Origin of the sequence: Streptomyces vietnamensis (genome assembly GCF_000830005.1) — a bacterium.
GTDB lineage: Bacteria > Actinomycetota > Actinomycetes > Streptomycetales > Streptomycetaceae > Streptomyces > Streptomyces vietnamensis.
Genome location: NZ_CP010407.1, coordinates 4,530,001 through 4,979,285, shown reverse-complemented (window position 1 = coordinate 4,979,285; position 449,285 = coordinate 4,530,001). Strand labels below are relative to the sequence as shown.

At 71.9% G+C, this 449,285-nt stretch carries 415 protein-coding genes, 1 tRNA gene, 5 rRNA genes, 4 pseudogenes and 1 riboswitch (2 of these 426 only partly in view); of the genes and pseudogenes, 177 read left to right on the top strand and 248 right to left on the bottom strand.

The features are described from left to right. A protein-coding gene (locus SVTN_RS22365) for a polyprenyl synthetase family protein (protein WP_041130702.1) crosses the window boundary here: on the bottom strand, nt 1-121 show its start. The gene continues 890 nt to the left of window position 1, outside the view; 121 of the gene's 1,011 nt are visible here — the first part of the coding sequence; the start codon lies at nt 119-121; the stop codon falls past the left edge of the window. Between the two features lie 212 nt (nt 122-333). Here SVTN_RS22365 and SVTN_RS22360 point away from each other — a divergent pair, with 212 nt between their 5' ends. Next, nucleotides 334-2,331 carry a CocE/NonD family hydrolase gene (locus SVTN_RS22360; RefSeq protein ID WP_041130701.1) on the top strand — a complete coding sequence of 666 codons (1,998 nt, stop codon included), beginning with the start codon at nt 334-336 and terminating at the stop codon, nt 2,329-2,331. A gap of 30 nt (nt 2,332-2,361) precedes the next feature. Here SVTN_RS22360 and SVTN_RS22355 read toward each other — a convergent pair whose 3' ends face one another. Beyond that, on the bottom strand, nt 2,362-3,696 hold the full coding sequence (locus SVTN_RS22355) for an LPXTG cell wall anchor domain-containing protein (RefSeq protein ID WP_041130700.1): 1,335 nt from the start codon (nt 3,694-3,696) through the stop codon (nt 2,362-2,364). A gap of 293 nt (nt 3,697-3,989) precedes the next feature. On the opposite strand from SVTN_RS22355, the gene fahA reads away from it, so the two are divergent. Both fahA and SVTN_RS22345 read left to right on the top strand, forming a co-directional pair. Beyond that, a complete protein-coding gene (fahA, locus tag SVTN_RS22350; RefSeq protein WP_041130699.1) occupies nt 3,990-5,216 on the top strand; it encodes a fumarylacetoacetase in 1,227 nt (408 codons plus the stop codon). Nucleotides 5,217-5,353: 137 nt separating this feature from the next. Beyond that, nucleotides 5,354-6,070, top strand: a complete 717-nt coding sequence (locus tag SVTN_RS22345) for a DUF6445 family protein (protein WP_041130698.1) — start codon at nt 5,354-5,356, stop codon at nt 6,068-6,070. A 97-nt stretch (nt 6,071-6,167) separates the two neighbouring features. On the opposite strand, the gene nuoN is transcribed toward SVTN_RS22345, so the two are convergent. The 14 genes from nuoN to SVTN_RS22275 form a co-directional block, all read right to left on the bottom strand. Then, nucleotides 6,168-7,817 carry an NADH-quinone oxidoreductase subunit NuoN gene (gene nuoN, locus SVTN_RS22340; RefSeq protein WP_041130697.1) on the bottom strand — a complete coding sequence of 550 codons (1,650 nt, stop codon included), beginning with the start codon at nt 7,815-7,817 and terminating at the stop codon, nt 6,168-6,170. After that, a complete protein-coding gene (locus SVTN_RS22335) occupies nt 7,814-9,394 on the bottom strand; it encodes an NADH-quinone oxidoreductase subunit M (protein WP_041130696.1) in 1,581 nt (526 codons plus the stop codon). Before SVTN_RS22335 ends, nuoN begins: the two co-directional genes overlap by 4 nt. A 5-nt stretch (nt 9,395-9,399) precedes the next feature. Beyond that, nucleotides 9,400-11,337 carry an NADH-quinone oxidoreductase subunit L gene (gene nuoL, locus SVTN_RS22330; protein ID WP_041130695.1) on the bottom strand — a complete coding sequence of 646 codons (1,938 nt, stop codon included), beginning with the start codon at nt 11,335-11,337 and terminating at the stop codon, nt 9,400-9,402. A gap of 10 nt (nt 11,338-11,347) precedes the next feature. After that, the gene (gene nuoK, locus SVTN_RS22325) at nt 11,348-11,647 is read right to left on the bottom strand and encodes an NADH-quinone oxidoreductase subunit NuoK (RefSeq protein ID WP_014178692.1); all 300 of its coding nucleotides are present in this window, start codon (nt 11,645-11,647) and stop codon (nt 11,348-11,350) included. After that, nucleotides 11,644-12,462 (bottom strand): NADH-quinone oxidoreductase subunit J, encoded by an 819-nt coding sequence (locus tag SVTN_RS22320; protein WP_041130694.1) that lies wholly within the window; start codon nt 12,460-12,462, stop codon nt 11,644-11,646. Before SVTN_RS22320 ends, nuoK begins: the two co-directional genes overlap by 4 nt. Continuing rightward, nucleotides 12,459-13,055: an NADH-quinone oxidoreductase subunit NuoI gene (nuoI, locus tag SVTN_RS22315; RefSeq protein WP_041130693.1), complete on the bottom strand. Its 597-nt coding sequence runs from the start codon at nt 13,053-13,055 to the stop codon at nt 12,459-12,461. The genes SVTN_RS22320 and nuoI overlap by 4 nt, the downstream gene beginning before the upstream one ends. Next, the gene (gene nuoH, locus SVTN_RS22310) at nt 13,030-14,394 is read right to left on the bottom strand and encodes an NADH-quinone oxidoreductase subunit NuoH (RefSeq protein WP_041130692.1); all 1,365 of its coding nucleotides are present in this window, start codon (nt 14,392-14,394) and stop codon (nt 13,030-13,032) included. The genes nuoI and nuoH overlap by 26 nt, the downstream gene beginning before the upstream one ends. Continuing rightward, complete coding sequence (locus SVTN_RS22305) at nt 14,391-16,874, bottom strand: NADH-quinone oxidoreductase subunit G (protein WP_041130691.1); 2,484 nt, start codon at nt 16,872-16,874, stop codon at nt 14,391-14,393. The genes nuoH and SVTN_RS22305 overlap by 4 nt, the downstream gene beginning before the upstream one ends. After that, nucleotides 16,871-18,220 (bottom strand): NADH-quinone oxidoreductase subunit NuoF, encoded by a 1,350-nt coding sequence (nuoF, locus tag SVTN_RS22300; protein WP_041130690.1) that lies wholly within the window; start codon nt 18,218-18,220, stop codon nt 16,871-16,873. The genes SVTN_RS22305 and nuoF overlap by 4 nt, the downstream gene beginning before the upstream one ends. After that, the gene (gene nuoE, locus SVTN_RS22295) at nt 18,217-18,960 is read right to left on the bottom strand and encodes an NADH-quinone oxidoreductase subunit NuoE (RefSeq protein ID WP_041130689.1); all 744 of its coding nucleotides are present in this window, start codon (nt 18,958-18,960) and stop codon (nt 18,217-18,219) included. The genes nuoF and nuoE overlap by 4 nt, the downstream gene beginning before the upstream one ends. Continuing rightward, the gene (locus tag SVTN_RS22290; protein ID WP_041130688.1) at nt 18,957-20,279 is read right to left on the bottom strand and encodes an NADH-quinone oxidoreductase subunit D; all 1,323 of its coding nucleotides are present in this window, start codon (nt 20,277-20,279) and stop codon (nt 18,957-18,959) included. The genes nuoE and SVTN_RS22290 overlap by 4 nt, the downstream gene beginning before the upstream one ends. Beyond that, nucleotides 20,279-21,010: an NADH-quinone oxidoreductase subunit C gene (locus tag SVTN_RS22285; RefSeq protein WP_041130687.1), complete on the bottom strand. Its 732-nt coding sequence runs from the start codon at nt 21,008-21,010 to the stop codon at nt 20,279-20,281. Before SVTN_RS22285 ends, SVTN_RS22290 begins: the two co-directional genes overlap by 1 nt. A gap of 88 nt (nt 21,011-21,098) precedes the next feature. Next, complete coding sequence (locus SVTN_RS22280; RefSeq protein ID WP_024756031.1) at nt 21,099-21,653, bottom strand: NuoB/complex I 20 kDa subunit family protein; 555 nt, start codon at nt 21,651-21,653, stop codon at nt 21,099-21,101. A 17-nt stretch (nt 21,654-21,670) separates the two neighbouring features. Next, nucleotides 21,671-22,030 (bottom strand): NADH-quinone oxidoreductase subunit A, encoded by a 360-nt coding sequence (locus SVTN_RS22275; protein WP_019888619.1) that lies wholly within the window; start codon nt 22,028-22,030, stop codon nt 21,671-21,673. 669 nt (nt 22,031-22,699) lie between these two features. On the opposite strand from SVTN_RS22275, the gene SVTN_RS22270 reads away from it, so the two are divergent. Beyond that, complete coding sequence (locus SVTN_RS22270; protein ID WP_041130686.1) at nt 22,700-23,581, top strand: C40 family peptidase; 882 nt, start codon at nt 22,700-22,702, stop codon at nt 23,579-23,581. Nucleotides 23,582-23,656: 75 nt separating this feature from the next. Here the strand turns inward: SVTN_RS22270 and SVTN_RS22265 are convergent, their stop codons facing one another. Next, nucleotides 23,657-24,943: a geranylgeranyl reductase family protein gene (locus tag SVTN_RS22265; RefSeq protein ID WP_041130685.1), complete on the bottom strand. Its 1,287-nt coding sequence runs from the start codon at nt 24,941-24,943 to the stop codon at nt 23,657-23,659. An 88-nt stretch (nt 24,944-25,031) separates the two neighbouring features. Then, a complete protein-coding gene (locus SVTN_RS22260) occupies nt 25,032-25,724 on the bottom strand; it encodes a demethylmenaquinone methyltransferase (RefSeq protein WP_041130684.1) in 693 nt (230 codons plus the stop codon). Between the two features lie 208 nt (nt 25,725-25,932). Here SVTN_RS22260 and SVTN_RS22255 point away from each other — a divergent pair, with 208 nt between their 5' ends. Both SVTN_RS22255 and SVTN_RS22250 read left to right on the top strand, forming a co-directional pair. Then, a complete protein-coding gene (locus SVTN_RS22255) occupies nt 25,933-26,472 on the top strand; it encodes a SigE family RNA polymerase sigma factor (protein WP_425429051.1) in 540 nt (179 codons plus the stop codon). Nucleotides 26,473-26,480: 8 nt separating this feature from the next. Continuing rightward, nucleotides 26,481-27,281, top strand: a complete 801-nt coding sequence (locus SVTN_RS22250) for a hypothetical protein (protein ID WP_041130683.1) — start codon at nt 26,481-26,483, stop codon at nt 27,279-27,281. Here the strand turns inward: SVTN_RS22250 and SVTN_RS22245 are convergent. The 3 genes from SVTN_RS22245 to SVTN_RS22235 all read right to left on the bottom strand — a co-directional run bounded on the left by SVTN_RS22245 (nt 27,228) and on the right by SVTN_RS22235 (nt 30,259). Beyond that, nucleotides 27,228-27,827, bottom strand: coding sequence for an imidazolonepropionase-like domain-containing protein (locus SVTN_RS22245; RefSeq protein WP_041130682.1), 600 nt, complete (start codon nt 27,825-27,827; stop codon nt 27,228-27,230). The two genes, SVTN_RS22250 and SVTN_RS22245, sit on opposite strands and share 54 nt — an antisense overlap. After that, nucleotides 27,827-29,026 carry a cyclic dehypoxanthinyl futalosine synthase gene (gene mqnC / locus SVTN_RS22240; RefSeq protein WP_041130681.1) on the bottom strand — a complete coding sequence of 400 codons (1,200 nt, stop codon included), beginning with the start codon at nt 29,024-29,026 and terminating at the stop codon, nt 27,827-27,829. Before mqnC ends, SVTN_RS22245 begins: the two co-directional genes overlap by 1 nt. Nucleotides 29,027-29,386: 360 nt before the next feature. Beyond that, nucleotides 29,387-30,259: a menaquinone biosynthetic enzyme MqnA/MqnD family protein gene (locus SVTN_RS22235; RefSeq protein WP_041130680.1), complete on the bottom strand. Its 873-nt coding sequence runs from the start codon at nt 30,257-30,259 to the stop codon at nt 29,387-29,389. A gap of 261 nt (nt 30,260-30,520) precedes the next feature. Between SVTN_RS22235 and SVTN_RS22230 the strand changes: the two genes are divergently transcribed. After that, nucleotides 30,521-30,724 (top strand): cold-shock protein, encoded by a 204-nt coding sequence (locus tag SVTN_RS22230; RefSeq protein ID WP_041130679.1) that lies wholly within the window; start codon nt 30,521-30,523, stop codon nt 30,722-30,724. Nucleotides 30,725-30,889: 165 nt separating this feature from the next. On the opposite strand, the gene SVTN_RS22225 is transcribed toward SVTN_RS22230, so the two are convergent. Next, nucleotides 30,890-31,726 (bottom strand): M23 family metallopeptidase, encoded by an 837-nt coding sequence (locus tag SVTN_RS22225; RefSeq protein ID WP_041130678.1) that lies wholly within the window; start codon nt 31,724-31,726, stop codon nt 30,890-30,892. Between the two features lie 132 nt (nt 31,727-31,858). Here SVTN_RS22225 and SVTN_RS22220 point away from each other — a divergent pair, with 132 nt between their 5' ends. From SVTN_RS22220 to SVTN_RS22180, 9 genes are all read left to right on the top strand, one after another. Continuing rightward, nucleotides 31,859-32,257, top strand: coding sequence for a DnaJ family domain-containing protein (locus SVTN_RS22220; protein ID WP_041130677.1), 399 nt, complete (start codon nt 31,859-31,861; stop codon nt 32,255-32,257). Between the two features lie 36 nt (nt 32,258-32,293). After that, a complete protein-coding gene (locus SVTN_RS22215) occupies nt 32,294-32,809 on the top strand; it encodes a mycothiol transferase (RefSeq protein WP_041130676.1) in 516 nt (171 codons plus the stop codon). 173 nt (nt 32,810-32,982) lie between these two features. Further along, nucleotides 32,983-35,229, top strand: coding sequence for an FG-GAP-like repeat-containing protein (locus tag SVTN_RS22210; RefSeq protein ID WP_052499256.1), 2,247 nt, complete (start codon nt 32,983-32,985; stop codon nt 35,227-35,229). A gap of 23 nt (nt 35,230-35,252) precedes the next feature. Then, entirely contained in the window at nt 35,253-37,469 is a 2,217-nt protein-coding gene (locus SVTN_RS22205) for an FG-GAP repeat domain-containing protein (RefSeq protein WP_041130675.1), read from the top strand. A 130-nt stretch (nt 37,470-37,599) separates the two neighbouring features. Next, the gene (locus SVTN_RS45645) at nt 37,600-39,834 is read left to right on the top strand and encodes an FG-GAP repeat domain-containing protein (RefSeq protein ID WP_052499255.1); all 2,235 of its coding nucleotides are present in this window, start codon (nt 37,600-37,602) and stop codon (nt 39,832-39,834) included. Nucleotides 39,835-39,923: 89 nt separating this feature from the next. Beyond that, on the top strand, nt 39,924-42,197 hold the full coding sequence (locus SVTN_RS22195) for an FG-GAP repeat domain-containing protein (RefSeq protein ID WP_041130674.1): 2,274 nt from the start codon (nt 39,924-39,926) through the stop codon (nt 42,195-42,197). An 89-nt stretch (nt 42,198-42,286) separates the two neighbouring features. Next, nucleotides 42,287-44,527, top strand: coding sequence for an FG-GAP-like repeat-containing protein (locus tag SVTN_RS22190; RefSeq protein WP_052499254.1), 2,241 nt, complete (start codon nt 42,287-42,289; stop codon nt 44,525-44,527). Between the two features lie 143 nt (nt 44,528-44,670). Next, nucleotides 44,671-46,911: an FG-GAP repeat domain-containing protein gene (locus SVTN_RS22185; RefSeq protein WP_041130673.1), complete on the top strand. Its 2,241-nt coding sequence runs from the start codon at nt 44,671-44,673 to the stop codon at nt 46,909-46,911. A gap of 100 nt (nt 46,912-47,011) precedes the next feature. Continuing rightward, a complete protein-coding gene (locus SVTN_RS22180) occupies nt 47,012-49,273 on the top strand; it encodes an FG-GAP repeat domain-containing protein (RefSeq protein ID WP_052499253.1) in 2,262 nt (753 codons plus the stop codon). Nucleotides 49,274-49,280: 7 nt separating this feature from the next. On the opposite strand, the gene SVTN_RS22175 is transcribed toward SVTN_RS22180, so the two are convergent. Beyond that, nucleotides 49,281-49,691: an ATP-binding protein gene (locus SVTN_RS22175; RefSeq protein ID WP_041130672.1), complete on the bottom strand. Its 411-nt coding sequence runs from the start codon at nt 49,689-49,691 to the stop codon at nt 49,281-49,283. A gap of 91 nt (nt 49,692-49,782) precedes the next feature. Here SVTN_RS22175 and SVTN_RS22170 point away from each other — a divergent pair, with 91 nt between their 5' ends. The 3 genes from SVTN_RS22170 to SVTN_RS22160 are packed head-to-tail and all read left to right on the top strand — an operon-like array spanning nt 49,783 to nt 51,511. Continuing rightward, a complete protein-coding gene (locus SVTN_RS22170) occupies nt 49,783-50,649 on the top strand; it encodes a helix-turn-helix domain-containing protein (protein ID WP_041130671.1) in 867 nt (288 codons plus the stop codon). Continuing rightward, nucleotides 50,646-50,891 carry a DUF397 domain-containing protein gene (locus SVTN_RS22165; RefSeq protein ID WP_041130670.1) on the top strand — a complete coding sequence of 82 codons (246 nt, stop codon included), beginning with the start codon at nt 50,646-50,648 and terminating at the stop codon, nt 50,889-50,891. Before SVTN_RS22170 ends, SVTN_RS22165 begins: the two co-directional genes overlap by 4 nt. Beyond that, on the top strand, nt 50,888-51,511 hold the full coding sequence (locus tag SVTN_RS22160) for an HAD family hydrolase (RefSeq protein ID WP_041130669.1): 624 nt from the start codon (nt 50,888-50,890) through the stop codon (nt 51,509-51,511). The genes SVTN_RS22165 and SVTN_RS22160 overlap by 4 nt, the downstream gene beginning before the upstream one ends. Here SVTN_RS22160 and sigJ read toward each other — a convergent pair. Further along, on the bottom strand, nt 51,504-52,403 hold the full coding sequence (sigJ, locus tag SVTN_RS22155; protein WP_041130668.1) for an RNA polymerase sigma factor SigJ: 900 nt from the start codon (nt 52,401-52,403) through the stop codon (nt 51,504-51,506). The genes SVTN_RS22160 and sigJ overlap by 8 nt on opposite strands. A 157-nt stretch (nt 52,404-52,560) precedes the next feature. Between sigJ and SVTN_RS42255 the strand changes: the two genes are divergently transcribed. Both SVTN_RS42255 and SVTN_RS22145 read left to right on the top strand, forming a co-directional pair. Further along, nucleotides 52,561-53,652: a nuclear transport factor 2 family protein gene (locus SVTN_RS42255; protein ID WP_041130667.1), complete on the top strand. Its 1,092-nt coding sequence runs from the start codon at nt 52,561-52,563 to the stop codon at nt 53,650-53,652. Between the two features lie 58 nt (nt 53,653-53,710). Then, nucleotides 53,711-54,271 (top strand): nitroreductase family protein, encoded by a 561-nt coding sequence (locus SVTN_RS22145; RefSeq protein ID WP_041130666.1) that lies wholly within the window; start codon nt 53,711-53,713, stop codon nt 54,269-54,271. A 33-nt stretch (nt 54,272-54,304) separates the two neighbouring features. Here SVTN_RS22145 and SVTN_RS22140 read toward each other — a convergent pair whose 3' ends face one another. Continuing rightward, on the bottom strand, nt 54,305-55,138 hold the full coding sequence (locus tag SVTN_RS22140; RefSeq protein WP_041130665.1) for a hypothetical protein: 834 nt from the start codon (nt 55,136-55,138) through the stop codon (nt 54,305-54,307). A gap of 383 nt (nt 55,139-55,521) precedes the next feature. Here SVTN_RS22140 and SVTN_RS22135 point away from each other — a divergent pair, with 383 nt between their 5' ends. After that, nucleotides 55,522-57,507: a serine/threonine-protein kinase gene (locus tag SVTN_RS22135; protein ID WP_041130664.1), complete on the top strand. Its 1,986-nt coding sequence runs from the start codon at nt 55,522-55,524 to the stop codon at nt 57,505-57,507. Here SVTN_RS22135 and SVTN_RS22130 read toward each other — a convergent pair. Next, the gene (locus SVTN_RS22130; protein WP_041130663.1) at nt 57,496-57,909 is read right to left on the bottom strand and encodes a Zn-ribbon domain-containing OB-fold protein; all 414 of its coding nucleotides are present in this window, start codon (nt 57,907-57,909) and stop codon (nt 57,496-57,498) included. The two genes, SVTN_RS22135 and SVTN_RS22130, sit on opposite strands and share 12 nt — an antisense overlap. After that, nucleotides 57,909-58,358: a DoxX family membrane protein gene (locus tag SVTN_RS22125; protein WP_041130662.1), complete on the bottom strand. Its 450-nt coding sequence runs from the start codon at nt 58,356-58,358 to the stop codon at nt 57,909-57,911. The genes SVTN_RS22130 and SVTN_RS22125 overlap by 1 nt, the downstream gene beginning before the upstream one ends. 427 nt (nt 58,359-58,785) lie before the next feature. Here SVTN_RS22125 and SVTN_RS22120 point away from each other — a divergent pair, with 427 nt between their 5' ends. Beyond that, entirely contained in the window at nt 58,786-59,811 is a 1,026-nt protein-coding gene (locus SVTN_RS22120; protein WP_052499252.1) for a helix-turn-helix transcriptional regulator, read from the top strand. Here the strand turns inward: SVTN_RS22120 and SVTN_RS22115 are convergent. The 17 genes from SVTN_RS22115 to SVTN_RS22035 form a co-directional block, all read right to left on the bottom strand. Then, nucleotides 59,795-61,144 (bottom strand): hypothetical protein, encoded by a 1,350-nt coding sequence (locus SVTN_RS22115; protein ID WP_041130661.1) that lies wholly within the window; start codon nt 61,142-61,144, stop codon nt 59,795-59,797. The genes SVTN_RS22120 and SVTN_RS22115 overlap by 17 nt on opposite strands. Then, complete coding sequence (locus SVTN_RS22110) at nt 61,141-61,911, bottom strand: SDR family oxidoreductase (protein ID WP_041130660.1); 771 nt, start codon at nt 61,909-61,911, stop codon at nt 61,141-61,143. The genes SVTN_RS22115 and SVTN_RS22110 overlap by 4 nt, the downstream gene beginning before the upstream one ends. A gap of 4 nt (nt 61,912-61,915) precedes the next feature. Continuing rightward, the gene (locus tag SVTN_RS22105; RefSeq protein ID WP_052499251.1) at nt 61,916-63,190 is read right to left on the bottom strand and encodes an MFS transporter; all 1,275 of its coding nucleotides are present in this window, start codon (nt 63,188-63,190) and stop codon (nt 61,916-61,918) included. Nucleotides 63,191-63,222: 32 nt separating this feature from the next. Further along, nucleotides 63,223-64,470 carry an ATP-grasp domain-containing protein gene (locus tag SVTN_RS22100; protein WP_041130659.1) on the bottom strand — a complete coding sequence of 416 codons (1,248 nt, stop codon included), beginning with the start codon at nt 64,468-64,470 and terminating at the stop codon, nt 63,223-63,225. Between the two features lie 142 nt (nt 64,471-64,612). Then, a complete protein-coding gene (locus tag SVTN_RS22095; protein WP_041134147.1) occupies nt 64,613-65,572 on the bottom strand; it encodes a TauD/TfdA family dioxygenase in 960 nt (319 codons plus the stop codon). A 33-nt stretch (nt 65,573-65,605) separates the two neighbouring features. Next, nucleotides 65,606-66,865 carry an ATP-grasp domain-containing protein gene (locus SVTN_RS22090; RefSeq protein WP_041130658.1) on the bottom strand — a complete coding sequence of 420 codons (1,260 nt, stop codon included), beginning with the start codon at nt 66,863-66,865 and terminating at the stop codon, nt 65,606-65,608. Further along, complete coding sequence (locus SVTN_RS22085) at nt 66,862-67,716, bottom strand: aldo/keto reductase (protein WP_041130657.1); 855 nt, start codon at nt 67,714-67,716, stop codon at nt 66,862-66,864. Before SVTN_RS22085 ends, SVTN_RS22090 begins: the two co-directional genes overlap by 4 nt. 79 nt (nt 67,717-67,795) lie before the next feature. Further along, entirely contained in the window at nt 67,796-68,758 is a 963-nt protein-coding gene (locus tag SVTN_RS22080) for a quinone oxidoreductase family protein (RefSeq protein ID WP_041130656.1), read from the bottom strand. A gap of 52 nt (nt 68,759-68,810) precedes the next feature. Then, on the bottom strand, nt 68,811-69,803 hold the full coding sequence (locus tag SVTN_RS22075) for a branched-chain amino acid transaminase (protein WP_078908447.1): 993 nt from the start codon (nt 69,801-69,803) through the stop codon (nt 68,811-68,813). Beyond that, a complete protein-coding gene (locus SVTN_RS22070) occupies nt 69,800-70,462 on the bottom strand; it encodes an HAD family hydrolase (protein WP_041130655.1) in 663 nt (220 codons plus the stop codon). The genes SVTN_RS22075 and SVTN_RS22070 overlap by 4 nt, the downstream gene beginning before the upstream one ends. Nucleotide 70,463: 1 nt before the next feature. After that, nucleotides 70,464-71,804 (bottom strand): D-arabinono-1,4-lactone oxidase, encoded by a 1,341-nt coding sequence (locus SVTN_RS22065; RefSeq protein ID WP_041130654.1) that lies wholly within the window; start codon nt 71,802-71,804, stop codon nt 70,464-70,466. Further along, complete coding sequence (gene rfbD, locus SVTN_RS22060) at nt 71,801-72,703, bottom strand: dTDP-4-dehydrorhamnose reductase (RefSeq protein WP_041130653.1); 903 nt, start codon at nt 72,701-72,703, stop codon at nt 71,801-71,803. Before rfbD ends, SVTN_RS22065 begins: the two co-directional genes overlap by 4 nt. Beyond that, on the bottom strand, nt 72,703-73,377 hold the full coding sequence (locus SVTN_RS22055) for an RraA family protein (protein ID WP_041130652.1): 675 nt from the start codon (nt 73,375-73,377) through the stop codon (nt 72,703-72,705). The genes rfbD and SVTN_RS22055 overlap by 1 nt, the downstream gene beginning before the upstream one ends. A gap of 63 nt (nt 73,378-73,440) precedes the next feature. Continuing rightward, on the bottom strand, nt 73,441-75,399 hold the full coding sequence (locus tag SVTN_RS22050) for a transketolase C-terminal domain-containing protein (protein WP_052499250.1): 1,959 nt from the start codon (nt 75,397-75,399) through the stop codon (nt 73,441-73,443). 46 nt (nt 75,400-75,445) lie between these two features. Then, nucleotides 75,446-76,249, bottom strand: coding sequence for an SDR family oxidoreductase (locus tag SVTN_RS22045; RefSeq protein ID WP_041130651.1), 804 nt, complete (start codon nt 76,247-76,249; stop codon nt 75,446-75,448). Further along, nucleotides 76,239-77,402 carry an N-acetylneuraminate synthase family protein gene (locus SVTN_RS22040; RefSeq protein WP_063782270.1) on the bottom strand — a complete coding sequence of 388 codons (1,164 nt, stop codon included), beginning with the start codon at nt 77,400-77,402 and terminating at the stop codon, nt 76,239-76,241. Before SVTN_RS22040 ends, SVTN_RS22045 begins: the two co-directional genes overlap by 11 nt. Nucleotides 77,403-77,662: 260 nt before the next feature. Continuing rightward, nucleotides 77,663-77,848 carry a hypothetical protein gene (locus SVTN_RS22035; RefSeq protein WP_041130650.1) on the bottom strand — a complete coding sequence of 62 codons (186 nt, stop codon included), beginning with the start codon at nt 77,846-77,848 and terminating at the stop codon, nt 77,663-77,665. Between the two features lie 443 nt (nt 77,849-78,291). Here SVTN_RS22035 and SVTN_RS22030 point away from each other — a divergent pair, with 443 nt between their 5' ends. The 5 genes from SVTN_RS22030 (at nt 78,292) to SVTN_RS22010 (ending at nt 86,936) form a co-directional block, all read left to right on the top strand. Beyond that, nucleotides 78,292-79,464, top strand: a complete 1,173-nt coding sequence (locus SVTN_RS22030; protein ID WP_052499249.1) for a flavin-containing monooxygenase — start codon at nt 78,292-78,294, stop codon at nt 79,462-79,464. 143 nt (nt 79,465-79,607) lie between these two features. Beyond that, entirely contained in the window at nt 79,608-81,830 is a 2,223-nt protein-coding gene (locus SVTN_RS22025) for an acetate--CoA ligase family protein (protein WP_041130648.1), read from the top strand. Between the two features lie 9 nt (nt 81,831-81,839). Continuing rightward, nucleotides 81,840-82,625, top strand: coding sequence for an enoyl-CoA hydratase/isomerase family protein (locus SVTN_RS22020; RefSeq protein ID WP_041130647.1), 786 nt, complete (start codon nt 81,840-81,842; stop codon nt 82,623-82,625). A 237-nt stretch (nt 82,626-82,862) separates the two neighbouring features. After that, entirely contained in the window at nt 82,863-86,267 is a 3,405-nt protein-coding gene (locus tag SVTN_RS44360) for a hypothetical protein (protein WP_052499248.1), read from the top strand. Between the two features lie 84 nt (nt 86,268-86,351). Then, nucleotides 86,352-86,936, top strand: coding sequence for a flavin reductase family protein (locus SVTN_RS22010; RefSeq protein ID WP_041134142.1), 585 nt, complete (start codon nt 86,352-86,354; stop codon nt 86,934-86,936). Between the two features lie 57 nt (nt 86,937-86,993). On the opposite strand, the gene SVTN_RS22005 is transcribed toward SVTN_RS22010, so the two are convergent. The 3 genes from SVTN_RS22005 to SVTN_RS21995 form a co-directional block, all read right to left on the bottom strand. After that, on the bottom strand, nt 86,994-87,500 hold the full coding sequence (locus SVTN_RS22005; RefSeq protein WP_159026493.1) for a hypothetical protein: 507 nt from the start codon (nt 87,498-87,500) through the stop codon (nt 86,994-86,996). A gap of 23 nt (nt 87,501-87,523) precedes the next feature. After that, complete coding sequence (locus SVTN_RS22000) at nt 87,524-88,822, bottom strand: MFS transporter (protein ID WP_052499708.1); 1,299 nt, start codon at nt 88,820-88,822, stop codon at nt 87,524-87,526. An 80-nt stretch (nt 88,823-88,902) separates the two neighbouring features. Then, nucleotides 88,903-90,204 carry an MFS transporter gene (locus tag SVTN_RS21995; RefSeq protein ID WP_041130645.1) on the bottom strand — a complete coding sequence of 434 codons (1,302 nt, stop codon included), beginning with the start codon at nt 90,202-90,204 and terminating at the stop codon, nt 88,903-88,905. A 58-nt stretch (nt 90,205-90,262) separates the two neighbouring features. On the opposite strand from SVTN_RS21995, the gene SVTN_RS21990 reads away from it, so the two are divergent. Next, nucleotides 90,263-91,252 carry a GlxA family transcriptional regulator gene (locus tag SVTN_RS21990; RefSeq protein WP_041130644.1) on the top strand — a complete coding sequence of 330 codons (990 nt, stop codon included), beginning with the start codon at nt 90,263-90,265 and terminating at the stop codon, nt 91,250-91,252. A 19-nt stretch (nt 91,253-91,271) separates the two neighbouring features. On the opposite strand, the gene SVTN_RS21985 is transcribed toward SVTN_RS21990, so the two are convergent. The 3 genes from SVTN_RS21985 to SVTN_RS21975 all read right to left on the bottom strand — a co-directional run bounded on the left by SVTN_RS21985 (nt 91,272) and on the right by SVTN_RS21975 (nt 94,558). Then, entirely contained in the window at nt 91,272-92,495 is a 1,224-nt protein-coding gene (locus SVTN_RS21985) for an MFS transporter (RefSeq protein WP_052499246.1), read from the bottom strand. A 78-nt stretch (nt 92,496-92,573) separates the two neighbouring features. Next, nucleotides 92,574-93,629, bottom strand: a complete 1,056-nt coding sequence (locus SVTN_RS21980; protein ID WP_041130643.1) for a Zn-dependent alcohol dehydrogenase — start codon at nt 93,627-93,629, stop codon at nt 92,574-92,576. Next, a complete protein-coding gene (locus SVTN_RS21975) occupies nt 93,626-94,558 on the bottom strand; it encodes an SDR family oxidoreductase (protein ID WP_041130642.1) in 933 nt (310 codons plus the stop codon). The genes SVTN_RS21980 and SVTN_RS21975 overlap by 4 nt, the downstream gene beginning before the upstream one ends. Nucleotides 94,559-94,659: 101 nt before the next feature. Here SVTN_RS21975 and SVTN_RS21970 point away from each other — a divergent pair, with 101 nt between their 5' ends. After that, nucleotides 94,660-95,586 (top strand): cyclase family protein, encoded by a 927-nt coding sequence (locus SVTN_RS21970; protein ID WP_041130641.1) that lies wholly within the window; start codon nt 94,660-94,662, stop codon nt 95,584-95,586. A 157-nt stretch (nt 95,587-95,743) separates the two neighbouring features. Here the strand turns inward: SVTN_RS21970 and SVTN_RS21965 are convergent, their stop codons facing one another. The 4 genes from SVTN_RS21965 to SVTN_RS21950 form a co-directional block, all read right to left on the bottom strand. After that, entirely contained in the window at nt 95,744-96,187 is a 444-nt protein-coding gene (locus tag SVTN_RS21965) for an ATP-binding protein (protein WP_041130640.1), read from the bottom strand. 352 nt (nt 96,188-96,539) lie between these two features. Continuing rightward, complete coding sequence (locus SVTN_RS21960; RefSeq protein WP_041130639.1) at nt 96,540-97,469, bottom strand: acyl-CoA dehydrogenase family protein; 930 nt, start codon at nt 97,467-97,469, stop codon at nt 96,540-96,542. 7 nt (nt 97,470-97,476) lie between these two features. Next, a complete protein-coding gene (locus SVTN_RS21955; protein ID WP_041130638.1) occupies nt 97,477-98,613 on the bottom strand; it encodes an acyl-CoA dehydrogenase in 1,137 nt (378 codons plus the stop codon). Then, nucleotides 98,613-99,803 (bottom strand): amidohydrolase family protein, encoded by a 1,191-nt coding sequence (locus tag SVTN_RS21950; protein WP_041130637.1) that lies wholly within the window; start codon nt 99,801-99,803, stop codon nt 98,613-98,615. The genes SVTN_RS21955 and SVTN_RS21950 overlap by 1 nt, the downstream gene beginning before the upstream one ends. A gap of 198 nt (nt 99,804-100,001) precedes the next feature. On the opposite strand from SVTN_RS21950, the gene SVTN_RS21945 reads away from it, so the two are divergent. After that, nucleotides 100,002-101,519 (top strand): class I adenylate-forming enzyme family protein, encoded by a 1,518-nt coding sequence (locus tag SVTN_RS21945; RefSeq protein ID WP_041130636.1) that lies wholly within the window; start codon nt 100,002-100,004, stop codon nt 101,517-101,519. On the opposite strand, the gene SVTN_RS21940 is transcribed toward SVTN_RS21945, so the two are convergent. Next, nucleotides 101,488-101,868 (bottom strand): STAS domain-containing protein, encoded by a 381-nt coding sequence (locus tag SVTN_RS21940; RefSeq protein WP_041130635.1) that lies wholly within the window; start codon nt 101,866-101,868, stop codon nt 101,488-101,490. The genes SVTN_RS21945 and SVTN_RS21940 overlap by 32 nt on opposite strands. Nucleotides 101,869-102,029: 161 nt before the next feature. Here SVTN_RS21940 and SVTN_RS21935 point away from each other — a divergent pair, with 161 nt between their 5' ends. Then, nucleotides 102,030-102,581: a sigma-70 family RNA polymerase sigma factor gene (locus tag SVTN_RS21935; protein WP_041134139.1), complete on the top strand. Its 552-nt coding sequence runs from the start codon at nt 102,030-102,032 to the stop codon at nt 102,579-102,581. After that, nucleotides 102,578-103,831, top strand: coding sequence for a zf-HC2 domain-containing protein (locus tag SVTN_RS21930; protein WP_041130634.1), 1,254 nt, complete (start codon nt 102,578-102,580; stop codon nt 103,829-103,831). Before SVTN_RS21935 ends, SVTN_RS21930 begins: the two co-directional genes overlap by 4 nt. A 464-nt stretch (nt 103,832-104,295) precedes the next feature. Here the strand turns inward: SVTN_RS21930 and purU are convergent, their stop codons facing one another. Both purU and SVTN_RS21920 read right to left on the bottom strand, forming a co-directional pair. After that, entirely contained in the window at nt 104,296-105,147 is an 852-nt protein-coding gene (gene purU, locus SVTN_RS21925) for a formyltetrahydrofolate deformylase (RefSeq protein WP_041130633.1), read from the bottom strand. 60 nt (nt 105,148-105,207) lie between these two features. Further along, nucleotides 105,208-105,651, bottom strand: coding sequence for an SCO4402 family protein (locus SVTN_RS21920; RefSeq protein WP_041130632.1), 444 nt, complete (start codon nt 105,649-105,651; stop codon nt 105,208-105,210). A 215-nt stretch (nt 105,652-105,866) separates the two neighbouring features. Here SVTN_RS21920 and SVTN_RS21915 point away from each other — a divergent pair, with 215 nt between their 5' ends. Further along, on the top strand, nt 105,867-107,126 hold the full coding sequence (locus SVTN_RS21915; RefSeq protein ID WP_041130631.1) for an ABC transporter substrate-binding protein: 1,260 nt from the start codon (nt 105,867-105,869) through the stop codon (nt 107,124-107,126). A 6-nt stretch (nt 107,127-107,132) separates the two neighbouring features. Here SVTN_RS21915 and SVTN_RS21910 read toward each other — a convergent pair whose 3' ends face one another. After that, nucleotides 107,133-108,566 (bottom strand): hypothetical protein, encoded by a 1,434-nt coding sequence (locus SVTN_RS21910; protein ID WP_041130630.1) that lies wholly within the window; start codon nt 108,564-108,566, stop codon nt 107,133-107,135. Nucleotides 108,567-108,723: 157 nt separating this feature from the next. Further along, complete coding sequence (locus tag SVTN_RS21905) at nt 108,724-110,106, bottom strand: NsdA family TPR-like regulatory protein (protein WP_041130629.1); 1,383 nt, start codon at nt 110,104-110,106, stop codon at nt 108,724-108,726. A gap of 281 nt (nt 110,107-110,387) precedes the next feature. Between SVTN_RS21905 and SVTN_RS21900 the strand changes: the two genes are divergently transcribed. The 3 genes from SVTN_RS21900 (at nt 110,388) to SVTN_RS21890 (ending at nt 113,666) form a co-directional block, all read left to right on the top strand. Further along, nucleotides 110,388-111,074 carry a bifunctional DNA primase/polymerase gene (locus tag SVTN_RS21900; protein ID WP_041130628.1) on the top strand — a complete coding sequence of 229 codons (687 nt, stop codon included), beginning with the start codon at nt 110,388-110,390 and terminating at the stop codon, nt 111,072-111,074. Nucleotides 111,075-111,150: 76 nt separating this feature from the next. Further along, complete coding sequence (locus SVTN_RS21895) at nt 111,151-112,035, top strand: ABC transporter ATP-binding protein (protein WP_041130627.1); 885 nt, start codon at nt 111,151-111,153, stop codon at nt 112,033-112,035. Next, nucleotides 112,032-113,666, top strand: coding sequence for a hypothetical protein (locus SVTN_RS21890; protein ID WP_041130626.1), 1,635 nt, complete (start codon nt 112,032-112,034; stop codon nt 113,664-113,666). The genes SVTN_RS21895 and SVTN_RS21890 overlap by 4 nt, the downstream gene beginning before the upstream one ends. Here the strand turns inward: SVTN_RS21890 and SVTN_RS21885 are convergent. Beyond that, entirely contained in the window at nt 113,653-114,549 is an 897-nt protein-coding gene (locus SVTN_RS21885) for an aminoglycoside phosphotransferase family protein (RefSeq protein ID WP_041130625.1), read from the bottom strand. The two genes, SVTN_RS21890 and SVTN_RS21885, sit on opposite strands and share 14 nt — an antisense overlap. A 110-nt stretch (nt 114,550-114,659) precedes the next feature. On the opposite strand from SVTN_RS21885, the gene SVTN_RS21880 reads away from it, so the two are divergent. Beyond that, nucleotides 114,660-115,205 (top strand): GNAT family N-acetyltransferase, encoded by a 546-nt coding sequence (locus SVTN_RS21880; RefSeq protein ID WP_041130624.1) that lies wholly within the window; start codon nt 114,660-114,662, stop codon nt 115,203-115,205. 749 nt (nt 115,206-115,954) lie between these two features. Here SVTN_RS21880 and SVTN_RS21875 read toward each other — a convergent pair. The 3 genes from SVTN_RS21875 to SVTN_RS21865 form a co-directional block, all read right to left on the bottom strand. Further along, on the bottom strand, nt 115,955-117,181 hold the full coding sequence (locus SVTN_RS21875) for an FG-GAP-like repeat-containing protein (RefSeq protein WP_041130623.1): 1,227 nt from the start codon (nt 117,179-117,181) through the stop codon (nt 115,955-115,957). Nucleotides 117,182-117,354: 173 nt separating this feature from the next. Then, a complete protein-coding gene (locus tag SVTN_RS21870) occupies nt 117,355-118,350 on the bottom strand; it encodes an alpha/beta fold hydrolase (RefSeq protein ID WP_078908446.1) in 996 nt (331 codons plus the stop codon). A 550-nt stretch (nt 118,351-118,900) separates the two neighbouring features. Continuing rightward, on the bottom strand, nt 118,901-119,590 hold the full coding sequence (locus SVTN_RS21865) for an iron-dependent transcriptional repressor DtxR (protein WP_041130622.1): 690 nt from the start codon (nt 119,588-119,590) through the stop codon (nt 118,901-118,903). Between the two features lie 153 nt (nt 119,591-119,743). Here SVTN_RS21865 and SVTN_RS21860 point away from each other — a divergent pair, with 153 nt between their 5' ends. Further along, complete coding sequence (locus tag SVTN_RS21860) at nt 119,744-120,499, top strand: SIS domain-containing protein (protein ID WP_041130621.1); 756 nt, start codon at nt 119,744-119,746, stop codon at nt 120,497-120,499. A gap of 21 nt (nt 120,500-120,520) precedes the next feature. Here SVTN_RS21860 and SVTN_RS21855 read toward each other — a convergent pair whose 3' ends face one another. From SVTN_RS21855 to SVTN_RS21845, 3 genes are all read right to left on the bottom strand, one after another. Continuing rightward, nucleotides 120,521-120,853, bottom strand: a complete 333-nt coding sequence (locus SVTN_RS21855; protein ID WP_159026492.1) for a hypothetical protein — start codon at nt 120,851-120,853, stop codon at nt 120,521-120,523. Nucleotides 120,854-120,905: 52 nt separating this feature from the next. Further along, the gene (locus SVTN_RS21850; RefSeq protein ID WP_041130619.1) at nt 120,906-121,223 is read right to left on the bottom strand and encodes a hypothetical protein; all 318 of its coding nucleotides are present in this window, start codon (nt 121,221-121,223) and stop codon (nt 120,906-120,908) included. Between the two features lie 115 nt (nt 121,224-121,338). After that, nucleotides 121,339-122,214 carry an NAD(P)-dependent oxidoreductase gene (locus tag SVTN_RS21845; protein WP_041130618.1) on the bottom strand — a complete coding sequence of 292 codons (876 nt, stop codon included), beginning with the start codon at nt 122,212-122,214 and terminating at the stop codon, nt 121,339-121,341. 63 nt (nt 122,215-122,277) lie between these two features. Between SVTN_RS21845 and SVTN_RS21840 the strand changes: the two genes are divergently transcribed. After that, nucleotides 122,278-122,628, top strand: coding sequence for a winged helix-turn-helix transcriptional regulator (locus tag SVTN_RS21840; RefSeq protein WP_041130617.1), 351 nt, complete (start codon nt 122,278-122,280; stop codon nt 122,626-122,628). Nucleotides 122,629-122,735: 107 nt separating this feature from the next. Here the strand turns inward: SVTN_RS21840 and SVTN_RS21835 are convergent, their stop codons facing one another. Further along, nucleotides 122,736-124,064, bottom strand: coding sequence for a PAS domain-containing protein (locus SVTN_RS21835; protein WP_078908779.1), 1,329 nt, complete (start codon nt 124,062-124,064; stop codon nt 122,736-122,738). A 366-nt stretch (nt 124,065-124,430) separates the two neighbouring features. Beyond that, nucleotides 124,431-125,060, bottom strand: coding sequence for a pyridoxamine 5'-phosphate oxidase (pdxH, locus tag SVTN_RS21830; RefSeq protein ID WP_174518333.1), 630 nt, complete (start codon nt 125,058-125,060; stop codon nt 124,431-124,433). Between the two features lie 223 nt (nt 125,061-125,283). On the opposite strand from pdxH, the gene SVTN_RS21825 reads away from it, so the two are divergent. Continuing rightward, entirely contained in the window at nt 125,284-126,384 is a 1,101-nt protein-coding gene (locus SVTN_RS21825) for a citrate synthase 2 (protein ID WP_041130614.1), read from the top strand. 250 nt (nt 126,385-126,634) lie between these two features. On the opposite strand, the gene SVTN_RS21820 is transcribed toward SVTN_RS21825, so the two are convergent. Continuing rightward, entirely contained in the window at nt 126,635-127,678 is a 1,044-nt protein-coding gene (locus SVTN_RS21820) for an isopenicillin N synthase family dioxygenase (protein WP_041130613.1), read from the bottom strand. A 369-nt stretch (nt 127,679-128,047) separates the two neighbouring features. On the opposite strand from SVTN_RS21820, the gene SVTN_RS21815 reads away from it, so the two are divergent. Beyond that, nucleotides 128,048-129,088 carry a M4 family metallopeptidase gene (locus SVTN_RS21815; protein ID WP_041130612.1) on the top strand — a complete coding sequence of 347 codons (1,041 nt, stop codon included), beginning with the start codon at nt 128,048-128,050 and terminating at the stop codon, nt 129,086-129,088. 38 nt (nt 129,089-129,126) lie between these two features. Here the strand turns inward: SVTN_RS21815 and SVTN_RS21810 are convergent, their stop codons facing one another. The 3 genes from SVTN_RS21810 to SVTN_RS21800 are packed head-to-tail and all read right to left on the bottom strand — an operon-like array spanning nt 129,127 to nt 132,043. Then, nucleotides 129,127-129,753, bottom strand: coding sequence for a TetR/AcrR family transcriptional regulator (locus tag SVTN_RS21810; protein ID WP_052499245.1), 627 nt, complete (start codon nt 129,751-129,753; stop codon nt 129,127-129,129). Further along, nucleotides 129,741-130,469 (bottom strand): enoyl-CoA hydratase family protein, encoded by a 729-nt coding sequence (locus SVTN_RS21805; RefSeq protein WP_041130611.1) that lies wholly within the window; start codon nt 130,467-130,469, stop codon nt 129,741-129,743. The genes SVTN_RS21810 and SVTN_RS21805 overlap by 13 nt, the downstream gene beginning before the upstream one ends. Beyond that, nucleotides 130,466-132,043: a 4-coumarate--CoA ligase family protein gene (locus tag SVTN_RS21800; protein WP_052499244.1), complete on the bottom strand. Its 1,578-nt coding sequence runs from the start codon at nt 132,041-132,043 to the stop codon at nt 130,466-130,468. The genes SVTN_RS21805 and SVTN_RS21800 overlap by 4 nt, the downstream gene beginning before the upstream one ends. Before the next feature lie 203 nt (nt 132,044-132,246). Here SVTN_RS21800 and SVTN_RS21795 point away from each other — a divergent pair, with 203 nt between their 5' ends. Next, nucleotides 132,247-132,813, top strand: a complete 567-nt coding sequence (locus SVTN_RS21795; protein ID WP_063782269.1) for a hypothetical protein — start codon at nt 132,247-132,249, stop codon at nt 132,811-132,813. Nucleotides 132,814-132,902: 89 nt separating this feature from the next. On the opposite strand, the gene SVTN_RS21790 is transcribed toward SVTN_RS21795, so the two are convergent. The 5 genes from SVTN_RS21790 to SVTN_RS21770 are packed head-to-tail and all read right to left on the bottom strand — an operon-like array spanning nt 132,903 to nt 140,029. Continuing rightward, the gene (locus SVTN_RS21790; RefSeq protein ID WP_041130610.1) at nt 132,903-134,036 is read right to left on the bottom strand and encodes an acyl-CoA dehydrogenase family protein; all 1,134 of its coding nucleotides are present in this window, start codon (nt 134,034-134,036) and stop codon (nt 132,903-132,905) included. Beyond that, nucleotides 134,033-135,961: an ATP-binding protein gene (locus SVTN_RS21785; protein WP_041130609.1), complete on the bottom strand. Its 1,929-nt coding sequence runs from the start codon at nt 135,959-135,961 to the stop codon at nt 134,033-134,035. The genes SVTN_RS21790 and SVTN_RS21785 overlap by 4 nt, the downstream gene beginning before the upstream one ends. Before the next feature lie 8 nt (nt 135,962-135,969). After that, the gene (locus SVTN_RS21780; protein WP_041130608.1) at nt 135,970-137,568 is read right to left on the bottom strand and encodes an acyl-CoA carboxylase subunit beta; all 1,599 of its coding nucleotides are present in this window, start codon (nt 137,566-137,568) and stop codon (nt 135,970-135,972) included. Beyond that, a complete protein-coding gene (locus tag SVTN_RS21775; RefSeq protein ID WP_041130607.1) occupies nt 137,565-139,241 on the bottom strand; it encodes an acyclic terpene utilization AtuA family protein in 1,677 nt (558 codons plus the stop codon). Before SVTN_RS21775 ends, SVTN_RS21780 begins: the two co-directional genes overlap by 4 nt. Then, on the bottom strand, nt 139,238-140,029 hold the full coding sequence (locus tag SVTN_RS21770; protein WP_041130606.1) for a TIGR03084 family metal-binding protein: 792 nt from the start codon (nt 140,027-140,029) through the stop codon (nt 139,238-139,240). The genes SVTN_RS21775 and SVTN_RS21770 overlap by 4 nt, the downstream gene beginning before the upstream one ends. A gap of 239 nt (nt 140,030-140,268) precedes the next feature. On the opposite strand from SVTN_RS21770, the gene SVTN_RS21765 reads away from it, so the two are divergent. Continuing rightward, nucleotides 140,269-142,767 carry an FtsX-like permease family protein gene (locus tag SVTN_RS21765; protein WP_041130605.1) on the top strand — a complete coding sequence of 833 codons (2,499 nt, stop codon included), beginning with the start codon at nt 140,269-140,271 and terminating at the stop codon, nt 142,765-142,767. Between the two features lie 67 nt (nt 142,768-142,834). Further along, nucleotides 142,835-143,664 (top strand): IS5 family transposase gene (locus SVTN_RS42235; protein ID WP_099055216.1). Its coding sequence is split into 2 segments (ribosomal slippage): nt 142,835-143,174 and nt 143,174-143,664, totalling 831 coding nucleotides; the frame shifts between segments, so codons are not numbered across the junction. A 74-nt stretch (nt 143,665-143,738) separates the two neighbouring features. Here SVTN_RS42235 and SVTN_RS21750 read toward each other — a convergent pair. Together SVTN_RS21750 and SVTN_RS41100 are read right to left on the bottom strand one after the other, a co-directional pair. Beyond that, nucleotides 143,739-144,113, bottom strand: coding sequence for a hypothetical protein (locus SVTN_RS21750; RefSeq protein WP_041130603.1), 375 nt, complete (start codon nt 144,111-144,113; stop codon nt 143,739-143,741). A gap of 46 nt (nt 144,114-144,159) precedes the next feature. Beyond that, nucleotides 144,160-144,636, bottom strand: a complete 477-nt coding sequence (locus SVTN_RS41100; protein ID WP_052499242.1) for a copper chaperone PCu(A)C — start codon at nt 144,634-144,636, stop codon at nt 144,160-144,162. 256 nt (nt 144,637-144,892) lie between these two features. Between SVTN_RS41100 and SVTN_RS42225 the strand changes: the two are divergent. From SVTN_RS42225 to SVTN_RS21735, 3 genes and pseudogenes are all read left to right on the top strand, one after another. Beyond that, nucleotides 144,893-145,311: pseudogene (locus SVTN_RS42225) on the top strand (transposase); the annotation flags it as partial. Between the two features lie 369 nt (nt 145,312-145,680). Next, nucleotides 145,681-146,973 (top strand): beta-ketoacyl-[acyl-carrier-protein] synthase family protein, encoded by a 1,293-nt coding sequence (locus SVTN_RS21740; protein ID WP_041130602.1) that lies wholly within the window; start codon nt 145,681-145,683, stop codon nt 146,971-146,973. A gap of 105 nt (nt 146,974-147,078) precedes the next feature. Next, nucleotides 147,079-148,458 (top strand): cytochrome P450, encoded by a 1,380-nt coding sequence (locus tag SVTN_RS21735; RefSeq protein WP_041130601.1) that lies wholly within the window; start codon nt 147,079-147,081, stop codon nt 148,456-148,458. Nucleotides 148,459-148,649: 191 nt separating this feature from the next. On the opposite strand, the pseudogene SVTN_RS42220 reads toward SVTN_RS21735, so the two are convergent. The 3 genes and pseudogenes from SVTN_RS42220 to SVTN_RS21725 form a co-directional block, all read right to left on the bottom strand. Then, nucleotides 148,650-149,173 (bottom strand): annotated as a pseudogene (locus SVTN_RS42220) (P-loop nucleotide/nucleoside kinase family protein). Between the two features lie 13 nt (nt 149,174-149,186). Further along, complete coding sequence (locus SVTN_RS21730) at nt 149,187-149,699, bottom strand: hypothetical protein (RefSeq protein ID WP_041130600.1); 513 nt, start codon at nt 149,697-149,699, stop codon at nt 149,187-149,189. A 75-nt stretch (nt 149,700-149,774) separates the two neighbouring features. Continuing rightward, entirely contained in the window at nt 149,775-150,941 is a 1,167-nt protein-coding gene (locus SVTN_RS21725; protein ID WP_052499241.1) for an acyl-CoA dehydrogenase family protein, read from the bottom strand. A gap of 160 nt (nt 150,942-151,101) precedes the next feature. Between SVTN_RS21725 and SVTN_RS41095 the strand changes: the two genes are divergently transcribed. Then, nucleotides 151,102-151,683: a TetR/AcrR family transcriptional regulator gene (locus SVTN_RS41095; protein ID WP_052499240.1), complete on the top strand. Its 582-nt coding sequence runs from the start codon at nt 151,102-151,104 to the stop codon at nt 151,681-151,683. Between the two features lie 301 nt (nt 151,684-151,984). On the opposite strand, the gene SVTN_RS21715 is transcribed toward SVTN_RS41095, so the two are convergent. Genes SVTN_RS21715 through SVTN_RS21705 form a run of 3 tightly spaced genes read right to left on the bottom strand, consistent with a single transcriptional unit; the run spans nt 151,985 to nt 154,310 of the window. Continuing rightward, nucleotides 151,985-152,749, bottom strand: a complete 765-nt coding sequence (locus SVTN_RS21715; RefSeq protein ID WP_041130599.1) for an HAD family hydrolase — start codon at nt 152,747-152,749, stop codon at nt 151,985-151,987. Continuing rightward, nucleotides 152,746-153,159, bottom strand: coding sequence for a LysR family transcriptional regulator (locus tag SVTN_RS45640; RefSeq protein WP_245727606.1), 414 nt, complete (start codon nt 153,157-153,159; stop codon nt 152,746-152,748). Before SVTN_RS45640 ends, SVTN_RS21715 begins: the two co-directional genes overlap by 4 nt. Before the next feature lie 53 nt (nt 153,160-153,212). Continuing rightward, nucleotides 153,213-154,310, bottom strand: a complete 1,098-nt coding sequence (locus SVTN_RS21705) for a ScbA/BarX family gamma-butyrolactone biosynthesis protein (RefSeq protein ID WP_052499239.1) — start codon at nt 154,308-154,310, stop codon at nt 153,213-153,215. 123 nt (nt 154,311-154,433) lie between these two features. Between SVTN_RS21705 and SVTN_RS21700 the strand changes: the two genes are divergently transcribed. Continuing rightward, nucleotides 154,434-155,036 (top strand): ScbR family autoregulator-binding transcription factor, encoded by a 603-nt coding sequence (locus SVTN_RS21700; RefSeq protein WP_041130598.1) that lies wholly within the window; start codon nt 154,434-154,436, stop codon nt 155,034-155,036. A gap of 94 nt (nt 155,037-155,130) precedes the next feature. Here the strand turns inward: SVTN_RS21700 and SVTN_RS21695 are convergent, their stop codons facing one another. The 6 genes from SVTN_RS21695 to SVTN_RS21670 form a co-directional block, all read right to left on the bottom strand. After that, nucleotides 155,131-156,198, bottom strand: a complete 1,068-nt coding sequence (locus SVTN_RS21695) for a DMT family transporter (protein WP_041130597.1) — start codon at nt 156,196-156,198, stop codon at nt 155,131-155,133. A gap of 208 nt (nt 156,199-156,406) precedes the next feature. Next, complete coding sequence (locus tag SVTN_RS21690) at nt 156,407-158,005, bottom strand: class I adenylate-forming enzyme family protein (protein ID WP_041130596.1); 1,599 nt, start codon at nt 158,003-158,005, stop codon at nt 156,407-156,409. A gap of 32 nt (nt 158,006-158,037) precedes the next feature. Then, the gene (locus SVTN_RS21685) at nt 158,038-159,747 is read right to left on the bottom strand and encodes an aminotransferase class I/II-fold pyridoxal phosphate-dependent enzyme (protein WP_041130595.1); all 1,710 of its coding nucleotides are present in this window, start codon (nt 159,745-159,747) and stop codon (nt 158,038-158,040) included. Nucleotides 159,748-159,860: 113 nt separating this feature from the next. Beyond that, nucleotides 159,861-160,043, bottom strand: a complete 183-nt coding sequence (locus SVTN_RS21680; RefSeq protein WP_041130594.1) for a DUF1272 domain-containing protein — start codon at nt 160,041-160,043, stop codon at nt 159,861-159,863. Nucleotides 160,044-160,143: 100 nt separating this feature from the next. Next, complete coding sequence (locus SVTN_RS21675; RefSeq protein WP_041130593.1) at nt 160,144-160,521, bottom strand: VOC family protein; 378 nt, start codon at nt 160,519-160,521, stop codon at nt 160,144-160,146. 9 nt (nt 160,522-160,530) lie between these two features. Beyond that, nucleotides 160,531-161,412: an EamA family transporter gene (locus SVTN_RS21670; protein WP_041134128.1), complete on the bottom strand. Its 882-nt coding sequence runs from the start codon at nt 161,410-161,412 to the stop codon at nt 160,531-160,533. A gap of 202 nt (nt 161,413-161,614) precedes the next feature. Between SVTN_RS21670 and SVTN_RS21665 the strand changes: the two genes are divergently transcribed. Further along, entirely contained in the window at nt 161,615-162,472 is an 858-nt protein-coding gene (locus SVTN_RS21665; protein ID WP_041130592.1) for a LysR family transcriptional regulator, read from the top strand. 185 nt (nt 162,473-162,657) lie between these two features. On the opposite strand, the gene SVTN_RS21660 is transcribed toward SVTN_RS21665, so the two are convergent. From SVTN_RS21660 to SVTN_RS21650, 3 genes and pseudogenes are all read right to left on the bottom strand, one after another. After that, nucleotides 162,658-162,915, bottom strand: coding sequence for a DUF397 domain-containing protein (locus SVTN_RS21660; protein ID WP_041130591.1), 258 nt, complete (start codon nt 162,913-162,915; stop codon nt 162,658-162,660). After that, on the bottom strand, nt 162,893-163,723 hold the full coding sequence (locus tag SVTN_RS21655; protein ID WP_041130590.1) for a helix-turn-helix domain-containing protein: 831 nt from the start codon (nt 163,721-163,723) through the stop codon (nt 162,893-162,895). The genes SVTN_RS21660 and SVTN_RS21655 overlap by 23 nt, the downstream gene beginning before the upstream one ends. A 779-nt stretch (nt 163,724-164,502) precedes the next feature. After that, nucleotides 164,503-165,497: pseudogene (locus SVTN_RS21650) on the bottom strand (GNAT family N-acetyltransferase). Between the two features lie 91 nt (nt 165,498-165,588). Here SVTN_RS21650 and SVTN_RS45635 point away from each other — a divergent pair. After that, a pseudogene (locus SVTN_RS45635) lies at nt 165,589-165,783 on the top strand (transposase); the annotation flags it as partial. A gap of 777 nt (nt 165,784-166,560) precedes the next feature. Here SVTN_RS45635 and SVTN_RS21635 read toward each other — a convergent pair. After that, nucleotides 166,561-169,398, bottom strand: a complete 2,838-nt coding sequence (locus tag SVTN_RS21635) for an FAD-binding and (Fe-S)-binding domain-containing protein (protein ID WP_052499238.1) — start codon at nt 169,396-169,398, stop codon at nt 166,561-166,563. A gap of 51 nt (nt 169,399-169,449) precedes the next feature. Between SVTN_RS21635 and serC the strand changes: the two genes are divergently transcribed. Beyond that, nucleotides 169,450-170,568 carry a phosphoserine transaminase gene (serC, locus tag SVTN_RS21630; RefSeq protein WP_041130589.1) on the top strand — a complete coding sequence of 373 codons (1,119 nt, stop codon included), beginning with the start codon at nt 169,450-169,452 and terminating at the stop codon, nt 170,566-170,568. An 85-nt stretch (nt 170,569-170,653) separates the two neighbouring features. Here serC and SVTN_RS21625 read toward each other — a convergent pair whose 3' ends face one another. After that, nucleotides 170,654-171,646, bottom strand: a complete 993-nt coding sequence (locus tag SVTN_RS21625; RefSeq protein WP_041130588.1) for a membrane protein — start codon at nt 171,644-171,646, stop codon at nt 170,654-170,656. 90 nt (nt 171,647-171,736) lie between these two features. On the opposite strand from SVTN_RS21625, the gene SVTN_RS21620 reads away from it, so the two are divergent. Beyond that, the gene (locus SVTN_RS21620) at nt 171,737-172,582 is read left to right on the top strand and encodes an alpha/beta fold hydrolase (protein ID WP_041134124.1); all 846 of its coding nucleotides are present in this window, start codon (nt 171,737-171,739) and stop codon (nt 172,580-172,582) included. Nucleotides 172,583-172,666: 84 nt separating this feature from the next. Then, nucleotides 172,667-173,347 carry a GDSL-type esterase/lipase family protein gene (locus SVTN_RS21615; RefSeq protein ID WP_041130587.1) on the top strand — a complete coding sequence of 227 codons (681 nt, stop codon included), beginning with the start codon at nt 172,667-172,669 and terminating at the stop codon, nt 173,345-173,347. A gap of 4 nt (nt 173,348-173,351) precedes the next feature. Here SVTN_RS21615 and SVTN_RS21610 read toward each other — a convergent pair whose 3' ends face one another. Beyond that, a complete protein-coding gene (locus SVTN_RS21610) occupies nt 173,352-173,756 on the bottom strand; it encodes a carboxymuconolactone decarboxylase family protein (protein WP_162494307.1) in 405 nt (134 codons plus the stop codon). Between the two features lie 48 nt (nt 173,757-173,804). On the opposite strand from SVTN_RS21610, the gene SVTN_RS21605 reads away from it, so the two are divergent. Then, nucleotides 173,805-174,335: a MarR family winged helix-turn-helix transcriptional regulator gene (locus SVTN_RS21605; RefSeq protein ID WP_218922683.1), complete on the top strand. Its 531-nt coding sequence runs from the start codon at nt 173,805-173,807 to the stop codon at nt 174,333-174,335. A gap of 72 nt (nt 174,336-174,407) precedes the next feature. Here SVTN_RS21605 and SVTN_RS21600 read toward each other — a convergent pair whose 3' ends face one another. Together SVTN_RS21600 and thpR are read right to left on the bottom strand one after the other, a co-directional pair. Beyond that, entirely contained in the window at nt 174,408-175,397 is a 990-nt protein-coding gene (locus SVTN_RS21600; protein ID WP_041130585.1) for an aldo/keto reductase, read from the bottom strand. Between the two features lie 166 nt (nt 175,398-175,563). Then, on the bottom strand, nt 175,564-176,148 hold the full coding sequence (gene thpR, locus SVTN_RS21595) for an RNA 2',3'-cyclic phosphodiesterase (protein ID WP_041130584.1): 585 nt from the start codon (nt 176,146-176,148) through the stop codon (nt 175,564-175,566). A gap of 33 nt (nt 176,149-176,181) precedes the next feature. Here thpR and SVTN_RS21590 point away from each other — a divergent pair, with 33 nt between their 5' ends. Further along, nucleotides 176,182-176,682 carry a GNAT family N-acetyltransferase gene (locus tag SVTN_RS21590; RefSeq protein WP_041130583.1) on the top strand — a complete coding sequence of 167 codons (501 nt, stop codon included), beginning with the start codon at nt 176,182-176,184 and terminating at the stop codon, nt 176,680-176,682. 55 nt (nt 176,683-176,737) lie between these two features. On the opposite strand, the gene SVTN_RS21585 is transcribed toward SVTN_RS21590, so the two are convergent. The 3 genes from SVTN_RS21585 to SVTN_RS21575 all read right to left on the bottom strand — a co-directional run bounded on the left by SVTN_RS21585 (nt 176,738) and on the right by SVTN_RS21575 (nt 180,102). Further along, entirely contained in the window at nt 176,738-178,141 is a 1,404-nt protein-coding gene (locus SVTN_RS21585; RefSeq protein WP_041130582.1) for a phage baseplate protein, read from the bottom strand. Between the two features lie 138 nt (nt 178,142-178,279). Beyond that, nucleotides 178,280-179,632, bottom strand: coding sequence for an MFS transporter (locus SVTN_RS21580; protein ID WP_041130581.1), 1,353 nt, complete (start codon nt 179,630-179,632; stop codon nt 178,280-178,282). Between the two features lie 26 nt (nt 179,633-179,658). After that, nucleotides 179,659-180,102 (bottom strand): MarR family winged helix-turn-helix transcriptional regulator, encoded by a 444-nt coding sequence (locus SVTN_RS21575; protein WP_041130580.1) that lies wholly within the window; start codon nt 180,100-180,102, stop codon nt 179,659-179,661. Nucleotides 180,103-180,324: 222 nt separating this feature from the next. On the opposite strand from SVTN_RS21575, the gene SVTN_RS21570 reads away from it, so the two are divergent. Beyond that, a complete protein-coding gene (locus SVTN_RS21570) occupies nt 180,325-180,549 on the top strand; it encodes a hypothetical protein (RefSeq protein ID WP_078908440.1) in 225 nt (74 codons plus the stop codon). Here SVTN_RS21570 and SVTN_RS21565 read toward each other — a convergent pair. Then, entirely contained in the window at nt 180,519-181,976 is a 1,458-nt protein-coding gene (locus SVTN_RS21565; protein ID WP_041130578.1) for an NCS2 family permease, read from the bottom strand. The genes SVTN_RS21570 and SVTN_RS21565 overlap by 31 nt on opposite strands. A gap of 154 nt (nt 181,977-182,130) precedes the next feature. On the opposite strand from SVTN_RS21565, the gene SVTN_RS21560 reads away from it, so the two are divergent. The 3 genes from SVTN_RS21560 (at nt 182,131) to SVTN_RS21550 (ending at nt 186,051) form a co-directional block, all read left to right on the top strand. After that, nucleotides 182,131-182,406, top strand: a complete 276-nt coding sequence (locus SVTN_RS21560) for a DUF2530 domain-containing protein (protein ID WP_041130577.1) — start codon at nt 182,131-182,133, stop codon at nt 182,404-182,406. A 185-nt stretch (nt 182,407-182,591) separates the two neighbouring features. Further along, the gene (locus tag SVTN_RS21555) at nt 182,592-185,000 is read left to right on the top strand and encodes a cation-translocating P-type ATPase (protein ID WP_041130576.1); all 2,409 of its coding nucleotides are present in this window, start codon (nt 182,592-182,594) and stop codon (nt 184,998-185,000) included. A gap of 235 nt (nt 185,001-185,235) precedes the next feature. Then, on the top strand, nt 185,236-186,051 hold the full coding sequence (locus SVTN_RS21550) for a hypothetical protein (RefSeq protein WP_107072762.1): 816 nt from the start codon (nt 185,236-185,238) through the stop codon (nt 186,049-186,051). A 125-nt stretch (nt 186,052-186,176) separates the two neighbouring features. Here the strand turns inward: SVTN_RS21550 and SVTN_RS44355 are convergent, their stop codons facing one another. After that, the gene (locus SVTN_RS44355) at nt 186,177-186,347 is read right to left on the bottom strand and encodes a hypothetical protein (RefSeq protein WP_159026490.1); all 171 of its coding nucleotides are present in this window, start codon (nt 186,345-186,347) and stop codon (nt 186,177-186,179) included. An 88-nt stretch (nt 186,348-186,435) separates the two neighbouring features. Here SVTN_RS44355 and SVTN_RS21545 point away from each other — a divergent pair, with 88 nt between their 5' ends. Then, nucleotides 186,436-186,684 carry a hypothetical protein gene (locus SVTN_RS21545; protein WP_041130575.1) on the top strand — a complete coding sequence of 83 codons (249 nt, stop codon included), beginning with the start codon at nt 186,436-186,438 and terminating at the stop codon, nt 186,682-186,684. A 113-nt stretch (nt 186,685-186,797) separates the two neighbouring features. Here the strand turns inward: SVTN_RS21545 and SVTN_RS21540 are convergent, their stop codons facing one another. Together SVTN_RS21540 and SVTN_RS21535 are read right to left on the bottom strand one after the other, a co-directional pair. Continuing rightward, entirely contained in the window at nt 186,798-187,199 is a 402-nt protein-coding gene (locus SVTN_RS21540) for an SRPBCC family protein (RefSeq protein WP_041130574.1), read from the bottom strand. Then, a complete protein-coding gene (locus SVTN_RS21535; protein ID WP_041130573.1) occupies nt 187,199-187,513 on the bottom strand; it encodes an ArsR/SmtB family transcription factor in 315 nt (104 codons plus the stop codon). The genes SVTN_RS21540 and SVTN_RS21535 overlap by 1 nt, the downstream gene beginning before the upstream one ends. 230 nt (nt 187,514-187,743) lie before the next feature. Here SVTN_RS21535 and SVTN_RS21530 point away from each other — a divergent pair, with 230 nt between their 5' ends. After that, on the top strand, nt 187,744-188,970 hold the full coding sequence (locus SVTN_RS21530; RefSeq protein WP_041130572.1) for a calcium-binding protein: 1,227 nt from the start codon (nt 187,744-187,746) through the stop codon (nt 188,968-188,970). Nucleotides 188,971-189,106: 136 nt separating this feature from the next. Here the strand turns inward: SVTN_RS21530 and SVTN_RS21525 are convergent, their stop codons facing one another. The 3 genes from SVTN_RS21525 to SVTN_RS21515 all read right to left on the bottom strand — a co-directional run bounded on the left by SVTN_RS21525 (nt 189,107) and on the right by SVTN_RS21515 (nt 195,250). Beyond that, nucleotides 189,107-189,934: an alpha/beta fold hydrolase gene (locus SVTN_RS21525; protein WP_041130571.1), complete on the bottom strand. Its 828-nt coding sequence runs from the start codon at nt 189,932-189,934 to the stop codon at nt 189,107-189,109. A 185-nt stretch (nt 189,935-190,119) separates the two neighbouring features. Next, on the bottom strand, nt 190,120-193,302 hold the full coding sequence (locus tag SVTN_RS21520) for a sacsin N-terminal ATP-binding-like domain-containing protein (protein ID WP_052499705.1): 3,183 nt from the start codon (nt 193,300-193,302) through the stop codon (nt 190,120-190,122). Between the two features lie 1,018 nt (nt 193,303-194,320). Then, complete coding sequence (locus SVTN_RS21515; protein WP_078908439.1) at nt 194,321-195,250, bottom strand: DUF3027 domain-containing protein; 930 nt, start codon at nt 195,248-195,250, stop codon at nt 194,321-194,323. A 449-nt stretch (nt 195,251-195,699) separates the two neighbouring features. Between SVTN_RS21515 and SVTN_RS21510 the strand changes: the two genes are divergently transcribed. The 4 genes from SVTN_RS21510 (at nt 195,700) to SVTN_RS21495 (ending at nt 199,518) form a co-directional block, all read left to right on the top strand. After that, a complete protein-coding gene (locus SVTN_RS21510; RefSeq protein ID WP_041130569.1) occupies nt 195,700-197,079 on the top strand; it encodes an MFS transporter in 1,380 nt (459 codons plus the stop codon). A 378-nt stretch (nt 197,080-197,457) separates the two neighbouring features. Beyond that, a complete protein-coding gene (locus SVTN_RS21505; RefSeq protein ID WP_041130568.1) occupies nt 197,458-197,940 on the top strand; it encodes a hypothetical protein in 483 nt (160 codons plus the stop codon). A gap of 7 nt (nt 197,941-197,947) precedes the next feature. Further along, entirely contained in the window at nt 197,948-198,676 is a 729-nt protein-coding gene (locus SVTN_RS21500; protein ID WP_041130567.1) for a futalosine hydrolase, read from the top strand. Next, nucleotides 198,673-199,518 carry a 1,4-dihydroxy-6-naphtoate synthase gene (locus tag SVTN_RS21495; RefSeq protein WP_174518276.1) on the top strand — a complete coding sequence of 282 codons (846 nt, stop codon included), beginning with the start codon at nt 198,673-198,675 and terminating at the stop codon, nt 199,516-199,518. Before SVTN_RS21500 ends, SVTN_RS21495 begins: the two co-directional genes overlap by 4 nt. 113 nt (nt 199,519-199,631) lie before the next feature. Here SVTN_RS21495 and SVTN_RS46195 read toward each other — a convergent pair whose 3' ends face one another. After that, nucleotides 199,632-200,015: a cold-shock protein gene (locus tag SVTN_RS46195; protein ID WP_041130566.1), complete on the bottom strand. Its 384-nt coding sequence runs from the start codon at nt 200,013-200,015 to the stop codon at nt 199,632-199,634. Nucleotides 200,016-200,158: 143 nt separating this feature from the next. Here SVTN_RS46195 and SVTN_RS21485 point away from each other — a divergent pair, with 143 nt between their 5' ends. Next, the gene (locus SVTN_RS21485; RefSeq protein ID WP_041130565.1) at nt 200,159-200,422 is read left to right on the top strand and encodes a hypothetical protein; all 264 of its coding nucleotides are present in this window, start codon (nt 200,159-200,161) and stop codon (nt 200,420-200,422) included. A 3-nt stretch (nt 200,423-200,425) separates the two neighbouring features. On the opposite strand, the gene SVTN_RS21480 is transcribed toward SVTN_RS21485, so the two are convergent. Beyond that, the gene (locus SVTN_RS21480; RefSeq protein WP_078908437.1) at nt 200,426-201,130 is read right to left on the bottom strand and encodes an HAD family hydrolase; all 705 of its coding nucleotides are present in this window, start codon (nt 201,128-201,130) and stop codon (nt 200,426-200,428) included. Nucleotides 201,131-201,231: 101 nt separating this feature from the next. Here SVTN_RS21480 and SVTN_RS21475 point away from each other — a divergent pair, with 101 nt between their 5' ends. The 3 genes from SVTN_RS21475 (at nt 201,232) to SVTN_RS21465 (ending at nt 204,286) form a co-directional block, all read left to right on the top strand. Beyond that, the gene (locus SVTN_RS21475) at nt 201,232-202,236 is read left to right on the top strand and encodes a FecCD family ABC transporter permease (RefSeq protein ID WP_041130564.1); all 1,005 of its coding nucleotides are present in this window, start codon (nt 201,232-201,234) and stop codon (nt 202,234-202,236) included. A 191-nt stretch (nt 202,237-202,427) separates the two neighbouring features. Next, on the top strand, nt 202,428-203,483 hold the full coding sequence (locus tag SVTN_RS21470) for a FecCD family ABC transporter permease (RefSeq protein WP_041130563.1): 1,056 nt from the start codon (nt 202,428-202,430) through the stop codon (nt 203,481-203,483). After that, a complete protein-coding gene (locus tag SVTN_RS21465; protein WP_041130562.1) occupies nt 203,480-204,286 on the top strand; it encodes an ABC transporter ATP-binding protein in 807 nt (268 codons plus the stop codon). Before SVTN_RS21470 ends, SVTN_RS21465 begins: the two co-directional genes overlap by 4 nt. 473 nt (nt 204,287-204,759) lie before the next feature. Here the strand turns inward: SVTN_RS21465 and SVTN_RS21460 are convergent, their stop codons facing one another. Beyond that, nucleotides 204,760-205,923: a hypothetical protein gene (locus SVTN_RS21460; RefSeq protein ID WP_041130561.1), complete on the bottom strand. Its 1,164-nt coding sequence runs from the start codon at nt 205,921-205,923 to the stop codon at nt 204,760-204,762. 72 nt (nt 205,924-205,995) lie between these two features. Here SVTN_RS21460 and SVTN_RS21455 point away from each other — a divergent pair, with 72 nt between their 5' ends. Further along, nucleotides 205,996-208,578 (top strand): helicase C-terminal domain-containing protein, encoded by a 2,583-nt coding sequence (locus SVTN_RS21455; RefSeq protein ID WP_174518275.1) that lies wholly within the window; start codon nt 205,996-205,998, stop codon nt 208,576-208,578. Nucleotides 208,579-208,610: 32 nt separating this feature from the next. Here the strand turns inward: SVTN_RS21455 and SVTN_RS21450 are convergent, their stop codons facing one another. Continuing rightward, a complete protein-coding gene (locus tag SVTN_RS21450; protein WP_041130560.1) occupies nt 208,611-208,925 on the bottom strand; it encodes a hypothetical protein in 315 nt (104 codons plus the stop codon). Between the two features lie 202 nt (nt 208,926-209,127). On the opposite strand from SVTN_RS21450, the gene SVTN_RS21445 reads away from it, so the two are divergent. Then, nucleotides 209,128-210,768 carry a DNA repair helicase XPB gene (locus SVTN_RS21445; RefSeq protein WP_041130559.1) on the top strand — a complete coding sequence of 547 codons (1,641 nt, stop codon included), beginning with the start codon at nt 209,128-209,130 and terminating at the stop codon, nt 210,766-210,768. A gap of 5 nt (nt 210,769-210,773) precedes the next feature. Here SVTN_RS21445 and SVTN_RS21440 read toward each other — a convergent pair whose 3' ends face one another. Both SVTN_RS21440 and SVTN_RS21435 read right to left on the bottom strand, forming a co-directional pair. Beyond that, nucleotides 210,774-211,100, bottom strand: coding sequence for a hypothetical protein (locus SVTN_RS21440; protein ID WP_041130558.1), 327 nt, complete (start codon nt 211,098-211,100; stop codon nt 210,774-210,776). Nucleotides 211,101-211,148: 48 nt separating this feature from the next. Further along, a complete protein-coding gene (locus tag SVTN_RS21435) occupies nt 211,149-211,334 on the bottom strand; it encodes a hypothetical protein (protein ID WP_041130557.1) in 186 nt (61 codons plus the stop codon). 230 nt (nt 211,335-211,564) lie between these two features. Here SVTN_RS21435 and SVTN_RS21430 point away from each other — a divergent pair, with 230 nt between their 5' ends. After that, on the top strand, nt 211,565-213,610 hold the full coding sequence (locus tag SVTN_RS21430) for a HelD family protein (RefSeq protein WP_174518274.1): 2,046 nt from the start codon (nt 211,565-211,567) through the stop codon (nt 213,608-213,610). Continuing rightward, nucleotides 213,607-214,020 carry a VOC family protein gene (locus SVTN_RS21425; RefSeq protein WP_041130556.1) on the top strand — a complete coding sequence of 138 codons (414 nt, stop codon included), beginning with the start codon at nt 213,607-213,609 and terminating at the stop codon, nt 214,018-214,020. Before SVTN_RS21430 ends, SVTN_RS21425 begins: the two co-directional genes overlap by 4 nt. 64 nt (nt 214,021-214,084) lie before the next feature. Here the strand turns inward: SVTN_RS21425 and SVTN_RS21420 are convergent, their stop codons facing one another. After that, nucleotides 214,085-214,972 carry an aminoglycoside phosphotransferase family protein gene (locus SVTN_RS21420; protein ID WP_041130555.1) on the bottom strand — a complete coding sequence of 296 codons (888 nt, stop codon included), beginning with the start codon at nt 214,970-214,972 and terminating at the stop codon, nt 214,085-214,087. A 17-nt stretch (nt 214,973-214,989) separates the two neighbouring features. After that, the gene (locus SVTN_RS21415; RefSeq protein ID WP_041130554.1) at nt 214,990-215,580 is read right to left on the bottom strand and encodes a TetR/AcrR family transcriptional regulator; all 591 of its coding nucleotides are present in this window, start codon (nt 215,578-215,580) and stop codon (nt 214,990-214,992) included. 116 nt (nt 215,581-215,696) lie between these two features. Here SVTN_RS21415 and SVTN_RS21410 point away from each other — a divergent pair, with 116 nt between their 5' ends. Continuing rightward, entirely contained in the window at nt 215,697-216,287 is a 591-nt protein-coding gene (locus SVTN_RS21410; RefSeq protein ID WP_041130553.1) for a DUF2867 domain-containing protein, read from the top strand. A 3-nt stretch (nt 216,288-216,290) separates the two neighbouring features. Here the strand turns inward: SVTN_RS21410 and SVTN_RS21405 are convergent, their stop codons facing one another. Both SVTN_RS21405 and SVTN_RS21400 read right to left on the bottom strand, forming a co-directional pair. After that, nucleotides 216,291-216,983 (bottom strand): copper homeostasis protein CutC, encoded by a 693-nt coding sequence (locus SVTN_RS21405; RefSeq protein WP_041134116.1) that lies wholly within the window; start codon nt 216,981-216,983, stop codon nt 216,291-216,293. A gap of 51 nt (nt 216,984-217,034) precedes the next feature. After that, nucleotides 217,035-218,015 carry a hypothetical protein gene (locus SVTN_RS21400; protein ID WP_041130552.1) on the bottom strand — a complete coding sequence of 327 codons (981 nt, stop codon included), beginning with the start codon at nt 218,013-218,015 and terminating at the stop codon, nt 217,035-217,037. Between the two features lie 206 nt (nt 218,016-218,221). Between SVTN_RS21400 and SVTN_RS21395 the strand changes: the two genes are divergently transcribed. The 3 genes from SVTN_RS21395 to SVTN_RS21385 all read left to right on the top strand — a co-directional run bounded on the left by SVTN_RS21395 (nt 218,222) and on the right by SVTN_RS21385 (nt 221,244). After that, nucleotides 218,222-218,503, top strand: coding sequence for a heavy-metal-associated domain-containing protein (locus SVTN_RS21395; RefSeq protein WP_041130551.1), 282 nt, complete (start codon nt 218,222-218,224; stop codon nt 218,501-218,503). Between the two features lie 161 nt (nt 218,504-218,664). Then, the gene (locus SVTN_RS21390) at nt 218,665-220,932 is read left to right on the top strand and encodes a heavy metal translocating P-type ATPase (RefSeq protein WP_041130550.1); all 2,268 of its coding nucleotides are present in this window, start codon (nt 218,665-218,667) and stop codon (nt 220,930-220,932) included. 30 nt (nt 220,933-220,962) lie between these two features. After that, nucleotides 220,963-221,244, top strand: a complete 282-nt coding sequence (locus tag SVTN_RS21385; protein ID WP_041130549.1) for a metal-sensitive transcriptional regulator — start codon at nt 220,963-220,965, stop codon at nt 221,242-221,244. A 28-nt stretch (nt 221,245-221,272) separates the two neighbouring features. Here the strand turns inward: SVTN_RS21385 and SVTN_RS44350 are convergent, their stop codons facing one another. Further along, complete coding sequence (locus SVTN_RS44350; RefSeq protein ID WP_158718993.1) at nt 221,273-221,428, bottom strand: hypothetical protein; 156 nt, start codon at nt 221,426-221,428, stop codon at nt 221,273-221,275. Between the two features lie 89 nt (nt 221,429-221,517). On the opposite strand from SVTN_RS44350, the gene SVTN_RS21380 reads away from it, so the two are divergent. The 7 genes from SVTN_RS21380 to SVTN_RS21350 all read left to right on the top strand — a co-directional run bounded on the left by SVTN_RS21380 (nt 221,518) and on the right by SVTN_RS21350 (nt 227,675). Further along, the gene (locus tag SVTN_RS21380) at nt 221,518-221,916 is read left to right on the top strand and encodes a BlaI/MecI/CopY family transcriptional regulator (RefSeq protein WP_052499704.1); all 399 of its coding nucleotides are present in this window, start codon (nt 221,518-221,520) and stop codon (nt 221,914-221,916) included. A gap of 72 nt (nt 221,917-221,988) precedes the next feature. Beyond that, nucleotides 221,989-222,900, top strand: coding sequence for a M56 family metallopeptidase (locus SVTN_RS21375; protein WP_041130548.1), 912 nt, complete (start codon nt 221,989-221,991; stop codon nt 222,898-222,900). A gap of 122 nt (nt 222,901-223,022) precedes the next feature. Then, a complete protein-coding gene (locus SVTN_RS21370; protein ID WP_041130547.1) occupies nt 223,023-223,505 on the top strand; it encodes a GNAT family N-acetyltransferase in 483 nt (160 codons plus the stop codon). Nucleotides 223,506-223,662: 157 nt separating this feature from the next. Next, nucleotides 223,663-224,556 carry an SAM-dependent methyltransferase gene (locus tag SVTN_RS41090; protein WP_052499236.1) on the top strand — a complete coding sequence of 298 codons (894 nt, stop codon included), beginning with the start codon at nt 223,663-223,665 and terminating at the stop codon, nt 224,554-224,556. Nucleotides 224,557-224,638: 82 nt separating this feature from the next. After that, nucleotides 224,639-225,079, top strand: coding sequence for a Fur family transcriptional regulator (locus tag SVTN_RS21360; RefSeq protein WP_041130546.1), 441 nt, complete (start codon nt 224,639-224,641; stop codon nt 225,077-225,079). Nucleotides 225,080-225,423: 344 nt separating this feature from the next. Next, on the top strand, nt 225,424-226,473 hold the full coding sequence (locus SVTN_RS21355; protein WP_041130545.1) for a helix-turn-helix domain-containing protein: 1,050 nt from the start codon (nt 225,424-225,426) through the stop codon (nt 226,471-226,473). 140 nt (nt 226,474-226,613) lie between these two features. Next, nucleotides 226,614-227,675 (top strand): helix-turn-helix transcriptional regulator, encoded by a 1,062-nt coding sequence (locus tag SVTN_RS21350; RefSeq protein WP_041130544.1) that lies wholly within the window; start codon nt 226,614-226,616, stop codon nt 227,673-227,675. A gap of 186 nt (nt 227,676-227,861) precedes the next feature. Here SVTN_RS21350 and SVTN_RS21345 read toward each other — a convergent pair whose 3' ends face one another. The 6 genes from SVTN_RS21345 to asnB all read right to left on the bottom strand — a co-directional run bounded on the left by SVTN_RS21345 (nt 227,862) and on the right by asnB (nt 235,373). Then, nucleotides 227,862-228,065, bottom strand: a complete 204-nt coding sequence (locus SVTN_RS21345) for a hypothetical protein (protein WP_041130543.1) — start codon at nt 228,063-228,065, stop codon at nt 227,862-227,864. A gap of 216 nt (nt 228,066-228,281) precedes the next feature. Continuing rightward, a complete protein-coding gene (gene mshA / locus SVTN_RS21340) occupies nt 228,282-229,562 on the bottom strand; it encodes a D-inositol-3-phosphate glycosyltransferase (protein WP_078908778.1) in 1,281 nt (426 codons plus the stop codon). A 146-nt stretch (nt 229,563-229,708) separates the two neighbouring features. Further along, nucleotides 229,709-231,274 carry a class I tRNA ligase family protein gene (locus tag SVTN_RS21335; protein ID WP_041130542.1) on the bottom strand — a complete coding sequence of 522 codons (1,566 nt, stop codon included), beginning with the start codon at nt 231,272-231,274 and terminating at the stop codon, nt 229,709-229,711. A 37-nt stretch (nt 231,275-231,311) separates the two neighbouring features. After that, on the bottom strand, nt 231,312-232,058 hold the full coding sequence (locus SVTN_RS21330; RefSeq protein ID WP_041130541.1) for an SDR family oxidoreductase: 747 nt from the start codon (nt 232,056-232,058) through the stop codon (nt 231,312-231,314). Between the two features lie 101 nt (nt 232,059-232,159). Continuing rightward, a complete protein-coding gene (locus tag SVTN_RS44345) occupies nt 232,160-232,966 on the bottom strand; it encodes a PrpF domain-containing protein (protein ID WP_159026489.1) in 807 nt (268 codons plus the stop codon). Between the two features lie 607 nt (nt 232,967-233,573). Continuing rightward, nucleotides 233,574-235,373, bottom strand: coding sequence for an asparagine synthase (glutamine-hydrolyzing) (gene asnB, locus SVTN_RS21320; protein WP_041130540.1), 1,800 nt, complete (start codon nt 235,371-235,373; stop codon nt 233,574-233,576). 141 nt (nt 235,374-235,514) lie between these two features. Between asnB and SVTN_RS21315 the strand changes: the two genes are divergently transcribed. Next, on the top strand, nt 235,515-236,240 hold the full coding sequence (locus SVTN_RS21315) for a PIG-L deacetylase family protein (RefSeq protein ID WP_041130539.1): 726 nt from the start codon (nt 235,515-235,517) through the stop codon (nt 236,238-236,240). A 71-nt stretch (nt 236,241-236,311) separates the two neighbouring features. Next, nucleotides 236,312-237,256: a WXG100-like domain-containing protein gene (locus SVTN_RS21310; RefSeq protein WP_159026488.1), complete on the top strand. Its 945-nt coding sequence runs from the start codon at nt 236,312-236,314 to the stop codon at nt 237,254-237,256. 43 nt (nt 237,257-237,299) lie between these two features. On the opposite strand, the gene SVTN_RS21305 is transcribed toward SVTN_RS21310, so the two are convergent. Both SVTN_RS21305 and SVTN_RS21300 read right to left on the bottom strand, forming a co-directional pair. Continuing rightward, entirely contained in the window at nt 237,300-238,826 is a 1,527-nt protein-coding gene (locus SVTN_RS21305) for a chitinase (protein WP_041130537.1), read from the bottom strand. Nucleotides 238,827-239,097: 271 nt separating this feature from the next. After that, nucleotides 239,098-240,438: a TerD family protein gene (locus SVTN_RS21300; protein ID WP_052499233.1), complete on the bottom strand. Its 1,341-nt coding sequence runs from the start codon at nt 240,436-240,438 to the stop codon at nt 239,098-239,100. A 194-nt stretch (nt 240,439-240,632) separates the two neighbouring features. On the opposite strand from SVTN_RS21300, the gene SVTN_RS21295 reads away from it, so the two are divergent. Both SVTN_RS21295 and SVTN_RS42210 read left to right on the top strand, forming a co-directional pair. Next, nucleotides 240,633-241,016, top strand: coding sequence for a DoxX family protein (locus SVTN_RS21295; protein ID WP_041130536.1), 384 nt, complete (start codon nt 240,633-240,635; stop codon nt 241,014-241,016). Nucleotides 241,017-241,077: 61 nt separating this feature from the next. Then, nucleotides 241,078-241,383, top strand: coding sequence for a hypothetical protein (locus tag SVTN_RS42210; protein ID WP_078908777.1), 306 nt, complete (start codon nt 241,078-241,080; stop codon nt 241,381-241,383). Nucleotides 241,384-241,407: 24 nt separating this feature from the next. Here SVTN_RS42210 and SVTN_RS21285 read toward each other — a convergent pair whose 3' ends face one another. Beyond that, complete coding sequence (locus tag SVTN_RS21285) at nt 241,408-242,226, bottom strand: MBL fold metallo-hydrolase (protein ID WP_041130534.1); 819 nt, start codon at nt 242,224-242,226, stop codon at nt 241,408-241,410. Continuing rightward, the gene (locus tag SVTN_RS21280; RefSeq protein WP_041130533.1) at nt 242,223-242,801 is read right to left on the bottom strand and encodes an NADPH-dependent FMN reductase; all 579 of its coding nucleotides are present in this window, start codon (nt 242,799-242,801) and stop codon (nt 242,223-242,225) included. The genes SVTN_RS21285 and SVTN_RS21280 overlap by 4 nt, the downstream gene beginning before the upstream one ends. Nucleotides 242,802-242,935: 134 nt before the next feature. On the opposite strand from SVTN_RS21280, the gene SVTN_RS21275 reads away from it, so the two are divergent. From SVTN_RS21275 to SVTN_RS21265, 3 genes are read left to right on the top strand one after another with little or no spacing between them, the layout of a single operon-like run. Next, entirely contained in the window at nt 242,936-243,814 is an 879-nt protein-coding gene (locus SVTN_RS21275) for a pirin family protein (protein WP_041130532.1), read from the top strand. Beyond that, the gene (locus tag SVTN_RS21270; RefSeq protein WP_078908435.1) at nt 243,811-245,013 is read left to right on the top strand and encodes an MFS transporter; all 1,203 of its coding nucleotides are present in this window, start codon (nt 243,811-243,813) and stop codon (nt 245,011-245,013) included. The genes SVTN_RS21275 and SVTN_RS21270 overlap by 4 nt, the downstream gene beginning before the upstream one ends. A 30-nt stretch (nt 245,014-245,043) precedes the next feature. Beyond that, a complete protein-coding gene (locus SVTN_RS21265) occupies nt 245,044-245,724 on the top strand; it encodes a TetR/AcrR family transcriptional regulator (RefSeq protein WP_041130530.1) in 681 nt (226 codons plus the stop codon). Here the strand turns inward: SVTN_RS21265 and SVTN_RS21260 are convergent. From SVTN_RS21260 to SVTN_RS21250, 3 genes are all read right to left on the bottom strand, one after another. Further along, a complete protein-coding gene (locus tag SVTN_RS21260) occupies nt 245,678-246,967 on the bottom strand; it encodes an amino acid permease (RefSeq protein WP_052499232.1) in 1,290 nt (429 codons plus the stop codon). The two genes, SVTN_RS21265 and SVTN_RS21260, sit on opposite strands and share 47 nt — an antisense overlap. 265 nt (nt 246,968-247,232) lie before the next feature. Then, nucleotides 247,233-247,862 carry a LysE/ArgO family amino acid transporter gene (locus SVTN_RS21255; protein ID WP_041130529.1) on the bottom strand — a complete coding sequence of 210 codons (630 nt, stop codon included), beginning with the start codon at nt 247,860-247,862 and terminating at the stop codon, nt 247,233-247,235. Then, nucleotides 247,859-248,179 carry a DUF2087 domain-containing protein gene (locus SVTN_RS21250; RefSeq protein ID WP_245727605.1) on the bottom strand — a complete coding sequence of 107 codons (321 nt, stop codon included), beginning with the start codon at nt 248,177-248,179 and terminating at the stop codon, nt 247,859-247,861. Before SVTN_RS21250 ends, SVTN_RS21255 begins: the two co-directional genes overlap by 4 nt. Here SVTN_RS21250 and SVTN_RS44340 point away from each other — a divergent pair. Next, nucleotides 248,169-248,333 carry a hypothetical protein gene (locus SVTN_RS44340; protein ID WP_159026487.1) on the top strand — a complete coding sequence of 55 codons (165 nt, stop codon included), beginning with the start codon at nt 248,169-248,171 and terminating at the stop codon, nt 248,331-248,333. The two genes, SVTN_RS21250 and SVTN_RS44340, sit on opposite strands and share 11 nt — an antisense overlap. Here the strand turns inward: SVTN_RS44340 and SVTN_RS21245 are convergent. From SVTN_RS21245 to SVTN_RS21230, 4 genes are all read right to left on the bottom strand, one after another. Next, complete coding sequence (locus SVTN_RS21245; protein ID WP_041130528.1) at nt 248,323-248,607, bottom strand: hypothetical protein; 285 nt, start codon at nt 248,605-248,607, stop codon at nt 248,323-248,325. The two genes, SVTN_RS44340 and SVTN_RS21245, sit on opposite strands and share 11 nt — an antisense overlap. Before the next feature lie 186 nt (nt 248,608-248,793). Then, nucleotides 248,794-249,756 (bottom strand): sigma-70 family RNA polymerase sigma factor, encoded by a 963-nt coding sequence (locus tag SVTN_RS21240; RefSeq protein WP_174518273.1) that lies wholly within the window; start codon nt 249,754-249,756, stop codon nt 248,794-248,796. 18 nt (nt 249,757-249,774) lie between these two features. After that, nucleotides 249,775-250,992, bottom strand: a complete 1,218-nt coding sequence (locus SVTN_RS21235; RefSeq protein WP_041130526.1) for an NAD(P)/FAD-dependent oxidoreductase — start codon at nt 250,990-250,992, stop codon at nt 249,775-249,777. A gap of 299 nt (nt 250,993-251,291) precedes the next feature. Further along, complete coding sequence (locus SVTN_RS21230; RefSeq protein ID WP_041130525.1) at nt 251,292-251,870, bottom strand: TetR/AcrR family transcriptional regulator; 579 nt, start codon at nt 251,868-251,870, stop codon at nt 251,292-251,294. Between the two features lie 90 nt (nt 251,871-251,960). On the opposite strand from SVTN_RS21230, the gene SVTN_RS21225 reads away from it, so the two are divergent. Both SVTN_RS21225 and SVTN_RS21220 read left to right on the top strand, forming a co-directional pair. Next, nucleotides 251,961-252,407, top strand: a complete 447-nt coding sequence (locus tag SVTN_RS21225) for an anthrone oxygenase family protein (RefSeq protein ID WP_041130524.1) — start codon at nt 251,961-251,963, stop codon at nt 252,405-252,407. A gap of 75 nt (nt 252,408-252,482) precedes the next feature. Then, nucleotides 252,483-252,908, top strand: coding sequence for a DUF4267 domain-containing protein (locus tag SVTN_RS21220; protein ID WP_041130523.1), 426 nt, complete (start codon nt 252,483-252,485; stop codon nt 252,906-252,908). A gap of 62 nt (nt 252,909-252,970) precedes the next feature. On the opposite strand, the gene SVTN_RS21215 is transcribed toward SVTN_RS21220, so the two are convergent. Next, nucleotides 252,971-253,174: a hypothetical protein gene (locus SVTN_RS21215; RefSeq protein WP_041130522.1), complete on the bottom strand. Its 204-nt coding sequence runs from the start codon at nt 253,172-253,174 to the stop codon at nt 252,971-252,973. Between the two features lie 172 nt (nt 253,175-253,346). Here SVTN_RS21215 and SVTN_RS21210 point away from each other — a divergent pair, with 172 nt between their 5' ends. From SVTN_RS21210 to SVTN_RS21190, 5 genes are all read left to right on the top strand, one after another. Continuing rightward, nucleotides 253,347-254,093: a DUF6879 family protein gene (locus SVTN_RS21210; protein WP_041130521.1), complete on the top strand. Its 747-nt coding sequence runs from the start codon at nt 253,347-253,349 to the stop codon at nt 254,091-254,093. Next, nucleotides 254,093-254,944, top strand: coding sequence for a helix-turn-helix domain-containing protein (locus SVTN_RS21205; RefSeq protein ID WP_041130520.1), 852 nt, complete (start codon nt 254,093-254,095; stop codon nt 254,942-254,944). The genes SVTN_RS21210 and SVTN_RS21205 overlap by 1 nt, the downstream gene beginning before the upstream one ends. 159 nt (nt 254,945-255,103) lie before the next feature. Continuing rightward, nucleotides 255,104-255,997, top strand: a complete 894-nt coding sequence (locus tag SVTN_RS21200) for a hypothetical protein (RefSeq protein WP_052499231.1) — start codon at nt 255,104-255,106, stop codon at nt 255,995-255,997. A 38-nt stretch (nt 255,998-256,035) separates the two neighbouring features. Continuing rightward, complete coding sequence (locus tag SVTN_RS21195) at nt 256,036-256,383, top strand: hypothetical protein (protein WP_041130519.1); 348 nt, start codon at nt 256,036-256,038, stop codon at nt 256,381-256,383. A 43-nt stretch (nt 256,384-256,426) separates the two neighbouring features. Further along, complete coding sequence (locus tag SVTN_RS21190) at nt 256,427-257,293, top strand: alpha/beta hydrolase family protein (protein ID WP_078908776.1); 867 nt, start codon at nt 256,427-256,429, stop codon at nt 257,291-257,293. 128 nt (nt 257,294-257,421) lie between these two features. Here SVTN_RS21190 and SVTN_RS21185 read toward each other — a convergent pair whose 3' ends face one another. From SVTN_RS21185 to SVTN_RS21165, 5 genes are all read right to left on the bottom strand, one after another. Next, complete coding sequence (locus SVTN_RS21185) at nt 257,422-258,600, bottom strand: MFS transporter (RefSeq protein ID WP_041130517.1); 1,179 nt, start codon at nt 258,598-258,600, stop codon at nt 257,422-257,424. A gap of 100 nt (nt 258,601-258,700) precedes the next feature. Next, nucleotides 258,701-259,297 (bottom strand): TetR/AcrR family transcriptional regulator, encoded by a 597-nt coding sequence (locus SVTN_RS21180; RefSeq protein WP_041130516.1) that lies wholly within the window; start codon nt 259,295-259,297, stop codon nt 258,701-258,703. A gap of 126 nt (nt 259,298-259,423) precedes the next feature. Continuing rightward, nucleotides 259,424-260,209, bottom strand: a complete 786-nt coding sequence (locus tag SVTN_RS21175; RefSeq protein ID WP_041130515.1) for an ABC transporter permease — start codon at nt 260,207-260,209, stop codon at nt 259,424-259,426. Further along, entirely contained in the window at nt 260,206-261,174 is a 969-nt protein-coding gene (locus SVTN_RS21170) for a daunorubicin resistance protein DrrA family ABC transporter ATP-binding protein (RefSeq protein ID WP_041130514.1), read from the bottom strand. The genes SVTN_RS21175 and SVTN_RS21170 overlap by 4 nt, the downstream gene beginning before the upstream one ends. Nucleotides 261,175-261,218: 44 nt before the next feature. Continuing rightward, entirely contained in the window at nt 261,219-261,884 is a 666-nt protein-coding gene (locus SVTN_RS21165; protein WP_041130513.1) for a DUF4097 family beta strand repeat-containing protein, read from the bottom strand. Between the two features lie 252 nt (nt 261,885-262,136). On the opposite strand from SVTN_RS21165, the gene SVTN_RS21160 reads away from it, so the two are divergent. Continuing rightward, complete coding sequence (locus SVTN_RS21160) at nt 262,137-262,898, top strand: GbsR/MarR family transcriptional regulator (protein ID WP_041130512.1); 762 nt, start codon at nt 262,137-262,139, stop codon at nt 262,896-262,898. Here the strand turns inward: SVTN_RS21160 and SVTN_RS21155 are convergent. The 16 genes from SVTN_RS21155 to SVTN_RS21080 all read right to left on the bottom strand — a co-directional run bounded on the left by SVTN_RS21155 (nt 262,867) and on the right by SVTN_RS21080 (nt 283,213). After that, nucleotides 262,867-266,586, bottom strand: a complete 3,720-nt coding sequence (locus SVTN_RS21155) for an amino acid adenylation domain-containing protein (RefSeq protein ID WP_041130511.1) — start codon at nt 266,584-266,586, stop codon at nt 262,867-262,869. The genes SVTN_RS21160 and SVTN_RS21155 overlap by 32 nt on opposite strands. 218 nt (nt 266,587-266,804) lie before the next feature. Further along, nucleotides 266,805-267,470, bottom strand: a complete 666-nt coding sequence (locus tag SVTN_RS21150) for a maleylpyruvate isomerase family mycothiol-dependent enzyme (RefSeq protein ID WP_041130510.1) — start codon at nt 267,468-267,470, stop codon at nt 266,805-266,807. A gap of 6 nt (nt 267,471-267,476) precedes the next feature. After that, the gene (ahcY, locus tag SVTN_RS21145) at nt 267,477-268,871 is read right to left on the bottom strand and encodes an adenosylhomocysteinase (RefSeq protein WP_041130509.1); all 1,395 of its coding nucleotides are present in this window, start codon (nt 268,869-268,871) and stop codon (nt 267,477-267,479) included. Next, complete coding sequence (gene metF, locus SVTN_RS21140) at nt 268,864-269,727, bottom strand: methylenetetrahydrofolate reductase [NAD(P)H] (protein ID WP_041130508.1); 864 nt, start codon at nt 269,725-269,727, stop codon at nt 268,864-268,866. The genes ahcY and metF overlap by 8 nt, the downstream gene beginning before the upstream one ends. After that, nucleotides 269,724-273,191 carry a methionine synthase gene (gene metH / locus SVTN_RS21135; RefSeq protein ID WP_041130507.1) on the bottom strand — a complete coding sequence of 1,156 codons (3,468 nt, stop codon included), beginning with the start codon at nt 273,189-273,191 and terminating at the stop codon, nt 269,724-269,726. Before metH ends, metF begins: the two co-directional genes overlap by 4 nt. Continuing rightward, complete coding sequence (locus SVTN_RS21130) at nt 273,188-274,171, bottom strand: carbohydrate kinase family protein (RefSeq protein WP_041130506.1); 984 nt, start codon at nt 274,169-274,171, stop codon at nt 273,188-273,190. Before SVTN_RS21130 ends, metH begins: the two co-directional genes overlap by 4 nt. Before the next feature lie 5 nt (nt 274,172-274,176). Further along, nucleotides 274,177-275,385 (bottom strand): methionine adenosyltransferase, encoded by a 1,209-nt coding sequence (gene metK, locus SVTN_RS21125; RefSeq protein WP_041130505.1) that lies wholly within the window; start codon nt 275,383-275,385, stop codon nt 274,177-274,179. After that, nucleotides 275,382-275,636: an acyl carrier protein gene (locus SVTN_RS21120; protein WP_041130504.1), complete on the bottom strand. Its 255-nt coding sequence runs from the start codon at nt 275,634-275,636 to the stop codon at nt 275,382-275,384. The genes metK and SVTN_RS21120 overlap by 4 nt, the downstream gene beginning before the upstream one ends. Nucleotides 275,637-275,650: 14 nt before the next feature. Beyond that, nucleotides 275,651-276,094 (bottom strand): holo-ACP synthase, encoded by a 444-nt coding sequence (acpS, locus tag SVTN_RS21115; protein ID WP_052499230.1) that lies wholly within the window; start codon nt 276,092-276,094, stop codon nt 275,651-275,653. A gap of 1 nt (nt 276,095) precedes the next feature. Continuing rightward, nucleotides 276,096-276,968, bottom strand: a complete 873-nt coding sequence (locus tag SVTN_RS21110) for a class-II aminoacyl-tRNA synthetase family protein (protein WP_041130503.1) — start codon at nt 276,966-276,968, stop codon at nt 276,096-276,098. A gap of 31 nt (nt 276,969-276,999) precedes the next feature. Further along, nucleotides 277,000-277,893 (bottom strand): diiron oxygenase, encoded by an 894-nt coding sequence (locus SVTN_RS21105; RefSeq protein WP_041130502.1) that lies wholly within the window; start codon nt 277,891-277,893, stop codon nt 277,000-277,002. A gap of 24 nt (nt 277,894-277,917) precedes the next feature. Beyond that, nucleotides 277,918-278,961 (bottom strand): class I SAM-dependent methyltransferase, encoded by a 1,044-nt coding sequence (locus tag SVTN_RS21100; protein ID WP_041130501.1) that lies wholly within the window; start codon nt 278,959-278,961, stop codon nt 277,918-277,920. Further along, a complete protein-coding gene (locus SVTN_RS21095) occupies nt 278,958-279,797 on the bottom strand; it encodes a class I SAM-dependent methyltransferase (RefSeq protein ID WP_041130500.1) in 840 nt (279 codons plus the stop codon). The genes SVTN_RS21100 and SVTN_RS21095 overlap by 4 nt, the downstream gene beginning before the upstream one ends. A 73-nt stretch (nt 279,798-279,870) precedes the next feature. Continuing rightward, nucleotides 279,871-280,410, bottom strand: coding sequence for a MaoC family dehydratase (locus SVTN_RS21090; protein ID WP_041130499.1), 540 nt, complete (start codon nt 280,408-280,410; stop codon nt 279,871-279,873). A gap of 102 nt (nt 280,411-280,512) precedes the next feature. Beyond that, nucleotides 280,513-281,682, bottom strand: a complete 1,170-nt coding sequence (locus SVTN_RS21085) for a trans-sulfuration enzyme family protein (protein WP_041130498.1) — start codon at nt 281,680-281,682, stop codon at nt 280,513-280,515. A 94-nt stretch (nt 281,683-281,776) separates the two neighbouring features. Continuing rightward, entirely contained in the window at nt 281,777-283,213 is a 1,437-nt protein-coding gene (locus SVTN_RS21080; RefSeq protein ID WP_041130497.1) for an MFS transporter, read from the bottom strand. Between the two features lie 179 nt (nt 283,214-283,392). Here SVTN_RS21080 and SVTN_RS21075 point away from each other — a divergent pair, with 179 nt between their 5' ends. The 4 genes from SVTN_RS21075 to cpt all read left to right on the top strand — a co-directional run bounded on the left by SVTN_RS21075 (nt 283,393) and on the right by cpt (nt 288,824). Beyond that, on the top strand, nt 283,393-284,070 hold the full coding sequence (locus SVTN_RS21075; RefSeq protein WP_041130496.1) for an HD domain-containing protein: 678 nt from the start codon (nt 283,393-283,395) through the stop codon (nt 284,068-284,070). 96 nt (nt 284,071-284,166) lie between these two features. Beyond that, nucleotides 284,167-286,788 (top strand): valine--tRNA ligase, encoded by a 2,622-nt coding sequence (locus tag SVTN_RS21070; RefSeq protein WP_041134106.1) that lies wholly within the window; start codon nt 284,167-284,169, stop codon nt 286,786-286,788. Nucleotides 286,789-286,992: 204 nt separating this feature from the next. Then, complete coding sequence (locus SVTN_RS21065) at nt 286,993-288,201, top strand: Cmx/CmrA family chloramphenicol efflux MFS transporter (RefSeq protein WP_052499703.1); 1,209 nt, start codon at nt 286,993-286,995, stop codon at nt 288,199-288,201. Nucleotides 288,202-288,302: 101 nt separating this feature from the next. After that, a complete protein-coding gene (gene cpt / locus SVTN_RS21060) occupies nt 288,303-288,824 on the top strand; it encodes a chloramphenicol phosphotransferase CPT (RefSeq protein WP_041130494.1) in 522 nt (173 codons plus the stop codon). Between the two features lie 70 nt (nt 288,825-288,894). Here the strand turns inward: cpt and SVTN_RS21055 are convergent, their stop codons facing one another. Together SVTN_RS21055 and SVTN_RS21050 are read right to left on the bottom strand one after the other, a co-directional pair. Beyond that, nucleotides 288,895-289,164, bottom strand: coding sequence for a DUF4031 domain-containing protein (locus tag SVTN_RS21055; protein WP_041130493.1), 270 nt, complete (start codon nt 289,162-289,164; stop codon nt 288,895-288,897). After that, on the bottom strand, nt 289,161-289,517 hold the full coding sequence (locus SVTN_RS21050; protein ID WP_041130492.1) for a hypothetical protein: 357 nt from the start codon (nt 289,515-289,517) through the stop codon (nt 289,161-289,163). Before SVTN_RS21050 ends, SVTN_RS21055 begins: the two co-directional genes overlap by 4 nt. A 112-nt stretch (nt 289,518-289,629) precedes the next feature. On the opposite strand from SVTN_RS21050, the gene SVTN_RS21045 reads away from it, so the two are divergent. After that, on the top strand, nt 289,630-290,547 hold the full coding sequence (locus SVTN_RS21045) for a MurR/RpiR family transcriptional regulator (protein ID WP_041130491.1): 918 nt from the start codon (nt 289,630-289,632) through the stop codon (nt 290,545-290,547). A gap of 87 nt (nt 290,548-290,634) precedes the next feature. Beyond that, on the top strand, nt 290,635-291,555 hold the full coding sequence (murQ, locus tag SVTN_RS21040; protein WP_041130490.1) for an N-acetylmuramic acid 6-phosphate etherase: 921 nt from the start codon (nt 290,635-290,637) through the stop codon (nt 291,553-291,555). A gap of 4 nt (nt 291,556-291,559) precedes the next feature. On the opposite strand, the gene SVTN_RS21035 is transcribed toward murQ, so the two are convergent. Further along, nucleotides 291,560-293,059: an alpha/beta hydrolase gene (locus SVTN_RS21035; RefSeq protein WP_078908433.1), complete on the bottom strand. Its 1,500-nt coding sequence runs from the start codon at nt 293,057-293,059 to the stop codon at nt 291,560-291,562. Between the two features lie 165 nt (nt 293,060-293,224). Here SVTN_RS21035 and SVTN_RS21030 point away from each other — a divergent pair, with 165 nt between their 5' ends. Both SVTN_RS21030 and SVTN_RS21025 read left to right on the top strand, forming a co-directional pair. Beyond that, a complete protein-coding gene (locus SVTN_RS21030) occupies nt 293,225-294,151 on the top strand; it encodes an aldo/keto reductase (protein WP_041130488.1) in 927 nt (308 codons plus the stop codon). A gap of 10 nt (nt 294,152-294,161) precedes the next feature. Next, nucleotides 294,162-294,884, top strand: a complete 723-nt coding sequence (locus tag SVTN_RS21025; RefSeq protein WP_041130487.1) for a transporter substrate-binding domain-containing protein — start codon at nt 294,162-294,164, stop codon at nt 294,882-294,884. A gap of 93 nt (nt 294,885-294,977) precedes the next feature. Here the strand turns inward: SVTN_RS21025 and SVTN_RS21020 are convergent, their stop codons facing one another. Further along, nucleotides 294,978-298,094 (bottom strand): FG-GAP repeat domain-containing protein, encoded by a 3,117-nt coding sequence (locus SVTN_RS21020; RefSeq protein ID WP_052499229.1) that lies wholly within the window; start codon nt 298,092-298,094, stop codon nt 294,978-294,980. A 365-nt stretch (nt 298,095-298,459) separates the two neighbouring features. Between SVTN_RS21020 and SVTN_RS21015 the strand changes: the two genes are divergently transcribed. Further along, nucleotides 298,460-299,194, top strand: coding sequence for a class I SAM-dependent methyltransferase (locus SVTN_RS21015; RefSeq protein ID WP_041130486.1), 735 nt, complete (start codon nt 298,460-298,462; stop codon nt 299,192-299,194). Between the two features lie 71 nt (nt 299,195-299,265). Here the strand turns inward: SVTN_RS21015 and SVTN_RS21010 are convergent, their stop codons facing one another. Then, on the bottom strand, nt 299,266-299,757 hold the full coding sequence (locus SVTN_RS21010; protein ID WP_245727604.1) for an SRPBCC domain-containing protein: 492 nt from the start codon (nt 299,755-299,757) through the stop codon (nt 299,266-299,268). Between the two features lie 148 nt (nt 299,758-299,905). On the opposite strand from SVTN_RS21010, the gene SVTN_RS21005 reads away from it, so the two are divergent. Together SVTN_RS21005 and SVTN_RS41085 are read left to right on the top strand one after the other, a co-directional pair. Then, nucleotides 299,906-301,570, top strand: a complete 1,665-nt coding sequence (locus SVTN_RS21005) for a hypothetical protein (RefSeq protein ID WP_041130484.1) — start codon at nt 299,906-299,908, stop codon at nt 301,568-301,570. Continuing rightward, nucleotides 301,560-303,245: a hypothetical protein gene (locus tag SVTN_RS41085; RefSeq protein WP_052499228.1), complete on the top strand. Its 1,686-nt coding sequence runs from the start codon at nt 301,560-301,562 to the stop codon at nt 303,243-303,245. Before SVTN_RS21005 ends, SVTN_RS41085 begins: the two co-directional genes overlap by 11 nt. Nucleotides 303,246-303,391: 146 nt before the next feature. Here the strand turns inward: SVTN_RS41085 and groL are convergent, their stop codons facing one another. The 4 genes from groL to thrC all read right to left on the bottom strand — a co-directional run bounded on the left by groL (nt 303,392) and on the right by thrC (nt 307,703). Then, nucleotides 303,392-305,020 carry a chaperonin GroEL gene (gene groL, locus SVTN_RS20995; protein ID WP_041130483.1) on the bottom strand — a complete coding sequence of 543 codons (1,629 nt, stop codon included), beginning with the start codon at nt 305,018-305,020 and terminating at the stop codon, nt 303,392-303,394. Between the two features lie 466 nt (nt 305,021-305,486). After that, nucleotides 305,487-305,690: a cold-shock protein gene (locus SVTN_RS20990; RefSeq protein WP_015035246.1), complete on the bottom strand. Its 204-nt coding sequence runs from the start codon at nt 305,688-305,690 to the stop codon at nt 305,487-305,489. Nucleotides 305,691-306,099: 409 nt separating this feature from the next. Then, entirely contained in the window at nt 306,100-306,378 is a 279-nt protein-coding gene (locus SVTN_RS20985; protein ID WP_017238235.1) for a MoaD/ThiS family protein, read from the bottom strand. Between the two features lie 14 nt (nt 306,379-306,392). After that, complete coding sequence (thrC, locus tag SVTN_RS20980; RefSeq protein ID WP_041134103.1) at nt 306,393-307,703, bottom strand: threonine synthase; 1,311 nt, start codon at nt 307,701-307,703, stop codon at nt 306,393-306,395. Next, nucleotides 307,697-307,841, bottom strand: a riboswitch (SAM riboswitch). Its footprint overlaps the gene before it by 7 nt. Before the next feature lie 121 nt (nt 307,842-307,962). On the opposite strand from thrC, the gene SVTN_RS20975 reads away from it, so the two are divergent. Then, entirely contained in the window at nt 307,963-308,904 is a 942-nt protein-coding gene (locus SVTN_RS20975) for a glucosyl-3-phosphoglycerate synthase (protein ID WP_041134102.1), read from the top strand. A 191-nt stretch (nt 308,905-309,095) separates the two neighbouring features. Next, complete coding sequence (locus SVTN_RS20970) at nt 309,096-310,448, top strand: alpha,alpha-trehalose-phosphate synthase (UDP-forming) (RefSeq protein WP_041130482.1); 1,353 nt, start codon at nt 309,096-309,098, stop codon at nt 310,446-310,448. A gap of 131 nt (nt 310,449-310,579) precedes the next feature. Here the strand turns inward: SVTN_RS20970 and SVTN_RS20965 are convergent, their stop codons facing one another. From SVTN_RS20965 to SVTN_RS20950, 4 genes are all read right to left on the bottom strand, one after another. Next, entirely contained in the window at nt 310,580-310,954 is a 375-nt protein-coding gene (locus SVTN_RS20965) for a hypothetical protein (protein WP_041130481.1), read from the bottom strand. A 372-nt stretch (nt 310,955-311,326) separates the two neighbouring features. Then, nucleotides 311,327-312,157: a pyrroline-5-carboxylate reductase family protein gene (locus SVTN_RS44335; protein WP_159026486.1), complete on the bottom strand. Its 831-nt coding sequence runs from the start codon at nt 312,155-312,157 to the stop codon at nt 311,327-311,329. Nucleotides 312,158-312,664: 507 nt separating this feature from the next. Beyond that, on the bottom strand, nt 312,665-313,048 hold the full coding sequence (locus SVTN_RS20955; RefSeq protein WP_159026485.1) for a MarR family transcriptional regulator: 384 nt from the start codon (nt 313,046-313,048) through the stop codon (nt 312,665-312,667). A gap of 669 nt (nt 313,049-313,717) precedes the next feature. Then, nucleotides 313,718-314,305 (bottom strand): SMI1/KNR4 family protein, encoded by a 588-nt coding sequence (locus tag SVTN_RS20950; RefSeq protein ID WP_041130478.1) that lies wholly within the window; start codon nt 314,303-314,305, stop codon nt 313,718-313,720. Nucleotides 314,306-314,364: 59 nt separating this feature from the next. On the opposite strand from SVTN_RS20950, the gene SVTN_RS20945 reads away from it, so the two are divergent. Continuing rightward, nucleotides 314,365-315,111, top strand: a complete 747-nt coding sequence (locus SVTN_RS20945; RefSeq protein ID WP_107072760.1) for a nucleotidyltransferase domain-containing protein — start codon at nt 314,365-314,367, stop codon at nt 315,109-315,111. On the opposite strand, the gene SVTN_RS20940 is transcribed toward SVTN_RS20945, so the two are convergent. Beyond that, nucleotides 315,054-315,452: a winged helix-turn-helix transcriptional regulator gene (locus SVTN_RS20940; protein WP_052499227.1), complete on the bottom strand. Its 399-nt coding sequence runs from the start codon at nt 315,450-315,452 to the stop codon at nt 315,054-315,056. The two genes, SVTN_RS20945 and SVTN_RS20940, sit on opposite strands and share 58 nt — an antisense overlap. A gap of 98 nt (nt 315,453-315,550) precedes the next feature. Here SVTN_RS20940 and SVTN_RS20935 point away from each other — a divergent pair, with 98 nt between their 5' ends. Then, nucleotides 315,551-316,441, top strand: coding sequence for an NAD(P)-dependent oxidoreductase (locus SVTN_RS20935; protein WP_041130477.1), 891 nt, complete (start codon nt 315,551-315,553; stop codon nt 316,439-316,441). Between the two features lie 191 nt (nt 316,442-316,632). Then, nucleotides 316,633-318,942, top strand: a complete 2,310-nt coding sequence (locus SVTN_RS20930) for an immune inhibitor A domain-containing protein (protein ID WP_078908431.1) — start codon at nt 316,633-316,635, stop codon at nt 318,940-318,942. Between the two features lie 66 nt (nt 318,943-319,008). Here the strand turns inward: SVTN_RS20930 and otsB are convergent, their stop codons facing one another. The 3 genes from otsB to SVTN_RS20915 all read right to left on the bottom strand — a co-directional run bounded on the left by otsB (nt 319,009) and on the right by SVTN_RS20915 (nt 321,469). Further along, nucleotides 319,009-319,851: a trehalose-phosphatase gene (gene otsB / locus SVTN_RS20925; RefSeq protein WP_041130476.1), complete on the bottom strand. Its 843-nt coding sequence runs from the start codon at nt 319,849-319,851 to the stop codon at nt 319,009-319,011. Between the two features lie 61 nt (nt 319,852-319,912). After that, on the bottom strand, nt 319,913-320,173 hold the full coding sequence (locus tag SVTN_RS20920) for a DUF3263 domain-containing protein (protein WP_041130475.1): 261 nt from the start codon (nt 320,171-320,173) through the stop codon (nt 319,913-319,915). A gap of 12 nt (nt 320,174-320,185) precedes the next feature. Further along, nucleotides 320,186-321,469: an extracellular solute-binding protein gene (locus SVTN_RS20915; RefSeq protein ID WP_041130474.1), complete on the bottom strand. Its 1,284-nt coding sequence runs from the start codon at nt 321,467-321,469 to the stop codon at nt 320,186-320,188. 230 nt (nt 321,470-321,699) lie between these two features. Here SVTN_RS20915 and SVTN_RS20910 point away from each other — a divergent pair, with 230 nt between their 5' ends. The 3 genes from SVTN_RS20910 (at nt 321,700) to SVTN_RS20900 (ending at nt 324,857) form a co-directional block, all read left to right on the top strand. Beyond that, nucleotides 321,700-322,650: an ROK family protein gene (locus SVTN_RS20910; RefSeq protein WP_041134098.1), complete on the top strand. Its 951-nt coding sequence runs from the start codon at nt 321,700-321,702 to the stop codon at nt 322,648-322,650. Next, nucleotides 322,650-323,795 (top strand): N-acetylglucosamine-6-phosphate deacetylase, encoded by a 1,146-nt coding sequence (gene nagA / locus SVTN_RS20905; RefSeq protein WP_041130473.1) that lies wholly within the window; start codon nt 322,650-322,652, stop codon nt 323,793-323,795. Before SVTN_RS20910 ends, nagA begins: the two co-directional genes overlap by 1 nt. Nucleotides 323,796-323,930: 135 nt before the next feature. Next, entirely contained in the window at nt 323,931-324,857 is a 927-nt protein-coding gene (locus SVTN_RS20900; protein ID WP_041130472.1) for a 1-phosphofructokinase family hexose kinase, read from the top strand. Between the two features lie 505 nt (nt 324,858-325,362). Here the strand turns inward: SVTN_RS20900 and SVTN_RS20895 are convergent. Both SVTN_RS20895 and cdgB read right to left on the bottom strand, forming a co-directional pair. Next, nucleotides 325,363-326,325 (bottom strand): CBM35 domain-containing protein, encoded by a 963-nt coding sequence (locus tag SVTN_RS20895; RefSeq protein WP_041130471.1) that lies wholly within the window; start codon nt 326,323-326,325, stop codon nt 325,363-325,365. Between the two features lie 73 nt (nt 326,326-326,398). Beyond that, nucleotides 326,399-328,096 (bottom strand): diguanylate cyclase CdgB, encoded by a 1,698-nt coding sequence (gene cdgB / locus SVTN_RS20890; protein WP_041130470.1) that lies wholly within the window; start codon nt 328,094-328,096, stop codon nt 326,399-326,401. A 262-nt stretch (nt 328,097-328,358) separates the two neighbouring features. Between cdgB and SVTN_RS20885 the strand changes: the two genes are divergently transcribed. Both SVTN_RS20885 and SVTN_RS20880 read left to right on the top strand, forming a co-directional pair. Beyond that, nucleotides 328,359-328,922, top strand: coding sequence for a flavin reductase family protein (locus SVTN_RS20885; protein WP_078908430.1), 564 nt, complete (start codon nt 328,359-328,361; stop codon nt 328,920-328,922). 41 nt (nt 328,923-328,963) lie between these two features. Further along, nucleotides 328,964-329,392, top strand: a complete 429-nt coding sequence (locus tag SVTN_RS20880; protein ID WP_041130468.1) for a RidA family protein — start codon at nt 328,964-328,966, stop codon at nt 329,390-329,392. Between the two features lie 174 nt (nt 329,393-329,566). Here the strand turns inward: SVTN_RS20880 and arfB are convergent, their stop codons facing one another. Continuing rightward, complete coding sequence (gene arfB, locus SVTN_RS20875) at nt 329,567-330,004, bottom strand: alternative ribosome rescue aminoacyl-tRNA hydrolase ArfB (RefSeq protein ID WP_078908429.1); 438 nt, start codon at nt 330,002-330,004, stop codon at nt 329,567-329,569. 136 nt (nt 330,005-330,140) lie between these two features. On the opposite strand from arfB, the gene SVTN_RS20870 reads away from it, so the two are divergent. Next, entirely contained in the window at nt 330,141-330,716 is a 576-nt protein-coding gene (locus tag SVTN_RS20870; protein ID WP_041130466.1) for a TerD family protein, read from the top strand. 59 nt (nt 330,717-330,775) lie between these two features. Beyond that, nucleotides 330,776-331,291, top strand: coding sequence for a GNAT family N-acetyltransferase (locus tag SVTN_RS20865; protein WP_041130465.1), 516 nt, complete (start codon nt 330,776-330,778; stop codon nt 331,289-331,291). Nucleotide 331,292: 1 nt separating this feature from the next. Here the strand turns inward: SVTN_RS20865 and SVTN_RS20860 are convergent, their stop codons facing one another. After that, a complete protein-coding gene (locus SVTN_RS20860; RefSeq protein WP_041130464.1) occupies nt 331,293-332,684 on the bottom strand; it encodes a M1 family metallopeptidase in 1,392 nt (463 codons plus the stop codon). Nucleotides 332,685-332,773: 89 nt separating this feature from the next. Further along, entirely contained in the window at nt 332,774-333,310 is a 537-nt protein-coding gene (locus SVTN_RS20855; RefSeq protein ID WP_041130463.1) for a GlcG/HbpS family heme-binding protein, read from the bottom strand. 267 nt (nt 333,311-333,577) lie between these two features. Between SVTN_RS20855 and SVTN_RS20850 the strand changes: the two genes are divergently transcribed. The 3 genes from SVTN_RS20850 to SVTN_RS20840 all read left to right on the top strand — a co-directional run bounded on the left by SVTN_RS20850 (nt 333,578) and on the right by SVTN_RS20840 (nt 336,790). Next, nucleotides 333,578-334,783 (top strand): sensor histidine kinase, encoded by a 1,206-nt coding sequence (locus SVTN_RS20850; RefSeq protein WP_052499226.1) that lies wholly within the window; start codon nt 333,578-333,580, stop codon nt 334,781-334,783. Next, a complete protein-coding gene (locus tag SVTN_RS20845) occupies nt 334,783-335,403 on the top strand; it encodes a response regulator (protein ID WP_015035223.1) in 621 nt (206 codons plus the stop codon). Before SVTN_RS20850 ends, SVTN_RS20845 begins: the two co-directional genes overlap by 1 nt. Nucleotides 335,404-335,584: 181 nt before the next feature. Next, entirely contained in the window at nt 335,585-336,790 is a 1,206-nt protein-coding gene (locus tag SVTN_RS20840; RefSeq protein ID WP_041130462.1) for an FAD-dependent monooxygenase, read from the top strand. 50 nt (nt 336,791-336,840) lie between these two features. Here SVTN_RS20840 and SVTN_RS20835 read toward each other — a convergent pair whose 3' ends face one another. Next, a complete protein-coding gene (locus tag SVTN_RS20835) occupies nt 336,841-337,653 on the bottom strand; it encodes an ABC transporter permease subunit (protein ID WP_041130461.1) in 813 nt (270 codons plus the stop codon). Beyond that, a complete protein-coding gene (locus SVTN_RS20830) occupies nt 337,653-338,615 on the bottom strand; it encodes an ABC transporter ATP-binding protein (protein ID WP_078908428.1) in 963 nt (320 codons plus the stop codon). Before SVTN_RS20830 ends, SVTN_RS20835 begins: the two co-directional genes overlap by 1 nt. Nucleotides 338,616-338,747: 132 nt before the next feature. Here SVTN_RS20830 and SVTN_RS20825 point away from each other — a divergent pair, with 132 nt between their 5' ends. The 3 genes from SVTN_RS20825 to SVTN_RS20815 all read left to right on the top strand — a co-directional run bounded on the left by SVTN_RS20825 (nt 338,748) and on the right by SVTN_RS20815 (nt 341,256). After that, nucleotides 338,748-339,983: a sensor histidine kinase gene (locus SVTN_RS20825; RefSeq protein WP_063782268.1), complete on the top strand. Its 1,236-nt coding sequence runs from the start codon at nt 338,748-338,750 to the stop codon at nt 339,981-339,983. Further along, nucleotides 339,980-340,627 carry a response regulator gene (locus SVTN_RS20820; protein WP_041130460.1) on the top strand — a complete coding sequence of 216 codons (648 nt, stop codon included), beginning with the start codon at nt 339,980-339,982 and terminating at the stop codon, nt 340,625-340,627. Before SVTN_RS20825 ends, SVTN_RS20820 begins: the two co-directional genes overlap by 4 nt. A 128-nt stretch (nt 340,628-340,755) precedes the next feature. Then, the gene (locus tag SVTN_RS20815) at nt 340,756-341,256 is read left to right on the top strand and encodes a hypothetical protein (protein ID WP_041130459.1); all 501 of its coding nucleotides are present in this window, start codon (nt 340,756-340,758) and stop codon (nt 341,254-341,256) included. A 412-nt stretch (nt 341,257-341,668) separates the two neighbouring features. Here the strand turns inward: SVTN_RS20815 and SVTN_RS20810 are convergent, their stop codons facing one another. Further along, the gene (locus tag SVTN_RS20810; RefSeq protein WP_041134094.1) at nt 341,669-342,337 is read right to left on the bottom strand and encodes a pentapeptide repeat-containing protein; all 669 of its coding nucleotides are present in this window, start codon (nt 342,335-342,337) and stop codon (nt 341,669-341,671) included. 121 nt (nt 342,338-342,458) lie between these two features. Between SVTN_RS20810 and SVTN_RS20805 the strand changes: the two genes are divergently transcribed. Together SVTN_RS20805 and SVTN_RS20800 are read left to right on the top strand one after the other, a co-directional pair. Continuing rightward, a complete protein-coding gene (locus SVTN_RS20805; protein WP_041130458.1) occupies nt 342,459-343,646 on the top strand; it encodes an NAD(P)-binding protein in 1,188 nt (395 codons plus the stop codon). 50 nt (nt 343,647-343,696) lie between these two features. Continuing rightward, nucleotides 343,697-344,695 (top strand): zinc-binding dehydrogenase, encoded by a 999-nt coding sequence (locus SVTN_RS20800; protein ID WP_041130457.1) that lies wholly within the window; start codon nt 343,697-343,699, stop codon nt 344,693-344,695. A 22-nt stretch (nt 344,696-344,717) separates the two neighbouring features. Here the strand turns inward: SVTN_RS20800 and SVTN_RS20795 are convergent, their stop codons facing one another. Genes SVTN_RS20795 through SVTN_RS20785 form a run of 3 tightly spaced genes read right to left on the bottom strand, consistent with a single transcriptional unit; the run spans nt 344,718 to nt 346,443 of the window. Then, complete coding sequence (locus SVTN_RS20795) at nt 344,718-345,047, bottom strand: hypothetical protein (RefSeq protein WP_041130456.1); 330 nt, start codon at nt 345,045-345,047, stop codon at nt 344,718-344,720. A 9-nt stretch (nt 345,048-345,056) separates the two neighbouring features. After that, on the bottom strand, nt 345,057-345,536 hold the full coding sequence (locus SVTN_RS20790) for a GNAT family N-acetyltransferase (RefSeq protein WP_041130455.1): 480 nt from the start codon (nt 345,534-345,536) through the stop codon (nt 345,057-345,059). 19 nt (nt 345,537-345,555) lie between these two features. Then, on the bottom strand, nt 345,556-346,443 hold the full coding sequence (locus SVTN_RS20785) for an aminoglycoside phosphotransferase family protein (RefSeq protein WP_041130454.1): 888 nt from the start codon (nt 346,441-346,443) through the stop codon (nt 345,556-345,558). A 542-nt stretch (nt 346,444-346,985) separates the two neighbouring features. On the opposite strand from SVTN_RS20785, the gene SVTN_RS20780 reads away from it, so the two are divergent. Continuing rightward, nucleotides 346,986-348,374 carry an NAD(P)/FAD-dependent oxidoreductase gene (locus SVTN_RS20780; RefSeq protein ID WP_041130453.1) on the top strand — a complete coding sequence of 463 codons (1,389 nt, stop codon included), beginning with the start codon at nt 346,986-346,988 and terminating at the stop codon, nt 348,372-348,374. Between the two features lie 86 nt (nt 348,375-348,460). Here SVTN_RS20780 and SVTN_RS20775 read toward each other — a convergent pair whose 3' ends face one another. The 3 genes from SVTN_RS20775 to SVTN_RS20765 all read right to left on the bottom strand — a co-directional run bounded on the left by SVTN_RS20775 (nt 348,461) and on the right by SVTN_RS20765 (nt 352,750). Beyond that, entirely contained in the window at nt 348,461-350,554 is a 2,094-nt protein-coding gene (locus tag SVTN_RS20775; protein ID WP_174518272.1) for a restriction endonuclease, read from the bottom strand. Nucleotides 350,555-350,718: 164 nt separating this feature from the next. Continuing rightward, nucleotides 350,719-352,446, bottom strand: a complete 1,728-nt coding sequence (locus SVTN_RS20770; RefSeq protein ID WP_159026484.1) for an FG-GAP repeat domain-containing protein — start codon at nt 352,444-352,446, stop codon at nt 350,719-350,721. Between the two features lie 230 nt (nt 352,447-352,676). Further along, nucleotides 352,677-352,750 (bottom strand) — tRNA-Thr (locus SVTN_RS20765). Between the two features lie 182 nt (nt 352,751-352,932). On the opposite strand from SVTN_RS20765, the gene SVTN_RS20760 reads away from it, so the two are divergent. The 3 genes from SVTN_RS20760 (at nt 352,933) to SVTN_RS20750 (ending at nt 355,454) form a co-directional block, all read left to right on the top strand. Beyond that, nucleotides 352,933-354,030, top strand: a complete 1,098-nt coding sequence (locus tag SVTN_RS20760) for an ABC transporter ATP-binding protein (protein WP_041130451.1) — start codon at nt 352,933-352,935, stop codon at nt 354,028-354,030. A gap of 250 nt (nt 354,031-354,280) precedes the next feature. Further along, complete coding sequence (locus tag SVTN_RS20755) at nt 354,281-354,691, top strand: hypothetical protein (protein WP_041130450.1); 411 nt, start codon at nt 354,281-354,283, stop codon at nt 354,689-354,691. Nucleotides 354,692-354,737: 46 nt separating this feature from the next. Continuing rightward, nucleotides 354,738-355,454, top strand: coding sequence for a nucleotidyltransferase family protein (locus SVTN_RS20750; protein WP_041130449.1), 717 nt, complete (start codon nt 354,738-354,740; stop codon nt 355,452-355,454). A gap of 71 nt (nt 355,455-355,525) precedes the next feature. Here SVTN_RS20750 and SVTN_RS20745 read toward each other — a convergent pair whose 3' ends face one another. The 7 genes from SVTN_RS20745 to SVTN_RS20715 form a co-directional block, all read right to left on the bottom strand. After that, entirely contained in the window at nt 355,526-357,085 is a 1,560-nt protein-coding gene (locus SVTN_RS20745) for a DoxX family membrane protein (protein ID WP_041130448.1), read from the bottom strand. Between the two features lie 186 nt (nt 357,086-357,271). Next, nucleotides 357,272-357,517 carry an NAD-dependent epimerase/dehydratase family protein gene (locus tag SVTN_RS20740; protein ID WP_041130447.1) on the bottom strand — a complete coding sequence of 82 codons (246 nt, stop codon included), beginning with the start codon at nt 357,515-357,517 and terminating at the stop codon, nt 357,272-357,274. 82 nt (nt 357,518-357,599) lie between these two features. Next, nucleotides 357,600-358,559 carry a 23S rRNA (guanosine(2251)-2'-O)-methyltransferase RlmB gene (gene rlmB, locus SVTN_RS20735; protein WP_041130446.1) on the bottom strand — a complete coding sequence of 320 codons (960 nt, stop codon included), beginning with the start codon at nt 358,557-358,559 and terminating at the stop codon, nt 357,600-357,602. Nucleotides 358,560-358,636: 77 nt separating this feature from the next. Then, nucleotides 358,637-360,034, bottom strand: a complete 1,398-nt coding sequence (gene cysS, locus SVTN_RS20730; RefSeq protein ID WP_041130445.1) for a cysteine--tRNA ligase — start codon at nt 360,032-360,034, stop codon at nt 358,637-358,639. A 64-nt stretch (nt 360,035-360,098) separates the two neighbouring features. Continuing rightward, nucleotides 360,099-360,605, bottom strand: coding sequence for a 2-C-methyl-D-erythritol 2,4-cyclodiphosphate synthase (gene ispF, locus SVTN_RS20725; RefSeq protein ID WP_041130444.1), 507 nt, complete (start codon nt 360,603-360,605; stop codon nt 360,099-360,101). Then, a complete protein-coding gene (gene ispD / locus SVTN_RS20720; RefSeq protein ID WP_041130443.1) occupies nt 360,595-361,344 on the bottom strand; it encodes a 2-C-methyl-D-erythritol 4-phosphate cytidylyltransferase in 750 nt (249 codons plus the stop codon). The genes ispF and ispD overlap by 11 nt, the downstream gene beginning before the upstream one ends. 340 nt (nt 361,345-361,684) lie before the next feature. Next, on the bottom strand, nt 361,685-362,167 hold the full coding sequence (locus tag SVTN_RS20715) for a CarD family transcriptional regulator (protein ID WP_003953493.1): 483 nt from the start codon (nt 362,165-362,167) through the stop codon (nt 361,685-361,687). 709 nt (nt 362,168-362,876) lie between these two features. Here SVTN_RS20715 and SVTN_RS20710 point away from each other — a divergent pair. Beyond that, nucleotides 362,877-363,536 (top strand): hypothetical protein, encoded by a 660-nt coding sequence (locus SVTN_RS20710; protein ID WP_041130442.1) that lies wholly within the window; start codon nt 362,877-362,879, stop codon nt 363,534-363,536. A gap of 79 nt (nt 363,537-363,615) precedes the next feature. Here SVTN_RS20710 and phoP read toward each other — a convergent pair whose 3' ends face one another. Both phoP and phoR read right to left on the bottom strand, forming a co-directional pair. Next, on the bottom strand, nt 363,616-364,287 hold the full coding sequence (phoP, locus tag SVTN_RS20705; protein WP_465270246.1) for a two-component system response regulator PhoP: 672 nt from the start codon (nt 364,285-364,287) through the stop codon (nt 363,616-363,618). A 5-nt stretch (nt 364,288-364,292) separates the two neighbouring features. Then, complete coding sequence (gene phoR, locus SVTN_RS20700; protein ID WP_041130441.1) at nt 364,293-365,522, bottom strand: two-component system sensor histidine kinase PhoR; 1,230 nt, start codon at nt 365,520-365,522, stop codon at nt 364,293-364,295. Between the two features lie 263 nt (nt 365,523-365,785). On the opposite strand from phoR, the gene phoU reads away from it, so the two are divergent. Further along, entirely contained in the window at nt 365,786-366,466 is a 681-nt protein-coding gene (gene phoU, locus SVTN_RS20695) for a phosphate signaling complex protein PhoU (protein WP_041130440.1), read from the top strand. Nucleotides 366,467-366,587: 121 nt separating this feature from the next. Further along, the gene (locus SVTN_RS44835) at nt 366,588-366,740 is read left to right on the top strand and encodes a hypothetical protein (protein WP_167352207.1); all 153 of its coding nucleotides are present in this window, start codon (nt 366,588-366,590) and stop codon (nt 366,738-366,740) included. Between the two features lie 56 nt (nt 366,741-366,796). Here SVTN_RS44835 and SVTN_RS20690 read toward each other — a convergent pair whose 3' ends face one another. The 4 genes from SVTN_RS20690 to SVTN_RS20675 all read right to left on the bottom strand — a co-directional run bounded on the left by SVTN_RS20690 (nt 366,797) and on the right by SVTN_RS20675 (nt 369,490). Beyond that, a complete protein-coding gene (locus SVTN_RS20690) occupies nt 366,797-367,264 on the bottom strand; it encodes a GNAT family N-acetyltransferase (protein WP_041130439.1) in 468 nt (155 codons plus the stop codon). A gap of 104 nt (nt 367,265-367,368) precedes the next feature. Beyond that, nucleotides 367,369-367,722 carry a hypothetical protein gene (locus tag SVTN_RS20685; RefSeq protein ID WP_041130438.1) on the bottom strand — a complete coding sequence of 118 codons (354 nt, stop codon included), beginning with the start codon at nt 367,720-367,722 and terminating at the stop codon, nt 367,369-367,371. A 131-nt stretch (nt 367,723-367,853) separates the two neighbouring features. After that, nucleotides 367,854-368,534 carry a hypothetical protein gene (locus SVTN_RS20680; RefSeq protein ID WP_041130437.1) on the bottom strand — a complete coding sequence of 227 codons (681 nt, stop codon included), beginning with the start codon at nt 368,532-368,534 and terminating at the stop codon, nt 367,854-367,856. 197 nt (nt 368,535-368,731) lie between these two features. Beyond that, nucleotides 368,732-369,490 carry a phosphoglyceromutase gene (locus tag SVTN_RS20675; RefSeq protein ID WP_041130436.1) on the bottom strand — a complete coding sequence of 253 codons (759 nt, stop codon included), beginning with the start codon at nt 369,488-369,490 and terminating at the stop codon, nt 368,732-368,734. 125 nt (nt 369,491-369,615) lie between these two features. Here SVTN_RS20675 and SVTN_RS20670 point away from each other — a divergent pair, with 125 nt between their 5' ends. Next, nucleotides 369,616-370,935: an MDR family MFS transporter gene (locus tag SVTN_RS20670; RefSeq protein WP_245727602.1), complete on the top strand. Its 1,320-nt coding sequence runs from the start codon at nt 369,616-369,618 to the stop codon at nt 370,933-370,935. Between the two features lie 91 nt (nt 370,936-371,026). On the opposite strand, the gene SVTN_RS20665 is transcribed toward SVTN_RS20670, so the two are convergent. The 7 genes from SVTN_RS20665 to mshA (SVTN_RS20640) all read right to left on the bottom strand — a co-directional run bounded on the left by SVTN_RS20665 (nt 371,027) and on the right by mshA (SVTN_RS20640) (nt 376,700). Further along, nucleotides 371,027-371,290, bottom strand: a complete 264-nt coding sequence (locus SVTN_RS20665; RefSeq protein ID WP_041130435.1) for an ABC transporter permease family protein — start codon at nt 371,288-371,290, stop codon at nt 371,027-371,029. Then, nucleotides 371,287-371,595, bottom strand: a complete 309-nt coding sequence (locus SVTN_RS20660; RefSeq protein ID WP_159026483.1) for a hypothetical protein — start codon at nt 371,593-371,595, stop codon at nt 371,287-371,289. The genes SVTN_RS20665 and SVTN_RS20660 overlap by 4 nt, the downstream gene beginning before the upstream one ends. Nucleotides 371,596-371,632: 37 nt before the next feature. Next, nucleotides 371,633-371,890 (bottom strand): hypothetical protein, encoded by a 258-nt coding sequence (locus tag SVTN_RS20655; protein ID WP_041130433.1) that lies wholly within the window; start codon nt 371,888-371,890, stop codon nt 371,633-371,635. A 13-nt stretch (nt 371,891-371,903) separates the two neighbouring features. Further along, a complete protein-coding gene (locus SVTN_RS20650) occupies nt 371,904-374,429 on the bottom strand; it encodes a WD40/YVTN/BNR-like repeat-containing protein (protein WP_041130432.1) in 2,526 nt (841 codons plus the stop codon). A gap of 80 nt (nt 374,430-374,509) precedes the next feature. Further along, a complete protein-coding gene (locus tag SVTN_RS44330) occupies nt 374,510-374,785 on the bottom strand; it encodes a hypothetical protein (protein WP_159026482.1) in 276 nt (91 codons plus the stop codon). 66 nt (nt 374,786-374,851) lie between these two features. Continuing rightward, nucleotides 374,852-375,340 carry a type III secretion system chaperone family protein gene (locus SVTN_RS20645; protein ID WP_041130431.1) on the bottom strand — a complete coding sequence of 163 codons (489 nt, stop codon included), beginning with the start codon at nt 375,338-375,340 and terminating at the stop codon, nt 374,852-374,854. Next, entirely contained in the window at nt 375,333-376,700 is a 1,368-nt protein-coding gene (mshA, locus tag SVTN_RS20640; protein ID WP_041130430.1) for a D-inositol-3-phosphate glycosyltransferase, read from the bottom strand. The genes SVTN_RS20645 and mshA (SVTN_RS20640) overlap by 8 nt, the downstream gene beginning before the upstream one ends. Nucleotides 376,701-377,042: 342 nt before the next feature. On the opposite strand from mshA (SVTN_RS20640), the gene SVTN_RS20635 reads away from it, so the two are divergent. The 3 genes from SVTN_RS20635 (at nt 377,043) to SVTN_RS20625 (ending at nt 380,862) form a co-directional block, all read left to right on the top strand. After that, entirely contained in the window at nt 377,043-377,843 is an 801-nt protein-coding gene (locus tag SVTN_RS20635; RefSeq protein ID WP_041130429.1) for a class I SAM-dependent methyltransferase, read from the top strand. Between the two features lie 313 nt (nt 377,844-378,156). After that, nucleotides 378,157-379,206 (top strand): C40 family peptidase, encoded by a 1,050-nt coding sequence (locus tag SVTN_RS20630; RefSeq protein WP_041130428.1) that lies wholly within the window; start codon nt 378,157-378,159, stop codon nt 379,204-379,206. A gap of 351 nt (nt 379,207-379,557) precedes the next feature. After that, nucleotides 379,558-380,862: a PP2C family protein-serine/threonine phosphatase gene (locus SVTN_RS20625; RefSeq protein WP_425428992.1), complete on the top strand. Its 1,305-nt coding sequence runs from the start codon at nt 379,558-379,560 to the stop codon at nt 380,860-380,862. Between the two features lie 53 nt (nt 380,863-380,915). On the opposite strand, the gene SVTN_RS20620 is transcribed toward SVTN_RS20625, so the two are convergent. The 3 genes from SVTN_RS20620 to SVTN_RS20610 all read right to left on the bottom strand — a co-directional run bounded on the left by SVTN_RS20620 (nt 380,916) and on the right by SVTN_RS20610 (nt 382,331). Next, nucleotides 380,916-381,269, bottom strand: coding sequence for a DUF2516 family protein (locus SVTN_RS20620; protein ID WP_041134091.1), 354 nt, complete (start codon nt 381,267-381,269; stop codon nt 380,916-380,918). Nucleotides 381,270-381,360: 91 nt separating this feature from the next. Continuing rightward, complete coding sequence (locus SVTN_RS20615) at nt 381,361-381,915, bottom strand: hypothetical protein (RefSeq protein ID WP_041130426.1); 555 nt, start codon at nt 381,913-381,915, stop codon at nt 381,361-381,363. Nucleotides 381,916-381,938: 23 nt separating this feature from the next. Then, nucleotides 381,939-382,331: a helix-turn-helix domain-containing protein gene (locus tag SVTN_RS20610; protein WP_041130425.1), complete on the bottom strand. Its 393-nt coding sequence runs from the start codon at nt 382,329-382,331 to the stop codon at nt 381,939-381,941. A 91-nt stretch (nt 382,332-382,422) separates the two neighbouring features. Between SVTN_RS20610 and SVTN_RS20605 the strand changes: the two genes are divergently transcribed. The 4 genes from SVTN_RS20605 (at nt 382,423) to SVTN_RS20590 (ending at nt 384,813) form a co-directional block, all read left to right on the top strand. Then, entirely contained in the window at nt 382,423-382,899 is a 477-nt protein-coding gene (locus tag SVTN_RS20605) for a helix-turn-helix domain-containing protein (protein WP_041130424.1), read from the top strand. Nucleotides 382,900-382,909: 10 nt separating this feature from the next. Next, nucleotides 382,910-383,326, top strand: coding sequence for a VOC family protein (locus SVTN_RS20600; protein ID WP_041130423.1), 417 nt, complete (start codon nt 382,910-382,912; stop codon nt 383,324-383,326). 299 nt (nt 383,327-383,625) lie between these two features. Then, nucleotides 383,626-384,087, top strand: coding sequence for a pyridoxamine 5'-phosphate oxidase family protein (locus SVTN_RS20595; RefSeq protein WP_041130422.1), 462 nt, complete (start codon nt 383,626-383,628; stop codon nt 384,085-384,087). 141 nt (nt 384,088-384,228) lie between these two features. Beyond that, nucleotides 384,229-384,813 (top strand): DinB family protein, encoded by a 585-nt coding sequence (locus SVTN_RS20590; RefSeq protein WP_041130421.1) that lies wholly within the window; start codon nt 384,229-384,231, stop codon nt 384,811-384,813. A 16-nt stretch (nt 384,814-384,829) separates the two neighbouring features. Here the strand turns inward: SVTN_RS20590 and SVTN_RS20585 are convergent, their stop codons facing one another. Further along, nucleotides 384,830-385,324, bottom strand: coding sequence for a hypothetical protein (locus SVTN_RS20585; RefSeq protein ID WP_041130420.1), 495 nt, complete (start codon nt 385,322-385,324; stop codon nt 384,830-384,832). 497 nt (nt 385,325-385,821) lie between these two features. Here SVTN_RS20585 and SVTN_RS20580 point away from each other — a divergent pair, with 497 nt between their 5' ends. Together SVTN_RS20580 and SVTN_RS20575 are read left to right on the top strand one after the other, a co-directional pair. Beyond that, nucleotides 385,822-386,307, top strand: coding sequence for a MarR family winged helix-turn-helix transcriptional regulator (locus SVTN_RS20580; RefSeq protein WP_041130419.1), 486 nt, complete (start codon nt 385,822-385,824; stop codon nt 386,305-386,307). A gap of 129 nt (nt 386,308-386,436) precedes the next feature. Beyond that, the gene (locus tag SVTN_RS20575; protein WP_041130418.1) at nt 386,437-387,873 is read left to right on the top strand and encodes an MFS transporter; all 1,437 of its coding nucleotides are present in this window, start codon (nt 386,437-386,439) and stop codon (nt 387,871-387,873) included. 106 nt (nt 387,874-387,979) lie between these two features. Here SVTN_RS20575 and SVTN_RS20570 read toward each other — a convergent pair whose 3' ends face one another. The 4 genes from SVTN_RS20570 to SVTN_RS20555 all read right to left on the bottom strand — a co-directional run bounded on the left by SVTN_RS20570 (nt 387,980) and on the right by SVTN_RS20555 (nt 392,723). After that, a complete protein-coding gene (locus tag SVTN_RS20570; protein ID WP_041130417.1) occupies nt 387,980-389,962 on the bottom strand; it encodes a HelD family protein in 1,983 nt (660 codons plus the stop codon). 64 nt (nt 389,963-390,026) lie between these two features. Continuing rightward, on the bottom strand, nt 390,027-390,692 hold the full coding sequence (locus SVTN_RS20565) for a TetR/AcrR family transcriptional regulator (protein WP_099055213.1): 666 nt from the start codon (nt 390,690-390,692) through the stop codon (nt 390,027-390,029). Nucleotides 390,693-390,750: 58 nt separating this feature from the next. Continuing rightward, on the bottom strand, nt 390,751-391,995 hold the full coding sequence (locus SVTN_RS20560) for a GNAT family N-acetyltransferase (protein WP_041130416.1): 1,245 nt from the start codon (nt 391,993-391,995) through the stop codon (nt 390,751-390,753). 122 nt (nt 391,996-392,117) lie between these two features. Next, entirely contained in the window at nt 392,118-392,723 is a 606-nt protein-coding gene (locus tag SVTN_RS20555) for an RsiG family protein (RefSeq protein WP_063782340.1), read from the bottom strand. A 141-nt stretch (nt 392,724-392,864) separates the two neighbouring features. Here SVTN_RS20555 and dtd point away from each other — a divergent pair, with 141 nt between their 5' ends. Continuing rightward, nucleotides 392,865-393,290 carry a D-aminoacyl-tRNA deacylase gene (gene dtd, locus SVTN_RS20550; protein ID WP_041130415.1) on the top strand — a complete coding sequence of 142 codons (426 nt, stop codon included), beginning with the start codon at nt 392,865-392,867 and terminating at the stop codon, nt 393,288-393,290. Nucleotides 393,291-393,293: 3 nt separating this feature from the next. Here dtd and ygfZ read toward each other — a convergent pair whose 3' ends face one another. The 6 genes from ygfZ to SVTN_RS20515 form a co-directional block, all read right to left on the bottom strand. Then, nucleotides 393,294-394,259, bottom strand: a complete 966-nt coding sequence (gene ygfZ, locus SVTN_RS20545) for a CAF17-like 4Fe-4S cluster assembly/insertion protein YgfZ (protein WP_041130414.1) — start codon at nt 394,257-394,259, stop codon at nt 393,294-393,296. A gap of 10 nt (nt 394,260-394,269) precedes the next feature. Then, nucleotides 394,270-394,707 carry a Fur family transcriptional regulator gene (locus SVTN_RS20540; RefSeq protein WP_041134088.1) on the bottom strand — a complete coding sequence of 146 codons (438 nt, stop codon included), beginning with the start codon at nt 394,705-394,707 and terminating at the stop codon, nt 394,270-394,272. A gap of 40 nt (nt 394,708-394,747) precedes the next feature. Then, a complete protein-coding gene (locus SVTN_RS20535; protein ID WP_041130413.1) occupies nt 394,748-395,320 on the bottom strand; it encodes a heme-binding beta-barrel domain-containing protein in 573 nt (190 codons plus the stop codon). A gap of 226 nt (nt 395,321-395,546) precedes the next feature. Then, nucleotides 395,547-396,404 (bottom strand): hypothetical protein, encoded by an 858-nt coding sequence (locus SVTN_RS20525; protein WP_245727601.1) that lies wholly within the window; start codon nt 396,402-396,404, stop codon nt 395,547-395,549. An 8-nt stretch (nt 396,405-396,412) separates the two neighbouring features. Further along, nucleotides 396,413-397,198: a hypothetical protein gene (locus SVTN_RS20520; RefSeq protein ID WP_041130410.1), complete on the bottom strand. Its 786-nt coding sequence runs from the start codon at nt 397,196-397,198 to the stop codon at nt 396,413-396,415. Next, entirely contained in the window at nt 397,195-397,941 is a 747-nt protein-coding gene (locus SVTN_RS20515) for a hypothetical protein (protein ID WP_245727600.1), read from the bottom strand. The genes SVTN_RS20520 and SVTN_RS20515 overlap by 4 nt, the downstream gene beginning before the upstream one ends. 163 nt (nt 397,942-398,104) lie before the next feature. Between SVTN_RS20515 and SVTN_RS20510 the strand changes: the two genes are divergently transcribed. Next, nucleotides 398,105-398,467: a DsrE family protein gene (locus SVTN_RS20510; protein WP_041130408.1), complete on the top strand. Its 363-nt coding sequence runs from the start codon at nt 398,105-398,107 to the stop codon at nt 398,465-398,467. A 5-nt stretch (nt 398,468-398,472) separates the two neighbouring features. On the opposite strand, the gene SVTN_RS20505 is transcribed toward SVTN_RS20510, so the two are convergent. The 8 genes from SVTN_RS20505 to SVTN_RS20475 all read right to left on the bottom strand — a co-directional run bounded on the left by SVTN_RS20505 (nt 398,473) and on the right by SVTN_RS20475 (nt 403,593). Further along, entirely contained in the window at nt 398,473-398,808 is a 336-nt protein-coding gene (locus SVTN_RS20505) for a DUF3099 domain-containing protein (protein ID WP_078908774.1), read from the bottom strand. A gap of 52 nt (nt 398,809-398,860) precedes the next feature. Further along, nucleotides 398,861-399,151 carry a DUF1416 domain-containing protein gene (locus SVTN_RS20500; RefSeq protein ID WP_030693674.1) on the bottom strand — a complete coding sequence of 97 codons (291 nt, stop codon included), beginning with the start codon at nt 399,149-399,151 and terminating at the stop codon, nt 398,861-398,863. Nucleotides 399,152-399,184: 33 nt separating this feature from the next. After that, complete coding sequence (locus SVTN_RS20495) at nt 399,185-400,024, bottom strand: sulfurtransferase (RefSeq protein WP_041130406.1); 840 nt, start codon at nt 400,022-400,024, stop codon at nt 399,185-399,187. 185 nt (nt 400,025-400,209) lie between these two features. Next, a complete protein-coding gene (locus tag SVTN_RS46605) occupies nt 400,210-400,290 on the bottom strand; it encodes a putative leader peptide (RefSeq protein WP_350497993.1) in 81 nt (26 codons plus the stop codon). A 184-nt stretch (nt 400,291-400,474) separates the two neighbouring features. After that, complete coding sequence (locus SVTN_RS20490; RefSeq protein WP_041130405.1) at nt 400,475-401,161, bottom strand: LmeA family phospholipid-binding protein; 687 nt, start codon at nt 401,159-401,161, stop codon at nt 400,475-400,477. Nucleotides 401,162-401,303: 142 nt separating this feature from the next. Beyond that, nucleotides 401,304-402,476, bottom strand: a complete 1,173-nt coding sequence (locus SVTN_RS20485; RefSeq protein WP_041130404.1) for a hypothetical protein — start codon at nt 402,474-402,476, stop codon at nt 401,304-401,306. 10 nt (nt 402,477-402,486) lie between these two features. Continuing rightward, on the bottom strand, nt 402,487-402,741 hold the full coding sequence (locus SVTN_RS20480; protein WP_041130403.1) for a MoaD/ThiS family protein: 255 nt from the start codon (nt 402,739-402,741) through the stop codon (nt 402,487-402,489). A gap of 45 nt (nt 402,742-402,786) precedes the next feature. Beyond that, nucleotides 402,787-403,593 carry an alpha/beta hydrolase gene (locus tag SVTN_RS20475; protein WP_063782267.1) on the bottom strand — a complete coding sequence of 269 codons (807 nt, stop codon included), beginning with the start codon at nt 403,591-403,593 and terminating at the stop codon, nt 402,787-402,789. Between the two features lie 230 nt (nt 403,594-403,823). Between SVTN_RS20475 and SVTN_RS20470 the strand changes: the two genes are divergently transcribed. From SVTN_RS20470 to SVTN_RS20445, 6 genes are all read left to right on the top strand, one after another. Then, nucleotides 403,824-404,609, top strand: a complete 786-nt coding sequence (locus tag SVTN_RS20470) for a response regulator transcription factor (RefSeq protein ID WP_041130401.1) — start codon at nt 403,824-403,826, stop codon at nt 404,607-404,609. Nucleotides 404,610-404,678: 69 nt separating this feature from the next. Then, nucleotides 404,679-405,707, top strand: coding sequence for a LacI family DNA-binding transcriptional regulator (locus SVTN_RS20465; protein ID WP_041130400.1), 1,029 nt, complete (start codon nt 404,679-404,681; stop codon nt 405,705-405,707). A 173-nt stretch (nt 405,708-405,880) separates the two neighbouring features. Next, nucleotides 405,881-406,996, top strand: a complete 1,116-nt coding sequence (locus tag SVTN_RS20460; RefSeq protein WP_041130399.1) for a S1C family serine protease — start codon at nt 405,881-405,883, stop codon at nt 406,994-406,996. A 35-nt stretch (nt 406,997-407,031) separates the two neighbouring features. Further along, nucleotides 407,032-407,760, top strand: coding sequence for a response regulator transcription factor (locus SVTN_RS20455; RefSeq protein WP_041130398.1), 729 nt, complete (start codon nt 407,032-407,034; stop codon nt 407,758-407,760). Then, nucleotides 407,757-409,154: a sensor histidine kinase gene (locus tag SVTN_RS20450; RefSeq protein ID WP_041130397.1), complete on the top strand. Its 1,398-nt coding sequence runs from the start codon at nt 407,757-407,759 to the stop codon at nt 409,152-409,154. Before SVTN_RS20455 ends, SVTN_RS20450 begins: the two co-directional genes overlap by 4 nt. 43 nt (nt 409,155-409,197) lie before the next feature. Beyond that, complete coding sequence (locus SVTN_RS20445) at nt 409,198-409,983, top strand: hypothetical protein (protein ID WP_041130396.1); 786 nt, start codon at nt 409,198-409,200, stop codon at nt 409,981-409,983. On the opposite strand, the gene SVTN_RS20440 is transcribed toward SVTN_RS20445, so the two are convergent. From SVTN_RS20440 to SVTN_RS20425, 4 genes are all read right to left on the bottom strand, one after another. Further along, entirely contained in the window at nt 409,980-410,834 is an 855-nt protein-coding gene (locus tag SVTN_RS20440) for a phosphatidylinositol-specific phospholipase C (RefSeq protein ID WP_041130395.1), read from the bottom strand. The genes SVTN_RS20445 and SVTN_RS20440 overlap by 4 nt on opposite strands. Nucleotides 410,835-410,939: 105 nt before the next feature. Then, on the bottom strand, nt 410,940-411,419 hold the full coding sequence (locus SVTN_RS20435) for a hypothetical protein (RefSeq protein WP_159026481.1): 480 nt from the start codon (nt 411,417-411,419) through the stop codon (nt 410,940-410,942). Nucleotides 411,420-411,441: 22 nt separating this feature from the next. Then, entirely contained in the window at nt 411,442-413,067 is a 1,626-nt protein-coding gene (locus tag SVTN_RS41470) for a vanadium-dependent haloperoxidase (protein WP_218922682.1), read from the bottom strand. Between the two features lie 103 nt (nt 413,068-413,170). Beyond that, nucleotides 413,171-415,015, bottom strand: coding sequence for a bifunctional metallophosphatase/5'-nucleotidase (locus SVTN_RS20425; RefSeq protein ID WP_041130393.1), 1,845 nt, complete (start codon nt 415,013-415,015; stop codon nt 413,171-413,173). Between the two features lie 152 nt (nt 415,016-415,167). Between SVTN_RS20425 and mshD the strand changes: the two genes are divergently transcribed. The 11 genes from mshD to pstB all read left to right on the top strand — a co-directional run bounded on the left by mshD (nt 415,168) and on the right by pstB (nt 427,096). Next, nucleotides 415,168-416,094 (top strand): mycothiol synthase, encoded by a 927-nt coding sequence (mshD, locus tag SVTN_RS20420; RefSeq protein ID WP_041130392.1) that lies wholly within the window; start codon nt 415,168-415,170, stop codon nt 416,092-416,094. A gap of 89 nt (nt 416,095-416,183) precedes the next feature. Then, nucleotides 416,184-416,573 (top strand): GntR family transcriptional regulator, encoded by a 390-nt coding sequence (locus SVTN_RS20415; RefSeq protein ID WP_041130391.1) that lies wholly within the window; start codon nt 416,184-416,186, stop codon nt 416,571-416,573. After that, nucleotides 416,570-417,448, top strand: coding sequence for an ABC transporter ATP-binding protein (locus tag SVTN_RS20410; RefSeq protein WP_052499223.1), 879 nt, complete (start codon nt 416,570-416,572; stop codon nt 417,446-417,448). The genes SVTN_RS20415 and SVTN_RS20410 overlap by 4 nt, the downstream gene beginning before the upstream one ends. Then, entirely contained in the window at nt 417,445-418,428 is a 984-nt protein-coding gene (locus SVTN_RS20405) for an ABC transporter permease (RefSeq protein ID WP_041130390.1), read from the top strand. The genes SVTN_RS20410 and SVTN_RS20405 overlap by 4 nt, the downstream gene beginning before the upstream one ends. Before the next feature lie 208 nt (nt 418,429-418,636). Then, nucleotides 418,637-420,928, top strand: a complete 2,292-nt coding sequence (locus SVTN_RS20400; RefSeq protein WP_041130389.1) for an RNA degradosome polyphosphate kinase — start codon at nt 418,637-418,639, stop codon at nt 420,926-420,928. Next, nucleotides 420,915-421,904 (top strand): CHAD domain-containing protein, encoded by a 990-nt coding sequence (locus SVTN_RS20395; protein ID WP_041130388.1) that lies wholly within the window; start codon nt 420,915-420,917, stop codon nt 421,902-421,904. Before SVTN_RS20400 ends, SVTN_RS20395 begins: the two co-directional genes overlap by 14 nt. Continuing rightward, nucleotides 421,901-422,308 carry an NUDIX hydrolase gene (locus SVTN_RS20390; RefSeq protein WP_041130387.1) on the top strand — a complete coding sequence of 136 codons (408 nt, stop codon included), beginning with the start codon at nt 421,901-421,903 and terminating at the stop codon, nt 422,306-422,308. Before SVTN_RS20395 ends, SVTN_RS20390 begins: the two co-directional genes overlap by 4 nt. A gap of 672 nt (nt 422,309-422,980) precedes the next feature. Further along, nucleotides 422,981-424,123, top strand: a complete 1,143-nt coding sequence (gene pstS, locus SVTN_RS20385) for a phosphate ABC transporter substrate-binding protein PstS (RefSeq protein ID WP_041130386.1) — start codon at nt 422,981-422,983, stop codon at nt 424,121-424,123. A gap of 123 nt (nt 424,124-424,246) precedes the next feature. Then, complete coding sequence (gene pstC / locus SVTN_RS20380) at nt 424,247-425,221, top strand: phosphate ABC transporter permease subunit PstC (RefSeq protein WP_041130385.1); 975 nt, start codon at nt 424,247-424,249, stop codon at nt 425,219-425,221. Beyond that, complete coding sequence (gene pstA, locus SVTN_RS20375) at nt 425,218-426,294, top strand: phosphate ABC transporter permease PstA (protein WP_041130384.1); 1,077 nt, start codon at nt 425,218-425,220, stop codon at nt 426,292-426,294. The genes pstC and pstA overlap by 4 nt, the downstream gene beginning before the upstream one ends. Nucleotides 426,295-426,319: 25 nt before the next feature. Continuing rightward, nucleotides 426,320-427,096 (top strand): phosphate ABC transporter ATP-binding protein PstB, encoded by a 777-nt coding sequence (pstB, locus tag SVTN_RS20370; protein WP_041130383.1) that lies wholly within the window; start codon nt 426,320-426,322, stop codon nt 427,094-427,096. A gap of 93 nt (nt 427,097-427,189) precedes the next feature. Here the strand turns inward: pstB and SVTN_RS20365 are convergent, their stop codons facing one another. Both SVTN_RS20365 and SVTN_RS20360 read right to left on the bottom strand, forming a co-directional pair. After that, nucleotides 427,190-428,188, bottom strand: a complete 999-nt coding sequence (locus SVTN_RS20365; protein ID WP_041130382.1) for an inorganic phosphate transporter — start codon at nt 428,186-428,188, stop codon at nt 427,190-427,192. Between the two features lie 5 nt (nt 428,189-428,193). Then, nucleotides 428,194-428,814: a DUF47 domain-containing protein gene (locus SVTN_RS20360; protein ID WP_041130381.1), complete on the bottom strand. Its 621-nt coding sequence runs from the start codon at nt 428,812-428,814 to the stop codon at nt 428,194-428,196. Between the two features lie 193 nt (nt 428,815-429,007). Between SVTN_RS20360 and SVTN_RS20355 the strand changes: the two genes are divergently transcribed. Then, nucleotides 429,008-429,361 carry a metal-sensitive transcriptional regulator gene (locus tag SVTN_RS20355; RefSeq protein WP_041130380.1) on the top strand — a complete coding sequence of 118 codons (354 nt, stop codon included), beginning with the start codon at nt 429,008-429,010 and terminating at the stop codon, nt 429,359-429,361. 232 nt (nt 429,362-429,593) lie between these two features. Here SVTN_RS20355 and SVTN_RS41080 read toward each other — a convergent pair whose 3' ends face one another. Both SVTN_RS41080 and SVTN_RS20350 read right to left on the bottom strand, forming a co-directional pair. Continuing rightward, a complete protein-coding gene (locus tag SVTN_RS41080; protein ID WP_052499222.1) occupies nt 429,594-429,779 on the bottom strand; it encodes a hypothetical protein in 186 nt (61 codons plus the stop codon). A gap of 118 nt (nt 429,780-429,897) precedes the next feature. Continuing rightward, nucleotides 429,898-430,740 (bottom strand): SCO4651 family lipoprotein, encoded by an 843-nt coding sequence (locus tag SVTN_RS20350; protein WP_041130379.1) that lies wholly within the window; start codon nt 430,738-430,740, stop codon nt 429,898-429,900. 131 nt (nt 430,741-430,871) lie between these two features. On the opposite strand from SVTN_RS20350, the gene SVTN_RS44325 reads away from it, so the two are divergent. After that, nucleotides 430,872-431,048, top strand: a complete 177-nt coding sequence (locus SVTN_RS44325; RefSeq protein ID WP_159026480.1) for a hypothetical protein — start codon at nt 430,872-430,874, stop codon at nt 431,046-431,048. A gap of 15 nt (nt 431,049-431,063) precedes the next feature. Here the strand turns inward: SVTN_RS44325 and SVTN_RS20345 are convergent, their stop codons facing one another. Both SVTN_RS20345 and SVTN_RS20340 read right to left on the bottom strand, forming a co-directional pair. Next, nucleotides 431,064-431,786 (bottom strand): phosphatase PAP2 family protein, encoded by a 723-nt coding sequence (locus SVTN_RS20345; protein WP_041130378.1) that lies wholly within the window; start codon nt 431,784-431,786, stop codon nt 431,064-431,066. Nucleotides 431,787-432,050: 264 nt separating this feature from the next. After that, nucleotides 432,051-433,082 carry a C40 family peptidase gene (locus SVTN_RS20340; protein WP_041130377.1) on the bottom strand — a complete coding sequence of 344 codons (1,032 nt, stop codon included), beginning with the start codon at nt 433,080-433,082 and terminating at the stop codon, nt 432,051-432,053. 312 nt (nt 433,083-433,394) lie between these two features. Here SVTN_RS20340 and SVTN_RS20335 point away from each other — a divergent pair, with 312 nt between their 5' ends. The 6 genes from SVTN_RS20335 to SVTN_RS20310 all read left to right on the top strand — a co-directional run bounded on the left by SVTN_RS20335 (nt 433,395) and on the right by SVTN_RS20310 (nt 440,495). Beyond that, nucleotides 433,395-433,703 (top strand): hypothetical protein, encoded by a 309-nt coding sequence (locus SVTN_RS20335; RefSeq protein WP_024757447.1) that lies wholly within the window; start codon nt 433,395-433,397, stop codon nt 433,701-433,703. A gap of 99 nt (nt 433,704-433,802) precedes the next feature. Further along, complete coding sequence (locus SVTN_RS20330; RefSeq protein ID WP_041130376.1) at nt 433,803-434,639, top strand: DUF8175 domain-containg protein; 837 nt, start codon at nt 433,803-433,805, stop codon at nt 434,637-434,639. After that, nucleotides 434,629-435,972: a membrane protein gene (locus tag SVTN_RS20325; RefSeq protein ID WP_041130375.1), complete on the top strand. Its 1,344-nt coding sequence runs from the start codon at nt 434,629-434,631 to the stop codon at nt 435,970-435,972. Before SVTN_RS20330 ends, SVTN_RS20325 begins: the two co-directional genes overlap by 11 nt. Continuing rightward, nucleotides 435,969-437,522, top strand: a complete 1,554-nt coding sequence (locus tag SVTN_RS20320; protein WP_041130374.1) for an SCO6880 family protein — start codon at nt 435,969-435,971, stop codon at nt 437,520-437,522. The genes SVTN_RS20325 and SVTN_RS20320 overlap by 4 nt, the downstream gene beginning before the upstream one ends. Before the next feature lie 20 nt (nt 437,523-437,542). Further along, nucleotides 437,543-438,937 carry an ATP-binding protein gene (locus tag SVTN_RS20315; RefSeq protein ID WP_041130373.1) on the top strand — a complete coding sequence of 465 codons (1,395 nt, stop codon included), beginning with the start codon at nt 437,543-437,545 and terminating at the stop codon, nt 438,935-438,937. A 1-nt stretch (nt 438,938) separates the two neighbouring features. Next, complete coding sequence (locus SVTN_RS20310; protein ID WP_245727599.1) at nt 438,939-440,495, top strand: type IV secretory system conjugative DNA transfer family protein; 1,557 nt, start codon at nt 438,939-438,941, stop codon at nt 440,493-440,495. On the opposite strand, the gene SVTN_RS20305 is transcribed toward SVTN_RS20310, so the two are convergent. The 6 genes from SVTN_RS20305 to SVTN_RS20280 all read right to left on the bottom strand — a co-directional run. Beyond that, a complete protein-coding gene (locus tag SVTN_RS20305; RefSeq protein WP_041130372.1) occupies nt 440,478-441,065 on the bottom strand; it encodes a GNAT family N-acetyltransferase in 588 nt (195 codons plus the stop codon). The two genes, SVTN_RS20310 and SVTN_RS20305, sit on opposite strands and share 18 nt — an antisense overlap. 114 nt (nt 441,066-441,179) lie before the next feature. Next, nucleotides 441,180-441,296: ribosomal RNA gene (rrf, locus tag SVTN_RS20300) — 5S ribosomal RNA — on the bottom strand. Between the two features lie 72 nt (nt 441,297-441,368). Continuing rightward, nucleotides 441,369-444,487: ribosomal RNA gene (locus SVTN_RS20295) — 23S ribosomal RNA — on the bottom strand. A gap of 285 nt (nt 444,488-444,772) precedes the next feature. After that, a 16S ribosomal RNA gene (locus tag SVTN_RS20290) occupies nt 444,773-446,298 on the bottom strand. A gap of 581 nt (nt 446,299-446,879) precedes the next feature. Then, nucleotides 446,880-446,996, bottom strand: a 5S ribosomal RNA gene (gene rrf / locus SVTN_RS20285). Between the two features lie 84 nt (nt 446,997-447,080). Further along, nucleotides 447,081-449,285: ribosomal RNA gene (locus SVTN_RS20280) — 23S ribosomal RNA — on the bottom strand (it continues 914 nt past the right edge of the window). Together the 16S, 23S and 5S rRNA genes form the textbook arrangement of a ribosomal RNA operon.

Here is a 449,285-nt window from a genome sequence, read left to right as displayed (position 1 = left end):
AGGGGACATCGCTCTTGGTGGCGTCCAGGAGGCCCGCCTCCACAGCCGCCAAACCGGTCTGGACATCGGCTTCAAGAGCCTGGTCCCGCACGCTAAGACCGAACGGCCCGACGACGGTCACGAGGGGGTCTCCTGTCTGCTGACGCCTGCTGACGATCACATGGATTGTCGATGTGTCGCTCGGTTCACTCAAGCCAGCGTATCCGGTCACCTTTCGATCACCGTGGGCGCCTTCCCGTCACCCCCGGTATGTTCGTGATCAGCCGATACGACCAGGAATGGCCACTTTCGCCCCGAACGGCGATCGTGCACCCCGTCCACCGAGGTTCTGACATGCGCATCCGTACCGACTTCCCGTACGAGACCCGCCACGAGGACCTCCGCATCCCGCTGCCGGACGGCACCGGGCTGTACGCGCGCGTGTGGCGTCCGCTCGCCGACGAACCCGTACCGGCCCTCCTGGAGTACCTGCCGGACCGCCTGACCGACTGGACCGCCCCCCGCGACCGGCAGCGCCACCCCTGGTACGCGGGCCACGGCTACGCCTCCGTACGGGTCGACGTCCGCGGCCACGGCAACAGCGAGGGCCTGCCCGGCGACGCGTACGACGCCGTCGAGCTCGCCGACGGCGTCGCCGTCGTGAACTGGCTCGCCGAGCAGGAGTGGTGCACCGGGAGGGTCGGCATGTTCGGCATCGGCCGGGGCGGCTCCACCGCGCTCCGGATCGCCGCCCTCGCCCCCGGACCGCTCGGGGCGGTCGTCGCCGTCTGCGCCACCGACGACCGCTACGACAACGACGTGCACTACCTGGGCGGCTCGGTCCTCGGCGTCGGCATGCACGCCCGGGCGGCCACCGCGCTCGCCTTCACCGCCCGGCCCCCGGACCCCCGGTACGTGGGCGAGGAGTGGCGCGAGCTGTGGCTCGGGCGCCTGGAGGCCGTCGAGCCGCCCGTCCACACCTGGCTCGCCCACCAGACCCGGGACGCGTACTGGAGGCACGGCAGCGTCCGCGAGGAGTACGGGGCCGTCCGGGCCGCCGTCCTCGCCGTCGGCGGCTGGCACGACCCGTACCGCGACACCGTCCTCCGGCTCGCCCGCCACCTCCCCCAGGACCGGGTCCGCGCGATCATCGGCCCCTGGTCCCACCAGTACCCGGACCGCGGCCTGCCGCCGGGCCCGGCGATCGGCTTCCTCCAGGAGACCCTGCGCTGGTGGGACCACCACCTCAAGGACGTCGAGAACGACGTGATGGCCGAGCCGCTGCTCCGCTCCTGGATCAGCGACGCGCACCCGCCGGCCACCGTGTACGAGGAGCTGCCCGGCCGCTGGGTCGCCGACCCCGCCTGGCCCTCCCCGCACGTCACCCCCGTCACGTACGGCTTCCAGGGCGCCCCGGTTTTTGTCGACTCGCCCCAGCGGACCGGGCTCGACGCGGGCCGCTTCCTCCCCCTCGGCAACGACGCCGACCTGCCGCCGGACCAGCGCGAGGAGGACGCCCGCTCGGCCTGCTTCGACTTCCCCGTACCGGAGTCCGCCGAGCCGATCGAGATCCTGGGCCGCCCCTCGGTGAGCCTGCGCCTGACCACCACGGCCCCCACCGGGCAGGTCGTCGCCCGGCTCTGCGACGTCGCCCCCGACGGCTCCTCCACCCTCGTCACCCGGGGCGCCCTGAACCTCTCCGCCCGCTACGGCCCCGACCGGGCCGTGGAGGCCCAGATCGGCGAGCCGGAGACCCTCGTCTTCGAGCTGAACGGCATCGGGCACGCCTTCCCGCCCGGCCACCGGGTGCGGCTCGCCGTCTCCTCCACGTACTGGCCGTGGATCTGGCCCCAGCCCGACGCCGCCGGCTTCACCCTCGACCCGGTCGGCTCCTCCCTCACCCTCCCCGTCCGGACGCGCGCCGAGGACGCCGTCGAGTGGGAGGAGCCGGAGCAGTCCGCGCCGCTCGGCGTCGCCCACCCGGCCACCCTGGAGGAGCCGCGCCCGGAGCGGCTGGTGGTCCGGGACGTCGCCAGGGACGAGTGGACGCTCGAGGTCGACCCGAAGTACGGCGGCACGCGCGTGTACCCGGACGGCCTGGAGTACACCGAGGACGCCGTGGAGACGTACACCGTCGACGAGGGCGGCCCGCTGTCCGCCCGGACCCGCTCGGAGTGGACGATCCGGCTGCACCGGCCCGAACTGGCCTGGGACGTCACGATCGACACCCGCTCGGAGATCTCCTGCGACGCGGACGTCTTCCACACCGAGGACGAGGTGGTGTGCAGGGAGGGCGGCGAGGTCGTCTTCCACCGCACCTGGGAAAAGCGGATCCCCCGCACGGCGGGCTGAACTCACGCCGTGCGGGGGACCGATCAGGGGTTACGCCTGCGTGGCGGCCTTGCGGCGGCGGGCGAAGACCAGCGCGCCGGCGCCCAGGGCGACGGCCCCGGCGGCGGCGAGACCGAGCGGCAGGGTGTCGTTCGCACCGGTCGCGGCGAGGGTGCCGGTCACGGGGGTGTTCGACGTGCCGCCCTGCTGGGTGGTGTTCGTGTTGCCGCCGGTGGTGACGGTCGGCGCCGGGGTCGGCGTCGCGGTCTCCGTCGGCTTCGGCTTCGGCTTGTCGCCCTTGTCGGCGGCGAGGATGTCGAAGTTGACGTCCTTGAAGTCGCTGGCGAAGCCGCAGGAGCCGTCGTTGTTCTCGTACTCCCCGTAGCCGAAGAGGGCGCCCTTGCCGGCGGTGGCCTTGGCGTCGACCGTGAGCCGCAGCTTCAGGTCGTACGAGGCGCCCTTGTCGAGCTTGCCGACCTCGATGGAGTCGGACTTCTCGGTGATCGACGTCCACTCCAGGACGTCGGCGGAGGACCACTCGACGGGGATGACGAGCTTGGAGAAGTCCGTGTCCTCGTCGATCACGTCGCCGGGCGCGGGCAGCCGAATGGCGTTCGCGAAGGCGTTGACGAGGTCCAGTTCGTGGTCGGAGGTGTTGGTGAGGCGCATCGAGAAGACCGCGGGCTCACCGGCGGTGACCTTCTTCGGACCGCTCACCGCGACCTTGAGGGAGGGGTCCTCCTCGCACTCGCCCCCCATGTCCTGGTAGAAGGCGAGCTCTTCCTTGGCCTCGTCGAGCTTCTCGGAGGCGGACTGCTTCACCTTCTCGGCGAGGTCGACCACGTGCGCGGCGGCGTCCTTGGCGGCCTTGAGCGCGCCCTCGGCCTGCGCCAGCTTCGTGTCGGCGGCGGTCTTCGCGGTGGCTGCCTCGTCGGCGGCCGTCTGCGCGGCGGTGACGGCAGCGGCGGCGGCCGCCTTCTCCTCCTCGGTCGCGGTCTCCGGCAGCTTCGTCACGGCCTCCTGGGCCTTGGCGAGCGCCTCGTCGGCGGCCGTCTTCTTGGCGGCGGCCTCGGCGACGGCCTTCTGCGCGTCGGCGACCGCGACCACGAGCGGGTTGTCGGCCGCGTCCAGGGCCTTCAGGGCCTCGGTGGCCTTGTCGAGGTCGACGACGGCCTTGTCGCACGCCTTCTGGGCCTCGGCGACGGCGGCCTTCAGCTCCTCGAGCGAGGGCATGTCGTCCTCGGGGTCGTCCTCGCCGGACGCGGGCTTCTGCGTCGCCGGGGCCGACGGCTTGGCGTCGGCGAACGCCGGGGCGGCCGAGAGGAACACGACCGGGGTGGTCACGGCGGCGGCCACGGCGGTCGCCAGAATGCGGCGGATCTTCACGTTGCGGACCTTTTCCTGGTCAGAGAGAAAGACTGCGAAGAACAGTGGTGGGCGCGCGCCCGCGGCTACCTCACGCGGCACGACACCGACATGATCGTAGGGCCGGGAAGGCCCCGGCGGGAGCCCGTTTCCGCAGCTCGCAGGGGCGTTCCGGGGCGGCTCGGGACACAAACCGCGCGAATGCGGGCAGTTGCCCACGGAGGCCGCGGTTTCTGTGTGATCCATGTCATCAGCGCCCGGCGGCCCGCCCCGTAACGTGTCCCCCACACACGTGGAAAGCGAGGCACGCACCGATGTCCGAGCACAGCCCGCTCGATCTGGCCGAGGGCGACCCCTTCGGCCCGCACAACCTCCCGTACGGCGTCTTCTCCACCGCCGACGAGCCCGGGCGGCGCCGGCTCGGCGTCCGCATCGGCGGGCACGTCCTGGACGCGGGTGCCGCGGCGCACGCGCTCGGCTCCCCGTACGCGGCGCTGCTCGCGCAGCCCAGCCTCAACCCGCTGCTCGCGGCCGGGCGGACCGCCTGGCGCGACGTCCGCCGGGCGCTGACGGCCTGGGTGACGGTGCCCGCGCACCGGGCGGACATCGAGCCGCTGCTCCACCCGCTCGACGCGGTGACGCTGCACCTGCCGTACGAGGTCGCGGACTACGTCGACTTCTACGCGAGCGAGCACCACGCGACGAACGTGGGGAAGATCTTCCGCCCCGACGGCGACGCGCTCACCCCCAACTGGAAGCACCTGCCGATCGGTTACCACGGTCGCGCGGGCACGGTCGTGGTCTCCGGCACCGATGTCGTACGCCCCTCCGGGCAGCGCAAGGCCCCGTCGGACCCGGCGCCGGTCTTCGGCCCCTCGGTCAAGCTGGACATCGAGGCGGAGGTCGGCTTCCTCGTCGGCACCCCGTCCGAGCTCGGGAAGCCGGTCCCGCTGGCCGACTTCCGGGAGCACGTCTTCGGCCTGACGCTGCTCAACGACTGGTCGGCGCGGGACGTGCAGGCCTGGGAGTACGTGCCGCTCGGCCCGTTCCTCGGCAAGTCGTTCCAGACCTCGGTCTCGGCGTGGGTGACGCCCCTGGAGGCCCTGGACGCGGCCCGTACGGCCCCGCCCGCCCGCGACTTCCCGCTCCTCCCCTACCTGGACGACGCGGCGGAGGAGGAGCCGGGCGGCTTCGACCTGCGGATCTCGGTGGAGATCAACGGCGAGGTGGTGGCCGAGCCGCCGTTCTCCTCGATGTACTGGACGGCGGCCCAGCAGCTCGCCCACATGACGGTGAACGGCGCCTCGCTCCGTACGGGCGACCTGTACGGCTCCGGCACGGTCTCCGGGCCCGAGGTGAACCAGCGGGGCTCGCTCCTGGAGCTCACCTGGAACGGCCGCGACGCCCTCGAACTGCCGGGCGGCAAGCGGACGTTCCTGGAGGACGGCGACGAGGTCGTCCTCACGGCCTGGGCCCCGGGCCCGGACGGCACCCGGGTGGCCCTCGGCGAGGTCCGCGGCCGGATCGTCCCCTCCGCCTGACCCGTACGGCCGAGAGGAAGGGCGCCCCCGCACGGAGGCGCCCTTCCCTTTCCATGGGTCTGCGCACACCATCTCTTGTCGGAGCCTTGGCCCGAGCTTTGGAGTGTGGATTCCGGGAGCGAACTAGCGTTCCCGGCATGTCCTTCAACCCCCCACAAACCCCCTTCCGTCCCCCCGCACGACCCGCCGCCCGCCCCGCCGGACTCCCGGTCCTCCCCTACCGGAAGCCGACGAAGGGCCGCGACTACTGGGTCATCGACGACGTCCTGCCGAACATCGACGAGGTGCGCGCCCGGTGCCTCGCCAAGGACGACTGGGTCCAGGGCGCCCCGGTCAACCCCGAGCCCTGGCCGGGCCAGCGGGCCATGCCCGCCCTGGAGCCGGGCGAACTCGCCCGCGTGGAAAGGCTGGTGCGCAAGGCCACCGGCGCCCCGCGGATCTGGGCCGAGAACCCGGACGGCGCCGGCACCTTCAACCACAACTGCGTCCAGGCCGTCGGCAAGGACGAGTGCGAGCCCCGCCCGCACACCGACTCCCGCAGCCTGTGCCGCTACGCCGCCGTGCTCTACCTCAGCCCGGACACCCCCAAGGACTGCGGCACCAGCTTCTACCGCCAGAACCTCCCGGGCGGCCGGCTCGGCGGCAACCAGGTCCTGGCCCCGCACAACAACCTGGTCGACGCCCTGGGCACCCGCTTCGTCCCCCCGGACTCCTTCACCGAGGACATCCGCGTCCCCCACCGCTACAACCGCCTGCTGCTGTACTCCGCGAACCTGATGCACAGCGCGACGGGCTACTGGGGCACCACCCTGGAGGACAAGCGGATGACCGCCGTCTTCTTCTGGATGGCCTGACCGCCGACGGCCTGACCGCTGATGGCCTGACCGCGTCCGCGTACGACGAAGGGCCCGGCTCGCCCCCGAGCCGGGCCCTTCGCGCGTGCCGCCGGTCCTACCGGACGAACACGCTCGCCTGGTTCGCCAGGTCCAGGAAGTACTGCGGGGCGAGGCCGAGGACCAGGGTGACCACGACGCCCGCGGCGATCGTGAGGCTCGTCAGGGCCGAGGGCACGGCGACCGTCGGGCCGTCCGCCTTCGGCTCGCTGAAGAACATGAGCACGATGACCCGGATGTAGAAGAACGCGGCGATCGCCGAGGAGATCACACCGACCACGACGAGCGCGCCCGCGCCGCCGTCCGCCGCCGCCTTGAAGACCGCGAACTTCCCGGAGAAGCCGGAGGTCAGCGGAATGCCGGCGAAGGCGAGCAGGAAGACCGCGAAGACCGCCGCGACGAGCGGCGAACGGCGGCCGAGCCCGGCCCACTTGGACAGGTGGGTGGCCTCGCCGCCCGCGTCCCGGACCAGGGTGACGACGGCGAAGGCGCCGATCGTCACGAAGGAGTAGGCGCCCAGGTAGAACAGGACGGACGAGATGCCGGACGGCGTCGCCGCGATGACGCCCGCGAGCAGGAAGCCCGCGTGCGCGATCGACGAGTACGCCAGGAGCCGCTTGATGTCGGTCTGGGTGATGGCGACGATCGCACCGCCCAGCATGGTGACGATGGCGACGCCCCACATGACCGGCCGCCAGTCCCAGGTGAGACCGGGCAGCACCACGTAGAGCAGGCGGAGCAGCGCGCCGAAGGCGGCGACCTTGGTGGCGGCGGCCATGAAGCCGGTGACCGGGGTCGGGGCGCCCTGGTAGACGTCCGGGGTCCACATGTGGAAGGGCACGGCGCCGACCTTGAAGAGGAGCCCCACGAGGACCATGGCGAAGCCGATGAGCAGCAGCGCGTCGTTGCCCATGGTGTCGGCGAGCGCCGGGTCGACGGCGCCGATCGAGCCGTCGACGACCCGGGCGATCGTCGCGTACGAGACGGAGCCCGCGTAGCCGTAGAGCAGGGCGATCCCGAAGAGCAGGAAGGCCGAGGAGAAGGCGCCGAGCAGGAAGTACTTGACGGCCGCCTCCTGCGACATCAGCCGCTTGCGGCGGGCGACGGCGCAGAGCAGGTACAGCGGGAGGGAGAAGACCTCCAGGGCGACGAAGAGCGTCAGGAGGTCGTTGGCGGCCGGGAAGACCAGCATGCCGGAGATCGCGAAGAGCGCGAGCGGGAAGACCTCGGTGGTGGTGAAGCCCGCCTTGACGGCGGCCTTCTCGTGCTCGCTGCCGGGGACGGCGGCGGCCTCGGCGGCGAAGGAGTCGACCTTGTGGCCGTGGTCGGCCGGGTCGAGCCTGCGCTCGGCGAAGGTGAAGAGCGCCACGATGGAGGCGAGGAGAATGGTGCCCTGGAGGAACAGGGCGGGTCCGTCGACGGCGACGGCGCCCATGGCCGCGATGTGGGCCTTGGTGGAGCCGTAACCGCCCGCCGCCAGGCCGACGATGGCGGCGAAGGCGGCGGCGAGCGCCGCGACGGAGAGGAAGACCTGGCTGTGGTAGCGGGCCTTGCGGGGCACGAAGGCCTCGACGAGGACGCTGACGACCGCGGCACCGAGCACGATGAGCACGGGCGAGAGTTGCGTGTACTCGATGTGGGGCGCCGGGATCTTGTCGAGCGGCCCGGCAGCCGTCGTCCACAAGCTGTGGACAGCCATGGAACTCACTTGGCCGCCTCCACGTTCTGAATCTGGGGCTCGGGGTCCTTCTGCTGGACGTCGGACATGGTGTGCCGCACGGCCGGGTTGACGACGTCCGTCAGCGGCTTCGGGAAGACCCCGAGGAAGATCAGGACGGCGATCAGCGGGACGACCACGGCCAGTTCGCGCGCGCGCAGGTCGGGCAGTGCCCGCACCTCCTCCTTCACCGGCCCGGTCATCGTCCGCTGGTACAGGACGAGGGTGTAGAGCGCGGCGAGGACGATGCCGGTGGTGGCGATGATGCCGGCCACCGGGTAGCGCTCGAAGGCGCCGACCAGGACGAGGAACTCGCTGACGAACGGGGCGAGTCCGGGCAGCGACAGGGTCGCGAGGCCGCCGATCAGGAAGGTGCCGGCGAGCACCGGGGCGACCTTCTGCACACCGCCGTAGTCGGCGATGAGCCGCGAGCCGCGCCGGGAGATCAGGAAGCCGGCGACGAGCATGAGCGCGGCGGTCGAGATGCCGTGGTTGACCATGTAGAGCGTGGCGCCGGACTGGCCCTGGCTGGTCATCGCGAAGATGCCCAGGATGATGAAGCCGAAGTGCGAGATCGACGCGTAGGCGACCAGGCGCTTGATGTCCCGCTGGCCGACGGCGAGCAGCGCGCCGTAGACGATGCTGATGAGGGCGAGGACGACGATCGCGGGGGTGGCCCACTTGCTGGCCTCGGGGAAGAGGCCGAGGCAGAAGCGGAGCATCGCGAAGGTGCCGACCTTGTCGACGACGGCGGTGATGAGGACGGCGACCGGGGCGGTGGCCTCCCCCATCGCGTTCGGCAGCCAGGTGTGCAGCGGCCACAGCGGCGCCTTCACCGCGAAGGCGAAGAAGAAGCCGAGGAACAGCAGCCGCTCGGTGTTGGTCGCCATGTCGAGCGAGCCGTTGGCCCGGGCCTCGGCGATCTCGGTGAGCGAGAAGTTCCCCGCGACCACGTAGAGCCCGATGACCGCGGCCAGCATGATCAGGCCGCCGACGAGGTTGTAGAGCAGGAACTTGACGGCCGCGTACGAGCGCTGGGCCGCCGCGTTCTCGTCGGAGCCCGTGTGGGCGCGGTCGCCGAAGCCGCCGATGAGGAAGTACATCGGGATGAGCATGGCTTCGAACAGGATGTAGAAGAGGAAGACGTCGGTGGCCTCGAAGGAGAGGATCACCATCGCCTCGACCATGAGGATCAGGGCGAAGAAGCCCTGCGTGGGCCGCCACCGCCTGGAGGAGGTCTCCAGGGGGTCGGCGTCGTGCCAGCCGGCCAGGACGATGAACGGGATCAGCAGGGCGGTGAGCGCGATGAGCGCGACCCCGATGCCGTCGACGCCGAGCTCGTACCGGACGCCGAAGTCCTTGATCCAGGTGTGCGACTCGGTCAGCTGGTACCGGTCGCCGCCGGGCTCGAACTGTGCCCAGACGACGGCGGCGAGCACCAGCGTGACGAGCGAGACGAGCAGCGCCAGCCACTTGGCGGCGGTGCGCCGGGCGGCGGGCACGGCCGCGGTGAGCACGGCGCCCACCGCTGGCACCGCTGCCGTCGCCGTAAGGAGCGGGAAGGACATGGGAGTTACACCGCCCTCATCAGCAGGGTCGCGGCGATCAGCACCGCCGTACCTCCGAACATGGAGACCGCGTACGAGCGGGCGTAGCCGTTCTGGAGCTTGCGCAGCCGGCCGGAGAGTCCGCCGACGGAGGCCGCGGTGCCGTTGACGACGCCGTCGACCAGGCTGTGGTCGACGTAGACCAGCGAGCGGGTCAGGTGCGTGCCGCCGGTGACGAAGACGGCGTGGTTGAAGTCGTCCTGGAGCAGGTCGCGGCGGGCGGCCCGGGTGAGGAGCGAGCCGCGCGGGGCGACCACCGGGACGGGCCTGCGGCCGTACTGGAGGTACGCGAGGCCGACGCCGATCACCATGACGGCGACGGTGGCGGCGGTGACGGCGGCGGCGCTGATCGGCGCGTGGCCGTGCTCGAAGCCGGTGACCGGCTCCAGCCACTCGACGAACCCGGAGAACTCGAAGATCGCACCACCGGCGACCGAGCCGACGGCCAGCAGGATCATCGGGATGACCATCGACTTGGGCGACTCGTGCGGGTGGGGCATCTCGCCCGCCGCGTGCTCGGCGGCCGGCTCGGCGCTGGGCACCTGGTCGGCGTCCGGGGCCGGCTGCCAGCGCTTCTCGCCGAAGAAGGTCATCAGCATCACGCGGGTCATGTAGTACGCGGTGATGGCCGCGCCGAGCAGGGTGACCGCGCCGAGGATCCAGCCCTCGGTGCCGCCCTTGGCGAAGGCCGCCTCGATGATCTTGTCCTTGGAGAAGAAGCCGGACAGACCGGGGAAGCCGATGATCGCGAGGTAGCCGAGGCCGAAGGTGACGAAGGTGACCGGCATGTACTTCCGCAGGCCGCCGTACTTCCGCATGTCGACCTCGTCGTTCATGCCGTGCATGACGGATCCGGCACCGAGGAAGAGCCCGGCCTTGAAGAAGCCGTGCGTGACCAGGTGCATGATCGCGAAGACGTAGCCGATGGGGCCGAGGCCGGCCGCCAGGATCATGTAGCCGATCTGCGACATCGTCGAACCGGCGAGGGCCTTCTTGATGTCGTCCTTCGCGCAACCGACGATCGCACCGAAGAGGAGCGTGACCGCTCCGACGACGGTGACGACGAGCTGGGCGTCCGGCGCGGCGTTGAAGATGTCGGCGGAGCGGACGATCAGGTACACGCCAGCGGTCACCATCGTGGCCGCGTGGATGAGGGCCGAGACCGGGGTCGGGCCCTCCATCGCGTCCCCGAGCCAGGACTGCAGCGGCACCTGGGCCGACTTGCCGCAGGCGGCGAGGAGCAGCATCAGGCCGATCGCGGTCAGCTTGCCCTCGGAGGCCTGTCCGCTCGCCTCCAGGACCGGCCCGAAGGCGAAGGTCCCGAAGGTGGTGAACATGATCATGATGGCGATGGAGAGGCCCATGTCGCCGACCCGGTTGACCAGGAAGGCCTTCTTCGCGGCGGTGGCCGCGGTGGGCTTGTGCTGCCAGAAGCCGATCAGGAGGTACGAGGCGAGGCCGACGCCCTCCCAGCCGAAGTACAGGAGCAGGTAGTTGTCGGCGAGGACGAGCAGGAGCATCGCCGCGACGAACAGGTTGAGGTAGCCGAAGAAGCGGCGGCGGCGCTCGTCGTGCTCCATGTAGCCGATGGAGTAGACGTGGATGAGCGTGCCGACCCCGGTGATCAGCAGGACGAAGGTCATCGACAGCTGGTCGAGCTGGAAGGCCATGTCCGCCCGGAAGCCCTCGACGGGGATCCAGGTGTAGAGCGTCTGGTGCAGGGCCCGGTCGTCGGCGCTCTTGCCGAGCATGTCGGCGAAGAGCGCGAGGCCGATCACGAAGGACACGGCCGCGAGCAGCGTGCCGAGCCAGTGCCCGGCCTTGTCGAGTCGCCGGCCGCCGCAGAGCAGCACCGCCGCCCCGAGCAGGGGCGCCCCGATGAGCAGCGCAATGAGATTTTCCACGGTCAGCCCCTCACAGCTTCATCAGGCTGGCGTCGTCGACCGAGGCCGAGTGGCGGGCACGGAAGACGGACACGATGATCGCGAGCCCGACGACGACCTCCGCGGCGGCGACGACCATCGTGAAGAAGGCGATGATCTGGCCGTCGAGGTTGCCGTGCATGCGGGAGAAGGTGACGAACGCGAGGTTGCAGGCGTTGAGCATGAGCTCCACGCACATGAACAGGACGATCGCGTTGCGCCGGATCAGGACCCCGGCCGCACCGATGGTGAACAACAGGGCGGCCAGGTACAGGTAGTTGACGGGATTCACCGAGAAGCCTCCTCTTCGCGGCCCAGGCGCTCGGCCGCACGCTGCTCAAGCGCCTTGAGGTCCGCGAGGGCCTCGGGGGACACGTCCCGGATCTGGCCCCGCTTGCGCAGGGTCCCCATGACGGTGAGCTCCGCCGCGGTGCCGTCGGGCAGCAGACCGGCGATGTCGACGGCGTTGTGCCGGGCGTACACACCGGGCGCGGGCAGCGGCGGCACGTGCTTGCCCTCGCGGACGCGCTGCTCGGAGAGCTCGCGCTGGGTGCGGGCCCGCTCGGTGCGCTCCCGGTGGGTGAGCACCATCGCGCCGACGGCGGCGGTGATCAGCAGCGCGCCGGTGATCTCGAAGGCGAAGACGTACTTGGTGAAGATGAGGGCGGCGAGGCCCTCGACGTTCCCGCCGTGCGCGCTGTTGGCCGTGCCGAGTCCGGCGAACTCCGTCAGCGAGGCGTTGCCGATGCCGGCGGAGAGCAGGATGCCGAAGCCGAGGCCGCAGGCGACGGCCCACCAGCGCTGGCCCTTGATGGTCTCCTTCAGCGAGTCCGCGGCCGTGACGCCGACCAGCATGACGACGAAGAGGAAGAGCATCATGATCGCGCCGGTGTAGACGACGATCTGGACGATGCCGAGGAAGTACGCGCCGTTGGCGAGGTAGAAGACCGCCAGGACGATCATGGTCCCGGCGAGGGAGAGCGCCGAGTGCACGGCCTTCTTCATCAGGATCGTGGACAGCGCGCCGACGACGGCGACGGTGCCGAGGACCCAGAACTGGAAGGCCTCACCGGAGGACGTCGTGTACGCCGCGAGGTTCGCGCTCATGCGTCCGCCCCCTCCGGCTCGCCCTTCTCCCCCTTGGACACCGCGACCTGACGGACGGTGCCGGGCGCGGCCCCGGTGACCAGGCCCTTGTAGTAGTCCTGCTCGGTCATCCCCGGGAAGATCGCGTGCGGGGTGTCGACCATCTCCTCCTCCAGGCCCGCGAGGAGCTGCTCCTTGGTGTAGATCAGGGCCTCGCGGGAGGAGTCGGCCAGCTCGAACTCGTTGGTCATCGTCAGCGCGCGTGTGGGGCACGCCTCGATGCACAGCCCGCACAGGATGCAGCGGGCGTAGTTGATCTGGTAGACGCGGCCGTACCGCTCGCCCGGCGAGTAGCGCTCCTCGTCGGTGTTGTCCGCGCCCTCCACGTAGATCGCGTCGGCGGGACAGGCCCAGGCGCACAGCTCGCAGCCGACGCACTTCTCCAGGCCGTCGGGGTGACGGTTGAGCTGGTGCCGTCCGTGGAAGCGGGGCGCCGTCGTCTTCTGCTGCTCCGGGTACTGCTCGGTCAGCCGCTTCTTGAACATGGCCTTGAAGGTCACGCCGAAGCCGGCCACCGGATTCTGGAAATCAGACACCGTCCGTCCCCCTTTCATCACTCTCGGTAGCAGTATCGGGGCCACCACTGACAACGAGGTCCCGTTCGCGCCGGGGCCTGCGCCGCGGCACGGGCGGCAGGGACTGTCCGGGCTTGGGCGGTACGGGGAAGCCGCCCGCCATCGGGTCGAAGGCCCGCTCCTCGGCGGGTCCGGCCGCGGCCTCCTTCGCCTTCCGGTCACGGAACGCGTCGTACAGGAAGGAGAGGAGGAGCAGCGCGAGGACGGCACCGGCCACGTACAGCACGATGTTGGAGAAGGCGATGTTCTCGTTCCGCAGCGCGCGGACGGTGGCGACCAGCATCAGCCAGACCACGGCGACCGGGATGAGGACCTTCCAGCCGAGCTTCATCAGCTGGTCGTAGCGGACGCGGGGCAGGGTGCCGCGGAGCCAGATGAAGAAGAACAGCAGCAGCTGCACCTTGATGACGAACCAGAGCATCGGCCACCAGCCGTGGTTCGCGCCCTCCCAGAAGGTGGAGACCGGGTACGGGGCCCGCCAGCCGCCCAGGAAGAGGGTCACCGACACGGCCGAGACCGTCACCATGTTCACGTACTCGGCGAGCATGAACATCGCGAACTTGATGGACGAGTACTCGGTGTTGAAGCCGCCGACGAGGTCGCCCTCGGACTCCGGCATGTCGAACGGGGCGCGGTTCGTCTCGCCGACCATCGTGACGATGTAGATGATGAACGAGACCGGCAGCAGGATCACGAACCAGCGGTCCGCCTGCGCCTCGACGATCTTCGAGGTCGACATCGACCCGGAGTAGAGGAAGACGGAGGCGAAGGCCGCGCCCATGGCGATCTCGTACGAGATCATCTGCGCGCAGGAGCGGAGGCCGCCGAGCAGCGGGTACGTGGAGCCGGAGGACCAGCCGGCGAGGACGATGCCGTAGATGCCGACGGAGGCGACCGCGAGGACGTACAGCATCGCGATCGGCAGGTCGGTGAGCTGCATCGCCGTGCGGTGGCCGAAGATCGAGACCTCGTTGCCGGCCGGGCCGAAGGGGATCACGGCGATCGCCATGAAGGCGGGGATCGCGGCGACGATCGGGGCGAGGACGTAGACGACCTTGTCGGCCTTCCTGACGATCACGTCCTCCTTGAGCATCAGCTTGACGCCGTCCGCGAGGGACTGGAGGAGACCCCAGGGGCCGTGCCGGTTGGGGCCGATGCGCAGCTGCATCCAGGCGACGACCTTGCGCTCCCACACGATGGAGAAGAGCACGGTGACCATCAGGAAGGCGAAGCAGAAGACCGCCTTGATCAGCACGAGCCACCAGGGGTCCGTGCCGAACATGGACAGGTCTTCGGCCGCGAGGACGTTCGGGGTCATGCCTGCACCTCCTGCGAGGTCGCCGGGCCGATGCGGACCAGGTCGCCGGGGTGGGCGCCGGTGTCGGAGAGGACGCCCCGGCCCTTCGAGTTCAGCGGGAGCCAGACGACGCGGTCGGGCATCTCGGTGACCTGGAGCGGGAAGGCGACGGAGCCCGCGGGGCCGGTCACCTCCAGGACGTCGCCGTCCTTGACGCCGGTGTCGGCGGCGGTGGCGGCGGAGAGCCGGGCGACCGCGGCGTGCCGGGTGCCGGCCAGGGCGGTGTCGCCCTCCTGGAGCCTGCCCAGGTCGAGGAGGAGGCGGTGTCCGGCGAGGACGGCCTCGCCCTCGCCGGGCCGGGGCGCCGGCTGACCGGGCGAGCTGGGCTCGGTCGCCCGCTCCTCGGTCCAGCCGCCGAGCCGGTCCAGCTCCCGGCGGGCCGACCGCAGGTCGGGCAGGCCGAGGTGGACGTCGAGGGCGTCGGCCAGCATGTGGAGGACGCGGGCGTCGGTCGGCGCGAGCGGCCTCGTCATCTGCTCGGGCTTGAGCGCGGCCTCGAAGAGCCGGGCCCTGCCCTCCCAGTTGAGGAAGGTGCCGGGCTTCTCGGCGACGGCCGCGACCGGCAGGACCACGTCGGCGCGCTCGGTGACCTCGCTCGGCCGCAGCTCCAGGGAGACCACGAAGGCCGTGTCGAGGGCCTCACGCGCGCGTGCCGGGTCCGGCAGGTCGACGACCTCGACGCCGGCGACGAGCAGCGCGGCGAGTTCGCCGCCGGCGGCGGCCTCCAGGATCTGGCCGGTGTCGCGGCCGTAGCGGTGCGGGAGTTCGCGGACGCCCCAGGCGGCGGCGACCTCCTCACGCGCGCGGGGATCGGTCGCGGGCCGGCCGCCGGGCAGCAGCGCCGGCAGCGCACCGGCCTCGACGGCGCCGCGCTCGCCGGCGCGGCGCGGGATCCACACGAGGCGGGCGCCGGTGGCGACGGAGGCGCGGAGGGCGGCGGTGAGCGCGCCGGGCACGCCCGCGAGGCGCTCGCCGACGGCGATGACGGCACCCTCCTGGCGGAGGGCCTCGGCCGCGGCGGCGCCGTCCTCGGAGAGCCCGACCCGGGAGGTGAGGGCGTCGAGCCACTCGGTCTCGGTGCCGGGGGCGGCGGGCAGCAGGGTGCCGCCCGTCTTCTCCAGGCCCCGGGTCGCGAACGGGGCGACGGCGTACGTCTTCTGGCCGTGCTTGCGCCAGGCCTTGCGGAGCCGCAGGAAGACGCCGGGGGCCTCCTCCTCGGACTCCAGGCCGACGAGGAGCACCGCCGGGGCCGCTTCGAGCGAGGTGTACGTGACGCCCGACCCGTCCAGGTCCCGTCCCCGGCCCGCGACGGCGGAGGCCAGGAAGTCGGCCTCCTCGCCGGAGTGGATCCGGGCCCGGAAGTCGATGTCGTTGGTGTCGAGGGCGACCCGGGCGAACTTGGCGTACGCGTAGGAGTCCTCGACGGTCAGCCTGCCGCCGGTCAGGACGCCGGTCCGGCCGCGGACCAGCCCGCGGGCGGCGGCCTCCAGGGCCTCGGGCCAGGACGCGGGCTCCAGCTCACCGGTGTCGGCGTTCCGCACGAGCGGGGTGGTGAGCCGGTCGCGCTGCTGGGCGTACCGGAAGCCGAAGCGGCCCTTGTCGCAGATCCACTCCTCGTTGACCTCGGGGTCCTCGGCGGCGAGCCGCCGCATGACCTTGCCGCGCCGGTGGTCGGTGCGGGTGGCGCAGCCACCGGCGCAGTGCTCGCAGACGGACGGCGAGGAGACCAGGTCGAAGGGGCGGGAGCGGAAGCGGTAGGCGGCCGAGGTGAGGGCGCCGACCGGGCAGATCTGGATGGTGTTGCCGGAGAAGTACGACTCGAAGGGGTCGCCCTCGCCGGTGCCGACCTGCTGGAGCGCGCCGCGCTCGATGAGCTCGATCATCGGGTCGCCCGCGACCTGGTTGGAGAAGCGGGTGCAGCGGGCGCACAGGACGCACCGCTCGCGGTCGAGCAGCACCTGCGTGGAGATCGGGATCGGCTTCTCGTACGTCCGCTTGACGCCCTCGAAGCGGGACTCGGCCTGTCCGTGGGACATGGCCTGGTTCTGCAGGGGGCACTCGCCGCCCTTGTCGCAGACCGGGCAGTCGAGCGGGTGGTTGACGAGCAGCAGCTCCATCACGCCGTGCTGGGCCTTCTCGGCGACGGGCGAGGTCAGCTGGGACTTCACCACCATGCCGTCGGTGCAGGTGATGGTGCAGGAGGCCATGGGCTTGCGCTGGCCCTCGACCTCGACGATGCACTGGCGGCAGGCGCCGGCGGGGTCGAGGAGCGGGTGGTCGCAGAAGCGCGGGATCTCGATGCCGAGCTGTTCGGCGGCGCGGATGACCAGCGTCCCCTTGGGGACGGAGATCTCGATGCCGTCGATGGTCAGCGTCACGAGGTCCTCCGGCGGTACGGCAGGGCTGCCGCCGCCCGCCGAGCCGGCCGTGGTGACGGTCATGCGGTCACCTCCTTGTGGTTGTCCGCCCAGGCGGTCGACTTGGCCGGGTCGAAGGGGCAGCCCTTGCCCGTGATGTGCTGCTCGTACTCCTCGCGGAAGTACTTCAGGGAGGAGAAGATCGGCGAGGCGGCGCCGTCGCCGAGGGCGCAGAACGACTTGCCGTTGATGTTGTCGGCGATGTCGCCCAGCTTGTCGAGGTCGGACGTCTTCCCCTTGCCGGCCTCGATGTCGCGGAGCAGCTGGACGAGCCAGTACGTGCCCTCGCGGCAGGGCGTGCACTTGCCGCAGGACTCGTGGGCGTAGAACTCGGTCCAGCGGGTGACGGCCCGGACGACACAGGTGGTCTCGTCGAAGCACTGGAGCGCCTTGGTGCCGAGCATGGAGCCGGCGGCGCCGACGCCCTCGTAGTCGAGGGGCACGTCGAGGTGCTCGTCGGTGAACATCGGGGTGGAGGAACCGCCCGGGGTCCAGAACTTGAGCCGGTGGCCGGGGCGCATGCCGCCGCTCATGTCGAGGAGCTGGCGCAGGGTGATGCCGAGGGGGGCCTCGTACTGGCCGGGCGAGGCGACGTGCCCGCTGAGCGAGTAGAGGGTGAAGCCCGGGGACTTCTCCGTCCCCATGGACGTGAACCAGTCCTTGCCCTTGTTCAGGATCGCGGGAACCGAGGCGATGGATTCGACGTTGTTCACCACAGTGGGGCAGGCGTACAGACCGGCGACCGCGGGGAAGGGGGGTCGCAGCCGGGGCTGGCCGCGGCGCCCTTCGAGCGAGTCGAGCAGTGCGGTCTCCTCACCGCAGATGTACGCGCCGGCGCCGGCGTGCACGGTGAGTTCGAGGTCGAGTCCGCTGCCGAGGATGTTCGTGCCGAGGTAGCCGGCGGCGTAGGCCTCGCGGACGGCCTCGTGCAGGCGGCGCAGGACGGGGACGACCTCGCCGCGCAGATAGATGAAGGCGTGGTTCGAGCGGATCGCGTAGCAGGCGATCACGATGCCCTCGATGAGGGAGTGCGGGTTGGCGAAGAGGAGGGGGATGTCCTTGCAGGTGCCGGGCTCGGACTCGTCGGCGTTGACGACGAGGTAGTGGGGCTTGCCGTCGCCCTGCGGGATGAACTGCCACTTCATGCCGGTGGGGAAGCCGGCGCCGCCGCGTCCGCGGAGGCCGGATTCCTTGACGTACGCGATGAGGTCGTCGGGGCTCATCGCGAGGGCCTTGCGCAGGCCTTCGTAGCCCTCGTGCCGCCGGTAGGTCTCCAGGGTCCAGGAGTCGGGCTGGTCCCAGAAGGCCGACAGGACGGGTGCGAGCAGCTTCTCGGGACTGCTGTTGTTGATCTCGGCGGCCAAGGTCATTCCTCCCCCTCCTGTCCGGAGGTCTCACCACGCGGGTGGACGATTCGGTGGTGCGGCTTCTCGCCCTTGGCCAGGCGCAGCCCGACGAGGGAGGCGGGTCCGGCTCCGCCGGTGGCCTCGACGGCGCCGGGGCGCTCGTCGGGGAAGCCGGCGAGGATGCGGGCGGTCTCCTTGAAGGTGCAGAGCGGGGCGCCGCGGGTGGGTTCGACGGTGCGTCCGGCCCGGAGGTCGTCGACCATCTTCTTGGCGGACTCGGGCGTCTGGTTGTCGAAGAACTCCCAGTTGACCATCACGACGGGCGCGAAGTCGCAGGCCGCGTTGCACTCGATGTGCTCGAGGGTGATCTTGCCGTCCTCGGTGGTCTGGTCGTTGCCGACGCCGAGGTGCTGCTTGAGTTCCTCGAAGATGGCGTCGCCGCCCATGACCGCGCAGAGCGTGTTCGTACAGACGCCGACCTGGTAGTCGCCGGAGGGCTTGCGCCGGTACATCGTGTAGAAGGTGGCGACGGCGGTGACCTCGGCGGTGGTCAGGCCGAGGGTGTCGGCGCAGAAGGCCATGCCGGTACGGGTCACGTGGCCCTCCTCCGACTGCACGAGGTGCAGCATCGGCAGGAGCGCGGAGCGGGAGTCCGGGTAGCGGGCGATGATCGCCTTCGCGTCCTCGGTGAGCCGGGCGTGGACGTCCGCCGGGTACGGGGGCGCGGGAAGCCGGGGCATCCCGAGGCTGACGTTCTCCGTCATCGGTCGACGCCTCCCATCACGGGGTCGATGGAGGCGACGGCGACGATGACGTCGGCGACCTGGCCGCCCTCGCACATCGCGGCCATGGCCTGGAGGTTGGTGAAGGACGGGTCGCGGAAGTGGACCCGGTACGGGCGGGTGCCGCCGTCGGAGACGACGTGGACGCCGAGCTCGCCCTTGGGCGACTCGACGGCCGCGTAGGCCTGCCCGGCGGGGACCCGGAAGCCCTCGGTGACCAGCTTGAAGTGGTGGATCAGGGCCTCCATGGAGGTGCCCATGATCTTCGCGATGTGGTCGGTGGAGTTGCCGAGGCCGTCCGGGCCGAGGGCGAGCTGCGCCGGCCAGGCGATCTTCTTGTCGCCGACCATGACCGGTCCTGGCGCCAGGCGGTCGAGGCACTGCTCGACGATCCGCAGGGACTGCCGCATCTCCTCCAGGCGGACGAGGAAGCGTCCGTAGGAGTCGCAGGTGTCGGCGGTCGGGATCTCGAAGTCGTAGTTCTCGTAGCCGCAGTACGGGTCGGTCTTCCGCAGGTCGTGCGGGAGGCCCGCCGAGCGGAGGATCGGTCCGGTGGCGCCGAGGGCCATGCAGCCGGTGAGGTCGAGGTAGCCGACGTCCTGCATGCGGGCCTTGAAGATGGGGTTGCCGGTGGCGAGCTTGTCGTACTCCGGCAGGTTCTTCTTCATGGTCTTCACGAACTCGCGCACGGCGTCGACGGCGCCGGGCGGGAGGTCCTGGGCGAGGCCGCCGGGGCGGATGAACGCGTGGTTCATGCGCAGGCCGGTGATCAGCTCGTACAGGTCCAGGATCATCTCGCGGTCCCGGAAGCCGTAGATCATGATCGTGGTGGCGCCGAGCTCCATGCCGCCGGTGGCGATGCACACCAGGTGCGAGGAGAGCCGGTTCAGCTCCATGAGCAGGACCCGGATGACGCTGGCGCGGTCCGGGATCTGCTCGGTGATGCCGAGGAGCTTCTCCACGCCCAGGCAGTACGCCGTCTCGTTGTAGAACGAGGTGAGGTAGTCCATGCGCGTGACGAAGGTGGTGCCCTGCGTCCAGGTCCGGTACTCGAGGTTCTTCTCGATGCCGGTGTGGAGGTAGCCGATGCCGCAGCGTGCCTCGGTGACGGTCTCGCCGTCGATCTCCAGGATCAGGCGGAGCACGCCATGGGTGGACGGGTGCTGGGGCCCCATGTTGACGATGATGCGCTCGTCGTCGGCCTTCGCGGCGGACTGGACGACCTCTTCCCAGTCGCCGCCGGTCACCGTGTAGACGGCGCCTTCGGTGGTCTCGCGGGGAGACGCGTGTTCGGTGGACATCAGCTGTACGACCTCCGCTGGTCCGGAGCCGGGATCTGGGCGCCCTTGTACTCGACGGCGATGCCGCCGAGGGGGTAGTCCTTGCGCTGCGGGTGGCCCTGCCAGTCGTCCGGCATCATGATCCGGGTGAGGGCGGGGTGGCCGTCGAAGACGATGCCGAAGAAGTCGTACGTCTCGCGCTCGTGCCAGTCGTTCGTCGGGTAGACGGCGACGAGGGACGGGATGTGCGGCTCGGCGTCCGGGGCCGAGACCTCCAGGCGGATCAGCCGGCCGTGGGTGATCGAGCGCAGGTGGTAGACGGCGTGCAGCTCGCGACCCTTGTCACCGGGGTAGTGGACGCCGGAGACGCCCGTACACAGCTCGAAGCGCAGGGCCGGGTCGTCGCGCAGGGTGCGGGCCACGCGGACGAGGTGCTCGCGCTCGATGTGGAAGGTGAGCTCGCCGCGGTCGACGACCGTCTTCTCGATGGCGTTCTCAGGGAGGAGTCCCTGCTCCTCCAGGGCGCCCTCCAGCTCGTCGGCGACCTCGTCGAACCAGCCGCCGTACGGGCGGACGGCCGGGCCGGGGAGCCGGACGGAGCGGACGAGGCCGCCGTAGCCGGAGGTGTCGCCGCCGTTGTTGGCGCCGAACATGCCGCGCTGGACGCGGACCTCCTCGCCGTGGTCCCCGCGCTGGCCCGGCAGGTTCTGCGCGCTGAGGTCCTTCTCGGGGTTCGGGGTTTCGTCGCTCACTGTGCAGCCCTGTTCCCTTCTCCGCCCACGCGGCGCAGAGGTGCGGCCTTCGTTGTCGTCTGCGGCCCGGCGGCCGCGCGTGCGTCGGTCACCTCAGCAGACCCTTCAGTTCGATCGTCGGCAGCGCCTTGAGCGCCGCCTCCTCCGCCTCGCGGGCCGCCTCCTCGGCGTTCACGCCGAGCTTGGAGGTCTGGATCTTCTGGTGGAGCTTGAGGATCGCGTCCAGGAGCATCTCCGGACGCGGCGGGCAGCCGGGCAGGTAGATGTCGACCGGCACGATGTGGTCGACGCCCTGGACGATCGCGTAGTTGTTGAACATGCCGCCCGAGGAGGCGCAGACGCCCATGGAGATGACCCACTTGGGGTTGGGCATCTGGTCGTAGACCTGCCGCAGGACGGGCGCCATCTTCTGGCTGACCCGGCCGGCGACGATCATCAGGTCGGCCTGGCGCGGCGAGCCGCGGAAGACCTCCATGCCGAAGCGGGCCAGGTCGTACCGGCCGGCTCCGGTGGTCATCATCTCGATGGCGCAGCAGGCGAGGCCGAAGGTCGCGGGGAACACGGACGCCTTGCGCACCCAGCCCGCGGCCTGTTCGACCGTCGTCAGCAGAAAGCCGCTCGGGAGTTTCTCTTCGAGTCCCATAGGTGCCCCTCAGCCCCTCAGTCCCATTCCAGGCCGCCGCGCCGCCACACGTACGCGTAGGCGACGAAGACGGTGAGCACGAAGAGCAACATCTCCACGAGCCCGAAAAGCCCCAGGGCGTCGAAGGTGACGGCCCAGGGGTAGAGGAAGACGATCTCGATGTCGAAGACGATGAAGAGCATCGCCGTCAGGTAGTACTTGATCGGGAAGCGGCCGCCTCCGGCGGGAGTGGGCGTCGGCTCGATGCCGCACTCGTACGCTTCAAGCTTGGCCCTGTTGTACCGCTTTGGCCCGATAAGCGTGGCCATGACCACGGAGAAGATCGCAAACCCCGCACCCAGGGCACCGAGCACGAGGACGGGCGCGTACGCATTCACGCTCCTCGCTCCTTCCAGTCGTCCTTGACCGTTGGACCGCACTGCCGGCCGTGAAAGATCGCCCCCATGTGAGGCAGTTCACAAGCCCGACTGCCCCGCATCTTATGCCCGCCCCTATGTGATCTGCGACACGGGGTACAGCAAGGAGTTTGTGATCTCCACCACCTGGCGAAGGATCATGAAGTCGGATGAGCGGTGACCTTGTTGCGCGAAGCACCCAGGTGGTCACCAGATGTGACATCCGTACCGGAAAACGCTGCTCGGAAGGGGTGTCGCACTATCAAGTGTTGGCCACTGCAGGCAAATTGGCGATGGACTCGTCCGGGTGATAAAGGAACCGGCCATCGCCCGGTCGGGGGGTCGGGCGTACGGAGGTGGACGCGTGCACGCGTTCACGAGCATCCGTCAGGCGATGATGTGACCTGCGTCACCTCACAGGAACCTCAAAAGAAGAGGGCTTGGCCATCGGCGTCAAGAGGTGGTAAGCGTCGGGCAATTCGGGCGTTTCATTGAAAACCCGTGATCAAGGGCCGGATGGGCCGTGCCCGATTTGCCCGTTACGGCGTCAATAAGGCCGCCACAGAAGTGGATTCAGGCGTTCCAAACGCAACTGTGGCGCAACGCACGTTTCTTGAAGGGAACCGTGAAGCCCTGATAGCGGTTGTACCCATGTCCCACACCGCTCACATACCCAGCCACCGGAAGCCCCGCCGCAGCGCCTCGAAGCTCGCGCTCCGTGCCGGAGTTGCCGGTGGCGTCCTCGGCACCATCGCGGTGGCCGGTGCTGCCGGGCCGGCGAATGCCGAGCCGGTGACCGAGACCATCGAAATGCCCACCCTGGGCTCGCTCGACGCCGCCGGCGGCCTCGCCAGCGCCGTCGCCGCCTCCGCGGAGGCCTCCCAGCAGGAGGCCCTCGACCAGAACCTCCAGACGCTGGAGGACGCGGCGCTGCACAAGGCCGCCAAGGAGGCCAAGAAGGCGAAGGCCGAGGCCGAGCGCAAGGCCGCGGCCGAGCGCGCCGAGAAGGCCCGCCTCAAGGCCGAGCAGGAGCGCAAGGAGGCCGCGGAGCGCGCCTCCCGCGACGCCGCGCGCACCCAGCTCTCCACCACGAGCTCGTCGAACGACAGCGGCTCGTCGTCGTCCGACAGCGGCTCCACCGCCTCGGAGAGCAGCAGCAGCCAGACGCAGGCCCCCACCGGCTCCGCCGCCGCGATCGTGGCCTTCGCCCGCGCCCAGATCGGCGACGCGTACGTCTCCGGCGGCACCGGCCCCAACTCCTGGGACTGCTCCGGCCTCGTCCAGGCCGCCTACCGCGCGGCCGGCATCGACCTGCCCCGCATCTCGTACGAGCAGTCGAGCATGGGCACCGAGGTCTCCCTGAGCAACCTGCAGCCGGGCGACATCCTGTACTGGGGCAGCCGCAGCGGCTCGTACCACGTCGCCATCTACGTCGGCGGCGGCAAGTACGTCGGCGCGCAGAACCCGTCCAGCGGCGTCGTCGAGCACACCATGGACTGGGACACCCCCTCGGGCGCGGTCCGCATCCTCTGATCCACCCGCTCGTACGACGAAGGGCCGCCACTCCTCGGGGGAGCGACGGCCCTTCGGCGTACCGGGCGCGGCGGGTCAGGCCTTCGGCGCGACCTTCGACAGGCCGTTGATGATGCGGTCCATCGCGTCGCCGCCCGTCGGGTCGGTGAGATTCGCCAGCATCTTCAGCGTGAACTTCATCAGCAGCGGGTGGGTCAGACCGCGCTGGGTCGCGATCTTCATGACCTTCGGGTTGCCGATGAGCTTCACGAAGGCGCGGCCCAGCGTGTAGTAGCCGCCGTAGGTGTCCTTGAGGATCTGCGGGTAGTTCCGCAGGGCCAGCTCGCGCTGGGCCGGGGTGGCGCGGGCGTGCGCCTGGACGATGACGTCGGCCGCGATCTGGCCGGACTCCATGGCGTACGCGATGCCCTCGCCGTTGAACGGGTTGACGAGGCCGCCCGCGTCGCCGACGAGCAGCAGGCCCTTGGTGTAGTGCGGCTGGCGGTTGAAGGCCATCGGGAGGGCGGCGCCGCGGATCGGCGTCGTCATGTTCTCCGGGGTGTAGCCCCAGTCCTCCGGCATCGACGCGCACCAGGCCTTGAGCACCTCGCGCCAGTCCAGCTCCCGGAAGGCGGAGGAGGAGTTGAGGATGCCGAGGCCGACGTTGGACGTGCCGTCGCCCATGCCGAAGATCCAGCCGTAGCCGGGGAGCAGCCGGTCCTGCGGGCCGCGCCGGTCCCACAGCTCCAGCCAGGACTCCAGGTAGTCGTCGTCGTGGCGGGGCGAGGTGAAGTACGTGCGGACGGCGACGCCCATCGGCCGGTCCTCGCGCCGGTGCAGGCCCATGGCGAGGGAGAGCCGGGTGGAGTTGCCGTCGGCGGCGACGACGAGCGGGGCGTGGAAGGTGACCTCGCGCTTCTCCTCGCCGAGCTTGGCGTGCACGCCGGTGATGCGGCCCGTACGGTCGTCGATGATCGGCGCGCCGACGTTGCAGCGCTCGTAGAGGCGCGCGCCGGCCTTCTGCGCCTGCCGGGCGAGCTGCTCGTCGAAGTCGTCGCGCTTGCGGACGAGTCCGTAGTCCGGGTACGAGGCGAGCTCCGGCCAGTCGAGTTCGAGCCGGACGCCGCCGCCGATGATCCGCAGGCCCTTGTTCCGCAGCCAGCCGGCCTCTTCGGAGATGTCGATGCCCATGGAGACGAGCTGCTTGGTGGCGCGCGGGGTGAGGCCGTCGCCGCAGACCTTCTCGCGGGGGAACGCGGTCTTCTCCAGGAGCAGGACGTCGAGTCCGGCCTTGGCCAGGTAGTACGCGGTGGTCGAGCCGGCCGGGCCCGCTCCGACGACGATCACATCTGCGGTGTGCTCGGAGAGGGGCTGCTCGGTCACGGCGGGTCTCCCGGAGGGGTCGAGGGAAGGATGGGGAAAGTTTATGGGCGGAGGTGGCCGCGGGGGCCGCCCGGTGCGGCAGGGCCGGTTACGCCTTGAAACCGCGGTGCAGGGCGACGATGCCGCCCGTCAGGTTCCGGTGGGCCACCCTCGACCAGCCGGCCTTCTGGAGCATGCCCGCCAGGGTCTCCTGGTCCGGCCAGGACTGGATGGACTCGGCGAGGTACACGTACGCGTCGGGGTTGGAGGACACGGCGCGGGCCACCGGCGGCAGCGCGCGCATCAGGTACTCCTCGTACACCGTGCGGAACGGCGCCCAGGTGGGGTGCGAGAACTCGCAGATGACGACCCGGCCGCCGGGCTTCGTCACCCGGTACAGCTCGCGCAGCGCCTGGTCGGTGTCCTGGATGTTCCGCAGCCCGAAGGAGATCGTGACGGCGTCGAACACGTCGTCGCGGAAGGGCAGCTTCGTGCCGTCGCCCGCCGTGAACGGCATCCACGGGTGGTTCTTCTTGCCGACCCGCAGCATCCCGAGCGAGAAGTCGCACGGCACGACGTACGCCCCCGCGCGCGCGAAGGGCTGCGAGGAGGTGGCCGTGCCGGCGGCGAGGTCGAGGATCTTCTGCGCGGGGCGGGCGTCGACCGCCTTCGCGACCTCCTTGCGCCAGCGCCGGTCCTGGCCGAGCGAGAGCACGTCGTTGGTGAGGTCGTAGTTCTCCGCCACGTCGTCGAACATCGTGGCGACTTCGTGCGGCTGCTTGTCCAGGGATGCGCGGGTCACTGGCGTTCGGCCTCGCAGTGTCGGGAACGGGCGGACCCGCCCATTCTGGCAGGCGGGGCCCGGCCGCCCCGCGCGGGCCCGCCGGACGGCACGTGCGGCACGTGCGGCACGATCTCCCGATTTCCCGGAACTCCTTTCAACCTTTCCGGGCCGGGCGTGCTCAAGGACGGTCGAGCACGACCGCGAGGGGAGAAGGGGTGCGATGGCGATGGCGATGGAGTTGCAGATGGAGACGGAGCCGGACGTCGGGGCGGGCCTCGGGTTCGAGGAGTTCGCCCGGGCCGCCCAGACGCGGCTGTACCGCACGGCGTACCTCCTCTGCGGCGACCCCGAGACCGCCCGCGACCTGACCCAGACCACGCTGGCCAAGCTCTACCAGTACTGGCGGCGGGCGGGGGCCGCCGATCATCCGTACGCGTACGCCAAGACGGTGCTGACCCGCACCTTCCTGTCCGAACGGCGGCGCCGGCTGCGCGATCTGCTCCTCCTGACCCGGACCGGGGGTACGGCCCCGGCGCCGGTCGCCGACCACGCCGACCTGCGGGTGACCCTGCTCGGCGCGCTCGCCGAACTCCCGCCCCGGGCTCGGGCGATGGTCGTGCTGCGCTACTGGGAGGACCAGAGCGTGGCCTCCGTGGCCTCGCTGCTGCGGTGCAGCGAGGCCACCGTCAAGAGCCAGTGCTCCCGCTCGCTCGCCCGACTCCGCGTACGCCTGGCGGACGCCGGGCTCTCACACACGGAAAGCTGAGGTCCACCGTGGAACACCTGGAAGACGTGGAAGCCGTGGAAGACGACGAGAGCGGCGTCCTGCTGCGCGACGCCATGGACCGGACCACGGTCGGGCTGCCGCCGCTGCCCGACCTCGCCCCGCTCGCGGTGCGCGAGGGCCGCAGGCGGCGGGCCCGGGCCCGGTTCGCGGTCGGCGCGGCGGCGGTCGGTGTGCTCGCGGTGGGGGTCCTCGGCCTCACGCTGCTGCCGCGCCCGGGGGCGGACGTCACCGGGGTGGCGACGCACACCGGCACCGAGACCGATGCCGAGCGGGAGCGCGTCGCGGAGCACCAGCGGAAGGCGGCGGCTCTGCTCGACGAGCTGCTGCCCGCGAAGGTCACCGCCGTCCGCCCGGTGCGGGACGAGGTGGCCGGGTACTGGATCACGGTGGACGGCGAGACCTACCCCCTGGTGTTCTCGGTGCGGCGGTCCCCCGTCCTCCGGGACTGCGAGGACTGTGCGAAGGACACGCGGCTGAGGACCGGTTCGATCAGCGAGTGGCCGGACAAGACGTCCGTGCAGTACCGGTACCGCACGAGCCGGGTCGAGCTCTCCGTGTACGCGGGGACGTCGGGGAAGGCCGGGACGGCGGCGGCGCCGCTGAAGGCACGCGACTTCTCCGCCGTGGCCGCGGACCCGCGCTTCCTCGCGCTGGTGAAGGACGCGGACGCGCGCCCGGTGGAGGAGCGGGAGGAGCCCTGGGGCGGGCCGGACCTGCACTGGTTCCAGGACGGCTCAGCGGGCGCGGTGGACCAGGCGGCCGGCGATCACGGTGGCGACACAGGTTGACGCGCCCAGGCGGACCAGGGACGCCCGGTCCGGGACGTCGAAGACGGCGAAGCGGGCCGGGGCGCCCGGCTGGAGGGCCGGGAGGAGGATGAGGGGGGTCGGCGAGAAGGAGGGGGTGCCCGGGAGCTTCTCCGGGCGGCGGCCCACCGCCAGGCCGGCCCTCCGTACGGCGTCCGCCGCCGCCTGGACGTGGAGTTCGCCCGCGACCGCGACCGTGCCGTGGGCGAGGAGGCGCTGCACGCCTCGGCGCGCCGAGGCGCCCCGGCGTGAGGCGTCCATACGGAAGATCCGCTGCGCCCGCTCGCCGGTGATCGGCTCGGTGCCGAAGGCCTCGGCCTCGCGGGGGTCCGGGTGGTACATGCCTTCGAGGATCTCGGGCGCGTACGGGTTGAGGAGGCCGGGCGTGAGGATGCCCGGCCACTGACGGACCCGCGCCTCGGGGCGTACGGCGGCCAGGTCCTCGTACGGGCCGACGGCCGCGACGAGGCCGCCGTCGACGAGGACGGCGGTCTCGGGCGTCGCCTCGGCGACGTGGAGCGTGAGCATCAGTTGGCGTCGAGGAGCTTCAGCTCCGGGTGCGCCGTGCCGCCCTCGATCGCGATCGAGGAGATGTGCGAGGCGACGCGCTCGTCGACCGGGTCGTTCGCCGGGTCGTCGTGGACGACGAGGTGCTCGTACGTGGTGGCGCGCTGCGCCGGGACGCGGCCCGCCTTGCGGATGAGGTCGATGATCTCCAGGCGGTTGGAGCGGTGCTTGGCACCGGCGGAGGAGACGACGTTCTCCTCCAGCATGATCGAGCCCAGGTCGTCGGCGCCGTAGTGCAGGGAGAGCTGGCCGACCTCCTTGCCGGTGGTCAGCCACGAGCCCTGGATGTGGGCGACGTTGTCGAGGAAGAGGCGGGCGATCGCGATCATGCGCAGGTACTCGAAGAGCGTGGCCTGCGTGCGGCCCTTGAGGTGGTTGTTCTCGGGCTGGTACGTGTACGGGATGAAGGCCCGGAAGCCGCCCGTCCGGTCCTGCACGTCACGGATCATGCGCAGGTGCTCGATCCGCTCGGCGTTGGTCTCGCCGGTGCCCATCAGCATGGTGGAGGTGGACTCGACGCCCAGCTTGTGGGCGATCTCCATGATCTCCAGCCAGCGCTCGCCGGACTCCTTCAGGGGCGCGATGACCTTGCGGGGGCGCTCGGGGAGCAGCTCGGCGCCGGCACCGGCGAAGGAGTCGAGTCCTGCGGCGTGGATGCGGGTGATGGCCTCCTCGACGGAGACCTTGGAGATGCGGGCCATGTGCTCGACCTCGGAGGCACCGAGGGAGTGGATGACCAGCTGCGGGAACTCGGCCTTGATGGCGGCGAAGTGCTTCTCGTAGTACTCGACGCCGTAGTCCGGGTGGTGGCCGCCCTGGAACATGATCTGGGTGCCGCCGAGCTCCACGGTCTCCGCGCAGCGGCGCAGGATGTCGTCGAGGTCGCGGGTCCAGCCCTTCTCGGTGTCCTTCGGGGCGGCGTAGAAGGCGCAGAACTTGCACGCCGTCACGCAGACGTTCGTGTAGTTGATGTTCCGCTCGATGATGTACGTCGCGATGTGCTCGGCCCCCGCGTACCGGCGGCGGCGCACCGCGTCGGCGGCGGCGCCCAGCGCGTGCAGGGGCGCCGAGCGGTAGAGGTCGAGCGCCTCCTCGGGGGTGATCCGGCCACCCGCGGCGGCGCGGTCGAGAACAGACTGGAGTTCGGCCTTCTCGGTCACCGGGTGCGTCCCTTTCGGAGGGGTTCTGATCGACCGAACCAGCCTACGCCAGGGCTCCCGGCGGCTTCCGCAGGGTGCGGGTCGGCGGCCGCCGGAGTCCTGGGAGGGTGAGCGGCGGGTGGGAGAACGGCGCGAGACACGCGGGGGTCCGGCGAATATCCGGTGAATTCCGGGTGTGTCGCGGGCGGCCGATTACCGGCGCCCGGGAGAGCGCGCGCATTCCCCGGTGGCGCCTTCCCGTGACGCCTTCCCTCGGTGCCTCCCGTAGCGCCTTCCCGGTGGCGTCCGGAAAGGCCCGCCCGACGCGCGGGAGGGCCCACCGGTATTCCTTTCCCGCACCATTCCGCGCGGCTCCGCCGCTTATCGCACCGGGGGCGGCAGGAGTTCCACCGCGACGTCCGCCGGGAAGCCGGTCGTGGGGCCGGTGCGGCGGGCGAACTCCCGTACGCCGGCGAGCTGCTCGGGGCCGAATCGGAAGTCGAGCGTGCGGAAGTACCGCTCCAGGAGTTCGGCGTCGAAGGTCTCCCAGCGGGCGGCCTGCTCGGCGACCTTGGCGACCTCTTCGAGGGAGAGGTCGCGGGAGGCCAGGAACGCCTGGTGCACCTCGTGGACGGTCTCCGGCTCGCGCGCCAGGAAGTCCTTGCGGGCCGCCCACACGGCGAAGACGAACGGCAGGCCCGTCCACTCCTTCCACATCAGCCCCAGGTCGTGGACCTGGAGGCCGAGCCGGGGCGCGTCGTGCAAGGAGGCCCGGAGCGCGGCGTCGCCGATCAGGACGGCGGCCTCCGCCTCCTGCATCATCAGGCCGAGGTCCGGCGGGCAGGCGTAGTAGTCGGGCCTGACCCCGTACTGCTCGGCCAGGAGCAGCTGGGCGAGGCGCACCGAGGTGCGGGAGGTGGAGCCGAGGGCCACGCGCGCGCGGTCGAGCTCCGCCAGGGGCCGCTGGGAGACGATCACGCAGGACATGACGGGCCCGTCGCAGCCGACGGCGATGTCGGGGAGCGCGACCAGGTCGTCCGCGTTGCGGAGGTACTCGACGAGGGTGATGGGCCCGATGTCGAGATCGCCCCGGACGAGCCGCTCGCTGAGCTTTTCCGGGGTGTCCTTGGTGAGCTCGAGATCGAGGAGCGTTCCGGTCCTGGCCAGGCCCCAGTAGAGGGGGAGGCAGTTGAGGAACTGGATGTGTCCGACGCGGGGCCGGCTGCGCTGCTGGTCGTCGGTTGCTTTGTCCACATCGCGAGGCTAGACCCGTCTCGCAGTGTGGGCATCGGCGGGGCACGCGCGTCAGCACACGGAACGGAATCAAACATGCGGGTGACGTGATCTTTCCCTCTACCGTCCCGAGCGTCCTGCGTGCTAGGCTCAACGCAAGTTGCAGTTTGGTTTCCCTTGCAGTACAGAGCCTGCGGAGCATGTGACCCGCAGGCTTTTGTAGTTTTCAGACTTGTTTGCAGGTTCTGGAGCAGGGCGACCCTTTGGCCCATAGGAGGGCTCATGGCTACCGGAACCGTGAAGTGGTTCAACGCTGAAAAGGGCTTCGGCTTCATCGCCCAGGACGGCGGCGGCCCGGATGTCTTCGTCCACTACTCCGCGATCAACGCGAACGGCTTCCGCTCGCTCGAGGAGAACCAGGTCGTGACCTTCGACGTCACGCAGGGCCCGAAGGGCCCGCAGGCGGAGAACGTCTCCCCGGCCTAAGTTGCCCGGGTCGGCGATCACGTACGACTAGAGCAGTACCCAAGGAGCCCCGCTCCGTGCCTCACGGCACGAGCGGGGCTCCTGCCCTTTTCCGGGACGGGCCCTTTTCCGACGGGCCCTTTCCGGGACGGGCTCTTTTCCGGGACGGTCAGCGGTTCGGGACGGTCAGCAGTTCGGGATCACGGTCCCGTTGTTGTCGCGGGCCTCGTCGTTGCCCCAGCGGGACAGGTAGTACGCGGACACGTACGCCCCGTAGCCGTTCTTGCCGGCGTAGACGGTGTCGAGGTCGGTCCGCAGCCACCAGTGGTTGTAGTTCCCGGAGCCGTCGCGGACCTCCGCGCCCCAGACCTTGCAGTACACGTAGTTCGTGCCCGCGTTCAGCACGCCCTGCGGGTCGTTCGTGTTCGCCTGGGCGTAGCCGGTGGCGTTGGCGAAGGTGTCGACCCAGTACTTTCCGCCTCCCCCGCCCGAGCAGCCGTTGTCGCTGGTCAGGGACTTGGAGCCGTAGGAGGAGGGGTAGGGGGCGAGGGAGACGCCGTTGATCACGATGGTCTGGCCGACGCCGTTGTAGAGCTGCTCGTAGTGGATGTGGGCGCCGGAGCTGTTGCCCGTCGAGCCGGTGACGCCGATCTGCCGGCCCTGGGAGACCTGGGCGCCGTCGGCGACGGAGTAGGCGCTGAGGTGGAAGTAGTACGTCTTCCAGCCGCCGCCGTGGTCGATCACGATGTACTGGCCCGCGCCGGTGGGCTGGTCGTAGCGGTAGGCGGTGCCGGACGCCGAGGCGAGGACCGGGGTGCCGGCCGTGGTGCCGCCGTCCGAACGGACGAAGTCGAGCGCCTGGCGGACCTCGGCCGAGTGGTGGCTGTAGGTCCAGGTCTGCCCGCAGGGGAACGGCGCCTTGAAGAGCGGCGCGGCCTGGGCGGGGCCGGCGGTGACGAGCGCGGTGAGCAGGCCCGCGACGAGCGCGAGGAGGGTGCCGAGGGGGGTGATCCGTGCACGCATGCGTCCTCCGGTGAAGGGGGATGGGACATGGGTCGACGCGCGTTGAACGGACCACAGAGTGCCGGAAGATCGCGGGTCGCAGTAGCCCGCGAGAACCACACCCGTACCGCGGCGGTTACGTAGTCTGGACACATGACCGAACGCAAGCCGCCCGGAGTCAGCTTCGAGTCGTTCGTCGACAAACAGATCCGCGAGGCCGCGGAGCGCGGCGAGTTCCGGGGCCTGTCCGGCTTCGGCAAGCCCCTCCCCGACGACTCGGCGCCGTACGACGAGCTGTGGTGGATCAAGGGGAAGATGCACCGCGAGGGCGCGTCCGTCCTGCCGCCCTCCCTCGCCCTGCGCAAGGCGGCCGAGGACGCGGAGGCGGCGGTCGCCGCGGCCGTCTCGGAGCACCAGGTGCGCCGCATCCTCGGGGAGATCAACACCAGGATCGCCGAAGCCCTCGCCCGCCCGCCGGCCGGTCCCCCGCTGAACCTGAGGCCCTTCGACGTGGAGGCCGCGGTGGAGCGGTGGAGGGCACGGCGTCCTTAGCTCGATGCGCAGGTCCCCCGACCCCGAGGAGCCCCCATGAACAGCGCCGGTCTGTTGCTCGACTCGTTCGGCCGGATCCGTGAGGTCGTCCACGAGGCCGTGGAGGGCCTCACGGACGAGGAGCTCACCGTACGGATCGATCCCGACGCCAATTCGGTCGCCTGGCTCGTCTGGCACCTCACCCGCGTCCAGGACGACCACCTCGCGGACGCCTTCGACACGGATCAGCTGTGGACCTCGGACGGCTGGGCGGACCGCTTCGGGCTGCCCTTCCCGAAGGGCGCCACCGGCTACGGGATGACGAGGGCGCAGGTCGACGCCGTCCGCGCCCCGGCGGAGCTGCTGCTCGGTTACCACGACGCCGTGCACGCCCGTACCGAGGAGCTGATCCGTGGGGTCACGAACGCGGACCTGGACCGGATCGTCGACACCCGCTGGGACCCGCCGGTCACCCTCGGCGTCCGACTGGTGTCGGTGATCGCGGACGACCTCCAGCACGCGGGGCAGGCGGCGTACGCGCGGGGTGTGGTGGAGCGGCGGGAAAGCTCCTGAACGACCCGTGAACGCCCCGTTCGCATGACGGGATCATCTGTTCGGCATACGCGTACAACCCCCACGGACGATCATGAGTCCAACCGGGCGTGGCGATCGCCACGCCCGGTTGTCCTGGGGGGAATCACACCGTGCAGCACCGTTGTTCGTCAGCCCGTCGTCTCGCCGCGGCCGTGACCGCCGTCCTCGCCGTCACCGCCGGCACCCTCGCGGCCGGTCCGGCCGCCCTCGCGTCCGCCTCCGCCTCCACCTCCGTCCAGGGCCCGGCGGACGCCCTCGACGGCGCTATCTCCATCCCGCAGACGAGCCGGATCGTCGGCTCCGGCCCCTCCGGCTTCCTGACCGTCGAGAACCAGCACGGCCGGGAGGTCTACCGCTGGACGAGCACCGTCGACCGCACCACCACGACCCTGGACCAGCAGTCCGAGTACCTCGCGGGCCACTCCGACACGGTCGTCACCCGGGTGCCCACGCGCCCCCAGTACCTGCTCCGGGACATGTCGGACCCGAGCGGCGCCACCACCGTCATCGAGCAGCCCGACACCCGCCAACGGCTGCGGACGGTCATCGGCCGGACGCTGCTCTTCTCTTCGTACGACTTCACGTCCAAGACCGGCGAGGTCCGGCTCCGGAGCGAGGGCGTGTACGCGGACTCCGACCGCAAGGTGGCCGGGTTCCCCGCCGACGCCCAGGTCTGGCGGGCCGAGACGGTCTCGCCGACGACCGCCCTCGTCCGGTACACGGTCGACAACGGCGGCTCCGCCACCGGCTTCCTCGCCGTCGTGGACGTCACCACCGCCCAGGTCGTCGAGAAGCGCGAGGCCGGCGCCAGGGACTTCGCGGCCAGCGCCACCTCCTTCGCCTGGGTCGGGGGCGAGGGCGGGGTCGGGGGCGAGACGACGGACCCGTACGCCGCCCGGATCCTTTACGCCGAGCGCGGCGGAGAGGCCCCCGGCCCGGTCACCGACCTCGCCGAACTCACCTCGGGCAGCTGGAACTTCAACAGCATGCACATCGGCCTCGTCGGCTCCTGGGTGACGTACGGGCTGACGCAGGGCGGCACCACCCAGTACCCCACCCCGTACGACGCGCTCACCGCCGTCGACTCCCACAACCCCGACAACAAGATCAAGCTGCTCGACCACGCCACGTCCTCGGTCTCCGCGCCCGACGGCAGCCTCCTCGTCCGCGGCGGCTCGGTCGCCCACGGCGAGGGCATCTACCGGATCGCCCCGGACCCGGCCACCGGCAGGCCGGCCGCCACGCTCGTCGCCAGCACCGGGCAGCCCACCGCACTCACCCTCCTCGGGACGGACGTCCCCGCGACCGTCGACTTCGACGCCCTCACCGAGCCCGCGAAGCTCAGCTGGACCCTGTCCCGCAACACCGTCGAGGGCTCGGTGACGCTGCGGCACAAGGCGACGGGACGGAAGGCCGTGTTCCCGTTCAACGCCTACGTGAACGCTCCGGTCAACGGCGTGCTCGCCATCGGCTGGGACGGCATGACCGCCGAGAACCTCGGCGACCTCGGCGACTACGCCCCGGCCGGCGAGTACACGTGGGAGCTCAGCGCCAGGCCGCTCAACAACATCGGCCCCAACCTCAAGCAGACCGGCACCTTCAAGGTCGCCCGCAAGACCGGCCCGCACGACTACACGTCCAACACGAGCCCGGACCTCCTCGCCCGGGACGCCTCCGGCAAGCTGTGGCGGGACGACACCGTCGTCACCCCGGCGGGAGAGGTCTCCTCGACCGGGCGGTACGCGATCGGCACCGGCTGGGGGATCTACAACCAGCTGGAGGCCGTCGGCAACGTCGCGGGCGGCGCGGCCCCCGACCTCCTCGCCCGGGACGCCTCGGGCGTCCTGTGGCTGTACCAGGGCAACGGGAACGGCGGCTTCGCCACGCGCGTGAAGGTCGGTTCCGGCTGGAACACGTACAAGCAGCTCACCGGCGGCTCCGACCTCAACGGCGACGGCCGCTCGGACCTCCTCGCCACCGACACGACCGGCGCGCTGTGGTTCTACAAGGGCACCGGCAGTACGACCGCGCCCTTCGCGGCACGCGTGAAGGTCGGCGGCGGCTGGGGCATCTACAACCAGATCACCGCCACCGGCAACCTCGCCGGTACGGCCGCCGGCGACCTCGTCGCCCGCGACACCTCCGGCGTCCTCTGGCTCTACCAGGGCAACGGCAGCGGCGGCTTCACCACGCGTGTGAAGGTCGGTTCCGGCTGGGGCGGCTTCACCCACCTCGTGGGCGTCGGCGACGCCGACCGCGACGGCCGGGCCGACCTCTACGCCGCCGGTCCCTCCGGCTTCCGCCTCTACTCGGGCACCGGGGTCGCGACGGCCCCCTTCAAGCCGGGCGTGTTCACGGACGTGCACTCCGGCGCCGCCCAGTTCAACTCGATCTTCTGACCGGTCTTTCCAGGAAGGCGCACATGAAGCACGCCCGTATATCCGGCCGCCGTCTGGCCGCGGCGCTCCTCACCCTCTCCACGGTCACCGCCGTGACGGGGACCCTCGTCACCGCGTCGGCCTTCGCCGCCACCACCGCCGAGGGCCGGTGCGCGCCGACCGCCGCCGGCCTGCTGCCCGTCGGCGCCGAGGTCGTCTCCACCGGCGCCTACGGCTACGTCACGACCTGCACGGACGAGAACGGCACCACCGCGCTGGAGTGGCACCACACCGACGGCACGGTGACGACGCTGTCCGGGCCGAAGGCCTACGACTCCACCTCCGACTACATGCTGACGGGCGACGGCAGCATGTTCACCGCGTACAACCCGGCGACCACGACGTACGCCAACCTCAACATCGGCGTGCTCGGTCCCGGCGCCCAGCTGGTCGGCATCGTCCGCGACAGCCTCTTCGTGAGCGTCCCGAGCGGCACCGAGAACTACCGCGACCTGTGGAAGCTGACCCAGGTCAACGGTGTCGTCCAGAAGACGAAGCTGTCGTCCCGCGCCCGCAACGTGGACTTCAAGGTCGTCGCCACCGACGGAACGAACATGGTCGTCCTGGGCACCGAGATGGTGCAGGACACATCGGGCCTCAAGCCCGCGTGGTGGAGGGCGACCACGGGCGCCTTCAACAACTCCGTCGTCGACTGGGGCGGCAGCACCGGCACCGCCCAGTGGTCCCAGTCCTCGACCGGCGCCCTCACCGCCGACTGGCAGGCGTGGGTCCACTCGGCCCCGGAGGGCGGCCTGGAGATCAGAGCGGAGAAGCTCGGCACCACCACGGTCACGCGCATCCCTCTGACCGGCGCCATGACCGGCGCCGTCGTCGCGGGCATCGTCGGCGACACGATCCTGTACGGCGTCCCGGGCACCGCCACCGCCGAGAACCCCAGCCCGCTGTACGCGCGGAGCCTCACCGACGCGGGCGCCCAGCCGTACAAGCTCCTGGACAACTTCTCCAGCGTGGCCCACGCCCCCGACGGCACCCTGCTCGTGCGCGGCTTCGGCGCCGACGGCGACGGAGTCTTCCGGATCTCCGGCTCGGGCGGCACGCGCCCGACGGTCGCCCTGGAGACCTCCACCGGCCGGGTCCTGGCCATCCAGGTGACCGACTCGAAGGTCCTGTCGACGGTGAACCTGGAGAAGCCGGGCACCACGGTCCCGATGGAGTGGACGCTGTCGCGCGGCAACGCCACCGTCGACCTCACGCTCACGCACCAGACCACCGGCAAGAAGCTCGTCCAGCGCCTGACGTCCGTCTCCGGCAACCGGTACACCTACGCGTGGGGCGGCATCCTGGACAACACCAGCGCGCCGAACGGCGACTACACCTGGAAGATCACCGCCACCCCGACCGACGGCGTCGGCGGCCCGGCGACCGCCCAGGGCGCCTTCCGGGTCACGCGGACGACCAACCCGCACGACTTCGACGACAACGGCTCCACCGACGTCTTCGCCCGGGACGCCTCCGGTGTGCTGTGGCGCGACGACCTGTTCGACTGGCCCGTGGGCAGCCAGATCAACACCGCCCGCCGTACGAAGGTCGGCCCGGGCTGGAACACGTACAAGCAGATCGAGGCCGTCGGCGACATCGCCGGCCTTCCTTACGGCGACCTCATCGCCCTCGACGGTTCCGGTGTCCTCTGGCAGTACATCGGCAAGAGGGACGGCACCTTCACCCCGCGCATCAAGGTCGGCGGCGGCTGGGGCGGCTACACCAAGCTCGCGGGCGGCTCGGACCTCAACGGCGACGGCCGCGCCGACCTCCTCGCCACCGACGCCTCGGGCGTGCTGTGGTTCTACAAGGGCACCGGCGACGACCTCGCCCCCTTCGCGACCCGCGTCAAGGTCGGCTCCGGCTGGGGCGTCTACAACCAGATCACGGCCGTCGGCAACATCGCCGGCTCGTCCGCCGGTGACCTGGTCGCCCGTGACACCTCCGGCGTCCTGTGGCTCTACCAGGGCAACGGCACCGGCGGCTTCTCCACCCGGGTGAAGGTCGGCTCCGGCTGGGGCGCCTTCTCCCAGCTCGTCGGCGCGGGCGACGTGAACGCCGACGGCCGCCCGGACCTGATCGCGTACGGCGCCGGCGGCACGTACGTCTACCGGTCGACGGGCTCGGCGACGGCGCCGTTCGCGCGCCTGACGACGAACCTGTACGCGGGCGAGGGAACGAAGTTCAACTCGGTCTCCTAGCCGAGGGGGTTCGGCTCCGGCAATGTTCCGGGCCCCAAGGTGCCGACCTCCGGCCTTTCGGCTCCCTCGATGATCGGTGAGGGTGTGACGGAACATCCGTCACACCCGCTCCGCTGGGGGAGAAGTGTCCTTGCTGCATGTACACACCGGCCGGACACGGCTGGTGGCGGCCGTCACGGCCGTCCTCGCCGTCACCGCCGTCACCGGGCTCGCGGCCCCTGCCTTCGCCACCGGGCCGACAGCCCCGGCCCCGGCGCTCACGGCGGTCTCGGACAGCCAGGACACGCTGACGATCCCGGCCGGCTCGCAGCTGTTGAGCTCCGGCCGTACCGGCGTGCTGAGCGTCACCGAGGGGGCGAGCACCGTCCACCGCTGGACGCGCTTCTCGGACGGCGTCACGACCACGCTTCCCGCAGGCGAGCGCTGGGGAGTCCCGGGCACGGACACCGTCGCCACGCAGAACGGGAGCGTGTACACGCTCACCGACATGAGCGGGGCTTCGGAACCCGTCGTGATCGACACCTCGGCCTTCAACACCGCGGCCACCCCGTACAGCTTCGTCAGGGTCGTCGGCTCCACGCTCGTCATGAGGAAGAGCACGCCCGACGGCATGGAGTTCCACCTCGTCTCCGAGGAGGACGGCCACGCCGTCGACCACGAGATCGTCCTGCCCGAGGGCGCCCGCCCCCTGCTGAGCTACAGCAACGGGCCCGGCACCCTCGCACTTCAGTACGTCCGCAGCATGAGCAATGTCCGCACCCTGGGCGTGGTGGACCTCGCCACCGGCGCGATCACCGACACGCACGACGTCCCGGTGGCCACCGTCATCGCCTCCGTCGTCGTCTCCCCGACCCACGTGGCCTGGACCGAGAGGCCCGTCGAGGCCAAGTCGTTCCTCGCCGTGGCCCGCCGGGACGGGACGACGGTCGAGCGGACGCTGCTGGACGACCGCACCGACACGGAGCTGATCCGCCTCGGGGCGGTCGGCGACTGGGTGACGTACGACCGGGACGGCGGCGGCACGGCCACCCTCCCCCTCGCCCTGCACGCCCTCACCGCCCGTTCCCTGAACACCGGCGAGACGGTCAAGCTCCTCGACCACGTCCAGTCCGGCACCGTCGGCGCCGACGGCGGCCTGCTCGCCCTCGGCGGTACGGTCGAGCACGGCGAGGGCCTCTACCGCGTCGCCCCCGGCGCCGACGGCACGCCCGTCGCGACCCTGGTGGCGGGCACCGGGCGGCCCACCGCGCTCACGGTGGAGAAGGAGACCCTGCCGCCGAGCGGCGTCGTCGACTTCGACCACAACGGCGGTGCGCTGAACGCCTCGTGGACGCTCAGCCGGTCCAACACGACCGTGAGCCTGGTCTTCACCCACACCGCCTCCGGCCTGACGGGGGGCGAGGCCTACACCGACCCGCACGCGGGGCTGACCGACTTCCCGTTCACCTGGGACGGCACGTTCTCCAACGGCCTCCCGGCGTACAACGGCGACTACACCTGGACGATGACGGCGAAGCCCGCCAACGGCATCGGCCCGGACGTCGTCCGCACCGGCACCTTCACCCTCACCCGCGCGCCGAGGCCGCACGACTTCGACGACAACGGCTCGCCGGACGTGCTCTCCCGGGACGGGGCGGGCCGGCTGCGCTCGTACGACCTGCGGCAGATCGAGGGCTCCTCCCCGACCCAAAAGCCGGACCCGGTGGACCTCGGGACGGGCTGGTACGCGTACGACCGGATCACGGCCACCGGCGACATCGCCGGCACGACCGCCGGGGACGTCGTCACCCGCGACACGACGGGTGTGCTCTGGCTGCACCAGGGCAACGGCAAGGGCCTCGGTCCCCGGACGAAGATCGGCAGCGGCTGGCAGATCTACACCAAGCTCACCGCCGGCTCCGACCTCACGGGCGACGGCCGCCCGGACCTCCTCGCCACCGACACCAGCGGCGTGCTGTGGCTCTACAAGGCCACGGGCGACGCCGTGAAGCCCTTCGAGGCGCGTGTGCAGATCGGCGCCGGCTGGGGCATCTACAACCAGCTCACGGCCGTCGGCGACCTCGCCGGAGCGGCCGCCGGGGACCTCGTCGCCCGCGACACCTCCGGGGTCCTCTGGCTCTACCTCGGCAAGGGCGACGGCACCTTCGCGTCCCGCACGAAGATCGGCAGCGGCTGGAGCCAGTACTCCAGCCTCGTCGGTGTCGGCGACACCGACCGCGACGGCAGGAACGACCTCGTCGCGTACGACGACTCCCACAGCGACCTCTACGTGTACAAGGGCACGGGCGACTGGCAGGCCCCGTTCGCGTCCCGCCGGGCGCTGTACAACCCCGGTCTGGGCGACGGCGTGACCGAACTCTTCTGATCGCGACGCACAACCCTTCGAACGGTCCGTGAGTCATGTGGGCGTGGCGATCTCGCCGCGCCCACACCTCCAAGGGAGGAAACACCGCTTTGTCCAGAGCACATGCGTCCCGGCACCGCATCGCCGCCGCTGCGACCCTCGTAGCCGCCGTCACCGTGGGCACGCTCACGGCCGTACCGGCGGCCGTGGCGACGACGGGGGCCGTGACGGCGGCCGGGGACACACAGCAGGTCACGGCGGAGCTGCCGCCGGGCTCCCGGATCCGGGGCAACGGCACGTCGGGCTTCCTGACGCGGCTGCCCTCGGACGGGACCTTCCGCTGGACGCGGTACGAGGACGGCGCCACGACCGTGCTGCCCACCGGTGACTACCAGGGCGGCCAGCAGACCGACATGATCGCGAAGCGGGAGGGGGCCACGTACAAGCTGTACGACATGGCCACCGGCGCCGACCCCGTGGTGATCGACACCGCCTTCCTGGGCACGTCCGCCGAGTTCGTCGGACTGGCCGGCGCCACGGTCGTCATGAAGGTCACCGACGCCGGCGAGGGAACCTCTCTCCACCTCGTCGGCAAGCCCGCGGGCACCGTCGTGGACCGCCGGGTGAACGGGCTGCCCAGGGACACCGTGATCCACCACGCGTTCGCGGACTCGCCCGGCACCCTGAACCTGTTCTACACCGGCACGGTCGGCGGGGTGTCCGCGAAGCACGTGGCCCGCGTGGACGTCGCGACCGCCGCGATCACCGAGGACCGAGCCGTCCCGAAGGCGTACGACGAGGTGCTGGCCGGCCCGGGCTACACCTGGCGCGCGCTGTCCAGCGTCAGCACGACCGCCACCCACGTGGCCTGGACGGAGAAGTCGTCCACCGGCACCGTGGACCTGGTGGTGGCCCGGTGGGGCGAGGCCGCGGTCCAGCGCATCCCCCTCGGGACCAAGACCCCGCTCACCGTCCGCCTGCTCGGCGACTGGGTGATGTACGCCGTGACCGGCGGGGCCGCGGCCCTCACGCCCGACCCGTACTACGCGCTGACGGCCCAGTCCCTCACGAGCGGCAGGACCGTCAAGCTCCTCGACCACGTGATCAGCTCCCGGAGCGAGCCCGGCGGCGCGGCCCTGGTCCAGGGCGGGTCGATCGCCCAGGGTGACGGCCTCTTCCGGATCGCCCCCGGCGAGGACGGCACCCCGGCCGCCACGCAGGTGGCGAGCACGGGCGAGACCGTCGTGCTCGGCGCCAAGGAGCACGCGACCGCTCCCCTCCCCACCGCGGCCGACCTCGCGCGCGGCGACGAGCCGGGCTTCTTCTGGGAGTTCAGCAAGCCCAACCGGTTCCGCGTCGTCCTCACCCACACCGCGTCCGGGAAGCGCTGGACCTCCGACCTCGGCTTCACGGAACGCGACGGCTCCCTTTCCGGGGTGCGCTGGACCGGCATGTTCGACGACCACTCCGCCGCCTCCAACGGCGACTACACCTGGAAGATGACCGCCCGCCCGTCCAACGGCATCGGGCCCGACCTGGTCAGGACCGGCACCCTCAAGGTCACCGGCAAGCCCGCCCCGCACGACTTCTCCGACAGCGGTCTCGCGGACCTCCTCGTCCTGGACGGCTCGGGCTCGGGCCGACTGCTCAACTACGACGCCCGCCAGAGCCTCTACGAGACCCGCTGGGGCTACAAGCGGACGCCCACGGTCATCGGCCAGGGCTGGAACATCTACGACCGGCTCGCGGCCCCCGGCAACCTGGACGCCTCCCCGTACGCCGACGTCATCGGCCGCGACCGGGTCGGCGACCTCTGGCTGTACTCCGGAACCGGCCACGCCTTCGCCCCCCGTACGAAGATCGGCGGCGGCTGGCAGACCTACGACAAGCTCGTCGGCGGCAGCAGCGACCTCACCAACGACGGCCGCTCCGACCTCCTCGCCGCCGACAAGGCCGGCGACCTGTGGCTGTACAAGGGCACCGGCAAGGGAACCGCACCCTTCGCCGCCCGCAAGAAGATCGGCGGCGGCTGGGGGATCTACAACCAGATCTCCGCCGTCGGCAACCTCGCCGGAGGCCCCGCCGGCGACCTCGTCGCCCGCGACCGCGCCGGTGTCCTCTGGCTGTACCTCGGCAAGGGCGACGGCACCTTCGCCCCGCGCACCAGGATCGGCACGGGCTGGGACCGCTACACCGACCTCGTCGGCGTCGGCGACGTCAACAGGGACGGCCGCCCGGACCTCGTCGCCCAGGGAGTCATGGGCGGCAACTTCGAGACCCTCTCCTACTACGTGGGCACGGGCGACTGGCGCGCGCCGTTCAGCTCCCGGCGCGAGGTGTACAGCCCGGAGCCCCTCGGGACGTACCCCACGACCCTGTTCTGACCCGGACGTACAACCTTCCGATTCCCTCGGAGGTCCTGTGGGCATGGCGTCGAACGCCATGCCCACACCTCTGGGGGAGGACCAGTCTCTTGACCCGCACCCGCACCGCCCGGATCCGGCTGGGCGCGGCGGTCACCGCCGTCCTGGCCGTGACGACTGTGACCGCCGTGACCGTCACGCCTTCCTTCGCGGCCGCGCCGACGGCCGTGACCCCGGCCGCCGCCGCGCAGTCGGCGGAGCAGGACGTCGTCCCGTTCCCGGTCGACGCCTCGGTCCTCAGCGCCGGCCCGACCGGCTTCCTGAGCGGCCAGGGCGGCACGCCGATCACCTACCGGTGGATGCGGTACTCGGACGGCGCCACGACCGTGCTCCCCGGGGGCTCGTACGGGGGCTCGCGGCGCACGGACGTCGTGCGGGGGACCGACGGCAGCGGTGTCTTCAAGCTGTACGACATGGCGACGGGCGCCGATCCGCTGGAGATCGACATCCGCCCCCTCGGCGAGGGCTACACCGTCGTGGGATCGGCCGGCACCCGGCTCGTCGCGAAGAAGGCCAACGCGACCGGCGGCAGCGACCTCCACGTCATCGGCAAGCAGCAAGGGGACTTGGTCGACGACACGGTCACCGGCCTGCCGGCTGACGCCGCGATCACCGTCATCAACCTGGAATCCCCCGACAGCGCCGTGGTCCTGTACGCGGGCACCGTGGACGGGACGAAGCAGAGCCGCGCGGCCGTCGTGGACATCGCGACCCACGCGGTCGTCGAGAAGTACGAGACGCCCGACGTCCCCCTGGGAGGCACCGCCCTCTCGGCCACCCACATCGCCTGGGTCGAGAAGCCCACGAACTCCACGGTGAAGGTGGCCGTGGCGCGGCGGGACACCGGCGAGACCGTACGCCACGACCTGGGCATCACGAACGCCGTCGGCATCCAACTGGTCGGCGGCTGGCTGACGTACCGACAGTTCGCGTCGGACCCGGCCTCGCTCCCGAACTCCAGGTACGCACTGCGGGCCTTCTCCCTGACGACGGGTGAGACGGTCGACCTCCTGGACCACACGCTGACCTCCACCCCCGGCCCCGACGGGACCCAGATGGCGCGGGGCGGGACGATCGAGCACGGCGAGGGCCTCTACCGGATCGCCCCGGGCGCCGACGGCGCCCGGCCGACGGTCACCCTCGTGGCGAGCACCGGCCAGTCCACCACGCTGGAGTTCGTGAAGCACGACGTCCCCGAGACGATCGACTTCGACCGCGTCACCACCCCGGTCCCACTGACCTGGACCCTCAACAGGCCGGCGATGGAGGTACACGTCCGGCTGGAGCACCCCGCGACCGGCAAATCGTGGAGTCCCGAGGTCTCCTCCTCCGGAGACGGTCGATACGGCTTCAAGTGGGACGGCGCGTTCGTCACGAGCAACCCCGGCATTCCTGCCGAGTACAGGGCCCCCGCCCCCAACGGCGACTACACCTGGCGCTTCACGGCGCAGCCCATCGGCGGCATCGGCCCGGCCGTGGAGAAGACCGGCACCTTCAAGGTCGTCCGCAAGGTCGTCCCGCACGACTTCGACGACAACGGCACCCCCGACCTGCTCGTGCGGGACTCCACCGGTCTGAAGCTGTACAACACGAGCAGCCCCCTCGGCGCGTGGACCCACGACTTTCCCACCTGGCTCGGCACCGGCGGCTGGAACGCCTACGACCGGCTCGTCTCCCCCGGGAACGTCGCCGGCTCCCCGCAGTCCGACATCGTCGCCCGCGACAAGACCGGCGTCCTCTGGCTCCACCAGGGCACCGGCCTGGCCCTCGCCCCCCGCGTGAAGATCGGCGGCGGCTGGGGGATCTACAAGCAGATCACCGGCGGCAGCGACCTCAACGGCGACGGCCGCCCGGACCTCCTCGCCACCGACACCTCCGGCGTCCTGTGGCTCTACAAGGGCACCGGCGACGCCGTGAAGCCCTTCGCGCCGCGTGTGAAGGTCGGCGGCGGCTGGGGGATCTACAACCAGATCACCGCCACCGCCGACATCGGCGGCGGCCCGGCCGGTGACCTCGTCGCCCGCGACGCCTCAGGTGTCCTCTGGCTGTACCTCGGCAAGGGGGACGGCACCTTCGCCGCCCGTACCCGCATCGGCGCGGGCTGGAACACGTACTACGGGCTCGCCGGCTTCGGCGACGTCGACCGCGACGGCCACCCGGACCTGCTGGCGAACAACCACTACGGCAACACGTACGTCTACAAGGGCACGGGCGACTGGCGAGCGCCCTTCGGGACCCGCCAGGCGATCTACTCCTACGACTACTTCGGCTCGGATCTGACGATCTTCTGACGATCTCGTGCCGGCCTTCTGATGGATCGACGGGGTACGGCCGGAAGGGGGCGCCCGGACCGTACAACCTTCCGGTCATCTCAAGAGTCCTGCGGGCGCGGCGTATCTCGCCGCGCCCGCGCCTCTTGAGAAAGAGCACCGCCTTGGCACACGCACGCAAGTCCCGCCACCGGCTCGCCGCCGCCGTGGCCGTCGCCCTCGCCGTCACGGCGGGCGTCCTGACCTCGCCCGCCGTGGCGGCGACCGGCGCGCGCCCGGGGACGGCGGCCGTCGCGGCGGATCAGCAGGCCGCCACCGTGCCCACCCTGCCGCAGGACTCCCAGCTGGTCGGCAACGGCCCGTCGGGGTTCCTCACCCGTCACCACGACGGCGGCTTCTCCTGGACCCGGTACGCGGACGGCGTCACGACCGCGCTGCCCGCGGGCTCCAAGGGGACCGTCCGCGCGGACACCGTCGTGGCCTCGTCCGGAACCGTCCACACCGTGTACGACATGTCCGGGGCCTCCTCCCCCGTGACCATAGACATCGGCTTCCTCGGCCCGGACGCCACCCTCATGGACCTCGTCGGCAGCACCCTCGTCGTGAGCGTCCCCAAGGCCGACGGCAGCGAGGGCCGGGACGTCCACCTCGTCGGCAAGCCGGACGGCACGATCGTCGACCGTACGATCTTCGGGCTGCCCACGGGCATGGCCGCGCGCGACCTCTCCAGCCAGGTGGACTCGCCGGACACCTTGTCCCTCCTGTACTACGTGGAGGAGGACAACGCGGCCGACTGGCGTACGGCCGTGGTGGACGTCGCCACCGCCACGGTGGTGGAGGAGCGCAGCGCGACACGAGGCGGCTATCAGACCGATGTCACCCTGTCCGCCACACACCTGGCCTGGGGCGAAGAGCCGAATGCCAGAGGAGCGGTGGCCCTGGAGGTGGCCCGGCGGGGCGAGTCCGGTTCCACACGCATCCCCATCGGCTACGCGCAGTTCCTCCAGGCCGAGTTGATGGACGACGACTGGTTGGCATACTCCGAAACGACAAGGCCTGATTTCCTGGAGCGCCGCCCCAACCCCCTCTACGGGCTGACGCTCCGCTCGCTGACGACCGGGCAGACGGTCAAGGTCCTCGACGTCGTCGACACCATCCGCAGCCAGTCGGACTCCGAGCTCCTCGTGCAGGGCGGCACGATCGAACAGGGCGAGGGCATCTACCGGATCGCCGCAGGCCCGGACGGCCTCCCCGCCGCCACCCTCGTGGCGAGCCTGGGCAGGCCCGTCGCGCTCACCGTGGTGGGCGAAGAGACCCCCGCATCCGTCGACTTCGACACGGCCGGTTCCAAGGCACGGTTCTCCTGGCAGTTCGGGAGGTGGGGCGCAGACGTGCGGCTCCTGGTCACGCACGAGGCGTCCGGGAAGCGTTGGACGTCCTTCGCCGGCGGCTGGGGCGACAGGGGCACCATCGACTGGCCCGGCCAGTTCGACAACGCCGTCGCCGCCTACCACGGCACGTACACCTGGAAGATGACGGCGACCCCCATGAACGGCATCGGCCCGGCGGTGGAACGATCCGGCACCTTCAAGGTCGCCGGCAAGGCGCACCCCCACGACTACTCCGACAGCGGCTCCCCCGACCTGCTCCTCACGAACAGCGCGGGACGCCTCTCCTCCCTCGACGTCCGGCAGATGTTCGACAACCGCTATCAGGGCCCGTGGGAGCGGACCGACCGTGGCGGCGGCTGGAACACGTACGACCGGATCATCGCCCCGGGCAACCTGGCCGGTTCCTCCTACGCCGACCTGCTCGGCCGCGACCGGACCGGCGCCCTCTGGTACTACCGGGGCACCGGACACTCCTTCGCCCCCCGGACCAAGGTGGGCAGCGGCTGGCAGATCTACGACAAGCTCACCGCCGGCAGCGACCTCACCGGCGACGGCCGCCCCGACCTCCTCGCCACCGACAGGTCCGGCGTCCTCTGGCTCTACCGGGCCACCGGCAACGAACAGGCACCGTTCGCCCCGCGCAGGAAGATCGGCGGCGGCTGGGGCGGCTACACCCTGCTCACCGCCACCGGCAACATCGGCGGCGGCCCGGCCGGTGACCTCGTCGCCCGCGACAAGGACGGCTACCTCTGGCTCTACCTCGGCAAGGGAGACGGGACCTTCGCACCCCGCACCCGCGTCGACAGGGACTTGGTGTTGAGCCGGTACACCGACCTCGTCGGCATCGGCGACGTCGACAGGGACGGCCGCGCCGACCTGCTCGCGGTGAGCCACAAGGGCACCACCGACGATCTCGTGGAGATCTACAGGGGCACGGGTGACTACCGGAACCCCTTCACTTACTACCTGGGCAGCCACTTGAGCTACGCCAAGGACTTCGACAGGGCCTTCTGACGGATCAGCCGACCGGGCGTACAACCTTTCGATCCACCCGGATGTCCTGTGGTCGGGGCATGGAGCACCATGTCCCGACCACAGGGGGAGGAACAGCACCGTGTCCCCAGCACGTACATCCCGGCACCGTCTCGCCGCCGCCGTCACCGTCGCCCTCGCCGTCACCGTGGGCGGTCTGACGGCCGCCGTCCCCGCCACGGCCGCCACCGCCTCCGCCACGGCCGCGGCCACCACCGCGGCGGCGGTCGTGCCCTACCCGCAGGGCAGGACGGACATCGTGAGCGCCGGAACGACCGGGTTCCTGACCTGGGAGCGGGACGACCGGGCCATCCACGGCGTCTGGACCCGGTACGCCGACGGCAGCAGGAAGGAGCCGTGGCCGGGCGACAGCTGGGCCTCTGTCTCTCACGCCTCCGACGTGGTCGCGGGGGTCGGGTCCGACGGCTACATCACGCTCCGGGACATGATCACGGACCAGGACGTCCTGTCCGTGTCGCCCAGGATCGCGGGTTCCGACGCGACGTACATCGGCGCCGTCGGCCGGACCGCGTTCGTCAAGGCGTCCAACGCCCAGGGCGGACACGCCGTGCACCTGCTCTCCCGGAGCGACGACGGCGGGACCGCCAACGTGCTCGTGACCGGGCTGCCGGCCGACGCGAAGGACCCGATCGTCAGGGCCGGCACGCCCGACACCGCCCTCCTCACGTACGTCACCGCCGCGGGCCGGCGCTGGGCCACCGTGGACCTCGCCACCGCCAAGGTCACGGAGACCGGTGCCCTCGCGGGCAACGACCAGCAGACCCCCATCGCGCTCTCGGGCACGCACGTCGCCTGGCTGGAGCCCGCGAGCGGCGGCTCCCGGACCGCGGTCGTCACCCAGCGGGGCCCCTCCACCACCACCCAGCGGATCGCCCTGCCGGGCGCGATCGACTCCCTCGGCCTGGTCGGCAACTGGCTGACGTACGCGCAGTCCGGCGGATACGACGAGCGGAACCCGTCCCCGACGTACGCCGTGACCGCGCGCTCCCTCACGAGCACCACGACCCGGAAGCTCATGGACGACATGGCCTCCTCGGCCGTGGCTCCGGACGGGGCGCTTCTCGTCCAGGGCGGCACCGCCGCGAAGGGCGAGGGCCTGTACCGGATCGCTCCGGGCGCGGACGGCGCCCCGGTCGCCACACAGGTCGCCTCCTCCGGCCTCTCCACCAAGGTCACGCTGCTCTCGCACAACATCCCGCCGGTCCTCGACCTCGACAAGACCGGCGGCAAGTTCACCATGGTCTGGCAGCTCAGCCGGTCCGAGGTGGAGATGACCGTCAAGATCCGCAACACCCGGACGGGCGAGACCCTGACCGACGGGGTCTACCCGCTCAACGCCGACTACGACCCCCACAAGGCCTCGTACGCCTGGAAGGGCCAGCTCGCCTGGAACGGCGCCCCCGAGCTGTGGACCGGGGCGCAGAGCGGGCCGTACACCTGGGAGATCAGCGCCAAGCCGATGAACGGCATCGGACCGGAGCTGAAGACCTCCGGCTCGTTCACCGTCACCCGGAAGCCCGGCGCGCACGACTACGACGCCGACGGCTCGCCCGACGTGCTCGTGCGGGACACCTCGGGCCGCCTGTGGATCGACGACACGTTCCTCCGCCCCGAAGCCGGCTATCTCGACCAGAACCCGGGGCTGCTCGTCGGCTCGGGCTGGCAGACGTACGACCGGATCGAGGCCGCCGGGAACGTCACCGGCTCGGCCGTGAGCGACGTCGTGGCCCGGGACAAGTCCGGGGTCCTCTGGCTCTACCAGGGCACGGGGCAGGCCAAGGCCCCGCTGGCCGGCCGCGTCCGGATCGGCTCCGGCTGGAACACGTACAACCAGCTCACCGGCGGCAGCGACCTCACCGGCGACGGCCGGGCGGACCTGGTCGCCACCGACAAGACCGGCGACCTGTGGCTCTACAAGGGCACGGGCTCGGCCACCGCCCCGTACGCGACCCGCAGGAAGATCGGCGGCGGCTGGGGCGTCTACAACCAGCTCACCGCCACCGGCAACCTCGCCGGCGGCCCGGCCGGAGACCTCGTCGCCCGCGACAAGGACGGCGTCCTCTGGCTCTACCTCGGCAAGGGCGACGGCACCTTCGCGCCCCGCGTGAAGGTGGGCGGCGGCTGGGGCGGGTACGGCGACCTGCTCGGCATCGGCGACGCGAACGGCGACGGCCGTCCCGACCTGTACGCCTCCATTCGGGGCAGCGGCGGCCTGGCCTACCTGTACCAGGGCACAGGCTCCTGGCAGCAGCCGTTCCGCACGCGCAGCCAGGTCTCCTGGTGGACCACCTCCCCGGACACCAGTTACAACCTCTCCTCCTGACGACCCCTCACCGGGACGCCAGCGGGACGGTCGCCCAGACCGTCTTGCCGACGGACCGGTCCTTCACGCCCCACGCCGTGGCGAGGGCGGCGACGAGCAGCAGCCCGTAGCCGCCCTCGTCCGGTTCCCGGGCCGGGACCGGCAGCCGTTCGCCGCGCGCGTCGGACAGTTCGATCCGTACGTGGTCGTCGCCCCGCTCCATCCGTACCTCGAAGTCCCGCCCCGGCACCCGCCCGTGCCGGACCGCGTTGTTGGCGAGCTCGGCGACGACCAGCTCGGCCGCCTCGGCCGAGGGGCCCGTGACGCCCCAGTCGTGGAGCTGCTGCACAGCCAGTAACCGTGCCAGGCGTGCGCCCCGGCGCGTTGCCGAGAGCCGGAGCGTGAACTCACCGGTTGGAGTGGCGGTTTCGGATTTCATGCCCCCGAGCTTGGGCCCCCGACCGTACGCTGACCAGCAGCGACGCGACGACGCTGCGTAACAGTACGGGTACGCCAAGAAGGCGGTACGGATGTCGGGGAACAAGAAGGAGGAGCGGCCGGAGCGGCCCTCCGAGGTGGACGGCACGGCGCACCTGTTCCGTGCGATCGGGAAGATCATCAAGGTGCTGCGGAACAACGCGGGCCTGAGCCAGGTGGAGCTGGCGGAGCTCACGCACTGCGGCGAGGACCTGATCTCGTCGATCGAGAGGGGGGTACGGACGCCACAGCCGGACTTCCTGCTGCTGGCGGACCCGGCGCTGGGGGCGGGGGGTGTGCTGACGGCGGCGGTGGATGACGTACGGCAGGCGCTGGCGCGGGCGCGGGTGCGGCACCCGGACTGGTTCCGGAGCTTCGCGAAGGCGGAGGCCGAGGCCGTTGCCCTGCACTATTACGCCGTGCAGGCGGTACCGGGCATTCTGCAGACCCCGGCCTACGCGGAGGCCGTCTTCCGCTACCGCCGCCCGCTCTATGACGAGGAGACGATCCAGACGCGGTTGGCCGACCGGATCTCCCGACAAGCACTGTTCGACAAGTGGCCGGGCCCGACGATGAGCTTCGTCATCGAGGAGGCGGTGCTGCGGCGCCTTCTGGGCGGCCGAGACGTCCTCCGGGAGCAGCTGCGACGCATCATCGAGGTCGCCCGGCTGAGGACCGTCCACTTCCAGATCATGCCGAACGACCCGGACGAACACCCGGGCCTGGGCGGCTCGTTCACCCTGCTCACACCCAAAGGACGGCGGGAGGTCGCGTACACCGAGATCTACGGACACGCCCGACTGATCATCGACCCAGAGGAGGTGCGCATGTATACCGAGCGCTATGGGATCATCCGGGCGCAGGCACTCACGCGCCGCGAGTCCCTGGAGCGGATCGAGAAAATGCTGGGAGAGCTATGAGCACCGCAGATCTGGCCTGGTTCAAGAGCAGCTACAGCGACGGCGAGGGCGGCGAGTGCATCGAAGTCGCCTACGACTGGCGCAAGTCCAGCTACAGCAGCGGCGAAGGCGGCAACTGCGTCGAGGTCGCCGCCCACCCCACCCTCATCCACATCCGCGACTCCAAGAACCCCCACGGCCCCCAGCTCGCCGTCTCCCCCGCCTCCTGGGCCGCGTTCGTGGACGTAGCATCCCGGGCGTGACCTCCATAAAGTTCGTTCTCTTCGACGTCGACGGCACCCTCATGGACGCCGTCGAGAACCAGCGCCGCGTCTGGCACGAGTGGGCCGCGCGGTACGGGCTCGACGGCGCCGAGGTGTACGCCACGGCGTTGCGGACGCGGCCCGTGGAGACCTTCGCCGCCGTCGTGCCCGGCGCCGACCCGGACGAGTGCCTCGCCCTCCTGCACGCGCTGGAGGACGAGGACGTCCGTACGGGCGACTACGCGGCCTTCGACGGGGCCGCCGGGCTGCTCCACGCGCTCCCCGCCGACCGGTGGGCGCTCGTCACGTCGAACTACGAGCACCGGGTGCGGGGGCGGTTCGAGCGGACCGGGCTGCCGTTCCCCGGGCTGATCGTCGACGCGGGCTCCGTCGCCGAGGGGAAGCCGTCGCCCGTCCCGTACCTCACCGCCGCCGAGAAGCTGGGCGCGGACCCGGCGGAGTGTCTCGTGATCGAGGACGCGCCCTCCGGGGTCCGCTCCGGGCTCGACGCCGGGATGACCGTCTGGACCGTCAACACCCCCGCCCCGCACCCCGACGCCCACCGTCACTTCCCCACCCTCACGGAGGCGGCCCCGCACGTTCTGGGTGCGCTCAGCTGATCCGCCAGGGGCGGAGCTTCTCGGGGTTCCGCACCGCCCAGATGCGCCTGATCCGGTCGCCCGTGGTCTCGAAGGCGTACACGGTCACGAGGACGCCGTCCTGCCACGCCACCAGGCCGGGTAGGCCGTTGACCGTGCGCTCCACGAACGTGGTGCGGTCGCCCGCCAGGCGGCCGATCTCGGCGTAGCCCCGCGCGATCCGCTCGGCGCCCACGAGCGGACGCGGGTGGGTGACGGCAAGCCCGCCGCCGTCGGCGGTCGCGACGGCGTCGGGGTCGAGCAGGCCGACCAGGGCGTCGATGTCCTTGGCCTCCCACGCCGCCTTGAACCGTCTGACGATGTCCGCCTGCCCTGCGGCACTCGGGGCCGCCGGACTCTGCGCCGTACGGACGCGTCGGCGGGCGGACGAGGCCAGCTGGCGGCAGGCCGCCGGACTGCGGCCGACGATCTCTGCGACCTCGCCGAAGGGGTAGCGGAAGACGTCGTGCAGGACGAACGCGACGCGTTCGGCCGGGGTCATCGCGTCGAGGACGACCAGGAAGGCCATCGTCACCGACTCGTCGAGGGTGACCCGGTCCGCCGGGTCGGTTCCGTCGGCGCGCCCGGTGGCGTACTCCGTGGGCTCGGGCAGGGGTTCCGGGATCCAGTCGCCCACGTACGTCTCCCGCCTGACCCGCGCCGAGCCGAGGAGGTTCAGGCAGATGCGGCTGGCGACCGTCATCAGCCAGGCGCCGGGCGATTCGATGGCCTGCTGCTCGCGTGCGGACAGGGCGTACCAGCGGGCGTAGGTCTCCTGCACGACGTCCTCGGCGTCCGCGAGGGAACCCAGGAGCCGATAACCGAGGTTGATCAGCCTGCGGCGCTCGTTCATGATCTCGGCTCCCGTGGTCATGGTCCGGTCTTCTCCCTCGCTCGCTCGCCCGTTTCTGCGTCTCTCCCCCATACGACAGGACAGCGCCTCGGAATGTGAGGCCGATGCCCGCCTCACATTCCGGTGCGCTGTCTTGTCGTCACGGTGAAGGCGATGACGAGACCGAGAGGGAACTTCGATGAACGACTTCCAGGCCATCGCGGACCGCGTCGAGATCGAGGCGCTGCGCGGCGAGTTCACCGACGCGGCGATGATGCGCGACCGGCCCCGCATGGCGGCGCTGTTCACCCCGGACGGTGTCCTGAGCATGCCCAACGTCCCCGTCGAGCTGGTCGGCCGCGAGGAGATCCTCGCCGGGGGCGAGCGGCTGCAGGCCCAGTGGGACTTCTTCGTGCAGAACACGCACCCCGGCGCGATCCGGATCGACGGCGACACCGCGACCGGCCGGGCGTACATGCACGAGCTCGCGCGCACCCTCGACGGACGCCAGGGGCAGAACTTCGCCGTCTACCACGACCGCTACCGGCGGACCGAGGAAGGCTGGAGGTTCGCCGAGCGGGTGTACGAGGTCAGGTATCTCGACACCTCCCCGCTGGCGGGCGGGGCGCCCCGCGCGGAGCAGGGCGCGGAGGGAAGCTCGGAGGCGGGCCCGGAGGAGGCCTCCGCCTGGGGCGCCCCGGCGGCGGACGAACGGCTGGAGCGGGTGGCCGCCGCGCTGCGCGCCAACGGCTTCGCCGCCGAGATCCTCGACGACGCCGCCGAAGCGCGTACCCGTATCAAGGAGCTGATCCCCGAGGGCTCCAGCGTGCTCACCGGAGCCAGCGAGACGCTCCGGCTGTCCGGCATCGACGAGGACATCAACGCCGGCGGCCCGTACGACGCCGTCAGGCCGCGCATCCTGGGCATCGACCGCGCCACCGGCGCCGACGAGATCCGACGGCTCGCCGCCTGCCCGGACTTCGTCGTGAACAGCGTCGCCGCCGTCACCGAGACCGGTGCGCTCGTGCTCGCCTCGGGCAGCGGTAGCCAGCTCCCCGCCAACGCGGGCGGCGCGGCCCGCGCGGTGTGGATCGTCGGCGCGCAGAAGGTGGTGCCCGACCTGGGCACGGCCCTGCGCCGCATCGAGGAGCACGTCCTCCCGCTGGAGAACGCCCGCTGCCAGGCGGCGTACGGGATGGACAGCGCCGTCAACCGCCTGCTCGTCCTCAACGCGGAACCCCACCCGGGGCGCGGCACGGTGCTGCTGCTCCGAGAGGCCGTCGGGTACTAGGTCGGGTACTGCTACTGCAGCTGGAATAGGGCTGTACGGGGACCGGTTGCAGCGGGGCATGCGACGTGATCCGGAACCGTCCGACGGCGGCATACACCCCCTGCTGGCCGGACGGTTCAGCCCGTACCGGTTCGACCCGTCGGCCGCCGTCGACGACGAGACCCTGGGCCTGCTGCTCGAAGCCGCGCGGTGGGCCCCGTCCGCCGGGAACTCCCAGCCGTGGGGCTTCTTCGCGGCCCGGCCCGGTGAGCCGGACCACGAGCGGGTGGTCCGGCACCTCGCTCCCAGCTCGGCCCGGTGGGCGACGGACGCGGGGCTGCTCGTCGTCACGTCGACGCGGCGCCACGTGGACGACACGGAGCTGCGGTACTCCGAGTTCGCGGACTACGACCTCGGGCAGGCCATCGCCCACATGACCCTCCAGGCGGAGGCGCTGGGACTGGCCTCCCACCAGTTCCGGGCCTTCGACATGGAGGGGCTCACGAAGGAGCTGAGCCCGAACCCGGGGTGGGCGATCGTGTCCATGATCGCGTTGGGGAAGGCGGTCGGGGAGCCGCCGGAGGGGCGGGACCGGCGCAGCGTCGCCGAGCTGCTGTCGGCGCCCTGGGCGTCGCCGTAGCGCACGGTCACGGCCCTCGGGGTGGGCCCGGACCTACTTCAGGTGCCGGGCGAAGAACCGGGCCCCGGCGTCGAGCTCGTACTGCGGGACGCCGGCGTGCCCGCCCATGTTGGCGTGCAGGGTCTTCTCCTTGGAGCCGAAGGCGTCGTACAGGTTCAGGGACGCCTGCCGGTCGTTGCCCTCGTCGTCCCACTGCAGCAGGACCTGCAGCGGGATGCCGACCTGGCGGGCCTCCTCGAAGATGACGCGGGGGATGAGGCTTCCGGCGTAGAGACAGGCGGCCGCGATGCGCGGCTCGACCGTCGCGAGCCGGACGCCGATGGAGATCACTCCCCCCTCGTACCCGACCGGGCCGCCGAGCCCGGGCAGCGCGAGGAGGGCGTCCAGGGCGGTCCGCCATTCCGGGACCGCCCTTTCGACGAGCGGGAGGACCAGGGCGTCGACGATCTCGTCGCCGACCGGCTCGCCGGCCTCCATCACCCGGCGCAGGTCGGCGCGGGCCTGGTCGAGCTCGGCCAGACGGGGCCGCTCGCCGCTCCCGGGGAGCTCGATGGTGGCCGCGGCGAAGCCGTACTGCGTCGCGTAGTACCGGGCCCGCCCCGCCAGGCGGGGGTACATCTTGCGCAGGCCGAGCGGCGGGGGGCTGATCAGGATCAGCGGCGCCGGTTCGGACGCGGATGCGGACGCGGACGCGGATGCCGGTACGGACGCGGATGCCGGTACGGATGCGGATGCGGATGCGGATGCCGGTACGGATTCGGGCGCGGGCGCGGGCGCGGGCGTCCACAGGATGCCGGGGATGTCGCCGAGGGTGAATTCGCGCTCGACGACGCCGTCGTCGAGGCTCTGCTCAGAAGTGAAGTGCACGGTCGTGCCTTTCGGGAGTGCTCGCGAAACGGCGCTCCCGGACGACCTGCCTATCGCCCGACCGTGGCCTCGGAGAGGAGCACCCATGTCGTTGATGTGTTCACGGGTACCACCTCCTGGATCTCTTGCACGGCCACCGGAAACGTAGCAGGGGGCGTCACGGTCCACCAACAGGTTTCCGCGCGGGCTCCGTGGCCGGGCGGGAGGAGGCGGCCGCGCTCCCGACGGAGCCGGACCAGTAGCCGCCCCGCACCCTCAACCACAGTTACACAACCAGAACTTGAGCCCCATTCAGGTTGCAAACCCGCTCGGCTACTGTGTGGCCCATGCAGGGGGAACCGGAAGACCACTCCACTTCGGACAGTTTGAGCGGCAGCGGGGCAATGCCCCTCGAGTCGGGCGATCCCCGGCAGATCGGGGCGTTCAGGCTGCTCGGTGTGCTCGGGTCCGGCGGGATGGGCCGGGTCTATCTCGGCGCCGTTCCCGGGACGTTCGCGGCGGTGAAGCGGGTGCTTCCCGTGCTCGCCGAGGACGCCGACTTCCTCAGCCACTTCGGGCACGAGCTCGACAACCTGGCCCGGCTGCCCGCCGGGGCCAACACCAAGCTCCTCGCGAGCGACCGCACGGCGAAGCCGCCGTGGTTCGCGACCGAGTTCATTCCCGGCATCACCCTCAACGAGGCCATCCGGCTCAACGGCGGCCCGCTGGCCGGCGGCGCCCTGTGGCGGCTGCTCCGGGAGGCGGCGGCCGGGCTGCGGGTGGTGCACGGCGCCGACATGGTGCACCGCGACCTCAAGCCGTCCAACGTGATGCTGACCGGCGGCGGCCTCTCGCTCATCGACTTCGGCGTGGCCCGCGCGGCCGACCAGAGCCGGCTGACCAAGACCGGCATGGTCATCGGCACCCCCGCCTACATGGCGCCCGAGCAGGCCGTCGCCGACCGGCAGCTGACCGGTGCGGCCGATGTGTTCGCCCTGGGCAGTCTGCTGCTGTACGCGGCGAACGGGCGGCCTCCGTTCGGCGACGGCTCCGGGCCCGACCTGCTCTACCGGGTCGTCCACGGCGAGCCCGACTTCGGGCGGCTCACGGAGGGCGACCCCGAGCTGGCGGAGCTCGTACGGAAGTGTCTCGCGAAGGATCCGGCGGACCGGCCGACGGCCGACGAGCTCGTCGGGCTCACCGAGGAGCACGCGGCGGGCGCCGTCTGGCCGGCGGCCGTCGCCGAGCGGATCGCCGAGCGGGCGGCCTTCGCCGCCGGGGCGCCGACCGCCGAGCAGCTCGAAGAGCTGGAGCGGACCGACCCGACGCGGGACGTGGCGACGGCCTCGCTGACCCCTCAGGCCCCTCAGGCCTCGAAGGAGCCCGCGACCGGCTCTCCCGACCCGCTGGCCGTCACCGGCCAGGCCGTCCCGAGCACGCCGCGGTGGCGCCGCAACAAGTACGTCATGCTCGCCGTGCCCGTCGTCGTCGCGACCGGCACCACCCTGACCGTCGCCCTCAGCCCGTACGTGGGCAAGCTGGGCGCGTCCCCGGAGGCGTCCCCGTCCTCGGTGGCCTCGCAGCCCGCCTCCGTACCGCCGTCGAGCGGGACGGCGAAGCCGTCGGCCAAGCCCTCCGCCAAGCCGTCGGCGAAGCCCTCGGGGAAGGCGTCGGGGAAGCCGTCGCCCGGCGCCCCGGTCCCGCCCGCCACCGGTGGCGGCGACGCGGGCGGATCCGTCATCGGCGGCGGGTCCGTCACCGGCGGGGGCGGATCGAGCACCACCACCTCCGGCGGCTCCGGCTCGGGCTCGGGATCGGGCTCCGCCTCCGGAGGCTCCGGGTCCGGGTCCGCCTCCGGGTCCGGCTCCGGTTCCGCCTCCGGTTCCGGCTCCTCCGGCGGAAGCGGGTCGACGACCCAGCAGCCCGCCCCGCCGCCGCCCACCACCCAGCCCACGACGCGTCCGCCGTCCTCCGGCGGCTCGGCGCCCTCGGGGACGTACTCCCTGGAGAACGCGAACACCGGCAACTGCCTGGCGGAGTACAACGCGGGCTTCGGCGACCTCGTCACCACGGCCGAGTGCGGCTCCCGGGGCAGCAACGGCACCACCTACTGGTTCTCCTGGACCTACGCGTCCGGCGCGAACGGCACCTTCCGGCTGATCAACAAGAAGTCCGGCCGCTGCCTCCAGCCCGCGGGCAACACCACGGTCACGACCGCCGCCTGCAACGGAGCGAGCCTTCAGTCCTGGAAGGTCGTCTCCTCCTCGTCCTCCGGCCGGACCTTCAAGAACATGAGTGACGGGCAGTGCCTGACGGCCGGCTCGTTCGCGATGGACTACGCCTGCGGTTCCGGCACCAACCAGCTCTGGCGGAACATCTCAGCGCTCTGATGCCGATCCGAAGACGGGGACGGCGACGTCCCCGTCTTCGCGGAACGCGACCCGCAGCTCCATCCCGATCCGCAGGTCCCCCTCCGCCACGCCCACGACCTCCGTCATCATGCGCGGTCCCTCGGCGAGGTCGACGACGGCCGCGACGTACGGGACGCGCTCGCCGAAGGGCGGGAGGTCGTTCCGGTGGACGACCGACCAGGTGTAGAGGGTCGCGCGGCCGCTCGCCCGCTCCCAGCGGACGTCCTCGCTCCAGCAGTACGGGCAGAACTCGCGCGGGTAGTGGTGGGCACGGTCGCAGGCGGCGCAGTGCCGGAGCAGCAGGTGTCCTTCGGCGGCGGCGTCCCAGTAGGGGCGGGTGAAGGCGTCGACGTCGGGCAGGTTCGCCGGTGTGGCCGTCATCAGAAGAGTCCGATCGCGGAGTCGAGGGACCAGGTCTGCCAGGAGACGGCGAGGAGCGCGACGAGGGAGATGAGCGCCATCATCGCGTTCTGCCCCTGCTCGGCCCAGTCGTGGATCATCAGGACGAGGTAGAGGAGGTTGAGGAGGAGGCCGCCGACGAGGGCGACGGGGGTGAGGAGGCCGGTGACCAGGCCGAGGCCGAGGGCGAGTTCGGCGTAGACGACGACGTACGCCATGAGCTTGGGGCGCGGGGCGACGACGGTGTCGAAGCCGTTCTTCACGGCCGCCCACCTGTGCTTGCCGGCGACGTCGGCCGCCCAGGCGATGCCGGTGCCGCGCTCGAACCAGCCCTTCTTGTCCTTGTGGCGCCAGCTCTCCAGCCACCACAGGCCGAGGCCGATGCGGAGGACGGCGAGCCATTCGGCGCCGGTGAGCCAGACGGTCTGCATGCGGACCCTCCCCAGGAACTGGATCTGACGGTACGTCAGTTCAGCGCAGAGCGGTCGGGCAGCGCAAGAGGCGGGAACCCCGGACGAGCCGCGAACCCGGCGGGCCGACGGACGGCGGAAGAAGCCGAGTCCTTCTCCTTCCCGCACGGCGAGATGGCCGGAACCATAAGGTGCCGACACACACAGAAGCCCCCGACCCCTCCTCTTTCCCGAGGGGCGCCGCGGGGTGCGGGCCTCGCGACCATCGGGGGCCATTCCGGCCGTCGGTGCAGATGTCGCCATACCTACCAGGTCAGGCGACATTCACTCGTTTCAAGATCCCCCAACCGAGACCTCCGTCACCCGTTAACACCCTCCGAATAACGAACACCTAGCCTAGGCTCTCGACAAGTAAGCTTTAGGCCAACATCATGACGTGGGAGCTCTGTTGACCACTCGCTCCGAACTCGCGATCCTCTCTCTGCGCGCGTACTCCGCCGCACTCAAAAACGGGGAATTCCACACCACCGAGATAGCCCGGGACATCGGCTGCGACGAGGCCGCGGCCCACCAGATAAAGATCTACCTCAGCAAGCTGAGACTGCTCGCCGAAGGGCATCCCGACGAGGGCTTGCGTCCCGTCGACCCGGAAGTTGCCGAAGTGGAACTAAGACTTCCACTGGAGCAGCGGATCCATGTCGGCCAGCAGGAACTCTCCCGTATCCACCACGTCCTGGACCAGTTCACCGGCCCCTACCGGGAGCACACCCGTGCCCAGCGCACCCAGGAGACGATACGGGTGCTGACCGATCCCGCCGACGTGCAGCAGGAGGTCGGGCTCATGATGCGCCGCTGCACCAAGGAGATGGTGACCATGCAGCCCGGCGGCGGGCGCAGTGCGGAGACCATCCGCGCGGTGCTGCCCCCCACGCTGGACCTGCTGCACCGCGGCGTGCAGATGCGCACCCTCTACCAGCACACCGCCCGCGCCAGCCTCACCACCCGCAACTACGTGCGCCAGGTCGCCGAAGAGGGCGCGCAGATACGCACCACCGGTGAACCCTTCGAGCGCCTGATCATCTTCGACGCCGAAACCGTGTTCGTACCGGCGGCGCGCTCCGGCCGCCAGGTCCCCGGTGCGGCACTCGTCACCGATCCGACGGTCGTGAACTTCATGTACCGCACCTTCGAGAGCATGTGGCAGTCGGCTCAGGACTTCGAGGCGCACCGCCACGACTACCAGCAGGCGGCGGAGGAGCTGCGCGGCCGGATCCTGCGGCTGATGGCCGCCGGGCTGAAGGACGACGTCATCGCCCGCCGGCTCGGCATGGCCACCCGGACCTGCCGGCGGTACATCACGGGGATCACGGAGGAGATCGGCGCGGTCAGCCGCTTCCAGGCGGGCGTGAAGGCCGCCCGCCTGGGGCTCCTGCCGGACGAGGAGGAGCTGGCGTCCCTCACTCCGGGAAGCTGAACACCCCCGTCGTCCGGCAGGCCGGGTTCGCGCCCATGCCGACGACGCCGACCTGCTCGCGGGGCAGCGCCCTGATGTGCGAGCCGGCGTATCCGTGCGGAGTGATGAAGGCGTCCCAGGTCGCCGCCCAGTCCGTGAGGGTGCCGGTCGCCGGGTCGTACATCGGCTCCGCGCGCGGCAGGACCCGCCGCTGCACGACGTAACTCGCGTCCAGGCACTCGTGCAGCCGCTCCTTCCAGTCCTGCTCGGAGAGCTCCCAGCCCGGCACGATGCCCGCCCCGCCGAAGTCGCCGCGCGGCTTGAGGATCAGCTGGTCCTTGCGGGTGCGGCAGTAGTCGAGCAGGTCCACGCTCGCCCCCTCGGCCTCGACGAGGCCGGGGGTGAGCGTGCGGGTCCACGGCAGGACACGGTCGATCAGCGCCGCCTCGTCCGCGGAGAACGCCTCGCGCCAGCGCGGGTCGGAGAGCATCGCCATGGTGCCCTTGTTGCCGTAGAGGAAGCTCTCCAGCGGCGTGTAGAGGATCGTGCCGCCGGCCTCGTGCGCCCGGAACACCGCCTCGGCGGCCTCCTCGCCGCCATTGCCCTCACAGAGCTGGTCGACCGAGAAGTACCGCAGCACGACGTCGATCGGAGCGCCGTCCAGGTACAGCTTCCCGCCGCGCTCGCGGGTCTGGCCGACCTCACCGAGCCGCAGGTCGATGCCCAGGCCCCTCATCATCTCTGCGAAGGAGTCGACGAGATGGCGGTACGGGGCGAGCCCGCCGTCCGCCTCCAGGAAGGCGACGACCGGTTCCTCGCCGCGGGCGACCGGCTCCGCGACCTCGCGCAGCAGCCCGGCGAGCACCCGGCCGGTGTGCACGTAGTCCAGCCGGTGCTCCTCCGCGAAGGCCCGGAAGGCGGGAACCTCCAGGAGCGCCCTGCTGATCTCGGCGCGGTCGGTGCCGCCGAGCTGGGTGCCCAGGTTGAACTCCAGGACCTTGAAGGACTCGCCGTCGTGATAGAGGTCGGCGCGCCCGTGCATCGGCGGGGTGTGCCCGCCCAGGCGCGTCATCAGCGCGGTCTTGCGCTCGTCGATGCCCAGGGCCGCGCAGTACCGGCGCAGGTCGCCGTCGAAGAGCCGGCCGGGCAGGGAGACCAGCAGGTCGAACAGCCGGGCGAGTTCGTCGGCGAAGCCCCGTATCTCGCGCTCCGGGACGAAACAGGGCCGCGGGAGCAGACGGTGGGCGCAGGAGGCGGCGAACGCGGGCGGGAACGCCGTCTGCTCCATGGCGTGCGCCAGTTCCCCGGAGGAGGCGACTGCCGCCAGGTACGCCTCGGTGACGTGGTCGGTCACGGCTGCTTCTCCTCGGTGGTGGTGGCGAAGATCGGCCCCCGGTGCACCTTGTGCTGCGCCGCCTGGGCGAGCGGGCGTACGACGAGCCGGTCGATGTTGACGTGCGCGGGCAGCGTCACCGCCCACCGCACGCATTCGGCGACGTCCTCGGCGCGCAGCGGACCGTCGACGCCGGCGTAGACCGCGTCGGCCTTGGCGCGGTCGCCGTGGAAGCGGTTGAGGGCGAACTCCTCGGTGTGCACCATGCCGGGTGCGATCTCGACGATGCGCACCGGCTGCCCCGCCAGCTCCAGCCGGAGGGTCTCGGACAGGGCGTGCGCCGCGTGTTTGGCGGCGCTGTAGCTGCCGCCGCTCTCGTAGTTGACGGACGCCGCCGTGGAGGTGAGGTTCACGATCGTGCCGCCCGCGCCGGCCCCCAGCAGGGGCAACAGGGCCTGCGTCATGTGCAGCGTGCCCAGGACGTTGACCTCGTACGTCGAGAGCCAGGACGCCGGGTCTCCCGTCGCCACGGGTGACGCGTCGAAGGCGCCGCCGGCGATGTTCACCAGCACGTCGCAGCTGTCGAGGGTGGCGGCGAACTCGGCGACGGCCGTGGCGTCGGTGACGTCGAGCCGGTGGGCCCGGCCGCCCGTGCGGGCGGCGAGGTCCGCCAGCCGGTCGGCGCGGCGGGCGACGACGACCACGTCGTAGCCCGCCTTGACCAGCGACTCTGCGGTGGCGGCACCGATGCCGCCGCTCGCTCCGGTGATGACCGCGGTAGGGGACATCGGTTCAGTTCTCCAGCTCGTCGGGCCAGGTGCGCAGGGTGCGCAGCGGGGAAAGGAAGATCGGGATCCATACCAGGGCCATGCCGATGGCACCGGCCCACAGCGCGGCGCGCGGTCCCGCGGCGGCGCCGAGGCCGCCGGCCAGCGCCGCTCCGACGGCCAGGGCGCCGGTCAGCAGGAAGCGCATCGTGGCGTTCATCCGGCCGAGCAGCTCCTCGGGGGTGCAGCGCTGGCGGAAGCTGACCTGGATGACGTTGTTCACGCCGACCCGGAAGGTCGTCAGCAGCCAGGACAGGCCGGCCAGCCACAGCCCCGCACCGCGGTCGACCAGCGGCACCAGGAGGGCGAAGGGGGCCACGGCGAGCCCCAGGATCCACAGGGTGCGGCCTTGGCCGAGCCGCTCGCCGATCCAGCGGGAGGACCGCGCGCCCAGGAACACTCCGATGCCGCCGACGGCGAGGTAGAGGCCGACGACGCCCTCGGAGAGTCCGAGTTCGCTGACGAAGACCACCGGCAGCATGGTGACGCTGACCTGGATGGAGAGGTTGTTCATCGCACCGGCCGTGGCGACGGCGCGCAGCACCGGCTGCTTGAGGACGAACCGCAGGCCCTCGTTGACCTCCTTGACGAGGTTGCGCTGCGCGCGGCGCTCGGGGCGTACGTCCGGATGACGGATCGTGGCGATCCACGCCGCCGACCACAGGTCGGTGAGCGCGTTCACCGCGATCGCAGCGGGCGCGGCCACCAGCTGCACGAGGAAGCCGCCGACGCTGCGCCCCGCCAGCTGGTTCAGGGCGTCCACGCTGACCAGCGCGGAGTTGGCGGCGGGCAGCTGGTCGCGGTCGACGAGCTGCGGCAGGTAGCTCTGCTGGCCGACCTCGGCGAAGACGGTCGCCACTCCGGAGAGCAGGACGACGGCGTACAGCTGGGTCATGGTGAGGGAGTCCATGAGCCAGGCCACCGGGATGGAGCCGAGCAGCAGGCCCCGCGACAGATCGGCGGCGACCATGACGCGGCGGCGGCGCATCCGGTCCACCCAGGCCCCGGCGGGCAAGCCGATCAGCAGGAACGACAGGGTGCTGAGGGTGGCCAGCAGCCCGACCTGTCCGGCGCCGGCGTGCAGGGTCGTGACGGCCAGGAGCGGGATCGCCACGTAGCCGATCTGGGTGCCGAGTTTCCCCGCGGCGGCGGCGGTGAACAACCGGCGGAAGCCGGGGTGGCGCATCACCGAGGGTGGTGCGGGGGGCGCCGCCTGCGCGGCGGGCTGGAGGGTGGTCATCTCCTGGTTCTCCTCTGCTGGGGCCCGTCGGCCTATTCGACGTGGAAGCAGATCTGGTCGACGACGCGCTCGCAGATGGCCGTGGCCTCGTCGGCGTCCTTTCCGGTGGCGATCACGTAGCCGGAGCTGCAGTCCTTCACCGACCGCAGCTCGGGCAGGGTGTCGCCGGGGTGGCGGGTGATGACGACGACGACCTCGGCCTCCCGGGTCCGGGAGAGCAGCGGCACGATGTTGCCCTTGGCCTCGCCCGGGGGGACGGTGAGGACGAGGGCGTCCACGGTGTCGAGGCCGGTGATCTCCTTGAGGGTGCCGGGCTGGGGGGTGAAGAAGCGGATCGCGGCCCCGTGGTCGTTGACGGGCGAGGTCTGCGGCAGCTCCTCGAAGCCCAGCTGCACGGCGAGGAACATCCGGTACAGGTCGACGCCGCAGGCGCGGCGGACGAGTTCGGGGGCCCCGCTGCCGGCGAAGCGGTCGTGGGACTCCAGCACCTTCGGGCCGGTGGGGGTGAGGACGAACTCGCTGTGCGCGGGGCCGTCGGTGAGACCGACGACGTCGAGGAGCCGGCCGACGAGTTCGGTCAGCTCGGCCCGGTGGGGGGCGGCGACCCGGCTGGGCGTGCTGACCTCCCACTCCACGAAGCGGTCGTTCATCTGGTACTCGGACATGCCGAAGACGACGTGCCTGCCCCGGTGGGAGAAGGTGTCGACGCTCACCACCGGTCCTTCGAGGTACTCCTCGGCGATGGCGCGCGTGTACCCGGCCTCCCTCAGCTGCTTGAAGGCGGTCGCCGCGTCCTCGCGGGACTCCACGACATGGACGTGCAGGCTGGCGACGCCGTCCGCGGGCTTGACGACGATCCGGCCACCGACGGACTCGGCGAAGTCCGCCGTCTCCTGCTCGCTGGCGACCATGGCGTGGCGGATCGGGGACAGGTCGTGCTCGTCGAGCAGCCGCCGGGTCTCCGCCTTGTCCTTGAGGGCGCGCGCGGTACGGGCGGTGGTGCCGGGCACGCCGAGGGCGTCGGCGACCTCGCCGGCCGCGATGGCCGCGTACTCGGTGGCCGACAGGACGGCGTCGAAGGGCTGCTCGGCGTGCAGGGGGCGGAGCACCTCGAGGATGGCGGCGCTGTCGCCGATCGGGGCGTGGAGGATCCGCGAGCAGTAGTCGGCGAAGTCCGGCTCGTACCGTCCCTCCTCGTGCACGAGCACGACGTCCACCCCCAGCTCGTGGGCGGTGGTGATCGGCCGGGCGTTACCGCCTATCAGGGCGATTCTGGGCATGGCTGTGCTGCCTTTCGGGGTTTCGGGGTCGGTGAAGTGGGGGGAGCCGCTGAAACGGTGGCACGGCGGACGGGTCCGCGCCGCCGACCGGACGGTGGCCGCTAGCGGACTGGCGACTTGCGGACACCGGAGTGTGGGCGGCTCAGCTCGCGTAGCAGCGGCGCAGCCACCGCGCGTTGTCGTCGTGCCGGGCGGTGAACGCCTTGCGGCGGTGCAGGACGCGGTAGTTGTCGAAGGCCAGGAACTGTCCCGCCCGCAGCACCGGATCCCAGGCGGGGCCCTCGGCGAGGGTGTCGGCCCAGGAGGCGAGGGCGGTCGTCGCCTCGTGGCGGCGGGAGCTGGTGGTGCCGAGGTCGAAGCGCACGCGCAGGCCCGTCTCCGACTGTTCCAGGACGGGAGCGCCGCGCAGCGCGAGACGGTCGCCGCCCTCGGACACGTCGTTGGAGTCCGGGGCGCTGATCTCGTACGAGGCGGAGGCCAGCAGCCGCCCGAGTTCCCGGTCAAGACCGTGGGTCGCCGACTCGACGGACATCAGCTCGGTCGGGACCTCCTCCAGGTTGCGCAGCGTGCAGAACGTCAGATAGCGCGGCACGTACGGCCTGGGGTCGTACCCCTCCTCCCCGAAGGGCAGATGGGGGTTGTCCGTGTGCCAGAAGAACTCCGCGTCGGAGCCCCAGGAGCTGGTCTGCCCGGCGGCGGCGGGGTTGGGCACGACGTTGCGGATCAGCCGGCCCTCGTTCTCGTACGGGACGGCGAACGGGGTCAGGCCGAGCAGCTGGATCATGCCGAACTGGATGGCGTTCACCACCGCCAGCGGCGCCTCGTCGCAGAAGCCGTTCACCGGGGTCGGCGGGACCTTCGGCACCACCAGGTTGTCGACCAGCAGGGCGTGGCAGCCGGATCCGGTGAAGGAGGTGACGGCGTCCAGGACGTCCACCGGCAGCCTGCCGCGCAGGACGTGCGCGCCGATCCTGGCGAGGATCGCCGTCTCCCGGTCCGGGTCGAACTCGGCGTCCGCGAGGCGGTCGCCGATCTCCTTCGCCAGCACGTCCCGCGTGTGGTCGTCCACGGAGTGCTCGGACAGCTGCAGGGGTATGGTCACGTACTCCTCCATGATTGCGGGGACGGAGACACTTCAGGGACGCGTCCGCAGCCGCACGGTGCGGACCAGTTCCTCGAAGGTGCCGTCCAGGTCTTCGGCCTCGTCGACCTTGAAGATCAGGTGTCCGTGGCTCTGGAAGGTCCGCGGCGGGACGTCGAGGAACTCGCCGGGCTCGCGGTAGATCTGGATCTCGTCCACCCGGGGGTCCTCGACGGCCCGGTCCCGGCCGTCGACCTCGGTGAGGAAGCCCGGCTCGGCGGGGAAGATGTTCCAGAAGCCCACATGTGTCCTGCGCTCGGCCGGCTCGATCCGCGGCGTCCGGCCGCAGGCCAGGTCGAGGACCGCGCCGACCATGTCGACTCCCGTGCTGAGCTGCACGGAGCGGCAGATCGGGCCGCCGCCGAGCCGGGCCGCGGCCTCCAGGAGCACGGGCTCCTCGCCGCGGAGCCGGAACTCCACGTGGCTGCCACCGGTGCGGATGCCCAGTGCCTCGTGCACCCGGGCGGTGGCCTCCTCCAGCCGCTCCACCACGTGCGCGGGCAGGCGGGTGGGGGTGCAGGCGTAGACCTCCTCGAAGGTGGGGCCGGTGGGCAGCGGCTTGTCGTGGACCGCGATCACCCGGGTGGCACCGTCGACGATCAGCGACTCGACGCTGACCTCGGCGCCCGGCACGAACTCCTCGAGGAGCAGCGCCCCTTCGTAGAGCCGGAGCGCCTCGGCGTACAGGGGATCCCAGTCGAAGCCCTCCCAGGCTCCGGTCCGCAGCTCCTCGAAGTGCTCCTCGAGGTCCCGCTCGTCGTCGATCCTGCGGACGTACATGCTTCCGTAGCCGATGAAGGGCTTGAGGATCAGCGGGTAGCCGATCCGGGCGGCCTTCTCCTTCGCCTCGTCCACGGTCCGCGCGAGGTCGAAGGCCGGCTGGGCGACACCGCCCTCGGCCGCCGCCTGCCGCATGGCGAACTTGTCGCGGGCCAGATAGGCGGTGCGTTCGCTCACCGCGGGCAGGCCGAGCACGGCCGCCACCCGGGCCGCCATGGGCACCCCGCTGTCGGTGAAGGTCACCACGGCGCGGATCGGCTCGTTCTCGTCGTGCACCAGCTGCTTGACGGCGGTCTCGGTCTCCGTCAGGTCGGAGGTGTCCGCGACGACCACCCGGTCGACGTAGTCGGCCTCCCAGGTGGGATCCTTCATCATCAGCAGCAGCCGCTCGCCGTGCTGCGTGGCGTAGCTCCTCGCCCGCTCCAGGTGGCGGCGGCGGCTGAGGTTCTTCCTCTGCAGGATCAGGATGCTCATGCCGCCTCACTCCCCGTGCCCGCGAGGCGCGCGAACTGCTCGGCGGTGAGCTCCAGTCGGGCGGCGGCCGCGTTCTCCTCCAGGTGGGCGGGGGAGGACGTGCCCGGGATCGGCAGCACGGCCGGCGAGCGGTGCAGCAGCCAGGCCAGGGAGACCTGGGCGGGGGTGGCGCCCAGCTCGGCGGCGACCTCGGCCAGCGGGCCCTCGGCGGCGGCGTGTGCGCCGCGGTCGATGGGCAGCCAGGGGATGAACGCCAGGCCCTCCCGCTCGCAGTAGTCCAGCACGTCGTCGTCCTCCCGGCGGGAGAGGTTGTAGAGGTTCTGCACGCTGACGACCTCGACGTGGCGCCGTGCCTCCTCCAGCTGGGCGACCGACACCTGGGAGAGGCCGATGTGGCGGATCTTGCCCTCGTCCTGCAGCCGCTTGAGCGCGCCCAGCTGGTCGGCCAGCGGGACCTGCGGGTCGATGCGGTGCAGCTGGAACAGGTCGATGCGTTCGAGACGCAGCCTGCGCAGGCTCAACTCCGCCTGCTGGCGCAGGTATTCGGGGCGGCCCAGGGGCTGCCACTCGGCCGCCGAGGGGCGGCTCTGACCTGCCTTGGTCGCGATGACCAGACCCTCGGGGTACGGGTGGAGCGCCTCGGCCAGCAGCTCCTCGCTGACCCCGGGGCCGTAGGAGTCGGCGGTGTCGATGAAGGTGATGCCCAGCTCGACGGCCCGCCGGACCAGCTTGAGGGCGCCCGGCACGTCGGCGGGCGGGCCCCAGACCTGCGGACCGGTGATCCGCATGGCGCCGAATCCGAGGCGGCCGACCGTGAGGTCGCCTCCGATGGTGAGGGTGGGGTGGGTCAACGTCTTCCCTTTCGTATGCGCGCGCACGCCTGTGCCCGCGTTCGTCGATGCGTCCGTGCCGCGTTCGTGTGGTCCGCGCTCACGTCGTGAGCAGGAGCTTGCCCGTGGAGCGGCGGCTCTCCAGCCGGGCGTGCGCGTCCGCCGCCCGCTCCAGGGGGTGGACGGCGCCGCAGGAGACGGTCAGTTCGCCGGTGGCCACCCGGTCCAGTACCTCCGCGGCCCTGGTCCGCAGTTCGGCGGTGCCGGCGATGAAGTGGTCGAGGTTGGGGCGGGTCACGCTCAGCGAGCCGCCCGCGTTGAGCCGCTCCAGGTCCAGCGGCGGCACCGCCCCGCCCGCCCTGCCGTGCATCACCAGCGTTCCCCGGGGCCGCAGTGCGCCCAGGGAGCCTTCGAAGGTGGGCCCGCCCACCCCGTCGTACACCGCCGCCACGCCCTCGCCGCCGGTCAGCCGGCGGACCTGGGCGGGCACGTCCTCATAGCCGATGACCTCGTCCGCGCCCGCGTGCCGCGCCACCTCCGCCTTCTCGGCCGAGGAGACGGTGCCGATCACGCGCCCGCCGAGCAGTTTCACCCACCGCACGAGCAGCTGCCCGAGTCCGCCGGCCGCCGCCTGCACCAGCACCGTCTCTCCGGGGCGCACCCCGTGGCTGTCGTGCACCAGGTAGTGCGCCGTCATGCCCTGCAGCAGCACCGTCGCCGCCGTCGTGGCGTCCACCTCGTCGGGCAGCGGTACCGCCCGCGCGGCGGGGATCACGGCCAGTTCGGCGTACGCGCCGGGCAGGTTGACCCAACCGACGCGGTCACCGGGGCGCAGGCCGTCCACGCCGGGCCCGGTCTCCACCACCCGGCCCGCGGCCTCCTGGCCGGGGATCAGCGGGTAGCGGGCCGGGTAGCGGCCGGAGCGCAGCTGCACGTCGATGAAGTTGACGCCGGCCGCCTCCACCGCGACGAGTACCTCGCCCGGCCCCGGGCGGGGGTCGGCGACCGTCACGTACCGCAGCACCTCCGGGCCTCCCGGCTCGGTCACCACGATGGCTCTCATCACGCGTCCTTCCTGGAATCGATCCTCGACCGCGGCACCGCGAGGCCGCGTCTCAGATGTGCAGTTCGGTGAACCAGTCGCGGTGCTCGCCGCTCTCCCCGCGCACCAGCCGGGTGTACGCGGCCTCCAACCGCCCGGTGACCGGCCCCGGCACGCCCGTGCCGACCGGCAGACCGTCGATCGAGGTGACCGGGAGGATCTCCCAGGCGGTGCCCATGAAGAACAGCTCGTCGGCCAGGTACAGCTCGGTGCGGTCCACCTCGCGCTCCTCGACGGGCACGCCCAGCTCACGCAGCAGGGTGAGGGCCGTGGAGCGGGTGATGCTGTCCAGCACGCCGCTGGTCAGCGAGGGGGTGATCACCACACCGTCGCGGACCAGCGCGAGGCAGGCGGCGGCGCCTTCGGTGACCTTGTGGCGCTCGTTGAGCAGGATCGGCCAGTCGTGGCCGTTCTCCCGCGCCTCCATCAGCGCCAGGCGGCCGTTGTGGTAGTTCGAGAACGCCTTCACGCGAGGCGGGGTGGAGGCGTCGCTGATGCGCAGCCAGGAGCTGACCGCCGCGCGACAGCCCTGCGTCCGCTTGAGTCCGCTGTCGAACGGCCAGGTGTCGACGACCAGTTCGCAGCGGGCGCCGGCGGGCACCATCTGCTCCCGGATGATGCCTTCGGGGAAGGCCCAGGGGCGGATGTAGGCGTCGTCGCGGTAGCCGTTGGCCCGTATGGTGCGCACCACCGCGTCGACCATCTCGTCGGTGCTGTACGGGAGGTCGAGACGACAGATCCGGGCGGAGGTCCGCAGGCGCTCCAGGTGCTCGCGCAGCCGGAACAGCAGCAGGCGCTCGCCGTCCGCGGCCCGGTACGCCTTGATGCCTTCGAAGACTGCGGCGGCCGAGGCGTGGCCGACGGCGTTGACGTGGATCCGGGCCTCCTCCCAGGGCAGCAGTTCGCCGCTGCGCCAGATCCAGTCCGGGTGCCCGGCACCGGGGCTGGCAAGGGCGCCCGCCCCGCCGCCGGGCGCCGCGGGGTGCTGGGCGAGGGTGTCGCTCATCGGGAGTGGCTTCCTTCCGTGTGCTGGTCGAAGTGGAACTCGTCGAGCGAGTCGAGTACGGCGGACGCCCCGTCCAGGGCGGCGCCCTCGGCGGCGGCCGACGGCACCACGACGCAGCGCAGACCGGCGGCGCGCGCGGCGCGCAGACCGACCGGGGAGTCCTCGAAGGCGTACGCCTCCCGTGGGGACAGGCCGGCGCGCCGCAGGGCGAGCAGGTAGAGGTCCGGTGCGGGTTTGCGCCGCTCCACGAGGTCGCCGGTCACCAGCGAGGCGAAACGGTCGCGGACGCCGAGCCGCAGCAGGTGCGGCTCCACCCAGTCGGCCGACGAGCTGGACACGACGTGCGCGGGGACACCGCGCCGTTCGGCCTCGTCCAACAGGGCGGTGACGCCCGGCCGCAGTCCCTGCGCGCGGCAGAGCTCGGCCTTCAGTCCGAGCCGCCGCTCCCGCTCCTCCGGGGGCACGGGGGCGCCCAGTTCGTCCGCCAGCCGGGCCAGCGCCAGGTCCTCCCCGTCGTGCCGGCCGGCCATCCGCCGCCACAGGCCGTCCGGGAAGTCGAGCCCGTGGGAGGCGAACAGCGCGGTCCAGGAGTCGCGGGCGGCCTGCTCGGTGTCGCAGATCAGCCCGTCGAAGTCGAGGAGGATCGCTCGCACGACCATGTCACCGGACCCCTTCCCCTGCGGCTTCCGGCACGGCGGCCGGGGCCCGTACCGGACCCAGTACGCGGCGGATGTAGTCGCTGGTGAAGCGGCCCTTCGGGTCCAGCTGCGCCCGTACCCGCTGGAAGTCGTCCCAGCGCGGGTAGCGTCCGGCGAGGACCGCCGCGTCCGCGGTGTGCGCCTTGCCCCAGTGCGGCCGGCCGCCGTGCTCGCGCATGACCGCCTCGACCGTGCGCAGCAGCACCCGGTAGCGGGCGCTCCTGGGAACGGTGAGGTTCACATAGCCGGTGGGTCCGCCGTACGCGGGGCTGAGCGGGGCGTCGTCGCCGGCGCCGACGCGTACCAGCACCGAGTAGGGGGAGTGGATGCCGCGGCCACGCAGAGCCGGCCGCAGGGCGCGCAGTGCCTCGGGCACCCGCTCCAGCGGCAGCGCGTGCTCCAGGGCGTGGAACCGCACCGGCTGCGGGAAGGTGTGGACCCGGTGTCCGGTCCCGGTGTACGGGCCGGTGTCGCCGCCGGGGAACAGGCCCGTCAGCCTCGGTACCGCCGCGGGGACGCCCGCTCCGGCGAGTCCCAGCGCCCCGGCCCACAGCTCGCCGGCCGTGGTCCGGTAGCGCCGCCGGTCGCCACCGGGGGTGACCGGCTCGGTGGTGCGGTGGCAGGCCAGGGTGCCGGCCGTGTCGCCCCAGGGCTGCCAGGACAGGGTCACGTGGTCGGCGCTGCCCGCCCACTGCCCGAACCGCTCCAGGACGGCGTCCAGCGGTTCGCTTCCGGAGACCGTGCGCAGGTTGTACGCCGGTACGCAGCGCAGGGTGATCGTGGACAGCACTCCCAGGGCGCCGAGGGAGACGCGGGCGCAGGCCAGGAGTTCGGGATCCTCCCGGGTCAGCTGCCGGACCTCGCCCTCGGCGTCCACCAGGCGTACGGCCAGGACCTCCGCCGCCAGCGGCGGGTGGGCGAGCCCGGTGCCGTGGTTGCCGGTGGAGATCGCGCCGGCCACCGTCTGCTCGGCGAGGGTGCCGATGTTGGGCAGGGCCAGTCCCTCCCGGTGCAGGGCGGCGGCCAGCTCGCCGAGCCGGGTGCCGGCCCTGACGGTGACCGACGGGGCGTCGTGGTCGACGGCCACGACGCCCCGGTAGCGGGTGAGGTCCACCAGCGCGTCGTCCGTGGCCGCCAGGGCGTTGAAGGAGTGGCCGGTGCCGGCCGCCCGGAGGACCAGGTCCTCGCGGGCGGCCCGCGCCACGGCCTCGGCTATGCCGTCCTCCGTCTCCGGCCGGGTGAGCTGCAGCGGGGTGCACTCGGCCGCGTTGGACCAGGTGCGCCAGCGGTGTCGGGTGTTCATCTCACGGCGTCCTCGGGGGCGTCGGCGGGGAGGTCGGCAAGGAAGCGGTGCAGGGCGTCGCGCCAGTGCGGCAGGACCAGGCCGAGCCCGGCCAGCCGCGCGGTGCCGAGGGTGGAGTCGACGGGCCGGCCGCCGATGAACCCGCACTCCGCCATGGGCAGCGGCAGCGGCTGCGGTCCGGTGCCGAGCACGGCGCGGATCTCCCGGCCCACCTCGTACCAGCTCGCGGTGCCGCTGTTGGCGATGTGCAGCGTGCCGGTGACCGGGGTCTCGCGGGTCAGCAGGAAGACCAGCGCGTCGGCCAGGTCGGCGGTGTACGTCGGCAGGCTGAACTGGTCGTGGATCAGCCGGGGTGCCTCGCCGCGGCGCAGTTGTCGCACCGCCGCGAGGACCACGTCCACCCCTTCGTCCGTACCGCCGAAGAGCCAGGAGGTCCGGATGTTGAGGTGGCCGGGCACGAGGGAGCAGATCCGCTCGCCCGCGACCTTGGTCAGTCCGTAGACGCTGAGCGGGTTGGGCAGGTCCTCCTCCCGGTAACCGCCGGCCGGGGCGCCGAGGCCGTCGAAGACGTAGTCGCTGGAGAGCGACAGCAGTCGGGCCCCGTGCCGCCGGCAGGCGGCGGCGATGTTGCGCAGGCCCTCGATGTTGACCCGCATCGCCGTCTTCGGGGAGGTCTCGCAGGTGTCCACGACGGCCAGCGCGGCCGTGTGGATGACCACGTCCGGGCCGAACGCGTCGACGCAGGCGTCCAGCGCCTCCCGGTCCGCGATGTCGAAGTCGGCGAGGGACACCCCGAGGAGCGGCCAGTCCCGGGTGGCCGGGCTCGCGGCGAGAGCGGCCGTCAGAGCCCGGCCGAGCATCCCGTCGGCACCGGTCAGGAGGATCCGCGTCGGTCGCATCACAGGTGTCCGAACTCGGCGAGCAGCTCCGCCAGCGTGGCACCCGAGTTGATCTTCTCGCGGATCGTCTTCTCCTTCCCGATCTGGAAGCGGGTGCCCTCCAGCACCTCCTCGGCGCTGTTCTTCGGCACGACGGCGATGCCGTTCTCGTCCGCGACGACGATGTCGCCCGGCTCGATCACCTGGCCGTCGATCACCACGGGGACGTTGAACTGCACGGGTTCGGTGCGGTCGTGCACCGCGCTGGGCGAGGGGCGCGGGACGGTGCTGCGGTACCAGACCGGGAAGTCCAGGTCGCGGATCTCGTCCACGTCCCGGATCGCGCCGTCGACGATGCCGCCGGCGATGCCCGCCTTCATCGACAGGGTCGACATCAGCCCGCCCCACATGGCGGTGCGCTTGGTCTCGTGACAGGCGACGACGATGACGTCACCGGGCTTGGCGCGGCTGAGCAGCGGCATGCAGTCGACCAGGTCGTCGATGGACAGCGAGACGGTGAGCGCCGGGCCGGCGATCTTGTGGTGCGGCTTGACGGGCAGCAGGCCGCCGATGCCCCCCACCCGGGCGCGGGCGTCGGTGACGAGGCAGCTGGGGCTGTACTCCTCGGTCACCTCGCGGAAGGACTGGATGAGCTCCTCCGGGGGGCGGGTGACGTCGTTGTAGACGGTCTTCACGGGATGTACTCCTCGGGATTCGGATGTCGGAGAGGGTGTTGCCGGGGGGGGGTGGGGCCGCGCTCAGACCCGGCGGGAGGCCCCACGGGAGGCGAGGTCCAGCGGGCCCGGGGTTCCGGTGCCCGCGGCCTCCGCGCGGATGGTCCGCGCGAGCTGCTCCGCGTGCAGGCCGTGGGCCTTGAGGGCCTCCTCGTCGGTGCCGCAGCGCGGGACCTCGGTGAGGCCGACGCCCCGGAAGGACGGCGACGCGGCGGGGGCGATCTCCAGCAGGGTCCGGGCGATCCGGTCCGCCTGGCCGCCCTTGACGTAGTGGTCCTCCACCACGATCAGCTGGTCCGCACCGGCCGCGAGGGCGGTCAGCCAGTCGGCGTCGACCCGGTTCAGCCACGGCAGTTCCACGACCGTGAGGTCGATGCCGTCGGCTTCGAGCAGCTGGGCGGCCCGCAGCAGCTGGCCGAGCACCACCGGCCCCGCGCCGACGGCGACCGTGCGCCCGCCGGCCCGGACGATCCGGCCGACGCCGGTGCGCAGTTCCTCCGCGCCGAGCGCGTCGACCTCCGCCGGCACGGCCACGCTGGCGATCCGCAGGTAGACGCTGTGCGGTGTGTCCAGGCAGTACCGCACCGCGGCCCGCGCCCCGGCGGCGTTCGCCGGCTGCAGTACGACCGTCCCCGGCATGGCGCCGATCGCGCTGACGTCGCGTACCGCCTGGTGCGAGTGGCCCGGCTGGGCCGGGAGCAGTCCGGCCAGCGCGCCGGCGTACACGACCTTCCGGCCCTCGGTCGCGTTGTTGTAGATCTGCTCGTTGGGCCGCGAGTGCAGGAAGCAGGAGAAGGAGTGCACGAACGGCAGCAGTCCGCCCGCGGCCATCCCGCCGGCCGCCGAGACCATGTCCTGCTCGGCGATCCCGAACTCGAAGAAGCGGTCGGGGTGGCGCTCCGAGAACGGGATCAGACCGGTGTCGAGCACCAGGTCCGCGTCCAGGGCCACGATGTCCGTCCGCTGCTCGGCCTGCGCCGCCAGCTCCTCGCCGTACGCCTGGAACAGCCGCAGTGACGGCGGCGCGGGCGGGACGCGCGGCGCCTCCTGCACGAGGCGCAGCGGGTCCAGGCCCGCGCGGCGCAGGATCTCGTCGGCGGCGGTGACCAGTTCGGCGTGGGCCGACCGGTGGTCCTCGTCGCTCGGGGCGCCGCTGTGGTACTGGTACATCCACTCGTCCGCCGGCATGGAGGTCGCGGCGAAGGTCGCACAGCCGCCCCCCTTGACCGTGTCGGCGACGATCACGACCGGACGGTCCGGGAACGCCTCGGCCCGCTTGCGGAAGGCCGCCTCCAGAGCCTGCTGGTCGTGCCCGTCGACGCGCAGCGCGCCCCAGCCGAACGCCTCGAACTTCGCGATCAGGTCGCCCAGGTCGTTGACGTCGGCGACCCAGGTGTCCGACTGGATCTTGTTGTGGTCGACGATGACGGTCAGCTCGCCCATCGCGTGATGGGCGGTGCTGCCCAGGGCCTCCCAGTTCTGGCCCTCCTGCAGCTCCCCGTCGCCGGTCATGACGTACATCCGGCGCCGACGGCCGAGCTGCCGGTCGGCCAGGATGAGACCCTTGGCCTTGGAGATGCCCATCCCGAGCGAGCCGGTGTTGAACGGCATGAACGGGGTGTGCACGTCCGGGTGTCCGGGCAGTCCGTCGATCCGGCGCAGCCGGTGCACCAGGTCCTCGGGCAGAGCGCCGAAGCCGATCAGGGCCGAGTACAGGCCGGGGGCGTCGTGCCCCTTGGAGGAGAAGTAGACGTCGCCGTCGTCCGTACAGGGGTCGGTCATCTCGTTCAGCAGCAGGTGGCTGACCACGTCGGCGGCGCTGAAGCTCGAACCGAGATGGCCCGAGCCGGCGCGCATCACCATGTAGAGGGTGTTGATCCGGCACAGCGCGGAGAAGGCGCGCGTGCGTTCGTAGGGGTCTTCGATGCCGGTGCGCACGCGGTCGAACTCCGCGAGCGGAACCCGGCTCAGGGGCAGGTTCATGTATGACTCCGTAGGAGGAGGGCCACCGGGACTTCGCGGCCGGGGATCACCAGCAGGTGTAGCCGCCGTCGACGAGCAGTTCCTGGCCAGTGACGTAGCTGCTCTGGGCCGAGGCGAGGAAGAGCAGCGGACCGGAGAGGTCCTCGGGGTGCGCCATCCGGCCCATCGGTACGCGGTCGGTGAACTTCTCCCGGAACTGCGGGTCCTGGTCACCCAGCACACCGCCGGGGGAAAGGGTGTTCACCCGTACGCCGCGCGGACCCCACAGAGCCGCGAGGTACCGGCTCAGCGCGCCGACCCCGGCCTTGGACATGCCGTACGCGGGCGGCTTGAGGAAGGGCGGGTCGCTCGCCAGGTGCTCGTAGAGCGGCGGATACGGGGCCACGCTTCCGTACAGCGAACCGATGTTGACGATGACGCCCCGGCCCTGGGCCGCCATCACCGAGCCGAAGACCTGACAGACGCGCAGCGCCCCGATGGCGTTGACGTCGAGGGTCATGGCCGACAGCTCTTCGGGGACGTCCTCGAAGTAGAAGTTGCCCACCCGGGACGAGGGCGGCTGGTCGATACCGGCGTTGTTGATCAGGATGGTGGGCGCGCCGAACCGGTCCTGGCACCACCGCAGGGACTGCTCCAGCGACGGCCGGTGGGTCACGTCCGCCCAGACGGCGGCGTAGTCCCCGCTGCCCTCCCGGTCCGCGACCTCCTGTACGTCCTTCGGCGGCGTCTCGTCGAGGTCCAGGCCGACCACGTTCGCCCCGGCGGCCAGCAGGGTCTGGCTCCACAGCCGGCCCAGCCTGCCCGCGGCACCGGTGACGACGGCCACCTCACCGCGCAGGTCAGTGGACAACGACTCCCTCCGTCGCCATGACCGGCTCGCCCTGTCCGGCCGTACCGGCCGCCGCGGGAAGCCCGTCCGCGGTGGGGATCTCGTCCAGCGGGAGGAAGTCGGCCGCGTCCGCCAGGTCCTGGATGCGAACGGTGTCGTCGGCGCGCAACGGCATCAGCAGCGCGCGGCCCACCACGAGACCGGAGAGGTACGGCTTCATGCCGTCGCCCGGCGAGCGGTACGCGAGGTCCTCCTCCGTCAGCACGTGGCCGACGGGCAGGTCACGGGCCGCGACGATCTTCTTGCCCATCTTGCGGACGGCCGGCGCCTCCGTGTCGCTGCACTGCTTGACCGGGGAGCCCAGCGCCTGGCGGGTGCGCTCCAGGCCGGTGACGAGCTCGGCGAGCTGGCCCGGGTCCAGGGAGAACTGGTGGTCGGTGCCGGGGAGGGTGCGGTCCATCGTGAAGTGCTTCTCGACGACCCGCGCGCCGACCGCGTGTGCCAGGAAGGCGGCCTCCGGGCCGAGGTCGTGGCCGGAGAAACCGATCACGACGTCCGGGAACTCGCGGCGGAAGGTCTCGATGACGGCGAGGTTCAGGTCGCTCGGCGCGGCCGGGTAGACGGCCGTGCACTGCAGCAGGGCGAGCTGCGGGTTCAGCGGCAGGATGGTCTCCACCGCGCGGCGCACCTCGTCCATGGTGGCGCCGCCGGTGCTGACGATCAGCGGCTTGCCGGTCTTGGCGGCGTACTCGAGGAGCGGGGTGTTCGTCACGTCCGCGGACGCGATCTTGATGGCGGGGAGGTCCAGCTCGACGAGGAAGTCGACGCTCGGGCGGTCGAAGGCCGTGGAGAAGAAGTCGATGCCGACCTCGGCGGCCACCTTGGCGAGGTGGGCGTACTCGGCGCGGCCGAACTCCAGGGCCTCGCGGTGCGTGCCGTAGGTGGGGCCGTAGCTGTTGCGGCCGGTGTACGGCTGGTCGTACATGGCCTTGGTGAACAGGGACTTGTTGTCCCGCTTCTGCAGCTTGGCCGCGTGGGCGCCGGCCGCGGCGGCCGCGCGGAACAGTTCTTCGGCCTTCTCCAGGCTGCCACCGTGGTTGTGGCCGATCTCGGCGATGACGTAGGAACCGGTGTCGTCACCGACGCGGCGGCCGGCTATCTGGAATTCACGCATGGTTGAGCACCATCCCTTGACGGTCTATTGGGGCGGACATTCCATTACAAAAAGGGCACAGATGGGCGACCCCGACCCTCCGCCGCCGCATGGCGTCACGGAGAGCCGGAGCCGAGGCCGGGGCCGGGGCGCGGGGCGCCGCGACCGGAGCGCGGGGTGCCGGGCCCCGGTGCGCGGGGCACCGGGGACGGGGCACGGGGCGCCGAGGCGTCACGCCCGGACGGCAGGGCGCGGTGCCAGGGCGCGGGGCGCCGGGAGCGTCAGACCGTGCGGGCCGCGGTGTCCCAGCCCGGGTCGGTGGGCATGCTGTCCCAGCCCGGATCCCGGGGGGTGGCGGAAGCGTCCAGGGACACCACCGCGGCGGACGAGCCGTTCGCCTCGACGGCGAGCGCCGAACCGGCCGCCAGGATTGCGCCGGCGAGCACAGAACCCGCCAGGGTGGTCATTACTCTGGAACGAAGCGCCTTCACGTCTCCCCCTTCGATGCCCCGGACTCTCGCCGGGGCGTTGACTCGACCTTGGCAGCTGAGGGCGCGTCTGCGGGGCGCATGGCGGTGTCCTCATTTGGCCTGGCAACAAGGAGATAGCCGCAAAATTGGGCATACCGGGACTTCCGAGCGGTGCGAACGAGCCACACAGCAGGAGGACGCGGCCCGCGACCGGCCCGATCCGCCCAGGTCGGCGAGGGGCCGCGACGGCGAGGTGGGACATTCGGCCATTACGGCGTGCGGCCATGGACTCGCCCGACACCAGGCGCCGACCACCGGCGGGCCGGCGCCCGCGCCGGGTTCGGCAGCCGTGACCACCGGTGCGCGCGTGACCGATTCGCAACCGAAATCCCTTCCCGGTCGAGACCCATTGCGTGTACACGTCATTACGCTCGGTACTCATGGTCACCACCCCCCAACCACCGTCTCCACAGTCCGTCCACCCCGTGTACGTCATCGGCGGCGGACCCGGCGGGCTCGCCGTCGCCGCCGCCCTGCGCGCGCGGGGCGTCCGGGCCGTCGTCCTGGAGAAGTCCGACGCCGTCGGCGCCTCCTGGCGCGCGCACTACGACCGGCTGCGGCTGCACACCACCCGGCGGCTCTCCGCCCTCCCCGGGCTCAAGATGCCCCGCTCGTTCGGCCGCTGGGTCGCCCGCGCCGACGTCGTCCGCTACCTGGAGACGTACGCGGAGAAGCACGAGCTGGAGGTCGTGACCGGGGTCGAGGTCCACCGGATCGAGCGGGCGGGCGAGGACTGGGTCCTGCACGCCACCGGAGGGCGCCGGCTCACCGGGCGCGCGGTGGTCGTGGCCACCGGGTACAACCACACCCCGCACCTGCCCGCGTGGCCCGGCCTCCACGAGTACGGGGAGAAGCTGGTCCACGCGTGCGCGTACCGGAACCCCGGGCCGTACGAGGGGAAGGACGTCCTCGTCGTCGGCGTCGGCAACACCGGCGCCGAGATAGCCGCCGACCTCGCCGGGGGCGGCGCGGCCCGGGTGCGGCTCGCGGTGCGGACCGTCCCGCACATCGTGCGCCGCACGACCCTCGGCTGGCCCGCCCAGCGCTCCGGCATCCTGGTGCGGCGGCTGCCGGTGGCGCTGGTCGACCGGCTGGGCGCGCTGTCCGCCCGGTTCGCGGTGCCGGACCTCACGGCGCACGGGCTGCCCCGGCCGGACAAGGGCCTCGCCACCCGGCAGCGGGAGGGCGCGATCCCGGTGCAGGACGTCGGCCTGATCGACGCCGTGCGGGCCGGGAAGGTCGAGGTCGTCGCGGCCCTGGAGTCCTTCGAGGACGGCGAGGTGGTCCTCGCGGACGGCAGCCGGATCGCCCCGGACGCGGTGATCGCGGCCACCGGCTACCGGCGCGCCCTGGAGCCGCTCCTCGGGCACCTGGACGTGCTCGACGGTCGCGGGCTGCCGGTGACGCACGGGGCACGGAGCCCGCGCGAGACGCCGGGGCTCTACTTCACGGGGTTCACGAACCCGATCAGCGGGATGCTGCGCGAGCTGGCGAGGGACGCGGAGCGGATCGCGCGGCGGATCGCGCGGAGCGGCAAGACCCCCTCTCGCTGAGACCGCCGGGAAACCGACGGGAAGCCGACGGGGAGCCGGCCCGTACGACTCCTCCCCGCACGCCTATTCCTGACTACTCGTCAGTTCTGTAATCTGACTGAGCGTCAGTTCATCAGTCATGGGCGGAAGGGTGGAGCGGAACGATGCTCGGATCGACTCACGGCACCTTCACCACCGATCTCCGCGCCCGCGTGGTCGCCTGCGGAGAGGCGCCCAGGGACGCCGTGCACGGCGTCACCGCCGTCGCCGGCGACCTGGACGTCAGCGGGCGGCCGCTGCACCTGCCCGTCCCCGACCTCGACCGGTTCTTCCGGCCCGAGTCCGTCGCGGTCGTCGGCGCCTCCGACGCCGAGGGCCGGCCCAACACCGGCATCACCCGGCAGCTGCTCGCCTGGGCCGAGCGGGTCGGCGCCCGGCTCGTGCCCGTGCACCCGACCCGTACGAGCGTGTTCGGGATCGACTGCGTGCCGTCCGTCCGCGCGCTCGCCGAACCCGTCGACCTCGCCGTCCTCCTCGTCGCCGATCCGCTGCCCGTGATCGAGGAACTCGCCGAGACCAAGGTGAAGTTCGCCGTCGCCTTCGCCTCCGGCTTCGCCGAGACCGGGGAGGCCGGCGCCGCAGCGCAGGAGCGGCTCGCCGCCGCCGTGCGCCGCTCCGGGCTCCGCCTCCTCGGCCCCAACACCAACCTCAACGCCTTCGAGCGCTTCCGCGACGACCTCGAAGGCCCCGCCGTCGCCCTCATCACCCAGTCCGGCCACCAGGGGCGGCCCGTCTTCACCCTCCAGGAGCTCGGCGTCCGCCTCTCCCACTGGGCGCCCACGGGCAACGAGGCCGACCTGGAGACCGCCGACTTCCTCTCGTACTTCGCCGGACGGCCCGAGGTCGGGGCCATCGCCTGCTACGTCGAGGGGCTCAAGGACGGCCGTTCCTTCCTCCTCGCCGCCGACCGGGCCGCGCGCGAGGGCGTGCCCGTCGTCGCCGTGAAGGTCGGCCGCACCGAGACCGGGGCCAGGACCGCCGCCTCCCACACCGGCAAGCTCACCGGCGCCGACCGGGTCGTCGACGCGGCCATGCGGCAGTTCGGGGTGATCCGGGTCGACGGGCTCGACCAGCTCCAGGACACCTCGGCCCTCCTCGCCCGCGCGCGCCGGCCGCTCGCCGACGGCGTCGTCGTCTACTCCATCTCCGGCGGTACGGGAGCCCACTTCGCCGACCTGGCCACGGCGGCGGGCCTCTCCCTGCCGGTGCTCCACCAGGCCAAGCAGGACGAACTCCACCAGTGGATACCGGAGTACCTGAACGTCGCCAACCCCGTCGACAACGGCGGGCACCCGGTGGGCGACTGGCGCGGCCGGAAGATCATCGACGCGATCCTCGCCGACCCGTCCGTCGGCGTCCTGATCTGTCCGATCACCGGCCCCTTCCCGCCGATGAGCGACAAGCTCGCCCAGGACCTCGTCGAGGCGGCCGAGGCGACCGACAAGCTGGTGTGCGTGGTCTGGGGCTCGCCGGTCGGCACCGAGGAGGCGTACCGCACGACCCTCCTCGGCTCCTCCCGCGTCGCCACCTTCCGTACGTTCTCCAACTGCATCGGGGCCGTGAAGGCCTACCTCGACCACCACCGCTTCACCGCCGCCTACCGCTCCCCCTTCGACGAGGCCCCCCGCACCCCCTCCCCGTCCCTCCGCAAGGCCCAGGCGCTCCTGCGGCCGGGCAGGCGGCTCAGCGAGCACGCGGCGAAGCAGCTGCTCCGGGCGTACGGGATACGGGTGCCGCGCGAGCAGCTCGTGACGAGCGCGGCGGCGGCCGTCCGGGCGGCGGGCCTCGTGGGCTACCCGGTGGTGATGAAGGCGTCGGGGGCCCAGCTCGCCCACAAGACGGAACTGGGCCTGGTGAAGGTCGGGCTGACCTCGGCCAGCCAGGTCAGGGACGCCTACCGCGAGCTCACGGACATCGCCCGCTTCGAGGAGATCGACCTCGACGGCATCCTCGTCTGCCAGATGGTCGGGCGCGGGGTCGAGATGGTGGTGGGCGTGACCCAGGACGAACTCTTCGGCCCGACGGTCACGGTGGGCCTGGGAGGGGTGCTGGTGGAGGTCCTGAACGACACCGCCGTCCGCGTCCCGCCCTTCGGCGAACGCGAGGCCCGCTCGATGCTCGACGAACTGCGCGGCCGGGCCCTGCTCGACGGCGTACGGGGCGCCCCGCCGGCCGACGTCGACGCGCTCGTCGAGGTCGTGCTCCGGGTGCAGCGGATGGCCCTCGAACTCGACGGCGACCTCGCCGAACTGGACATCAACCCGCTGATGGTGCTGCCGCGCGGGCAGGGGGCGGTGGCCCTGGACGCGCTGGCGGTCTGCCGATAGGAGTCACTCGTGTCCGACGTCCTCCACTCCGTCGAGAACGGCGTCTCGTGGATCACCCTCAACCGGCCCGAGGCGATGAACGCGGTCACCTGGGACCAGCGGGAGCGGATCATCGCCCTGCTCGCGGAGGCGTCCGCCGACCCGGACGTGCGCTGCGTGGTGGTGACGGCCACCGGGCGCGGCTTCTGCGCGGGCGCGGACCTGCGGGGCGCGCCGTCGTCGGGCGATCGTGTCGCGGGGGACGTGGCGCGAATGATCCGGCTCGGCGCGCAGCGCTTCGTCTCCGCCGTACTGGACTGCGAGAAGCCGGTGATCGCGGCGGTGAACGGGACGGCGGCCGGGATCGGGGCGCACCTCGCGTTCGCCTGTGACCTGGTGCTCGCGGCGGACTCGGCGCGCTTCATCGAGGTGTTCGTACGGCGGGGGCTCGTGCCCGACGGCGGCGGGGCGTACCTCCTGCCCCGGCTGATCGGGCCGCAGCGGGCGAAGGAGTTGATGTTCTTCGGCGACGCGGTGCCGGCGGCGGAGGCGCTCGGGATGGGCCTGGTGAACCGGGTGGTCCCATCCGACGCCCTGGAGAAGACGGCCCGGGAGTGGGCCGAACGCCTCGCCCAGGGCCCGACGCGGGCCCTGACCCTCACGAAGCAGCTGGTCAACGCGTCCCTGGACGTGGACCGTTCCGTCGCCTTCGCGGCGGAGGCGACGGCGCAGGAGATCAACATGACGACGAGGGACGCGCAGGAGGGGGTGGCGAGCTTCGTGGAGCGGCGGGAGGCGCGGTACGAGGGGCGGTAGCGGAGGCTGTCGTACCGGGCCCCTAGGGTGTGACGCGCATATGCCAAACACCGCTCCGGGGGGAACGGAATGCCCAACCCCGCGCGCTCGCGCGAAAGATCTGGAAGACCCAGGAGATCCGGAAGATCCGGAAGATCGCTCCTGCTGGTCCCCGCCCTGCTGACGGCCCTCCTGGGCCCTCTGCTCCCGACGGGCACGGCCCTGGCGGCCACGGCGTCGTCCTCGACGGCGCCCTCGGTGGCGTCCGAGCCCACGACGGCCCCGGCGCCGGAACCCACGACGGACCCGACGCCCGCGCCGACCCCGACGGCCGATCCCTGCCCAGCCCTGCCTCTCGCCCAGCTGAACGGCCCCGGCGACGCGTCCCGCCCGTTCGTGGTGGGCCCGGACGGCCACGCCTGCTTCACGGTCACCGTGGAAAGGCCGGGCCTGCACCAGGTGCTCGTGGAAGGCGGGATCGGGTCCATCACGTTCTTCTCCGGCGGGACACGGGTCGCCTGCCCCGAACTGACCAGCAGCCCCTGCGAGCTCGCCGCCGGCACGTACACCCTCGACCTCACCCGTGGTGGCGCGACAAGCGCTCAGGTCGCGGTCGTCCCGCTGATGGCAGGCCCCGGCTGCTCCGCCCCCGCCGACACCGCTTTCGGTACGGCCCCGGTGACCGGCACCTCCTCCGGTGACCTCGGCATGGTCTGCCACCCCTTCACCGCCACTCAGGGCGAGCTGATCAAGACGGCCCTCGGGCCGCGCGCGTCCGCCAACGTCAGCGCGTGGATCACCGACGACACGGGCAAGGTGCTCTGCGGCGTCGGCCACGACTGCGTCCTGCCCGCCGGGGTCGGCGGCTACCGCGTCCTCGCACACCTCGACCCCAACGCCGGCGTCTACCCCGTCCCGTACACCCTGACGGTCCGGCAGCTCTCCCACCCGGTGGGCTGCGCGGTCATCGGCGTGACGCCCTACGGTTCCGTGCCTGTCGAGGTCTCGCCCCCGACCGAGTGCAAGACGTTCACGCCCACCACGACCGGCACCTACGCGGTGGAGGCCTTCACGGCAGACGGCGTTTCCAGCAGCCTCGAGGTGTATGCGCCGACCGGACAGATCTGCGAGTACACGGTCGGCTGCAAGCTCACCGCAGGCGTCACGTACACCCTCGTCACCGGCGGCACCGTGCGGATCCTCGACCGGACCTCCGCCGCTGCGGGCTGCGAGAACGTGTCGCTCGGGCAGCTCTACCAGGGCGCTCTGACCGCACCCACCGAGGCCGACTGTGTGAACCTGCCCGTCCCGCAGGGCGCCCACGTGGCGATCCTCTCGACTCCCTCCGCCGGCGGCGTGGCGACGGACATCGAGGTTCTGGACGCGACCGGCGCCCCGCGCTGCTGGGCCGAGGAGGCACTGTCCGCGGGCACCTGCGCCCTCGGCGGCACGGCGCCCTACCGCGCCATCGTGAAGAAGAAGTACTCGGGCCCGGACACCGGCGCATACGGACTCGTCGTCCGCCGCACGGACACCCCGAGCGACTGCCGGACCCTCCCCGCAGGTGACTTCGGCCTGAACTCGCCCCGGGCGGACGTCACCACCGGCGGCGAGGTCTTCTCCGACTGCCTGACGATCCCGGCGGCCGACCACTCCACGCGCGAGCTGATCTCGCTCTCCGACGCGTCGGGCGGCCGCAGCCTCGACATCAGCGTGCTCGACGAGAAGGGCCGGCAGGCCTGTCTGCCGAAGGACCAGGAGGTCAGGTTCCCGCTGGACTGCGCCCTGAAGCCCGGGCTCTCGTACACGGTCCTGCTCCACGGCGACGCCACACCCGCCGAGCACACCCTCGTCCGCAGGGACGTCACCACCACCGCGCGCGGCTGCGTCGACACCCCGGCCACCAAGGCCGGCGCCCCGTCGGCCGCCGGTGTCCCGGCCGAGCCCGGCACGCTCCTGTGCCACCGGGTGACCACGGCCGATGCGCGGGACACCCTGCACCTGAACGCCCGGTACACGGCGGCGGGGCTCGCGACAGGGTTCGGGGTGTACGACGCGAACGGCGAGGCCGCGTGCGAGGACTTCGGTTCGGGCTGCGCCGTCACCGGGTCCACCGGCTACCAGGCGATCGTCCAGGTCGCCGACGGCGACACCACCGCCCCCGCGTACCGCTTCGACGCCCTCCGCATCGGCACGGCCACCGGGCCCCCGCCCGAGTGCGTCAGGGTGCCGGACGTCACGTACGGCTTCGGGCCGCTCACCGGCACGCTGAACGAGCAGAGGCCGGCCCTCTGCGCGGTGCTCCCGACGGCGTCGAACGACTGGCTCAAGCTGTCGTTCGCGCCCGCGCTCGAACTCTCGAAGTCGCCGACGCCGTGGCTGTACGACGGGACGGCCGGCCAGAGCGTCTGCGACCGGTCCGGCAACGCGTACTACAGCTGCAGCGTGCCGTCCGAGGACAGCTACGGCGGCGTGGCCCGGCCGACCACCCTCGTGATCGGGCTGCCGTCGATTCCCGCGCAGACCCCGACCGACGTACGGGCCACGGCGTACTGCCCGTACGGCTGCGGCACCGTGACCCGCACGGTCACCGCCGTCACCCCCGGCACCGTCGGCGCCGGGAAGATCACGATGAAGGTGACCGGGGCCGCGCTGCACGAGAAGGACGTGGTCGAGGTCTCCGGCGGCACCTACCGCGCCCGGTCGACGACGGTCTCCGTCGCGCCCGACCGGCGGAGCATGGACGTCTCCCTGGACCTGACGAGCGCCCCGCGCACCGCGCTGAGCCTGAGCGTGCTCACGCACGACGGCGTGCGGTACTCCCGCGGCACCGTCACGGTCATCGCGCCCCTCCACGCCACCGTCGCCCCCACCGTCACCGGCACCGCCGTCGTCGGCGGAAAGGTGACGGCGAAGGTCGGGACGTGGGCGCCGGTGCCCGACGGGTACGCGTATCAGTGGCGGGCCGACGGCGTCGCCATCGCCGGGGCCACGGCCTCCACGTACACGATTCCCTCCACCCTCCAGGGCAAGCAGCTGTCGGTGGCCGTGACCGCACGGAAGGCCGGGCATCCGACGCTCACCGTGGCCAGTGCCGCCGTGGTCGTGAAGGGCGTCGCGCCCAAGCCGACCACGGTGCCGCGCATCTCCGGGACCGTGCGGGTCGGGTCGAAGGTGACGGCGGTCGTCGGCACCTGGACGCCGGCGCCGACCTCGTACGCGTACCAGTGGCGGGCCGACGGCGTGGCGATCGCGGGCGCGACGGGCGCCTCGTACGTGCCCGTCGCCTCCGCGCTCGGCAAGAAGCTGACCGTGACGGTCACGGCACTGCGGACCGGGCACCTGAACGGGTCGTACACGACGGCGGGCGTCACCGTCGCCGTCGGCCTCGCGCCGAAGGCCACGACCGCGCCGTACGTCACGGGCACGGTCCGGGTGGGGCGGACGCTCACCCTGAACGGGGGCGTGTGGACGCCGGCGCCGACCTCGTACGCGTACCAGTGGTACGCGAACGGGCGGGCGATCAGCGGGGCGACGCGGACGACGTTCACGCCGACGTCGGCCCAGCGCGGGCTGAAGATCACCGTCCGGGTGACGGCCTACCGGACCGGGCACACGGCGGGTGTGGCCTGGACCCGGTCGACGGGAGCCGTCGCGGGCTGACCCGAGCCGGTGGCCGTCGTCCCCGAGGGCTTCCCATCTGACGAACCGTCAGTTTCAATGGACGGTGTGATGGGACACGCGGGGATGGCGGCCACCGCCGTCCGACACCTGAGAGCGGCCGGTTCGCCGACGGCCGTGGAACCACTGCCCCGGCCGGCCCTGCGCGCGGTACGGGAGGACGAGCGCCCGCCCGTCGACCCGGCCGAATTCCGCCGCGTCCTCGGCCACTTCGCGAGCGGGGTCACGATCGTGACGGCCCTCGACGCCGACGGACCGACGGGCTTCGCCTGCCAGTCCTTCGCCTCCCTCTCCCTCGACCCGCCCCTGGTGGCCTTCATGGTCGCCCGCACGTCGACGACGTGGCCGCGGATCGCGGCGGCCGGGACCTTCTGCGTCAACGTCCTCGGCGCGGGGCAGGGCGAACTGTGCCGGTCCTTCGCGGTGAGCGGCGCGGACAAGTTCGCGGGCGTGGAGTGGGAGCCGACCCCGGCGACGGGCTCACCGCGCCTGGCGGGCGCGCCCGCCTGGATCGACTGCACGATCACCACCGTCCACACGGGGGGCGACCACCTGATCGTGGTGGGGCGGGTGGAGTCCCTGGACGCGGAGGAGGGGGCCGGGGACCCGCTGCTGTTCCACCGGGGGCGGTTCGGCCGCTTCAGCGCGTAGACCCGCCACCCGCCGCGTGGGCCCGCGCCGTGCTGGGCGGCCGGCTGCAACGGGTAGTCAGCTCTCGAGGACGCCCGTGTACAGGCCCGCGCCGCCCAGCATGAGCACCGTCAGAACCGCAGCCGTCCCCCACAGCAGCAGGGAGACGAAGTAGCCCTTGCGCGCGGGCCGCGCGAGCAGCGCCGCCACCGCCACGCAGACCGCTCCCAGGGCCCACCCCCACCCGCCCGCGAGCGGCAGCAGGAGGGCTCCGGCGGCGGCCGACAGGAGCAGGTGCCACCAGAGCGGACGGCCACCGGCCCGGCGCGCCAGGTCCTCGCCGAGCAGCACCGTCGGCAGCACGATCACCGCGGAGACCGCGGCGGCGGGCAGCAGCGCCAGCACTGGCAGGAACGGAAGCACCAGCAGCGACAGAGCGCTGACGCGTTCCTCTCCCGGTTCCGGCTGCCGGGTGTCGCCGAAGATCACGCCCAGGACCACGGCCAGCGCCGCTTCGAGGAACAGCGCGAGGATCGAGGCCCACAGCATCCGGACGTGCGTGCGCCCCGTGTCAGGACCGCTCATCGACGATCACCCCCTGGCGGTCATCATGCTCCCGCCAGGGACGGCATCTCCGTCCGGGGTCGGGCGATGACCAGGGCCATCAGGGCCGCCGCCGCGCACAGGGCGCCCGAGGCGTACCAGACGACGTCGTACGTGCCGAAGACGTCGCGCGCCACGCCGCCCGCGAAGGCGACGGCCGCCGCGCCGACCTGGTGGGAGGCGAGGACCCAGCCGAAGACGATCGCCGAGTCCTCGCCGTAGTGCTCGCGGCACAGGGCGATCGTCGGCGGGACCGTGGCGACCCAGTCCAGGCCGTAGAAGACGATGAAGAACAGCATCGGGGGGTGCACCGACGGCGCCAGGAGCATGGGGAGGAACAGCAGCGAGATGCCGCGCAGGGCGTAGTAGACCGCCAGCAGGCGCCGCGGCGAGAAGCGGTCCGTGAACCAGCCCGAGGCGATCGTGCCGACCACGTCGAAGACGCCGATCACGGCCAGGAGGCCCGCCGCCGCCGTGACCGGCATCCCGTGGTCGTGCGCCGCCGGTACGAAGTGGGTCTTCACCAGGCCGTTCGTCGAGGCGCCGCAGATCGCGAACGAGCCTGCCAGGAGCCAGAACGGGCCCGTGCGGGCCGCCTTGAAGAGGACCGTGACCGCGCGGCGCGCCGCGCCCGTGACGGGGGCGGGCTTCTCGGCGTACTCCCCGCCGTACGGGGCCAGTCGGACGTCCGCCGGGTGGTCCCGGAGCAGCAGCCAGACGAAGGGGACGACCGTGAGGGCCGCGAGGGCCACCGTCACGGCGGCCGGGCGCCAGCCGTGGTGTTCCACCAGCCAGGAGAGGAGGGGGAGGAAGATCAGTTGGCCCGAGGCTCCCGCCGCCGTCAGGATGCCCGTCACCAGGCCCCTCCGCGCCACGAACCAGCGGTTCGTCACCGTCGCCGCGAAGGCCAGCGCCATGGACCCGCTGCCCAGGCCGACGAGGATGCCCCAGTAGAGGACGAGCTGCCAGGCCGCCGTCATCCAGACGGTGAGGAGCGAGCCGAGCGCGATGACGCTCAGCGCCACCGCCACCACCCTCCTGATGCCGAAGCGGTCCATCAGCGCCGCCGCGAACGGCGCCGTCAGGCCGTAAAGGGCCAGGTTCACCGAGACCGCGAAGCCGATCGTCCCCCGCGACCAGTGGAACTCCTCGTGCAGCGGCTCGATCAGCAGGCCCGGCAGGGAGGCGAAGGCCGCGGCGCCGATGATCGTGACGAAGGTGACCGCCGCGACGAACCAGGCGCGGTGGATACGAGGAGTACGAGGCGCGGGCGGACGAGTGCGCGTTTCCGTTGTCTGGGCCATGCCATCGAGCATCCGGGTCCGCCCCCTCCCCTCACCATTGGCCCGAATGACAAGTTTCCAAAGGATCGGGACACACACTCCTACAAGCGCGGCAGCGTTCTGATCGGCCTCGCCAGCAGCAGCGCCGCCACCACGAGCACCGCGATCCCCGCCCCCGTGAGCAGCACCTCCTCCGTGCCGACCACCGCCGCCACCGGCCCCGACAGGGTGCGGCCGACGCCCATCATCAGGAGCGAGCCGGCCACGTCGTACGCGTGCATCCGGTTCAGGGCCTCCTGCGGCACGTGCGTCTGGACCGAGGTGGACCACATCACCAGCCAGAAGGCGAAGGCCGCCCCGCCGATGAACTGGCCCGCGCCGAGCACCGCCACCGGGGCGCCCAGGCCGAGCAGGGTCAGGTTCACGGGCAGGCCGGTCAGCGCCACCGCGCCCGCCGCGAGCGGGCGGCGCGGGCGCAGTCGGATCGCGAGGAGCCCGCCGACCGCGCTGCCGGCGCCGTTGACGGCCATGAGCACGCCGTACGCGGCCGAGCCGTGCTCCTCGGTCACCAGGCTCGCGGTGAGCGGCACCATGGGTCCGGCGACGGTCAGTCCGTACACCGTCCAGATGGAGATGACGCCCCACAGCCAGCTCCGGGAGCGGAACTCCCGCCAGCCGCCGACGAGTTCGGCACCGAGGGAGTCGCGCCGCGCGGTGTCGGAGGGGATCGGGGTGAGGCGTATCAGGAGGAAGCAGACGGCGCTGATCGCGAACGTGGTGCCGTTGACGGCGAAGGCCGCGCCCGCGCTCCAGACCGCCACCAGCAGGCCCGCCGCGGCCGGGCCCGCCATCGTCATGAGGGCCTCGACGACCCGCAGGACGGCGTTGGCGCGCTGCACGTCGGGGGCGATGCGGGGGATGGTGGAGGCGACGCCCGGCTGGAAGAGGGCGGCGCCGATCCCGCTGAGCACGGAGAGGGCGTACACCGCCCAGAGCGGCGGGCTGCCGAGCGTGAAGGAGACGGCGAGGACGGCGGCGCCGGGCAGCCGCAGCAGGTCGGCGAGGATCATCATGCGGCGGGCGGTGAACCGGTCGGCGAGGACGCCGCCGAAGAGCACGAAGACCGCGAAGGCGGCGGTCCATCCGCCGAGCGCGTAGCCGACGGTGGAGCCGGGGTGGCCGGCGCCGAGGAGTCCGGCGGCGAAGGCGACCGGGACCATGCCCTCGCCGAAGACGGCGACGCCCCGGGCGACGAAGAAGAGCCGGAAGTTACGGTTCCACAGCGCGGGCGGCACCGGCGACTGCTGTACGGGCGGCTCGGGCGACTGCTGTACGGGCGGCTCGACCGGGGCGGGAATCCGTCCGGCGGCCTCAGACTTGTACGTGTTGTCCGTCACGGACACGTACTCGTACCAGCCTTATGGTCTGGACCACCACCGAATTACGGAGGGAGCACCGCCCGTGCCACCGTCGCCGCACCGCGTCGCCGTTCTCGCCCTGCCCGGCCTCCTCCCCTTCGAGCTGGGCATCCCGCACCGCATCTTCGGCCGCGCGAAGGACCCCGGAGGGCGGCCGCTGTACGAGATCGTGACCTGTGCCCCGGCCGCCGGGCCGGTGCAGACGGACGCCGACTTCGCGATCCACGTCGAGCACGGCCCGGAGGCGCTCGCCACCGCCGACACGGTCGTCGTGCCCGCCTCGTACGAGCTCGGACCCATCTACGACGAGGGCAGGCTCCCCGAGGAGCTGGCCGCCGCGCTCGCGCACATCCGGCCCGGCACGCGCCTCGTCTCCATCTGCACCGGCGGGTACGTCCTCGCCGCCGCCGGCTTCCTCGACGGGCGTCCGGCCACCACCCACTGGGCGTCCGCCGAGCACTTCCAGCGCCTCTTCCCGCGCGTGCGGGTCGACGCGGACGTCCTCTTCATCGACGACGGCGACGTCCTCACCTCGGCCGGGGTGGCCGCCGGGATCGACCTGTGCCTGCACATCGTGCGCCGCGACCACGGCACAGCCGTCGCCAACGACGTGGCCCGCAGGACCGTCGTACCGCCCCACCGGGACGGCGGGCAGGCCCAGTACATCGAGCGGCCCCTGCCGGAGACCGGCACGCACACCACGACCGCCGCGCGGGCCTGGGCCCTCGCGCACCTCCACGAGCCGATCCAGCTGCGGGACCTGGCGGAACAGGAGGCGATGAGCGTACGGACGTTCACGCGCCGCTTCCGCGACGAGGTCGGCATCAGCCCCGGCCAGTGGCTCACCCAGCAGCGCGTCGAACGCGCCCGGCACCTCCTGGAGTCCACCGACCTGCCCGTCGACCGGGTCGCCCAGGACGCGGGCTTCGGCACGGCCCAGTCGCTGCGGGTGCACCTGATGACGGCGATCGGGGTGACCCCGACGTCCTACCGGCGGACCTTCCGGGCGTCGACGGGGACGCCCTCCGCCTGAGGAGCCGGCGCACACCGGTTCAGCCGCCGCTCCCCGCCGGGGCGACCTCCGTCCGGTCCTCCGTGGTCGCCGCCTCGGGGGTACGCCCGCCGAGCCGCCGCTCCCCCACCGCGCCGGCCACCGCGAGCAGCACCGTCAGGACCACCCCGCAGAGGATCGCCGTCGACGGGGCCACCGCCTTGAGGAGTCCGCCCGCGAGGGTGCCGCTCGCCGCGTAACCCGCGCCCACCGCCGCGTACATGACCGAGTACCCGGCGGCGAGCGCGCCCGGCGGGAGCGCCTCCCGAAGGGCCAGGTTCCGGGTGAGGCTCGCGGGCGCCTGCAGGAGCCCGGCGGCGACCAGCGCGACCGCGATCGCCGCCGTCCAGGGCAGTACGGCGACCAGGGCCACGCCCGCGGCGACCGCGAGGACCAGGACCAGGGACTGGACGGCCAGCGGGCCGGGCCAGCGGCCCCGGAGGCCGTACACGAACGCGCCGACCGCCGAGCCGATCGAGAACCCGGCGAGCAGCGGCCCCGCCCAGCCGATGCCGATCCCGCGCTGTTCGAGGAGCGCGGGCAGGATGAGCTCGGCGAGGGCGAGCAGGGTGAGGCCGGCGGCGCCCAGGACGTACACCGGCCAGGCCCGCAGCAGCGCCCGCCGCATCGAGGCGCCCTTCTCCTGCGCCCCGGCGGCCCAGCCGGCCGGCAGCAGCCACAGACCGGCCACCGCGATCCCCATCAGGGAGCCCTGGAGCAGCAGCGGTACGGCGGGGGCGACGCCGAGCGCCAGACCGGTGGTGAGCGCGGGCGCGGCCGCCCAGATCCCGAAGGTCAGCATCGACTCCATGCTCATCGCCTGGGTGACGGCCCGTTCCGGGACGAGGCTGGTGAGCAGGGCCCGCTGCCCGCCGGGCACGGCGGCGGGCCCTGCGCCCGCGAGCAGCGCGAGGACGGCGAGCACGACGGGGTGTGCGCCGGGCGCGAGCCCGAGCCCGGCGAACCCGGCGGCGCCGACCGCGAGCCCGGCGACGAGCTGCGGCCGGGCCCGTTCGGCGTTCAGCCGCATGCCGAGGACGGGTGCGGCGAGGATCTCCCCGAGGACGTACGCGGCGGCGAGGACGGCCCCGAGCGTGTAGCCCCCGGGCCGCTCGCGCACGAGGAACACGAGCGCGAGCGGCGCCATGGCGACGGGCAGCCGGCTGGTGACGGTGACGGCGCACCAGGCGAGGACGGGGCGGGTGGCGAGCTCGCGGTAGGACATGCCCGGGACGGTAACGGCCGTACGGCCCCGCGGCCCAGCACGTTTCGCCCGCACCCGCCGGGCGCGGGCCCGTGCCGCTCAGAACGTGAGTACCCCCCGCGCCACCTTCCCCCGCTCCGCGTCCTCCGCCGCCCGCCCGAACTCCTCCACCGGATACGTCGCCGTCACCAGCTCGTCGAGGAGCAGGGTTCCCGAGCGGTACAGCTCCGCGTACAGGGCGATGTCCTTCTGCGGCCGTGAGGAGCCGTACCGGCAGCCCAGGATCGACTTGTCCAGGAACATCGCGGCCGGCAGGAAGCTCGCCTCCGCCTTCGGCGCGGTCATGCCGAGCAGGATCGCCTGGCCGTGCCGGTCGAGGAGGTCGATCGCGGTCCGCACGAGGCCCGTGTGGCCGACGCATTCGAAGACGTGGTCGGCGCCGGTGGGCAGGATGTCCCGTACCCCGTCCGTGGAGGTCAGGAAGTGGCTCGCCCCGAACTGCCGGGCCACCGCCTCCTTCTCCGGGTTGGTGTCGACGGCGACGATCGTCAGCGCGCCCGCGATCCGGGCGCCCTGGAGGACGTTGAGGCCGATGCCGCCGGTGCCGATGACGACGACGGTCTCGCCGCGCCCGACCTTCGCCCTGTTGAGTACGGCTCCGACACCGGTGAGGACGCCGCAGCCCATGAGGGCGGCGGAGGTCAGCGGGATGTCCTGCGGGATCTTCACGGCCTGGACGGCCTTGACGACGGTCCGCTCGGCGAAGGACGAGTTCGACGCGAACTGGAACAACGGCTGCCCGGTCGACGCCCGCGAGAACGGCTGCCCCGGCATCCCGATGGCCTTGCGGCACATGGTCGGCCGGCCCCGGTCGCAGTCGGCGCAGGCGCCGCAGTTCGCGAGCGTGGACAGGGCGACGTGGTCGCCGGGGACGACGTGCGTGACGCCGGGGCCCACGGCCTCGACGACACCCGCGCCCTCGTGGCCGAGGACGACGGGCGGCGGGAACGGGATGGTCCCGTCGATGACGGACAGATCGCTGTGGCAGAGCCCGGCGGCGGCGATCCCGACGAGCACCTCCCCGGGGCCCGGGTCCCGTACCTCCAGGTCGTCGACGACCTGGACCTGCTTCCCGTCGAAGACGACGCCCCTCATGATCCGTTCTCCTCACGGGAGTTCGGCCGGTCTCCGGCGGCCGCCGCGCGGGCCATCTCCTCCAGCATCGCCAGCATCGGCATCGGGTCCGTCCCGACCGTCCCGGGCAGGAAGTCCGCGATGCGTTCGGGGGTCCAGCCGCCGCCCTCGGCGTACCCGGCGCGCAGCTCCCTCGGCTGCGCCCAGACCGCGATCTTGGGCCCGGCGATGGTGTACACCTGTCCGGTGATCCGTTCCTCCTTGGCCCGGTCGGAGAGCAGGTAGACGACGAGGGCGGCCACGTCCTCCGGCTCCCCGATCTCCTTGAGTTCCATGGGGACGTTCGCGGACATCCGGGTGCGGGCGACCGGCGCGACGGCGTTCGCGGTGACTCCGTACTTGTGCAGGCCGAGGGCCGCGCTCCGTACGAGCGAGATGATCCCGCCCTTCGCCGCCGAGTAGTTGGCCTGGGCGACGGAGCCCTGGTGGTTGCCGCTGGTGAAGCCGATGAGCGTCCCGGTGCCCTGCTTGCGCATGACGGCCGACGCGGCCCGGAAGACGGTGAAGGTGCCCTTCAGGTGGGTGGCGACGACGGGGTCCCACTCCTCCTCGGACATGTTGAAGAGCATCCGCTCGCGCAGGATGCCGGCGACGCAGACGACCCCGTCGATCCGCCCGTACTCGGCGAGGGCGACGTCGACGATCCGCTGTCCGCCCGCCATGGTGGAGATGTCGTCGGCGACGGCCACCGCCGATCCGCCCGCCGCCTCGATCTCCTTCACCACCGAGACCGCGACCTCGGAGGTCGGCTCGCCGCCCTCGATCGACACCCCGTAGTCGTTGACGACGACCTTCGCGCCCTCCGCCGCGCACGCGAGGGCGACGGCGCGGCCGATGCCGCGCCCCGCTCCCGTCACGGCGACGACCTTGCCAGCCAAGAAGTTCCCCACGCCCGGCCCCTTCCCGCGCTTTCTGACGGTCCGTTAGATTCGTTCGTCGTCAGGATTCTACGGTCCGTCAGATACCGGAAAACAAGACCCCGGAGGCCCCGATGTCTCTTCCCGCCGCCTTCCACGAGATCGCCAAGCGCGTCAACAACTGGGGCCGTTGGGGCCAGGACGACGAGATCGGCACGCTCAACCTCGTCACCGACGAGGTCGTACGGGAGGCCGCCGCCACCGTCCGCACCGGCCGCCGCATCCCGCTCGCCGTCGACCTCAAGCAGGACGGCGTACAGACCGGCATGATCCCCGGCCGGGTCAACCCGCTCCACGTCATGGTCCAGGTCAACCAGGAGCTCTTCGGCCCCGGCACGGTCGCCACCAGCGACGACGCCGCGACCCTGGGCCTCCAGGCCGGCACCCACTGGGACGCCCTGACGCACGTCTCCCACTCGGGCCGCATCTACAACGGCCGCCCCGCCGCCACCATCACCCCGCACGGCCGCTCCGAGTTCAGCGGCATCCACACGGCCCGTCACATCGTGAGCCGCGGGGTCCTCCTGGACGTCGCCGCGGCGAAGGGGGTGGACCGGCTGCCCGGCGACCACGCCGTCACCCCCGAAGACCTCGACGAGGCGGCGGAATTCGGCGGGGTGACCGTACGGTCCGGGGACGTCGTCCTCGTACGGACCGGGCAGATGCAGGTGTACCTGGCCGGGGACAAGCACGGGTACGCGTTCCCGTCACCGGGCCTCTCGGTCCGTACGCCGGAGTGGTTCCACGCGCACGACGTCGCGGCCGTCGCCAACGACACGCTCACCTTCGAGATCTTCCCGCCCGAGATCGAGGACCTCTGGCTGCCCGTGCACGCCCTCGACCTGGTCGAGATGGGCATGCTCCAGGGGCAGAACTGGAATCTGGAGGCTCTGTCCACAGCCTGTGCAGAAGAAGGGCGCTACGCCTTCCTGCTCTCCGCGATGCCGGAGCCCTTCGTCGGCGGCACGGGCACGCCGGTGGCCCCGGTGGCCGTCCTGTAGGACCTTGCGGGCGGCGGCGCGCTCGCACGCGCCCCGAGCACGGCACGGACTCGCCGCCACCCGACCACGACCCGCACACGCCGAGGACACACGGCCCTCGGCTCCCCTCGCTCGCCACGAATCGCTCACCCCAGGGTGGGCAAAACGGAACGAATCGTCAACAGTGCACCCGACCGGGCGACAACGTCGGCACCGTCGCCGACACGGGTACGACCCGGTCCACCTCGCACCAGATGCTCTTGCCGACGCCCTCCGGCTGCCAGCCCCACCGGTCCGCGAGCCCGTCCACCAGCTCCAGGCCGCGCCCGTTGGTGTCGTCGCCCTCCGCGTGCCGGGGCTGCGGCGGGCGGTCGCTCGTGTCGGCCACCTCGACCCGCACCCCGCCACCCCCCGCGGCGAACAGCATCCGCAGCACGGCCGGGCAGCCCGTGTGCACCACGGCGTTGGTCACGAGCTCGGAGATGAGCAGCACCAGCGTCTCGGCGAGCGGCTCGTCATCCCCTATGCCCGAACCGGCGAGCCGCGACCGGGCCCACCTCCGGGCTCGTCCCACCTCTGCCGGGTCCGGCCCGACCTCCAACTGAACCTGAAGCACCTGCACCGCTCACACCATCCGAACCGGCGGACACACCTTTACGGAACGTGATTCCCTTGTGGGACAGCATGGTTGACGTACAGTCACCGCAACAAGCGCTTCGGGCATATTCCAGCGCGAAGGAGTACGCATGGTCCATACTGTGCGACGCACGCTGCGGGTAGTCGAACGCCGGGCGCGAGCGGCGGGCATTCCCGGCCGCGGAGCCGCCGCAGGGGCGACACCGGGACGAACCGGGCCAACGAGCACTCGCATCCCACGGAGCGTACCGGAGGCGGAGGCCGACTCCGGGCCGTGACGGCCCCGCCGAAGGACACAACCCGATATCAACATTCCGCACCGTCTCGAACACGAAGCGCTACAGCCCCGCGGCCACGGTCTCCTCGGCCCGGGCGGCGGTCATCCCCAGCTCGGCCCGCACCCAGGCCCGCTTCAGATGCAGGTGGACATCGGCCTCCCAGGTGAACCCCATGCCGCCGTGCACCTGAAGGCAGTCCCGCGCGTTGCCGACGGCCGCGTCATCGGCGAGCAGCTTGGCCCCGGCGACCTCGACGGGATCACCGGTGACGGCAGCGGCCCACACGGCGGCCCGAGCGAGCTCGACCCGCACGAGCATCCCGGCACACAGATGCTTCACGGCCTGAAACCCCCCGATGACCTGCCCGAACTGAGACCGCGCGTGAGCGTAGGAGACGGCCATGTCGGTAGTGGCCTGCGCACTGCCCACCTGCTCGGCGGCGGTGAGGAGAGTGGCCTCCGCCAACCCCGTTGTGGGCAGGCGTTCCGCTCGGGGGTCCCCCCAGGACGAAGTCCTAGGGGGAGGATAAGGGTGGGCACCGTCCCCAGTGCCGGGCAACCGGTGCAAGGGCGTGAGCGGATCGACCGACCGCACCGGCACGGCGCCCGTGACATCGCCCAGCACCACATCGGCCTCGTCCAGCCAAGGGACCAGCCCCTCGTCCACAGAGGTCACGACAACGGACCCGTCCGCAGCGCCCGGCACGGCCCCCGCCGCCAGGTGCGTGGAAACCAACGGCCCCGGCAGCAGCACCCTCCCCGCCTCCTCGAACACCAACACCGCCTCGGGCAGCCCGAGCCCGACACCCCCCTCCGCCTCGGGAAGCCGCAGCGAGAAGAACCCGGCGTCACCGAGCTCCCGCCACAGCCCCCTGTCCAGGGAAGGCGCATCCACAAAGCCCCGCAACACCTCCCGGTCGAACCGCCCCGCCAGCAACTCCCGCACCCCCCGCCGCAACGCCCTCTGGTCCTCCGTGAGCCGGAAGTCCATGACCGAATCACCGCCCCTTCGGCAGGCCGAGGATCCGCTCGGCGACGATGTTGCGCTGGATCTGCGAGGTGCCGGCCGCGATCGTGTACGAGAGCGAGGACAGCCGGTCGAGGGTCCAGTCGCGCCCGAGGTCGAGCGCGTCGGGCCCGAGGACGGCGGCGGCCGCGTCGTACAGCTCCTGGCGGGCGTGCGAGTAGTGCAGCTTGAAGACGGAGCCGCCGGCACCGGGAACCCCGCCCGTCGCCTGGGCCTCGCTGACGTTGGCCTGGACGATCCGCCACAGCGCCTGGAACTCGGCGGAGAGCCTGCCGAGCCGCCTGCGGAGTACGGGATCGTCCCAGGTGCCGTTCTTCCGGGCCGTACGGGCAAGTTCGCCGAGCAGCCGACGACACGCGACGACCTCGCCGACGAACGCGGTGCCGCGTTCGAAGGACAGCGTCACCATGGTGACCCGCCAGCCGTCGTTCTCCTCCCCGACCCGGTTCTCGACGGGCACCCGCACCTCGTCGAGGAAGACCTCGGCGAACTCGGTGGACCCGGCGAGGGTGCGCAGCGGTCGTACGGTGATGCCGGGGGCGTCCATGGGCATGGCGAGCCAGGTGATGCCCTTGTGCTTGGACGGCGCGTCCGGGTCCGTCCGTACCAGCAGCTCGCACCAGTCGGCGACCTCGGCGTGCGAGGTCCAGATCTTCTGGCCGGTGACGACGTACGCGTCCCCGTCCCGTACGGCCTTCGTCCGCAGGGAGGCGAGGTCCGATCCGGCGTCCGGCTCGCTGAAGCCCTGGCACCAGACCTCGTCGCCGCGCAGGATCGGCGGCAGCCACCGTTCCCGCTGGGCGGCCGTGCCCTCGGCGGCGATGGTGGGTCCGGCGTGGAGGAGGCCGACGAAGTTGGCGCCGACGTAGGGGGCTCCGGCGAGTTCGGTCTCCTCCAGGAAGATGAGGCGCTGGGTCGGGGAGGCGTCCCAGTGGGTGTCGGCGTATCCGGCGTCGTACAGACGGCGTTGCCAGCCGCAGTCGTAGGCGCGGCGCGCCGGCCAGTCGAGCGGGTCGGGCCGTTCGGGGAGGCCGGGCAGGGTGGCGGCGAGCCACTCGCGCAGCCGCGCGCGGAACTCCTCCTCCTCGTCGGTGCAGGAGAGGTCCATCAGACGATCCCGAGATCGAGCATCCGGATGGCGTTCCCCCGCATCAGCTTGTAGATCGTCTCGTCGTCGAGGCCCTGGACGTGGTCGAGGGCGACCTCCTTGGTGTGCGGGAAGGTCGAGTCGACGTGCGGGTAGTCGGTCTCGAAGGTGGCGTTGTCCCGTCCCACCACGTCCAGCGAGGCGATGCCGTGCTTGTCGCGGAAGAAGCAGCAGAAGATCTGCCGGTAGTAGTACGTGGACGGCGGCTCGGGGATCAGGTCGCGCACCCCGCCCCACGCCCGGTGCTCCTCCCAGACGTCGTCGGCGCGTTCGAGGGCGTACGGGATCCACCCCATCTGGCCCTCGCTGTAGGCGAGCTTGAGCCGGGGGAACTTCACGAGGACCCCACTGAACAGGAAGTCCATCATCGAGGCCATCGCGTTGTTGAAGCTCAGTGAGGCCTGGACGGCGGGCGGGGCGTCGGGGGACGCGGCCGGCATCTGGCTGCTGGAGCCGATGTGCATGTTCACCACCGTCCCGGTCTCCTGGCAGACGGCGAAGAACGGATCCCAGTAGCCGGAGTGGATCGACGGGAGCCCGAGGTGGGTGGGGATCTCGGAGAAGGTGACGGCCTTGACCCCACGGGCGGCGTTGCGCCGGATCTCGGCGACGGCCAGGTCGATGTCCCAGAGCGGGATGATGCACAGCGGGATCAGCCGGCCGCCGCTGTCGCCGCACCACTCCTCGACCATCCAGTCGTTGTAGGCGCGGACGCAGGCGAGGGCGACCTCCTTGTCGTGGGCCTCGGCGAAGGTCTGGCCGCAGAAGCGGGGGAAGGTCGGGAAGCAGAGCGAGGCCTCGACGTGGTTGAGGTCCATGTCCTTCAGACGTGCGGCCGGGTCCCAGCAGCCGCGCCGCATCTCCTCCCGCGTGATCCCCTCCAGGGTCATGTCGTCGCGGTCGAAGCCCACGGCGGCGATGTTGCGCTTGTACGGGAACTTGAGGTCCTCGTAGATCCACCAGTCGGTGGGCGGGCCTTCGGGGTCCATCGTGATCTGGTACTTGCCGGCGACGTAGGCGAGCTCGCCGATGCCGGCCGTGAGGGGCCGGGGGCCGCGGTCGCGGTACTTCTTCGGGAGCCAGGTCTCGAAGAGGTGGGCGGGCTCGATCACGTGGTCGTCGACGCTGATGATGCGGGGCAGTTCCGTCATGGAGCCTCTCCCGGATTCGGCGGACCGTTCCCGGCCCGTTACGGCGGACCGTTCCCGGCCCGTTTCTGATGACCCGTCAGATCTGACGGAATCAGGCTAGCCGCGCACCCCTGGACCGACAAGCGCCGGACCTCTACGCTCACCGCACGATCTGACGGAACGTCAGCCAAGAGGAGTACGGACGAGAGGAGTACGGTCATGAACGAGACCGCACACGCACTCGGCGGGTCCCGCACGCTCTGGGAGCTCGTCGAGCGCCGCGCCGCCCTCACCCCCGACCGGCCCGTCCTCCTCCAGGGCGACCGCGTCCTCACCTTCGGCGGCCTCCGCGAGCGCGCCGAGCGCTGCGCCGCCGGGCTGTACGGGATGGGGGTGCGCCCCGGGACGGTCGTCGCCTGGCAGCTGCCCACCCGCATCGAGACCGCCGTGCTCTCCTTCGCGCTCGCCCGCATCGGCGCCGTGCAGTCCCCGGTGATCCCCTTCTACCGGGACAAGGAGGTCGGCTTCGCGCTGCGCGAGTCCAAGGCCGAGTTCTTCGCGGTCCCCGGAATCTGGCGTGGATTCGACTACGCGGAGATGGCCCGGAGGCTCGGCGCGCGCGGGATCTTCGAGGCGTACTCCCCGGAGGGCCTGCCCGACGGCGACCCGGCCGTCCTCCCCCCGCCCCCCGCCTCCGGCACCGACGTCCGCTGGATCTACTGGACCTCCGGGACCACCTCCGACCCCAAGGGCGTCCTGCACACCGACCGTTCGCTCCTCGCCGGCGGCTCCTGCCTCGCCCACGCCCTCCAACTGACGGACGGGGACGTCGGCTCGATGGCCTTCCCGTACGCGCACATCGCCGGGCCCGACTACACGGTGATGCTCCTGCTGTACGGATTCCCCGCCGTGATGTTCGAACAGTTCGCGCTGCCGGAGGCCCTCGACGAGTACAACCGGCACGGCGTGACCGTCGCCGGCGGCTCCACCGCCTTCTACTCGATGTTCCTCGCCGAGCAGCGCAAGCAGCCCGGGAAGCCCGTCATCCCCACCCTCCGCCTGCTCGCGGGCGGAGGGGCGCCCAAACCGCCCGAGATCTATCACGCGGTACGGAAGGAGCTGGGCTGCCAGCTCACCCACGGGTACGGCATGACCGAGGTCCCCATGATCACGATGGGCGCCCCCGACGACACCGTCGAGAACCTCGCCTCCACCGAGGGCCGCCCGCCCGCCGGCATGGAGATCCGGATCACCGGCGACGGCGAGGTCCGGCTCCGCGGCGAGGCCGTCTGCCGGGGCTACCTCGACCCCGCGCAGACGGCCGCCGCCTTCGACGAGGACGGCTTCCTCATCACCGGCGACGTCGGACACCTCACGCCCAGCGGGCACCTCGTCCTCACGGGCCGCATCAAGGACATCATCATCCGTAAGGGAGAGAACATCTCGGCCAAGGAGATCGAGGACCTCCTCCACACGCACCCGGACGTCGGCGACGCCGCCGTCATAGGCCTCCCCGACGCCGAGCGCGGCGAACGCGTCTGTGCCGTCGTCGAACAGCCGCCGGGCGCGGCCCCGCTGGACCTTCCGCAGGTCACGGCCTTCCTGCGGGGGGCCGGGCTCTCCGTCCACAAGCTGCCCGAACAGCTGGAGGTGGTGGACGCGCTCCCCCGCAACGAGACCCTGCGGAAAGTGCTGAAGTACAAGCTCAGGGAGCGCTTCGGCCCGGCACCCCGGTGACCCCGGCGATCGCCTCCGGCACGTCCTCGTACACGTCGAAGAGGCGGCGCACCCCGAGCGCGGAGAGCACCCGCCCGACGTGGCCGTCCCGCTCCTCCTCGGGAAGGATCAGGCGGAGCCGGCCGCCGCAGGAGCGGAGCAGGCGGCGGGAGGCGATCAGCACGCCGACGCCGCTGGAATCGCAGAACCGCACGGCGGACAGGTCGATCACCAGGTCGTGGCGGCCGCCCGCGACGGCGTCGTGGACGCGGCGGCGTATCAGGGGGGAGGTGACCAGGTCCAGTTCCCCCTGGACGCGGAACACCGTCCAGGAGCCGTGCTCGTCCTCGTCGACTTCGATCGTCGTCACGGACGCCGCCTGCCCCGCCAGGAAACGCCGAAACCCCCGGGCCGGGGGATGACGCTTTCCTTACCATCCGCATCTGCGTCAAGGGCGCACTTGCGGCAAACAGGAGTGTGTTGTCGGAGCGGCGCATTACTTTGGAGGAGAACCGGAACGGGGAGGGCCTCATGGCGATGGACACACCACCGCGCTGGGACCGCAGGATGCAGCAGCGGCTGGCGCGCGGGGAGGCCGCTGCCCTCGGCGAGTTCTACGACCGGTTCGCCTCCCTCGTGCACAGCCTCGCCCACCGGGTCCTCGACGACGACGCGGCGGCCGACCAGGTCACCCGCGAGGTCTTCGGCTACATCTGGGAGAACCCCGACTCGTACGACCCGAAGCAGGGCAACATGCGCGCGTGGGTCGCCAAGCTGACCCAGCGGCAGGCCGTGCACCGGCTGCGGCAGGCCGAGGCCCTGGCGTACGCGGAGACGGGGATCGGCTCCGCCGAGGAGCTGGAGCAGAAGGTCCGCCGGGCCTCGGCCGCCGCCCGCGCCGACTACATCGTGACCTCCATGCCCGCCCCGCTGCGGGCCGCGCTCGAACTGGCGTACTTCCAGCGGCGCGACTACCGGCAGACCGCCGCCGACCTCGGCGTCACCGAGGACGAGGCCCGCCGGCGCCTCCGGCTCGGCCTCCAGCTGCTCTCCTCCGCGAACGGCTACGGACGGACACCGTGACCGGGCCGGACGACGACGACGACGCGGACGCCACCGCACGCGCCCCGTGGATACCGGGACCGCGCAGGGCTGCCGACGACCACGCGGACCTGACGGCACCACCGGCGGCGGAGGAGACGACACCGGAGGCGGAGGAGCCGGACGTGCCGGTCCTCACCCACAGCGTGCTCAAGTCCCTCCTCGGGGCCTGGGCGCTCTCGGCGTGCTCCGCCGGCGAGACCAGGGCCGTCGAGGACCACCTCACCGGCTGCGCGCCCTGCGCCGACGAAGCCCTCCGGCTCCGCGACGCCGTCTCGCTCCTCCACGAGGACCGCGACCTGGACCTCGACCCGCTGCTCCGCTCCCGGGTCCTGGAGAACTGCCTGGGCCGCCGGCCCGCCCGCATCCCCGTGCCCGACTGGGTCACGCCGTACGACGCGGAGACCGCCCGGCTCGACGCGCTCCTGAGGGACATCGGCGAGTCCGAGTGGCACGCGCCGGTACGGCTCAAGTGGTACGAGGAGAACCGCGTGGTGCGCCGCAAGGCCACCGTCGCGGGGGTCATCGGCCACCTCCTGGCGGTGGACGGCCTGGTGTCGGCGGCGCTCGGCCTCGACGACCCGCTGGGAGCCGGGGTCCCGGAACTGTCCCCGACGGAACGCACGGAGGCGTTCTGGTCGTCCCTCGACCGGCCGCCGAACCGCTCCGTCCGGGGGCCGTGGCGGGACCAGTCGCACACGCTGATCCGGACGGTCGCGTTCGCGGGGAGAGGGGTGGCGGACCTGACGGTGGGCTACAAGGACTTCGCCCTCCCGCTCCGTGACTCCCTCCTGGAGCGGGCCTTCGAGTGCTGGCTGCACGCGGACGACATCGCGACCGCGGTGGCGTACCCGTACGCGCCGCCGAGCGGGCCGCACCTCCACGGCATGATCGACCTCGCGGCCCGGCTGCTCCCCGGGGCCCTCGCGAACCGCCGCCGCACGGGCCTGGCCGGGCCCGCGCGAGAGCTCGTCGCGGCGGGCGCGCCGGGCCGCTCGCTCCACCTGGAGGTGGAGGGCGCGGGCGGCGGCCACTGGTACATCGCCCTGGACTCCCCGGCGGCGATCGGCTCGGCGGAGCGCGCGGTGGCGCAGGTGGCGATGGACGGGGTGGAGTTCTGCCAGCTGGTGGCGGGGCACATCACGCCGGAGGAGGCGGCGGCGGGGCAGGACGGCGACCGCGAGGCGATCAGAGACGTCCTGTCGGCAGCAGCCTCCTTGAGCCGCCTGTAGCCGCGCCCGGCACCCCCGTTGCGGGCGTCGCTCCGCCGGGGCGGTGCCCACCCGCCCGGACGGCGCCGCCCCCGTGGTGGGCGCCTCGTGCCGCCCCGTTGTGGGCAGTCGTTCCGCTGGGGCGGAACGGGTGGGCACAACGGACCCGCGCCCTGCCGGCGCCCGAGGCTTCCGCGCCCTGACCCGCACCACGGGTGCGCCGCGCTGGTGGTGCGGGTTCAGGCGCGGAACGCGGAGGCGCCGCTGGGGGCGCCGTCCCGTGTGCCCACCCGTCCCGCCCCAGCGGGACGATTGCCCACACGGCGGGTGGGCGACGCCCAGCCGGGCGCGGGCACCACGCGGGCGCGGGGCGAAGGCCCAGCCGGGCACGGGCCCACACGGGGGGCGCGAAGGGCACCGCCCAGCACGGGTGCGGGCCCACACGGCGGTGGGGCACCGCCCAGCCCGGGTGCGGGGCCCTAGGGTCAGGCGAAGACGACCGTGCGGCGGCCGTTCAGGAGGATTCGGCGTTCCGCGTGCCACTTGACGGCGCGGGCGAGGGCCTGGCATTCGACGTCGCGGCCGATCGCCACCAGCTGGTCCGGGGTCACCTCGTGCCCCACCCGCTCGACCTCCTGCTCGATGATCGGGCCCTCGTCGAGGTCGGCCGTCACGTAGTGCGCGGTCGCGCCGATGAGCTTCACGCCGCGCGCGTGCGCCTGGTGGTAGGGCTTGGCGCCCTTGAAGCTGGGGAGGAAGGAGTGGTGGATGTTGATGATCCGGCCGGACAGGGCCTTGCACAGGTCGTCCGACAGGACCTGCATGTAGCGGGCCAGGACGACCAGCTCCACGTTCTCCGAGCGGACGAGGTCGAGCAGCTCCGCTTCCGCCTCCGGCTTGTTCTCCTTCGTGACCGGGATGTGCCGGAACGGGATCCCGTACGAGCCCACCAGCTCCTCGAAGTCCGTGTGGTTGGAGACGACCGCGACGATCTCCACCGGCAGCGCCCCGATCCGCGAGCGGAACAGCAGGTCGTTCAGGCAGTGGCCGAACTTGGAGACCATGAGCACGACCCGCATGGGCTGGTCGGCCCGGTTGATCTGCCAGTCCATGGCGTAGGAGTCGCCGACGGCGGCGAAGCTGGCCCGGAGCTTGTCGACCGTCACCGGCGCCTCGGCCGAGAAGTGGACCCGCATGAAGAAGAGACCCGTGTCACGGTCTCCGAACTGCTGGCTGTCCTCGATGTTGCAACCGGTGATGAAGAGGTAGCTCGACACGGCGTGCACGATGCCCTGCTTGTCGGGGCACGAGAGGGTGAGGACATACTGGTCGGTCATTCCGTCAGCCTGCCACACCCCGCCCCCGCCGGGAGGCCGCTGTCCGTCAGGCGGAACGCCTCAGGACCGCGTCATGATACGGAGCACGTCGAGGGAGCGCGGGGGCGTGTCGGGGTCCTCGCCGTCGGCCTGCGCCATCCGTACGTGTGCCTCGCGGGCGGCCCGTACGGCCTCGGGCCAGCCCGGGTGGGCCAGGTACGCGGAGACCGGGGCGTCCGGGCCCACCTGGTGCATGATCCGCAGCACCCGGAGGACGGCGACGTCGACGAGGGCGGCCTCGCCGGTGTCCCGGAAGATCGCGCCGACGTACTTCTCGGCGGACCAGTTGTCGAGCCAGGTGTCCTCGACGAGGCGGTAGACGGCGTCGGTGACGTCGCCGTACCCCTCCTGGCCGGTCAGCCAGGTCGTCTCGTGGAACACGGGGTCGGAGAGCATGTGCAGCGCCGAGCGCACGTTGCTGCGCCAGCGCCACCACGGCATGTCGTTGAGCGGCATGCCGCCCATGGTGGAGGAGCGACGGCCGCGACGGGAAGAGTTAACCGAACCGGGGACTGGACTGGCGACGGGACTGGACACGTTCCGATCGTACGTTCCTTGTCCGACAAGCGGAGTCGCCCCCTCCCCATACGGACACCGGCCCCCGCAATTCACCTTTGCGTCACCCCCCGTTGAACCGTGCTCACTCCCGCGTTACCCATGAGGCGGAAATGTGCATGCCCATGACCGGTAGGCGACTGACCTCACTCCTCGCGTACGTCACGACCGCGGCGACCGGAGCGTCGCTGCTCACCGGATGTGGCGTGCTCCCTGGGGCCACGGGGGGCTCCAGGGAGCCCGTCACGGTGATGACGTGGGCTCCCGACCAGACCCGAGCGACCAATATGCCCGGAATGCCCGCGATGGCGCAGACGTTCGCCCGGTGGGTCAACTCCCAGGGCGGCATCGACGGGCACGAACTGCGCGTCCTCACCTGCAACGAGCAGAACAGCACCGCCGGCGCCGCCGCCTGCGCCCGCCGTGCCGTGCGCGAGAAGGCGGTGGCGGTCGTCGGCTCGTACAGCCAGAACGGCCGCGCCTTCATGGCCCCGCTGGAAGCCGCGGGCATCCCGTACATCGGCGGCTACGGCATCGCGGAGGACGAGTTCACCAGCCCGCTCTCCTACCCCGTCAACGGCGGGGTGGCCTCGCTCGTCGCCGGGCACGGCATGCAGCTGGCCGACTCCTGCGAGCGGGTCTCCCTCGTCCGCCCCGACACCGCCTCGGGCGACCGGCTTCCCGAGCTCCTCGACTCCGGCCTGCGCAAGGCGAGTCACCAGAGGGCCGTCGACATCCCGGCCCTGGAGGACTCCGCCGAGTACACGGAGCAGGCGGACCGGGCCCGCACCCGGGCGGGCGGCGAGAAGGGCTGTGTGACCGCCGTCCTCGGCGAGCGCACCCAGACCTTCTTCGACTCCTTCCGCCGGCTCCCCGAGCAGGAGAAGAAGCCCGGCACCGTCCGGATCTCCTCCGTCCTCGGCAGCGTCGACCAGCCCGTCATCGACCGCACCGGCGGCCCCCACAGCCCCTTCGAGGGCGCGTTCGTCACCGGCTGGTACCCGGCGGAGGGCGACAAGAGCTGGGAGCCGATGCGCAAGGTCATCCAGGAGTTCGCCTTCGTCGACAACCGGGTCGACCCGGCCGACGCCGGCGTCCAGACCACCTGGATCGCGTACACGGTCCTCAAGAAGGTCATCGAGTCCATCGACGAGGACGAGATCACGGCCTGGCAGATCAGCCACGCCCTCGACCGGGGCGAGCGGATCGACACCGGCGGCCTCACCCCCAGCCTGCGCTGGAAGTACGAGGACCTGCTCGGCGCCCCCGGCTTCACCCGGATCGTCAACCACGAGGTGACGTTCCAGGTGGTGCGCCAGGGGCGGCTCGTGGCGCAGAAGCCCGGTTTCGTCGACGTCGGCGAGACCGTCCTCAGCGCCCCGTAAGCCCGCTCAGAGCTGCGTCGGGCTCCGCTTCTCCAAGCCGTACTTCGAGGCGATCGGGTTCCACAGCCCGGACGCCTCGCGCTTGGCGTTGGTGGCCTCGCCGCTCTTCGCGTCCCCCGCGGCCTTCTGGCTGGTCGACCGGGCGTGACCGCCCTTGCAGGCCTTCTTGCCCTTCATCTGGTCGGCCCAGGCCGCGTAGTGGTCGTCGGCGGCGGCCGAGGCCTGCCAGGCCTTGGTGAGCGCCGCCGTCAGCGCCGCGTTGTCCGGGATCTTGTCGACCGACAGCGCCTGGAGCTTGGTGATCAGCCCGCGGCGCTGCTCGGCGGCGCCCCGCAGATCGCTCGCGGCCTGGTCGAGGTTCTTGCACTGGCCGATGGACCCGACCGAACTGATCACCGTCTCACGGCTGCTGCTGCTGGTCGCGAGGAGCTTGCTGAGCTCCTGCGCCTGCGGCTCCGCCGGGTCGGCCGGCTTCTCCGTGGGCTGCCCCGCCGAGGCGGAGGGCGCGGCGGAGCTCGCCGCGACGTTCTGCCCGCCGGTCTTGGAGGGCTCCTCGTCGCCGCCGCTGAGCAGCATCCCGGCCCCGAGGCCGACGACCGCGCAGCCGACGACGACGGCGGCGATCAGCGCGACCGGCGACTTGCGGCGCGGCTCGGGCTCGTCGTCGTAGTAGGCGTCCTGGAAGCCGTACTGCTGCTGCGGGGGCTGCGGCGGCTGGTGCTGCTGCTGGTACGGGGCCGGGCCCGGCTGCTGGTAGCCCTGCGGCGCGTGCGGCTGCTGAGGCGGCCGCGGGGCCTCCGTACGGAAGAGGCTGTCGAACTCGGCGGGCGGCTGCCGCTCACCGGGCGTCTGCGCCGGTACGGGGGCGATGTACTGGGTCGCGTCCGAGGCGCCGGCCGGGCCGGGCCCCTGCTGGGCGAGCGGGCCCGTGCCGAGGAACTGGGTGTCGGAGCCCCCGCCCTGCTGCGGCGGCACCGGGGCCATGTGCTGCGTGGCCTGCATGTCGGCGGCGGCCGGGCCGCCGGGGCCCGGGTAGCCGTAGCCGGGCTGCGGGGCGGCCGGGGCGCCCGGACCCGGGTAGCCGTACCCCGGCTGCGGGGCGCCCTGGGCAGGCGGCATCCCGGCCTGCGGAGGCATCCCGCCCTGCACCGGGGGCATCCCGCCGGGGACCGGCGCGATGTGCTGGGTCGCCTGCATGTCGGCGGCCGCCGGGCCGCCGGGGCCCGGGTAGCCGTAGCCGGGCTGCGGCGGGGCCTGCTGCGGCGGTATCGGCGGCAGGTACTGGGTGGACTGCATGTCGGCGGCGCCCTGCGGCGCCTCCGGGGGCAGCGGCTGCGCGGGCGGCAGCGGCTGCCCGCCCGGCTGACCCGCGGCGGGACCCCAGGCGCCGCCCCACGGCTGACCGCCGCCATGCTCCGGACCCTGTCCGTTCTGCGTCACCGGGACTCCCACTGATGGACCAACCTACGGAATCGTCGGCTCACGCTACCGGGTGCCGACAGGGCTCCGCACACACGTGTGAGACCGGTTACACAACCTGTTTACGAAACGGACATGGGCGTCCAGGCCTGTCCGGCGGATCAGGGCCGGACAGGCCCTAGGCGGCATAGAGCTCCATCCGCGCCCCGAACTCCCGCACCACCGCCTCCCCCGCGTACGGCTCCAGGCGCTCCCTCAGGTCGTCCAGGTACTCCGCGCCCCGCGACGACCGCAGCGTGCCGAGCAGTTCGAGCGCCCGCGTGCCCGTCCGGCAGGCCTGCTCCACCTCCCGCTGCTGGACCTGCGCCGCGGCGAGCAGCGCGAGGCCGATCGCGCGCCGCCGCGCCCGCGACTCCGGGTGCCCGGCGATCGACTCCTCCGCCGCCCGCGCCGCCGCCTCCGCCTGCCCCAGGTCCCGGTGGCAGTGCGCCAGTTCGTCCGCGAGGTAGGCCGCGTCGAAGTGGGCGATCCACGCCGGGTCGTCGCCCGCCTCCGGATCGGCCCGGTCGAGCGCCCGTACGGCACGGCCCGCCGCCGTCTCGAAGGCGCCCACGTCGCCCATCAGCGCGTGCCCGCGCGCCTCCGCCGCGAGGAACATGGCCTCCGCGCGCGGCGGCACCTTCCCGCGCGCCCCCTCCTGCGCCGCCCGCGCCAACTGGGCGATCTCCCGCGGGTTGCCGAGCTGGGCGGCGAGGTGGCTCATCGAGGCGGCCAGGACATAGCCGCCGTACCCCCGGTCCCCCGCCGCCTGCGCGAGCCGCAGCGCCTGGATGTAGTACCGCTGCGCGAGGCCCGGTTCGCCGGTGTCCACCGCCATGTACCCGGCGAGCTCGGTCAGTCGGGCGACCGCCGCGAACAGCTGCCGGCCGACCGCCTCCCGGTACGAGCCGGACAGCATCCCCGACACCACGCTGTTGAGGTAGTGCACCACCACCGGCCGCACGTGGCCGCTGCCGAAGCGCCGGTCGAGGTCGACGAGCGCCGCCGTCATCTCCCGTACCGCCGCCACGTCCGCGACCCCGACGCGGGCCCCCGCCATCCGCGCCACGTGCGCGTCGGGCCCCGTGATCAGCCAGTCCCTGCTGGGCTCGACGAGCGCGGAGGCCGCGACGGTCGAGCCGTTCAGGAAGTCCCGGCGGCCCACGTCGCTGCGCCACAGCTCGCAGACCTGCTCGATCGCCCCGGGCACGGTCGGCGCGAACTGGAGCCCCACCCCGGCGGCGAGGTTCCGGCCGTTGGCCATGCCGACCTCGTCGATCGTGACCGTGCGCCCCAGCTTGCGGCCGAGGGCCTCCGCGATGATCCCGGGCGCCCGGCCGCGCGGCTGCTGCCCGCGCAGCCAGCGCGCCACCGACGTCTTGTCGTACCGCAGGTCGAGACCGCGCTCCGCGCCGACCATGTTGACCCTGCGGGCGAGGCCGGCGTTGGAGCAGCCTGCCTCCTGGATGAGCGCCTGGAGCCGTTCGTTGAGCTGACGCGGAACGAGTGGCCTGGCTGCCATGAGTACCCCCTGAGGCCGTGCGGTGATCACCGGAGAAGGGATCACTGCCCGGTGGATATCCGGTCAATGCCGATGTGAACACGCGAAACCGGACACGTCGACCACGAGGATGAGCCATCCTGTCGAGCCACCCCCTCGCCGGCGCCCCCACCTGTCCGTACCCACCCCCGCTCCCCGGCCCTCCGCGCGCCCCCGCCAGTGCACCCATGCGCCCCGCGTGCAGGATCGATGCGTCAACACACCCTCCGCCGAGCCCGTAACCCCAGGTGGCGGGGGAAGTTGTGCTCACCGTGGAAGAGACCATGGGAGTCACGGAAGCCGCACAGATCCCCAAGCAGCGGGGCGAGCAGCTGCTCGACAGCGCCGTGCGGTATGCGGAAGAGCGGCACTGGGACGTGTTTCCCGGGACCTGGCTGGAAGCCGTCGAGGGCAGGGAGCGCTGCTCCTGCGGCGCGGACGCGTGCGCCGTGCCCGGCGCCCACGCGGTCAGGCCCGACTGGTCGACCCAGGCGACCGGGAGCGGGGTCGGGGCGCGGCGGATGTGGTCGAAGACGCCGAAGGCGTCGATCCTGCTGCCGACCGGCCGCACCTTCGACGCGATCGAGGTGTCCGAGTCGGCCGGTTTCCTGGCGCTCGCCCGCATGGAGCGCATGGAGCTGACGCTCGGCCCCGTGACCTGCACCCCGGACCGCCGCATGTACTTCTTCGTGCTGCCCGGCGCCGCCACCAAGGTGCCCGACCTCGTCCGCAAGCTCGGCTGGGCCCCGGCCTCCATCGACCTCGTCACGCGCGGCGAGGGCCACTACGTGGCGGCCCCGCCCACCCGGATCGGCGGCTTCGGCGCGGTGCAGTGGGCACGGCGCCCCACCCCGGCGAACCGCTGGCTGCCGGACGCGGAGGAACTGATCAGCGCCCTCGCGTACGCGTGCGGCCGAGAAGCGGCGGAGGCGAGGAGCCGGGCGCAGTGACCCGGAGGTCCGGCAGGGCCCGGTCGTAGGGTGGTCCCCGTAAGTATGACGGGGACCATTGAAGGGTTGACCGACCATGCCTGACCAGGCATTTGACGGAGCGTTCGACAAGGACGGCGCCGCACCGGGGGGCGGTGCGGTGCCCGCCGTGCGCGTCGAGGGGCTGTGGAAGCGTTTCGGCCAGCAGATCGCGGTGAACGGGATCGATCTCGTCCTGCCCGCGGGGAAGTTCATCGGGCTCGTGGGGCCCAACGGGGCCGGCAAGACCACCACCCTCTCCATGATCACCGGCCTGCTGCGGCCCGACCAGGGGCGGATCCTCGTCGCCGGGCACGACGTGTGGGCCGACCCGGAGTCCGTCGCCCAGGTCAAGGCCCGCATCGGCATCCTGCCGGAGGGCCTGCGGCTCTTCGAGCGCCTCTCGGGCCGCGAACTCCTCGCCTACAGCGGCCGGCTCCGCGGACTGCCCGGCGCCGAGGTCGACAAGCGGGCCGCGCAGCTCCTCGACGTGCTCGACCTGACCGGCTCGCAGAACAAGCTGGTCGTCGACTACTCGACCGGCATGCGGAAGAAGATCGGGCTCGCCGCCGCGCTCCTCCACAACCCCGAGGTCCTCTTCCTCGACGAGCCCTTCGAGGGCGTCGACCCGGTCTCCGCGCAGACCATCCGCGGCGTCCTGGAGCGGTACACCTCCTCCGGTGCGACCGTCGTCTTCTCCAGCCACGTCATGGAGCTCGTCGAGTCGCTCTGCGACTGGGTCGCCGTCATGGCGGCCGGCCGGATCCGGGCGCAGGGCCCGCTGGCCGAGGTGCGGGGCTCGGCTCCCTCGCTCCAGGAGGCGTTCCTGGAGCTCGTCGGCGCGAACGGCCGCGCGGCGGCCGGGGACTCGCTGGACTGGCTGGGCGGCGGCGCGGGCGGTACGGGTGCGGGCGGCTCCGGTACGAACGGGGCTCAGCGATGAGCGCCGTCACCACTCCCGTACAGGCTTCCGCTCCCGGACCGTCCCTCACGTCCGTCTTCGTACGGCTCAAGCTGTCGCTGCTGCGGAACGGGCTGCGGCAGTCCGGCGGGCGGACCGTCGCGTACGTCCTGTCGGCCGTCACCGGCGCCGTCGTCGTCGCCGGCATAGTGCTGGCCTTCGCCCTCCTGCGCGGCCACGCCGACGCCGGCACGGTCGCGGTCCTCCTCACGGGGGCGCTCTCGCTGGGCTGGGCGGTGATGCCGCTGTTCCTCCCGAGCGGCGACGAGACCCTCGACCCCTCGCGGCTCGTGATGCTGCCGCTGCGGCCCCGGCCACTGGTCCGGGCACTGCTCGTGGCCTCCCTCGTGGGCATCGGCCCCGTCCTCACCCTCGTCCTGACCTCGGGCGCGTCCGTGGCCGTCGCGCACGGCGCGGCCGGCACCGTCGCCGCCGTCCTCGCCGTCCCGCTCACCACCGTGACCTGCGTGGCGCTGTCCCGGGCCGTGGCCGCCGCCAACGTCCGGCTCCTCACCTCCCGCAAGGGCCGGGACCTGGCACTGCTGAGCGGCCTGGTCATCGCGGTCGGCATGCAGTTCGTGAACTTCGCCGCCCAGCGCCTCGGCCGGGCCGGCGGCCTGGAGTCCCTCGAACCGGCCTCGACCGTCGTCGGCTGGCTGCCGCCGGCCGCCGCGATCGGCGCGGTCGACTCCGCGAGCCGGGGCGACCACGCGGTGGCGGCGGCCCGGCTGCTGCTCACGGCGGCCGCCCTCGCGGCGCTCGTGTACTGGTGGCAGCGGAGCCTGGTGCGGCTGATGGTCGAGCCGGACGGCTCCACGATCGGCGCGGCCTCGGACGCGGGCGCCCGCGACAAGGCCGACTCGGGGCTGCTCGCCCGGTTCCTGCCGGGCGGACGCACGGGCACGGTGATGGAACGCAGCCTGCGGTACATCTGGCGCGACCCGAAGACGAAGGCCGCGTGGGTGACCTCGCTGGCCATCGGCCTGATCGTCCCCCTGTTCAACGCCTTCCAGGGCGCGGGCTCGGTCTACTTCGCGTGCTTCTCCTCCGGCATGCTCGGCATGCTGATGTACAACCAGTTCGGGCAGGACACCTCGGCGTTCTGGATGGTCGCGCAGACCATCTCGACGGCGGCCGACGCGTACGCCGAACTCCGGTCGCGGGCCCTGGCGCTGCTGACGATCACGCTGCCGTTCACGGTGCTCGTGACGGGCGTGACGGCCGGTGTCCTCGGCGACTGGGCGAAGTTCCCCGAGGCCCTCGGCCTGGCGCTCGGCCTGCTCGGCGCGATGGTCGGCACGGGCGCCGTGACCTCGGCGAACTTCCCGTACTCGATCCCCCAGGACAGCGGCTACAAGAACGTCGCGCCGGGGCAGGCCGGCCTGGCCTGGATCTCGATCTTCGGCGGCATGGTCACGTCCGGCGTCCTGTGCTCCCCGCTGATCGCCGCGACGGTCTACCTGCACGTATCCGACCAGCAGTCGCTGCTGTGGCTCCTGCTCCCGGCCGGTCTGCTCTACGGCGCGCTGCTGATCCTCGCGGGCCTCAAGCTGGCGGCGCCGCGCGCGGCGAAGCGCCTGCCGGAGATCCTGGCGGCGGTCAGCAAGGGGTGACCCTCTGGTTCGCCAGCACGCGCGCGAGGGCGGCGCGGCCGGCCGGGCCCCAGGTCGGCTTGCCGCCCGGGAGGCCGCGATCGCCCGCGCGGCCGATGCCGATGAGACCGGCCGCGCGGAGCAGGGCCCAGCCCCGGGCGCGGCGGACGGTGGCGTCGTCCACGCGCGCGTACGTCCGGAAGAACCGGTCGGCCGCACCCTCCGGCAGCAGCAGCCACGCGGCCGAGAGGTCGGTGGCCGGGTCGCCCGCGCAGACCTCGCCGAAGTCCACCACTCCGGCGAGGGTGCCGTCCGCGACGACGACGTTCGCCGGGTGCAGGTCCCCGTGCAGCCACAGCGGCGGGCCCTGCCGGACGGGGGCCGCGAGGGCGTCCTCCCACATGCTTCGTACGGCCCCGGGGTCGGCGTGTTCGGCGAGCAGTGGGAACCCCGCCTCGAACCCGGCCGCGAAGTCCGCGAGGGGCACGCCCCGGTCGGGGTTGGTAGGGGCGTCCCCGGGCGCCTCGCGGTGGAGGGCCCGCAGGAAGCCGGCCAGGGCCTCGGCCGCGTGGTCGCCGCGCGTGACGGGGACGGCGTCGCTCGGCTCGCCCGGGACCCAGCGGGCGACCGTCCAGGTCCGGGGGAAGCGGTCGGACGGCTCCCCGGTGCGTACGGGAACGGGCACGGGCAGCGGGAGCAGCGGCGCCAGGGCGGGCAGCCAGCGGTACTCCTTGCGGAGCAGGTCCGGGGCCCGCTCGGTACGGGGCATCCGTACGGCCAACTCGTCGCCGAGCCGCCACAGTTGGTTGTCCCAGCCGCCCGGGACCGGCCGGATCGGCAGCTCGGCCAGGTCCGGGTGCTGGTCGCGGAGCAGCGCGCGTACGAGGTCCTCGTCGATTCCCATGGCGTCCCCCGTTGATGACTGCCCGTCCGGTCACCGACCGGCTTCGAGCCTACGTCCGCGCCCGCCGAAATCCCTTGCCCGCGGCGACCGGTGCGGAAGATCCTCCCTCCATGGACCTTTCACCTGAGACCCGCATCGAGCTCGACGGCGGACTGACGCTGCGCGCCTTCGAGGGCGAGGCGGACCTTCCCGAGTTCTTCCGGGTCGTCGACGAGTCGGTGGAACACCTCCGCCCGTGGATGCCGTGGGTCGCCGAGCACAGCCGCGAGAGCACCGCCCAGTTCCTGGCCGGCCGGGCGGAACTGTGGGCGAGCGGCGAGGCGTACTCGTACGCGATCGTCCTCGACGGGGCCGTCGTCGGTTCCTGCGGGCTGCACCGGCACGGCGACACCCCGGCCGACGCGCTCGAGCTCGGCTACTGGCTGCACCCGGCCACCACCGGCCGGGGCCTCGCGACGCGCGCGGCCCGTGCCCTGGTCGAGCAGGCGTTCCGCCTCCCCGGGGTCACGGCCGTCGAGGTCGTCCACGACGTCGCCAACCACGCCAGCGGCGCCGTCCCCGCCCGCCTCGGCTTCACCGCCCACCTCCGCCGCCCCCACGAGCCCACCGCCCCGGCGGAGACGGGCGAGGACCAGGTCTGGCGCCTGAGCCGCTGATCGCCGTTCCCTTCTGCCCGCACTGCGCGACGGTCGCCCCCGACGCGAACTCCGTCTTCTCCCCGCCACGGACGCCTGGTGGGAGACGGGCATCGCCGACGTCCGCGAGTTCCTCGACGAGGCGTTGCCCGGCCTCCTCGCCCAGGACTGGAAGCCGGGCGCCCCGTCGAGCTGACGCCTCACATCCCGAAGAGCCGGATCACCCGCGTCACGGCCTGTGCGACCGGCGCGCCGACCTCGCCGACCAGTGCGGTCGCCCTCCGGGACCCGCTCGCGCAGTGCGAGGACCAGGTCGACCAGCTCCTGGAGTGCGGCCTGCGGGGCCTGCGGGGCGTTGTACTGCTTGCTGAGCTCGACGACGGTGACCTTGCGTCTGGCCATACGGATCCCCCCTGCACCAGACCCACCTCGACCCAGCACGGAGGATCCTCACGAGCGCCCTGGTCGGCAACCCAAATCGGCCATCAGGTAGGAGAGTTCATACGGGGGGATGTCCACGGGGGCCGACCGGGTCGGCGGGTCGGCGGCTCGGCGGCTCGGCGGCTCGGCGGCTCGGCGGCATCGAAGCCGACAGGCCCCGGGCATGAAGTCCGTTACTCATGCTTGCCCGTGTGGTTCCTGACGCCCTGCCGGATCGGCCTTGAGCCCTTCCATCGTCTCGCTGCTCACCACCCCTGTCGATTCGGGAGCGGACGACGCGAGGGCCCCCACCCGTCGGGGTGGAGGCCCTCGTTTCACTGCTCGGTGGATCAGAACGCGCCGTTCAGGCCCCACCAGTTGGCGTCCTCCGGGGAGCCCGCGTTGAACGCGCCCGTACCCTTGCCCGAGTACAGGACCAGGCAGCCCACGCCGCTGCAACCCTCGCCGGAGTAGCTGCTGTTGGTGATGGTGGCCAGGTCGTTGCGGCCGTCGGCGTTGAAGTCGCCGACCGCGAGGAACTGCGCCATGACGTTCCAGCCGCCCGAGCCGATCAGGACGCGCGAGCCGAGGGTGCCCGTGGCGGTGCCCGGGTAGAACCAGAGCTTGCCCGTGGAGCCCTCGCGGGCGACCAGGTCGGCCCGGTTGTCGCCGTTCAGGTCGCCCGTGCCGACCAGCTTGTTCATGGCGTTCCAGCCGCCCGCACCGAGCAGCTTGCGGGCGCCGAGGGTGCCCGTCGAGGTGCCCGGGTACAGCCACAGCTTGCCGGTGGACTTCTCGATGGCGAGGAGGTCCGAGCGGCCGTCGGCGGACAGGTCGCCGAAGGCGGTGAGCTTGTCCATGGCGTTCCAGCCGCCCGAGCCGATGAGCTTGCGGGCGCCGACCGCGCCCGTGCCCGTGCCCGGGTAGAGCCACAGCTTGCCGGTGGAGCCCTCGCGGGCGATGACGTCCTCGCGGCCGTCGGCGGTGAAGTCGCCGTGGCGGGTGAGGGCGTTCATGACGTTCCAGCCGCCGGCGCCGACGAGCTTGCCGGAGCCGTCGCCGGGCAGGAACCACAGGCGCCCGGCCTGGTCGCGGACGAGGACGTCCGACTTCTTGTCGGCGTTCAGGTCACCGAAGCCCGCCGCCTTGGGGGCGGTGGACGCGTTCCACTCCGGGTACGCGGGCAGGACGCACTCGCGCTCGGTCGGAACGAACTTCAGCGAGCTGACCGAGTTGCTGCCGGGACCGCCCCACTCGCTGCCCGAGGGGCTGGGGTCGATCACGCCCGCGCCGTTGGTGTCGTCGTAGTTGGCGCCGTCGTACAGGCAGGCGATCTTGCTGGTGCGGTTCATGACCGAGCGGAACGTGTTGTCCCACGTCCCGAGCGTCGCCGTGTTCACGTTCGTCTTGTACATGGAGCCGGTGCCGTTGTCCGTCTTCCAGGCACAGAAGTAGCCGGACGGGCAGTCGCTGAGAGCGGCCTGCGCCGGCGTCACGCCCGCGCCCAGGAGGCCGAGCGAGGTGAGCCCCAGCGTCGTGGCCACCGTGGCCACGCGCCGCAGCATGGAAATGCGCATCGAGTTCCCTCCAACCGGCGCGGAGACGTGCTGCTCGACGCGCCGTGAGAGGGACCGTACCGCGCCGGGTCCCCCGCCTCGCCGGAGGGGCCCCGTTTCCGGAAGGCCCCTCTCCGCGGGGTGTTCGAGGGGTGCCGTCAGGAGTGCCGTCAGGAGTGCCGTCAGGAGTGCCCTCAGGGGGTGAGCACGCCGTTCAGGAAGGGCTCGACCGCCTCGCTCCAGGCCTCCGGGTGGGTGTAGTGGAGGAGGTGGCCCGCGTCCGGGATCTCCGCGTACGCCCCGTGGGGCAGTACCCGGACCATCTCCTGGGCCTCCGCGCGGCCCAGCTCGCCGTCGAGGCCGCGGACGACGAGGGTGGGGCAGCGGACCTGGGCGAGGGAGTCCCAGTGGGCGTCGTGCACCCAGGTCTCGCGGGAGGTCAGCATCTGCTCCGGGTCGAAGACCGGACGCCAGCCGTCGGGGTGCTCGGCCATCACCTCGGCCATGAAGGCGCCCCGCGCCGGGTTCGGGGTCTCCACCCAGGGGTCCTCGTCGCCGAACCAGCGGTGGACGGCCTCCAGGGACGGGAAGGGCGCCGGCCAGCCGCGGAACCAGTCCTGCCAGGCGCGCTGCGAGGCCGCGCCGAGGGCCGAGGCGCGCATGTCGCAGATGACGAGGGCGCGGACGAGGTCGGGGCGCTCGGCGGCCAGCTGCCAGGCGGTCAGGGCTCCCATGGAGTGGCCGACGAGGGTGACGGGGCCGAGGCCGAGCTGCTCGACGACGGCGGCGGCGTCCGCCACGTACGCCTCGCGCGTGAAGGGGCCGGCGGCGGGCTTCTCGCTCGCGCCGTGGCCGCGCTGGTCGAGGGCGACGATCCGGTGGCCGCCGGTGAGGTGGCGCACGGCGGGGGCCCAGTGGCCCGCGTGCCCCATCAGGCCGTGGAGGAGTAACACGCCGGGGGCGGGGGCCTGTGTCCCCGGCACGCCCGATGTCCCAGACGTGCCGGACGGCACCGGGGGTCGTGGGGACTGTGGGGCCCGTGCGGGGCGGGGGACGGACCGGTCGCCGTGGTGCGCGGCGGTGTCCGGACCGGGCTGCGGGATGATCCCGGGCCCTCCGGGCCCGGCCGTGTACTCCCAGGCCGCCAGCCGGACGCCATCGGCCCCGGTGACGTCGAGTCGTCGCGCCATGGATCCGGCACCCCCTCTTTTCCGTCGAACCTCGCCAGACTATCGAACTCGCATTCGAAAATGCGCTCCTGCCACATAACACCCCTCGTTCGAGTGACAGGGCTCAAGGATTGACGCGCGCTGCCGAGGGGAGATCTTGAGCGGGAGGCGGACCGCTCGGGGAAAAACGGTCCGAAGGGAATGACCTTGAGAGCTCGGGGCTCCAGGTCAGCACAGGGGAGGACAGGCCCCGGCGCCGGAAGGCGCCGGGGCCCTCTGTCGTCCGCGGTCCGCGACCTTCTGTCGTCCGTAGCCCCCATGGCCCACCCCCTCCACGCCCGGCTCCCACCAGCGTGGCACGGCAAGGGCGCGGGCGTGGCGATTCCGGCGTAAAACGGGGCGCACGACGGTTCGCCGGTCCGCCGGGGCCGAACCGACACGGGTTCGTGGCCCCGTTCCGTACGGCCGACACGACCGACGCCGGTCGGCGCCGACCGGACACGGAACGAGGGGCGCCCCGCCGGGCTTCTCAGCCGTCGGCGGGGCGCCCCTCGTCACGTACGGGAAGAGGTCAGCGCTTCGCCACGAACACGTGCGCCGCGATCTCCGCGTCCAGCTCCGCGGCCTCGCCGCTGCTGCCCACCAGGACACCGCCCGGCGACTCCGACACCGACACCACCGAGCCGGGCTGCACGCCCGCCCTCCGCAGCGTGTACATCAGCTGGGCGTCCGTCTGGATCGGCTCGCCGATCCGGCGCACGATCACCGTCTTGCCGCCGCTCGCGTCCAGGTCGGCGAGCGACACCATCGAGTCGTCGAGGAAGGCCTCGGTCTCCGCCTTCTCGCCCAGCTCCTCCAGGCCCGGGATCGGGTTCCCGTACGGAGACTCCGTCGGGTGACGCAGCAGCTCCAGGACCCGCCGTTCCACGGCCTCGCTCATCACGTGCTCCCAGCGGCACGCCTCGGCGTGGACCTGCTCCCACTCCAGGCCGATCACGTCGACGAGCAGGCACTCGGCGAGGCGGTGCTTGCGCATCACCCGGGTGGCGAGGCGGCGGCCCTCGTCCGTCAGCTCCAGGTGGCGGTCGCTCGCCACGGCCACCAGGCCGTCGCGCTCCATCCGGGCCACCGTCTGGCTCACCGTCGGACCGCTCTGGTCGAGCCGCTCGGCGATACGGGCGCGCATGGGGACCACACCCTCTTCCTCGAGCTCGAGGATGGTGCGGAGATACATCTCCGTTGTGTCGATCAGTCCGGACATACGTGCCCCTCGATGAGTCGTGCGCTGGCCCTGCCCCAATTCTGACGCATCGGACCGACAACCGGGCCGCGCCGGGGTACGGCGGTATTGACAGAGCAATGGTCCAGACCGCACCGTGATCGGCGACCACGAGGACGAGAAGGAGCCGCCGTCATGGGCGAGAGCAAGCTGGCCGGACAGTTCTTCGACGCCGCGATCGGGCTCCTCAAGGAGGTCCGCGACGGGGACTCCGCCGAGATCGCCGCCGCCGGGAAGGCCATCGCCGAGGCCGTCGCGAACGGCAACCGGCTCTTCGCCTTCGGCGCCGGACACTCCTCCCTCGCCGCGCAGGACGTCGTCTACCGGGCCGGCGGCCTCGCCCTGATGAACCTGCTCGCCGTCCCCGGCGTCGTCGGCGTCGACGTCATGCCGGCCACCCTCGGCTCCGCCCTGGAACGCGTCGACGGCCTCGCCGGAGCGGTCCTCGACTCGTCCCCCGCCAAGGCCGGCGACGTCCTGATCATCATCTCCCTCTCCGGGCGCAACGCCCTGCCCGTCGAGATGGCCATGAACGCCCGCGCGCTCGGCCTCACCGTCATCGGCGTCACCTCCGTGGCGTACGCCACGGAGACGAAGTCACGGCACGTCTCGGGCACGTACCTCAAGGACCACTGCGACATCGTCCTCGACTCGAAGATCGCCATCGGGGACGCCGAGCTCACCCACGAGGGCATCGAGGCGCCCTTCGCCCCCGCCTCCACCGTCGTCACCAGCGCCCTCATGCAGGCCACGATGGCCGCCGCCGCCGAGGAGCTCGTACGCCTCGGCATCGAGCCGCCGCTGCTGCGCTCCGGCAACGTCGACGGCGGGCACGAGTGGAACGGGCGCGTGATGACCGAGTACGGCGACCGGATCTTCTTCCGGCACTAGAGGTACTGGGGCCTCGGGTCCTCAGCCGGCGAACGGATTGCCGTGCCCCGGAAGCCGCCCGCCCGGCGGCAGATACCGCGGCCGGCCGTTCCGGTCGGGCACCGGTGTGTACCCGGCGGCCTCGAGGCGGGCGGTGTACTTGGCGGCGAGGCGCCGGCTGACGGCGAACAGGACGGGCACGAGGGCCGTGCCCGAAGCCCAGGAGACGCCGGCGACGGTGAGGGCGGCGGCCGCGTCGTCGCCGAGCTCGAAGCCGAACCCCAGGGAGGCGGTGGCCCAGCCGACGACGCCGAGCACCGCTCTCTGACACGACCCCGTTGAGGAGGTGAGCTCCAGCGGCTCCCCGCTCTCCATCCGCCGCATCATCTTCCGCACACGCCTTTTGCCCACGGGTGCTCCGGCCTTCCTAGGCCGCGGGGTGCGGGGCCCGCCCGTGCCGCGGGTGCAGGCGGCTCGCCAGGACGAAGGCGATGCCGACGAGCTCCACGGCGTTGCCGGTGAAGGCGAGCCAGGGGTGGCTCACCACGTCATCGGACCGGTCCCGGGACAGGAGGAAATAGGTGGCCACCGAGACGAGGAGGCCCGTGCCCACCAGCGTGGCGCCGACCCCGTAGACCCGGGGCCGCCGGACGCTCCGGCGCGCCGGAGGGATCATCCAGCCCGTACGGAACGCGGCCACGCCCATCGCGATCGCCGCCACGCCGAACGGCACGGTCGCTCCCATGAACCAAGCCATCATGACGGCCCCCACATCTCCTGAACGTGGGCCCATCGTCGTCCCGCCGCACCGGGTCCTGCCATGCCGGAACCCGGCAGCAACCGGACCTCTTCCTTGCCGGTCAGCCGCGCTCCATCACCTGCGTCACCCGCGTGAAGCCGTCCGCGCCGTGCCCCCGGTCCACCGCCCGCCGCGCCAGCGCCTCCGCCGCGCGCATGACGCTCGCGTCGATGCCGTGCGCCTCGGCGGCGTGCACCACGTGGGTCATCGTCGACACGGCCGAGGTGAGCGGATTGCCCTCGCCCGAGTACGAGCCGCCGTCCACGTCCTCCGCCCACTCCTGGAACAGCGGCGGCAGGATCGCCCCGATGCCCTGGGCGAACGGCGCGAGCTCCCGCGCCGAGATCCCCTCCGCGCGCGCCACCGCGAGGGCGTGCACGTACCCCGTCATCGACGTCCAGAAGACGTCGAGCAGCGCGATGTCGTACGCGGCGGCCCGGCCGATGTCCTCGCCGAGGTGGCTGTGCGTGCCGCCCAGGGCGTCGAGGACCCGCCGGTGCTCGCGGTACAGCGGCTCCGGGCCGCTGTGCAGGAACACCCCGGCGGGCGTCCCGATCGTCGGCGTCGGGGTCATGATGGCGCCGTCCAGGTAGCCGACGCCGTGCTCCGCCGCCCAGCGGCCGGTGTCCCGGGACCGCTCCGGGACGTCGGCGCTCAGATTGACCAGGGTCCGGCCCTTGAGCGCGTCCGTGACGGCCGGCTGCCGCAGGACGGAGTCCGTGGCGTCGTAGTTGACCAGGCAGATCACCGTGAGCGGGCTCGCGGCGACCGCCTCCTCGGCGCTCGCGGCCAGGACCGCGCCCCGCGCGGCGAGGTCGCCCTCCCGGCCCGGGGTGCGGTTCCACACGGTGGTCCGCACTCCGGCGTCCAGGAACGCGCCGGCCAGCGCACGCCCCATGGGCCCGAGACCGAGAACGGTGACGCGGGAAGAAGACATGACGGAACTCCCTTGCACATACGGGGGTTGAAAAGAGATGAGTGACGACGGAGAGGGACGCGCATGACACGCCTCCGGGCCCAGGACACGAACCTCTGCGGTGTGTCCGCCGCGATCGCCGTCATCGACGGCAAATGGAAGACGTGGCTGCTGTGGCTGCTGGAATCAGGACCGCACCGGCCCGGCGAACTGCGCCGCAAGATCCCCCGGATCAGCGAGAAGATGCTGACGCAGGCGCTGCGGGAGATGGAGACGGACGGTCTCGTGCACCGCGAGGTGCACGACGTGGTGCCGCCGAAGACCGTCTACTCGCTGACGGAGTTCGGGCGCGAACTCTCCGAACTGCTCGGCCCGTTGTCGGACTGGGGCCATCGCCGGCTCGACCGGCTGACGGAGGCGCGGACCGTCTCCTGAGGCCCTGTCGATCCCCTCTCCGCCCGGGCCACGACCAGGTTCTCCCGGGGCCGGGACGGCGGACAAGTACCCACAAAAAAGTGGGTGTACGAGGGTGTACGAGGAGGCTAGGGGGCCTCGCCCAGATCGAGGGACATCGCCACCCGGGACGCCACCGACTCCGCGTACACCACGTCCTCGCGCTCGAAGGGCGCCCGGCAGGCGGCGCGCAGGAACGTCAGGACGCCGAGGGTCCGGCCCCGGGAGCGCAGGACCACGCACAGGGCGTGCGCCGCGTCCCCCGGCCACTGGTGGGCCTCCGCCCACACCTCGGCGGTCCGGCCCGCGCTCGCCCGGACCGTGCCGAGCCGGTCCCAGGCCTCGAGGGCGGGGTGCCGGGGCCCGTACCGCAGCGGGATGCCGCCGCCGACGACCGGCGAAAACGGGCCGGGGGCGGTGCCCGCCGGGGTGGCGAGGGCCCGGGTGAGGCGCCGCTCCCCCGCCGGGCGGTCCACCAGGGCGTGGTCGGCGAACCCGGCCAGGGCGAAGTCGAGCAGGACCGTCGCCGCCTCCACCGGGTCCTCGCACTCCGCGGCCGCCGCGCCCGCCCGGTGCAGCTGGCTCCACCGGAACCGCAGCCGGTCCGCCCCGCGCGCCGCGAGCCGCTCCTCCGTGACGTCCTGGAACAGCCAGGCCACGCCCAGCGGCACCGGCTCCTCCGCCATCGGCGACGACAGCCGCAGGAAGCCGCTGCGCCAGCACCGGCGCCGCTCCCCCGAGGAGGTCCTGAGCGTCACCCACACCTCGGCGGGCGCGGGCGGGGTGCCCTCGGCCAGGACGTGCTGAAGGGCCCCCTCCAGCTCCTCCACGCCGTGCAGGACGACGTCCCCGAGGGGCCGCCCGAGCAGGGCCGTGCGCCCGGTTCCGAAGGCGCGGGCGGCGTGACCGTTGATGACGGCGGGCCGCAGATCGGCGTCGACGAGGACGACACCCCACGACGCGTCCTCGAACAGGGCCTCGCTCAGCGCGACCGACCGCTCCAGATCGAGCTGTACGTGCACCTCGCTGAACGCGCAGTACACCCCGGCGGGACCGCCGTCGGCACCACGCACCCCGGCGGCCTGGCTCCGCACGAGGACCCGCCCGCCGTCCTTGCGCAGCAACACGAACTCATGGACCTGCCGCCCGGGCCCCTTCATGGCCCCCATCAGCCGCCCGAGGGTCTCCTCGGCGTCCGCGCTCCGCGCCGCCCACCCCTCGAACCCGCGCCGCCCGACGGCCTCGGCGGCGGACCAGCCGAGGATCCGCTCGGCCTCCCGGTTCCAGTGCGTGACCGTCCCGTCGGCGTCGAACGCGCAGAGCGCCGCGTCCATCCCGTCGAGCAACGCGGCCAGTAGATCGGCCCCCGCCCCCGGGACGGACACGGCATCGCTCGTGGCCCCCGTGAATGCACTCATCCAGGCACCCCCCATGCTGGGACCATTCAACTGGAACGTGACGCAGAGCACACCACCTTCGCTCAAATCATTCGCTTCGAATCACCCGAATAAATCGCTTGAGCGGGAGACGGACCGTTCGTAGTGTGTGGGTACACGCGAAAGGAGGTGATCCGAAAAAATGGTTTCTTTTCGGACTCGTGAGGTGACTGCGGGCTAAGGCCTGCCAGTCGCACTCTGTGCACCTCGGCAGGCCTTCTGCCGAACACCAACGCAGTCACCCGACCCGTGAGTCGCCGGCAGTCCGGCCGGCAGGCATCCGTCCGAACCTAGGCGGACGGTGCCAAGACTCACGGGTCGCCTGCGTTCCCCCTTCTTCCGCGGAGATCAGGGCGCCAGCCGCTCCACCCGCCACGTCCCGTCCGTCTCGTGGACGTAGCGCAGGCGGTCGTGGAGGCGGTTTTCGTGGCCCTGCCAGAATTCGACCGTCTCGGGGACGACGCGGATGCCGCCCCAGGACGGGGGGACCGGGACCTGTTCGGGTTCCGGGTAGCGGGCGGCCAGTTCGTCGTAGCGGGCCAGGAGTTCCGCGCGGGAGTCGATCACCTGGGACTGGGGGCTCGCCCAGGCGCCGAGCTGGGAGCCGTGCGGGCGGGTGCGGAAGTAGGCGACCGTCTCGTCGCGGCCGACGTGGACCGCGCGGCCGGTGACGATGACCTGGCGGGCCAGCGGGTGCCAGGGGAAGAGCAGCGAGGCGTACGGGTTCGCCGCCAGCTCCTTGCCCTTGCGGGACTCGTAGTTGGTGAAGAAGACGAAGCCGGCTTCGTCGTAGTGCTTCAGGAGGACCGTACGGGACGACGGGCGGCCTTCGGGGGTCGCGGTGGACACGATCATCGCGTTCGGTTCGTGGATCGCCGGGTTCTCGGCGGTCTCCTTGAACCAGCGGGCGAACTGGCCGACCGGTTCGGGGGCGAGGTCTGCCACGGTCAGCTCCGTGGTGCGGTACTGCTCGCGCATGTCTGCGGGATCCAGGGCGTCGGTCACAGGGGCCATCCTGCCGCAGCGGCCCAGTCTGCCCGGCACCGGCGGGCGCTAATCCTCTCTCGCCGAATCGGCGCAGTGTGCCGGATGTCACGCTTCCCCGCATCATCGGAACCGTACAGACTCTTCCGCTGGATGACTGTTGATTCCCCACGATCGCCCCACACGGTTGATCGATCATCGATAGAGGAGCCGCCTGATGTCCGACTTCGTACCCGGCCTCGAGGGAGTCGTCGCGTTCGAGACGGAGATCGCCGAACCCGACAAGGAGGGCGGCGCCCTCCGCTATCGCGGGGTCGACATCGAGGATCTCGTGGGCCACGTCTCCTTCGGCAACGTCTGGGGCCTGCTCGTCGACGGTGCCTTCAACCCCGGCCTCCCGGCCGCCGAGCCCTTCCCGATCCCCGTCCACTCCGGTGACATCCGCGTCGACGTGCAGTCCGCGCTCGCGATGCTCGCGCCCGTGTGGGGCCTCAAACCGCTCCTCGACATCTCCGCCGAGCAGGCCCGCGACGACCTCGCCCGCGCCGCCGTCATGGCCCTCTCGTACGTCGCGCAGTCCGCGCGCGGCCAGGGCCTCCCGATGGTCCCGCAGAGCGAGATCGACAAGGCCGAGTCCGTCGTCGAGCGCTTCATGATCCGCTGGCGCGGCGAGCCCGACCCGAAGCACGTCAAGGCCGTCGACGCCTACTGGACCTCCGCCGCCGAGCACGGCATGAACGCGTCCACCTTCACCGCGCGCGTCATCGCCTCCACCGGGGCCGATGTCGCCGCTTCCCTCTCCGGTGCCGTCGGCGCCATGTCCGGGCCGCTGCACGGCGGTGCGCCCTCCCGCGTCCTCGGCATGATCGAGGAGATCGAGCGGACCGGCGACGCCACCGCGTACGTGAAGCAGGCCCTCGACAAGGGCGAGCGCCTGATGGGCTTCGGCCACCGCGTCTACCGCGCCGAGGACCCCCGCGCGCGCGTGCTCCGCCGTACGGCCAAGGAGCTGGCGGCCCCGCGCTTCGAGGTCGCCGAGGCCCTGGAGAAGGCCGCACTGGAGGAGCTGCACAACCGCCGCCCCGACCGCGTCCTCGCCACGAACGTCGAGTTCTGGGCGGCGATCGTCCTCGACTTCGCCGAGGTCCCGGCGCACATGTTCACGTCGATGTTCACGTGCGCGCGTACGGCCGGCTGGTCCGCCCACATCCTGGAGCAGAAGCGCACCGGCCGCCTCGTCCGTCCGTCCGCGCGGTACGTGGGCCCCGGCCAGCGGAACCCGCGTGAGATCGAGGGGTACGCGGACATCGTCGGTTAGAGCCGGCAGGCGGCTGCCGACTGCCGGAGGCGGAGCCGATGCCGAAGCCGGAGCCGGAGCCGAAGCCGGAGCCGGTGCTGAAGCCGGTGGTGCCTGGCGGGCCCGCACAGCCCCGCCAGGCCCACACGGCCCCACCGGGCCCGCAGCCCCGCCGTGGCCCACACGGCCCCACCGGGCCCGCAGCCCCGCCGTGGCCCACACGGCCCACCAGGCCCGCAGCCCCGCACGGCCCTCCGGCCCGCTGCGCCCGCTAGACCAGCTGCGCCGACTGCTCCTGCGGGTGCAGCAGCAGGTCCGCGTGGTGGCGGGCCGTCGTCAGCGGGTGGGCGCGGAGCTTGCCCTTCAGTTCGTTGCGGCCGTACTCGGCGAACAGCGGGTTCGTCGGGTCGGCCGTGACGCCGGGGGCGCGGTCCGCGAACGGGAACTCCAGCGGCGCGATCCTGGCGTCCAGGCGCGGGTTGTAGAAGAACGGCACGGAGAATCGTTCCGTCGCCCCAGGCGGCGACACCACGCGGTGGTTCGTCGCGATCAGGTAGCCGTTCGTGGCGACCTCCAGGAGCTCGCCCAGGTTGACGACGAACGCGCCCGGCAGCGGCGGCACGTCGTGGAACTTCCCGTCCTCGCGCTGCACCTGGAGGCCGCCCACGTGGTCCTGGAGCAGCAGGGTGAGGAAGCCGTAGTCCTTGTGCGCGCCGACGCCCTGGTCGTCGCCCTCGCCGCTGCTGCCCGGGTAGCGCACCAGCTTGAGGTGCGGGTGGGCGCGCGGGCCGAAGATGTCGTCGTAGAAGTCCGCGGGCGCGCCGATCGACGCGAGGAGCTCGTGCAGGAGGCGTTCGGCGACGCCGCTCAGGCGGTCGATCCAGTGCAGGGCCGCCGTGCGCAGCTCGGGCAGGGCGGCGGGCCACTGGTTGGGGCCTTCGAGCCACCAGTACGGGGCTTCCCAGGGGCCGGGGTCGCGCGCGGGGCGCTCGGCGCCGATGTCGAGCTGGTCGCGCCAGTCGCGGGCGCCGGCGGTGCGCTCGTCGCCGATGCGCGTGTAGCCGCGGAAGTGCGGCGAGTTGATGTTGTCGAGGGCGAGCCGGTCGGCCTCGGGCAGCGCGAAGAAGGCGTGCATCGCGTCGGTCAGGGCCTTGGTCTCGGCCTCGGTGATGCCGTGCCCGATGAGCTGGAAGAAGCCCACGTCGTGGGCGGCCGAGTGGAGCTGCGCGTGGAGCAGCCTCCGGGCCTGGTGGCCTCGGTCTGCCGCCGAGAGGTCCACGATGGGGAGCTGCGAGGAGTACGAGCTGTTCGTCATGTGTGTGCATCCGCGGGGTATACGGGTCCCGGGGCGGCCGCCAAGGGTGGGGCGGGGGCCACGGGTGCCGGTCGGCTGGGGCTCGGACGAGGGACCGCGGGGGTGTGGAGTGGTACCCCGGAAGGTCAGGCGGAGCGGCGACAGCCCATGCTCGTGACGCGGACGTAGTCCACGTGGCGACGGCGTACGAGCAGAGGCATGGGGTCAGCGTACTGCGGCGCGGACCGGACCACTGTGGTCCGCATCACGTCCGGCTCCTGGATGGCTCAAAGTCTGTTCAAAGCGGCGGGTCTACGCGAAGATCGCCGCCACGCATGTTGCGTACACGCCATGCTTCCCGTCGCAGCATCCCATCGCAGGAGGATGTCCATGACCCGCCGCACCTCTCGTGGCCTGGTCGCCGCGGCCGCCGTCACCGTGGCCACCGCCACCGCGGCGCTGCTCCCGTCCGCGGGAGCCTCCGCGGCCACCGCGCCGCAGGCCCGCGTCTTCATGGTGAACCCGGTCCAGTCCTCGGGCGACCAGTCCCTCGCCGACCACAAGGACGCGGCGAGCGACGTCCCCGCCTCCGCGTACGCCACGGTCGCGCTCCGCAACCTCGACGCGAGCGGCGGCCTGTCCGGCAAGTGGGCGGCCGTCCGCTCGGAGACCGGCAACCCCGCGAAGGCCTCCGCCGCCGCCACGTACGACCGTCACGACGACGAGTTCGAGCAGGTCATGGCGTACTTCTGGGTCAACGAGGCGCAGGAGTACCTCCAGGGCCTCGGCTTCGGCAGCGAGCTGCGCGGGGCGAACGACCGGGTGCAGCCGGTCCGCCTCAACCAGTGGGGCTCCGACAACTCCTTCTTCACCGACAAGAAGGACGAGATCCGCTTCGGCAAGGGCGGCGTGGACGACGCCGAGGACGCCGAGGTGATCGTCCACGAGTACGGCCACGCCGTGCACGAGGCCCAGGTGCACGGCTTCGGCAGCTCCCCGGAGGCCGGCGCGATCGGCGAGGCCTTCGGCGACTACCTGGCCGTGGAGGTCGGCGCCGCCGCGGACGCCAAGTACGGCTGGCCGATGAAGACCGACCTGGCCTGCGTCGGCGACTGGGACTCCACCGGCTACACGGCGACCGCCCCGCACTGCCTGCGCCGCCTCGACGGCACCAAGACCTACGCGGACTGGGCGGGCGAGGTCCACGCGGACGGCGAGATCTGGTCCCGCGCGCTCTTCGACATCCGGAACAAGCTCGGCGCCCGCACGGCCGACCGGATCATCGTGAACGCGCAGTTCGGCTTCGCCCCCGACACCAGCTTCAAGGACGCGGCCCTGACGACGGTCGCGACCGCGCAGAAGATGTACGGGACGCAGGCCGCGGCGGCCGTGCGCGACGCCTTCCGGGCCCGCGCGATCCCGGGCGTCTGATCCCGGGCGCCTGGAGAGGTCCCGGCCGTCCGACCGCTCTAGTCGCTCAGCGCCTCGTTCACCAGCCGCGCCCACTGGGACACCACCCGTTCCCGGCGGGCGCGGTCGTCCGTGAGGAGGGTGGCGAGGCCCAGGCCGCGGGCCATGTCCAGGAGGCCCTGGACGGTCTCGCGGACGCCGGGCCGTGACTCGTCGGCGCCCAGGACCTCGACGGCGATGCGGTGCGACTCGCGCCCGACGCGGGCCTCCAGCTCCGTGACCCGCTCGCGGAGCTGCTCCTCGTCGGTGGCGGCGACCCACAGGTGGAGCGCGGCCCGGAAGAGGGGCCCGGTGTAGAGGCCGACGAGGGCGGCGACGGCCTGCTCGCGGTCGTCCGTGGGGAGGGCACGCAGGGCCTGCGAGCGCTCCTCCGCGACGTACTCGACGGCGGCCGTGAAGAGGTCCTCGCGGGTGGGGAAGTGGTGCTGGGCGGCGCCCCGGGAGACGCCGGCGCGTTCGGCGACGACGGAGACCGTGGAGCCCGCCCAGCCGTGCTCGGCGAGGCAGGCCACGGCGGCCTCGAGCAGCCGCTGCCGGGTGGCGCGGCTGCGGTCCTGCTTGGGGTTCCGGTCGGGCTTGGTGGTCCCGTCCGGCTTCGGCTGATTCTGTGCGGTCAGAGCCGCCATGCGGGGTCCCGTCGTTCGAGGAAGGCCGTCATCCCCTCGCGCGCCTCGGCGGAGGCGAAGAGCGTGGCCGACCTCTGCACCAGGTCCTCCGCGTCGCGTTCGAAGGTCTCCAGGACTCTAGCGGTGACCAGTCGTTTCGCCTCCCGCAGGCCCTGCGGGGAGCCGGCGCGGAGGGAGTCGAGGATGCCGGGAAGCTCCCCGTCCCCGGCGGTCACGAGGCCCATGGCGATGGCCTCGGGGACCCCGAACCGCTCGCCCGTCAGGTAGTGCCGGGCGGCCGCGCGCGGTTCGAGGCGCGGCAGGAGGGTGAGGGAGATGACGGCGGGCGCGACCCCGATCCGTACCTCGGTGAGGGCGAAGTCCGCCCCCTCCCCGGCGAGGACGATGTCGGCCGCGCCGAGCAGCCCGAGGCCTCCGGCCCGGGTGTGGCTGCCGGCGGTGACGTGGGCGACGACCGGTTTGGGGAGCTCCACTATCTGCCGGAGCAGGTCCACGAAGGCGTACGGGCTGGGCGGGGCCTTCAGGTCGGCGCCCGCGCTGAACGTGGAGCCGGTGTGGGTGAGGACGACGGCCCGGACGGCCGGGTCCTTGCCGCAGGCGGTGAGCGCGTCGGCGAGCTCGGTGACGAGCGGCGCGGAGAGTGCGTTGCGGGCGGCCGGGGAGTCCAGGGCGAGGGTGGTGATGCCCCGCTCCTCGGAGACGTTCACAAGGGTCATGCGCGGTCCCTCAACTCTCTGCGGAGGATCTTCCCGGACGCTGCCCGGGGGACGGTGTCGATGAACTCCACCGCGCGGACCTTCTTGTACGGGGAGACGAGCGCGGCGACGTGCGCGACGACCTCCTCGGCGGTGAGGCCGGGCGCGGTGGGCTGGCGGACGACGAAGGCCTTGGGGATCTCGGTGCCGTCGGCGTCGGTGACGCCGATGACGGCGGCGTCGGCGATGCCCTCGTGGGTGAGGAGGAGGGCTTCGAGCTCGGCGGGAGCGACCTGGAACCCCTTGTACTTGATGAGCTCCTTGACCCGGTCGACGACGAACAGCCACCCGTCCTCGTCGACGCGCCCGATGTCGCCGGTGTGCACCCAGCCGTCGGCGTCGATCATGGCGGCGGTGGCGTCGGGCCGCCCGAGGTACCCCTTCATGACCTGCGGTCCGCGGATCGCGATCTCCCCCTCCTCGCCGGGCGCCGCGTCCTTCTCGGGGTCGTCGAGGGAGAGGATCCGCATCTCGGTGGAGGGCAGGAGCCTGCCGACGGTGCCGGGCGGGGGGTTCTCGGCGTCGTGCGGGGTGACGTGGGTGCCGGGCGACAGCTCCGTCATCCCGTACGCCTGCCGGACGGGCGGCAGCCCGAGCCGGGCCGAACAGGCCTCGGCGAGGGCGGCGTCGAGCGGGGCGGCGGCGCTGACGACGTACTCGAGGGAGGACAGGTCGTAGTCGGCGACGGCCGGGTGCTTGGCGAGGGCGAGGACGATCGGCGGGGCGACGTACAGGCCGTTGATGCGGTGCTTCTGGATGGCGCCGAGGAAGGTGTCGAGCTCGAAGCGGGGCAGGACGACGACGGTGGCGCCGGAGCGGAGGGGGGCGTTCATGAGGGCGGTGAGCCCGTAGATGTGGAAGAAGGGGAGGACGGCGAGGATGCGGTCGCCCGGGCGCGCGGGGGCGAGCGGCTCCAGCTGGGCGAGGTTGGTGGCGATCGAGGTGTGGGTGAGCATGACGCCCTTGGGGACGCCGGTGGTGCCGGAGGAGTACGGGAGGGCGGCGACGTCCCGGTCGGGGTCGATGTCGACCTCGGGGACGGGCGCGGTGGAGCCGAGGAACTCCTGGAGCGACCGCACGCCCGCCCCGTCCGGAGCCTGGTCGCAGACGAAGATCTCCTCGATGCCGCCCACGAGTTCGGCGGCGGCGCGGGCGGAGGCGAGCAGCGGGGACACGGTGACGATCCACCGCGCGGAGGAGTCCCGGAGCTGCTTGGCGAACTCCTCGGGCGTGGCGAGCGGATGCACGGTGGTGACGGCCGCGCCCGCGCGCGTGGCGGCGTAGAAGGCGACCGGGAACAGCACGGTGTTGGGGCTGTGCAGGGCGAGCACGTCCCCCTTCCGCACCCCGGCCCCGGCGAGCCCGGCGGCGACGAGCCGGTGGAAGGCGTCGACCTGGGCGTACGTGAGGGTCAGCTCCCCGGCGCCGTCGATCAGGGCGGGCGTGTCCCCGTACTCGGCGGCGCGCCCGAGGACGGCGTCGTGGATGGGCAGGGAGACGGTGGGAACGGGTTCGTACGCGCTGTGGAACACCATGCGTGGCCCCCTGGGGAGGTGGGAAGGTGAGCGCCAGGATCGCTGCTGCGGGCGGAACTTGGGGAGACCCTGTCAGTACCCAGGAAAACAATCAAGCATGCTTGCATGGTTCTGAGGTGCCACGAACCGGGCAGGCAGGAACGGGGCGACGCTGCCGGACGCAGGCACTGCGCACGGCTCGGCGGGCCTGCGAGGCTGCCGGGATGGGGACGAGGTTCAAGGTTCTTGCCGCGCTCACGGGCGGGATGAGCGCGCTGATGGTGCTGACAGCTTTGCTGACGCTGCTGCCGGGGCGGCTTCCGCTGCCCCCGGACGAAGTCCTGATGGGCATCGCCTTCGCCGTCGCGTTCCCGCTCGGGGCCTGGACCGTCGTCGAGGGGGTCCTGAGCCGTGCCGAACGCAGCATGCAGTGGCCGGCCTTCCGGTGCCTGCCGGGCCGGGTCCAGCTGGCCGTCGGCGCCCTGGTCGTCCTGGCGGTCCTGACCGCCTTCGCCGACGCGGCCACCGGCAGCAGCCGGCAGAGCTCCGACGTCAGGGAAGGCCGTTACTACGCCTTCGAGACCTCCCGGGGGAACCGGGGCACGGTCGAGATCGGCCGGCAGGAGTACGAGGAGCTGGAGGAGAGCAGCCGACGGGGGTCGTTGGCGATCCCCGGAGTCATGCTGGCCGTCCTGACGGCGCTGATCCTCGTCAACGGGGAGCTGCGGCGGGTGCCGGTGCAGGCCGCACAGGCCGCACAGGCCGCACCGGGGGTCGCCGGGCGCCCGTGACCGGCCGGTCCGCCGGCCGGCCCGCGGCCGACAGGCCCTGAACCGGCCGGTCAGGGGCGGGGCGACCGCCGCGAGGCCGACCGGCGGGCTCAGTACGACTTGGGCAGGCCCAGTGACTGGTGGGAGACGTAGTTCAGGATCATCTCCCGGCTCACCGGGGCGATCCTCGCCACCCGGGCCGCCGTGATCAGGCGGGCGAGGCCGAACTCCTTGGTGAGGCCGTTGCCGCCGAGGGTGTGGACGGCGGTGTCGACCGCCTTCACGCACGCCTCCGCCGCCGCGTACTTCGCCATGTTTGCGGCCTCGCCCGCGCCCATGTCGTCGCCCGCGTCGTACAGGGCCGCGGCCTTCGCCATCATCAGGCGGGCCAGTTCGAGTTCGATGTGGGCCTGGGCGAGCGGGTGCGCGATGGCCTGGTGGGCGCCGATCGGGGCCTTCCAGACCTGGCGCTCCTTCGCGTACTTCACCGCCTGCGCGAGGGCGTACCGGCCCATGCCGATCGCGAAGGCCGCCGTCATGATCCGCTCCGGGTTCAGGCCCGCGAAGAGTTGCAGGAGGCCCGCGTCCTCGTCCCCGACCAGGGCGTCGAAGGGGAGGTGTACGTCGTCCAGCGTCAGTTCGAACTGCTTCTCGTTCGCGTCCAGTTCCATCTCGATGTGGCGGCGCCCGAAGCCGGGGGCGTCGCGCGGGACGATGAACAGGCAGGGCTTCAGGTTGCCCGTGCGGGCGTCCGACGTGCGGCCCACGATCAGCGTCGCGTCCGCGATGTCCACTCCCGAGACGAAGACCTTCCGGCCGTTCAGGACCCAGCCCTCCTCGGTGCGGGTCGCCGTCGTCGTGATGCGGTGCGAGTTCGAGCCCGCGTCCGGCTCCGTGATCCCGAACGCCATCGTCTTCGAGCCGTCCGCGAGCCCCGGCAGCCACGCCCGCTTCTGCTCCTCCGTCCCGAAGCGGGCGATGACCGTGCCGCAGATCGCCGGCGACACGACCATCATGAGCAGCGGCGCACCGGCCGCGCCCGCCTCCTCCAGGACGACCGACAGCTCGGTCATGCCGCCGCCCCCGCCGCCGTACTCCTCGGGCAGGTTCACGCCCAGGTAGCCGAGCTTGCCCGCCTCGGCCCACAGCTCGGCCCGGTCGAAGCCGGGGCCGTGGCGGTGGCCGAGGGCGGAGGCGGCGGCCCGGAGGGCGGTCAGCTCTTCGGTCTCGATGAGGGTGCTCATGCGGGGTCTTCCTCCTGTGCTTCGGTCGAGGCGTTTTCCTGTACGACGGCGAGCAGGGCGCCTACCTCGACCTGGCGGCCGGGGGCGGCGTGGAGCGCGGTGAGCGTGCCGGAGGCGGGGGCGATGACGCGGTGCTCCATCTTCATGGCCTCCAGCCAGAGGAGCGGCTGCCCGGCGGTGACCCGGTCGCCGACGGCGAGGCCGTCCGCGACCCGGACGACGGTGCCGGGCATCGGGGCGAGCAGGGAGCCGGGTGCCTGCTGCTCGCGCGGGTCGGTGAAGCGGGGGTGGGCGGTGAGGCGGTGGCCGGCCGCGTACACGACCGTGCCGTCCTGGTACGCCGTGCCGTCCTTGTACGCCGTGCCCTCCTCGTACGCCGTGACGTCGAAGTGCCGTACGACGTCGGCGATTTCGAGGCTCACCCGGTCGGGCGCCGCCGACACGACCCGTACCCCTTCCGGCTTCGTGACCTCGTAGCCTCCCGCCCTCGTCGGCCGGTAGCGGATCTCGTGGTCTCCGTACGTCCTCGTCTCGTCCTGCGAGCGGAGGTTGCGCCAACCGCCGCCGAAACGGCCGGTGCGGGACGCGGCACGGGCGAGGGCCGCCGCGACCGCCGCGTGTTCCTCGCCCTGCGCGGGGGTCGTCAGCTCGGGCAGGTTCCGGTCGTAGAAGCCCGTGTTCAGGGCTTCCCCCGAGGCGTAGTCCGGGTGCTTGAGCGAGGCGAGCAGCAGGTTCCTGTTGGTGACCGGGCCGTGGACCGCCGCCCGCTCCAGGGTGTGGGCGAGCTTGCGGAGGGCCGCCTCCCGGGTCTCCGCGTGGACGATCACCTTCGCGAGCATCGGGTCGTAGTGGACGCCGATCGTGTCCCCGGAGGCGTACCCGGTGTCGACGCGTACGCCCCCGGGGACCTCGAAGCGGTGCAGGACTCCCGTCTGCGGGGCCCAGTCCCGCGCCGGGTCCTCGGCGTAGAGCCGGGCCTCGATCGCGTGGCCGCGCGGGGCCGGGGGCTCGGGGGGAAGCGGACGGCCCTCGGCGACGGCCAGCTGGAGGGCGACGAGGTCGACCCCGTACACCTCCTCCGTCACCGGGTGCTCGACCTGGAGGCGGGTGTTCATCTCCAGGAAGTGCGCACGGCCGTCCGCGACCAGGAACTCGACCGTGCCCGCGCCGACGTAGCCGACGGCCTTCGCGGCGGCCGCCGACCGCTCGTACAGCTCGTCGAGGAGTGCCTCCGGCAGGCCGGGCGCCGGGGCCTCCTCGATGACCTTCTGGTGCCGGCGCTGGAGGGAGCAGTCGCGGGTGCCGAGCGCCCAGACCGTGCCGTGTGCGTCGCAGAGGAGCTGTACCTCGACGTGGCGGCCGTTCTCCACGTACGGCTCGACGAACACCTCGCCGTCGCCGAACGCGCTCGCGGCCTCGGCGGACGCGGCCTCCAACTCGCCTTGCAGAGAGGCGAGTTCCCGTACGATCCGCATGCCCCGGCCGCCGCCGCCCGCCGCCGCCTTCACCAGGACGGGCAGGTCGGCCTCGGTGACCTCCGTGAGGGGCGCGATCCCGAGGAGTTCCTTCGCGCGGGTCTTCGACGCCATCGCCTCGATCGCCGTCGGCGGCGGGCCGATCCAGATCAGCCCCGCGTCGGTCACGGCCCGCGCGAAGTCGGCGTTCTCGGAGAGGAAGCCGTAGCCGGGGTGGACGGCGTCGGCGCCCGCCGCGAGCGCCGCCTTCACCACCAGGTCGCCGCGCAGGTACGTCTCCGAGGGCGCGGCCCCCGGCAGCCGTACCGCCGCGTCGGCCTCCCGGACGTGCAGCGCGCCCGCGTCGGCGTCGGAGTACACGGCGACGGTGGAGATGCCCAGCTCACGGCAGGTGCGGAAGACCCGGCAGGCGATCTCGCCCCGGTTCGCGACAAGAACGGTACTGATCACGAGTGGCCTCACATTCGGAAGACGCCGAAGCCGCCGCGCGCGCCCTCGACCGGTGCCGTGTGGATCGCGGAGAGGCACAGCCCGAGGACCGTGCGGGTGTCGCGGGGGTCGATGACCCCGTCGTCGTAGAGCCGGCCGGAGAGGAACATCGGCAGCGACTCGGACTCGATCTGCGCCTCCACCAGGGCGCGCAGGCCGGCGTCGGCCTCGTCGTCGTACGGCTGCCCCTTCGCCGCCGCGCTTGCCCGCGCGACGATCGACAGGACGCCGGCGAGCTGCTGCGGGCCCATGACGGCGGACTTCGCGCTGGGCCAGGCGAAGAGGAAGCGCGGGTCGTAGGCCCGGCCGCACATGCCGTAGTGGCCGGCGCCGTACGACGCCCCCATGAGGACGGAGAGGTGGGGCACGCGGGAGTTCGACACCGCGTTGATCATCATGGCGCCGTGCTTGATGATGCCGCCCTGCTCGTACTCCTTGCCGACCATGTAGCCGGTGGTGTTGTGGAGGAAGACGAGCGGGATGTCGCGCTGGTTGGCGAGCTGGATGAACTGGGCGGCCTTCTGCGACTCGGCGGAGAAGAGGACGCCCTGCGCGTTGGCGAGGATGCCGACCGGGTAGCCGTGCAGCCGCGCCCAGCCCGTGGTCAGCGAGGTCCCGTACAGCGGCTTGAACTCGTCGAAGTCCGAGCCGTCGACGATCCGGGCGATCACCTCGCGCGGGTCGAAGGGGGTCTTGAGGTCGCCGGGGACGATCCCGAGGAGCTCCTCCGGGTCGTACTTGGGGGGTTCGGCCGGTCCGGGGTCCTCGTGGTGCTTGCGGTGGTTGAGGCGGGCGACGATCCGGCGGGCCTGGCGGATCGCGTCGGGCTCGTCGACGGCGTAGTGGTCAGCTAGGCCGGAGGTGCGGGCGTGCATCTCGGCGCCGCCGAGGGACTCGTCGTCGCTCTCCTCCCCCGTCGCCATCTTCACCAGCGGCGGCCCGCCGAGGAACACCTTCGACCGTTCCCTGATCATCACGGCGTGGTCGGACATGCCGGGGACGTACGCGCCGCCCGCCGTCGAGTTCCCGAAGACGACCGCGACGGTCGGGATGCCGGCGGCGGAGAGGCGGGTGAGGTCGCGGAAGAGCGCCCCGCCCGGGATGAAGATCTCCTTCTGGGAGGGCAGGTCGGCGCCGCCGGACTCGACGAGCGAGATGACCGGCAGCCGGTTGGCGAACGCGATCTCGTTGGCCCGCAGGGCCTTCTTCAGGGTCCACGGGTTGGAGGCGCCGCCGCGCACGGTCGGGTCGTTGGCGGTGATCAGGCACTCGACGCCCTCGACGACCCCGATGCCGGTGACGAGCGAGGCGCCCACGGTGTAGTCGCTGCCCCAGGCGGCGAGCGGGGAGAGTTCGAGGAAGGGGCTGTCGGGGTCGACGAGCAGCTCGATGCGCTCGCGGGCGAGGAGCTTGCCGCGCTTCTTGTGGCGGGCGGTGTACTTCTCGCCGCCGCCGGCGAGGGCCTTGGCGTGCTCGGCGTCGAGGGCGGCGAGCTTGTCGAGCATGGCGGCGCGGTGGGCCTGGTGGTCGGGTCCGCCGGTGTCGAGGGCGGAGGCGAGGACGGTCACTGGAGTTCCTCCGGTACGTCTACGTGGCGGGAGCGGAGCCACTCCCCGAGGGCCTTGGCCTGGGGGTCGAAGCGGGCCTGGGAGGCGACGCCTTCGCCGAGGATTCCGGCGATCGTGAAGTTGAGTGCCCGGAGGTCGGGGAGGAGGTGGCGGGTGACGGTCAAGTCGGCCGTCTCCGGGAGCAGTTCGCGGAACTTCTCGACGGTGAGGGTGTGGGCCAGCCAGCGCCACTCCTCCTCCGTGCGGACCCAGACGCCGACGTTCGCGTCGCCGCCCTTGTCGCCGCTGCGGGCCCCGGCGACCCGGCCGAGGGGCGCCCTCCGGGTGGGCCCCCCGGGGAGCGGCGGCGGAAGGTCCGGGTCGGGTACGGGTTCCAGGTCGCGGGTCCTCGGGGGTACGGGGAGCTCCCGGCGGGTCCCGTCGGGGAGGACCGCCGTGTGCGGAACCTCCCCCTGGGGCACGTACATCGCCTCGAAGACCCCGTAGGGGGCGCCCTTGCCGGGTGGGGCGGTGACGTGGAAGCCGGGGTAGCTCGCGAGGGCCAGTTCGACGGCGGCCCCCGTGACGGTGCGGCCGACCTTCTCGGGGTCCCGGTCGCGGACGACGAGGCGGAGCAGGGCGCTCGCGGTCTCCTCGGTCTCCGCGTCCGGGCGGTCGGTGCGGACGAGTTCCCAACGGACCTCGGAAGGCGTCGACTTGGCGAACGCGTCGGTGATCTGCTCCCGAAGGAGCTCTGCCTTGGCCTCGATGTCGAGGCCGGTGAGGACGAAGACGACCTCGTTGCGGAAGCCGCCGAGCCTGCTGAGCCCGACCTTGAGGGTGGGGGGCGGGGCCTCTCCCCGTACGCCTTCGACACGGACCCGGTCGGGGCCCTCCTGGGTGAGCCGTACGGAGTCGAGGCGGGCGGTCACGTCGGGGCCCGCGTAGCGGGCGCCGGCCGTCTCGTAGAGGAGCTGGGCGGTGACCGTGCCGACGTCGACGAGGCCGCCGGTGCCGGGGTGCTTGGTGATGACGGAGGACCCGTCGGCGTGGAGTTCGGCGACCGGGAAGCCGGGGCGGCGCACGTCGTGCCCCCGGAAGAAGGCGTAGTTGCCGCCGGTGGCCTGGGTGCCGCACTCCAGGACGTGCCCGGCGACGACCGCGCCCGCCAGCTCGTCGTACGCCTCCGGGCCCCAGCCGAAGTGCCACTGCGCAGGCCCGGTGACGAGGGCGGCGTCGGTGACGCGGCCGGTGACGACGACGTCGGCGCCGGCGGCGAGGCAGGCGGCGATGCCGGCGCCGCCGAGGTAGGCGTTGGCGGTCAGCGCGCCCTCGGGCGGGGGCAGCCGGTCGCCCTCGACGTGGGCGATGCGGGTCGGCAGGCCGAGCTTCGCGGCGAGGGCGCGGAGGGCGTCGGCGAGTCCTGCGGGGTTGAGGCCGCCGGCGTTGGCGACGATCCGGACGCCGCGCTCGTGGGCGAGGCCGAGGCCCTCCTCCATCTGGCGCAGGAAGGTCTTCGCGTACCCGGCCGTGGGGTCCTTGAGCTGGTCGCGGCCGAGGATGAGCATGGTGAGTTCGGCGAGGTAGTCGCCGGTGAGGATGTCGAGTTCACCGCCGGTGAGCATCTCGCGGACGGCGTCGAAGCGGTCGCCGTAGAAGCCGGAGGCGTTGCCGATGCGGAGGATGTCCTTCACGCGTCCCCCTTGGCGGTGCGACCGCCGCCCGCCGGGCCCGCGAAGGCCTGGGCGATGGTGAGCCAGCGCTCGGCGTCCTCGCCCTCGGCGGTCAGGGCGGTGTCGTCGCGGTGGAGGCGCTGGGTGACGAGGAGACAGAAGTCGAGGGCGGGGCCGGTGACGCGCTGGGCGGCGCCCTCGGGACCGTACGTCCACAACGAACCGTCCGGCGCTCGGAGTTCGACCCGGAAGGGTTCGGCGGGCGCCGGGATGCCCCGTACGAGGAAGGCGTAGTCGCGGGCGCGGTGGCCGATCCAGGCGACGTGCCGGAGGCGGGCGGTGGGCGTGCGGACGATCTTCAGGGCGTCGGCGACGTCCTGGCCGTGGGCCCAGGTCTCCATCAGCCGGGCCGTGGCCATGGCGGGGGCGCTCATCGGCGGCCCGTACCAGGGGAACCGGACCCCGGACGGGACCGCCCGCAGGGCCGCCTGGAGCTGCTCGCGGCCGGCGCGCCAGCGGGCGAGGAGTTCGGCGGGCGGGAGTTTCGCGCCTTCCTCGGCGCCTTCGTCGACGAAGCGGTCGGGGGCGGCGAGGGCCTTCTCGGTCTCGACGGCGAAGGCCTCGGCGTCGGTGGCGGCTAGGAGGGCGGCCCGGTCGGTCCAGGCGAGGTGGGCGATCTGGTGGGCGATCGTCCAGCCGGGGGCGGGGGTGGGCACGGCCCACTGCTCCTCGTTCAACTCCGCGACGAGTCGGTCGAGTTCCTCGCTCTCGTCGCGCAGGTCGTCGAGGACGTCGACGGGGTCGGACACGGTGCGCTCCCCTCGGGGGACGGGCGGTCACGGGCCTTCGCGGAGGAGCATGCCAGCGCGACCAGAAACAATCAAGCGTGCTTGCTTTAGATTCGCGGCCGCGCTTGATGGGCCCGCGCCGGCAGGACCCCGTCATCCCCTGGAGGTACGCGGGCCCCAGCCGTACCGCCTTCGGTATGACCCCGAATCCCCCCTCGCGGGGCCGTGTTCGGCCCGTTCCCGCTCCTAGCGTGGACCGCATGTCGTCGTCACTGTTCACCTTCACCCTCAAGGACTTCCGCGCCCAGCTGCGCCGTCTCGTGCTGACCGGTTCGGCCGTCGCCGTCGGTGTGGCCTTTCTCGTGCTCTCCGTCGGCGGTGCGGGCGCGCTCGTCCAGTCGTACGAGCAGTCCGCCGCCGCCGACGTCGGTGACGCCGCCGTCCAGGTCGTCCCGCACGGCAGCAGCCCGGTACTCCCCGCCGGCGCGGCGGCGCGCGCCGCGCATGTGCCGCAGGTGACGTCGGTGGCGGAGCGGCTGGCCGGTCACGCCAACGTGATCGCCCCCTCCGGCCGCCCCCTCGACGACCGGGCCCTCGTCACCTCGATCGCCGCCGACCCGGCCCTGCGCTGGCAGCGTCTCGACGCAGGCCGCTGGCCCGAGGGTCCCGGTGAGGTCGTCCTCGACCGGGAGAGCGCGGAACGCGTCGGCGCGGAGCCCGGCGGGACCGTACGGGTGACGAAGGCCGACGGCGGCACGGCGGACGTCCGGCTCACCGGGCTCCTCGACACCTCCGCCTCTCAGGCGCTCGGCTCACAGCCCGCGATCGGCGTGCCGTACGCGCAGGTCAGGACGTACGCCACGGGGGTGAGGGCCACCCATCTCGACCTCGGCATCGCGCCCGGCGCGGACGCGCTCACCGTGGCGAAGGCCGCCAAGAAGGCCCTGGGCGGCGACGTGTCCGCGTACACCCACGAGGGCGCCGTGAACAACGCCCTCCAGGGCGCCAAGACCATGTACGCGATCGTCCTGACCGCCGCCCTGTCCTTCGTCCTGATCGCGATGGCCGTGGCCCGCATGGTCGTCACCAACACCTTCTCCGTCGTCCTCGCCCAACGCGCCCGCCAGCTCGCCCTGCTGCGCTGCGTCGGCACCGACCGCGAGCAGCTCCTCCGGATCATCCGCCGCCAGGGCCTCATGCTCGGCGCGCTCGCCTCGGCCGCCGGACTCGCGGCGGGCGCGGCGGCCTGCGCGCTCGGCACCGCGGTGATCAACGGGTTCGCCGACCTCGGACCGATCGAGGTCTCCCTCGTGCCGGGCCCCTGGACGTTCGGGCTCGCCGGGGTCTTCGGCGTCCTGCTCACCCTGTGGGCCGTACGCAAGCCGGCACGGGCCGCGGCCGCCGTGCCGCCGGTCGCCGCGCTCGCCGCGAGCGGGGCGGCGAACCTGCCGGAGCCGGGCAGCCGGACCGTCCGCGAGGCGGTGTCGGTACTGATGCTCGTCGCCGGTGCGGGGCTGCTGGTCCTCGGCGCGTTCGGCGGCTCGGCGCTCTCGCTCCTGGCGGTGACGGTCGGCGCGATCCTCACGTTCTTCGCCGTACTCCGGTACGCCCAGTACCTGTTGCCGCCGCTCGTCGGACTCCTCGGGCTCGCACTGCGCCGCCCGCTCGGGACGGTCGGCAGACTGTCCGTGCAGCAGCTGCGGGCCAACGCCCGCCGTACCGCCGCCGCTTCGTCCGCGATGCTCGTCGGCGTGACCGTCGCCGTCTCCGCCGTGACCGCGATCGGCGCGGCCGAGGGCGGCCTGGACAGCATGCTCGCCAACCGCATGCCGGCCGTCTTCGCCCTCGACCCGGACACCGGCCGGGTGCCCGCCGACGCGCTCGCCGCACTGCGCGCCGAACACGGCCTGACCGTCACCCCCGTCCGTACCGCGACCCTCGCGGTCGACGGCCGGAAGACGGTCTTCGCCGCCGCCGACCCGGCCGGGCTCAACCCGGACGCCGAGGGCGTCGGCGCGGCCCGCGCGCTCAAGGACGGCGAGGCGATCACCCTCACCCGGCGCCGGGAGCTGACCGTCGCGGGCACCCGCCTGACCACCGTGACCGGCGCGGCCGCGCTCCCCGTCTCCCTCTCCCCCGAGGCCACGGTGTACGTCACCGGCGCCACCCTCGACCGGCTCGCACCCGGCGCCGCCACCGTCTCCACCGTGCTGCTCAACCCGGCAGGCGACACCGGCCACGACGCGGCGCGCGCGGCGGTGGACCGGGCGCTCGCCGCACACCCCGAGATCCGGATCGCCGACACCGGGTCCGACGCCGATCTCATCCGCTCCCTGCTCGACCGGATGATGCTCGTGGTCACCGTCCTGCTCGGCTTCTCGATCGCGATCGCCGCGCTCGGCGTCGCCGCCACCCTGATGCTGACCGTGGAGGAGCGCACCCGCGAGTTCGGGATGCTCCGCGCGATCGGCCTCGCGGGCGAGCAGCTGCGCCGCATGCTGACCCTGGAGTCGGTCCTGCTCGCGCTCACGGGGGCGCTCGCCGGGACGCTCCTCGGCCTGCTGTACGGGACGCTGGCCGCCCGCTCCGTCCTGACGGGCCACGTCTCACCCCTGGAGGCCCTCGCCTCCTCGGGCGGCACGGCCCTGACGGTCCTCGGCATCCTCGCGGCCACCGTCCTCACGGGCGTCGCGGCCTCGGTCCTGCCGGCCCGCCGGGTGCGCCGCATGGTGGTGGTGGACGCGCTCCAGGCGGCCTAACTGATCGTTTCAGAATGAGTTGGGCGTGGGGCTTGCTGTTGGCGATCTTGATGGGCAGGGTGTCCGAGTGCGTGCTGATCTTGTTCCTGACGACTTGTGGGAGCGGGTGGCCCCGTTGCTTCCGCCCGCTCCTGAACGGCGCCGTCGCCACCCAGGGCGGTTGCGCGTTCCCGACCGGGCAGCCCTCGCCGGTGTGCTGTACGTGTTGCGGACTGGTGTCGCCTGGCGGGACGTGCCTGCGGAGATGGTGGGCTGTTCCGGGGTGACGGCCTGGCGCCGACTGCGGGACTGGACGGAGGCTGGCGTATGGCTCCGCCTGCACGCTGCCTTGCTGACCGAGCTTTGCCGGGCGGGCCTGTTGGATCTTGACGACTGCTCGGTGGACGGATCTCACGTCCGGGCTCTCAAAGGGGGGATCATGTCGGCCCTTCGCCTGTCGACCGCGCTCGTTCCGGCTCCAAGCATCACTTGATAGTGGACCGACACGGAACCCCGCTCGCCGTGACGCTGACCGGCGGCAACCGGCACGATGTCACTCAGCTCCTGCCGCTGCTGGCTGCCATTCGCCCGATCCGGGGTCTGCGGGGGCGTCCACGACGCAAGCCCCGGCGGCTTTATGCCGACCGGGGCTATGACTTCGACAAGTACCGCCGCCTGTTGTGGAAGCGCGGCATCAAACCTGTGATCGCCCGACGGGGTGTCGCCCACGGCTCCGGGCTGGGCAAGGTGCGCTGGGTGGTCGAGCGTACCTTTGCCTGGCTGCACCAGTTCAAACGGCTCCGGATCCGCTACGAACGACGCGCCGACCTTCACCAGGGCCTGCTCGAACTGGCTTGCAGTTTCTTGTGCCTTCGGCGCCTGCGAACCGTCGCATCACAGCGGGATGCCGACGGCTGAGCACCGTTGCCGATCTCTGCTCGGGGGTGCCGTCGCCCCCGGAGTCAGCGAGGTCCGCGCTCAGCGGGGTGTTGCTACTTGACGGTGATGTCCTGGAAGGCGAGGGCGATGGCCTCGGGGTCCTCGTCCTCGTCCTCGTGGAAGCTGGTGGCCGCCCACGCCTTGGTCAGGTGGAGGCGTCGCGCTTCGGGCGAGGCGGGGTCGCCGGCGATGATGATGACGTCCTGCTCGGTGCTGAGGTCCTCCACGGCCTGGACCCAGCGGTCGGCGGCGGCGTTGCGCTCGTCGTTGCGGACGATGATCAGGCTGCCGCGCCGGGGTGCGTCGGAGCCGTGGTCGGAGGCGACGAAGGTGTCGACGTCGAGTTCGGCCCCGTCGACGAGAAGCTGGATGACGTCGTCGAGTTCCTCGGTCTGCGCGTCGCCGAGGTCGAGGTGGAAAGTACCCATGGAAAAGCTCCTTCTCGGTGGTGAGGGGTCAGTCGTTCCGATCGTCCTAGTCGTCGTCATCGTCAGTCTTGTTGACCTCCTCGATGACAGCCTTGAGCCGGGCGTCTTCCGCGGCGGGGTCGACCTTGGCCTCATGGACAGCGGACGTGCGCACGGGGATCCTGACCTTCGTGACCTTGCCCGTCGAGAGGAAGAAGATCGTGCGGGCGTTGTCGCCCGGGGTGATCAGGTGGGTCGGCTTCTCGAACATGAGGTGGTAGGAGCCGGGGACAAAGTTGAACTCTCCCTTGGCAGGGATGGTGATCTTGTCGACCTTGACCACCTTGCTCGACTCGCCGTCCTTGACGGTCTGGTAGAGGGTGACCCTCTGGTAGTCGGGGCTCGTGACCTTGGTGACGTCGATGCTGTTGTCGGAGGAGTTCTTCAGCGTGAGGTAGCCGGCGGCGGGCAGGGAGTTGGGCAGCCAGCGCACCCACCGGGTCTCCGGATCGACGGTGACATAGGTCGAGATAGGCGTCTTCATAGACTGCCTTTCAGAGCAGGGCCCACAGGGGCCGGGGCAGGTCGCCACGCTTAACGATCCGAGCCTCCCGTCGGTACGGAACTTGACCGGGAGCCCTCCATCTGGCCGAAACGGCTACCTCGGTCGCGTCCTGACCGCTCTTCCTCAGGGGAGGGAACTGGCTGGGGCTTGCCCGGCCGCAAGTCACGACGCTCAACTCATTCTGAAATGATCAGTAAGGCCGTTTCCTTCAGATCATCTGATCGCTGGTTGATGTGTGTCGTTGACTGACGCCCAGTGGGCGAGGATCGAGCCGTTGCTGCCGGACCGGACACCGAAGCGGGGTGGACGGTGGCGTGATCACCGGCAGGTGATCACGACTGGATCGCCGCGGTCGACTCCACCCTCGTCCGCGCCCACCAGCACGCCGCCGGGCCCGTCAAAAGGGGCCCGGCCGGCGAGCCGGACGACCATGCCCTGGGACGGTCCCGCGACGGACCGACCATCAAGATCCACCTCGCCGCAGACAGCCGTTGCCGTCCGCCGGCGTTCGTCCTCACACCCGGCCAGGCCGGTGACGCACCCGTATTCCCCGAGGTCATGGCCCAGTTACGCGTGCCGCGACCGATCGGTCGGCCCAGGACCACGCCGGAGACGGTCCTGGCCGACAAGGCCTACTCGTCCCGCGCGATCCGCTTCACGACGGGTTCGCCTCTCGGTCACCTGCCGGGGAACGGCGGCCGTCGTCTCCCTGGGCCAGGAGCGGGCTGAGGGACTCCTGGTAGGGAGGCGGACAGCAAGGCGCCCTCGCCCCGCACGGTGCGCCCGGAAGGAACGTCCTTCTCGGCAGCGGGACTTGAACGGACCTCCAATGCCGGCGGTGGATCCGCCGCCCGTGTTCGTCGCGGCCGTGTGTGCCGGGATATTCCCTCCTCTCCGAGGTGTGCACCGTACGAGTGACTTGCGGGACTCGGAAGGAGTAAGCGGGACGATCATGGTTCAAGCCCGTCGCTAGCGTGCTCCGAGTCATCCGACGGTTGACATTTCGAGTGAGGAAGGCACGCGATGTCCAGCGACACCAGCGTCCTGCGGTCCGCCGCGTCGACGCAGATCGCCATCAAGAGTGTTTGCGCCATCATGCCGGGTTACGGCGCTGTCGGCGAGGAGTTCGGCAGGCTCGTCCCCACCGCGGAGATCGTCGAGGGGATCCGCCCGGGCCGGGACAAGGATCTCCCCGGTTCGTTCGTCGAGGACAAACTCGGTATCGCCTCGGTGGCCACCACGCATGCCACCGCGGCCGCAGCCCGGGCCGCCGTCGACAGCGGTCTCGACTGGGACGCCGCGGCCGCGGCCATCCCCAAGCCGGCGGGCAACGCCGACCTTTGGGCCATGCTCACGCGTGCGATGGACATCGCGCTGACCCGCCACGAGCGGGCGTCCGGTACAGGCGCCGCGCGGGCGACATCCATTGCCGGGCATCTGCATTTCGCCGCCAACGGCGACAATCCCACCGCGTTCGCCATTCTTGAGTGCCGCCGCAACGCGGGTTGCCACAAGCCGGGACTGCCCGGCGAGTACATGATCTCCGGCTGTGCCGGACTGTTCTTCGCCCTCCGACACGCCGAGTTCCTGCTCCGCCACACCGAGGCCCGCCACGATCCCGACGCCTACGTCCTGATCACCGCCGCCAGCGACCTCCTGCCCTTCGCCCACACGCGCGGTCGCGCCCCCGAGGGCCACCGCGCCGACCTGAACTCCTGGCTCTTCCAGACCATTTTCGGCGAAGGCGTGGGCGCGATGGTCGTCGGTCACGCGGATGTCGGTCAGGAGAGTGTCGGTCAGGCAGGTGTCGGTCGGGCAGGCGTCGGTCACGCCGGTGGTGACCAGCCCGGAGGGCACTGGAGGGTGGAGGACACGGGCTGGGAGACGGTCGCCGACGACTGGCGCGTGTCCTTCCGCAGTGACGGCGGTCCCCGCATGGTCATCCGCGCGCGTGACGTCTCGGCGACCTTCCGCTCCAGCGTCCCCGACGCCGCCCGCGAGGGACTGCGGCAGTTGGGGCTGAAGGAGGCCGACGACCTGCACCGGCTGTGCATCCACGAATCCAACCCCTTCCTGGTCGCGGCCGCCGCCAAGGACCTCGAAGCGCCCAGCGGGCTCGTCCACAGCCTGAGCGCGGAGGTCGGCACCCTCGGCGGTGTCTCGGTCTTCTCCCTTCTCGAGGAAGCCATCCACACCAACCAGCCGGCGTCGCACGCCCGCGACGGCATCGTCTGCGCTCTCATCGGAGAGACCGGCGACGCGGTCGTCGCCGGTCACCTGGCCCTGCGCCACATCCCGCACCAAGTCTCGCGTTGAGCGGCCGAATCGGTTGGTCCTGAGGTTCTCCTCGTCTCAGGGCCTCCGGTCCCGGCCGCGCACACGGGCCGCGGAACCGTTGAATCAGCAGGTCGTTAGCCCCGTGTGCATACCATCCCTTTTCGTCCCGTATCCGGTCCATCCGGGTTGCCGCTCCTCGGCAACCTCCCCGCCTTTCGCCGTGACCCCCTCGCGTTCCTCGCCCATCTGCGCGATGACTGCGGCGACGTGGTCGGCTGGTCGCTCGGCTCGAAACGGCTGACCCTCCTTTCCCATCCCGACCACATCGCGGAGCTCTTCGGCGGCAGCCAGGACCTCTTTCCGCCCGTCGACATCAGCTGGGTGTTCCGGCAGCTCGTCGGCGAGAGCGTCATCCTCAGTCAGGGTGCCGACTGGCGTCGCAAGCGCGGCCTCGTCCAGCCGTCCGTCCGCCCCCGCCAGGTACGGGGTTACGCCGCCACGATGGTCGAGTGCGCCCTGGACGCGGCGGACGGCTGGGCGGACGGGCACCGGATCGACGTGGAGGGGGAGATGAACCTCCTCACCCAACGGATCGTCGTCCGTACGCTCTTCGGCAACGACCTCGGCGACCGCGCCCGTACCCTCGCCGAGGCCATGGAGGTCACCGCGCTCGAACTCGGCGCCGAACTGCGCGGCATCGGCATGCTCCTGCCCGACTGGGTGCGTACGCCGGCACGACGGCGCGTCCTCGCCGCGATCGCCACCGTCGACGCCGAGATCGCCCGGCTCATCCGCGCACGACAGGAGGAAGCCGCCGAGGCCGGCACCGGTGACGACGTACTGAGCACGCTGCTCGCCGCCGAGGACGAGGAGGGCCGACGGCTGACGCCACGGCAGGTGCGCGACGAGGCGGTGACGCTCTGGGCCGCCGGCCACGAGACCACCTCCGTCGGACTGACGTGGTGCTGGTACCTCCTGTCCTCCGCGCCCGAGGTACGGGACAGGCTCGGTGAAGAGCTCGACACCGTCCTCGGCGGGCGTCCGCCCACCTTCGACGACTACGACCGGCTGACCTGGACCAAGCAGATCGTCAAGGAAGCCCTCCGCCTTTACCCGCCCGCCTGGATCCTCATCCCTCGGATCACGCGGGAGGGCGCCGTCCTGGGCGGCACGCCGCTCCCGCCCGGGACGATGATCTGCTGCAGCCCGTGGTCCACGCACCGCGACCCTCGCTGGTTCCCCGACCCGGACGCCTTCCGCCCCGAACGGTGGGACCCGCACCGGAAGGACGACGCGTCCGAACAGGCATGGTTCCCCTTCAGCGGCGGCGCCCGTACGTGCCTCGGCGCGCGCTTCGCCCTCGTCGAGATGGCGCTCGTCATCGCGACGCTCGCCCAGCGGTTCCACCTGGACATCGACCCGGGGGAGGTCGCCCCCGCCGCCGGGCTGCAGCTCCGCCCCGGCTCGGAGCTGTGCGCCACTCTGCGCGATCGCGAGACCAGCCTCTCACCCAGCGGCACGTGAGCACCTCGGCCAGTGAGCTGTACGTGGGAGCCTGACTCGTACGTCGGTCAGGTCCGGGCGCAGGTGCAGGTGCTGCGGCCGGACGGCTCCGGCCGTGGCGGGACCGGATGCGGCTCCCGTGACGGCCGGCATCGCGGCCCAGGGCCTGTCCGGCGGACTTCCGCCGGGTGCCGAGCCGCGCCCGGGCGGGTTCACGCGAGCGACGGCCACCGATCGGCAGCCCACTCCGCCCAGCCCGGCCACCCAGGAGGCGGACCTCCCACCTCGTGCCGCCCAGTTCGGCGGCGTCGGGCTCCTCGAAGAGCGTCCTCCAGTGCGCGAGGTCCGCATCGCTGATGGGGAAGGTCTGATCCGGGGTGGTCGACTGGCGGCGGGCGATGCGAGCACGTTGGGTCTCGTGGTCCACCGGCAGGTACACCAGGCGGCAGGATGCCCCCACGGACTCCGCCAGGCAGCGGATCGCGGACCTCTCGTCACGGGACCAGCATCCGAAATCCAGGACCACGTCGGTTCCGAGTCTCAGCGCCTCCAGTGCGGTCCAGAGCAGCCGGCCTTCCAGCACGTCGCGCTTCCCGTCCGCCTCCGGCTCGCCGAACAATGGAATCATCCACTCGTCCGGCGTCAGCCGCAGGGCGCCGTATTCCAGGGCGAGTTCCCGAGCCCTCGTGGTCTTTCCGGCCCCGGGCAGGCCGATCGTCAGGAACAACGTGGTCATGTCCAGATCGTCATCAGGAGGACCAGGCGCGTGGCCCGAGGCGGCCGGACAGGCCCTGGCAGCCCCCGCCGCCCCTGGTCTTCCGTCGTATCAGGGAGGCCAGGGCGGTCACGCCGACGACGAGGGCGAGGGAGCGGAACGGGAGGAGGGCGCCGGGGGCGTCGTCGATCAGATCGATGCCGTTCCCCACGGCCGTGATCCAGGCGGCCACCCCCACCAGCACCATCGGCCCCACCCGCCGCTCCCCCGCGACGAGCATCCCGATCCACAGGACCACCGGCATGACCAGGAACGTGTTGATGAGCGCCGTGGTGAACGCCTGGTCTGCGGAGTACCCGGGCCCGGCCCCGAGCGTCGAGGCCGCCTGACCCGCGAACGACAGGGAGAGCGTGTCGGACAGGATCAGGTGCGAGGCGGCGACTCCGAGGGCGGAGACGACCAGCGCCTTCAGGAAACGGGGGCCGAGGGGCGTGGGTGTGGATGTGGGCGTGGATGTGGGTGTGGGTGTGGGTACAGGCGATGCCATGTGCCCGACTATACGCACGGTTTATACACCGCACGTATAGCCCCCTCCCTCTCTGCCGCGCACAGCCACCCCCGATCAGGCTCCCGAGGGGAAGACCGTGGCCGCGTAGGCCGCGGCCGCCGGGGCGGGCTGGAGGGCCGCGTGGGCGGCGATCGCGTGGATGTCGCGCCAGGCGCGCTCCAGGCCGCCGCCCGCGATGAGGCCGCGGGCGCCGCCGGTGCGCATGAGACGTTCCACCGCGCCGGTGAGCAGGTCGACGGCGAGGGCCGCGTCGCGCTGGTTGAGGGCCGCGTCGGCCGGGCCCGCCCTCAGGCCGTCCGCCCGCGCCGCCGCCGCCTCCAGGAGCAGGCGGGCCGCGTCGATCTCGGCGGAGCAGCGGGCCAGGGTCTGCTGGACCGTCGGCTCGTCGGCGAGCGGCCGCCCGTCGGGGAGGGGGGGGGAGCCGACGAGGAGGGTCCAGGCCTCCAGGGCTCCGCGCGCCGCGCCGAGTGCGGGGGCGGCGAAGAGGAGGGCCGCGACCAGCTGGTACGGCACCCGGTGGCAGGGGGCCGCGTCGGCGTCGGCGACGCCGGTCACCAGGGCTTCGCGGAGGAAGGCGCGATGTTCGGGCACGAACACCCCGTCGACCGTGACGCTGTGGCTGCCGGTGGCGCGGAGCCCGACCGCGTCCCAGGTCTCACGGATCCGGACCGCCTCGCGCGGCACCGCGAGCACCCGGTACGCGGGGGCCCCGCCCCCCGAGTGGTCGAGGGAGGCGAGGAGCACCCAGTCGACGTGCTCGACCCCGCTGGCGAAGCCCCACTCCCCCGACAGGGTCCAGCCGCCGGGCGCCGGGACGAGCCGGCCGGCCGGGGGCACGATCGCCGCCGCGACGCGCACGTCCGGCGAGTCGCCCCACAGTTCGCGCTGTCCCTCGGCCGGCAGGTGCGCGGCGAGGCGGCCGTGGGCGGCGAGCAGCACCGCGCACCAGGCGGTGGAGGCGCAGGCCGAGCCGACTCCGGCGACCGTGTCGAGCAGTTCGGCGAAGCCTCCGGCCGTACCGCCCCAGCGGCGGGGCACGAAGTGCCGGGCGAGGCCGGCGACGGTCATCGCCCCGACGACCTCGGGGTGGAGCCGTCCGGTCCGCTCGGCCTCCTCGGCGTGGAGCGCGGCGACGGCCGGGAGGGCGCCGGCGTCGAGGGAGACGGGGCCATCGAGGGAGACGGGGGCGTCGAGGGTGCCGGGGGCGTCGAGGACTGTCATGACACGTACTCCTTGAGTGGAGGTTCAGTGGTGGTGCTGATGCGACTGGAAAAAGATTCGATCTGGAAGGTATTTTCTGAGAGGCCGTCATGAGAGACATGGAGGGCCACGACAGCGGAAGGGAGGCGGACACCCGGTGAGGCAACAGGACAGGGCCCGCATGACCTATGACCTGGTGCTCGGTGCGGCAGCCGCCGAGTTCGCCCTGCACGGATTCGCGGGGACGAACCTGGCCGACATCACGGCCCGCACCGGACTGACCAAGGGAGCCCTCTACGGACACTTCTCCTCGAAAGCCGACCTCGCCGGCGAACTGACCCGCTCCTTCGAGGCGGCCTGGGCCGACGCCCTCGCCACCGCCGCCGGCGAGGCGGAGGAGAGCGGCGCGGCCCTGCCCGTCCTGCGGAGACTGCTCCTGGACCTCGCCCGACGGGTGTCCGAGGACGTGCCCTTCGCCGCCGGACTGCGCCTGGTCATGGACGCCGCCCGCGCGGAGGAAACCGTGCCCGTGCACCTCGGCAGGCTCTGCGGTGTCGTCGCACTCCTGATCCGCAGGGGCCAGGAGGAGGGCTCGATCCGCACCGCCCACCCGGCCGAGCCGTTGGCCCGGCTCGTCGTGGCCCTCCTGGTCGGCGCCCCCGCCGTGGTGACGGCGGCGGACGGGACCGGTCCCGCCGAGCTGGTGAGCGAGGTGTGGGACGTTTTGGAGCCCGCGTTGTCGGGCGCCGGTGGCGGCGACTGACGGGGAGAGGCCGGGGCGGGGGTACGCGTGGGGGCCTTGCGCACGTGGGGGCTTGCCCAAGGAGGGGAGGCGTTACGGGAGTTACGAGGGTTACGAGGGTTACGGAGGCGTCCCGGGCCCTCGGAGCCAGCGTGGCGGCGGGACTCACGCAAGGTCAGAGCTTCCGTGACGGGCGGGGATTCCGTGACCGACAGGACTCCCGTGACGGGCGGGAATTCCGTGACGGTCAGAGCTCCCGTGACAGGCAGGGCTTTCGTGACGGGCCGCGGCGGCGGGAAGGTCCGCGTCCTGGTCCGGAGCCTCAAGCCGCCCGTGGCGTCAGGGTGTGCGCGGGCCGCGCGGCCGCCGGGGAGGCGGTGGGGGAGGCGGCCGGGGAAACGGGCGGGGCCACCGGCTCGGGGCCCGGCAGTCGGGACCAGGACGCCGTCTCCGACGCCGGGGCGGAGATCGGTCCTTCGCCCACCAGGACCGGATGACCGACGGAGCGCAGCAGCGGCAGGTCGCTCTCGTCGTCGGCGTACGCGAAACACTCCTCGGCGGCGAGGCCGAAGGCCGAGATGATCCGGCGGGCGGCCTCGGCCTTGGGTTCGCCGATCATGGGCGGGCCGGACAGTTCTCCGGTGAGCCGTCCCTGCGAGGTCACCTCGGGGACGGTGCACACCACCAGATCAGCGCCGATCTCCCGGGCCAGCGGGTCCAGGCAGGCGGAGAAGGCTCCGGAGACGAGGACGATCAGGTCGCCGGCGTCCCGGTGGCGGCGCAGCGCCTCGTACACGGGGGCGTGGAGCAGTCCGCCGGCGCGGGCCGTCTCGTACCACTCCCGGCCACAGGTCTCCAGGTCGTCCAGGTGACTTCCGGCGAGGAAGCGGAAGAAGGAACGGTTCACCTGCTCGCGGGGCACGCCCTCGCGGATCTGGCGCTGGAGCGAGGCGCGTGCCGAGGCGAGTCTGCGGGCGGCCACCTCCCCGCGCCCCCAGTACCGGGCGAGGACGCAGGCCATGCTCTTGCAGGTGATCAGGGTCTCGTCCACGTCGAAGAACGCGGCCCGCGCGGGAGCGATGCTCATGCTCTTCTCCCTCTGCCGGTGAGCCGGCCGTCGGCGAGGCGACTGTCGGTCAGGCGGCCATCGGTCAGGTGGCCTTCAGCCAGTCGGCCGGCACCGAAGCCGTTGCCGCCGAGCGGGGGCATCCGCCTGCTCGCCCTGGCGGGCGCGGGTGCGGGGTCGGCGATCTCGTACTGCGCCGTCTCGACCAGTTCGAGGATCTGCTCCGCGAGCGGGCGCAGGCGCGCCCCGGCCGGCGTGAGTTCCACGGAACGGTTGCCGCGCCGCTGGAACAGCGAGGCTCCCATGTCCTCTTCCAGGCCCTTGATCTGCGCGGTCACCGCGGGCTGGGAGTAGTGCAGGTTGTGGGCCGCGCGGGTGAAGCTGAGTTCCCGGGCCACTTCGCGGAAGGCCCGTAAGTGCTGGAGTTCCATCCTTCTGCCTTTCTACGCTCGTCCGTTCTTCCCCTGGACCTTTCGCCGCACGGTCACGCGCACCGGGCCACGGCCGTGGCGAGGACGCGTGCGCCCTGGGTGGCGGAGAGGCGCACCCGGCCGTCCTCCCCCGCCGTGGCCTCGACGGCCACGGCCTCGGCCAGCTCGCCGAAGACGGCGAATTCGGCGTCCAGAGAGGTCAGCGTGGTCAGCGCCGCACCTCCCGCCGTCCCCTGAGCCGTCTGCCGAGCCGTCTGTCGGGCCGCCTGTCGGAAGGCCTCCAGGAGCAGCATCCCGGGCACGTGGTCCGAGGGGTGCTCGAAGTAGCCGGGGTGCGTGGGGTCGACGTGCAGCCGCCATTCCCGGGTGCCGTCCGGCAGGGGCCGCGCCTCTTCGGCGGGTACGGGGAGCAACACCGCCCGGTCGTCGCCGGCGCCCGCCCCGTACGCCGGGGCACTCGTCTGCGGGACGGTCTCCGCGATCCGGCCGCGCTGCCGCAGTCGCCCGTACCGTACGCCGTCGATCACGACGACCCCGGCGGAGGCGCGGGCGCACTCCCGGCCGCCGACCTCGATCACCATGTCGAAGCGGGCGTCGAAGCGGCGCGGGTTCCGCGCGCCGGCGGGGGTCACGACCTTGACGTCGAGGACCGCCGCGAGCGGCCCGGAGCCGACCCGGAGGGCGGCCGGGTCGCTGATGCGCAGCGACAGCGCTTTGAAGATGAAGTGGTGGCCGAGCGGCACGTCGTGGTAGCGGTGGCTCAGGAAGATGCCGGCCTGGCGCACGGTCTCGACGAGGAGCATGAAGTCGCACTGCCCGGTCTCCTCCGGGCGGTACAGCGCGTGGTTCCGGGGCAGTTGGGCGCCGACCAGGAAGCGGTCGGCCCCGGCGGCGGCCGCGTCGGTGAGGAAGACCTCCGTCACCGAGGCGCGGTGCACGAACCGGCGGGAGATCGTGCGGTCGAAGCTCAGCCCGTCCTTGACCTGCCGGATCATGGACTGGAGCCGCTCGACGGCCGGCGCGGGCTGCTCGATGGTCGAGGCGAGCGGCTCGATGGTCGAGGCGAGCGGCTCGGCGGTCAGCGCGAGCGAGTCGGCGGTCGAGGCGAGCGGTCCGGCAGGTAACGCGGTCTGCAGCACACCGATGGACATCCTTATCCCCCTACAAGGTGAAGCATCGCGATGGACGAGGGACCTCGGTGGCCCCTCGGCAGCAAGAAATATACCTTCGAGAATGTATATTGCAAGGCGTAGGCACGAGAGAGGCGGACAGGCATGGCGACACCCCGAAGCGAACCGAAGCAGGAACGCGCCCGGCGCACGAAGAACCACATCCTCCAGTCGGCGGCCCAGCTCTTCGCCGAGCGCGGCTACGCGACCGTGACCCTCCAGGACGTGGCCGAACGCGCGGAGATGACCAAGGGAGCGGTGTACTTCCACTACACGAACAAGGAAGCCCTGGCCGTCGCGGTCGTGCAGGAGCACTACGCGCGCTGGCCCGAGATCCTCAAGGGCGCCGAGGGCAACCACGAGGAGCCGTTCGACACGCTCACCGCCGTCCTCGACACGGTCACCCGGGCGTTCGCGACGGACATCGTCGTCCAGGCCGGCGCGCGGCTCCAGATCGAGCGGGCGCTGATCGACGCCGAGCTGCCGGAGCCCTACGTCGGCTGGGAGGACTACCTCACCCGGCTGATCGCCGAGGCCCGGGACGCGGGACAACTGCGGGCCGGAGTGGAACCGCGCGCGGCGGCCCGCGTCCTGGTCTCCGCCTTCTTCGGCATGCAGCACATCTCGGACGTCCTCAGCCGGCGCAAGGACCTCGCCGAGCGGCACGAGGAGCTGCGGGCCGTCCTCCTCGAAGGGTTGCGCGGCTGATCAGCCGCGCGCCCGCCATGAGGGACGGAAAAACGGCGTGGCCCCCCACGGATGTGGGAGGCCACGCCGTACGCGTTCAGCGGGTCGGGACCGGTCAGGACCTGCTGCCGGAGCCGACGGGCGCCGGGGCGGAAGCGGAACTCGTACCGGACGCCGAACCGGACGCCGTACCGGAACCCGAACCGGAAGCCACGACCGGCGTCGGGGTCGGGGCCGGGGCGGCCGCCGCGGCCTTGGCGGCCACCCGGCGCAGGTACAGGTTGTTGAAGACCAGCGCCGCGGCGGTGAGCGAGGCACCGACGATCTGCATGCCGGCCGGGACGACACCGGTCAGGGCGGAGATCACGAAGGCGGTGATCGGCACCACGTCCATGAACAGGACGCCGTTGAGCGGGCCGAGGTAGCGGTTGCCGAAGTTCCAGCCGAGGACACCGACGAAGCCGGCGATGACGCTCATGTAGGCCAGCTGGGGCAGGATCGAGCCCACGGCGCCCGCCGTCGGGACCGGGACGCCGCCGGCGGCCAGGATGATCGCCGTGATGACGGCGGCGGAGGCGAGGCCGAGGACCGTGGTGATGGCGGTGTACTTGATCGGGGACCAGGTCGGGAAGTAGCTCGCGCCCGAGGTGTAGACGACCCAGCACAGCGCGGCGAAGAGCAGCAGGGCGTCGGCGCCGGCCGTCTTCGGGTCGGCGATCAGCGAGCCGATGTCACCGTCGGAGACGACGAGGATGGTGCCGACGAAGGACATCGCGATGAAGACGAGCGAGAACTTCGGCGGAACGACCTTCTTCAGCACCCAGTTCACCAGGAAGCCCATCATGGGCATGGTCGCCATCATGATCGAGGCGTTGAGGGCGCCGCGCGCGCCGATCAGGTCCTGGCCGAAGAAGACCAGGAACTGGAAGCCCGCGAAGCCGGCCGTGCCGAACAGCCAGGCCAGACCGATGCGCTCGCCCTTGAGACGGAGCCCCGCCCTGCCCTCCCGCATCCGCAGGAAGACCAGGAACATCGCACCGGCGATGGTGTACCGCATCACGGTGAAGGTGAAGGGGTCGATGTGCTGGAGGGTGGAGTCCATGAGGGGGAACATCGCGCCCCAGGACACCGTGGCCAGGAGGCAGAGGAGGACGCCTCGCGTGTACGTGTTCTGACTGTTCATGAGTCTTCCTGTCGGGCCTGAGCCGGCTGGGAGTGGGAGGAAAGGGAGGGGAGGGGCGGGGAGGGGGCCGGGCCCTGTGGAGGGGTACGGGACCCGGCCCGTGGCGGAGCCGTACGGATCAGCGCAGCCGTACGGGTCAGCGCAGCCGTACGGATCAGCGGAGCCGTAAGGATCAGCCGAGCCGTACGGACCGGCGGAGCCGTACGGATCAGACGCCGGCCGGCTCCGGCTCGCGGGAGTCCGCGGGCCGGATGTCGAGCAGCGGCAGGACCGACTCCAGGAGCTGGGCGGCCCTGACCTTGCCGGTCGGGCTGTACGGGATGGCGTCGACGGGGACGACGTACGCCGGGAGGCAGGGCACCCGGCGGGCGCAGGCGGCGCTGACCGCCCGGTAGCCGCTCTCCTGGCGCTCCGGCGCGACCGGCGTGAAGGGCACGACGAGCACCTCGCCCACACCGGGGAGGCTGGTCCGCAGGACGGCGGTCTCCCGGACGCAGGGCAGGTCCATCAAGTCGGCTTCGAGACCGAAGATGTTGACGTCGAGCGGCTTGCCGGCCTCGGCCTTCGCGACGCCGTCGTTGCGGCCGGTGAGTTCGAGCCGGCCCGCCTCGTCGACGAGCCCGCTGTCGCCGGTGAGCAGGAAGCGCTGCGTACGGCCGCCGTAGTCGAGGGTCATGAAGTCGGGCTCGCTCGTCGCGTAACTGTCCATCAGCTGGTAGCTGGCGATGGCGACCCGGCCCCGACTGCCCTTCGGGAGCGGCTTGTTGTCGGCGTCGAGGACGACGACGGTGTTGCCGGGCATGGGGCGGCCGGAGCGGCAGGGCGCCACGTGCAGCTCCTCGGGGCCGATCATGACGTTCACGCCGGTCTCGGTCGTCCCGTAGTAGAGGTGGAGCACCGGCCCGAGGCGGTCCCAGGCGTTGTTGATGACCCACCGGTTGAGGTGCCGGCCGCCGGAGAGCACGAAGTGCAGGCGGGAGGTCTTGTGCAGGTGCTCGGAGTTCGGGTGGGCGACGACCCGGGCCAGGACGGGCGGCACCATGAGGGTGGTGGAGACGCCCTCGTCCTGGATGATGCGGATGAGCTCCCCGGCGTCGTCGTGCGGGCCGAGGACGACGGTGCCGCCCAGGGTGAGGAAGATGCGCGCCCAGCCCGGCCCGGAGGCGTGGTAGAGCGGCACGGTGACGAGGTGGACGTCCTCTTCGTCGAAGGCGTACTGGTCGACGAGGTCGGCGAAGCGGCGGGCCTCGAAGGAGGTGCGCCGGACGACCATCTTGGGGACGCCGCTGGTGCCGGAGGTGAAGGAGAAGGCCTCGAAGGGCTGCTCCACCGGCTGCGGTTCGCCCGGCGCCGACACGAGGAGGTCGGTGAAGCTGACCGAGACGGTCTGGCCGTCGGGCAGGCCCACGGGCTCGCTGTCGATGAATATGTCGAGGATGTCTCTGCCGCCCGGCCAGCCGCACTCCTCGACGAGCGCCCGGTGGGCCTTCGAGGTGATGACGACGGTCGGCTCCAGCTGGTCGAGCGCGGCGGTGGTGGCGACGGGCCCGGCGGTGTAGTCGAGGCCGACGCAGGGGATGCCGAGGGAGCTGACGGCGGCCATGGAGACCACCAGCTCCCAGCTGTTCTCGGCGAGGAAGACCGCGCGGGCGGGCCGGGCCTCGGGCAGCAGGTCCTGGATGGCGCAGGCGACCCGGCTGACCTTGTCGGCGAAGCTCGCCCAGGTCATGCGGGTCTCGCCGTCGACGACGGCGACGCGCTGGGGCCAGCGGGCGGCGTGCTTGCGGATGTCCGCGATCTTGATCATGAGGTGCTCTCCTCGGAATCGGGGGTGGCGGATCAGCTGGTGACGACGGCGGTGGCGGCGGCCGTGACGGTGGCCGCGGTGGTGCCGGCGGCCGAGACGGCGGCGGCGGCACCGGCGAGCTGTTCGGTACGGCACTCGACCGGACGGGACTCGCTCGTACTCGTACGGGACTCGCTCGTACTCGCACGGGCCGGCAGGTGATCGACGGTCGTCGGTACGGAGCCGGTGACGGCGGCCTGGACGGCGAGCTCGCGCGCGGAGACGGTCGGGTTCCGCAGCGTGTAGATCTCGCAGCCGCTGGAGCGCAGCTCGTCGATCTGACTGAGCGTCCGCTCGCAGAGCTTCTCGCCGGGCACCGTGATGGGGATGCCGGGCGGGTAGGCGATGATGAAGTGCTCGGAGGTACCCGTGGCCAGGGCCGCGGAGGCGCTCCGGTAGGTGCGCTGGATGGTGCGCAGGGCGTCGAGCAGGCGCAGCAGGGTGGCCTCGTCCACACCGATGTGGATGTGGAAGAGGACGGCGTCGCCGCTCTCCCGGGCCACGTACAGCGCGTACTCGTCGAAGAGCATCCGGCGGAAGTCGGCCGCCGTGATGCCGAGGGCGCTGATGTCGACGAGGACCCGGGTGGGGTCGTCGCTGACGAGCTGCGCGGCGTCGGTGAGGTGGCCGTCGGGCCCGAGCGGGCGGTACGCGGAGAGCCGCGGGTCGGTGGCGAGCTCGACGCGCAGGGTGCTGGCGAGCCCGAGGGAGCGGCCGAGGAGGGCCTCGCCCTCGGTCTCGGCCTGGAGCCGGGCGAGGTCCAGGCTGGCGAGCACGGGCCAGCTGGGCGAGGTGGTGTGGTGCTGGAAGAGGGCCTGGGCGGTGCGCTCCTGGGCCTCGCCGTCGCCGATGAGGTGCAGGTAGGAGCCCTGGCGGAGTGCGGACATCGACTTGTGCGCGGAGTGGGTGACGGCCACGTTCAGGGCGAAGCGGGGGTCGGCGGCGCGCAGGGTCTCGACGGCGTGCAGCGCGGTGAGCGGGCGCAGCCGGGGGTGGAAGCGGTGGGCGGCGCCCCAGGCCTCGTCGACCAGGACCGACACCGTGGGGTGGACGGAGGCGAGTTCGGTAAGGACGGTCGGCAGGTCGTACCGGACGCCGTCGTAGGAGACGGCGGAGAGGACGACGGTGTCGAAGGGCCGGCCCTCGGCGGCGGCTGCGCGGAACATCTCCAGGAGCCGGGGCAGGTCGGCGTACGTCCGGGGGCAGCCGTCGCAGCAGCGCTGCATGGGGGCGTACGCGACCTCGACGCCGAGCGAGTTGAGGGCGAAGTGCACCGACTGGTGGCAGGAGCGGTCCGCGAGGACGCGGGAGCCGGGCTGGGTCAGCGCGGTCAGGGCGACCCGGTTGGCGGTGCTCGTGCCGGCGGAGAGGAAGAAGGTGGCGTCGGCGCCGAAGCTGCGGGCCGCGAGGCGCTGGGCCTCGCGGAGCGGGCCCCGTGGCCGGAAGAAGGAATCGAGCATCGTGCCGCTGTAGGACACGTCGGCCGCGAGCTGCGCGACGCCGAAGAGCGCCTCGTAGGTCTCCCGCATGTGGGAGTCGCGGATAGACCGGCCGTGCGAGAGCGGCAGCGCGTGGAACGTGGCGATGTCACGTCGGGCGACTGCGAGCACGGCGTCGGCGAGGGGGGTCCTGCCGTCCGGGTAGGCCCCGGGACGAGCCGGCAGTGCTGCCGGCTCCGGAGTGGAGCTGGTGGATGCGGTCATGGACCCATGAAATAAAAACCTTCGCGAAGGTATCAACTATCATCAGCGAGACTGATGAACGGTCGGCCGGACCCCCGGCCGACCTGCGAAGGCGCAACTTCGACTACCTGCGGCTACCCGACGGCCCGACGCGGACGCGGGACGAGTTCGCCGCCGCAGTTGGGGCAGACGTCGTTCATGGCGTCGGCGCAGGGCACGCAGTAGCTGCACTCGTACGAGCAGATCCGGGCGGGCCCGTCCGCCGTCAGGACCGCCGTCTCGCAGCGCTCGCACCGGTCACGCATCTCCAGAGCCATGGCCGACTCCCCCTCTTCGTACGACTGGGAACGACTCCATGATCCACAGGCGCTCCCGCCCCCGGAAACAGCCCGGCGGCCAAGCTTCGATGGAATCGGGTCAGTGCCTGACCAGGCAGAACGGATGCCCCGCCGGGTCCGCGTAGACGCGCCAGCTCCGCGTCCCGGCCCCGTCGTCGAGCAGCGTCGCACCCGCCGCGAGGACCTGCTCCTGGGCGGCGTCCAGATCGGCGACGCCGAAGTCGAGGTGGGACTGCTGGGGCCGCTCCGGGCCCGGCCACGTCGGCGGGCGGTGGCCGGCGACGCCCTGGAAGCAGAGGACGAGCCCGCCGGGCGTGTGCAGCGTGGACCAGCCCTCGCCGAGGGACCAGCGCGGATCGGGCCGGTCGACGTCCCCGCCGAGCACGGCCCGGTAGAACGCGGAGAGTTCACGGGGCGCGGGACAGTCGAGGACGACGCACTGCAGGTCGGCGATCATGCTCGGATTCTAGAGAGCGTCCCGGCGGCGCGTCTGCGTCCGGACCGCGCCCATGCTCGCCCCGATGACGAGGGCGATCGCGAGGGCGTCGGTGGCGGACAGCGCCTGGTGGAGGACGAGGAAGCCCGCCGTGGCCGCGATGGCCGGTTCCAGGCTCATCAGGATCGCGAAGGTGGGCGCGGGCAGGCGGCGCAGGGCGAGGAGTTCCAGGGTGTACGGGAGGACCGAGGACATCAGCGCGACGCCGAGGCCCAGGCCGATCGTCGACGGCACGAGGAGCTTGTCGCCGGCCTCCGCGATGCCGAGCGGCAGGCTGATGACCGCACCGAAGGCCATGGCGAGCGCGAGCCCGTCGGCCTGCGGGAAGCGGCGGCCCGTGCGGGCGCTGAAGACGATGTACGCCGCCCACATCGCGCCCGCCGCGAGCGCGAAGCCCGCACCGAGCGGGTCGAGCCGCTCGAAGCCCCCGCCCCCGAGGAGGACGACACCGCCGAGGGCGAGCCCGGCCCACAGGAGGTTGACGAGGCGACGGGAGGCCACGACCGAGAGGATCAGCGGGCCGAGGACCTCCAGGGTCACGGCGGCGCCCAGCGGGATCCGGCTGGCGGACAGGTAGAAGAGGTTGTTCATGCCGGCCATGGCCGTACCGAAGGCGACGATCGTCCCCCAGTCGGCGCGACCGTAGCCGCGGACCTTGGGCCGGCAGACGATCAGCAGGATGGCGGCCGCGAGCACGAGCCGCAGGGTGACGACCCCGAGCGCACCCGCGCGGGGCATCAGGAGCACGGCGACGGCGGAGCCGAACTGCACGGAGAGCCCACCGGCGACGACGAGCGCGATGGGGGCGAGGCGGTGACCGGCGACGGAGGACCGAGCCGCCTCCGCCCGCACCGGCGGCGCCGCGGCCGGGGCCACCTCCTTGACGGGACTGTCCACCGACGACTCCTTCACCCACACGCTAGTTCACCAAATTGGACCCCCGGTCCAGAATAATGCACCCACCTACGGGCGGCAGCCTGGATTCCCCTCTCACGCTACGAGCCCCCGCGCGGCACCGGAAATGCCGATTGTGCTGCGGTTATGCTCCGGACGCATGAGCATCGAGCTGCGCCACCTCCGCTGCTTCCTCGCCATCGCCGAGGAGACCAGCCTCACCAGGGCGGCCGCCCGGCTCCACCTCACCCAGCCCGCCGTCTCCCGCACCCTCGCCGCCCTGGAACAGCACCTCGGCGCCCGGCTCGTCGACCGCTCCACCCACCACCTCGCGCTCACCGCCGAAGGCCGCGCGTTCCAGGACCGGGCGGCCGCCGCCCTCGCCGCCTTCGACGCCGCCGTCGACCCGGCGCGCCTGCGCCACCGCCCGCTGCGCCTCGGGCACGCCTGGTCGGCCTTCGGCCCGTACACCACTCCCCTGCTCCGGCGCTGGCGGCGCACCCACCCCGAGACCCCGCTCGAACTCCTCCGCATCGACGACCGCACCGCCGGTCTCGCCCGCGGCGAGGTCGACGCGGCGCTGCTGCGCGGGGCCGTGGACGCGCCCGGCCTGGTCACGGAGGAACTCGCCACGGAGGACCGGGTTGCCGCCCTCCCCGACGACCACCCGCTCGCGGACCGCCCCCGCCTCACCCTCGGCGACCTCGCGGACGAGACGGTCGTCCTCAACACCGTCTCGGGCACGACCACCCTCTCGCTCTGGCCGGCCACCGCCCGCCCGGCGGCCACCCTGACCGTCGCCAACACCGACGACTGGCTCACGGCGATCGCCGCCGGCCGGGGCATCGGCGTCTCCTCCGCCTCGACGGCGGCCCTCCACCCCCACCCGGGCGTCACCTACCGCCCCCTCCCCGACGCACCCCCGCTCCCGGTGGTCCTGGCCTGGCGCGACGCCTTCCCGCACCCGGCGACGGGGGCGCTGGTGGCGATGGCGCGGGAGATCGTCAGCGGGGAGTGAGGCCCCGCCTCCGCAGGGAACGCCAGACGCGCAGGGCCCGGGTGTGCCGCTCCGGCCGCTCGGCGTGCTGCCGCGCGGCCGGAACCCCGCCGAGGAAACCCTCCGCGGAACGGCCGGCCCGATCGCCCCGGAAGAAGGTGAGGTCCACGCTGCGATCGGGCCCGGTGAACCGGTCGACAGACCGGTCAGATACGCCCCTGCGCGGCGGCCTCGACGAACATGGCGAAGGCGGCGGGGGTGGCGAGGAAGGCGGGGCCTTCGGGGTTCTTGGAGTCGCGGACGGCGATGTGGGGGGCGAGGTCGGCGACCTCGACGCAGTCGCCGCCGTTCGGGCCGCTGTAGGAGGACTTACGCCAGGAGGCGGTGCCGAGGGGGGCGCACTCGATGCACTCGCCGCCGTTCGGGCCGCTGTACGACGACTTACGCCACTGCACCGGGTCCATATCGTTCCTCCATGACGCGCGCGATCAGCTCGGCCGACTCCTTCGGGGAGGCGGCCATCGCCTGCAGGCGAGCGTATCCGAAGGAACGTTCCCTGATCACGTGGGAATTGACGGTCATGTGCCCCGAGTCGTAGCTCTCGCAGTAGAAAAGGTCAGGGTCTTTCTCGAACCTCAGAAGGGTGAATGAACCAAGCAGACCCGGGTGCTCCCCCACCGTGTTCGGCAGAACCTGGATCTGCACCCACGGTTCGCTGCCGAAACTCAGCAGGTGCTCCAGCTGCGCCCGCATAACCTCCTGCCCACCGATCTCCCGGCGCAGCGCGGCCTCGTCGAGCACCACGCAGAGCATCGGTGGATGCGCACCTTGCAGGATTCGCTGCCGCTCCATGCGACCGGCGAGCATCTCTTCCAGGCGATCGGTCTGCTCGACGCTCAGTACCGCCCGCGCGTACGCCTCCGTCTGGAGCAGCCCGTAGATCATCTGCGACTGGTACGTCGAGATGTACGCCGCCTTCGCCTCCAGCTCGGCGAACTCCTGGAACCACGTCGGCAACTGGCTCCGCAGCACCAGCCCCACCAGCCGCGTGAAGAACCCGCCCGTCATCAGCGCCGCGTCGATCCGCTCCGAGAACTCCCGCGTCGGGACCTTCTTCGCCGTCTCGATCTGGCCGATCAGCGAACCCGTACAGAAGACGACGGCACCGAGCTGGCTCTGGCTGAGCCCGGAGTCCTCTCTGAGGCGGCGGAGTTCGGATCCGTAGTAGTCCAGCGGCGAGGCGGACGGGTCAAGGCTACGGATGTTGACCACGAAGCGGTCACCCCCAATGTCGGCTGCTGCCGACAGTAACGGGGCACCGCCCGCGAAAGGTCCGAAATCGGGTAACTGCCCCTCGTTCGAAGGAACTTGGATCCTCGGGCGCATGAAAGCGAGCCGGGCGGCACCGGCGTATCCACCCTCGTGGGCTTCTGGCGCGGCCGCCCTCTTTCCGAGAGTCGCACCTTCCGGCGCCGCGTCAAGGGCGCCTCCGGCGTCGCTGCGCGATGGGCTGCGCCCACCCTTGACCCGGCACCTCCAGGCGCGAAAGACCTCTCGGAGGGCGGCCGGGGGCGGGGGTCCACGCGGGGACACCGGGGACGCGTCCCGCCGTAGGCGGATGGCAGGTGCGGGGGTGGTGGCGAGGCCGGGCATCGGCCGGGCGGGTGCCGGCTGCGCGGGCCGGTGGGTGGGGGCTCGGCTCGTGGCAGGGGTGGGTGGGACCGTTTCCCTGGGTGGGGTCGCGCGGCAGTTGAATGGGGCGGCCCGGGTCGGCATAGCGGGTTGCGGCCGTCGCGTGGTCGGGCTTCAGGCCCCGCTGGTCACTCCCGGTGGGTGGAGAGGGAACCGCTGGGGGTCTTGGCCGCGAGGATGTCGGTGCACTCGATCGCCGGCGGCTGCTCCGTCCGGTCACGGAGCGTCGAAGAGGCTCCTGGCGTGGATTACAGAGGGCCAACGGTCCGAGAAGGCCGAAAACGTCGACCGCTTCCTGCACGAGTCCCACTTCGGCCAGTTCAACATCACCGACGTGATCCCGTCGCTGACGCTGGAAGTCAGACAGCGACCGGCTTGCGGTAGCGGACGTGCTCGTTCTGGCGCCGGAACCCTACGCTCTCGTAGAGGTCGTAGGACCGGTGCGGATTCGCAGTCCCGGTGTACAACCGGGCGGTCTCCGCACCGTGCTCGCGAAGACATCGCAGCCCGTCCAGCAGCAGGGCCCGCCCAAGTCCCAGACGCCTCGACTCTGCCCGGACGCTCAGTTCTTCGACTTCGCCCACAGCGGGGTCGTGCCGACGATGGAGCACAAGGCGACCCCGGCCATACTCTCCCCGTCCCAAGCGGCCCGCCAGCAGGTCGGGGCGGCAGTGGCGAGGAAGCTCTCGAACGTCCACCTCTGGGTGAAGGCGGCATCCGCATACGAATCAACGACCGTCTTCCAGGCCGCACGGTAGCTGCTCGGATCGACCGCACCGACTCGGATGCCGGCCGGCAACGGCTTGCCGTCGGAGAGCTGTCGCAGATCGGACAGCTCCAGCTCCACCAGGCTGAAGACACGCCGGTATCCCGTTTCGAGCAGCAGCGCCGTTGCCTCCTGTTCGGAGGCCATGGCGTTCGCGCCGATCACGGCCGTCTGCGCGGTTCCATGCTGCTGCACGAGCTGGCGGATACGGCTTTCTGCCCAGTTGAGCATGGCCGAGCCGATGCCCTGGCCGCGGTGCTCGGGCAGCAGGTAGCCGCGGTGCAGGTACAGCCATGTCCCGTCCCGCTCGTGCCACCACCTGATCGTCGAGTAGCCGACGACGCCACCGTCGTGCTCCACCAGGACCTGGTTCTCGGATGGGTCGTCCAGTCTGGCGCAGGATTCGGCGATCTCGGCTGCCGTCGGGATTCCTTCCACAACCGAGCGGGCGTCGGCCCGATCCCGCTGGGCACAGCCCAGCCGCACAGCGGCCATCGCGCCATGGTCGTCGTGGCCGCGATACGGCCGGAAGACGTAGCCACGCAACCGTTCCCACGATGCAAGGCCACTGCCGCTGTTCACCTCCACATCGATACCCCCGTCACGTTGGAGATGCGGTGTCATCGACCATGGAAGCGTAGGCCGTGCTGATCAGACGGCAGAACTCGTTTTCCGCAGCATGACCGTTCGCGGGGACTTGACGGACGAGGCGTGGGACCGGCTGCGGCCGTTCCTGCCCGCGAGCAACGGCCGGTGCGGCCGGCGGCGGGACCACCGCCAGGTGATCGACGGCATCCTGTGTCGGGTACGGACTGGGGTGCAGTGGCGTGACCTGCCGGAACGCTTCGGACCGTGGGAAACGGTCTACGAACGGCACCGGCTACGGGTCGTAGGGTCTCGTGACATGTCGTGGAGCGAAGCCCAGTACGAGGAGTGCCTGCACGGCGAACGACGTCGCTATGCGTGGACGATGCAGCATCACGGCGGCCTGACACCGTCGGACGCCTGGGCAGCGGCGCTGGACTGGTATCCCTACGAGCCCAGCGATACGCCACATCGCGGTCTCGTCTTCCACGACGAGGCGTGGCACTGGGCCATGCTGGCGATCCACGGCGACCGATACCCGGTCGAGCGGCCCGAGTTGGTCGAGCCGCCGGCGGAGTACCTCGCCCTCGACTGAGAACACCACCCACCGGGAGTGACCAGCGGGGCCCGAAGCCCGACCACGCGACGGCCGCAACCCGCCAAGCACCGCCGGGCCGCCCCATTCAACGACTGCGCGACCCCACCCAGGGAAACAGTCCCGCCCACCCCCGCTGCGAACCGAGCCCCCACCCACCGGCCCGCGCAGCCGGCACCCGCCCGGCCGATGCCCGGCCTCGCCACCACCCCCGCACCCGCCACCCGCCCACGGCGGGAACGGCCCCGGTGCCCCCGCGTGGACCCCCGCCCCCGGCCGCCCTCCGAGAGGTCTTTCGCGCCTGGAGGTGCCGGGTCAAGGGTGGAGCGAAGCGGAATCGGCGCAGCCGACGCCGGAGGCGCCCTTGACGCGGCGCCGGAAGGTGCGACTCTCGGAAAGAGGGCGGCCGCACCAGAAGCCCACGAAGCCGGATCACCCGGTGCGGTCAGGAGACCCGACCTACAGCTCCTCCTACAGCTCCTCCTCCAACCCCTCCGCCAGCACCTCCGCCAGATGCCGGGCCCGCGCCTCCGTCAGGTCCCCGATCTGCGTCCTGCACGAGAAGCCGTCCGCCAGGACCGTCGCGTCCCCGGCCGCCCTCAGTGCCGGCAGCAGCTGGTCCTCCGCGCAGGCCACCGAGACCTCGTAGTGGCCCGGCTCGAAGCCGAAGTTGCCGGCCAGGCCACAGCAGCCGCCCGCCAACTCGCCCGTCAGGCCCGCCCGTTCCCTCAGCCGGCGGTCCGCCGCGTCGCCCAGGACCGCGTGCTGGTGGCAGTGGGTCTGGCCGGTGACCGGGCGGTCGAGGCGGGGCGGGGTCCAGTCGGGGGCCAGGGTCTCCAGGGCCTCCGCGAAGGTGAGGACCGATGCCGCGAGGCGCGCGGCCCGGGGGTCGTCCCCCAGCAGCTCGGGCAGGTCGGTGCGGAGGGTCGCCGCGCAGGAGGGCTCCAGAACGACCACCGGGCGGACGGCACCACCGACCCCGTCAGCCCCACCAGCCCCCTCCACCTCCCCCTCCCCCTCCCCCATCACGTCCAACGTCCGCCGCATCACCTTCCTGGCCGCCCCCAGCTGCCCCGTCGACACGTACGTCAGCCCGCAGCACACCCTCCCCGGCGGCAGCTCCACCCCCAACCCCGCGTCCTCCAGGACCCGGACCGCCGCCTCGCCCACCTCCGGTGCCAGGTGGTTCGTGAAGGTGTCCGGCCACAGGGTGAGCGCCGGCGGGCGGGTCGAGGCGCGTTGGGCGAACCAGTACGCGAAGGACCGTTCCGCCACCCTCGGCATCGTCCGCTCCGGCGTCACCCCCGCGAGCCGCGCCGCGAACGGCAGCCCCATCACCGCGTTGAGGCCCCGCCCGAAGTGCGCCAGCCACCCCGGGAGGCGGCCCATCGTCCAGTGCGAGCGGGGTCGGCGCCACACGCCCGCCAGGCCCGCATAGTGCCGGTCAAGGAACTCCGCCTTGTACGCCGCCATGTCGACGCCCACCGGACAGTCGCTCCGGCACCCCTTGCAGGACAGGCACAGGTCAAGCGCCTCCCGTACCTCCTCCGAACGCCAGCCGTCCGTGATCACCTCGCCCAGCGCCATCTCGTGGAGCAGACGCGCCCGACCCCGGGTGGAGTGCTTCTCCTCCCCCGTCGCCCGGTACGAGGGACACATCACCCCCGGCCCCGCGCTCGGCCCCTCCACCCGGCACTTCGCCACCCCCACGCACCGGGCGGCGGCCCTCCCCACGTCCATCCCCATCCCCACCACCGGCAGGCCCTCGAAGCGCAGCCCCTCGTCCAGCCGCCTCGGCCGCACCAGCATCCCCGGGTTCAGGCCCCCGTCCGGGTCCCACACGTCCTTGACCGCGCCGAAGAGGCCGACCAGCTCCTCCCCGTACATCCTCGGCAGCAGTTCGGCCCGCGCCTGCCCGTCGCCGTGCTCCCCGGAGAGCGAGCCGCCGTGGGCGACCACGAGGTCGGCGACGGCCTCCGAGAACCTGCGGAAGTCCCGTACGCCCTCCCGACCCCACAGGTCGAAGTCGATCCGCACGTGCACGCACCCGTCCCCGAAGTGCCCGTACGGGACTCCCCGGAGCCCGAAGTCGGCCAGCAGCGCACGGAATTCCCTCAGATACGCCCCAAGGCGCGCCGGCGGCACCGCGCAGTCCTCCCAGCCCGGCCAGGCGTCCCCGCCCCCCGGCATCCGCGTCGCCGTCCCCGCCGCGTCCTCCCGGATCCTCCACAGCGCCCGCTGCCCGGCGGCCTCCCGCACCACGACCGCGTCCAGCGCGTCCGCCGCCCGGACCAGGTCCGTGGCGGCCGGAGCACCGTCCACCTCGCAGAACAGCCACGCCGCACCCTTCGGGAGCCCTGCCGCACCCCGTACGAGATCGGCCGTACCCCGTACGAGATCCGCCGCCATCCCCTCCACCGTCAGCGGGCCGTACTGCAGCAGCCCCGCCGCCGCATCCGCCGCCGCCGTCTCGTCCGCGTACCCCAGGACCACGAGCACCGGCTCGGCGGGCAGCGGGACGAGCGCGACCGTCGCCTCCGTGACGACCCCCAGGGTCCCCTCGCTCCCGACGAAGGAGCGGGCCACGTCCACGCCCCGCTCGGGGAGCAGCGCGTCGAGGGCGTACCCCGAGATCCGGCGCGGGAGCCCTTCCGGGTAGCCGGTCCGCAGAAGAGCGAGCCGACGGTCCACGAGGTCGAGGAGGCCCGCCGGTGCTCCCCGCCCGCCCCTCCCCAACGTCAACCTCTCGCCCCGGTACGTCACCACTTCCAGCGAGCGCACGTTGTCCGCCGTGGTCCCCCAGGCGACCGAGTGCGCCCCGCACGCGTTGTTGCCGATCATGCCGCCGAGGGTGCAGCGGCTGTGCGTGGACGGGTCGGGGCCGAAGGTCAGCCCGTACGGGCGGGCCGCCGCCCGCAGCCGGTCCAGAACCACCCCCGGCTGGACGACGGCCGTGCGCTCGGAAGGGTCGATCGAGACGATCCCGTCCATGTGCCGTGTGAGGTCGAGCACCACGCCGGTGCCGGTCGCCTGCCCTCCGATCGAGGTCCCGGCGCCCCGCGCGACGACCGGGGTGGTGCCGTGCGCCCGGCACACCTCCAGGGCGGCCGCGACGTCGGCGGCGTCGCGCGGCGCGACCGTACCGGTCGGAACGCGGCGGTAGTTGGAGGCGTCCATCGTCGCCAGGGCCCTCGCGGTGACGGAGAAATCGACGTCTCCCACGACCGCGGCGCGCAGGTCGGAGGCCAGCTCGGACGCGTGTTCCTGGTGTGTTCCCACAACCCCAGGATGTCTCAGTCCTCGTCTCATCGGGCGGACATCCGACGACCGGTCCCGCTCCGACCCGATACTCTCCGCCTCGTGGCTGAGATCCAGATTCCCGCTGACATCAAGCCCGCCGACGGCCGTTTCGGCGCGGGCCCCTCCAAGGTGCGTACGGAGGCGCTGGACGCCCTGGCCGCCACCGGCACCTCCCTCCTCGGCACGTCCCACCGCCAGGCTCCGGTCAAGAACCTGGTCGGCGAGGTACGTGCCGGCATCTCCGACCTCTTCTCGCTGCCCGAGGGCTACGAGGTGATCCTGGGCAACGGCGGCTCCACCGCCTTCTGGGACGTGGCGACCCACGGTCTCATCGAGAACAAGTCGCAGCACCTCACCTTCGGCGAGTTCTCCTCCAAGTTCGCGAAGGCCGCCAAGCTGGCTCCCTGGCTTGCCGAGCCGACCGTGATCTCCTCCGACCCGGGCACCCACCCGGAGCCGGTGGCCGAGGCGGGCGTCGACGTCTACGCGTACACCCACAACGAGACCTCCACCGGTGTCGCCGCCCCGATCAAGCGGGTCGCGGGCGCCGACGAGGGTGCGCTCGTCCTGGTCGACGCGACCTCCGGTGCGGGCGGCCTGCCGGTCGACATCACCGAGTCGGACGTCTACTACTTCGCCCCGCAGAAGTCCTTCGCCGCCGAGGGCGGCCTGTGGCTCGCGGCCTTCTCCCCGGCCGCCCTGGAGCGCGCCGCCCGCGTGCACGCCTCCGGCCGCCACATCCCGGAGTTCTTCTCGCTCCCGACGGCGATCGACAACTCCCTCAAGAACCAGACGTACAACACCCCGGCGCTCTCGACCCTCTTCCTGCTCAACGAGCAGCTGAAGTGGATCAACGGCCAGGGCGGTCTGGACTGGGCCGTGGCGCGTACGAAGGAGTCCTCGGACGCCCTGTACACGTGGGCCCAGGAGTCCAAGTACGCGACGCCGTTCGTCACCGACCCGGCGAAGCGCTCGCAGGTCATCGGCACGATCGACTTCGCGGACGAGGTCGACGCGGCGGCGGTCGCGAAGGTGCTGCGCGCCAACGGCATCGTGGACACGGAGCCGTACCGCAAGCTGGGCCGCAACCAGCTGCGGATCGCGATGTTCCCGGCGATCGACCCGGCGGACGTGCGGGCCCTGACGGCCTGCATCGACTACGTCATCGAGAAGCTGTAACACCAGGTTCCGCACGAAGGGCCCGGCGCCGGACACCGTCCGCGCCGGACACCGTCCGCGCCGGGCCCTTCGGCTGTCCCTCCGGCTATCCCTTCCGGAGCAGGCGCTTGATGCCGACCACGAGGACGGTGGCGCCGGCGAGGACGAGGAAGCCGGTGGTCGCGCTCCCCTGCCCGCCCTGGCTGCTCTGATCGCCCGCCGTAGGGGACTTCGGCGTCCCGCCCGGCGTCTCCGTCGGCTTCTGCGCAGGCCCCCCGGACTCCCGCTCCACCCGCACCACCCGGCTGTTCTTGCCCTCCGAGCCGAACATGAAGGCCGAGCCGTCGGTCGTGTACGTCACCGATTCCGCCTGCCCCTGGAAGGGGGCGCCGACCGCCGTGCCCCCGTCGGCGAGGCGGCCGTCCTTCCAGGCGTACTCCTTGGCCATGAAGTAGCCGCGCAGGACGAGCCGGTCGCCGTCCGGCGAGAAGGCGCCGTCCGTCACCCAGGGGACTTCCCCGACGCGACGGAAGACGTTCGTGCCGGACGTGGAGAGGTGCTCGGGGCCGGCGTAAAGCCCGCCGCCGTCCTCCTTCTTGCTCGCGATGTACACCCGGCCGGTCTTCGGATGGACCATCAGGGCCTCGGCGTTGCGGGCCCCGTCGGCGTACTTCACGACGTACTGCTTCGCCCGGACGGTCTGGTCCTTCAGCGTCTCCGGCTCGGGGAAGCGGTAGATCCAGACGTGGTCCCAGGAGCCGTCGAGGTTGTCGCCGATGTCGCCGACGTAGATGTCGCCGTCCGGGCCGACGGAGATCCCCTCCATGTCGCGGGGGGTGCCGACCCCGGCCATGGTCAGGGTCGCGACGGTTTTCCCCGTACGGGAGTCGATGCCGTAGATCAGGGGCGCGTCCTGGTCGTTGTGCGTCCAGTAGATCCCGGGGTGGGCCCGGCTCGCCGCGAGGCCGCTGGACTCGGTGATCCGGGAGTCCTCGATCGTGAAGTCCCGGTCGGGTTCCTGCCCTTCGGCACGGGCATGGCCGGCCGGGAGCAGCACCAGGGCAGCGGCCGCGCCGAGGGCGCACAGAGCAGATCGCATGGATCAAGCCTGCCACGGTGTGCGGGAAACCCGAGGAAACCCGGGGAAACCCGCTTGACCAGCATCGGAGCCGCTGTCATGGTCGCGCCCATGCCTACCTTCCCCGCTCCCGACGGCACCCTGCTCGCGTACCACGCGTCCGGTTCCGGCGACCCGCTGATCTGTCTGCCCGGCGGCCCCATGCAGGACTCCGTGTACCTCGAAGACCTGGGCGGGCTCGACGCCCACCGGACGCTGATCCGGCTCGACCTGCGGGGCACGGGCGCCTCCGCGGTGCCGGAGGACCCGGCCTCGTACCGCTGCGACCGGCTCGTCGAGGACGTGGAGGCGCTGCGCGTGCACCTCGGGCTCGACACGGTCGACCTCCTCGGACACTCGGCGGGCGCGAACCTGGCCGCGCTGTACACGGCCCGGTACCCGGAGCGGGTGGCGCGCCTCGTCCTCCTGACCCCGGGCACGGCGGCGGTCGGGCTCGACACGACGGGCGAGGAGCGGCTCGCGGCGGCACGGCAGCCGTGGCGCGAGGAGGAGCCGTGGTTCGGTCCGGCGTACGCGGCGCTCGAGGAGCTGGCCGCGGGCCGCGGTTCGGCGGAGACCTTCAAGGCGGTCGCGCCGTTCTTCCACGGGACGTGGGACGAGGCCGCGCAGGAGCGGAACGCGGCCATGGTGCGGCAGCGGAACGGGGAGGCCGCCGGCGTCTACGCGAGCGAGGGGGCCTTCGAACCGGCGGCCACGCGCGCGGTGTTCGCGGAGTTCGACCGTCCGGTCCTGGTCGTCGCCGGGGAGGGCGACGCGAACACCCCCGTACCGACGGCCACCGCGTACGCGAACCTGTTCCCGAAGTCCGAGCTCGCGGTCCTCGCGGGCGCCGGGCACTTCCCGTGGCACGACGACGCGGAGTGGACGGCGGACCGACTGGCGTCCTTCCTGAACTAGGCAAGGACCAGGCAAGCAGCAGGCAAGCAGGCCCGTGTCCCGGATCACGTCGAGGTCCGGGCCCGGGTCCGCGAAGATGTGACCATGCGTTTTCTGTTCGTCGGCGACAGCATGACCATCGGACGCGCCGGCGACTGGACCTGGCGCTACCGCATGTGGGAGCACCTGGAGGCGACGCTCCCCGGCGGGTACGAGATCGTCGGCCCGCGCTCCGGTCTGTACGACCCCGCCGCCGACGCCCCGGCCTCGGAGGCGTACCCCGACCCGGCGTTCCCCGCCGACGCCCGGCGTCATCTGGCGGGCTGGGGCGAGGGCTGGCTGCACATGGCGCCGGTGATCGGCGAGACGGTCACGGCGACCGGGGCGGACGTGCTGCTGATCTCCCTGGGCCTGATCGACCTGGGCTTCTACACGAACAGCGACCAGACGGAGGAGAACGTCCGGGCGTTCATCGAGGGCGCCCGGGCCGCGAATCCGCAGGTCCGGGCGGTCCTCCTGCCGGTCATCCCGAACGTCCGCGCCGGGTACGACGCCGCCTTCGCCGCCGAGTGCGCCCGCTTCAACGAGCTGCTCGCGAAGGCGGTCGCCGACCTGGACACGGCGGCCTCGCCGCTGCTCCTGGCGACGGTCCCGGAGTCGTACGACCTGCGGGAGGACACGTACGACGGCACTCACCCGGGCCCCACCGGGGAGCACAAGCTGGCGGCGGCGTTCGCCGACGCGATGCACCAGGCGTGGGGCGTGGGCGGCCCGTACGCCGCCTGACGGGTCAGGCGGCGCGGACGAGCCGGTTGGCGAAGGTGGAGACGGTGTACGTACCGATGCCGAGGACGACCTCCAGGGCGTTGCGCCGGGTGTAGCCGGCCTTCTCGAAGGCGGCGAGTTCCTCGTCGCTCACCGCGCCGGAGGAGGCGAGGACGCGGAGGGTGAACGCCCGGACGGCGGCGAGGCGTTCGGCGTCGGGGGCCGGGCCGAGGGCGGCCATCTTGGCCTCGTGCATGTCGACGCAGAGGTGGCACTGGTTGCGTTCGGCGACGGTGAGGATGACGGTCTCGCGGGAGTGCGGGTCGAGGGTGGTGGACTCGAAGATCGCGCCGAGCTTGAGGAAGCCGTCGAGGGTCTCCGGGGAGGTTTTCTTGAGGAGGGCGGCGGCGGAAGAGATACGGGCGGACATGTCGATGGTTGCGGACAACGCGGATCCCCCAGAACTAGAATGGACAACATGGTTGACCATGTCGCTGGAGAAAACGTAAACCAGGTTGTCGATTCGGGCAAGGGGGTGCCCCGCGACACCCCGGGATACGAGCTGCCCCTGCTCCTCTTCGGCGGCTTCCGCACCCTCATCGAGCAGCTGCACGCCCGCCTGGCCGACGAGGGCCACCCCGACATGCGCCCGGCCCACGGCTTCGCCATGCAGGCCATCGGGGTCCACGGCGCCACCGCCAGCGACATCGGCCGGCGCCTCGGCGTCTCCAAGCAGGCGGCGGGCAAGACCGTCGACCGGCTGCTCGCCGTCGGCTACGCCGAGCGCGCCGACGACCCCGCCGACGCGCGCCGCAAACTCGTCCGGCTCACCCCGCGCGGATACGAGGCCCTCGCCCGCTCCGCCGCGATCTTCGACGACCTGCGGGCTGAGTGGGTCGCGGTCCTCGGCGCGGACCGCGTCCGGGACATGGAGGCGGCCCTGCGGAACGTCGTCCCCGAGGAGACGGCGTTCCGCCTGGACGCCACGAGCTGGCTGGGAGCGCCCTAGGAAGAGCCCTTAGGAAGGGCCCCAGGAAGAACCCCTAGGAAGAGCCCCCAGGAAGAACCCCTGAGGAAGAGGTCACCAGGCGAAGGCCTCCGGGGAAGGCCCCGGGCCCGGGAAGATCTCGTCGAGACCGCCGAGGACCTCCTCGCTCAGCTCAAGCTCCAGGGCGCGCAGCGCGCCCGCCAGCTGCTCCGGCGTACGGGGCCCGACGATCGGGCCGGTGACGCCGGGCCGGGTCAGCAGCCAGGCCAGAGCGGTCTCGCCCGGCTGGAGGCCGTGCTTGTCGAGCAGGTCCTCGTAGGCCTGGAGCTGCGCCCGCGCCGCCGGGTCGGCGAGCGTGGCCGCCGCGCGCCCCTCGGTGCGCCGCTTGCCCTCGGCTTCCTTCTTCAGGACGCCGCCGAGCAGACCGCCGTGCAGCGGCGACCAGGGGATGACGCCGAGGCCGTACTCCTGCGCGGCCGGGATGACCTCCATCTCGGCGCGGCGCTCGAAGAGGTTGTAGAGGCACTGCTCGCTGACGAGCCCGACCGAGCCGCGCCGGGCGGCGACCTCGTTGGCCTGGGCGATCTTGTATCCGGGGAAGTTCGAGGAGCCGGCGTACAGCACCTTCCCCTGCTGGATCAGCACGTCGACGGCCTGCCAGATCTCCTCGAAAGGAGTGGCCCGGTCGACGTGATGGAACTGGTAGAGATCGATGTAATCGGTCCCGAGCCGCTTGAGGCTGGCCTCCACGGCCCGCCGGATGTTGAGCGCGGAGAGCTTGTCGTGGTTGGGCCAGGCCTCGCCGTCGGGGCCCATGTTCCCGTACACCTTGGTGGCGAGGACCGTACGGTCACGGCGACCGTCGCCCTTGGCGAACCAGGAGCCGATGATCGACTCCGTGCGCCCCTTGTTCTCCGCCCACCCGTACACGTTCGCGGTGTCGAAGAAGTTGAGTCCCGCGTCGAGGGCGGTGTCCATGATGGCGTGGCTGGTGGCTTCGTCCGTCTGCGGTCCGAAGTTCATCGTGCCGAGGACGAGTCGGCTGACCTTGAGTCCGGTGCGTCCGAGCTGCGTGTACTCCATGGGCGTCAAGCCAACTGCTTGGAGCGCACTCGAAGCAAGAGCCTTCCCACGACGTGGGTACGGAGGGTTACCGACCGACCAGGGAGGTCACCGCGATAATCGCGAACATCAGTACGAGCACGCCGGCCATGATTCGGTTTCGGGTCTTCGGATCCACCCGACGAGGTTAACCCGACTGTTCCTCCCGCCCCTCAAGGGGCCAGGTGCCGACCGTCTCGTACCGGGGCTGCGCGCCCGGCACCCCGCCTCCCGGCAGGTTCGACCGTACGAGCGCCAGCTCACCGACCCGCCACCGCGCGCCCTCGAACCCGCCGAGCTCCTCCACGAACGAACCGAGCGACACCCCGTCCCCCCGCGCACGGCCGACGGTCAGGTGCGCCTGGTAGCGGCGGTGCTCGTCCATCGGGACCCCGGCCCGGCGCGCGGCGGCGTCGGACCGCTCGGCGAGGAGCCGCAGCAGGTCCAGATCCCCGGCGACCCCGACCCACAGGGCCCGCCGCCCGAAGTGCCCGCCGGCGTGCAGCCGCAGCGAGAACGGCGGCGTCCGGTGCGCGGCCCTCTCCATCCGCACCCGCAACTCGGGCAGCAGCTCCTCGTCGACCTCCCCCATGAAGGCCAGGGTGAGGTGCCAGCCGGGCCGCGAGGTCCAGCGGAGCCGGTCCGCACCGGGCATCCGATGGAGCCGGTCGACGACGCGACCGAGCTCGTCCAGCTGCCCCGGCGGGGGCACGACGGCGGCGAAAAGCCTCATGTCAGAAGTCTGGCACCGACTAACGTCTCCGGCATGAAGATCCGGAAGGGCGGGGCCGAGGACCTCCCCGCGATACTCGCGATACTCGACAGCGCCGTGGGGTGGCTCAACGGCAAGGGGATCACCGCCCAGTGGGGTACGGAGAGCTTCTCCGGACGCCCCAAGGCGGTGGAGCAGGTCGAGCGGACGATGTCCGAGGGCGATCCGTGGATCGTCGAGATCGACGGCGTACCGGCGGGCACGATGACGCTGACGCCGCACCCCGGCCAGTACATCGAGCCCGCGGCCGAGCCGGAGGTGTACGTCCGCCTCCTGGCGACGGACGCCCGCTTCCACGGCCACGGAGTAGGAGCGGCACTCCTCGCCCACGCGGCGGAGGAGACCCGGCGCCAGGGAGTCTCCCTCCTCCGGGTGGACTGCTTCGCGGGCAGCGAGGGCCGCCTGATCGCGTACTACGAAGACCAGGGCTTCACCCGCACGGAACCGTTCCAGGTCGGCGACTGGCCGGGGCAGGTGCTGGAGCGGCGGGTGTGAGGAGGCCCGGACAGGGCCGTCGACCCGCCGCTCGGTCAGCTGTGCGTGAGCTCGGTCAGCTGGTGAAGTATCCGGCGTCCAGCGCGATCCAGCCGGCGAAACCGCGCTCGTCGTAGACGCGCAGCTGGCCGTCGGGGGTGACCTCCCAGCGGACGGTGAGGGGGCCGGTGATCGTGCCGGCGCCGGTCGCCGTGCCCACCATGCCCTGGGTACGGCCGGGACGGAGGTGCGACGGGAGCGTGAGGATCGTCGTACCGCTGGCCCACGGCTTCCCGTCGACGCGGGTCACCCGGAGGCGGAGGTCGACGCGGTCGCCCGACTGGCGGTACTGCGGGCGGTAGCTGTCGGTGGCGGTGAAGGCGGGGTCGTAGGCCAGGTCGGTCCACGGGACGGTGGTGCCGGAGATGCCGTAGAGGGCCATGTGTCGTGTCTCCTGGGTGGCGAAGCCGAAGACGAGCTGCGGCCCCGTGGGCGTTCGGCGGACGGTGATCGCTTCGGTCTCGCGGTGGGACAGGTCGAGAGCGGTGCCGTTGAAGGTCCGCTCGACCACCGCGCCGGTGAGGACGTCGTAGACGGTCCACCAGGAGTTGCCGGGACTCGGGTTGGTGGCGCTGTAGGCGCTGCCCTGGTTCTGGTAGACGAGGTTCCCGTAGAGGCACCAGGACTGGGTGGTGTACTGCGCCGGGAAGCTGTGCTCCGGGGTGAAGACCCGGTTCTTGAAGGCGTCGAGCCCGTAGACGCGGTACTCCGCGGCGCCGCTCGACGACACGTGGCGCACCGCGATGCGGCCGTGGTCGACGTCCAGGGCCGGGGTGATGTGCAGGGCGCCGGGGACGGGGTCGAAGACCTCGACGAGGCTGCTCCCCGCGTCGACGACGGCACCGGGCGTGAACGCGATCCGGCCGATGTGCTTGCCGTAGGCGAAGCCCTCGGCGACGCGGTCCGCGTCGGTCTCCAGCCAGAGCCAGGGCGTGCCGTCGACGTGCTCGACGCCGAGTCCGCCGCCGTGGCCGAAGCCCCGCAGGTGCATGACGGCGAGGACCGTGCCGTCGGGCGCGAGCTGGTTGACGCACAGGTCGCCCCGCTGGTTGCGGTCCGTGGTGGACAGCGTGGGAGCGTTCGGGTCCTCGTCCGGGAGCCGGCGGCCGCCGCTCATGAGCTGCACGGCATAGGCCAGGCCGGTCACCGGGTCGAAGGCGACCTGCTGGTGCACCCTGGTGTGTTCGAGGAGGATCTCCCTGCCGAGCAGGTCGGCGGGCTCGGACTTCAGGTCGAACCTGTGCCCCGCGGGCAGGGTGACGGCGGCGGGCCAGACCACGGGCTCGGCCGCCGGGAGGACCGCCTCCGGGAGGACCGCCTGCGGGACGGCCGCCTGGGCGGCTCCGGCGGGAGCGAGGACGGGGGCGAGGACCGGAGCGGCGGCCATCGCGGTCAGGACGTTGCGGCGGGTCAGTGGCATGGGCGTGCAAGCCCCCCTTTTCCTTGATCATCACCTGCACGGCTCGGCGATCTTCGCACGCGCGAGCGAGAGGTCAAGGGGGGCCCGGCACCTTCACGTCGGCCGGACGCCTGCGCCTACGCGGCCGGACGCCTGCGCCTACGCCGCCGTCGCCAGCCGCTCGCGCGAGACGAACCGCACCTGCGGGTGCCCGCGGTGCCAGCCCATCGCGACCTTGAGCCCGCCGACCCGGGCGAGGACCAGCCCCACGAGGACCGCCGCGAGCAGCGAGATCACACCGCCCGTGGCGAAGCCGACGCGCGCGCCGTACGTGTCGGTGACCCAGCCGAGGAGCGGGGCCCCGATGGGCGTGCCGCCGGCGAAGACCATCATGTAGAGGCTCATCACGCGCCCCCGCATGGCGGGGTCGGTGGCCATCTGGACGGCGGAGTTCGCGGTGATGTTGACCGTGAGGCCGATCATGCCGATCGGCACGAGCAGCAGCGCGAACACCCAGAAGGCCGGCGAGAGGGCCGCCGCGATCTCCAGGACGCCGAAGACGGCGGCGGCGATCACCAGCATCCGCAGCCGGGTGGAGCCGCGGCGGGCGGCGGCGAGGGCGCCCACGAGGGAGCCGGCGGCCATGAGGGTGTTGAGGAGGCCGTACGAGCCGGCGCCGACGTGGAAGACGTCGCCGGAGAAGGCGGTGAGCCAGATCGGGAAGTTGAACCCGAAGGTCCCGATGAACCCGACGAGCACGATCGGCCAGATCAGGTCCGGCCTGCCCGCCACGTACCGCAGCCCCTCCCGCAGCTGGCCCTTGCCGCGCGGGACGCGCTCCACCCGGTGGAACTCGGCGGGCCGCATGCGCAGGAGGCCGACGATGGGCCCGAGGAAGAAGAGCCCGTTGAGCAGGAAGGCCCAGCCGCTGCCGACCCCGGCGATGAGGACACCGGCGACGGCGGGTCCGATGAGCCGCGCGGACTGGAAGTTCGCGGAGTTCAGGGAGACGGCGTTGCGGAGCTGCTGGGGGCCGACCATCTCGGAGACGAAGGTCTGCCGGGCGGGGTTGTCGACGACGGTGACCATGCCGAGCAGGAACGCGATGAGGTACACGTGCCAGACCTGGATGGATCCGGACAGCGTGAGCGCGGCGAGCGCGAGCCCGCACAGGCCGAGCGCGGCCTGGCTGACGAGCAGCAGGCGCCGCTTCGGGTAGCGGTCGGCGATGACACCGCCGTACAGACCGAAGAGCAGCATCGGCAGGAACTGCAGGGCCGTCGTGATGCCGACGGCGGCGGCCGAACCGGTGAGGCTGAGGACCAGCCAGTCCTGGGTGATGCGGGCCATCCACGTACCGGTGTTGGAGACGATCGCTCCGGTGAAGAACAGCCGGTAGTTGCGGATGCGGAGCGAGGAGAAGGTGTCCCCGAAGAGGGTTCCTCCCCGCCCGCGGGTGTCGAGGGTGGGTTTATGGACGGGTGCGGAGTCTGCTCCGTGTCCCGTACTCAAAGTGCGTCGCCTCCTTGGCGCCTCGGTTACAGGTGGGCGAGCTTCTCCAGGACCGGGGCGGCCGCGCGCAGCTTCGCCCATTCGTCCTCGTCCAGGCCCTCGGCGAGGGAGGCCAGCCAGGCGTTCCGCTTGCGGCGGGACTCGTCGAGCATGGCTTCGGCCTGCTCGGTCTGGCGGACCACCTTCTGCCGGCGGTCGTCGGGATGCGGCTCCAGCCGGACCAGTCCCTTGGCTTCGAGCAGCGCGACGATGCGGGTCATCGACGGCGGCTGGACGTGCTCCTTGCGGGCCAGCTCACCGGGGGTGGCGGAGCCGCAGAGCGACAGGGTGCCGAGCACCGACATCTCGGTGGGGCTCAGCGACTCGTCGACGCGCTGGTGCTTGAGGCGTCGGCCGAGTCGCATGACTGCGGAGCGGAGCGCGTTCACGGCGGCGGCGTCGTCGGCGGTGCCGTGGGACAGATCTGGCATGTTCGTTAGCCTAACTCATTACTCTGCCTAAATACCAACGGGAGTGGGTGGACGTTGCACGGATCACACCCGCCCACTCCCATCCCACCCACCACACCCCCGCGAAGGGCGGCAGCACGACGCACGGCAGATCACGCTTCGGCATCCATGTATCACCCAAATGAGTGAGTCGGATCCGGAAAGTGACGCAAAGAGGCCCCGGCTGCCCCGACCCTGAACGGCATGGGATCGACAGTGCTCAGCCTGCGCATCGACGGTGAGCTGCTCGACCGGCTCAGGAGTCACGCCGCGAAAAGAGGAATGAGCGTCCAGGACTATGTAGCCCGGACGCTCATTCGCGAGGATTTCGACGAGCGGTTCAAGACCGCGGTCGACGAGACGGAGAAGTTCTACGGGGCGGCCGACGCGCCCCGCGATCAGGTCAGGCCCAGCGCCGGCATCGCGTAGTAGAAGACGAAGACCGCCGACACGACGTACATGGCCACCGGGACCTCGCGGCCCCGGCCGGCCGCGAGCCGCAGCACGGCGAACGCGATGAAGCCGATGCCGATGCCGTTCGTGATCGAGTACGTGAACGGCATCATCAGCATGGCCAGGAACGCCGGCACCGCGATGGTGAAGTCGCTCCAGTCGATCTCCTTGATCGACCCGGCCAGGATCAGGAAGCCGACCGCGAGCAGCGCGGGCGTGGCCGCCTGCGACGGCACCATGGTCGCGAGCGGCGTGAGGAACAGCGCCACCGAGAACAGGGCGCCGGTCACCACCGAGGCGAGACCCGTACGGGCACCCTCGCCGACACCGGCCGTGGACTCCACGAAGCAGGTGGTGGCGGAGGAGGAGGTGGCACCGCCGGAGGCGACGGCGAGGCCGTCGACGAGCAGCACCCGGTTGATGCCGGGGAAGTTGCCGTCCTTGTCGATCAGCTTGGCCTCGTCGCCGACGCCGAGGATCGTGCCCATGGCGTCGAAGAAGCAGGACAGCAGCACGGTGAAGACGAAGAGCACGCCGGTGAGCATGCCGACCTTCTCGAAGCCGCCGAAGAGGCTGACCTTGCCGACGAGACCGAAGTCGGGCGAGGCGACGGGGTTGCCCGGCCACTCGGGGGTGGTGAGGCCCCACGAAGGAACCTTCGCGACGGCGTTGATCACCATGGCGACGATCGTCATGACGACGATGGAGATCAGGATCGCGCCGGAGACCTTGCGGATGATCAGCGCGAGGGTGAGGAGCGTGCCCAGGATGAAGACGAGGACCGGCCAGCCGGTGAGGTGACCGTCGCCGCCGAGCTGCAGCGGGACGGTGGTGTGCGCGGCGTCGGGGATGCGGGAGACGAAGCCCGAGTCGACGAGGCCGATGAGCATGATGAAGAGGCCGATGCCGATCGCGATGCCCTTGCGCAGGCCGACCGGGACGGCGTTCATGACGCGCTCGCGGAGCCCGCTCGCGACGAGCAGCATGACGACGATGCCGGCGAGGACGACCATGCCCATGGCGTCGGGCCAGGACATCTTCGGCGCGAGCTGGAGCGCGACGACCGTGTTGACGCCGAGGCCGGCGGCGAGGGCGATCGGGACGTTGCCGATGACGCCCATGAGGAGGGTCGTGAACGCCGCCGTGAGGACGGTGGCGGTGACGAGCTGGCCGCTGTCGAGCTGGTGCCCGTACATGTCCTTGGCGCTGCCGAGGATGATCGGGTTCAGCACGATGATGTAGGCCATCGCGAAGAAGGTGGCGAAGCCGCCACGGATCTCACGGGCTACAGTGGAGCCGCGCTCCGTGATCTTGAAGAAGCGGTCGAGACCGGAGACGGGACCGACGGGGATCTGGTCTTCGGACGCCGGGGGCGTGGCCTTGGCGGTGGCCGTCGTGCTCATGGGGGGTGGTTCCTCTTTCAGAGAATTACGTCCCTTTTGGCGGTTCATACGAGTGGAACCCGCCAGAGGCAAACCGTTTCAGTATGAACACATGAACGAGCGGGCGTCTATCTCCGCGCGTAGACACAAAACCCGGCCACCTAGACTGAGCCGCATGGCGAAGTGGACACCGAAGCACGAGGCACCCGAGCCCCTCGAAGGGCCGGTCGTCGCCACCATCACCGGCGGAACGATCCTCTGGTTCGTCCTCTTCCTCGTCCAGGTCCCCTTCTACGGCTGGTTCGACGACCGGGACCTCACCTGGTGGGTGTGGACGTGCCTGGCGGGGGCGGGGCTCGGCCTGATCGGCATCTGGTACGTACGAAAGCGGGACGCTGCGATCAAGCGCCACGAGGCGGCGCGGCAGAGCACCGGCCAGGACGAGGCGTGACGCCGGGGACGCGTCACACCGGCGACGCGTAACGCCGGCGGCGCGGCAGAGCACCCGCCAGGACGACGCGTGACGCCGGCGGCGCGTCACACCGGGGGAACGACCCCGATCCTCCCCCGGCCCGATCTTCACCGCTCTCGACTCTCGGCAGGTGAACGACCGAATCCGGTCGTACCGTCGAAAACATGACTCAGCGGGCGAAGATCGACACGGACGGCAGCGGGGCGGCGGACACCGGGCCGCCCGTCGTGCACCGCCCCGCCGGACTGACCTCCGCCGAGGTCGCCGAACGCGTCGCGCGCGGCGAGGTCAACGACGTACCCGTACGGAGCTCCCGCTCGACCACGGAGATCGTCCGCGCGAACGTCTTCACCCGCTTCAACGCGATCATCGGCGTGCTGTGGGTGATCATGCTCTTCGTCGCGCCGATCCAGGACAGCCTCTTCGGCTTCGTGATCATCGCCAACACCGGCATCGGCATCATCCAGGAGCTCCGCGCCAAGAAGACCCTGGACGGCCTGGCGGTCATCGGCGAGGCGAAACCCACGGTCAGGCGCGACGGCGTGGCCGCCGGACTCTCCACCTCGGAGATCGTCCTGGGCGACCTGATCGAGCTGGGACCGGGCGACAAGGTCGTAGTCGACGGCGAGGTGGCGGAGGCGGACAGCCTCGAAATCGACGAATCCCTCCTCACCGGCGAGGCGGACCCGGTGGTGAAGAAACCGGGCGACCGCATGATGTCCGGCTCGTTCGTGGTCGCCGGCGGCGGCGCCTTCACCGCCACCAAGGTCGGCCGCGAGGCGTACGCCGCCCAGCTCGCCGAGGAGGCGTCCCGCTTCACCCTGGTCCACTCCGAGCTGCGTACGGGCATCTCCACGATCCTCAAGTACGTGACGTGGATGATGGTCCCGACCGCGATCGGCCTCGTCATCAGCCAGCTGGTGGTCAAGGACAACAACTTCAAGGACGCGATCGCCCGCACGGTCGGCGGCATCGTCCCGATGATCCCCGAGGGCCTCGTCCTCCTCACCTCCGTGGCCTTCGCGATCGGCGTGATCCGCCTCGGCCGCAAACAGTGCCTCGTGCAGGAGCTGCCGGCGATCGAGGGCCTGGCCCGGGTGGACGTGGTCTGCCTGGACAAGACGGGCACGCTGACGGAGGGAGGCATGGACGTCACGGAGCTCCGAGCTCTCAACGGCAACGACGAGACATACGTACGAAAGGTCCTGGGCGCCCTGGGCGAGTCGGACCCGCGCCCAAACGCCTCCCTGCAGGCGATCATCGACGCCTACCCGGACGCGGTGGAGTGGCGCTGCACGGAATCGCTCCCGTTCTCCTCCGCCCGCAAGTACAGCGGGGCGTCGTTCAGCGAGGGGGACGGGGAGAACTCGACCTGGCTCCTGGGAGCCCCGGACGTCCTCCTGAACACGGACGACCCGACGCTCCCCGAGATCGACCACCTCAACGAGCAGGGCCTCAGGGTCCTCCTCCTGGCCCGCGCGACCCGGGAACTCGACTCCCCGGACCTCACCGCCGACACCCACCCCACGGCCCTCGTCGTCCTGGAACAGCGCCTGCGCCCCGACGCGGCCGACACCCTCTCCTACTTCGCCGACCAGAAGGTCGCCACGAAGGTCATCTCGGGCGACAACGCGGTCTCGGTGGGAGCGGTGGCCGGAAAGCTGAACATGCCGGGCGCGGAGAACACGGTGGACGCGCGACACCTGCCCACCGACCGGGAGGACATGGCGAAGGCCCTGGACGAGAACGCGGTCTTCGGCCGGGTCACGCCACAGCAGAAACGGGACATGGTGGCGGCGCTCCAGTCCCACGGCCACACGGTCGCGATGACGGGCGACGGCGTCAACGACGTCCTGGCCCTGAAGGACGCGGACATCGGCGTGTCGATGGGCTCGGGCTCGGAGGCGACGAGGGCGGTGGCCCAGATCGTCCTCCTGAACAACAGCTTCGCCACCCTCCCGTCGGTCGTGGCGGAAGGCCGCCGGGTCATCGGCAACATCACCAGGGTCGCCACCCTCTTCCTCACCAAGACGGTGTACTCGGTCCTCCTGGCGATCCTGGTGGTGGTCTCGCAGGTGGAGTACCCCTTCCTCCCCCGCCACCTGACCCTGCTCTCCACCCTCACGATCGGCGTCCCGGCCTTCTTCCTCGCCCTGGCCCCCAACAAGGAACGCGCGAAGCCGAACTTCGTACGCCGGGTCATGCGGTACGCGATCCCCGGCGGCGTCATCGCGGCGGCGGCCACCTTCACCACGTACCTCCTGGCCCGCCACTACTACACGGGCACGGACGCCCTGGGCGCCGAGACCAGCGCGGCCACCCTCACCCTCTTCCTGGTCTCCATGTGGGTCCTCGCGATCATCGCCCGCCCCTACACCTGGTGGCGCATCACTCTGGTCGCCGCCATGGCCGCCGCCTTCCTCCTGGTCCTGGCGGTCCCGTGGCTCCAGGACTTCTTCGCCCTGAAACTGGTGGGCGTGACGATGCCGTGGACGGCGGTGGCGATCGCGGCGGCGGGCTGCGCCCTGCTGGAGGTGGCGTGGCGATGGGTGGACCGAAGGTTCCCGGCGTGACCCGGGACCGGGCCCGAAGCTCAAGGTCCGAGGTTCGAGCGGTGTTTGAGGGAAGGGGATCGGGCCTGGGATTCAACCCACCCGCCCACCCAGCGAGTTGACGGAGGGTCGCCGACTTGCCACGCAGCGTCATATGCCTCTAGCGTGACGGCAACGCTCAGAAAACAAGCGACCCCCACAAGGTGCTGGAACACCTGGAGGGGGTCTCACCACAAAGATCGCGAGACCGATCATCATGGTTGATAACGAGTTTAGTGCTGCCCCTCACCCCCTGGCCAACCCGGGATACGGCAAGCGCTCCGCGCCGCACCAGGAGCCGCGCGGGCCCCAGGACTTCGCCCACCTCCCGGCGCGCGAGGCCGCCATCGCCGCCTACATCGACCGGCTCCCCGAGGGCAGTGACATCTCGGTGAAGACGCTGGCCAAGCAGCTGCCGTACGGGCAGTGCGCCCTGCGCACCGCGCTCAACCGCATCCAGCGGGCCGGACACCTGCGGCGCGGACGCGAGTGTGTGGGCGGACGCTGGATCACCCGAACGTGGTTCACCCGGACGCCGCGTGACAGCGCCTGGTGGGCGGCGTTCCAGCAGGGCGACGTCCCGCGCGAGTCGAAGCGGAGCACCCGCTCACGCGCCTACGTCCTCCTCGCCGCCCTCGGCCGCTCGAACTCCGCCCTGTCCCTGTCCCACGCCGAGTGCCACGCCCTCACCCCGCTCGTCGAGGAGTGGTTCGACCGCGACGCCACCGACGACTTCATCCTGCACGCACTCACCACCGGCCTGCCGCAGCCCGTCCACCACCCCGCCGGCCTCGTCCGCCGCCGCCTCACCGACAAGCTCCCGCCCCTCCCCGTCCGCCGCGACCCCGCACCCCTTCGCATCCTGGAATGCGGGACCTGCGGCACGCCGGGGTACGCGGACACCCTCCAGGGCGGCGACTGCGGCGACTGCCGGGGCGAAACCGTCCCCCGCCCCCGTACCCACCTCCCGGCCGTCCAGGTCCACACCCGGGCCGCCACGATCCGGGGAAGGCTGGAAGCCGCTCGGAGGTGATCCGTTGACGGCCGAGACCGCCGAATCAGGCCTGCACCCGGAGTACCGGGGCGGTGTGCACGTTCGCGGAGCCGTCACTGTGACGGCTCCGCGAACGGGACTCTGCGGGGTGTGTCGGGGGCTTCCTAGGCGAGGACCTGCTTGACGAAGGTGATGAGCGCTTCTGCGGACTCCCGGAGGAAGGAGAGTCCGTTGTTGACGGGACCGGCCGGCGCGGCGTGGGCGGTAGCTGCTGTGGTCAGGACGATGACGGCGGAGGATGCCAGGGTCGCTGTCAGGCGCTTAATCGGGTTCATGCCAGAGAAACGCCGATCCGCGTAAGCGGTTCGCCGCAGCTGCGATCAGCTCACCGGAACGGCGGCTCCGCTTCACCCCTCCGGCCAGGTGGACCAGCTTCTGGCCGGTTCAATCGCCCGCATCAGGGGACGGCCGCGTTCGAAGACCTCGCGGGCGTGGGCCGCGCTGCACCGCGATGGCGACGACCGTTGGGTCGTCCGCCAAGGCGGTCCGGACCGCCTGTGGGACCGGGTCGAGGAACACGTGGCCCGGTGGCGCCGAGACGGCTCCCCCGACCTCGGCCGCTTCCGGATCACGGTCACCCCGGAGACGCAGACCATCACCTGGCCGAACTGACCGAGGACACGTATGCCGCAGGGCCCGTCAGGGGTGCCGTCGTCTTGGTCCTCGGGGCGGGCCTGCTGTGCGGGCCTCGGGTGGGACCGCCCGGCGCACCCCGCCGCTCGGTCTCAGAGGAGCACGGCGGCGAGGCGGTCCAGGACGTGGGGCCAGCCGTGGCCCATGCCCTCGTATGCCTGGCGGCCCATCGGGGAATCGAGGTCGAAGCCGGTGTGGGTGAGGACGAGGCGGGTGCCCTCGCCCTCCGGGTGGAGCGTCCAGGTGACGGTGGTGTCGAGCGTGCCCTCGGCGAAGCGGTAGGCGAGCAGCCGCTCCTCGTCGACGGCTGTCACCTCGCAGGGCTGCTGCCCGAAGTCGCCCATGTCGAGGGTGAAGCGGTGCCCGACGACGGCCTTGACGTCGCCGGCGGCCCACCAGCGGGCGTGCAGGTCGGGGTCGGTCAGGGCCTTCCACACCGCCGCGGGTGCGTGGGGCAGGTACTTCTCGCAGGTGATCGTGTTGTTCTCGGTCATCACGTTCCGTTTTCCTCGTCCAGGAGATCGGACAGCGCGTCCAGGCGCTGCTTCCAGTAGTGCTCGAACGGATGCAGCCACTCGCCCACCTCGGCGAGCCGGGCCGGTTCGAGGTGGTAGAAGCGGTGCCGCCCTCGGGGCTCTTCGCGTACCAGTCCCGCGGTACGGAGCACCGCCAGGTGCTCGGAGACCGCGGGCCTCCCGAGCTCGAACATCCCGGCCAGCTCGCCCGTGGAGCGAGGCCCTTCACGCAGCGTTTCGAGCAGTTTGCGGCGTACCGGGTTGGCCAGTACGCCGAACACGTCGGTCGGCATGGCGCTCATGATACGTCGGGATTTTCCGACGCGTCAAAACTTTCCGACGCGTTCCGCGGCGCGGGCGGCCGCCGACCCATCGGGTGAAATCACTCTCCGTGCATCGAGGCGCCCCCCTGCTCGTGGCAGAGATCACGCAACGTGATCACCTCTCGGTGGTCGTGCTCTCCCTCGCTCGTTCGCCTCCGCCTCCGCCTCCGCCTCCGTCTCCTGCCACGGGAAGGACCCCCATGCCCCGCAGAACAGCCGTCCGCACGACCGCGCGCCGCCGGACCCTCGGCCTTCTGTGCGCGCCCGCGCTCGTCGCCGCGGCCCTCACCGTCACCGCCGCCGGGGCTCCCGCCGTCGCGGCGCCCACCTGCTTCGAAGCCGCCGCCACCGTCACCGGCACCATCGGCACCCCGGGCGACGACGTCATCATCGGCACGCCCGGCAACGACGTCATCGACGGCAAGGGCGGCAACGACCGGATCTGCGGCCTGGGCGGCAACGACTACATCCACGGCGGGGACGGCAACGACCGCATCTCCGGCGGGACCGGCGACGACCGGATCTTCGGCGACGCCGGCAACGACGAGGTGGGCGGTGACGAGCGCGCGTTCACCGGAAACGTCAGCAGCGCCACCGGGCGGGACTACATCGACGGCGGGACCGGGGACGACTTCCTGCTCGGGGACAACGCGGCGACGCAGGGCACTGCCGACGGCGCCTCCCCCGACGTTCTCGTCGGCGGGGACGGCGACGACGTCCTGTACGGGGACAGTGCCGGCGACCACGCCAACGGCGGGGCCTCCGACCGTGTCATCGGCGGCAACGGGGAGGACGTCATCGTCGGGGACTCGCTCGGCTACTACGGTGCGACGGGTGCCGGAGACGACGTCCTGCTCGAAGGCCCCGGAACCCTCGGCGACGTCACGGGGGACAGCTTCGCGCCGTTCGGCAACGCCAGCGGGGCCGGCGGCGACGACCTGATCGACCTGGGACCCGACGGCGCGTTCGGCGCCGTCGGCGACCACACGTCCGCCGGCACCGCGGTCGGCTCCGGCAACGACGTGATCCTCGGCGGCAGCACGGGCGAGATCATCCTCATCGGCGACAACTCCCTCGTCGATCCCGCCGGGTCCACCGCGGGCAACGACCAGATCGAGGGCCGCGGCGGCGACGACCGGATCTTCGGCGACAACTCGGACTGGAGCCAGACGCTCGGCACCGCCGGCGGCCGGGACGCCCTGCGCGGCGGCGACGGCAACGACTACCTGCGCGGCGGCCCCGCCGCCGACGCCCTCGACGGCCAGGCGGGCGTCGACGACTGCGACGGCGAGGGCGGGACGAACATCGTGGTCAACTGCGAGACCCAGGCGGCCGCACGGTCGGCCCGAAAGGCCGCCCCCGCCCGGACGGAGCGGCCCCTGTACGACCGCCTCGCCGGGCAGAAGGGCCGGAACGGGCTGTTCTGACCGGCCCCCGGGCCCGACCTCTCGGACCGGCCCGGGCCGTCCGGGCTGGGCCGGGCCACTCGGACTGACCCGGGCCGTCCGGGCTGGGCCGGTCCGAGGGGTCGGGCCCGGGCCGTCGGCTCGGCTGTGCGTCCCGTCAGTTGCCCGGTGCCGCCGTCCTGATGAAGTCCGTCACGACCCTCACGTACTCCTTCGGGTGCGTGACGTGCGGGATGTGGCCCGCGCCCTCGAAGGTCTGGTGCCGGGCGTTCGGCAGGACCGCGGCCAGGCGGTCCAGGACCGTGCCGAACCAGGCGGGGCTCTCCGTACCACGGCTCAGGAGGACCGGGACCGGGCAGGCGGAGAGGCCTTCGAGGTCCAGTTCGGCCCAGGACGGGTCGTTCTGTTCGTCCAGCCAGGTCTGGGCGTTCGTCACGAACGTCTGTCGGATGGCGGGCGGCAGTTGGTCCCACATGCCCGGGCCCATCGCCACCTCCTCCACGAACAGGCGCGCCCCCTGCTCGTCCTCCCCCTTGCGGAGGTGGTCGAGGATCGCGTCGAAGGACGTGAACGTCGGCTGCAGTTGCTCCATGGATTCATGGTCGTCCGCCACCACCCCCACCAGCGGCGGCTCGTGGACCGTGATCGTGCGGAACAGCTCCGGGCGGCGGGCCGCCAGGCCGAGGGTGATCGACGCGCCGAAGGAGCTGCCGGCGACGTGCGCGGGGCCGTCGAAGAGCTCCTCGATCAGCGCCGCCAGGTCGTCCTCGTCCTCCCTCCGGGCGCCCCGGCCCGGAACCTTCTCGCTCTCGCCGTGGCCGCGGCGGTCGTACGCGACCGCGGTGAAGGACGCGCGGATGTCCGCCTCGATCGCCGGCTGCCAGCTGTGGCGGTCGTTCCACGAACCGTGGACGAGGACGAGTGGTTCGCCTTCGCCCACGGAGTCGTACGCGAGTTTCACGCCGTTGACGCGTACCTGGGGCATGCGGTGCCTCCTGGGAGAGGGGGTGGGGGGTGAGGACGCGGCGACCCGTCTCCGTGCGTCGCCGCCCTCTGGTCTCTACCAGGACGATTCGATGTCGCGCCGCCGCCGCGCCGTCACAGGCCCCTTCCGTGTCGGCCGCCGCCGTGCCGCTACAGGGCCGTTCCCTTTCGCCCGCCGCCGCGCCGTCAGTCGAACCACCTGTCCCTCGCCAGTTCCGCCGTCCTCGACGGGTCCTCCAGGAGGGCCGCCACCTCGAAGCGGCGGGGCCACTGGCCCGCCGCCCAGGCGAGGCCGGCCGCCACGCCCTCCAGGGTGGCGGCGTGGACGACGCCGTCGGGGGTGCGGCGCCAGTCGAGTTCGATGCCGCCGGCGTGGAGTTCCTCGTGCTCGATGTACGAGGCGGGGGTCGCCGGGCCGAGGAGGGCGTGGACCGAGGGCGGAACCTCGTGCTCCTCACCGACCGTCGTGACCTCGGCCTCCACCGCCTCGCTCAGGCGGCGGACCTGGAAGAGGTCCGCCAGGTCGTCCGCGCGGGACGGGGAGACCGGCAGGAGCGGGAGGTCGCCGGCCAGCGGGAGGAGGTCGGGGGCGTCCGCCACCAGGGCCTCCGAGGCCTCGACCACGACGAGGGTGCCGTCCACGACCGCGCGCAGGTCGTCGGGGAGCGTCACCTGCTCCGGGTCCAGGTCCGCCAGGGCCGTGTACAGGGCGTGGAGTTGGGGTGCCGTGACCTCGCGGGACGGGTCCGCCAGGCGGGCCAGGAGCTCCGCCGCGCCGCCCGGTTCGTCGAGGAGGGCCGCGACCGAGGTGCGGACGCCCAGGGCCCGGAGGACCTGCTCGTCCTCGAAGCCGGTCGCGTCGGCGGAGTCGTACAGGCCGATGAGGAGCGGGTCCGAGCCCTCCGCGCGGAGGCCCGCCGGGCGGCGGCCGTCCAGGACGGGGTGGTCGCGCAGCCACCAGGCCGTGTACGAGCGGACGGTCTCCGTCGTGCCGTCCGGCAGGAGCACCCGTACGGGCTGGGTCAGGGCGTCCCTGAGCGGCGGCTGCGCGAGGAGCGCGAGGGCCTGCGGCCAGCGGTCGTCGTCGACCAGGTCCAGGTCCCGTACGGCCACGATCTCCGTCGCCACCGGCGGTACGGCGGTCATCGGGAGGCGGTCCAGGACGTCCTCGCACCACACGTCGACCGCGTCGAGCAGGCCCGCGTCGTCCGGCTCCGGGTAGTCGCCCTCGCGGGGCTCGACCTCGTCCGGGTCGAGGACCAGGTCGGTCGCGCGGACCAGGGCGAAGTTGGCGAGGACACCACAGGCGGCGAGGGGCTGTTCGCCCCAGCGGGCGGCCAGGTCGGCGTCGACGAAGGCGAGTTCCTCCTCGCGCATCACGGCCGCGAACGGCGAGCCCGGGAGGACCAGTTCGCCCGCCGGGGACAGTTCGCCGTCCTCGTCGGGGAGGGCGAGCGCGCCGAGCCACGGCTCCTCGCCGGGGTCGAGCTCCGCGTCGCGGACCAGGGCGAGGACGGTCTCGGCCAGTTCCTCCGCGTCGAGGGCGTCGGCGTCCTCGTCCCAGATCTCGCCCGCGTCGAGGGAGGCCGCGACCGCCGCCCGTACCTGCGGGGTCGTCAGGACCGCGCGGGGTGTGGCCGGCAGGGCGCCCAGCTTCTCCAGGAGCGGGTGGGCCGCCTCCGGGTGCGCCACCTTCAGGCCGAGCCGTGTCAGTTCGGCGGGCGTGCGGTCCTGCGGCAGGAGGACCTGGCGGGGGCCGATCGTCGTACGGATCCTGGCGCCCTCCTCGGCCTCCGCGAGCGGCACCGGGAGGCCCGTCAGACGGTCCGGGTCGACGCCGGCGAGCGAGTCGTACAGCCGCCACCACCACGTCGGCGGGCGGTCCACACCGGCAAGGCGGTCGATCGCCTCGGTGAGGGGGACGCGGCCGACGCCGAGGGTACGGAGCTCGGGGCGGCGTTCGAGACCGGCGGGCAGGAGCGTCGGGAACACCTCGGCGAGGACGTCGACCGTCTCCGCGCCCGCGCCCTCCACGACCTCCGCCTCGATCGGGCGGAGTGCCGGAAGCTCCTCGGAGGGGGCGGCCGGGGCCAGGAACGCGACGCGCGGCAGCCGGTCGAGGATCGCCTCGCGCAGGGCGCCGTCGACGTGCCCCTTGCCGAGCGGGCCGGGCACGAGGTCGAGGGTCGCGGTCGTCACCGGCTGCCAGTCGGCGAGGAGTTCGGCGTACGCGTCGGCCGCCCGCTGCACCAGGAAGTCCGTCAGCGGCCCGGGCGCCGGGTGCCGCCGGGCCGTGTCCAGCGGGAGGGACGCGATGAGGAGGGCGGGGATGCCGAGGGGCTCGTCGGTGGGGGTGGGGGCGTGCACGACGGGGGTCGTACGGGGGTACTTCGGGGCCCCCTCCGCATCCACCGGTACGGCCCAGGTGACCGACCAGTGCGGGCGGAGTCGCTCCTCGACCGGGCGGTCCTTCAGGAGGGCGGGGTCGAGGGGGCCGCCGTGGGTGACGGTCCGCCAGCGGTGGGTGCCGGTGGCGCTGTCGCCGGAATCGTCGATGCGGACGTATCCCTCGTCCTCGGAGCGGCGGAGGGTCCGCACGCCCTCCGCCGTCTCCACGACGATCTCGGCGATACCCGGAAGAGTGAGGAGCAGAGCGTCGTCCACGGAGGCGAGGAGACGCTCGGCCAGGTCCTCGGCGGCGGCATCCCGCAGCGGGAGGACGACGACGGTGTCGTATCCCTCGGGCGCGGTGCCCTCGGCGGGCAGCGGAAGACGCAGGAGCGGTACGTGGCCGTCACGGCGGCGCAGTTCGTCGCCGAGGCCCGGGCTGTACCGGGCGGCCTCGGCGGCCAGCTCGCGCGCCTCGGCCAGGGACCAGCGGACGCCGCCGTGCCGGCCCAGGACGGCGGGCTCGTCGGAGACGGCGAGGACGGCGGCGAAACCGACGCCGAAACGGCCGACGGCGCCGTGGCCGCCCTGTCCGTCCTGTCCGCCCTGTCCGCCCTGCTCGCGTTTGGCGGAGGCGCGGAGGGTGGACAGCGACTCCACGCCCGCGGCGTCCAGCGGGGCGCCGGTGTTCGCGGCGGCGAGGACCGCGGGGCCCTCGTGGTCCGCGGGGTGCAGGGTCAGGCGGAGGCGGCCGGTGACGCCGGCGCGGTGGGCGGCGTCGGCGGCGTTCTGCGCCAGCTCGACGACGAGGCGGTCGCGGTAGCCGCCGAGGGCCAGGTCCTCCTCGGCGTTGGCGTCCTCCCGGAACCGGGCCGGACTCGCGCCCCAGGCGTCGAGCACGCCTCGCCGCAGCCGTGCCGTGCCGAAGGGATCGGTTCCGTCGGTCGTCGTCCGGACGCTGACGCTCACGTCTGACTCCAGTCTGCGGTTCTGCGGGGCGGTCGGTCCCGACTCATTGAGCCCGGGGGCCCGAAGGTACCTTGCGCTGCGGTGCGGGGCGGACGGGGCACGTCCGTGGGCGGGGGCGCGCGGGGTCGTTCGCCCCGAACTGCGCTTGCCGGGCCACGGGCCGGGCGCTGCCGAGCCGGGCCGGGCGCTGCTGGGCCGCGGGCCGGGCCCGGTGCGGGCGGCACCCTTGCGGGCCCGGTGCGGCCGGGGCGCGAGCCTTCGCTCCTCGCGGGCGGCGCCCTTGTGGGCCCGGGTGGCGGGCCCGCGCCCGGGTCCGGGCCGCGCTCTCGCCGGGCCGGGTCGTGGGCCTGCGCCCCGCCGTTGTGGGCGGTCGTTCCGCCGGGCGGTGCCCACCCGCGCGGCCGGCGCCACCCCGTTGTGGGCGCCTCGTGCCGCCCCCGTTGTGGGCGGCGCCCCGCCCGGGGCGGTGCCCCCGCCGCCCTCGTTGTGGGCAATCGTTCCGCTGGGGCGGAACGGGTGGGCACAACGGACCCGCGCCCTGCCGGCGCCCGAGGCTCCCGCGCCCGAACCCGCACCGGCAGCGCGCCGCAGCGGTGGTGCGGGTCCAGGCGCGGAACGCGGAGGCGCCGCTGAAGGGCGCCGTCCCGTGTGCCCACCCGTCCCGCCCCAGCGGGACGATTGCCCACACGGCGGTGCGCACCGCCCGCCCCGGCGCGGGGCCACACGGCGGGCGGCGAAGGGCACCGCCCAGCCCGGACGCGGGCCCACACGGCGGCGGGGTGCCGCCCCGCAAAGCGGGGGGCCACACGGGGCGGGGCGCAGCCCCGGGCGAGGGCGCCGCCCAGCCGGGCGCGGGTCACACGAGGCGGGGCGCAGCCCGGCAAGGCGCGGGCCCGCACGAGGCGGGGGTGCCGGTCGGCGCGGGCGCAGGCCGCACGGTGTGGCCCAGCGGGGGCGCCGCGCGGTGTGGCCCGGCGGGGGCGCCGCCCGGAGTGGTCCAGCGGGGGCGCCGCCCGGAGTGAGCGGAGGGTTACGAGTGGCCCAGGTCCTCCGAGGACGCGTCCGGTTCCGTCGTCGAGCCGGAGTCCTTCGCCGGACGGAGCGGAAAGACGTCCGCGGCCATCGAGTCCAGCACCGGCGGCGCCGGCCGCGGCGGCTTCGGCATGACCGCGGCCTCCGAGTGCCCCCCGCAGCCGTACGCCAGCGACACGACCCGGCCGTCCGCCGGGGAGAACTCGTTCGCGCAGATGCCGAAGGCCTGCTTCAGGGAGCCCGCCAGCGGCACCAGGAACGCGCAGGACTCGCAGGAGGCCGGTGCCGCCTGCGCCATCGGCGTCTTCGCGCCGAACGCCTCGTCCCAGCGGTCCGCCGCCACGTGCAGGCCGTAGCGGGACAGGACCCGGGCCCGGCGCATGCCGAGTTCCTCCGCGACCGCCGCGATCGCGCCCCGCGACGGGGTGCGGGACGTCAGCTCGGCGTCCTCCTCGTCCAGGTGCTCCGACATCTCCTCCGACACCGCGGAGTTCGGCGGCGGCGCGTCCTCGCCCGAGTACCCGGGCTCCAGACGCAGGTCGTCCTGCTCCGTGGGGAGGAGGTCCCCGGGGCCCATGTCGCCGGGGCGCAGCCGCTCGCTCCACGGCACCCACTCCGGGGCCAGGAGCGCGTCGGCGCCCGGCAGCAGGACGGTTTCGTCAAGCGTGACGTTCTTGGCGCGGGAGGCGCGGGTGACGGTCACCGCCCAGCGCCAGCCCCGGTAGCCGGGCTCCTTGGACTCGAAGTAGTGGGTGACGACTCGGTCGCCCTCCGCGACGACCTCGACGTGCGCGCCCACGATCCCTGGCGCGGCCGCCTCCTCGGCGGCCTCCCGCGCGAGGTCTACGGCCTCCGCGCACAGGCGGTCGGGGGTACGCGTGGCTCGCGGGGTACGCGGGGTACCGCTTCGCGTCGTCGCAGCACTCACAGGTCTCGCTTCTCTCCTACGCCGTCTCACGGGTGCGCCGGCCGAGGGGCGGGAGCGAAGCCACGGGCGGCGGGCGGAGCGGACCAGGGGGCCGCATCGACGTCCGCACCCGACTTGTCTCGCACGTCTCGGGCACACCTAACGCCATCCATTCTGCGGGATGCCGAAGAGGCGCGCGGCCGAGAGCTTCCGCCGGTGACGCGCTACGCACGCTACCCCGTTCGCGGGCCTCCGCCCACCTGCCCGCCCCAAGTGACCGGATCCTGGAGCGCCGGAACCGCCCCGGACCCGGCCCGCGCCCGTGTGGGCGATCGTCCCGCAGGGGCGAGGGGGCCCCTGCGCGAGCGGAGCGACGGCCCCCAACGGGGGCGCGGCGCGCAATCGATCCTCCGTGGTCGTCTCCGTCGTGCCCCGGTTCGTCCGGCGCGCCCGTGGGGCACTATGACGGAGTGGCAGCCGCACGGTCCCCCGTACGATCACACGATCCCGCCGGGCCGCTCCGCCGAGCGGGCCGGAAGGTCGGGCGCGCCCTGCACCTGCCGTTCACCGGGACCGCCAAGGGCATCCGGAAGGCCACCCACGCGCACGGCGCGGGCGAGTCGGGGCTCGGGAAGCTGATCGAGCTGCACGCCGTGAACGGCGCCGGCGACGTCATGATCACCGTCGCCCTCGCCTCCACCGTCTTCTTCTCCGTGCCGACCGACGAGGCCCGCGGCCGCGTCGCGCTCTACCTCGCCGTCACCATGGCCCCCTTCACCCTCCTCGCCCCCGTGATCGGCCCGCTCCTGGACCGCATCCCGCACGGGCGGCGCGCGGCGATGGCGGGCGCGATGCTGACCCGGGCCGTCCTCGCGATCATGATGTCGGGGGCCGTGGCGACCGGCGGCCTGGAGCTGTACCCCGCCGCGCTGGGCGTGCTCGTGGCCTCCAAGGCGTACGGAGTCGTCCGCAGCGCCGTCGTACCCCGCCTCCTCCCACCGAACTTCTCCCTCGTGAAGGCGAACTCCCGGGTCACCCTGGCCGGGCTGCTCGCCACCGGCATCGCCGCGCCCATCGGTGCGGGGCTCCAGATGATCGGGCCGGGCTGGCCGCTGTACGGGGCGTGCGCGCTGTTCCTGCTCGGCACGTTCTGGGCGCTGCGGATGCCGCACAAGGTGGACTCCGCGAAGGGTGAGCGGCGGGCGCACCTGCTGACGCACGGCGAGAAGAAGCCGAGCCTGCGGACGGTCGGCCCCTCCGTGCTGCACGGCCTGGAGGCGAACGCCGCGCAGCGCATGCTGTCGGGTTTCCTGATCTTCTTCCTGGCGTTCCTGCTGCGCGAACACCCGTTGCCCGGGCAGAGCGCCGCCGTCTCCCTCGGCATCGTGGGCGTGGCGGCCGGTGCGGGGAACGCCTGCGGTACGGCCGTCGGCTCGCTGCTCCGGGACCGGGGCCACGGGCCCGAGGTGATCATCGCCACGATGATCAGCGTGGTCTGCGGTACGGCGGTCCTCGCCGCGATCTTCTTCGGCGGGCTCATGGTCGCCGTCCTCGGCGCGGTCGCGGGCCTCACCCAGGCCCTGTCGAAGCTGTCCCTGGACGCGCTGATCCAGCGGGACGTGCCGGAGCAGGTGCGGACCTCGGCGTTCGCCCGCTCCGAGACGGCGCTGCAGATGGCGTGGGTGGTGGGCGGCGGGATCGGCATCGCGCTGCCCCTGAACGGCACCCTCGGCATGTCCGTCGCCGCCGCGATCCTGGGCCTGGGCGCGTTCCTCTCGGTCCGCGGCCTCCTGTCGGCGGCCCGCCGCCCGACCCCCAAGGGCGGCCGACCGAAGACGAAAGCGGCTTAGGGGTGCCTTGCCGGCCGGGGCGGGCCGGGCAGGCCCTGGGGCCCCTAGGGGCGTCTTGCCGAGCGGGGCCGGACAGGCCCCGGGGACGTCTTGCCGGCCGGGGGGGCAAGCCCCTGGGGGCGCCTTGCCGGCCGGGGCGGACAGGACCTAGGGACGTCTTGCCGAGCGGGGCGGACAGGACCCGGGGCGTCTTGCCTAGCGGGGCCAGCAGGCCCTGGGGCGCCTTGCCGGCCGGGGCGGACAGGACCTGGGGCGTCTTGCCGAGCGGGCCGGGCAGGCCCCGGCATCGCTGGGGACACTCCGTGCGAAGCGGTACGCCGGGGCGGCACGCCGTACCCCCGCGTGGCGCGGGCGCGGCGGCCCGATAGCCTTCGGCTCATGACCGTTGCGTTCTTCTCCGGCTCGCGCCGCCGGGCCGCCGTCGCCCTCGGGGCCGTCTCCGCCGGGCTCCTCGTACTCTCCGCCTGCGACAAGCCGACTCCGCTCGCGACCCTGACGGTCGGGACCGACTCGGTGCACTCCGAGGCCGCCTGCTACAACAACGGCGACGCCATCAAGGAGTCGCAGATCCAGCAGTGCCTCAACAAGAAGGCCGAGAAGACCATCACGGTCTCCGCGGACGACAAGATCCGCTTCGGCGTGGACCCGGAGATCGCCGACCACGGCTGGACGATCTTCCTCGGCGGCCAGCAGGCCGAGCCCGAGCCGTACAAGAAGACGTACCGGACCATCCCGGCCAGCGCCTTCTTCTCCCAGTCCCCGACCGGCGAGGCCACCGACAAGACCCAGGTGACCATCGTCGAGAACACCGGCAAGAAGCTGACCGGCATCTGGCACTTCCAGCTGAAGAAGGACTCCTGATCCGCCGGTGGTCCACCGGATCCTGATCGTGACGGCCGTGGCGGCGGAGGCGGACTCCGTCTCCGCCGGCCTCGGTCTCGGCGACCCCGAGCCGCTTCCGCTGCCGGGGGGCCTCGTCCTGCGCCGTCACGAGAACCGCGTCGACGTCCTCGTCGGCGGGGTCGGCCCCGCGGCCGTCGCCGCCGCGACCGGGACGGCCCTCGCGTACGCCTCGTTGAAGGACGGCGGGTACGGGCTCGTCGTCTCCGCCGGCATCGCCGGCGGGTTCCAGCCCGCCGCGCCCGTCGGCTCCGTCGTCGTGTCGTCGGCGATCGTCGCCGCCGACCTCGGGGCCGAGACCCCGGACGGGTACCTCACGGTCGAGGAGCTGGGCTTCGGCCGGTCCGCCCACCCCGTGCCCGAGGCGCTGACCGACCGGATCGTCGCCGCGCTCGCCGCGCTCGCCACGGGATGCACCCTCGCACCCGTCCTCACCGTCTCCACCGTCACCGGCACCGCCCGTCGCGCCGCCGAACTCGCCGAGCGGCATCCGACCGCCGCCGCCGAGGCGATGGAGGGCTTCGGCGTCGCCGAGGCCGCCGCCGTGTACGGCGTGCCCGTCGTCGAGGTCCGGGCCGTGTCCAACGCCGTCGGCCCCCGCGACCGCGCCGCCTGGCGCATCGGCGAGGCCCTGGGCGCCCTCCGGCACACCTTCGAGCTGCTCGGCAGCACCGTCTTCGTGGAGGCGCACGCGTGAAACTCAAGATCGCCTACTCGCCCTGCCCCAACGACACCTTCGTCTTCGACGCCTGGGCGCACGGCCGGGTCCCGGGCGCGCCCCGGCTCGACGTGACGTTCGCGGACATCGACGTCACCAACGGCTGGGCGGAGAGCGGCACCGACGCGCACGACGTCCTGAAGGTGTCGTACGCGGTGCTGCCGTGGATCCTCGACGAGTACGCCCTGCTGCCCTGCGGCGGCGCCCTGGGCCGCGGCTGCGGGCCGCTCGTGCTGACCCGTGAGGAGGGGGCGGACCTCGCCGGGAAGACCGTCGCGGTGCCGAGCGAGCGCTCGACCGCGTACCTGCTGTTCCGGCTGTGGGCGGCCGAGAAGGTGCCCGGCGGGGTCGGGGACGTCGTCGTGATGCCGTTCCACGAGATCATGCCCGCCGTGCGGGACGGGAAGGTCGACGCGGGGCTCGTCATCCACGAGGCCCGCTTCACGTACAAGAACTACGGGCTGCACTGCCTCGCCGACATGGGCGAGCACTGGGAGTCCACGACCGGCCTCCCGATCCCGCTGGGCGCGATCGTCGCCCGTCGCTCGCTGGGCGCCGAGACGCTCGAGCTGCTCGCCGAGTCCGCCCGCGCGTCGGTGCGGATGGCCTGGGACGATCCGGGGGCCTCCCGGCCGTACGTCCTGGAGCACGCCCAGGAGATGGACCCGAAGGTGGCCGACCAGCACATCGGCCTCTACGTGAACGAGTTCACGGCCGACCTCGGCGAGCACGGCTACGCGGCGGTCCGCGGGCTGCTCACGCGCGCCGCGGCCGAGGGACTCGTACCGCCCCTCGGCCCGGACGCGCTGCGGTTCCCGTAGAACCGTAGGACCTCAGCCCCGGACGCGCGGCGATTCCGTAGAACCTCAGCCCCGGACCCGCCGCGGTTCCCGTGGAACCTCAGCCCCGGACGCGCCGCGGTTCCCGTGAAGGGCTACACGTCCAGCTGGTCGGCGACCGCCCGCAGCAGGCCGGCGATCTTCTTGCCCGCCGCCTTCTCCGGGTAGCGGCCGCGCTCCAGCATCGGCGTGATGTTCTCCAGGAGCGTCGTCAGGTCCTGCACGATGGACGCCAGTTCGTCGGGCTTACGGCGCTGCGCCGCGGCGACGGACGGGGTCGGCTCGAGGATCGTGACGGACAGCGCCTGGTCGCCACGCTGACCGGCGACGACCCCGAACTCGACCCGCTGCCCCGGCTTCAGTGCGTCGACTCCGGCAGGGAGCACCGACGAGTGGACGAAGACGTCGCCGCCGTCGTCGCGGGAGAGAAAGCCGAAGCCCTTCTCGCTGTTGAACCATTTGACCTTGCCGGTAGGCACGTCTGTCCTCGTCCTCGTCCTCGTCGATGGGGATGGCAAACAGCGGGTCGTCGACCGACCCGCCGGCACCAGGCTAATGGTCAGAAGGCCGGTGACAAGACGTCTCCGACGTGTTCCTCCGGCCTGGGAACTACCCTGGCGGGATGCGTAACGAAACCCCCGCCGTGCCGGTGGACGACAGTGCCCCGGGTGACGGACTCGTCAAGGCCGGTGTGATCGTGTTCGCGATCGGTGCGGTCGCGACGCTGGTCACGGTGGCTCCGCTGTTCCTCGGGACGGATCCGTTCCCCACCGTCGCGTACCTCGTGTCGATGCTGATGGGGGTCGGGTTCCTCGTCGCCGCCGCCGGGCTGCTGCGGTCGGTCGCGGCCCAGCGGCGGCAGGCCCGTTCCGGCCGGGCCGCCTGAGGCTCAGGCCAGATACCCCTCCCACCAGGCGCGGAAGTCCGTCAGGTCCGGCAGGACCACGTCCGCGCCGGCCGCCCGGAGCTCCTCGGCGGGGCAGGGACCGGTCGCGACGGCCACCGAGTACGCGCCCGCGGTGGCGGCGCCCCGGACGTCGCCGACGTGGTCCCCGACGTACACCCCGGCGCCGTGCGCGCGCAGGGCCTCCGCCTTGCCCTCGGCCCACAGACCGCCGGCGACCGCGTCGGGCTCGATGCCGAGGTGGGCGAGGTGCAGCTCGGCGTGCGGGCCGTTCTTCGCGGTGACGACGATCGTGCGGCCGCCCGCCTCGCGCACGGCCTCGATCGCGTCCCGGGCGCCGGGCATCGGGACGGTGGGCTCGATCGCGTACGAGGGGTAGAGGGCCCGGTAGCGGGCAGTCATCTCCGTGACGTGCTCCGCCGGGAACCAGTGCGCCATCTCCTGCTCGAGCGGCGGCCCGAGGCGGCTGACGACGAGGTCGGCGTCGATCGGGACGCCCGTCTCGGCGGAGAAGGCGACGAAGGCCGCCTTGATGCCCGGGCGGGTGTCGAGGAGCGTCAGGTCGAGGTCGAAACCGACGGTGGGCGGGGTCGCGGGCCTGGGCGGGATCGCGGGCGTGGCCGGCGTCGCGAGCGTGGGCGGGGTCGTGGGCGTGGGCGTGGGCGTGGGCGTGGGCGGCGTGGTCGTCATGGGGCCATTGTCCGGGGCCTGGGGGCACATACGTTCGCACCGGGGCGCCGCTTAAGCTAAGGCGAGCCTAACCAAACCTGAACTCCCCCCGATGGGTCCCGATGCCAGCCGCTTTCCGTACCAGACGGGTCCTCGCGACCTCGGCGGCCCTCGTCGCCCTGCTCCTCGCCGTCCTCCTCAGCCTCGCCGTCGGCGCCCGCCCCATCGCGCCCTCCACCGTCCTCGACGCCCTGCTGCACGGCGCGACCGGCGACGACGCCGAGGTCGTCCGGCAACTCCGCGTCCCCCGGACCCTCATCGGGCTGATGGTCGGCGCCGCCCTCGCGCTCGCCGGCACCGCCCTCCAGGGCATCACCCGCAACCCGATCGCCGACCCCGGCATCCTCGGCATCAGCCAGGGCTCGTCGGTCGCCGTCGTCCTCGCCATCGCCTTCCTCGGCGTGCACGAGCTCAGCGGGTACGTGTGGTTCGCCTTCGCCGGCGCCGCCCTCGCCTCCGTCGCCGTCTACGCGATCGCCGCCGGCGGGCGCGGTGGCGCCACGCCCGTGAAACTGGCGCTCGGCGGAGCCGCGATCAACGCCCTGCTGCTCTCGATCACCACCGGCGTCCTCACCACCCGGGCCTCGGCGCTCGACGAGTTCCGGTTCTGGCAGATCGGCTCCCTCGACGGGCGCGACACCGAGATCGTCGGCCAGATCTGGCCCTTCCTGCTGCTCGGCACCGTCCTCGTCCTCTCCGTGGCCCGCGGCCTCGACGCGCTCGCGCTCGGCGAGGACGTCGCCAAGGGGCTCGGGCAGCGCGTCGCGACCGTACGGATCGTGGGCGGGCTCGGCGCGACCGTCCTCACCGGCGCGGCCGTCGCCGCCGCCGGTCCCGTCGCCTTCGTCGGCCTCGCCGTCCCCCACATCGCGCGTGCGGTCGTCGGCTCCGACCACCGGTGGGTACTGCCGATGGCCGCGATCGTCGGGCCCGTGATGCTGCTCGTGGCCGATGTCGCCGGGCGGATCGTGTTCCCGCCGGGAGAGGTGCCGGCGGGCGTGATGACGGCGCTGATCGGCGTGCCGTTCCTGGTCACGCTCGTACGACGGAAGGCGGTGCCGGCGTGAGTACGCCCCTGATCGGAGGGCCGATCCCGGCCGTGCCCGTACGACCGAAGGCGGTGCCCGCGTGAGTACGCCCCTGATCGGAGGGCCGATCCCGGCCATGCCCGTACGACCGAAGGCGGTGCCCGCGTGAGTACGCCCCTGACCGGAGTACCGACCCCGGCCATGCCCGTACGGCGCAAGGCGGTGCCCGCGTGAGCGTCGTGCATCTCCGGCCCGCCGGGTACGGGCTCGTGCGCGCCGGACGCGGGTCCTTCCTCGTCCACCGGCGCTCGGCCCTCGTCGCCGCGGCCCTCCTGCTGCTCCTGGGCGCGGCCTGCCTCGCGTACCTCTGCGTCGGCGAGAAGTCCGTCGCCCCGGACGAAGTCGTACGGATCCTCCTCGGCGAGCCCTCGCCGTCCGCGTTCGTCGTCACGGAGCTGCGCGAGCCGCGGCTCGTCGTCGCCCTCGCCGTCGGCGCCGCCTTCGGCATCGCGGGCGGCCTCATCCAGACCGTGGCCCGCAACCCGCTCGCCTCCCCCGACATCATCGGCATCAGCCAGGGCGCCGGGGCCGTCACCGTCGCCGCGATGACCTTCGGCCTCACCTCGTACACCGTCCTGCCGTACGTCTCCATCGCCGGCGGCATCCTCGCCGCCGCCCTCGTGTACGCCTTCGCCTGGCGCGGCGGGCTGCACGCGACCCGGTTCGTGCTCATCGGCATCGGCATCGCGATCGCGCTGCGGTCCCTCATCACGCTGTTCATGACGAAGGGCGACTACCTCGTCGCCCAACAGGCCCAGATCTGGATGACCGGCTCCCTCAACGGGCGCGGCTGGGACGAGTCCGCGCCGATCCGCTGGACGCTGCTCCTGCTGCTGCCCGCCGTGCTGTGGGCGGCCCGCGCCCAGCGGACCGTCTCCCTCGACGACGACACGGCGACCGCGCTCGGCGCGCGGCTGGGCGGGGTCCGGCTCGGACTCGTCGCGGTCGGCGTCGTCCTCGCGTCGGTGGCGACCGGCGTCGCCGGGCCGGTGGACTTCGTGGCGCTGCTCGCGCCGCAGATCGCCCGCCGCATGACCCGCACGGCGCAGATCCCGCTGCTCTGTTCCGCGCTCACCGGCGCGGTGATCGTGGTCGTCGCCGACCTGCTCGGCCGGCGTCTCTTCTCCCCCGTCGAACTGCCGGTGGGTGTCCTCACGGCGGCGGTCGGCGCCCCGTACCTGATCTGGCTCATCGTCCGGAGCCGAGCCGCTGGAGGTGCTTCGTGACCAGACTGCAGGCCCGTGAGCTGACGCTCGCCTACGAGGACCGCACCGTCGTCGAGGAGCTCGACCTCGCGATCCCCGACGGCAAGGTGACGGTGATCGTCGGCCCGAACGCGTGCGGGAAGTCCACGACGCTGCGGGCGCTGGGGCGGTTGCTGAAGCCGGCGGGCGGCGCGGTCCTCCTCGACGGGGAGTCGCTCGCGAAACTGCCGACCAAGCGGATCGCCCGCTCGATCGGGCTGCTGCCACAGACGCCCGTCGCGCCCGAGGCCATCACCGTCGCCGACCTGGTGTCCCGGGGCCGGCAGCCGCACCAGGCCTGGTGGAAGCAGTGGTCGGAGGAGGACGAGCGGGCCGTCGCCGACGCCATGTCCCGTACGGACGTGACCGCCCTCGCCGACCGGCCCGTCGACGCGCTGTCGGGCGGGCAGCGGCAGCGGGTGTGGATCGCGATGGCCCTCGCGCAGGAGACGGACCTGCTGCTCCTCGACGAGCCCACCACCTACCTGGACATCTCCCACCAGGTGGAGGTCCTCGACCTGGTCCGCCGCCTCAACCGGCTCCGCGGCCGGACCGTCGTCCTCGTCCTCCACGACCTGAACCAGGCCGCGCGGTACGCCGACCACCTCGTCGCCATGAAGGCGGGGCGGGTGATCGCGGAGGGCGCGCCGGCGGACATCGTGACGGCGGAGCTCGTACGGGACGTCTTCGGGCTGTCGTCGGTGGTGGTCCCGGACCCGGTGACGGGGTCGCCGCTGGTGGTGCCGGGGGCGCCGTGGCATGCGGAGACCCCGACCACGAACTGACCCGCACCCGGCGGGGCGGTGCCTGGCCGCTGCGGGCCCACGCCCCGCCCGTTGTGGCCCGCGCCCGGGTGTGCCCGCGCCCCGCGCCCGTGTGACCCGCGCCCGTGCTGGGCGGCGCCCCGCCGCCGTGTGGGCAATCGTCCCGCAGGGCGGGACGGGTGGGCACACGGGACGGCGCCCTTCAGCGGCGCCTCCGCGTTCCGAGCCTGGACCCGCACCACCAGCGGCGCCGCACGACGTGGTGCGGGTTCAGGCGCGGGAGCCTCGGGCGCCGGCAGGGCGCGGGTCCGTTGTGCCCACCCGTTCCGCCCCAGCGGAACGATTGCCCACAACGGCGGGGCGCAGGCCCACAACGGGGGCGGCGGGGGCACCGCCCCGGGCGGGCGCCGCCCACAACGGGGCGGGCGGGGGCGCCGTCCGGGCGGGTGGGTGCCGCCCCGGCGGAGCGACGCCCACAACGGCGGTGGCGCGGCTCAGTGTTTGCGGGAGCGCCAGAGCAGGAACAGGGCCGAGGCGATCGCCGCACCCCGCAGGACCCACGGCCACGTCTCGGAGATCGCCGCGCCCATCGCCTCGCCGCCCGGCGCCACCGCCTCGCCCCAGCGGCCCTGGACGCGGCCCCACAGCCAGAGGATCCCGGTCGCGGCGCTGAGGCCGGGGATCACCAGGACGGCGCCCTTGACCTCGGCCGGGGTCAGCCGGCGGGAGGCGTACGCGAGGAGCCAGCCCGCCGCGAGGGCCACCAGCGAGCCGAAGACCGCGCCGCCGAGCAGGAGCAGCGCGGCGAGCAGCACGAAGGGGTTCGCGAGGCGGGCGCGGGCCGGGGCGGCCCCCTCGGTCTCTTCCCCGGGCGCCTCCTCCACGGCCGGCGCCTCCGCCTTGCGGCGTCGGAGGACACGGGCCAGTCGGCGGCGCTTCCCCGGTACGGGGGCCCCGGCCGCCTCGTCCTCGGCCGGCTCGTCCTCCTCCGGGGGCGTGAAGAGGTCGGGGCGCTCGATGCCGCCGACGAAGCCGAAGCCGAGGAAGTCGTCGTCGGTGTCCGTGGTGTCCTCGGTGTCCGTATGCCACCAGTCCGAGGCGCGTCCGGCGCCGGGAGCGGCAGGAGCGGCAGGAACAGCGGAGCCCGCGCCGTCCGGGCCTCGGTCGTCCTGAGCGGGAATCACGGGGCCCGACGCACCGGCGCCCGACGCCCCGGGGCGCGCAGTGCGGGGGCCCGCAGCGCCGGGGCGCGCAGCACCAGGGGCCGACGCCCCGGGGCCCACAGCGCCAGGGCCCGACGCGCCACCACCCGGCGCGCCGGAACCCGACGCCCCGGAGGCAGCCGCGCCGGAGGCCGACGCGCGGCGCCCCCGCAGCCGGCCCGTCCCCCCGCCCTCCCCCGTACGCGGCTTCGGCATCGGCCCCCCGGCCGTGGGGCCCGCCCGGTCGACGACCTCGTCCGGGGTGCCCAGGGCGCCGAGGATGCCTCGTACCGCCGCCGGGCTCTCCTCGCCGTGGGTGGCGCGCCTGCGGTCGATCTCGTTGCGGAGGCCGGACACCAGCTTCATCCGGTCGCTCGCCGGCAGTTGTCGCTGCTGGGCCAGATCGCCGACCCGGCTCAGATAGTCGTAGACCAGACGGTCGCTCTCGATCCCCACGATGCCCCTCCACGGCCGGTTCGCCCGGTACGGCCCGACGTTAGCGCCTGAACAGCGGCTAACGTGGTCCGGATGGGGATCGGTGAGCTCGACCGGGAGGCGCACGTGCCCGAGGTAACTGGCGCCGGCGCGGCGCCCCGCACGCTCGCGGAGGCGCTGCGCGCGCGGGGCGACGAGGGGCTCGCCGCGCTGCTGCGCGCCCGGCCGGACCTGCTGAGTCCCGTACCGAACGATCTGACGCAGCTGGCGACCCGCGCCGGCACGCGCGGGTCGGTGGTGCGGGCCCTGGAGCGGCTCGACCGGTTCGCCCTCCAGACGGCCGAAGCCCTGGCCGTGGCCCCGGACCCCGCCCCGTACCCCGTGCTCCTCGCGCTGCTCACCGGCGACGAGGGCGATCCGGAGATCGAGGCGGCGCTGCCGGGCGCGGTGGCGCTGCTGCGCGAGCAGGCCCTGGTGTGGGGCGAGGACGACCGGCTGCGGCTCGTACGGACCGCGCGGGAGCTCCTCGCGCCCTCGGCGCAGCATCCTTCGCCGACGGGGCTCGGGCCGACGGTCGCGGAGGCGACGGCGGGCATGTCGCCGGGCCGGGTGCAGGAGATCATCGTGACGGCCGGTCTGACGGCGACGCACGATCCGGTGTCGGCGGTCGCGGCGCTCACGGAGCTGTTCACGGACCGGACGCGGATGGGCGCGCTCCTCGACGAGGCGTCGCCGGAGGCCCTCGCGGTCCTGGACCGGCTCGTGTGGGGTCCGCCGTACGGCGAGGTGACGGCGAATCCGGCGCCTCCGGTGCAGTGGCTGCGCGACCGGGGGCTGCTGCTTCCGGTGTCGGCGCGGACGATGGTGCTGCCGCGCGAGGTGGCGCTGCACCTGCGGGGCGGGCGGGCGCAGCGGGCGCCGGAGCCGGTGGCGCCGGTGGTGGAGGCGGCGCGCGACTACCGTCCCCAGGTGGTGGACAGCGCGGCGGCCGGGCAGGCGTACGCGGCGCTCGCGACGGTCGAGGAACTGCTCAAGTCCTGGGACCAGGGCGGGCCGCAGGTCCTGCGGGCGGGCGGCATGTCCGTACGGGACCTCAAGCGGACGGCGGCGGCCCTGGACGTGTCGGAGCAGCTCGCCGCGTTCTGGGTCGAGCTGTGCTTCGGGGCGGGGCTGCTCGCCTCGGACGGCGAGGCGGACGAGCGGTACGCGCCGACGCCCGCGTACGACGACTGGCTCGACCTGCCGCCGGCCGAGCGCTGGGCGCGGCTCGTCGCGCCCTGGCTCATGTCGACCCGGGTGGCGGGCCTGGTGGGCGGTGCGGACGCGAAGGGCCGCACGCTGGCCGCGCTCGGCCCGGACCTGGACCGCGCGGCCGCGCCGGAGGTCCGGCACCGGGTGCTCGAACTCCTCGCGACCCTGCCGCCGGGCGCGGCGGCGGATCCGGAGACGGTGTTCGCCCGGATGCGGTGGGAGCGGCCGCTGCGGGGGGCGGGGCAGGCGGGCCCGCCGCGCCCGCCGCAGCCGACGACCGACGCGGAAGAGACCGCTGCCCCCGCCCCCGACCCCCACACCGACCTCCGCTCGCGCCTCGCCCGCTGGACGCTCGCCGAGGCCGAGCTGCTCGGGCTCACGGGCCGGGGCGCGCTCGCGGGCCCCGCCCGGGCTCTGCTCAACCTGCCGCTCGCGGAGGCCGCGGCCCCCGCCGACCACGGCGGCCGGGTCGAACTGTCGGTGGCCGCCGGGCGGGCGGCGACCCTGCTCGCGCCGCTGCTGCCCGAGGCCGTCGACCACGTCCTGCTGCAGGCCGACCTGACGGCCGTGGCGCCCGGGCCGCTGCGGCGGCCGCTCGCCGACGCGCTCGCGGTCCTGGCGGACGTGGAATCGAAGGGTGGCGCGACGGTCTACCGGTTCACGCCCGGTTCCGTACGGCGCGCGCTGGACTCGGGGCGGTCGGCGTCCGACCTGCACGACTTCCTGACCGCGCACTCCCGTACGCCGGTGCCGCAGCCGCTCGCGTACCTGATCGACGACGTGGCGAGGAAGCACGGCCACCTGCGGATCGGGGCGGCGTCCGCGTACGTGCGCTGCGACGACGACACCGTCCTCGGCGAGATCCTGGCCGACCGGCGCTCCGCCGCCCTGGGCCTGCGCCGCCTCGCGCCGACGGTGCTGGCCGCGCAGGCGGACCCGGCGTCGCTGCTCGACGGGCTGCGGGCGATGGGGTACGCCCCGGCGGCCGAGTCCGCCGAGGGCGACGTCCTGATCACCCGCGCCGACGCGTACCGCACCCCGGCCCGTACGGCCCCGGTGCCCGTCCCCGACGGCCCGCCGGCCCCCGACGCCACCCTCCTCGGCGCGGCGGTGAAGGCGATCCGGGCGGGCGACCGGGCGGCGACGGCGGTACGGAAGGAGCCTGCGGCCCCCGCGGCGACGGGCGGCCTCCCCCGCACCTCGGCCGCCGAGACCCTGGCGACGGTCCAGGCGGCGGCGATGACGGGCTCGGCGGTGTGGATCGGCTACGTCAACGCGGAGGGCGCGGCGAGCCAGCGCGTCATCGCCCCGGTCCGCGTCGAGGGCGGCTTCGTGACGGGCTACGACCACACGGCCGACGAGGTCCGCACGTACCCCCTGCACCGCATCACGGGCGTGGCGGAACTGGCGGACGACCAGGTCTAGGGCCCATCCGGCCCCGATCCGCCGGACAGGCCCTAGGGGATCAGCGCGAAGAAGCGGGCCAGGGCGGGGCAGGCGAGCCCGACGGCGCAGGCGAGTCCGGCGAAGACCCGCCGGACCGTCCGCCGGTCGGGCGTGCGCGCGAGGAACCAGGTGGGGACCGCCACCAGGACCGGCAGCAGCAGGCAGCCGCCGATCACGGCCGGGTGCGCGCGCAGCAGCCCGAGCCTGCTCCCGACGAGCAGCACGAGCAGGGGGCCGCCGAGGGCCCCGGTCAGCACGGCCGCCGACCAGTTCGGGTCGTGAGCGGCGGATGTGGACCGCTTCCCGGCCCCGGCGGTCGGTGGCATGCCCCTCATCCCACCGCCGTCTCCCGGGCCCGTCCATCCGTATGCGTACTCATTCGGCATGTGCCGGGTACTCATGCCGACGCATGCCCCGGCTCCGACGGGCGCCCCGCAGGAGCCCCGCAGGAGCCCCGCGAGGGCCCCGGATCAGGCAGACTGGAGGATTGGCCGTCGTCGGAGCGGCCCGGGAAGGATCTGATCGCAGGTGAATGGGCCACTCATCGTCCAGAGCGACAAGACGCTGCTCCTGGAGGTCGACCACGAGCTCGCCGAGGCCTGCCGGCGGGCCATCGCGCCGTTCGCGGAGCTGGAGCGGGCGCCGGAGCACATCCACACGTACCGGGTGACGCCGCTGGGGCTGTGGAACGCGCGGGCCGCCGGGCACGACGCCGAGCAGGTCGTCGACGCGCTCGTCGAGTACTCGCGGTATCCCGTGCCGCACGCGCTGCTCGTCGACATCGCCGAGACCATGGCCCGGTACGGCCGGCTCACGCTCTCCAAGCACCCCACGCACGGGCTCGTGCTCACCACGACCGACCGGCCGGTCCTCGAGGAGATCCTGCGGTCGAAGAAGGTGCAGCCGCTGGTCGGGCAGCGGATCGACCCGGACACCGTCGTCGTGCACCCCTCCGAGCGCGGGCAGATCAAGCAGACTCTCCTCAAGCTGGGCTGGCCGGCCGAGGACCTCGCCGGGTACGTGGACGGCGAGGCGCACCGGATCGACCTCGCCGAGGACGGTTGGTCGCTGCGCCCGTACCAGAAGCAGGCCGTCGACGGCTTCTGGCACGGCGGCTCCGGTGTCGTCGTGCTGCCCTGTGGCGCGGGGAAGACGCTGGTCGGGGCCGGGGCGATGGCCCAGGCCAAGGCGACGACGCTGATCCTGGTGACGAACACCGTCTCCGCCCGGCAGTGGAAGCACGAGCTGGTGAAGCGGACCTCGCTGACCGAGGACGAGATCGGCGAGTACTCCGGTACGCGCAAGGAGATCCGGCCGGTCACCATCGCCACCTACCAGGTGCTGACGACGAAGCGGAAGGGGATCTATCCCCACCTGGAGCTCTTCGACTCCCGGGACTGGGGCCTCATCGTCTACGACGAGGTCCACCTGCTGCCGGCGCCCGTCTTCAAGTTCACCGCCGACCTGCAGGCCCGGCGGCGGCTCGGGCTGACCGCGACGCTCGTCCGGGAGGACGGGCGGGAGTCCGACGTCTTCTCGCTGATCGGGCCGAAGCGGTTCGACGCGCCGTGGAAGGAGATCGAGGCGCAGGGGTACATCGCGCCCGCCGACTGCGTCGAGGTGCGGGTGAACCTGACCGACTCCGAGCGGCTCGCGTACGCCACCGCCGAGGCCGAGGAGAAGTACCGGTTCTGCGCGACGACCGCGACGAAGCGGAAGGTGACCGAGGCCCTGGTGAAGAAGTTCGAGGGTCAGCAGATCCTCGTCATCGGGCAGTACATCGACCAGCTGGACGAGCTCGGCGAGCACCTGGACGCGCCGGTCATCAAGGGCGAGACGTCGAACGCGCAGCGGGAGAAGCTCTTCGACGCCTTCCGCAACGGCGAGATCAACGTGCTCGTGGTGTCGAAGGTCGCGAACTTCTCGATCGACCTGCCGGAGGCCACGGTCGCCATCCAGGTCTCGGGCACCTTCGGCTCCCGCCAGGAGGAGGCACAGCGCCTGGGCCGGGTCCTGCGCCCGAAGGCGGACGGCCACCAGGCGCACTTCTACTCGGTGGTCGCCCGGGACACGATCGACCAGGACTTCGCGGCGCACCGGCAGCGGTTCCTGGCGGAGCAGGGGTACGCGTACCGGATCGTGGACGCGGACGAGCTGCTGGCGCCGTAGCCGGGTCAGTCCATGAGCTGGAGGACGACTCCGGCGACCCCGAGGGCGTACTGGGCGACGACCAGGGCCCGGCGAGGCGTGGTCGCCATCAGATCCCGAGGGGTGACGAGGGCGACCAGGCCGGCCACGGCGGCGGCACGGAACACCCAGATCGCGGCGTCGGTGAAGGCTCCGGCGGCGCCGTCGCCGTCGATGGCGTCGCCGAGGACCAGCACCACGGTGAAGACGAAGAGCCCGAGGAGGACGACGAAGCCTCCGAGGGCGGTGAAGCGCAGGATCCGGGTGGTGCGGGCGAAGTCGTCGGTCGCTGGGGTGGTCGGCGTCGTCGTCATGGCTCGATCACATCAGGGCGCGCCGGGCCCGCCCAGGCGTTCCCGTACTCAGTCGGGGCCGGGGGCGTACTCAGGGCGGGGGTTCTTGACCCCCGCCTCCGGCGGGCCGTAGTCGCCCAGGAGGGCGACCGACGCCGCCGCGCCGCCGAAGGCGCGTATCGCGCGGAGGGCCGTTCCCAGGTGGGTGCGGGGACGGGGGACAGTGGTCACGAGGGTGAAGGTCGTTGCGCTCATGACCCCATGATGGAATCCGGACATTCAGAACACATCGGCCCAGGGGTGGAATCCGGATACACCCCCGGGTGGACCCGTCCCCCTAGGGGAAAAGGGATTCGCCCGGCCGGCCGCCCGGAGTTACACTCGTCCGCTTCCCCGCCTCCCGCTCGTGGAGCGCGCCGCCGTCCGGTCGGAAACCGGCGGCCACTTCGTCGTGTCCGCGTATCCACCTGCCCGGAGGCTTCACCGTGTCCGTGTCCGTATCCGCCGTCGACGCACCCGACGACCCGCTCGCGCGCGAGCGGGCCCATCTGACCTCGTCCCGCGCCGCGCTGCGCGCGATGCGCGAGGACGTCGAGGCGCTCGACATCAAGGACGTCACCGCGAACTGGGTCAACTCCCTGGTCCTCGGGCGGCAGATCGAGGACCGGATCAAGGCGCTCGCCGACCTGGCCGACACCCCCCTCTTCTTCGGGCGGCTCGACTACCTGCACACCACGCAGGAGGGGCAGCGCTTCTACATCGGGCGGCGGCACGCGCACGACGCCGACGGCGATCCGATGGTGATCGACTGGCGTGCGCCGGTCTCGCAGCCGTACTACCAGGCGTCGAAGAAGGACCCGCAGGACGTCGGGCTGCGGCGCCGCTTCGGGTACACGGGCGGCGACCTCACCGCGTACGAGGACGAGCACCTCTCCGACCCGGCCGAGCTTGAGCACACCAGCCGGCTGCTCCAGGCCGAGATCGAGCGGCCCCGCGTCGGTCCCATGCGGGACATCGTCGCCACCATCCAGCCCGAGCAGGACGGAATCGTCCGCTCCGACCTGTCGGGGACGGTGTGCGTGCAGGGAGGCCCGGGGACCGGAAAGACGGCCGTCGGTCTGCACCGTGTCGCCTACCTGCTGTACGCGCACCGCGAGCGGCTCGCCCGCACCGGCACCCTGGTCATCGGGCCGAACCGTTCCTTCCTCCACTACATCGAGCAGGTGCTCCCCGCGCTCGGCGAGTTGGAGGTGCAGCAGGCGACCGTCGACGACCTCGTCGCGCACGTCGAGGTGCGGGGCACGGACGAGGCGGCGACGGCGGTCGTGAAGGGCGACGCCCGGATGGCGGAGGTGCTGCGGCGGGCGGTCCGCTCGCACGTGACGCTGCCGACGGAGTCCCTGATGGTGGTGCGCGGGTCCCGGCGCTGGCGGGTCCCGGCGTACGAACTGGAGGAGATGGTGCGGGAGTTGCTCGACCGCGACATCCGGTACGGCGCCGCCCGCGAGGCCCTCCCGCAGCGCATCGCGCACGCGGTGCTCGTCCGCATGGAGGAGGCGGGCGAGGCGCCCGACGACCGGGTGCAGAACGCCGTCGCGCGGAACACGGCCGTGAAGGCCGTCGTGAAGGAGTGCTGGCCGCTCGTCGACCCCGCGAAGCTGGTGCTGCGACTCCTTTCCGACGCCGAGTTCCTCGCCGAGCACGCCGAGGGGCTGCTCACCGAGGACGAGCAGAAGCTGCTGCTCTGGGCGAAGCCCGCGCGGAGCGTGAAGTCGGCGAAGTGGTCGGCGGCGGACGCCGTCCTCATCGACGAGGCGAAGGACCTGGTGGAGCGGACGCACTCGCTCGGGCACGTGGTCCTCGACGAGGCGCAGGACCTGTCCCCCATGCAGTACCGGGCGGTGGGCCGCCGCTGCACGACCGGTTCGGCGACGGTCCTGGGCGACCTGGCGCAGGGCACGACGCCGTGGGCGACGGAGAGCTGGGCGCAGGCGCTCGGGCACCTGGGGAAGCCGGAGGCGGTGGTGGAGGAGCTGACCGCCGGTTTCCGCGTGCCGCGCGAGGTCATCGCGTACGCCTCGCGGCTGCTTCCGCACATGTCGCCGGGGCTCGCGGCGGTGGAGTCGGTACGAGAGAACCCGGGGTCGCTTGAGGTGCGTCCCAGCGAGTCCCTCGACGAGGACGTCGTCGCCGCCTGCGTCGAGGCGCTCACGCACGAGGGCTCCATCGGTCTGATCGCCGCCGACGCGCGGATCGCGCCGCTCGCGGAGGCGCTGACGGCGGCCGGGCTCGCGTACCTCTCCCCCGGCGAGGAGACGACGGCCGAGTCGCGCCTCACCCTCGTCCCGGCCTCGCTCGCGAAGGGTCTGGAGTACGACTACGTGGTCCTGGACGAGCCGGCGGCCGTCGTCGACGGCGAACCCGACGAGCGGACGGGCCTGCGACGCCTCTACGTGGCGCTGACCCGTGCGGTGTCCGGCCTGACGGTCGTTCACTCGGCGCCGGTGCCGTCCCAGTTGGGGGCGCTGTGACCGTCGGGGCGCTGCACCACGTCGAGCTGTGGGTGGGCGACCTGGAGCGGGCCGAGCGGAGCCTCGGCTGGCTGCTCGGGGCGCTCGGCCACACGCCCTTCCAGTCCTGGGAGGGCGGCCGCAGCTGGGCGCTCGGCTCCTGCTACCTGGTGGTCGAGCAGTCCCCGGCCCGCACGGCGGACGAGCACGACCGCCTCCGGCCGGGCCTCAACCACCTGGCCTTCCACGCCGGCGACCGGTCGGCCGTCGACGCCCTCGCCGCCGAGGCGCCGGCGCACGGCTGGCGGCTGATGTTCGCGGACCGGCATCCGTACGCGGGCGGGGACGGCCACTACGCGGCGTACCTGGAGAACGAGGACGGGTTCGAGGTGGAGTTGGTGGCGACAGCGCAGGCGGCGGCAACCGCCTAGGCCATGGCCGCGTACCCGGCGAGACCCCAGGGGCTCGGACCGGCAGCGCGTACTCGGCGAGGACCTAGAGCATCGCCGCGTACTCGGCGAGGGCCTCCGTGTGGCTGCGGTGGGCGATCGTGGCGAGGACGGGGTTCTTCCCCCGGTAGTGGTTCTCGGTCACGACGCCCCAGACCAGCGCCCAGCCCCGGCCGCGCGCCCAGGTGGCGTCGTCGACGCCGGCGGCCTCGCGGAAGAGGGGGCGGGTGTCGGCGGTGAGCAGCGTCCAGGCGGGCATGGTGTCGACGGCCGGGTCGCCGACGCCGAGGCAGCCGAAGTCGATGACGGCGCTGAGGCGGCCGTCGCGGCCAAGGAGGTTGCCGGGCAGCAGGTCGCCGTGGGTCCAGACGGGCGGGCCGTCCCACTGCGGGAGCCGGAGCACGGACTCCCAGGCGGCGGTGGCGAGTTCCGTGTCGATGGTGCCGTCGGCCCCGAGGGCGCGGAGGGCGGGCGTCATCGCACCCTCCTCCCAGCCGGTGACCGGGCCGCCCCGGGAGGAGGTGGGGCCGCCGGTGGCGTCGACGGCGCGCAGGGCGCGACCGAAGCGGCCCAACTCGACGGCGGTGTGGGCGAGATCGGCGAGCGGCGCGTTGTGGACGTCGTCGCCGTCCAGCCAGGCGAAGACCGACCAGGCGCGGTCGTACCCCTCCCCCGGCGCGCCCTGCCCGAGGGGTACGGGCACGGGCAGGGTCAGGTGGGGTGCGAGGTGCGGCAGCCAGCGCTGTTCCTTCTCGGCCTGCCCCTCCGCCCAGTCGGCCTTCGGCAGCCGTACGGCGAACTCGTCGCCCAGCCGGAACATGGCGTTGTCGGTGCCGGCGGAGTCGACCTCCCGTACGGGAAGCCCCGCCCAGTCGGGGAACTGGGCGGCGATGAGCCGCTCGACGAGGGCGGTGTCGATGCGGGGAGGGGTCATGCGCGCGAGGTTAACGATCACCCGTCTTGCGGGCCACGGGATTTCGCCCCCTCCGGCCGGTCCAGGATGAGGTCGCCGGCGCGGGCGAGAACGTCGGCGCGGGTGCGGCCCTGGTGGTCGGCGGCGAGGAAGTGGTGTCCGATGGCGACGCAGAAGGCGAGGAGGGAACGGGCCTCGACCTCGTCGGGGTCGGCGCAGAAGGTGCCGATCATCTCGCGGAGCAGTGCCATGCGCCGGTTGTCGACGCGGCGCAGGCGTTCGGCGACGGCCTCGTCGCGGCGGGCCCAGTCGCGGACGGCGAGGTCGATGGGGCGCAGCCGGTCGCCGGAGAAGGTGAGCATGCCGGCGAGGGTGATGAGGGCCCTGGGGTCGCCGTCCGGGTCCTGCCGGACGCGCTCGACGACCTGGTCGGTGGCTTCGCGCTCCCAGGTGTCGAGCATGGCGGTGAGGAGGGCGTCGCGGTCGGCGAAGTACCCGTAGAAGCCGCCTTTGGTGACGCCGAGTCGTTTGGCGAGGGCTTCGACGCGCACGGCGTCGGGTCCGCCGTCGGCGAGGACGGTCAGTCCTTCCTCCACCCAGCGTTCGCGTGGTGTGCGTGCGGCGCCCACGGTGTGTCCTCCCTCACTCGCCGACCGAATATACGCCTGCGTACATCAGATCTGGCATCGTTGGTCCCGTCTTTATACGCAAGCGTATAGAACGCAGGGGAAAGGCGGCAGCGGTCATGAGACTTCCCGTCAGCGAGCACACCGGTCGGCCGTGGCGGATCCACGCGTACGTCCCCGACTTCACGACCCTGGACGTCTGGTCCTTCCGCATGCCGGGCGCCGGGCCCGACGACTTCCGGCTCGCGCTCGCCGCGATCACGGCCGGCGCCGGTCTGTCGAAGCAGACCGGGCCGACCCGCTTTCTGTTCGCGGTGCGCTGGAAGCTGGGCGCCCTGCTGGGCTGGGACAAGCCGCAGGAGGGCCTGGGCCCGCGGGTCCGGTCGCTGCGCGAGCGCATGCCGGAGGAGCTGACGGCGACAGCGGACCCGACGCCGGGCCCGGGCCCGTTCACCTCGCTGTACGAGCTGCACGACGAGTGCGCGCGGGAGCTGGCGAACAAGACCGTCCACGGGGTCATGCACCTGGGCTGGGTGGAGACCCCTGACGGCGGCCACGAACTGCGCATGGCGGTCCTGGTCAAGCCCAACGGCCCTTTCGGCCGCCTCTACATGGCCCTGATCGCGCCCTTCCGGTACGCCATCGTCTACCCGGCGATGACCCGCCAGTGGGAGGCGTCCTGGCGCGACCGGGAGCGGCTGCTCGGGTAGCGGTTACGGGGTGTCGACCGCCTCGCGCCACGTGCGGACCGCGGCCGCCGAGACCGGGGCCGTCCAGCCCTGGGGGCGGGCCGCGCCGCCGATGTGGAAGGCGGTGAGGCCGGCGGTGCGGAGGGTCGGGAGGTGGTCGAGGCGGAGGCCGCCGCCGACGAGGATCTGGGGTTCGTAGCCCGGTTCGCCCGTGCGGGCGGCTTCGGCGCGCAGGGTCGCCAGGCCGTCGTCGACGCCCGTGGCGGCGCCCGCCGTCAGGTAGGTGTCGAGGCCGGGCAGGTCGGCGAGCGCCTTGCGGAGTCCGTCGCGGTCGGCGGCGCGGTCGATCGCCCGGTGGAAGGTCCAGCGGCAGCCGTCCAGGACGGCGATCAGGCGTTCCACCGCGACCAGGTCCGGTTCGCCGTCCGCCGTGAGGAAGCCGAGGACGAATTCGGTCGCGCCCGCCGAGCGGAGCTCCTCCGCCCGGCCGACCAGGGCGTCGACGTCGCCGGCCGCGAAGCCGTCCGCCAGGCGGAGCATCACGCGGAGCGGGATGTCGACCGCGCGGCGGATGGCGGTGAAGGTGGCCGTGGCCGGGGTGAGCCCGTCCGCCGCCATGTCGGTGACGAGTTCGAGCCGGTCGGCCCCACCGGTCTGGGCAGCGACCGCGTCTTCCTCGTCGAGGGCGATCACCTCAAGGACAGCACGGTTGCTCATCGAGCCCATTCCTCCATGAATGACGGCTACAGGTCTAGTCCAATGTCCAGACTAGCCGTGCGCGTGGCCTGCCGCACCGTGCCCCGCCTCATCCGCCTCGTCCCCGGCCGGAGCGGGCGCCTTGCCCGTCGCGCCCGCCGTCACCGTGAAGGCCGCCGTCCGGACCTTCCCCTCGTGCTGGAAGTCGAGGAACAGGCGGTACGTGCCCGCGCTGGGTGCCGTCGCCGTGAAGGAGACGTCCGGGCCGGGGCCGCCCTCGTTCGGGTGCACGTGGAGGTAGGCGAGGTCGCCGTCGCGGAGGGCGACGAGGTGTCCGTACGCGCCGAGGTACGGCTCCAGGTCCGTCACCGGCTTTCCGGCCTTGGTGACGGTGAGCTTCAGCTCGCCCGCCCTGCCCGGGTCCAGGACCCCGCCCAGGCGGACCTGGTAGCCGTCGACGGTCGCGGTCGGGGCGACGGCCGGGAGCGGCTTCGGGGCGTACGCGCCCGCGACCGAGAGGTCCGCGCCCAGGGTGATGCCCTTGGCGCCGGGCGCGGCCGGCTTGAAGTCGGCGAAGGCCTTGTAGCCGCCGGCCGCCGGCAGGTCCGCGTCCACCGACCAGGTGCCGTCGGCGGCCTTCACCGGGTGCAGGTGGCGGAAGGTGTTGAGGTCGCGCGAGGCGACGATGAAGTGCAGCTGCTTGCCGTGCTCGGTGGTGAAGGCCGTGACCTTCTTGCCCGACGCGTCCTTGATGGAGAACTTCAGGGTGCTCCGGCCCACGGCGGGGGTCGGGGTCTCCAGGGCCAGGGTGTAGCCGTCCTGGGAGACCTGGAGGCCTCCCGGGAGCGATGAGGCCGCCGTCGTCGCGCCTTCCCCGTGGCCCTCGTGGCCCTCGTGGCCCGTCTTCTTCTGGGGGTCCTGCGCCGCATGCTCGCCGTGTCCCGCCTTCTGCGGCTCCTCGACCGGGCCGACCGCCTTGCCGACCCCGTACGCGGTCCCGAAGGTCGCGGCGAGCGCGGCGGCAAAGGCAGTGATCTTCACTCCGGTGTTCATGGCTGCTCTCCCGTATGTGAGGGGCGTGGGTGGGGTGGGCGGGCGGGGTGGGATTCGCTTGCCCGATGCACTTCACCATACCCCTGGGGGGTATCAAGTCAAGTCGGATCCACACTTGCGTCGGATACCACCGGGGGGTATACATGAACCCGTCAGTCGATACCCCCTGAGGGTATCGACCACCAGAACCGACCGAGGAGGAAGCCATGGGCTCCTGCTGCACCCCCGACAACAGCTGCTCGACCACGGAGACCACCGCCGTCGCGGTCGCCGACAGCACCGTCACCGTCTACGCCGTCTCCGGCATGACCTGCGGCCACTGCAAGTCGGCGATCACCAAGTCCGTCAGCGCCCTCGACGGCGTCATCTCCGTCGACGTCGACGTCGCCGGCGGCCTGGTGACCGTGACCACCGGCGGCGAGCCCGACGACGCCGCGATCACCGCGGCCGTCGACGACGCGGGCTACGAGCTGACCGGCCGGGCCTGATCCGCCGCCGGGCAGACCGACACCCACCGGCGTCCCCCGTCCCGGTACCCGACGGTCCGCCCGGCAGGCGGACACCCGCCCGCACCACCCCGGCCGCCGGGGCCCGACCACCACCACGCCCGGGCCCCGGCCCCCGAACCCGCTACACCGAGGAGCAGGAAATGACCACGACCACTCCGGGCACCGCCCAGGTCGAGCTCGCCATCGGCGGCATGACCTGCGCCTCGTGCGCGGCCCGCATCGAGAAGAAGCTCAACCGCATGGACGGGGTCGAGGCCACCGTCAACTACGCCACCGAGAAGGCGAAGGTCACCTTCGACGCCGACATCGCCGTCGCCGACCTGATCGCCACCGTCGAGGCCACCGGTTACACCGCCCAGGAGCCCCGGCCCGAACGGCCCGCGAGCGGCGGCGGCGAGGACGGCCCCTCCGACGAGGAGATCGCCGACGCCGAACTGCGGCCGCTCAAGCAGCGCCTGATCACGGCCGTCGCGCTCGCCGTGCCGACCATCGCGATGGCGATGGTCCCGGCCCTGCAGATCGAGTACTGGCAGTGGCTGAGCCTCACGCTCGCCGCCCCGGTCGTCGTCTACGCCGCCTGGCCCTTCCACAAGGCCGCCTGGACCAACGCCAGGCACGGCGCGGCCACCATGGACACCCTGATCTCGGTCGGCACGATCGCCGCGTTCCTCTGGTCGCTGTGGGCGCTGTTCTTCGGGACCGCCGGTACGCCGGGGATGACGCACCCCTTCGAGTTCACGATCGCCCGCACCGACGGCGCCGGGAACATCTACCTGGAGGCCGCGGCCGGCGTCACCGCCTTCATCCTGGCCGGCCGCTACTTCGAGGCCCGCTCGAAGCGCAAGGCGGGCGCCGCGCTCAAGGCGCTCATGCAGCTCGGGGCCAAGGAGGTGACCGTCCTCAAGGGCGGCCGCGAGATCACCGTACCGACCTCCGAACTCCAGGTCGGCGACCGCTTCCTGGTCCGGCCCGGCGAGAAGATCGCCACCGACGGCACCGTCGTCGAGGGTTCCTCCGCGGTGGACGCGTCGATGCTGACCGGTGAGTCCGTGCCGGTCGAGGTGTCCGTCGGCGACTCCGTCACCGGCGCCACCCTGAACGCCGGCGGCCGCCTCGTCGTCGAGGCCACCCGCGTCGGCTCCGACACCCAGCTCGCCCGCATGGCGAAGCTCGTCGAGGACGCGCAGAACGGCAAGGCCGCCGCCCAGCGCCTCGCCGACAAGATCTCGGCCGTCTTCGTGCCGATCGTCATCGCCCTCGCGCTCGGCACCCTCGGCTTCTGGCTCGGCACGGGGCAGGGCCTCACCGCCGCCTTCACCGCCGCCGTCGCCGTACTGATCATCGCCTGCCCCTGCGCCCTCGGCCTGGCCACCCCGACCGCCCTCATGGTCGGCACCGGCCGCGGCGCCCAGCTCGGCATCCTCATCAAGGGCCCCGAGGTCCTGGAGACCACCCGCAAGGTCGACACGATCGTCCTCGACAAGACCGGCACCGTCACCACCGGCCGCATGACCCTCATCAAGGTCCACACCGCCGAAGGCGTCGACGAGACCGACGTCCTGCGCCTCGCCGGCGCCCTGGAGCACTCCTCCGAGCACCCCATCGCCCAGGCCGTCGCCACCGGCGCCGCCGCCAAGGTCGGCACCCTGCCCGCCCCCGAGGACTTCGCCAACATCCCCGGTCTCGGCGTCCAGGGCGTCGTCGAGGGCCACGCCGTCCTCGTCGGCCGCGAGAAGCTGCTCGACGAGTGGGCCATGGCCCTGCCCGCCGGGCTCAAGTCCGCGAAGGCAGAGGCCGAGCAGGCCGGCAAGACCGCCATCGCGGTCGCCTGGGACGGGGAGGCCCGCGCGGTCCTGGAGGTCGCCGACGCCGTCAAGGAGACCAGCGCCGAGGCCATCAAGCGGCTCCGCGCGCTCGGTCTGACCCCGATCCTGCTCACCGGTGACAACAAGGCGGTCGCCGAGGCCGTCGCCGCCGAGGTCGGCATCGACGAGGTCATCGCCGAGGTCATGCCGCAGGACAAGGTCGACGTCGTCAAGCGCCTCCAGGGCGAGGGCCGTTCGGTCGCCATGGTCGGCGACGGCGTCAACGACGCCGCCGCGCTCGCCCAGGCCGACCTGGGTCTGGCGATGGGCACCGGTACGGACGCGGCCATCGAGGCCGGCGACCTGACCCTCGTACGGGGAGACCTGCGGGCCGCGGCCGACGCGATCCGGCTCTCCCGCAAGACGCTCGGCACCATCCGCTCGAACCTCTTCTGGGCCTTCGCCTACAACGTGGCCGCCCTGCCGCTCGCCGCGGCCGGACTGCTCAACCCGATGATCGCGGGCGCGGCCATGGCCTTCTCCTCGGTCTTCGTGGTCGGCAACAGCCTCCGCCTGCGGGGCTTCCAGGCCGCCGACAAGTGACCGACCCGACCTGACGACGAGGAGCCCGCCGTGGCCGGTTACGGACAGCACAAGGAAGACATCATCAGACGCCTGAGGCGCATCGAGGGCCAGGTCAGGGGCGTGCAGCGGATGGTGGACGAGGACGTGTACTGCATCGACGTCCTCACCCAGGTCTCCGCCGTCAATGCGGCCCTCCAGTCCTGCGCGGTGGCCCTCCTGGACGAGCACCTGAGCTGCTGCGTCACGGAGGCCATCGCCCAGGGCGGGGACCAGGCGAAGGCGAAGGTGGGTGAGGCGTCGAAGGCCATCGCCCGGCTGATCCGGACGTGACGGAGCAGTGAAGCAGGACCTGGCAGTATCAACCGCCCTTGCGTGAAGGGCAGTCGGCGGACAGCGTGAGACTCAGCCGGAGACACAGGCCGAGCAGTTGCCGGAGGAGCACCAGCTCCACCGATCCGGGCAGACCGGAGTCGCAGACCTTCGCGCAGGGGCGGTTCTTCATGAGGGTCGACATCCCGCCACTGTACCCCTGGGGGGTATACCTGGGCAGGGGGAGCGGCCCGTACGATGAGCCGCCCGCAAGGGGAGGGTGAGGGGATGCGCGTGCGCCGGCTGGGAGAGCTGGAGGCCGAGATCATGGACCGGTTGTGGGCCTGGCAGCGGCCCGCCACGGTCCGCGAGGTCGTCGACGACATCAATCGGGGACGCAGGGTCGCCTATACGACGGTGATGACCGTCGCGGACATCCTGCACCGCAAGGGTTGGCTCCGCCGCGAGAAGTCCGGACGGGCCTGGCTGTACGAGCCGGTGCGCAGCCGCGAGGAGTACACGGCGGGCCTGATGCGGGACGCCCTCGGCGACAGCCAGGACCGCCCGGCCGCCCTCCTCCGCTTCGTGGAGGCCATCTCGGACGAGGACATGGCCGCGCTCGACGCGGCCCTCCGCGCCACGAGGGGCGGGGGCGGCGGGGGCTCCGACGGCCCGGCCGGGAGCGGCGCGTGAATCATCACCTCACCGCCCCGCTCGGGAGCGGCGCGTGAACCACCACCCCATCGCCCCGGTCGGGAGCAGCGCGTGAACCATCACCTCATCGCCCCGCTCGGCCTCGCGCTCCTCACCGGCTTCCTCGTCCCCCTGCTCGTCGTCCGGGCCCGCTGGGCCCAGCAGGTGCCCCGGCTCGCGCTCGCCGTCTGGGCCGCGTGCGGCGCCGGCTTCGCGGCCGCGACCGCGCTGCTGTCCGCCCAGCTGGTCCTGCCGGCCGACAGCGGTCACCGCCTGGCCGACATGATGTTCGGGCTCGAACCGCCCACGCTCGATCAGCTCCTGAACCTCGACGGGCGCGAACGGTTCGCCTTCTCCCTCGCGCTCCTCGTCCTCTCGCTGCCCGCCGCCGCGTTCGTCCGCCGCCTCGCCAGGGCCCGGCGGGTGCGTATCCGCCACGCGGGGGTGCTGCGGCTCGTCGGGCGGTACGACCCCGCGCTGGGGGCCACCGTCCTCGACGACGACCGGCCCGCCGTCTACTGCCTGCCGGGGCGGAGCCGCCGGGTCGTCGTCTCCTCGGGCGCGGTGCACACCCTGACCCCCGCCCAGCTCGCGGCGGCCCTCGCGCACGAGCGGGCGCACATCGCGGGACGGCACCACCTCCTGGTCGCGGCGGCGGAGGCCTTCACGGCCGTCTTCCCGCGCCTCCCGCTCGCGCGCCACGGCGGGACCGCCGTACCGCTGCTGCTCGAAATGGCCGCGGACGACCGGGCGTTGCGCCGGTGCACGCGGGACGCGCTCGCGACCGCGCTGTACGCGCTGGCCTCGGGCCGGGCGCCGCGGTCCGCGTTCGCCGCGGGCGGGCCGTCGGCGGCGCTGCGGATGCGGCGCATCCTCACCCCGCACAGCGCCGGGCACCCCGTACTGCTCGGGCTGTCGACGATCACGGCGGCGGCCCTCGCGATGGCCCCGCTGATCATCGCCTGCTGCTCGTTCCCCCGCTAATCGCGAACACCGGTATTTACTAAGCGAATTCGTAGATTTCGCATCGGTCACGAACCGCGGAATACGCCGCTATCGTGGGTACGTTGGGGCTCGGACTCGGCACGTCGAAGGGTGCAAAACCAATGCAGCTCGCTGGCGTTCGTACGGCAGCGGCCGGCGACGCGACGACGATATCCAGACTGCTTGCCGACATCATCCGGAGCAGCTACGCCGGAATACTGGACGAAATCCCGATGCGGCGGCTGATCTCCGCCCAATGCGCACTCCCCCGCATACGCGCGGAAATTGAAATTCCGGGGGGCGCGCCGGGATGGCTCGGCTGGCTGGTCGCCACGGACCCGGAGGGCACGGTCGTCGGCGTCGCCGCGGGCGGCGTCCCGGTGCCGGGCGAGGGCGAGGTGTACGCGCTCGCGGTGGAACCCGGCTCGCGCCGCACCGGCGTCGGTACGGCCCTGCTGACCGCCGCGACCGAGCGGATGCGCGGCTACGGCGCCCGGGAGCAGCGCGTGGAGCTCCCGGCGGAGACCGACCCGGCGCTCCCCTTCTACTCCCGCCTGGGCTTCGCGGCCCTCTCCCCGAGACGGTGGAGCAGACCGCTCCCCTGAACCGGACCGTGGCAGATCCACGCCATCGCGTGTTCACGCAGCCCGATCCGGTGGATCGGGGTTCGTTCCCCAGGTCAGGATGGGTTCAGCGGCGCGGGCCCGGCGGCACGGGTTCCCCGTCCGGACGGCATGGACCGAGCGAGCCCCTGGAGGAGCGATGCACACACCGAGCGGCACTTCCCTGCCCGTCGTGCCCGCAGCGCTCGCTCCGGTCCTGCCGTCCCGATACGGCCTCGACCAGGAGCCCGCCCCCGGCGCCGGCATCCGGGTCACCGCCGACACGCTCCCCGGGCTCGAGTCGGTCTCCCCCGCCGACGAGAGCTCGGTCTGGCTTCACGACACCCTGCTCGGCCCGCACAGCGCGGACATCGTCCGCTACCTCAGCCTCGCCCGCTCCACCGGCGGACCCGTCCTCGACCTCGGCTCCGGCGCCGGGCGGCTCGCCGTCCCGTTCGCCCGGCACGGCTTCGCCGTGGAAGCCGTGGACCGGGACGCCTCGGCCCTGGAGCGCCTCGAAGGCTGGGCCCGCAGGATCGGCCCGCAGGTGGCCGGGCTCGTCGTCACCCATCGCGCGGAGCTCACCGAGCTCCGGCTCGAAGGCAGCTACCGGCTCGCGCTGCTCGCGGGCGCCATGGTCACCGCCGTCCCGCCCGCCAGCCGGCCGGAACTGCTCCGGGAGGTCGCCGCCCATCTGGAGACGGGCGGGGCGCTCGCCCTCGACTACACCGCGCACCAGCTGCCGGGCCTGATCGCGGAGCCGCGGCGGACCTGGGCCTTCCAGGTGCCGCGCTTCGACGGGATCGACGAGTGGGTGGTGGCCCGGCAGGTCTTCGACCTGCCGTCGATGAGCGAGCGGATCACGTACTACGCGGCCAGGACCGGCAAGGTGTCCTCGGAGCGGGTGGTGCTGACCACCGACAAGTGGATCGTCGACCCGGAGCGGCTCGCGGCCGAGCTGCACTCGGCGGGCCTGCACATCGAGGGCCGACGGCGCCACCGCATCGACGAGCGGACCGAGTCCGTCCTCCTGGTGTGCAGGGCGGACGACTGACCGATACGGACCTGCCCAGGTTGACGGGCAAGAGGTACGATGCCCACAAAAGTTTGAGCCGACCAGGTGGCGGGCGGAGAAGATGGCAGTCGTGGAAGAGCTGACGGGCCGCGAGGCGGTGATCCAGCGCCTGCGCGATGTCGGGCTGCGGGTCACGGGCCCGCGCCTGGAGGTGCTCACGGTGCTCGCCGCCGGCGGCCATCTCGACGTCGAGGCGATCACCACGACCGCGCGCGAGCGGCTCGGCACGCTGACCAGCCAGGCCGTGTACGAGATGCTGCGGCACTTCCAGGAGACCGGCCTGGTCAGCAAGTTCGACCGGCCCGGCCTGCCCGCGGTCTTCGAGATCTCCGGACCGGCCCACCAGCACGCCCTGTGCACCTCCTGCGGCCGGGTGGAGAACGTCTCCGCGACCGCGCCCGAGCCGCCCCGGGGCGCCCTGCCGCAGTGGCGGGTGGACGACGCGGAGGTCGTCTTCAAGGGCCTGTGCCCCGACTGCCGGGCGGGCGAAAGCGCCGCCTGAGGCGCGTCCGGCTCCGTACGTCCGACCGTCTGCATCCCACCACCTGGGCCGCCGTCGCACGCGTGCGCCCCACCACCTGGGCCGCCGTCGCCCGCGTGCGCCCCACCATCAGGGCCACCGTCGCACGCGCGTGTCCCACCACCTGGGCCGCCGTCGCACGCGTGCGTCCCACCACCTGGGCCGCCGTCGCACGCGTGCGTCCCACCACCTGGGCCGCCGTCGGCTCCGCGTCTGCCCGCCTACTGAGGCGTAGTCAACATCGTGCGTGTCGTTCGATTTTGTGGCAGGGTCTAGCGGGGCGATTCAACAGGGTCCGCGGGGATCCGAGGGGAGTCTGCTGCGCCGTGTCCAGAAACGCCGCCGTGACCCGCGCGGGGAGCGATGTCCGCCTGGGCAGCGACCAGGCCCTCGCCGTCTACCAGGAACTGCGCGCCCGCCCCGAGGCCGGCTTCGACGAGGTCGCGGACCGTTTCGAGCTCTCCGCCGACGAGCGGGAGCGATGTCGGTGCGAACTCGCCTCCTTGGGCCTCACCGCCGCCCCCGACGACCTCTCGGACCCCGGCGCCCACACGGTCGTCGACCCCGATGTCGCCCTGCTGCGGCTGCTGCGCCGCGAGCGCGACCGGCTCCAGGAGCGCCTCGCCGCGACCAGCCGCGCGCACACCGCCCTCGAAGCCCTCGCCGGACCGTTCCTGCGGGCCGGGGCCGCGCCCCGCTCCGAGGTCGAGGTGGAGATCGTCACCGACCCGCAGCGGGTGCTGCGCGAGCTGTCGGACCTGACCGAGTCCGTGCGCACCGCCGTCCACGTCATGCACACCGGTTCCGTCCGGCGCGAGGACATGGCCGCCGAGCTGGAGCGGGACCGCTCCCGGGCCGCCCGCGGGGTGCGGGTCCGCGCCATGTACAGCCGCCGGGTCGGGACCGTGCCCGAGATGACCCAGCACCTGGAGGACCGGGCGGCGCTCGGTGTGGAGCTGCGCCTCTCCCCCGTCGTCCCGATGAACATGGTCCTCGCCGACGAGAACTTCGCCCTGCTGCCGACGGACCCCCACGACCCGGACTCGCCGATCATCCTGGCCCGCGGCCCCGGCCTGGTCCGCTCGTACCTCGCGCTGTACGAGTACTGCTGGCAGGCGGCCTCCCGGTACGGCGAGGAGCCCGGGGAGCAGGGCGGCGACGGGCTCTCGGACCAGCAGCGGGCCGCGCTGCACATGCTCGCCTCCGGGATCAAGGACGAGCAGATCGCCCGCAGCCTCGGGGTGTCGCTGCGCACGGTCAGCAGACTCCTCTCCGAGGTCATGCAGGAGCTGGGGGCGGCGAGCCGCTTCGAGGCCGGCGTCAAGGCGGCCCGGCTCGGGCTGCTCGACGGCGAGGGGCCGGAACCCGTGGCCTAGTACGAGGAGTTCGTATGTCATGGAGGACGCGCACGGGCCGCAGGGGCCGTGCGGGCCGCAGGAAGCACAGGACGGACTCCCGCCGAGCCGGATGACCGGGTGAGGGCGGGGCGACTCGGAGACAAGGGGGTCACTTCGCCATGGTCACCGCGGGCGACGGCATCGGGGGCATCGGGGACGGCACGACCGACGTCCTGCTGGCCGTGTACCAGGAGCTGCGCCGCCGGGGCGTCTCGGACTTCGAGGAGGTCCGCAGGGAGTTAGGGCTCGCGCCGGAGGAGTACGAGCGATGTCGCCGCGAACTCCTCTCCCTGGGCCTCATCGTGCCCACGGGTCAGGCGCACGCCACCGTCGCGGCCGTGCAGGACGGCAGCTGGCGGTCCGAGACGGACACGGTGGCGGCGATCGACCCGGAGATCGCGCTCCTCCGGCTCCTGGAGCGGGAGCGGGAGCGGCTGCGGGAGCACCTGGCCGAGGCGGACGAGGCGTACAGCACCCTCGAGGTCCTGGCGGGCTCCTATCTGCGGGCCGCGGCGCTGACCCGGGCGGAGGCGCACGTCGAGGCGCTGACCGACTACCGCAGGATCCAGCAGGCCATCGAGGACATCACCGATGTGATGCAGGAGAGTTCTGCCTCGCTGCACCCGGGGACGCCGGGCCGGCAGAACCCGGACCGGATGCTCGACCGGGACCGGCGGCAGCTCGCCAACGGGGTGCGGGTGCGCGCCATCTACGGCCGGCAGGAGGCCACGGACCCGCAGATGGAGAAGTTCCTCGGGCAGCGGGCGGAGCTGGGGGTGGAGATCCGGCTCGCGCCGGTGGTGCCGATGAACCTGATCATCGCCGACCAGCAGTTCGCCCTGGTGCCGATCCGGCCGGATGAGCCGGGCGAGGGCGCGATCCTGGCGCGGGGCAGTGCGCTCGTACGGCCGTATCTGAGCCTGTACGAGCACTGCTGGCACACGGCGACCCCGTACGGGAACGAGGCGGTGGCGGAGGCGGGCGGCGACGGGCTCTCGGAGCAGCAGCGGGCGGCGCTGCACATGCTGGCCTCGGGGATGAAGGACGAGCGGATCGCGCGGACGCTCGGGGTGTCGCTGCGGACGGTCAGCCGGATGATCTCGGAGCTGATGCAGGAGCTGGGGGCGACGAGCCGTTTCGAGGCGGGCGCGCGGGCGGTGCGGCTCGGCTGGCTGGACTGATTCTTTTCGATCTTTTCGTCGATCTTTTCGGGACTGCGCCGTTCCGGCTGCTTCGGCTGTTCCCTCTGCTTCGGCTGCTTCGGCTGTTCCGGCCGTTTCGAAAACGCCCTGGGCCCCGCAATCGTGGCAGCGATCGCGGGGCCTGGTGGGGGGGTGATTCCGGGGGCGATTCCCGGATTCGTGAAATCAGTTGGTGGGGGTCGGGTTCGGCGGAACGATCGGCCAGCCGTTGTCGTCCGCGACGCCGGCGACGGTCTGGGGGGTGACCGGGGCGGCGCTGTCGGGGGAGACGGCGAAGGCGGCGCCGGCCGCGACCGCCGTACACGCCACCATCGCGACCATGAACTGGCGGACGGCCTTGCGGATACCGGAGTTCTGCTGAACGGACATGATTCCTCCAGGACTTGGAATGTCAATTCCGCCTTCCGGGGCCCGTGCCGCCGGGCGTTCCCTGAAGACATCTCCATTCTGTCCCGGCCCCCGAATCGAATCCAGGGATTCTCCGTGCGTGGACCCGCCATGGCGTGGATGCGTCAACACGCCATCACCACAACGGAATTGAAGCATCCAGAGCTCGTCATACCTTTGGTCGAACCAAAAGAGATGCTAGACTTGCGCTACGGCCTTCTCGTTCCTCCAGGAGAGAGGGGCCGCCGGGGCAGGGGCGTGCCGCCGCCCCTGCCCCACTCCCCGCTCCAGGGCCCCCCGGTACACCTCGATGGTCCGCCCGGCCGAAGCCCGCCAGCTCATCCCGCGCGCATGGCGCACCGCCGCCGCGCCCATCGTCTCCACCGCCTCCGGGTGCGCCGCCAGCCAGCGCAGCCGGCGCGCGTACTCCGCCGGGTCGTGGCCCCGCACGAGCAGCCCCGTCACCCCGTCCCACACCGCCGTCGGCAGCCCGCCCACCGCCGCCGCGAGCACCGGCGTCCCGCACGCCTGCGCCTCGAGGGCCACCAGACCGAAGGACTCGCTGCGCGAGGGCACCACCAGGACGTCCGCCGCCCGGTACCAGTCCGCGAGCCGCTCCTGCGGTACGGGAGGACAGGGCCGCAGCACGCCGGTGACGCCCAGCTCCTCCGCGAGCCGCCAGGCCGAGCCCCGCCCGGTCGCGCCCGAATGCCCGCCCACCACCGGCACCAGGAGCCGGCGGCGCAGCTCCGGCGCCTCCCGCAGCAGCTCCGCCACCGCCCGTACGAGCACGTCCGGGCCCTTCAGCGGCTGGATGCGGCCGGCGTACAGCGGCACGAACGCGTCGGCCGGCAGCCCGAGCCGGGCCCGCGCCGCCGCCCGCCCGTCCCCCGGGCGGAAGGTGCGCAGGTCGACCCCGGGCCGTACGACCTCGGTCCGCGCCCCCTCCGCCCCGTACAGCGAGCGCAGCGCCTCCGCCTCGTCGGCCGTGTTCGCGATCAGCCGGTCCGCGCTGCCCACCACCTGGTGCTCGCCCCGCACCCGGAGCTCCGGCTCGGGGGCGTCGCCCTCGGCGAGCGCGGCGTTCTTCACCCGGGCCAGGGTGTGGGCGGTGTGCACGAGCGGTATCCGCCAGCCCACCGAGGCGATCCGGCCCGCCTGCCCGGAGAGCCAGTAGTGCGAGTGGACCAGGTCGTAGCGCCGCTCCTCCTTGAGCAGGGCCAGCGAGAACGGCACCACCAGATCGGGCATGGCCTCCTTGGGCAGCGCCCGGCGCGGCCCGGCGTGCAGGTGCCGGACCCGCACGCCCGGGGCGAGCTCGACGAGCGGGGGCGCGCCCTCGCCCCGGCAGCGGGTGAACAGGTCGACCTCGGCGCCCTGTTCGGCGAGGGCGCGGGAGAGCTCGACCATGTAGACGTTCATGCCGCCGGCGTCCCCCGTCCCGGGCTGGTGGAGCGGGGAGGTGTGGACGCTGAGCATGGCGACGCGCAGGGACACGTGGGGCTCCTGAGGAGTGGGGGGCCACGTGCCCCTGCGCGTCGCTCGCGCGCACGGTCACGCGGCAGGGAACGAACATTCCTACGGAAGTACTTAGTTGCTTAGTAGTACGGAGGCGTGGCGAGGCGTCAGAACCCGAAGACCGGCCCCGACGGCGGTGCCAGCCTGGTCCCCGGCAGCGGGCCCGTCAGGGCGTGCCAGTCGACCGGGCGTCCCGGCTCCACCCGCAGCGCCGACGCGAGCCGGTCCGCGCCCTCCGGCATCACCGGCCGCGACCAGGCCGCGAGGGCCGACGCCACCGCCAACTGGGCGGCGAGGGCCGGGAGGTGGCGGCAGGAGGTGCTGGGCCGGCACCGCTCGTGGGCGTTGACGTGACCGAAGTCGGCGGCCGAGCGGACCATCTCGTCGAGGACGGCGACCGCCCGGCGCGGGTCGAAGGCGTCGGGGCCGTACGCCTCGCGCAGGTCGTCCACGCCCCGGTGGAGCCGCCGCTCCAGGACCTCCCAGCCGGTGCCGCCGGGCAGCGCCTGCGGGGCGAGGCCGCCGCACTCCTCCCGTACGGCCGAGAAGAGCCGGGACAGCCAGCTGTTCCAGTTCTCGTCCAGCTCGTGCCGGGCGGCCGCGAGCCGCTCCCGCTGGAAGACCGTGCGGCGGCCCAGCGGGCGGGCCTGGAGGACGTGGCGGCGCAGGGTGTCGGAGCCGTACTCGGTGAGCAGGTCGAGCGCCCAGACGTTGCCCTCCTGGACGCCCTCCTCGATGACGTACGACTCGTTGACGTTGAAGTCCTGCGGCAGTTTGACGTCCTGCGCGAGCAGCAGCACCGGCAGCAGCACGGCGTGGCAGAACGCGTGCCCGAAGCCGCAGAAGTGGATCGCGCGGCGGGGCAGCGGGCCCTTCACGTCGTAGCCGAACAGGTGCATCGCGGCGGCCTCGAAGCAGCCGTCGATGCGGTGTTCGGGGAAGCCCTCGACCGGCACGGCAAGACCCCACTCGCCGGGATGGCCGACCGCGATGTCCGGCAGCCCGTCCTCGACGAGCGACTCGCACAGCGCGGCGAGGCGGGGCGGGAGCCCGGCGGTGGCCCAGTAGTCGGCGAGCGTGTCGCGGAACGGCTCCAGGGGCACGTACAGCCGGCGGCAGCGGCGGGCGACCGCCGGGGTGTCGCAGAGCGCGCAGCGCGCCGAGATCAGGTCGCCGCCGTCGTTCGGCCGGGCGCACTCGTGGCACATCCCGCCGTCGCTGGCCGCGCCGCAGTGCGGGCAGGTGCCGGTCGCGTGCGCCCCGTGCAGCCAGCGGTCGCACGGCTCGCAGTACGGGAGCAGCCGCGTCCGGGGGGCGATGACGCCCTGCGCGTACAGCTTCGCGAAGAGGTCCTGCACCCAGCGGCCGTACCCCTTGTCGCGGCGCGGGCGCACGATGTGGTCGAACTCCACGCCCGAACGCAGCCAGTCGGCGGTGATCGCCGCCCGGTACCCCTCCGCGACCTCCTCGGGCTTGCGGTGGTGCCGCAGCGCCCGGACCTCGACGGAGCTGGCGTGATCGGCGGTGCCGGTGGTGAACCGGACCGCCTCGCCGTCCGCGCGCAGGAAGCGGGTGAGGACGTCGGCGGCGACGTACGGCCCGGCGAGGTGGCCGATGTGGAGTTCGCCGTGGGTGGCGGGAGGGGTCGCGGTGATCCAGACGGGGGTGCTCATGGGACCTCCTTGACGTTTTCGACGGTCATCGGGGCTGTCAGCGGGGCTCGAAGTGGAAGGACCGGATGAAGCAGTCACGGGGCTGCTCGACGGCGTAGACGATGCACTCGAAAAGGGCCTGAGTGGTGAGCTTCTCGTCGGGTGCTATTCCGTCGGGATTCGATCCGTCCCATTCCGCGAAGCGCGGGTCCGAGGTCGAGAAATCGGGCGGGAAGAGGGAGAAGACGCGGACCCCGGAGGGCCGCAGCCGGCGCGACAGGATGTCGGCGAAACCGGCCTGCGCGCTCTTCGCCGCCCAGAAGGCCTCGTGGGCCGCGCCGGCGGTCGCGGCCGACGCGCCCTCCGCGTCCCGCACGGCCACCATGTTGACGATGTCGGGCCGCAGCGAGCCGCGCAGCAGCGGCAGGAAGTGCTTCACCATGAGGACCGTGCCGCCGGCCGTCGACTCGATCGTCTCCACGATCTCGGCGTCGCTGGCCGCCTCCAGGTCCATGCCGTCGAGCCAGCGGGCACCGTTGTTGACCAACAGGTCGACTCGGCCGGTCCGTTCGCCGACCCGGGCCGCGAACTCCCGGATCTCGGCGGGCCTGCTCAGGTCGCAGCCGAAGGCGTGGATACGGTCACGGGCCGAACCCATCACCTCGGTACGGGTCCGCTCGGCGGCCTCGACGGTCCGCGCCGACACGTAGACCTCGGCGCCGAGATGCGCGAATCCGACGGCGAGCGCGCGACCGAAATAGCGGGACGCGCCGGTCACGACGACACGCAGATTCTCGAATTTCATGTGTGTCTGCTCTCCCCACGGATACCGACGGATACCGACGACCGGTCGATTTCAGCGTGGCAGAGGATTCGGGGCGGAGGCCTGTTCGGACGGGTGCGCATTCACGCCGTTGCGTGGATACGCCACGGCAGTTCGAGGGTTTCGAGCACCTCGGCGCGCTTGTGGTGGACGCGGACGCGGTCGTGCGCGGCGGAGACGGTGACGGTGCTGGCGGGGGTACGGACGGGCCCTCGGACCGGCGGTACGACGGTCCCGCTGATCGCCCCGGCCGCGGCGAGGGCGGCGGCACCGGTGAGCGCGAGCCGGGGGTGCCAGCCGCCGACGGTGAGGGCACGGACGGAGAGCCCGCCGTCCTGGACGGAGATGGCGGCGATCTTGGGGAGGGCGGAGGTGGGGGGATGCCCGAGGAGCCGGGCGGCCTGGGCCCGGAGGGCGGCCAGCTGTCCTTGGAGGTCGCCTTCGGGCAGGTGCCGCCGGTCGACGAAGACGTAGGGATTCCCGTACCGGACGAGGGAGACGGGGACGCCGAGGAGGAGGTCGACGGGGCGGCCGGTGGGGAGGGTGCCGGGGGCGCCGGGCGGTTTCAGGAAGCTGAGCGTGTACGAGTCGCCGTCCGGCTCGCGCTCGCGCTCGCACAGGACGCGGTCACCGGTGGTCACGGCCCGGACGGTGACGGGCCCGGGACGCCCGTCGGCGACGACACAGGCGAGGAGGGAGTGCCCACAGCCGGCCCGAAAGTCGAAGGAGCCGTCGGGGAGGGCCTGGACGAAGCGGTAGTGGAGGGTGCGGGGGTCGAAGAGGGCGATCTTGTTGAGGCGGGGGTAGGTCGTGTCGGCGAGCGCCCGCCGCAGATGCGCCAACTCGCTCCCGAGCGCGAGCGCCCCTGCGGGCAGCTGATCGACGGTCACCACAAGGGTGGGCCCGGGAGCATCAAGGGCCCGCACAACGGTGGCCCCCGCCGTGGGCCTGCGCCCCGCCGGGGCGGTGCCCACCCGCCCGGACGACGCCGCCCCCGTTGTGGGCAATCGTTCCGCCGGGGCGGTGCCCACCCGCCCGGACGACGCCGCCCCCGTTGTGGGCAATCGTTCCGCTGGGGCGGAACGGGTGGGCACAACGGACCCGCGCCCTGCCGGCGCCCGAGGCTCCTGCGCCTGGACCCGCACCACGTCGGGCGCCGCGCGGTCGGTGCGGGTCAGGGCGCAGGGGGCGGAGGCGCCGCCAACCGCGCCGTCCCGTGTGCCCACCCGTCCCGCCCCAGCGGGACGATTGCCCACACGGCAGCGGGGCACCGCCCCAGCAGGCGCGGGCCCGCACGGGCCGGGGCCCGGCGCAGGCCCGAAGCACGCGGCGGCACCACACGGGGCGGGACGAAGGTCCGGCGCAGCACCGCCCGGCGCGGCACCACACGGCGCGGCACCACACGGCGCGGCACCGCCCGGCGTGGCGCCGCCCGGGGCGGCACCACCCGGCGCAGCACCACACGGGGCGGGTTCGGGACGTCGAGGGCCCGGGAGGTCAGGCCGCACAGCCGGCCGGGATTCGCATTCCCTGGACGACCTCCGTCCACAGCTCGTGGACAGCGAGGGCCCAGAGAGCCAGGGCGTCGTGCTGCGACGGCCGCTCCAGGTGCCGGGCCAGCAGCTTCGCCGCCCGGTCGGCGCGGATCTTCCCGCCGAGGACCAGCCGCGCCGGGGAGAGCAACTCCCGGACCAGGTCGAGGAGCGGGCCCCCCGGCGCCAGCATCGCCGCGACCGGAAGGGTGAAGGGCTGCTTGGGGCGGTTCAGGACCGACGGGGGCAGGAGCTCCGCCCCCGCCTCGTACAGCGCCCGCTTCCCCGTCCGCGCCGCCGCCGGCAGGGACCGCGCGTGCGTGACCACCGACGGCTGGCAGAACGGCAGGCGCGCCTCCACCGCCCACGCCATGGACAGGTGGTCCAGGCGCCGCAGGTGGTACGCCGGCAGCCGCCATCGCGTCTCGAAGGCCGTCATCGCCGTCAGCCGGTCCGCGCCGGCCGCCTCCGCCGAGCGCAGCTCCTGCTCGATGCGGTCGGCGGCGGAGCCCGTGTCCGCGATGTACGCCCGGTAGTTGGCGGTGTACAGGTGCTCGCGGAGCAGCCGCGGCGCCGCCGAGAGCGCGTCCGCGTACGCGCCCGCCCATTCGGGTCCGGCCGTCAGCGCCGCCCGCATCCGGTCGTAGCCCCCGAAGAGTTCGTCGGCCCCGTCGCCGGCGAGGGCGACGGTGAAGCCGTTCTCGCGGACGGCGCGGAAGAGGGCGTACGTGGAGAGGGTGATGGGGTCGGCGTTGGGCTGGCCGAGGTGGCGGACGGTCCGGGTGAGGAGGGAGCCGAGTTCGTCGGGGTCGACGGCGACCTCGTGGTGGACGGTCCGGGCGCGCCGGGCGACGGCACGGGCGTAGGCGGCCTCGGAGTCGGGCCACCGGCCCCGGTAGGTGAGGTGGAACGTGTGCAGCGGCGGCGCGTCGGTCTCGCGGGCGTGCTCGGCGGCGAGGGCGGTGACGAGCCCGGAGTCGAGGCCGCCGCTGGTGACGGCGCAGACGGGCACTTCGGCCCGGGCGAGCCGGCGGACTTCGCGGCGCAGGACGTCCTGGGTGTCGCCGAGGGGGCTCGCGCGGTACGGGCCGCGGCGGCGGACGACCGGGGCGGCGCCCGGCCGTACGACGGCCGTGGCGCCGGGCGGCAGGACGTCGACGCCGTCGAGCGCGGTGTGGGTGGAGAAGGAGGTGCGGGTGGCGAGGAGGGTGTCGAGGGCGTCCTCGCGCGGGGAGATCCGTACGCCTTCGAAGGCGAGGAGGGCGGGGATCTCGGAGGCGAAGCGGGTGGAGCCGTCGTACGGGTCGTGGTGGAGGTGGAGCGGCTTCATGCCCATGTCGTCGACGGCGAGGACGAGTTGCGTGGACCCGGGCCGCAGGTCGAGGAGGGCGACGGCGAACATGCCGTCGAGGTGTTCGGCGAAGGCGGGCCCGTACTCGGCGTAGAGCGCGGGGAGCACGGTGCCGTCGCAGCGGTCGGGGAAGCGGTGGCCGCGGGCGGCGAGGGTGCGGCGGAGCTCGGCGTGGTTGTAGATCTCGCCGTTGAGCACGGCGAGGATGCCGGGCAGGTGGGGCAGCCGGTAGGGCTGCTGTCCGCCGCAGGGGTCGGTCACGGCGAGCCGGTCGCAGCCGAGCGACCAGCCGGGGCCGCTGAGCACCTGGTGCTCGTCGGGGCCGCCGTGGCGCTGGCGGGCGGAGACCGCCGCGAGCTGGGCCGGCTCGGGGCGGTCCGCCCCGGCGGCGAAGGAGCCGAGGATCCTGCACATACCGGTCACCCTCCAAGCACGTCACCCGAATTACCCAATGATTTGAATCTACCAAGTTTTTGAATGGCGCGTAAGTGCCATGTCCTGTTCACGCCACGACTTGGCCTTGCGACGCCCCCGCCGCCCCAACAGGCTGGCCCCATGGAGGACTTCAACCGGACGGCACCCGAGTCCCTGCTGGTCGTGGCCGCGCACCCGGACGACATCGAGTTCTGCGTCAGCGGCACCGTCATGCAGTGGATCGAGCGCGGCACCCGCGTCACGTACTGCATCGTCACGGACGGCGGCGCGGGCGGTTACGACGAAGCGCTCCCCCGCCAGGCCATGGCGGACCTGCGCCGCGCCGAACAGGTCCACTCGGCCAAGCTCAGCGGCGTCGCCGACGTGCGCTTCCTCGGCTACCCCGACAGCTTCGTGGAGCCGTCCGTGGAGCTGCGCCGCGATCTGTGCCGGGTCATCCGCGAAGTACGGCCGCAGCGGGCGATCATCCCCTCCCCCGAGATCAACTGGGCGCGGGTCGCCGACCTCCACCCCGACCACCGGGCGGTCGGGGACGCCTGCCTGCGCGCCGTCTACCCCGAGGCCCGCAACCCCTTCGCCCACGCGGAACTCCTCAAGGAGGAGGGCCTGGAGCCGTGGATCGTCCACGAGCTGTGGCTGATGACCGGGCCGACCCCGAACCAGTACGTCGACGTCACCTCCGTCTTCGACCGCAAGGTGGAGGCCCTGCGCATCCACACCTCCCAGACGGCCCACTTCGACGACCTGGCGGGCCTCCTGCGCACCTGGCTCGGCGAACACGCGACGGCCGGCGGCCTGCCCCCGGGCCGGATGGCGGAGGCCTTCCAGATCGTCCACATCGACTGACCCTTGTCGCCTTTCGGAGCGCGTGAGACCGTGCCCTTCCAACGCACGTGATTCTGGGGGGAGTTCACGACATGGCACTGGAGAGGTCGGACGCGGACAAAGGCCTGATGGAGCAGTACGCACTGCCCTGGGTGGAGGCGAACGAGGACGACGCCCACGCGGCCGCCGACCGCATGCGCCCCTTCGGCTCGAAGTTCGCCGACGACCGGGCGGACGCGGCCAAGGCGGTCGAACGGCTCGTGTCCAGCGGCCAGGGCGAGGCGACCAAGGCGCTCGAAGAGCACTGGGCGGACCTGTCGGGCCGGTTCGCCCAGGTGTCCACGGCGGCCGGAGTGATCGCCGACGGCATGGACTCCTGCGGCGACATCGTCCGGTCCTCCAAGGACGCCGTCCTCAACCTCGTCCACAGCCTCCGGTGGACGATCTCCCCCATCGGCGAGGCAGAGATGCCGTCGATCAGCGACGCCGGCAAGCAGGCGATGGCCGCGGAGGCGGACAAGGTCAGGCCCCGGATCCAGGCCGAGGTGGACTCCGCGACCACCCGCGGCGACGAGCGCGTCAAGGGCGTGCGGGTCGACGGCTACGTCAGATCGCTCAGGTCCATCGCGGGACTGCCCGCGGGCTCGGGCTCCGGCTCCGGGACGGGCAAGCGGGCCGCCGACAGCATGCACCTGGCCTCCGCCGGCGGCTCCTGGTGGGACGGCGACCTGCGCCACGACGAGGACGAGCACACGCGGGCGCGGAAGCGGCTCGGCGAGATCGCCGACCACATCCGCGACACCAGCTCGCTGCCCCTCGCCCAGGCCGGCCTCCACCTGACCGAGCTCGGCGCGAGCGGCACCCTCGGCGCCACCCTGGCCGCCGGTCTCCGTCCGCTCCTCGACGACCTCGTCCTCGCCTCCCGCGCCCTCGCCGACCACCTGACCGGCCCCCTCTCCGGGGCGATCAAGGCGGCCGCCGAGGAGCAGAAGCGGCAGGACGACGAACTCCAGAAGCGCTTCGGCTGGCGGAGGTAGGGCCCGCCGGGTCCGGCGGGCCCCGGTCCGGTCGGAGGCGGGCTCAGCAGGCGCCCAGGTCCTGCCACACCCCCCACTCGCCCGTCGTGCCCGGCTCCTCGCCGGTCGTCCACCACTTGGCCTTCCAGGTGTGGCCCTTGTGGGAGACCTGCTGGCCGCCGGTGTAGACGGCGGAGGAGACCCACGGGGTGGCCGTGCACTGGGTGGCGCCGCCGGTGACGGTCAGGGAGAAGACCGCCGCGTGTCCGGCCGAGGGGCTCGCCGCGTTGACGACGATCTGGTACGTGCCGGAGACCGTGGCCGCCGTGGTGTTCACGGTGAGGGTCGAGGAGCCCCCGGCCGTCACCGAGGCGGGGCTGAGGGTGGCGGTGACGCCGGCGGGCAGGCCGCCGACCGTGAGGTTCACCGTCTGCGCCGCACCCGCGGTGACGGCCGTCTTCACCGTCGTCGTGGTGGACGCGCCGGCGGTGACGGTGGCGGCGGCCGGGGTGGCGGTCACCGAGAAGTCGTCGGTCGGGGTGGTCGTCCCGCTGGTGAAGGGGGCGAAGACGTGGGAGAAGTCCCAGGTGTTCTGCTGGATGCCGGAGCAGCCGTCGGCCGCCGCGCCACCGGCACAGCTGCCGTTGTCGCGCTGGAGCGCCCAGAAGGACAGGGTGTTGATGCCCTTGGCGACCGCCCAGTCGTAGACCGTGCGGGCGTTGGCGAGGGTGAAGGTCTCGGCCGGGCCGAAGTCGTCGACGCCGATCATCTCGATGATGCCGACCATGCCCCACAGCTGCGCGGCCGTCTTCGTCGGGTAGAGCTTGGCGAGCTGGTCGTAGAGGCCCTGGGCGGCCGTCTTGGTGTCCGCGGCCATGTCGTGGGCGGCGTTGTCGTAGTAGTCGAAGGTCATGAGGTTGACGACGTCGACCTTCGCGCCGTTGGTCACGGCGTTCTTGAGCACCGCGAGACCGCTGGCGGCGAGGCCGTGGGTGGTCGTCGGCAGGGTGTACGAGATCTGGAGCGGGCGGCCGTTGGCGGCGGCCCAGTCCTGGACGAGCTTGATGGCCTTGTTGCGGCGGTCGATGCCGGCGGTGTTGTCGAGGGAGTCGACCTCGATGTCCATGTCGAGCCGGGTGACGTCGTAGGTCGTGATGACCTTCTCGTACACGGCCGCGATCTGGTTGACGTCGGTGCAGCTGTCGGCGATCTCGGTGCCGGTGGTGTCGGCCGTGTAGCCGCCGAAGGAGGGGATGACGTCGCCGCCGCGGGACCGCATGGTGGCGATGTCGGCGCCGAAGGAGGACTGGGCGATCGGCAGGCCGGTGTCGCCGTTCCAGTACGCGGTGCAGGAGCCCTTGGTCGCGGTCTGGAGGAACGCCATCGTCAGGTGCTTGGCGCCCGACTGGGCGCTGAGGGCGGCCGGGCTCTCCCCGGTCCAGGACTCGAAGTAGGGGGCGAAGACCCGGGCGGGGAGCGGGGTCGCCGCCTGGGCCGCGGGGGCGGCGGCGACGGTGGCGAGGCCGAGGGCGGCCACGGCGGTGGCGGCGGCGGTGAGGGCCGAGCGGAGCGAACGTACGCGTCGTCTCATGGCGATCCCATGTCTGTGGTGGGGGGTACGGAGGTGCGTCAACGTCCTTGTCGCGCACGACTGTTGGGATACGAAATAACCCCCGCCACCATGGGCACGTCAATGGCCTGGACCAAACTTGGACTAGACCAATTACGTGGTTCGTTGCGTGGTGCGTCCAGCGAGTGCGGGCGGACGCTGGAGCGATGCGCGCGGCGGACCGGATTGGTCCAACGAGCCACGCGCAGGCTCCTTTCCGCCCTCCCCCAGGCCCTGAACCGCCCGACAGGCCCTAGCGTCCCGACCGGGACCAGAAGCCCCCGCTTCCCCCCGGGCGGGGCTCCATGGACCAGGCCCCGTCCGCCTCGACGACGAGGAGGCGCGGGCCCCGGGGGAGGTCGCCCTTCCCCCGGCCCCGGTCGCGCCGGCTGAACCGGTACTCCCAGTGGCCGCCCTTCCGGTGGGCCGCGACCCCGAAGTACCCCTTCTTGTCCTCGTCGCCCTCGAACCGGAACCTGACGCCGGTCTCGTCGCCGGTGTACGCCAGGACGTCCGGCCCGTACCCCTCCACCGGCCCGTCGAACGAACGCAGCGTCGACACCGGGCGGAGCCGGATCATCCACCGGCCGCGCGTGTCCACCCTCAGCCGCAACGGCGACTGACCGTCGTGGTGCAGGATGCCCACCCCGCGCAGATCGTCCATGCGGCTCCGCATGACCTGCCGCCACCTGCGCTTGCGGACGGTCAGCGTGACGATGTCCAGGTAGCCGGTGCCCTTCTTCATCACGTCGACCGCCAGGAAGCCCCGCGGGAGGGTGAGACCGGTCTCGACGTCCTCCTTGCCCTCCCCCTGGTACTCGAAGTACGCGAACTCCGGGCCCATTTCGCGGGGGAGGTCATTGAGCCGTCCCGGGGCAGCGGGTTGCGGTGCGCCGGAGTACGGGACGGGGGCGTCCGCCTTCTCCACGGCGACGGGGGCGGGGGCGTAGGGCGCGGGGACGGGAGCGGGGATGTAGGGCGCGGGGGCGTCCTGCACCGTTCCGGCGGCCGGCGAAAGGCCGTCGCCCGCCGCCCCCGGCTCGTCCTCCTCCCCTTCCTCCTCCGACGGCGAGAAACCGAAGTCCGTCGCGAGGGCCGGCAGCCCCGAGTCGTACCCCTGCCCGACCGCCCGGAACTTCCACCCCCCGTTCCTGCGGTAGAACTCGCCGAGCAGGATCGCGGTCTCCGTCGTCGCGTCCTCCACCGCGTACAGCGCCAGCTGCTCGCCGGTGGTCGCGCTCACCGCCCGTACGTACAGGTCCTCGACCTCTCCGAACGTCCCGCCGTCGCAGGACGCCGCGACCACGACCCGCTCCACGGACGGCTCGACCCGGCCCGGGTCCATCTCCAGCCAGTCCGCGACGACCCCGCCCTCGCCCTGGACCTCCCCCAGGAGCCGTATGCCGCTCCCGGCGTGCTCGGGCTGGTTGTAGAAGACCAGGTCGCCCCGGTCCCTGACCCTGCCGTCCGCGTCGACCAGCAGCGCCGCCGCGTCGACCTTCGGCGCCTCCGGCCCACCGGACCGGCGGACGACGGCGACCCGCATCGGCTCGCCGCTGAGCGGAAGGTTTCCCCCCTTGATGATCTGCGTCATGCGCGCATCCTGACAGCCCCGGTTCCCGGACTACCAGCGCTCGCCGCCCAGTTCGCACCAGCTCGTCTTCCCGTACGGCCCCTGCGGCACGCCCCCCGGTGTGATCCACGTCGCAGGCGCGGGATGTCACGGGCGGAGGCGGCGTCTCGTCTCGGGGACGCGGGCACCCCTCGACTCGACCAAGGAGCTTCACCATGAACATCGCCCTGTGGATCGTCGCCGGACTGATGGCCTTCGTCTGCTTCCTCGGCAGCGCCAAGATGTTCCTGCCGAGGGAGAGGATGGCGGCCCTGGGCGCGTCGGCCCAGTGGGTGCTGGAGTTCAGCCCGGGTGCGCTGAAGGCGATCGGCGCCGTGGAGCTGCTCGCGGCGGCGGGGCTCACCCTGCCCGCCGTACTCGGCATCGCACCGGTCCTGGTGCCGGTGACGGCGACGGGCCTGGTGCTGCTGTTCGTGGGGGCGCTGACGGTGCGGCTGCGGCGGGGGGAGCGGGCGACGATCGCGGGGGACGTGGTCTACCTGGTCCTGTGCCTGTTCCTGGTGTGGGGGCGGTTCGGTCCCGAGGCCTTCGCGGCGTGAGCCCGAGACCTTGCGGCGTGAGCCCCGAGGCCTTCGCGGCGTGAGCGCCTACGATCGGGTCATGACCTCTTCGGGCTCCTCCTCGCGCCTCTCGCTCTGGTCCAGGGACTCGTTCCTGTCCATCGGTTCCGTCGGTTCGACCCTCTCGATCGGTTCGGTCGGGTCGTTCCTCTCCGTCGGCTCGGTCGGCTCCGCCGCCTCGGCGCTGTCCGTCGGATCCTGGGCGAGCGTCGGGTCCCTGCTGTCGGCGCGGTCGTGCTGGTCGGTGCTCTCGTACCGCTCCGGGCGGGGCGTCATGGCGGCGGGCGCGGTCCTCGCGGTCGCGGGAGCGGTCGCGGTGACGGCGGGGGTACGGCGGGGCCGCTGACCGGCCAGAGGGCCCCGGAGGGCCTCAGAGCTCCTCGGCGACACCCGGCCGCAGCCACCGCAGCCGTCCCGCCAGGTCTGGGGCCGCGAAGGCCTCCGTGATGCGGGCCGGGTCCTCCGCGAGGTGGTCCCAGGAGTCGTAGTGGAGCGGGATCACCGTACGGGCGCCGAGGGTACGGGCGAGGGCCGCGCCCTCCGCCGCGCTCATCGAGAACGCGCGGTCGCCGGTCGACGGGAAGTGCGCGTCGCCGAGGTGGAGGAAGGCCGTGTCGATGCGGAAGCGGTCGCCGATCTCCGTCAGGGCGACGTGGCGGACGGTGTCGCCGGAGACGTACAGCGTGCCGCCCTCGTACCCGACGCCCTCGTGCTCAACACCCTCGTACCCGACGCCCTCGTACTCGACGACGAAGCCCGTGACGGGTCCCGTGACGTGTTCGGTGCCCTCCGGGCCGTGCCGGGCGGGGGTGGCCGTGACCGTGACGGTCGTGGCCCCGGCGGTGACCTTCCGGCTCTCCCAGGGCACGAGCCCCTCCGCCCGCCCGCCGAGCCGTTCGGCGGCTTCCGGCGTGGTGAGGACCCGAGCCGCCCGGCCCAGGACCTCGCGACCGGCCAGGTCGAGGTTGTCGAAGTGCTGGTCGTGCGAGAGCAGCACCAGGTCGACGGGCGGGAGTTCGGCGGCGGTCAGCGCGGGCCCGGCATTGCGGTGGAGCGGGCGGGCGCCGGGGTAGTCGGCGGGGGCCGGGTCGAGGGCGGGGTCGGTGAGGAGGGTCAGGTCGCCGATGCGGAGGAGGACGGTCGCGGTACCGAGGTGGGTGGCGGTGACGGCCGCCGGACGGGGACTCACGCGACGGCCTTCGACGCGTCGATCTTGGCCTGGAGGGCGGCCAGGAGGCCCTGGAGGAGCTCGATGGTGACCTCGTCCGTGAGGTTCCCGTCGGCGTCGAAGCGCTCGTGCGAGCGGAAGACGTGGACCTCGGGCTTCACGACGACGTCACTGTCGGTCCAGACGAAGACCTGACGGAGGGCGAGCTGCGCCCGGACGGTGCCGAAGTTGGTGGGCGCGGCGCCGAGGATCGCGACGGGCTTGCGGTGCAGCGGGAGGCCCTCGGTCTTCGTCCAGTCGGTGGAGAGCCAGTCGAGCGCGTTCTTGAGGACGCCGGGGACGGAGTAGTTGAACTCCGGGGTGGCGATGAGCAGTCCGTCCGCCTCCGCGACCCGGCGGCGCAGCTCGTCGACGACGGCCGGCCGCAGTTCGGGGGTGTCGAGGTCCAGGTCGTACGGCGGGATCTCGCGCAGGTCCTCGTAGATCTCGATCTCCTGGCCGCCGGGGTTGAACTTCTGGGCGGCGCGCAGCAGTTGCGTGTTGTGCGAGGTGGCGCGGAGCGAGCCGGAGATGGCGAGGATCGTGGACGCGGTCATGGGAACCCCCCAGTTCGTCGGGTGAGCCGGCGGGTGCCGGACTCGACGCCACCGAAGCTAAACCGATCGGTTCATTCTGTCAACGGAACGGTTCAGTCTTGACAGTGAACTGAATGGTGTAGTTCATTCGAGACATGACCACTCCTCAGCTCACGGGCCGCCGGACCGTCGCCCGCACGGCCCGCCCCTTCCACACCCACGAGGGCGCCGGATTCCCGGTACGCCGCCCGTTCCCCACCGAGGAACTCCCCTTCGTCGACCCCTTCCTGATGATCGATCAGGTCGGGCCGATCGAGCTCGCGCCCGGCGAGGCGAAGGGCGCGCCCCCGCACCCGCACCGGGGCTTCGAGACGATCCAGTACGTCCTCGACGGCGACATCGCGAACGCCGACTCACGCGGCCACCGCGCCGTCGTCCGCGCGGGCGGCGTCCAGTGGCTCACCGCCGGTTCGGGCATCGTCCACGAGGCCCTGCCCACGCCGGAGTTCCTCGCCTCGGGCGGCCGGCAGCACATGCTCCAGATCTGGCTGAACCTCCCCGCCCACCTCAAGGGCGTCCCGCCGCAGAGCCAGAACGCCGAGGCCGCCGACCTGCCGGTGGCCGTCACCCCGGAGGGCGCCGAACTGACCGTCCTCGCCGGGACCAGCCACGGCGTGACCGGCCCCTTCGAGACCCGTACGCCGGTACTCGTCGCCCACGGACGACTCGCGCCGGGAACCCGCGCCGAGTTCACCGTCCCCGCCGGGCACAACGCGATGGTGTACGTGATGCAGGGCGAGGCCACGGTCTCGGGCACCCCCCTCCCGGACGGCCACCTCGCGGTCCTGACCCAGGAGGGGGACGGCTTCACGGTGGAGGCCCCGGAGACGGCGGCCGAGGTCCTGGTCCTGACGGGCGAACCGATCGGCGAACCGGTGGCCCGCAGCGGCCCGTTCGTGATGAACACGGCAGCGGAACTCCGCGAAGCGGAAAGGGACTTCAGGGAGGGCCGAATGGGCCGGATGCCGGTATGAGCAGCCCGTTTGTGGGCAGGCGTTCCGCGGGGCGAGGGGGGTCCCCCCTGCTCGAGCGAAGCCGAGAGCTTGGGGGAGGGTGGGCACAAACGGACCACCGGGCCGCAGACGCCAACACGTCCCAGGCCCCACCGCCCCGGCGCGGCCTCCTGCTCGCGGCTCTCGCCGCCCCCGCCGCAATGGGCGTCTCAGGCCCAAGCCTCGCCCTCCCGGACGCGGCCCACGCCCTGGCCGTCGCCCCGACGGAGGCCGCCTGGCTCATGACGGCCTTCGGCCTGGGCATGGCGCTGGGCACCCCCCTCCTCTCCGCCACCGCCGGACGGCGCCACGGCCCCGCCGGGGTCATCAAAGCCGCGGCCGCCCTCGTGACCGCCGGCGCGCTCCTCATCCTCCTGGCCCCGAACCTCCCCCTGGCGACAGCCGGCCGGGCCCTGGAAGCGGCAGGCGCGGCCGGCCTGAACGTCGCCGCCTTCCAGCTGGCGGGCCGGGACCGCTCGGGCCGGACCCCCGGCCTGGTCGCGATCGGCAGCGCGGCCGGCGGCACCGTGGGCCTGTTCGCGGGGGCGGCGGTGGCGGGGGCGTTCGGCTGGCGCGGGGCCCTGGTCCTCCCGCTCCTGAGCCTGCTCTCGCTGCGCCCGGCGCTCCGCCTCGCGGGAGGGCACCCGTCACAGGACCGGTCGACCCCTCGTACCCCCGGCGGCCTCCCCCTGGACATCCTCCGCAACCGCCGCTTCCTCGCGGCATCCGCGCTGATGCTGGCACTCTCGACCGTCAACTTCGCCCTCCTGTACGCGGCTCCGCGCCGCGTCGCCGCGCTCACCGGCTGGGGCGCGGTGGAGACGGGGGCGGTCGCGTCCGTCGCCGCGCTCGCGGGGGCGCTGCTGTCCTGGCAGCTGGTCCGGGCGGCGCCGAGGCTGGGCCCCGCCCGACTCAAGGCCGTCCTCGCGCTCGGTTCGACGGCGGCGCTCGCACTCGCCGTGACGGCCCCCTGGCCGGCAGCCGTCCTGCTCGGCTCGGGGACCAGCGCGCTCGTCACGGCCGGCGGCCAGGGGCTGCTCACGGGCGCCGCGACCGGGAGCCTGCCGGCGGCCCGCCACGGGCTCGCGATCGGCCTGTTCAACCTGGCGTTCCTGATCGGTGTGGCGGTCGGACCGGCACTCGCGGCCTTTGCAGACCAAACCGTTCAGTTCATATACTGACGGACCCGCCACCACAGCTAAGGACCACCCATGGGAGCCGACGCACAGCAGGCCGCCGACGCGATCGACGAGTACGGCATCCCGATCATCCCGGACCCGGCGGACGCCGCCTCGCGCAAGCGCCAGGCGATCATCGACGCGGCGCTCGCGGAGTTCCTCGCGGAGGGGTACTCGGCGGCGTCGATGGACGCGATCACCCGTGGTTCCGGCGTCTCGAAGGCGACGATCTACAAGCACTTCGGCAGCAAGGAGCGCCTGTTCCTCGCCGTCATCGGCGGCGTCCTGCCGAAGACGTACGCCGATCTGGAGCCCTCCAACTCGACGATCGCCGACGCCCCCGACCTGCGGGCCGCGCTCGTCCGGCTCACCACCGACTGGGCGCGGATCCTGCTGCGCCCGGACATCATGTCGCTGCGGCGCCTGGTCATCGGCGAGATCGACCGCTTCCCGCAGCTCGGCCAGCTCTGGTACCGGGTCAGCTACGACATGAACAACGGCCCGCTGATCGAGGCCTTCACCGAGCTGAACGCGCGCGGCGTCCTCGACGCGCCCGACCCGGCGCTCGCCGTGCAGCAGCTGGTGGCGGCGACGGTGGGCGTGCCGCAGCTCGTCCGTACCTTCTCCCCTGACGCCGAGATCGACGACGCGGAGCTGACGCGGGTGATCAGCTCGGGAGTGGACCTGTTCCTGGCCCGGTACGCACGCTCCTGAGGCTCCGGACCCGGGCGAGGACGAGGAGGGCGAGGGCCCACGACCCCGTCGTCAGGAGCTGGGTGCGGGACGCGGCGTCGCCCAGCATGAACACCAGCACCCCGCCGATCCCCACGAGGGCGACGGCGGCCCGTACGGAAGGGCCGTGCAGCCGCAGGTGGGAGGCGGCGATCAGCGCCCAGACGAGCAGGATCGCGGCGCCGATCGAGTCGAGCAGGAACGGGAAGACCGTACGCGGCCAGAGAAGACTGAGCACGACGGAGACGAACCCGAACGCGGCGGAGGCGAGGACGGCGGCGTACGGGACGCCCGACCGCCGCCCGAGCCGGCCGAGGACGCGGGGCGCGTCGCCGCGCCCGACGAGGGCGTACAGCATGCGGGAGGAACCGTAGATGTTGGCGTTCATGGCGGACAGGAGCGCCACGAGGACGACGGCCTTCATGAGGTCGCCGGCGCCGGGCACGCCGATCCGGTCCATCACGGCGGCGTACGGCCCGTCGGCGACGCCCGGGGCGTCCCACGGTACGAGGGTCACGATGACGGCCATCGAGCCGAGGTAGCAGACGGCGACCCGCCACATCACGGCCCGGACGCCCGCCCGCACGGCGCGGACCGGGTCCTCGCACTCGGCGGCCGCGATGGTCACGGTCTCCAGACCGCCGAAGGCGAAGACGGCGGCGACGAGGCCGACGGCGACGCCGTACCAGCCGTGCGGCAGGAAGCCGCCGTCGCGGAGGAGGTGCCCGGCGCCGGGCGAGGGCGAGCCGGGCATCGTCCCGAGCAGAACGGCCGCCCCGAGCAGCAGGAACCCGCCGATCGCGGCGATCTTCAGGCCGGCGAACCAGAACTCCAGCTCGCCGAAGTTCCGTACGCCGGCGAGGTTGCTCGCCGTGAACACGGTCATGAAGACGGCCACCCAGGCCCAGCCGGGCACGGCGGGCAGCCAGCCGCCGACGATGTGCGCCGCCGCGACGGCCTCGGCGGCGACGCTCACGACGAGCAGCGCCCAGTACATCCAGCCGGCGAGCAGCCCGGCCCACGGCCCGAACGCCCGCCGTGCGTGCTCGGCGAAGGAACCGGTGTCGGGGTGGGCGGCGGACATCTCCCCGAGCATCCGCATGACGAGCACGGTCAGGACCCCGGCGAGGGCGTACGAGACGAGGATCCCGGGCCCGGCGGCCGCGATCCCGACCCCGGACCCGACGAACAGCCCGGCCCCGATGGCCCCACCCAACGCGATCATGGCCAGATGCCGCTGCCGCAGCCCTGCCCCGAGTCCCCGTCCTGCCACGATTCCCCCCGAAATTCAGCCAGTCAGCGCAGGAGCTTGGCCGGTCACCCCCGGGGAAGGCAAGCCGGTTCCGGCCTCCGAGATGTGACGGGACGGGCGGGAGACGCACAGGAACGGCCGGGGCCGGGGCCGACGTTGATGGAAGACCGGTTACCACCTGAATCCCCAGCAGCCGACGCGGACCCCTTGATGGCCGTCCCCTCGGGGCGGCCCCGCGTCACCCCTGTACGACCAGCCGGACCGCGAGGACGACGATCAGCGTGCTCGACGCGAGCGCCGTGCCGAGGCGGCCCCGGGGGCCCGTCAGGGTCCGGCCGAGGAGCGTGCCGCCGAGGGCGAGGAACAGCTGCCAGCTGGCGGAGGCGACGAGCGCGGCGAGGACGAAGGCGGTGCGGTCGACGGGGGTGGCGGGCGCGGAGGGGCCCGTGGCGAGGATGAGGGCGGCGAAGTAGATCACCGTCATGGGGTTGAGGGTCGTGATCCCCAGGAAGGTGAGGTACGCGCGCCCCGGCGTGAGCGTGCCCCCGTCGTCGCGGGAGGCGAGCCCGCCCGTACGGTACGCGGCGAGCGCCATCCACCCGGCCCGTACCGCGAGCACCGCGAGCACGACGGCGGACGCCCACCGCAGCGGGGTCATCACCGGGGCGAGTACGGGGACGAGCGCGGAGCCGCCGGCCACGGCGAGCAGGGCGTAGACCCCGTCGGCCGTGGCGACGCCGAGGGCCGCGCCGGCGCCCGTACGCCAGCCGTTGCGGGCCGTGACGGCCACGAGGTAGGCGCCGACCCCGCCGACCGGGATCGCGATGCCGTAGCCGGCCAGCAGGCCGGCCACCAGGGCGGCCGTCACGCGACGGCGGGGATCGCGCCTCCGGGGGAGCCGGGCTGCTGCTGTCGGCGGTAGTCCGCGCCGTCCTTCGTACGGGCGAGGAACCCGCCGATCACCAGATACCGGCGCAACGCCGAGAAGTCCTCGTGGACGGTCTTCAGGGCCTCGTTGACCTCGGCCTCGCGGTAGGTCCGGCCGGCCTCGAACAGCGTCTCGGCGAGGTGCGCGAGGAGCGCCTCGCGGCGGGCGGGCCTGCGCGGGATCGCCTGGAGACGCCCGTCGGCGGAGAACAGGTCCGCGACGGGGCGGGCGGCGGGGGGACTGGTCATGCTGGTCATGCCCGAGAGCGTGGCGCCCCGCACCCCCGCCCGGCAATGGGTTTTCGGCACGCTCGACGCGTTCGGCTCGCTCGGCACGCTCGACGCGCTCGACGCGCTCGACGCGCTCGACGCGCTCGGCACGCTCGACGCGTTCAGCGCGTTCAGCGCGTGACGACGTTCACGGCCTGCTGCACGCGCGGGATGATCTGCGGGGTCCCGGTCTGCTCGAAGATCGGCCGGGCCTTCTCCACGAACGCGAGGAAGTCCTCCTCCGACTCGAAGAAGTCCGTGATCCGCCACCCACCGGTCCCGTCCGGCCCGGACGCGTGCGCGATGAACCCGGCCGGCGGGAACCACTCGGCGGCCTGGATCAGCCGCGTGGTCTCCTCGTACTGCTCCTGGGTCCCGCCGGGAATCTCGACGGTGACGACGACGCCCTTGCGCATGGCTCTGCTCCTGTACGTCCGGGAAGGGATCCCGACCAGCAGACCAGCCGCCCCCGCCCCACGCACGACGACGGCGCCCGTTCGAGCGAGCCGGGCGGGGCCGGTTCATCGGCGTGGACCTCCGCACGGGCGAGGGGCTCGTCCCGGCACTGGCGGGCGCCGGACCGGCCGCGGTGGCGCGTCGGATCACCACTGGCTGATCAGTGGCGTGTCCGGTCCGTGCTGCCGCCAGGCTCCGGTGAGGCGTACGAGGCGGGTGGGGGCGGCGATGCCCCGCACGGTTGCGATCCTGCCGCCTGCGATGTCGAACGTCACGGCGCCGATGACCTGGTCGCCGAGCACGAAGAGGATGGCCGGGGCGCCGTTGACGAGGGCGTAGTGGACGCCGGGCGTGCCGCCGACAAGTCGCCGTTTCGCGGGTGTGGGCCGGAAGCCGGCCCGTGCCATGGCGGCGACGCGTTGCGGAGTGTCGTACCGCAGCAGCCTCTCGGCCGGGCCCGCGCCGTTGGAGTCCGAGATCGCGGTCGCGTCATCGGTGAGCAGCGCCACCAACCGTTCGGTGCGGCCCGAGGAGGCGGCTGCGAGGAATTCCTCGACGATCCTGCGGGCGGTCGCCGGGTCGACTTCGCCACTGCCGCCGCGGCGGGCGGCGGCGATGCGGCGGCGGGCGCGGTGGAGGCGCTGCTGGCTTGCGGACTCGGTGATGTCGAGGATCTCGGCGATCTCGGGGTGGTTGTAGGAGAACGCCTCGCGCAGGATGTAGACGGCCCGTTCGAGGGGTGAGAGGCGCTCCATGACGGTCAGCACGGCCAGGGAGACCGATTCGCGCTGCTCGAACGTGTCGGCCGGGCCGAGCATCGGGTCGCCGTCGAGGAGCGGTTCGGGCAGCCAGGCGCCGACGGTACGTTCGCGGCGGGCCTGTGCCGAGCGGAGCCGGTCGAGGCACAGGTTGGTGAGGACCTTGGTCAGCCATGCTTCCGGCACCTTGATCCGCTGCCGGTCGGCGGCCTGCCAGTGCAGGAACGTGTCCTGTACGGCGTCTTCGGCGTCGGTGGCGGAGCCCAGCAGCCGGTACGCCAGCGAGGCCAGCCGGTTCCGGCTGGCCTCGAACCGGCCGGTGTCGAAGCGATCGGTTGCGGTGCTGTCCACGCGGATCACCCTAGGCGGCTATGCGACCGCCTTCTCGGCGGACACGTCCGGCGCGGCGGGCACGGGGGCCGCGGCGGCCAGGCGGTGCTTGCGCCTGGGCAGGCCGAACGTCGGGTGCGAGTTGGCCCACAGCGACATCCTGAGGATGCCTGCCTTGATCCGCGCGGCCTTCCGGCCTCCCACGTACTTCGGCTTGGCCAGCCCTTCGTCGTCGACCATCTGCAGGATTCCGTCGCGCCGCCCGAGGCTGATGTGGTTGCCCGGGTACTCCAGCTTGGTGTTCGGGACCTTCCGGCCGGTCAGGCGTCCGACGATCGCGGCCGTGGCCTGCATGCCGGTGTAGCCGGCCGAAGCGCAGGACATCGGCAGCGGCCGGCCGTTGTCGCGGACGGCATGGGCGCTGTCGCCGACGGCGTAGACGTTCGGGTACGAGACGGACCGCATGGTGCGGTCGACGACGATCCGGCCGTCCTCGGTGACCTCGAGACCGCCGGCGGCGGCGATGGGGTCGACCGCGAACCCGGCCGTCCACACGGTCGCGTCGGACGCCAGAGCGGTGCCGTCCGCGCACAGCACCCGCGCCGCTTCGACGGCTTCGACCTCGGTGTGCTCCAGGACGGTGACACCCAGCCGGTCGCAGGCCCGGCGCAGGTGGCCGCGGGCCCCGGCGGAGAGCCGGGCGCCCAGTTCGCCACGGGCGACCAGCGCAACCGACAGGCCGGGCCGGGATTCGGCGATCTCGGTGGCGGTCTCGATACCCGTCAGCCCGTCGCCGACGACCAGCACGCTTCCGCCTTCGTCCCGCCCGCTCAGGCTGTCCAGGCGCTCGCGCAGGCGCAGCGCCGAGGGCCGACTGGCGATGTCGAAGGCGTGCTCGGCCACGCCGGGGAGGCCGTGGTCGGCGCCGTGGCTGCCGAGCGCGTAGAGGAGCGTGTCGTAGCCGATCTCGCCGCCGCCGTCGGCGTCGGCCACTGCGACGACCTGGCGCTCGGGGTCGACGGCGGTGACACGGGCCAGGCGCAGCCGTATCCCCGTGCCGGCGAAGACGTCGGTGAGCTTCGGGGCCTCGATCTCCTGGCCGGCCGCGAGCTGGTGCAGCCGCAGCCGCTGGACGAAGTCCGGCTCGGCGTTGACCACGGTGATCTCGGTGTCCGCCGGGGACAGCCGACGGGCCAGGGTCCCGGCCGTGTAGGCCCCGGCATAGCCGGCGCCGAGGACGACGATGCGGTGCTTCATGTGATGCTCCCGTCGGTTCGCTTGCTCCCTGTCGGTGACTTGAGCGGAACAGCGACTCGATCCCTGACAAGAACCACGTGTGATGCGGGTCACAGGACGGCAGGGGCGCCACCTGGCGATGCCCACGACGGCAAGACGGCGCAGACGGCGAGGCGGCGCAGACGGCGCAGACGGCGCAGACGGCGCAGACGGCGCAGACGGCGCAGACGGCGCAGACGGCAAGACGACACGAATGCGGGCCGAGCAGAACAAGGCGCGCGGTCGGGGTCCGAGAGCCCCGACCGCGCGCCCGCCCCGTGTCACACCGCGGCGAGCCGGTCCACCAGCAGTTCCACCCGCCACTCGGTGTGCTCCGGCGGCAGCCGGCCCGCGCGGGTCAGGGTGGCCAGGCCGTGCAGGGCCGCCCAGAACGTCTCGGTGAACAGGCCCGGGTGGACGCCGTCCCCGGCGACCTCTTCGAGGGTCTCCATCAGGGCGGCGAAGGCGTCCTTCAGCGGTTCGGGGGTGTCCTCGTGCGCGAAGGCCAGGCCGCCGTCGAGCTGGAAGATGGCGTCGTAGACCGCCGGGTTGCGGGCGGCGAAGTCGAGGTAGGCGCGGGCCAGGGCGGCGACCCGGGCGCGCGGGCCGTCCGCGGCCGAGGTCGCGACCCGTACCGCCGCGGCCAGTTCGGCGGCGCCCTGGAGGGCGACGGCGCCGATGATCTCGCGCTTGCCGCGGAAGTGGCTGTAGAGGACGGGCTGGCTGTATTCGATGCGCTCGGCGAGCCGGCGGGTGGTGACCGCGTCCCAGCCCTGCTGCTCGGCGAGTTCACGGGCGGTGGCCACGATGAGGCGTTCGCGGTCCGCCCGTTCGCGCTGCTTGCGTTCCTGTACCGACATGATTCGATCCTAGCACCGCTAGACAATCGAGCGGCAGCAGTACTAGCGTTGCCTCATCAGCTAGCAACGCTAGATCCCGGGAGGGGCGTCATGCTCAGCGCACTGCAGGTCTTCACCACCGTCACCGTCGGCCTGATGGTGGGGGTGGAGTTCTCCGTCCTCTTCGTCATCAACCGGATCCTCGACGCGCTCCCCGAGGACAGCCGCCAGCTCGGCCACGCCCACGGCGGCCGGATGCTCGGCGCCCTGATGCCGTTCTGGTACATCGGCTCGCTCGTCCTCGCCGCCGTCTGGGCCGTCGCCGGATGGCACGACCAGGGCGTCGGCCTCGTCGTCACCGCCGCCGGACTGCTCGTCGTCAGCGTGCTCATGTCGGTGCTGCTGCTCGTCCCGATCAACAACCGGAACAAGACCTGGACCCCCGAGAACCGGCCCGCCGACTGGAAGGAGCAGCTGCGCCGCTGGGAGCGCTACCACTACGCCCGCGTCGCCGTCATCATCGCCGCCTTCACCCTGCTGGTCACCGCCCTCGTCTGAGGCCTCGGGCCCCATCCGTCTCCGCAAGCTCCACGAAGCCCACCAAGCCGACGAAGACTCGCAAGGAGAAGAACCGTGTCGCTGAAGAAGATCAACACCGTCCTGGCCGCCGCCTTCATCCTCTTCATCCTCTGGTTCGGGACGGAGTACATCCTGAGCCCGGAGACGGTCGCGCCGGGCTACGGCCTGCCGACCTGGCCGTCCGGCGACGGCGACGGCTTCCTGGTCGTCAAGGGAATCCGCGACGTCGTCCTGGCCCTGGTCCTGGGCGTCCTGCTGGTGACGGGCCACCGCCGGGCACTGGGCTGGGCGCTGCTGGTGGAGGCCTTCGCCGCGTACGGCGACATGGCCAACGTGCTGGCCCACCACGGCTCCGTGGCCATCGCGTTCGGCGTCCACTGCCTGACCGCGACGGCGATGGTGGTCAACGGCCTGCTGATCCTGCGCGAGACCCGCAAGGCCGCGACCGCTCAGGGGGCGCCCGCCCCGCAGCCCGCCTAGAGCGGACGTCGCCACTCGGTTGGCCGGCCTCGCCACCACCCCCAGAAGCCCGCGAAGCCGGGTCACCCCGCAGCCCCCCGCCGGAGCGCTTCGGCCAGCCGGGCAGCCACGTCGGCGCGCACCCGGCCCAGCTCCACGAGCTTCAAGGCCGGAGACCCGAGGTCGACTCCCAGCGACGGCAGGACGACCCCGACCCCGGCCAGCGCTTCCCGCAGGGACTCCATCGATACGAACGGGTCCACCTCGTGCAGTTCCTTCGTCGTCATGAACTCGACGCTAGGGATGAGGGTTTGCTCGGCGGTACGCTGTTTTCTCGTATTTGCTCGACAGGTGGACCGGGTTGCTCGTGTTTTCTCCTGGACTCCGGCTGAAACCGTAGTGCCGAGCCGGACCGCCGACCAGGCTGTTGGATCGACACCCCTGGAAGGGAGAGCGCCCATGGCACGCCAGTTGCGCTTCACCGGTACCGACAGCAAGATCGACGGCTGCCCCGCCCTGCACACGGACGAGGGCACCGGCGAGATCATCGTTCAAGGCACGCCCATCACCGACCCGGCAGATCTCGCGCAGCTCCAGCACTTCGGGCCGGACGAGGCGGCGGTGGCCGTGCCGCGCGAACTGCTCGTGAACTGGGCGCCGAAGGAGATGAAGCGCGTGCCGGAGCTGGTCGACCGGGACACCTTCCGCCGTCTCTTCGAGACCTTCGAGCACACCGCCTGGCGGCTGGAGACGCGGCGCGGCTACGCGTCGGACCGACAGGACCCCGACTATCAGGCGTTCCTGGCCACCGGCTCCTCGCCCTGCGACCCCACCGAGCCCTGGTTCGTGAACATCCGCGCCCAGGTGGACGCGGGCAAGACGGTCGGCCGGGTCCGGATCGCCGACCGCCCGCCGACCACCGAGCAGCTGTTCCTGCTCGACTACTCCCGGCACAACGCGGCCTCCGGCGAGGACATCCGCTACCTGTGGCGCGAGGACGCGGCCGGCCTGCCCGCCGAGGACTTCTGGATCTTCGACTCGCGGATCGTCGCCCTGCTCCACTTCGACGACGAGGACAACATGCTCGGCATCGAGCTGATCACCGAACCGGCGGCGGTCGTCCGGTACTGCGTCGCCCGTGACGCGGCCATGCACCACGCCGTGCCGTACGACCGGTTCGCCGCGCAGGTGGCTGCGACCGACTAGTGGCTACCGACTACCAGCAGGCACGGGAGGCGTTGGGCGCGCGGCTGCGTGAACTGCGTTTCTCGTGCCCTGGTGGTCGGCTGACGGGCCAGCAACTCGCCCGGCGGCTCGGCTGGCAGGGCTCCAAGGTCAGCAAGCTGGAGAACGGGAAACAGACGGCCTCACCCGAGGACCTGCGGGCGTGGGCCGACGCGACCGAGCAGCCGGACGCGTACCCGGAACTGGCCGCCAGGCTGGCCGGATTCGAGTCGCACATCCGGTCATGGCGCAGGGCTCTGGCGAACGGCTTCAAGCCCATGAACGAGGGGCTCACCGCCGAGATCAACCGCACCTCGAACATCTGGGTGTGGGAAGAGGCCGTGGTCCCCGGGCTGATGCAGACCCCCGAGTACGCGCGCCACGTCGTCCAGCGGTACGCGGACCTGCTGAACGTCACCAAGGGCGTCGAGGACGCCGTACGCGCTCGCGCCCAGCGCCAGGAGTGGCTGTACCAGCCCGGCCGCAAGCTGCGCGTACTGATGTGGGAGGCCGCGTTGCGCTCGCTGATCTGCCCGCCCTCCGTGCTGGCCGCCCAGCTCGACCGCCTCACCGGCATGATCGGCATGGACACGGTCGAGCTGGGCGTCGTGCCGTTCACGGCACCGATGAAGATCGTCCCCGCCAACGGCTTCTGGGTCCTGGACGACCGGCTGGTGGTCGCGGAGGACTGGCACGCCGAGCTGTGGCTGGACGACGCCGACAACATCGCCTTGTACCGGAAGGTCTGGAAGACCCTTCGCGAGTCGGCGGTGTACGGGGCCGACGCCAACAACGTCATCAACTCGGCGCGGCGCGAACTGGGTTCCCGCTGACGGCCGGAGCCGGAGGGCGCTTCACTCGTACGGGGGTTCTTCGTGCGGTGTGTCGGTCTGGACACGGTTTGCGCTGTACGTTCACGCAAAACGGCCCCCGTCGATGGTTCGCACCCATCGGCGAGGGCCTGAACCACTAGTGGAAAGCGACTCCACACCGTGATCTACCGGCACTTTAACGCGCCCTCGCGCGGCTTCACCCAGTTCTCGCACGACATCATCCGGCATCCCCGGCTCTCCTCCGACGCCGTCCGCCTCCTGACCTGGCAGCTCTCCCTCCCCCACGGCGCCCGCGAATCCCTCTCCCGCACCGCCGAACGCGCCCGGATCGGGGGATCCGCCTTCATCCGCGCCAAGCGTCAGCTCAAGGAGGAAGGCTTCGTCCACGAACGGCGGGTCCAGGGACCCGGCGGACATTGGTCCACCCAACAGCTCGTCTCCAGCACCCCGTTGACCGCCGACCAGGCCGCCAAACTCCTCGCCCGGGAACCCGTACCCGCGTCTTCCCAGGCCGCACCGACTCCCCGGAAACCGGCCGTCGGTCAGCCGACGGCCCCGCCGACCGGCGGTCATCCAAAGAAAGACCGCCAGGAGGACACCTCCAACCTTCCCCCGGAAGCCACGGAGGAGGCGTCGCCTCGTCTTGACGACGCCCGCGCCCTCGTCGGCGCACTCCCCCTCCTCTCCCCCACCCTCCGCCACATCCCGCCCGGCATGCGCGACGAACTCGCCCACCTCGCCGCCCGCTGGCTCGACGCCGGCCACACCTCCACCGACGTCCACGAACACATCCTGCGCGGCCTTCCCGGCGCCGCGACCCCCGTACACCGGCCCGGCGGCCTCGTCCGCTACCTCCTGCGCGACGTACCCCGCCGCGAGCTGCCCTCCCTGGTCTCCTCCGGGCCGCGGATCTCCGCCCGCCTCGAAGGTGCCCGTGAGTGCGCCGGTCGCCATACCCAGACGACACTGTTCCGGCCCCTCGGCGACGAGACGCACTGCGCCGCCTGCGTACCGCAGACCGTCGACGACACTGCGGGTCCGTACGTCGCCTAGGGGTGTTCGGCGGATCATCGCCTCGTACGCTCGGGTCCATGCACGCCACCCTGACGGATCACGCCCGATGCCTTTTCGGGGACGAGTACCGGCCGACGCCGCCGTGCGACCGTCAGCACGATGAGGACTTCTTCATCGAGGAGCTGACGTTCGCCGACGCCGACGCGATCCTGGCCATGCTGCGGGAACTGTGCCCGAACTTGGTCGACGGGTACCTGCCCGTGCGGATCCGTAACCTCGCGTATCGACTCGTCCTCCTTCAACGGCCGGACGAACCGGCGCTGATGAGGGAGGCAGCGGGCAGCCTTTATCTTCACGGACCCGACTGGGACGACATCGCCGCCGATCTTGAACGACGGGCCGACGTTCTGGATGCGGCAGCCTAGGTTCGGCCCTGGCCCTCGTTCGGGCCGAACCTACGATGTCGCCATGACGATCTCCGGGCCGCAGCCACTGATACGCGTCCTGTACGACGAGTCCCGCAGTGACCTGCGGGATCCGGCTCGTCCGCGACCCGTCCGTATCTACCTGTGGGAACCGGACCGCCTGCCTGCTCTCCCCGCTCCACTGGTCGTCGTCTCGCACGGCACCGGAGGCTCCGGCAGCAATATGGAGTGGCTGGTGGGCCCACTGCACGAGGCAGGTTTCCGCGTCGTGGCCCTGGACCACCACGGCAACAACTTCATCGACGGCTACGAGCCGGAAGGCTTTCTGCACGTATGGGAACGGCCTCGCGACGTTTCCTTCGTCCTCGACGTGCTTGCTGGCGAGCAGCCCATCGGACCGATCGGTGTGGCGGGTTTCTCCCTGGGCGGCTATACGGCGGTGGCACTCGCCGGTGTTCGTGTCGATCCGCAGGTTCTGTGGGCGGTGATGACGGGTGCGGTTCCCCTGCCGGAGATTCCTGAGTTCCCCGGCGCACTGGAGGCGCTCAAGAAGAAGTACCCGCTGGACGAGTCGTTGCGGCACGTGCTCAACGGCGCCGGGGCAGACTTCTCGGATCCTCGAGTCCGGGCGGTCTTCCAAGTGGCCCCCGGAGTCGGCGGTCTCGTGACCCGAGAGAGCCTGGCAACTGTACAAGTGCCGGTGGGCATCCGCTGGGGTGGAGCGGACACCGTCAACCCCTACGAGATCGACACCCGGCCGTACCTGGACCACATCCCCGGGGCAAGTGGCTGCTCAGCCGGCCCCGACGTCCGCCACGAGGACTTCTTCATGCCGGAACCCGCCAGAGCCGGCGTCCGAGCACGGGTGGGCAGGGAGGCTGCCACCTTCTTCGAGCAGCACCTTGCCTGAACCTCGGCCCGTTCGAGGATGGGGCAGGACCAGCGGATCGCGCCACAGCAATCGGGGAGGAAGCACGCGCCCATCCTGCATCGAGGCCGGGCCGTTCGGGTCACGGGCCACCGATCACCGATCACCGATCACCCGCTCACCGGGTCGTCAAGGTCCCGGCTCGGCGAGGTCCCGGCTCGGCGGGTGAGGTCGGGCAGGACCGTGGTCAGGCCCGCCAGGGCCAGGGTCGCACCGAGCCAGAGCGGGGCGCGCAGGCCCCAGGTCTCGATCGCCACGGCGCCGATGGAGGAGCCGAGGATGATGCCGAGGGTGATGAAGGAGGAGTGGACGGTGTTGACCAGCGGGCCGGCGTTGCCGGTGCGCTGGACGCGGGTCGCCATCGCCGGGTTCATGGTGACGCCGACCAGGCCGACGCCCATCATGCAGACCACGGCCGGTGCGGGCAGGTCGGCGAGGAGTGCGAAGCCGGCCAGGAACACGGTGTTGAGGACCAGGCCCACGGCCAGCACCGGGACGGTGTGACGGTCGGCGAAGCGACCGACGACGTTGTTGCCGACGACGGTGGCGGCACCGTACGCGATCAGCAGCAAGGGGACGGTGCCGGTGGAGAAACCTGCGAGTCCCGTGAGGATCGGGTTGAAGTAGCTGAAGGCCGAGAAGGTGGCCCCGATGATGAGCGTGCTGGTGGACAGCACCAGCCACAGCTTGGGCTTCCTGAAGACGCCGGCCTCCTGCCGGAATCCGCCGCCGTCCCCGGCTCGCTCGATGCGGGGCACGCCGAGCAGGGTCGTCACGGCAGCGATCACGGTGAGTCCGGTGATGGTCCAGAACGCCGCCCGCCAGCCGAACCGTTCGCCGACCAGGGTGGAGAGGGGAAGTCCGAGGAGGGTGCCGAGCATGAGGCCGTTCATGGCGACCGCCATCGCGCGACCGCGGACTTCGGGGCGGGTGATCTGTGCGCACATCGAGATGCCCACGCCGAAGAAGGCCTGGGAGGCGATGCCGGTGATGATGCGCGCGGCCATCATCGTGGAGTAGCCGGTCGCTGTGGCAGCGAGGACGTTGCCCGCCAGGAAGACGGCGAACAGCACCATCAGTGCCGTCCGTGAGGGAAGTTTCATGACCGCCACGGTGAGGAACGGCCCACCCGCCGCCATGGCCACCGCGAACGCGGTGATGAGGTATCCGATCTGCGGGATGGTGACGTTCAGGCCGTCGGCCATCTGCGGCATCAGTCCGGCGACCACGAACTCACTGGTCACCATCGCGAAGATGCCGAGTGCCAGGACGTATACGGCGCGGGGCACGGTTCGGTCTCCTTGGGGCTGGGCGACGAAGGGTTATGGATCGATCAGTTCAAAACATGGGTACGGGCAGGCCCCCGCGGGGACGGCTCGGGTCGGACGGCTAGAAGGTCAGTGCGTCCAGGGCCACTTCGGCGATCGACTCCAGCGCAGCACGATCCGCGCCGCCCTGACTGGAGATGCGCATGCCGCCGATCGCCGCGTTGATGAAGCGGGCCAGCGCTTCGGCGTCCCGCCGGGAGGTGACACTGCCGTCCCGGCGCCCCTCCTCGATCACCGCACGCAACACGGCGAGCCTGCGGGCCGTGTCGCGCTCCAGCATTCCCGCCGCCCGGCCGCCCTGAGCGGCCGGCTCGACCGTGGTGTTCACGGTCAGGCAGCCCAGGCCGCGGCCGCCGGCTCGGTGTTCGGTCTCGCCGTCGACGACCATGGCGAACAAGGCGCGGATACGGTCGGCGGCGCTCTGCCGGGAGTCCTCCAGGACGGCCAGCTGGGCGGTCGTCATGGTGTCGATGTAGTGGGCCAGAGCGCGCTCGAACAGGTCGCGCTTGCTCTTGAACGTGTTGTAGATACTGCTGCGCCCCAGGCCCGTGGCCTCACACAGGTCCTGGGTGGAAGTGGCGTCGTAGCCCTTCTCCCAGAACGTGTGCATCGCCGCGTCCAGGGCCCGTTCCTCATCGAACATCCGCGGTCGGGCCATGGTGCGAGACTAGCCGTTTTGGATCGGCCGTTGCAATACGTCTCCCGGTGCGGGACAGCGCGAAGGCCCGTCGCCGGCCACCCGGTGGGGTGGTGGGGACGGGCCTTCGGAGAGGGCTCACGGTTTCTACTTGGGGTCTCGGTTGAACACCGCCTTCGACCAGAAGTAGCCGAGGGTGGTCAGGGCGAGGCACCAGGCCAGGGCCAGCCAGCCGTTGTGGCCGATCTCGGTGCCCAGGAGCAGGCCGCGGAGGGTTTCGATGGCCGGGGTGAAGGGCTGGTACTCGGCGATCGGCTGGAACCAGCCGGGCATCTGGTCGACCGGGACGAAGGTGCTGGAGATCAGCGGCAGGAAGATCAGCGGCATCGCGTTGTTGCTGGCCGCCTCCGCGTTCGGGCTGACCATGCCCATGCCGACCGCGATCCAGGTCAGGGCCGTGGCGAAGAGGACCAGGAGGCCGAAGGCCGCCAGCCACTCCAGGGCCGTCGCATCCGTCGAGCGGAAGCCGATCGCCACTCCCACCGCGCCCACCAGGACCACGCTGATCACCGACTGGAGCACGCTGCCGATGACGTGGCCCGTGATGACCGAGCCGCGGTGGATCGCCATCGTGCGGAAGCGGGCGATGATGCCCTCCGTCATGTCGTTCGAGACGGAGACCGCCGTGCCGATCGTCGTCGAGCCGATCGTCATCAGGAGCAGGCCCGGGACCAGGTACGCGATGTAGTCCGAGCGGTCCCCGCCGCCCATGCCCGCGCTCATCGTGTCGCCGAAGATGTAGACGAACAGCAGGAGCAGCATGATCGGGGTGAGCAGGAGGTTCAGGGTCAGGGACGGGTAGCGCCTCGCGTGCAGCAGGTTGCGGCGCAGCATCGTCGACGTGTCGCGGACGGCGAGGGACAGGGTGCTCATCGGGCGGACTCCTTCTGCTGGGCGGGGACGGTGGCGGTGGTGGTGGCGGTGGCGGTGAGGGCGAAGAAGACGTCGTCCAGGTCCGGCGTGTGGACCGTGAGTTCGTCCGCCTCGATGCCGGCCGTGTCCAACCGGTCGAGGATCGCGCGCAGTTCGCGCTGGCTTCCGTCGCTCGGGAGCTGGAGGGCGAGGGCCTCGTCGTCCCGGGCCGCGTCCGCCAGAGCCGATGCGGCGGTGCGGTAGGCGTCCGGGGCGGAGAACCTCAGTCTCACGTGGCCGCCGGGGATCAGGCGCTTGAGTTCCTCCGCCGTGCCCTCCGCCGCGATCTTGCCGTTGTTGAGGACCGCGATGCGGTCGGCGAGCTGGTCGGCCTCCTCCAGGTACTGGGTGGTGAGGAAGACCGTCACGCCGTCGGAGACCAGCTCGCGGATGATCTGCCACATGTTGTGCCGGGAGCGCGGGTCCAGGCCGGTGGTCGGCTCGTCGAGGAAGATGATCCGCGGGCTGCCGACCAGGGTCATGGCGATGTCCAGGCGGCGTTTCATGCCGCCGGAGTACGTGGAGGCCGGCTTCTTGGCCGCCTCCGTCAGGTCGAAGCGCTCCAGGAGTTCGGCGGTGACCCGGCGGCCCTCCTGCTTGGAGAGGTGGTTCAGGTCCGCCATCAGGAGCATGTTCTCCTCGCCCGTGATCAGGCCGTCGACCGCGGAGAACTGGCCCGTCACGCCGATCGCGGCCCGGACGGACTGTGCTTCGGCCGTGAGGTCGTGGCCCGCCACCCGGGCCTGGCCGCCGTCGGCGGTGATGAGGGTGGACAGGATCTTCACGGCGGTCGTCTTGCCCGCGCCGTTCGGGCCGAGCAGGGCGAAGATCGAGCCCTCGGGGACGGTCAGGTCGATGCCGTCGAGGACGACCTTGTCGCCGTAGGACTTCCGCAGCCCGTTCGCTGCGATGGCCTGGGTGGTCATGGTGCGTGCTCCTTGGAGGCTGCGGGTCGGAACGAGGGGGTGGGTTACAGGCTGCGGGCCGCGATGTCGCCGTACGCCGTCGTCGCCTGGATGATCAGGCCCGGAGCGCCGTCGTTCTTCAGGGAGTTGGCGACCCGGCCGTAGGCCGTACCGGCGTCCAGGGAGGCGGAGACGCCCGCCGCGGCGCCGACCGTGATGTCGCCCATCTGGGTGTTCAGGACGACCGAGCCGCCCACCGCCTCGGCGATGCGGATGTCACCCCGTGCGGTGCTGATCTCGGCGGAGCCGGCCAGGCGGCCGACCTCGACGTCGCCGTCGACCGCGGTGAGGCGGAGGGTCGCGGCCTCGTCGACCTTGATCCGGCTGTACGCGCCCTCGAAGGCGACGTCGCCGAGCCGGCCCACGGCGCGGAGTTCGGCGGCGGCGGCCTGGGCCTCGATCCGGGAGCCGGCCGGGAGCTGGACCGTCACCTCGATGGCGCCGGCGTGTCCGAGGATCCGGTTCTTCGGCTTCGGGACCTCGATGCGCAGGACACCGTCGGCGTAGGCGACTTCGGTCTCCTCGGCCGTCTTCACGTCGCGGCTCTTGGAGGGGTCGGCCGGCAGGACCTCGACGGTGGTGTCGGTGCGGTCGGCGGCGATGAGGTGGATGCGGCCGGCGGGGACGGCGAAGGTGGCGACGATGGCGGCGGGGGTGGCGAAGTTCTGCATGGTGCTTCTCCTTCGTGTGGAGCGGGCGCTTGTTCGCCTCGCTCTTTCCGATGAAGGAAAAGCTACGTTGCGTTCGAGACTCCGGCAAGCACTTCATTGCGTGAAAACAGGATCTACGCAGGTCAGTTGATGGATTTCATTGCAATGGTTCTGAATCTAATGCAACAACACCCCTTCATGCCGTTGCAATGGATTGCCGGTGAACGCTATGCTGACGCCATCACGGACGAACGGACGAAGAAGGAGACCGCGATGCCCGGAGGCAGGCTCACCCAGCCCGAACGTCAGCAGATCGCGTTGGGGCTCGCCGACGGCCTCGCGTACGCGGAGATCGCCCGCCGCCTCGAACGCCCGACCTCGACCATCACCCGCGAGGTCATGCGCAACGGCGGCCCCACCAACTACCGCGCCGACCTCGCCCACCGCGCCACCGAGCACCGCGCCCACCGCCGCAAGCCGGCCGCACCCAAGGGGACTTCCGCCGCCCCGCAGGCCCATGGGCGCGACGCCGAGGCCGTGCGCGCGTACGAGGAGACGCTCACGACCGTCATGATGGCCTCGGGCATGCCCAAGATGATGGCCCGCGTCATGGCCAGCCTCACGCTCGCGGACACGGGCAGTCTCACCGCGTCCGAGCTCTCCGAGCGCCTCCAGGTCAGCCCGGCGTCCGTCTCCAAGGCCGTCGCGTTCCTCGACAGCCAGGACCTCATCCGCCGGGAGCGCGACGACCGCCGCCGCGAGCGCTACGTCGTCGACGACGACGTCTGGTACCAGGCGATGACGGCCTCCGCCCGGTCCATCGCGCAGATCGTCGAGACCGCGCGGCAGGGCGTCACCGTCCTCGGCTCCGACACTCCGGCCGGCCACCGCCTGGAGAACGTCGCCCGCTTCCTCGACTTCGTCTCCGAAAGCACGGCCCGGGCCGCCGAACAGGCCCGGGCCATCCTTCACACCAAGCCCCCGGTCACGGGGGACGGCGACGCTACAGCCCCAGGCGGTAGCGGATCTTCTTGACCAGCTCCGTCAGGTCCGGCCGGCGCAGCAGGCTGTAGTGGTCCGCGTCCAGTTCCACGACCGTCGGCGGGCGGGTGGACCAGCCCGTGGCCCGCTCGAGGAAGGAGTAGTCGTCGCCTTCCGCCTTGAAGAGCGTCACCGGGCACTTCACCTGCCGCTCCGTCAACTCCCGGAAGGTGTACGTGAACTCGAAGGTCTCCTCGACGATCGCGACGATCCGGGAGATCAGGTCCGGGTCCAGGGCCGGGAAGTTCTCCGCGACGTACGCCACGAAGCCCTCCCGGTCCCCCGCCGTCACGTTCGCGTCGATCGCTCCCGCGAAGACCGAGTACAGGATCGTCACGAACGCCGGGTTGTCGTACGTCGCCCCGCCCGTCCCCCGCCCCGCCTCCGACGACCGGACCTTCGGGGAGCCCGGCGCGATCAGGAAGAGGTGCTCCACCTGCTCCCCCGCCGCCTCGAGCAGGTGTGCCGACTCGAAGGCGACGCGGGCGCCGAAGGAGTAGCCCCACAGCGTGTACGGGCCGGTGGGCTGGCGGCGGCGGATCGCGGCCACGTCGGCGGCGGCCATCTCGCGGATGGTCGCGTACGGCTCCTCGCCCCGGTTGATGCCGTGCGCCTGCACCCCGTAGAAGGGCCGGTCGATGCCGACCTCCTCGGCCAGGTGCCGCAGGTTCATCGTGTACCCGCCGAGCCCCGGCCAGCAGTACACCGGCGACTGCGCGCCGGCCGCGTGGAGCCGTACGAGACGGGACGCGGGGGTGGCCGCGGCGCCGTCCAGCCGGTGGGCGAGCTTCTCGATCGTCGGGCGCTCGAAGAGGACCTGGAGCGGGAGCGAAGCCCCGAACTCGCGGTTGATCCTGGTCACCAGCGCGACCGCGATCAGCGAGTTGCCGCCGGACTCGAAGAAGTCGTCCAGGACGGAGACCGCCTCGACCTCCTCGTACTTGAGCGCCGCCGCCCAGACCTCCGCGAGCCTGCTCTCCGTACGGGTACGGGGCAGGACGTGCGGGCGGCCGTGCAGGCCCGCGTTGACCACGGCGAGGTCGGCGAGCGCCTTCGCGTCCACCTTGCCGTTCGCCGACAGGGGCAGCCGGTCCAGGACCACGACCCGGTTCGGGATCATGTAGTCCGGCAGGTGGTGCACGAGGTCGTCCCGGATCATCTCCGCCGGGCCCTTCATGTGGACCGTGTCCTCGTACATCCCCTCGCTCAGCCGCTGCTCCTCGCTCACCCGGCCGCCGACGAAGAAGTACGAGGGGCCGGTCGCCCGTCCCGCCGCCGCCAGGATCTCGTCCACGCGGCGGGCGGCGGGAAGGGGGTGGCCGGACTTGGAGCTGTAGCCGGAGGACATGAACCCGAGTCCGTGGCCGCCGAGTTGGAGCCGCTGGAGGGTCCGCCCGAGGTCGACGTACGCGCGCTCCGTAGCCGCCGTCCGGCTGACGACGGTGACGCCGAGCGAGGCCCGCTCGTACACCGCCTGGTTGATGGCGATGACGTGCTTCTTCTCGACGAGGGAGGGGGAGACGGGGGTCAGGGCGCCCCGGCCGGTATAGACGTACTGGCCTTCCGGGAGGTCCCGGACGCGGTCGCCGTGGGCCTGGACGTAGACGTCCACCTCCGGGGCCTCCAGGTCTGTGCGCGTCTCCTCGTCGTACGGGACGACCTCCCACGCGCCGTCGGCGCACGCGCGGACGTCGAGGCCGTAGCCGGGCAGGATCTCCTCGAAGAGGCCGAGCATGTGGCCGGTCTCGATCTCCAGGACTTCCTGGATGTTGTTCTTGTAGACGGGCTCGATGGCCTCCCGCTTGCCCCGGAAGCGGAGGCGGAGGGACGGTCCGCCGTCCTCCGGCAGCGGGTCGGTCAGGTACAGGCGGTGGCGGACCGGGTGGTAGTAGTACGTGCCCGGCTCCAGGCCCGCGATCCCGCGCGCCTCCACGTACAGCTGCGTCGCGTACAGCGCGCCCGGTGAGGCGTAGCCGTACTTCGGGAGGAGCCGCTCTTCGCTCGTGAACTGCCCGAACCAGCGCAGGATTTCACCGAGGTCGGCCGAGGTGAGGCTGCCGACCTGGCGGGAGCCGATGCCCTCGGGGCGGCGGGCCAGGGTCGCGAGGACGTCGGCGCGGGTGACCTCGCCGCCCTCGTAGAAGCGGTACGTCTTGCGGGCGAAGACCGTACGGCGCATCCGCTCCGTCGGCGTCCCGCCCGGCAGCTGGACCACCGGGCAGCCCGCCAGCTCGGCGTCCCCGCGGGTGCCGGCGTTCGACAGCTGGGCCTTGACCTGGAGCTTCGACTCCTTGGACTGGTGGTGGGCGCCGTGGTTGCCCTGGTCCATCAGGGCCGCCTCCTTCGGCGACAGCTCCACGCAGGCGACGAGGTTCTGGAAGCCGGTGCGGGGCTCGTCCTTGACGATGACCGCCGCGTTCTTGACCCAGTCGTGGTCCTCGATGGCGAGCGCGATCTCGTCCAGCTCGACGCGGAAGCCGCGCAGCTTGATCTGGTTGTCGGCGCGGCCGGCGAACTGGACGGTGCCGTCGTCGTTGAGGTGGGCCAGGTCTCCGGTGCGGTACAGCCGCTCGCCGGTCTCGCTCGTGATGAACCGCTCGGCGGTGAGCTCGGGACGGTCCAGGTACCCCCGCGCCACCTGGACCCCGCCGATGCACAGCTCGCCGTCGCGTATGTGGAAGGTCGTGTCGTACGCCGGTCTGCCGATCGGTATCGCGGCCGGGCCGTCGGCGACCGTCGCGCGGTCCACCGTGTGGGAGGAGGCGTTGATGGTGCACTCGGTGGGGCCGTAGAGGTTGATCAGATCGGCGGCCGGGAGCTCGGCGAGCAGTTGTACGGCGAGGTTGCGGGAGAGGATCTCGCCGCCCGAGTACACGCGGCGCAGGCTGGTGCAGGTGCCGAGTCGCTCGGTGTCGACGAGGGCCTGGAGGAGGGTCGGCACGCCCTGGAGCATGGTGGCGCCGTGCCGCCGCACGGTGTCGATCAGACCCTCGGGGTCGCGATAGACGCCGGGCGGGCCCATGGCGACGCGGGCGCCGACGGCCGGGGCGAGGATCTCCCACTGGGCGGCGTCGAAGCTCATCGGGGTCTTCTGGACGACGGTCTCGCCGGGGCCGAGCCGGTGCTCGGCGGCCATCCACTCCATCTGGGAGACGATCGAACGGTGCTCGACCATCACGCCCTTGGGCTTGCCGGTGGAGCCCGAGGTGTAGATGACGTACGCGAGCCGGTCCGGGTCCAACCCGGCATCGGCGACGGGCCGTTCGTCACCGGCGGGGCACCGGGCGTGCCGGGCGGCGTCCTCGAGGGTGACGACGGTCGTGCCGGGCGGGGCCAACTCGGTCACGCGGGCGCGGAACTGTTCCTGGGTGAACACGATCCGGGCGCCGCTGTCCTCGATCATGTAGCGCAGCCGCTCCTCCGGGTACTCCGGGGAGAGCGGGACGTAGGCGCCGCCGGAGAGCACGACACCCCATGTGCCGATCATCAGTTCGAGTGACGGTTCGACGTGGACGCCGACCCGCTGGTCGGCGGTGACACCGAGGGTGCGGAGGTACCCGGCGAGGACGGCGGCGCCCTCGTGGAGCTCCCCGAAACTCAGGGTCTCATCGGCCAGGACGACGGCGATGTCGTCGGGTCGTCGTGCGGCCTGGGCGCGGAGGTGCCGGTCGAGCGTGGGCATGAGGGTCCCTTCGATCTGCGGGCCCGCGGTGGGGGCGACGGGATGGGCGGGGGTGGGTTCACCCGTTCCTATCCCGGGGAGCCGGCGCGTGCCGACCCGTGCCCACCCCTAGAAATGCGCGAGAAATGCGGGGGCAGGAGGAGAGGAGCGGAAAGGAGAGGGGCAGAGATGCGGTGCCCCTCCCCGGCCCGACCCGGCCCGGCCCGACCCGGCCCGACCTAGCGGTAGATGAGAAGTTCCTGCTCCGTGGCGCCCGTCAGTTCGTAACGCGTCCTGACCAGCGGGCGTCCCGAATAGATGCGGATCAAGGTGGCCGCGTCGCCGTGGAAGCGGGCTGCCGGCCGGCCCTCGATCTCGTTGCCGAGGGCCACCTCCCTCTTCCGGTCCGCGAGGACGCCGACCAGGCGCGGCGTCTCCCGGCGCCGGCTCGTCACCGACAACAGCGGGAGCGCCAGGTCGAGGGCCGCGCCGCAGTACGCGCCGGGCTCGCCGAAGGCCTCCCGTACGTCTCCGGCGTGGACCCACTCCCCCAGGGCGACCGCGTCGAGCCGGCCGTCCTCGCGCGCCGCGATGACCGGCCCCGCCTCCGTCAGGCCTCGTTCCAGTTCGTCGAGGATCCGGCCCACCGGCCAGTCCTCGCGTTCCGCCACGTCACACGCGTTGGCCTCCGGCAGGAAGACTCCTTCCTCCAGGCGGTCCTCGACGATCCGGACGAGCGCCGCCCCGCAGTGGGCGAGGACCTGCCGTGCGGTCCAGCCGGGACACGCGGTGCGGAGCTCGTACGCCGCCTCCGGTGTGCGCCGGAGGAGCGGCATCAGCAGGTCCCGTTCCGTACGGAGGAGTCTGTCCGGGAGCCACGGATCACGGGTGTCGTCGGTACACATGCGGCCTCAGTAGCGGTAGTGGTCCGGCTTGTACGGTCCCTCCACCGGGACCCCGATGTACGACGCCTGCTCCGGACGCAGCGTCGTCAGCTTCACGCCCAGCGCGTCCAGGTGCAGCCGCGCCACCTTCTCGTCCAGCTGCTTGGGCAGCGTGTACACCCCCACCGGATACTCCGCCGTCTTCGTGAACAGCTCGATCTGCGCCAGCGTCTGGTCCGCGAACGAGTTCGACATCACGAACGAGGGATGCCCGGTCGCGTTGCCCAGGTTCAGCAGCCGGCCCTCGGAGAGCACGATGACGACCTTGCCGTCGGGGAACGTCCAGGTATGGACCTGCGGCTTCACCTCGTCCTTCACGATCCCCGGGATCTGCGCCAGACCCGCCATGTCGATCTCGTTGTCGAAGTGACCGATGTTGCCGACGATGGCCTGGTGCTTCATCCGGGCGATGTCGGACGCCATGATGATGTCCTTGTTGCCGGTGGTGGTGATGAAGATGTCGGCCGTCTCCACCACGTCCTCCAGGGTGGCGACCTGGTAGCCGTCCATCGCCGCCTGCAGCGCACAGATCGGGTCGATCTCCGTGACGATCACCCGGGCGCCCTGGCCGCGCAGCGACTCCGCCGAGCCCTTGCCGACGTCCCCGTAGCCGCACACGACGGCCGTCTTGCCGCCGATGAGGACGTCGGTGGCGCGGTTGATGCCGTCGATCAGGGAGTGGCGGCAGCCGTACTTGTTGTCGAACTTCGACTTCGTCACCGCGTCGTTCACGTTGATCGCCGGGAAGAGCAGGGCGCCCTCGCGGTGCATCTCGTACAGCCGGTGCACGCCCGTGGTGGTCTCCTCCGTCACGCCCCGGATGCCGGCCGCGATCGCCGCCCAGTCCAGGGTGGTGGACTCAAGCAGGGCGCGGACGACCGCGAGCTCCTCGTTGGAGGCCTCCGGCAGCACGCCGGTCTTCTGGTACTCCACCCCCTTGTGGACCAGGAGGGTCGCGTCCCCGCCGTCGTCCAGGATCATGTTGGGGCCCTCGGCGCCGGGCCAGGTCAGGGCCTGCTCGGTGCACCACCAGTACTCCTCCAGGGTCTCGCCCTTCCAGGCGAAGACCGGGATCCCGGCGGCGGCGATCGCGGCGGCCGCGTGGTCCTGGGTGGAGTAGATGTTGCACGACACCCAGCGCACCTGGGCGCCGAGGGCGACGAGGGTCTCGATGAGGACGGCCGTCTGCACGGTCATGTGCAGGGAGCCGGTGATCCGGGCCCCGGCCAGCGGCCGGGTCTGGGCGTACTCGCGGCGGATCGCCATCAGGCCGGGCATCTCGTGCTCGGCCAGCGTGATCTCCTTCCGGCCGAAGGCGGCCAGCGAGATGTCGGCGACCTTGTAATCGGTGAAGTCAGACATGCGCTGCAACTCTCCTTGCACTCATGATGGTTCGGTGGATTTCCAGGGCCGCCGTCGACTTGTTGAGCGTGATGTAGTGCAGGCCCGGCGCGCCCTCGTCGAGCAGCCGCAGGCCCATCCGCGTCGCGTGCTCGACCCCGATGCGGTACGAGGCCGCCGGGTCGTCCTTCGCCGCCTCCAGGCGGTGCGCCAGGTCCTCGGGGAAGGCCGCGTCGCTCAGCTCGGCGAAGCGCCGGATCTGGCGTACGTCGGTGGCGGGCATGATCTCCGGGATGATCGGGGTGTCGCAGCCGGCGGCGGCGACCCGGTCCCGCAGCCGCAGGTAGTCCTCGGGGTCGAAGAACATCTGCGTGATGGCGTAGTCCGCACCCGCCCGGCACTTCGCGACGAAGTGCGCCAGATCGCTCCTGGCGTCGACGGACCTCGGGTGGCCCTCCGGGAAGGCCGCCACCCCGATCCTGAACTCGCCCAGCGACCGGACCAGTTCGACGAGTTCGTACGCGTGACGGAATCCGTCCGGGTGCGGGGTCCACTCCCCCCGCGGATCGCCCGGCGGGTCGCCGCGCAGCACGAGCACGTCCCGTACGCCGGCGTCCGCGTACGCGCCGATGATGGCCCGCAGCTCGGCGGCCGAGTGCCCGACGGCCGTCAGATGGGCGACGGGCCGCATCGTCGTCTCCGTCACGATCCGCTTCGTGACCTCGATCGTCCGGTCGCGGGACGAGCCGCCCGCCCCGTACGTCACCGACACGAAGTCCGGCTTCAACGCCTCCACGCGCCGGATCGCGTCCCACAGGGTCTGCTCGCCCTTGTCGCTCTTCGGCGGGAAGAACTCGAAGGAGAAGGTGGGGGTCACAGCCGTCGGCCTCCCGCGTTGAAGTAGCTCGCCTCCGGGTGGTGGACCACGATCGCGTCCGTCGACTGCTCGGGATGGAGCTGGTACTCCTCCGACAGCTCGACCCCGATCCGCTCCGGGCGGAGCAGCTCGGCGATCTTCGCCCGGTCCTCCAGGTCCGGGCAGGCCGGATAGCCGAGGGAGTAGCGGCAGCCCTGGTACTCGGTGCGCAGCATGCCCTCCAGGCCGGCGGGGTCGGCGGCGCCGATGCCCCACTCCTCCCGCACCCGGGCGTGCCAGTACTCGGCGAGCGCCTCCGCCAACTGCACGGACAGACCGTGCAGTTCGAGGTAGTCGCGGTAGGCGTCGGCGGCGAAGAGCCGGGCCGTCTCCTCCCCGATCCGCGATCCGACGGTGACGACCTGGAGGGCGACCACGTCCACCTCGCCGGAGTCCTCGGCACGGTGGAAGTCGGCCAGGCAGAGGCGGCGGCCCCGCTGCTGGCGGGGGAAGGAGAAGCGGGTCCGCTCGCCTCCGTCCTCGTCCAGGACGATCAGGTCGTCGCCCTTGGACACACAGGGGAACCAGCCGTACACGACGGCCGCTTCGACCAGGCCCTCCCGCTCGATCCGGTCGAGCAGCGCCCGCAGGCGCGGTCGGCCTTCCGAGTCGATGGTCCCGTTGTCCTTGAGACCCCACTGGCCCTTGAAGAGGGCGGTCTCGTCGAGCCAGGGGGCGTATTCGGCGAGCGGGATGCCGGTGACGACCTTGGTTCCGAGGAAGGGGGGCTCGGGTACGGGGTTGTCGGCGGCCACGTCGGAGCGGCCGGCCGGCTCGGGCTCCCGGACCTCCGGAAGCACCACCGGCTGCTTGGGCACCCTGCGCTGCTTCAGCTCCGGGAGTACGGCCCCGGGGACGCCCCGCTTCACGCCCATCAGCGCGTCCATGAGCCGCAGGCCCTCGAAGGCGTCGCGGGCGTAGCGGACCTCGCCCTGGTACAGCTCGTGCAGGTCCTGCTCGACGTACGCCCTGGTCAGGGCCGCCCCACCCAGGATCACCGGGTACTTCGCGGCCAACCCGCGGCCGTTCAGCTCCTCCAGGTTCTCCTTCATGATCACGGTGGACTTCACCAGCAGGCCGGACATGCCGATGACGTCGGCGTTGTGTTCCTCGGCGGCCTCCAGGATCGCGGAGACCGGCTGCTTGATGCCGATGTTGACGACGTTGTAGCCGTTGTTGGACAGGATGATGTCCACGAGGTTCTTGCCGATGTCGTGGACATCGCCACGGACCGTCGCCAGGACGATCGTCCCCTTGCCCTCGGCATCCGACTTCTCCATGTGCGGCTCCAGATAGGCCACCGCCGTCTTCATCACCTCGGCGGACTGGAGCACAAACGGCAGCTGCATCTGGCCGGAGCCGAACAGCTCACCGACCGTCTTCATGCCGTCCAACAGCACGTCGTTGACGATCTCCAGCGCCGGCCGCTCCGACAGTGCCGCATCGAGGTCGGCCTCCAGGCCGTTCTTCTCGCCGTCGACGATCCGCCGCTTCAGACGCTCCTCCAGCGGCAGCGCGAGCAGCTCCTCGGCCTTCCCCGCCTTCAGGGACTTCGCCGTCGCCCCCTCGAACAGCTCAAGCAGCCGCTGCAGCGGGTCGTAGCCCTCCCGCCGCCGGTCGTGGATCAGGTCGAGCGCCACCTCCACCTGCTCCGGCTCCAGGCGCGCGATCGGCAGGATCTTCGAGGCGTGCACGATCGCCGAGTCCAGGCCCGCCTTCACGCACTCGTCCAGGAAGACGGAGTTGAGGACGATCCGCGCCGCCGGGTTGAGACCGAAGGAGATGTTCGACAGGCCCAGCGTGGTCTGCACGTCCGGGTGGCGGCGCTTCAGTTCGCGGATCGCCTCGATCGTCGCGATGCCGTCGCCCCGCGACTCCTCCTGGCCCGTGCAGATCGTGAACGTGAGGGTGTCGATCAGGATGTCGGACTCCCTGATCCCCCACTTCCCCGTGAGGTCGGCGATGAGCCGCTCGGCGATCGCGACCTTCTGCTCGGCCGTCCGCGCCTGCCCCTCCTCGTCGATCGTCAGCGCCATCAGCGCCGCGCCGTGCTCCTTCGCGAGGGCCGTGACCTGCGCGAACCGCGACTCGGGCCCGTCGCCGTCCTCGTAGTTGACCGAGTTGACGACCGCCCGGCCGCCGAGCTTCTCCAGGCCGGCCCGCAGCACCCCCACCTCGGTGGAGTCGAGCACGATCGGCAGCGTCGACGCCGTCGCGAAACGGCCCGCCAGCTCCGCCATGTCCGCGACGCCGTCGCGGCCCACGTAGTCCACGCACAGGTCGAGCATGTGCGCGCCCTCGCGGATCTGGTCGCGGGCCATCTCCACGCAGTCGTCCCAGCGGCCCTCGAGCATGGCCTCGCGGAACTTCTTCGAGCCGTTGGCGTTGGTCCGCTCGCCGATCGCCAGGTACGAGGTGTCCTGCCGGAACGGGACGTGGCTGTACAGGGACGAGGCGCCGGGCTCCGCGACCGGCTGCCGGTCGAGTACGGCCGCGCCCCGCACCCGCTCCACGATCTCCCGCAGGTGCTCCGGAGTCGTACCGCAGCAGCCGCCGACCAGCGCCGGCCCGTACTCCCGTACGAACTGCTCCTGGGCGTCGGCCAGTTCGGACGGCGACAGCGGGTAGTGGGCGCCGTCCGAGGTCAGCACCGGCAGGCCCGCGTTCGGCATGACCGAGATCGGGATGCGGGCGTGCCGCGACAGGTGGCGGAGGTGCTCGGCCATCTCCACCGGGCCCGTGGCACAGTTCAGGCCGATCATGTCGATGCCGAGCGGCTCCAGGGCCGTCAGCGCCGCCCCGATCTCGGAGCCGAGCAGCATCGTGCCGGTCGTCTCCACCGTGACCTGCACGATGACCGGCAGGTCCACGCCGACCCAGTCCAGGGCCCGGCGGGCGCCGATGACGGCCGCCTTCGTCTGGAGCAGGTCCTGCGAGGTCTCGATGAGCAGGGCGTCGGCGCCGCCGCGGATCAGGCCCTCGGCGTTCTGCTGGAAGGCCTCGCGGAGGGGCTCGTACGTGACGTGGCCCAGGGTCGGCAGTTTCGTACCGGGTCCCATGGAGCCGAGGACCCAGCGGGGGCGGCCGTCGACGGCCGTGTGGGCGTCGGCGACCCCCCGGGCGATCCGGGCGCCCGCCTCGGACAGTTCGTACACCCGGTTCTCGATGCCGTACTCGGCGAGCGCGGCCAGGTTCGCCCCGAAGGTGTTGGTCTCGACGCAGTCCACGCCGACCGAGAAGTAGGCGTCGTGGACGGAGGCGACGACGTCGGGGCGGGTGAGGTTGAGGATCTCGTTGCAGCCTTCGAGGCCGGTGAAGTCGTCCATCGTCGGGTCGGCGGCCTGGAGCATGGTGCCCATCGCCCCGTCGGCGACGACGACCCGCGTCGCGAACTCCTCCCTGAGCGACCGCCGGGCTTCGCTCATGACAGCCCCCTCAGATGGGTGACCAGGGTGGCCGTGCAGCCCACCCCGTACGTCGTCCTGATCCGGTCGAGGAGGGAGTCCCGGTGCAGCCGGTACTCCTGCGTCCCCACGTAGTCGAGGACGGTCGCCGCGACCGCGCAGCCCAGCTGTGCCGCGCACCGCTCCGGCACGCCCCACAGCGTCCCCGCGAGGAACCCGGCCCGGAAGGCGTCGCCGACGCCGGTCGGGTCGACGACCGCCGGGACCTCCACGGCCGGAACCGCCGACGGATCCCGGCCCTCGCCGCGGATGCGGACGCCGGCCTCGCCGTGGGTGGTGACCCAGGTGCCGACCCGGCTCAGCACCTCCGCCTCCGGCCAGCCGGTCTTCTCCAGGAGGAGGGCCGTCTCGTACTCGTTGGTGAACAGGAACCGGGCCCCGTCCACCAGCTCCCGCACCTGCTCCCCGTCGAGCCGCGCCAGCTGCTGCGACGGATCGGCGGCGAAGGGGATCCCCAGGTCACGGCAGGTGCGGGTGTGCCGGAGCATGGCCTCGGGGTCGTCCGGGGAGACCAGGACCAGTTCCAGGCGGCCGGTGCGGGCGACGACCTCGCGGAGGTCGATCTCGCGCGCCTCGGCCATCGCCCCGGCGTAGAAGGTGGCGATCTGGTTCTGGGCCCGGTCGGTGGTACAGACGAAGCGGGCGGTGTGGAGCGACTCGCTGACGCGCACCGAGTCGGTGTCCACGCCGTGGTCCTTCAGCCAGACCCGGTACGGCTCGAAGTCCGCGCCGACCGCGCCCACGAGGGCCGGCCGCAGGCCGAGGACGCCGAGTCCGAAGGCGATGTTCGCTGCCACTCCGCCGCGCCTGACCTCCAGGTTGTCGGCGAGGAACGACAGGGAGACCCGGTCGAGCCGGTCGGCGAGCAGCTGCTCGCTGAACCAGCCGGGGAAGGTCATCAGATGGTCGGTCGCGATGGATCCCGTGACAGCGATGCGCATCTCCCTCAGACCCCCGCTGCCTTCTTCAACCGCTCCACGCGGTCGGTGCGCTCCCAGGTGAACTCGGGGAGTTCGCGGCCGAAGTGGCCGTACGCCGCCGTCGCCGCGTAGATGGGCCGCTTGAGGTCCAGGTCGCGGATGATCGCCGCCGGGCGCAGGTCGAAGACCTCGCTCACGGCCTCCTGGATCTTCTCGTCCGGGAGCGTGCCCGTGCCGAAGGTCTCGACGAAGAGGCCGACGGGCTCCGCCTTGCCGATCGCGTACGCGACCTGCACCTCGCAGCGCTTGGCGAGACCGGCCGCGACGACGTTCTTCGCGACCCAGCGCATCGCGTACGCCGCCGAGCGGTCCACCTTCGACGGGTCCTTGCCGGAGAACGCGCCGCCGCCGTGCCGGGCCATCCCACCGTACGTGTCGATGATGATCTTCCGGCCGGTCAGGCCCGCGTCGCCCATCGGGCCGCCGACCTCGAAGCGGCCGGTCGGGTTCACGAGCAGGCGGTAGCCGTCGGACTCCAGGCTGACGCCCTCCTCGACGAGCTGCTTGAGGACGTGCTCGACGACGTACTCGCGGACGTCCGGGGTGAGCAGGCCCTCCACCGAGATGTCGGCGGCGTGCTGCGAGGAGACGACGACCGTGTCGAGGCGGACCGGGCGGTCCCCGTCGTACTCGATGGTCACCTGCGTCTTGCCGTCCGGACGCAGGTACGGCACGGTGCCGTCCTTGCGGACCTCGGTGAGGCGGCGGGAGAGCCGGTGGGCGAGCGCGATCGGCAGCGGCATCAGTTCGGCCGTGTCGTCGCAGGCGTAGCCGAACATCAGGCCCTGGTCGCCGGCGCCCTGGGCCGCCAGCTCGTCGTCCACGCCCTCGACGCGCGCCTCGTGGGCGGTGTCGACGCCCTGCGCGATGTCCGGCGACTGCGCGCCGATGGACACCGACACGCCGCAGGAGGCGCCGTCGAAGCCCTTCGCGGAGGAGTCGTAGCCGATGTCGAGGACGGCGTCGCGCACCAGCTGGGCTATCGGCGCGTACGCGGAGGTGGTGACCTCGCCGGCGATGTGGACCTGACCGGTGGTGATCAGGGTCTCCACGGCGACCCGGGAGTGGGGGTCCTCGGCGAGGAGCGCGTCGAGGATGGTGTCGCTGATCCGGTCGGCGATCTTGTCGGGATGTCCCTCGGTCACGGACTCCGAGGTGAACAGGCGACGGCTCATGCCTGGCCCACCTCCACCTTGGCCGTGAAGAAGTGCTGCTCGATGGCGCCGAGGGTGCGGATGGAGTCGACCTCCAGGGTCTCCATCTGGATGGCGGTGCCGCTCTCCTGCTCCAGGAGGAAGACGAACTCGACGAAGGACAGCGAGTCGATGAGCCGGTTCTCGATCAGGTCGAGGTCGGCGGCGATGTCGTCGCGCTCGGGGTGACGCTCGAGGATCCAGTTCTTCACCGTCTGCAGGCCGTCGGCCATGGTTGTTCTCCTTGTCAGCTGTTCGATGAGGAAGGGGTGGGGGCGATGATCGGGGCGGCGACCGCGACCGCGTAGTCCACGTCGTGGCTGATGGACACGGTGATCTCGGTGATCCCGGACTCGGCGGCCATCTCGGCCGCGGGCCCGTGCAGTTCCACGAGCGGCCAGCCGCCCTCGGAGCGCCGCACGACGATGTCCGGCCAGGGCAGGAACCTGCCGCGGACCCGTAAGGTCTTGAACGCCGCTTCCTTCGCCGCGATCCGCCCGCACAGGCTCAGGACGTCGAGCCCGGAGGAGGTGCGGCAGTCGGCGAGCTCGCCGGGGGTGAGCATCCGCTCGAAGAACCGCTCCCCGTACTGGGCGAGGAGCCTGCGGACACGGTTGACGGACACGATGTCCATGCCGAGGTTCGCCCACCCCAGGCCGCCCGCCGGCGGGGCGGCGGGACGGGCCGGCACGTCAGATCACCGGCCCGGCCGCGCCGCTCGCACCGGCTTCGAGGACGGCCCGCTCGGCGGACTCCCAGCTGCCGTGGCGGCGGGTCAGCGCCGACAGCCAGCGCTCCAGGCCGAAGGCGACACAGCTGGTGAAGGCCGGTCCGCCGGTCGAGGCCAGGGTGATGTCGCAGCGCTCGCCGAAGAAGTTCCGGTGCGTGTTGACCGAGGCGATCGCCAGGTCCTCGTACAGGAACTCGTACTTCACCGGGGTGAGCCGCTGGAGGACGGCCTTGGAGCTGCCCTTGTCGAAGAAGGGGTCGCAGGCGGCCTCCCTGCGCAGCGGCAGGTCGAGGGCCTTCGCGAAGGACTGGATGCGGGTGGTGAACTCGGCGAGGTGGTTCTCGGCGTGCTCGCGGGTGCCGATGGCGACGACCTCCCGCATGCGGAAGCCGAGCTGGCGCCGCATGCCCTCGTAGTGCGTCTCCTTGCGGAAGCACCAGGAGCAGATCGTGACGAGGGTGTCGTCGGCGACCCGGGTGCCCTGGTGGGTGAGGTAGACGGCGTAGCAGGAGGCCGAGGGCAGGCCGAGCGCGGCGGGTTCGAGTGCGTCGCTCGGGAAGCGGCCGGCGGTGGTGTCGAAGGGCGTGGTCGCGCGGCGCTCCAGGTCGAGCGGGGCGGCGACGACGGCCTGGTGGGGGAAGTTGTCGTAGTAGTCGAGCTTGGCCAGGTCGGCGGCCGGGAGGAGCGGGGGCATGGTCATGGGGCGGGCGCCCGCGGCCACCCCCCAGCCCTCGAAGGTGTCGTCGAGGAGCCGCAGCAGGCGGGTCCCCTCCGGGCCGAGCGTGGGCAGTCCCGTGGTCGCCCCGACGTTCTGCTCGGGGGTGGTCGTGGTCATGATCGGTGCACCTCTCGGGTGAGGGCGTCTCTCAGAGGACGGGCAGGGTGTCGTCCGAGAAGATCCCGGTCTTCAGGAAGAAGGCGAGCGGCTTGCGGACCGCCTTGCGCTCGTGGGCGCGCCGGGACTCGTCGGCGATCAGCGCGTTGCGCAGGCCGAGCGGGTCGGCGATGCCGGCGTCCTTGTACACGTGCGGGTTGTAGAGGGAGTTGATGCTGTAGACGACGTACCGCTTGAGGTACGCCTCGACCTCGCGGACCCGCTCGGCGCTCACGGCCTGGCACATCCGCTGGTGGAGGAGGGAGACCAGCTCGCGCCCGAAGGCGATGTGGCGGGACTCGTCCTGGTGGTGGATGCGGTTGACCTCGCGGATGGTGTGGCAGAGGGAATCGTCCTTCGCCATCCGGGAGTTGTAGTGGTCGACGAGCTCCTCGAAGAAGAGGATGCGGGTGAAGACGAGGAAGTTCTCGACCTCCGGCTCCCAGGCGGCGTCGGCGCGCATGGCGGTGGAGCCGTAGATCTTGTGGCCGTAGCGCCGGCAGAACTCGGAGAAGAACCACATGTGTTCGTTCTCCTCGCCGATGAAGTGGTGGAAGAAGTCCGAGGGGACTTCGAAGCCGGGCATGTGGATGCGGCCGACGACCTCGATGAGGAGCTCGCGGATGCCGTGCACGTTGAGGCTGTAGAAGTTGATCGACTCCCACTTCGACAGGCACTGAAGCGTTTCCTCACCGAGGGTGTCGTAGTGCTCGGTGCCGTAGACGGTGAGCAGCTCCGGCGTCATCCAGAAGCGGTTCTCCTCCAGCGTCTCGGGCCACCGGAAGGTCTGGTACGGGTTGTAGTAGTCCTCGACCGAACGCTCGCTGAGGCGGCTCAGGACCTCCATGAAGCGGTCGGTGACGGGCAGGGGGGCGGTCACGCCCATGGTCTCGCTCCTCGCGACGTGGGGTTACGGGCGGACTTCGTAGACCGCGTTGACCGGGGTCTCGGTGGCGCGCCGCCAGCGGGTGAAGCCGGCCTCCTCGGCGATGGCGCGGAAGGCCTTCTCGCCGGAGTGGTTGCCGAGGGCGTGCGGGCCGCGCTGCGCGACGGCGACCGGCAGGCACATCACGGCGGACAGGGCCATGAACATGCGGGCGGCGGGGGTCTGGGTGTCGATGTCCTGCGGGGAGACGTTGGACTCGACGAGCATCCAGGTGCCGTCCGCGTCGAGGGACTTGTGGACGTGCTGGGCGGCGGCGACGGGGTCGCCCATGTCGTGCAGGGCGTTGAAGAAGCACACCAGGTCGTAGCCGGAGCCGGGGTAGTCGTCGGCGGAGGCGACCTCGAAGACGACCCGGTCGGAGAGGCCGGCCTCCTCGGCGAGCTCGCGCGCGATGGAGATGGCCTCCTCGGAGTAGTCGAAGCCGTGGACGGTGGCGTTCGGGAAGGCCTTCGCGATGAGGAGGGTGGTGTGGCCGACGCCGCAGCCGACGTCGGCGACGGTGCCGCCGTTCGCCAGCTTGTCGGTGACCTGGTGGAGGGCGGGCAGCCAGTCGGGGACGAGCTTGTGCTCGTACGTGGGCTGGAAGAAGGAGCCCATGCCGGTGTCGAGGGCCGCGTCGTGCTCGGCCCAGCCGACGCCGTCGCCGGTGCGGTATGCGTCGACGAGCAGGTCCTCGGTGGCGTACAGCGCCTTGAGGGCGGTGAAGAACCCGGCGGCGTACGTCACGGCCTTCGGGTCGGCGAGGACCTCGACGTGGTCGGCGGGCAGGGTGTACGTGAGGGAGCTGGGGTGCCGCTCGACGTACCCGGCGGAGAGCTGGGCGTGCAGCCACTCCTCGATGTAGCGCGTGTTCGTGCCGGTCTTCTCCGCCAGCTGCTCGGCGGTGAGCGGACCGTCGGCGGCCAGGGCCTTGTAGAGCCCGAGGCGCTCGCCGAGGGCGACGGTCAGGCCGCGGACGGCCGCGCCCGCGTCGGTGATGACCTTCTGGTGGAAGTCGTGGGCGCTCATGCGGCCTTCTCCTCGTACGCCGGCGTGTCACACGTGAACAAGAACGACCTCGGCATGCGCGGTACGGAGCGGGCCGGGACCGGGTAGGGCCAGCGGTCGAAGGCGGCGCCGTCCTCACCGGGCTGCTTGACCTCGCGTACGGCCCAGCCGCAGTCGGCGAGCAGCGCCTCGGGCTCCTCGGTGCCGAAGAGCCACGGGTTGCCGTCCTCCTCCAGGGCCTTCATGAAGCTCCGGGCGAGCGGGTTCTCCAGGGCGGACTTCGAGATGACGTCGCCGAGCAGCACGGAGCCGGGCGCGGCGTGCGAGGCGAGCAGCGAGATGAGGGTCCGTACGGCCTGCTCGGGCAGGAAGAACAGCAGGCCCTCGACCACCCACAGGACGGGCTCCTCGCTCTTCCAGCCGGCCTCCTTCAGGGGGCCGGTCCAGTCCCGGGTGAGGTCGACGGGGACGGTGACGCGGGTCCGGCCGGCGGGCCGCGGCTCGTCCTTGAGCATCTCGGCCTTGGCCTCCAGGAGGGCCGGGCGGTCGAGCTCGTAGACGGTGACGCCGTCGGGCCAGGGAAGCCGGAAGAAGCGGGTGTCCATGCCGGCGGCGAGGAAGACGACCTGGCGGATGCCGCGCTCCTCCACCGCCTTGACTATGGCCCGGTCGAGGTAGGTGGTGCGGATGGCGAGGAACGGCACGATGCCGCCGCCGTCGTAGCGCGCGAGCAGTTCGAAGCCGATCTCGTCGGCGACGGTGCGCGCGTAGGGATCGGCGAACAGCCGGTCCTCGCGCTCGGTCTCCAGGGCGCGCGCGGCGGCGGTCCACTGGGCGGTGCGGGATACGGCCTCCACAGGAGGTCCCCCTTCGGTTGGGTTGCGGAGATTCGGACGGCCGTGTTCAGGGGCCCGACGAAGGAACGGTTCGTCAGGCGCTCATGGCCGGGACACAGGTCTTGGCCGGTCGCACACAGGCGACGGGGTCCTCGGCCGCGGGCATCGACGACAGATGGTCGGCCTCGGAGTCGGCGGGGCGCCGGCGGAAGATGCTGTGCAGGATCATGCTGAACACGGCCGTCCCGTCGGCGGCCACGAGCGTGCACCGCGGCTTGACGGTGCCGGTGGCGGGATTGAACGGCGACGGGGTGGAGCCGAGGATCTCGACGCGCGCGGTGAGGACGTCGCCCGGGCGGACGGGCCGCAGGTAGCGGACCTCGTCGATGCCGGGCGAGCCCGTACAGGCGCTGTAGGCGAGCAGTCCGTCGACGTAGCGGCGCATGAACATCGCCTGGGTGTGGAACCCGCTCGCGATCAGACCGCCGAACGGGGAGTCCTTCGCGAGCTCGGGGTCCGTGTGGAAGGGCTGCGGGTCGAAGCGCCTGCCGAACTCCAGCACCTCCTCCGCCGTGACGGTGACGGTGCCCAGCTCGTGGACGTCGCCGGGCCGGAAGTCCTCGAAGTAGCGCATCACGCGCCCCCCTTGACCTAGGAGTCAACGTTTCCTGGCATCACCCAATCTACGAATCGACCATTTATTTTGTCAACCCAAAAGAGGGGCCCTGGGGGCCCCTCATCCCAGTGCTTGCTGTAGGTCCTCCCACAGGTCCTCGACGTCCTCGATCCCCACCGACATCCGCACGAGCCCGGGAGCGATCCCCGCGGCCGCCAACTCGCCCTCGTCCAGCTCGCGATGGGAGGTGGACGCGGGATGCGCGACGAGCGTCTCCACGCCGCCGAGCGACAGCGCGAGCTTCGCGAGCCGTACGCGTTCGATGAAGGCGCGGCCTGCCTCCCGGCCCCCGGCGAGCTCGAAGGAGAGCAGCCCGCCGCCGCCGGCGAGGACCTTCCGGGCGGTGTCGTACGAGGGATGGCCGGCGCGCCACGGGTAGTGGACGGCCGTGACGCCGGCGCGGGTCGCGAGCAGCTCGGCGAGGGCGGCGGCGTTGGCGCAGTGCTCGCGCATCCGCAGCGGCAGGGTGGGGATCCCGCGCAGGGTGAGCCAGGCCGCGAACGGGTCGGCGCAGGCGCCGAGTTCGACCGTGCGGGGCCAGACCCGGCGGAGCAGGGCGTCGTCCGCGAAGACGGCGGCGCCGCCGAGGACGTCGGAGTGCCCGGAGAGGTACTTGGTGGTGGAGTGCACGACGACGTCGGCGCCGAGCTCCAGGGGGCGGCACAGGACGGGCGAGGCGAGCGAGTTGTCGACCAGGCTCGTCACCCCGAGGGCGCGGGCGGCGGCGAGGAGGCCGGGCAGGTCGGGGACCTGGCCGGTGGGGTTGGCGATCGTCTCCAGGACGAGGAGCCGGGTGGCGGGGTGGACGGCGGCGGCCTCGAACTCGGCCGGGTCGTCGCCGGACATCCGTACGACCTCGATGCCGTACCGCTCGGCCAGATCCGCCAGGACCGCGTGCGTCCCCCCGTACAGGCAGCGCTGGGCGACCACCCGGTCGCCGGGCTTGAGCAGGGCGAGGAGCACGCCGCTGATGGCGCCCATCCCCGAGGCGAAGGCGATGGCCCCCTCGCCCCCCTCCAGGCCCGCGAGGGTCTGCTCCAGGGCCCGTACGGTCGGGTTGCCGCGGCGGCTGTAGACGTACCGCCCGTCGGGGTCGGCCATCGCGTCGGCGAGCTCGGCGGCGGAGTCGAAGGCGAAGGCGGAGGACTGCACGATGGGCACGGAGAGCGGCCGACCACCGCTGGGGAAAGGATCGTTGACGACGTGCACGGCGCGGGTGTTCAGCTCCACGGGGATTCCTTCCTGAGTACGGAACCTGAGTACGGAAAAGGGGCCGCCCGACGTCCGGTGGTACGGACATCGGGCGGCCCCTTCTGTCTTCGGGTCAGGCTGCGACCTTCTCGCCCTGCGGCGCGGGGGCGGCGGCCTCGGCCGCGACCGCCTTGTCGCCCTTCATGACGAGGAGGGTGACGACACCGCCGACGGCGGCGATGATCGCGGCGCCGATGAAGGCGGACGAGAAGCCGTCCGTCAGCTTCGGCAGGTTGCCGAGCTCGTTGGCGCCCTGGGACATGGCGACGGCGGTGAGCGCGGCGAGGCCGAGCGCGGAGCCGACGTTGTAGGTGGTGTTGACGATGCCGGAGGCGAGGCCCGCCTGCTCCTGCGGGGCGTTGGCCATCGCGCTCATCATCGTCGGGATGTAGGCGAGGGACATGCCGAGCGCGGCGACCAGCGAGGCCGGCAGGACGTCGACCAGGAAGGTGCCGGTGGGCTCGACGGCGGAGAGCCAGACCAGACCGGCCGCGAGGACCAGCAGACCGCCGGCGATGAGCGGCTTGGCGCCGACCTTCATCATGAGCCGGGCCGTGATGGCCGTCATGAAGATCATGAGGAGCACGGTCATCGGGAGGAGCGCGGCACCGGACTCGAAGGCGCCGTAGCCGAGGACCTGCTGGAGGTACAGGTTGAGGAAGTACCACATCGGGATCCACGCGGCGCCGAGCAGCGTCATCGCCAGGTTGGCCGAGCCGAGGCGCGGGACCCGCCAGACGCTGAGCGGCATGAGGGGCTCGCGGATGCTCTTCTGGATCACGAAGAAGAGGATCAGGAGGACGACGGCGCCGGCCAGCTCCAGGATCGTGGCGGTGGCGCCCCAGCCGACCTCGGGGGCACGGACGACGGCGAAGACGGCGAGCGCGAGACCGGCGGTGACGGCGACGGCGCCGAGGATGTCGACGGAGCCGCGGCGGGACTCGACGTTCGGGAGAAGCTTGGTCGCGGCGAGGGTCGCGAGGCCGATCGGGATGTAGATGATGAAGACCCACTGCCAGCTCACCCACTCGGTGAAGACACCACCGAGGAAGACGCCCGCGGTACCGCCGGCGGGAGCGGCGGCGCCGTAGAGCGCCATCGCCTTGCCGAGCTCCTTCGGGTCGTGCATGAAGAGCATCATCAGCAGGGTCATCGCGGAGGGCGCGATCAGCGCGCCGCCGACGCCCTGGACGGCGCGGCCGACGATCTCGACCCAGGCGGTCTGCGCGGCGGCGGCCACGACCGAACCGGCGATCATGACGGCCCAGCCGGAGACGAAGATCTTGCGGGCTCCGACGAGGTCGGAGAGGCGTCCGCCGAGGAGCAGCAGACCGCCGAAGACGATCACGTAGGCGTTGAAGATCCACTGGAGCTCGCTCTGCGAGAAGCCCAGGTCCTTCTGCATCTCGGGGAGCGCGACCCCGATGATCGAGGTGTCCATGATGACCATGAACTGAGCGGCCGCGAGCACGACAAGTGCCCACCAGCGCCGGGGATTGACGGTTGACATTGCCCTGACCCTTCACTCGCTGCTGCATACCCCTAGGGGGTACCTGTGCGGAGCACCGTAGCATACCCATGGGGGGTATGTAAGGGTGAGATGAGAGCGCGTGGGAAGCGTCGCCTCCGCGCTTGCGGCGACGCGCGGGAAGCACCCCCTCCGCACCCCCGGCCGGGCAGAATGCCCCCATGACCGCCGACCAGGACCCCGCCCTGCTCCAGCGCTGGAACACCACCCTGCTCGCCGCCCGCTCCGGCCGCGAGGGCCCCGACCCCGCCCCGTACGGCCGGAACCTGCTGTCCCGCTGGGCCGAACCGCAGCGCCGCTACCACACGGTCGACCACCTCCGGGCGGTCCTGGACCGCATCGACGAGCTCGCCGACCAGGGCGGGGAGGGCGGCGAGCTGGAGCTCGTACGGCTCGCCGCCTGGTTCCACGACGCCGTCTACCGCCCGGACCGCTCGGAGAACGAGGAACGCTCGGCGGCCCTGGCCGAGAAGGCCCTCACCGAGGCGGGCCTCACCCCGCGCGAGGTGACCGAGGTGGCCCGCCTGGTCCGCCTCACCACCAGCCACGACCCGGCTGCCGGCGACCTCAACGGCGAGACCCTCTGCGACGCGGACCTCGCGATCCTGGCCACCGACCCCGATACGTACGGGGGGTATGCGGCCGCGGTCCGCGAGGAGTACGCCTTCGTCCCCGAGCCCGCCTTCCGCGAAGGCCGCGCCGCGGTCCTCCGCCACCTCCTCGGCCTCCCCCGCCTCTTCCGTACGCCGTACGGGGCGGCCGTCTGGGAGGAGAAGGCACGGGCGAACATGGAACGGGAGCTGGCGGAACTGACGACGGGACCGGCGGGCGAGGGCTGAGCCGGCGGCGGGACCGGCGGGCGAGGGCCGAGCCCGCGACGGCACCGGCGGGCGAGGGCCGAGAGCAACCGGAGGCCCGCCCTTAGAATGGCCGTCGTGACCGACAACACTCAGCAGCAGACAGCGCCGACCCCCGAACTGCCGACCCAGTACGCGCCGGCCGAGGTAGAGGGGCCGCTGTACGAGCGCTGGGTAGAGCGCGGGTACTTCGAGGCGGACGCGAAGAGCGACAAGCCGGCGTACACCATCGTCATCCCGCCGCCGAACGTCACCGGCTCCCTCCACCTCGGCCACGCCTTCGAGCACACGCTGATCGACGCCCTCACCCGCCGCAAGCGCATGCAGGGCTTCGAGACGCTGTGGCAGCCCGGCATGGACCACGCCGGCATCGCCACCCAGAACGTCGTCGAGCGCGAGCTCGCCAAGGAGGGCAAGTCCCGCCACGACCTGGGCCGCGAGGCCTTCGTCGAGCGCGTCTGGGAGTGGAAGGCCGAGTCCGGCGGGCAGATCGCCGGCCAGATGCGGCGCCTCGGCGAGGGCCTGGCCTGGAGCCGGGACCGCTTCACCATGGACGAGGGCCTGTCCCGCGCCGTCCAGACCGTCTTCAAGAAGATGTTCGACGACGGTCTGATCTACCGCGCCGAGCGCATCATCAACTGGTGCCCGCGCTGTCTGACGGCCATCTCCGACATCGAGGTCGACTACCAGGACGACGACGGCGAGCTCGTCTCCATGAAGTACGGCGAGGGCGAGGACACCATCGTCGTCGCGACGACCCGCGCGGAGACGATGCTCGGCGACACCGCCGTCGCCGTCCACCCGGACGACGAGCGGTACGCCCACCTGATCGGCAAGCGGATCAAGCTGCCGCTGACCGACCGTACGATCCCGGTCGTCGCCGACACGCACGTCGACCCGGAGTTCGGCACCGGCGCCGTCAAGGTGACCCCGGCGCACGACCCGAACGACTTCGCCATCGGCCAGCGCCACGACCTCGAGTCCATCGAGGTCCTCGACGAGCGCGGCGTCATCACCGTCCACGGCCCCTTCCAGGGCCTGGACCGCTTCGAGGCCCGCTCCGCGATCGTCGCCGCCCTGCGCGCCGAGGGCCGGATCGTCGCCGAGAAGCGCCCGTACGTCCACTCCGTCGGCCACTGCTCGCGCTGCAAGACGACGCTGGAACCGCGCCTGTCGATGCAGTGGTGGGTCAAGGTCGAGACGCTCGCCAAGGCCGCCGGCGACGCGGTCCGCGACGGCCGGGTCAACATCCACCCGGCCGACATGTCGCAGCGGTACTTCGACTGGGTCGACAACCTCAACGACTGGTGCATCTCGCGCCAGCTGTGGTGGGGCCACCGCATCCCCGTCTGGCACGGCCCCGACGGCGAGCTGGTCTGCGTCGGCCCCGACGAGGAGCCGCCGACGGGCGAGGGCTGGACCCAGGACACCGACGTCCTCGACACCTGGTTCTCGTCCGGCCTGTGGCCGTTCTCGACGCTCGGCTGGCCCGAGCAGACCCCTGACCTGGAGAAGTTCTACCCGAACTCCGTCCTGGTCACCGGCTACGACCTGATGTTCTTCTGGGTCGCCCGCATGATGATGTTCGGCCTGTACGCGATGGACGGGCAGCCGCCGTTCCACACGATCGCGTTCCACGGCATGGTCCGCGACGAGTTCGGCAAGAAGATGTCGAAGTCGTTCGGGAACACGGTCAACCCGCTGGACTGGATGGACAAGTACGGCTCCGACGCCCTGCGCTTCACCCTGGCCAAGGGCGCCAACCCGGGCGTCGACGTCCCGATCGGCGAGGACTGGGTCCAGGCGTCCCGGAACTTCGCCAACAAGATCTGGAACGCGACCCGCTTCGCCATGATGAACGGCGCCACGGTCGAGGGCCCGCTGCCGGACGCCTCCGCGATGTCGGCGACCGACCGCTGGATCCTGTCCCGCCTGAACAAGGTCGTCGCCGAGGCGGACGCCTTCTACGACGACTACCAGTTCGCCAAGCTCGCCGACGCCCTCTACCACTTCGCGTGGGACGAGGTCTTCGACTGGTACGTCGAGCTGTCGAAGACCACGTTCTTCGAGGGCGGCGAGCAGGCCAAGGTCTCGGCGCGCGTCCTGGGCGAGGTCCTCGACGTCACCCTGCGGCTGCTCCACCCGATCGTCCCGTTCGTCACGGACACCCTGTGGACGACGCTGACGGGCCGCGAGTCGGTCGTCATCGCGGAGTGGCCGAAGGACAGTGGCTTCCGCGACGAGGCCGCCGAGCGCGAGATCGAGCTCGTCCAGCAGGTCGTCACCGAGGTCCGCCGCTTCCGCTCCGACCAGGGCCTCCAGCCCGGCCAGAAGGTCCCGGCCCGCCTGGAGCTGACCGGCACCGCGCTCGCCCCGCACGAGGCGGCCATCCGCCAGCTGCTGCGCCTCCAGCCGGAGGGCGAGGGCTTCGCCGCCACCGCCACCCTGCCGGTCGCCGGTGCCACCGTCGCGCTCGACCTCTCGGGCACGATCGACGTGGCCGCCGAGCGCAAGCGGCTCACGAAGGACCTCGCGGCGGCCGAGAAGGAGAAGGCCCAGGCCGAGGGCAAGCTCGGCAACGAGGCGTTCCTGGCGAAGGCCCCCGACAACGTCGTGGACAAGATCAAGGGCCGGCTCGCCAAGGCGGACGAGGACATCGCCCGCATCCAGGCCCAGCTGGACAAGCTGCCGCAGGCGTAGCCCGTACGACGAAGGGGCCCGGAACCGTCACGCACGGTTCCGGGCCCCTTCGGGTTCACCAGGGCGGCGGCCGTCTCGGATCCCGAGAAGTCCGACGATCCCGGAATGACAGGCACAAACCGCAGGTTGACGCATGTCATGCCGTCTCCCTCAGCCGAGCACACGACCACCGCCCCCGCGACCATCCCCGAGCCCCGCACCCGCATGCCCCTGGCCGTCTACATCCTCGGCCTGTCGGTCTTCGCGCTCGGCACGAGCGAGTTCATGCTCTCCGGGCTCCTGCCGCCCATAGCGGAGGACATGAACGTCTCCATCCCCCGCGCCGGACTGCTCATCTCCGCCTTCGCGATCGGCATGGTCGTCGGCGCGCCGCTGCTCGCCGTGGCGACGCTCCGCCTCCCCCGCAAGACGACCCTCGTCACGCTCATCACCGTCTTCGGCCTCGGCCAGATCGCCGGCGCGCTGGCCCCGAACTACGCCGTCCTCTTCGCCTCGCGCGTGGTGAGCGCGCTCGCCTGCGCGGGCTTCTGGGCGGTCGGCGCGGCCGTCGCCATCGCGATGGTCCCGGTCGGCTCGCGCGCCAAGGCGATGGCGGTCATGATCGGCGGCCTGTCCATCGCCAACGTCCTCGGCGTCCCGGCGGGCGCGTTCCTCGGCGAGCACCTCGGCTGGCGGTCGGCGTTCTGGGCGGTCGGCGCGGCCTCCGCGATCGCGCTGATCGGCGTCGTCACCCGCATCCCGCACCTCCCGCTCCCCGAGACCAAGCCCCGCCTGAAGCGGGAGCTGGCCATCTACCGCGACCGCCAGGTCCTCCTCGCCGTCACGATCACCGCGCTCGCGGCGGGCGGCGTGTTCTGCGCCTTCTCCTACCTCGCCCCGCTCCTCACCGACGTCTCCGGCCTCGACGAGAGCTGGGTCTCGGCCGTCCTCGGCCTCTTCGGCATCGGTGCCCTGGTCGGTACGACGATCGGCGGCCGCGTGGCGGACGCCCACCTCTTCGGCGTACTGCTCAGCGGCATCGCCGCGTCGACCGTCTTCCTGATCGCCCTGGCCCTCCTGGCGCCCAGCCCGATCGCGACGATCCTCCTGACCTTCCTCCTCGGCGTCTCCGCCTTCTACACGGCCCCGGCCCTCAACGCCCGCATGTTCAACGTCGCCGGCGCCGCCCCCACCCTCGCGGGCGCCACCACCACCGCCGCCTTCAACCTCGGCAACACCGGCGGCCCCTGGCTCGGCGGCACCGTCATCGACGCCGACCTCGGCTACGCCTCCACGGCCTGGGCGGGCGCCGCCATGACGGCCCTGGGCCTGGCCACGGCAGCGGTCGCCCTCAAGCTCCACAAGTCCACGTCCCGCGTGGTCACTTCGGGCACGCCCCAGAAGAAGGAACAGCCCGCCGAAGCACCCTGCTGAGGACGGGGCGGCCCGCCGGAGGAGACCGTGCTCGTCAGGGTCGGCCGAAATCGGATGCGGGTCGCCACCGCGCCGCCTAGGGTGGCGCGGTGCCGACGCGGATGATCATTCTCAACGGCGGGTCCAGCTCGGGGAAGTCCGGGATCGTACGGTGCCTGCAGGCCGTCCTTCCGGAACCGTGGCTGGCCTTCGGGGTCGACTCGTTCATCGACGCGCTGCCCGCGAAGATGCAGGACTCCGACGGCGGGATCGTCTTCGACGCCGTCGGCGGGGTCAGCGTCGGCGCCGGGTTCCGGGCCCTCGAGGCCGCCTGGGCCGGAGGGCTCGTGGCGATGGCCCGGGCCGGCGCCAGGATCGTCGTCGACGACGTGTTCCTCGGCGGGGCCGCCTCCCAGCAGCGCTGGCGCGAGGCCCTCGGCGACCTGCCCGTGCTGTGGGTCGGCGTCCGGTGCGACAGCGCGGTCGCCGAGGGCAGGGAGATCGCCCGGGGCGACCGGACCGTCGGCATGGCGGCACAGCAGGCGCTGATCGTGCACGAGGGCGTGGAGTACGACATCGAGGTGGACACCACGCGCGCCGAGTCCCTGGAGTGCGCCCGCGCCATCGCCGACAAGCTCGGCTGAGACCCGCAGCCTCGGCCGGGACTCACAGCCTCGGCCGGGACTCACAGCACGGGCCCGGCTCGCCCGGCGCTCAGGCGACCGGCCTTCCCTTCGGCCGCCGCAGTCCCGCCTCCGTGAGGTGTCGGAGCAGTTCCTTCGAGCCGACCTCGATCGCGCCCGCCGCCACCGCGTCCCCGTACCGGTCGGAGGGGATGTCGTAGTGGTCCCGCTCGAAGGCGCGCGGCGGGGCGCCGATCGAGGCGGCGAAGGCGTGCAGCTCCTCGAAGGAGACGTCGCTGACCAGGTGCGACCACATGCGGCCATGGCCCGGCCAGGTCGGCGGGTCGATGTAGAGGGTCACGTCAGGCCGCCCACGGGGGCCACCACCACGCCCTGCTTGCCGCAGACCCAGTGCGGGTCCGGGCCGAGTTCCGGCTCCACGTCGAGGGCGTGCGGGTCGCCCGAGGCGCAGACCGGGCAGAGCGGCCAGCGTCCGTACCGTTCGAGCAGGGCGTCCTGCACGTCCTGGGCGACGAGCCCGGCGACGTACGACACCCCCTCGGGCCACTGCTCGACCCACCAGCGTCGGTGGGTCACCGCGTCCTCCACCATCGACACGACCTCTGCGGCGGCCACCTCCCGGGCCACCAGGTCGGCCAGCACCAGCGCGCGGGCGGCGTGCAGCGCCTGCTCCACGGGGTCGATGTCGTCCATGGAGTCATTGTCACCCGAGCAGGGGGAAGGGCGAAGGTCCCCTCCGGATCCGGGGCCGAAGAAGACCCACGGGGTCTTGCCGCCCCCGTCCGCGCGAAAGTATCTTTCACGTGTGACCAATGACGTGAAGGAAAGTTTCACCAGCGGCGCGCCGCCCGCCCCCGCCGCCCTCGCCGCCAAGGTGCGCACCCTCGCGCCGTCCATGACCCGCTCCATGCAGCGGGTCGCCGAGGCCGTCGCCGGAGACCCGGCCGGCTGCGCCGCCCTCACGGTCACCGGCCTCGCCGAGCTCACCGGCACCAGCGAGGCGACCGTCGTCCGCACCGCCCGGCTCCTCGGCTACCCCGGCTACCGCGACCTGCGCCTCGCCCTCGCCGGCCTCGCCGCCCAGCAGCAGTCCGGCCGCGCCCCGGCCGTCACCGCCGACATCGCCGTCGACGACCCGATCGCCGACGTCGTCGCCAAGCTGGCCTACGACGAGCAGCAGACCCTCGCCGACACCGCCGCCGGACTCGACACCGTCCAGCTCGGCGCCGCCGTCGCCGCCCTCGCCACCGCCCGCCGCATCGACATCTACGGCATCGGCGCCTCCGGCCTCGTCGCCCAGGACCTCGGCCAGAAACTGCTCCGGATCGGGCTGATCGCGCACGCCCACAGCGACCCGCACCTCGCCGTCACCAACGCCGTGCAGCTCCGCTCCGGCGACGTCGCCATCGCCATCACCCACTCCGGCTCCACCGGCGACGTCATAGAACCCCTCCGGGTGGCCTTCGACCACGGCGCGACGACGGTCGCGATCACCGGCCGCCCGGACGGCCCCGTCACCCAGTACGCCGACCACGTACTGACCACCTCCACCGCCCGCGAGAGCGAGCTGCGCCCCGCGGCCATGTCGTCCCGCACCAGCCAACTCCTGGTCGTGGACTGCCTGTTCACCTGCGTCACGCAGCGCACGTACGAGACGGCGGCCCCTGCCCTGGCCGCCTCGTACGAGGCCCTCGCCCACCGCCACTCGCCCCGCACCCGCTGAGCCGGTCGCCCACCGCCACTCGCCCGCACCCGCCGAGCCTCCCCTGACCACAGGCGCCGACGACGCCGCCGTACCGAAAGAGCCCCCGTGTCCACCTCGTACTCCGAACTCCGCGCCCAGCTGGCCACCCTCACCACCGAGGCCTTCCGCCCCGAGCTCGCCGAGATCGACCGGCTGCCCACCCTGGACATCGCCCGCACCATGAACGGCGAGGACCGGACCGTCCCCGAGGCCGTCGCCCGGCAGCTCCCCGCGATCGCCGCCGCCATCGACGCCACCGCCGAGCGGATGGCCCGCGGCGGGCGCCTCGTCTACATGGGCGCCGGCACCGCGGGCCGCCTCGGCGTCCTCGACGCCAGCGAGTGCCCGCCCACCTTCAACACCGACCCCTCGCAGGTCGTCGGCCTCATCGCGGGCGGCCCGTCCGCCATGGTCAAGGCCGTCGAGGGCGCCGAGGACTCCGAGGAACTCGCGGTGGCCGACCTGACCGCCCTCGGGCTCACCGCCGACGACACCGTCGTCGGCATCTCCGCCTCCGGCCGCACCCCGTACGCCGTCGGCGCCGTCGAACACGCCCGCGCCCACGGCGCCCTGACCATCGGCCTCTCCTGCAACGAGGACAGCGCGCTCGCCGCCGCCGCCGAGCACGGCATCGAGGTCGTGACGGGCCCCGAACTCCTCACCGGATCCACCCGGTTGAAGGCGGGCACGGCGCAGAAGCTGGTCCTCAACATGATCTCGACCATCACGATGATCCGCCTCGGCAAGACCTACGGAAACCTGATGGTCGACGTCCGCGCCTCCAACGACAAGCTCCAGGCCCGCTCGCGGCGGATCGTCGCCCTCGCCACCGGCGCGCCCGACGAGCAGATCGAGACGGCGCTCGCCGCCGCCGACGGCGAGGTGAAGACCGCGATCCTGATGATCCTCGCCGACGTCGACGCCAAGACCGCCGACCAGCGGCTGACCGCGTCCAAGGGACACCTGCGCACGGCGCTCCACGCGTAGGCCGTCACTTGCAGAGGACGTCCTCCGCCGGCCGCACGCCCTCCGTCAGGAAGCGGGTCACCGTGCGGTCGCCGCAGGCGTTCCCGTTGCCGAGGTAGACCGCGTGGCCGCCCTTGTCGACCGAGACGAGGCGTGCCCGGCCGCCGAAGGCCTCGCGCATCTTGAGGCCGGCGGAGTGCGGGGTCGACGGGTCGCGCAGGTTCTGGATCATGAGCACGTTGGACGGGCCCCGGTCGGTGATCCGGGTCGGCCTCTCCACCGCGCCGCCCTTCCAGAAGGCGCAGGGCGTGATGTTCGCGGGCATGCCCGCGGTCAGCGGGTACCGCGTCCGGTCGGCGGCGACGGCCCGCTCGTACGCCGGTACGGAACGGGGCCAGTCCACGTCGTTGCAGATCACGCCCACGCTGACGGTCGCCGCCTCGTCGGGCATGGGCCCGGCCAGCTCGGGCGGCAGCACGGGGACGCCCGCCGGGTCGAGGGCCTGGGACACGAGGCGGGCGAAGGCGGGGAAGGAGGCGTCGGAGTAGAGGGCCTGCTGGAGGGCCTGGCGCAGGACGGTGCCGTTCAGCGGTACGCCGGGGGTGGCCGAGGCGCGCGGCTCACGATCGAGCCGGGCGGCGAGGTCGAGGAACAACGGCCGTACGTCCTCCGGGCGTTCGGCGAGCCGCAGGCCCTCCGGGCGCGCCGGGTCGGACGCCCAGGCGGCGAAGTCGGGGAAACGGTCCTCGGCGCCGCGCGCCATGCCCGCGAGCCAGCCCTGCGCGACGTGCTTCGGGTCGGGGTCGGCGCTGCTGTCGAGGACCCAACGATCGGTGCGCTCCGGGAACTTCTGGGCGTACACGGCGGCCACGTACGTCCCGTACGAGACGGCCCACGCGGACAGCTTCCGCTCGCCGAGCGCCTGCCGCAGCCGGTCGAGGTCCCGGACCTGATTGGCCGTGGTGAGGCCGCGGACCATCGCACCACCGTTCCGCGCACAGGCCTCGGCCATCCGGCGGGAGCGGGCCACGTTCTCGCCGATGCCGCCGTCGGCGGCGGGCCAGGACCGCAGGGTCACCAGGCGCCGGTCGTCCTCGTCGAAGCCGCACCGGGCCTTGGCGGAACCGCCGACCCCGCGCGGGTCGAAGGCGACGAGGTCGTACGCGCCGTCCATCTCCTTCGCGAGGGCGGCCCCCTTCTGCCCGAGCCGCTGCACACCGGAGCTCCCCGGACCGCCGGGGATCACCATGAGCGTGCCGCGCCGCGCCTCGGGCCGGGTGCTGCGCAGCCGGGCGACGGCGAGGCCGATCTGCTCGCCGTCGGGGTCGGCGTAGTCGAGGGGGACGGGGAGCGTGGCGCACTGCTGCCCGGGCAGCGGCTTCACGGCGGGGTCGCAGTCGTGCCACTCGAGCCCGGCGGCTGCGGCGGCGGCCGGGGTGACCGCACCCCCGACGAGTCCGGCACCGGCCACGGCGGCGACGGAGAGAGCGAGCATCAGGGCCTTGCGTCCACGGTTCGTTGTCATGCGCACAGCCTCGCGGACACGCCTTCCGGCCCCCATCCGGCAGGCGGGCGGATCGGGGGTGGGGCCAACCCCCGCACACCCGGGCGGAATTGCGACCCACCCCGTCGTGGGCCCGGGAGGGCAATCCGCTGGCGCCGCCCCCTCCCCCGGGAGATCATCCCCGCCATGACCACAACCACGAATGCCCCCCACGCCTCCGCCTCCGGCACCTGGGCCCTCGGCGGTGACCTCGCCGTCAACCGCGTCGGGTTCGGTGCCATGCGGCTGCCCCAGCGCGGCGAGGCGCTCGTCGCGAACGCCGTGCCGAGGGACCGCGACCGCGCGATAGCCGTACTCCGCAAGGCGGTCGACCTCGGCGTCAACCACATCGACACGGCCGCCTTCTACTTCTCGCCGCTGCGCTCCGCGAACGAGCTGATCAACAGCGCCCTCGGCGGTCCCTACCCCGACGACCTCGTCATCACCACCAAGGTCGGCCCGGCCCGGGACGCCTCCGGTGCCTGGAGCGAGCACGCCCACACCCCCGCCGCGCTGCGCGCCCAGGTCGAGGAGAACCTGCGGCAGCTCGGCCGCGACCACCTCGACGTCGTCAACCTCCGTGTCGTCGGCACCGATTCGGTCGCCGAGCGCTTCGGCGCGCTCGCCGAGCTCCGCGAGGCGGGCCTCATCCGCCACCTCGGCCTCTCCAACATCACCCCGGCGCACCTCGCCGAGGCACGGGAGATCGCGCCGGTGGTCTGCGTGCAGAACATGTACGGGATCGGAGTCCGCCCCGAGTACGACGGGTTCGTCCGCCACTGCGGCGAACAGGGCATCGCGTTCGTGCCCTTCTACGCGATCGCCGCCGCCGGACGCGAGACGGGGGCGACCGCCCCGGAGAGCGAGGAGGTCCTCGCCGTCGCCGCGGCCCACGACGCCACCCCCGCCCAGGTCCGCATCGCCTGGACCCTCCACCAGGGCCCCCACCTCCTCGCCATCCCCGGCACCGGCGACCCCGCCCACCTGACCGCCAACGTCGCCGCCGGAGCCCTCCGTCTCACCCCCGAGGAGCTGGAGCTCCTCGACCGCGTCCACCGGAAGGCCGAGGCCTAGACTCCGCCCCATGACGACCGCTCCGAAGTCCCTCGCCTCCGACCTCGCCCCCACCGGCACCCTCCGCGCCTCGATCAACCTCGGGAACCCCGTGCTCGCCCAGGGCACTCCCGAGGCGCCGGCCGGGATCACCGTGGACCTGGCGCGGGAGATCGCGGCCCGGCTCGGCGTCGGCGTCGAGCTGCTCTGCTTCGACGCTGCGCGGAAGTCCTTCGACGCGATGGCGGACGGCCGGGCGGACCTCTGCTTCCTCGCCGTGGACCCGGCCCGGGAGACGGAGGTCGCGTTCACCGCCCCGTACGTCGTCATCGAGGGCGTGTACGCCGTGCCGCGCGACTCGGCGCTCCGTACCGTCGAGGAGGTGGACGCGCCGGGCGTGCGCATCGGGGTCAAGAAGGGCTCCGCCTACGACCTGTTCCTGTCGCGGAACCTCGCCCACGCGACCGTGGTGCGCGGCGAGGAGGGCGTCGACACGTTCCGGGCCGAGGGCCTGGAGGTGGGTGCGGGCATCCGTCAGCCGCTCACCGCGTACGCCGCCGCGCACCCGGACGTGCGGCTGATCGAGGGCCGGTTCATGGAGATCCGGCAGGCCGTCGGGACGACGGTCGGCCGCCGTCCCGAGACCGTCGCGTTCCTCCGCGACACGATCGAGGAGTTGAAGGCGAACGGCTTCGTCGCGGAGTCGCTGCGGCGCTCGGGGCAGGACGAGGAGCTGGTGGCCCCGCGGGCCTGAACGCCCGAGGCACCGGCCGCACCGAATGCCCGAGGGCCCGGCCGCGCGGTGCGGCCGGGCCCTCGGGGGTGCGTGCGGGGTGCGGGGTGCGGGTCAGTACAGCCCCTTGAAGGTGCTCCACCCACTGCCGATGGCCACCCGGGTCCCGTACGCCCCGGTCCCGGTGCCGCTGTAGCGCCACAGCTTCCCGGCGGTGTCGCGGGCCAGGAGGTCGGCGCGGCCGTCCCCGGACAGGTCGCCGACGCCGACGAGCGAGGAGTACCCGCCCCAGCCGGAGCCGACCTTCGCGCGCGTGGTGACGCCGCCGGTCGCGGTGCCGTAGTACCGCCAGAGCACGCCCGAGGCGTCCACGCCGAGGAGGTCGCCGCGGCCGTCGCCGTTGAGGTCGCCGGCGCCGACGAGCTTCTTGTACAGCTTCCAATTGGCGCCGATCTTCACCCGGGCCTTGACCCGGTGGTCGGCGGTGCCGCCGTAGAAGTACACGTCACCGGTGGACGCCTGGCGGACCACCAGGTCGGCGTATCCGTCGCCGTTCACGTCGCCGGAGGACGTGATCACGTCGTACTGTCCCCAGCCGGAGCCGACGAGCGTGTACGGCGAGGAGGCCGAGACGACCTTCCCGCAGCCGGGCCGGTAGGCGCGCAGCTGGTCGCCCACGCGCGCGTAGACGTCGGCGCACCGGTCGCCGTTCAGGTCGCCCGTCGGGACGAGGACGGACGAGGTCGCGAACTTCGTCCCCGTACCGGCGATCCGGGCCGACAGCGCGCCCGTGCCCGTGCCCCGGTACATCGACACGAGCCCGGTCGTGTCCATCACCAGCAGATCCCCGTACGCGTCGTCCCCGGCGAGGTCCCGCCAGACGGCGGCGCCGCCGGTCACGGACAGGGTCCCGGACTGGACGAGGTCGGCGCCCTGGCCGTCGGCCGGCTTCAGCGTCAGGGTCCAGGTGTGGGCGCCGTTCCCTACGAGCTTCCCGGTCGCGTCCTTCCCGTCCCAGACGGGCGCGGCGACGCCACGGCCCTCACCGGTGAGGGTGCGGACGGTCGCGCCGGTCGCCTTGCGCTTGAGTACGAGCGACCACTTCACGGGCTTGGACAGGGTCCACCGCGGCTTCCAGGTGGTGGACTTCAGGTTCACGGACGCCGGTACGGCCGAGTCGAGGACGGTCACACGGCTGGTCGGGCCGCCGAGGCCGACCACGTGGATCTTCTGCTGGGGGTCGATGAACGCGAGGCCGCCGCCGAAGCGGTCGATCGTCCAGTTCTGGCCGTTGTTGCTGATGTCGCCGCCGAGGGTTCCGACGGCACGGGTGACGGGCGCGCCGGAGCGGACGTCGACCACGCTCAGCCGGTCGTCCTCGGCGCCGTTGGACTCGGTGTAGGCGATGAAGCCGTCACCCAGCGACGGCCGGGCGTACGGGGACACCTGGAAGCGGACCGAGGTCTTCTTCTCGCTGTCGTACACGACGGTGGACGTGCTGTCCTGGCACCGGGCGTAGATCCACTTGCCGACGACCTCGAAGTCGAAGGTGCCGCAGTCCGTTCCGAGGTCCACCGTCGCGACGGTGGATCCGGTGCGCAGGTCGACGGCCGAGACGGTGTCGTTCGCCGTCGAAGCGGTCCAGAGCCAGGTGCCCCACAGGGACTGGTTCGTGTTCGCGGAGACCGAGAGGACCTTGCCGGTCTCGATGTCCGCGACGACCGACTTGGCTTCGTAGTTCTCGGTGGCCATGAAGTGCACGTAGCGGCCGGAGGCGTTGTAGAACCGGGCGGGCTTGAGCCTGCGCGTGGTGTCCAGCGTGATCTTGCGGGTGGTCGCGCCCGGCCCGGCCGGCGCCACGTACACCGTCGGGACGCACCAGCTGCAGGGCGCCTCCCCGCGGAACGGCGGAAGGTCGTCCGCGCCGAGCGTGACCAGGCGGCCGTCCCCGGTGTCGGCCCAACGGGCGCCGACGATCCCCGGACCGGCGGGCTCGGCACACGGCGAGGTGCCCGGGGTCACAGCGCAGCTCCAGACCGAGGCGGCCGTGCGCGGCTCGGTGAGGGCCACGTCGTATCCCTGGAGGCCGCGGTAGACGTCCGTCTGCTCGGTCGTGACCCGGCCGTTCGCGACGGTCAGACCCCACCGCGAGACCGGCTTCGGCGGAGTGTTCAGGACCTGCGCGGTGACGGGCGCGCCGGCCGCGTCGAGGGTGACCTTCCGGACGCCCCAGTGGGTGGAGTCGGTGCCGCCCACGAAGTAGGGGGTGCCGTCCGTGCCGACCCGGAGCTCGGAGTCCCCGGCGACGAGGACGCCCAGGTCACGGGTCGCGCCCGTGGCGAGCGCGGTGGCCTTGAGCGGACCCGATTCGTAGGTGCTGTAGGCGCCCACGAGCCAGCCGCCGGCAAAGGCGAGACGGTCCTGCCTTGCGTCGGTGCTCGGCAGCTTGACCGTGGTGGCCGGACCCGCGGGCGTGGCACGGGGCACGACAAGCGCCTCCGTCATGCCGTACGCGCCGTAGAGGGCGATGCGGTCGGCGCTGAGCGCCGCCTTCAGGCCGAAGGGGACACCGGCCGCGGGCTCGGCGAGCGGGACGAGCGTGGCGGCGGCGAAGTCGACGAGCCCGACGCCGTAACCACCGGATGCCCGGGTGTACATGACGACGGCACCGTTGGTGTCGAAGGCCAGGACCTCGGGGTCCTGGGTGATCTTCTCGGTCGTCGTGACGTCGACGTCCGCCGGGGCGCCCTCGCCGTACCCCGGAAGGTGCAGGGTCACGGCGCCGTCGGCGTCCTTGCTGTAGCTGAGCAGACGGTCCGTGCCGAAGGCCCGCAGCCAGATCTGGCCCGCGGGACGCGGGCGGGTCACGGTGACGCCGGTGGTCCAGTCGTGGATCGTGGCGTCCTGGGTGCCCTGGTGGTATTCGAGGCACGCGAACCGGTCGCCGTGGAACGCCATCCTGTCGGTGGAGTCGCAGGCCTGGTGGTACGCGACCGGGCCACCCGCGAAGCTCTGCCAGCGCATACCCTTGGCGGGGTCGGGGTCGGAGGCCTGGAGACCGGTGCCCGCGCCGAAGACGGCCTGGGGCGGCGGAGTGACGCTCGGCGGCGCGGCGATCGTCACTTCGTACGGCGCGTCGGACGCCGCCACGGCGGACGGCGCGACGGCCGTCAGGCCGGTGATGCCAAGGGCCGTGCTCAGTGCGAGCGCGACGACTCTTCGGACGGACAAGTCCCTGTGTCCCCTCGTACGGGTGTGAAGACGGGTACGACGGGGGGAGGGCAGGCGTGACGGGCAGGACGGCAGGGCGGAACGGGCCGCGCGGCCGGAGGCCGGCGGGACCCCCCCTGTCGGCAGACGGATCGTACATTCACGCGAGCCGTGAGTTCCGAAAGTTTCCCGGCCTGCGCCCGAGAAGGCCCCTCCCCGCCCCTGGGGGCGCCCGCCGTGCCCCTCGCGCGCCGATTCCGCCCCAGGGCCCCGCCCTTCACCGACGAGCCCCGCAGACACCCGCACAGGAGATCGCCACACCGCCCCTGACCTGGGCTTTTACCCCAACTCCCCGTATTCTTGGGGGACTCGGAGGGGAGATCCACATGCACGAGACCGCCCGCACCATCCGCAGCATCGACGACGTACTCACCCTGCTCGACGGCCTGTTCTCGCCCGGCGCCGACCGGTGGACCGAGGGCGGGGCCGACTGGTGGGACGGGTTCTACGCGGACCGGGACAAGCCGGTGCCGTTCTTCGTCGCGAAGCCCGACGAGAACCTCGTGTCGTACGTCGAGCAGGGCCTGCTCCCGGCCGGCGGCAAGGTCCTCGACCTCGGCTGCGGGCCCGGCCGGAACTCCCTGCACCTCGCGTCCCTCGGCTTCGAGGTGACCGGCGTCGACCTCTCGCCCACCGCCATCGCCTGGGCGGAGGAACGGGCCGCCGCGTCAGACGCGAACGTCCGGTTCGTGTGCGGGGACGCCTTCACCGCCGCGCTCGACGGGCCGTACGACCTGATCTACGACTCCGGCTGCTTCCACCACCTGCCCCCGCACCGCCGCGTCAGCTACCTCGCCCTCCTCGACCGCGCCCTCGCCCCCGGCGGCCACTTCGCGCTCACCACGTTCGCGGCCGGCGAGGGCGGCATGGGCTCCGAACTCCCGGACGCCGACTTCTACCGCGACGGCAAGCTGCACGGCGGGCTCGCGTACACCGACGCCTCGCTCCGCGCGATCTTCTCCGACCTGACAGAGATCGAGCTCCGCCGCATGCGCGCTCGATCCGCCGAATCCCCGACCTTCGGCGAGTCCTTCCTCTGGACGGCCCTCTTCCGCCGCTGACCCCGCCGCTGACCCTGTCGCTGACCCTGTCGGTGACCCGCCGGGGGCTCAGCGCACCCCCGCACTCGCACTCACCGCATCCCCGCCAGGTGCTCCGCCAGCCGGTCGTACTGCTCCCTCACCCCCGTCTCCATGCCCGCCGCCAGCGCCTGGTCCCTGATCTCGTTCGAGGGCCAGAAGGAGGTGCTGGTCAGGGCCGTACCGCCGTCGGGGGTCGCGTCGAAGGTGAGGGTCACGCGGACCGGCTCGGCGTCCGGCATCTGCTCGAAGACCTCCGTGTAGTCGAGCCGTTCCACCGGGACGACGTCCTCGTACCTGCCGGAGAAGACGATCTCCTGGCCGTCGGGCCCGGTCTGGCCCCAGCGCCAGGCGCCGCCCGCCCGCAGGTCGATGTCGACGACGGAGGTGGTCAGTCCGGCCGCCCCGTACCACTCCCGTACGTGCTCGGGCCGCGTCCAGGCCTCCCAGACGCGGTCCGGCGGGGCGTCGAAGGTGCGGGTGATGACCAGTTCGCGGTCGGCCGGCGTCGTCAGGAGGGTGACCATCGCTCCGATTCCCTTCACGAAGGGCCCATTCCAGGATCACCCCGGCGCCCCGCCCCGGCATCCCCGTAAAGGGAATGAACATGTTCAACAGGTGAGCGCTAAAGTTCTGCCACGCGGCCGCCCGGCTGAGGGCGTGACCGCGATCTCAGACCTGTGGGGGGTCCCTTTGCCGCGCTCAACGCGCAGGCTTCCGCACGCCTTCGTCCGTGCGGCCGCCGTCTTCGCCCTCTCGGCGGGTGTCATCACGCCCGCCGTCATCCACGCCCCGGCCGCGCACGCGGACTGGCCGGCCACGACCGGCAGCACGCTGGACGACGGGCGCTACCGCCTGGCGCTGCCCGCGAGCGCGCTCTGGATCAAGGTCAGCGTGCTGGCCTCCACCGCCCCGGACGCCGCCGTCCTGGCCTCCACCGAGGCGCTCACCTCGGACAACTACGCCTGGAAAACGGACGCGCCGATCGTCCTCCCCGAGGGCACCGCGCTCGGGAACTACCCGGTCCGGGTCGACTACCGGCTGCCCGGGGAGACCACCAAGCAGTGGTCCGGCACCTACTCCTACCAGCCGCACGTCGGTGTCTCCTCCGTCTCCTGGGACCGCGACACCACCAGCTACGACCGGCGACAGGCCGTGCTCTCCGGCACGACCACCCTCTGGAACCCGGCCACCGGCGCCCGCACCACCGCCCCCGAGGGCACCAAGGTGCAGGTGATGCTGAACATCGACGGCGGAACCCGCACCATGACCGCCACCGCCACCACGCTCGCGGACGGCACCTTCTCCCTGCCGCTGACCCCGAACTCCGAGGTCAACGACGGCACCGCGACCGTCCTCACCACCGGCACGGACAACGACCCGGACGACCCGGCCCGGATCCAGCACCTGGGCATCGAGCCGCTCGTCTACCGGATCGCCTCCGACCTGAACAAGTACCGCGTGCTCGCCGGTACGAACGTGCAGGTCACCGGCCACGTGGAGCGATACGTCGACGGCACCTGGAAGCCCTTCGCCGGAGCCCCCGTCGTCGCAACCGGCACCGAACCGGGGTACTACGACCGGACGGCGGTGAACGTACTGGGCGGCGCCGCCTCCTCCGCGACCGGCACCTTCAGCTTCCCCGCGAAGGCCCAGTACAGCACCGACTTCGTCTACACGACCCTGCGGCCCTCGGTGTACTTCCAGGGCAGCAACCACGTGTACGACAAGACCGACATCGCCGTCCCGCAGCAGTTCTCGTACTCCTCGTACGCGATCACCCTCGACGAGTACCGGACCGTCACCGCCAAGGGCCGGATCGGCACCGGATCCGGATACTGCGAGCCCGCCCAGCCGGTGCAGCTCCAGGCCTCCCTGGACGGCGGACACACCTGGCGCACCCTCCGCTCCGGCGGGACCGACGCCTACTGCAACTACACCCTCGCCACCACGGGCTACGAGAGCGCGCTGTACCGCGTCCACCACCCGGAGACGAACGAGTTCGTCGCCAAGACCGGCACGGCCCTGAAGCGGGCCCGCACGTTCACCCGCTTCTCCGCCTTCACCATCAGCCCCACCCAGCCCGTGGTCAACGGCAAGATGACCGTCTCCGGCACCGTCCAGCGCAAGGTCGGCGGCGTCTGGAAGCCGCTCGGCGGAGTCACGCTGACCCTGCTCTACAAGCCCAAGGGCGAGACCCAGTGGTACTGGGTGACCAAGACCCTCACCACCAACAGCTACGGCAACTTCAGCTACCGCGCCACCGCCTACGGCGACGGCTCCTGGGCGCTCTACCTCAACACCACGGGCAGCTACTTCTACAGCCAGACGAATGCGAAGTACATCGATGCGCGCTGACCTCCGCCTCTCCCTGACGGCGGCCGTCGCGGCCGTGGCACTGGCCGCGTCGACCGCCCCCGCCCTCGCCGAGGGCACCCCGACCGTCGGCATCGGCCGGGCGGTCACCGACGACGCCCAGCGCGGCATCTTCCAGGTGACCGCCTGGACCGACGCGCCGCAGGCCAAGGTCACCGCCGTCTCGGCCCGGATCCGGCAGGGCGACACCGTCCTCGCCGACATCCCGTCGCTCACCCCGGGACCCGTCTGGGACCCGAGGCTCGCCAACACCTTCCGGCTGCCCGACGAGGCCACGCTGAAGCTCGTCGAGGACGGCGGCACCATCCCGGCCCTCGGCACGTACTCCATCGACGTCACCGCCACCGACTCGCTCGGCAACAAGCTCACCCGCACCGACGCCGGACAGCTCGACTTCCGGCTGCGCCCGGCGATGCCCGCCTTCAGCCTCAGCAAGCCCACCTACACCGACCGCAACACCTACCCCTCCGGCACCCTCGTCGGGATCCAGCCCGGATCCGGGGACGCGGTGCCGCTGGAGGGCCGCTCGGTCTCCTACCGGCTGGTCCCCAGGGAGACCGCCCCCACGGCCCAGGCCGTCACCGACGCGACCGGCCGGTTCAAGGGCGAGGCGTACCCGATCACCAGCGAGGACCTCGGCAGCTACAGCAACGTCTGGGCGTCCTTCTCGGAGGACACCGCCGAGGTCCACGGCTCCGTCGAGACGCCCCACAGCGTCTACGAATGGGTGCCGCGCAAGGTGACCGTCACGGCCACCGCCGACAAGAAGCGGGCGCTCAACGGCACGACCGTCACCATCAGCGGCCGGATGACCGACCCGGCGGCCGGGAACGCGCCGGTCGCGAACGAACCCGTCCGGGTGCGCATCGGCGCCCCCCAGTACGGGATCGGCACGCCCGTGACCGTCTCCACGGGGGCGGACGGCCGCTTCAGCGCGAAGCTCGTCGCCGCCTCGGGCGGGGAGGCGGGCGGCTGGACGGTCGAATCCCCGGACCGGTACCTGAACTTCGAATCGGTCTACGGGCCGCTCGCCATCCCCAAGGAGTCCCGCACCGACCTCACGTCCATCGGCCTCTCCGCCGACGGCCGGGTCACGGTCACCGGCACCTTCCGCGCCATGTACGGAGGGGAGACGTCCATCATGGGGGCGCAGTACATCCAGCTGGAACAGTCCGTCGACGGCGGCTGGAAGAAGATCGCCACGACGAGCGTGAGCGACTCGTACTACAACGCGTTCACGCTCAAGGCCGCGAGCCGCGGCGGCTGGTTCCGGGTCCGGCACCTGACCAGCGACCAGTTCGCGGAGTCCGGCTCCGGGTCCTTCCGGCTCGCCCGCAACGACACCCGGATCGTCTCCCTGAACGCCGGCCCCGAGCCGGTCGCCAAGGGCGGGTACGTGACCGCGACCGGCGGGCTCCAGCACTACTGGGACGGGGCCTGGCGGGCGTACGGGAACGCTCCGGTCGTCCTGCAGTTCCAGGCGAAGGGCTCGACGACCTGGAAGACCGTGGCCTCCGGTCGCTCCAGCTCCGCCGGAAAGGTCTCCCTGAAGGCGAGGGCGAGCGCCGACGGCAGCTGGCGGATCTACTGCTTCGGCGACTACCGGCACTTCAACTCCCCGGCCTCGGCCGGCGGGGACTACGTCGACGTGCGCTGATCGGCGCCCCTGATCAGCGTCACTGATCGGCGCCCCTGATCAGCGTCACTGAGAAACGCCCGAGGGCGGCACCCCCTGGTGGGGGTGCCGCCCTCGTTCGCGTTCGCGGGTTGCGCGTTCAGCGATGAACTGCCGATCCGTCAGGATCAGAAGTCCATGTCACCGCCCGGCATGCCGCCGCCGGCCGGCGCGGCGGCCTTCTCCGGCTTGTCGGCGATGACGGCCTCGGTGGTGAGGAACAGCGCGGCGATCGACGCGGCGTTCTGCAGCGCGGAGCGCGTGACCTTCGCCGGGTCGATGATGCCCTCGGCGATGAGGTCGACGTACTCGTTGGTCGCGGCGTTCAGGCCGTGGCCGACGGGCAGGTTGCGGACCTTCTCCGCCACGACGCCGCCCTCGAGGCCGGCGTTGACGGCGATCTGCTTCAGCGGGGCCTCGAGGGCCAGCTTGACGATGTTGGCACCGGTGGCCTCGTCGCCCGTCAGGTCGCCCTCGAGCTTCTCGAAGACGTTGGAGGCCTGGAGCAGGGCCACGCCACCGCCGGCGACGATGCCCTCCTCGACGGCCGCCTTCGCGTTGCGAACGGCGTCCTCGATGCGGTGCTTGCGCTCCTTGAGCTCGACCTCGGTCGCGGCACCGGCCTTGATGACCGCAACACCGCCGGCGAGCTTCGCCAGGCGCTCCTGCAGCTTCTCGCGGTCGTAGTCCGAGTCGGAGTTCTCGATCTCGGCGCGGATCTGGTTCACGCGACCGGCGACCTGCTCGCTGTCACCGGCACCGTCGACGATGGTGGTCTCGTCCTTGGTGATGACGACCTTGCGGGCGCGGCCGAGCAGGTCCAGGCCCGCGTTCTCGAGCTTGAGGCCGACCTCCTCGGAGATGACCGTGCCGCCCGTGAGGATGGCGATGTCGTTCAGCATGGCCTTGCGGCGGTCGCCGAAGCCCGGGGCCTTGACGGCGACGGACTTGAAGGTGCCGCGGATCTTGTTGACGACCAGGGTCGACAGGGCCTCGCCCTCGACGTCCTCGGCGATGATCAGCAGCGGCTTGCCCGACTGCATGACCTTCTCCAGGAGCGGAAGGAGGTCCTTCACGGAGGAGATCTTGGAGTTGACGATCAGGAGGTACGGGTCGTCGAGCGACGCCTCCATGCGCTCCATGTCGGTGGCGAAGTACGCCGAGATGTAGCCCTTGTCGAAGCGCATGCCCTCGGTGAGCTCGAGCTCCAGACCGAAGGTCTGCGACTCCTCGACGGTGATGACGCCTTCCTTGCCGACCTTGTCCATCGCCTCGGCGATGAGCTCGCCGATCTGGGTGTCGGCGGCGGAGATGGAGGCCGTGGAAGCGATCTGCTCCTTGGTCTCGACATCCTTCGCCTGCTCGAGGAGGGCGCCGGAGACGGCCTCGACGGCCTTCTCGATGCCGCGCTTGAGGGCCATCGGGTTGGCACCGGCGGCGACGTTGCGGAGACCCTCGCGGACGAGCGCCTGGGCGAGGACGGTGGCGGTGGTCGTACCGTCGCCGGCGACGTCGTCCGTCTTCTTGGCGACTTCCTTGACCAGCTCGGCGCCGATCTTCTCGTACGGGTCCTCGAGCTCGATCTCCTTGGCGATGGAGACACCATCGTTGGTGATCGTGGGGGCGCCCCACTTCTTCTCGAGGACGACGTTGCGACCCTTGGGGCCGAGGGTGACCTTGACGGCGTCAGCGAGCTGGTTCATGCCGCGCTCGAGACCGCGCCGGGCCTCCTCGTCGAACGCGATGATCTTGGCCATGTGAAGTGGTCCTCCCGGACATGGGGTGGATAACGCTCCAGGACCGCGCCGACGCCCGCGACGGACGGCCTCCGCGACTCCGTGTGGTTCCTTGCCCCACCCGGCCGGCGGCCTCGTCTGCCCGATCCTCGTAGCACTCTCACCTTCCGAGTGCTAACGCCAATGATTAGCACTCGCCCTAGGAGAGTGCAAGCGACTCTCGCGTTTCGGGAGGTGACCAGGGGGTGGCCGGGGCGGAACGCACGAGGGGGCCGGGAACGCGCGAAGGGCCCGGGAGCACACCAGGGACCCGAGAACGCGCAAGGAGCCCGGGAACGCACGAGGGGTCCGGGAACGCACGAGGGGTCCGGGAACGCACGAGGGGTCCGGGAACGCACGAGGGGTCCGGGAACGCACGAGGGGTCCGCATCCCCTCAGGGATGCGGACCCCTCGACGGCGTTGCGTCGGTGGCCGATCGCGCCGCGCTCAGACGGCGAGCTTGACCATGTCCGCCTGCGGACCCTTCTGGCCCTGCGAGATCTCGAACTCGACCCGCTGGCCCTCTTCGAGGCTGCGGTAGCCATCCATCTGGATCGCGCTGTAGTGGACGAAAACATCCGCACCACCGTCTACCGCGATGAAGCCGTAGCCCTTCTCCGCGTTGAACCACTTGACGGTGCCCTGAGCCATGCCTAACTCCCCTATTACTGGCCCTTGCGCGGGACCGCACCTCGCGGACCCGGGTCAGACCCTGCGCCGGAACGCGTCGACCGCCGCTGAATGTATCTGCCCAACTGCCCTCTGCAACAGGTCATTCGACCGAGAATTCTGGGCGCGCCGGAAAGGGGAATTGGGGATAATCCCCTGGATCACGGGGCAAGTCGGGCCCGGCAAAGCACGCAGAACGTACACAACGTGCAGGCACTTTGGCTGCTTCTTGTCGTGCGGAGACGCATTCTCATATGCGTTCGGCATGCGCAGCGGAGGGGACTTCCCCAACTCTACCGCGCTCAACCATGCAGAATTGCCCCTTCCGCTTATCGCGCGGAAGGGGCAATTCGTACTGACCGGTAGGCCTCGGCGAAGGCTCAGCCGAGGATCAGCAGCCTCCGGCGACGGCCGGGATGATCGAGACGCCCGCGCCGGCCGGGGTGGCCGTCTCCAGGCCCTGCTCGAAGCGCACGTCGTCGTCGTTGACGTAGACGTTGACGAAGCGGCGCAGCTTTCCCTGGTCGTCCAGGACGCGGGCGGCGATGCCGGTGTGGTTCTTCTCCAGGTCCGCGATGACCTCGGCGAGGGTCGCGCCCTCGGCCTGGACCTCGGACTGCCCGCCCGTGTAGGTGCGGAGGATGGTGGGGATGCGGACGTTCACGGCCATGTCTTCGTTACCTTTCAGAGCGCCAGGCCGGCGTCGCGGAACGCGTCCAGGCTCGGGCGGATGGTGGCGGTCGCCTGAGAGGTTTCGGCCACCGCGTCCAGGGTCTTGAGTCCGTCGCCGGTGTTGAGGACGACGGTGGTGAGGCTCGGGTCGATGAGACCGGCCTCGACGAGCTTCTTGGTGACGCCGACGGTCACGCCGCCCGCGGTCTCGGCGAAGACGCCCTCGGTCTGCGCGAGCAGCTTGATGGCGTCGACGACCTGCTCGTCGTCGACGTCCTCCACGGCGCCGCCGGTCCGGCGGGCGATGTCGAGGACGTACGGGCCGTCGGCCGGGTTGCCGATGGCGAGGGACTTGGCGATGGTGTTCGGCTTCTGGGGCCGTACGACGTCGTGCCCGGCCTTGAAGGCCGCCGACACCGGGGAGCAGCCCTCGGCCTGGGCGCCGAAGATCTTGTACGGCTTGTCCTCGACGAGGCCGAGCTTGATGAGCTCCTGCAGACCCTTGTCGATCTTCGTCAGCTGCGAGCCCGAGGCGATCGGGATGACGAGCTGGTCGGGGATGACCCAGCCGAGCTGCTCGCAGATCTCGTACGCGAGCGTCTTGGAGCCCTCGCCGTAGTACGGGCGGAGGTTGACGTTCACGAAGCCCCAGCCCTCGCCGAGCGGGTCGCCGATGAGCTCCGAGCAGAAGCGGTTGACGTCGTCGTAGTTGCCCTCGATGGCGACGAGGTCACCGCCGTAGACACCGGCCATGACGACCTTGCCCTGCTCCAGGTCGTGCGGGATGAACACGCAGGAGCGGAAGCCGGCGCGGGCGGCGGCGGCGCCGACGGCGCCGGCCAGGTTGCCGGTGGAGGAGCAGGAGAGGGTGGTGAAGCCGAAGGCGCGGGCGGCTTCGAGCGCCTGGGCGACGACCCGGTCCTTGAAGGAGTGGGTCGGGTTGCCGGAGTCGTCCTTGACGAAGAGCTTGCCGGGCTCGACGCCGATCGCGGCGGCGAGGTTGTCGGCCTGGATGAGCTTGGTCCAGCCGGGGTTCAGGTTGGGCTTCTCGGCGACGTCGGCGGGGACGGGCAGGAGGGGGGCGTAGCGCCAGATGTTGGCGGGGCCGGCCTCGATCTGCTTGCGCAGCGCCTCGGGGTCACCGGTGGGAAGGTCGTACGCGACTTCGAGCGGTCCGAAACAGAGTTCGCAGGCGAAGATCGGGCCGAGCGGGAAGACCTCACCGCATTCGCGACAGGAAAGCCCGGAAGCGGGACCGAGGTCGACGGTGCTGGTGGGTACGGCGGTCTGTGCAGCCATGGAGGCGAGGCCCTTTCTCCTCATCTTTCCCATGACGAATTTTTCGCCATGAGACGGATTTGGCACCTTCCCTAGCCGGGGACCTCGCTGGAGGACGAGTAACCGACTGGAGGGTTGCCGGGGCTTCAACGGGCCGTTTCCCTCTGCCCCTCTGGATGAGCGGTATTCGATTGTGAGACGCGGGCGGCACCCCGACATGCATCGGGCATCCGCGTTGTTCAAGACTGTAACCGAAGGCTTCGAAGGTGGAGACCGACGTCCGATCCGCGAGATGGAGATCACGTTGCTGGAGGAAGTGGAGCGCTGGCTGGCCCGGCGGTCCTGGTCCGTGTCCGACCGCCCGCTGGACCGGGTGCTCGCCGCCAAGCGGGGGACGAAGGTCAGCGTCGTGCTGCCCGCGCTGAACGAGGAGGCGACGGTCGGGGACATCGTCTCCGTGATCCGCCGCGAGCTGATGACCGAGTCCGTCCCCCTCGTCGACGAGCTGGTGGTGATCGACTCGGGCTCCACGGACCGTACGGCGGAGGTGGCGGCGGCGGCCGGCGCGCGGGTGGTCGCGCGGGACGCGATACTCCCCCGGATACCGGCGGTCCCCGGCAAGGGCGAGGTGCTCTGGCGGTCACTGATGGTGACGAGCGGGGACGTGGTCTGCTTCGTGGACGCGGACCTGCGGGACTTCTCGGCGGATTTCGTGACGGGGATCGTGGGCCCGCTGCTCACGGACCCGGACGTGGACTTCGTGAAGGCGATGTACGACCGCCCGTTCGGAGACACCCCTGGTCAGGGCGGCCGGGTCACGGAACTGGTGGCCCGCCCGCTCCTGAACCTCCACTGGCCGCAGCTGGCCGGCTTCGTGCAGCCGCTGGGCGGCGAGTACGCGGCGAGGCGCTCGCTCCTCGAACGGCTCCCGTTCCCCGTCGGTTACGGAGTGGAGCTGGGGCTGCTCGTGGACGCCCTGCACACGGTGGGCCTGGACGCGCTCGCACAGGTGGACGTGGGGGTGCGCAAGCACCGGCACCAGGACGGGCAGGCGCTCGGCCGGATGGCGGCGGCGATCTACCGGACGGCGCAGCTGCGGCTGTCCCGGGGGCATCTCGTACGGCCGAGGCTGACGCAGTTCGAGCGGGGCGAACAGGGCTTCGAGCCGCGGACGTACGCGGTGGACACGGAGGAGCGGCCGCCGATGGCCGAGATCGCGGAGTACGCGCGCCGCCGGGTGGCGTGAGGCCGCACGGTGAGGTGACGGGCGGGTGCGCGCGGTGAGGTGACGGGCGGGTGCGCGGCGAGGTGACGGGCGAGCGCTCGCGGTGGACACGCCCGACCCGCGACAGCCCCGTCCGGCAACTCCGTGTGGCCGAATCGACCCGTCTCGTATACGTACGTTTGAGCGTTTACGGGACGGGCTAGGTTCGCCACATGGCAACTGTGCTGGTGGCATCCAACCGGGGCCCGGTCTCGTACGCGCTCGGCGAGGGCGGATCGCTGGACGCCCGCAAGGGCGGCGGCGGCCTGGCATCGGCCCTGAGCACCATCGACGCCCGGGAGAGCCTCTGGGTGTGCGCGGCCCTGGGCGAGGGCGACCGGGAGGCGGTGAGACGCGGAACGGCCGAGCCGGGCGTGCGCATGCTGGACATCGACCCGGCGACCTACACCGACGCGTACAACGGCATCGCGAACTCGGTGCTGTGGTTCCTCCACCACCACCTCTACGACATTCCGCGCGAACCGGTGTTCGACGCGGAGTTCCACCGCCGCTGGGAGTCGTACCGGAGCTACAACCGCGCCTTCGCGGAGACCCTGGCGGCGGAGGCGGCGGAGGGCGCGGCGGTCCTGGTGCAGGACTACCACCTGGCGCTGGTCCCGGGGCAGCTCAGGGACCTCCGCCCGGACCTGCGGATCGCCCACTTCACGCACACGCCCTGGGCCTCACCCGCGTACCTGCGGATGCTCCCCACCGACATCCGCGAGGAACTCCTCCGGGGGATGCTCGGCGCGGACGTCCTGGGCTTCCACACACGCGCGTGGGCGGAGGCCTTCGAGGCGGGCGCGGGCGACCTGGGACGGACGCAGGTGGCCACGTACCCCCTGGGCGTGGACGGCGAGGAGCTGCGGGCACTGGCGTACCGCCCGGAGGTGGACGACCGCCTGGCGCGCCTGCGTCAGGAGATCGGCGACAGGAAGACGATCGTCCGGGTGGACCGCACGGAACTCTCGAAGAACATCCTGAGAGGCCTGCAGGCCTACCGGGAACTCCTGACCGCGCACCCGGAATGGCGCGACCGGGTGGTCCACCTGGCCTCGGCATACCCCTCGCGCCAGGACCTGGAGGCCTACCGCGCGTACACGGCGGCGGTGAGGTCCCTGGCGGCGGAGATCAACGCGGAGTTCGGCACGGCGGACTGGCAGCCGGTCCTGGTCTCGGTGGAGGACGACTTCACCCGCTCCCTGGCCGCCTACCGCCTGGCGGACGTGGCCCTGGTGAACCCGGTGCGCGACGGCATGAACCTGGTGGCGAAGGAGATACCGGTCGTCTCGGAGACGGGCTGCGCGCTGGTCCTCTCCCGGGAGGCGGGGGCGTACGAGGAACTCCACGAGGACGCCCTCGCGGTGAACCCCTTCGACGTGACGGAGACGGCCGAGGCCCTGCGCACGGCCCTGACGATGCCCCCGTCCGAACGCGCGGACCGCACGAAACGCCTGGCGGCCACGGCCGTGTCCCTCCCACCCCAGCGCTGGTTCCTGGCCCAACTGGAAGCGCTCAGGAGCTAGGGCCTGTCCGACCCTGATCCGCCGGACAGGCCCTAGGGACCGCCTCAGCCGGTGACGCGGCCTGGCCGTCACGCACCAGGCCGCGCTTCACCGCTACGGCTACAGCTACCGCTGCCGACCTACGGCCCCGATCACGGGGTGACGAGGGTCGGGTTCTTGACGACCTTCGCGCAGATCGCGTAGGCCTTCAGCTTGCCCGGGTTGTTGGGGTCGGTGTTCGTCGCGAACGCCCACCAGCCCTCGCCCTTGACGGGGACGCTCGCGCCGACCGCGTACCGGTCGGCGTACGAGTTCCCTGCGGTCACCAGGGCGCCGCCGCCGGTCCGCGTCTCCCCGGCCGGACACTCGGCCTGCGCCACCGCGCGGCCCGGGTACCCGCCGCTCGCGACCGGGATGGTCACTTCGGCGCTCTCCACGACACGCACCACATCGTCGGCAACCGCAACGCCGGCAGCCGCGAACGCCATCGTCGCGGCCGCGGCCACGACGAGAGACTTCTTCAGCACAGGGATTCGCTTTCACTCGGTCGGAAGGAGAGACCCGCGAACCGTCGCGGGCCGCCCCAAGATCTATCCGCGCACGCCACCCCATCCGCCCCGGCCGCGCCCGTAGGTTCTTCGGGTTCACCGAAGAAACGATCATGCTTAGCGCATACGGCCCCGGAGCGGCGTTCAAACGAGTGAAGGCAGGCCCCCGCGACGCCAACGCCCGAGCCAGAAGGCCATGGCGGACCCCTCGTCGTCATCGATCTCGCGCACGCGCACGCGTTCAGCCGCCCGGCGCGGAACCCGGCAGCGTGTCACTCGCAGCAGGCCGGGCGCGACCCGATCCGGCGTCATACGCCGGTGGTGCCGCCGATGGTAGACGCGGCGGCAGGGTCAGGCCCGCTTCACCCCTTCACCCAACTGCGGTGCGGGCTTTGACCGTTCGTTGTCCGCCGTCGCCTGGAACGCGGCGCGCCATGCCGCGGCGAGGTCGTTCTCGGCGGCGTCGAGGGCGGCGGCGGTGTTGCCGCCGGGGACCGCGACGCGGTCCACGATGTCGTCCAGGCGGGCGCCTCGGTCGATCAGTCGGCTCAGGGCGTGCAGGCTCTGCGCGACGAGCTGTTCCGCCAGCTCCCGCGACAGCGGGGCGCCGCGTTCCTGCTGTGCGTCGACCATCGCCCTGACGGCGCCGGCCACCAGGGCCGGGCCGCAGGAGGCGAGGTCGGTCGCCGCCCGCCCCTGGCCCTCCTCGATCACGAACGGGGTCGAGAAGGGCCGGAGCAGCACGAGAAGGCCCTCGGTGTCCTGCGCCGTCAGGCGCGGACCGGGTACCAGGAGCGTCGCACCGGCGCCGATGTCGTTGCCGACGCTCGGGATCAGCTTGGCCACCGGCCCGGGAACGGCCTCCGCCAGCGCCCGGAGCGGCAGGCCGTTGTTGACGGTGATGACGATGTGCCGGGCCGTGAGCCGGGGCCGCAGTTCGTCGAGTACTGCCGGCAGATCCGCGTTCCGCACGCACAGGACGATCAGGCCGGCCTGACGGGGCAGCTCCGCCGGCGGCAGGACCACCGCGCCGGGCACGGCTTCCCGGAGCCGCGCGACACTGGCCGGGGACCGCCCCGCCGCGAACAGCCGGCCGGGTCCGACCGCCGTACTGAAACCGGCCGCCAGGGTCAGACCCATACGGCCGAGACCCACCACACCAACCGCCTGATGCCCACTCATGGCGATCAGCATCGCAGGCCCCCGGGCCCGCCCCTCAGGCCCCGTCGTCGGCCGTAAGTCTCCATACTTCTTCAGCCGTCCTGGTCCCTCGAAGTAGAAGCCTTTCGGTCCCTGTCGTTCGTCGGTCCTCCCGGGCAGGGGCAGGGGAGGGACGCCCTCGACCAACGCACTGCCATCGAGGACACGCTTGCCGTCGAACCGGTGGCCTGCAAAGCCGAACAGATGGGTTCCCCGCCCCAGTCGAAGCAGCCCCAAGGTGACCTGCGCCGCCGAGACGGGCAGCCCGCCGGACACGAGAGGGATGGACAGGAAGAGGTTCTTCTTCTCTCGCGCCTCGGGACCGGCCCACAGCGCAACGGTCACCCTCGCCTCGTTCGGGTCCGGGATGCATCCGCGCACGTAGTACGGCTTCACCACCGGTGTGGTCGTGTAGCGCCACAGCCCAGCTACGACGGCGCGCTGGAGATGAGCCAGGCAGTCCGGCGAGAGGCCCATGAGGACCGCCCCTCAGGCCCCGTCGTTGTCGCCGCCGTTGCCGCCGTCGATGACCGTCAGCCCCGTGCCCTTCCCGGCGTACGGATCGGGGGCATCGGCGGGGATGTTCGGGATGGCCCGGCCCTGGGCGGCGCCGTTGCCGTTGAACACGAAGTCGGCGCGGAGCCGCCAGTTCCGGCCGTCGGCGTAGATGAATCCCTGGTCGGCGAGCTGACGGAGAGCCCGGGACACCGAGGACTGGGACATGCCGACCTGCTCGGCGAACTTGGTCTGGTTCTCGACGATGACCAAGCCATGGTCCTTGCGGTTCTGGATGGCGCACATCTTGTGGAAGAGCTTGAAGGACGCCGCGCTGAGATCGGCGTCGGCGAGTGCCAGGTGTGCCGCGTATCCCATCGTGGTGAACCCTCCTCCTCTGAACCAGAGACCGGCCACGACTGAGACCGCCGAATGGACGGTGAAGTCGTTCACCTCGCCCGTCGTTCGGTTGACGGTCTCGATCCGGGTCACCTTCCGGCCCGCACGCACAGGCTACCCCCACGGGTGAAGAGAGGACGAGCAGGAATGCATCAGCTCATGCATTCCTGCATAGATCTCATCCAGAACTGGGTAGCAGCATACTTGCGCTATTCAATTCTGGGTAAGAATACCCAAGATTGGGTGATCTCTGGGCCGTACGCCCAGGTCAGTGGCCTGTTGTGGCTGCTCCGTCTTAAGGGGGTAAGGGCACCCCGCCGTACGGGGAGCCCCCGGCGCTCGGAGGCGCCGCCTCGCCCCGGGCGTCTGCGGGCCGTCGTCGGCGGAGGTCGTGGCAACGAGGAAGCGTGGCCGGGGCCGGTGGGTGGTTGCCGGAGACACACGTGGCGGACGACCGTCCGGCTTTCCCGCCGCCGTGGCGTGCTTTCGTGGGCCGAGGTCACAGCGGGGCCCCGGAGGCTCTGCCGGTCGGTCGACTGCGGGCCCGGCCCTCGGTTGCGTCGAACCCGCCGGGCCGGTGGGGCACGGGGTTCACGCCCCGCCCGGCCGTGGCCCGGGGTGGGCACTCAAGAGCCGGACCGTCGCTCCCTACGCGTCCGGGAACCAGTCACGCCCTTGGGCCCAGTGGGCGACCCAGCCCGCGAAGCCGGGGGCGCCGGGCATCGGCGCGTCGGGCGACGCGGGGCCGAAGGGCATCGCGCCCTCGCCGGCGATCTGCCAGACGTGACCGCGCTGCGGGCCGGTGACGACCAGATGCCAGTACATGCCACAGCCGTCGGTGCCGAGGAGCAGCGAGCCGTGGTCGAACACGGCATCTGTCCGGGCCTCGAACGCGGTCTCGTCCCCGCCCTCGTCCTCGTCCTCGTCCCACAGCCATGCCGCCGTGAGCGGGAAAGGCTCGGCGAGCAGGCGCTCGGGACGGCCCTCGCCCCAGTCCGAGGGCGTCTCCGCGAGCGGCAGCAGTCCGTAGTACGGCGGTCCGTCGGGCAGTCCGTCACAGACCTCCGCCACGAACGTCCGGTACGGCTCCGGAAGCACGATCCCGTGCTGCGCCTCGAACGCCCGCACCGCCTCCCAGCCGGCGGCCGGCGCCGCGTCGGGGCGGGATGCGAAGATCTCGTGCAGGGCGGCCAGCTCGGCCGGGTCACAGGCTTCCGTGTTCATGCCGATCATCATGCGACATCTGGAGGAGAAACCCGTCGCCGCTGGTCAAGGGGCATGAAACGCTGACGGACATGCATCTCGACCCGATCGACCTGGCCCGACGTCTCGTGCAGGCCCGTTTTCCCGACGCGCTCGCCGTGGTCCTGGCGGGATCCACCGCCACGGGGCGGGCGACCACCAGTAGTGACCTGGACATCGCGGTGCTCATCGCGGACGGCGGCGAGACCTGCCGGGAGACGCTCCGGTTCGAGGGGCGCCTCGTGGAACTCTTCGTCCACACCCGTGCCGGTCTGGTGGAGCTCTTCGCCGCAGACGTCGCCGCGCGTCGTGGAGTGCTGCAGAGCATGTACGCCACCGGCATCGTCCTGGTCGACACCGCCGGGGAGGCCGGACGCGCCCGGGCCCTGGCCGATTCCGACCTCCGCGCGGGTCCGCCGGCGCTGGAGCCGGAGACGGTCGAGACCAAGAGGTACGGGCTGACCGACGCTCTGGACGATCTGGCGGATGCGTCTGATCCCTTCGAACGCCTGGCGGTGGCAGGGGTCGTCCTCAACACCGCCGCCGACCTGCTCCTCGACCACCACCGCGCGTGGTCGGGCGGCGGGAAGTGGCTGCCCAGGCGGCTCCTCGATGCTGACGGGGAGCGCGGCGGAGCCCTTCTCCAGGGGCACCGGAACCTGTGTGAGACGGGTGACCCGGCACTGCTGACCGACGCGGCCCTCCGCATCCTCGACCTCGTCGGCGGACCGCTTCGCGAGGGCTACCGCAGGACGTGGCGGGGCGTCATCGATTCCGTCGCCGCAGGCGTCGGACGCTGACCGACGGCCTGCTGCCGCTCCCTCCCCCACGCCGCCAGCGGTTCGAGGGCCTCGTTGAGGCGGATGCCGTCCTTCGTGAGGGCGTACTCGACGCGGGGCGGGACTTCCTCGTACGAGACGCGGTCGACGATGCCGTCCGTCTCCATCTCGCGCAGGTGGGAGGCGAGGACCTTCTCCGTGATGCCCGGGATCAGGCGGCGCAGTTCGCCGAAGCGGCGGTGTGGCTGTTCGTGGAGGGCCCAGAGGATCAGGACCTTCCACTTGCCGCCGATGACCTCCATCGCGGTGTCGATGCCGCAGACGTGGCCGTCGGGTGCACCCGGTCGCTTCAGTGTCGCCATGCGTTCCACCCCTCTGAGCTGTTCGCTCACCTCAGGGTAACCACCCACTTGAAAGTGGGTACTTGAGCAGGTCAGAGGGCCGGAGCAGCCTTGTGGGCATGACAGCGAACACGCCTCCGAAGACCCCCGTCTCCCTGCTCGGGCTCGGTGCCATGGGCACCGCCCTCGCCCGCACCTGGCTCGCCGCCGGGTATCCGCTCACCGTCTGGAACCGCACCCCGGCCCGCGCCGAGGCGCTCGTCGCCGAGGGGGCGAAGGCCGCGGACAGTGCGGCCGGCGCCGTCGCGGCGAGCGACCTCGTCGTGGTCTGTCTGCTCGACGACGACTCCGTCGGCGCCGCCCTCGACGGCGTCGACCTCGCCGGCAAGGACCTGGTCAACCTCACCACCACGACCCCCGCCCAGGCCCGCGCCCGGGCCGCGTGGGCCGAGGAGCGGGGTGCTCGTTGTCTGGACGGCGGGATCATGGCCGTACCGCCGATGGTGGGGGTCCCCGAGGCCGGTGGGTTCGTCTTCTACAGCGGGGCGCGGGAGGTGTTCGAGGCGCGTCGCGAGGTCCTGGCCGTTCCCGTCGGGACCCGGTACGTCGGCGAGGATCCCGGGTTCGCCGCCCTGCACGACGTGGCCCTGCTCAGCGCCATGTACGGGATGTTCGCGGGTGTCGCGCACGCCTTCGCGCTGGTACGGCGGGAGGACATCGATCCCGTGGCCTTCGCCCCGCTGCTCGGGGAGTGGGTCCCCGCCATGGCCGGGCCGTTCGTCCGGCAGACCGCCGAGCGGCTCAAGAGCGGCGACCTCACCACCGGCGTCGTCTCCAACCTCGCCATGCAGGTCGCCGGGACCCCCACCTTCCTGGCCACGGCCGAAGGGCAGGGCGTCAGCACGGAGTTGCTCCGGCCGTACTTCGATCTCATGCGCCGCCGCCTCGACATCGGCAGCGGCGAGGAGGATCTGACCGGTGTCGTGGACCTGCTGCTCGGTGACCGGTGATTCGCTCACCGGTGATTCGCTGACCGGTGATTCGCTGACCGGTATTCGATGACGCCCCCTCCTCCTGAGGGGTCTTCCCGTGGCACACTCGCGGCGATCGTTCCCCCAGGCGATCCGTTTTTCCCCATGAAGCGCATGAAACGCATGAAGCGCATCAGACGCATGAGGCAAGCGGAAGGATCGCAGAACACGTGAAGAAGATTGTCGTGAGCATGACCCTCGGGTCTGCGCTCACCGCACTCCTCGCCGCGGGGCTCACCCCCGCCGCCGCGCAGGAAGCCCAGGACGTCGCCGCACCGGCGGGCTCCAACGCCCACCGGTCCGACGACCGCCCCGGACCGCTCACGAAGCAGCGCACCAAGTTGCGCGAGCAGGCGATCGACCTGGTCGCCAAGGGCAAGGCCACGGCGAACGCCAAGGGCGTCGTCGAGGTCGCGCCCGGCAAGTTCGCCGAGACCAAGACCAGCACCGCCACCCGTCAGGAGAAGATCTTCACGATCCTCTCCGAGTTCGGCGACCAGGGCTCCGGCAAGCTCGGCACCGTCCCCGGCCCGCTGCACAACCGGATACCGCAGCCGGACCGGAGCACGGACAACTCCAACGCCTGGACCGCGGACTTCTCCAAGGCCCACTACGAGAACCTCTTCAACGGCTCCGGCGAGTCCATGAAGACCTTCTACGAGAAGCTGTCCAGCGGCGCCTACTCCGTCTCCAACACCGTCGAGGACTGGGTCAAGGTCCCCGGCAACGCCTCCACCTACGGCGACAACGCCGTCGAGGACAACGGCGGCTCCTGGGCCTTCATCCAGGACACCGGCGACGCCTGGTGGAACGCCCAGCTCGCCGCCGGCAAGACGCCCGCCCAGATCGACGCGTACCTCGCCCAGTTCGACGTCTGGGACCGCAACGACTGGGACCACGACGGCAACTTCGACGAGCCCGACGGCTACATCGACCACTTCCAGGCCGTGCACGCCGGCATGGGCGAGGACGCGGGCGGCGGCGCGCAGGGTGAGGACGCCATCTGGTCCCACCGCTGGTACGTGAACGGCGACGACTTCGGCCTGACCGGCCCGAGCGTCTCCGGCACCCAGAACAAGGCCGGCGGCGCCCGCATCGGACAGTCCAAGTACTGGCTCGGCGACTACACCACCGAGGGCGAGAACGGCGGACTCGGCGTCTTCTGCCACGAGTTCGGCCACGACCTCGGCCTGCCGGACTTCTACGACACCGACGGCGGCGAAAACTCCACCGCCTTCTGGACCCTGATGAGCTCCGGCTCCTGGCTCGGCCACGGCGCCGCCGCCAACGAGGGCATCGGCACCCACCCCGGTCTCATGGGCGCCGAAGAGAAGCTCTTCCTCGGCTGGCTGAACTACGCCGACGCGCCGCTCGGCGCCAACGGCACGTACACCCTCAGCCCCGCCGCACTCCAGGTCCGCGGCAAGGCCCAGGCCGTCCGCGTCGCGCTCCCGGACAAGACGAGCAGCACCACCTACGCCACGCCCACCTCGGGCACCCACGCCTGGTGGACCGGCTCCGCCGACGGCCTCAACCAGTCCCTCACCCGCTCCGTCCCGGCCGCCCCGAAGGTCACCGTCAAGGCGAGCGCCTGGTACGAGATCGAGGCCGGCTTCGACTACCTCTTCGCCGAGTACTCCCTCGACGGCGGCGCCACCTGGGCCCGCGCGGGCGACCCCGTCTCCGGCTCCTCCGGCGGCAAGTGGACGACCCTGCGCTTCACGTACGACTCCGCCGGCAAGCCGTCCCTCTTCCGCTTCCGCCACCAGAGCGACGGCGGCGTGCACTTCGCCGGCGCGTTCCTCGACGACATCGCGCTGACCTCCGGCGGCACGACCCTCGCGACGGACGACGTCGAGCAGGGCGTCGGCGGCTGGACCGCGCAGGGCCGCTGGAAGATCTCCACCGGCACCGAGACGGCCACCGCCCCGCGGTACTACCTCGTCGAGAACCGCGAGTACGTCGGCGCCGACGCGCTCCTCGCCGAGGGCCCGTACCAGTTCAGCAAGGGCATCACCGCCCCGGACTGGGTCGAGTTCTTCAAGTTCCAGAACGGCATGCTCGTCTGGTACGTCGACCGGTCCTTCGACGACAACAACGTCAGCAACCACCCCGGTGGCGGCTCGGCGATGGCCGTCGACGCCCGCCCGGCGCCCTTCCGGTACGCCGACGGGACCGCGCCCAGCAACCGGCGCCAGCCCTTCGACGCGACCTTCGGCCTGGAGGCCACGGACGCGACCTGCCTCCACAAGGAGGTCCTGGCGGGCAAGGGCGGCAACCAGACCGTCCAGACGCTGGCGGCCTGCGCCCCCTCCGTCCCGGGCATCCCGGTCTTCGACGACACCGACCCGAACGCGTACTACGACACGACGGCCCCGCAGGCCAGCGTGAAGGTCGCCGGCCACGGCGTGCGCGTCACGGTCACCGGTGACGCCGGCGACGACCTGACGATCGGCGTCGCCAACCCGGCCGCGCACTGATCGCACACGGTGCAAGGGGCGGTACGGGGACTCCCGTACCGCCCTCGTCGCGTCTCCGGGGCCGTCTCAGGCCTCCCGTACCGCCCTCGCCAGTTCCGTCAGGAACTCCACCACGCCCGACGGGCCCGCCACGGACAGGTCCGCGCGGTCGGCCAGCTCCGTGACCTCCGTGGAGCCGCTGCACACCAGGACGCCCGGGGTGCCGTCGGAGCGGAGCTTCTCGACCGCCGCGAAGGCCGGCAGGTCGCCCAGGTCGTCGCCCGCGTACAGCACGGACCCGGCGCCCACCTCCCGTACGTACTTGGCGAGGGCCACGCCCTTGTCCATGCCCGGGGGCCGCAGCTCCAGGACCATGCGGCCGGGCTCCAGGACCAGGCCGTGGGCGACCGCCAGCTCGCCCAGCGGACCGCGCAGGGCCTCGAAGGCGCCCTCCGGGTCCTGGGCGCGGCGGGTGTGGACCGCGACCGCGCGGCCCTTCTCCTCGATCCAGACGCCCGGCCAGGCCCCGGACCGGTCCAGGAAGCCCGGGAGCTCGGCGCGGACGGAGGCGACGCCGGGGTGCGGGGCGGCGGCCTTCACGGTGCCGGTGACGGCGTCCCAGCGCTCGGCGCCGTAGTGGCCGAGGACGACGAGGTGCTCGAGGCCGGGGACACCGGCGAAGCCGCCGTAGCGGACGGCTACCCCGGCGGGGCGGCCGGTCACGACGGCGATCGAGGCGACCTGGGGGGCGAGGGCGGCGAGGGCGGCCACGGCGCCGGGGTGGGCGCGGGCCTGCTCGGGATCGGGGACGATCTCGGCGAGCGTGCCGTCGAAGTCGAGGGCGACGACGGCCTTCGTGGGCCGCGCGAGGAGCGCGGCCAAGCCGTCGCGGCCGGCGGGTGTGGTCGGGTGCGGGAGGCTGCTGACCATGTTCCGACCCTACCGACGTACGGGGGTCACGTCAGCGTGGCCGGGGTCACCCCGTAAGGGGTCACCCCTCCCGTCGTCGCTGCTTCTCCTCCCTGACCCGGCGCAGCCGGTTGACCGTCACCGGGTCGTGGGCCAGGGCGCGCGGGTCGTCGAGGAGGGCGTTGAGGAGCTGGTAGTAGCGGGTCGGGGAGAGGCCGAGCCGCTCGCGGACGGCCCGCTCCTTGGCACCGGGTCCGGGCCAGGAGCGGCGCTCGACGGCGAGGAGGGCCCGCTCGCGCTCCCCGAGCCCGCTGTTGTCGCCCACCGTCTCTTCGTCGGTCATAAGACCAACCTATTACTCGGCCTTCTCCGCCTCCGTCGCCGCCCGGCCTATCCGGCCGAGGACCTCGGAGGGGCTGCCGCCGGGGGTGACCGCCTTGCCGATGTTCTGCTTGACGTTCTCGCTGACCTGGGCCCAGGAGGTCTTGCCGACCGGCGGGAGCTGTGCGTCGGGGAGGACCTTGAGGAAGACGCGCAGGTTCTCGTGCTCGGGGTCGGTCTCCATGCGGGTGGAGGCGGTGACGGTGACCGGCAGCAGGTCGTTGTCCCCGGCGAACTTCAGGACGTTCTCGTCGCTGAAGACGAAGTCGAGGAAGTCGCCGATCTCCTTGCGGTGGCCGTTCTGCTTGAAGCCCATGATCCAGTCGGCGACGCCCATGGAGGTCTTGGGCGTGCCGTCGGCGCCGGGGAGGGGGACCTGGCCGACCCGGACGCCCTTCTTCGCGGCTTCCTTGAGGAGCGAGGGGTGGCCGTTGAGCATGCCGACCTCGCCGTTCGCGAAGGCGGCGAAGGCGGCCTTGCGGTTGAGCTTGCCGGGGGCGATCGGTCCGGTGAGGTCCTTGCCGACCAGGTGGGTGCGGAGCCATTCGAAGGTGCGGATGTTGGCGTCGGAGTCGACGGCGTAGCGGTCGGAGCCGTCGGTCCAGCCGCCGCCGCCGCTGAGCAGCCACATGAGGGCCTCGGCCTGGGCCTCCTCGGGGCCGAGCGGCAGCGCGAAGGGGGTGGGGACGCCCTTGGCCTTGAGCTTCTCGGCGGCCTCGGCGAGCTCGTCCCAGGTGGTGGGGGCCTCGGCGCCGGCCTTCTGGAAGAGGTCCTTGTTGTAGAAGAGCGGCCGGGTGGAGGCGACGAACGGCATGCCGTACTGGGTGCGCTTGTACTCGCCGGCGGCGGCGAGCGGGCCGAGGAAGTTGGCCTGCACGGGGATGGAGAGGAGGTCGTCGGCGGCGTACAGCTGGTCGGCGGCGGCGTAGTCGGCGTAGGCGCCGATCTGTGCGACGTCGGGGGCCTGGCCGGCCTTGACCATCTCGGCGACCTTGCGGTCGACGTCGTCCCAGGAGAGGACCTGGACCTCGACCTTGACCCCGGGGTGCTTCGCCTCGAAGGCGGCGACGAGGTCGGCCCAGTACTTCTTGGTGGTGTCGCCACCGGTCAGGTCGTAGTCGGCGGCGACCAGCTTGAGGGTCACGTCGCCGGAGTCACCGCCGAGGGAGCCGCAGCCGGCGACCGTCGCGGTCAGTCCGAGGGCGGCGGCGGCCGCGGTCAGTCCAAGGAATCGTCGCCGCTCCACGGCTTCATCCACCTTTTGCTCTTCGTTGAGCTGTCGTCTATCTGCACTGAGCTGCGTGTTTGCTCTTCTCAGGGCCGTAAGTCTGCCCCGCGCCCGGGCATGAGGTCTACACCACTCGGGTATCACTTCCGCAACTCCGACGGGAGCATGGGCGCATGATCGGGCCCGAATTTGTATCCGAGCGCAACAATCCTGGCCAGTGGACTAGACCTGTCAGGTCCCCGCGCGCCAGAATGACCCCCGTGAGACACGTCATCGCCCTGGATGTGGGCGGCACCGGCATGAAGGCCGCCCTCGTCGGGGCGGACGGCACCCTGCTGCACGAGGCCCGCCGCGCCACCGGGCGCGAGCGCGGCCCCGAGGCCGTGGTCGAGACGATCCTCGGCTTCGCCGAAGAGCTCCGCGCCCTCGGCCAGGAGCGGTACGGAGAGCCCGCCGCGGCCGCCGGAGTCGCCGTCCCCGGCATCGTCGACGCGGAGAACGGCATCGCCGTCTACGCCGCCAATCTCGGCTGGCGCGACGTTCCCATGCGCGAACTCCTCAGCCGCCGGCTCGACGGCGTCCCCGTCGCCCTCGGCCACGACGTCCGCACCGGCGGCCTCGCCGAAGGCCGTATCGGCGCGGGCAACGGCGCCGACCGCTTCCTCTTCGTGCCCCTCGGCACGGGCATCGCCGGAGCCATCGGCATCGGCGACCGCATCGAGGCCGGCGCCCACGGCTACGCCGGAGAGATCGGCCACATCGTCGTCCGCCCCGGCGGTACGGAGTGCGGCTGCGGCCAGCGCGGCTGCCTGGAGCGGTACGCCTCCGCCTCCGCCGTCTCCCTCGCCTGGGCCGAGGCCGGCGGCGACCCCGAGGCGGACGCCGCCGACTGCGCGAAGGCCGTCGAGTCCGGCGACCCCACGGCCGTACGGGTCTGGCAGGACGCCGTCGACGCCCTCGCCGACGGCCTCGTCACCGCGCTCACCCTCCTGGACCCGCGCACCCTCATCATCGGTGGCGGGCTCGCCGAGGCCGGGGAAACCTTGTTCACACCACTCCGGGCCGCCGTGGAGGAACGCGTCACGTTCCAGAAGCTGCCCGCCATCGTCCCGGCGGCCCTCGGGGACACCGCCGGATGCCTGGGCGCGGGCCTCCTCGCCTGGGACCTGCTCGCCGACAAGCACCCCACCCACTCGGAGGTTTCCGCCTGATGGCCGATCACCAGGTTCTCGCCGGCGCACACGTCGTGCTGCCCACCGGAACGGTCGAGAACGGACGCGTGATCGTCGACGGCGACCGCATCGCGGGCTCGGCCCCCGAGAACGCCCCCACCCTCGACCTGACCGGCCACTGGCTCGTCCCCGGCTTCGTCGACATGCACAACCACGGCGGCGGCGGCGCGTCCTTCACCTCCGGCACCGTCGACGAGGTCCTCAAGGGCGTCCACACCCACCGCCTGCACGGCACCACCACCGTCGTCGCCTCCTTCGTCACCGGCGAGATGGACTTCCTCACCCAGCGGGCCGGACTCCTCTCCGAGCTCGCCGAACAGGGCGAGATCGCCGGCCTCCACTTCGAGGGCCCGTTCATCTCCCCCTGCCGCAAGGGCGCCCACGACGAGACGCTGCTCCGCGACCCCGACCCGGCCGAGGTCCGCAAGCTGATCGACGCCGCCCGCGGCCGGGCCAAGATGGTCACCCTCGCCACCGAGCTGCCCGGCGGCCTCGACTCCGTACGCCTGCTCGCCGAGCACGGCGTGATCGCCGCCATCGGCCACACCGACGCCACGTACGAGCAGACGCGGGCGGCCATCGACGCGGGCGCCACCGTCGCCACGCACCTCTACAACGCGATGCCCGCCCTCGGCCACCGCTCCCCCGGCCCGATCGCCGCGCTCCTGGAGGACGAGCGGATCACCGTCGAGCTCATCAACGACGGCACCCACCTCCACCCCGCCGCCCTGGAGCTCGCCTTCCACCACGCGGGACCGGAGCGCGTCGCGTTCATCACCGACGCCATGGACGCCGCCGGCTTCGGCGACGGCCGCTACATGCTCGGCCCCCTGGCCGTCGACGTGAAGGACAGCGTCGCCCGCCTCGTCGAGGGCGGCTCCATCGCCGGCTCCACCCTGACCCTGGACCGCGCCTTCAAGCGCGCGGCGACCGTCGACGGCCTGCCGGTCGAATCGATCGTCCAGGCGATCTCCGCCAACCCGGCGCGGCTCTTGGGCGTTTACGACCGGGTGGGCTCCCTGGAGCCCGGCAAGGACGCCGACATCGTCGTCCTCGACGCCGAGTTCGAGCTGAAGGGCGTCATGCGCAAGGGCGAGTGGATCCTGAACCCCGTGGCGGCCTGATCAGGAGTCATACGGAAGGGCGGTCGGCCGGGGGTCTGGGCCAACCGCCTTTCCTTTGGCATGATCGGTGCCCGTCAGAACGTCGGAACGGGCGTTCCACAGAACTTCACGAGAAGTACGGGGGGTGGACGGGTCTTGATCCTCACGGTCACCCTCAACACGGCACTGGACCTGACCTACCGGGTCCCCGCCCTCACCCCGCACGCCTCCCACCGCATCACCCAGGTCATCGAACGGCCCGGCGGCAAGGGACTCAACGTCGCCCGCGTGCTCGCCGCCCTCGGACACGAGACGGTCGCCACCGGCTTCGCGGGCGGCGCGACGGGCGCGACGCTACGGGACCAGCTGGCGGCCACGCCGGTCCGCGACGAACTCGTCGAGACCGCCGGAACGACCCGCCGCACGGTCGCCGTCGTCGACACGGCGAGCGGGGACACCACCCAGCTCAACGAACCGGGCCCGACCGTCACCGCCGCGGAATGGGCCGCCTTCCGCACCCGCTTCACCGAACTCCTCGACGGGGCGCGGGCGGTCGCCCTCTGCGGCAGCCTCCCGCCGGGCATCCACGTCGGCGCGTACGCGGAACTGATCCGCCTGGCCCGGACGGCCGGGGTCCCGGTCCTCCTGGACACCAGCGGCGAACCCCTCCGCCGGGGCATCGCCGCCCGCCCCGACCTGGTCAAGCCGAACGCCGAGGAACTCGCCCAACTGACCGGCTCCCGCGAACCCCACCGCGCCACCCGCGACGCACGCCGCCGCGGCGCCCACGCGGTGATCTCCTCACTCGGCCCCGAGGGCATGCTCGCCGCCACCCCGGAGGGCCTGTGGCGCGCGACCCCGCCGGCCACGGTGAAGGGCAACCCCACGGGCGCCGGCGACTCAGCCGTCGCCGGCCTCCTCTCGGGCCTGGTGGACGAGGCCCCCTGGCCCGACCGCCTCACCCGAGCGGTCGCCCTCTCGGCGGCGACGGTCCTCTCCCCGGTGGCCGGGGAGTACGACGCGACGGCTTACGAGGAGCTGCTGGCGCGGGTGACGGTGACGGCGCAGCCGGCCCTTGCCTGACTACGCCGTCCTACCGGGTCCTCAGGCGATGCGCCCGAGCGTCACGCACCTGTCGGCGACCCAGCCCTTCCGCCCGTTGTAGTTGAGGGGGGTCCAGGTGTTGTAGGTTCCGCCCCCGCTACCGCACTTGTAGAAGCCACCCGTAACCTGACCGCCGCACGTAGAGGTGTAGCAGGGGATTTTGTCAGGGCTTCCGGTGCCCAGGGCATGAACTCGAACGAGGACAGTAGAGGTCGTCGAAGTGGACGCTCGAACATTCCAGGCGACGCCCGAGTAGGCGCCGGACACGGCGGCAGATGCCGGGGGCGTCATCGCAACAATCAAACCGGCAGCCAGCACACCGACCGACGCCATTTTTCCCAGGGCACGCATCTTCAGGACCTCCCGTGTTGTCCAACCCGCCCTCATGGTCAGTGAGGGAAGGATCATCAGATGATGATCTTACTTTTATGGGCGAACGCAAGAGATCGGACGTCAGGCCGTGCCGCAGGCAGTGCGTCGGCGCCTACGGCCCCGGGGTCACCTCGAGCCAGTCGAGCAGCACGTTGCACTGGTTGCCGGCCTCGCACGAGATCTTGATCTCGTTGTCGCCCTTCTGGAGGTCGACCGGCGCCCAGGTGGTCTGCCAGTTCTTCTCAGGGTTCGGGTCCGAGGAGTGGATGAAGTTCTTCAGCCCGATCGGCAGGGAGTTCGCCTTGCCGTTGACCGTCAGGGTGGCGTTCGCGTCGACCGCCGGGATGCTGTAGCGGACGGTCAGGCGGTACTTGCCGCCCGACGGCATGTTCGCCTTCCAGGTGACCGAGGCGCCCGGCGTGTTGAAGCCCGACACGTACACGCCGCCGACGCCCTCGGCGCCCTGGACGGTCTTCTCCGTCGTCGCCGAGCCGCCCAGCGTCAGCGTCGCCGCGTCCTGCTTCGGGAGCTCCTCCGGGGTCTTCTCGGCGCTCGGCTCCGTGGTGGGCTGCTCGGAGACCGTGGCGGGCGGCGCGCTCGACGGCGTACCGCCGGCCTGGTCTCCCTTGTCCTTCTCGCCGCCCGCGTTGGAGATCACCGCGGCCGCGATGCCGATCACGACGACCGCGACGACCGAGACCGCGCCGATCAGCAGGCCCTTGGTGTTGGGGCCGCGGCCCGAGCCGCCGCCGCCGCGCTGGGGCGGGATGGTGCGGGTCTGCGGCTGGGCGCCGTACGTCTCGGGCGCCGCGTACTGCGCCTGCGGCTGGCCGTAGGGGGCCTGCTGCTGCGGCGGCACGTACGCCTGCTGCTGGTGGCCGTACTGGCGCTCGCCGACCGCCCTGACCTGGTTGTACGAGGTGCGGGGCACGCCCGGCTGCGCGGGGGCGGGGCCGGGGTAGCCGTAGCCGCCGCCCTGCGGGGCCTGGGCACCCGCTGCCTGGCCGTCCGCGTACAGGTAGCCGAACGGATCGTCGTCCTCGGGCTTGCTCGCGCCGTCGTTACCGGCAGCCATCCGGGTCATCCTCTCCATGCTCGCCAGCCGTCGCCGACCGGCCGAGCCTACCCCGAACGGACCAGCGCGCGGCTCAGCCCGCCCGCCGGTGGACCTTGGCGCGGGAACGCTTCTCCACGTACATCCGCTGGTCGGCGGAGTTCAGGACCTCTTCCACGGTCATCCCGCATTCGGCCCAGCCGATGCCGAAACTCGCCCCGACGCGGACCGCCCGCCCGTCCACCCGGATCGGCGGGATGATCGCGTTGCGCAGGCGTACGGCCAGGTCGGCGGCGTCGGCGGCGCCGAGGCCGTCGGCGAGGACGACGAACTCGTCACCGCCGAGCCGGGCGACGGTGTCGCCGTCCCGCACGCCGGTGGTGAGCCGGCGCGCGACCTCGATGAGGACGGCGTCTCCGGTGTGGTGCCCGAAGCGGTCGTTGATCGACTTGAAGCCGTCGAGGTCGCAGAAGAGGACCGCGAGCCCCTTGGTGCCGTCGTCGACCTCGCCGCCCGTGGGCGCGACGGTGTGGACGTGGTGGTCGTACGCCCCGGCGCCGCCCGCCGGCTCGAAACCGAAGCCGTGCTCGTGCTCGTGCTCGTACGGCTGGGGCTGCGGCTCGTAGCCGGAGTCGTACGCGGGGTCGTAGCCGCCGTCCCGCCCGGAGTCGTAGCCGCCGCCGTACGCGGGCTCGTTCCCCGGCGCGCCCGGGCGCTCGCAGAGCCGGGCGGAGAGCCGGGAGCGCAGCTCGGCGCTGTTGGGGAGGCCGGTGAGGGCGTCGTGCGAGGCGCGGTGGGCGAGCTGGAGCTCGTGCCGCTTGCGCTCCTCGATGTCCTCGACGTGGGTGAGGAGGAAGCGGGGCCCGTCGGCGGTGTCGGCGACGACGGAGTTGCGCAGCGACACCCAGACGTACGTGCCGTCGCGGCGTCCGAGCCGCAGCTCGGCCCGGCCGCCCTCGGCGGAGGTGCGGAGCAGCGTCCCGATGTCCTCGGGGTGGACGAGGTCGGCGAAGGAGTAGCGCCGCATGACGGAGGCGGGGCGGCCGAGGAGCCGGCACAGGGCGTCGTTGGTGCGGAGCAGGCGGCCGTGCTGGTCGCCGCCCATCTCGGCGATGGCCATGCCGGAGGGGGCGTACTCGAAGGCCTGTCGGAAGGACTCCTCGGAGGCGCGCAGGGCCTGCTGCTCGCGTTCGAGCCGGACGAGGGCGCGCTGCATGTTGGAGCGGAGCCGGGCGTTGCTGATGGCGATCGCGGACTGCGAGGCGTACATCTGGAGCGCTTCCTGGCCCCAGGGGCCGGGGTGCCGGCCGTTGCGCGGGCGGTCGACGGATATGACGCCGAGGAGCTCACGGCCGGAGCCGGAGGCGTACATCGGGGCGTAGAGCCGGTCGTGCGGGTGCCACTCGTCCTCGAAGCGGGGCGCGGGCCCGTCGGTGTGCCACTGGGGGACGTCGTCCTCCATGAGGACCCAGCCCTCGGTGTGCGGGATGAACCGCAGGTCGCCCCAGGGGACGCCCATGGAGAGGCGCCGCTCCCAGGAGGAGCGGGAGCCGACGCGGCCGGTGATCAGGGCCTCCGCGGCGGAGCTTCCGGCGAAGGCGGCGACGACGAGGTCACCGTCGGGGCGGACGAGGTTGACGCAGGCCAGCTCGTAGTTGAGACCGGCGACCACACCGTCGGCGACGGTCTGCAGGGTGTCCGCCAGACTGCGGGCAGTGTTGAGGTCCGTCACGACCTGATGCAGCTGCCGCAGGGTCGAGAGACGGACGTACGGCTCCGACTCGGTCTCCATCGCTCGCTCTCCCCGAGACCTCGACAGCAACTCCAGGGTTCTCATCGGCTTCGTGTTGCACTGTCACCGCCACTGAATCACAGCGAGCTTCGCCGCCGGTACACAGGGTCAGCAAATACTGCCCTCTGTGACTCAAGTCACAGCAGATGATGGCGGGTCGCGGCGCTCCTCCCGAGGCCGGGGGTCCTAGGTCCGGCGGCCGTCACCGGCTGGTCCCCGGGCCCGATGCGGGGCACGCAGGGCCGGGACTAGCGTTCCTGACGTGCTCCAGAAGACGCCCCCCTCACCCCCCGTCTCCGATCTCGCCATCCCTCATGCTGAGGGGGTGAGCAACGACGAGTTCCGGGCGGCGATGTCCCGCCTCGCGGCGGGCGTGGTCCTGGTGACCGCGCACGACCCCGACGACGGCCCGCGCGGCGAGGACGTCGGCATGACGGCCACCGCCTTCATGTCGGTCTCCCTCGACCCGCCCCTCGTCCTCGTCAGCCTCCGCAACGGCTCCCGCATGGACGACCTGCTCGCCGACGTCCCGGTCTGGGCGGTGTCGATCCTCGCCGAGGACCAGCGGCACGTCGCCGGGCGCTTCGCCATGAAGAACCGGGTCAGCGACCGCCTCCTCTTCGCCGACCTGCCGTACGCCCGCGGCGAGGAGAGCGGCGCCCCGCTCATCGACGGCGCGCTCGCGGTCCTGGAGTGCCGCACGGAGAACCGGGTCGTGGCCGGCGACCACACGCTCGTGGTGGGCCGGGTCCTGACGGTCGGTCTGCGCTCGGGGGGCGGCGAGCCGCTGACGTACTTCCAGGGGAAGTACCGGCACCTGTCCTAAATGGTGGTGCGCCCGGGCACCACACCGGCCAGACTCGCGTGATGACCGAGACGACCGAGACGACCGAGAAGATCACCCGCATCAACCCCGAGCAGCTGCACGCGACCCCCGGCTACCACCACATCACGGTGGTGGAGGCAGGCCGTACGGCCCATCTGGCGGGGCAGTGCCCCCTGGACCGGAACGGCGAGCTGGTCGGTCCCCGTTCCTTCGAGGCACAGGTCGACCAGGTGGTCGCGAACGCACTCACCGCCCTGGCAGCGGTGGGCGCCCAGCCGCACCACGTGGTGCGGTCGGTGATCTACGTGCGGAGCGATGACAGGGACGCCCTGGGAGCCGTATGGAGCCGGCTCACCGACTCCGCCCTGGGCCCGGCGTTCACCACCGCCAGCACGCTCCTGGGCGTCGCCCAACTGGGCTTCACCGGACAGCTCGTCGAGGTGGACCTCACCGTGGCGCTCCCCGACTGAGCCTCCCCACCGACTGCCGAACGGCGTCCCGACCCCGGTGGCCCACCCGGGCGTTCGGGACGAGCTCGGCGCCCCACCCCGGCGTTCGGGACGAGCTCGGCGGCCCCTCCACGTACGGCGGGAAGCGCCCGGGCGATCCCTCTCGACCAGGGGCGGGCCTAGCTCCAGGCGGGTCTAGCTCCAGTCGCGGGACTGCCGGGTGCGCTTCGTCTCGGAGCGCTGCTTCTTCTCGCGCAGGCGGCGCTCGTTGATGCCGCGCGGGATCTTCGTCGGGCGGCGGGGCTTCGGGGGCGGGGCCGTCGCCTCGGCGAGGAGGGCGGCCAGGCGGACCGCCGCCGTCTCGCGGTTGCGCCACTGGGAGCGGTGCTCCGAGGCGCGGACCGTGACGACGCCGTTGACGAGGCGGGAGGCGAGGCGCTCCAGGGCGCGGGCCTTCCACACCTCGGGGAGGGCGTCGGTGGCCGCGAGGTCGAAGCGGAGCTCGACCTGGGAGTCGCTGGTGTTCACGTGCTGACCGCCCGGCCCCGACGACCGCGAGAAACGCCACTGGAGCTCGGCCTCGGGCAGCGAGACGGAGCCGCGGATGGGATACGGACCGGACATGCCTTCCATGTTCCCTGGAGGGGGCCGGACGAGTCATCCTGTTTTCGTTCAGACAGCACAGCGCGTGCGGGGCGGGCGGGAACCGCCGGCGGCCTCAGCGCGTTTCTCCAGGCGAGCGACGACAGAACGACGAAAGGGACTTTCCATGGCTGTGAGCCTGTCCAAGGGCGGCAACATCTCCCTGACCAAGGAGGCCCCGGGCCTCGCCGCCGTCACCGTGGGCCTCGGCTGGGACGTCCGTACCACCACCGGCACCGACTTCGACCTCGACGCCTCGGCGATCGGTGTGGACGCCGCCGGGCGGGTCGCCTCGGACGCCCACTTCGTCTTCTTCAACAACAAGTCGACGCCGGACCAGACCATCGTGCACACCGGTGACAACCGCACCGGCGAGGGCGGCGGCGACGACGAGCAGATCAACGTCAACCTCGCGGCCCTCCCGGCGAACGTCGACAAGATCGTCTTCCCGGTCTCCATCTACGACGCGGTGTCCCGCTCGCAGAACTTCGGCCAGGTGCGCAACGCGTACATCCGCATCGTGAACCAGGCCGGCGGCGCCGAGATCGCCCGCTACGACCTCTCCGAGGACGCCGCCGTCGAGACGGCCATGATCTTCGGCGAGCTGTACCGCAACGGCGCCGAGTGGAAGTTCCGCGCCGTGGGCCAGGGCTACGCCTCGGGCCTCGAGGGCATCGCCCGCGACTTCGGCGTCAACCTCTGACGGACCCGCACCGAGTGGGCCCCGGCGGTACGTCCCGCCGGGGCCCTACTCTTCCTCCCGTGATCGTCGAAGCCCTCCCGCGTACGGAAGCACACGCCCTCCCCGGCCCGCTGCTCACCGAGCTCACCGCCCTGTACGCGTCGAACCAGGAGTTCCAGCAGCTCAGCGGCGACTTCCCGGACCCCGACGACATCCGGCCCGAGCAGGTCGCCGCCGCCCTCGCCGACGAGCTCGCCCAGCCGACGGCCGAGGTGCTCATCGCCCGCTCCGAGGGCCGGCTCGTCGCCGTCGCGATCACGCTCGGCCGCCACCCCGACCCGGCCCAGACCGACCCGTGGCTCGGCCTGCTGATGGTCCACGCCGAGGCGCAGCGCGCCGGGTACGGCCGTCGGCTCGCCGCGTACGTCGAGACCGGCTTCCGCGCCGAGGGCCGCACCGGGCTGCGGCTCGCCGTCCTGGAGAACAACCCGAAGGCGCTGGCCTTCTGGACCTCGCTCGGTTACGAGGAGATCGACCGCCGCCCGGACCTCGCCCACGGCCGCCCGTGCGTCGTGATGCGGAAGAACCTGGGCTGAGCTACGGCTTGGACGGCTTCTCGTCGCCGTACAGCCAGACGTCCCACAGCCCGTCGAGGTCGCGGCCCGCCACGCTCTCCGCGTAGGCGGTGAAGTCGTCCGTGGTGGCGTTGGCGTGCCGGTACTTCGCGGGCCAGCCGCGCAGGATCTCGTCGAAGACGCGGTCGCCGACCGTCTCGCGCAGCTTGTACAGGACCATCGCGCCCCGCTGGTACACGGGCGGGTCGAAGAGGTTCGCGGCGGTGGGCGGTGCGGCGGGCGGGAAGGCCCAGTTGGCGTCCTGGGCGAAGGCGCGCTCGAAGTGGGTGCGCGCCGGGACGTGCTCATACTCCTCCGAGTACAGCCACTCCGCGTACGTGGCGAAGCCCTCGTTGAGCCAGATGTCCCTCCAGGTCCCGGGCGTGACCGAGTCGCCGAACCACTGGTGGGCCTGCTCGTGGAGGAGGGTCGTGCGCTCGAAGGACCCGGCCGGGAAGATGGGCCGGGTCTGGGTCTCCAGGGCGTAGTCGAGGACCCCGTCCTCGGTGACGAGGGCCCCGGCGGCAGAGAAGGGGTACGGGCCGAAACGCTTCACCTGGCGGGCGAGGAGCTCGGGGACCTCGGCCCTCAGCGCGGCGCTGCCCGCCGCGACCGGGGCCTCGGCGGCGGTCAGGACGGGTACGGAGCCGAGGGCGGTCGCCGTGCCCGTCTCGTACCGGCCGATCGCGACCGTCGCGAGGTAGCTCGCCATCGGTTCGGGCACGTGCCAGACGGTGGTGACGCGTCCGTCCTTCTCCGTCCGCCGCGCGGTCCTGACGCCGTTGGAGAGGGCGTCGAGCCCGGCCGGGACGGTGAGCGCGAGGTCGTAGGAGGCCTTGTCGGAGGGGTGGTGGTTGCCGGGGAACCAGGTCATGGAGCCGGCCGGTTCGCCGACCGCGACCGCCCCGCCGGCCGTGCGCAGCCAGCCCTCCTTGGAGCCGTCGGCGTCGGTGAGCGGCTCGGGCACGCCCGTGTAGGTGACGGTGGCCTTGAACTCCTTGCCCTCGGGGAGCTCGTCGCGCGGGCGGATGGTGAGTTCGTTCCCGGCCCTGTTGTACGCGGCGGGGGCGCCGTCGACGGTCGCGCCGCGGACGGTGAGGCCGGCGAGGTCGAGGTTGAAGGCGCTGAGGTCCTGGGTGGCGCGGGCGGTGATCTCGGCGGTGCCGTCGAGGCGTCCTGAGGCCGGGTCGTAGGCGAGGGTCAGGCCGTAGTGGCCGACGTCGTACCCGCCGTTGCCGAGCTTCGGGAAGAGGGGGTCGCGCAGCCCGGCCGCGCCGGGGGTGCCTCTGACGCCGCCGCCGGCCTCGGTGCAGCCGCCCACAAGGAGGACGAGGGCGGCGAGGGCGAGGGCTCCGGTCCGGCGGCGTTGTGACACGTACCGATCTTAAGAGGCTTAAGCGGTCAAAAACGAAAAAGGCGGTGGCGCCCGGCGGGGGATCCGGGCGCCACCACCAGCTGGGGGTGTTACTCCGCGAGGGCGGCGACGCCGGCCTGGGCGAACTTCTCGTCGAGGTCGCCCGAGGGGGCGCCGGCGACGCCGATGCCCGCGATCGGGGCGCCCTTGGCGGTGACGGGGGCGCCACCGGCGAGGAACAGGGTGCCGGGGATGTCCTTCAGGGTCGGCGCGTTGGCCAGGCGGCCGGCGAGGACGGAGGTCGGGGCGTTCCAGGAGACGGCCGTGAAGGCCTTGCGCTCGGCGGACTCGTAGGACTGCGGGCCCGCGCCGTCGCCGCGCAGGGTGACGATGGTGTTGCCGTTGCGGTCGACGACCGCGACGGACACGCGCTGGTTCTCCTTCTCGGCGGCGTCGAGGGTCGCCTGGGCGGCCTTGGTGGCGGCCTCGATCGTCAGGTGCGTCGACGTCATGGTGTTGCCGTTGTCCGCGTCGGCCATGACGGCGGCGGGAGCGGCGGCCGGGGCGGCGGCGTTCGCGGAGACCACGCCGAAGGTACCGGCGGCGACGACAGCGGCGGCGGTGGCACCGAGGAGGATCTTCTTCATGACTGACTCCGTAAGAGGTGAGGAGGAGAGGGAGGGGGAAGCCTTCGAGCGGTTCGTTCGTCCTTCGCTCTGCCTCAATCCTCCGGGCGGAACCGGCGCCCACCGGTCCACGGTCCGGCTCTCCTCGGCGCGCACACCGGACGACGGGTCTGTCAGCCGATCGGTTGATGCCCTGCTGGTCCCTCCGGGTCACCATGGACAGATACACGCAGGTCAGCTACACGCAGGTCGGCTACACGCAGGTCAGCAAGGCAGGGAGGCGGCACGGTGACCCGGCCCACGGAACACGACCCGGACGCCCGCCGGCTGATCCGGCCCGCAGGACACGACCCGGACGCCCGCTGGCTGGCGCGGGTCATGCACATCGCGTTCTTCCTGCTGCTCGGCGCCTCCCTCGCCCGCTTCCTGCTGCGGCACGAGTGGGAGGCCCGCAGCCCCTGGATCATCGCCCTCACCGGCGCGCTCGCCTCCCTCTACCTCCTCGGACCGGTCCTCGGCACCCGCGCCACCCCGCGCCGCATCGCCTGGCTGGGCACGGTCGTCGCCGTCTGGGTCGTCCTCGTCGTCCTCGCGCCCAGCTTCGCCTGGTGCGCGGTGCCCCTCTTCTACACGGGCCTGCGCACCCTCCCGCCGCGCGCCGCGCTCGGCCTGGTCGCCCTGCTCACCGCGTTCGTGGTGTTCGCGCAGGTCCAGCTGTCGCACGGCGGCTGGGACCCGAACCTGATCGTCGCCCCGCCGGCCGTCGCCGCCCTCGCCACCGGCGTCTTCGTGTACTCCGACCGGCAGGCCGCCCGGCAGCGGGCGCTCATCGACGACCTGATCCGCACCCGCCGCGAACTCGCCGCGATCGAGCGCCGCGAGGGCACCCTCGCCGAGCGCCAGCGGCTCTCCATGGAGATCCACGACACCCTCGCGCAGGGCCTGTCCAGCCAGCAGATGCTGCTCCAGGCCGCCGACCGCACCTGGGACGGCGACCCGGACACCGCCCGCCGCCACGTCCGTACCGCCGAGTCCATCGCCGAACGGAACCTCGCCGAGGCCCGCCGCTTCGTGCAGGACCTCGCGCCCGCCGACCTCGCCGGGGGCGGCGGCCTCGAGGAGGCCCTGCGCGGCCTGGCCGCCCGCGAGTCGGCGGCCTTCCGCGTCGACGGGATCGCGGTGCCGCTGCCGGACCGCGTGCAGGCGGCGCTGCTGCGGATCGGTCAGGGCGCCCTCGCGAACATCCGCGAGCACGCCGGCGCCGACTCCGCCGCCCTGACCCTCACCTACCTCGACGACCAGGTCGTCCTCGACATCGCCGACGACGGCCGCGGCTTCGACCCGGCGCTCGCCCGCGAGCAGGCCGAACGCGGCCACGGGCTGCCCGCGATGCGCGTGCGCGCGCAGCAGCTGGGTGGCACCCTGACGGTCGAGTCCACCCCGGGCGAGGGCACGGTGCTCTCCGCCGCGATCCCGCTCTCCCTGGAGTCCTGATGTCCGTACGGATCCTCCTCTGCGACGACCACGTCGTCGTCCGGGCCGGTCTGCTCGCGCTGCTCGGCAGCACCCCCGACATCGAGGTGGTCGGAGAGGCCGGCAGCGGCGAGGAGGCCGTCGCGATGGCGGCGAAGCTCAAGCCGGACGTGGTCCTGATGGACCTCCAGCTCGGCGCGGGCATCGACGGCGTGGAGGCGACCCGGCGGATCGCGCCCACCGGTGTCCACGTCCTGGTCCTCACCACGTACGACACGGACGCGGACATCACGCGGGCGATCGAGGCGGGCGCGACGGGCTACCTGTTGAAGGCCGAGCGGCCCGAGGAGCTGTTCGCCGCGATCCACTCGGCCGCGCAGGGCCGCACGGCCCTCTCCCCGCCGGTCGCCAGCCGGGTCATGGACCGCATGCGGGGCGCGGCGGGCCCTTCGCTCACCGACCGGGAGCGGGACATCCTCGGGCAGCTGGGACGCGGCCTGGGCAACCGGGAGATCGCGCGGGCGCTGTTCATCAGCGAGGCGACGGTGAAGACGCACCTGGGCCGCATCTACGCCAAGCTCGGCGTCGACACCCGCGCGGGCGCGGTGGCGGTGGCGAAGGAGCGGCGGCTGCTGCCGTAACCGTTGGCGGCGGCTGCTGCCGTAACCCGTCGGCGGGGCCTGCTGCTGTAACCGTCGGCGGGGCCTGCTGCCGTAGCCCGTAGGGCTGGTCCGTGGTGCCATTCCCCGGCACCGACCCACCCCCACTGCTACCGTGCGTCGTCGTCCAACCGCACGGTGTCATGTCTCAGTGGGAGCGCACGTGAAGCTCGCGATCGTCGGCGGTGGACCCGCCGGCCTCTACCTCTCGATCCTGCTGAAGCGACAGGATCCGTCCCACGACATCGCCGTGTACGAGCGGAACCCCGAGGGATCCACGTACGGCTGGGGCGTGACGTACTGGGCGGGGCTGCTCGACAAGCTGCGCGCGGGCGACCCCGAGTCCGCGGCCGCCGTCGCCGAGGCCTCCGTGACCTGGACCGACGGGGTCGCCATCGTCCGTGACGAGCGGACCGTCCACCGCGGCGACGCGGGCTTCGGCATCGGACGGCGGCGGATGCTGGCACTGCTCGCCGACCGGGCCGAGGAGCTGGGCGTACGGGTCGAGTTCGAGCACGACATCCCCGGCCCCGACGCGCCCGAACTGGCCGGCGCGGACCTGGTCGTCGCCGCCGACGGCGTCAACAGCGCCCTCCGCGAGGCCCACGCGGACCACTTCGGCAGCGAGGTCACCAGCGGCCGCAACCACTACATCTGGCTCGGCACCACCAAGGTCTTCGACTCGTTCAGCTTCGCCTTCAAGGAGACCGAGCACGGCTGGATCTGGTGCTACGCCTACGGGTTCAGCGGCGAACGGTCCACCTGCGTCGTCGAGTGCTCCCCGGAGACCTTCACCGGCCTCGGCCTCGACACGCTCGGCGAGGCCGACAGCCTCAACCTCCTCGAGAAGCTCTTCCACGACCTCCTCGACGGGCACGAGCTGATCGGCCGCGAGCGCGCCGACGGCGCCGCCCAGTGGCTGACCTTCCGCACCCTCACCAACCGGGTCTGGCACCGCGGGAACCTCGTCCTCCTCGGCGACGCCGCCCACACCACGCACTACTCGATCGGCGCGGGCACCACCCTGGCCCTGGAGGACGCGCTCGCCCTCGCGGACGCCCTGCGCGCCCCCGGCGACCTGGACGCCGCCCTCACCGCGTACGGGAAGCGGCGGCGCGCCGAGCTGGTCTCGGCGCAGAGCGCGGCCCGCTACAGCGCCCAGTGGTACGAGAACCTGCCGCGCTACATGAACCTGGAGCCGGCCAAGATGTTCGCGCTCCTCGGCCAGCGCCACTCGCCGCTGCTCCCGCACGTCCCGCCGCAGCTGTACTACCGGATCGACCGGGCCGCCGAGCAGCTGGAGGCGCTGCGGCGGCTGAAGCGCTGGCTCGGGCCGCGGGTGGCACGGGCGGTGCACGGCCGGCGCTGAACGACTGTCCCGGCGGTGCACGGCCTGCGCTGAGCGTCGTACTCGCCCGGTCAGACGTCCCGGCGGTGGACCGCCACGAAAGCCACCGCCACCGCGCCCGCCGCCCAGGCCGCGTACACCGTCCACGCCCCGCCCGCCGTCCACGGGTACTCCACCGGCACCGGCGACACCCCCACCTCCGTGAGCCGCTTCCACGCGCCCTGCGGAAGCGCGTGCAGAAACGTCGCACCCCAGCGGTTCCGCTCGTCCATCAGGGCCGGCAGCAGGAGCAGTACGCCCGTCAGGGAGACGATCGTCGTCGCCGTGTGCCGGAGCAGCGCCCCGAGCCCGAAGCCGGCGAGCGCGCACACCGGCGCGAGGAGCGCCGACGCGGCGACGGCCCGCGCCACGCCCTCGTCGCCGAGCCCCATGCCGACGCCCCGCCCGTCGAGCACGGCCTGCGTGGCGGCGAACGACACCCCGGCGACCAACGCGCCGTACACGAGCATCACGGCGGCGAGGACGAGCGTCTTCGCGGCGACGACGGCGCGGCGGGCCGGGACGGCCGCGAAGGTCGTACGGATCTGGCCCGTGCCGTACTCGCCGACGATCATCAGCGCGCCGATGGAACCGGTCGCGAGGATGAACACCATGGCCCCGCCGAGCGTGAACGCGTCGCGCATCGCCCAGATCGGCACGAAGAGTTCCTTGATGCCGTCCGGGTAGTTCGGATAGTTGCGGTAGTCGGCGAGGGTCGCGTTGAGGTTGACGCCGAGGGCGGCGACCGCGCCGACGGCGAAGGCCCACGGGGTGGAGCGGAGGGACCACAGCTTGATCCACTCGGCGGCGAGGAGGTCACGGAAACGGGCGGCGGCGGCAGGCATCAGCGGTACTCCACACTGTCGGCGGTGAGCTCCATGAACGCCTCTTCGAGGGAGGAGGCGTGCGCGGTCAGTCCGGCGAGCGGGACGCCGTGCCGGAAGGCGAGGAGGCCGATGCGGTCCGCGTCGATGCCGGTGACGACGAGCTCCTCCCCCTCCGTCCGTACGGTGGCGCCCTCGGCCCTCAGTACGTCGGCGAGGCCCGGGTCGGCCGGCCGTACCGTCACGCTGCGGCGGGTGCCGCGCGCGGCGAAGTCCGTCACGCTCTCGGCCGCGATGAGCCGGCCGCGCCCGATGACGACGAGGTCGTCGGCGGTGTGCTCCATCTCGCTCATCAGATGGCTGGAGACGAACACCGTGCGGCCCTCGGCGGCGAGCCGCCGGAACAGTCCCCGCGCCCACAACACGCCCTCCGGGTCGAGGCCGTTGACCGGCTCGTCGAAGAGCAGCACGGGAGGGTCGCCGAGCAGCGCGGCGGCGATCCCGAGGCGTTGTTTCATGCCGAGCGAGTAGCCGCCGATCCGGCGTTCGGAGGCTCCCGCGAGGCCGACCTCCTCCAGGACCTCGGCGACGCGGCGGCGGGGGATGCCGTTGGTGCGGGCGAGCGCCGCGAGATGGGCCTCGGCGGTCCGGCCGCCGTGCACGTCGTGCGCGTCGAGCAGCGCCCCGACGTCCCGCAGCCCGCGCGGCAACTCCCGGAACCGCCGCCCGCCGACGGTGGCGGTCCCGGACGTCGGCTCGTTGAGCCCCAGGATCAGGCGCAGGGTCGTCGACTTCCCGGCGCCGTTGGGCCCGAGGAAACCGGTGACGCGGCCGGGTTTCACGTCGAAGGTGAGGCGGTCGACGGCGGGGCGGGCGGCGGCGGGGCGAGAGGCGGCAGGGCGGCCCCTGAGGCGGGACCGGATCGCCGGACGGGATCCAGCCCGGCGGCCGTAGTGCTTGGTCAGTTCGTGGACTTCGATCATGCGGCCCACGGTCGTCGGCCCCCACCCCCCGGCACATCGGCTCGGCGGCCACAACCGGGGCGGCGGGGTGGCCCGGGGGCGTACGCCCGCGGGCCGATGTCCCGACCGGCGGACGCACCTACGATCACGCCCATGCCCGCCGCCACCGCCACCGCCACGACGACCGACCGCCCGTCCAGCGGGCGGGTGCCGACGGCCCTCGCCTGGGGCGCGGCCGTCGCCCACCCCTTCCTGCTCCTCGCCGCGGTACGGACCGGCCCGTACCGCTCCACCGAACTGCGGCTCTTCCTCGCCGCCGTCGCCGTGGGCCTCACCCTGCCCCTGGCGCGCCGCAACCCGCTCGCGGCCCTCGGGCTGCTGCTCGCGGGACTGTTCGCGGCGGCCACGACCCGCCCCGACGCCGCACTCCTCTACCTCCCGGTGCTCGCCGCCGACGCCGTCGTGGGCCGGATCGCCGCCGCGCGCCCGCTCCGGGTCCTGCTGCCCACCGCCCTCGGCGCGCTCGCCGTACAGATCGCGGCCGCGACCTACACGACCTCGGGCCAGGACGTCTTCGTCAGCACGATCACGGCCCTCGCGCTCGCCCTGCTCACCGCCGGGCTCCTCGGCCGGTCCGTACGCGAACGGCGCGGCCACGCGGCGGAGTTGCGTGCCGCGACCGCCGCCGAGGCCGTCGCCGCCGAACGGCTCAGGATCGCCCGAGAGCTGCACGACGTCGTCGCGCACAGCATCGGCGTCATCGCCATCCAGGCGGGCGTCGGCCGCCGGGTCATCGACACCCAGCCCGCCGAGGCCCGCAACGCGCTCGCCACCATCGAGACCACCAGCCGCGAGACCCTCGCCGGGCTGCGCCGCACCCTGGGCGCGCTGCGGGGCGCCGCCGCCGACGGCCACCCGGCACCGCGCGACCCGGCGCCGGGCCTCGCGGAGCTGGAACGGCTCGCCGCGTCGACGGCGGACGCGGGGGTGAGGGTCGAACTGCGGCGCCTCGGCAACCCCGACGTCTCACTCCCGCCGGAGGTCGACCTCGCCGCGTACCGGATCGTGCAGGAGTCCCTCACCAACGTCGTCCGGCACGCGGCGGCCCCCACCTGCCGGGTGACGGTGGAGCGGCGCACGGACACGCTGCTCGTCGAGATCGCCGACGAGGGCCGGGGCGCGCCGGGCGCGGACCTGGCGGGCGGGTACGGCCTGGTCGGGATGCGCGAGCGCGCCGAACTCCTCGGCGGCAGCCTCACGGCGGGGCCGCGCCCCGGAGGCGGCTTCCACGTGACGGCACTTCTGCCGCTGCCGGCCGACACCGCTAGCACCGCCGCCGCTGCTGCCGCTGCTGCCGCTGCCGTTGCCCAGGAAGGAACCCCCGCATGATCCGCGTCCTCCTCGTGGACGACCAACCCCTCGTCCGGGCCGGGCTGCGCGTCCTGATGGCCGACACCCCCGACCTGGAGGTCGCGGGCGAGGCGGGCGCCGGCACGGAGGCGGTCGCCCTGGCCCGCGACCTCCGGCCGGACGTGGTGGTGATGGACGTCCGGATGCCCGGCATGGACGGCATCGAGGCCACCCGGCTCGTCACGGCGGGCCCCGACGCGCCCCGGGTCCTCGTCCTCACCACCTTCGACGACGACGAGTACGTGTACGGGGCGCTGCGCTCCGGCGCGAGCGGCTTCCTCGTCAAGGACATGGCCCTCGACGACATCCTCGCCGCGATCCGGGTGGTGGCCTCCGGCGACGCCCTGATCGCACCGGGGGTGACGCGCCGCCTGATCGAGGAGTTCGCGGCACGCCCGGAGCCGGCACTCCGCCCGGCGCGCGGCCTCGACGGGGTCACCGAACGCGAACGGGAGGTCCTCACCCTCGTCGGCCGGGGCCTGTCGAACGGCGAGATCGCGGAACGGCTCCACATCAGCACGGCGACGGCGAAGGCGCACGTGGCACGCCTCTTCACGAAGCTGGACGCGCGGGACAGGGTGCAGCTGGTGATCTTCGCGTACGAGGCGGGGTTGGTGCCGTGAGAGGGTACGAGGCGGGGCGTGTGCGCGACGGCGCACGGGCGCCTCGGGTACGAGGCCGGCTGGTGCCGTGACACCATCGACCGCGCCTCGGGTACGAGGCCGGCCCGGTGCCGTGACACCATCGATCCGTGCTCGACATCGGCTACTCCCTCTCCCGTCGCTTCCCCGACCCGCCGCAGACCGACTACCGCCGCGCGGACGTCCACGCCCTGCGCCACGACCTGTTCTGCGGGGACGTGTACCTCGCCGACACGGAGGCGGACCGCGAAGTGTCCACAGCCTGGGGATGGGTGCCGGTGCTCGACTTCGCGTGGGCGCTGTGCGACATCGTCGAGCAGCTCGACCAGGACCCGCGCGGCAGCCGCGCCGCGCAGCCGCAGTACGCGGAGCTCGACTTCACCGAGTCCACGGACCGGATGCTCTTCGAGCGCCGCTTCGGGTGGGTGGACGTCGAGGCGGACTGGATGCCGGGGGACGAGCCGCCGGTCACGTTCAACCACGCGGAACTGCGGCGGGAGGCGCGGGACTTCTTGCACGATCTGATCGCGGACCTCACGGACATGCACGAGGGTCTGGCCGACAACCCGACGATCTGGACCCTCCAGTCCCGCTTCCCCCGCGTGCCGTAACCCCCCACCCCCGCAGGGCGATGCCCCCACCTGGGCCTTCGCCCCGTGCCCCGTGTGGGGCCCGCACCCGCTGCCGTGTGGGCAATCGTCCCGCAGGGCGGGACGGGTGGGCACACGGGACGGCGCCCTCAGCGGCGCCTCCGCGTCCCGCGCCTGGACCCGCACCGACCGCGCGGCGCACCCCGTGGTGCGGGTCAGGGCGCGGAAGCCTCGGGCGCCGGCAGGGCGCGGGTCCGTTGTGCCCACCCGTTCCGCCCCAGCGGAACGACTGCCCACAACGGGGGCGGGCGCAGGCCCACAACGGCGGGCACAGGCCCACAACGGGGCGGGCGCCGCCCACAACGGGCGGCGGGCCCGCACGGGGCGGCGGGGCGCAGGCCCGCAACGAGCTGCGGGGCCCGCGCGGCGGAGGTCACTCCTCCACCCGCACCCCCAGCCGCGCCGCCAGCACCGGCGCCAAGTCCAGGAGCTGCATCGGGGAGATCACCGCGCCCGACAGCGACTCCACCCCGCCCCCGATCTCCAGCCGCTGCACCCCCCGCAGGTCCACGTCCACGAGCCGCGCCCCCGTGAAGTCCACCCCCGTGAGCACGCAGTCCGTGAACTCGACCCGTTCCAGGACCGCGCTCCCGAAGTCCGGCTCGCTCAGGACGCAGCTCTCGAAGACGACGTCCTTCAGCTTCGCCGCCCGCAGGTTCAGGTAGTCGATCTTGCCGCCCCGCACGACGACTCTCTCCAGCACCGCCCCGTGCAGCTGCGTCCCGCCGAGCCGCGCCTCCACGACCTCCACATCCCGCAGCTGTGCCCCGGCCAGCTCCGTGCCCACGCCCCGTACCCCCGTCAGCACCGAGTCGAGGAACCGCGCCCCCGTGAGCCGCACCCCGTCGAGCCCGCACTCGCGCAGCGCGCAGTCCAGGAACCGGGCCCCTTCGCCGGACTGGCCCGCCAGGTCGAGCCCGGCCAGTTCGAGGCCGTCGTAGTCCCCGTCGGGGTCGAGCCCGCCCCCGTACGCCTCCAGCGGGGGCAACCGCACCTCCGGCCGCCGCGCCCCCGCCACCTTCTTCTTCCGACTCGTCGCCATGCACCCCATCGTGACGTACGCCACTGACAACGCCCCCGATGTCACATCCCCGGCCCCGCCCTTCGTCCCCCGTACAAGGACCCCGAAGGCCCCTGAAGGACCCCACACGAGGGAGACGGACATGCGGAAGCTCACGATCATCGGCGGCGGCTTCGCCGGACTGACCGCCGCCATCACGGCCGCCGAGGCCGGCACGGAGGTGACCCTCCACGAGGCGCACCGGACGCTCGGCGGCCGGGGCCGTACCGCCGACGGCCCGTACCGCACCAACGAGGGCCCGCACGCGCTCTACAACGGCGGTCCCCACTGGACCTGGCTGGAGCAGCGGGGTCTCATCCCCCCGCTCGCCGTGCTGCCGACCGCCGAGGCACTCCGGTTCCGCGTCCACCGCGACGGCGCCGTGCGCCGCACCCCGCCGCTGAGCCTGTTCCGTCAGGCCCGCCGCAGCCCCGAACAGGCCCCCGTCGACCTCGACTTCCGCACCTGGGTCACCGGTCTCGCGGGCGAGAGCACCGCGCGCGTGGCGGCCTCGTACAGCGGGGTCGCGCTCTTCCACCACGACCCCGGCTCCCTCTCCGCCCGCTTCGTGCAGGAGCGCCTGCACCGGGCCGCCGCCCTGCCGCCGGAGGCGCACTACATCCGGGGTGGTTGGGGCGAGCTGATCGAGCGGATGGCCACGCGCGCGCGTGAGCTCGGCGTACGGATCGAGACCTCCTCCCGGGTCGACGTCCTGCCGCTCGGCGGCGGCCCGGTGATCGTCGCGACCGCGCTGCCCGCCGCCGCCCGGCTCCTCGACGACCCGTCGCTGACCTGGGAGAGCGGCCGTACGGTCCTGTTCGACCTGGCGTTGCGGACCCGGAAGGGCGATCCGTTCGTGGTGTCCGACCTGGACGCGCCCGGCTGGGTCGAGCGGTTCACGGCCCAGGACCCCTCGCTGGCCCCGGCCGGGCAGCAGCTGGTCCAGGCGCAGCTGCCCATCGGCCCCGACGCGTCGAAGGCGGACGGCGTCGCGCACGCCGAGCGGCTGCTCGACCTCGGCTTCCCCGGCTGGCGCGAGCGGGAGGTGTGGCGGCGGGAGTCCGTCTCCCAGGGCCGTACGGGTGCGGTGGACCGGCCGGGCACGACCTGGCGCGACCGGCCGGCCGTCGACCGGGGCGACGGGGTGTACCTGGTGGGCGACCAGGTGGCGGCGCCGGGCGTGCTGTCGGAGGTGTCGTTCACGAGCGCGGTCGAGGCGGTGTCACTGGCCCTGCGCGCGGACCTCGTGGACCGCCACCACAAGCACGGCCTTGACCTCAAGCGCGCTTGAGGTCACAGGGTGGACCCACAGGCCCGCCCGTACGACGACAGGGGAACCTCATGCACGCCATCCGCCTCCACGCCTTCGGCCCCGCCGAGAACCTCACCTACGAGGAGACGCCCGACCCCGTGCCGGGCCCCGGCCAGGTCCGCGTCCGGGTCGCGGCGGCCGGTGTGCACCTCCTCGACACCGCCCTCCGCGAGGGCGCCACGGGCCCGTTCCCCGCGCCCACCGCACTCCCCACGATCCCCGGCCGCGAGGTCGCCGGCACCGTCGACGCCCTCGGCGAGGGCACCGACCCGGCCTGGCTCGGCCGGCGGGTCGTCGCCCACCTCGGCATGAACCCCGGCGGCTACGCCGAACTCGCCGTCACCGACGCCGCCCGCCTCCACGCCCTGCCCGACCACCTCGGCGAGGCGGAGGCCGTCGCCATGATCGGCACCGGCCGCACGACGCTCGGCATCCTGGGGTTCACCGAGCTCGGCCCCGACTCGGTCGCGATCGTCCCGGCCGCCGCCGGCGGCATCGGCACCCTGCTCGTCCAGTACGCCAAGAACGCCGGCGCCACCGTCATCGGCCTCGCCGGCGGCCCCGCGAAGACCGCCCTCGTCGAGGCGAACGGCGCCGACCTGGCCGTCGACTACAAGCAGCCGGACTGGCCGGAGAAGGTCCGCGCGTACCTGGGGAACCGCACCGCCACCGTCGTCTTCGACTCGGTCGGCGGCGACACCGGGCGCGCCGCCGTCGACCTGCTCGGCAAGGGCGGACAGCACCTGGTCTTCGGCTGGTCCGGCGCCGGGCTCCACGACGGCAAACCGCTCGCCTTCACCGAGGAGGAGCTCAGCGCCCGCGGGATCACCTCGGAGTCCGTCCTCGGCCCCGTCATGATCCAGAAGGCCGGCGGCGACATCCGTACGCTCGAACTCGCCGCCCTCGACGCGGCGTCCACCGGCACCCTCCGCCCGGCGGTCCACCGCTTCCCGCTCGCGGAGGCGGCGGAGGCCCACCGCGCCCTGGAGAACCGGGGCACGACGGGCAAGGTGGTGCTGATCCCGTAAGGGATCAGAAGGGATCAGGCGGTCACACCCCGAGGACGTCCCAGGAGTGCGCCTTGAACTCCTTCACGAACTCGGGGTGGTCCTCCCACATCCGGGCGATGGAGCGCAGCACGTCCCAGTTGTGCTCCAACGCCTGGTCGACGACCTGCCGCAGCTCCGGCGCCGTCTCCCGCTTCTCCACCAGACCGTTCACCTGCGACGCGGCCTGCACGGTGTAGCGCAGGGCGCGCAGCGACCGCGAGGTGTCGTCCATGCCGAAGCCGTGGTCGCTGCCGTTGGCGGGGTCGAAGAGGGGCGTGAGGCGTGCCTCGATGAAGTCGGTGATGCGCTGGAACCGCTGCTCAATGTCCATGTCCCCTTCCTACACCGTCACTCCACCCAGCTCGGCCAGGGCCCCGTCCGTCAGCCGGTACACGGACCACTCGTCCTGCGGGCGGGCGCCCAGGGACTCGTAGAAGTCGATCGAGGGCTTGTTCCAGTTCAGTACGGACCACTCCAGGCGCTCGTAGCCGCGCTCGACGCAGATCCGGGCCAGTTCGCGCAGCAGCGCCTTGCCGTGACCGCCGCCGCGGGCCTCCGGGCGGACGTACAGGTCCTCCAGGTAGATGCCGTGGACGCCGCGCCAGGTCGAGAAGTTGAGGAACCAGAGCGCGAAGCCGACCGCCTCGCCCGTCTCCGACTCGGCGATGTGCGCGAAGGCGGCGGGACGCTCGCCGAACAGGGCCTCGTGGAGCTGCTCGGGGGTCGCGCGGACCTCGTCGAGGGCCTTCTCGTACGCGGCGAGGTCGCGGATCAGGGCGTGGATGACGGGGACGTCGGCGGGCGTGGCAGTACGGATCATGGGACAAGCCTGCCTCGGCTCAGGCCCTCCTGGCCAGCAGGATCCGGGCGAAGGCGACCTGCTCGGGGTCGAGGCCGGGCTCGCCGTCGGCCACGTCCCAGAGCCCGTTCTGCAGGACCCGGCCCAACGTCCAGGCCACGGCACGGCGCCGGTCCCCGACGACCTCGGCCAGCAGATCGAACCCCCACAGCGCGTCGTCCGGATCGAAGCGGTCCATGAGGGCCGGAAGCAGCTCGAAGCCCGGGTCCCCGGCCAGCGGCTTCGGATCGATCGCCAGCCAGGGTTCCCGCTCGCCCGCCAGGACGTTCCCGAAGTGCAGGTCCCAGTGGAGCAGCCGGTCCCCCGGCTCGCCGGCCACCTCCCGTACGGCCGCCGCGCAGTCCCGCAGCACCGCCGCGTCGTCCGCGCCGAGCCGCGCCACGGCCTCGGGCACCTGGGCGAGCATCCCGGCCGCGATGTCCCCGAGCGTCCGGATGCCCTCCGGAGCGGGCACGGCGACCAGGCGGGCGAGGAGGCCCGCGACGATCCGGAGGGCCTCGCGGGTGTCGGCGACGGTGGACAGCGGCCGGGCCTCGTCGAGGCGTTCCAGGAGCATGGTCCCGGTCGGGGCGTCGTGGTCGAGGAGCCGTACGACGCCGGCCCCGTCCCAGAGGCGCAGTCCGACGGGCTCCCCCTCCGTCTCGTCGTCGAGCAACTGCATCTTCAGCGCTGCCCGCGTACCGTCGGCGACCCGCTCGACGGGCAGCACCAGCGAGGCGACGCCGTACATCGAGGGGCCGGTGACCCGCAGCCCCCACCGCCCGAGGAACTCCTCGGCCCGTGCGGGCAGTCCGGCGACGAACGCGCGCCCGGCATCACCGTTGTACTTCGCCTGCGACTGGGCCAGTTCCTCCGGTACGTGAATCACCCGCCGACCCTAGCCATGGTCGCCCCGAAGCGCCTCCAAAAACCCCCCGCGCGGCCCCGCGCCACGCTGGGCGTCGCCCCGCCACCGCGCGGACGCGCCCGGCTGGGCGGCGCCCCAGCCCGCCCGTGGGCCCGCGCCCGGCTTGGGCGTCGCCCCGCTGCCGTGTGGGCAATCGTCCCGCTGGGGCGGGACGGGTGGGCACACGGGACGGCGCGCCTGGCCGCGCCCCCGCCCCCTGGGCCTGGACCCGCACCGACCGGGCGCCGTGCACGGGGTGCGGGTTCGGGCGCGGAAGCCTCTGGCGCCGGCAGGGCGCGGGTCCGTTGTGCCCACCCTCCCCCAAGCTCTCGGCTTCGCTCGAGCAGGGGGGACCCCCTTGCCCCAGCGGAACGATTGCCCACAACGGGGGGGCCGCGCCGCCCAGTCGGGCGCGGGCCCGCAACGGAGGGGCGCCGCCCACACAACGGCGAGGCCCAGGCCCGTATCCACGCCCCCGCCCCCACCGGTAACCTCCCGCCCACGCACCCGGAAGAGGGATACACATGAGCACGGTCAACGGCGGCATATCGTTCTGGTACGCGCAGGAGGGCGCCCCCGCGCCCCGCGAACCGCTCCCCGGCGACGCCACCGCCGACGTCTGCATCGTCGGCGGCGGCTACACCGGACTGTGGACCGCCTACTACCTCAAGAAGGCCGTCCCCTTCCTCAACATCACCGTCCTCGAAGCCAAGTTCTGCGGCTACGGCGCCTCCGGGCGCAACGGCGGCTGGCTCTACAACGGCATCGCCGGCCGCGACCGCTACGCCGAGCTCCACGGCCACGAGGCCGCCGTCCGCCTCCAGCAGGCCATGAACGCCACCGTCACCGAGGTCCTCGACGTCTGCGAGACCGAGAAGATCGACGCCGACCAGCACCGCGGCGGCGTCCTGGAGGTGGCCCTCTCCCCCGCCCAGCTCGCCCGCCTCAAGGCCTTCCACGCCGCCGAGCTCGCCTTCGGCGAGACCGACCGCGAGTTCCACGGCGCCCGCGAGACCGCGGACCGCATCCGCGTCGCCGGGGCCGTCGGCTCCTCCTGGACCCCGCACGGCGCCCGCCTGCACCCGGTCAAGCTGGTCAAGGGCCTCGCCGACGCCGTCGAGGCCCTCGGCGTCACGATCCACGAGTCGACGCCCGTCACCGAGATCAAGCCGAAGCACGCGATCACCCCGTACGGCACCGTCCGCGCCCCGTACGTCCTGCGCTGCACGGAGGGCTTCACCGCCTCCCTCGCCGGCCAGCGCCGCACCTGGCTCCCCATGAACTCCTCGATGATCGCCACCGAGCCGCTCACCGACGCCCAGTGGGAGTCCATCGGCTGGGACGGCCGCGAGACCCTGGGCGACATGGCCCACGCCTACATGTACGCCCAGCGCACCGCCGACGGCCGCATCGCCCTGGGCGGCCGGGGCGTCCCGTACCGCTTCGGTTCGAAGACCGACAACGACGGCCGCACCCAGCCGCAGACGATCGACGCCCTCCGCGAGATCCTGGTCCGCTTCTTCCCGCAGCTCGCGGGCGTACGGATCGACCACGCCTGGTCCGGCGTCCTCGGCGTCCCCCGCGACTGGTGCGCCACCGTCACCCTCGACCGCTCCACCGGCCTCGGCTGGGCCGGCGGCTACGTCGGCTCCGGCGTCGCCACCGCCAACCTCGCCGCCCGCACCCTCCGCGATCTGATCCAGCAGGATTCGGGCCAGTCGGGTCCCACCGACCTCACGGCCCTCCCCTGGGTCAACCACAAGGTCCGCAAGTGGGAGCCGGAACCCCTGCGCTGGCTCGGCGTCCAGACCATGTACGCCGCCTTCCGGGGCGCCGACCGCCGCGAGGCCACGGCCCACTCGGCGGAGACGGACCGCGTGGCGGTCCTGGCGAACCGCCTGAGCGGCCGCTGAGAGGCGTCGGTGAGGGCGCACACCGCGCCCGACCGCCGAGCAGCACCGGTGAGGGCACGGCACGTGCCCTCACCGGGCCACCGGAACTACTCCACCTCGATCCCGAAGTCCCCCACCAGCTCCTCCAGACCGCCCCGGTACCCCTTCCCGCCGAGGACGAAGTCCCAGTCGCCGCCCGCCCGTCGCCGGAACGACCCGAGCACGAGCGCCGTCTCCCCCGGTCGCCCGTCGGACACCTCCAGGCGGTCGAGCTCGGTGCCCGCGTCGTCCCGCAGCCGGATCCCGGCCTCCGTGAAGCCGCCCAGGTCCGCGTCGGGGTTCACCTCCGGGTCCACGGCCGCCACCAGGACCAGCCGGTCCGCCCGCGCGGGCAGCGCGTCGAAGCCGACCCGTACGGCCGCGCGGTCACCGGGCGCGGCCGCCACCATGGCCACCGAACCGTCGGGCGTCGCGGGGTTGTTGAAGAAGACGAACCATTCGTCGCCGAGGACCCGGTTCCCGGCGCAGACCAGCGCGCAGACGTCGAGCGCGGCGGACCCCGACCACACCATCCCGAGCAGGTTGAAGTCCTCGGCGGCCTCGGCGGGAGCGGAGGCGGGAGCGGACGCCGGAACCGCCTCCCTCACGGGTCCTCCCAGCCGGCCCCGCAGGCCGTGCTGGTGGAGCAGGTCCACCAGCTCCGTCCCCGAGATCAGCGTCAGGGGCTTGCCGTTGGCGAAGGTGTACGAGCCCGGCCCGAACTTCGACGTGGTGACCAGGACCCCCTTGTTGGCCCCGACGTCCTGCACGGTTCCGTACAGATCCCGTACGGCACTCGGCGGCACGGTGTTCCGGTACCGCTTCACCTGCACCGCGATCGACCCGCCGCTGATCGGATCGGGGTCGAGCGCCTTGACGTCGACCCCGCCGTCGCCCGACCGCTGCGTCGTCACCGCCTGGAGCCCCCGCGCCCGGAACAGTTCGGCGACGAGCCCCTCGAATTCGATCGGGTCCATGGTGAGCAGGTCGGGCTCCTCGCCGTCCCCCTGCACCACCACGGCCGAGCCCACCTGGTCGGGTTCCCGCAGCGGCACGACCGCCACCCGCTCGTCGGGCTTGGCGGAGAGCCGCCCGCCGAGGGCCCCGGTGAGGCACTCCACGGCACCGACGAGCTCCAGGTTCAGCCGGTCGAACGCCGGCCGCTCCACGACGACCGAGGCCACGCACACCCGCCCGGCGAGCCCGGTGGCGGGATCGACCCCGCCGACGTAGCCGTTCAGGGCCACCCCTTCGAGCGCCCCGAACCGGTCCGCCACGAACAGCTCCCGCACCGCGAGCAGCACGCTCTGCGCCAGCACGTCCCGGTACAGGGCCCGCCGCTGCGTCACCGGCCGCGCGACCTCCTTCTCCTGGTCGGTGCTCGCCTGGTACCTGACGCCCTTGGCCTCGGGGACGACCTCGTACCCGGGCAGGTCCCAGTCGAGGACCAGCCCGCGCCCCGCCCGGTCGTAGGCGGCCGACACCTCCCGGGGGAAGCCCTCGGGCCAGGCGGTCGAGGCGAAGAGGACCGCCGAGAAGAACTCGACGACCGTGTCGGGCTCCCCGGCCCGCAGGGCCGCGACGGTCCCGTCGACCCCGCTGTTGTGGGCGCGTATCTCGGCGATGCGGGCGGCCGCCCAGGTGTCGTACTCCCGCCGGTACGCGGCCAGTTGCTCGACCCGCCGCGCCTCGGCGGCCTGCGCCGCGTACCAGCCGTGCTCGAACCTGGCCCGCGCGTCCCGCTCGGCCTGGGCCCGCCCGGACGCGGTCCAGGCCCCCTGCGGCTGGTAGAAGCGCTGGTCGGGCATGGCGACGGGCTCGCCGAGCGGCCCGGGGGCGAACGGCTCGACGGTCTCCTCCCGCCGCAGGGACTCCACGCCGAAGGCGGGCGCCCGGCAGCCCGCCACGAGCAGCGACTCGAGGACGGCGACCCGCTGGTCGAGCTCCTGCGTCCGCCGCAGGGCGTCGGCCTCCCGCTGCTGCTTGTACGCGGCCCGCTGCTCCCGCTGCATCCGGGCGACGTCCCGCTCGTACGCCCGCTGCGTCCGCTCGGCGTCCCGCTGCTGCCGCAGCACCGCCTGGTGCTGCCCCTCCCGCTGCCTCTGCGCCACCCGCTGCTGCTCGGCCCACACCCCGATCAGCCCACCGGAACGCCGACTCATCCGCGCACCCCTCCCCGACAACCCCGACCATCTGTACGCCCCCGTGACGAACAAGTGTCCCGGACGATCACGCCCCCGCGCACGGAGAGGCCGGAACAAGCCGAAGGGGCCCGGCCCGGCGACGTGCGCCGGGCCGGGCCCCGAGGGGTTCCCGAAGGGACCGGTCAGAACAGGTAGTTGTACGAGGTGCCCGGGGTGTCGCCCCAGCCCGTGCCGATCTTGACGCGGGCGGCGAACGGGGCCGTCGCGACGCCCGTGCCCTTGTACAGCCAGAACGTGCCGGTGGCGTCGCGGGCGACCAGGTCGGCCTTGCCGTCGTCGGTGAGGTCACCGGGGCCGGTCAGCTGCGGGTAGGCGCCCCAGCCCGTGCCGACCTTGACGCGGGCGGCGAACGGCGCGGTGGCGACGCCCGTGCCCTTGTACAGCCACAGCGCGCCGGTCGTGTCACGGGCGAGCAGGTCCGCCTTGCCGTCGCCGTTGAGGTCGCCGGGGCCGGTCAGCTGGTTGTACGCGCCCCAGCCCGAGCCGACGCGGACACGGGTGGCGAACGGCGCGGTCGTGGTGCCGGTGCCCTTGTACAGCCACAGCACGCCCGAGGCGTCACGGGCGAGCAGGTCGGCCTTGCGGTCGCCGGTCACGTCGCCGACGCCCGTGAGGTTGTTGTAGATGCCCCAGCCGGTACCGACCTTGGTCCGCGCGGTGAGCGGCTCCCAGTCGACCCCGGTCGTCCGGTAGTACCAGAGGACGCCGGAGGTGTCCCGGCCGACGATGCCGCCGCCCTTGGCCTGGACGGTGATCGGGGAGAGCTTGGCGAGGGAGTTGTAGACGCCCCAGCCGCGGCCGACGTTCTCGGTCCAGTCGCGGAAGGGGGCCGTCGCCTTGCCCGTGCCGTAGTGCCACAGCAGGTTGCCGCTCTTGTCCCGGGCGAGCATCGCGTAGTGCGTCGGCACGGGGCGGGAGCTGACGATCGGGAAGGTCGCGGACTTCTCGGGGTTGCCGGTCCCGAAGTCGTACACCCCGTAGATCGCGGAGGCCTCGATGTTCCACGCGGCCGCGGTGGCTCCGGTCTTCAGGTCGTACGAGACGGTGACGTCGGTCGGGCTCGACTGGCCCAGGTCGATCCGGCAGGTGATGCCGCCGTAGTCGAGGTTGACGCTCGCGTCGCAGTCGGCGATCGGCGAGCTCGCCCTGACGTTGGTGAGGGTGACCTGGGTCTCGCCCTCCTCCCAGTCCCGCATGCCCTGGGCCGGCATGAACGACACGTCGAGCGTGCCCTCGTCCACCGCGTGCAGGGTGACGGAGTGGGTGACCGTGGCGCCCGGCCGCAGGGACGGGGCGTTCAGGGCCAGCGTGTTCCGGGCGACGTGCGCGAGCGTCTTCGCCGTGACCGTACGGGCGGCGTGCGTGCCGTCCTGCGGCAGGCTGCCGACGATCTGCGCGTCCTTGACGGCCTTGGCGAGGTCCGTGCCCCGCGGGGCGTAGACGGCGCCGTAGTGGAGCGTGGTGTTGTCGGCGGTCGACGCGGCGGCCTCGATCTCGATCGACGGGAACGGGTTGTCCTCGCTGATCGAGCACAGGTACACGCCGACCACGCCCGGCTGGGCCTTGCAGGAGGTGTCCGGGTCCAGGCTCAGCCCGGTGGGCAGACCCGCCTTCGTCCAGGCCGGGTCGGTCAGCGGTGCCTTGCTCAGGGTGTAGATCAGGGTGCCGTCGGGGGTGCCCTCGAGGCCGGTCGGGGACAGCTCGGTCCAGCCCTCACCGGGCTGCAGCACCCGGTTGTCGAACTCGAAGTCGACCACGTCCTGACCGGCGGCGGACGCCGCACCGGCCCCGGAGACCAGACCGGCCACGAGCAGCGCGGCCGTCCCCCCGAGAGCGACGATTCTTCGCACGAATGAAGTTCCTCTGTGCATTCCCGTGCCGCGTGGCACGAGAGACCACGGGAGCGCACGCGGGCGGCCGTCGACCCCCCGCGGCTACGCCAGGCAAAGACCCCTCCCCCCTGGGCGTGATCGCAACGTATCCCACACCCCCGGATCCCCCGCATCCGGGTTTTCCCGGAGACGACGGAGGGCCCCGGGCGCGTCACGCGCCCGGGGCCCTCCGTCTTCACCTTCTGCAGAGCCGCCTGTCGGAATCGAACCGACGACCTCAAGATTACAAGTCAAGCGCTCTAGCCAACTGAGCTAAGGCGGCAGCGAGTGAAGTGTAACCAACCCGGCCCCGGCGACGGTCGGAAATCTCACGGGCCCGTGAGTGCTGACAGATCGGGCACCGCCCGGTAGCGTCACTTGCGGTTCACCCAGGTGGACTAGACCTCAATCCTTCCTTTACTCGGATCGTCCGGCACGTTCCTGCCGGTGAAGGGACACATCACCATGGCTTCGGTCACGTTCGACAAGGCCACCCGTATCTACCCGGGTGCCACCAAGCCCTCCGTCGACCAGCTCGACATCGAGATCGCGGACGGCGAGTTCCTCGTCCTCGTCGGCCCCTCCGGCTGCGGCAAGTCGACCTCCCTGCGCATGCTCGCGGGTCTCGAGGACGTCAACGCCGGCTCCATCCGGATCGGTGACCGCGACGTCACTCACCTGCCGCCGAAGGACCGGGACATCGCGATGGTGTTCCAGAACTACGCGCTGTACCCGCACATGACCGTCGCCGACAACATGGGCTTCGCGCTCAAGATCGCCGGCGTGAACAAGTCGGAGATCCGCGCCAAGGTCGAGGAGGCCGCGAAGATCCTCGACCTCACCGAGTACCTCGACCGCAAGCCGAAGGCGCTCTCCGGCGGTCAGCGCCAGCGCGTCGCGATGGGCCGCGCCATCGTCCGCGAGCCGCAGGTCTTCCTCATGGACGAGCCGCTGTCGAACCTCGACGCCAAGCTCCGCGTCTCGACCCGTACGCAGATCGCCGGCCTCCAGCGCCGTCTGGGCATCACCACGGTCTACGTCACGCACGACCAGACCGAGGCCCTCACCATGGGCGACCGCGTCGCCGTCCTGAAGGACGGTCTGCTCCAGCAGGTCGACTCGCCGCGCAACATGTACGACAAGCCCGCCAACCTCTTCGTCGCCGGCTTCATCGGCTCCCCGGCGATGAACCTGGTCGAGGTCCCGATCACCGACGGCGGCGTGAAGTTCGGCAACAGCGTCGTCCCGGTCACCCGTGACGCCATCGCCGCCGCCTCCGCCGCCGGCGACACCACCGTCACGGTCGGCGTCCGCCCCGAGCACTTCGACGTGCAGGGCGCGACCTCGAAGGACGGCCTGGCCGTCACCGTCAACGTCGTCGAGGAGCTCGGCTCGGACGGCTTCGTGTACGGCACCACCCGCGTCGGCGGCGAGGACAAGGACCTGGTGGTCCGCGTCGGCGGCCGTGACGTGCCCGCCAAGGGCTCCACGCTGCACGTCGTGCCGCGCGCCGACGAGCTGCACGTCTTCTCGACGTCGACGGGCGCGCGCCTCAGCGACTGAGACCGCTCCTGACCGCTGCCGTACGGCCCCGCATCTGTTGCAGATGCGGGGCCGTACGTTTAAACGGCGTACGACGGGCCCACGACGGGAGTACCGCAGGCATACAACGGGCTTACCCCGGAAAACCCAGGCATTCAGGGCCTCGCCCGAGCCCCCGCGTCAACACGGGATTCGAAAAGCCGCCTCGAACCATCCCTCGCGAGAGTGACTAAATGTCGCCATATCACTACCGGCCGCTACGCTCGCCTGCGTGACGCACACTGCCCGCCGAATCGGCCGCTCTCTCGCCCTCGTCCTGCCCGTCGTCCTGGTGCTCTCGGGAACGCTCGCGGTGTCCGCCGTTCCGTGGGCCGGCCAGGACTCCGGGACCCAGCTGACCGCGTCCTCCACGGACGTGTCCACCCGGGCCAAGTCCCGTGCCCCGCAGGATATTCTCCGCGACCAGCTCCTCGCAGAGCTTCAGGAGAAGGACCCCGGCACGGCCCTCACGCACCTCCAGCGCGAGGTGGAGAACCGTCCCTCCCTCGCCAAGCACTGCTTCTCCATCGCCCGGGCCCTCGGCCGCGCCGCCGTCGAGCACTACGGCCCCTCGCGCGCCCAGTCCTTCTCCCGCCCGGTCTGCGACACCTCGTACGCGACCGGCGTGATGCGCGCGAGCTGAGCGTCGTCACGCACATCGGACATACGGGACGCCTATCGTTCCCCGTATGCACACCACTCCGACGCAGGCCGTGGTCCTGGCGGGCGGCCAGGGCACACGGCTCCGCCCTTACACCGACGACCGCCCCAAGCCGATGGTCGAGATCCCGGGCACCGGGACCCCGATCATCGGCCATCAGCTTTCCTGGCTGGCCGCCGAGGGCGTGACCGACGCCGTCGTCTCCTGCGGACACCTCGCCGAGGTGCTCCAGGAGTGGCTGGCCTCCGCCGACCTGCCGCTCAAGGTGACGACGGTCGTCGAGACCGAACCCCTCGGGCGCGGTGGCGGCCTCAAGTACGCCGCCACGCACCTGCCGGCCCCGGACCAGCCCTGGTACGCCACGAACGGCGACATCTGGACCCGCTTCTCGCTGCGCGAGATGGCCGCCTTCCACACCGAGCGGGACGCCCTCGCGACGCTCGCCCTGGCCCGCCCCCGGATCCCGTGGGGCGCCGTCGAGACCGACAAGTTCGGGAACGTCACCGACTTCATCGAGGCGCCGCCGTCGCCGTTCCTGATCAACGCCGGCGTGTACGTCTTCGCCGCGGCCTTCACGGAGCTCCTCCCCGACCTCGGCGACCACGAGCGGACCACCTTCCCCCGCCTCGCCCGCGAACGGCGCCTGGCGGGCTTCCCGCTGCCCCACGGCGCGTACTGGAGGGCCATCGACACCGCGAAGGACCTGACGGAGGCGGCCAGGGAACTGGCCGCCCAGAAGGCCTGAGGACGGGCGCACGCAACGGAAAGGGCGGCACCGCGCATCCGCGGGTGCCGCCCTCCTCGTACCCCTGAGTGTCAGCCCAGCAGGCCGCCGATCGGGTTGTGTGCGCCGCCGCCCGTCGTCGAGCCGCTCTCCGACGGGGTGCTGGTGGAGCCGGTCGAGCCGCCGCTCGACGTGCCGCCGCCGCTGGTGCTCGGGGTGTCGCTGGTGGACGGCGGGGGCGCCGGCTTCGACTGCGCGGGCGTACGGCTGCTGGTGGCGCCGGTGCTCGTGCCCTGGGTGGCGGTCGGCCGCTGCTCCTGGGTCCGGGGGGCCTCGTGGGTCGTCTCGGTCGGCCGGGTGGCCTCCTCGGTCGCCTCGCTCCGTACGGGGGCCTCGCTGGTCGCGGCGGCGGGCTCGGGCGCGGTGGAGGCGGCCTTCGACGGGGCGCGGCGCGTCGGCTCCTGGGGGAGCGGCTGGCCGGGGAGGTGGTTGATCGGGTCGTCGTTGGGGCCGGGGACGGTGACCATCTCGGTGGAGCGGACGGCGCCGCCGAGGACCGAGCCGACGAGGAGGGTGAGGCCGACGACGACGGCGGCGAGGAGGGTGCTGCGCCGGGTGACGCGGCGGCGGAGGTCCCAGAGCTCGGCGCGGGGGCCGAGGGTGCGCCAGGCCTCGCTCGCGAGGCGGCCGTCGAGGGAGTAGACGGGGGCGCCGGCGATGATCAGCGGGGACCAGGCGGCCAGGTAGATGATGTCGGCGGAGTCGTAGACCGGGACGGTCTTCCAGCTGACGGTCAGCAGGAGGGCCGCGGAGAGCAGGCCGCCGACGACGGCGGCGACGCGCTGCCAGAGTCCGAGGACGGTGAGGACGCCGACGACGACCTGGAGGAAGGCGACGGTGAGTCCGGCGCCGACGGGGTGCTGGAGGGCGAAGTCGCGCAGCGGTTCGGCGAGGGCCCAGGGGTGCAGGGAGTTGAGCCACTTCACCATGGAGCCGCGCTCGCCGCCGTCGAAGTAGACGGGGTCGCAGAGCTTGCCCATGCCCGCGTAGATGGAGATGAAGCCGAGGAAGACGCGGAGCGGGAGGAGGACGACGCCGAGGTTCATCCGGCGGCCCGGGTAGTAGGCGTGCCGGACGTTGTCCTGCCCGTGGCGCTGCGCGGTCCGGGTTTCCGGCGCGTCGTGCTCGTACGGCTCGGCGGGCTCGGGCCGGAGGTCGTACAGCTCGTCGTAGGCGCCCTCGGCCCGGCGCATCGGCGGCAGCAGGGGCGTGACCGCCTCGGCGGGCACCGCGGGGCTGGGCATGGTGGTGTCGATGCGCGGGATGGCCTGGGTGTCGCCGACACCGTGGCCGCCGTGACCGACGGGCTCGAGCGTGGAGACGGAGGACTCGCGCACGGCCTGGAGGAGGCCGGTGGCGCCCGGCGCGGACTTCCCGGTCCACACGACGGGCCGCCGGCGCGCCCCGCCCGCCCCCACTCCGGACAGGGCGGCGGCACGCGCCGCGAACTTCGGCTGCGGAGCCGGCGCGAGCCGCACACGGAAGCTGGCGTGGTTCACGATCACCTGGGCGGGATCGGAATCCACCTTGACCATGCTCAGCGCGGGCTGATCGTCGAACCCCGGCCGGGGCGTTCTGGTGTCCACACTCATCTAACCGAGTGACGCGGGGTTAGGACACTGCTTTGACGGTTGCCAAATGTCCGAGACCCGTCAAGATCACCGGCGGGTGCGCGGCGTCAGGACGTGTGGGGAGCGCCGATGCCGACACGCTCCGGCATGCGCGTCGTGCCCGCCACCTCACGCACGCCGTAGCCGCGCACGGGCGAGACAACTCTCCTACGAGGGCAGCACATTGCCGGAGGCGAGCCGGGCCGGGCTCGGGGCTTCCCTGACGTTCCCTCGCACGAAGGTGAAGCGGGGATCGCTGCTCAGCCCGGCAAGGTTCTCCGGGTTTCCGGCGTAGGTGAGCTTGTCCAGGACGGTGATCTCGATGCCGTCGGGGCCTTCGGCGCCGAGCAGCGTCCGGGTGTGGGCCGACCCGGTGAAGCCGGCACCGCCGGTGATCAGTGTTCGTGTGCTCAAGCCGCCGCCCGGTTGTCAGCACGTACGGTACGCGCTGTGTCAGTCCGCCGCGCTGTCGCGGCGGACTGACGTCGGCCGGGTGTCAGCCCATGCGGCGGCGGGCCGCCTCGTAGAGGACGACGCCCGCGGCGACACCGGCGTTGAGGGACTCGGCGCCGCCCGGCATCGGGATGCGGACGAGGAGGTCGCAGGTCTCGCCGACGAGCCGGCCGAGGCCCTTGCCCTCGGAGCCGACCACGATGACGACCGGGCCGGCCAGCGCCTCCAGGTCCTGCACCTCGTGCGTGCCCTCGGCGGCGAGGCCGACGACGGTGATGCCGGCCTTCTTGTACTCCTGCAGGGCGCGGGTCAGGTTGGTGACGCGGGCGACCGGGGTGCGCGCGGCGGTGCCGGCGGAGGTCTTCCAGGCACCGGCGGTCATGCCGGCGGCGCGGCGCTCGGGGATGACCACGCCGTGGCCGCCGAAGGCGGAGACGGAGCGGACGATCGCGCCGAGGTTGCGCGGGTCGGTGACGCCGTCGAGGGCGACGATCAGCGGGTCCTCGTGCTCGTCGTAGGCGGCGGCGGTGAGGTCCTCGGGGTGCGCGTACTCGTACGGCGGGACCTGGAGGACGAGACCCTGGTGGTTCAGCCCGTTGGTCATGCGGTCGAGCTCGGGGCGCGGGGCTTCCATCAGGTTGATGTTGCCGCGCGCGCCGGCGAGCTGGAGGGCCTCGCGCACGCGCTCGTCGTTGTCGATGAACTGCTGCACGTACAGCGTGGTGGCGGGTACGCCGTCGCGCAGCGCCTCGAAGACCGGGTTGCGGCCGACGACCATCTCGCTGGCGCCCTTGGGGCCGCCGCGGCGGGGCGCGGGGCGGCGCTTGGCCGCGTTCCGGGCCATCGCGTTGGAGACGCGGAACGCCTTGTGGCCCTTGCGGTCCTCGGCCTTGGGGGTCGGGCCCTTGCCTTCGAGGCCCTTGCGCCGCTGGCCACCGCTGCCGATCGTCGCACCCTTCTTGTTGGACGTGCGACGGTTCCTGCGCTGGCTGTTCCCGGCCATGACTACCTAATCCTCGGTGTTGCGTACGTAGGTCTGTAACTGAAGTGTGCCGCCCGGAGGCCCGAGCGGCACGTCTTCTAACGGTTGCCCAGCGTCCAGCGGGGTCCGTCGGGGCTGTCCTCGATGGCGAGGCCGGACTGGTTGAGCTGGTCGCGGATCGCGTCCGCGGTCGCCCAGTCCTTGCGCTCGCGCGCCGATTCGCGCTGCTGGAGCACGAGGCGCACGAGGGTGTCGACGGCGCCGTGGAGCTCCTCGCCGCCACCGCTCTCCTCGGCCCAGTGCGGGTCGAGGGGGTCAAGGCCGAGGACGCCGAGCATGGCGCGGACCTCGGCGAGGCGGGCGATGGCCTCTTCCTTGTCGTCCGCGGCGAGGGCGCTGTTGCCCTGGCGGACGGTGGTGTGGATGATCGCCAGCGCGTGCGGCACGCCCAGGTCGTCGTCCATGGCCTCGGCGAAGGCCGGCGGCACCTCGGCGGCGGGGGCGACATCGCGCCCGGCCTTCTCGGTGGCGCGCTGGACGAAGCCCTCGATGCGGGCGAACGCCGACTCGGCCTCGCGCAGGGACTCCTCGCTGTACTCGATCATCGAGCGGTAGTGCGGGGTGCCCAGGTAGTAGCGCAGGACGATGGGGCGCCAGTTCTTCACCATCTCGGACACCAGCACGCTGTTGCCGAGCGACTTCGACATCTTCTCGCCGCTCATGGTGACCCAGGCGTTGTGCACCCAGTACCGGGCGAACTCGTCGCCGAAGGCCTTGGCCTGGGCGATCTCGTTCTCGTGGTGCGGGAAGATCAGGTCGAGGCCGCCGCCGTGGATGTCGAAGGCGGAGCCCAGGTACTTGTGGGCCATGGCCGAGCACTCCAGGTGCCAGCCGGGACGGCCGCGGCCCCACGGGGTCTCCCAGTCGGGCTCGCCCGGCTTGGTCGCCTTCCACATGGCGAAGTCGCGGGGGTCGCGCTTGCCGGAGACGCCCTCGTCGGGCTGGCGGAGGTCGTCGATGTCCTGGTTCGACAGCTCCAGGTAGCCCGGGAAGGAGCGCACGTCGAAGTAGACGCTGCCGTCCGCCTCGTAGGCGTGGCCGCGCTCGATCAGCCCCCGCATCATCTCGATCATCTCGGGGACGTGACCGGTGGCGCGGGGCTCGTAGGTCGGCGGGAGGCAGCCGAGGGCCTCGTAACCGGCGTTGAACGCGCGCTCGTTCTCGTAGCCGATGGACCACCAGGGGCGCCCCTGCTCGACGCCCTTCCTGATGATCTTGTCGTCGATGTCGGTGACGTTGCGGATGAACGTGACGTCGTAGCCGCGGTACGCGAACCAGCGGCGCATGATGTCGAAGTTCAGCCCCGACCGGATGTGGCCGATGTGCGGGGCCGCCTGCACGGTGGCACCACAGAGGTAGATCGAGACGCAGCCCGGCGTGAGCGGGGTGAAGTCACGGATCTGCCGGGCGCTGGTGTCGTACAGGCGAATAGTCACCACTCCAGGGTAGTGGGCGTGTGGTAGTGCCCCGATACCCGATCGGGGTCACCGATGACGTTTTTCACCGCTCCTGAGGCGATACGGGGTACACGAGCGCGGTCGCGAGGGCGGCGAGGCCCTCGGCGCGGCCGGTGAGGCCGAGTCCGTCCGTGGTGGTGCCGGAGACGGAGACGGGGGCGCCCGCCGCCTCGCTCAGCGCCTTCTGCGCCTCGTCGCGCCGCTTGCCGACCTTGGGGCGGACCCCGACGACCTGCACGGCGATGTTGCCGATCTCGTACCCCTCGGCGCGGACGATCCGGGCGGCCTCGGCGAGCAGGGTGACGCCGGAGGCGCCGGACCACTCGGGGCGCGAGGTGCCGAAGTGGGCGCCGAGGTCGCCGATCCCGGCGGCGGAGAAGAGCGCGTCGCAGGCGGCGTGGGCGGCGACGTCACCGTCGGAGTGCCCGGCGAGGCCGTACTCCTCCCCTTCCCAGAGCAGGCCGGCGCACCACAGCTCGCGGCCCTTCTCGAAGGCGTGGACGTCCGTGCCGATGCCGGTACGGGGGAGCACGGGGAGATCAGAAGCCATCGTTGGCCCTCCTGCGGGCGAGTACGGCCTCGGCGAGGACGAGGTCGAGGGGACGGGTCACCTTGAAGGCCTCTTCGTGGCCGGGCACGACGACGACGGGCGCGCCGAGCCGCTCGACCATGCCGGCGTCGTCGGTGGCGCCCTCACCGGTGAGGGCGATGGTGGCGTGGGCGTTGACCAGGGTGTCGTGATCGAAGCCCTGCGGGGTCTGGACGGCGCGGAGGCGGGCGCGGACCGGGGTGGCGACGACCTGCTCGGGGTCGCCGGGCTTCTCGGCCGGCTCGACCTCCTTGACGGTGTCGGCGACGGGCAGCGCGGGGACGACGGCGACGGCCCCGTCCCGTACGGCCTCGATGACGGCGTCCACGGTGTCGACGGGGACCAGGGGGCGGGCCGCGTCGTGGACGAGGACGGTGGTGATGCCCTCGGGGAGCGCCTTGAGGCCGAGGTGGACGGACTCCTGGCGGGTGTCGCCGCCGGGGACGACGAGGTAGTCGGTCCGCTCGGGCAGGGCGTGGGCGTCGAGGAGGTTCTTGACCTCGGCGGCCCCGTCGCCGGGCGCGACCACGACCACGAGCGAGACCGCGCGGGAGGCGGCCATCGCTCGGACGGCGTGGATCAGCATGGGGGTGCCGTTCAGCGCGCGGAGCGCCTTGGGGGCGCCCGGGCCGAGGCGTACGCCCCGCCCTGCGGCCGGGATCACCACGGCGGTACGGCTAGGACGCACTTCGTCTGACATCGGTTGCACTCCGGCAGGTTTGTTTCCGCGGCCGACATGGGTATGGCCTCACCGTGCCGGACGCACCGCCTTGACCGGGCCCTTTCCGTGACGACGGTCGAGGCGTGGCCGCGTGGGCACAGGGGTTCGGGTGGAGAGAAGTTCAGGGGGTGCGGGTTACTTCAGCGGTGCGGTCGGGCGTACGGCTCCGCAAAGGTACGCGAACAGGCCGACGCTACGCGCCCGTGCGGACTTGCCGCCTACGCGAACATGCCGCAGCGCCCGGCGACAGCGCTGTGTGGATCACAGCACGCCAACGGGCACCACGGCATTGCTTCACTGCTTCACTTGGAAACGCGGCTCAGGACGCGAGGACCTCGTCGAGGAGAGCCTCGGCCTTGTCCTCGTTCGTGTTCTCCGCGAGGGCCAGCTCACTCACCAGGATCTGCCGAGCCTTGGCGAGCATGCGCTTCTCACCTGCGGAAAGTCCGCGCTCGCGCTCACGACGCCACAGGTCGCGCACCACTTCGGCGACCTTGATGACATCGCCGGAGGCGAGCTTCTCGAGATTTGCCTTGTAGCGACGGGACCAGTTCGTCGGCTCTTCGGCGTACGGCGCGCGCAGCACCTCGAAGACCCGGTCCAGCCCGTCCTGACCGACCACGTCGCGAACACCGACGAACTCCGCATTGTCCGCCGGCACACGAACCGTCAGGTCGCCCTGCGCGACCTTGAGCACCAAGTAGGTCTTGTCCACGCCTTTGATCTGGCGAGTTTCGATGGCCTCGATCAGCGCGGCCCCGTGATGGGGATAGACCACGGTGTCGCCAACCTTGAACGTCATGTGACAGGTACCCCTTCCGTGGCTATCCAGGGTAACACGGATTCGGCTTCTTCTGAATGGCGTTTTCGCAGGTCAGGGCATATCTCGGGGCTTGACAACGGTGACACGAACGTGCTGCGGAGGGCTTCCGGAAGGCGGTATTCGCAGGTCGGAGCGGCTGCATGGACGGAGAGAAACGCGCACGTTACACATACCCGGAGGCCCTCCAGGGAGGGACGATGCCCCGGTTTGTCCGGTTCGGAGTGGCCTTCTTCACCTACTCCGTTCGAGGATCGCCCACCCGTACGGATGCATGCGGGGGTGATTCCCGAAATTGATCAGTGGACATCAAGCGACAGCGATGCGGGCTTTTCCGCGGGGGCGGCCACGGGGAATGCGGGACCGCCTCCGAATTGATCAAGGCGGTTATGTGAACAACAGGTCAATGGGTCGTGATCCGGCCACATGGGCGGGCGCGCGACGAGTGCCGGAAGGGCGTACGGGAGACCCGACGGAGGGTGTGCGGAAGGTGCGCGGAAGGGCCGCGAAGGGACTGCGGCAGGCACCCCGGGGGCGCTCCCGGGGTGCGGTCCCGGGGCGGCTCTGATCGGTTAGGGGCGGGTCGGGTGCGGGACGCGGAGTGAGGCTCGGTAACCTAAGCGCGCTGACACACCTTTAGCTGTCCCTTAGTTCCCACGCCTGTCCGTACGTCCTAGGAGATGCCGCCGCCGTGAGCCGCAGCCTTCGACGCGGCGCCCTCGCCGCCACCGCCATCGTGTTCTCCGTCGCCGCGCTGTCCGCCTGTGGTGCGGGCAACGACGCGCAGACGCTGGAAGTGCGGCCGGACAACGCCGCCGTCACCGTGGACGACGTCAAGATCCAGAACGCGCTGGTCATCACCCAGCCCGAGCCCGGCGTCAAGGGCCCGGCCGCCATCTCGGCCACCGTCTTCAACAACGGCCGCCTGCCGCAGACCCTCGACTCGATCAGCCTGCCGGGCCTGCCCGCCGCGGTGGTGCTGAAGGCCGCCGGGGGCACGGGCCCGATCGTCGTCCCGGCCCACGGCTCCGTCGTCATCGGCGGCGAGGGCAACGCCTCCGCCCTCGTCCTGAACGGCTCCGAGGCCGCCCGTGACGGCGACGCGCAGAAGGTCGTCTTCAAGCTCAGCAAGACCGGCGACGTCGGCCTGAACGCCTTCGTCGTCCCGGCGAAGAGCTACTTCGAGGCGTACGGCCCGAGCGCCGTCCCGGCCGTCCCGGCGCAGGCCCCGACCGCCACGCCGACCGCCTCGGCGACCACCTCGCCGACCGCCTCCGCGACGCCCTCGGGCGAGGCCTCGCACGGCGCCGAGACCCCTGCCTCGGGCGAGCCGACGACCGCCGGCCACTGACGGCGAACAGACACGCGTGAAGGGGCGCCCCCGGACGGGGGCGCCCCTTCACGCGTGCGTACGAGCCGCTGACGGCTCTTTACGGCTCGAACTTGTACCCGAGGCCGCGGACCGTCACCAGGTACCGCGGCGCACCCGGGTCCGGCTCGATCTTGGCGCGGAGGCGCTTCACGTGGACGTCGAGGGTCTTGGTGTCGCCGACGTAGTCCGCGCCCCAGACCCGGTCGATGAGCTGCATACGGGTCAGCACGCGGCCCGCGTTGCGCAGCAGCATCTCCAGGAGGTCGAACTCCTTCAGCGGCAGGTCGACCTTGCCGCCGGAGACCGTCACCACGTGCCGGTCGACGTCCATGCGGACCGGGCCGGCCTCCAGGGCCGCCGGGGTGACCTCCTCCGGCTCCCCGCGGCGGCGGAGCACCGCGCGGATGCGGGCGACCAGCTCCCGCGAGGAGAAGGGCTTGGTCACGTAGTCGTCGGCTCCTATCTCCAGGCCGACGACCTTGTCGATCTCGCTGTCCTTGGCGGTCACCATGATCACCGGGACGTTCGAGCGGCCGCGCAGCTGGCGGCACACCTCGGTACCGGGCAGACCCGGAAGCATCAGGTCGAGGAGGACGAGGTCGGCTCCGTTGCGCTCGAACTCGTCGAGGCCGTCGGGCCCGGTCGCCGCGACGGCGACCTCGAAGCCCTCCTTGCGGAGCATGTACGACAGGGCGTCGCTGAAGGATTCCTCATCCTCGACGACAAGCACTCGGGTCACGGAAGGACCTCCGGGGCGGGAAGCGGTTCGGTCATGAGATCTGGGGTGGAGGACGAGGCGGGCCGGCGGTCCCGTACGGCGCCCGCCTCGGGCAGCCGCAGGGTGAAGGTGGAGCCCTGACCCTCGGTGCTCCAGACGGTGACCTCCCCGCCGTGCGAGGCGGCCACGTGCTTGACGATGGCCAGGCCGAGTCCCGTACCGCCGGTGGCACGGGAGCGGGCCGGGTCGACGCGGTAGAAGCGCTCGAAGATGCGCTCCTTGTCCTTGTCCGGGATGCCGATGCCCTGGTCGGTCACGGCTATCTCGATCACGTCGCCGGCGGGCGCAGCGACGTGGCGGGCGGCGATGCCCACCCGCGTACGGGCCGGGGAGTAGTTCACGGCGTTCTCGACGAGGTTGCCGAGGGCCGCGGCGAGCTGGCCCCGGCTGCCCCACACGTACAGGTCGGCGGCGCCGCCGGAGACCATGGTGATCTGCTTCTTGGAGGCGGGCTGCCGGGAGCGGTCGATCGCCTCGGCGACGAGCTCGTCCACGGACACCGGCTCGGAGTCCTCCAGCGGGTCGTCGTTCTGCACGCGGGAGAGGTCGATGAGCTCCTGTACGAGGTTGGTGAGGCGGGTCGCCTCGATCTGCATCCGGCCCGCGAAGCGGGTGACCGCCTCGGGGTCGTCCGAGGCGTCCATGACCGCCTCGGAGAGCAGGGAGAGCGCGCCGACGGGAGTCTTGAGCTCATGGCTCACGTTGGCGACGAAGTCGCGCCGTACCGCTTCGATACGACGGGCCTCGGTCAGGTCCTCGACCAGGAGCAGCACGAGCCGCGAGCCCAGCGGGGCGACCCGGGCGGAGACGGCGAGGGCCTCGCCGCGTCCGGTGCCGCGCCGGGCCAGGTCCAGCTCCACCTGCCGTATCTCTCCGTCCCGGCGGGTGTCGCGGGCCATGTTGAGCATGGGTTCGACGGCCAGCTTGCCGCCGCGGACCAGGCCGAGCGCGTACGCAGCCGAGCTGGCCTTCACCACGGAGTCGCTCTCGTCGAGAACGACCGCGGAGGAGCGCAGCACGGACAGCACGGTGTCGACGCCGGGCGGGAGCACGGCGTCGGTGTGCAGAGAGGTACGGGTCGGTCGCGCCTGGTCGCGCTCGCTCCAGCGGAACGCCAGCATGGCGATCACGCCGGTGCACACGCCGGCGATCGCTGCCAATGCGGCGACCGCCGCGTTCACGTCCATGCCCTCCAGGTTATGCGGGTGGACGGACACTCTCCCAGCCGTCCGAGTGGCTGCTCGAACAGTCGTCGCCCAGAGTTCACCATGGAGATGCGGGTGGTTCATTTGCCCTGGCGACCGGGGTGGCGCGTGTCGCCCAGAGTTCACCTGGGGGAAAGTACTGATTCACATCAGGGGGTGGAACCGGACGCACAGGGGGCCGAACGTGGGAGCGTGGGGGTCCGAGCCCCACCCGGACCCCGGAGTTTTGCGTAGAGAGGGACACCATGCGGGACGCGTACCACGAGGAACTGGACTCGATCGGCGAGGGCCTGGTCGAGATGGCCCGGCTCGTCGGGTCGGCGATCGGGCGCGCCACGACGGCGATGCTCGACGCGGACCTCAAGCTCGCGGAGAGCGTGATCGCCGCGGACCAGAAGGTCGACGACCTCCAGCACGACCTGGAGGCGCGGGCGATAGCGCTGCTCGCCCGGCAGCAGCCGGTGGCGACGGACCTGCGGATCGTGGTGACCTCGCTGCGGATGAGCGCCGACCTGGAGCGCTCGGGCGACCTGGCGCAGCACGTGGCGAAGCTGGCGCGGCTGCGGTTCCCCGACACGGCGGTGCCCCGGGACCTGCACGCGACCATCCTGGAGATGGGGCAGCTGGCGCAGCGCCTGATGGCGAAGGCGGCGGAGGTCATCATCACGAAGGACGTCGACCTGGCGCTCCAGCTGGAGCAGGACGACGACGAGATGGACCTGCTGCACCGGACGCTCTTCCAGCACCTGATGGACGACCGCTGGAAGCACGGCATCGAGACGGCCGTGGACGTGACGCTGCTCGGCCGGTACTACGAGCGGTTCGCTGACCACGCGGTGTCGGTGGCGAAGCGCGTCGTGTACCTGGTGACGGGCGAGCACGCGGACGAGCTGCAGGCGGCGGACGCGCCGGTGGAAGGCGCGTAGGGCGTACGGGCGCCGTGGGACGGCGCATGGGCGCGCGGGCTTCGATGCGCCGTTGATGCGCCGGTCCGAGTGGGCATGCAATGGGGGGAGGCGAAGCACGCCTCGAAAGGGAGGGACCCCCATGGCCGAATCCCCCACCACGACCGAATCCGGACCGGAGGCACCGCGCGAGGCGGTGTTCCTGCCCCTGCTCGGCGCCTGCGGCTGCGGCTCGGGCTGCGGCTGCGGCTGCCAGTCGGGCTCCCCGTGCCAGTGCGGGGGCTGCAGCGGCTGACCGGAGTGCGAGGGAGGGGGTGCGCAAACCGCACCCCCTCCCTTCTCCTTATACGTCTACACGTCGAGTACGCCGACGGTCTGACCGCCGCTGACCTCGCCGGTCGTACGGAATCCCAGCTTCTCGTAGAAGGCGCCGGGACCGTCCTCGCCGGGCTCCCAGGTCACGTAGAAGTGCTGCTCGCCGCGCCGGCGCAGTTCGTCGCGGACGGCCTCGACGGCGAAGCGCCCGTACCCCTTGCCCTGGGCGTCGGCGGAGATGTTGAGCCGCCAGAGACCACTGCGCCGGTCACCGGGGTCCTTGTCCTCGTTCCAAGGAATGTCGAGGAAGGCCATCAGGAACCCGACGAGCCGGTCGCCGTCGAAGATCAGCCGCGGCCAGGCCTGCTCCCCGAAGGCGTAGGCCTCGGCGAGGGAGCGCACGACGGGGGCGACGTTGTGCTCCTGGTGGGGGTGGACGCGCAGTTCGAGTGCGGCGTCGACGGTGGCGGGGGTGATCTGTTCCAGGCGGAGTGACGTGCTCATGTGCAGGACGGTAACGATTCACCGCGATCTCCGCCGGTGATTAACGGTGGCGGACTTCCGCGCGCACGCGTGCGCGGAGTGTCTGAGGAAGCCCGCCGAACCGGCTACTTCTGGAAGAACACCACCGAACGCAGCTTCAGCCGGTCGGTGGCCGGGCGGCCGTGGGGGCGGAGGACCCAGGTGTCGCCGGAGCAGTCGGCCCCGGTGAAGAGGATCGCGTACTCGTCGGTGTCGTTGTGCGGCGCGAAGGCGGGCTCGGAGGCGCCCGGGTCGGCGGCCTCGGGGATCGTGAGGCACTCCCCGCTCGCCGGGTCGTAGAGCGTGCCCGTCTGCGCTTCGCCGTCGAACCCGATGAACTTGTAGTGGAAGTCGCCGGTGGCGGCGTGGGCGGGGGAGGCCAGGACGGCGGTGAGGGCGAGTGCGCCGCAGACGGCGGCGAGGGAGTGACGGAGACGCACGGAGGTTTCTCGTTTCGACGAAGAGGGAGACGACCAAGGTCACCCCACCTCTAACCCCCTCAGCCCCCTGGTACGCGGCGCACGGCCGCCGGAAGGTTTCGCCCTCACCCGTCCGGCCGAGAGGACGGGTGCTACGGAGTGAAGACCTCTTCCAGCTGGTGGATGGCCCCGTCGTTCCCGACCTGGTACCGGAAGACGAGCCCCGAGTCCGGGTGGGCCTTGACCCAGTCGATCAGCTCCTGCACGCCGATCCGCTGGTTCTCGGCGCTGGTGACGATCGGGTTGGTGGCGGTGACGTACGCGGCCTGGTCGAGCGCCCAGCGGCTCTCCTCGCCGGTGACGACGAACGGCCCACCGTCGGAGTCCTTCGGCGCACAGCCCCAAGCCCCGTGCTGGACGACGAGGTTCACCTTCCCGGTGCTGGGGTCGAGCTCCTCGATCCGGTAGAGCGCGAACTCGTCGGGGTCGACGTCGTCGGGCCCGGGAGGCGAGTCGACACAGTCCTTGACCTTGGGCTTGGGGGTCGCGGGGGCGGGAGCCTTCGGCGCAGGGGTCTTCGGGACGGAGGTCTTCGTGGCGGCCGGCGTCTTCGCGGCCGGAACGACGGTCGGGGTGGCGACCGGAGCGGCGGTCGTCGGGGCGGTCGTCGGGGCGTCCCCGGGAGTCGCGGTGGTGGCGGCGGCGGTCGGCGCAGGCGCGCTGGGCGCGGCGGAACCGGCGGCGGAACCGTCACCCTGACATCCGGTGAGCACGAGGGCCAGCGCGCCGGCGGCGAGCGCGAGAACAGCTGGTCTGAGACGGTCGACGTTCATGGGAAGCCCCCTTTGTCACCGGCGCCCACCCACACGGCCGCGCCCCTGCCGGGAAGGTAGCAACGCCCCGGCCGTCCGCACAGCGCCTGCCTCCGCGATGTCACGGACCTGGTACTCCCCCAGGACACCCGCGGCACAACGACGAGCCCCCCACCCGCCGGGTCCGGCGGGCAGGGGGCTCACTCGCTGCGTCAGGGTTACTTCTTGCCCTGGTTCTTCACGGCCTCGATGGCGGCCGCCGCGGCCTCCGGGTCGAGGTAGGTGCCGCCCGGGTTGAGGGGCTTGAAGTTCTCGTCCAGCTCGTAGGAGAGCGGGATGCCCGTCGGGATGTTGAGGCCCGCGATGTCGGCGTCCGAGATGCCGTCCAGGTGCTTCACCAGGGCGCGGAGGCTGTTGCCGTGGGCGGCGACCAGGACCGTGCGGCCGGCGAGGAGGTCCGGGACGATGTTGTCGTACCAGTACGGGAGCATCCGCTCGACGACGTCCTTGAGGCACTCGGTCTGCGGGCGCAGCTCCGGCGGGATCGTCTGGTAGCGGGCGTCGTGGGCCTGCGAGTACTCGCTGTCGTCCGAGAGCGCCGGCGGCGGGGTGTCGTACGAGCGGCGCCACAGCATGAACTGCTCCTCGCCGAACTCGGCGAGCGTCTGGGCCTTGTCCTTGCCCTGGAGGGCGCCGTAGTGGCGCTCGTTGAGGCGCCACGAGCGGCTGACCGGGATCCAGTGGCGGTCGGCGGCCTCGAGGGCGAGCTGCGCGGTGCGGATGGCGCGCTTCTGGAGGGAGGTGTGCAGCACGTCGGGCAGCAGGCCGGCGTCCTTGAGCAGCTCGCCGCCGCGGGTCGCCTCCTTCTCGCCCTTGGCGGTGAGGTTCACGTCCACCCATCCGGTGAACAGGTTCTTCTCGTTCCACTCGCTCTCGCCGTGGCGGAGGAGGATCAGCTTGTACGGTGCGTCGGCCATGCGTACGAGCCTAATAGACCGCTGACGATTGACGCGCGTCGTCAATTCGCTGGCGTCCGACCCCTGAGATGCGTAAGTTACGAGCGCCGGAAGCAGGGCTTACGTACAGCAGGGGGGCGCCACACATGTCCATCGACTCACTCAGACGATCGGCCCGCGAGACGGTCTCCGGCCTCCCGCCGGGCTTCTGGTGGTTGTGGCTGTCCACCCTGGTCAACCGGACCGGCGCCTTCGTCCTCACCTTCCTGTCCCTCTACCTGACCGTGGAGCTCGGGCACTCCGCCTGGTTCGCCGGACTCGTCGTCGCCCTCCACGGCCTCGGCGGTGTGGCGGGTTCCCCGCTCGGTGGCGCGCTCACCGACCGCTGGGGCCGCCGCCCCACCATGGTCACCATGCACCTCGCGGCCGCCGCCTGCGCCGCCGCCCTCGCCGTCGTCACCAGCGCCTGGGCCATCGCCGCCGTCGTCCTCCTCATGGGCGTCGCCATGCAGGGCGTCCGCCCGTCCATCAACGCGACCATCTCCGACATGGTCCCCGCCCACGACGTGCGCCGGGCGTACGCCCTCAACTACTGGGCCCTCAACCTCGGCTTCGCCATCGCCTCCATCGGCGGCGGCGCCGCGATCTTCCTCGGCTACCGCACCCTCTTCGTCCTCGACGCCGTCGCCACCACCCTGTGCGCCGTCATCGTCTTCCTCCGGCTCCCCGAGACCCGTCCCGAAGCCGCCGTGGACAAGAAGGGCGAGCCGGTCGTCGAGGAGAAGGTCAGCATGCTCACTGTGCTGCGCGACGCGCCCTTCCGCACCCTCGTGCTGCTCAACCTCCTCGTCTGCCTCGTCTTCACCGCCCCCTGGATCGGCCTGCCGCTCACCATGGCGAACCAGGGCCTCTCCCCCTCCTCGTACGGCGTCGTCATCGCCGTCAACGGCATCGTGATCGTCGGCTTCCAGCTGCTCGTCAACAAGCTGACCGACAAGCGCTCCCCGGTCCTCCTGCTGACCCTCTCCGCCCTCCTCTTCGCCTTCGGCACGGGCGCCACCGCCCTCGCCGGCTCCCCCGTCGCCTTCGCCGCGACCGTGGTCGTCTGGACCGTCGGCGAGATGATCCACGTCCCGACGAACGCCGCCGCCACCGCCCGCCTCGCCCCCGAGCACGCCCGGGGCCGCTACCAGGGCGTGATGGGCATGTCCTGGGCCGTCGCCGGTTTCGTCGCCCCGATCGGCGCCGGCGCGATCGTCGGCGGGCCCGGGCCGGATGTGCTGTGGGCCGCGTGCGCCGCGATCGGCGTCGTCGCCGCGGTCGGGTACTTCACTCGGCTGCGGAAGGCGCTCTCCGAGGAGCCCGGTGGGGAGACCTTCGAGGCTTCCGGCGAAGCGGTCGGCGGGGTGTCCGACGAGGACCCCGCCGGGGCCGGGGCCGGGCGCGCTTCCCAGCCCGTGCCGTAGACCGCCCACCGCGCCGCCGTCCGGGAACGTCGGCGCCCCTTCCCGGGCGGACTCGGCGCCCCTTCCCGGGCGGACGAGGAGCAGGGACGGGTCACTCGGGGCGCGGCACCCTGGCTCTGCGCCATTCGCTGCGCGCGAGCAACGAGAAGACGATGGTGGCGCAGAGGGCCACGGCGACGACGGCCCACTCCAGTGAGCCGCTGCCCTGGTCGGGTTCGACGCCGAAGACGCGCTCGATCCAGTCGTGCCAGACCAGGGTCAGTACGAGCACGATGCCGCTGACGGCCGCGGCGGCGGATTCCAGCCAGCCGCGCACGCGTACATGTCGTCGGAGCTGCCCGGGCGTCGTGTTCATCGCGCGATCTCCTCCTCGGTCGGCGCCCGCCCGGCCGACAGCACGGCCGGCGCTCCTCCCCGGGCGTAGGAGCCGGAGGCGGGAGCGGCGGCGGCACGGTCCGGTGGCGCCTCGGTGAAGGCGGGCGGCTCCCACACCGTGCCGTTCCTCGCGGCCAGGCCCACGGGGGCCGGTCCGGCGTCCAACGCGTAACCCGTGTACGCCGGCTTCTCCCGCGTCGCGGCCGCGGCCGCGCCCGTCGCCGTTGTCGTTGTCGTCGTCGATGCGGGTTCGTCGTGAGCGTCGATCTCGATGGTGATGCGCATCGCGGTCATCTCCCTGCGCCGCCGGGCACCGCTCGGGTCAGTTGTTGAGAACCGCGTACCGGCCCTCGAACGTGACCGTCTTCGATGTGAGGTTCTTGACGGTGATCCAGTACGTGGCCTTGTCCTCGGACGCCCGCTCGACGGCGACGTCCCAGTCGACCTGGGGCGCGCCCTGAGCCGGTGAGGTCGGCACCACGTACCAGACGACGTGCCAGCTCGCGGGCCAGTCGACGGTGGACCAGCTCTGGGTCGCGCCGGGCCCCAGCGAGCCGGTGAACTGCGTATTGGTCCACATGGCCGATTCCCCTTCAGTAACGGCTGAGGATCGCGTAGCGGCCTTCCAGGGAGACCGGCTCCGCAGTCAGGTTGACGACGGCGATCCGATAGGTGACGTACTCGTTGGACGCCCGCTCCACCTGGACGGTCCAGCGGAGCTGAGGAGCACCGGGCTTGGGGGTGACCGGCATGACGGTCCACAGGACGTGCCAGGTCGCGGGCCAGTCGACCGTGGACCAGGTCTGCTTCGCGCCTCCGGCCAGCGTGCCGGTCCACTGGGTGCCGCACACCGGTTCGGTCGGCCAGCCGTCGACGGGAATCTCCCACACGCCCCTGTTGCGCGTCCCCGCGCGCAGCACCCGGGCGTGCGGATGCAGCACGATGTCTCCGATGAACGCGTTGGGCAGTCTGTCGGAGAAGGTCTGCCAGGTGCTTCCCCCGTCGGTGCTCTGGTAGACGCCCAGGTCCGCGGCCACCCAGATGCGGTCGCGGTCGGTCGGGTCGACCTCCACCGCGTTGAGCGGCAGCGGGGGCAGTCCGGCGGAGCGGTTCGTCCAGCTGCCGCCACCGTCGGTGGAGTGCCAGATGCGACCGCCACCGGGCCGGCTGTGCGTCACCCAGATCCGCTGGGTGTCGGTGGCGTCGGCGTGGATGTCGGACACCTGGGCCCCGCTCCTGGGCGTCGCCAGTGCGCCGAGCGCGCTCCATGCGCTGCCCGACCAGGTGGTGCGGTACAGCTCGCCCGTCGTGGTGCCCACGAGGACCTGGTCGGCATGGGGGACGTACATGGCGCTGGCCGTGCCCGCGGTGGGAAACTCCAGCCGGGTCCAGTGGGCCGCGTTGTCGCGCGAGACGTAGAGGGCGCCGCCGCCGAGTGCGACGGTACTGCCGTTGGTGGCGCTGGTCTCCATCGGCGGATAGAACTGCGACTTCTCGCCGGCCGGCACCGGCGGCTTCACGGGGAACCAGCTGCCCGGCTCGCCCCGGCTGTCGGAACGCTCCGGGCTCATCTTGTAGAACGTGTGGAAGACGGTGTCCGGGTGGGCGCGGTTGACCGCGCAGTCGCCGCCGTCCCCGTCCTGCACGTGCGTCCACTCGGGGGAGCCGGTCCAGCGGACGGTGCCGTTGTCCTGCGTGCCGCCCAGCAGCCAGCGCGACGAACCGAAGTCCTGTGACAGGTACTCGAATTCACCGATGACCAAGCCGTTGTTGAGGTGCTTCCAGGTGAGGCCGCGGTCGGGACTGCGGAACAGCCCGCCGTCGTTGCCCACGTACAGCACGTCGGGACTGCCGGGCTCGAAGGCGATGGCGTGCTGGTCGGGGTGGATGGAGTCGCCGGTGGGCTTCTTGGTCGAGATGTTGCGCCAGGTCCACGTCGTCCCGGAGAGTTCGCCCCGGTGGGCGTCGATGGCACCGACGTACACCCGGTCCGCGCGGTCGGGGGCCACGGCGAGGAACCAGTCGTAGTCGGCCTGGCCGGTGTCCGCGGCGGGCGGTGTCACCGCGGTCCAGGCCCCGCCGGTCCTGCGCCAGAGCTTCGGCGCCCCGCTGGAGAGGGCGGCCCACGCGTAGGCGACGGTGGCGTCGGACGGAGCCGTCGCCACGGCGCACCGGATGAAGGGCGTGGTCGCGCCGGGGAGGGCCACGGCGTTCCAGACGGCTCCGCCGTCGGTCGAGCGGAAGAGCCCGTCCTCGCAGGCGGCCAGCGCTTCGCCCGTGCCGGAGACCGAGACCGACCAGGTCCGTACGGACCTGCGCCGGGTCCAGCCGGCTCCGCCGTCGGTGGACGTGTACAGCCCGCGGTCCGTGCCCGCGAGCACGGTGTTCTCCCGGGTGGGGTCGAAGGTCAGGTCGAAGAAGCCCTGCCCGACGAACGGCTCGGTGCACAGGGGCGCCCATTTCGTACCGCCGTCGGTCGACCGCAGCACGCCGGCGCCCAGCCACGACCACCAGTTCCCCTCTCCTGTCCCGGCGAGTACGGTCCCCGGGGCCGCGGGGTCGAAGGCGATGGCTCCCACGGTGAGCGTCGCCGCGTCGTCCGTACGGGGTGCCCAGGAGGCGCCGCGGTCGTCGCTCTCCCAGACACCGCCGTTGGCGGCCCCGACGAGCAGGTGCGCGGGGTCGGCGGGATCGGGGGCTATGGAGGAGATCCGGCCCGAGACGTTGACGCGGCTCGCCCCGTACGTCTGCCCGTTCGGGACGGTCCACGGGCCGATCGAGCGCCACCCCGGTCCCGCCACGGCGGCGGGCTCGGCCAGGTGCTCCGCCACGGCCCGGTACTCGGCGGCGACGCTCTGCGTGACCGGAGCGCCGTATTCGCCGGGGTCGCCGTCCTCCTCGCGTGCCGCCGCCGCTTCCCGTGCCGTCCGGGCCCTCTCCGGCCCCGCGGCTCTGGCCACCAGCTCGTGCGGTTCGAGTTCGGGGGCGGCCGCGCGGATCGCGGCGATTGCTTCCTCGTCCAGCCCGACACGGGTGAGCTCTTGCACCAGTCTGACCAGGGCCTTGCCGCCCTGCGGGCGCTGTGGCGCGTGCCGGCCGGAAGCAGTCGGTTTCTGCATCGCTGTACCTCCTGGGCGCCGGCGCAGGCACTTCACGCCATGCGCCGACCAGGCGAGCGCTCTCTGGGTTGCCGATGCCGTCAATCGGCCTGGGAATCCGGGGAGTTCGAGACCCCCGAAGAACCGGCTCCGTCCGAGGACGCCGACTCGTCGTCGATCCGGCGGAGGTCCTCGTCGTCCGTGCCCTCTCCGGGCGCCCGGGAGGCCGCTTCCACCGGCTTTCGAGCAGCGAGGAACTCCTTCAGCCGCTCCGCGGCCCGGCCACCTCGCTTCTTGGCCGCAGAACCGCCGGGGGACTTTCCGGACGGCCCTTCAATCACCCTTTCCACGCTACTCTCGTGGCCGTTCACCAGCATCTCAGGCGGGGGTGGGGGCGGGGACGGGCCCGACCGCGTCACCCGGTGGGCGCGCGCCGCCCAGGGCTACGACTTCCGGGTCAGGTTCTTGAACGCGTCCAGGTTGCGGGTCGACTCGCCGCGCGACACCCGCCACTCGTACTCGCGGCGGATCGCCGACGCGAAGCCCAGTTCCAGGAGCGTGTTGAAGTCGCCGTCCGCCGCCTCCAGGACCGAGCCGAGCAGCCGGTCCAGTTCCTCCGGTGTGACGGCGGCCAGCGGCAGTTTGCCGGCGAGGTAGACGTCGCCGAGGGCGTCGACCGCGTAACTCACCCCGTACAGCTTGAGGTTGCGTTCGAGCAGCCAGCGGTGGACGCCCGCCTCGTTCTCGTCCGGGTGGCGGATGACGAAGGCGTTGAGGGAGAGGGAGTGGCGGCCCACTCGCAGTGACAGGGTGGTGAACAGCTTGCGCGTGCCCGGGAGCTTCACGACGTACGAGCCGGGCTCCGGGGACTCCCAGTCGAGCTCCGACTCGTCGAACGCTTCCTCGATGATCCGCCGAACGTCCTCAGCCATGGTGCGAGCGTACGCGACGGCGGTTCTCGCGCAGCCGGTGGTCGTGCATGGCGGCCGTGTACACGTCCGCCGTGCCCGAGGCCGCCGTGTCCCAGCCGAAGGAACCCGCGTGCAGCGCCGCCGCCTCGCCCATCCGGGCCGAGAGGGACGGGTCCGCCACGAAGCGGCCCAGAGCGCGGGCGTAGTCCGCCGGGTCGTGCCCCTGGACCAGGAAACCGGTCACCTCGTCCCGTACGGCCACGGGCAGGCCGCCGACCGCCGCCGCGACGACCGGGGTGCCGGCCGCCTGCGCCTCGATCGCGACCAGGCCGAAGGACTCGCTGTACGAGGGCATGACCAGCACGCTGGCCGCGCGGAACCAGTCCGCCAGCCGGTCCTGGCCCACCGGCGGGTGGAAGCGCACGACGTCCGAGATCCCGAGCTTGGCGGCCAGCTTCTGCAGCTGCTCCGGCTTGGCCAGGCCGCTGCCGCTCGGGCCGCCCACCACCGGGACGACCATGCGGGTGCGAAGGGAGGGGTCCTCTTCCAGGAGCCGCGCGGCGGCGCTGAGCAGGATGTCCGGGGCCTTCAGCGGCTGTATTCGGCCGGCGAAGACCGGGATGAAGGCGTCCTGGGGGAGGCCGAGCCGGGCGCGGGCCGCCGCACGGCCGTCGGCGGGGCGGAAGTGGTCCAGGTTGACGCCCGGGTGCACGACCGCGATCTTGCCGGGGTCCGCCTCGTAGAAGCGGGCCAGCTCGTCGGCCTCCTCGGACGTGTTGGCGATCAGCCGGTCGGCGGCCGAGACGATCTGCGTCTCGCCGATCACCCGGGCCGCGGGCTCGGGCGTGTCGCCCTCGGCGAGCGCCGCGTTCTTGACCTTCGCCATGGTGTGCATGGCGTGCACGAGCGGGACGCCCCAGCGCTCGGCGGCCAGCCAGCCGACGTGACCGGAGAGCCAGTAGTGGGAGTGGACCAGGTCGTAGTGGCCGGGCCGGTGTCCCGCCCACGCCTGCATCACGCCGTGCGTGAAGGCGCAGAGCTGCGCCGGCAGCTCCTCCTTGGCCAGCCCCTCGTACGGGCCGGCGTCCACGTGCCGCACGAGCACGCCCGGGGTCAGCTCGACCACCGGGGGGAGGCCACCGGTGGTGGCCCGGGTGAAGATCTCCACCTCGATGTCGATGGCGGCGAGTCGTTTCGCCAGCTCGACGATGTAGACGTTCATGCCGCCCGCGTCACCCGTGCCGGGCTGGTGCAGCGGCGAGGTGTGGACGCTGAGCATGGCCACGCGCCGCGGGGCGCGGTGCCGGCCGGGGAGCCGGAGCCTGGCCGGCGCCGGGTGCCGGTGCCGGGTACCGGCGAACCGGGACACGTACTGGCTCACGTCGGCGGTCCTTCCGCTCGGGGGCTGAGCTGGGCGGGCTGAGCCCGTCTCGGGCACGACTCAAGGAGGGCGCGGGACGTCCTCCAGCTGCCACAACACCGGAATCTCCCCTTTCATTTCCGGTGACGGGCCGTTTTGCCAATTCGTTGCCGGGTTCGCCGGCGGGCTCGTGCCGGATTCGCCGCCGGGTTCACTGCCGGAATCGTTGCCGGGCTCGTGCCGGGCTCGTGCCGGGTTCGCCGCCGGGTTCGCCGCCGGGTTCGCCGCCGGGTTCGCCGCCGGAATCGTTGCCGGGTTCGCCGCCGGGGCGGACCGGTCTGTCCCACCCCTTACGCTCGTGGCATGGCCCCGCGCACCACCCGCCCCGTCGGCACCCCGACCCGCGGGACCACCAACCCGAACCGGCTGCGCCGCATGGACCGCTGGATCGCCGCCGTCCACGGCCCCGCCCTGCGCAGCTCCCCCGAGCCGCCGGTCGCCGTCGACCTCGGGTACGGGGCCGCCCCCTGGACCGCCGTGGAGCTCCTGGCCCGGCTGCGCACCGCCGAGCCCCGCACCCTCCTGTACGGAATCGAGATCGAGCCCGCCCGCGTCGAGGCCGCGAAGCCGTACGAAGCCGTCCACGAGGGCCTCTCCTTCGTGCACGGCGGCTTCGAGGTGCCGGTGCCCGGCCGGGTCGCCCTGATCCGGGCCGCGAACGTGCTGCGCCAGTACGACGAGGACCAGGTCGCCGCCGTCTGGGCACGGCTCTGCGAGCGGCTCGCCCCCGGCGGACTGCTCGTGGAGGGGACCTGCGACGAGATCGGGCGCCGGCACGTGTGGGTGGCGCTCGACGCGACCGGGCCGCGCACGGTGACCTTCGCGACCCGGCTCGGCTCGCTCGACCGGCCCTCGGACCTCGCGGAACGCCTGCCGAAGGCGCTGATCCACCGGAACGTGCCGGGCGAGCCGGTGCACGCCTTCCTGCGGGACTTCGACCGGGCGTGGGCGGCGGCCGCCCCGTACGCCTCGCTCGGTGCCCGGCAGCGGTGGATCCGCTCCGTCCGCGACCTGGCGGCGGACTGGCCGCTGACGGACGGCCCGCGCCGCTGGCGGCAGGGCGAGGTCACGGTGCGCTGGGAGGCACTGGCGCCGAGGGCCTGACGACGCGTCGGCGCCGCGGGTCCGACCGTGCGCCGGTAGGGGGCATCGGCGCCGCCGGGCCGGCGGTGCGGTCGGAGACGTCGGCGCCGAAGGGGTGACACTCCGCGTGGCCGGTCCCCCGTCTCTCCCCAACTCCCGTTGAATTTCTCGTGCACGGGGAACGCCCCACGCACCTCACTCGTCCCCCGTGGGGGGAACAGGCCCGACAGGCCCCGGTTTCCCCTGTTGCTTTCCGGTTTCGCATGGCACTATCGCCAGGTCACCATCAAGTTACTGACGGTAAATCAGATTTGGGTCACTCGAGGGGGAGCTCGTGAACCGACGCCGCCACGCCACCGCCGCGATCACCGTGATCTGCGCCCTGACCGTGCTGGCCTCTCCCGCGCTGACCCTCCAGGCCTCCGCCGCGCCGCTGCCCCCTCCCCCGCCGAAGAAGAGCCTGGAGGAGGTGCGCCAGGAGATCGACGAGCTGTACCGGAAGGCCGCCGCCGCCACCGACGCGTACAACCTCGCCGAGGAGAAGACCAAGGAGCAGTCCGCCGAGATCGTGCAGCTCGCCCGCCTGATCGTGGACGGCCGCAAGAAGATCGACGACCTCAAGGCCAGGGCCGGCGCCGCCGCCCGCGCCCAGTACCGCAACGGTGGGCTCCCGGACGGCGCGCAGCTCGTCCTCACGAACGACCCGCAGCTCTTCCTCGACGCCGCCGGACGGCTCAAGGCGGGGGCCAAGGCCACCACCGACCTCCTGGGCGAGATGACCCGCGCCCAGGCCGAGTTGGACACGTACGCCAAGGACGCCGGCGCCAACTGGACCAAGCTGGAGGCCAACCGCGTCAAGCAGGCCAAGGCGAAGAAGGAGATCAACGACAAGATCGCCGCCGCGAAGAAGCTGGAGTCCGAGCTCGCCGCCGAGGAGCGCGAGCGGCTGCGGCGCCTGGAGGAGCAGGCCCAGCTCCGGGCCCAGACGACCTGGCTCGGCACCGGCGTCCTCGACGGCCTGAAGGAAGGCGCGACGGCGGAGGGCAGGAAGGCGGTCGAGTTCGCGACGGCGCAGATCGGCAAGCCGTACGTCTGGGGCGCGGAGGGGCCGAAATCGTACGACTGCTCCGGGCTGACCCAGCGCTCCTGGGGCGCGGCCGGACTGGGGATCCCGCGCACCTCGCAGGAGCAGTGGCGGCTGCTTCCGCACGTGGACATCAAGGACATGCGGCCCGGCGACCTGATCGTCTACTTCAAGGACGCGAGCCACATCGGGATGTACGTCGGGAACGGCATGATCGTGCATGCGCCGCGCCCGGGCCGGAACGTCACGCTCGCGGGCGCGGGCACGATGGAGATCCTGGGAGTGGTCCGCCCTTCGTGATCGCGAGGGGGGTCGCCCGCCTTCGTGATCGCGAGGGGGGCCGCCCACCTTCGCAACGGGAGCGGCGTGACGGGAGCGATGTGGCGATGTGACGGGAGCGACGTGACACGAGCCACCTTCACGGCCCGGCCACGGCTCGACGGGCGTGACGTTTCTCATGGGCACGAAGCCCCCGTGCGGACCGCGCAGGGGCAAGTACCTCCCCTTCCGCGGCATATGCCAAGAACGGCGCGCGCTCTCACAGGCTGATCACCATTCCGCTGCGCACCGCCCTACCGCTATGGTCCGGGACGGGCGGGACGCCACCCGGCGCCCTGCGCACCTCGGGGGGAGGGAAGGAAACCCGGACCGATGCCCGCATCCGTACCGCGCCAGAGAAACGTCTCTGCCGCTGCGGGACCCGGCGACGCCACCCCAATGGACGCCACTCCCATGACAGCCACAGTCACAGGCACCGAGCGCACCGATCTCACCCTCCTGGTCGTCGAGGACGACCCGGCGGGTGCCCTCGCCGTACCCGAACTGCTCGACGCGGCGGACGCCGCCGGCACCCGGGTCCGCATACGCACCGCCCGGAACCTCACCGAGGCCGAGCGGCTCCTCACCGACGACGTCCACTGCGTCCTCGTCGACCTCTCCCTGCCCGGCCCGCGCGCCGGGGCCGCCGGCGACGACCCGCTCGCCCCGCTGCGGCACATCCTGCGCCTCGCCCCGCGCCACGCCGTCCTCGCACTCGCGGGCTCCGCCGACGCGGAGCTGGCGGCCGAGGCAGTACGCGTCGGGGCCCAGGACCACCTCTTCCGCGAGGAGCTCGACGGGCGGCTGCTCAGCCGGGCCATCCGGTACGCCGTCGAACGCAAGCGGGCCGACGCCGTCCAGGTGAAGCTCGCCGAGTCCCGGCTCCGTGCCCAGGAGAACGCCCGCCTGGAACGCGGACTGCTCCCCACCCCGCTCCTGGAGGGCTCCGACCTGCGGTTCGCCGCCCACTACCGGCCCGGCCGCTCCCGCGCCCTGCTCGGCGGCGACTTCTACGACGTCGTCCGCACCCCCGACGGCACCGTCCACGCCATGATCGGCGACGTCTGCGGGCACGGCCCCGACGAGGCCGCGCTCGGCGTCGAGCTCCGGATCGCCTGGCGGGCCCTGACCTTCGCGGGCCTCTGCGGGGACGAACTGCTCTCGACGATGCAGCAGGTCCTGGAGCACGAGCGGGAGAGCGACGAGATCTTCGCGACCCTCTGCACCGTCGACATCGCGCCCGACGGACGCCGGGCCGGCCTCTGCCTGGCCGGACACCCCTCGCCGCTGATCGCCCGGCAGGGCCGGACGGCACGCCTCCTCCCGTACGAGGACGGCGGCCCGGCCCTCGGACTGCTTCCGCGCGCCCGCTGGCCGCGCCGGCAGGTCGAGCTGGGCGGGGCGTGGAGCCTGCTCATGTACACGGACGGACTCATCGAGGGCCGCTCGGCGGGCCCCGGCTCGCCGCGGCTCGGCCAGGACGGGATGGTCGACATGATCAACCGCCAGCTGGCCTCGGGCCTGCGGGGCGAGGAGCTCCTGGAGGCGGCCGTGACGGAGGTCCGGTCGCTGAACGGCGGCGAGCTGACGGACGACGTCGCGGTCCTGGCCCTGGAAAGGGACAGGACCCGGGGGTAAGCACCTCCCGGGCCCTGTCTCGTGTACTCGTGTCTCGTCGTACTGCTTACCGGCTACCGGCCGCCGTTGTAGGGACCGTACGGCCCGTCGCTGCTGGAGCCGCCGCCCCGGCGGCCGCCCCGGCCCCCGCCGGAGACCTGGGCGAGCGCGGGGCGCACGTCCACCATGAAGACGATGGCGGCGATCAGCCCGGCGATCTGCAGGAAGAACATCGACGACGGCAGCAGCAGGGCCAGGGCGAGGTTGACGCCCAGGATGATCAGCCAGAACTTCTTCGTCTGCTTGTCGGCGGCGCGGTAGGCGTCCTCGCGCGCGATGGCGGCGAAGGCGAACGCGGCGACGGCGAAGCCGGTGAAGACCAGGAACATCACCAGGGAGAGAAGGGAGTCGAATCCCGCGCGCAACATGCTGAGCACCGCCTAGTGGGGATGGAGAGAGAGCGCCTCGCGGTCAAGGTACCCGGTACAACGCACCGAGTACCCGGATTGGTGCCCGGCCCTACTCCTTCTCGGCGGCGACGGCCGTCTTCTTGGCGGGGGCCTTGCGGGCGGTGGTCTTGCGAGCGGGCGCCTTCTCGGCCTCGGGCGCGGGGGTCTCCGTCTTCTCGTCGGCCGCCGGCTCGGGCTCGACGACGACGGCGATCTCGGTGATCTCCTCGGCGACCTCGCCGCGCCAGGCCCTGACGGCCTCCTCGCCGTGGGCGGCGACCTCCTCGTACTTCTCGCGCGCCTTCACGGCGTACTCGGCGGCGACGCCGACACCGCGCAGGGCGAGGTCCTGAGCGGTCTCACCGAGCTTCTTGAGGTCGGTGTCGAGACCGCCGACGACCTCGGCGAGCTTCGACTGCACAGTGGCCTGGGCCTCCTTGGCCTGCGCGGCGACCTTCTCCTGCACGGCCTTCGGGTCGGTCTTCCGTACGGCGTCGATGCGCGCGGGCGCCTCGGCGGCGAGCTGCTCGATCAGGCCGGGAACCTTCTTGGCCTGCTGTACGGCGAGGTCGGCGGTGCCGGCGGCGAAGTAGAGAGGGGTACGCAGTTCGTCGATGATGGCCATGCTGGTGTTCCTCCCGGAGGTGACTACTGGCTCGAAGGCGGAGTGGCATCGGGCGCGGCGGGCGCCTGCTCGGCGGCGTTCTCCTTGCGGAAGGAGTCGTAGATCTGGAGCAGCACCTGCTTCTGCCGCTCGTTGATCGAGGGATCGGCCAGGATGACGGCGCGCGTCTCCAGCTCCTCCCGCTCCTTCTCGTCGAGGATCCCGGCCCGTACGTAGAGCGTCTCGGCGGAGATCCGCAGCGCCTTCGCGACCTGCTGCAGGACCTCGGCACTGGGCTTGCGCAGCCCGCGCTCGATCTGGCTGAGATACGGATTCGACACCCCGGCGGCGTCGGCGAGCTGCCGCAGGGAGAGCTGCGCGGTCCGCCGCTGCTCGCGGAGGTACTCACCGAGATTGCCGACGTTGAGCGATGCCATGCCCCGACCATGCCAGCCGCTGCTAACTTTTGCAAGCACCTGCTTGCAAAAGTCGCTCCCAGGGCGTGGCGGGCCGTGCCATGCTGGGGCCGTGGACCTTGAGGACCTGAAACGACTGCGCCGCGCGCGGGACACGATGGACCGCGACTACGCGTCACCGCTCGACGTGCCGGCCCTGGCCAGGGTCGCGCTGATGTCGACGGGGCACTTCGCGCGCAGCTTCCGTACCGCGTTCGGCGAGACGCCGTACAGCTATCTGATGACCCGCCGCGTCGAGCGGGCGAAGGCGCTGCTGCGGCGGGGGGACCTGAGCGTGACGGAGGTCTGCTTCGAGGTGGGCTGTACGTCGCTCGGGTCGTTCAGCTCGCGGTTCACCGAGCTGGTCGGCGAGACGCCGAGCGCGTACCGGGCGCGCAGCCACGAGGAGGGCGCCGCGGTCCCGGCGTGCGTCGCGAAGGTGCTGACGCGGCCGGTGAAGAACGGCGGGCCCGCCGAAGCGATCAGGGACGAAGCGGTCAGGAACGAAGCGATCAGGAACGGAGAAGCGTCGACGAACGCCTCCCCGTAGCGTCGACGGCATGGACAACATCAAGCTCTCGCAGTGCTTCATCACCGTCGACGACGCCGACGAGGCGCTCGGTTTCTACCGCGACGCCCTCGGCCTGGAGGTCCGCAACGACGTCGGCTACGAGGGGATGCGCTGGGTGACCCTGGGCTCGCCCGAGCAGCCCGACGTGGCGGTCGTACTCGAGACCCCGCTCCCCGACCCCAACGCGTCGGAGGCCGACCGCCAGGCCGTCAAGGACCTCCTCGCCAAGGGCCTGCTGCGCGGCGTGATCTTCTCGACTGAGGACGTCGACGCCACCTTCGAACGCGTCCGCGCGGCCGGCGCCGAGGTCCTCCAGGAGCCGGTCGACCAGCACTACGGCGTCCGCGACTGCGCCTTCCGCGACCCGTCCGGCAACATGATCCGCTTCGCCCGGCCCAAGGCCTGAGCATCCCCGAGTACCCGGCTGTGCAGACGCCTCCTCGCCCCCCGTGGGCGGGGAGGCGTCCCGCTTCCCGCTTCCCGCTTCGGCGGAGGGGGGAGCGGACGGGCAACGTGTGGGGTGTCGAGGACCTGGCCCAGGAGGCACTCGCCCGGGCATCCTCGCCGAGGTCGCCGACCGGCTGGGGGTTCCCTGTCGCACCCACGGCCACGGCCTGCAGGCGGCGGACGCCGGGGCGGTACGCCTCCGGGCCTAGGACCTGCGCCCCATGTGCACCGTGAACCCGCTGGCTAGGGTCGACGCCCATGCAAGCTACGGAGAACATCCGCCGCGACACGGCGGGGCGCAGGCGGGACGTCCTCGAACGGCTCGGCTCGGAGCGCGACATGTGGGTGTCCACGTCCCACCCCGACCACGGCCCGCATCAGGTGCCCCTGTGGTTCCTGTGGGACGGGCAGGCCGTGTGGATGTGCACCGGCGCGGACTCCGCGACCGTGCGCAACACACGCGAGGAACCGCGCGTACGGCTGGCGCTGCCGGATGCCCTCGACGTGGTGCTGCTGCAAGGGGAGGCGACGTGCCATTCCGCGCGGGAAGTGCCGCAGGATGCCGCGGATGCGTTCGTAGGCAAGTTCGGCTGGGATCCGCGTACGGAAGAGGCCCCCTTCGTGTACCTGTGCGTGACGCCGCGGACCGTGCGCGCCTGGCGCGGAGTGGCGGAGCTGCGCGGCAGGGTCGTGATGCGCGAGGGGGCCTGGCTGGAGTAGCACGACGGGTTCGAACCGCGGCGAGACCCCGCGCCGTCCAGCGGTGATCATGATGGCCCCGGCGCCAGGTGCCGTCCCCACCTCGGGCCGGGGGCGCCCGTCGTGCCAGCATGGGCGGGAAACCCAACGGGGAGGTACGACATGGCAGTTGACGAGCGGAACAACGCGGTGGGCCCCAGGCGGCGCGCGGACGTCCTCGACGAGACGGGGGTCGCGGGGCCGGGGCGCTTCACCGGCCCCGCGACCGGGGACGAGCGGCCGATGCTCGCCGCGTTCCTGGCGGACCAGCGGGCGACGCTGGTGCTGAAGTGCGCGGGCCTGGAAGAAGAGTTGGCGCTCCGGGCGGTGGAGCCTTCGTCCCTGTCCCTGCTCGGCCTGGTACGGCACCTCGCCGACGTCGAACGCCACTGGTTCCGCGAGATCCTCGCCGGGCAGAAGGACGCGGGTCCTCTCTTCTCCTCACCCGCCTCCCCCGACGGGGACTTCGACGAGGCCGAGCCCGGCCCGGCGGCCGTCGCGGAGGCCTGGGAGGCCTGGCGCGCGGCGGTGGACTTCTCCGACCGCTTCACCGCCGAGGCCCCGGACCTCGACGTCTCGGGGGACGACGCGTGGCGCGGAAAGGTCTCGCTGCGCTGGGTCCTCGTCCACATGATCGAGGAGTACGCCCGCCACAACGGCCACGCGGACCTCCTGCGGGAGCGCATCGACGGCACGCGGGGGGTGTAGTCCCCTCTTTACCGCCTTACTGCACCCAGGCCGCCAGCGCCTCGAAGTCGGCGACGGCGAGCCCGCGCCGGGCGTCCACCCGGCGGAGGAGGGCCGGGCCGGGGTGATGGGCGGCGACCCAGGCGCGGTCCGCCGCGCCGATCTCGTCGTCCACCCAGGCGAACGGCCGCCCGGCGGCCCACGCCACGAGCGCCGGCGTCTTCCAGTGGAGGCCCGGCTCCTCGGGGCCGTCGGACCAGGGGACCAGGGGCAGGTCGGGCAGACCGAGGCGGGGCGCCACCCAGGTGTTCGCGTCCGCCTCCCAGGTGGTCGCCCACACCAGCTCGTACGGCAGCGCCGCGAGCCGCGGACCCTGCGCGGGATCGAGCCGCGCGAGCAGCGGGCTCACCGCCGGGGGCGGGACGGGCGGGTACGTCGGGTACGCCCCGCCCTCCGCGCCGAAGGGGATCAGCGGTCCGTCCACGTCCAGGAAGAGCAGGGCCCGGGGGGCCTCCCCCGCGTACGTCGTCATGCGTCCATGATGCCGAGGCGCGGGCCGCGCTCTCGCCGCACCGGGTTGTGGGCAGTCGTTCCGCCGGGGCGGAACGGGTGGGCACAACGGACCCGCGCCCTGCCGGCGCCCGAGGCTCCCGCACCCGAACCCGCACCACGTCGTGCGGCGCCGCTGGGGTGCGGGTCCAGGCGCGGAAGCCTAGGCCCGGCTGGGGGCGCCGTCCCGTGTGCCCACCCGTCCCGCCCCAGCGGGACGATTGCCCACACGGCGGGCCACGGGGGCACCGCCCAGCACGGGGCGGCGGGCGCAGGCCCACACGGCAGCGGGCACAGGCCCGCACGGCGGGCGGCGGGGGCGCCTGCCTGCCGGGCGCGGGGCCACGCAGCGCGGGGCACCGGCCTAGAGGCGCGCGCCCGCGCGGGTGCGCCGAGGCGGGAGGCCCGGGCCGGTGCCGCCCCGCACTCGTCCGTTTCGCAACAATCCGCTACGGATCGACCCTCGCTACCCTGGCAGACATGACAGCCATGGCACCCACCCGCACCGAGCCCGACCTCTCCTACCTCCTCGATCACACCAGTCACGTCCTGCGGACCCGGATGGCCGCCGCGCTCGCGGAGATCGGGCTCACCGCGCGCATGCACTGTGTCCTCGTCCACGCCCTGGAGGAGGAGCGGACGCAGGCGCAGCTCGCCGAGATCGGGGACATGGACAAGACCACCATGGTCGTGACCGTCGACGCCCTGGAGAAGGCCGGGCTCGCCGAGCGCAGGCCGTCCGCCACCGATCGGCGGGCGCGGATCATCGCCGTCACCGAGGCGGGGGCCGAGGTCGCCCACCAGAGCCAGAAGATCGTCGACGGCGTGCACGAGAGCGCCCTCTCCTCCCTCCCCGCCGACGAGCGCGAGGTCCTGCTGCGCGCCCTGAACCGGCTGGCCACCGGCCATCTGGAGACCCCCGTCGAGAGCCCGACGCCCGCCCGTCGCGCCCGCCAGCGCGCCTGAGGACCCCGAACCCCTCACCCTTCCGCCGGCGCGCCCGAGGACCTCGAACTCCTCCCGTAAAAAATAGTCTGCAACAAAACCTTCTGTTAGTGTCACTCCTGTCGGCTCCGTCGAACAGGAGATGCCCCCATGCCCGCCACCGCGCCCACCAACCCCCGCCTCGCCCTCGCCGTCCTCGCCGCCGGCATGCTGATGACCGTCCTCGACGGCAGCATCGTCACCGTCGCCATGCCCGCCATCCAGGGCGACCTCGGCTTCACCCCCGTCGGCCTCAGCTGGGTCGTCAACGCCTACCTGATCGCCTTCGGCTCGCTCCTCCTCCTCGCCGGACGGCTCGGCGACCTCATCGGCCGCAGGCGGATGTTCCTCGCGGGCACCGGGATCTTCACCGCCGCCTCCCTCCTCGCCGGCGTCGCCGCCTCCCCCGCCGTCCTCATCGCCGCCCGCTTCCTCCAGGGCGTCGGCAGCGCGATGTCCTCCGCCGTCGGCCTCGGCATCCTCGTCACCCTCTTCACCGCACCCCGCGAACGCGCCCGCGCCATCGCCGTGTTCAGCTTCACCGGCGCCGCCGGCGCCTCCCTCGGCCAGGTCCTCGGCGGTGTCCTCACCGACGCCCTCGCCTGGAACTGGATCTTCTTCATCAACCTGCCCATCGGCGTCGCCACCCTCCTCGTCGCCCTCCGCGCCCTCCCCGCCGACCAGCGCCTGGGCCTGGGGGCCGGTGCCGACGTCATCGGCGCGCTGCTCGTGACCTCCGGCCTCATGGCCGGCATCTACGCCGTCGTCAAGATCGAGGAGTACGGGGCCGGTTCGGCGCACACCCTCGGCTTCGGGGCCCTCGCGCTCGCCCTCCTCGCCGGCTTCCTGCTCCGCCAGGCGAAGGCCGCGCACCCCCTCATGCCGCTGCGGATCCTCCGCTCCCGTGCCGTCGCCGGCGCGAACGCCGTCCAGATGCTGATGGTCGCCGCGCTCTTCTCCTTCCAGGTCCTCGTCGCCCTCTACCTCCAGAAGGTCCTCGGGTACGGAGCCGCCGAGACCGGCCTCGCGATGCTGCCGGCCGCGCTGATCATCGGCGCCGTCTCCCTCGGCGTCTCGGCGCCCCTCATCGCCCGCTTCGGCGAGCGGAACGTCCTGCTCGCCGGCCTCGTCCTGCTCGTCGGAGTCCTGGGCCTGCTGACCCGCGTCCCCGTCCACGCCTCGTACGCCACCGACCTGCTCCCCGTGATGCTGCTCGCCGCCGGCTTCGGCCTCGCGCTGCCCTCCCTCACCGCGCTCGCCATGTCCGGCGCGGAGGAGGCGGACGCGGGCCTGGCCTCCGGGCTCTTCAACACCACCCAGCAGATCGGCATGGCCCTCGGCGTCGCGGTCCTCTCCACCCTGGCCGCCGCCCGCACCGAGTCCCTCACGAAGGCGGGCCACCCCAACGCCGAAGCCCTGACCGGCGGTTACCACCTCGCCTTCGGCGTCGGCGCCGGGCTTCTCCTCCTCGCCCTGGCCGTCGCCTTCACCGTCCTGCGTCGCCCCGCCGTCTCCACCGAGCCCCGGAAGATGACGATGGCGGCATGAGAGCCGACCGACTCGTCGCCGCCCGGCATCGCCGTGAAATCCGGCGTCCGCTGTCTCCTCGACCCGCCCGAGGCGCGTACGGCCCTCGCCCGGACGGGCGCCGAGCTCACCGCTCCGTACGGAGACACTCCGGCAGCTCCCCCTCGTGCACGAGCGCGAGGCGCGAAACGGCCCGGGTGAGGACCACGTACAGCCGGTTCGCGCCGCGCTCCTCGGCCGCCACGATCGCGGCCGGTTCGACGACCACGACGTGGTCGAACTCCAGGCCCTTGACGACGCTCGCGGGCAGCACCGTCACCCGCCCGTCCCCGGAGCGGTCACGAACCGCCTCCGTCACCACCTCCACCAGCCCGTCGGCCGTGATCACCCCCACCGAGCCCTCCGTCGCGAGCGCCGCCCGCACCGCCTCCCGTACCCCGGCCGTCAGGTCCGTCGTCCGGTGGACCGTCACCTCGCCGTCCCGGCGCACCGAACGCCCCGCGGGCACGTCGGCGCCGAGCTGCGGCAGGAGCCGGTTGGCGAGGTCGACGATCGCCGCCGGCACCCGGTAGCCGAGGGTCAGCGGCACGACGGGCGTCCCGGTCTTGCCCAGGTGGGCCAGCTGCTCGTCCCAGTCGCGGGCCGCCCACGGGGTGGTGCCCTGGGCGAGGTCCCCGAGGACGGTGAGCGAACCGAACTCGGTACGACGGGCGATGGCCCGGCACTGCATGGGCGAGAGGTCCTGGGCCTCGTCGACGACGACGTGCCCGTAGCTCTCGGGGCGCTCGATCAGGCCCGCGAGCTCGTCGAGGAGGACGAGGTCGGCGGCGGTCCAGCGCGCCGAGCGGTACGAGCGGGGCGGCCGCGCCCAACGGATCGCCGCGAGCTCGTCCCGGGTCAGCGCGGGATCCGTCGGCTCCGTCAGGACCTCCGCGAGCACCTCCTCCGGGCTCGTCCTCGGCCAGCACGCGTCGAGGAACGCCGTCACCGCCCGCGCCCGCTCGATCTTCCGCGCCCAGGCCGCGCCCATGGGCCCCCACCGGCGTTCGGCCCGGAGCTGGAGGGCCCGGACGACCCGGGCGCGGACCCGCTCGCGGCCCGTCGCGTAGGGCGGCGCCTCCTCCCGTACCGCCGCGACGATCGCCGCGAGGTCGGAGGCCGGGAGCCGCCAGTGGTACGAGCCGTCGGGGACGGCCAGGTCCTCGGCGGGGGCCGGGTCGACCCTGCCGTACAGCGCGCGGTGCAGCACCCCCGCCATCCGGGCGTCGTGCTTGACCCGGGCCGCCGCCTCGCCGTCCTCGGCCCGGACGGGGTGGCGGGCGATCTCCTCGTCGAGGGTGGCCTGCCGGATGCCGGTCTCGCCGAGCGAGGGCAGCACTTCGGAGATGTACGAGAGGAAGGCGCGGTGGGGGCCGAGGACGAGGAGTCCCGAACGGCGGATCCGCTGCGGATGCGTGTAGAGGAGGTACGCGGCCCGGTGCAGGCCCACCGCGGTCTTGCCGGTGCCGGGGGCGCCCTGCACGCACAGGGAGGCGGCGGGTTCGGAGCGTACGAGGTCGTCCTGTTCGGGCTGGATGGTGGCGGCGATGTCCCGCATGGGGCCGACCCGGGGGCGCTCGATCTCCCCGGTGACGAGGGCGCTGACCGTCCCCGTGGCGCCGCCGTCCGTGAGGCGTTCGTCCTCCAGGGCGGTGAGGTCCTCGGTGGCGCCCTCGCTGTGCGGGGCCCAGCCGAAGCGGCGGCGCCGCAGGACGCCCTGCGGGTCGTGGGCGCCGGCCTGGTAGTAGGCGCGGGAGACGGGCGCGCGCCAGTCGACGACGAGCGGCGGCGCGGCCGGGTGCTCGGCGATCCGGCGGCGGCCGATGTGGTGGATCTGGCCGTCCTCGCGGTCGAGGCGTCCGAAGAACAGCGGGCCGGGCGGCATCTCGCCCATCTCCTTGGCGCGGCTGCGCAGGTGGTAGCCGAGCGCCTCGGCATCGGCGCCGGAGGCGGCGACGTCCTCGCCGATGACGACCTGCTCGACGACGTCCTCGGTCATGCGGATCAGGGCGGCGCGGCAGGCGTCGTGGTGGGAGCGTTCGCGGGCGAGCTCAAGGTCCAGTGACGTCATTCCGACAAGCGTAGCGGAAAACGTTACTGGGTTACATTTTTTACTTGATCTCAATAACTGGAGCTCAGTACGGCAGCCCCTGCCGCAGCGACCGGAACGCCTCCCCCGCCGCCGTCACCGCGTCCCGCCCCACTTCCTCGATCGGATCGCCGGCCGTCAGCCGCGCCACGTTCTCGTTCGCCAGGACCCGCAGCACGGCCACGATCTGCGCGGCCGCGAGCCGCGCCACCAGCGGATCGCCGCCCAGCGCCTTCGCGAGGACCTCCTCCGAGCGCTGCTGGTAGCCGTGGATCGCGGCGAGCAGGGCCGGCGTCCCGTACAGGAGCCGGTGGTACGCGAGGACCGCGGGCACCTCGCAGAGCCCGGTGACCGGATCGCGCCGCTCAAGCCCTTCGAGCAGGTGCTCGTACAGCGCGTCGAGCGGCGCCGTGCCGTACACCCGCCCGGCCTCCACCACGCGCGCGGACTCGCCCTCGTGGTCGGCGAACCGGTGCAGGACCAGGTCCTCCTTGGCCGGGAAGTACCGGAACAGGGTCGGCTTCGAGACCTCGGCGGCGGCGGCCACCTCCGCGACGGACACCCCGTCGAAACCCTTCTCCATGAAGAGCGCGATGGCGGCGTCCGACAGGGCCTGCCGGGTGCGCGCCTTCTTCTTCTCGCGCAGCCCGGTCGGGTACTCGGCCTTCACGTACTCCGCCTCCACGGCGTCCCGATCCCCGTCGTCCGCCATGAGCTCCCGCCTCCGCACCTCGCACACCCCACGTTCATCCTAGTAACGCGCGGCGGGCTCAGAAGATGTCGGGCGAGAACGGCCGGAGCGGGGTACGGAACAGCAGGTCGGCGCGGGCCGCGGCGCCGGGCGTCAGCTCCTCGACGCGCCCGAGCCGGGACAGCCGTACCGCCGACTCGTCACCGAACGCGAGCGTGCCCGACTCGGCGACGTCGAAGGCGAGATCGGCCGACTCGGAGGTACGGACACAGGCCGCGCCCGCCGGGGAGGCGTCGAGCCGGAAGCGCCCGCCGGCCAGCCCGTCGGCGTCCCGCACCTCCAGGACGAGGCCGTCCTCCACCGGATACGTCCGCCCCTCCAGGACCCGGGCCACGTCCAGGACCCGCACCCACAGCATGTCCGCGTACGTCACCATCCTCGCCGCGCGGGGGTCGGGCAGGAGCAGCGGCAGCAGGTCGTCGGGCGCCCGGAAGCCGGAGCGGACCGTGGAGATCCAGTCCAGCGAGCAGAGGTAGTGCCACAGGGCGCGCTCGGCGGCCGGGGTGACGGCGATGAGGTCGCGCACGGTCGCCGTGTGCTGCGGCTGGTTCGCGTCGTTCCACTTGTCGTCGGCGGTGTACGCCGCGTACCCCTCGACCTCGCCGGACGCCGACCGGTAGAGCGCGTAGTACGGCTCCCGCCACGGCGCGCGCTGGTGGCCGAGCCCGGTGCCGCGGTCCCAGTCGCGCTTGTCGCGGTTCGTGAGCCCGGCGCGTACGGCCGCGAGCCGGCGGTACAGCTCGGGGCCGGTCTTCCGGATCTCGTCGCCGTCCGTCAGATCGATCCGGCCGCCGTCCTCCGGGCGGCCCGAGCGGCGCGGGTCGAGACCCGCCCGGCGCACGTCCACGCTCCACTCGGCGATCCAGCTCACCGGACCGAAGCCGTACCGCCCGTAGATCGGGTACTCGGCGGCGATCAGCGTCGCGATCGCGTCGCCCCGCTCCTTCGCGGCGGCGAGGTCGGCGGACATCATCCGGCTCAGCAGACCCTGCCTGCGGTGCGTCGGCGCGACCGTGACCTGGGTGATCGCGTCGGCGGTGAGACTGCCCCCGCCGACCGTGCTGACCTCCTGCCGGAAGGACCGGAAGGTGCCGACGATCCGGTCCCGGTCGAAGACGCCGAGCGTCCGCGCGAGGTCCGCGTGCGCCAGCCGGTCGGCGAACTCCTCGTCGGAGACGACCGGCGCTTTGAGGAACCCGGTGCGCAGCGCCCGCTGCCACTCACGGAACTCTGATTCGGTGACGGCGCGCACATCGAAGGTCATCCTCCGACCCTACGCACGGCCGGACCGGCCCCGCACGCGAGTTTCGGTACGTCGGACCGACAGGTCGCCGACCTCTTCCCGTACGCCGGACCAACAGGTCGCCGACCTCTTCCCTACGTCCGTCAGGCCAGCAGGTCGTCGACCTGCGCCTCGCCCTCCCGGTAGCGGCGGGCGATCTCCGCGCTGCAGTCGTCGGCGGTCCGCTGGAGGTCCTGCCGGCGCCGCGAGATCTGCTGCTCGTACCCCGCGAGCCGACCCATCGCCGCGTGCAGTTCGTCATCGGTCCGGGCCGTCAGGTCCGACAGCTCGACCTCCGACAGCATCTCGCTCGCGAGCCGCCGGTACTCCTCGCCGCGCGGCGTCGACAGCGTCACGTGCCGCGCCGAACTGCGGTGCCGCGAGGGCACGTCGGCGAGGATCTCGGAGAGCCGGTCGAGGACCGGGGCCTCCGGGTCGGTCCGGCGCGCCAGCTCGGCCCGCAGGATGTCGATCCGGCCCTGGAGCATCCGGCGTACGTAGCTCAGGTCGGCCTCGTCGCTCTGCGCGTCCCGGCGCAGAGCGCGCAGCTCGGGCAACCGCAGGGCGCCGAGGTCGGGCCGCGTCCGGTTCGTCGGCTCGGGCCCGGGCTCGGCGGTCCGCTGTACGGGTGGGCGCGTCATGGAAGAACCACCGACTCGGATCAGCGGTACGGGGCCGGACGGCGTCGGCCCGGTGCCAGGTGCACTCATGAGATTCGTCCCCTCGACCGGTGCGGTCGGCCGCACCGCCTCACACGCATGGTGCCACTCCTCCCCGTGCACGTGCAGGCGCTCTGCACCCGTTCGGCCCCTCGTCCTTCGGCCCGCCACCCGCTCGGTAGGTTGGTGCGCATGCGAGCAGTGGTGCAGAGGGTCGACGGCGCGAGTGTCGTCGTCGCAGGGGAGACCGTCGGTGAGATCACCGGCGAGGGGCTGTGCGTCCTGGTCGGGGTGACCCATGACGACACCCCGGAGAAGGCCGCCCAATTGGCCAGAAAGCTCTGGTCCGTCCGGGTACTGGACGACGAGAAGTCGTGCTCCGACGTGAACGCGCCGCTGCTCGTCATCTCCCAGTTCACCCTCTACGGAGACGCCCGCAAGGGCCGCCGCCCCACCTGGAACGCCGCCGCCCCGGGCCCGGTCGCCGAACCCCTCGTCGACGAGGTCGTCGCCCAGCTGCGCGCCCTCGGCGCGCACGTGGAGACGGGCCGCTTCGGAGCGAAGATGAGCGTCTCCCTCACGAACAACGGCCCGTTCACGGTACTGATCGAGGTCTGAGGGCTACGGCTCGACGACGGTCTCCTGCGCGGCGGCCGTCGTCCCGGCGATCAGCGGGGCGTCGACCGGCACGTTCCGCTTGACCAGGGCGAGGGCGATCGGCCCGAGCTCGTGGTGGCGGACGGCGGTCGTCACGAAACCGAGCTGCCGGCCCTCCTCGCCGTCCGCGGCGAGCCGGATCGGGGTGCCGTGGCCGGGCAGCAGGACCTCGCTGCCGTCCAGGTGCAGGAAGACCAGGCGGCGCGGCGGCTTCCCCAGGTTCTGCACCCGGGCGACGGTCTCCTGCCCCCGGTAGCAGCCCTTCTGGAGGTGGACGGCGCTGCCGATGAGGCCGACCTCGTGCGGGATGGTCCGGTGGTCGGTCTCGAAGCCGAGCCGCGGCCGGTGCGCCTCGACCCGCAGCGCCTCGTACGCGAGGATCCCGGCGGCCGGCCCGTGCGAGGCCGCGAAGGACTCCAGGTCGGCGCGGGGCAGGAACAGATCGCGGCCGTGCGGGGTCTCCCGTACGACGACGCCCGCGGGCACCTCGGCGATGGAACCGGCCGGAAGGTGGACGACGGCGAAGTCCTCGGTGCGGTCGGCGACCTCGACCCGGTAGAAGAACTTCATCGCCTCCAGATACGCGATGAGCTCGGCCTGCGTCCCCGGCTCGACGTGCGCCCACACCGTCTCGCCGTCGTCGACGAGGTACAGGGCGTGCTCGATGTGCCCGTTCGCGGAGAGGATCAGCGCCTCGGTGGCCTGCCCGGGCGGCAGCTCGGTCATGTGCTGGGTGACGAGCAGGTGCAGCCAGCTCAGCCGGTCGTCACCGGAGACGGCGACGACGCCCCGGTGCGAGAGGTCGACGAAACCGCTGCCCTCGGAGAGGGCACGCTGCTCGCGGAAGAGATCGCCGTAGTGCGCGGCGACGCCTTCGTCGCGGCCTTCGGCGGGGACGGCGCCGGGCAGGGACAACAGAGGGCTCTTCATACAGAAGAGCCTACGACTCGACGGCAGCGTCCTTGTTCGAACAGTCCCGGCACCGGCCGAAGATCGCGAAGTGCTTCATGTCCGTCTCGAACCCGAAGGTCTCACGGAGCTTCCCGGTGAACTCGGCCGCCACCTCCACGTCCGCCTCGATCACCTCGGAGCAGTCCCGGCAGACCAGGTGCAGGTGGTGGTGCCGGTCGGCGAGGTGATAGGTCGGCGCCCCGTGCCCCAGATGCGCGTGGGAGACGAGCCCGAGCTCCTCGAGGAGCTCCAGGGTCCGGTACACGGTGGAGATGTTCACGCCGGAGGCCGTCCTGCGGACCTCGACGAGGATGTCGTCCGGGGTCGCGTGCTCCAGCCTGTCCACGGCCTCCAGGACAAGCTGACGCTGCGGCGTCAGCCGATAGCCGCGCTGCCGCAGGTCGCTCTTCCAGTCGGTGCTCACCACGCCCCCAGTGTAGGAGGACGCGGTGAACACCCCCAGGCGTCTAACGGAAGAAGGCGATGCCGTCGTCCGGCATGTCGGGCAGGTTGCGGGCCATCTCCGCGACCTCCTCCGGCGTCACGACCTTCTTCAGGTGCGCCGACATGTACGGGCGGAGCGGGATCTCGGGGGTGGCCTTCTCGCCGACCCACATCAGGTCGCTCTTGACGTAGCCGTAGAGCCGCTTGCCACCGCTGTACGGGCCGGAGGCCACGGTGCGGGCGACGGCGTCCGTCGCCAGGTCGATCTGCGGCTTCTGGTCGGCGAGCTCGCCGTACCAGATCTCGACGACGCCCTGGTCGCGGACCATGACGACCTCGACCTTGCGGTCCCGGTCGATCCGCCAGTAGCCGCTCTCGCTCTCCAGCGGACGGACCTTGTTGCCGTCGTTGTCCAGGACCCAGGTGTGCGAGTGGTACTCGATGAAGTCCCGGCCGTCGTGGCTGAACGTCACGGCCTGGCCGAAGTTGCACTTCTCGGCGCCGGGGAAGTCGGAGACGCCCGCGCCCTCCCACGTACCGAGCAGGAACGCGAGGGGGACGAGGTCCGGGTTGAGGTCGGACGGGATCTCGATCATGAGCAGCTCTGGCGTTCTCTAGAAGTGGTTACCGCTGGCCCTGGTACAGCTTCTTCACGGTCAGACCGGCGAAGGCGATCACGCCGACGGCGACCAGGACCAGGAGGGTTTCGAAGAAAGCGATCATTGGGGTGCTCCTCGACTGAGCGGTGAAGGCGGAACGGGCCGGACCCCAGCTTAGTGGGCGGGGGTCCGGCCCACTCGGTGAGGTGGGTCTCGCGGACGATCAGCCGAGCAGCTGGTTCTGCAGGGTGACGGTCTGCTGGAACGGCACGGCGAGCGCCTCGCCCTTCCGGGTCTGGGTGATCAGCGCGAGGGTGTCACCGGCCTGCACATAGGCCCAGCGGACCTGCTCGGGGCCGTACGGCTTCTTCTCCCGGAAGGCGTACACGCTCGTGCCGGACACGCCGATGTCGTCCGCGAAGCTCTCCAGGACGAGGGCCTCCACCCCGTCCGGCCGCGCGTCCGGGCCGTCCGCGGCCTCCGCGTCCACCACCTCGTCCTTGAACGCCTCGGCGAACGCCACCGAGCTGAACCGCAGCAGATGGATGCTGGTGCGGGTGCCGTCCGGAGTCGTCCACCCGCGGGCGGCGACGTGCCGCAGGGTGGAGTCCGTCAGGGCCCGCTTCACCTCGTCGCGGGACTCCTTCCCGTACAGGGAGAGGTACGAGTCGGTGGGCACGAACCCGCCGTTCAGCTTCGGGTCGGCCGTCGCGCCGGCCGGGGCGGGCAGCAGCAGCTCGCGCACGTCGGCGTAGTGGATCTCGCCGTCGTTGCCCTCGGTGAAGGGGCGGGGCCGGTCCGCCGGCAGCGCCGGGAGACGGAGCTGCGGGTACTCCCAGCGGCCGTCGCTCTCGGTCGCCAGGCCGGGCACGTCGTTCCGGTCGAGGGCGGTGATCCCCATGGCGGTGCCGGCGCCCACGCCGCCACACACGACGAGGGCGGCGGTCCAGCGGGCGACGGCCCAGAGGACGCGACGGGACCGCGGGGGCGCGGCCGGTTCCAGGACCTCCGCTTCCGGGGCCTCTGGTTCCGGGGCCGCCGCTTCCGGGGCCTCCGCTTCCGGAAGGTCCGTCTCTGTCATCTGCTCGGTCATATGTACTCCCCCGGGGACTGGATGTGGCGGAGCTGCTTCTCGACGAGGTCCGCCACGGCCTTCTGGTCGAAGGGCTCGCCACCGAACGCGGTGACGGTGACCATGACCTCCCCGTCGTACGCGGAGCAGGTCATCTTCTGGAGGTCGGGAGTCCGCTCGTCCTCGTCCTGCTCGGGCTTCGCGGGCTTGGGCCCCAGGTAGCAGGCGGAGTTCTTCGCGTACTCCTTGATCTTCGGGCCCTTGCGCAGCTCGAAGAACTCGGACATCTCCTTGCGGACCTCGAAGAACTCGCGGACCGACTTCTTGTCCTTCATCCGCAGGACGATCACCTCGGCCTGGAGGGTGCTGTCCTGCGCGGCGTACGAGCGCATCGCCATGCCCTGGATGCCGAGCCGGTCGACCTCCTTCTCGTACGCGCGGCGCTTCTTGCCGTAGAAGGACTTGCCCGTCTGCTTGAGAAGGGCCGCGGCCTGCTTCGCCGGGATCTCGTCGTCGTTTCCGTGTCCCTCGATGTCCGCCCCGAGCACGTAGCCGTCCGGCACGGGCAGGAGGAGCCTGCTCATCGGCGTGGACGCCCTGCCCCGGTCGGCGTCGGCGGCCGGGTCCTTCGGGGTCGCGGTCGTACTGGGCTCGGCCCACGCCACCGTGGGGGCGGTCCGGTCGGCGCGGTCGACGGTGACGGCGGTGTAGGCGACACCGCCGCCGACGGCGCCGAGCACGACCACGGAGGCCAGCACGTTCTTCAGGATCCGGCGCGTGCGGCGCCCGGACTTCTCGCTCACAGGCGCCCCAGCTGCCGCTCGGCCAGAGAACGGATCTCGCTCTCGGCGATCTTTTCGGTGTCGAAGATCAGGATGGTGATCGCGATGTCACCGCGCTGGATGAAGGCACGGGCCTGGTAGAGGTCCATGTAGCCCGCCTTGCGCTCCACGGGATAGAGGAAGTAGCGGCCGTTCTCGGAGCCCTTCACGGGTTCTCCGAGGGAATCGGACTGCTCCTCGCCGATGGCGAGGCCCTGCTGGTCCTTCACGTACTCCAGGGCTCCGTTCCCGGAGGTGGAGCGGTACTGCACGAGGTCGATCTGGACGCGCTTGTACTCGCCGACACGCCACGACCGCGTGGCGATTCGCCGGACCCCCTGGTCGAGCTGGAACTCCAGCGCGTTCTCGGGCCGGGTGAAGTCGTCGACGTACGCGGACAGCGACTCCCAGCCGTCCGGACCGTCGGCCCGCGCCCCCGCCGGCTTCGGCAGCAGCAGCTTCCGCAGGTCGCCCTGCGCCTTCGCCTGGTGGTCCTCCTTCGCCGACAGCGGCTCCGGCTCCTGGCCCTTCGGCAGCGGCTTCGCCGGGTGCGCGAGGCCCGGCTGGTTGAGCGGCGGGAGCGCGGTCGGTTCGCGGTCGGCCTGGATGCCGTAGCCGACGGCGGTGCCGCCGACGAGGCCGATGACGGCGGCGACGGTGATCAGCCCGACGGTACGGAGGACCCGGCGGCGCGGTCGCTGGACCGGAGGTGCGGGTTCCGTCACCGTCTCCGGCTCGGGTGGTGATGTTGTATCCGTATTTTGGATACTTTCTTCGATGCTCAAGAGTCCCCCCACGAGACCTGAAGCGCGGATTCCGTCACCCGCGCACACAGCTGACACGTGAGGGACGCATGAGGTTGCAGTGCCGCGCATTACAGTTCGGCATATGGCGAAGAAGCTCGTGATCAAGGTGACCGCAGGGGCCGACGCCCCCGAACGCTGCTCCCAGGCCTTCACGGTGGCCGCCGTCGCCGTCGCCAGCGGCGTCGAGGTCTCGCTCTGGCTGACCGGCGAGTCCTCCTGGTTCGCCCTCCCCGGCCGCGCGGCGGAGTTCGAGCTCCCGCACGCCGCGCCGCTGCCGGACCTGATCGACTCGATCCTGGCGGCCGGCCGCATCACGCTCTGCACGCAGTGCGCGGCACGCCGCGAGATCACGGAGAAGGACGTCCTGGACGGCGTCCGCATCGCCGGCGCGCAGGTCTTCGTCCAGGAGGCGATGTCCGACGAGACCCAGGCCCTCGTGTATTGAGCGAGCTACGGCTCGCGGCGCTTCTTGCCGTCGAGCTCGTCCCACCACTCGTCCGACTTCGGGTCGCCCGAGGGGTCGTCCCACCAGCGGTCCTCCGGGCCCCGGCGGTTCGCGATCATCGCGGCGACCGGGGGGATGACCATGGCGACGACGCACATGCCGATGGCAACCGGCATCGAGAAGAGCCGCACGACGGCCCAGGCGCCCACGAACAGGGCCAGGCAGGCGCCCATCATCCAGAAGTAGACGTGCCGACGTCGCGCGTACACACCTTCAGCGTACGACCGGGCGCCACGCCCGGAAAGAAAGAAGCCGGAGGGCCGTGCCTCAGGTCCTGGAATGGCGTCCAACCCCCCAGGAGGCACGGCCCTCCGGCCGTTCATCGGTGTGGCGTCACACCGCGATGGCGACGTCCGTCAGGCTGCCGGCCTCGGTGACGACGACCTTGCGGTCGGCCTGGGCGCCCGGAACCAGGGCGCGCAGGGTCCACTCGCCGGTCGCCGCGTAGAAGCGGAACTGGCCGGTGGCCGAGGTCGGGACCTCGGCGGTGAACTCGCCGGAGCCGTCGAGGAGGCGCACGTAACCGGTGACGGGCTCGCCGTCCTTGGTCACCTGGCCCTGGATGGCCGTCTCACCGGGCTTGAGCGTGCTGACGTCGGGACCGCCGACCTGAGCTCCACACATGTTCGCTGTCCTGTCCTGAAGAAGAAGTGGGGGTTACTTGTTGGCGCCGAGCTCGATCGGCACGCCGACGAGGGAGCCGTACTCGGTCCAGGAGCCGTCGTAGTTCTTGACGTTCGGGACCTCGAGCAGCTCGTGCAGGACGAACCAGGTCAGCGCGGAGCGCTCGCCGATGCGGCAGTAGGCGATGGTGTCCTTCGCCAGGTCGACCTGCTCGGCCTCGTAGAGGGCCTTGAGCTCGTCGTCCGACTTGAAGGTGCCGTCGTCGTTGGCGTTCTTCGACCACGGGATGTTGCGGGCGCTCGGCACGTGGCCGGGGCGCTGCGACTGCTCCTGCGGGAGGTGCGCCGGGGCGAGCAGCTTGCCGGAGAACTCGTCGGGCGAGCGGACGTCGACCAGGTTCTGGGCGCCGATCGCGGCCACGACGTCGTCGCGGAAGGCGCGGATCGAGGCGTCCTGGGCCTTGGCCTTGTACTCGGTGGCCGGGCGGGCCGGCACCTCGGCGACGAGGTCGCGGGAGTCGAGCTCCCACTTCTTGCGGCCGCCGTCGAGGAGCTTGACGTCCTGGTGGCCGTAGAGCTTGAAGTACCAGTAGGCGTAGGAGGCGAACCAGTTGTTGTTGCCGCCGTAGAGGACGACCGTGGTGTCGTTCGCGATGCCCTTGGCCGAGAGGAGCTTCTCGAAGCCCTCCTGGTCGATGAAGTCGCGGCGGACCGGGTCCTGCAGGTCCTTGGTCCAGTCGATGCGGATGGCGTTGCGGATGTGGTTCTTCTCGTAGGCCGAGGTGTCCTCGTCGACCTCGACGATGGCGACCTGCGGGTTGTCGAGGTTGGCCTCGACCCAGTCCGCGTCGACCAGGACGTCGCTGCGAGCCATGCTGTTCTCCTCCGGGGCAGTGTGCGGGGGTGTGCTGCGGTGGTGCGGGGGTGTGCTGCGCTACGCGTCGTCGCGTGACGTACGGACATACGGGCATATGGACATACGGACGGGCGTACGGCTCTGCACGGGGCGGCCCCGACGTCGGTCGACGGGCCTGGGGGATACGGGAGTTGGCGTCCCGCTCAGACTGAGCGACAGAGCATGGCGGCGACGCGGCACAGGTCTACTGCCCGCCGCTTCGTGAGATCCGCCTGTCGCTTCATGCCCTCGATCGTAGGGACGGACAGGCGGCCGTGTCACCGGTGTGTCGTATTTTGAGACGCGATCGTCCGAGATGCGAGACGTGATCAGGGTGCGCGTCGGCTCCGGACGCCTCCGCACCACGGTGTCCGCTTCTCTTTCTGCGGATCGGACGGCCGCGTCTCACCATGTGATCAAAGGGCCCGATCAGCCCGCCAGGACGACGTCCTTGCCGGTCACGGTGACCGCCAGGCCGTCCGGGCGCGGCTCGACCTTCTCCACCTTCATCCCGGCGATCATGCCGAGCGGGCGCTCGAAGTCGGTGCGCGCGCGGACCAGCTCCTCCACGCCCGGGATGCCGGCGCCCGGCACCTCGTCGGCGCGGACCTTGATGGTGTCGCCGTTCACGACGGTGACCGTGGAGATGACCGAGCGGGTCAGGCTGCGGCCCAGGATCTTCACGCTGCCGGTGACCTTCACCTTGCCGTTCCCCCCGTAGGCGACGGTGGCCTCGCGGTCGGAGGCGGCGGTGAGGTCCGCGTACGAGATGAGGGCCGTGCCGCTCGCCGAGCCCGCCTTCGCGCCCGCCCAGTCGCCGGTCACGGTCACGTCCCGCAGGACCGCGGTCAGCTCGCCGACCCGGACGTCCTTGTCGCCCGCCGTCGCCCGCACGCCGGTCGCCTTCACGTCGACCTCGTCGAACCGCTTGTCCGCGACCTGGGTGAGGAACGGGAAGCCCTTGATGTCGACCTCGATCGAGTCGCTCGTCGAGGCGGAGAGCTTCACCCGGCTCGACGCCTCCGACTCCGCGTACGACACGGCCAGCCGGTCGATCCCGACGAGGGCCCCGCCCAGCACGACGGCCACGATCAACAGAATCCGCAGTGCTCGCATGGGCTGAGCGTCCCCCCGTAGTGGTTCCTGTAACGGTTTCCGTGAAAAGTTCCGGCCCCCCGACACGAAGATCGACGTGTCGGGGGGCCGGTTGGTTCCCGTGCCCGAACGGACGGCGAGGAGGACCGCAGGTCAGACCGGGTCAGACCAGGGCGCGGCCGAGCAGGTAGACGGCGGGCGCGGCGGCGGTGAGCGGCAGCGCGACGCCCGCGGTCATGTGGACGAACCGCGACGGGTAGTCGTAGCTGGCGACCCGCAGGCCGATCAGCGCGCAGACCCCGACGCCGAGGCCGAGCAGCGCCCCGGAGGTGCCCAGGTCGGTGAGGCCGCCGGCCGCGATCCCGGCGCCCGCCGCGGCGAGCAGGGCGACGACCAGGGAGACCGGTCCCGGCAGCGGCAGCGCCCGGGCGAGGACGGCCGCGGCGACCGCGATCCCGCCGACGACCACCGCGTCCGGGGCGGCGCCGAGGTGCCCGGTGGCGACGACGGTCAGGGCGGCGGAGGCGATGGTGGCCATCAGGCCGTACATGCGCTCGTCGGGGTCGGCGTGGCTGCGCAGCTGGAGGACCAGGCAGAGCAGCACCCAGACGCCGAGCGTGCCGAGGATCGCCGCGGCCGCGTGCTCCCGGCCGGTGGCGAGCAGGGCGGCGTCGGAGACGAGGCCGCCGAGGAAGGCGAGGGCGATGCCCTGCCGGGCGGGCCACATGCCGTTGAGCCGGAACCAGCCGGCGGCGGTGAGGCCCTGCAGCAGGACGAGCGGGACGAGCAGCCCGTACGAGCCGAGGGCAGCACCGCCCGCGAGCAGCAGGCCGAGGACGGCGGTGAGGGCCGCGGGCTGCATGCCGGGCTCGATGATCGGCGACCGGCCCTCGGCGCGGGCGCGCTGGGCGTCGGTGACGCGGGCGTTCCCGGAGGTGATGGGCGAGGAGTAGGCGGGCCCCTCGTCGACCACGGGAGCGGCCACGGGAGCGGCCGCGGAAGCAGGGGCCGGCGCGGGCTCGGCGAAGGCCGCCGGCGCGGGCTCGGCCGCGGGCTCCGCGTAGTACGCGGCGGGGGCCCCGTGCGACGGGTACTGCTGCTCGTACGGCTGCTCGTACGACTGCTGGTACGCCTCCTGCGGCACGGGCATCTGCGCGGCCTGGGCCGCCTGCTCGGCCCGGGCCGCCTGGATCTGGTCGTACGAGACGGCCGGCTGGTACGAGGTGTCCCAGGTCTGGCCCTCCCACGTCTGGGTGACCTCGGCGGGGTTCTGCTGCCCGTTCGCGTCGGCGTACGGGTCGTACTGCTGCCCGCCGTAGTACTGGTCGTTGCTCATGCTCTGGGGTTCACCCTCCTGCGAACGGGGGGAGCACCTCGACCGTGCCGCCCTCGGCAAGCCGTACCGTCTCATGGCTCCGGGTCCCGACGGGGTCGCCGTCGACCAGGAACGAGCACCGCTTGAGGACCTGGGCGAGCTCGCCCGGGTGCTTCGCGCGGACCGCGTCGAGGGCCTCGGCCAGGGTCCCGGCGGTGTACGGCTCCTCGGCGACTCCGGCGGCGGCCTTGGCCGCGGCCCAGTAGCGGATGGTTCCCGCTGCCATAGCGGCGCTCCTCTCGTTCGTGTGCGCGCCGCCCCCCATCATGGGCTATGCGCGCGTGAGCCAGTCCCCGAGCCGGGCGAGCAGCTCCCGGTCGGCCGCGTTCTCGGCGTGGCCCATCCCCCGCTCCACCCAGAGTTCCGCGTCGCCCGCGGCGGCCAGCATGCGCGGGTGGTCGAGCGGGAAGTACGCGTCCCGGTCGCCGTGCACGATGAGCAGCGGGGTCGGCGCGATCAGCGGGACGGCCTCCACGGGGGACAGGGGCACGGGGTCCCAGGCGCGGCTGTCGATCCGGGTGCCGAGCCCGTACCGCCCGACGAGGCGGCCCGCCGGCCGGGTGACCACCCAGTGGACGCGGCGCATCGGGGCCGTACCCCGGTAGTACCAGCGGGCGGGCGCGGACACGGCGGCCACCGCGTCGGCGCGGCCCTCCGTCCCGCGCTCCAGGGCCGCGTGGCGCAGGACCACGGAGCCGCCCATGGAGAAGCCGACCGTCGCCACGCGCGCGTGGCCGAGCTCACGGGCCCAGCGGACGGCGGCGGACAGGTCGAGGACCTCCCGGTCGCCGACGGTGGAGCGGCCGCCCGAGCGGCCGTGCCCGCGGAAGGAGAAGGTGACGACGGCCGCGCCGCGCTCCGCGAGGACGCGGGCGGCGCGCCGGACGGCGGGCCGGTCGGCCGACCCGGTGAAGCCGTGCGCGAGGACGACCGCCGTATCGGTGACACTTGCCCCTGAGGGTTCGTAAACCGCCTCGATCCGGACACCGTCCTCGGTACACAGCGTGGACCGCAAAGGGCGGGAAGTGAGCGAGGAAACATCCAGGATGTGAAATCGGCCCTCTGCCTCGGAACTCATGTGGGCTATTCTGCTTGCCAGAGGATCCGGGCAACGCAGCCCCCGGGTCCTTTTGTGTTTTCCGACCGTTGTTACGGACGGATGAACAAAAGCTCTCAGGGCGCGAGAGCCAACGTGAGCACACATAGACGTCCTCGCAGGGACCGAGGAGGAACCGACGTCATGGACGAGCGAACGACGACGCACGACGGATCGACCGGCGGACCGACGACCGAAGAAGGTGCGGCGCGATGAGTTCTCTGCTGCTCCTGACCAACGCCCTCCAGCCGTCGACCGAGGTGCTCCCCGCACTCGGCCTGCTGCTGCACAACGTCCGGGTCGCCCCGGCCGAGGGCCCCGCCCTCGTGGACACCCCCGGCGCGGATGTGATCCTCGTCGACGGCCGGCGCGACCTGCCACAGGTGCGCTCGCTCTGCCAGCTGCTGCGCTCCACCGGGCCCGGCTGTCCGCTGATCCTCGTCGTCACGGAAGGCGGCCTCGCGGCCGTCACCGCCGACTGGGGCATCGACGACGTCCTCCTCGACACGGCGGGCCCCGCCGAGGTCGAGGCGCGGCTCCGGCTCGCGATGGGCCGCCAGCAGATCGTCTCGGACGACTCCCCGATGGAGATCCGCAACGGCGACCTGTCGGTCGACGAGGCGACGTACAGCGCGAAGCTGAAGGGCCGGGTCCTGGACCTGACCTTCAAGGAGTTCGAGCTGCTCAAGTACCTGGCCCAGCACCCGGGCCGGGTCTTCACGCGCGCGCAGCTCCTCCAGGAGGTGTGGGGGTACGACTACTTCGGCGGCACCCGTACGGTCGACGTCCACGTACGGCGGCTGCGGGCCAAGCTCGGCCCCGAGCACGAGTCCCTCATCGGCACCGTCCGGAACGTCGGCTACCGCTTCGTCACCCCCGAGAAGGTCGAGCGGGCGGCGGAGGAGGCCCGTGCCAAGGCCGAGGGCGCGCGTGCCAAGGAGGAGGCCCGCGTGAGCGCCCGCGTCAAGGGAGACACGGAGGCCGTCACCCCCACGTAGGACAGGAACGTGGCGGATGCCACAGTGCGACCTGCCGGTAGGTAGGTCCCCCCGCGTAGACTTCCGCGCGTGGCCAAGGTGACGCGGGATGACGTAGCGCGACTTGCGGGTACTTCTACCGCCGTCGTGAGCTACGTCATCAACAACGGACCCCGGCCGGTCGCCCCGGCCACGCGCGAGCGTGTCCTCGCCGCCATCAAGGAGCTGGGCTACCGCCCGGACCGGGTGGCCCAGGCGATGGCCTCGCGGCGCACCGACCTCATAGGCATGATCGTCCCCGACGCGCGGCAGCCGTTCTTCGGGGAGATGGCGCACGCGGTCGAGCAGGCCGCCGCCGAGCGCGGGAAGATGGTCCTCGTCGGCAACTCCGACTACCGGACCGAGCGCGAGGTCCACTACCTGCGCGCCTTCCTCGGCATGCGGGTCTCCGGACTGATCCTGGTCAGCCAGGGCATGAGCGAGCAGGCCGCGAGCGAGATCGAGGCCTGGGACGCGCGCGTGGTGCTGCTGCACGAGCGGCCCGAGGCGATCGACGACGTGGCCGTCGTGACCGACGACATCGGCGGCGCCCAGCTCGCCACCCGGCACCTCCTGGAGCACGGCCACCCGTACGTGGCCTGCCTCGGCGGCGTCCCGAACACCCCGGCCGTCGGCGACCCGGTCGCCGACCACGTCGAGGGCTGGCGGCGCGCCATGCAGGAGGCCGGTCTCTCGACCGAGGGCCGGCTCTTCGAAGCCCCGTACAACCGGTACGACGCCTACCAGGTCGCCCTCAAGCTGCTCGCGGGCCCGGACAGGCCGCCGGCCATCTTCTGCTCCACCGACGACCAGGCCTTCGGTGTCCTGCGGGCCGCCCGCGAGCTGCGCATCGAGGTGCCGACGGAGCTGGCGGTCGCGGGCTTCGACGACGTGAAGGAGGCGGCGCTCACCGATCCGCCGCTGACCACCGTCGCCTCGGACCGCCCCGCGATGGCCCGGGCGGCCGTGGACCTGGTCCTCGACGACTCGATCCGGGTGGGGGCCCCCCGCCGCGAGCGGGTGAAGCTCTTCCCGTCGGCGCTGATCGTCCGCCGCTCCTGCGGCTGCCACGGCGGCTGAGCCGGTACGGGGCGGACGCGCCGCCCGTGCCCCGGTAGCCGAGGAGCCGGCCGGGCGAGCCGCTCGGACGGGCCCCACCCCAGGGGGTTCTTTACATCGGGCATACAGGGTTCTGTCGGGCTTCTCAGCCGGTCCTCAGACAGTTCTCATGTACGGATCCGAAAGTCATAGCCATGACGGACTTCCAGGAGCAGCAGCCGCAGCAGCCGTACTACCCGCCGCAGCCGCCGAGGCCGCCGTACGAGCCGACGCAGCCGATGCAGGGGCCGTACGAGCCGACGCAGCCGATCACCACCGAGCCGGGCACGACCATCTGGCCCTCGGGCGGTCACGTGCCGCCGCCGGTGGACCCGCCCCTCGTCGCCGCCGGGCCCGCCCCGGCCCCCTCGCCCCGCCGCCGCGCCAAGCGGGGCGTCGGGCTCATGGCGGCCGTCGCCATCGCGGCCGCGGCGGTCGGCGGCGGCACGGCGACGCTGGTCCAGAACCTCACCTCCGACAAGGCCTCCGTGAGCGCCTCCTCCCCCGTCGTCAGCGGCACCAACGTCTCCACCGGCACCAAGGGCACCGTCGCCGGGGTCGCCGAGGCGGTCTCCCCCTCCATCGTGGAGATCTCCGCGACCTCGAACTCCGGCAAGTCCACCGGCTCGGGCGTGATCATCACCTCCGACGGCGAGATCGTCACCAACAACCACGTGGTCTCCGGCGCCTCCTCGGTCACCGTGCAGCTCAGCAACGGCAAGACGTACCGGGCCGAGGTCGTCGGCACGGACCCCGACAAGGACCTCGCCCTGATCAAGCTCCAGGGCGCCTCCGGGCTCAAGGCCGCCGCGCTCGGCGACTCCTCGAACCTCAGGGTCGGCGACGAGGTCGTCGCGATCGGCTCCCCCGAGGGCCTGACCGGCACCGTCACCAGCGGCATCGTCTCCGCGCTCGACCGGGACGTGACCGTCGCCAAGGACGAGGGCGGCCAGGACCAGCAGCAGGAACAGCAGCAGTGGGACCCGCGGCAGGGCTGGCCGTTCGAGTTCGGCGGTCAGCAGTTCAACGGCGACACCGGTTCGTCGAAGACCACGTACAAGGCGATCCAGACCGATGCCTCGCTCAATCCGGGGAATTCCGGCGGCGCGTTGATCAATATGAACGGCGAGATCATCGGAATCAATTCGGCCATGTATTCGCCCAGTTCTTCGAACGGCTCCACCGCCGGAAGCGTCGGCCTCGGATTCGCGATCCCGATCGACACCGTGAAGGCCGACCTGGACAGCCTCCGCTCGGGCGGCGCCAACTGAGCACGTGCGAGGCTGATCCCATGACGGGACAGCCCATGACCGGACAGCACAGCGAAGCCGAGCGCATCCTCATCGTCGACGACGAGCCCGCCGTCCGCGAGGCCCTGCGCCGCAGCCTCGCCTTCGAGGGGTACGAGACGCGGGACGCCGTCGACGGCCTCGACGCGCTCGCCGCGATGGAGTCGTACGCCCCCGATCTCGTCGTCCTCGACGTCCAGATGCCCCGCATGGACGGGCTCACGGCGGCCCGCCGGATCCGGGCCGCCGGCTCCACCGTGCCCATCCTCATGCTCACCGCCCGCGACACCGTCGGCGACCGGGTCACCGGCCTCGACGCCGGCGCGGACGACTACCTGGTGAAGCCCTTCGAGCTCGACGAGCTGTTCGCCCGCATCCGGGCCCTGCTCCGCCGCAGCTCCTACGCCTCCGCGTCCGCCGCCGCGCCCGCCGAGGACGACGTCCTGTCCTTCGAGGACCTGCGGATGAACCTCGCCACGCGCGAGGTGACCCGGGGCGGGCGGACCGTGGAGCTGACCCGGACCGAGTTCACGCTCCTGGAGATGTTCCTCGCGCACCCGCGCCAGGTCCTGACCCGGGAGCAGATCCTGAAGGCCGTGTGGGGCTTCGACTTCGAGCCCAGTTCCAACTCGCTGGACGTGTACGTGATGTATCTGCGGCGCAAGACCGAGGCCGGCGGCGAGCCGCGCCTCGTCCACACCGTCCGGGGCGTGGGCTACGCGCTGCGCGGAGGAGGCGGGGAGTGACGGGCCGCCTGAGGAACTGGTTCCGTTCGCGGCCGCTGCGCTCACGGCTCGCGCTGCTCAGCGCGGCCGCCGTGGCCTTCGCGGTGGCGGCCGTGTCGCTGGCCTGCTGGTTCGTGACGCGGGCGCAGCTGGAGGCGGAGCTGGACTCCTCGCTGAGCAGCACGCGCCTGAACGAGAACAGCGTGCAGCAGATGCTCACGATGTGCCGCCAGGGCACGCCGCTGCCGCCGGTGGGGGGCTCGTACACGGTGCAGGTGGTCCTCGGCGACGGCAGCGTGTGCACCTCGGGAGCGGCGGCGATCCCGGTCGCCGCCGCCGACCTCGCGGTGGCGCGGAAGCAGGTGGACGACGCCCTGCACACGGTGAAGGACGACGCCGGGCGCGAGATGCGGGTCTACACGTACCAGCAGGACACTCCGCTCCAGATCGCGGTCTCCCTCGCCCGCCCCCTCTCCGAGATCGACAACTCGATGTCCACGCTCCGCTGGGTGCTGCTCCTGGTCTCCGGGATCGGCGTCGTCGGCGCGGGCGCGGCCGGCCTGTGGGTCGCGCGGACCGGTCTGGAGCCGGTGAACCGGCTGACCGACGCGGTCGAGCACGTCGCCGCGACCGAGGACCTGACCGTCCGCATCCCGGTGGAGGGCGAGGACGAGATCGCCCGCCTGTCCCGCTCCTTCAACGCGATGACGGCGGCGCTCGCCAGCTCCCGGGACCGGCAGGCGCAGCTCATCGCGGACGCGGGCCACGAACTCCGCACGCCCCTCACCTCCCTGCGGACCAACGTCGAACTGCTCGCGCGCAGCGAGGAGACCGGCCGGGCGATCCCGCCGGACGACCGGCGGGCCCTGATGGCCTCGGTGAAGGCGCAGATGACGGAGCTGGCCGCGCTGATCGGCGACCTCCAGGAGCTGTCCCGCCCGGACGCGGTGCAGCCGGGGCCCCTCCTCGAAGTGGTGCCGCTGCACACGATCCTGCGGAACGCCCTGGACCGGGCGCGGCTGCGCGGCCCGGAGCTGACGTTCGTCACGGACCTGGCGCCCTGGTACGTACGGGCGGAGACGCCGGCGCTCGAACGGGCCCTGGTGAACGTCCTGGACAACGCGGTGAAGTTCTCGCCGCCCCGGGGCACGGTCGAGGTGACCCTGATGCGGGGCGAGCTGACCGTCCGCGACCAGGGCCCCGGCATCGCCCCGGAGGAGCTCCCGCACGTCTTCGACCGCTTCTGGCGCTCCCCGTCGGCCCGCAGCCTGCCGGGCTCGGGCCTGGGCCTGTCGATCGTGGCGCGCACGGTGCAGCAGGCGGGCGGCACGGTGTCCCTCGCCCCGGCGGAGGGCGGCGGCACGGTGGCGACGCTCCGACTGCCGGGGGCACCGACGCCACCGCCGGAGCTGTGAAAACCGGTTCGACGACGGGCGGCCCAGGGTCCAGGGTGACTCCATGAACGACGACCGCGGCCTGAACCCCGACGGAACGATCGCGCGCGAGGGCGCCCTGGACCGCGTCGCCGCGGAGTTCGCGCCGGTCGTCGAGGCGGCGCGCGGACGCATCTCCCGGGCGTTCGGCCCGGACCGGCTGCACAGCGCGTACCTGTACGGCAGCGTGCCCCGGGGCACGGCGGTCGCCGGCGTCTCCGACCTGGACGTGCAGCTGGCCCTGCACGGGGAGCCCACGGAGGCGGACCGCGCCGCCGCCCGGGAGCTGGAGGCGGCGCTCGACCGGGAGCTGCCGCAGATCGACGGCGCCGGAATCCTGCTGAGCAGCACGCGCGTGCTCCTCAGCGAGCTGGAACGCCACGACCTGGGCTTCTTCGTCGCCTGCCTCTGCACCCCGCTCCTGGGCCCGGACCTGGCCGACGACCTGCCCCCGTACCGCCCGACGTCACTCCTCGCGCGCGAGACGAACGGCGACCTGGCCCTGCTGCTGCCCGGCTGGCGGACGCAGCCCGCCGGACGCGCCCTGGGCCGCAGGGTCGGCCGCCGTCTCGTCCGTACGGGCTTCACCCTGGTCATGCCCCGGTGGGGCGGCTGGACCAGCGATCTGGACCGGTCGGCGGAGGTCTTCGGCACGTACTACCCGGAGCGGGCGGAGCAGATGCGCCTGGCGGCGGAGGCGGGCAGGTCGCCGTCCCCGGATCCGGCGGTCCTGCGGCTGCTGATCGAGGACCTGGCCCCGTGGCTGGCCGCCGAGTACACGTCGGTGCACGGGACGAAGGCCCCGCGCTAGTTGTGCCGGAGGAGCGCCTCCACCAGCCCCGCCCGGGTGTTGGGGAAGTCCATGGGCACGATCCCGAGCCCGGCCTTCCCGGCGAGTTCGGCGCTGTCCAGGAAGCCGTGCACCCATGGGTTGAGCCGGTCGGAGTTCCAGCGGGGCGGGAGATACGCGGAGGTGCTGACGAAGTTCACGTAGAGCCGGCCGGGCTGGGTGACGGCGGCGCGGAAGTGAGCCTGGATCTTCGGGTACTTGGCGTCGGGGAGGGCGTTCCAGTCGTCCTGGACGGAGAAGACGGCGGGGTCGGCCCATCGGAGTCCTGGCAGCCCGCCGTTGTCGGCGAGGAGCACGACCCGTCCGCGCGCCTCGCCGAGCAGCGGCAGCGCGTCCCCGATCCGGAACAGCGAACGCCAGCCCCGCCGGTCGAGGTAGTCGTCGAAGACGGCGCGGAAGGTGGCGTCGGACTCCTCGGAGTACTCCTGCTTGACCCGCATGAGGACGGTCTCGGAGGGGTGCGCGGCGAGGAAGTCCCGGCAGGCGACGAGGACGTCCCCGAACATCATGTTCTGGTACGAGGCCCCGTGGTGGATGGCGAAGGACCCCCCGGTCACCCGGCAGCGCACGTCCAGGAACCGGACACCGCTGTCCAGCTGCTGGGCGATGGTGGTGTTCTGGCACTCCGACCAGGCCCCGCCGAACCGGGCCCCGGAGTCGTGCGTCCCGGGAATGGTGAGCCGCCGCAGGTCGGTGCCGTCCCCGTGCGCCGCCATCCACGCGCGCACGTCCACGGCCGATGCGGCGGGGGCGCCCACGAGCAGGGCTGCTCCGGCGGCCGCGGCCCCCACGAGGAATCGTCGTCGGTCCATGGATCCGGACTATGGCAGGAGCACGTCAAGTTCACCAGATGGCGTACGGAAAAGGGGCGGCGCACCGTCGAAACGGTCCGCCGCCCCCCTCTGAGCCCTACGGGGTCACTTGGTGACGGTGAATCCGCACCAGGGCGTCCAGTCCGAGGCCTGGTTGCCGCCGATCGTGCGCAGCCGGAACTGGTAGCCACCCGGCTTCAGTTCGCCCGCGCCGAGGGCGAGGTTGAAGACCATGCCGTTCGGCCAGATCTTCTCGGTCTTGGTGAGGAGCGCGGACTCGCCCGGCCTGGCGACCTCGAAGGTGGCCTTCAGGGCGTGGTAGCTCCTGTTCTTGCCCGCGTCCTTGCCGAACGCGACCGGCGAGGCGGCGAGCGCGCCGCCGTTCGCGCCGGAGATCACCGGGGTCGGGCCGCCCTCGCAGAACTGCGCCTGCTCGTACGGTCCGGCGAAGACCCGGAGGGTTCCCGGCACGGTGGGCTCGACCTGTGATCCCGTCGCGTTCGTCGCGCTGACGACCGCGACGGTGGCGAGCGCGGCGGCCACACCGGCGGTCGCACCGATGCGTCGGAGATGTTTTCTGTTCACGGGAGGACCATCCTTTCCGGGACTAGCGCGGGACGTAGTAGAGGTGCGTGCGGCCGTCGTAGCCGTTCGCGCATCCGTAGGAGTTCCAGATGAGCTGGTTGTAGACGTTGTCCGCCCCGTAGTCGTCGCAGTAGTACCAGGAGGCGTGGGCGCCGTCGTACAGGTTCCCGACGGTCGTGGCACCCATGGGCTTGATCAGCCACGCCTTGCCCACCGTGGTGACGCGGGGGCTGCTGTACACGGGCGTCTTGTCGCTGTAGCTCGTCGGGTTGTACAGGTTGTTGACGACCTGGCCGGCGACCTTCCGGCCGGTCGCGACGCCGAGGTCGCCGTCCCACTGGTAGTGCACACCGAGGTAGACCCGGCTCCGGGCGTTCTCGGTGGCCGCCGCGCTGAAGTTGGGGAAGGTGCGGGTGACCCCGACCGCGTGCGGATCCTCGGTGGTGCCGGTGAAGGAGATGTCGTCCGTGCCGAAGAACAGCTTCATCGACTCGGCCCAGGCCCCGGCGAAGGTCGCGTGCCCGGAGACGTACGCGGGGAAGGGCGGGCTGAAGTGGTTCCCGGCCGCGTCGGCCGAGAGCGGCTGCCAGGAACTGTTCTGCACGGTGTCCGGGTTGCCGTCCGTGTCGGCCAGCTTGACGGCGCTCTCGGGCCGCCACAGATCGATGGGGGTCTGGTACTTCTGGTCCCAGGCGGAGATCCCCGCGTCCGCCATCGCGCCCGCGACCAGCGCGAAGAGCTGGACGTTGGCGATCTCGTCGAGTCCGCGCTGCGTGGAGACGGTCCGGGTGTGGGTGAAGAGCTGGCCCGGCGGCTTGTAGGTGCCGTTCAGGTCGTTGGCCCAGAACCAGGCGATCTGGGTCTGCTCGGGGGTCCGCGTCGTGCTGTTGGCCGCGCCGAGCTCGGCGACCTCCTTGAACTGGGCCGTGTAGGCCGGGCTCTTCAGCAGCTCGGGCATCGTCGCGATCCCGGCGGGCGGCTGCGGACGCAGGTCGGCCGCGGTGGTCTTGATGTGCGTCCACGGGTAGTCGCCGTAGTCGACGAACTTCTTGACCTTGCCCCAGTTCGGGTCCGCCGCAGGACCGGAGCCCGTCGGCCGCCACTGGCCGGGTTCGGTGCCCGGGGTGTACGGCGTGGTGTCCTGGGATCCGTCGTTGGTACGGCGGGCGATCATCGCCGCGGCGGCCTTCTCGCCGACGCTCTTGCCCTCCGTGGTGGTGGCGTCGACCGGCTCGCCCGTGCGCGCCGCCGTCAGGTAGGGCGCGAAGTCGAGGGCGGGGAAGGTGGACTTGAGGACGTTGTAGGCGGCGTGGTCCAGGGCCGCGTCGACGTTGGGAGCGACGCCGGCCTTCACGCTGATGCCGGGGGTGTAGAGCGCCCCGATGCAGTTCTCCGGCTTGAATCCGCCGCTGCTGTAGCAGCGGCTCGCGTTCGCGGCGTCGTACATGGCCAGGTGCATCATGGCCCCGGCCCGCGCGAGGGGGCCCGGGGAGCCGCCCGTGGCGACGTAGGCGTCGAGCAGCGCGTTGTTCCAGTAAAGGGCCCGGTCGCCCACGGTCGAGCTCGCGTGTGCGGGCGTCGATACGCCCGCGGATGCCAGTAACAGCGCCAGGACGACGGTGAGGGAGCGTCTGACGGGATGTTTCACGGTCTTGCCCTCCGAAGATCAGAGAAATTGATCGTGCACAGACAAGATCACCACAGTGAAGGGGCCCGGGGACAGAGTGCCCCGGGCCCCTTCGCGCGGTCGGTTACTTGGTGATGACGGTGATGCGGTTCGCCGCCGGGACCTGCAGCGGGTTGGCCGCCGAGGAGTGGGACGACAGGTAGGCGTTGAAGACGTCGAGGTCCGAGGCGCCGACCAGCTTGTTGGTGCCGGTGGCCAGGGCCGCGAAGCCGTCGCCGCCGCCCGCGAGGAACTCGTTCATCGCGACGCGGTAGGTCTTCGCCGGGTCGATCGCCTCGCCGTTCAGCTTGATCGTGCCGTCGACGACGCGGTCCGCGCCCGTCTTGGTCATGTCGAGCGTGTAGGTCAGGCCCTTCGAGACCTGGAGGATCTTCACCGAGTTCAGGTTCGAGCCGCTGACCTGCTGCTTCAGCGCGGTGATGAGGTTCGCGCCGGTCAGGTCGACCACGTTCATCATGTTGGTGAAGGGCTGCACGTTGAAGGTCTCGCCGTACGTCACCACGCCGTCGCCCTCGGCGCCGGACGCCTTGTAGACGAGGTCGGTGCGGATGCCGCCCGGGTTCATCAGGGCCAGCTGCGCGCCGCCCTTGTCCGCCGGGGCCAGGCCCTCCTGCTGCGCGTCGGCGATGACGTCGCCGAGCGGCTTCTCGTACGCCGTGGAGCCGCGACCGTTGATGTCGGCGGCGATGTAGCCCTGCGGCCGGTTGGAGATCGGGGCGGCGAGCGGGCGCCAGGCCTCGATCAGCTTCGTCATGTCCGCGTCCTTCGGCACGTCACGGGTGACGACGTGGTTGGCGGAGGCGACGGCCGTGCGCACGATGTCCTTGGTGGCGCGGTCGTACGTCAGCGTCGTGTCCGTGTACACCTTGCCGAACGAGGACGCCGAGGTGACCAGGCGCGGCTTGCCCGTCGGGTCCGGGATGGAGCACACGTACGCCTGGTGCGTGTGGCCGGTGACCAGCGCGTCGACCTGCGGCGAGACGTTCTTCGCGATGTCGACGATCGCGCCGGAGACGCCCTCGCCGTCACCGTCGCCGTCACCGTCGCAGTTGTAGTTGACCGACGTCGAGGCCGGCATGCCGCCCTCGTGGACCAGGGCGACGATGGACTTGACGCCCTTGCGCTCCAGGATCTTCGTGTACTTGTTGATCGTCTCGACCTCGTCGCCGAACTTGAGGCCCTTGACGCCCGCGGCGGTGACGACGTTCGGAGTGCCCTCCAGGGTCACGCCGATGAAGCCGATCTTGACGCCGTCCTTCTCCCAGACGTAGTACGGGTCGAGGATCGGCCTGCCGGTCTTCTCGTCCGTCACGTTCGCCGCGAGGTACGGGAACTCGGCGCCGCCGAAGGGCTCGAAGCCCTGGTCCGCGCCGTAGCAGCCGTCGACCGGGTGACAGCCGCCGTTCTGCATCCGGGCCAGCTCGCGCGCGCCCTCGTCGAACTCGTGGTTGCCGACGGCGGTGACGTCCAGGTCCAGCTCGTTCATCGCCTCGACGGTCGGCTCGTCGTGGAAGAGCGCGGACAGCAGCGGCGAGGCGCCGATCAGGTCGCCGGCCGCGGCCGTGATGGAGTAACGGTTCCCCTCACGCGCCTGGCGCAGGTGCGTGGCCAGGTACTCGACGCCACCGGCGTCGATCTTCTCGGTGGTGCCGTCCGCCTTGTTCCGGATGACCTGCCCGGACGTACCGGCCGGCGGCTCCAGGTTGCCGTGGAGGTCGTTGAAGGAGAGCAGCTGGACGTCGACCATCCGGCCCCAGCCCTTGCCGTTCGTCCCCTGCCCGACGGCGTACTCGTCCCCGGCCGCACCGGCCGACGGCATCGCGGCGAAGAGCGCCCCCACCGTCGCAAGTCCGGCCCCGGCGGCGAGAAATCGCCGCCCCGTCTTGTTCTTCCTTGGCGTCGCTGCCATCTCTCCCCTAGTCCCCTTGCCCCGATTCGCGGCCTTGATCTACTCCCCCGTTGCGCGTGCAGCCTAGAGTCAACGCGCGTAGCGCAACAGGGGGGAGTGGGTTACAAGACAGTTGCCGATGGCTGACGGGGTGTCGCCGTAGGCTCGTAGCCATGACTTCCGACGCGGCACCGGCCCTCGAACCGGGACGGCAGATCCACACGTATGACGAGCTCACGCCCGAGCAGATCCAGGACGTACTGGACCTCCTCGAGGCCGCCGACCACGCCGACGGCATGCACGCCGTGTCCGAGCAGGGGCGGCTCTACCTGCGCCACGGCCGGCGCGAGGGCGTGCGCCACTTCCTCCTCACCGTCGGCTCCCGCCTGTACGGCTACGCCCAGCTGGAGGAGACCGACCCGATCGAGGCCCCGGCCGCCGAGCTGGTCGTCCACCCCTCCCACCGGGGCCGCGGCCACGGCCGGGCGCTCGGCACCGCCCTGCTCGCCGCCTCCGGCAAGCGGCTGCGCGTCTGGGCGCACGGCGGCAAGTCGGCGGCCCGGCACCTCGCCCAGGTCCTCGGCCTGACGCTCTTCCGCGAGCTGCGCCAGCTGCGCCGCCCCCTGGTGCCGCTGGACATCCCGGAGCCGGTGCTGCCCGAGGGCGTCACCGTCCGCACCTTCACGCCCGGGCAGGACGACGCGGCCTGGCTCGCCGTCAACGCCGCCGCCTTCGCACACCACCCGGAGCAGGGCTCGCTCACGCAGCGGGACCTGGACGACCGGATGGCCGAGCCGTGGTTCGACCCGAAGGGCTTCTTCCTCGCGGAGAAGGACGGGCGGGTGATCGGCTTCCACTGGACGAAGACGCACGCCGAGGAGCAGCTCGGCGAGGTGTACGTGGTCGGCATCCTGCCGGAGGCCCAGGGCGGCGGCCTCGGCAAGGCGCTGACCGCGATCGGCCTGCGGCACCTGGCGGCGCAGGGGCTGCCGACGGCGATGCTGTACGTGGACGCGGACAACACGGCGGCGGTGCGGGTCTACGAGGGGATGGGCTTCACGACGCACGAGGTGGACCTGATGTACCGCACGGAGTCGTAACACCCGTTGCCCAGGGGGCGGTTGACACCGCCCCCTTCTTTCCACCACCCTTTCACTACTTGATTAGTGAAAGGGTGGTGGAAGGGATCGTGGTCGAGTACCGCATCGACCGGCGCAGCGGCGTCGCCACCTACCTCCAGATCGTCCAGCAGACGAAACAGGCCCTCCGGATGGGCCTCCTGGAACCCGGCGACCGACTGCCCACCGCACGCGAGGTCGTCGAAGCGACGGCCATCAATCCCAACACGGTCCTCAAGGCCTACCGCGAGCTCGAACGCGAAGGCCTCGTCGAGGCCCGCCGCGGCCTCGGCACCTTCGTCCGCGCCACCCTCGGCACCGGCCCCGCCGACTCGCCGCTGCGCGGCGAACTCACCGACTGGGCCCGCCGGGCACGCGCCGCAGGGCTTGAGCGGGAGGACGTGGCCGCGCTCTTCGCATCCGTACTGAAGGAACACTTCGAGGGGGACGACGACCGATGACGAAGGACACCGCCCTGGAGGCAGACCTCCTGGGCAAGCGATACGGGGGAAGGGGGCGCGACTGGGCCCTGCGGGAGTGCCACTTCTCCCTCCCCACCGGCCGGATCTGCGCCCTCGTCGGCCCCAACGGCGCCGGCAAGTCCACCCTCCTGGCCCTCGCCGCCGGCCTGCTCCGCCCCACCGAGGGCACGATCACGGCCCCGGCCCGCGAGCGCCTCGCCTACGTCGCCCAGGACAAGCCGCTCCACCCCCGGCTCAGCGTCGCCGACACCCTGCGCATGGGCCGCGAGCTCAACCCGGGCCGCTGGGACGACACCGTCGCCCGGCGGATCGTCGACGGCGGCGGCTTCTCCTCCGACACCCTCGTACGCCACCTCTCCGGCGGCCAGCGCACCCGCGTCGCCCTCGCGCTCGCCCTCGGCAAGCGGCCCGAACTGCTGCTCCTGGACGAGCCGATGGCGGACCTCGACCCGCTCGCCCGCCACCAGCTGATGGGCCTGCTCATGGCCGACGCCGCCGAACACGGCACCACCGTCGTCATGTCCTCGCACATCCTCACCGAGCTGGAGGGCGCCTGCGACCACCTGCTCCTGCTCCACGGCGGCAAGGTCCGCCTCGCCGGCCCCGTCGACGAACTCCTGGCCGCCCACACCCTGCTCACCGGCCCGATCGCCGACCTCGCCCCGCACACGGTCGTCGAGTCCCGCACGACGGGCCGTCAGCTCACCGCCCTGGTACGCCACGAGGGCCGCGTCGAAGGCCCCTGGGAGACCACGGAACCCTCCCTGGAGGACCTCCTCCTCGCCCACCTCCGCACCACCGAAACCACCACCGAAGCAGCCATCGAAACCGCCACCGAAGGAGCCCCGGCATGAGCACCCTCGCCCTGAAGGGCCCCTACTGGGTGACGGTCCGCCAGTACCGGCGGACGCTGTGGCTGGCGGGCACGGCGGTGGTCGTGTCCCTGGCGGTGATCGGCGGCCTGCGGATCTGGGACGCGCAGGCCCCCGACCGGTACTACGTGGACGGCGGGCGGTACGCCGCCGACGACAACCGCGGCTACGAGATGCTGCGGCTGGCCGTCGAGTACGGCGGCGCGTACCTGCTGTTCCTGCCGCTGCTCGTCGGCGTCTTCGTCGCCGGCCCGCTCGTCGCCCGCGAATTCGAGTCGGGGACGTACAAGCTCTCCCTCACCCAGTCGGTGAGCCCGGCGGCCTGGCTCCGCACCAAGCTCCTCTCGACGACCGCCGCCGCCTTCCTCACCCTGATCGCCCTCATGGGCGTCTACCGGATCGGCTGGGGCCGCGTCGCCGGCAGCTGGAACCTCGACTGGGCCGAGCGCGGCCCGTACGAGGCGACCGGCGTCGTCCTCTTCGCGTACGTCCTCGCCGCCGTCGCCGTCGGCGCCCTCGCCGGCCTGCTGATCCGCCGCACCCTGGTGGCCATGGCGGCCACGGGCCTGGTCATGGGCGTGGTCTTCCTCGTCCTGGGCGCGTACCGCTGGTCCTTCCTGCCGGTGAAGACGCTCACCGGCCCGGCCGGCCCCACGCTCTGGACGCCGGACCACGGCCTGATGATGGACACGGGGCTGCTCACGTCCTCCGGGGCGCGCTTCGACCAGCAGGTCTGCTGGGACGAGGTGAACAGGACCCCCGGCCTGGACGGCATGGACGACGGGGGAATGAAGCTGTTCGACCGCTGCCTCACCCGGCACGGCGCCACCAGCCAGTACGTCGACTACCACCCCCAGTCCCACTTCTGGCCCACCCAGCTCATCGAGTCCGGCATCCTCCTCGCCCTCGCCGCCCTCGCGGCCCTCGCCGCCTTCCGCGTCCTGCGCGCCCGGCACCCGTAACCCTCGGTAAAAAGAGAGGGGGCGGGGCCCCGACAAGGGCCCCGCCCCCGATTCCCATACGACATGTCGTCGTTACCGGCCATTCAGAAGCGCTTGCGACGCTCACGCAATGAAGCGCTCCGTGTCCGCTCTCCCCAAAGGGAGACTTCCCTCCCCCACGGCCCGCTCCGACGCGCCTGACCACCCCTTCGCGCGGAAGAATGGGGCCATGAAGCAGCAGCCCGCCGAGGTCCCGGTCCAGTCCTCCGCCACGCCGTCCGCCCCGTCGAACGGAAAGTCGTCCGGAAAGCCCTCCGGCACGCCGTCCACCGCGTCGCCCGTCGGTCCCATAGCCGCGCACCGCGCGCACGTGGTCAACGGAGCCGTCGTGACCGACATCGACGCCGACCTGGACACGGATCCCGATACCTACGAGGACGACGGCGCGCTCGGCGACGAGCTGCCGCAGGGTCGTTTCCTCGACCGGGAGCGCAGCTGGCTCGCTTTCAACGAGCGCGTCCTCGAACTCGCCGAGGACCCGACGACCCCCCTCCTCGAACGGGCGAACTTCCTCGCGATCTTCGCCTCGAACCTCGACGAGTTCTTCATGGTCCGCGTGGCCGGCCTCAAGCGCCGCATCGCCACCGGCGTCGCCACCCGCTCCGCCTCCGGCCTCCAGCCCCGCGAGGTCCTCGACCTGATCTGGACGCGTTCGCGCGAGCTCATGGCCCGGCACGCCGCCTGCTACCAGCAGGACGTGGCCCCGGCCCTCGCCGACGAGGGCATCCACCTGATCCGCTGGCCCGAGCTCACCGAGAAGGAGCAGGCCCGGCTCTTCACCCTGTTCCGGCAGCAGATCTTCCCGGTGCTCACGCCGCTGGCCGTGGACCCGGCGCACCCCTTCCCGTACATCTCGGGTCTCTCCCTCAACCTCGCCGTGGTCGTGCGCAACCCGGTCAGCGGCCACCGCCACTTCGCGCGCGTCAAGGTGCCGCCGCTGCTCTCCCGCTTCCTGGAGGCCTCCCCGCAGCGGTACGTCCCCCTGGAGGACGTCATCGCGGCGCACCTGGAGGAGCTGTTCCCCGGCATGGAGGTGCTCGCGCACCACATGTTCCGGGTGACCAGGAACGAGGACCTGGAGGTCGAGGAGGACGACGCCGAGAACCTGCTCCAGGCCCTGGAGAAGGAGCTCATGCGCCGCCGCTTCGGGCCGCCGGTGCGCCTGGAGGTCGAGGAGTCCATCGACCCGTACGTCCTCGACCTGCTGGTCCGCGAGCTGAAGATCTCCGACGCCGAGGTGTACCCGCTGCCCGGCCCGCTCGACCTCACCGGGCTCTTCGGGATCGCCGGGCAGGACCGGCCCGAGCTGAAGTACCCGAAGTTCGTCGCCGGCACCCACCGGGACCTCGCCGAGGTCGAGTCCGCGTCGGCACCGGACATCTTCGCCGCGCTGCGCGAGCGCGACGTCCTCCTGCACCACCCGTACGACTCCTTCTCCACCTCCGTCCAGGCCTTCCTGGAGCAGGCGGCGGCCGACCCGGACGTCCTCGCGATCAAGCAGACGCTGTACCGGACCTCCGGCGACTCCCCGATAGTGGACGCCCTCATCGACGCCGCCGAGTCCGGCAAGCAGGTCCTCGTCCTCGTCGAGATCAAGGCCCGCTTCGACGAGCAGGCCAACATCAAGTGGGCGCGGAAGCTGGAGGAGGCCGGCTGCCACGTCGTGTACGGCCTGGTGGGCCTCAAGACCCACTGCAAGCTCTCCCTGGTGGTACGCCAGGAGGGCGAGGTCCTGCGCCGCTACTCGCACGTCGGCACCGGCAACTACCACCCGAAGACCGCCCGGCTCTACGAGGACCTGGGCCTGCTCACCGCCGACCCGCAGGTCGGCGCGGACCTGTCCGACCTGTTCAACCGGCTCTCCGGCTACTCCCGCCGCGAGACGTACCGCCGCCTCCTCACCGCCCCGAAGTCGCTGCGCGACGGCCTGGTCTCCCGGATCACCAAGGAGATCGCGCACCACAAGGCGGGCCGGCCCGCGTACGTCCGCATCAAGGTCAACTCGATGGTCGACGAGGCCGTCATCGACGCCTGCTACCAGGCCTCGCGGGCCGGCGTCCCGGTCGACATCTGGGTCCGCGGCATCTGCGCCGTACGCCCCGGGGTCACCGGCCTCTCGGAGAACATCCGGGTCCGCTCGATCCTCGGCCGCTTCCTGGAGCACTCCCGGGTCTTCGCCTTCGGCAACGGCGGCGAACCCGAGGTCTGGCTCGGCAGCGCCGACATGATGCACCGCAACCTGGACCGCCGGATCGAGGCCCTCGTACGGGTCTCCGACCCGGCACACCGGGCGGCACTCACCCGGCTCCTGGAGACCGGGATGTCCGACACCACCTCCTCCTGGCACCTCGGCCCCGACGGGAACTGGACGCGGCACGCGACCGACCCCGAGGGCCGGCCCCTGCGGCACGTCCAGGAGATGCTCATCGACGCGCGGAGGCGCCGGCGTGCACAACCCTGACCACTCGCAGGACGTCACGGCGGGCGAGGTCCTGGCCCCCTACCTGCACGCCCGGGCCGCGGACTTCCTCCGCGGCCTGCGCCTGCACGGCGAGAGCGGCTCCGACACGGCCGGAGCGGAGGAGGCCGCCCGTACGCTGCGGGGCGCGGCCCGCAGGATCGGCGGCACCCTCCACACCTTCCGGCCGCTGCTCGACACGGCCTGGGCGGACCAACTGCGCACGGAGCTGGCCTGGCTCTCCGGGACCCTGGCCCTGGAGCAGGCCTGCACGTCGCGACTCGTCCGCCTGGTGGACGCGCTGTCCCGCCTGTCGAACGGCGGGGGCCCGGTCCCGGCGGCCCGGAACGCGGAGGGCGGCCCCGGGATCACGGTCGGCGCCGCCCGCGCCGGCGCCCTCCTCGAACGCCAACTGACCCTGGCCCGTACGCGCGCCCACTCGGCCTCCCTCCAAGCGCTCGGCTCCGCCCGCTTCCACGCGGTCGCCGACGCCGTCGCCCTCCTGGCCTCGGAAGTCCCGCTCGGCCCTGCGGGCGCGGCCCCGGCCATCGAGGTCATCGACGCCCCCGCCGAGCTCGCCGAGCGGCGCCTCCTCGACGCGGTGGCCGCGCTCCCCCTCACCCGGGCGGCCCACCCGTACAACGCGGACGCCCTCGCGCTCGCGGCCGGCGAGGCCCAGGACGCGCCCTGGCACCAGACGCGGCTCCTGCTGCGCCTGCACCGGTACGCGACGGAGGCCCTGCACACGGGCGGCGAGCCGGATCCGGTCCTGTACGAGGCGGCACGGGCCCTCGACGCGCACCGCGACGCGGCGGAGGCCGCGGCGGCGGCGGCCGCGGCGGCCCGCACCCCCCGCATCGCCCCGGCGACGGCCTACGCCCTCGGCGTCCTCCACGCCGACCAGCGCCACGAGGTGGAGGCGGCACGCTTCGCCTTCCAGAGGGCCTGGCACAGGACAACGGCCCCGGTCGTCTCATGACCACCCCGATCCTGGCGGCAGGCTGCGTCCTGTGGCGCCCGGCGGTTTCCGGCCAAGGCATCGAGATCGCCCTGGTCCACCGGCCCAAGTGGGACGACTGGTCGCACCCCAAGGGCAAGCGGAAGCGCGGCGAGACGGCGGAGGAGTGCGCCGTGCGGGAAGTCCTGGAGGAGACGGGCCGCCGCTGCGAACTCGGCCCCCGCCTGCCCACGGCGCACTACTGGGTGGACGGGCGCCCCAAGCAGGTCGAGTACTGGTCGGCCCGGGCCCTGGACGGCGGCTTCGTCCCGACGAAGGAGATCGACGCCCTGATCTGGCTGCCCCCGTCGGCGGCCCGCCACCGCCTCACCCAACCCAGAGACCGCACCCTCCTGGACGCAGCAATAACAACACCCCACCACTGACGCCCCCCCCCGCACGGGCCCGCACCCGGCTGGGCGTCGCCCACCGCCGTGCGGGGCCCGCCCCCGGGCCTTCGCCCCGCCCCGTGCGGGCCCACGCCGTGCCGGGCGGTGCCCTCCGCCGCCCCCCGTGTGGCCCCGCGCCCGGGCGGGCGGTGCCCCGCTGCCGTGTGGGCAATCGTCCCGCAGGGCGGGACGGGTGGGCACACGGGACGGTGCCCTCAGCCGGGCCTAGGCGTTCCGCGCCTGAACCCGCACCGACCGCGCGGCGCACCCCGTGGTGCGGGTTCAGGCGCGGAAGCCTCGGGCGCCGGCAGGGCGCGGGTCCGTTGTGCCCACCCGTTCCGCCCCAGCGGAACGACTGCCCACAACGGGGGCGGCGGGGCACCGCCCACAACGGCGGGCACAGGCCCACAACGGACGGGGCGCCGCCCGCATCGGCAGAGGCCCAAGATCCCGCCGCCCGCCGCCCAAGGCGCCCGCACCCGCCCTTCCGGCACGGTTCACTTCCCGTTCACCCTCCCCCGTCGACCGCTTCACCTGTTCTGCCTAATTTCGGCCTTACACGGTGCACGGAGCACAGCGCAGCACCGACCAACCGACACACGCCGCCGTAGAACGGTCAGGACACACACGGTCCGCGACAAGGCGGCTTCTGGAAGGAAACACCCGAAAGTGAAGCTTTCGCGTAAGAACGGGCTTCGCGCCTCCGCGATCGGTGCCCTCGTCGTCTCCGGTGCGCTCGTCCTCTCGGCGTGTGGCTCGGACAACAACACGGAGACCCCGACGAAGGACGGCGGCACCAAGACCTCCGCCGCCGCGTCGAACATCGCCTGTGACGGTGCCAAGGGCCAGCTCCTCGCCGCCGGCTCCAGCGCGCAGAAGAACGCGATGGACCTCTGGGTCAAGAACTTCCAGGCCGCGTGCTCCGGCGTCGAGGTCAACTACCAGGCCATCGGCTCCGGCGGCGGCATCACCAAGTTCAACCAGGGCCAGGTCACCTTCGCCGGCTCCGACTCCGCCCTGAAGCCCGAAGAGGTCACCGAGTCGCAGAAGGTCTGCAAGGGCGGCAAGGGCATCAACCTCCCCATGGTGGGCGGCCCGATCGCCATCGGCTATAAGCTGGACGGCGTGGACAACCTGGTCCTGGACGCCCCCACCCTGGCCAAGATCTTCGACACGAAGATCACCAAGTGGAACGCTCCGGAGATCGCCAAGCTGAACCCGGGCGCCAAGCTCCCCGACACCACCATCCAGGCCTTCCACCGCTCGGACGAGTCGGGCACCACCCAGAACCTGGGCAAGTACCTCTCCGCCACGGCCCCGACCGACTGGAAGTACGACCCGAAGACGAAGTCGTGGCCCGCCCCGGGTGGCCAGGCCGCCAACGGCTCCTCCGGTGTCGCCACCGCCGTCAAGGACGCCGAGGGCTCCATCGGCTACTTCGAGCTCTCCTACGCGACGGCCAACAAGATCTCCACGGTCAGCATCAACACCGGTGCCTCCGCCCCGGTCGCCGCGACCACGGAGAACGCCTCGAAGGCCATCGCCGCCGCCAAGGTCAAGGGCACCGGCAGCGACCTGGCCCTCTCCCTCGACTACACGACCAAGGCCGAGGGTGCGTACCCGATCACCCTGGTCACGTACGAGATCGCCTGCGACAAGGGCAACAAGGCGGACACCCTGCCGACCCTGAAGGCGTTCCTCACCTACACCGCCAGCGAGGAGGGCCAGAAGGTCCTCTCCGACGCCGGCTACGCCCCGCTCCCGGCCGAGATCGCGGCCAAGGTCCGCCAGATCGTCCCCACCCTGTCCTGACCCCCGGCCGGGTCCGGCCCCCCACCTCGCGTGAAGGGGCCGGCCCCGGCATCCGGTGCACCGCCGCCAGGGACCCCGTACCCCGTGAGGGACGTACGGGACCCGCAGACCGGAGTAGAACAGATGGCTACCACCACACCTGACATACAGAGGAGCCGGCGCGCCAAGAGCGCGACCCGCCCCGGGGACCGCATCTTCAGCGGCCTGTCCCGCGGCTCCGGCATCACCCTCCTCGTGATCATGGCCGCGATCGCGGTCTTCCTGACCTACCGTGCCGCCCTCGCCATCTCGAAGGACAGCACGAACTTCTTCACCACCTTCGAGTGGAACCCGGCGAACACACCGCCGGTCTTCGGCATCGCCGTCCTCGCCTTCGGCACCCTCGTCTCCTCGGTCATCGCGATGCTCATCGCCGTGCCCGTCGCGATCGGGATCGCCCTCTTCATCTCGCACTACGCCCCGCGCAAGCTGGCCAAGCCGCTCGCGTACGTCGTCGACCTGCTCGCCGCCGTGCCCAGCATCATCTACGGCCTCTGGGGCGCGATCTTCCTCGTCCCGTACCTGGACGGCCTCAACAAGTGGCTCGACCAGTACCTGGGCTGGACGTACATCTTCGACAAGTCCAGCGACGGCGTCGCCCGCAACCTCTTCACCGTGGGCATCCTGCTGGCGATCATGATCCTTCCGATCATCACCAACGTGACCCGCGAGGTCTTCCTCCAGGTCCCGAAGATGCACGAGGAAGCCGCCCTCGCCCTCGGCGCCACGCGCTGGGAGGTCATCCGCATGTCGGTGCTGCCCTTCGGCCGCTCCGGCATCATCTCCGCCTCCATGCTGGGCCTCGGCCGCGCACTCGGCGAGACGATGGCCGTCGCCGTCGTCCTCTCCCCCAGCTTCGTCCTCTCGGGCCACCTGCTCGACCCGGGCGGCGGCACCTTCGCGCAGAACATCGCCGCCAAGTTCAACGAGGCCAACGAGTACGGCCGCGACGCCCTGATCGCCTCCGGCCTCGTCCTCTTCCTCATCACCCTGCTGGTCAACGGCGCCGCCCGCTGGATCATCGGCCGCCGCAAGGAGTACTCGGGGGCCGCGGCATGAGCCACGCCATACAGGAACGTCCGGTCGCGGCCGCCCCGCGCCGCGCACCCCTCTCGCACGCCCGTCTCCCGCGCTGGACCCCGGCCGCCATCGCCGCCGGCTCGATCGCCGGAGCCATCGGCATCGGCCTCGGCGCCGGCTGGCACAGCAAGGTCCAGTGGGGCCTGATCGCCGCACTGCTCTTCGTCCTCGTCACCTTCGCCGTGACCACCAAGGTCGAGGGCAGCCGCCAGGCCAAGGACCGCGTCGCCACCAGCCTCGTCTGGGTGTGCTTCGTCCTCGCCGTGATCCCGCTGTTCTCCCTCGCCTGGGTCACGATCAGCAAGGGCCTCGACGCCCTCAGCCCGTACTTCCTGACCCACTCGATGAACGGCGTCCTCGACGCCGAGGAGGGCGGCGGCGTCTACCACGCGCTGCTCGGCACCATCGAGCAGGTCGGCATCGCGACCCTGATCGCCGCGCCGATCGGCCTGCTGACCGCGGTCTACCTCGTCGAGTACGCCAACGGCGGCAAGCTCGCCAAGGTCGTCACCTTCTTCGTCGACGTCATGACGGGCATCCCGTCGATCGTCGCCGGCCTCTTCGTCCTCGCCACCTGGAACCTGATCCTGGGCTTCGGCCCCTCCGGTTTCGCCGGCGCGATGGCCCTCGCCATCCTGATGATGCCGGTCGTGGTCCGCTCCACCGAGGAGATGCTCAAGCTCGTCCCGAACGAGCTCCGCGAGGCCTCCCTCGCCCTCGGCATCCCCAAGTGGCGCACCATCCTGAAGGTGGTCCTGCCCACCGCGATCGGCGGCATCACCACGGGCGTCATGCTCGCGGTCGCCCGCATCACCGGTGAGACGGCCCCGGTCCTGCTCCTCGTGTTCGGTACGAAGCTCATCAACCCGAACCCCTTCGAAGGCGCCCAGTCCTCCCTGCCGCTCTACGTGTACGAGCAGTACGCGGTCGGCACCGACGCCGCCGTGGCCCGCGCCTGGGCCGCCGCGCTCGTCCTGATCGCCTTCGTCATGATCCTCAACCTGGTGGCCCGCGGCATCGCCCGCTGGAAGGCCCCGAAGACCGGCCGCTGACGCGGCACTCTGGAAGTGAATTGATATGGCCAAGCGAATCGACGTCAGCGGCCTCTCCGCCTACTACGGCGCCCACAAGGCGATCGACGACATCTCGATGACCGTCGAGCCCCGCTCCGTGACGGCCTTCATCGGCCCGTCCGGCTGCGGCAAGTCCACCTTCCTGCGCACCCTGAACCGGATGCACGAGGTCACCCCCGGCGGCCGCGTCGAGGGCAAGGTGATGCTGGACGACGAGAACCTGTACGGGACGAACGTCGACCCGGTAGCCGTGCGCCGCACCGTCGGCATGGTCTTCCAGCGGCCGAACCCCTTCCCCACCATGTCGATCTTCGACAACGTGGCGGCGGGCCTGCGCCTCAACGGCAAGTACAAGAAGTCCCAGCTCAGCGACATAGTCGAGCGGTCCCTCAAGGGCGCCAACCTCTGGAACGAGGTCAAGGACCGCCTCAACAAGCCGGGCTCCGGCCTCTCCGGCGGTCAGCAGCAGCGTCTGTGCATCGCCCGCGCGATCGCCGTCGAGCCCGACGTCCTGCTCATGGACGAGCCCTGCTCGGCCCTCGACCCGATCTCCACGCTCGCCATCGAGGACCTCATCGGCGAGCTGAAGGAGCGCTTCACGATCGTCATCGTGACGCACAACATGCAGCAGGCCGCCCGCGTCTCGGACCGTACGGCCTTCTTCAACCTGGCGGCCGTCGGCCAGCCCGGCAAGCTGATCGAGCTGGACGACACCGAGCGCATCTTCTCCAACCCGAGCGTCCAGGCGACCGAGGACTACATCTCCGGCCGCTTCGGATAAAGCCGTCTTACGGTGCTGCATGGCGGTGCCACCGTAACGACGAGGGCCCGGCTCCCCCACAGGGGAGCCGGGCCCAACCACTTTCGCGGGGTCCTAACCGAAGAGCAGCTTGATCACGTAATAGCTCAGCGCGGCAACGATTCCCGCCGCCGGCATCGTGATGAACCAGCCCAGGACGATGTTCTTGGCGACACCCCACCGGACCGCGTTGACGCGCTTCGTCGCACCGACGCCCATGATCGCGGAGGTGATGACGTGCGTCGTCGAGATCGGCGCCTTGAAGACGAACGCCGTCAGGAACATGATCGACGCGCCGGTCGTCTCCGCCGCGAAGCCCTGCGGCGGGTCCAGCTCGATGATCTTGCGGCCGAGGGTCCGCATGATGCGCCAGCCGCCCGCGTACGTACCGAGCGAGAGCATGACGGCACAGGCGAGCTTCACCCACACCGGGATCGGCGCGTCGGCGCTCTGCACGTCACCGATGACCAGGGCCATCACCACGATGCCCATGGTCTTCTGGGCGTCCTGGAGGCCGTGGCCGAGCGCCATGCCGGCCGCCGAGACGGTCTGCGCGATGCGGAAGCCGCGCTTGGCCTTGTGCGGGTTCGCCTTGCGGAACATCCACAGGATCGCGGTCATCACCAGGTAACCGGCGATGAGGCCGACGACCGGCGAGAGGAACATCGGGATGACGACCTTCTCGAGGACGCCCGACCAGATGACCTGCGTGCCGCCCGCGAGCGCCGCGCCCACCATGCCGCCGAAGAGCGCGTGCGAGGAGGACGAGGGAAGTCCGAAGTACCAGGTGACGAGGTTCCAGACGATCGCGCCGAGCAGCGCGGCGAAGAGGATGCCCATCCCCGAGTTGCCCGTCGGCGTCTCGATCAGACCCTTGCTGACGGTGTGCGCGACACCGCTGCCGAGGAAGGCACCGGCGAGGTTCATGACCGCCGCCATCGCGAGCGCCGCCCGGGGGGTCAGCGCCCGGGTCGACACCGAGGTGGCGATGGCGTTGGCGGAATCGTGGAAGCCGTTCGTATACGTGAAGCCGAGCGCGACACCGATGGTCACGATCAGAGCGAAGGTGTCCACGAAGCTCAGGACTCCTTGACCGCGATGGTCTCCACCGTGTTGGCCACGTGCTCGAAGGCGTCGGCCGCCTCTTCCAGCACATCCACGACCTGCTTGAGCTTCAGCACCTCGATGGCGTCGTACTTGCCGTTGAAGAGGTGGGCGAGCAGCTTGCGGTGGATCTGGTCCGCCTGGTTCTCGAGACGGTTGACCTCGATCCAGTACTCGGTGAGGTTCGACATCGTCCGCAGGTTCGGCATGGCCTCGGCGGTCAGTTCCGCCGCCCGGGCCAGGACCTCGATCTGCTGCTCGACACCCTTGGGGAGCTCTTCGATGTTGTAGAGGACGACCAGGTCGACGGCCTCTTCCATGAAGTCCATGATGTCGTCGAGGGACGAAGCGAGGGAGTAGATGTCCTCGCGGTCGAACGGTGTGATGAAGGAGGAGTTCAGCTGGTGGAAGATCGCGTGGGTGGCGTCGTCACCGGCGTGCTCCGCTGCCCGCATCCGCTCCGCGATCTCGGCCCGGGCGGAAGGCTCCGCTCCGAGCAGTTCCATCAGGAGCTTGGAGCCCGTGACGATGTTGTCCGCGGACGCGGCGAACATGTCGTAGAAGCTCGTCTCCCTGGGGGTCAGACGAAATCGCACGTGAGGTCCTCGGGGTGCTGGGTTTCGGTCAGGCTGATGCTAGGCGCATCATCCGGCCACGGCTAACCGGCGTCTCTCAGTGTCGCCCATCAGGCACAGTGAACTGCAGCGGGCCCCCGCCCGGATCGGCGGGGATCGGTACCATATACCCACGAGGGGTATACACCCCCTTAATGGACAACGGGAGGACGCGATGACGACCACCGAGACGGACCAGGTCACCCCCGAGGCCGTCGAGGCCGTCGAGGCGGCCGACCACGCACACGGTGTGCACGGCTACCACAAGCAGAAGGACGAGCACCTCAAGCGGCTCCGCCGGATCGAGGGCCAGATCCGCGGCCTCCAGCGGATGGTCGACGAGGACGTCTACTGCATCGACATACTCACGCAGGTCTCCGCCTCGACGAAGGCGCTCCAGTCCTTCGCCCTCCAGCTCCTGGAGGAGCACCTGCGGCACTGCGTCGCGGACGCGGCGGCCACCGGCTCGGGCATCGACGAGAAGGTCGAGGAGGCCACGAAGGCCATCGCCCGCATGATGCGCACCTGAGGGTACGGGCGGGGCGGCGCCGCCGAAGGGTCCTGCACGGCCCGGCCACCAGGCGCCGCACCCAGCCGGGCCCTGCACGGCCCGGCCACCGGCGCCCCCGGTACGACCCGGCCGCCTGCGCCCCCGGTACGGCCCGGCCGCCGGCGGCCCTGACACGGTCCACCCGCCATCGGCCCTGACACGGCCCGCCCGCGAGAGTCCCTTCCGAGAGTCCCTTCACACCGCCCGGCCGTCAGAAGTCCTTCACGGCCCGCTCCGCCTCCACCCGCAGCACCTCGTCGATCCGGTCGGCGCTGAGCCGTTCCCCGTCCGCGGCCGATGCCGCGATGATCAGCTCGCCGCAGAGCTCGATCTCGGCGAGGGCGACGCAGTCCGGGTCTGCGGGCACGGTTGCTGTACCGGGCGGGGCCACGCGCATCCACCTCTTCCTGCCGGCGTCGGTCTCCCAGCGGTCTCCCAGCGTAGGTACGGGGCGACGCGCCGCGCATGACACGTCCGGACCATTTGCCGATGGTCCGGCCCGCCACCGCACCGGGTCAGGCCTTGATCTTCCCGGCGTAGATGTCGCGGCGGTCCGGCAGCGTCACCTCGACGGGGACCCCGAAGCCGTACAGCAGGGTCGTCGAGGCGACCGCGACCGTCCGGCCCTGGTTGCTGAAGCTGAACTGGTGGCGCACCTTCCGCAGTCGCCCCTCCCCGTCGAGGTACGCGTCGAAGGGCACGGTGTCCTTGGCGAACCCTTTCGCCGCCGCGGCGAGCGCCCCGCGCAGCTGCGGCGAGGCGACCCGGGCGGCGTGCGCGATGTCGGCGACGCCGCGGTAGTGGCCGACTTTCACCCCCGCGAGCTCGACCTCGCCGAGGTACGTGACCTCGCGGGCGCCCCGCAACAGCTCGGCCGCGGCGGCCGGGTCGGTGGCGCCGCCGGTGACGAGGTTCCCGTCGTCGAGGGTGGTGGTGTCGACCCGTACCCACTTGTCGGCGGGGACGCCGGCGCCGCGGTTCTTCATGTAGAGCGCGCCGGGGGTGAGGAGCTCGGTGATCGGCCGGTGTTCGCTCGCCCCGGCCGGGTCCTTCGGCAGCAGCACCTGGAGCCGGCCGGTGCGGCGCCGGAAGTCGTAGCCGCCCTCGCCCCGGATGGTGACCCGGGTCCCGCCGGAGGCCATCTCCATGGAGGTGCTGGCCTTGGAGGTGCCGGCCTTCGCCAGGGCGTCGGCGGCGTTCCGTACGGCGAGGGCGGGGTCGACCGTCGGCTTGGGGTCGTCGGGGGCGGCGCACCCGGAGAGCGCGGTGGGCCCGACGAGGGAGCCGACCAGGACGGCGGTGACGGCGAACGCCCCGCGACCACGACCGTGCGGACGCCCGTACCCCTGGACCGCCATCGTCTGCCAACCCCCAACGCCTCACCGCTGTTTGCCCGGGACCCGGCCTTCCCCGGGGCCCTCGGGCCCGGGGACACCCGATCCGCATAACGACGGTGGGGGCGTGCCGTCACGCGCAGTACGGTGGTGGGGTGCACGCGCAGGGATCCCCCCACACCACGACGATGACGGAGCGCGGCTCGTTCGCGCTGGCACGGTGCAGTTGCGGCTGGACGGGCCCGGCCCGCAGATCCCGCGACAAGGCCCGCTCGGACGCGGCGGAACACCTCCGTACGAGCAGTTCCCAGCTGGGTCCCGTCCGGCCCTGATCCGCCGGACGGGTCCTAGGCGGCGAGGTCGTTCCGGCCGGTGCTCGGGGCGGGGCCGCCGAGCCTGGGCTCGGGGATGCCGACGGCCTCGGGGCGGGGCGCCGCGTCGGCCCGGCGGGAGCGGACGATCCGGGCGCCGCGGCCGGAGCGGGCGACGGCGGAGACGACGGGCGTGAGCAGGGCGAGCGCGACCGGGGCGAGGAGCAGCGCCACAGCCGTGCCGAGGGCGAAGCCGCCGATCACGTCGGTGGGGTAGTGGACGCCCATGTAGACGCGCGCGAAGCCCTCGGCGAGGGCGAGGGCGATGGCGGCGAGGCCGAACCGGCGGTGGGCGACGAAGAGGCCGACGCCGAGGGCCATGGTGAGGGTGGCGTGGTCGCTCACGAACGAGAAGTCGGTCTTCCCGTCGACGAGGACCTCGAGCCCCTGATGGTCCTTGAAGGGTCTGGGACGCTCGACGAAGCCGCGGATGGGGATGTTGACGAGGAGGGCGATCCCGGCGGCCAGCGGGGCCCAGACGAGCCCGGCGACGGCCGAGACGGAGTCGCCGAGGGTGCCGCGCCGGCGGACGCTCCACCAGCACCAGAGCACGACGAGGACCATCGCGAGCACGATCCCGTACTCTCCGACGAACTCCATGACGCGGTCGAACCACGGCGGAGCGGCCTTGGCCAGTCCGTTGATGTCGTAGAGCAGGCCGACATCGGGGTTCAAGGCGTCCGATGCGAGTCCAGCCATCTGCTGCGGCCCCTTGCTCTCGTGTCTGGTTTCCAACCCCCGTGGTCAGAGCGGTCGGATCAGGGAACGAACCGCCTGAGGCGCACGTTCCGCTCTCTCCGGTGGATCATGACGACGTTATCGAAGAGTGACGGTTCACCGCAGCTCAGGGCCTGTGCATGACGGAGAGTTCCAGCCACGCCCGATAAGCCCGAAAGACACCCGCACACCCACAGCCGCCCCGCGGTCGCCCCGCAGGCGGATCCGACGCCCCGTCTGCTCCCCTCAGGCCTGCGGCAGATGGGTGGGCAGAGCGGCCGCGCCCTCCTTGGTGACCCGGGTGGCGCCGAAGTAGTCCGGGGTGTCGATCCGGTCGAAACGGATCACCGCCCCGGTGCGCGGGGCGTCGATCATGTAGCCGCCGCCGACGTAGATGCCGACGTGCCGGATGGCCCGAGAGTTCGTCAGGTCGTCCGAGAAGAAGACGAGGTCGCCCGGCAGCAGCTCGTTCCTGCCGGGGTGCGGGCCGGCGTTGTACTGGTCGTTGGCGACGCGCGGCAGCTGCACGCCGACGCTGTCGTACGCGGCCTGGGTGAGCCCGGAGCAGTCGAACCGCCCGCCCTCCGCGGCCGTACCCGTACCGCCCCAGAGGTACGGGGTGCCCAGCTTCCCCTGCGCGTAGTGGATGGCGGCCGCGGCCTGCTGCGAGGGCGCGACGCGGCCCAACGGCCGGGCGAAGCTCTTCTCCAGGGACCGGATGATGCGCACGTAGTTCTGGGTCTCGCTGATGGGCGGCACCCCGCCGTGCTTGATCACCCGGTACGCGCCCGCGTTGTACGCGGCCAGCATGTTGTCCGCCGGATCCCCGGGCACGTCCTTCACGTACCCGGCGAGCTCGCAGTCGTACGAGGCGGCCGACGGAATGGCGTCCTGCGGGTCCCAGATGTCCCGGTCCCCGTCCCCGTCGCCGTCGATGCCGTGCCCGGCCCAGGTGCCGGGGATGAACTGCGCGATGCCCCGCGCGTCCGCCGGGGAGACGGCCCGCGGGTTCCAGCCGCTCTCCTGGTACAGCTGGGCGGCGAGCAGGGCCGGGTTGATGGCGGGGCACAGGCTCCCCCACCGCTGCACGAGCCCCTGGTAGAGGGTGGGGACGGCACCCTTCGCGAGGCCCACGGCCCCGTTCTTGGCGCCCGCACCGCCGGCGATCCCGGCCGCCGCGGAGTACGTGCCGACGACGAGCAGTGCGACGAAGCCGAGACAGACCCCCAGGGTCCCGCCGGCCCACAGCCACGCCTTGCCAGCCCTACGCACCGTCAACCACCCCTCGGCTCATGGCAGTACGCCAGGGCCGCCAGTCTAGGTCGCGCCCGACGCCGCCCCAAGAGTGCAACAACGACAATCATTGCCCAAAGTCACTCTCCGTGATACACAGAGTGACCATACGCTTCTTCGCATGGAAACCGGCCACACCACCGCAGGTCAAGACGGTCAGATCGGTCAAGTGTGCGGGGATCGGGTAAAGAGAGCCGCCAAGCCGTCACACGTGGGCGGTTTCATCAGCGAAGATAGGGCGATGACCCATGCCGTCCGGCAGGGGCGACCAAGTACCCAACAGGGGCGGTGAGTTATATGTACCTGGCGGCCGAAAAGGGCGACATCACCACCATCATCGGTGGAATCGCCCCGAACTGGGGACCTTTCGGGAGCCTGGGCAACGAGGCCAAGGTGATGATCGAGGTCGTGATGGCCGTGGCGATCCTGCTCTGCCTCGGCATCGCCATCTGGGGAGCGGCCAAGCAGCGCATCGGCGCGACCGCCCTCCGCGACACGTTCAGCGCGGAACAGGGCAAGGGCCTGATCGTCGCCGGTCTGACCGGCGTCTTCATCATCGGATCGCTGGGGACGCTGTTCACCATCGTGTACGGGATGGCCGTCTGATCTCCCTTCGGACCCGACCCTCCTGAGAATGCGTTCCCTGATGCCCAGTCATGTTGAAGCACGGCCGTACCCGCGAACGAGTGAGGGGGCGTACCCGGCATGAGTCCCGGCGACGAGCACGACAGCTTCGGCGGCGTGGGCGGCTCGGGCCAGACCCGGACCCGCCTGCCCGAGGGCAACAGCGGCGACGTCTACGGCGGCGCCCGCCGCCCCGTCCGCAGCTCCCGATCCCTCATCACGGTCGTGGGCGTGGTGGTCCTCCTCGTCGCCGCCATCGCCTTCGCCAACCGCGGCGGCGGCGAACCGGCGGACGCCACCGGCCCCCGCTCCGGCACCCCGGGCAGAACGACCCCCACCTCCGCGACGGGCGTCCGCCCGGTCACCGGCAAGAACGGCACGATCCCCACGGGCTACGCCCACGACAACCAGGGCGCGCAGAGCGCGGCGACGAACTACGCGGTGGCGCTGGGCTCGGTCGATATGTTCAACGCGGACCGGCGCCGTGAGATCGTGCGCGCCGTCCACGCCCCGTCGGTCGTGGACGACCTCCTCAAGAAGTTCGACGCCTCCTACACGGGCGATCTCATGGCCAGCGCCGGGCTCAACGCGGACGGCACCGCGCCCTCCGGCATGACCCACGTGTCACGCACCATCCCGATCGGCACCAAGGTCCGGGACTACACGGAGAACTCCGCGACGGTCGAGGTCTGGTGCACCAGCCTCGGCGGCCTCGCCGGCGCGGGCTCGACCAGGCCCGTGACCTCCACCTGGTTCACCATCACGGAGAAACTCACATGGGTGGGGGGCGACTGGCGCGTGGAGTCCTCCACCCAGACCGAGGGCCCGACACCGGTCAACGGCGACAACCGCGCCTCCACGACCGACGAGATCGCCGCAGCGGTCGAGGGATACGGAGGGTTCACCTATGCCCGCTGAACGAAGCCTGGCAAGGCGCGTGTCGACCACGATCGTCGCCGCCCTCCTCTTCCTGCCCCTCCTGCTCGCAACGGCCGCCCAGGCGGCTCCCACACCGACGCCGTCGACGCCCTCCCCGAGCGCAAGCGCGAGCAGGAACCCGAGCGACAGCGACTGCAGCTTCCTGGTGGGAGAGCCCAGGACACTCTGCGAGCGGAGCCAGTCCGGCGGCGGCTCGGTGCCGCTCCCCGAAACGAACAACGAGCAGGACCCGCTCGCATCCCTCGCCCGCGGCTTCGCCGACGCTGCCATCAAGGTCATCGACGAACTCTCCAAGGCCGTCAAAGAGACCGCCGACGTCGACTTCACCAACATGCAGTTCCTCGGCCGCTACGCCATCGTCTTCGCCGCCGCCACCTTCCTCACCCTCCTCCTCTGGCTCCTCGCCGTCGCCAAGCGGGCCGTCCGCGGCGTCCCCCTCACCACGGCCCTCTCCGAAGCCATCGGCTTCCTCTGGCTGACGGTCCTCGCCTCCGCCTTCACGCCCCTGATCCTCTACACCGTCGTCAACGCCACCGACGCCATCACCGAGGTCATCGCCTCCGGCACCGGCCAGCAGACCGACATCTTCTTCGGCAGCTTCAAACAGGCCCTCCAGAAGGGCGACAGCATCGGTGGCGGCCCCATCATGCTGATCATCGTGTCCCTGGTGACCGTCATCGCCGCCGGCGTCCTCTACCTGGAACTGTTCCTCCGCGCCGTCCTGCTGTACGTCGGCGCGCTCCTCGGCGTCGTCGTCTACTCCGGCCTCGTCGACAAGAACATGTGGGGCCACGTCCGCCGCTGGGCCGGCATCATGATCGCGATCATCCTGGTCAAACCGGTCATCGTGATCGTCCTCGGTCTGGCCGGCGCGCTCTCCTCCGACACCGGCCCCGACTCCGTCTCCGCCGTCGTGTCCGGCCTCTCGATCATCCTGCTCGCCATCTTCGCCTCCGCGATGATCTACCGCTTCGTCCCCGGCTTCGGCGACGAGATCGCCGCCTCCCGCAACAACCGCCTCCACCGCGCCGGCGAGAACGCGGCCGCGGCCGTCATCTCCTCCCCCGCCTCCCTCGTCTCCCAGGGCATCAAGACCCACAGCACCCGCGACAACGGCGGCGGCACCTCCCAGAGCTCCGCCCCCCGCCCCGCCAACCCCGTCTCCGGCGGCATGGCCGCCCACAGCAGCCGCGGCGCAGGCGGAGGCGGCGGCACCGGCGGCGCCACGCCCCCACCCCGTAGCAGCAGCCCCACCGCGGGCACCCCGCACAGCAACCGCAAGAACACAGGAGCAGGAGGTGCAGGGCGTTGACGACCCAGTCCCAGCCGGTCGCGCCCCGCCGCACGTATCTCGTCGGCCGCGCCCGGCCGAACGCGATCGTCGGCAAGAACCGGGAGACCGGCGAGATCGCCCTGATCATCGTCGGCGCCTTCCTCGGCATGATGAGCGGACTCCTCGTCCCCGCCCTCCCCCTGCGGATCGCGCTCCTCGCGGGCCTGCCCATGCTCGCGATCGCCGCCGTGTACCTCCCGTACAAGCACCGCACCTTCTACAAGTGGTTCGAGATCAACCGCAGCTACAAGCGGATGCTCAAGCGCGGCACCGCCTACCGCTCCGTCGCCTCCGAGGCCGGCACCCGCCTCGACGGCCGCGAGGTCGAGGTCGGCCCGCCCCCCGGCATCGGCCGCATCGGCTGGCTCGCCGCCCCCTTCGGCCCCGACGAGATCGCCGTCCTCCTCCACGCCGACCGCCGCACCGTCACCGCCGCCATCGAGATCGAGGGCCCCGGCGTCGGCCTGCGCGACAGCGAGGACCAGGAGGCCCTCGTCGACCGCTTCGGCACCCTCCTCAAGCACGTCGCCAACGGCGACGGCTTCGTGACCCGCCTCCAGATGCTGGCCCGCACCCTCCCCGCCGACCCCGACGCCCACGCCAAGGACGTCGCCCAGCGCGGAGACACCCAGGCCCCCGCCTGGCTCCAGGAGTCCTACGACCAGCTCCAGTCGATGGTCTCCACCTCCAGCGAGCAGCACCGCGCCTACCTCGTCGCCTGCATGCACTACACCCGCGACCTGGCCGCCGAGGCCAACGCCATGGCCCGCGCCGCCCGCCACGCCTCCGGCGCCCGCAAGCTCGACCGCGACGCCGGCCTCGCCGTCGTCATGGCCCGCGAGCTCACCGACATCTGCGCCCGCCTCGCCGAGGCCGACATCCGCGTCCGCCAGCCCCTCGGCCAGTCCCGTCTCGCGTCCCTCGTGCACTCCATGTACGACCCGGACCACCCCATCGACCACATCCAGGCCATGACGAAACGAAACGCTTGGCCCGCCGAACTCGACGCCATGGAACCGACGTACCTCCAGGCCAAGACCCGCGAGTCCTCCACCCGCGCCCCCTGGTGCCACGCCACCGCCTGGGTGAAGGAGTGGCCGATGACCCCGGTCGGCGTCAACTTCCTCGCCCCGCTCCTCGTCCACACCCCCGACGTCATCCGCACGGTCGCCGTCACCATGGACCTGGAGCCCACCGAGGTCGCCATCGAGCGCATGCTCACCGAGAAGACCAACGACGAGGCCGAGGCGTCCCGCCAGGCCAAGATGAACCGTACGGTCGACCCCCGCGACATCGCCGCCCACGGCCGGCTCGACCAGCGGGGTGAAGATCTCGCCAGCGGCGCGGCAGGAGTGAACCTCGTCGGGTACATCACGGTGTCGTCGCGTTCGCCCGAGGCCCTCGCCCGGGACAAGCGCACGATCAGGGCCTCCGCCGGCAAGTCGTACCTGAAGCTGGAGTGGTGCGACCGCGAGCACCACCGGGCCTTTGTGAACACCTTGCCGTTCGCGACCGGCATCCGCCGCTAGGGCCGAAGGGGCACAGACCCATGCGAGATCCGCTGTCCGTCCTCACCGAAGCCTTCACCGCCTTCCTCTTCGGGAAGGTGGAGACGACCCGCCTGCCCGTCCGCACCTCCACCGGGCAGGCCCAGGCCGTCTACCTGCCGACCGCCGCACCCGGCCTCGGCGACTCCGGCGTCATCATCGGCCGCGAGGTCTACAGCGGCAAGGGCTACATCTACGACCCCTTCCAGCTGTACGGGCAGCAGCTCCCCGCCCCCCACTGGCTGGTCCTCGGCGAATCCGGCAACGGAAAGTCGGCCCTGGAGAAGACGTACGTCCTCCGCCAGCTCCGCTTCCGCGACCGTCAGGTCGTCGTCCTCGACGCCCAGGGCGAGGACGGCGTCGGCGAATGGAACCTCATCGCCCAGGAGCTGGGGATAACCCCCATCCGCCTGGACCCGATGGTCGCCAACGACGCGGGCATCCGCCTCAACCCCCTCGACCCCTCCATCACCACCACCGGTCAGCTGGCCCTCCTCCGCACCATCATCGAAGTGGCGATGGGCCACGGCCTCGACGAGCGCTCCGGCTTCGCCCTCAAGGTCGCCCACGCCTACGTCACCGAGCACACCACCGACCGGCAGCCGATCCTCACCGACATCGTCGAGCGCCTCCGCCACCCGGAGGCCGAATCGGCGGAGGCGATGAACGTCGACATAGACGACGTACGGGCCTGGGGCCTGGACGTCGCCCTCGTCCTCGACCGCCTCGTCGACGGCGACCTCCGCGGCATGTTCGACGGCCCGACGACGGTCGGCATCGACCTCGACGCCCCCCTCATCGTCTTCGACCTGTCCCACATCGACCGCAACTCCATCGCCATGCCCATCCTCATGGCGATCGTCGGCGTCTGGCTGGAACACACCTGGATCCGCCCCGACCGGAAGAAGCGCATCTTCCTCGTGGAGGAGGCCTGGCACATCATCAACAGCCCCTTCGTGGCCCAGCTGTTCCAGCGCCTCCTGAAGTTCGGCCGCCGCCTCGGCCTGAGCTTCGTGGCGGTGGTCCACCACCTCTCCGACGTCGTGGACGGAGCAGCGGCGAAAGAAGCGGCAGCCATCCTCAAGATGGCCTCCACCCGCACCATCTACGCCCAGAAGGCCGACGAGGCACGCAACACGGGCCGGGTCCTCGGCCTGCCCCGCTGGGCGGTCGAGATCATCCCGACCCTCACCCCCGGCATCGCGGTCTGGGACGTCAACGGCAACGTGCAGGTGGTCAAACACCTCATCACCGAGAAGGAACGCCCCCTCGTCTACACCGACCGCGCCATGACGGAAGCCTCCGTCGCGGACCCGGAACTGGAGTGGGAGACCGAACAGCGCGCGATCCTCATCGAGCAGCAGATGAACGGCACTTCGCAGTCGACGGTGGCGTGACGTGACCGAGCAGAAGAGGCAGGGCGGCATCTCCGACGGCTTCATCGTCGGTCTGTTCGCCCTGATCCTCGGCCTCGCGGTCCTCGTCTGGACGGCGACCGGCCTGGCCGGCCTCCTCGCACACGGCGCCTGGCCGGCCGGCGTCACCTTCGCCCGGACCCCGATGGCCCTGCGCGCCCTCGCGACGGCCCCGACGGACCTCCCGGCGGCCTGGCCGACCACCCCGCCGGGGGCACTCTCCGGGTACGGCCTCTTCTGGGGCCTGCTGATCGGCGAGGCGATGATCCTGATGGTCCTCGCGGTCTTCGTCCTCGGCACGACGGCCCGCTGGCGCGCGGTCCGCGCCAACCGAAAGGCAGGCGCGTACGCCCCGACTCCGGCACGGAAGAACACGGAGGTACGGGAGGACCCGGAGGCGCGGAAGGACGCAGGGGTACGAAAGGAGCCCACCGCTCCCCCGCCCCCGCGCCGCCCGACGGAAGAGCACGCCTCGGCACCGACCCCAGCCCCGGCACCACTCCCCACACCGACCCCACCGGCGGAGGCACCCCCCGCCACCCCCATAACCACCCCCCGCACGGTCTACGGCCCCCCGGAGACCCGCCGCCCGGCCGCCGTGCAGGCGATCCTGGACGCGGAGGGCCCGGTCCTGGTCGTCACCTCCGACCCCGCCGTCTGGTCCTCGACCAAGGACGCGCGCGGCAAGCTCGGCCCGGTCCTGGTCCACGACCCCGGCCACCTCTGCGACACCCCCGCCCGGCTCCACTGGTCACCGTCCGAGCACTGCGAGGACCCCGCGGTGGCCCAGGAACGCGCGGTCGCCCTGCTCGCCCCCGTACGCCCGCACTCCCGCCTCGACGCGGCCACCGCCGACACTGCGGAGACGCTCCTGCGCTGCTGGCTGCACGCCGCCGCCGTCGACGGCCGCCCCTTCCGACAAGTCCACCGCTGGGCACAGGGCGCGGGCGCCCACGAGCCCGTACGGATCCTCCGCAGCCACCCGAAGGCCGCCTCGGGCCTGGCGGGCCTCCTGGAGTCGGCACTCACCGCGCACCCGGAAAGCCGCCGGCAGGCACAGGAACTGACGGCCCGTGCGCTGAGTTCGCTCTCCTCGATCCACATCAGGGAGGCGTGCGTACCGAATCGAACGGATTCGCTGACGCTGGCATCTTTCCTCGCCGAAGGGGGCACGCTCTACGTGGTGGGCGAGGCGATCGAGGATCCCCGCACCCACCCCGGCGCGATGCCGCTCCTCACGGCCCTCGCCGCAAGCGTGGTCGAGCACGGCCGCCGCATGGCCGCACGGTCATCCGACGGTCGGCTCGACCCACCACTGACCCTCGTCCTCGACGACGTCGCCGCGGTGGCCCCGCTCCCCCAGCTCCCGGACCTCCTGGCCACAGGCCACACCCAGGGCCTCCCGACCCTGGCCCTGATGCGCTCGGAGGAACAGGCCAAGGCCCGCTGGCCCAATGCCGTGTGGGCAATCGTCCCGCAGGGCGGGACGGGTGGGCACACGGGACGGCGCCCCTTGCCGGGCCTAGGCTCCCGCGCCTGAACCAGCACCCACCGAGGGCCGCACCAACTCGTACTCCAGCTCCCTGGCCCCGGCGTCCCCCGGCACCGCCACCGCGTCCCCGGTCGCCACGAACCCGAACCGCCGATAGAACGAGGCAGCCCGCGCGTTCTCCTCGTGGACGTACAGCCGGACCCGCGCCACCGCCGGCGCCGGCACCGTCCAGGACCACTCCACGCCGGCCCGGAACAGCGCGTCGATCACACCGGTCCCGCGCGCCTCGGGGCGTACGTACACGCCGACGATGTGCGTCTGGTCGACCTTCGCCGCCTCGCCGAACTTCACCTCGTCCGACGGCCGCTCCACGAGCAGCGTGATCGTGCCCGCCCAGCTCCCGTCCGGGGCCTCGGCCACGAACTGCAGCACGCTCCCGTCGCCGCTCTCGGACGCGCCCTCCGCACGGTCCTTCCAGAAGGCGTCGGGCCGTTCGACGGCCGCCTCGTACGTGTCGAGGAAGGCGAGGTGCGCGATCGGGTCCTGGAGGGCGGCCAAGCGGATCTCGCGGGCCTGCTCCCACTCGTCGGCGCGGAGGGTACGTATCGAATAGTCCATGCCGCCGATCCTGACGAGCCCCGCACCCCTCTGACAAGGCCTTTTCCTGACCGGTGCCGGAACGCAAAAATGCCTCAACCCCCGGACAAGGTCCGGGGGTTGAGGCTAAAAATTGTTCGGCGGCGTCCTACTCTCCCACAGGGTCCCCCCTGCAGTACCATCGGCGCTGAAAGGCTTAGCTTCCGGGTTCGGAATGTAACCGGGCGTTTCCCTAACGCTATGACCACCGAAACACTATGAAGTTGAACTCAACCGGCAAGGGAGTTCATTGCTTCAGAACTAACACAGTGGACGCGAGCAACTGAGGACAAGCCCTCGGCCTATTAGTACCGGTCAGCTCCACCCCTCACGGGGCTTCCACATCCGGCCTATCAACCCAGTCGTCTACTGGGAGCCTTACCCTCTCAAGGAGGTGGGAACACTCATCTCGAAGCAGGCTTCCCGCTTAGATGCTTTCAGCGGTTATCCCTCCCGAACGTAGCCAACCAGCCATGCCCTTGGCAGGACAACTGGCACACCAGAGGTTCGTCCGTCCCGGTCCTCTCGTACTAGGGACAGCCCTTCTCAATATTCCTACGCGCACAGCGGATAGGGACCGAACTGTCTCACGACGTTCTAAACCCAGCTCGCGTACCGCTTTAATGGGCGAACAGCCCAACCCTTGGGACCGACTCCAGCCCCAGGATGCGACGAGCCGACATCGAGGTGCCAAACCATCCCGTCGATATGGACTCTTGGGGAAGATCAGCCTGTTATCCCCGGGGTACCTTTTATCCGTTGAGCGACGGCGCTTCCACAAGCCACCGCCGGATCACTAGTCCCGACTTTCGTCCCTGCTCGACCCGTCGGTCTCACAGTCAAGCTCCCTTGTGCACTTACACTCAACACCTGATTGCCAACCAGGCTGAGGGAACCTTTGGGCGCCTCCGTTACCCTTTGGGAGGCAACCGCCCCAGTTAAACTACCCATCAGACACTGTCCCTGATCCGGATCACGGACCGAGGTTAGACATCCAGCACGACCAGAGTGGTATTTCAACGGCGACTCCACAACCACTGGCGTGGCTGCTTCACGGTCTCCCACCTATCCTACACAAGCCGAACCGAACACCAATATCAAACTGTAGTAAAGGTCCCGGGGTCTTTCCGTCCTGCTGCGCGAAACGAGCATCTTTACTCGTAGTGCAATTTCACCGGGCCTATGGTTGAGACAGTCGAGAAGTCGTTACGCCATTCGTGCAGGTCGGAACTTACCCGACAAGGAATTTCGCTACCTTAGGATGGTTATAGTTACCACCGCCGTTTACTGGCGCTTAAGTTCTCAGCTTCGCCTGGTCGAAACCAAGCTAACCGGTCCCCTTAACGTTCCAGCACCGGGCAGGCGTCAGTCCGTATACATCGCCTTACGGCTTCGCACGGACCTGTGTTTTTAGTAAACAGTCGCTTCTCGCTGGTCTCTGCGGCCACCCCCAGCTCAGAGTGCAAGACTCATCACCAGGCGTGGCCCCCCTTCTCCCGAAGTTACGGGGGCATTTTGCCGAGTTCCTTAACCATAGTTCACCCGAACGCCTCGGTATTCTCTACCTGACCACCTGAGTCGGTTTAGGGTACGGGCCGCCATGAAACTCGCTAGAGGCTTTTCTCGACAGCATAGGATCATCCACTTCACCACAATCGGCTCGGCATCAGGTCTCAGGCTATGTGTCACGCGGATTTGCCTACGTGACGCCCTACACCCTTACCCCGGGACAACCACCGCCCGGGCTGGACTACCTTCCTGCGTCACCCCATCGCTTACCTACTACAAGTCTGGTTCGTCGGCTCCACCACTCCCCTTTGCCCGAAGGCTCCGGGGCGGCTTCACGGACTTAGCATCGCCTGATTCGATATTGGGCGTTTCAAAGCGGGTACCGGAATATCAACCGGTTGTCCATCGACTACGCCTGTCGGCCTCGCCTTAGGTCCCGACTTACCCTGGGCAGATCAGCTTGACCCAGGAACCCTTAGTCAATCGGCGCACACGTTTCTCACGTGTGTATCGCTACTCATGCCTGCATTCTCACTCGTGAACCGTCCACAACTCGCTTCCGCGGCTGCTTCACCCGGCACACGACGCTCCCCTACCCATCACAGCACCCGTTGGGGCTTTTGCTGCAATGACACGACTTCGGCGGTACGCTTGAGCCCCGCTACATTGTCGGCGCGGAATCACTTGACCAGTGAGCTATTACGCACTCTTTCAAGGGTGGCTGCTTCTAAGCCAACCTCCTGGTTGTCTCTGCGACTCCACATCCTTTCCCACTTAGCGTACGCTTAGGGGCCTTAGTCGATGCTCTGGGCTGTTTCCCTCTCGACCATGGAGCTTATCCCCCACAGTCTCACTGCCGTGCTCTCACTTACCGGCATTCGGAGTTTGGCTAAGGTCAGTAACCCGGTAGGGCCCATCGCCTATCCAGTGCTCTACCTCCGGCAAGAAACACACGACGCTGCACCTAAATGCATTTCGGGGAGAACCAGCTATCACGGAGTTTGATTGGCCTTTCACCCCTAACCACAGGTCATCCCCCAGGTTTTCAACCCTGGTGGGTTCGGTCCTCCACGAAGTCTTACCTCCGCTTCAACCTGCCCATGGCTAGATCACTCCGCTTCGGGTCTTGAGCGTGCTACTGGATCGCCCTGTTCGGACTCGCTTTCGCTACGGCTTCCCCTCACGGGTTAACCTCGCAACACACCGCAAACTCGCAGGCTCATTCTTCAAAAGGCACGCAGTCACGAGGATGTGCAAGCACATCCCGACGCTCCCACGGCTTGTAGGCACACGGTTTCAGGTACTATTTCACTCCGCTCCCGCGGTACTTTTCACCATTCCCTCACGGTACTATCCGCTATCGGTCACCAGGGAATATTTAGGCTTAGCGGGTGGTCCCGCCGGATTCACACGGGATTTCTCGGGCCCCGTGCTACTTGGGTGTCTCTCCAACGAGCCGTACAGATTTCGGCTACGGGGGTCTTACCCTCTACGCCGGACCTTTCGCATGTCCTTCGCCTATCCATACGGTTTCTGACTCGTCCTGTCGCCGGCAGACGACAGAAGAGAGATCCCACAACCCCGCATGCGCAACCCCTGCCGGGTCTCACACGCCTGCGGTTTGGCCTCATCCGGTTTCGCTCGCCACTACTCCCGGAATCACGGTTGTTTTCTCTTCCTGAGGGTACTGAGATGTTTCACTTCCCCTCGTTCCCTCCACATGCCCTATGTGTTCAGGCATGGGTGACAGCCCATGACGACTGCCGGGTTTCCCCATTCGGAAACCCCCGGATCAAAGCCTGGTTGACGGCTCCCCGGGGACTATCGTGGCCTCCCACGTCCTTCATCGGTTCCTGGTGCCAAGGCATCCACCGTGCGCCCTTAAAAACTTGGCCACAGATGCTCGCGTCCACTGTGTAGTTCTCAAACAACGACCAGCCACCCATCACACCCTGCCGGAGCGGGGTTTTACTGGGGCCGGCATCCTCGAAGGCATGACCATACGGCCGTACCCTCAGACACCCAACAACGTGCCAGGCACGATCCCTCGCATCATCCTCACGTTCCACGCCGAAGCAGTACTGGTGAGGTGATCCTCGTGATCGTGCCAACTAATCAACGTTCCACCCATGAGCTGACCGTGCGAGACGTTCGCTCGCATCCGGTGCTGTGCTCCTTAGAAAGGAGGTGATCCAGCCGCACCTTCCGGTACGGCTACCTTGTTACGACTTCGTCCCAATCGCCAGTCCCACCTTCGACAGCTCCCTCCCACAAGGGGTTGGGCCACCGGCTTCGGGTGTTACCGACTTTCGTGACGTGACGGGCGGTGTGTACAAGGCCCGGGAACGTATTCACCGCAGCAATGCTGATCTGCGATTACTAGCAACTCCGACTTCATGGGGTCGAGTTGCAGACCCCAATCCGAACTGAGACCGGCTTTTTGAGATTCGCTCCGCCTCACGGCATCGCAGCTCTTTGTACCGGCCATTGTAGCACGTGTGCAGCCCAAGACATAAGGGGCATGATGACTTGACGTCGTCCCCACCTTCCTCCGAGTTGACCCCGGCGGTCTCCTGTGAGTCCCCATCACCCCGAAGGGCATGCTGGCAACACAGGACAAGGGTTGCGCTCGTTGCGGGACTTAACCCAACATCTCACGACACGAGCTGACGACAGCCATGCACCACCTGTATACCGACCACAAGGGGGGCACTATCTCTAATGCTTTCCGGTATATGTCAAGCCTTGGTAAGGTTCTTCGCGTTGCGTCGAATTAAGCCACATGCTCCGCTGCTTGTGCGGGCCCCCGTCAATTCCTTTGAGTTTTAGCCTTGCGGCCGTACTCCCCAGGCGGGGAACTTAATGCGTTAGCTGCGGCACCGACGACGTGGAATGTCGCCAACACCTAGTTCCCAACGTTTACGGCGTGGACTACCAGGGTATCTAATCCTGTTCGCTCCCCACGCTTTCGCTCCTCAGCGTCAGTAATGGCCCAGAGATCCGCCTTCGCCACCGGTGTTCCTCCTGATATCTGCGCATTTCACCGCTACACCAGGAATTCCGATCTCCCCTACCACACTCTAGCCTGCCCGTATCGGATGCAGACCCGGGGTTAAGCCCCGGGCTTTCACACCCGACGTGACAAGCCGCCTACGAGCTCTTTACGCCCAATAATTCCGGACAACGCTTGCGCCCTACGTATTACCGCGGCTGCTGGCACGTAGTTAGCCGGCGCTTCTTCTGCAGGTACCGTCACTTGCGCTTCTTCCCTGCTGAAAGAGGTTTACAACCCGAAGGCCGTCATCCCTCACGCGGCGTCGCTGCATCAGGCTTGCGCCCATTGTGCAATATTCCCCACTGCTGCCTCCCGTAGGAGTCTGGGCCGTGTCTCAGTCCCAGTGTGGCCGGTCGCCCTCTCAGGCCGGCTACCCGTCGTCGCCTTGGTGGGCCGTTACCCCGCCAACAAGCTGATAGGCCGCGGGCTCATCCTTCACCGCCGGAGCTTTCCACCCGGGAAGATGCCTTCCCGGGTCGTATCCGGTATTAGACCCCGTTTCCAGGGCTTGTCCCAGAGTGAAGGGCAGATTGCCCACGTGTTACTCACCCGTTCGCCACTAATCCACCCCGAGGGGCTTCATCGTTCGACTTGCATGTGTTAAGCACGCCGCCAGCGTTCGTCCTGAGCCAGGATCAAACTCTCCGTGAATGTTCACCGGTGATCCGGTGGCACACTCGCGTTGAGCGGGACGGTCATGCCGGAATGTGGCCGACCGTCCACAGCGTCCTCGCTGTGTATGTCGCCTGCCCGCCACGAGGGCCGACAGGACTTTTCAAAGGAACCTCGACCATCCGGAGATGGACGGGGTATCAACTAATCTGGCGTTGATTTTTGGCACGCTGTTGAGTTCTCAAGGTGCGGACGCTTCCTTCGGTCCCGTTTCCGGGCCCTCCGGGCGCTTCCTTCGTTTCCGACTCTATCAGATCTTTCCGATCCGATTTCCTCGGTGCTTTCCGGTCCCTTTCGCTTTCGCTCCGGGCCCTTCCGGCGTTTCCGACTCTATCAGATCCTCGCGGTTCCGATTTCCTCGGTGCTTTCAGGTTCCTTCGCTTGCGCTCCGGTCCCTTGCTGCGTCTACGACTCTACCAGATGTTTCGGGTCCCGATTCCCACCCCGGCGAGCTGCCGGCGGGCCTCGGCGCCGGCCCTGACAGACCTCGCCGGCCTGCTCGGTGCCGTAAACGCAGAAAAGCCCCGCACCATGAGGTGCGGGGCTTTCCCACAATGATTGTTCGGCGGCGTCCTACTCTCCCACAGGGTCCCCCCTGCAGTACCATCGGCGCTGAAAGGCTTAGCTTCCGGGTTCGGAATGTAACCGGGCGTTTCCCTAACGCTATGACCACCGAAACACTATGAAGTTACGAACCGCCGCACCACCCAAAGGGGGGCGTGTTCGTTGCTTCAGAACTAACACAGTGGACGCGAGCAACTGAGGACAAGCCCTCGGCCTATTAGTACCGGTCAGCTCCACCCCTTACGGGGCTTCCACATCCGGCCTATCAACCCAGTCGTCTACTGGGAGCCTTACCCTCTCAAGGAGGTGGGAACACTCATCTCGAAGCAGGCTTCCCGCTTAGATGCTTTCAGCGGTTATCCCTCCCGAACGTAGCCAACCAGCCATGCCCTTGGCAGGACAACTGGCACACCAGAGGTTCGTCCGTCCCGGTCCTCTCGTACTAGGGACAGCCCTTCTCAATATTCCTACGCGCACAGCGGATAGGGACCGAACTGTCTCACGACGTTCTAAACCCAGCTCGCGTACCGCTTTAATGGGCGAACAGCCCAACCCTTGGGACCGACTCCAGCCCCAGGATGCGACGAGCCGACATCGAGGTGCCAAACCATCCCGTCGATATGGACTCTTGGGGAAGATCAGCCTGTTATCCCCGGGGTACCTTTTATCCGTTGAGCGACGGCGCTTCCACAAGCCACCGCCGGATCACTAGTCCCGACTTTCGTCCCTGCTCGACCCGTCGGTCTCACAGTCAAGCTCCCTTGTGCACTTACACTCAACACCTGATTGCCAACCAGGCTGAGGGAACCTTTGGGCGCCTCCGTTACCCTTTGGGAGGCAACCGCCCCAGTTAAACTACCCATCAGACACTGTCCCTGATCCGGATCACGGACCGAGGTTAGACATCCAGCACGACCAGAGTGGTATTTCAACGGCGACTCCACAACCACTGGCGTGGCTGCTTCACGGTCTCCCACCTATCCTACACAAGCCGAACCGAACACCAATATCAAACTGTAGTAAAGGTCCCGGGGTCTTTCCGTCCTGCTGCGCGAAACGAGCATCTTTACTCGTAGTGCAATTTCACCGGGCCTATGGTTGAGACAGTCGAGAAGTCGTTACGCCATTCGTGCAGGTCGGAACTTACCCGACAAGGAATTTCGCTACCTTAGGATGGTTATAGTTACCACCGCCGTTTACTGGCGCTTAAGTTCTCAGCTTCGCCTGGTCGAAACCAAGCTAACCGGTCCCCTTAACGTTCCAGCACCGGGCAGGCGTCAGTCCGTATACATCGCCTTACGGCTTCGCACGGACCTGTGTTTTTAGTAAACAGTCGCTTCTCGCTGGTCTCTGCGGCCACCCCCAGCTCAGAGTGCAAGACTCATCACCAGGCGTGGCCCCCCTTCTCCCGAAGTTACGGGGGCATTTTGCCGAGTTCCTTAACCATAGTTCACCCGAACGCCTCGGTATTCTCTACCTGACCACCTGAGTCGGTTTAGGGTACGGGCCGCCATGAAACTCGCTAGAGGCTTTTCTCGACAGCATAGGATCATCCACTTCACCACAATCGGCTCGGCATCAGGTCTCAGGCTATGTGTCACGCGGATTTGCCTACGTGACGCCCTACACCCTTACCCCGGGACAACCACCGCCCGGGCTGGACTACCTTCCTGCGTCACCCCATCGCTTACCTACTACAAGTCTGGTTCGTCGGCTCCACCACTCCCCTTTGCCCGAAGGCTCCGGGGCGGCTTCACGGACTTAGCATCGCCTGATTCGATATTGGGCGTTTCAAAGCGGGTACCGGAATATCAACCGGTTGTCCATCGACTACGCCTGTCGGCCTCGCCTTAGGTCCCGACTTACCCTGGGCAGATCAGCTTGACCCAGGAACCCTTAGTCAATCGGCGCACACGTTTCTCACGTGTGTATCGCTACTCATGCCTGCATTCTCACTCGTGAACCGTCCACAACTCGCTTCCGCGGCTGCTTCACCCGGCACACGACGCTCCCCTACCCATCACAGCACCCGTTGGGGCTTTTGCTGCAATGACACGACTTCGGCGGTACGCTTGAGCCCCGCTACATTGTCGGCGCGGAATCACTTGACCAGTGAGCTATTACGCACTCTTTCAAGGGTGGCTGCTTCTAAGCCAACCTCCTGGTTGTCTCTGCGACTCCACATCCTTTCCCACTTAGCGTACGCTTAGGGGCCTTAGTCGATGCTCTGGGCTGTTTCCCTCTCGACCATGGAGCTTATCCCCCACAGTCTCACTGCCGTGCTCTCACTTACCGGCATTCGGAGTTTGGCTAAGGTCAGTAACCCGGTAGGGCCCATCGCCTATCCAGTGCTCTACCTCCGGCAAGAAACACACGACGCTGCACCTAAATGCATTTCGGGG

What these genes read in the sequence shown, in the direction of transcription:
- SVTN_RS22360 (WP_041130701.1), top strand. Translation starts at nt 334, where the DNA reads ATGCGCATCCGTACCGACTTCCCGTACGAGACCCGCCACGAGGACCTC.
- fahA (WP_041130699.1), top strand. Translation starts at nt 3,990, where the DNA reads ATGTCCGAGCACAGCCCGCTCGATCTGGCCGAGGGCGACCCCTTCGGC.
- SVTN_RS22345 (WP_041130698.1), top strand. Translation starts at nt 5,354, where the DNA reads ATGTCCTTCAACCCCCCACAAACCCCCTTCCGTCCCCCCGCACGACCC.
- SVTN_RS22335 (WP_041130696.1), bottom strand. Translation starts at nt 9,394, where the DNA reads ATGTCCTTCCCGCTCCTTACGGCGACGGCAGCGGTGCCAGCGGTGGGC.
- SVTN_RS22320 (WP_041130694.1), bottom strand. Translation starts at nt 12,462, where the DNA reads ATGAGCGCGAACCTCGCGGCGTACACGACGTCCTCCGGTGAGGCCTTC.
- nuoI (WP_041130693.1), bottom strand. Translation starts at nt 13,055, where the DNA reads ATGAAAGGGGGACGGACGGTGTCTGATTTCCAGAATCCGGTGGCCGGC.
- nuoH (WP_041130692.1), bottom strand. Translation starts at nt 14,394, where the DNA reads ATGACCCCGAACGTCCTCGCGGCCGAAGACCTGTCCATGTTCGGCACG.
- SVTN_RS22305 (WP_041130691.1), bottom strand. Translation starts at nt 16,874, where the DNA reads ATGACCGTCACCACGGCCGGCTCGGCGGGCGGCGGCAGCCCTGCCGTA.
- nuoF (WP_041130690.1), bottom strand. Translation starts at nt 18,220, where the DNA reads ATGACCTTGGCCGCCGAGATCAACAACAGCAGTCCCGAGAAGCTGCTC.
- nuoE (WP_041130689.1), bottom strand. Translation starts at nt 18,960, where the DNA reads ATGACGGAGAACGTCAGCCTCGGGATGCCCCGGCTTCCCGCGCCCCCG.
- SVTN_RS22290 (WP_041130688.1), bottom strand. Translation starts at nt 20,279, where the DNA reads ATGTCCACCGAACACGCGTCTCCCCGCGAGACCACCGAAGGCGCCGTC.
- SVTN_RS22280 (WP_024756031.1), bottom strand. Translation starts at nt 21,653, where the DNA reads ATGGGACTCGAAGAGAAACTCCCGAGCGGCTTTCTGCTGACGACGGTC.
- SVTN_RS22270 (WP_041130686.1), top strand. Translation starts at nt 22,700, where the DNA reads ATGTCCCACACCGCTCACATACCCAGCCACCGGAAGCCCCGCCGCAGC.
- SVTN_RS22255 (WP_425429051.1), top strand. Translation starts at nt 25,933, where the DNA reads ATGGCGATGGAGTTGCAGATGGAGACGGAGCCGGACGTCGGGGCGGGC.
- SVTN_RS22245 (WP_041130682.1), bottom strand. Translation starts at nt 27,827, where the DNA reads ATGCTCACGCTCCACGTCGCCGAGGCGACGCCCGAGACCGCCGTCCTC.
- SVTN_RS22230 (WP_041130679.1), top strand. Translation starts at nt 30,521, where the DNA reads ATGGCTACCGGAACCGTGAAGTGGTTCAACGCTGAAAAGGGCTTCGGC.
- SVTN_RS22225 (WP_041130678.1), bottom strand. Translation starts at nt 31,726, where the DNA reads ATGCGTGCACGGATCACCCCCCTCGGCACCCTCCTCGCGCTCGTCGCG.
- SVTN_RS22220 (WP_041130677.1), top strand. Translation starts at nt 31,859, where the DNA reads ATGACCGAACGCAAGCCGCCCGGAGTCAGCTTCGAGTCGTTCGTCGAC.
- SVTN_RS22215 (WP_041130676.1), top strand. Translation starts at nt 32,294, where the DNA reads ATGAACAGCGCCGGTCTGTTGCTCGACTCGTTCGGCCGGATCCGTGAG.
- SVTN_RS22205 (WP_041130675.1), top strand. Translation starts at nt 35,253, where the DNA reads ATGAAGCACGCCCGTATATCCGGCCGCCGTCTGGCCGCGGCGCTCCTC.
- SVTN_RS22175 (WP_041130672.1), bottom strand. Translation starts at nt 49,691, where the DNA reads ATGAAATCCGAAACCGCCACTCCAACCGGTGAGTTCACGCTCCGGCTC.
- SVTN_RS22170 (WP_041130671.1), top strand. Translation starts at nt 49,783, where the DNA reads ATGTCGGGGAACAAGAAGGAGGAGCGGCCGGAGCGGCCCTCCGAGGTG.
- SVTN_RS22165 (WP_041130670.1), top strand. Translation starts at nt 50,646, where the DNA reads ATGAGCACCGCAGATCTGGCCTGGTTCAAGAGCAGCTACAGCGACGGC.
- sigJ (WP_041130668.1), bottom strand. Translation starts at nt 52,403, where the DNA reads ATGACCACGGGAGCCGAGATCATGAACGAGCGCCGCAGGCTGATCAAC.
- SVTN_RS42255 (WP_041130667.1), top strand. Translation starts at nt 52,561, where the DNA reads ATGAACGACTTCCAGGCCATCGCGGACCGCGTCGAGATCGAGGCGCTG.
- SVTN_RS22145 (WP_041130666.1), top strand. Translation starts at nt 53,711, where the DNA reads ATGCGACGTGATCCGGAACCGTCCGACGGCGGCATACACCCCCTGCTG.
- SVTN_RS22135 (WP_041130664.1), top strand. Translation starts at nt 55,522, where the DNA reads ATGCCCCTCGAGTCGGGCGATCCCCGGCAGATCGGGGCGTTCAGGCTG.
- SVTN_RS22130 (WP_041130663.1), bottom strand. Translation starts at nt 57,909, where the DNA reads ATGACGGCCACACCGGCGAACCTGCCCGACGTCGACGCCTTCACCCGC.
- SVTN_RS22125 (WP_041130662.1), bottom strand. Translation starts at nt 58,358, where the DNA reads ATGCAGACCGTCTGGCTCACCGGCGCCGAATGGCTCGCCGTCCTCCGC.
- SVTN_RS22110 (WP_041130660.1), bottom strand. Translation starts at nt 61,911, where the DNA reads ATGTCCCCTACCGCGGTCATCACCGGAGCGAGCGGCGGCATCGGTGCC.
- SVTN_RS22105 (WP_052499251.1), bottom strand. Translation starts at nt 63,190, where the DNA reads ATGACCACCCTCCAGCCCGCCGCGCAGGCGGCGCCCCCCGCACCACCC.
- SVTN_RS22100 (WP_041130659.1), bottom strand. Translation starts at nt 64,470, where the DNA reads ATGCCCAGAATCGCCCTGATAGGCGGTAACGCCCGGCCGATCACCACC.
- SVTN_RS22090 (WP_041130658.1), bottom strand. Translation starts at nt 66,865, where the DNA reads ATGAGCATCCTGATCCTGCAGAGGAAGAACCTCAGCCGCCGCCGCCAC.
- SVTN_RS22080 (WP_041130656.1), bottom strand. Translation starts at nt 68,758, where the DNA reads ATGAGAGCCATCGTGGTGACCGAGCCGGGAGGCCCGGAGGTGCTGCGG.
- SVTN_RS22075 (WP_078908447.1), bottom strand. Translation starts at nt 69,803, where the DNA reads ATGAGCGACACCCTCGCCCAGCACCCCGCGGCGCCCGGCGGCGGGGCG.
- SVTN_RS22070 (WP_041130655.1), bottom strand. Translation starts at nt 70,462, where the DNA reads ATGGTCGTGCGAGCGATCCTCCTCGACTTCGACGGGCTGATCTGCGAC.
- SVTN_RS22065 (WP_041130654.1), bottom strand. Translation starts at nt 71,804, where the DNA reads ATGAACACCCGACACCGCTGGCGCACCTGGTCCAACGCGGCCGAGTGC.
- rfbD (WP_041130653.1), bottom strand. Translation starts at nt 72,703, where the DNA reads ATGCGACCGACGCGGATCCTCCTGACCGGTGCCGACGGGATGCTCGGC.
- SVTN_RS22050 (WP_052499250.1), bottom strand. Translation starts at nt 75,399, where the DNA reads ATGAACCTGCCCCTGAGCCGGGTTCCGCTCGCGGAGTTCGACCGCGTG.
- SVTN_RS22040 (WP_063782270.1), bottom strand. Translation starts at nt 77,402, where the DNA reads ATGCGTGAATTCCAGATAGCCGGCCGCCGCGTCGGTGACGACACCGGT.
- SVTN_RS22035 (WP_041130650.1), bottom strand. Translation starts at nt 77,848, where the DNA reads ATGACCACCCTGGCGGGTTCTGTGCTCGCCGGCGCAATCCTGGCGGCC.
- SVTN_RS22030 (WP_052499249.1), top strand. Translation starts at nt 78,292, where the DNA reads ATGGTCACCACCCCCCAACCACCGTCTCCACAGTCCGTCCACCCCGTG.
- SVTN_RS22025 (WP_041130648.1), top strand. Translation starts at nt 79,608, where the DNA reads ATGCTCGGATCGACTCACGGCACCTTCACCACCGATCTCCGCGCCCGC.
- SVTN_RS22010 (WP_041134142.1), top strand. Translation starts at nt 86,352, where the DNA reads ATGGCGGCCACCGCCGTCCGACACCTGAGAGCGGCCGGTTCGCCGACG.
- SVTN_RS22005 (WP_159026493.1), bottom strand. Translation starts at nt 87,500, where the DNA reads ATGAGCGGTCCTGACACGGGGCGCACGCACGTCCGGATGCTGTGGGCC.
- SVTN_RS22000 (WP_052499708.1), bottom strand. Translation starts at nt 88,822, where the DNA reads ATGGCCCAGACAACGGAAACGCGCACTCGTCCGCCCGCGCCTCGTACT.
- SVTN_RS21985 (WP_052499246.1), bottom strand. Translation starts at nt 92,495, where the DNA reads ATGTCCTACCGCGAGCTCGCCACCCGCCCCGTCCTCGCCTGGTGCGCC.
- SVTN_RS21980 (WP_041130643.1), bottom strand. Translation starts at nt 93,629, where the DNA reads ATGAGGGGCGTCGTCTTCGACGGGAAGCAGGTCCAGGTCGTCGACGAC.
- SVTN_RS21970 (WP_041130641.1), top strand. Translation starts at nt 94,660, where the DNA reads ATGTCTCTTCCCGCCGCCTTCCACGAGATCGCCAAGCGCGTCAACAAC.
- SVTN_RS21960 (WP_041130639.1), bottom strand. Translation starts at nt 97,469, where the DNA reads ATGGACTTCCGGCTCACGGAGGACCAGAGGGCGTTGCGGCGGGGGGTG.
- SVTN_RS21955 (WP_041130638.1), bottom strand. Translation starts at nt 98,613, where the DNA reads ATGGACCTCTCCTGCACCGACGAGGAGGAGGAGTTCCGCGCGCGGCTG.
- SVTN_RS21950 (WP_041130637.1), bottom strand. Translation starts at nt 99,803, where the DNA reads ATGACGGAACTGCCCCGCATCATCAGCGTCGACGACCACGTGATCGAG.
- SVTN_RS21945 (WP_041130636.1), top strand. Translation starts at nt 100,002, where the DNA reads ATGAACGAGACCGCACACGCACTCGGCGGGTCCCGCACGCTCTGGGAG.
- SVTN_RS21935 (WP_041134139.1), top strand. Translation starts at nt 102,030, where the DNA reads ATGGCGATGGACACACCACCGCGCTGGGACCGCAGGATGCAGCAGCGG.
- purU (WP_041130633.1), bottom strand. Translation starts at nt 105,147, where the DNA reads ATGACCGACCAGTATGTCCTCACCCTCTCGTGCCCCGACAAGCAGGGC.
- SVTN_RS21920 (WP_041130632.1), bottom strand. Translation starts at nt 105,651, where the DNA reads ATGGGCGGCATGCCGCTCAACGACATGCCGTGGTGGCGCTGGCGCAGC.
- SVTN_RS21915 (WP_041130631.1), top strand. Translation starts at nt 105,867, where the DNA reads ATGACCGGTAGGCGACTGACCTCACTCCTCGCGTACGTCACGACCGCG.
- SVTN_RS21905 (WP_041130629.1), bottom strand. Translation starts at nt 110,106, where the DNA reads ATGGCAGCCAGGCCACTCGTTCCGCGTCAGCTCAACGAACGGCTCCAG.
- SVTN_RS21895 (WP_041130627.1), top strand. Translation starts at nt 111,151, where the DNA reads ATGCCTGACCAGGCATTTGACGGAGCGTTCGACAAGGACGGCGCCGCA.
- SVTN_RS21890 (WP_041130626.1), top strand. Translation starts at nt 112,032, where the DNA reads ATGAGCGCCGTCACCACTCCCGTACAGGCTTCCGCTCCCGGACCGTCC.
- SVTN_RS21885 (WP_041130625.1), bottom strand. Translation starts at nt 114,549, where the DNA reads ATGGGAATCGACGAGGACCTCGTACGCGCGCTGCTCCGCGACCAGCAC.
- SVTN_RS21880 (WP_041130624.1), top strand. Translation starts at nt 114,660, where the DNA reads ATGGACCTTTCACCTGAGACCCGCATCGAGCTCGACGGCGGACTGACG.
- SVTN_RS21875 (WP_041130623.1), bottom strand. Translation starts at nt 117,181, where the DNA reads ATGCGCATTTCCATGCTGCGGCGCGTGGCCACGGTGGCCACGACGCTG.
- SVTN_RS21870 (WP_078908446.1), bottom strand. Translation starts at nt 118,350, where the DNA reads ATGGCGCGACGACTCGACGTCACCGGGGCCGATGGCGTCCGGCTGGCG.
- SVTN_RS21865 (WP_041130622.1), bottom strand. Translation starts at nt 119,590, where the DNA reads ATGTCCGGACTGATCGACACAACGGAGATGTATCTCCGCACCATCCTC.
- SVTN_RS21860 (WP_041130621.1), top strand. Translation starts at nt 119,744, where the DNA reads ATGGGCGAGAGCAAGCTGGCCGGACAGTTCTTCGACGCCGCGATCGGG.
- SVTN_RS21855 (WP_159026492.1), bottom strand. Translation starts at nt 120,853, where the DNA reads ATGGAGAGCGGGGAGCCGCTGGAGCTCACCTCCTCAACGGGGTCGTGT.
- SVTN_RS21850 (WP_041130619.1), bottom strand. Translation starts at nt 121,223, where the DNA reads ATGGGAGCGACCGTGCCGTTCGGCGTGGCGGCGATCGCGATGGGCGTG.
- SVTN_RS21845 (WP_041130618.1), bottom strand. Translation starts at nt 122,214, where the DNA reads ATGTCTTCTTCCCGCGTCACCGTTCTCGGTCTCGGGCCCATGGGGCGT.
- SVTN_RS21840 (WP_041130617.1), top strand. Translation starts at nt 122,278, where the DNA reads ATGACACGCCTCCGGGCCCAGGACACGAACCTCTGCGGTGTGTCCGCC.
- SVTN_RS21835 (WP_078908779.1), bottom strand. Translation starts at nt 124,064, where the DNA reads ATGAGTGCATTCACGGGGGCCACGAGCGATGCCGTGTCCGTCCCGGGG.
- pdxH (WP_174518333.1), bottom strand. Translation starts at nt 125,060, where the DNA reads ATGCGCGAGCAGTACCGCACCACGGAGCTGACCGTGGCAGACCTCGCC.
- SVTN_RS21825 (WP_041130614.1), top strand. Translation starts at nt 125,284, where the DNA reads ATGTCCGACTTCGTACCCGGCCTCGAGGGAGTCGTCGCGTTCGAGACG.
- SVTN_RS21820 (WP_041130613.1), bottom strand. Translation starts at nt 127,678, where the DNA reads ATGACGAACAGCTCGTACTCCTCGCAGCTCCCCATCGTGGACCTCTCG.
- SVTN_RS21815 (WP_041130612.1), top strand. Translation starts at nt 128,048, where the DNA reads ATGACCCGCCGCACCTCTCGTGGCCTGGTCGCCGCGGCCGCCGTCACC.
- SVTN_RS21810 (WP_052499245.1), bottom strand. Translation starts at nt 129,753, where the DNA reads ATGGCGGCTCTGACCGCACAGAATCAGCCGAAGCCGGACGGGACCACC.
- SVTN_RS21805 (WP_041130611.1), bottom strand. Translation starts at nt 130,469, where the DNA reads ATGACCCTTGTGAACGTCTCCGAGGAGCGGGGCATCACCACCCTCGCC.
- SVTN_RS21800 (WP_052499244.1), bottom strand. Translation starts at nt 132,043, where the DNA reads ATGGTGTTCCACAGCGCGTACGAACCCGTTCCCACCGTCTCCCTGCCC.
- SVTN_RS21795 (WP_063782269.1), top strand. Translation starts at nt 132,247, where the DNA reads ATGGGGACGAGGTTCAAGGTTCTTGCCGCGCTCACGGGCGGGATGAGC.
- SVTN_RS21790 (WP_041130610.1), bottom strand. Translation starts at nt 134,036, where the DNA reads ATGAGCACCCTCATCGAGACCGAAGAGCTGACCGCCCTCCGGGCCGCC.
- SVTN_RS21765 (WP_041130605.1), top strand. Translation starts at nt 140,269, where the DNA reads ATGTCGTCGTCACTGTTCACCTTCACCCTCAAGGACTTCCGCGCCCAG.
- SVTN_RS21750 (WP_041130603.1), bottom strand. Translation starts at nt 144,113, where the DNA reads ATGGGTACTTTCCACCTCGACCTCGGCGACGCGCAGACCGAGGAACTC.
- SVTN_RS41100 (WP_052499242.1), bottom strand. Translation starts at nt 144,636, where the DNA reads ATGAAGACGCCTATCTCGACCTATGTCACCGTCGATCCGGAGACCCGG.
- SVTN_RS21740 (WP_041130602.1), top strand. Translation starts at nt 145,681, where the DNA reads ATGTCCAGCGACACCAGCGTCCTGCGGTCCGCCGCGTCGACGCAGATC.
- SVTN_RS21730 (WP_041130600.1), bottom strand. Translation starts at nt 149,699, where the DNA reads ATGGCATCGCCTGTACCCACACCCACACCCACATCCACGCCCACATCC.
- SVTN_RS21725 (WP_052499241.1), bottom strand. Translation starts at nt 150,941, where the DNA reads ATGACAGTCCTCGACGCCCCCGGCACCCTCGACGCCCCCGTCTCCCTC.
- SVTN_RS41095 (WP_052499240.1), top strand. Translation starts at nt 151,102, where the DNA reads ATGACCTATGACCTGGTGCTCGGTGCGGCAGCCGCCGAGTTCGCCCTG.
- SVTN_RS21715 (WP_041130599.1), bottom strand. Translation starts at nt 152,749, where the DNA reads ATGAGCATCGCTCCCGCGCGGGCCGCGTTCTTCGACGTGGACGAGACC.
- SVTN_RS45640 (WP_245727606.1), bottom strand. Translation starts at nt 153,159, where the DNA reads ATGGAACTCCAGCACTTACGGGCCTTCCGCGAAGTGGCCCGGGAACTC.
- SVTN_RS21705 (WP_052499239.1), bottom strand. Translation starts at nt 154,310, where the DNA reads ATGTCCATCGGTGTGCTGCAGACCGCGTTACCTGCCGGACCGCTCGCC.
- SVTN_RS21700 (WP_041130598.1), top strand. Translation starts at nt 154,434, where the DNA reads ATGGCGACACCCCGAAGCGAACCGAAGCAGGAACGCGCCCGGCGCACG.
- SVTN_RS21695 (WP_041130597.1), bottom strand. Translation starts at nt 156,198, where the DNA reads ATGAACAGTCAGAACACGTACACGCGAGGCGTCCTCCTCTGCCTCCTG.
- SVTN_RS21690 (WP_041130596.1), bottom strand. Translation starts at nt 158,005, where the DNA reads ATGATCAAGATCGCGGACATCCGCAAGCACGCCGCCCGCTGGCCCCAG.
- SVTN_RS21685 (WP_041130595.1), bottom strand. Translation starts at nt 159,747, where the DNA reads ATGACCGCATCCACCAGCTCCACTCCGGAGCCGGCAGCACTGCCGGCT.
- SVTN_RS21680 (WP_041130594.1), bottom strand. Translation starts at nt 160,043, where the DNA reads ATGGCTCTGGAGATGCGTGACCGGTGCGAGCGCTGCGAGACGGCGGTC.
- SVTN_RS21675 (WP_041130593.1), bottom strand. Translation starts at nt 160,521, where the DNA reads ATGATCGCCGACCTGCAGTGCGTCGTCCTCGACTGTCCCGCGCCCCGT.
- SVTN_RS21665 (WP_041130592.1), top strand. Translation starts at nt 161,615, where the DNA reads ATGAGCATCGAGCTGCGCCACCTCCGCTGCTTCCTCGCCATCGCCGAG.
- SVTN_RS21660 (WP_041130591.1), bottom strand. Translation starts at nt 162,915, where the DNA reads ATGGACCCGGTGCAGTGGCGTAAGTCGTCGTACAGCGGCCCGAACGGC.
- SVTN_RS21635 (WP_052499238.1), bottom strand. Translation starts at nt 169,398, where the DNA reads ATGAGACGAGGACTGAGACATCCTGGGGTTGTGGGAACACACCAGGAA.
- SVTN_RS21625 (WP_041130588.1), bottom strand. Translation starts at nt 171,646, where the DNA reads ATGCGATCTGCTCTGTGCGCCCTCGGCGCGGCCGCTGCCCTGGTGCTG.
- SVTN_RS21620 (WP_041134124.1), top strand. Translation starts at nt 171,737, where the DNA reads ATGCCTACCTTCCCCGCTCCCGACGGCACCCTGCTCGCGTACCACGCG.
- SVTN_RS21615 (WP_041130587.1), top strand. Translation starts at nt 172,667, where the DNA reads ATGCGTTTTCTGTTCGTCGGCGACAGCATGACCATCGGACGCGCCGGC.
- SVTN_RS21610 (WP_162494307.1), bottom strand. Translation starts at nt 173,756, where the DNA reads ATGTCCGCCCGTATCTCTTCCGCCGCCGCCCTCCTCAAGAAAACCTCC.
- SVTN_RS21605 (WP_218922683.1), top strand. Translation starts at nt 173,805, where the DNA reads ATGGTTGACCATGTCGCTGGAGAAAACGTAAACCAGGTTGTCGATTCG.
- SVTN_RS21600 (WP_041130585.1), bottom strand. Translation starts at nt 175,397, where the DNA reads ATGGAGTACACGCAGCTCGGACGCACCGGACTCAAGGTCAGCCGACTC.
- thpR (WP_041130584.1), bottom strand. Translation starts at nt 176,148, where the DNA reads ATGAGGCTTTTCGCCGCCGTCGTGCCCCCGCCGGGGCAGCTGGACGAG.
- SVTN_RS21590 (WP_041130583.1), top strand. Translation starts at nt 176,182, where the DNA reads ATGAAGATCCGGAAGGGCGGGGCCGAGGACCTCCCCGCGATACTCGCG.
- SVTN_RS21585 (WP_041130582.1), bottom strand. Translation starts at nt 178,141, where the DNA reads ATGCCACTGACCCGCCGCAACGTCCTGACCGCGATGGCCGCCGCTCCG.
- SVTN_RS21575 (WP_041130580.1), bottom strand. Translation starts at nt 180,102, where the DNA reads ATGCCAGATCTGTCCCACGGCACCGCCGACGACGCCGCCGCCGTGAAC.
- SVTN_RS21570 (WP_078908440.1), top strand. Translation starts at nt 180,325, where the DNA reads ATGGGATCGACAGTGCTCAGCCTGCGCATCGACGGTGAGCTGCTCGAC.
- SVTN_RS21565 (WP_041130578.1), bottom strand. Translation starts at nt 181,976, where the DNA reads ATGAGCACGACGGCCACCGCCAAGGCCACGCCCCCGGCGTCCGAAGAC.
- SVTN_RS21560 (WP_041130577.1), top strand. Translation starts at nt 182,131, where the DNA reads ATGGCGAAGTGGACACCGAAGCACGAGGCACCCGAGCCCCTCGAAGGG.
- SVTN_RS21555 (WP_041130576.1), top strand. Translation starts at nt 182,592, where the DNA reads ATGACTCAGCGGGCGAAGATCGACACGGACGGCAGCGGGGCGGCGGAC.
- SVTN_RS21550 (WP_107072762.1), top strand. Translation starts at nt 185,236, where the DNA reads ATGGTTGATAACGAGTTTAGTGCTGCCCCTCACCCCCTGGCCAACCCG.
- SVTN_RS44355 (WP_159026490.1), bottom strand. Translation starts at nt 186,347, where the DNA reads ATGAACCCGATTAAGCGCCTGACAGCGACCCTGGCATCCTCCGCCGTC.
- SVTN_RS21540 (WP_041130574.1), bottom strand. Translation starts at nt 187,199, where the DNA reads ATGACCGAGAACAACACGATCACCTGCGAGAAGTACCTGCCCCACGCA.
- SVTN_RS21535 (WP_041130573.1), bottom strand. Translation starts at nt 187,513, where the DNA reads ATGCCGACCGACGTGTTCGGCGTACTGGCCAACCCGGTACGCCGCAAA.
- SVTN_RS21530 (WP_041130572.1), top strand. Translation starts at nt 187,744, where the DNA reads ATGCCCCGCAGAACAGCCGTCCGCACGACCGCGCGCCGCCGGACCCTC.
- SVTN_RS21525 (WP_041130571.1), bottom strand. Translation starts at nt 189,934, where the DNA reads ATGCCCCAGGTACGCGTCAACGGCGTGAAACTCGCGTACGACTCCGTG.
- SVTN_RS21505 (WP_041130568.1), top strand. Translation starts at nt 197,458, where the DNA reads ATGACCGTTGCGTTCTTCTCCGGCTCGCGCCGCCGGGCCGCCGTCGCC.
- SVTN_RS21485 (WP_041130565.1), top strand. Translation starts at nt 200,159, where the DNA reads ATGCGTAACGAAACCCCCGCCGTGCCGGTGGACGACAGTGCCCCGGGT.
- SVTN_RS21480 (WP_078908437.1), bottom strand. Translation starts at nt 201,130, where the DNA reads ATGACGACCACGCCGCCCACGCCCACGCCCACGCCCACGCCCACGACC.
- SVTN_RS21475 (WP_041130564.1), top strand. Translation starts at nt 201,232, where the DNA reads ATGCCAGCCGCTTTCCGTACCAGACGGGTCCTCGCGACCTCGGCGGCC.
- SVTN_RS21455 (WP_174518275.1), top strand. Translation starts at nt 205,996, where the DNA reads ATGGGGATCGGTGAGCTCGACCGGGAGGCGCACGTGCCCGAGGTAACT.
- SVTN_RS21450 (WP_041130560.1), bottom strand. Translation starts at nt 208,925, where the DNA reads ATGCCACCGACCGCCGGGGCCGGGAAGCGGTCCACATCCGCCGCTCAC.
- SVTN_RS21440 (WP_041130558.1), bottom strand. Translation starts at nt 211,100, where the DNA reads ATGACGACGACGCCGACCACCCCAGCGACCGACGACTTCGCCCGCACC.
- SVTN_RS21435 (WP_041130557.1), bottom strand. Translation starts at nt 211,334, where the DNA reads ATGAGCGCAACGACCTTCACCCTCGTGACCACTGTCCCCCGTCCCCGC.
- SVTN_RS21420 (WP_041130555.1), bottom strand. Translation starts at nt 214,972, where the DNA reads ATGACCCCTCCCCGCATCGACACCGCCCTCGTCGAGCGGCTCATCGCC.
- SVTN_RS21410 (WP_041130553.1), top strand. Translation starts at nt 215,697, where the DNA reads ATGAGACTTCCCGTCAGCGAGCACACCGGTCGGCCGTGGCGGATCCAC.
- SVTN_RS21405 (WP_041134116.1), bottom strand. Translation starts at nt 216,983, where the DNA reads ATGAGCAACCGTGCTGTCCTTGAGGTGATCGCCCTCGACGAGGAAGAC.
- SVTN_RS21400 (WP_041130552.1), bottom strand. Translation starts at nt 218,015, where the DNA reads ATGAACACCGGAGTGAAGATCACTGCCTTTGCCGCCGCGCTCGCCGCG.
- SVTN_RS21395 (WP_041130551.1), top strand. Translation starts at nt 218,222, where the DNA reads ATGGGCTCCTGCTGCACCCCCGACAACAGCTGCTCGACCACGGAGACC.
- SVTN_RS21390 (WP_041130550.1), top strand. Translation starts at nt 218,665, where the DNA reads ATGACCACGACCACTCCGGGCACCGCCCAGGTCGAGCTCGCCATCGGC.
- SVTN_RS44350 (WP_158718993.1), bottom strand. Translation starts at nt 221,428, where the DNA reads ATGTCGACCCTCATGAAGAACCGCCCCTGCGCGAAGGTCTGCGACTCC.
- SVTN_RS21370 (WP_041130547.1), top strand. Translation starts at nt 223,023, where the DNA reads ATGCAGCTCGCTGGCGTTCGTACGGCAGCGGCCGGCGACGCGACGACG.
- SVTN_RS41090 (WP_052499236.1), top strand. Translation starts at nt 223,663, where the DNA reads ATGCACACACCGAGCGGCACTTCCCTGCCCGTCGTGCCCGCAGCGCTC.
- SVTN_RS21360 (WP_041130546.1), top strand. Translation starts at nt 224,639, where the DNA reads ATGGCAGTCGTGGAAGAGCTGACGGGCCGCGAGGCGGTGATCCAGCGC.
- SVTN_RS21350 (WP_041130544.1), top strand. Translation starts at nt 226,614, where the DNA reads ATGGTCACCGCGGGCGACGGCATCGGGGGCATCGGGGACGGCACGACC.
- SVTN_RS21345 (WP_041130543.1), bottom strand. Translation starts at nt 228,065, where the DNA reads ATGTCCGTTCAGCAGAACTCCGGTATCCGCAAGGCCGTCCGCCAGTTC.
- mshA (WP_078908778.1), bottom strand. Translation starts at nt 229,562, where the DNA reads ATGCTCAGCGTCCACACCTCCCCGCTCCACCAGCCCGGGACGGGGGAC.
- SVTN_RS21335 (WP_041130542.1), bottom strand. Translation starts at nt 231,274, where the DNA reads ATGAGCACCCCCGTCTGGATCACCGCGACCCCTCCCGCCACCCACGGC.
- SVTN_RS21330 (WP_041130541.1), bottom strand. Translation starts at nt 232,058, where the DNA reads ATGAAATTCGAGAATCTGCGTGTCGTCGTGACCGGCGCGTCCCGCTAT.
- asnB (WP_041130540.1), bottom strand. Translation starts at nt 235,373, where the DNA reads ATGTGCAGGATCCTCGGCTCCTTCGCCGCCGGGGCGGACCGCCCCGAG.
- SVTN_RS21315 (WP_041130539.1), top strand. Translation starts at nt 235,515, where the DNA reads ATGGAGGACTTCAACCGGACGGCACCCGAGTCCCTGCTGGTCGTGGCC.
- SVTN_RS21310 (WP_159026488.1), top strand. Translation starts at nt 236,312, where the DNA reads ATGGCACTGGAGAGGTCGGACGCGGACAAAGGCCTGATGGAGCAGTAC.
- SVTN_RS21305 (WP_041130537.1), bottom strand. Translation starts at nt 238,826, where the DNA reads ATGAGACGACGCGTACGTTCGCTCCGCTCGGCCCTCACCGCCGCCGCC.
- SVTN_RS21300 (WP_052499233.1), bottom strand. Translation starts at nt 240,438, where the DNA reads ATGACGCAGATCATCAAGGGGGGAAACCTTCCGCTCAGCGGCGAGCCG.
- SVTN_RS21295 (WP_041130536.1), top strand. Translation starts at nt 240,633, where the DNA reads ATGAACATCGCCCTGTGGATCGTCGCCGGACTGATGGCCTTCGTCTGC.
- SVTN_RS42210 (WP_078908777.1), top strand. Translation starts at nt 241,078, where the DNA reads ATGACCTCTTCGGGCTCCTCCTCGCGCCTCTCGCTCTGGTCCAGGGAC.
- SVTN_RS21280 (WP_041130533.1), bottom strand. Translation starts at nt 242,801, where the DNA reads ATGACCGCGTCCACGATCCTCGCCATCTCCGGCTCGCTCCGCGCCACC.
- SVTN_RS21275 (WP_041130532.1), top strand. Translation starts at nt 242,936, where the DNA reads ATGACCACTCCTCAGCTCACGGGCCGCCGGACCGTCGCCCGCACGGCC.
- SVTN_RS21270 (WP_078908435.1), top strand. Translation starts at nt 243,811, where the DNA reads ATGAGCAGCCCGTTTGTGGGCAGGCGTTCCGCGGGGCGAGGGGGGTCC.
- SVTN_RS21265 (WP_041130530.1), top strand. Translation starts at nt 245,044, where the DNA reads ATGGGAGCCGACGCACAGCAGGCCGCCGACGCGATCGACGAGTACGGC.
- SVTN_RS21260 (WP_052499232.1), bottom strand. Translation starts at nt 246,967, where the DNA reads ATGATCGCGTTGGGTGGGGCCATCGGGGCCGGGCTGTTCGTCGGGTCC.
- SVTN_RS44340 (WP_159026487.1), top strand. Translation starts at nt 248,169, where the DNA reads ATGCTGGTCATGCCCGAGAGCGTGGCGCCCCGCACCCCCGCCCGGCAA.
- SVTN_RS21250 (WP_245727605.1), bottom strand. Translation starts at nt 248,179, where the DNA reads ATGACCAGCATGACCAGTCCCCCCGCCGCCCGCCCCGTCGCGGACCTG.
- SVTN_RS21245 (WP_041130528.1), bottom strand. Translation starts at nt 248,607, where the DNA reads ATGCGCAAGGGCGTCGTCGTCACCGTCGAGATTCCCGGCGGGACCCAG.
- SVTN_RS21235 (WP_041130526.1), bottom strand. Translation starts at nt 250,992, where the DNA reads ATGAAGCACCGCATCGTCGTCCTCGGCGCCGGCTATGCCGGGGCCTAC.
- SVTN_RS21230 (WP_041130525.1), bottom strand. Translation starts at nt 251,870, where the DNA reads ATGTCGGTACAGGAACGCAAGCAGCGCGAACGGGCGGACCGCGAACGC.
- SVTN_RS21225 (WP_041130524.1), top strand. Translation starts at nt 251,961, where the DNA reads ATGCTCAGCGCACTGCAGGTCTTCACCACCGTCACCGTCGGCCTGATG.
- SVTN_RS21215 (WP_041130522.1), bottom strand. Translation starts at nt 253,174, where the DNA reads ATGACGACGAAGGAACTGCACGAGGTGGACCCGTTCGTATCGATGGAG.
- SVTN_RS21210 (WP_041130521.1), top strand. Translation starts at nt 253,347, where the DNA reads ATGGCACGCCAGTTGCGCTTCACCGGTACCGACAGCAAGATCGACGGC.
- SVTN_RS21195 (WP_041130519.1), top strand. Translation starts at nt 256,036, where the DNA reads ATGCACGCCACCCTGACGGATCACGCCCGATGCCTTTTCGGGGACGAG.
- SVTN_RS21190 (WP_078908776.1), top strand. Translation starts at nt 256,427, where the DNA reads ATGACGATCTCCGGGCCGCAGCCACTGATACGCGTCCTGTACGACGAG.
- SVTN_RS21180 (WP_041130516.1), bottom strand. Translation starts at nt 259,297, where the DNA reads ATGGCCCGACCGCGGATGTTCGATGAGGAACGGGCCCTGGACGCGGCG.
- SVTN_RS21175 (WP_041130515.1), bottom strand. Translation starts at nt 260,209, where the DNA reads ATGAGCACCCTGTCCCTCGCCGTCCGCGACACGTCGACGATGCTGCGC.
- SVTN_RS21170 (WP_041130514.1), bottom strand. Translation starts at nt 261,174, where the DNA reads ATGACCACCCAGGCCATCGCAGCGAACGGGCTGCGGAAGTCCTACGGC.
- SVTN_RS21165 (WP_041130513.1), bottom strand. Translation starts at nt 261,884, where the DNA reads ATGCAGAACTTCGCCACCCCCGCCGCCATCGTCGCCACCTTCGCCGTC.
- SVTN_RS21160 (WP_041130512.1), top strand. Translation starts at nt 262,137, where the DNA reads ATGCCCGGAGGCAGGCTCACCCAGCCCGAACGTCAGCAGATCGCGTTG.
- SVTN_RS21155 (WP_041130511.1), bottom strand. Translation starts at nt 266,586, where the DNA reads ATGCCCACGCTCGACCGGCACCTCCGCGCCCAGGCCGCACGACGACCC.
- SVTN_RS21150 (WP_041130510.1), bottom strand. Translation starts at nt 267,470, where the DNA reads ATGTGTACCGACGACACCCGTGATCCGTGGCTCCCGGACAGACTCCTC.
- ahcY (WP_041130509.1), bottom strand. Translation starts at nt 268,871, where the DNA reads ATGTCTGACTTCACCGATTACAAGGTCGCCGACATCTCGCTGGCCGCC.
- metH (WP_041130507.1), bottom strand. Translation starts at nt 273,191, where the DNA reads ATGAGCGAAGCCCGGCGGTCGCTCAGGGAGGAGTTCGCGACGCGGGTC.
- SVTN_RS21130 (WP_041130506.1), bottom strand. Translation starts at nt 274,171, where the DNA reads ATGCGCATCGCTGTCACGGGATCCATCGCGACCGACCATCTGATGACC.
- metK (WP_041130505.1), bottom strand. Translation starts at nt 275,385, where the DNA reads ATGAGCCGTCGCCTGTTCACCTCGGAGTCCGTGACCGAGGGACATCCC.
- SVTN_RS21120 (WP_041130504.1), bottom strand. Translation starts at nt 275,636, where the DNA reads ATGGCCGACGGCCTGCAGACGGTGAAGAACTGGATCCTCGAGCGTCAC.
- SVTN_RS21110 (WP_041130503.1), bottom strand. Translation starts at nt 276,968, where the DNA reads ATGACCACGACCACCCCCGAGCAGAACGTCGGGGCGACCACGGGACTG.
- SVTN_RS21105 (WP_041130502.1), bottom strand. Translation starts at nt 277,893, where the DNA reads ATGGGCGTGACCGCCCCCCTGCCCGTCACCGACCGCTTCATGGAGGTC.
- SVTN_RS21100 (WP_041130501.1), bottom strand. Translation starts at nt 278,961, where the DNA reads ATGAGCGCCCACGACTTCCACCAGAAGGTCATCACCGACGCGGGCGCG.
- SVTN_RS21090 (WP_041130499.1), bottom strand. Translation starts at nt 280,410, where the DNA reads ATGCGCTACTTCGAGGACTTCCGGCCCGGCGACGTCCACGAGCTGGGC.
- SVTN_RS21080 (WP_041130497.1), bottom strand. Translation starts at nt 283,213, where the DNA reads ATGTCAACCGTCAATCCCCGGCGCTGGTGGGCACTTGTCGTGCTCGCG.
- SVTN_RS21075 (WP_041130496.1), top strand. Translation starts at nt 283,393, where the DNA reads ATGACCGCCGACCAGGACCCCGCCCTGCTCCAGCGCTGGAACACCACC.
- SVTN_RS21065 (WP_052499703.1), top strand. Translation starts at nt 286,993, where the DNA reads ATGCCCCTGGCCGTCTACATCCTCGGCCTGTCGGTCTTCGCGCTCGGC.
- cpt (WP_041130494.1), top strand. Translation starts at nt 288,303, where the DNA reads ATGATCATTCTCAACGGCGGGTCCAGCTCGGGGAAGTCCGGGATCGTA.
- SVTN_RS21050 (WP_041130492.1), bottom strand. Translation starts at nt 289,517, where the DNA reads ATGGACGACATCGACCCCGTGGAGCAGGCGCTGCACGCCGCCCGCGCG.
- SVTN_RS21035 (WP_078908433.1), bottom strand. Translation starts at nt 293,059, where the DNA reads ATGACAACGAACCGTGGACGCAAGGCCCTGATGCTCGCTCTCTCCGTC.
- SVTN_RS21030 (WP_041130488.1), top strand. Translation starts at nt 293,225, where the DNA reads ATGACCACAACCACGAATGCCCCCCACGCCTCCGCCTCCGGCACCTGG.
- SVTN_RS21025 (WP_041130487.1), top strand. Translation starts at nt 294,162, where the DNA reads ATGACGACCGCTCCGAAGTCCCTCGCCTCCGACCTCGCCCCCACCGGC.
- SVTN_RS21015 (WP_041130486.1), top strand. Translation starts at nt 298,460, where the DNA reads ATGCACGAGACCGCCCGCACCATCCGCAGCATCGACGACGTACTCACC.
- SVTN_RS41085 (WP_052499228.1), top strand. Translation starts at nt 301,560, where the DNA reads ATGCGCGCTGACCTCCGCCTCTCCCTGACGGCGGCCGTCGCGGCCGTG.
- groL (WP_041130483.1), bottom strand. Translation starts at nt 305,020, where the DNA reads ATGGCCAAGATCATCGCGTTCGACGAGGAGGCCCGGCGCGGTCTCGAG.
- SVTN_RS20990 (WP_015035246.1), bottom strand. Translation starts at nt 305,690, where the DNA reads ATGGCTCAGGGCACCGTCAAGTGGTTCAACGCGGAGAAGGGCTACGGC.
- SVTN_RS20985 (WP_017238235.1), bottom strand. Translation starts at nt 306,378, where the DNA reads ATGGCCGTGAACGTCCGCATCCCCACCATCCTCCGCACCTACACGGGC.
- thrC (WP_041134103.1), bottom strand. Translation starts at nt 307,703, where the DNA reads ATGAGGAGAAAGGGCCTCGCCTCCATGGCTGCACAGACCGCCGTACCC.
- SVTN_RS20970 (WP_041130482.1), top strand. Translation starts at nt 309,096, where the DNA reads ATGGCAACTGTGCTGGTGGCATCCAACCGGGGCCCGGTCTCGTACGCG.
- SVTN_RS44335 (WP_159026486.1), bottom strand. Translation starts at nt 312,157, where the DNA reads ATGAGTGGGCATCAGGCGGTTGGTGTGGTGGGTCTCGGCCGTATGGGT.
- SVTN_RS20955 (WP_159026485.1), bottom strand. Translation starts at nt 313,048, where the DNA reads ATGGGATACGCGGCACACCTGGCACTCGCCGACGCCGATCTCAGCGCG.
- SVTN_RS20950 (WP_041130478.1), bottom strand. Translation starts at nt 314,305, where the DNA reads ATGATGATCGGCATGAACACGGAAGCCTGTGACCCGGCCGAGCTGGCC.
- SVTN_RS20945 (WP_107072760.1), top strand. Translation starts at nt 314,365, where the DNA reads ATGCATCTCGACCCGATCGACCTGGCCCGACGTCTCGTGCAGGCCCGT.
- SVTN_RS20940 (WP_052499227.1), bottom strand. Translation starts at nt 315,452, where the DNA reads ATGGCGACACTGAAGCGACCGGGTGCACCCGACGGCCACGTCTGCGGC.
- SVTN_RS20935 (WP_041130477.1), top strand. Translation starts at nt 315,551, where the DNA reads ATGACAGCGAACACGCCTCCGAAGACCCCCGTCTCCCTGCTCGGGCTC.
- otsB (WP_041130476.1), bottom strand. Translation starts at nt 319,851, where the DNA reads ATGGTCAGCAGCCTCCCGCACCCGACCACACCCGCCGGCCGCGACGGC.
- SVTN_RS20920 (WP_041130475.1), bottom strand. Translation starts at nt 320,173, where the DNA reads ATGACCGACGAAGAGACGGTGGGCGACAACAGCGGGCTCGGGGAGCGC.
- nagA (WP_041130473.1), top strand. Translation starts at nt 322,650, where the DNA reads ATGGCCGATCACCAGGTTCTCGCCGGCGCACACGTCGTGCTGCCCACC.
- SVTN_RS20895 (WP_041130471.1), bottom strand. Translation starts at nt 326,325, where the DNA reads ATGGCTGCCGGTAACGACGGCGCGAGCAAGCCCGAGGACGACGATCCG.
- cdgB (WP_041130470.1), bottom strand. Translation starts at nt 328,096, where the DNA reads ATGGAGACCGAGTCGGAGCCGTACGTCCGTCTCTCGACCCTGCGGCAG.
- SVTN_RS20880 (WP_041130468.1), top strand. Translation starts at nt 328,964, where the DNA reads ATGACCGAGACGACCGAGACGACCGAGAAGATCACCCGCATCAACCCC.
- arfB (WP_078908429.1), bottom strand. Translation starts at nt 330,004, where the DNA reads ATGGAAGGCATGTCCGGTCCGTATCCCATCCGCGGCTCCGTCTCGCTG.
- SVTN_RS20870 (WP_041130466.1), top strand. Translation starts at nt 330,141, where the DNA reads ATGGCTGTGAGCCTGTCCAAGGGCGGCAACATCTCCCTGACCAAGGAG.
- SVTN_RS20855 (WP_041130463.1), bottom strand. Translation starts at nt 333,310, where the DNA reads ATGAAGAAGATCCTCCTCGGTGCCACCGCCGCCGCTGTCGTCGCCGCC.
- SVTN_RS20845 (WP_015035223.1), top strand. Translation starts at nt 334,783, where the DNA reads ATGTCCGTACGGATCCTCCTCTGCGACGACCACGTCGTCGTCCGGGCC.
- SVTN_RS20835 (WP_041130461.1), bottom strand. Translation starts at nt 337,653, where the DNA reads ATGCCTGCCGCCGCCGCCCGTTTCCGTGACCTCCTCGCCGCCGAGTGG.
- SVTN_RS20830 (WP_078908428.1), bottom strand. Translation starts at nt 338,615, where the DNA reads ATGATCGAAGTCCACGAACTGACCAAGCACTACGGCCGCCGGGCTGGA.
- SVTN_RS20825 (WP_063782268.1), top strand. Translation starts at nt 338,748, where the DNA reads ATGCCCGCCGCCACCGCCACCGCCACGACGACCGACCGCCCGTCCAGC.
- SVTN_RS20820 (WP_041130460.1), top strand. Translation starts at nt 339,980, where the DNA reads ATGATCCGCGTCCTCCTCGTGGACGACCAACCCCTCGTCCGGGCCGGG.
- SVTN_RS20810 (WP_041134094.1), bottom strand. Translation starts at nt 342,337, where the DNA reads ATGGCGACGAGTCGGAAGAAGAAGGTGGCGGGGGCGCGGCGGCCGGAG.
- SVTN_RS20805 (WP_041130458.1), top strand. Translation starts at nt 342,459, where the DNA reads ATGCGGAAGCTCACGATCATCGGCGGCGGCTTCGCCGGACTGACCGCC.
- SVTN_RS20800 (WP_041130457.1), top strand. Translation starts at nt 343,697, where the DNA reads ATGCACGCCATCCGCCTCCACGCCTTCGGCCCCGCCGAGAACCTCACC.
- SVTN_RS20795 (WP_041130456.1), bottom strand. Translation starts at nt 345,047, where the DNA reads ATGGACATTGAGCAGCGGTTCCAGCGCATCACCGACTTCATCGAGGCA.
- SVTN_RS20790 (WP_041130455.1), bottom strand. Translation starts at nt 345,536, where the DNA reads ATGATCCGTACTGCCACGCCCGCCGACGTCCCCGTCATCCACGCCCTG.
- SVTN_RS20780 (WP_041130453.1), top strand. Translation starts at nt 346,986, where the DNA reads ATGAGCACGGTCAACGGCGGCATATCGTTCTGGTACGCGCAGGAGGGC.
- SVTN_RS20775 (WP_174518272.1), bottom strand. Translation starts at nt 350,554, where the DNA reads ATGAGTCGGCGTTCCGGTGGGCTGATCGGGGTGTGGGCCGAGCAGCAG.
- SVTN_RS20760 (WP_041130451.1), top strand. Translation starts at nt 352,933, where the DNA reads ATGGCTTCGGTCACGTTCGACAAGGCCACCCGTATCTACCCGGGTGCC.
- SVTN_RS20750 (WP_041130449.1), top strand. Translation starts at nt 354,738, where the DNA reads ATGCACACCACTCCGACGCAGGCCGTGGTCCTGGCGGGCGGCCAGGGC.
- SVTN_RS20745 (WP_041130448.1), bottom strand. Translation starts at nt 357,085, where the DNA reads ATGAGTGTGGACACCAGAACGCCCCGGCCGGGGTTCGACGATCAGCCC.
- rlmB (WP_041130446.1), bottom strand. Translation starts at nt 358,559, where the DNA reads ATGGCCGGGAACAGCCAGCGCAGGAACCGTCGCACGTCCAACAAGAAG.
- ispF (WP_041130444.1), bottom strand. Translation starts at nt 360,605, where the DNA reads ATGGCTTCTGATCTCCCCGTGCTCCCCCGTACCGGCATCGGCACGGAC.
- ispD (WP_041130443.1), bottom strand. Translation starts at nt 361,344, where the DNA reads ATGTCAGACGAAGTGCGTCCTAGCCGTACCGCCGTGGTGATCCCGGCC.
- SVTN_RS20715 (WP_003953493.1), bottom strand. Translation starts at nt 362,167, where the DNA reads ATGACGTTCAAGGTTGGCGACACCGTGGTCTATCCCCATCACGGGGCC.
- phoR (WP_041130441.1), bottom strand. Translation starts at nt 365,522, where the DNA reads ATGGACGTGAACGCGGCGGTCGCCGCATTGGCAGCGATCGCCGGCGTG.
- phoU (WP_041130440.1), top strand. Translation starts at nt 365,786, where the DNA reads ATGCGGGACGCGTACCACGAGGAACTGGACTCGATCGGCGAGGGCCTG.
- SVTN_RS44835 (WP_167352207.1), top strand. Translation starts at nt 366,588, where the DNA reads ATGGCCGAATCCCCCACCACGACCGAATCCGGACCGGAGGCACCGCGC.
- SVTN_RS20690 (WP_041130439.1), bottom strand. Translation starts at nt 367,264, where the DNA reads ATGAGCACGTCACTCCGCCTGGAACAGATCACCCCCGCCACCGTCGAC.
- SVTN_RS20680 (WP_041130437.1), bottom strand. Translation starts at nt 368,534, where the DNA reads ATGAACGTCGACCGTCTCAGACCAGCTGTTCTCGCGCTCGCCGCCGGC.
- SVTN_RS20675 (WP_041130436.1), bottom strand. Translation starts at nt 369,490, where the DNA reads ATGGCCGACGCACCGTACAAGCTGATCCTCCTCCGCCACGGCGAGAGC.
- SVTN_RS20670 (WP_245727602.1), top strand. Translation starts at nt 369,616, where the DNA reads ATGTCCATCGACTCACTCAGACGATCGGCCCGCGAGACGGTCTCCGGC.
- SVTN_RS20665 (WP_041130435.1), bottom strand. Translation starts at nt 371,290, where the DNA reads ATGAACACGACGCCCGGGCAGCTCCGACGACATGTACGCGTGCGCGGC.
- SVTN_RS20660 (WP_159026483.1), bottom strand. Translation starts at nt 371,595, where the DNA reads ATGCGCATCACCATCGAGATCGACGCTCACGACGAACCCGCATCGACG.
- SVTN_RS20655 (WP_041130433.1), bottom strand. Translation starts at nt 371,890, where the DNA reads ATGTGGACCAATACGCAGTTCACCGGCTCGCTGGGGCCCGGCGCGACC.
- SVTN_RS20650 (WP_041130432.1), bottom strand. Translation starts at nt 374,429, where the DNA reads ATGCAGAAACCGACTGCTTCCGGCCGGCACGCGCCACAGCGCCCGCAG.
- SVTN_RS44330 (WP_159026482.1), bottom strand. Translation starts at nt 374,785, where the DNA reads ATGCTGGTGAACGGCCACGAGAGTAGCGTGGAAAGGGTGATTGAAGGG.
- SVTN_RS20645 (WP_041130431.1), bottom strand. Translation starts at nt 375,340, where the DNA reads ATGGCTGAGGACGTTCGGCGGATCATCGAGGAAGCGTTCGACGAGTCG.
- SVTN_RS20635 (WP_041130429.1), top strand. Translation starts at nt 377,043, where the DNA reads ATGGCCCCGCGCACCACCCGCCCCGTCGGCACCCCGACCCGCGGGACC.
- SVTN_RS20625 (WP_425428992.1), top strand. Translation starts at nt 379,558, where the DNA reads ATGCCCGCATCCGTACCGCGCCAGAGAAACGTCTCTGCCGCTGCGGGA.
- SVTN_RS20620 (WP_041134091.1), bottom strand. Translation starts at nt 381,269, where the DNA reads ATGTTGCGCGCGGGATTCGACTCCCTTCTCTCCCTGGTGATGTTCCTG.
- SVTN_RS20615 (WP_041130426.1), bottom strand. Translation starts at nt 381,915, where the DNA reads ATGGCCATCATCGACGAACTGCGTACCCCTCTCTACTTCGCCGCCGGC.
- SVTN_RS20610 (WP_041130425.1), bottom strand. Translation starts at nt 382,331, where the DNA reads ATGGCATCGCTCAACGTCGGCAATCTCGGTGAGTACCTCCGCGAGCAG.
- SVTN_RS20600 (WP_041130423.1), top strand. Translation starts at nt 382,910, where the DNA reads ATGGACAACATCAAGCTCTCGCAGTGCTTCATCACCGTCGACGACGCC.
- SVTN_RS20595 (WP_041130422.1), top strand. Translation starts at nt 383,626, where the DNA reads ATGCAAGCTACGGAGAACATCCGCCGCGACACGGCGGGGCGCAGGCGG.
- SVTN_RS20590 (WP_041130421.1), top strand. Translation starts at nt 384,229, where the DNA reads ATGGCAGTTGACGAGCGGAACAACGCGGTGGGCCCCAGGCGGCGCGCG.
- SVTN_RS20585 (WP_041130420.1), bottom strand. Translation starts at nt 385,324, where the DNA reads ATGACGACGTACGCGGGGGAGGCCCCCCGGGCCCTGCTCTTCCTGGAC.
- SVTN_RS20580 (WP_041130419.1), top strand. Translation starts at nt 385,822, where the DNA reads ATGACAGCCATGGCACCCACCCGCACCGAGCCCGACCTCTCCTACCTC.
- SVTN_RS20575 (WP_041130418.1), top strand. Translation starts at nt 386,437, where the DNA reads ATGCCCGCCACCGCGCCCACCAACCCCCGCCTCGCCCTCGCCGTCCTC.
- SVTN_RS20570 (WP_041130417.1), bottom strand. Translation starts at nt 389,962, where the DNA reads ATGACGTCACTGGACCTTGAGCTCGCCCGCGAACGCTCCCACCACGAC.
- SVTN_RS20565 (WP_099055213.1), bottom strand. Translation starts at nt 390,692, where the DNA reads ATGGCGGACGACGGGGATCGGGACGCCGTGGAGGCGGAGTACGTGAAG.
- SVTN_RS20560 (WP_041130416.1), bottom strand. Translation starts at nt 391,995, where the DNA reads ATGACCTTCGATGTGCGCGCCGTCACCGAATCAGAGTTCCGTGAGTGG.
- SVTN_RS20555 (WP_063782340.1), bottom strand. Translation starts at nt 392,723, where the DNA reads ATGAGTGCACCTGGCACCGGGCCGACGCCGTCCGGCCCCGTACCGCTG.
- dtd (WP_041130415.1), top strand. Translation starts at nt 392,865, where the DNA reads ATGCGAGCAGTGGTGCAGAGGGTCGACGGCGCGAGTGTCGTCGTCGCA.
- ygfZ (WP_041130414.1), bottom strand. Translation starts at nt 394,259, where the DNA reads ATGAAGAGCCCTCTGTTGTCCCTGCCCGGCGCCGTCCCCGCCGAAGGC.
- SVTN_RS20535 (WP_041130413.1), bottom strand. Translation starts at nt 395,320, where the DNA reads ATGATCGAGATCCCGTCCGACCTCAACCCGGACCTCGTCCCCCTCGCG.
- SVTN_RS20525 (WP_245727601.1), bottom strand. Translation starts at nt 396,404, where the DNA reads ATGACAGAGACGGACCTTCCGGAAGCGGAGGCCCCGGAAGCGGCGGCC.
- SVTN_RS20510 (WP_041130408.1), top strand. Translation starts at nt 398,105, where the DNA reads ATGGCGAAGAAGCTCGTGATCAAGGTGACCGCAGGGGCCGACGCCCCC.
- SVTN_RS20500 (WP_030693674.1), bottom strand. Translation starts at nt 399,151, where the DNA reads ATGTGTGGAGCTCAGGTCGGCGGTCCCGACGTCAGCACGCTCAAGCCC.
- SVTN_RS20495 (WP_041130406.1), bottom strand. Translation starts at nt 400,024, where the DNA reads ATGGCTCGCAGCGACGTCCTGGTCGACGCGGACTGGGTCGAGGCCAAC.
- SVTN_RS46605 (WP_350497993.1), bottom strand. Translation starts at nt 400,290, where the DNA reads ATGAAGCGACAGGCGGATCTCACGAAGCGGCGGGCAGTAGACCTGTGC.
- SVTN_RS20490 (WP_041130405.1), bottom strand. Translation starts at nt 401,161, where the DNA reads ATGCGAGCACTGCGGATTCTGTTGATCGTGGCCGTCGTGCTGGGCGGG.
- SVTN_RS20485 (WP_041130404.1), bottom strand. Translation starts at nt 402,476, where the DNA reads ATGAGCAACGACCAGTACTACGGCGGGCAGCAGTACGACCCGTACGCC.
- SVTN_RS20480 (WP_041130403.1), bottom strand. Translation starts at nt 402,741, where the DNA reads ATGGCAGCGGGAACCATCCGCTACTGGGCCGCGGCCAAGGCCGCCGCC.
- SVTN_RS20475 (WP_063782267.1), bottom strand. Translation starts at nt 403,593, where the DNA reads ATGAGTTCCGAGGCAGAGGGCCGATTTCACATCCTGGATGTTTCCTCG.
- SVTN_RS20470 (WP_041130401.1), top strand. Translation starts at nt 403,824, where the DNA reads ATGAGTTCTCTGCTGCTCCTGACCAACGCCCTCCAGCCGTCGACCGAG.
- SVTN_RS20460 (WP_041130399.1), top strand. Translation starts at nt 405,881, where the DNA reads ATGACGGACTTCCAGGAGCAGCAGCCGCAGCAGCCGTACTACCCGCCG.
- SVTN_RS20455 (WP_041130398.1), top strand. Translation starts at nt 407,032, where the DNA reads ATGACCGGACAGCACAGCGAAGCCGAGCGCATCCTCATCGTCGACGAC.
- SVTN_RS20445 (WP_041130396.1), top strand. Translation starts at nt 409,198, where the DNA reads ATGAACGACGACCGCGGCCTGAACCCCGACGGAACGATCGCGCGCGAG.
- SVTN_RS20440 (WP_041130395.1), bottom strand. Translation starts at nt 410,834, where the DNA reads ATGGACCGACGACGATTCCTCGTGGGGGCCGCGGCCGCCGGAGCAGCC.
- SVTN_RS20425 (WP_041130393.1), bottom strand. Translation starts at nt 415,015, where the DNA reads ATGGCAGCGACGCCAAGGAAGAACAAGACGGGGCGGCGATTTCTCGCC.
- mshD (WP_041130392.1), top strand. Translation starts at nt 415,168, where the DNA reads ATGACTTCCGACGCGGCACCGGCCCTCGAACCGGGACGGCAGATCCAC.
- SVTN_RS20410 (WP_052499223.1), top strand. Translation starts at nt 416,570, where the DNA reads ATGACGAAGGACACCGCCCTGGAGGCAGACCTCCTGGGCAAGCGATAC.
- SVTN_RS20405 (WP_041130390.1), top strand. Translation starts at nt 417,445, where the DNA reads ATGAGCACCCTCGCCCTGAAGGGCCCCTACTGGGTGACGGTCCGCCAG.
- SVTN_RS20400 (WP_041130389.1), top strand. Translation starts at nt 418,637, where the DNA reads ATGAAGCAGCAGCCCGCCGAGGTCCCGGTCCAGTCCTCCGCCACGCCG.
- SVTN_RS20390 (WP_041130387.1), top strand. Translation starts at nt 421,901, where the DNA reads ATGACCACCCCGATCCTGGCGGCAGGCTGCGTCCTGTGGCGCCCGGCG.
- pstC (WP_041130385.1), top strand. Translation starts at nt 424,247, where the DNA reads ATGGCTACCACCACACCTGACATACAGAGGAGCCGGCGCGCCAAGAGC.
- pstA (WP_041130384.1), top strand. Translation starts at nt 425,218, where the DNA reads ATGAGCCACGCCATACAGGAACGTCCGGTCGCGGCCGCCCCGCGCCGC.
- pstB (WP_041130383.1), top strand. Translation starts at nt 426,320, where the DNA reads ATGGCCAAGCGAATCGACGTCAGCGGCCTCTCCGCCTACTACGGCGCC.
- SVTN_RS20355 (WP_041130380.1), top strand. Translation starts at nt 429,008, where the DNA reads ATGACGACCACCGAGACGGACCAGGTCACCCCCGAGGCCGTCGAGGCC.
- SVTN_RS41080 (WP_052499222.1), bottom strand. Translation starts at nt 429,779, where the DNA reads ATGCGCGTGGCCCCGCCCGGTACAGCAACCGTGCCCGCAGACCCGGAC.
- SVTN_RS20350 (WP_041130379.1), bottom strand. Translation starts at nt 430,740, where the DNA reads ATGGCGGTCCAGGGGTACGGGCGTCCGCACGGTCGTGGTCGCGGGGCG.
- SVTN_RS20345 (WP_041130378.1), bottom strand. Translation starts at nt 431,786, where the DNA reads ATGGCTGGACTCGCATCGGACGCCTTGAACCCCGATGTCGGCCTGCTC.
- SVTN_RS20335 (WP_024757447.1), top strand. Translation starts at nt 433,395, where the DNA reads ATGTACCTGGCGGCCGAAAAGGGCGACATCACCACCATCATCGGTGGA.
- SVTN_RS20330 (WP_041130376.1), top strand. Translation starts at nt 433,803, where the DNA reads ATGAGTCCCGGCGACGAGCACGACAGCTTCGGCGGCGTGGGCGGCTCG.
- SVTN_RS20325 (WP_041130375.1), top strand. Translation starts at nt 434,629, where the DNA reads ATGCCCGCTGAACGAAGCCTGGCAAGGCGCGTGTCGACCACGATCGTC.
- SVTN_RS20315 (WP_041130373.1), top strand. Translation starts at nt 437,543, where the DNA reads ATGCGAGATCCGCTGTCCGTCCTCACCGAAGCCTTCACCGCCTTCCTC.
- SVTN_RS20305 (WP_041130372.1), bottom strand. Translation starts at nt 441,065, where the DNA reads ATGGACTATTCGATACGTACCCTCCGCGCCGACGAGTGGGAGCAGGCC.